This window comes from Rhodanobacter soli, assembly GCF_039523495.1.
In the GTDB taxonomy this organism is placed as follows: Bacteria; Pseudomonadota; Gammaproteobacteria; order Xanthomonadales; family Rhodanobacteraceae; genus Rhodanobacter; species Rhodanobacter soli.
On sequence record NZ_BAAAFK010000001.1, the window covers coordinates 2,981,051 to 3,314,990 of the forward strand.

At 66.8% G+C, this 333,940-nt stretch carries 287 protein-coding genes, 1 tRNA gene, 1 rRNA gene, 1 pseudogene and 2 riboswitches; of the genes and pseudogenes, 111 read left to right on the plus strand and 179 right to left on the minus strand.

Translation table 11 applies throughout. The features are described 5' to 3' along the window. From ABD024_RS13585 to ABD024_RS13670, 18 genes and pseudogenes are all read right to left on the minus strand, one after another. A pseudogene (locus tag ABD024_RS13585) lies at positions 1-227 on the minus strand (7-carboxy-7-deazaguanine synthase QueE); the annotation flags it as partial. 12 nt (positions 228-239) lie between these two features. Beyond that, entirely contained in the window at positions 240-1,100 is an 861-nt protein-coding gene (gene ybgF / locus ABD024_RS13590) for a tol-pal system protein YbgF (protein ID WP_426698322.1), read from the minus strand. Beyond that, positions 1,100-1,606 (minus strand): peptidoglycan-associated lipoprotein Pal, encoded by a 507-nt coding sequence (gene pal, locus ABD024_RS13595; RefSeq protein ID WP_343853565.1) that lies wholly within the window; start codon positions 1,604-1,606, stop codon positions 1,100-1,102. The genes ybgF and pal overlap by 1 nt, the downstream gene beginning before the upstream one ends. Before the next feature lie 246 nt (positions 1,607-1,852). After that, positions 1,853-3,184 carry a Tol-Pal system beta propeller repeat protein TolB gene (tolB, locus tag ABD024_RS13600; RefSeq protein ID WP_343853568.1) on the minus strand — a complete coding sequence of 444 codons (1,332 nt, stop codon included), beginning with the start codon at positions 3,182-3,184 and terminating at the stop codon, positions 1,853-1,855. Continuing rightward, the gene (gene tolA, locus ABD024_RS13605) at positions 3,181-4,125 is read right to left on the minus strand and encodes a cell envelope integrity protein TolA (RefSeq protein ID WP_343853571.1); all 945 of its coding nucleotides are present in this window, start codon (positions 4,123-4,125) and stop codon (positions 3,181-3,183) included. Before tolA ends, tolB begins: the two co-directional genes overlap by 4 nt. After that, positions 4,112-4,564, minus strand: a complete 453-nt coding sequence (gene tolR / locus ABD024_RS13610; RefSeq protein ID WP_343853573.1) for a protein TolR — start codon at positions 4,562-4,564, stop codon at positions 4,112-4,114. The genes tolA and tolR overlap by 14 nt, the downstream gene beginning before the upstream one ends. A gap of 13 nt (positions 4,565-4,577) precedes the next feature. Next, positions 4,578-5,264: a protein TolQ gene (tolQ, locus tag ABD024_RS13615; RefSeq protein WP_343853575.1), complete on the minus strand. Its 687-nt coding sequence runs from the start codon at positions 5,262-5,264 to the stop codon at positions 4,578-4,580. Positions 5,265-5,298: 34 nt separating this feature from the next. Next, the gene (gene ybgC / locus ABD024_RS13620) at positions 5,299-5,718 is read right to left on the minus strand and encodes a tol-pal system-associated acyl-CoA thioesterase (RefSeq protein ID WP_343853577.1); all 420 of its coding nucleotides are present in this window, start codon (positions 5,716-5,718) and stop codon (positions 5,299-5,301) included. Further along, on the minus strand, positions 5,711-6,760 hold the full coding sequence (gene ruvB, locus ABD024_RS13625) for a Holliday junction branch migration DNA helicase RuvB (protein ID WP_343853579.1): 1,050 nt from the start codon (positions 6,758-6,760) through the stop codon (positions 5,711-5,713). Before ruvB ends, ybgC begins: the two co-directional genes overlap by 8 nt. Positions 6,761-6,877: 117 nt before the next feature. Beyond that, entirely contained in the window at positions 6,878-8,764 is a 1,887-nt protein-coding gene (locus ABD024_RS13630) for a potassium transporter Kup (protein WP_343854707.1), read from the minus strand. A gap of 17 nt (positions 8,765-8,781) precedes the next feature. Continuing rightward, positions 8,782-9,378, minus strand: coding sequence for a Holliday junction branch migration protein RuvA (gene ruvA, locus ABD024_RS13635; protein ID WP_343853581.1), 597 nt, complete (start codon positions 9,376-9,378; stop codon positions 8,782-8,784). Between the two features lie 37 nt (positions 9,379-9,415). Then, positions 9,416-9,937: a crossover junction endodeoxyribonuclease RuvC gene (ruvC, locus tag ABD024_RS13640; RefSeq protein WP_343853583.1), complete on the minus strand. Its 522-nt coding sequence runs from the start codon at positions 9,935-9,937 to the stop codon at positions 9,416-9,418. A gap of 33 nt (positions 9,938-9,970) precedes the next feature. After that, on the minus strand, positions 9,971-10,705 hold the full coding sequence (locus tag ABD024_RS13645) for a YebC/PmpR family DNA-binding transcriptional regulator (protein ID WP_343853585.1): 735 nt from the start codon (positions 10,703-10,705) through the stop codon (positions 9,971-9,973). A 98-nt stretch (positions 10,706-10,803) separates the two neighbouring features. After that, the gene (locus ABD024_RS13650; protein ID WP_343853588.1) at positions 10,804-11,439 is read right to left on the minus strand and encodes an alpha/beta fold hydrolase; all 636 of its coding nucleotides are present in this window, start codon (positions 11,437-11,439) and stop codon (positions 10,804-10,806) included. Between the two features lie 99 nt (positions 11,440-11,538). After that, on the minus strand, positions 11,539-13,311 hold the full coding sequence (aspS, locus tag ABD024_RS13655; RefSeq protein WP_343853590.1) for an aspartate--tRNA ligase: 1,773 nt from the start codon (positions 13,309-13,311) through the stop codon (positions 11,539-11,541). A gap of 110 nt (positions 13,312-13,421) precedes the next feature. Further along, on the minus strand, positions 13,422-14,015 hold the full coding sequence (locus ABD024_RS13660; protein WP_343853593.1) for a DUF3011 domain-containing protein: 594 nt from the start codon (positions 14,013-14,015) through the stop codon (positions 13,422-13,424). Between the two features lie 91 nt (positions 14,016-14,106). After that, the gene (locus ABD024_RS13665) at positions 14,107-14,400 is read right to left on the minus strand and encodes an FmdB family zinc ribbon protein (protein ID WP_343853594.1); all 294 of its coding nucleotides are present in this window, start codon (positions 14,398-14,400) and stop codon (positions 14,107-14,109) included. A gap of 330 nt (positions 14,401-14,730) precedes the next feature. Then, positions 14,731-14,916, minus strand: coding sequence for a hypothetical protein (locus ABD024_RS13670; RefSeq protein ID WP_343853595.1), 186 nt, complete (start codon positions 14,914-14,916; stop codon positions 14,731-14,733). A 362-nt stretch (positions 14,917-15,278) separates the two neighbouring features. On the opposite strand from ABD024_RS13670, the gene ABD024_RS13675 reads away from it, so the two are divergent. Beyond that, on the plus strand, positions 15,279-16,010 hold the full coding sequence (locus tag ABD024_RS13675) for a CsgG/HfaB family protein (RefSeq protein WP_343853597.1): 732 nt from the start codon (positions 15,279-15,281) through the stop codon (positions 16,008-16,010). Positions 16,011-16,124: 114 nt separating this feature from the next. Here ABD024_RS13675 and clpB read toward each other — a convergent pair whose 3' ends face one another. The 3 genes from clpB to rluD all read right to left on the minus strand — a co-directional run bounded on the left by clpB (position 16,125) and on the right by rluD (position 20,645). Continuing rightward, a complete protein-coding gene (gene clpB, locus ABD024_RS13680; RefSeq protein WP_343853599.1) occupies positions 16,125-18,716 on the minus strand; it encodes an ATP-dependent chaperone ClpB in 2,592 nt (863 codons plus the stop codon). Positions 18,717-18,843: 127 nt separating this feature from the next. Next, a complete protein-coding gene (gene pgeF / locus ABD024_RS13685; RefSeq protein WP_343853601.1) occupies positions 18,844-19,593 on the minus strand; it encodes a peptidoglycan editing factor PgeF in 750 nt (249 codons plus the stop codon). Positions 19,594-19,670: 77 nt separating this feature from the next. Then, entirely contained in the window at positions 19,671-20,645 is a 975-nt protein-coding gene (gene rluD / locus ABD024_RS13690) for a 23S rRNA pseudouridine(1911/1915/1917) synthase RluD (protein ID WP_343853603.1), read from the minus strand. Between the two features lie 71 nt (positions 20,646-20,716). Between rluD and ABD024_RS13695 the strand changes: the two genes are divergently transcribed. Next, positions 20,717-21,583, plus strand: coding sequence for an outer membrane protein assembly factor BamD (locus tag ABD024_RS13695; RefSeq protein ID WP_343853605.1), 867 nt, complete (start codon positions 20,717-20,719; stop codon positions 21,581-21,583). A gap of 87 nt (positions 21,584-21,670) precedes the next feature. Here the strand turns inward: ABD024_RS13695 and ABD024_RS13700 are convergent, their stop codons facing one another. From ABD024_RS13700 to sucC, 3 genes are all read right to left on the minus strand, one after another. Further along, the gene (locus ABD024_RS13700; protein WP_343853606.1) at positions 21,671-23,302 is read right to left on the minus strand and encodes an NAD+ synthase; all 1,632 of its coding nucleotides are present in this window, start codon (positions 23,300-23,302) and stop codon (positions 21,671-21,673) included. A 72-nt stretch (positions 23,303-23,374) separates the two neighbouring features. After that, positions 23,375-24,247 carry a succinate--CoA ligase subunit alpha gene (gene sucD, locus ABD024_RS13705; protein WP_343853608.1) on the minus strand — a complete coding sequence of 291 codons (873 nt, stop codon included), beginning with the start codon at positions 24,245-24,247 and terminating at the stop codon, positions 23,375-23,377. An 11-nt stretch (positions 24,248-24,258) separates the two neighbouring features. Beyond that, on the minus strand, positions 24,259-25,539 hold the full coding sequence (sucC, locus tag ABD024_RS13710; protein ID WP_343853610.1) for an ADP-forming succinate--CoA ligase subunit beta: 1,281 nt from the start codon (positions 25,537-25,539) through the stop codon (positions 24,259-24,261). 190 nt (positions 25,540-25,729) lie between these two features. Here sucC and ABD024_RS13715 point away from each other — a divergent pair, with 190 nt between their 5' ends. Further along, complete coding sequence (locus tag ABD024_RS13715) at positions 25,730-27,382, plus strand: sensor histidine kinase (RefSeq protein WP_343853612.1); 1,653 nt, start codon at positions 25,730-25,732, stop codon at positions 27,380-27,382. Positions 27,383-27,580: 198 nt separating this feature from the next. Here ABD024_RS13715 and ABD024_RS13720 read toward each other — a convergent pair whose 3' ends face one another. Then, on the minus strand, positions 27,581-28,585 hold the full coding sequence (locus ABD024_RS13720; protein ID WP_343853614.1) for a LacI family DNA-binding transcriptional regulator: 1,005 nt from the start codon (positions 28,583-28,585) through the stop codon (positions 27,581-27,583). A gap of 313 nt (positions 28,586-28,898) precedes the next feature. Here ABD024_RS13720 and pgmB point away from each other — a divergent pair, with 313 nt between their 5' ends. The 7 genes from pgmB to ABD024_RS13755 all read left to right on the plus strand — a co-directional run bounded on the left by pgmB (position 28,899) and on the right by ABD024_RS13755 (position 42,233). After that, the gene (pgmB, locus tag ABD024_RS13725; protein WP_343853616.1) at positions 28,899-31,955 is read left to right on the plus strand and encodes a beta-phosphoglucomutase; all 3,057 of its coding nucleotides are present in this window, start codon (positions 28,899-28,901) and stop codon (positions 31,953-31,955) included. Positions 31,956-31,996: 41 nt separating this feature from the next. After that, positions 31,997-34,546 (plus strand): TonB-dependent receptor, encoded by a 2,550-nt coding sequence (locus ABD024_RS13730; RefSeq protein WP_343853618.1) that lies wholly within the window; start codon positions 31,997-31,999, stop codon positions 34,544-34,546. 97 nt (positions 34,547-34,643) lie between these two features. Further along, on the plus strand, positions 34,644-35,903 hold the full coding sequence (locus tag ABD024_RS13735) for an MFS transporter (protein ID WP_343853620.1): 1,260 nt from the start codon (positions 34,644-34,646) through the stop codon (positions 35,901-35,903). A gap of 42 nt (positions 35,904-35,945) precedes the next feature. Then, a complete protein-coding gene (locus ABD024_RS13740) occupies positions 35,946-38,192 on the plus strand; it encodes a glycosyl hydrolase family 95 catalytic domain-containing protein (RefSeq protein ID WP_343853622.1) in 2,247 nt (748 codons plus the stop codon). 73 nt (positions 38,193-38,265) lie between these two features. Continuing rightward, a complete protein-coding gene (locus tag ABD024_RS13745) occupies positions 38,266-40,542 on the plus strand; it encodes a glycoside hydrolase family 65 protein (protein ID WP_343853624.1) in 2,277 nt (758 codons plus the stop codon). A gap of 28 nt (positions 40,543-40,570) precedes the next feature. After that, the gene (locus tag ABD024_RS13750) at positions 40,571-40,876 is read left to right on the plus strand and encodes an alpha/beta hydrolase family protein (RefSeq protein WP_343853626.1); all 306 of its coding nucleotides are present in this window, start codon (positions 40,571-40,573) and stop codon (positions 40,874-40,876) included. Continuing rightward, positions 40,848-42,233 (plus strand): sigma-54-dependent transcriptional regulator, encoded by a 1,386-nt coding sequence (locus ABD024_RS13755; protein WP_343853628.1) that lies wholly within the window; start codon positions 40,848-40,850, stop codon positions 42,231-42,233. The genes ABD024_RS13750 and ABD024_RS13755 overlap by 29 nt, the downstream gene beginning before the upstream one ends. A 10-nt stretch (positions 42,234-42,243) precedes the next feature. Here the strand turns inward: ABD024_RS13755 and ABD024_RS13760 are convergent, their stop codons facing one another. The 6 genes from ABD024_RS13760 to ABD024_RS13785 all read right to left on the minus strand — a co-directional run bounded on the left by ABD024_RS13760 (position 42,244) and on the right by ABD024_RS13785 (position 51,186). Then, positions 42,244-43,512 carry an ABC transporter permease gene (locus ABD024_RS13760; protein WP_343853630.1) on the minus strand — a complete coding sequence of 423 codons (1,269 nt, stop codon included), beginning with the start codon at positions 43,510-43,512 and terminating at the stop codon, positions 42,244-42,246. Then, positions 43,509-44,834 carry an ABC transporter permease gene (locus tag ABD024_RS13765; protein ID WP_343853632.1) on the minus strand — a complete coding sequence of 442 codons (1,326 nt, stop codon included), beginning with the start codon at positions 44,832-44,834 and terminating at the stop codon, positions 43,509-43,511. Before ABD024_RS13765 ends, ABD024_RS13760 begins: the two co-directional genes overlap by 4 nt. A 32-nt stretch (positions 44,835-44,866) precedes the next feature. Then, positions 44,867-46,411, minus strand: coding sequence for a response regulator (locus ABD024_RS13770; RefSeq protein ID WP_343853634.1), 1,545 nt, complete (start codon positions 46,409-46,411; stop codon positions 44,867-44,869). 103 nt (positions 46,412-46,514) lie between these two features. Further along, positions 46,515-46,961, minus strand: coding sequence for a response regulator (locus tag ABD024_RS13775; protein WP_343853636.1), 447 nt, complete (start codon positions 46,959-46,961; stop codon positions 46,515-46,517). 9 nt (positions 46,962-46,970) lie between these two features. Next, positions 46,971-48,734 (minus strand): sensor histidine kinase, encoded by a 1,764-nt coding sequence (locus ABD024_RS13780; protein WP_343853638.1) that lies wholly within the window; start codon positions 48,732-48,734, stop codon positions 46,971-46,973. A gap of 112 nt (positions 48,735-48,846) precedes the next feature. Next, positions 48,847-51,186, minus strand: a complete 2,340-nt coding sequence (locus ABD024_RS13785) for a GH92 family glycosyl hydrolase (RefSeq protein ID WP_343853640.1) — start codon at positions 51,184-51,186, stop codon at positions 48,847-48,849. A gap of 132 nt (positions 51,187-51,318) precedes the next feature. Here ABD024_RS13785 and ABD024_RS13790 point away from each other — a divergent pair, with 132 nt between their 5' ends. The 5 genes from ABD024_RS13790 to ABD024_RS13810 all read left to right on the plus strand — a co-directional run bounded on the left by ABD024_RS13790 (position 51,319) and on the right by ABD024_RS13810 (position 57,937). Next, positions 51,319-52,368 (plus strand): LacI family DNA-binding transcriptional regulator, encoded by a 1,050-nt coding sequence (locus tag ABD024_RS13790; RefSeq protein WP_343853642.1) that lies wholly within the window; start codon positions 51,319-51,321, stop codon positions 52,366-52,368. Positions 52,369-52,463: 95 nt separating this feature from the next. Further along, complete coding sequence (locus ABD024_RS13795; protein ID WP_343854709.1) at positions 52,464-53,720, plus strand: sugar MFS transporter; 1,257 nt, start codon at positions 52,464-52,466, stop codon at positions 53,718-53,720. Position 53,721: 1 nt separating this feature from the next. Continuing rightward, positions 53,722-54,702, plus strand: coding sequence for a carbohydrate kinase family protein (locus ABD024_RS13800; protein ID WP_343853644.1), 981 nt, complete (start codon positions 53,722-53,724; stop codon positions 54,700-54,702). Further along, positions 54,699-55,925, plus strand: coding sequence for an AGE family epimerase/isomerase (locus tag ABD024_RS13805; RefSeq protein ID WP_343853646.1), 1,227 nt, complete (start codon positions 54,699-54,701; stop codon positions 55,923-55,925). Before ABD024_RS13800 ends, ABD024_RS13805 begins: the two co-directional genes overlap by 4 nt. After that, on the plus strand, positions 55,925-57,937 hold the full coding sequence (locus tag ABD024_RS13810) for a M1 family metallopeptidase (protein ID WP_425543163.1): 2,013 nt from the start codon (positions 55,925-55,927) through the stop codon (positions 57,935-57,937). The genes ABD024_RS13805 and ABD024_RS13810 overlap by 1 nt, the downstream gene beginning before the upstream one ends. Positions 57,938-58,527: 590 nt before the next feature. Here the strand turns inward: ABD024_RS13810 and ssb are convergent. The 3 genes from ssb to ABD024_RS13825 form a co-directional block, all read right to left on the minus strand. Next, entirely contained in the window at positions 58,528-59,031 is a 504-nt protein-coding gene (gene ssb / locus ABD024_RS13815; RefSeq protein ID WP_343853650.1) for a single-stranded DNA-binding protein, read from the minus strand. A 162-nt stretch (positions 59,032-59,193) separates the two neighbouring features. Next, the gene (locus tag ABD024_RS13820) at positions 59,194-60,177 is read right to left on the minus strand and encodes a VTT domain-containing protein (protein ID WP_425543149.1); all 984 of its coding nucleotides are present in this window, start codon (positions 60,175-60,177) and stop codon (positions 59,194-59,196) included. Between the two features lie 79 nt (positions 60,178-60,256). Further along, on the minus strand, positions 60,257-61,459 hold the full coding sequence (locus ABD024_RS13825) for an MFS transporter (RefSeq protein WP_343853652.1): 1,203 nt from the start codon (positions 61,457-61,459) through the stop codon (positions 60,257-60,259). 133 nt (positions 61,460-61,592) lie between these two features. Here ABD024_RS13825 and ABD024_RS13830 point away from each other — a divergent pair, with 133 nt between their 5' ends. The 5 genes from ABD024_RS13830 (at position 61,593) to ABD024_RS13850 (ending at position 66,086) form a co-directional block, all read left to right on the plus strand. Next, positions 61,593-62,594: a polyprenyl synthetase family protein gene (locus ABD024_RS13830; RefSeq protein WP_343853654.1), complete on the plus strand. Its 1,002-nt coding sequence runs from the start codon at positions 61,593-61,595 to the stop codon at positions 62,592-62,594. Positions 62,595-62,940: 346 nt separating this feature from the next. Then, on the plus strand, positions 62,941-63,561 hold the full coding sequence (locus ABD024_RS13835) for a YceI family protein (protein WP_343853656.1): 621 nt from the start codon (positions 62,941-62,943) through the stop codon (positions 63,559-63,561). After that, positions 63,558-64,139, plus strand: coding sequence for a cytochrome b (locus ABD024_RS13840; RefSeq protein WP_343853658.1), 582 nt, complete (start codon positions 63,558-63,560; stop codon positions 64,137-64,139). The genes ABD024_RS13835 and ABD024_RS13840 overlap by 4 nt, the downstream gene beginning before the upstream one ends. Further along, positions 64,136-64,684, plus strand: coding sequence for a YceI family protein (locus ABD024_RS13845; RefSeq protein WP_343853660.1), 549 nt, complete (start codon positions 64,136-64,138; stop codon positions 64,682-64,684). The genes ABD024_RS13840 and ABD024_RS13845 overlap by 4 nt, the downstream gene beginning before the upstream one ends. Positions 64,685-64,694: 10 nt before the next feature. After that, entirely contained in the window at positions 64,695-66,086 is a 1,392-nt protein-coding gene (locus tag ABD024_RS13850; protein ID WP_343853662.1) for a DUF697 domain-containing protein, read from the plus strand. 90 nt (positions 66,087-66,176) lie between these two features. Here the strand turns inward: ABD024_RS13850 and ABD024_RS13855 are convergent, their stop codons facing one another. Then, a complete protein-coding gene (locus ABD024_RS13855; protein ID WP_343853665.1) occupies positions 66,177-66,413 on the minus strand; it encodes a glutaredoxin family protein in 237 nt (78 codons plus the stop codon). A 77-nt stretch (positions 66,414-66,490) separates the two neighbouring features. Between ABD024_RS13855 and ABD024_RS13860 the strand changes: the two genes are divergently transcribed. Both ABD024_RS13860 and ABD024_RS13865 read left to right on the plus strand, forming a co-directional pair. Beyond that, entirely contained in the window at positions 66,491-67,873 is a 1,383-nt protein-coding gene (locus ABD024_RS13860; protein WP_343853667.1) for an L-serine ammonia-lyase, read from the plus strand. Between the two features lie 373 nt (positions 67,874-68,246). Then, positions 68,247-69,911 carry an APC family permease gene (locus ABD024_RS13865; RefSeq protein ID WP_343853669.1) on the plus strand — a complete coding sequence of 555 codons (1,665 nt, stop codon included), beginning with the start codon at positions 68,247-68,249 and terminating at the stop codon, positions 69,909-69,911. Positions 69,912-69,965: 54 nt separating this feature from the next. Here the strand turns inward: ABD024_RS13865 and ABD024_RS13870 are convergent, their stop codons facing one another. Together ABD024_RS13870 and ABD024_RS13875 are read right to left on the minus strand one after the other, a co-directional pair. Then, positions 69,966-71,552: a hypothetical protein gene (locus ABD024_RS13870; protein WP_343853671.1), complete on the minus strand. Its 1,587-nt coding sequence runs from the start codon at positions 71,550-71,552 to the stop codon at positions 69,966-69,968. Positions 71,553-71,580: 28 nt separating this feature from the next. Next, a complete protein-coding gene (locus ABD024_RS13875; protein ID WP_343853673.1) occupies positions 71,581-72,018 on the minus strand; it encodes a DUF3574 domain-containing protein in 438 nt (145 codons plus the stop codon). 183 nt (positions 72,019-72,201) lie between these two features. Between ABD024_RS13875 and ABD024_RS13880 the strand changes: the two genes are divergently transcribed. Then, positions 72,202-72,801: a YceI family protein gene (locus ABD024_RS13880; protein WP_343853675.1), complete on the plus strand. Its 600-nt coding sequence runs from the start codon at positions 72,202-72,204 to the stop codon at positions 72,799-72,801. Between the two features lie 6 nt (positions 72,802-72,807). Here the strand turns inward: ABD024_RS13880 and ABD024_RS13885 are convergent, their stop codons facing one another. From ABD024_RS13885 to metX, 3 genes are read right to left on the minus strand one after another with little or no spacing between them, the layout of a single operon-like run. Then, positions 72,808-73,887 carry a homoserine dehydrogenase family protein gene (locus ABD024_RS13885; protein WP_343853677.1) on the minus strand — a complete coding sequence of 360 codons (1,080 nt, stop codon included), beginning with the start codon at positions 73,885-73,887 and terminating at the stop codon, positions 72,808-72,810. Further along, positions 73,884-75,071 (minus strand): cystathionine gamma-synthase, encoded by a 1,188-nt coding sequence (gene metB / locus ABD024_RS13890; RefSeq protein WP_343854714.1) that lies wholly within the window; start codon positions 75,069-75,071, stop codon positions 73,884-73,886. Before metB ends, ABD024_RS13885 begins: the two co-directional genes overlap by 4 nt. Before the next feature lie 38 nt (positions 75,072-75,109). Further along, positions 75,110-76,132, minus strand: a complete 1,023-nt coding sequence (gene metX / locus ABD024_RS13895; RefSeq protein ID WP_343853679.1) for a homoserine O-succinyltransferase MetX — start codon at positions 76,130-76,132, stop codon at positions 75,110-75,112. Between the two features lie 88 nt (positions 76,133-76,220). Next, a riboswitch (SAM riboswitch) is annotated at positions 76,221-76,336 on the minus strand. Positions 76,337-76,478: 142 nt separating this feature from the next. Here metX and ABD024_RS13900 point away from each other — a divergent pair. The 10 genes from ABD024_RS13900 to ABD024_RS13945 all read left to right on the plus strand — a co-directional run bounded on the left by ABD024_RS13900 (position 76,479) and on the right by ABD024_RS13945 (position 90,836). Continuing rightward, on the plus strand, positions 76,479-77,114 hold the full coding sequence (locus tag ABD024_RS13900) for a peroxiredoxin (protein WP_343853681.1): 636 nt from the start codon (positions 76,479-76,481) through the stop codon (positions 77,112-77,114). Positions 77,115-77,185: 71 nt separating this feature from the next. Then, complete coding sequence (locus tag ABD024_RS13905) at positions 77,186-78,202, plus strand: cysteine synthase A (RefSeq protein ID WP_343854720.1); 1,017 nt, start codon at positions 77,186-77,188, stop codon at positions 78,200-78,202. 51 nt (positions 78,203-78,253) lie between these two features. Then, positions 78,254-78,979 carry a 2OG-Fe dioxygenase family protein gene (locus ABD024_RS13910; RefSeq protein WP_343853683.1) on the plus strand — a complete coding sequence of 242 codons (726 nt, stop codon included), beginning with the start codon at positions 78,254-78,256 and terminating at the stop codon, positions 78,977-78,979. 95 nt (positions 78,980-79,074) lie between these two features. Then, on the plus strand, positions 79,075-80,232 hold the full coding sequence (locus tag ABD024_RS13915; RefSeq protein WP_343853685.1) for a fatty acid desaturase family protein: 1,158 nt from the start codon (positions 79,075-79,077) through the stop codon (positions 80,230-80,232). A 102-nt stretch (positions 80,233-80,334) separates the two neighbouring features. Then, positions 80,335-80,694 carry a DUF1304 domain-containing protein gene (locus tag ABD024_RS13920; RefSeq protein ID WP_343853687.1) on the plus strand — a complete coding sequence of 120 codons (360 nt, stop codon included), beginning with the start codon at positions 80,335-80,337 and terminating at the stop codon, positions 80,692-80,694. A 14-nt stretch (positions 80,695-80,708) separates the two neighbouring features. After that, positions 80,709-81,371: a M24 family metallopeptidase gene (locus tag ABD024_RS13925; RefSeq protein ID WP_343853689.1), complete on the plus strand. Its 663-nt coding sequence runs from the start codon at positions 80,709-80,711 to the stop codon at positions 81,369-81,371. A gap of 108 nt (positions 81,372-81,479) precedes the next feature. After that, on the plus strand, positions 81,480-85,049 hold the full coding sequence (locus ABD024_RS13930) for a chemotaxis protein CheB (RefSeq protein ID WP_343853693.1): 3,570 nt from the start codon (positions 81,480-81,482) through the stop codon (positions 85,047-85,049). Next, the gene (locus tag ABD024_RS13935; RefSeq protein WP_343853698.1) at positions 85,046-85,411 is read left to right on the plus strand and encodes a response regulator; all 366 of its coding nucleotides are present in this window, start codon (positions 85,046-85,048) and stop codon (positions 85,409-85,411) included. Before ABD024_RS13930 ends, ABD024_RS13935 begins: the two co-directional genes overlap by 4 nt. A 170-nt stretch (positions 85,412-85,581) precedes the next feature. Continuing rightward, positions 85,582-87,711 (plus strand): elongation factor G, encoded by a 2,130-nt coding sequence (gene fusA / locus ABD024_RS13940; protein ID WP_343853701.1) that lies wholly within the window; start codon positions 85,582-85,584, stop codon positions 87,709-87,711. Positions 87,712-87,908: 197 nt separating this feature from the next. Next, a complete protein-coding gene (locus ABD024_RS13945) occupies positions 87,909-90,836 on the plus strand; it encodes a TonB-dependent receptor (RefSeq protein WP_343853704.1) in 2,928 nt (975 codons plus the stop codon). Positions 90,837-90,905: 69 nt separating this feature from the next. Here the strand turns inward: ABD024_RS13945 and ABD024_RS13950 are convergent, their stop codons facing one another. Beyond that, a complete protein-coding gene (locus ABD024_RS13950) occupies positions 90,906-91,472 on the minus strand; it encodes a manganese efflux pump MntP (RefSeq protein WP_343853706.1) in 567 nt (188 codons plus the stop codon). 5 nt (positions 91,473-91,477) lie between these two features. After that, positions 91,478-91,640, minus strand: a riboswitch (yybP-ykoY riboswitch). A gap of 133 nt (positions 91,641-91,773) precedes the next feature. Here ABD024_RS13950 and ABD024_RS13955 point away from each other — a divergent pair. The 6 genes from ABD024_RS13955 (at position 91,774) to ABD024_RS13980 (ending at position 102,161) form a co-directional block, all read left to right on the plus strand. After that, positions 91,774-93,171, plus strand: a complete 1,398-nt coding sequence (locus tag ABD024_RS13955; protein ID WP_343853708.1) for a M20/M25/M40 family metallo-hydrolase — start codon at positions 91,774-91,776, stop codon at positions 93,169-93,171. 328 nt (positions 93,172-93,499) lie between these two features. Next, the gene (locus tag ABD024_RS13960; RefSeq protein WP_343853713.1) at positions 93,500-94,645 is read left to right on the plus strand and encodes an ATP-binding protein; all 1,146 of its coding nucleotides are present in this window, start codon (positions 93,500-93,502) and stop codon (positions 94,643-94,645) included. 84 nt (positions 94,646-94,729) lie between these two features. After that, on the plus strand, positions 94,730-96,331 hold the full coding sequence (locus ABD024_RS13965; protein ID WP_343853717.1) for a peptide chain release factor 3: 1,602 nt from the start codon (positions 94,730-94,732) through the stop codon (positions 96,329-96,331). A 51-nt stretch (positions 96,332-96,382) separates the two neighbouring features. Further along, on the plus strand, positions 96,383-97,309 hold the full coding sequence (locus ABD024_RS13970) for a CPBP family intramembrane glutamic endopeptidase (RefSeq protein WP_343853720.1): 927 nt from the start codon (positions 96,383-96,385) through the stop codon (positions 97,307-97,309). A gap of 100 nt (positions 97,310-97,409) precedes the next feature. Further along, the gene (locus ABD024_RS13975) at positions 97,410-101,069 is read left to right on the plus strand and encodes a response regulator (protein WP_343853724.1); all 3,660 of its coding nucleotides are present in this window, start codon (positions 97,410-97,412) and stop codon (positions 101,067-101,069) included. Positions 101,070-101,144: 75 nt separating this feature from the next. Beyond that, positions 101,145-102,161 carry a diguanylate cyclase domain-containing protein gene (locus ABD024_RS13980; RefSeq protein WP_343853727.1) on the plus strand — a complete coding sequence of 339 codons (1,017 nt, stop codon included), beginning with the start codon at positions 101,145-101,147 and terminating at the stop codon, positions 102,159-102,161. 12 nt (positions 102,162-102,173) lie between these two features. On the opposite strand, the gene ABD024_RS13985 is transcribed toward ABD024_RS13980, so the two are convergent. From ABD024_RS13985 to ABD024_RS13995, 3 genes are read right to left on the minus strand one after another with little or no spacing between them, the layout of a single operon-like run. Next, the gene (locus tag ABD024_RS13985; RefSeq protein ID WP_343853729.1) at positions 102,174-102,647 is read right to left on the minus strand and encodes a hotdog fold domain-containing protein; all 474 of its coding nucleotides are present in this window, start codon (positions 102,645-102,647) and stop codon (positions 102,174-102,176) included. Positions 102,648-102,702: 55 nt separating this feature from the next. Beyond that, positions 102,703-105,153 carry an acyl-CoA dehydrogenase gene (locus ABD024_RS13990; protein ID WP_343853732.1) on the minus strand — a complete coding sequence of 817 codons (2,451 nt, stop codon included), beginning with the start codon at positions 105,151-105,153 and terminating at the stop codon, positions 102,703-102,705. A gap of 9 nt (positions 105,154-105,162) precedes the next feature. Next, positions 105,163-106,068: an alpha/beta fold hydrolase gene (locus ABD024_RS13995; RefSeq protein WP_343853734.1), complete on the minus strand. Its 906-nt coding sequence runs from the start codon at positions 106,066-106,068 to the stop codon at positions 105,163-105,165. Between the two features lie 140 nt (positions 106,069-106,208). Between ABD024_RS13995 and ABD024_RS14000 the strand changes: the two genes are divergently transcribed. From ABD024_RS14000 to ABD024_RS14020, 5 genes are all read left to right on the plus strand, one after another. Beyond that, the gene (locus ABD024_RS14000; protein ID WP_343853736.1) at positions 106,209-106,787 is read left to right on the plus strand and encodes a TetR/AcrR family transcriptional regulator; all 579 of its coding nucleotides are present in this window, start codon (positions 106,209-106,211) and stop codon (positions 106,785-106,787) included. Between the two features lie 129 nt (positions 106,788-106,916). After that, a complete protein-coding gene (locus ABD024_RS14005; protein ID WP_343853738.1) occupies positions 106,917-108,701 on the plus strand; it encodes a phosphoenolpyruvate carboxykinase (GTP) in 1,785 nt (594 codons plus the stop codon). A 138-nt stretch (positions 108,702-108,839) separates the two neighbouring features. After that, on the plus strand, positions 108,840-109,385 hold the full coding sequence (locus ABD024_RS14010) for an RNA polymerase sigma factor (RefSeq protein ID WP_343853740.1): 546 nt from the start codon (positions 108,840-108,842) through the stop codon (positions 109,383-109,385). Next, positions 109,382-109,837, plus strand: coding sequence for a hypothetical protein (locus ABD024_RS14015; protein WP_343853742.1), 456 nt, complete (start codon positions 109,382-109,384; stop codon positions 109,835-109,837). Before ABD024_RS14010 ends, ABD024_RS14015 begins: the two co-directional genes overlap by 4 nt. Positions 109,838-109,854: 17 nt before the next feature. Further along, positions 109,855-110,757, plus strand: coding sequence for a DUF4097 family beta strand repeat-containing protein (locus ABD024_RS14020; RefSeq protein ID WP_343853744.1), 903 nt, complete (start codon positions 109,855-109,857; stop codon positions 110,755-110,757). A gap of 86 nt (positions 110,758-110,843) precedes the next feature. On the opposite strand, the gene ABD024_RS14025 is transcribed toward ABD024_RS14020, so the two are convergent. Beyond that, positions 110,844-111,752 carry a hypothetical protein gene (locus ABD024_RS14025; RefSeq protein WP_343853747.1) on the minus strand — a complete coding sequence of 303 codons (909 nt, stop codon included), beginning with the start codon at positions 111,750-111,752 and terminating at the stop codon, positions 110,844-110,846. Positions 111,753-111,994: 242 nt separating this feature from the next. Between ABD024_RS14025 and ABD024_RS14030 the strand changes: the two genes are divergently transcribed. Beyond that, positions 111,995-114,895 (plus strand): bifunctional diguanylate cyclase/phosphodiesterase, encoded by a 2,901-nt coding sequence (locus tag ABD024_RS14030; RefSeq protein WP_343853750.1) that lies wholly within the window; start codon positions 111,995-111,997, stop codon positions 114,893-114,895. Between the two features lie 13 nt (positions 114,896-114,908). Here the strand turns inward: ABD024_RS14030 and hslO are convergent, their stop codons facing one another. Next, a complete protein-coding gene (gene hslO, locus ABD024_RS14035) occupies positions 114,909-115,808 on the minus strand; it encodes an Hsp33 family molecular chaperone HslO (protein ID WP_343853754.1) in 900 nt (299 codons plus the stop codon). A 98-nt stretch (positions 115,809-115,906) separates the two neighbouring features. Between hslO and mtgA the strand changes: the two genes are divergently transcribed. Then, positions 115,907-116,647, plus strand: a complete 741-nt coding sequence (gene mtgA, locus ABD024_RS14040; RefSeq protein ID WP_343853758.1) for a monofunctional biosynthetic peptidoglycan transglycosylase — start codon at positions 115,907-115,909, stop codon at positions 116,645-116,647. A gap of 97 nt (positions 116,648-116,744) precedes the next feature. Continuing rightward, a complete protein-coding gene (locus ABD024_RS14045; RefSeq protein ID WP_343853764.1) occupies positions 116,745-117,173 on the plus strand; it encodes a CBS domain-containing protein in 429 nt (142 codons plus the stop codon). Between the two features lie 21 nt (positions 117,174-117,194). Here ABD024_RS14045 and ABD024_RS14050 read toward each other — a convergent pair whose 3' ends face one another. Beyond that, the gene (locus ABD024_RS14050) at positions 117,195-118,454 is read right to left on the minus strand and encodes an NTP/NDP exchange transporter (protein WP_343854725.1); all 1,260 of its coding nucleotides are present in this window, start codon (positions 118,452-118,454) and stop codon (positions 117,195-117,197) included. Positions 118,455-118,570: 116 nt separating this feature from the next. On the opposite strand from ABD024_RS14050, the gene ABD024_RS14055 reads away from it, so the two are divergent. Further along, on the plus strand, positions 118,571-120,160 hold the full coding sequence (locus ABD024_RS14055) for a GMC family oxidoreductase (protein ID WP_343853767.1): 1,590 nt from the start codon (positions 118,571-118,573) through the stop codon (positions 120,158-120,160). 98 nt (positions 120,161-120,258) lie between these two features. Here ABD024_RS14055 and ABD024_RS14060 read toward each other — a convergent pair whose 3' ends face one another. Both ABD024_RS14060 and ABD024_RS14065 read right to left on the minus strand, forming a co-directional pair. Next, positions 120,259-122,160: a M48 family metallopeptidase gene (locus ABD024_RS14060; RefSeq protein ID WP_343853771.1), complete on the minus strand. Its 1,902-nt coding sequence runs from the start codon at positions 122,158-122,160 to the stop codon at positions 120,259-120,261. Positions 122,161-122,205: 45 nt separating this feature from the next. Further along, positions 122,206-122,793: a LemA family protein gene (locus ABD024_RS14065; protein ID WP_343853775.1), complete on the minus strand. Its 588-nt coding sequence runs from the start codon at positions 122,791-122,793 to the stop codon at positions 122,206-122,208. 55 nt (positions 122,794-122,848) lie between these two features. Between ABD024_RS14065 and ABD024_RS14070 the strand changes: the two genes are divergently transcribed. Further along, on the plus strand, positions 122,849-124,159 hold the full coding sequence (locus ABD024_RS14070; protein WP_343853778.1) for a serine hydrolase domain-containing protein: 1,311 nt from the start codon (positions 122,849-122,851) through the stop codon (positions 124,157-124,159). Positions 124,160-124,252: 93 nt separating this feature from the next. Here the strand turns inward: ABD024_RS14070 and ABD024_RS14075 are convergent, their stop codons facing one another. The 7 genes from ABD024_RS14075 to ABD024_RS14105 form a co-directional block, all read right to left on the minus strand. Next, complete coding sequence (locus tag ABD024_RS14075; protein WP_343853780.1) at positions 124,253-125,290, minus strand: energy transducer TonB; 1,038 nt, start codon at positions 125,288-125,290, stop codon at positions 124,253-124,255. A gap of 412 nt (positions 125,291-125,702) precedes the next feature. Beyond that, the gene (gene metJ, locus ABD024_RS14080) at positions 125,703-126,239 is read right to left on the minus strand and encodes a met regulon transcriptional regulator MetJ (RefSeq protein ID WP_082547597.1); all 537 of its coding nucleotides are present in this window, start codon (positions 126,237-126,239) and stop codon (positions 125,703-125,705) included. A 700-nt stretch (positions 126,240-126,939) separates the two neighbouring features. Then, positions 126,940-127,335 carry a glycine cleavage system protein GcvH gene (gene gcvH / locus ABD024_RS14085; protein ID WP_343853784.1) on the minus strand — a complete coding sequence of 132 codons (396 nt, stop codon included), beginning with the start codon at positions 127,333-127,335 and terminating at the stop codon, positions 126,940-126,942. Between the two features lie 101 nt (positions 127,336-127,436). Continuing rightward, the gene (gene gcvT, locus ABD024_RS14090; RefSeq protein ID WP_343853786.1) at positions 127,437-128,537 is read right to left on the minus strand and encodes a glycine cleavage system aminomethyltransferase GcvT; all 1,101 of its coding nucleotides are present in this window, start codon (positions 128,535-128,537) and stop codon (positions 127,437-127,439) included. Between the two features lie 88 nt (positions 128,538-128,625). Beyond that, positions 128,626-130,491: an adenylyl-sulfate kinase gene (cysC, locus tag ABD024_RS14095; RefSeq protein ID WP_343853791.1), complete on the minus strand. Its 1,866-nt coding sequence runs from the start codon at positions 130,489-130,491 to the stop codon at positions 128,626-128,628. Further along, positions 130,491-131,408 (minus strand): sulfate adenylyltransferase subunit CysD, encoded by a 918-nt coding sequence (gene cysD / locus ABD024_RS14100; protein WP_343853794.1) that lies wholly within the window; start codon positions 131,406-131,408, stop codon positions 130,491-130,493. Before cysD ends, cysC begins: the two co-directional genes overlap by 1 nt. A gap of 204 nt (positions 131,409-131,612) precedes the next feature. Beyond that, positions 131,613-133,010 (minus strand): amidase, encoded by a 1,398-nt coding sequence (locus ABD024_RS14105; RefSeq protein WP_343853798.1) that lies wholly within the window; start codon positions 133,008-133,010, stop codon positions 131,613-131,615. Positions 133,011-133,179: 169 nt separating this feature from the next. Here ABD024_RS14105 and ABD024_RS14110 point away from each other — a divergent pair, with 169 nt between their 5' ends. The 12 genes from ABD024_RS14110 (at position 133,180) to ABD024_RS14165 (ending at position 148,221) form a co-directional block, all read left to right on the plus strand. After that, positions 133,180-134,790: an electron transfer flavoprotein-ubiquinone oxidoreductase gene (locus tag ABD024_RS14110; protein ID WP_343853802.1), complete on the plus strand. Its 1,611-nt coding sequence runs from the start codon at positions 133,180-133,182 to the stop codon at positions 134,788-134,790. 120 nt (positions 134,791-134,910) lie between these two features. Next, positions 134,911-136,890, plus strand: a complete 1,980-nt coding sequence (locus tag ABD024_RS14115; RefSeq protein ID WP_343853805.1) for a glycosyltransferase — start codon at positions 134,911-134,913, stop codon at positions 136,888-136,890. Between the two features lie 50 nt (positions 136,891-136,940). Next, complete coding sequence (locus ABD024_RS14120) at positions 136,941-139,001, plus strand: glycoside hydrolase family 99-like domain-containing protein (RefSeq protein WP_343853810.1); 2,061 nt, start codon at positions 136,941-136,943, stop codon at positions 138,999-139,001. Between the two features lie 109 nt (positions 139,002-139,110). Continuing rightward, positions 139,111-139,857: an electron transfer flavoprotein subunit beta/FixA family protein gene (locus tag ABD024_RS14125; protein ID WP_343853814.1), complete on the plus strand. Its 747-nt coding sequence runs from the start codon at positions 139,111-139,113 to the stop codon at positions 139,855-139,857. 79 nt (positions 139,858-139,936) lie between these two features. Then, a complete protein-coding gene (locus tag ABD024_RS14130) occupies positions 139,937-140,881 on the plus strand; it encodes an electron transfer flavoprotein subunit alpha/FixB family protein (protein ID WP_343853816.1) in 945 nt (314 codons plus the stop codon). Between the two features lie 183 nt (positions 140,882-141,064). After that, positions 141,065-142,129, plus strand: coding sequence for a glycosyltransferase family 4 protein (locus ABD024_RS14135; protein ID WP_343853818.1), 1,065 nt, complete (start codon positions 141,065-141,067; stop codon positions 142,127-142,129). 75 nt (positions 142,130-142,204) lie between these two features. After that, positions 142,205-143,122, plus strand: a complete 918-nt coding sequence (locus ABD024_RS14140) for a lysylphosphatidylglycerol synthase domain-containing protein (RefSeq protein WP_343853822.1) — start codon at positions 142,205-142,207, stop codon at positions 143,120-143,122. Between the two features lie 223 nt (positions 143,123-143,345). Then, positions 143,346-144,026, plus strand: coding sequence for a class I SAM-dependent methyltransferase (locus ABD024_RS14145; protein WP_343853824.1), 681 nt, complete (start codon positions 143,346-143,348; stop codon positions 144,024-144,026). A 159-nt stretch (positions 144,027-144,185) separates the two neighbouring features. Further along, a complete protein-coding gene (locus ABD024_RS14150; protein WP_343853827.1) occupies positions 144,186-145,139 on the plus strand; it encodes a glycosyltransferase family 2 protein in 954 nt (317 codons plus the stop codon). A gap of 333 nt (positions 145,140-145,472) precedes the next feature. Further along, entirely contained in the window at positions 145,473-146,885 is a 1,413-nt protein-coding gene (locus tag ABD024_RS14155; RefSeq protein ID WP_343853832.1) for a mannose-1-phosphate guanylyltransferase/mannose-6-phosphate isomerase, read from the plus strand. Next, on the plus strand, positions 146,882-147,106 hold the full coding sequence (locus tag ABD024_RS14160; protein ID WP_343853837.1) for a hypothetical protein: 225 nt from the start codon (positions 146,882-146,884) through the stop codon (positions 147,104-147,106). The genes ABD024_RS14155 and ABD024_RS14160 overlap by 4 nt, the downstream gene beginning before the upstream one ends. Before the next feature lie 392 nt (positions 147,107-147,498). After that, on the plus strand, positions 147,499-148,221 hold the full coding sequence (locus ABD024_RS14165) for a class I SAM-dependent methyltransferase (RefSeq protein WP_343853841.1): 723 nt from the start codon (positions 147,499-147,501) through the stop codon (positions 148,219-148,221). Between the two features lie 282 nt (positions 148,222-148,503). Here the strand turns inward: ABD024_RS14165 and ABD024_RS16315 are convergent, their stop codons facing one another. The 11 genes from ABD024_RS16315 to ABD024_RS14215 form a co-directional block, all read right to left on the minus strand. Continuing rightward, positions 148,504-148,611, minus strand: coding sequence for a hypothetical protein (locus ABD024_RS16315; protein WP_425543164.1), 108 nt, complete (start codon positions 148,609-148,611; stop codon positions 148,504-148,506). Positions 148,612-148,910: 299 nt separating this feature from the next. Beyond that, entirely contained in the window at positions 148,911-151,040 is a 2,130-nt protein-coding gene (locus ABD024_RS14170) for a hypothetical protein (RefSeq protein ID WP_343853845.1), read from the minus strand. A 150-nt stretch (positions 151,041-151,190) separates the two neighbouring features. Then, positions 151,191-153,200 carry a glycosyltransferase gene (locus tag ABD024_RS14175; RefSeq protein WP_343853850.1) on the minus strand — a complete coding sequence of 670 codons (2,010 nt, stop codon included), beginning with the start codon at positions 153,198-153,200 and terminating at the stop codon, positions 151,191-151,193. Positions 153,201-153,247: 47 nt separating this feature from the next. Beyond that, positions 153,248-154,267, minus strand: a complete 1,020-nt coding sequence (locus ABD024_RS14180) for a glycosyltransferase family 4 protein (RefSeq protein ID WP_343853854.1) — start codon at positions 154,265-154,267, stop codon at positions 153,248-153,250. Continuing rightward, positions 154,264-155,241 (minus strand): GDP-mannose 4,6-dehydratase, encoded by a 978-nt coding sequence (locus tag ABD024_RS14185; protein WP_343853859.1) that lies wholly within the window; start codon positions 155,239-155,241, stop codon positions 154,264-154,266. Before ABD024_RS14185 ends, ABD024_RS14180 begins: the two co-directional genes overlap by 4 nt. Next, entirely contained in the window at positions 155,238-156,152 is a 915-nt protein-coding gene (locus tag ABD024_RS14190; RefSeq protein ID WP_343853864.1) for a GDP-mannose 4,6-dehydratase, read from the minus strand. The genes ABD024_RS14185 and ABD024_RS14190 overlap by 4 nt, the downstream gene beginning before the upstream one ends. A 4-nt stretch (positions 156,153-156,156) precedes the next feature. Continuing rightward, positions 156,157-158,094 carry a methyltransferase domain-containing protein gene (locus tag ABD024_RS14195; protein WP_343853868.1) on the minus strand — a complete coding sequence of 646 codons (1,938 nt, stop codon included), beginning with the start codon at positions 158,092-158,094 and terminating at the stop codon, positions 156,157-156,159. Positions 158,095-158,151: 57 nt separating this feature from the next. Beyond that, positions 158,152-159,450 (minus strand): ABC transporter ATP-binding protein, encoded by a 1,299-nt coding sequence (locus ABD024_RS14200; protein ID WP_343853873.1) that lies wholly within the window; start codon positions 159,448-159,450, stop codon positions 158,152-158,154. After that, positions 159,447-160,241: an ABC transporter permease gene (locus ABD024_RS14205; RefSeq protein ID WP_343853878.1), complete on the minus strand. Its 795-nt coding sequence runs from the start codon at positions 160,239-160,241 to the stop codon at positions 159,447-159,449. Before ABD024_RS14205 ends, ABD024_RS14200 begins: the two co-directional genes overlap by 4 nt. Continuing rightward, positions 160,238-161,644, minus strand: a complete 1,407-nt coding sequence (locus tag ABD024_RS14210) for a glycosyltransferase family 4 protein (protein ID WP_343853882.1) — start codon at positions 161,642-161,644, stop codon at positions 160,238-160,240. The genes ABD024_RS14205 and ABD024_RS14210 overlap by 4 nt, the downstream gene beginning before the upstream one ends. Before the next feature lie 73 nt (positions 161,645-161,717). Next, a complete protein-coding gene (locus tag ABD024_RS14215) occupies positions 161,718-162,887 on the minus strand; it encodes a cystathionine gamma-synthase (protein ID WP_343853887.1) in 1,170 nt (389 codons plus the stop codon). A gap of 272 nt (positions 162,888-163,159) precedes the next feature. On the opposite strand from ABD024_RS14215, the gene rfbB reads away from it, so the two are divergent. From rfbB to ABD024_RS14240, 5 genes are all read left to right on the plus strand, one after another. Beyond that, complete coding sequence (gene rfbB, locus ABD024_RS14220) at positions 163,160-164,230, plus strand: dTDP-glucose 4,6-dehydratase (RefSeq protein ID WP_343853893.1); 1,071 nt, start codon at positions 163,160-163,162, stop codon at positions 164,228-164,230. Positions 164,231-164,256: 26 nt separating this feature from the next. Next, complete coding sequence (gene rfbA, locus ABD024_RS14225; RefSeq protein ID WP_343853898.1) at positions 164,257-165,147, plus strand: glucose-1-phosphate thymidylyltransferase RfbA; 891 nt, start codon at positions 164,257-164,259, stop codon at positions 165,145-165,147. Next, a complete protein-coding gene (gene rfbC, locus ABD024_RS14230; RefSeq protein WP_343853903.1) occupies positions 165,144-165,701 on the plus strand; it encodes a dTDP-4-dehydrorhamnose 3,5-epimerase in 558 nt (185 codons plus the stop codon). The genes rfbA and rfbC overlap by 4 nt, the downstream gene beginning before the upstream one ends. A 129-nt stretch (positions 165,702-165,830) precedes the next feature. Continuing rightward, positions 165,831-166,766: a dTDP-4-dehydrorhamnose reductase gene (gene rfbD, locus ABD024_RS14235; RefSeq protein WP_343853907.1), complete on the plus strand. Its 936-nt coding sequence runs from the start codon at positions 165,831-165,833 to the stop codon at positions 166,764-166,766. Positions 166,767-166,780: 14 nt separating this feature from the next. Beyond that, positions 166,781-168,193, plus strand: coding sequence for a mannose-1-phosphate guanylyltransferase/mannose-6-phosphate isomerase (locus tag ABD024_RS14240; protein WP_343853910.1), 1,413 nt, complete (start codon positions 166,781-166,783; stop codon positions 168,191-168,193). Between the two features lie 11 nt (positions 168,194-168,204). On the opposite strand, the gene glmS is transcribed toward ABD024_RS14240, so the two are convergent. The 5 genes from glmS to ABD024_RS14265 form a co-directional block, all read right to left on the minus strand. Next, positions 168,205-170,034 (minus strand): glutamine--fructose-6-phosphate transaminase (isomerizing), encoded by a 1,830-nt coding sequence (gene glmS, locus ABD024_RS14245; protein ID WP_343853912.1) that lies wholly within the window; start codon positions 170,032-170,034, stop codon positions 168,205-168,207. A 112-nt stretch (positions 170,035-170,146) separates the two neighbouring features. Continuing rightward, positions 170,147-171,517: a pyridoxal-phosphate dependent enzyme gene (locus ABD024_RS14250; RefSeq protein WP_343853915.1), complete on the minus strand. Its 1,371-nt coding sequence runs from the start codon at positions 171,515-171,517 to the stop codon at positions 170,147-170,149. A 161-nt stretch (positions 171,518-171,678) separates the two neighbouring features. Continuing rightward, positions 171,679-171,906 (minus strand): HP1242/YdcH family protein, encoded by a 228-nt coding sequence (locus ABD024_RS14255; protein WP_343853917.1) that lies wholly within the window; start codon positions 171,904-171,906, stop codon positions 171,679-171,681. A gap of 364 nt (positions 171,907-172,270) precedes the next feature. Next, entirely contained in the window at positions 172,271-172,912 is a 642-nt protein-coding gene (locus ABD024_RS14260) for a hypothetical protein (protein ID WP_343853919.1), read from the minus strand. Further along, the gene (locus tag ABD024_RS14265; RefSeq protein ID WP_343853921.1) at positions 172,909-173,469 is read right to left on the minus strand and encodes a DUF4398 domain-containing protein; all 561 of its coding nucleotides are present in this window, start codon (positions 173,467-173,469) and stop codon (positions 172,909-172,911) included. The genes ABD024_RS14260 and ABD024_RS14265 overlap by 4 nt, the downstream gene beginning before the upstream one ends. An 84-nt stretch (positions 173,470-173,553) precedes the next feature. Between ABD024_RS14265 and ABD024_RS14270 the strand changes: the two genes are divergently transcribed. Beyond that, on the plus strand, positions 173,554-174,666 hold the full coding sequence (locus tag ABD024_RS14270) for a PilT/PilU family type 4a pilus ATPase (protein ID WP_343853922.1): 1,113 nt from the start codon (positions 173,554-173,556) through the stop codon (positions 174,664-174,666). Positions 174,667-174,727: 61 nt separating this feature from the next. Here the strand turns inward: ABD024_RS14270 and maiA are convergent, their stop codons facing one another. Further along, a complete protein-coding gene (gene maiA / locus ABD024_RS14275) occupies positions 174,728-175,390 on the minus strand; it encodes a maleylacetoacetate isomerase (protein ID WP_343853925.1) in 663 nt (220 codons plus the stop codon). Between the two features lie 169 nt (positions 175,391-175,559). Here maiA and ABD024_RS14280 point away from each other — a divergent pair, with 169 nt between their 5' ends. Then, positions 175,560-176,744, plus strand: a complete 1,185-nt coding sequence (locus ABD024_RS14280) for a phosphoglycerate kinase (RefSeq protein ID WP_343853927.1) — start codon at positions 175,560-175,562, stop codon at positions 176,742-176,744. Further along, the gene (locus ABD024_RS14285; RefSeq protein ID WP_343853930.1) at positions 176,744-177,382 is read left to right on the plus strand and encodes an HAD hydrolase-like protein; all 639 of its coding nucleotides are present in this window, start codon (positions 176,744-176,746) and stop codon (positions 177,380-177,382) included. The genes ABD024_RS14280 and ABD024_RS14285 overlap by 1 nt, the downstream gene beginning before the upstream one ends. 67 nt (positions 177,383-177,449) lie before the next feature. Here the strand turns inward: ABD024_RS14285 and tkt are convergent, their stop codons facing one another. Further along, the gene (tkt, locus tag ABD024_RS14290; RefSeq protein ID WP_343853933.1) at positions 177,450-179,459 is read right to left on the minus strand and encodes a transketolase; all 2,010 of its coding nucleotides are present in this window, start codon (positions 179,457-179,459) and stop codon (positions 177,450-177,452) included. Between the two features lie 225 nt (positions 179,460-179,684). Between tkt and ABD024_RS14295 the strand changes: the two genes are divergently transcribed. Both ABD024_RS14295 and ABD024_RS14300 read left to right on the plus strand, forming a co-directional pair. Further along, entirely contained in the window at positions 179,685-180,338 is a 654-nt protein-coding gene (locus ABD024_RS14295; RefSeq protein ID WP_343853936.1) for an outer membrane beta-barrel protein, read from the plus strand. A 205-nt stretch (positions 180,339-180,543) separates the two neighbouring features. After that, a complete protein-coding gene (locus ABD024_RS14300) occupies positions 180,544-181,143 on the plus strand; it encodes a porin family protein (protein ID WP_343853940.1) in 600 nt (199 codons plus the stop codon). An 80-nt stretch (positions 181,144-181,223) separates the two neighbouring features. On the opposite strand, the gene ABD024_RS14305 is transcribed toward ABD024_RS14300, so the two are convergent. The 4 genes from ABD024_RS14305 to ABD024_RS14320 all read right to left on the minus strand — a co-directional run bounded on the left by ABD024_RS14305 (position 181,224) and on the right by ABD024_RS14320 (position 185,298). Next, positions 181,224-182,228 carry a class I fructose-bisphosphate aldolase gene (locus ABD024_RS14305; protein WP_343853943.1) on the minus strand — a complete coding sequence of 335 codons (1,005 nt, stop codon included), beginning with the start codon at positions 182,226-182,228 and terminating at the stop codon, positions 181,224-181,226. 151 nt (positions 182,229-182,379) lie between these two features. Further along, a complete protein-coding gene (locus tag ABD024_RS14310) occupies positions 182,380-182,820 on the minus strand; it encodes an energy transducer TonB (RefSeq protein WP_343853944.1) in 441 nt (146 codons plus the stop codon). A 98-nt stretch (positions 182,821-182,918) separates the two neighbouring features. Further along, positions 182,919-184,385 carry a pyruvate kinase gene (gene pyk / locus ABD024_RS14315; protein WP_343853946.1) on the minus strand — a complete coding sequence of 489 codons (1,467 nt, stop codon included), beginning with the start codon at positions 184,383-184,385 and terminating at the stop codon, positions 182,919-182,921. 94 nt (positions 184,386-184,479) lie between these two features. After that, the gene (locus tag ABD024_RS14320; RefSeq protein WP_343853948.1) at positions 184,480-185,298 is read right to left on the minus strand and encodes a S1/P1 nuclease; all 819 of its coding nucleotides are present in this window, start codon (positions 185,296-185,298) and stop codon (positions 184,480-184,482) included. A gap of 165 nt (positions 185,299-185,463) precedes the next feature. Between ABD024_RS14320 and gap the strand changes: the two genes are divergently transcribed. Continuing rightward, positions 185,464-186,468 carry a type I glyceraldehyde-3-phosphate dehydrogenase gene (gene gap / locus ABD024_RS14325; protein WP_343853950.1) on the plus strand — a complete coding sequence of 335 codons (1,005 nt, stop codon included), beginning with the start codon at positions 185,464-185,466 and terminating at the stop codon, positions 186,466-186,468. Positions 186,469-186,662: 194 nt separating this feature from the next. Further along, on the plus strand, positions 186,663-187,541 hold the full coding sequence (locus ABD024_RS14330; RefSeq protein ID WP_343853952.1) for a hypothetical protein: 879 nt from the start codon (positions 186,663-186,665) through the stop codon (positions 187,539-187,541). A gap of 100 nt (positions 187,542-187,641) precedes the next feature. Here ABD024_RS14330 and fdxA read toward each other — a convergent pair whose 3' ends face one another. Continuing rightward, positions 187,642-187,965, minus strand: a complete 324-nt coding sequence (gene fdxA / locus ABD024_RS14335) for a ferredoxin FdxA (RefSeq protein WP_343853955.1) — start codon at positions 187,963-187,965, stop codon at positions 187,642-187,644. Between the two features lie 147 nt (positions 187,966-188,112). On the opposite strand from fdxA, the gene azu reads away from it, so the two are divergent. Next, positions 188,113-188,559, plus strand: a complete 447-nt coding sequence (gene azu / locus ABD024_RS14340; RefSeq protein WP_343854729.1) for an azurin — start codon at positions 188,113-188,115, stop codon at positions 188,557-188,559. 100 nt (positions 188,560-188,659) lie between these two features. Further along, positions 188,660-189,070 carry a group III truncated hemoglobin gene (locus ABD024_RS14345; protein ID WP_343854733.1) on the plus strand — a complete coding sequence of 137 codons (411 nt, stop codon included), beginning with the start codon at positions 188,660-188,662 and terminating at the stop codon, positions 189,068-189,070. An 81-nt stretch (positions 189,071-189,151) separates the two neighbouring features. Here the strand turns inward: ABD024_RS14345 and tpx are convergent, their stop codons facing one another. The 6 genes from tpx to ABD024_RS14375 form a co-directional block, all read right to left on the minus strand. Continuing rightward, positions 189,152-189,652: a thiol peroxidase gene (tpx, locus tag ABD024_RS14350; protein WP_343853957.1), complete on the minus strand. Its 501-nt coding sequence runs from the start codon at positions 189,650-189,652 to the stop codon at positions 189,152-189,154. A 26-nt stretch (positions 189,653-189,678) separates the two neighbouring features. Continuing rightward, positions 189,679-190,116: a CopD family copper resistance protein gene (locus ABD024_RS14355; protein WP_343853959.1), complete on the minus strand. Its 438-nt coding sequence runs from the start codon at positions 190,114-190,116 to the stop codon at positions 189,679-189,681. Between the two features lie 87 nt (positions 190,117-190,203). Further along, positions 190,204-190,776 carry an SCO family protein gene (locus ABD024_RS14360; RefSeq protein ID WP_343853962.1) on the minus strand — a complete coding sequence of 191 codons (573 nt, stop codon included), beginning with the start codon at positions 190,774-190,776 and terminating at the stop codon, positions 190,204-190,206. Between the two features lie 10 nt (positions 190,777-190,786). Next, entirely contained in the window at positions 190,787-191,551 is a 765-nt protein-coding gene (locus ABD024_RS14365; RefSeq protein ID WP_343853964.1) for a formylglycine-generating enzyme family protein, read from the minus strand. 1 nt (position 191,552) lies between these two features. After that, positions 191,553-193,067 (minus strand): copper-containing nitrite reductase, encoded by a 1,515-nt coding sequence (gene nirK / locus ABD024_RS14370; protein WP_343853967.1) that lies wholly within the window; start codon positions 193,065-193,067, stop codon positions 191,553-191,555. 128 nt (positions 193,068-193,195) lie between these two features. Further along, on the minus strand, positions 193,196-194,446 hold the full coding sequence (locus ABD024_RS14375) for an NnrS family protein (RefSeq protein WP_343853972.1): 1,251 nt from the start codon (positions 194,444-194,446) through the stop codon (positions 193,196-193,198). 238 nt (positions 194,447-194,684) lie between these two features. Between ABD024_RS14375 and ABD024_RS14380 the strand changes: the two genes are divergently transcribed. Then, positions 194,685-195,455 carry a hypothetical protein gene (locus tag ABD024_RS14380; RefSeq protein ID WP_343853976.1) on the plus strand — a complete coding sequence of 257 codons (771 nt, stop codon included), beginning with the start codon at positions 194,685-194,687 and terminating at the stop codon, positions 195,453-195,455. A gap of 66 nt (positions 195,456-195,521) precedes the next feature. On the opposite strand, the gene ABD024_RS14385 is transcribed toward ABD024_RS14380, so the two are convergent. The 5 genes from ABD024_RS14385 to hppD all read right to left on the minus strand — a co-directional run bounded on the left by ABD024_RS14385 (position 195,522) and on the right by hppD (position 201,258). Further along, entirely contained in the window at positions 195,522-196,283 is a 762-nt protein-coding gene (locus ABD024_RS14385) for a helix-turn-helix domain-containing protein (RefSeq protein WP_343853981.1), read from the minus strand. A gap of 35 nt (positions 196,284-196,318) precedes the next feature. Beyond that, positions 196,319-197,719: an oxygen-independent coproporphyrinogen III oxidase gene (gene hemN / locus ABD024_RS14390; RefSeq protein ID WP_343853985.1), complete on the minus strand. Its 1,401-nt coding sequence runs from the start codon at positions 197,717-197,719 to the stop codon at positions 196,319-196,321. Positions 197,720-197,828: 109 nt separating this feature from the next. Continuing rightward, complete coding sequence (locus ABD024_RS14395) at positions 197,829-198,815, minus strand: fumarylacetoacetate hydrolase family protein (protein ID WP_343853987.1); 987 nt, start codon at positions 198,813-198,815, stop codon at positions 197,829-197,831. Between the two features lie 37 nt (positions 198,816-198,852). Next, positions 198,853-200,151 (minus strand): homogentisate 1,2-dioxygenase, encoded by a 1,299-nt coding sequence (gene hmgA, locus ABD024_RS14400; RefSeq protein WP_425543150.1) that lies wholly within the window; start codon positions 200,149-200,151, stop codon positions 198,853-198,855. 12 nt (positions 200,152-200,163) lie between these two features. Beyond that, complete coding sequence (gene hppD / locus ABD024_RS14405) at positions 200,164-201,258, minus strand: 4-hydroxyphenylpyruvate dioxygenase (protein ID WP_343853990.1); 1,095 nt, start codon at positions 201,256-201,258, stop codon at positions 200,164-200,166. 110 nt (positions 201,259-201,368) lie between these two features. Here hppD and ABD024_RS14410 point away from each other — a divergent pair, with 110 nt between their 5' ends. Beyond that, entirely contained in the window at positions 201,369-201,830 is a 462-nt protein-coding gene (locus tag ABD024_RS14410) for a MarR family winged helix-turn-helix transcriptional regulator (protein ID WP_343853994.1), read from the plus strand. A 75-nt stretch (positions 201,831-201,905) separates the two neighbouring features. Here ABD024_RS14410 and ABD024_RS14415 read toward each other — a convergent pair whose 3' ends face one another. The 3 genes from ABD024_RS14415 to ABD024_RS14425 form a co-directional block, all read right to left on the minus strand. Further along, complete coding sequence (locus ABD024_RS14415; RefSeq protein ID WP_343853997.1) at positions 201,906-203,414, minus strand: peptide MFS transporter; 1,509 nt, start codon at positions 203,412-203,414, stop codon at positions 201,906-201,908. A gap of 168 nt (positions 203,415-203,582) precedes the next feature. Continuing rightward, a complete protein-coding gene (locus tag ABD024_RS14420; protein WP_343853999.1) occupies positions 203,583-205,094 on the minus strand; it encodes a peptide MFS transporter in 1,512 nt (503 codons plus the stop codon). A gap of 101 nt (positions 205,095-205,195) precedes the next feature. Next, positions 205,196-206,044, minus strand: a complete 849-nt coding sequence (locus ABD024_RS14425) for a tryptophan 2,3-dioxygenase (protein ID WP_343854004.1) — start codon at positions 206,042-206,044, stop codon at positions 205,196-205,198. A gap of 409 nt (positions 206,045-206,453) precedes the next feature. Here ABD024_RS14425 and pdhA point away from each other — a divergent pair, with 409 nt between their 5' ends. From pdhA to ABD024_RS14440, 3 genes are read left to right on the plus strand one after another with little or no spacing between them, the layout of a single operon-like run. Then, a complete protein-coding gene (pdhA, locus tag ABD024_RS14430; protein ID WP_343854008.1) occupies positions 206,454-207,539 on the plus strand; it encodes a pyruvate dehydrogenase (acetyl-transferring) E1 component subunit alpha in 1,086 nt (361 codons plus the stop codon). Positions 207,540-207,542: 3 nt separating this feature from the next. Then, complete coding sequence (locus tag ABD024_RS14435; protein ID WP_343854013.1) at positions 207,543-208,523, plus strand: alpha-ketoacid dehydrogenase subunit beta; 981 nt, start codon at positions 207,543-207,545, stop codon at positions 208,521-208,523. Between the two features lie 20 nt (positions 208,524-208,543). Next, positions 208,544-209,923: a dihydrolipoamide acetyltransferase family protein gene (locus ABD024_RS14440; protein ID WP_343854017.1), complete on the plus strand. Its 1,380-nt coding sequence runs from the start codon at positions 208,544-208,546 to the stop codon at positions 209,921-209,923. A gap of 63 nt (positions 209,924-209,986) precedes the next feature. Here ABD024_RS14440 and ABD024_RS14445 read toward each other — a convergent pair whose 3' ends face one another. Both ABD024_RS14445 and ABD024_RS14450 read right to left on the minus strand, forming a co-directional pair. After that, positions 209,987-210,631 carry a DUF6348 family protein gene (locus tag ABD024_RS14445; protein ID WP_343854020.1) on the minus strand — a complete coding sequence of 215 codons (645 nt, stop codon included), beginning with the start codon at positions 210,629-210,631 and terminating at the stop codon, positions 209,987-209,989. 2 nt (positions 210,632-210,633) lie between these two features. Beyond that, the gene (locus tag ABD024_RS14450) at positions 210,634-211,152 is read right to left on the minus strand and encodes a M48 metallopeptidase family protein (RefSeq protein ID WP_343854024.1); all 519 of its coding nucleotides are present in this window, start codon (positions 211,150-211,152) and stop codon (positions 210,634-210,636) included. Between the two features lie 59 nt (positions 211,153-211,211). On the opposite strand from ABD024_RS14450, the gene ABD024_RS14455 reads away from it, so the two are divergent. After that, positions 211,212-211,595: a VOC family protein gene (locus tag ABD024_RS14455; RefSeq protein WP_343854028.1), complete on the plus strand. Its 384-nt coding sequence runs from the start codon at positions 211,212-211,214 to the stop codon at positions 211,593-211,595. A 37-nt stretch (positions 211,596-211,632) separates the two neighbouring features. Here ABD024_RS14455 and ABD024_RS14460 read toward each other — a convergent pair whose 3' ends face one another. The 4 genes from ABD024_RS14460 to ABD024_RS14475 all read right to left on the minus strand — a co-directional run bounded on the left by ABD024_RS14460 (position 211,633) and on the right by ABD024_RS14475 (position 217,160). Next, positions 211,633-212,865 carry an MgtC/SapB family protein gene (locus ABD024_RS14460; protein ID WP_343854030.1) on the minus strand — a complete coding sequence of 411 codons (1,233 nt, stop codon included), beginning with the start codon at positions 212,863-212,865 and terminating at the stop codon, positions 211,633-211,635. 163 nt (positions 212,866-213,028) lie between these two features. After that, positions 213,029-214,630 (minus strand): DUF5916 domain-containing protein, encoded by a 1,602-nt coding sequence (locus tag ABD024_RS14465; RefSeq protein WP_425543165.1) that lies wholly within the window; start codon positions 214,628-214,630, stop codon positions 213,029-213,031. Positions 214,631-215,435: 805 nt separating this feature from the next. Next, the gene (locus tag ABD024_RS14470; RefSeq protein WP_343854034.1) at positions 215,436-215,762 is read right to left on the minus strand and encodes a hypothetical protein; all 327 of its coding nucleotides are present in this window, start codon (positions 215,760-215,762) and stop codon (positions 215,436-215,438) included. 33 nt (positions 215,763-215,795) lie between these two features. Then, positions 215,796-217,160 (minus strand): tryptophan--tRNA ligase, encoded by a 1,365-nt coding sequence (locus ABD024_RS14475; protein ID WP_343854036.1) that lies wholly within the window; start codon positions 217,158-217,160, stop codon positions 215,796-215,798. Between the two features lie 161 nt (positions 217,161-217,321). Between ABD024_RS14475 and ABD024_RS14480 the strand changes: the two genes are divergently transcribed. After that, positions 217,322-217,651, plus strand: coding sequence for a YegP family protein (locus tag ABD024_RS14480; RefSeq protein ID WP_343854039.1), 330 nt, complete (start codon positions 217,322-217,324; stop codon positions 217,649-217,651). A gap of 50 nt (positions 217,652-217,701) precedes the next feature. Here ABD024_RS14480 and rocF read toward each other — a convergent pair whose 3' ends face one another. Beyond that, positions 217,702-218,616: an arginase gene (gene rocF / locus ABD024_RS14485; protein ID WP_343854043.1), complete on the minus strand. Its 915-nt coding sequence runs from the start codon at positions 218,614-218,616 to the stop codon at positions 217,702-217,704. Between the two features lie 381 nt (positions 218,617-218,997). Here rocF and ABD024_RS14490 point away from each other — a divergent pair, with 381 nt between their 5' ends. After that, the gene (locus tag ABD024_RS14490; RefSeq protein WP_343854045.1) at positions 218,998-219,564 is read left to right on the plus strand and encodes a hypothetical protein; all 567 of its coding nucleotides are present in this window, start codon (positions 218,998-219,000) and stop codon (positions 219,562-219,564) included. A 106-nt stretch (positions 219,565-219,670) separates the two neighbouring features. On the opposite strand, the gene ABD024_RS14495 is transcribed toward ABD024_RS14490, so the two are convergent. The 6 genes from ABD024_RS14495 to ABD024_RS14520 form a co-directional block, all read right to left on the minus strand. Beyond that, positions 219,671-219,910 carry a hypothetical protein gene (locus ABD024_RS14495; RefSeq protein WP_343854049.1) on the minus strand — a complete coding sequence of 80 codons (240 nt, stop codon included), beginning with the start codon at positions 219,908-219,910 and terminating at the stop codon, positions 219,671-219,673. Between the two features lie 173 nt (positions 219,911-220,083). Continuing rightward, complete coding sequence (locus ABD024_RS14500) at positions 220,084-220,335, minus strand: hypothetical protein (RefSeq protein WP_343854053.1); 252 nt, start codon at positions 220,333-220,335, stop codon at positions 220,084-220,086. Between the two features lie 136 nt (positions 220,336-220,471). Beyond that, positions 220,472-220,547 (minus strand) — tRNA-Thr (locus ABD024_RS14505). Between the two features lie 40 nt (positions 220,548-220,587). Beyond that, positions 220,588-221,256, minus strand: a complete 669-nt coding sequence (locus tag ABD024_RS14510; protein ID WP_343854055.1) for an SPOR domain-containing protein — start codon at positions 221,254-221,256, stop codon at positions 220,588-220,590. 53 nt (positions 221,257-221,309) lie between these two features. Continuing rightward, positions 221,310-222,053 carry a type III pantothenate kinase gene (locus ABD024_RS14515; RefSeq protein WP_343854057.1) on the minus strand — a complete coding sequence of 248 codons (744 nt, stop codon included), beginning with the start codon at positions 222,051-222,053 and terminating at the stop codon, positions 221,310-221,312. Beyond that, positions 222,050-223,039, minus strand: a complete 990-nt coding sequence (locus ABD024_RS14520; protein ID WP_343854061.1) for a biotin--[acetyl-CoA-carboxylase] ligase — start codon at positions 223,037-223,039, stop codon at positions 222,050-222,052. Before ABD024_RS14520 ends, ABD024_RS14515 begins: the two co-directional genes overlap by 4 nt. Before the next feature lie 221 nt (positions 223,040-223,260). Between ABD024_RS14520 and ABD024_RS14525 the strand changes: the two genes are divergently transcribed. Both ABD024_RS14525 and ABD024_RS14530 read left to right on the plus strand, forming a co-directional pair. Further along, positions 223,261-223,584 (plus strand): hypothetical protein, encoded by a 324-nt coding sequence (locus ABD024_RS14525; RefSeq protein ID WP_343854064.1) that lies wholly within the window; start codon positions 223,261-223,263, stop codon positions 223,582-223,584. Positions 223,585-223,596: 12 nt separating this feature from the next. Then, complete coding sequence (locus ABD024_RS14530) at positions 223,597-224,391, plus strand: M90 family metallopeptidase (protein ID WP_343854066.1); 795 nt, start codon at positions 223,597-223,599, stop codon at positions 224,389-224,391. Between the two features lie 10 nt (positions 224,392-224,401). On the opposite strand, the gene ABD024_RS14535 is transcribed toward ABD024_RS14530, so the two are convergent. The 28 genes from ABD024_RS14535 to ABD024_RS14670 all read right to left on the minus strand — a co-directional run bounded on the left by ABD024_RS14535 (position 224,402) and on the right by ABD024_RS14670 (position 255,647). Next, positions 224,402-225,823, minus strand: coding sequence for an ATP-binding protein (locus tag ABD024_RS14535; protein ID WP_343854069.1), 1,422 nt, complete (start codon positions 225,821-225,823; stop codon positions 224,402-224,404). Then, the gene (locus ABD024_RS14540) at positions 225,789-226,481 is read right to left on the minus strand and encodes a response regulator transcription factor (RefSeq protein WP_056391729.1); all 693 of its coding nucleotides are present in this window, start codon (positions 226,479-226,481) and stop codon (positions 225,789-225,791) included. Before ABD024_RS14540 ends, ABD024_RS14535 begins: the two co-directional genes overlap by 35 nt. Beyond that, positions 226,481-226,804, minus strand: coding sequence for a PepSY domain-containing protein (locus ABD024_RS14545; protein ID WP_343854073.1), 324 nt, complete (start codon positions 226,802-226,804; stop codon positions 226,481-226,483). The genes ABD024_RS14540 and ABD024_RS14545 overlap by 1 nt, the downstream gene beginning before the upstream one ends. An 81-nt stretch (positions 226,805-226,885) precedes the next feature. Then, complete coding sequence (gene dusA, locus ABD024_RS14550; protein ID WP_343854076.1) at positions 226,886-227,866, minus strand: tRNA dihydrouridine(20/20a) synthase DusA; 981 nt, start codon at positions 227,864-227,866, stop codon at positions 226,886-226,888. A gap of 95 nt (positions 227,867-227,961) precedes the next feature. Then, positions 227,962-229,461 (minus strand): esterase/lipase family protein, encoded by a 1,500-nt coding sequence (locus ABD024_RS14555; protein WP_343854079.1) that lies wholly within the window; start codon positions 229,459-229,461, stop codon positions 227,962-227,964. A gap of 59 nt (positions 229,462-229,520) precedes the next feature. Then, positions 229,521-231,164, minus strand: coding sequence for a DUF6519 domain-containing protein (locus tag ABD024_RS14560; protein WP_343854081.1), 1,644 nt, complete (start codon positions 231,162-231,164; stop codon positions 229,521-229,523). 9 nt (positions 231,165-231,173) lie between these two features. Continuing rightward, on the minus strand, positions 231,174-233,408 hold the full coding sequence (locus ABD024_RS14565; RefSeq protein ID WP_343854083.1) for a hypothetical protein: 2,235 nt from the start codon (positions 233,406-233,408) through the stop codon (positions 231,174-231,176). Continuing rightward, complete coding sequence (locus ABD024_RS14570; RefSeq protein ID WP_343854086.1) at positions 233,405-236,500, minus strand: putative baseplate assembly protein; 3,096 nt, start codon at positions 236,498-236,500, stop codon at positions 233,405-233,407. Before ABD024_RS14570 ends, ABD024_RS14565 begins: the two co-directional genes overlap by 4 nt. Next, a complete protein-coding gene (locus ABD024_RS14575; protein ID WP_343854089.1) occupies positions 236,497-239,268 on the minus strand; it encodes a putative baseplate assembly protein in 2,772 nt (923 codons plus the stop codon). Before ABD024_RS14575 ends, ABD024_RS14570 begins: the two co-directional genes overlap by 4 nt. After that, complete coding sequence (locus ABD024_RS14580) at positions 239,265-239,636, minus strand: GPW/gp25 family protein (protein WP_343854092.1); 372 nt, start codon at positions 239,634-239,636, stop codon at positions 239,265-239,267. Before ABD024_RS14580 ends, ABD024_RS14575 begins: the two co-directional genes overlap by 4 nt. A gap of 7 nt (positions 239,637-239,643) precedes the next feature. Continuing rightward, a complete protein-coding gene (locus ABD024_RS14585; protein ID WP_343854094.1) occupies positions 239,644-239,967 on the minus strand; it encodes a hypothetical protein in 324 nt (107 codons plus the stop codon). A 10-nt stretch (positions 239,968-239,977) separates the two neighbouring features. Then, the gene (locus ABD024_RS14590; RefSeq protein WP_343854098.1) at positions 239,978-240,484 is read right to left on the minus strand and encodes a phage baseplate assembly protein V; all 507 of its coding nucleotides are present in this window, start codon (positions 240,482-240,484) and stop codon (positions 239,978-239,980) included. Continuing rightward, complete coding sequence (locus ABD024_RS14595) at positions 240,481-241,617, minus strand: hypothetical protein (RefSeq protein WP_343854100.1); 1,137 nt, start codon at positions 241,615-241,617, stop codon at positions 240,481-240,483. Before ABD024_RS14595 ends, ABD024_RS14590 begins: the two co-directional genes overlap by 4 nt. Next, a complete protein-coding gene (locus tag ABD024_RS14600) occupies positions 241,610-241,930 on the minus strand; it encodes a LysM peptidoglycan-binding domain-containing protein (protein ID WP_343854104.1) in 321 nt (106 codons plus the stop codon). The genes ABD024_RS14595 and ABD024_RS14600 overlap by 8 nt, the downstream gene beginning before the upstream one ends. Next, positions 241,930-242,586 carry a hypothetical protein gene (locus ABD024_RS14605; RefSeq protein ID WP_343854107.1) on the minus strand — a complete coding sequence of 219 codons (657 nt, stop codon included), beginning with the start codon at positions 242,584-242,586 and terminating at the stop codon, positions 241,930-241,932. The genes ABD024_RS14600 and ABD024_RS14605 overlap by 1 nt, the downstream gene beginning before the upstream one ends. Continuing rightward, the gene (locus tag ABD024_RS14610; RefSeq protein WP_343854109.1) at positions 242,583-243,359 is read right to left on the minus strand and encodes a CHAP domain-containing protein; all 777 of its coding nucleotides are present in this window, start codon (positions 243,357-243,359) and stop codon (positions 242,583-242,585) included. Before ABD024_RS14610 ends, ABD024_RS14605 begins: the two co-directional genes overlap by 4 nt. Beyond that, positions 243,356-244,207 (minus strand): hypothetical protein, encoded by an 852-nt coding sequence (locus ABD024_RS14615; protein WP_343854112.1) that lies wholly within the window; start codon positions 244,205-244,207, stop codon positions 243,356-243,358. The genes ABD024_RS14610 and ABD024_RS14615 overlap by 4 nt, the downstream gene beginning before the upstream one ends. Positions 244,208-244,220: 13 nt before the next feature. Then, positions 244,221-245,897, minus strand: a complete 1,677-nt coding sequence (locus ABD024_RS14620; RefSeq protein ID WP_343854742.1) for an eCIS core domain-containing protein — start codon at positions 245,895-245,897, stop codon at positions 244,221-244,223. 160 nt (positions 245,898-246,057) lie between these two features. Then, positions 246,058-246,882, minus strand: coding sequence for a hypothetical protein (locus ABD024_RS14625; RefSeq protein WP_343854114.1), 825 nt, complete (start codon positions 246,880-246,882; stop codon positions 246,058-246,060). 1 nt (position 246,883) lies between these two features. Further along, positions 246,884-247,171 (minus strand): hypothetical protein, encoded by a 288-nt coding sequence (locus ABD024_RS14630; RefSeq protein WP_343854116.1) that lies wholly within the window; start codon positions 247,169-247,171, stop codon positions 246,884-246,886. After that, positions 247,168-249,318 carry an ATP-binding protein gene (locus ABD024_RS14635; protein WP_343854120.1) on the minus strand — a complete coding sequence of 717 codons (2,151 nt, stop codon included), beginning with the start codon at positions 249,316-249,318 and terminating at the stop codon, positions 247,168-247,170. Before ABD024_RS14635 ends, ABD024_RS14630 begins: the two co-directional genes overlap by 4 nt. Next, positions 249,315-250,559, minus strand: a complete 1,245-nt coding sequence (locus ABD024_RS14640; RefSeq protein WP_343854122.1) for a Pvc16 family protein — start codon at positions 250,557-250,559, stop codon at positions 249,315-249,317. The genes ABD024_RS14635 and ABD024_RS14640 overlap by 4 nt, the downstream gene beginning before the upstream one ends. Then, complete coding sequence (locus ABD024_RS14645) at positions 250,556-251,302, minus strand: hypothetical protein (protein WP_343854126.1); 747 nt, start codon at positions 251,300-251,302, stop codon at positions 250,556-250,558. Before ABD024_RS14645 ends, ABD024_RS14640 begins: the two co-directional genes overlap by 4 nt. Further along, positions 251,299-252,030, minus strand: a complete 732-nt coding sequence (locus ABD024_RS14650; protein WP_343854128.1) for a T4 family baseplate hub assembly chaperone — start codon at positions 252,028-252,030, stop codon at positions 251,299-251,301. Before ABD024_RS14650 ends, ABD024_RS14645 begins: the two co-directional genes overlap by 4 nt. A gap of 5 nt (positions 252,031-252,035) precedes the next feature. After that, positions 252,036-252,563 carry a phage tail protein gene (locus ABD024_RS14655; RefSeq protein ID WP_343854131.1) on the minus strand — a complete coding sequence of 176 codons (528 nt, stop codon included), beginning with the start codon at positions 252,561-252,563 and terminating at the stop codon, positions 252,036-252,038. 10 nt (positions 252,564-252,573) lie between these two features. Further along, entirely contained in the window at positions 252,574-254,175 is a 1,602-nt protein-coding gene (locus ABD024_RS14660) for a phage tail sheath family protein (RefSeq protein WP_343854133.1), read from the minus strand. A 36-nt stretch (positions 254,176-254,211) separates the two neighbouring features. After that, on the minus strand, positions 254,212-254,484 hold the full coding sequence (locus ABD024_RS14665) for a hypothetical protein (protein ID WP_343854136.1): 273 nt from the start codon (positions 254,482-254,484) through the stop codon (positions 254,212-254,214). Positions 254,485-254,669: 185 nt separating this feature from the next. Beyond that, positions 254,670-255,647 carry a sigma 54-interacting transcriptional regulator gene (locus ABD024_RS14670; RefSeq protein ID WP_343854138.1) on the minus strand — a complete coding sequence of 326 codons (978 nt, stop codon included), beginning with the start codon at positions 255,645-255,647 and terminating at the stop codon, positions 254,670-254,672. A gap of 516 nt (positions 255,648-256,163) precedes the next feature. Between ABD024_RS14670 and ABD024_RS14675 the strand changes: the two genes are divergently transcribed. Beyond that, positions 256,164-256,940, plus strand: a complete 777-nt coding sequence (locus ABD024_RS14675) for a ferredoxin--NADP reductase (RefSeq protein WP_343854141.1) — start codon at positions 256,164-256,166, stop codon at positions 256,938-256,940. A gap of 189 nt (positions 256,941-257,129) precedes the next feature. Continuing rightward, positions 257,130-257,612: a DUF456 domain-containing protein gene (locus tag ABD024_RS14680; RefSeq protein ID WP_343854146.1), complete on the plus strand. Its 483-nt coding sequence runs from the start codon at positions 257,130-257,132 to the stop codon at positions 257,610-257,612. Positions 257,613-257,625: 13 nt separating this feature from the next. Here ABD024_RS14680 and ABD024_RS14685 read toward each other — a convergent pair whose 3' ends face one another. Genes ABD024_RS14685 through ABD024_RS14695 form a run of 3 tightly spaced genes read right to left on the minus strand, consistent with a single transcriptional unit; the run spans position 257,626 to position 258,935 of the window. Beyond that, positions 257,626-257,979, minus strand: a complete 354-nt coding sequence (locus tag ABD024_RS14685) for a TfoX/Sxy family protein (RefSeq protein ID WP_343854151.1) — start codon at positions 257,977-257,979, stop codon at positions 257,626-257,628. Beyond that, a complete protein-coding gene (gene trhA, locus ABD024_RS14690) occupies positions 257,976-258,644 on the minus strand; it encodes a PAQR family membrane homeostasis protein TrhA (protein WP_343854153.1) in 669 nt (222 codons plus the stop codon). Before trhA ends, ABD024_RS14685 begins: the two co-directional genes overlap by 4 nt. Positions 258,645-258,689: 45 nt before the next feature. After that, positions 258,690-258,935 (minus strand): hypothetical protein, encoded by a 246-nt coding sequence (locus ABD024_RS14695; RefSeq protein ID WP_343854157.1) that lies wholly within the window; start codon positions 258,933-258,935, stop codon positions 258,690-258,692. 354 nt (positions 258,936-259,289) lie between these two features. Between ABD024_RS14695 and ABD024_RS14700 the strand changes: the two genes are divergently transcribed. The 5 genes from ABD024_RS14700 to ABD024_RS14720 all read left to right on the plus strand — a co-directional run bounded on the left by ABD024_RS14700 (position 259,290) and on the right by ABD024_RS14720 (position 264,305). Beyond that, a complete protein-coding gene (locus ABD024_RS14700; protein WP_343854159.1) occupies positions 259,290-259,955 on the plus strand; it encodes an energy transducer TonB in 666 nt (221 codons plus the stop codon). Between the two features lie 150 nt (positions 259,956-260,105). Continuing rightward, positions 260,106-260,684, plus strand: a complete 579-nt coding sequence (locus tag ABD024_RS14705) for a cysteine dioxygenase (protein WP_343854162.1) — start codon at positions 260,106-260,108, stop codon at positions 260,682-260,684. Between the two features lie 29 nt (positions 260,685-260,713). Continuing rightward, positions 260,714-262,084, plus strand: a complete 1,371-nt coding sequence (locus ABD024_RS14710) for an FAD/NAD(P)-binding protein (RefSeq protein WP_343854165.1) — start codon at positions 260,714-260,716, stop codon at positions 262,082-262,084. Positions 262,085-262,103: 19 nt separating this feature from the next. Beyond that, positions 262,104-263,498, plus strand: coding sequence for a cardiolipin synthase (gene cls / locus ABD024_RS14715; RefSeq protein WP_343854169.1), 1,395 nt, complete (start codon positions 262,104-262,106; stop codon positions 263,496-263,498). Between the two features lie 24 nt (positions 263,499-263,522). Further along, a complete protein-coding gene (locus tag ABD024_RS14720; protein ID WP_343854174.1) occupies positions 263,523-264,305 on the plus strand; it encodes a carboxylesterase family protein in 783 nt (260 codons plus the stop codon). A 4-nt stretch (positions 264,306-264,309) separates the two neighbouring features. Here ABD024_RS14720 and ABD024_RS14725 read toward each other — a convergent pair whose 3' ends face one another. Further along, complete coding sequence (locus tag ABD024_RS14725) at positions 264,310-264,696, minus strand: hypothetical protein (RefSeq protein WP_343854176.1); 387 nt, start codon at positions 264,694-264,696, stop codon at positions 264,310-264,312. Between the two features lie 106 nt (positions 264,697-264,802). Here ABD024_RS14725 and pncA point away from each other — a divergent pair, with 106 nt between their 5' ends. Then, the gene (gene pncA, locus ABD024_RS14730) at positions 264,803-265,456 is read left to right on the plus strand and encodes a bifunctional nicotinamidase/pyrazinamidase (RefSeq protein ID WP_343854178.1); all 654 of its coding nucleotides are present in this window, start codon (positions 264,803-264,805) and stop codon (positions 265,454-265,456) included. A 3-nt stretch (positions 265,457-265,459) separates the two neighbouring features. Here pncA and ABD024_RS14735 read toward each other — a convergent pair whose 3' ends face one another. Together ABD024_RS14735 and ABD024_RS14740 are read right to left on the minus strand one after the other, a co-directional pair. Further along, positions 265,460-265,648: a CPXCG motif-containing cysteine-rich protein gene (locus ABD024_RS14735; RefSeq protein ID WP_343854180.1), complete on the minus strand. Its 189-nt coding sequence runs from the start codon at positions 265,646-265,648 to the stop codon at positions 265,460-265,462. Between the two features lie 64 nt (positions 265,649-265,712). Next, positions 265,713-266,171 (minus strand): putative toxin-antitoxin system toxin component, PIN family, encoded by a 459-nt coding sequence (locus tag ABD024_RS14740; RefSeq protein WP_343854182.1) that lies wholly within the window; start codon positions 266,169-266,171, stop codon positions 265,713-265,715. Between the two features lie 64 nt (positions 266,172-266,235). On the opposite strand from ABD024_RS14740, the gene ABD024_RS14745 reads away from it, so the two are divergent. Then, positions 266,236-266,511 carry a hypothetical protein gene (locus tag ABD024_RS14745; protein WP_343854184.1) on the plus strand — a complete coding sequence of 92 codons (276 nt, stop codon included), beginning with the start codon at positions 266,236-266,238 and terminating at the stop codon, positions 266,509-266,511. Positions 266,512-266,890: 379 nt separating this feature from the next. After that, positions 266,891-268,177, plus strand: a complete 1,287-nt coding sequence (locus ABD024_RS14750) for an O-acetylhomoserine aminocarboxypropyltransferase/cysteine synthase family protein (protein ID WP_343854186.1) — start codon at positions 266,891-266,893, stop codon at positions 268,175-268,177. A 90-nt stretch (positions 268,178-268,267) separates the two neighbouring features. Here ABD024_RS14750 and ABD024_RS14755 read toward each other — a convergent pair whose 3' ends face one another. The 3 genes from ABD024_RS14755 to ABD024_RS14765 are packed head-to-tail and all read right to left on the minus strand — an operon-like array spanning position 268,268 to position 269,912. Further along, positions 268,268-268,984, minus strand: a complete 717-nt coding sequence (locus ABD024_RS14755; protein ID WP_343854188.1) for an HAD family hydrolase — start codon at positions 268,982-268,984, stop codon at positions 268,268-268,270. Positions 268,985-269,013: 29 nt separating this feature from the next. After that, the gene (locus ABD024_RS14760; protein ID WP_343854749.1) at positions 269,014-269,535 is read right to left on the minus strand and encodes a DUF6630 family protein; all 522 of its coding nucleotides are present in this window, start codon (positions 269,533-269,535) and stop codon (positions 269,014-269,016) included. 2 nt (positions 269,536-269,537) lie between these two features. Next, positions 269,538-269,912 (minus strand): YciI family protein, encoded by a 375-nt coding sequence (locus tag ABD024_RS14765; protein ID WP_343854190.1) that lies wholly within the window; start codon positions 269,910-269,912, stop codon positions 269,538-269,540. Positions 269,913-269,979: 67 nt separating this feature from the next. On the opposite strand from ABD024_RS14765, the gene tsaA reads away from it, so the two are divergent. After that, complete coding sequence (gene tsaA, locus ABD024_RS14770) at positions 269,980-270,552, plus strand: tRNA (N6-threonylcarbamoyladenosine(37)-N6)-methyltransferase TrmO (RefSeq protein WP_343854192.1); 573 nt, start codon at positions 269,980-269,982, stop codon at positions 270,550-270,552. Here the strand turns inward: tsaA and ABD024_RS14775 are convergent. Together ABD024_RS14775 and ABD024_RS14780 are read right to left on the minus strand one after the other, a co-directional pair. Beyond that, entirely contained in the window at positions 270,547-270,792 is a 246-nt protein-coding gene (locus ABD024_RS14775) for a hypothetical protein (protein ID WP_343854194.1), read from the minus strand. The two genes, tsaA and ABD024_RS14775, sit on opposite strands and share 6 nt — an antisense overlap. 232 nt (positions 270,793-271,024) lie before the next feature. Continuing rightward, complete coding sequence (locus tag ABD024_RS14780; protein ID WP_343854197.1) at positions 271,025-272,689, minus strand: L,D-transpeptidase family protein; 1,665 nt, start codon at positions 272,687-272,689, stop codon at positions 271,025-271,027. A 155-nt stretch (positions 272,690-272,844) separates the two neighbouring features. On the opposite strand from ABD024_RS14780, the gene ABD024_RS14785 reads away from it, so the two are divergent. Both ABD024_RS14785 and ABD024_RS14790 read left to right on the plus strand, forming a co-directional pair. Further along, entirely contained in the window at positions 272,845-273,546 is a 702-nt protein-coding gene (locus ABD024_RS14785; protein WP_425543151.1) for a murein L,D-transpeptidase catalytic domain family protein, read from the plus strand. Between the two features lie 67 nt (positions 273,547-273,613). Beyond that, positions 273,614-274,438 carry a DUF4377 domain-containing protein gene (locus ABD024_RS14790; RefSeq protein ID WP_343854199.1) on the plus strand — a complete coding sequence of 275 codons (825 nt, stop codon included), beginning with the start codon at positions 273,614-273,616 and terminating at the stop codon, positions 274,436-274,438. 27 nt (positions 274,439-274,465) lie between these two features. Here ABD024_RS14790 and ABD024_RS14795 read toward each other — a convergent pair whose 3' ends face one another. Together ABD024_RS14795 and ABD024_RS14800 are read right to left on the minus strand one after the other, a co-directional pair. Beyond that, positions 274,466-274,846 (minus strand): hypothetical protein, encoded by a 381-nt coding sequence (locus tag ABD024_RS14795; protein WP_343854203.1) that lies wholly within the window; start codon positions 274,844-274,846, stop codon positions 274,466-274,468. Between the two features lie 224 nt (positions 274,847-275,070). Further along, entirely contained in the window at positions 275,071-276,720 is a 1,650-nt protein-coding gene (locus ABD024_RS14800; RefSeq protein ID WP_343854207.1) for a trehalase family glycosidase, read from the minus strand. Positions 276,721-277,028: 308 nt separating this feature from the next. Between ABD024_RS14800 and ABD024_RS14805 the strand changes: the two genes are divergently transcribed. Continuing rightward, positions 277,029-278,012: a transporter family protein gene (locus ABD024_RS14805; RefSeq protein WP_343854211.1), complete on the plus strand. Its 984-nt coding sequence runs from the start codon at positions 277,029-277,031 to the stop codon at positions 278,010-278,012. 73 nt (positions 278,013-278,085) lie between these two features. Here ABD024_RS14805 and ABD024_RS14810 read toward each other — a convergent pair whose 3' ends face one another. Continuing rightward, positions 278,086-278,457: a YbaN family protein gene (locus ABD024_RS14810; RefSeq protein WP_343854215.1), complete on the minus strand. Its 372-nt coding sequence runs from the start codon at positions 278,455-278,457 to the stop codon at positions 278,086-278,088. 414 nt (positions 278,458-278,871) lie between these two features. Here ABD024_RS14810 and ABD024_RS14815 point away from each other — a divergent pair, with 414 nt between their 5' ends. Both ABD024_RS14815 and ABD024_RS14820 read left to right on the plus strand, forming a co-directional pair. Continuing rightward, positions 278,872-279,486, plus strand: a complete 615-nt coding sequence (locus ABD024_RS14815; RefSeq protein ID WP_343854219.1) for a hypothetical protein — start codon at positions 278,872-278,874, stop codon at positions 279,484-279,486. 21 nt (positions 279,487-279,507) lie between these two features. After that, positions 279,508-280,230 (plus strand): hypothetical protein, encoded by a 723-nt coding sequence (locus ABD024_RS14820; protein WP_343854224.1) that lies wholly within the window; start codon positions 279,508-279,510, stop codon positions 280,228-280,230. Positions 280,231-280,643: 413 nt separating this feature from the next. On the opposite strand, the gene ABD024_RS14825 is transcribed toward ABD024_RS14820, so the two are convergent. The 6 genes from ABD024_RS14825 to ABD024_RS14850 form a co-directional block, all read right to left on the minus strand. Beyond that, positions 280,644-282,842 carry a M3 family metallopeptidase gene (locus ABD024_RS14825; protein WP_343854228.1) on the minus strand — a complete coding sequence of 733 codons (2,199 nt, stop codon included), beginning with the start codon at positions 282,840-282,842 and terminating at the stop codon, positions 280,644-280,646. 124 nt (positions 282,843-282,966) lie between these two features. After that, entirely contained in the window at positions 282,967-283,125 is a 159-nt protein-coding gene (locus tag ABD024_RS14830) for a hypothetical protein (protein WP_343854232.1), read from the minus strand. Positions 283,126-283,330: 205 nt separating this feature from the next. Beyond that, a complete protein-coding gene (locus tag ABD024_RS14835; protein ID WP_343854236.1) occupies positions 283,331-284,032 on the minus strand; it encodes an alpha/beta fold hydrolase in 702 nt (233 codons plus the stop codon). A gap of 99 nt (positions 284,033-284,131) precedes the next feature. Continuing rightward, positions 284,132-284,353: a TonB-dependent receptor gene (locus tag ABD024_RS14840; RefSeq protein ID WP_343854240.1), complete on the minus strand. Its 222-nt coding sequence runs from the start codon at positions 284,351-284,353 to the stop codon at positions 284,132-284,134. An 86-nt stretch (positions 284,354-284,439) separates the two neighbouring features. Continuing rightward, positions 284,440-284,967, minus strand: a complete 528-nt coding sequence (locus tag ABD024_RS14845) for a GNAT family N-acetyltransferase (protein WP_343854245.1) — start codon at positions 284,965-284,967, stop codon at positions 284,440-284,442. A gap of 60 nt (positions 284,968-285,027) precedes the next feature. Further along, positions 285,028-285,792 carry a TerC family protein gene (locus tag ABD024_RS14850; RefSeq protein ID WP_343854249.1) on the minus strand — a complete coding sequence of 255 codons (765 nt, stop codon included), beginning with the start codon at positions 285,790-285,792 and terminating at the stop codon, positions 285,028-285,030. Between the two features lie 481 nt (positions 285,793-286,273). Here ABD024_RS14850 and ABD024_RS14855 point away from each other — a divergent pair, with 481 nt between their 5' ends. Next, positions 286,274-287,683, plus strand: a complete 1,410-nt coding sequence (locus tag ABD024_RS14855) for an Hsp70 family protein (RefSeq protein ID WP_343854253.1) — start codon at positions 286,274-286,276, stop codon at positions 287,681-287,683. An 84-nt stretch (positions 287,684-287,767) separates the two neighbouring features. On the opposite strand, the gene ABD024_RS14860 is transcribed toward ABD024_RS14855, so the two are convergent. The 11 genes from ABD024_RS14860 to ABD024_RS14910 form a co-directional block, all read right to left on the minus strand. Further along, positions 287,768-288,691 carry a M14 family metallopeptidase gene (locus ABD024_RS14860; RefSeq protein ID WP_425543152.1) on the minus strand — a complete coding sequence of 308 codons (924 nt, stop codon included), beginning with the start codon at positions 288,689-288,691 and terminating at the stop codon, positions 287,768-287,770. Positions 288,692-288,748: 57 nt separating this feature from the next. After that, positions 288,749-290,002 (minus strand): alkaline phosphatase family protein, encoded by a 1,254-nt coding sequence (locus ABD024_RS14865; protein WP_343854262.1) that lies wholly within the window; start codon positions 290,000-290,002, stop codon positions 288,749-288,751. Positions 290,003-290,177: 175 nt separating this feature from the next. Continuing rightward, positions 290,178-291,809: a glycoside hydrolase family 30 protein gene (locus ABD024_RS14870; protein WP_343854267.1), complete on the minus strand. Its 1,632-nt coding sequence runs from the start codon at positions 291,807-291,809 to the stop codon at positions 290,178-290,180. Between the two features lie 54 nt (positions 291,810-291,863). After that, entirely contained in the window at positions 291,864-294,479 is a 2,616-nt protein-coding gene (locus ABD024_RS14875) for a glycoside hydrolase family 3 protein (protein ID WP_343854272.1), read from the minus strand. Positions 294,480-294,770: 291 nt separating this feature from the next. Next, positions 294,771-295,286, minus strand: coding sequence for a DUF3016 domain-containing protein (locus ABD024_RS14880; RefSeq protein ID WP_343854277.1), 516 nt, complete (start codon positions 295,284-295,286; stop codon positions 294,771-294,773). A 219-nt stretch (positions 295,287-295,505) separates the two neighbouring features. Continuing rightward, positions 295,506-296,585, minus strand: a complete 1,080-nt coding sequence (locus ABD024_RS14885) for a tetratricopeptide repeat protein (protein ID WP_343854281.1) — start codon at positions 296,583-296,585, stop codon at positions 295,506-295,508. Positions 296,586-297,669: 1,084 nt separating this feature from the next. Then, on the minus strand, positions 297,670-298,173 hold the full coding sequence (locus ABD024_RS14890) for a hypothetical protein (protein ID WP_343854286.1): 504 nt from the start codon (positions 298,171-298,173) through the stop codon (positions 297,670-297,672). Positions 298,174-298,247: 74 nt separating this feature from the next. Beyond that, a complete protein-coding gene (locus ABD024_RS14895; RefSeq protein ID WP_343854290.1) occupies positions 298,248-299,300 on the minus strand; it encodes a hypothetical protein in 1,053 nt (350 codons plus the stop codon). A gap of 48 nt (positions 299,301-299,348) precedes the next feature. Then, the gene (locus ABD024_RS14900) at positions 299,349-300,098 is read right to left on the minus strand and encodes a TSCPD domain-containing protein (RefSeq protein WP_343854295.1); all 750 of its coding nucleotides are present in this window, start codon (positions 300,096-300,098) and stop codon (positions 299,349-299,351) included. Between the two features lie 98 nt (positions 300,099-300,196). After that, on the minus strand, positions 300,197-300,910 hold the full coding sequence (locus ABD024_RS14905) for a hypothetical protein (protein ID WP_343854299.1): 714 nt from the start codon (positions 300,908-300,910) through the stop codon (positions 300,197-300,199). Between the two features lie 59 nt (positions 300,911-300,969). Continuing rightward, positions 300,970-303,108 (minus strand): adenosylcobalamin-dependent ribonucleoside-diphosphate reductase, encoded by a 2,139-nt coding sequence (locus ABD024_RS14910; RefSeq protein WP_343854304.1) that lies wholly within the window; start codon positions 303,106-303,108, stop codon positions 300,970-300,972. Between the two features lie 415 nt (positions 303,109-303,523). Between ABD024_RS14910 and ABD024_RS14915 the strand changes: the two genes are divergently transcribed. The 8 genes from ABD024_RS14915 to ABD024_RS14950 all read left to right on the plus strand — a co-directional run bounded on the left by ABD024_RS14915 (position 303,524) and on the right by ABD024_RS14950 (position 316,990). Then, entirely contained in the window at positions 303,524-304,930 is a 1,407-nt protein-coding gene (locus ABD024_RS14915) for a Do family serine endopeptidase (RefSeq protein WP_343854309.1), read from the plus strand. 227 nt (positions 304,931-305,157) lie between these two features. Next, positions 305,158-306,495: a substrate-binding domain-containing protein gene (locus ABD024_RS14920; protein WP_343854310.1), complete on the plus strand. Its 1,338-nt coding sequence runs from the start codon at positions 305,158-305,160 to the stop codon at positions 306,493-306,495. 11 nt (positions 306,496-306,506) lie between these two features. Further along, on the plus strand, positions 306,507-307,217 hold the full coding sequence (locus ABD024_RS14925) for an HAD family hydrolase (RefSeq protein ID WP_343854311.1): 711 nt from the start codon (positions 306,507-306,509) through the stop codon (positions 307,215-307,217). A gap of 87 nt (positions 307,218-307,304) precedes the next feature. After that, positions 307,305-308,684 (plus strand): leucyl aminopeptidase family protein, encoded by a 1,380-nt coding sequence (locus ABD024_RS14930; protein WP_343854314.1) that lies wholly within the window; start codon positions 307,305-307,307, stop codon positions 308,682-308,684. Between the two features lie 80 nt (positions 308,685-308,764). After that, entirely contained in the window at positions 308,765-310,507 is a 1,743-nt protein-coding gene (locus ABD024_RS14935) for a M1 family metallopeptidase (RefSeq protein ID WP_343854316.1), read from the plus strand. Between the two features lie 77 nt (positions 310,508-310,584). After that, the gene (locus tag ABD024_RS14940; RefSeq protein WP_343854318.1) at positions 310,585-311,943 is read left to right on the plus strand and encodes an aspartyl/asparaginyl beta-hydroxylase domain-containing protein; all 1,359 of its coding nucleotides are present in this window, start codon (positions 310,585-310,587) and stop codon (positions 311,941-311,943) included. A gap of 201 nt (positions 311,944-312,144) precedes the next feature. Then, positions 312,145-315,015, plus strand: a complete 2,871-nt coding sequence (locus ABD024_RS14945) for a TonB-dependent receptor domain-containing protein (protein ID WP_343854320.1) — start codon at positions 312,145-312,147, stop codon at positions 315,013-315,015. A 112-nt stretch (positions 315,016-315,127) separates the two neighbouring features. After that, entirely contained in the window at positions 315,128-316,990 is a 1,863-nt protein-coding gene (locus tag ABD024_RS14950; protein WP_343854322.1) for a sulfotransferase, read from the plus strand. A gap of 91 nt (positions 316,991-317,081) precedes the next feature. On the opposite strand, the gene ABD024_RS14955 is transcribed toward ABD024_RS14950, so the two are convergent. The 12 genes from ABD024_RS14955 to ABD024_RS15010 form a co-directional block, all read right to left on the minus strand. Further along, a complete protein-coding gene (locus ABD024_RS14955) occupies positions 317,082-319,328 on the minus strand; it encodes a carboxy terminal-processing peptidase (RefSeq protein WP_343854324.1) in 2,247 nt (748 codons plus the stop codon). A gap of 8 nt (positions 319,329-319,336) precedes the next feature. Further along, a complete protein-coding gene (lipA, locus tag ABD024_RS14960; protein WP_425543153.1) occupies positions 319,337-320,347 on the minus strand; it encodes a lipoyl synthase in 1,011 nt (336 codons plus the stop codon). A gap of 9 nt (positions 320,348-320,356) precedes the next feature. Further along, positions 320,357-321,013 carry a lipoyl(octanoyl) transferase LipB gene (lipB, locus tag ABD024_RS14965; protein WP_425543154.1) on the minus strand — a complete coding sequence of 219 codons (657 nt, stop codon included), beginning with the start codon at positions 321,011-321,013 and terminating at the stop codon, positions 320,357-320,359. Positions 321,014-321,184: 171 nt separating this feature from the next. Next, entirely contained in the window at positions 321,185-321,475 is a 291-nt protein-coding gene (locus tag ABD024_RS14970) for a DUF493 family protein (RefSeq protein ID WP_343854328.1), read from the minus strand. Continuing rightward, positions 321,475-322,725: a D-alanyl-D-alanine carboxypeptidase family protein gene (locus ABD024_RS14975; protein ID WP_343854330.1), complete on the minus strand. Its 1,251-nt coding sequence runs from the start codon at positions 322,723-322,725 to the stop codon at positions 321,475-321,477. The genes ABD024_RS14970 and ABD024_RS14975 overlap by 1 nt, the downstream gene beginning before the upstream one ends. Before the next feature lie 76 nt (positions 322,726-322,801). Beyond that, positions 322,802-323,707: a septal ring lytic transglycosylase RlpA family protein gene (locus ABD024_RS14980; RefSeq protein ID WP_343854332.1), complete on the minus strand. Its 906-nt coding sequence runs from the start codon at positions 323,705-323,707 to the stop codon at positions 322,802-322,804. Further along, entirely contained in the window at positions 323,704-324,714 is a 1,011-nt protein-coding gene (mltB, locus tag ABD024_RS14985; RefSeq protein WP_343854334.1) for a lytic murein transglycosylase B, read from the minus strand. Before mltB ends, ABD024_RS14980 begins: the two co-directional genes overlap by 4 nt. A gap of 96 nt (positions 324,715-324,810) precedes the next feature. Next, positions 324,811-325,926, minus strand: coding sequence for a rod shape-determining protein RodA (gene rodA, locus ABD024_RS14990; RefSeq protein WP_343854336.1), 1,116 nt, complete (start codon positions 325,924-325,926; stop codon positions 324,811-324,813). Then, positions 325,923-327,917: a penicillin-binding protein 2 gene (gene mrdA, locus ABD024_RS14995; protein WP_343854338.1), complete on the minus strand. Its 1,995-nt coding sequence runs from the start codon at positions 327,915-327,917 to the stop codon at positions 325,923-325,925. The genes rodA and mrdA overlap by 4 nt, the downstream gene beginning before the upstream one ends. Before the next feature lie 15 nt (positions 327,918-327,932). Continuing rightward, positions 327,933-328,418 (minus strand): rod shape-determining protein MreD, encoded by a 486-nt coding sequence (mreD, locus tag ABD024_RS15000; RefSeq protein ID WP_343854341.1) that lies wholly within the window; start codon positions 328,416-328,418, stop codon positions 327,933-327,935. Then, positions 328,415-329,362, minus strand: a complete 948-nt coding sequence (gene mreC, locus ABD024_RS15005; RefSeq protein WP_343854345.1) for a rod shape-determining protein MreC — start codon at positions 329,360-329,362, stop codon at positions 328,415-328,417. The genes mreD and mreC overlap by 4 nt, the downstream gene beginning before the upstream one ends. A gap of 9 nt (positions 329,363-329,371) precedes the next feature. Further along, positions 329,372-330,418: a rod shape-determining protein gene (locus ABD024_RS15010; RefSeq protein ID WP_343854349.1), complete on the minus strand. Its 1,047-nt coding sequence runs from the start codon at positions 330,416-330,418 to the stop codon at positions 329,372-329,374. Between the two features lie 277 nt (positions 330,419-330,695). On the opposite strand from ABD024_RS15010, the gene ABD024_RS15015 reads away from it, so the two are divergent. Next, positions 330,696-331,631: a carbohydrate kinase family protein gene (locus ABD024_RS15015; protein WP_343854351.1), complete on the plus strand. Its 936-nt coding sequence runs from the start codon at positions 330,696-330,698 to the stop codon at positions 331,629-331,631. Positions 331,632-331,690: 59 nt separating this feature from the next. On the opposite strand, the gene glpK is transcribed toward ABD024_RS15015, so the two are convergent. Continuing rightward, a complete protein-coding gene (gene glpK, locus ABD024_RS15020) occupies positions 331,691-333,190 on the minus strand; it encodes a glycerol kinase GlpK (protein ID WP_343854353.1) in 1,500 nt (499 codons plus the stop codon). A 474-nt stretch (positions 333,191-333,664) separates the two neighbouring features. Next, positions 333,665-333,778: ribosomal RNA gene (gene rrf, locus ABD024_RS15025) — 5S ribosomal RNA — on the minus strand. Positions 333,779-333,940 lie beyond the last annotated feature (162 nt).

The window sequence follows — 333,940 nt, forward strand, 5'->3', positions numbered from 1 at the left end:
GCGACCTCGGCGAGGATGTCGTCGATCGCGTGCCAGTTGCCGCCGTAGAACGAGTACTCGGTGTCGCACCAGACACAGCGCAGCGGACAGCCGGTGAGGCGCACGAACACGGTGCGCCAGCCGATCGCATCAGCCTCGCCCTGGATCGAGTGGAAGATCTCGGTGATGCGCAAGCGTTCGGCAACGGCAGGCGTGCCGGACGCCTCGCGTGCGTCATTGCCGCCCATATCGCTACCTGCTCAGTTGCCCGACTGCAGTTGCAGGCGCTGCAGGCGTTCCTGGGCCAGGCTGGCCACCTTGGAACCCGGGTATTTGGTGGTGACCTGGGTCAGCGTAGCCTTGGCCGCCACGGTCTGCTTGAGCTCCAGCTGGCTGTAGCCGACCTTGAGCAGCGCGTCGGGAGCCTTGTCGCTCTGCGGAAACTGGCTGAGCAACTGCTGGAACGACTCCAGCGCAACCGGATAATTGGTGGTGGCGTAATACGACTCGCCGAGCCAGTACCAGGCATTCGGCGCCAGCGCATGGTTCGGGTACTGCTGGATGAAGCTGCGGAACTCGCGCGAAGCCTCCACGTAATTGCCCGCGCGAATCGCCTTGAAGGCCACGTCGTAGGCGGCCTGGGCTGCAGCTGGATCGCCGGCGGCGGCGGCACTGCCGGCCGTGGCCGGCGGCTGGTTGGCCGCCGTGTTGCTGGCGGCAGCGGCGACACTGGCCGCGGCGGCCGGATTGCCGGCCTGCGCCTGCGGGTTGTTGCCTGTCGCGGCGGCGCCCGCACTGCCTCCCTCGAGACGGCCCATGCGGGCGTCGAGGTCGGTGTACTGGGCCTTGTTCTTGTCATCGAGCGTCTGCAACTGGTGCTGCAGTTCCTCGATCTGTCCCTGCAACTGCTGCACCTGTGACTGCAACTGCTGCATCTGGTTGACCATGCCGGTACCGGACTGGTCCTTGTTCTGTGCCTGCTGTTCCAGCCGCGTGACGCGATCGGCGAGACTCAATCGCGAGTCCTGCGCGAATGCCGGGAACGCGAACAGCATGGCGGACGCGATTGCGCCCGCCATGCTGAGCCTGGCTGCAAAGCTGTTAGCCAGTCGCTTCATCATTACTGCGCCGTGTAGACGATCTCGACGCGGCGGTTCTTGCTCCAGCAATCCTCGTTGTGCTCACGGCACACCGGCTTCTCTTTGCCGTAGCTGATCACTTCGAGCTGGCTGGCCGAGCCACCGTTGGCCTGCAGCGCGTCTGAGACGGCATTGCCACGACGCTCGCCGAGGCCGAGGTTGTACTCGCGGGTGCCGCGCTCGTCGGTGTTGCCTTCGAGACGGATGTGCGAGGTCGGGCGGTCCTGCAGGTACTTGGCGTGGCACGCCATGATCTGCTGGAACTCCGGCTTGATCTCGGTCTTGTCGAAGTCGAAGTACACGACGCGCTGACGCAGGCAGGCATCGGTATCGAGGTCGGCAGGGGTGTACTTGCCATCAGACACGGGGGCCTGGGTCGGAGCGGTCTGCTCCGGAGCGGGCTGCGGTTTGACTTCTGCTTTCTTGGAGCAAGCGGCCGCGCCTACGCAGAGCAGGGCAACCAGGGCGACGCGAACGGTCTTATTCATGGTGACGTTCCTTACGAGTTGAGTTCCGACAAACGATGACGACTGAGGTTACGGGACAGCGACGCCGGTCGACCGGCTGTTATTTTGACGCTTGAAAGATCGACAGTGCGTGACGCTGCACTATCGCTCTGACTGGCCATGACGCGGCAAGGCGCCACAGCCGGAAACCGAAACGCGCCCAAAGGCGCTGTCCGGGCCCAGTCCCTGGGCATTATGCTGCCGCACTTGCGTGCAGCAGCATGAAAATCAACGTTGCCGGTATGGCCCCCAGGCGGGTTCGCGCACGTCGCCATCGGAAAGTACGAGGCGCTGGCGGACCAGACCGTCAGCCGATACGGCGTACAACACGCCGCGACGTCCTTCAGTAGCGGCATACAGCAGCATGCTGGCATTCGGAGCAAAACTCGGGGACTCGTCGATCGGGCCCGGCGAGAGGGAGCGCACCTGGTCACCCAGACTGCGATCCATGATGACAATACGATACACGTTCCCGTTGCCCTGCACCATCGCGATCTGCTTGCCGTCGTAGCTTACCGAGGCGTTCGCGTTGTTCTGGCCCTGGAAGCTGATCCGCTGCGGCGTGCCGCCGCTGGCCGGAACCTGGTAGATCTGCGGCCGGCCGGAACGGTCGGAAGTGAAATAGATGCTCTGGCCGTCGGGTGCCCAGACCGGCTCGGTGTCGATCGCCAGGCTGTTGGTCAACCGGGTTTCGTGGCGGCTGGCGACGTCCAGCACGAACAATTCGAGGTTGCCGACGTAGGACAGCGCCACCGCCAGCTTGCTGCCGTCCGGCGACCATGCCGGTGCGCCGTTGATGCCCCTGGCATGGGCGGCCACCAGCTGGCGCGAACCGGTGGTGATGTCCTGCACGTAGATCGACGAATTGCCGCTCTCGAACGAGACGTAGGCGATCTTCCGACCATCCGGCGACCACGACGGCGACAGCAGCGATTCCTTCGAGCGCGCGACCACCTGCGGGTTGTAGCCGTCCGAATCGGCCACGAGCAGCGAATAGGTCGTGTTGTTGCCCAGGCCGACCGCGGTGATGTAGGCGATGCGGGTCCAGAAGGCGCCGCGCACGCCGGTGATCTTCTCGTAGACGACATCGGCAATCTGGTGCGCCACGCTGCGCAGGTCACCCACCGGTGCCGGCGGCATCTGCTGGTGCAGCAGGCTCTGCTGCTTGTTGACGTCCCACAGTTCGTACTCGACCTGCACCATGCCGTTGCCGGCATCCTGGACGTTGCCGACCACGATGTAGTCCTGCTTGAGCAGACGCCAGGTCGCGAACTTGATGTCCGACCCCTTGGACGGGAATTCCACGATGTCGCTCTTGGCCAGCGAGCGGAACTTGCCGGAACGGTTGAAATCGTTGCGCATCACGTCCGCGATGTCGGTCGACAACGGCGCCCCGCCGGCCTGCGCGAACGGCACGACCACGATCGGGGTGGCGGTCTTGACCCCACCTACGATGTCGACATTCAGCGATTGGGCGGCGGCCGGACCGGCGAACAACGCCACCACGGCCAGCAGGATGACGGCGAAGCTTGAGCTGAATTTGCGCATGGGCTTGATCATTGCGGCCTGAAGGTGAAGGTGAGGTTGCGCTGGAACACGCTTTCAAAGCCCTTGTAGGGCAAGGTCTTGGTGCGCAGTACTGCATTCTCGACCGAACGCCGGCCAGCATCGTCATACGGGCAGCTGGAATCGACGGTGGCACTCATCACGTCACCGCCGGGCGACTGCACGATATGAACCTGACACGGAACTGCCGGTATGTTATCCGGCCTTAACCAGTTCGGCGTGACCGCATTCTGAATGGCCGCCGCGTATTCGTCGGCGAGGTTGCTGTTCTGGCTGTTGTTGCCGGTCTGGCGCTGCGCCGCGGCCGGCAGGTCGGGCTGGCCGTCGTCCTGCGCGTTCTTCAGGTCTTCCAACTGCTGCCGGGCCTGCTTCGCCTTGTTGTCCAGCTGCTTGGTCTGGGCCGACGCGGCGTCCATCTTGGCGAACAGCGCGTCGAGCTTCTTCTTCTGTTCCGCCTTCTTCTTGGCCGCTTCCGCATCCAGTTCGGACTGGCGCTGGCGCTCCTTCTCTTCCTGTAGCTGCTTGGCCTCTTCGGCCTTCTGCGCGGCATCCTCGACCACGCGCTCCTGGTCCTTCACGTCGACGTGCTTGGGCGGCGGCGGCAGCGCGCTCACCGGCGGCGTCTCGGGCGGCGGTGGGGTCGGCGGCGGCACCGTCGGCGGTGGCGGGGTGGAATTGGGCACCGGCTTGACCTTCACCGCCTTCGGTGGCGGGCTGCCGGTGGGGCCGATCAGGGTCGCCTCGATGATCTGCCCCTGCAGCTCCAGCGGCTTCGCGCAGGTGATCGGATTCATCCACGCCGGCAGGTGCAGCGCGTTGAAGACATTTTCATAGCTCGAACACGGCAACACCGCGAGGAACAGAAACCCCACGATGCCGATGTGCAGGATGGCGGAAAGAACGACCGCCTTCGGCGTCGCCTTACTTTCGTCCATTGGACGTGCTCTTGCCCTGCACGGGCTGGGCCATCAGGCCCACCTTGGCCACGCCGGCCTGCTGCAGGTCGGCCAGAATCTCGACCACGCCGCCGTAGTGGCCCTGATCGTCGCCGGCCACCAGCACGTTGACGTCGGGATTCGCGCGCACGAAGGCACCCACCTTGGTCTGCAGCGCGACAGCGTCCAGCAGTTCCTTTTCTGCACCAGGCAGTGTCAGGAAAAGCTGACCATCCTGTTTCACGGTGACGATGACCGGATCCTTCTTCTGCTGCAGCGACTTCGCATCGGCCTGCGGCAGGTTCACGTCGACATTGGATTTCATCATCGGCGTGGTGACCATGAAGATGATCAGCAGCACCAGCATCACGTCGATGTACGGCACCACGTTGATTTCGGATTTGAGCTTGTAGCGCCGCTGGCGCCCGGAGGTTCGCATGGCTGCTCTCCGCTCAGGCGACGTCGTCGGTCTGGATCTGCCGCTGCAGCACGGAGGAGAACTCCTCCTGGAACACGTCGTAGCGCGAAGCGATGCGCTCGACCTTGGTGGCGTAGCGGTTGTACGCCCACTGCGCCGGGATCGCCGCGAACAGGCCCATCGCGGTGGCGATCAGCGCCTCGGAGATGTGCGGCGCGACCACCGCAATGGTCACGTCCTTCATGTCGCCCAGGCCCTGGAACGCGCCCATGATGCCCCACACGGTGCCGAACAGGCCCACGTACGGACTGATCGATCCAACGTTGGCGAGGAATTCCAGGTTGCGCTCGAGCAAGCCGATCTCGCGCGTGCCAGTCACCTGCATGGCGCGCTCGGAGCCCTCGATCACGCTGCGCGTATCGTGGGTCTTGCGCTGGCGCTGGCGCGCGAACTCGCGAAAGCCCGACTCGAAGATGTTCTCGATGCCGCCGGTGCCACCGTTGCGGTTGCTGACCTCGCGGAACAGCTGGGCCAGGTCGCCGCCGGACCAGAAGCGCTCCTCGAACTCCTCGGCATTCTCCATCGCCGCCTTGGTCTGCGAGTACTTGCGGATGATGATCACCCACGACAGGAACGAGAACACCAGCAGGATCAGCAGCACCAGCTTTACCGGCACGCTCGAATCCGCGACCAGCGAAAATACATTCAGTCCACCGTTCATTGCTTGCAGGTTCTCCGCCAGTCGGCTTGGTTGTCTAGGGTGCGGGTTGCGGGATCAGATCGGCCGGAATCGGTGCCGGCCGCATGCGCTGAAGGTCGACGCAGGCCACCCGCACGCTTGCGCGGATCAGGCAGCTGCCGTCCGTCTTCGTGATCACTTGGGTGAACAGGATACTGGCTGCGCGCCGTTCTTTGACTTCGACCGTTACCGACAGTTCATCATCCAGCAGGGCTGGCCTGAGGAAGTCGATGTGCATGTCGCGCACCATGAAGGCCAGTCCGGTGGCCTGCTTGAACGCCATCTGGTCGACGCCGAGCGCGCGCATCCACTCGCTGCGGGCGCGCTCCATGAAGCGCAGGTAGCCGGCGTGATAGACCACGCCGCCGGCGTCGGTGTCTTCCCAGTAGACCCGTACCTTCCAGCTGAAGGGCGGCTTGGCAGCGGCTTCAGGCATCGTCGCTTCCGAGATCGAACAGGTCGGCGGGCGGCGTCTGCCGCGGCGGCGGGGTCAGCCCCAAATGGCGCCAGCCCCTGGCGCTGACCATGCGGCCGCGGGCGGTGCGCACCAGGAAACCCTGCTGGATCAGGTACGGTTCGACCACGTCCTCCAGCGTGCCGCGGTCCTCGCTCAGCGCGGCGGCCAGTGATTCCACCCCGACCGGGCCGCCGTCGAAGTTCTCGATGATCAGGCCGAGCAGGCGCCGGTCCAGCTCGTCGAAGCCTTCCGGGTCGATCTTCAGCATGTCCAGCGCGGCGCGCGCCGCGGCCAGCGTGATCTCGCCGCCGGCGCGCACTTCGGCGTAGTCGCGCACCCGGCGCAGCAGGCGGTTGGCGATGCGCGGCGTGCCACGCGAGCGGCGGGCGATTTCCTGCGCCCCTTCCGGCGCGCAGACGATGCCGAGGATCTTCGCTGCGCGGCGCACGATCGCGGTGAGCTCGTCGGCGGTATAGAACTCCAGCCGCTGCACGATGCCGAAGCGGTCGCGCAACGGCGCGGTGAGCATGCCGGCGCGGGTGGTCGCGCCGATCAGGGTGAACGGCGGCAGGTCCAGCTTGATCGAGCGCGCGGCCGGGCCTTCGCCGATCATGATGTCGATCTGGAAGTCTTCCATCGCGGGATACAGCACCTCCTCGACGATCGGCGACAGGCGATGGATCTCGTCGACGAACAACACGTCGTTCGCCTCCAGGTTGGTCAGCAGTGCGGCGAGGTCGCCGGCGCGCTCCAGCACCGGGCCAGAGGTGGAGCGCAGGTTGACCCCCAGCTCGTTCGCGATGACATGGCTGAGCGTGGTCTTGCCCAGGCCCGGCGGACCGAAGATCAGCACGTGGTCCAGCGCGCCGCCGCGTTTCCTGGCCGCCTCGATATAAATCGACAGTTGCTCGCGCACCGCCTGCTGGCCGAGGTACTCGGCCAGCCGCTTCGGCCGGATGGTGGCTTCCAGCGCTTCGTCGTCGAGCTGGGCAGCGGCGGTGATGATGCGGGCTTCGGTCATGCGGGGATTATGGCAGGCTCGTCATGCACTTGTAGGAGCCCGCTGGCGGGCGATGCTCTGGTTTCGATGGGCATCGGAGCTGAGGCATCGCCCGCAAGCGGGCTCCCACAGGCCAGATCAGATCTCGACCTGGGCACCGAGTTCGATCAGCCGGTTGCCGGGAATCTGGAAGAACGCGGTGGCCGGCAGTGCATTGCGCGACAGGAACGCGAACAGCTTGTCGCGCCACAGCGCCATGCCGGGGCGGCGCACGTCGGCCACGATGGTCTCGCGCGACAGGAAGAAGGTGGTGTCCATCATGTCGAAGCCGAGGCCCTCGCGCGTGCATTGGGTCAGCGCCAGCGGGATGTTCGGATCCTCGGCGAAACCGAAGCGCAGCTCCAGCCCGAAGAAGTTGCCGGCCATCGGGGTGATCGCGATGCGCTCGTCGGCGTCGGCCACCGGCGTTTCCAGCGTCTCCACCGTCAGCAGCACGTTGCGTTCGTGCAGCACCTTGTTGTGCTTGAGGTTGTGCAGCAGCGCGTGCGGCACGGCATGCTGGTTCGCGGTGAGGAAGATCGCCGTGCCCGGCACGCGCAGCGGCGGGTGCTCGGCGATGTTCTCGATGAACGGTGCCAGCGCCAGCCCGCCCTGCTTGATCTCGCGCACCACCAGCTCGCGGCCGCGGCGCCAGGTCGTCATCACGCTGAACAGCACCACGCCCAGCACCAGCGGGAACCAGCCGCCGTGGGCGACCTTGAGCAGATTGGCGCCGAAGAACGACAGATCGATGATCAGGAACAGCACGCCGACCAGCACCACCGTCGGCCAGCTCCAGTGCCAGCGCTTGCGTGCCACCACCAGCGCCAGCAAGGTGGTCATGGTCATGGTACCGGTCACCGCGATGCCGTAGGCGGCGCCCAGGTTGTCGGAACTGCGGAAACCGAGCACCGCCAGGATCACCAGCACCATCAGCATGCGGTTGACCCACGGCACGAAAATCTGCCCGGACATCTCGCGCGAGGTGTGCACCACCGCCAGCCGCGGCGAATAGCCCAGCGACATCGCCTCGCGGGTCATCGAGAACGCGCCGGAGATCACCGCCTGCGACGCGATCACCGCCGCCGCGGCCGACAGCACGATCATCGGGTACAGCAGCGGCGCGGGCACCATCAGGTAGAACGGGCTGGAGATCGCCAGCGGGTCGCCCAGCAGCAGCGCGCCCTGGCCGAAATAGTTGAGCAGCAGCGCCGGCAGCACGAAGCCGAACCAGGCCAGCCGGATGGGTTTCTTGCCGAAGTGGCCCATGTCGGCATACAACGCTTCGGCGCCGGTCAGCGCCAGCACCACGCCGCCGAGCGCGATGAACGAGGTATTGCCGTGGCTGAGGAAGAAGCGCACCGCATGCAGCGGGTTGACCGCGTACAGCACCTGCGGATTGGCGATGATCTGACGCGTGCCGAGCACCGCCAGCACCACGAACCACAGCGTCATCACCGGCGCGAACGCCTTGCCGACCTTGTGCGTGCCATGCCGCTGCACCGCGAACATGCCGAGCAGGATCACCAGCGCGATCCATACCACGTACTTGCCCAGGCCGGGCGCAGCGACCTGCAGGCCCTCGACCGCGCCGAGTACCGAGATTGCCGGGGTGATCACGCCGTCGCCGTAGAACAATGCGGCACCGAAGATGCCGAAGCCGGCCAGCACCCAGCGCGACCGCGCCGAGCCGCTCATCGAGCGCTGCGCCAGCGCCATCAGCGCCATGATGCCGCCTTCGCCCTTGTTGTCCGCGCGCATCACGAAGGTGACGTATTTCAGCGACACCACCATGATCAGCGACCAGAACACCAGCGACAGCACCCCCAGCACCGCCGGCTCGGTCGGCGTCATGCCGTGCGTGCCGAGGGTTTCCTTCATGGTGTACAACGGGCTGGTGCCGATGTCGCCGAACACCACGCCGATCGCACCCAGCGCCAGCGTTCGCAACCGGCGCCGGGTCTCGGCCGGCGATTCGCCCTGCATGGCCTGCTGTTCCACGATCAGCTCCCGAGCGCCGCGCGCAGGGCCTTGCGGATGATCGCTTCGGCGTCGTCGCCCTCGGCGGCGACCTTCTGCACCAGCCGGCTCACCTCGACCGGCTTGTAGCCCAGCTGCTGCAACGCCACGGTCGCTTCGCCGGCGGCATCCAGCGGCGCGCCGGCCGCACGCGGCGTGGCGCCGGGAATGGCGGACATGCCATCGAGACGATCGCGCAGTTCCACCACGATGCGTTCGGCGGTCTTCTTGCCGATGCCGGGAATCTTGGTCAGCGCGACCACGTCGCCGGCATGCACCAGCCGCGCGAAATGGTCGGTGGACACGCCGGACAGCACCGCCAGCGCGATCTTCGCGCCGATCCCGCTGACCTTCAGCAGGTTGCGGAACAGCGTGCGTTCGCTCTCATGCAGGAAACCGTACAGCGTGATGCTGTCTTCCTTCACCGCGTGATGGATGAGCAGGACCACTTCCTTGCCGAGGCCCGGCAGGTCGTAAATCGTCGACATCGGCGCCTCGACCTCGTAGCCGACGCCGCCGACCTCGACCAGCAAGGACGGTGGCTGCTTGCTTATCAGGATGCCGCGCAGACGTCCGATCACCGGCGCCGCCTCCAGTGCATATCCGTCGACGACGCCTTCATCGGCGGCGCCTCCAGGCGGTGCGCGGAATACCGACGCGGATCAGGCTGGCGCGGGTGTGCGCATGCGTCACCGCCACCGCCAGCGCATCGGCGGCATCGGCCTGCAGCGGCCCCTTGAGGCCGAGCAGCACGCCGATCATGTGCTGTACCTGGGTCTTGTCGCCGCGACCGCTGCCGACCACGGACTGCTTCACTTCGGTTGCTGCGTATTCGTGCACCACGATCCCCTGGCTGACCACCGCGCAAATGGCGGCGCCGCGCGCCTGTCCAAGCTTCAATGCCGAATCCGGATTGCGCGCCATGAACACGCGCTCGATCCCGCACTCGACGGGCTGATGCGTGGCGATGATGTCACACAGTTCGTCAAAGATGCGTTTCAGGCGCAGCGGGAACGTGGCCTCGCCGGCCACCGCCAGCGCCCCATGAAAGACGTGGGTGAGCCTGCCCACCTCGTCCACGTCGATGATGCCCACGCCGGTGCGCTGGCTGCCGGGATCGATGCCGATAATGCGGGTCATCACGATGCGATGCGAAGGCGCGTGGCCCCCGACTTATTCGGCCGTCCCGGAGGGCAGCAAGGCGTTGTGCGACACCTCGCTCACGTCGTCCAGCGCGTCGAGCTTCTCGAGCAGGTCGAGCAGTTGCTCCAGCGCCTCCTCCGGCACCTCGATGCGGTTGTTCGGGCGCATCACCACGCCAGCGTGCTGGGCACTCAGACCGGCGGCGATGAGGGCCTGCTGCACCGCCTCGAAGTTCTCCGGCGAGCACAGCACGATGCTCTCGCCATGTTCGTTGAGCACGTCGTCGGCGCCGGCTTCCAGTGCCGCCTCCAGCACCTTTTCCTCGGCCGCCGCGTCGCCGCCGGTGGCGAACACCAGCTCGCCGCAACGGGTGAACTGGAACGCCACCGAGCCCGAGGTGCCGAGATTGCCGCCGTGCTTGGCCAGCACGTAGCGCACGTCCGCCACGGTGCGGGTGGGGTTGTCGGTGAAACTGTCGATGATCAGCGCGATGCCGGCCGGGCCGTAGCCTTCGTAACGCAGCTCCTGCATGTCGGCACCGCCGTCGACACCGGAGCCGCGCTTGACCGCGCGATCAATGGTGTCGCGAGTCATGTTCGCCGACAACGCCTTGTCGATCGCTGCGCGCAGGCGCGGGTTGCCGCCAGGGTCAGCCACCCCGGCGCGCGTGGCGACGGTGATCTCGCGGATCAGCTTGGTGAACACCTTGGCGCGCTTGGCGTCTTCGGCGTTCTTGCGACCTTCGATGGACGGGCCTCTACCCATGACGATTCCTGCACGAAGCGATTGGACAAGCGGCCAATTTTACCTGAATTCGGCCGTCGTGCCGGCGGCAGGGCCTCGCCGTGCCGCGACAAGACGCCTCAACCCGGCAACCCCGTGAACCGCCCGTGGCGCAGGAATTCCGCCACCAGCCGCGCCACCTCCTGCGAGAACAGCAGGCCGGTATGGTTCGCCTCGACCACGCAGTGCGCGGCCAGTCCGGCCAGGCGGGTTTCCTCGACCGCCACGGTGCCGTCGTGCTCGCCGACGAAATGGCCGAGCATGGCGCCGAGACCGAGCGGCATGCGACCGGCGATCATGCCGACCTCGCGCGGCCCGTCCCAGCGTTCGAAACCCTGCTGCAGCAATTCGCGGTTATGCCCCAACAGCACCTCGCCGCCCCGCCCCCAGGCGGCGAAGCCGCGCGCGGCGGCGCTACCCTTCAGCGGCGACCCCAGGCATACGATGCGGCCAGGCGGCAGCTCGGCATCGAGACAAGCGCGCAAGGCCAGCAGGCCACCGAGACTGTGGCCGACCAGGTGCACCGCATCAGCCTCCCCGGCCAACGCGGTCATGCGTGCCTGCAAGCGATCCAGGATGCGCTGCTGGGTTGCCGCCACGCTCAGGTAATCGAAGCGGTGCACGCGAAAACCCGCCTCGATCAGCCGCCGGTGCAGCAGGGACAGCGCGAAACCGCGCATCCACAGGCCGTGCAGGAGGATCACGTGATCAGACATGAGGCGAATGACACCCGACGCGAAGTGGAAGAAACGGCAACGCCGCCGGCAACTGCACGCGCATGGCCGACCCGGCGCCGGCCCTGAGGGCGCGCGGGGTCAGGTGCCCGCCGCCTCGTCGCCCAGCACCCGCACGTGCAGTTCCTTCAGCTGTGTCGGGGCGATCGGCGACGGTGCGTCGGTCATCAGGTCCTGCGCGCTGGTGGTCTTGGGGAACGCGATGACGTCGCGGATCGACTCGGTGCCGGCCAGCAGCGCGGCGATGCGGTCGATGCCGAACGCCAGGCCGCCGTGCGGCGGCGCGCCGAATTTCAGCGCCTTCAGCAGGAAGCCGAACTTCATCTCGGCCTCTTCGGCACTGATGCCGAGCAGCTCGAACACCGTGCTCTGCATCTCCGGCCGGTGGATGCGGATCGAGCCACCACCGATCTCGTTGCCGTTCAGCACCATGTCGTAACCGCGGCTCACCGCGTTGTGCGGGTCGGCGCGCAGCTGCGCGGCGTCATCCACCTTCGGCGCGGTGAACGGATGATGCAAGGCGACGAAGCGCTGCGCCTCGGCGTCGTACTCGAACATCGGGAAGTCGGTGACCCACAGCGGCTTCCAGCTGTCCTCGACCAGGCCGCGATCCTTGCCGAGCTTGAGCCGCAGCGCGCCCATGAAGTCGGTGACGGTCTTCCACGCACCGGCGCCGAAGAACACGATGTCGCCACTCTGTGCCGCAGTGGCCTGGAGCACGCCATCCAGCGCCGCGTCGTCGAGGAACTTCGCCACCGGCGAGCTGATTCCCTCGCGGCCTTTCGCCAGGTCCTCGACCTTGAGCCAGGCCAGGCCCTTGGCGCCATAGCGCGAGGCGTATTCGGTCAGCACATCGATGTCCTTGCGCGACAGCGTGCTGCCGCCGGGCACGCGCAGCGCGGCAACACGGCCGCCGGCGTCGTTCGCCGGTTCGGCGAACACCTTGAACTCGATGTGCTTCACCGCGTCGGCGACGTCGACCAGCTCCAGCGCGATGCGCAAGTCCGGCTTGTCCGAACCGAAGCGACGCATCGCCTCGGCCCAGGTCATGCGCGGGAACGTGGCATCGAGTTCGACGCCCTGCACTTCCTTGAACACGTGGCGGATCAGTTCCTCCACGAAGTCCTGCACGTCCTTTTCCTCGACGAAGGCGAACTCCAGGTCGAGCTGGGTGAACTCCGGCTGGCGGTCGGCGCGCAGGTCCTCGTCGCGAAAGCAGCGCGCGATCTGGTAGTAGCGGTCGAAGCCGGCCACCATCAGGATCTGCTTGAACAGCTGCGGCGACTGCGGCAACGCGTAGAACTGGCCCGGATGCACGCGGCTGGGCACCAGGTAGTCGCGCGCGCCTTCGGGCGTGGCCTTGGTCAGGATCGGCGTCTCCACGTCCTGGAAACCGCGCTCGTCCAGATAACGGCGCAGCGCCTGCACCAGACGGATGCGCTTGCGCATCATTGCCTGCATCTCGGGGCGGCGCAGGTCGAGGTAGCGGTAGGTCATCCGCATGTCCTCGTTCGGATTCTCGTGCAGCGCGAACGGCAGATCCTTCGCGGCGTTGAGCACCTCCACCGTGTCGGCCACCAGCTCGATCGTGCCGGTCTTCAGCTTGTCGTTGACCGACAGCCGCGGGCGGATCGTGCCGGTGACGCGCAGGCAGTACTCGTTGCCGATCTCGTTGGCGACGGCGAACGCCGCGGCGTTCTCACGCTCGATCACCACCTGGGCCAGGCCTTCGTGGTCACGCAGGTCGACGAAGGCGACGTGGGCCTGCAGGCGGATCTTGTTGACCCAGCCGCACAGGGTGACGGTCTGGCCGATCAGCGACTCATCGATGAGGCCGCAGTAATGCGTGCGCATGCGCTTGAAACTCCGGGCGGGCCGCAGGGCGGCCGAAACAGATGGAAAAGACCCGGAATGTTACCACCGCAGCGGCAGGCGGGGCTCCGAGCCGGCCGGCCCGGAACCGCTCACCAGCGGCGGTCGACCACGAACTGGCCGCGGCAGCCGTGGTTCACCCACACGCCGGCGCGGTTCCAGCCCCAGCTGTAACCCTCAGTGCAGCGGGTATCGGACATCTGCTGCACCAACCGCACGCGCCCACGGCGACCGACGTCGACCTGGCACATCTGGTAGCGCTTCTTGTTGCTGTCGCACTGCAGGCGGATCTGCCGATCCCAGCCCGGGCCCGGCTGCCAGCCGCCGCGCCGATCGCCATCGGCGCGATCGTCGTAGCGGCCGTCATCGCCGTAACCCGGACGTTCATCGCGATAGTCACGGCGGTCGGACGAGGCCGCGAACAGGCCGCGACAGCCGCGATCGACCCACAGACCTTGGCGGTCCACGCCCCAGCTCTCCCCGCGGACGCAGGCACCCTTCGATTCCTGCCGGACCAGCCGGGCGTCACGCCACGGCATGGCACAACGGTTGAATTTGCCATTGGTGCTTTCGCAGCGGATCGCCGCATCATCCTGCCGCGACTGGGCAAGGGATGCCGTCGGCAACGACAGCGCGCCGAACAGAGTCGCCACGACGCCGAGCAGAAGTCTGGATGAAAGATGCATGTGCCTGTCCCCCGGGAAGTTGCCGTCAACGCTATCGCAGACTAACCAAACCCAGCTTGAACATCGCCCATGCGGCGACTTGCGCCGAGGGTCAGTCGCCGCCGGCGGGCTTTGCCGCGGGCGCTGGGGGCGCCGCCGGCACGCTGGCGGCGGGCTTGGTCTCGGCACCACCACCATCGGCCAGGTTGTGCTTCTTCTCCCCGCTCTTCTTGAAATCGGTTTCGTACCAGCCGTTGCCGGCGAGCCGGAACGACGGCGCGCTGACCATCCGCCGCAGGTGCGGCGCATCGCAGGCGGGGCAAACTGTGGGATCGGTATCGGACAACTTCTGCAGGCGGTCGAAGCGATGACCGCAATGGCTGCATTCGAATTCGTAGATGGGCATGGAAACTCCGGGCACGCCGACCAACGTGGGGCCGACAACACGCCATTATCGGGGTACACGGACGGATTTCAACGTACCCGACGTTGCATGGTGACGCTCGCCCCCAGCAGCAGCCTGCAAACTGGAGGCAACCGCGGCTCAGGTTGTCAGCCTCATGCACCGCCAATAGATGCTGTCTCGGTATTTGAACTTATGGACGTCCATACGTCTATTTCCTAAGCAATGGCACGTCACCATTCCGCAGTTGCCGAGCCACAGTGACCTATGAGCCTGGAGAGTTCCCATGAGCAAACGTTCCAACCCGATCGTTTCGGCATGGCTTCCCCGGTGTCACTGGCGGCCGCCATTTCCCCAAAGAGGCGGAAGGGTGATCGCCACCAACAGCACCACGGGCATCCTGCCGTAGAGTTCGCCGCTCGGTTTCAACGGCGTCTGCATCTGCGGCAGGGCGGCATATCGCCGGTGGGCCCGCACCACAGAATGAACCCGGGCCCCGGCCAGACCGGGGCTTTTCATTGCACGCGTCCCCGAATGCAGGGACGCCTCGCGCAGACATCGGATCCCGCCCTGTCCATCGAAGGGCTTCGCTGACAGCTTATGCCGCCAACGCTGACAGCCACAGGCCCGACGATTACGGATAATCGCCCCGCTCAAGCTACCTGACGAACGGCAACGCTTCGTCACTTGACACGTCAATCCGACATGTACAGCATCCCCCTGTGCCCGCGCAGCCTCATCTCACGCCCGCGCGGCGCCCGCCATCCGGCGGCAGCAGGGGATCACGGATACGGCCTGTCACGACGCAAGTGCGCCGACACCCAGCGCTGGGTCGGTGTTGACAGGGAGCGGTACCACGCCATCAACCTGAGGGGAATTTCATGAAACCTGCAAACTATGCAAGCATGCTGGGTACCGCACTGGCGCTGGCATTGACCGTGGGCGGTGACGCGATCGCCCGCGAGGCGCCAACGATGACCGTCGCCGTGATCGACTTCACCAACCAGACCAGTTCCGCCAACTGGTGGAACGGCGATGTCGGCAACCAGCTCGCCGACGTACTCAGCAACGAACTGAGCGCCACCGGCGACTTCAAGGTGATCGAACGGCAGAAGATCGACGCCGTGCTGGCCGAGCAGGACCTGGCCGCCTCCTCCCGCATGCGCCCGGGCAGCACTCCGCACAGCGGCAACATCACCGGCGCCCAGTACCTGATCACCGGCAGCGTTGCCGCCTACACCGAAGACACCTCCAATACCGACGGCGGACTGAACATCGCCGGTTTCCGCGTGGGTGGCGGCAAGTCCGAGGCGTATATCGCCATCGACCTGCGGGTGATCGATGCGGAAACCTCCGAAGTGGTGTACTCGCGCACCGTCGAGGGGCGCAGCTCCAGCGGCGGGGTGAACCTGCGCGGCTACGTCAGCGGCGTGGGCGGCGACTTCGCCCATTCGAAGAAAACCCCAGCCAGCAAGGCAGTGCGCGCGGCCTTGATCGAAGCGACCGACTACCTCGACTGCACGATGGTCAAGCGCGATGGTTGCGAAGCCCGCTACCAGCAGAAGGAACAGCGCCGTCGCGACAGCAGCAAGAAGGTGCTCGACCTCGACTGAAGAACAGATCGTACCCGCTCGAAGAATCGAGCGGGCACGAGGCGTCGACTGACAGGGCCATCCGGTAAAAGGATGGCCCTGCTTCGTTCGGGCCTGCAGCCTGCTCGCGCGGCTTCAGGACTTGCGAAAGACCAGCTGTCCGCCCTCGGCGGCGACCGTCACCGTATCACCTGACTGGAAGCGGCCTTCGAGGATCTGCTTTGCCAGCGGGTTCTCCAACTGCTGCTGGATCGCGCGCTTCAGCGGCCGCGCCCCGTACACCGGGTCGAAGCCGACGTTACCGAGCAGGGCCAGCGCATCGTCGCTGACGTCCAGCTTCAGCTGGCGCTCGGCCAGGCGCTTGTCCAGATAGGTCAGCTGGATGCGCGCGATCGCACGGATCTGCGTCTTGTCGAGCGGGCGGAACACCACGATCTCATCGAGCCGGTTGATGAACTCGGGCCGGAAGTGCGCCTGCACCACGCCCATTACCGACGCCTTCATCTGGGTGTACTGCTCCTCCGCATCGCCGCCATTCTCCGCGGCATCCTGGATCATCTGCGAGCCGAGGTTCGAGGTCATCACGATGACGGTGTTGCGGAAATCCACGGTGCGGCCCTGGCCATCGGTAAGGCGGCCGTCGTCGAGCACCTGCAGCAGGATGTTGAATACGTCCGGGTGTGCCTTCTCCACCTCATCCAGCAGGATCACGCTGTACGGCCGGCGGCGCACCGCCTCGGTCAGATAGCCACCTTCCTCGTAGCCCACATAGCCCGGCGGCGCGCCGACCAGCCGGCTGACCGAGTGCTTCTCCATGAACTCGCTCATGTCGATGCGCACCATCGCGTCGGTGGTGTCGAACATGAACTCCGCGAGCGCCTTGCACAGCTCGGTCTTGCCCACGCCGGTAGGGCCGAGGAACAGGAACGAGCCGTTCGGCCGGTTCGGATCGGACAGGCCGGCGCGCGAGCGGCGGATCGCATCGGACACCGCATGCACCGCTTCGTCCTGGCCAACGACGCGCTTGTGCAGCTGGTCTTCCATGTGCAGCAACTTTTCGCGCTCGCCCTCGAGCATCTTGCTGACCGGGATGCCGGTCCAGCGGCTGACCACCTCGGCGATCTCCTCGGCGGTGACGCGGGTCTGCACCAGCGTGAAGTCCTGCGTCTCGGCGGCCTGCGCCGCGGCCAGCTGCTTTTCCAATGCCGGCAGCTCGCCGTACTGGATCTCGCTCATCTTGGCGTAGTCCTGTCGGCGCTGGGCGGCGTCCAGCTCCTGCCGCGCCTGCTCGATCTGCTCCTTCACCCGGGTCGTGCCCTGCAGCGCGGCCTTCTCGGATTTCCAGATCTCGTTCAAGTCGGAGAACTCGCGCTCCAGCTTGCCGATGTCGGTTTCCAGGTCGGCCAGCCGCTGCTTCGACTCGCTGTCCTTTTCCTTCTTCAGCATCTCGCGCTGGATCTTCAGCTGGATCAGCCGGCGCTCCAGCCGATCGAGTTCCTCCGGCTTGGAGTCGATCTCCATGCGGATGCGCGAGGCGGCCTCGTCCATCAGGTCGATCGCCTTGTCCGGCAGCTGACGGTCGGCGATGTAGCGGTGCGACAGCGTGGCCGCGGCGACGATCGCCGGGTCGGTGATCTCGACGCCGTGGTGCACGGCGTAGCGTTCCTTCAGCCCGCGCAGGATCGCGATGGTGTCTTCCACCGACGGTTCGCCCACGAAGACTTTCTGGAAGCGGCGCTCCAGCGCGGCGTCCTTCTCGACGTACTTGCGGTATTCGTCCAGCGTGGTGGCGCCGATGCAGTGCAACTCGCCGCGCGCGAGCGCCGGCTTGAGCATGTTGCCCGCATCCATCGAGCCCTCGGCCTTGCCGGCGCCGACCATGGTGTGCAGCTCGTCGATGAACAGGATCACCCGGCCTTCCTGCTTGGAAAGGTCGCTCAGCACCGCCTTCAGGCGCTCCTCGAACTCGCCGCGGAATTTCGCACCGGCGATCAGTGCGCCCATGTCCAGCGCCAGCACGCGGCGATCGCGCAAACCTTCGGGCACTTCACCCTTGATGATGCGCTGGGCCAGCCCCTCGACGATCGCGGTCTTGCCCACGCCGGGTTCGCCGATCAGCACCGGGTTGTTCTTGGTGCGCCGCTGCAGCACCTGGATGGTGCGGCGGATCTCCTCGTCGCGACCGATCACCGGGTCGAGCTTGCCCGACTCGGCGCGCGCGGTGAGGTCAATGCAGTATTTCTCCAGCGCTTGGCGCTGTTCCTCGGCGTTCTCGCTCTGCACCTTCTCGCCGCCGCGCAGTTTTTCGATCGCGGCTTCCAGATTGGCCTTGTTCGCCCCGGCGGCCTTCAATGCCGCGCCCAGCTCGCCCTTGTCGTCCAGCGCGGCCAGCACGAACAGCTCGCTGGCGATGAACTGGTCGCCACGCTGCTGCGCCAGCTTGTCGGTGAGGTTGAGCAGGCGGTTGAGGTCGTTGCCCAGGTTGATGTTGCCTTCCTGCCCGCTGACCCGAGGCAGCCGTTCCAGCATGTCGTTGACGCGCTGGGTCAGCAGCGGCACGTTGACCTGGGCCTGGGCCAGCAGCGGTGCGGTCGAGCCGCCCTGCTGGTTCAGCAGCGCCGCCATCACATGCGCCGGTTCCAGCATGTTGTTGTCGCGGCCCACGGCCAGCGATTGCGCATCGGCCAGCGCCTGCTGGAATCGCGAGGTGAGTTTGTCCATCCGCATCGAATGATCCTCCGCACGAGGTGAAAGGTTTCGGCGGGCAGCTCCGCCACTGCCCGGTGAGATGCGGACAACGGAGACCGATTCAAGCAAACGGCATGACGACGTCGCGTCAAGACCGCGGTGGCGCTCAGCTGTCGGCCAGCCAGATCAGGCTGGCGAACCGGCCGCTGCGGGCACCGTCGCGGCGATAGGAGTAGAAGCGCGCGTCGGCCAGCGTATCGAAGCCGCCGCCATGGATGCGTCGCACGCCGGCTGCCTGCAGGCGGCGCTGCGCCAGCGCGGCCAGGTCGCACAACCAGTGCCCGGCGCGGGTCGCCACGAAGCAGCTCGCAGCGCCGGCATCGGACGCCACGAAGGCGCTGCGCACCTCCTCACCCACCTCGTATGAGGCAGCGCCGATGCACGGCCCCAGCCATGCCAGCAAGCGCGACGGGGGTGTCTGCAGCTGGCTCAGGGTAGCTTCCAGCACGCCGCCGGCCAGACCGCGCCAGCCGGCATGCGCCGCACCGATCTCGCTGCCGTCGTCGGCACAGAACAGCACCGGCAGGCAGTCGGCGGTGAGGATCGAAAGCACCGTACCGGGGATGTGCGACACCGCCGCATCCGCCTGCGGCTCGTCGGCACTGGGCAGCGGCCCCAGTTCGGCCACGTTGACGCCATGCACCTGGCGCAGCCAGCGCGGTGCGGACGGCAGGCGCAGCGCCTGCTGCATCGAGCTGCGGTTGGACAGGGTCGCGTCGATCGAATCACCGCTGCGCAGGCCGAGGTTGAAGCGGTCGAACGGTGGCGCCGAGATGCCCGGTCCCAAGCGAGTGGTGATCGTCGCATGGACCCGTGACGGAGCCGGCCAGTCGGGGAAGATCCAGGTATCGGTCATTTTCCGGAAATCGGGAGTCGGGGATGGGGAGTCGGGAAAGCATCGCATACCCGCCGCCCCGGTTCCCGCTTGCTCCCTCAATAGTGATCCGAGCCGTGCTCGGCCAGATCCGCCCGCAGTGCCTCGATCAGTGCCAGTTGATCGGCTGGCCGCTCCGCGCCGAACGACAGCGGCTCGCCGGTGGCCGGATGGATGAACGACAGCTTCTCGGCATGCAGCGCCTGCCGGCGGAATCCGCGCAGCGCGGCAACCAACTCCGCCGAGGCGCCCTTGGGCAACTTCAGGCCGCCGCCGTACAGCGGGTCGCCGACCAGCGGATGGCCGGTATGCGCCAGATGCACGCGAATCTGGTGGGTACGGCCGGTCTCCAGCTGGCACTGCAGCAGGCTGTGCGCCCGGAAACGCTCGCGCAGGCGGTAATGGGTCACCGCGCGTTTGCCGTCCTCCTCGTCGCGCACCGCCTGGCGCAGGCGGTCGCCCATGCTGCGGCCGATCGGTGCATCCACCGTGCCGCCGGCCACCATCGTGCCCAGCACCACCGCCTCGTACTGGCGTTCCACTTCGTGCCGCGACAGCAGGTCGACCAGCGCGGTGTACGTCGGCAGCGTCCGCGCCACCACCATCAGGCCGGAAGTGTCCTTGTCCAGCCGGTGCACGATGCCGGCCCGCGGCAGTTCGGCCAGCTTCGGATCATGGTGCAGCAGCGCGTTCAGCAGGGTGCCGGCCGGATTGCCGGCGCCAGGATGGACCACCAGCCCGGCCGGCTTGTCCAGTACCAGCAGGTGCGCGTCCTCGTGCACGATGGTCAGCGCGATGTCCTCCGGCGCGCTGGACACCTCGTTTTCCAGCTCGACCTGCAGGCACACCTGCTCGCCGCCACGCAGCAGCTGCCGCGGTGGTGCCTGTACGCCATCCAGGGTCATCGCGCCGGACTTGATCCAGCCGCTGAGCCGCGAACGCGAATAATCGGGGAACATCTCGGCCACGGCCTGGTCGAACCTGCGTCCCGCCGCGCCCCGCGGCACCTCCGCCTCATGCCGGATCGTGGTCATGTCGGCCTCCACGAGCTGTGGCCGGTTTCGGCTATCATGCCTTTTCGCTCAAACATCTGAATTCTTTCCTTATGCGCCCAACAATCGACTCGCCCAAGCTGCCGATGTCCAAATTGCCCGTTCTGAAAGTGCTTGTGGTGCTCGCGCTCGTCGTGTCGATGAGCGCATGTTCGATGTTCAAGTCGAAACGCGAGTCCATCGACACGATGCCGCTGGTCGCGCTGTACGACAACGCGCATGCCTCGCTGCAAAACGCCGACTACGCGGCCGCCGCCAAGGCCTACCAGCGCCTGATCGCGCGTTTCCCGTCGGGCGAGTACAACGAGCAGGCCCAACTCGAGCTGGCCTACGCGCAGTACAAGGACAACCAGCCGGATGATGCCTTGTCGACCGTGAACCGCTTCATCAAGACGTATCCGACCAACAAGCACGTCGATTATGCCTATTACCTGCGCGGCCTGATCAATTTCGATCGCACCAGCGGCGTGATCGAGCGCTACATCAACCGCGAAGGCTCGCAGGCGCGCCGCGACCAGGGCTACAACCTGCAGTCGTTCGACGACTTCTCCGAGCTGTCGCGCCGCTTCCCGGACAGTGCCTACACCGCCGACGCACGCCAGCGCATGATCTACCTGCGCAACATACTGGCCCAGTACGAGATCAACGTGGCCGAGTTCTACCTGCGCAACAAGGCCTACATCGCCGCGGCCGATCGCGCGCAGTACGTGGTCGAGCACTACCAGCAGGCCCCGCAGGCCGGCGATGCGCTGGCCATCCTCACCCGCAGCTACCTGGCGCTGGACCAGAAGACCCTGGCCGACCAGAGCCGCCAGGTGCTGGCGCTGAACTACCCGAACCACCCCTACCTGACCGACGCCAAGTGGCCGCGTGCGCCCTCCACGCTGCGCAAGCTGGTGCCGTTCTCGGGGCATCACTGACACCCCAGATCAGCTGAAACAGGAAGCCGGCGAGTGATCGCCGGCTTTTTTGTGGCCCAGCTGCAAGGTGGCGCCCGCCCGGGCGAGTCAATGCCAACCGGAAGTGATGGGATAGCGCCGCTCGCGGCCGAATGCGCGGGTGGTCACGCGTGGGCCCGGCGCCGACTGCCGGCGCTTGAACTCGTTCAACAGCACCAGCCGCACCACCCGGCGCACTACGTCGGCATGGAAACCTTGCGCCACGATCTCCGCCTGCGACTGCTCGCGCTCGATAAAGCGTTCGAGGATCGCGTCCAGTTCGTCGTACGGCGGCAGCGAATCCTGGTCGGTCTGGTTGTCGCGCAGTTCGGCCGAGGGCGGGCGTTCGATCACCGCCGGCGGGATCCGCTCGGCTTCGCCGGCACGCGCCGCTTGCGCATTGCGCCAGCGCGACAACCGGTACACCACGGTCTTGTACACGTCCTTCAGCGGCGCATAGGCACCGCACATGTCGCCGTACAAGGTCGCGTAGCCGACCGCCATCTCGCTCTTGTTGCCGGTCGCCAGCAGCAGCCGGCTGTGCTTGTTGGACAGCGCCATCAGCATCGCGCCGCGAATACGCGACTGCAGGTTTTCCTCAGTGGTGTCGGCGCCCTTGCCGGCGAACGCCGGGGTCAACGCCTCGATGAATGACTGGTAGGTCGGCTCGATGTCGATCACGTGGTAGTCCACGCCCAGTTGCTCGGCCTGCGCGCGCGCGCCGTCCAGCGACAGCTGCGAGGTGTAGCGGGTGGGCATCATCACCGCGGTGACCCGCTGCGCGCCCAGCGCGTCGACCGCCAGTGCCAGCGTCAGCGCGGAGTCGATGCCGCCGGACAGGCCCAGCAGCACGCCGCCGAAGCCGTTCTTGTCGATGTAGTCGCGGGTGCCGCGCACCAGCGCCGCGTACAACGTCGCCTCCAGTGAGCGGTCGGCGGGAACCGGCCAGTCTTCCGCCGACAAGGTCCGCGCGGCCGGGTCGAACTCGGCCCACAGCAACGCATCGACAAAGGCCGGCGCACGCGCGGCGATCGAGCCGTCGCCGTTCACCAGCATCGAGCCGCCGTCGTAGACGACCTCGTCCTGGCCACCGACCAGGTTGAGATAGGCGACCGCGCAGCCGGTTTCGCGCGCCCGCGCCTGCAGCATGGCTTCGCGCTCGGCCTGCTTGCGCTCGTCCCACGGCGAGGCGTTGATCACCACCAGCAGTTCGGCGCCGGCCGCCGCGGCCTGCGCCGCCGGTTCCGGCTGCCACACGTCCTCGCAGATCAGCAGTCCCACGCTCACCCCGTCGATCACGGTCGTGACCGAGGCGTGGCCGGGGCGGAAATAGCGCTTGTCGTCGAACACGCCGTAGTTCGGCAGCGCCTGCTTGTGTGCGGTGCACTCCACCTTGCCATCACGCAGCAGGCTGGCCGCATTGAATACCTCACCCGCGCTGTGCGGGTGGCCGACCAGGGCGGCGATGCCGTTGGTCGCCACCGCCAGCGCGGCCAGCTCACTGTCGCAGGCGGCCAGGAAGCTCGGCCGCAACAGCAGGTCCTCCGGCGGGTAGCCGCTCAAGGTCAGTTCGGGGAACGCCACCAGCGCGGCGCCGCCGGTGCGTGCCCGCGCGATCAGGTCACCGGCTTTGGCGGCATTCGCCGCCACCGCACCGACCGGGAAATCGCATTGGGCCAGTGCCAGACGCAGCCTTGCCATGAACGTGCTCCAGAAATGACGAAGGCCGCGATGAATCGCGGCCTTCGCATTTTAGAGCACTACCGGGCCGACTTACTTCATCAGCTTCGCAAGTGCCTTGCCCAGATCGGCCGGCGACTTCACCGTGGTGACGCCGGCCTTCTCCAGCGCGGCGAATTTCGCCGCCGCGGTGCCCTTGCCGCCGGAGATGATCGCGCCGGCGTGGCCCATGCGCTTGCCGGCCGGAGCCGAGGCGCCGGCAATGAACGACACCACCGGCTTGGTCACGTACTCGCCGATGAACTCGGCGGCGTCTTCCTCGGCACTGCCGCCGATCTCGCCGACCATGATGATGCCCTCGGTCTGCGGGTCGTCCTGGAACAACTTCAGGCAGTCGATGAAGCTGAGGCCGTTGATCGGGTCGCCGCCGATGCCGATCACCGTGCTCTGGCCGAGGCCTTCGTTGGTGGTCTGGAACACCGCCTCATAGGTCAACGTGCCGGAGCGCGAAACCACGCCGACCTTGCCCTTCTGGTGGATGTGACCGGGCATGATGCCGATCTTGCATTCGCCGGGGGTGATGATGCCGGGGCAGTTCGGCCCGATCAGCACGATTTCCGGATGCTGCATCAGCACGTTCTTGACGCGCAGCATGTCCAGCACCGGGATGCCTTCGGTGATCGCCACGATCACCTTGATGCCGGCGTCGATCGATTCGAGGATCGAGTCGGCCGCGAACGGCGGCGGCACGAAGATGACGGACGCATCGGCGCCGGTTTCGAGCACGGCTTCATCGACCGAGTTGAAGACCGGCAGGCCGATATGCCTGGAACCGCCCTTGCCCGGAGTCACGCCGCCGACGATCTGGGTGCCGTAGTCGAGGCACTGTTGTGCATGGAAGGTGCCCTGCTGGCCGGTGAAGCCCTGCACGATCACCTTGGTGTTCTTGTTGACCAAAACGCTCATTCGATTACTCCTCAGGCCTGCGCGGCAGCCACGGCTTTCTGGGCCGCGTCGTTGAGATCATCCGCCGGCGTGATCGCCAGGCCGGAATTGGCCAGCAGTTCGCGGCCCTGATCGACATTGGTGCCCTGCAGGCGCACCACCACGGGAATCTTCAGGCCCACTTCCTTGACCGCGGCGATGATGCCCTCGGCGATCAGGTCGCAGCGCACGATGCCGCCGAAGATGTTGACCAGGATGCAGCGCACCTTGTCCGAGGACAGGATCAGCTTGAACGCCTCGGTCACGCGCTCCTTGGTGGCGCCGCCACCGACGTCGAGGAAGTTGGCCGGCTCGCCGCCCGCCAGCTTGATCACGTCCATCGTGGCCATCGCCAGGCCGGCACCGTTGACCATGCAGCCGATCGAGCCGTCCATGGTCACGTAGTTGAGGTTGTACTTCACCGCCGCGGCTTCGGCCGCGTCTTCCTGGGTCAGGTCGCGCATCGCGGCCAGGTTCGGGTGGCGGTACTCGGCGTTGTCGTCGGAGTTGACCTTGCCGTCGAGCGCGGCGAGGTTGCCGTCTTCCAGCACAGCCAGCGGGTTCAGCTCGACCAGCGCCAGGTCCTGTTCGTTGAACAGCTTGTACAGGCCCAGCATGATCTTGGTCAGCTGGTTGACCTGCTTGCCGTTGAGGTCCATCGCGAAACCGAGCTGGCGGCACTGGTACGGCTGCAGGCCCTCGACGAAGTCGATCACGATGGTGTGGATGTCTTCCGGCGTCTCTTTCGCCACCTGCTCGATGTCCACGCCACCGTGCTTGGAGGCGATGAACGAGACGGCCTTGCTGTCGCGGTCGACCAGGATCGACAGGTACAGCTCGCGGGCGATGTCGGTGGCGTCGGTCACCAGCACCAGGTTCACCGGCAGCGCGCGGCCGGCCGACTGGTAGGTTTCCATGTTGGTGCCGAGCATGCCCTTGGCGGCGGCACGCACGTCGTCGAAGCTGCGGCAGAACTTGACGCCGCCGGACTTGCCGCGGCCGCCGGCATGGATCTGCGCCTTGACCATCCATTGCGTGCCACCCAATGCCTTGGCGGCATCGACGGCAGCGTCGGGAGAATTGGCGACCTTGCCCGGCGGAACGGCAATACCGTACTGCGCGAACAGTTCTTTGGCCTGGTATTCGTGAAAATTCATTCGATACCTCGAGCGAACGGAGAAACGATGGCGGCCGCACGCATATACGTCAGCGTGGGTCAGGGAGATCGGACGGCGGATGGACGCGCTGCCGGCATACGATGCGCAGCCAGACAAAACCGGCCATACCGCGCAACACGGCCGCCCATTTTCGCGGAAGCGGGCGCCGATGGAAAGGGCCGCCCGCCTGAAACGCCCGCGCGGGGCGCTCCCATGCGCTTTCCGACACCGGCACAGCGGCGATCCGCCCGTCTATACTCGGCCGGAAACCTCGGGAATGCCCTGATCCATCCAGTACAGGCGGCATATGTCCAGCACAACACCTTTGACTACCCCGCGCGCAGGCACGGCGACGATTCGCCACGAACTGTCGTTCCTCAACGCGTTCCGGGTGGTGCAGGCGCTGGTCTATGCCGCCCTGGCGTTCAGCCCACCGGGCCTGGGCTGGCCGCAACTGGCCACTCCCGACTTCGCCCGCACCGTCACGGCGCTGTATCTGGTCTTCGCGCTGATCGCGCTGCTGCTGAACCGGCGCAGCATGCCGTATGCCCGGACGGCCGTGGCGGCAACCCTGGTGGTGGATATCGCCGCCGCCGTGCTGGCGATCGCCGCGATGCACGACGCGCGCATCGGCATCGCGATGATGCTGGCGGTGAACCTCAGCGCCGGCGCGCTGATCCTGCCGCTGCGGCTGTCCAGCTTCTTCGCCGCGCTGGCCACGCTGGGCATGCTCGGGCACACCTTGTTCGGCGGTTCGGCCGATAACCCCGGCGACCGCGACCTGCTCGAAGCGGCGCTGTTCGGCCTCGCCTACTTCGCCACCACCACGCTGTGCCACGTGCTGGGTCGGCAATTGCGCGCCACCGAGGCACTCGCCGAGCAGCGCAGCACCGACCTGGCCAACCTGGCCCAGGTCAATGAGCTGATCATCCGCCGCATGAAGACCGGCGTGCTGCTGGTCGACGACGCCAACCGCATCCACCAGATCAACGAATCGGCATGGATGCTGATGGGCAACCCCGGCGCCGACCAGCGCGACCTCGGCCAACTGGCGCCGGAGCTGTCGCGCCGGCTGTACCACTGGATGACCTCGGGCAAGCTGGACGAGACCGCCACCCAGCTCGCCGACGGCGTACCCGAAGTGGTGCCGCGCTTCACCCGGCTGGCGCCGAACGACGACTCGCACGTACTGATCTTCCTCGACGACACCTCGCTGCTGTCGCGCCGCGCCGAGGAGCTCACGCTCACTTCGCTGGGCCGGCTGTCCGCCTCGATCGCGCACGAGATCCGCAACCCGCTGGCGGCGATCCGCTACTCGGCGCAGCTGCTGGCCGAGTCCAGGAGCATGGACGCCACCGACCAGCGCATGGTCGAGATCATCAACAACCACTGCATCCGGCTCAACGAGATCATCGAGAACATCCTGCAGCTGTCGCGGCGCGAACGCTCGCGCCCGGAGACGCTGGACCTGGGCCTCTGGGCGCAGAACTTCGTCGACGAGTACTCCCAGGGCAACGATCTCGGCGCCGATTCGCTGCGGGTGATCGCCAACAGCGGCACCCCGGTGGCGGCGGTGGCCGACCCGCAGCAATTGCAGCAAGTGGTATGGAACCTGGTGCAGAACGCACTGCGCTACGGCCGCCTGCCCGGCGAGCCGGCACGTGTGATGGTGGTGACCCGGCAGGGCGAGCACGGTGTGCCGATCCTCGAAGTGATCGACCGCGGCCCCGGCATCGCGCCCAAGGTGGCCGCACAGATCTTCGAGCCGTTCTATACCACCCACGAATACGGCACTGGCCTGGGCCTGTACCTGGCCCGGCAGATGAGCGACGCGAACCAGGCGGCGCTGGAATACGTGCGCGTGGCCGGCGGCGGCAGCTGCTTCCGGCTGGTGCTGACCCCACCGGCGCGCAGCCCGGCCGAGGCTGCGGACACCACTGCTCAGGCGGCTACGCGCTGAGGCCGTGGACGTTTGGACGTTTGGACGTCCATAGTGTGAGGGAGTTCCGCCCGTGCTTCGACAGGCTCAGCACGAACGGAAGTGTGGGAGTGCTTCGACACGACAGACTGGATGGAAGCGCGGGAATCTAGCGAGGAATTCCAGGATTCCGTTCGTGCTGAGCCTGTCGAAGCATGAACGGAATCGGCGATCGCCCGTTCAGGTCGATCGCACGATCAGGCTGACCGGCAGGCATTCCGAGCTGGCCGGCTCGCCCTCGATCAGCGCCAGCACCTTGCGCGCCAGCAGCATGCCGCCTTCCTGCCAGTCCTGCCGCACCGAACTCAACGGCGGCAGGAAGCTGGCGCCGAGCGGCATGTCGTCGTAGCCGACCACCGAGACATCGGCCGGCACCGAGCGCCCCAGATCCAGCGTGGCGCGGATCGCGCCCATCGCGAGCAGGTCGTTGCAGGCGAATATCGCGTCGAAGCCGACCTTGCGCTCATGCAGCGAACGCACCGCGTCCATGCCCGAGTCCACGGTGAATTCGTCGCGCCGCATCAGCAGCGGCTTGATCCCGCGCACCGCCAGCGCGTCGATGAAGCCATTCAGGCGCTCGAAGATCTCCGGGTGGCTGGGGTTGCCGATGAAGACCGGACGGCGCCGGCCCAGCGCGATGAAGTGCCGTGCCACCACCGCACCGCCGAGGCGGTTGTCGCTGCCCACCACCACGTGCGCGTCGCTGGCCGACTGCGCGCCCCACACCACCATCGGCAGGTTCAGCTTGTCGAACCGGCGCACCGCGTCCTGGTGCGCGCCTTGGCCCAGCAGGATCAGCCCGTCGGCCGCCTGCACTGCCGCCGCGCTGGCGCCCTGGCGAGTGGTCAGCAGCACGCTGTAGCCGGCCGCAGTCAGTTCCTGCGAGATGCCGCCCAGCAGCACCAGCGGATACGGATCGAACATGGTGCGATCGGTGGAAGGCTTCATTTCCACGATCACCGCCACCGTATGGCTGCGGCGCAGGCGCAAGTTACGCGCGCTGATGTTGAGCTTGTAGCCGTGCTCGCGTGCCAACGCCTGGATCCGTTCGCGGGTTTCCGGGTTGACCAGCGGGCTGTCGCCCAGCGCCCGCGAGACGGTGATCTTGGATACCCCGGCCAGTTGCGCCAGGTCCGCCATGGTCAGGCTGCCTGAGGCGTTCTTGCGCGCGCCTTTCTTGCTCAACTATCTGATCCCTGTTGACTTGGCTCCGGTGCTGCGGCGCTGCCGGACGGCAGCGATGGTCCGCACCGGCACCTGCAGTGTGTCGACATTCGCCTCGCCGATGCAACCTCGCCGCGTGCCGCCCCGCCGCGGTGCGCTGGCGCGACCGGAAAGTGCATATCCATGCCCTTCTCCATCGACCCCGGAACCATCATGGCAGGCCTGTGCCGTTGAAATGTTATCGGTATCTTGATACCGATAACATTTACTGCCAAGCTGCGCGCCAGCCTGGCGTATGGCCCGACCAACAGCACGCGGAAGACGGGGATTTATCGTGGATCACCAGACGACGGCAGCGACAAGCCCCGACGCATCGACGCCTGGCGGCCAGCCGGCGGGCGACCCGTGGCTGCTGGTCCGCCACGGCACCGACCCGGCCGGCTTTGCGCAGGACGAGAGCCTGTTTGCCCTCGCCAACGGCACGCTCGGCGTGCGCGGCAACCTGGAGGAGGCCGACAGCGCCAGCCAGGCCACCTTGCTGTCCGGGGTGTGGGAACGCACCCCGATCGAGTACCACGAACGCTTCCCCGGTTTCGCCAGCCATACCGACACACGCATCCCGGTCGCCGACGCCACACACATCCGGCTGCGCCTCGGCGACACGCCGGTGCAACTCGACCAGGGCGAGTGGCTGCACTTCGAGCGCATCCTCGACCTGCGCCGCGGCTGTTATCGCCGCGTGTTGCGCTGGCGCTCTCCGCAAGGCGCCACGCTGGAGATCGAGGCCGAGCGCATCGTCAGCCTCGAGGAGGCCGGACTGCTGGCGATCCGTTACCGCGTGCGCTCGGTCGACTACCGCGGCCCGATCACGCTGGAATCCTCGATCGGCACCACGCGCGAAGCCGTCGGACAAGGCAACGACCCGCGCATCGGCAGTCGCATCCAGGGCGGCCTCGTCAATCGGGACGCCGAGGCGGACGCGGAGCTGGCCTGGGTCGGCCAGCAGACCACCCACAGCGGCATCCGGCTGGTCTGCGCGCAACGCCACCGGCACGCCGCCGAACTCGCTTTCCGCGACGCCGGCCGGACGCCGGATGGCGTGATGCAGGCCTATACGGGCACGCTTGCACCGGGCCAGGCCGTCAGCCTGGACAAGTACATCGCCTACGCCTTCACCGTGCCGTTCGCCACGGACCCTGCCGATACCCTGCTGGCGCGGGCGCAAGCCACGCTGACCGCGGCGATCGCGCTCGGCTACCCGGCCCTGCTCGATCGGCAGGCGCAGGCGTTGTCCGCCCTCTGGGCGCAGGCCGACCTGGCCATCGCGGGCGACCCGGCCACCGAGCAGGCGCTGCGCCTCAACCTGTTCCATCTGTTCCAGTCCAGCGGCCGCGACGGCCGCAGCAGCACCGCCGCCAAGGGCCTCACCGGCGAGGGCTACGAAGGCCACTACTTCTGGGACGCCGAAGCCTTCATGTTGCCGGCGCTGGTCACCCTGGCGCCGGAGCTGGCGCGCGCCATGCTGACCTGGCGCCATCGCACGCTGGGCCACGCGCGCCGGCATGCGCGCGAACTCGACCACCCGCGCGGCGCGCTTTACGCGTGGCGCACGATCAGCGGCGACGAGTGTTCCGCGTACTTCCCCGGCGGCTCGGCGCAATACCACATCAATGCTGCGGTGGCATGGGCGATCCGCCTCTACGTCGACGCCAGCGGCGACCAGGCGTTCCTGCTCGAACGCGGCGCCGAGATGATCTTCGAGACCGCGCGGATCTGGCTCGACGTCGGCCATTTCAATCCGCGCCACGGCGGCGCGTTCTGCATCCACGAGGTCACCGGCCCGGACGAGTACTCCGCCCTGGTCGACAACAACCACTACACCAACCGCATGGCGCAGCGACACCTGCGCGACGCGGCCGCCACCGCCGAGTGGATGGCACTGACCCATCCGGCCGACTACGCCGCGCTCGCGGCGCGGATCGGCCTGCACGCCGACGAGCCGGCGCAATGGCGAGCCGCAGCGAAGGCGATGTACCTGCCGGTGGACGCTGCGCTGGGCATCTTTCCGCAGGACGACGGCTTCCTCGACAAGCCGCGCCTGCCTTCCGAACTGGTTGCTGCGCCGGGCAAACAGCCGCTGCTGCTGCGCATGCATCCGCTGAGCCTCTACCGCCACCAGGTGTGCAAGCAGGCCGATACGCTGCTCGCCCTGATGCTGGCCGGCGAGCAGGTCGACGTCGCCGCCAAGCGGCGCAACTTCGACTACTACGAAGGCGTCACCGTGCACGATTCCACCCTGTCCGCCTCCACCTTCGCGGTGCTCGCGGCCGAAGTGGGGCATGCCGGCAAGGCCTGGCGCTATTTCCTGGACACCTTGCGCGTCGACCTGGACGACCTGCACGGCAACGCGGCGCACGGCCTGCACATGGCGGCGATGGCCGGCAGCTGGCTGGCTCTGACCTGGGGCTACGGCGGCCTGCGCGTGCACGACGGCATGCCGGCGCTGGCGCCCCGACTGCCCGCGGCGTGGCAAGGCTATCGCTTCGGGCTGCGCTGGCGAGGCACGCGTCTGCGCGTGGAGGTCGATCGCGACGGCGTACGCTACACGCTCACCGAAGGCAGCGCGCTCACCTTCCTGCACGACGGCCTGCCGCAACGCCTGCATGCCGGTCAGCCGTTGCGCCTGCCGTGCGCGGGCTTCGTCGATGCGCTGCCGCCGCTGAAGGCGGTGGTCTTCGATCTGGACGGCGTGATCGCCGACACCGCGGTGGTGCATCACGCCGCCTGGAAAAGGCTGGCCGACGAGATCGGCGTGCCGTTCGACGACGCCACCGGCGAGCGCATGAAGGGAGTCGACCGGCGCGGCTCGCTGGAGATCCTGCTGCAGGCCGCGACGCATTCCTACACGGAAGCCGAGAAGCACACGCTGGCTACACGAAAAAACGAATATTACCGCGAACAAATCGAGCACTTCGGGCCGCGGGACCTGCTGCCGGGGGCGCGCGCGGCGATCGAACAGGTGCGCCAGGCCGGACTCAAGGTGGCGCTGGCCTCGGCCAGTCGCAATGCCGGCTTGCTGCTGGAGCGCCTGGGCATCGCCGACTTGTTCGACGCCGTCGTCGACGCCAACCGGATCAGCCGCTCCAAGCCCGATCCGGAAATTTTCCTCGCCGCGGCGAACGCGCTCGGGGTGGCGCCGGAAGAGTGCATCGGCGTCGAGGACGCCGCGGCTGGCATTGCCAGCATTCACGCCGCCGGGATGGCAGCGGTGGGAATCGGTCAGGCGCAAGCGTTGGCCGAGGCAGACCTGGTGTTACCGAGCATTGCGACATTCGACATACATACCTTTACAACAACCCGTAACGACAACTGGCGTGGACATATCGGTTGATGTGCCGCGACCCACACTGAAACTGATGGGGAGGACGTGACATGGGCAACAACAAGCAAATGACCCGACTGATGCTGTCGGCGGCCATAGCAGGCATCCTCATGTCCGCGACGGCCATGGCGCAGGACAGCCCGCAGGACACCTCGGCGACGAACGCGCCGGCAACCGCCAGGAAGAGTCCGCAGCGCAAGGCGGCCGATGTCAAGGAGACCACGAACCTGCAGCAGGTTGTCGTCACCGGCTCGGCCACCGGCGTGAAGAAGATCGACGCGAGCTACACGCTCACCACCGCGACCGCCGAGCAGATCAAGCTGGCCAACCCCAAGAGCACGGCCGACCTGCTGAAGATCGCGCCCGGCCTGTGGCCGGAATCGACCGGCGGCCAGACCGGCGCGAACATCGAGATCGCCGGCTTCCCGGGCGGCGGCGACGCGCCTTACTTTTCCACCCAGCTGATGGGCTCGCCGCTATACGGCATGCCCACGCTGTCGTTCTTCGAGACCACCTCGATCTTCCGTCTCGACGACACCATCGAGCGGGTCGAGATCCTGCAGGGCGGCCCGTCGGTGGTGTTCGGCGACGGCCAGATCGGCGCCACCGCGAACTTCATGCTCAAGCAGGGCACCGAGGTGCCGTCGGGCAGCATCGGCGTCACCTACGGCTCGGAAAACCTGAAGCGCGTCGACGGCTTCTTCGGCTTCCCGGTCGCCGAGAACTGGTACGGCAGCGTGGGCGGTTTCTACCGCGACTCGGACGGCGTGCGCGACCCGCAGTTCGCGGCCGACAAGGGTGGCCAGTTCACCGCCACGCTGACGCATGACTCGGATCGCGGCAGCATGATGCTCTATGCGCGCGCGCTGAACGACAAGAACCAGTTCATCACGCCGATCCCGCTGATCCAGAACGGCACCGACAACTTCAGCGCCTACCCGGGCTTCGACCCGCTCAAGGACACCTACAACAGCAAGTACATCCAGCACGTGTTCCTGGCCGGCTATCCGGGCGGCGGCACCAACGCCGACCTCGCCAACGGCCGCGGCGCGAAGATGAACTTCTTCGGCGGCAACTTCGACTACGACCTGGGCAGCGGCTGGACGATCAGCGACAAGTTCCTCATCGATGCCGGCGACGTCGACACCAACGCGCTGTTCTCCGGCTCCAACCCGGCCACCTTGAACGACGAGCTGTACAACACCCCGACCAGCCAGGGCGGCTTCGGGCTTCCGGCCGGTTCGGCGACGGCGACTTACGCCGGCCCGGGCGGCGGCGGCGCAGTCGATCCGAACCAGAGCGTGATCCACCAGGGCTGGTGGTACATCCACAAGCACCTGAAGAACATCAACAACGATTTCCGCCTCAGCAAGGAGATCTTCGAGGGCAACACGCTGACCGCGGGCGTGTATCTGGCGCACTACACGATGGACGACAAGTGGGCACTCGGCAACCAGATGCTGATGACGAATACGCCCAACGCGCGCCCCATCATGGTGAGTTACGACGACGCCGGCACCATCAAGCAGCTGACCGACAATCAGGGTTTCCTCGACAACGGCGGCTACAACATCGCCCAGCACGGCACGGCTAACAACAAGGCGTTCTATCTGTCCGATTCGTGGCGCGTGGGGCCCTGGTTGTTCGATGCCTCGGCGCGTCTCGAAAACCAGGACGCGACCAACAACGTGTGCAACCTCACCAATGTCGACCTGGATGGCAACCCGCTCACGCTGTACAACAACAGCGTCCCGGTCTGCAACGGCACGTTCGCGCATACCAACTACAACAAGACCCACACCTCATGGACCGTCGGTGCGAACTATCAGCTGGCCGACAACATGAGCGTGTATGTGCGTGCCAACAAGGGCGTGCATTTCGCCGACTTCGACAACGGCATCCGCGGCGCCACCACCGGAAACACCGCTCCGGTGCAGAAGATCCAGAACCTTGAGGGCGGCTTCAAATACCAGTCGGATCTGATCTACGCCGACATCAGCGTCTACCACAAGCAGTTCAATGGCCTGTCGTTCCAACCCACGGACGGGGCCGGCACGCCGGTGGGACCGCCGGCGCTGTACGGCTCCGATTCCAAGGGCATCAACCTGTCCGGCGCGATCACCCCGATCGAGAACCTGAAGCTGATGCTGGTGGCCAATTACCTCGACGGCCATTACTCACACAACAACTCATGCTTCAAGTTCACCAACGTGGTGACCGGCGTCAGCGGCTGCCAGTTCATCAATGGGGTGCAGTTGCAGCGCCAACCCAAGGTCCACTACGCGTTCACGCCGAGCTACAGGATGCCCTTTTCGTGGGGTGATGTGACCGCGTTCGTGACCTATACGCATGTCGGCCCGCATACCCAGGATCAATCGGGCCTGCAGCAGCTGGGCACTTACAGCACGTGGGATTTCGGCGTGATCGCCAACGTCGAGCAGAACTGGCAGCTGCGCCTGCAGGGCACCAACATCACCAACGAGCTGGGCCTGACCGAAAGCAACTCGCGTATCTTCGGCACGGCCGCAGCCGGTGGCGTGATCCTGGCTCGGCCACTGGAAGGCCGCGAGGTCAACTTCCAGGTGAAGTACCTGTTCTAGTTTCCACTTCAGCGGCACGCGCGGTCCGGGTCGTACCTCAGAGCGGTCCGGACCGCGTTTTTCCTGAAGTTGCACATGCCGTGGCGCCGGGGGTGACATGAATCGAATCCGCATGATCGTCGCACTGGCGCTGATCTACATCATCTTCGCGATCCTGCTCAATAGCGTCGGCACGGTGATCCTGCAGTCGATGGCCACGTTCGGCATCGACAAGCCTGCGGCCAGCGCACTGGAGCGCTACAAGGACCTCACGATCGCGTTCACGTCGTTCCTGGTCGCCTCGTTCCTGCCGCTGTTCGGCTACCGACGCTCGATGATGCTGGCGCTGGCCATCGTCGGCGGTGCCTGTCTGCTGATGCCGCTGTACCCCACCTTTCTCACCACGCGGCTGCTGTTTGCCTGCGTGGGCTTTTCGTTCGCGCTGGCCAAGGTCGGCGTGTATTCCTCGATCGGCCTGCTCACCGCCGACAAGACCGCACACTCGCGGTTGACCAACACCATCGAAGGCCTGTTCATGGTCGGCGTGCTCGCCGGCAACTGGGTCTTCAGCGCGTACGTCGACCCGGCGAACCCGGGCAACCCGGTGTGGTTCAACGTGTACTGGCTGCTCGCCGGCGCCTGTGCGCTGGTGATCGTGCTGCTGGCCACCAGCCGGCTGGACGAAAGCGCCGCGCACGCGCAGGGGCACAACAATTCGTTTGTCGACGCGATCATGGAGATGCTGCGCCTGTTCGTGCGCCCGCTGATTTACGTGTTCCTCGCCTCGGCGTTCCTGTACGTGCTGATCGAGCAGAGCTTCGGCACCTGGCTGCCCACCTTCAACAACGAGATCCTGAAGCTGCCGAACGCGATGAGCATCCAGTTCGCCAGCATCCTCGCCGGCATGACCGCGCTGGGCCGCATCGGTGCCGGTTTCGTGCTCAAGCGAGTGCGCTGGTACGTGCTGCTCAACGTATGCGTGGTCGGCATGGGCGTGTTGGTGATCGTGGTGCTGCCGTTGGCGCGCGACGTGGTGGCGCGGCCGGACGTCGGCTGGTTCAACGCGCCGCTCGCGGCGTACCTGATCCCGCTGCTCGGCCTGCTGATGGCGCCAATCTACCCGGTGATCAACTCGGTGGCGCTGAGCTCGCTGCCCAAGCCGATGCATGCGGCGATGACCGGCCTGATCGTGGTGTTCTCCGCGCTCGGCGGCACCCTGGGCTCGTACATCACGGCCAGGGTATTCGCCAGCTTCGACGGCATCCATGCATTCTATTTCTCGCTGGTGCCGATGACCCTGATCCTGCTCACCCTGTTCCTGTTCAAGCGCGAGACCGACCGTGCGGCCACCACGGCTACCCCGCTTGCTGCGGAATAGCTCGCTGGCCATGGCTCGAAGCACGCCTCATCTGGAGCAACCATGAAATCCTGCAGCCCCCGCCTCGCCGCCCTGTTCCTGCTCGCCGCCACGCTTGCCCTGCCGGCACGTGCTGCTACCGACCCCAGCTTCCTGCTCACCGGCACGGCAGAAAATTTCGGCACGTATTTCCCCAGCTACCTGGCCAACGGCTATTTCTCCACAATGACCTCGGTGCGCGGCACCGAGGGCAATCGCGCGTACATGGTCGCGTTCATGGATTACCAGCCCGGCGACATCGCGCGTCCGGCTGCGATCCCCGGCTGGAGCGAGATCGACTACAACCCCGGCGGCGGCTGGCTCAATTCGACCCGCGTCGACAAGACGATCTTCGCCGACTACGCGCAGACGCTGGACATGCACGACGGCATGCTGTCGACCAGTTACCGCTTCGTGTACGCGAACAAGTCGACCGACATCAAGGTCACCACGTTCGTCAGCCAGGCCTCGAACCACCTGGCGGCGACGCAGCTCTCCATCACGCCGCAGTTCGACGGCAGCGTGCAGCTGACTTTCCCCATCCGGCTGTGGTCCGAACACCAGCCGCGCTTCCCGATCGCCAGCATGAGCGGCGACGAGATGATCGCCGCGGTGATCGCCAGCGGCCAGACGCTGGACAACAAGCCGGTGCCGACGCCCGACCGCGCCGCCGTGTGGTACCCCGGCTACACCCGCGTGCTGGCCAGCGACGGCGACACGAAGGAACTGACGCTGTGGCTGGACGGCCGCGCCGAACACGGCCTGACGATGGCCGAGGCGGCGGCGATCGGGCTGCCGCCGGGCCTCGCGATCGAAAGCGTGAAGCTGGAAAAAGGCCCGTACAAGCTGTCGCTCAATCTCACCGCCAGGGTGCACAAGGGCCAGACCTACACCTTCACCAAGTACATCGCCGCGTCCCGGCAGAACTGGGGCGGCAACGCCCGCGACAACGTGGCGCTGGCCAAGGCCGCGCGTCAGAAGGGCTTCGCCGCGTTGCTCGCCGAACACCAGGCCGCCTGGCACGAGCTGTGGAAATCCGACATCGTGGTCGACGGCGATCCGGGCGTGCAGCGTGCCGTGCATTCGGACCTGTACTACCTGCTGTCCAATTCCACCGTGGGCACGGCCTGGCCGATGGGTGCCTGCGCGCTGACCCCGGGTTACGCCGGCCACGCGTTCTGGGACAGCGATTCGTGGGTGTTCCCCGCCCTGCTCCTGTTGCACCCGGAACGCGCCAAACCGATCGTGATGTTCCGCGCACGCACCATGCAGCCTGCGCGCGAGCGGGCGAAGCAGTACGGCGTGAAAGGCACGATGTACCCGTGGGAGGCCGATCCGGAAACCGGTGTCGACCACACGCCGCACTTCGCCTACGGGGTGTTCCGCGAGATCCACGTCAACGCCGACATCGCGATCGCGCAGTGGCAGTACTACCTCGCCAGCAGCGACGACGCCTGGCTGAAGCAGCAGGGCTGGCCGGTGATCCGCGAGATCGCGCAGTTCTGGGTCAGCCGGGTTACCTACGACAAGGCGCAGGACCGCTACGAGATCCACCACGTCACCTCGCCCGACGAGGCCTACAACGATGTGCCGAACGACTCGTTCACCAATGCCGCCGCGCGCAAGTCGTTGCAGATCGCGATCAAGGCCGCGAAGCTCGTCGGCGCCGCGCCCGATCCGCAATGGGCCACGATTGCCGCGAAGATGTACATCCCGTTCGACCAGAAGAACCAGCGCCATCTCGACTTCGACGCCTCGGTGCCGCACGACAAGATCACCTGGATGGGCTCGTCGCTGGCCTGGCTGATGTATCCGAACCTGGACCTGCCGATGTCGCCGCAAGTGCGCCGCAACGACTTCGCGTTCCAGCTGCACGAACTGAAAGTGCATGGCGACGACCCGAACGAGATGATGATGGTGATGCTCGCCGTCGGCGCCGCCGAACTGGGCGACAGCAAGGCCGCCGGCGAGTGGATCCAGCGCAACCTGGTCGGCTTTCTGAAACCGCCGTTCAACGTGCGCACGGAAACCGTCGCCAACAACGCGGGCTACCTCCTCGCCACCTCGGCCGGCTTCGTGCAGAGCTTCGTCTACGGCCTCAGCGGCCTGCGCATCGAGGACGATGGCCTGGCCGAAGCGTATGCACCGGTGCTGCCGCCGGGATGGAAATCGCTGACGCTCAGGCGCATCACGTTCCGCGGCAAGCGCTATGACATCCGCATCGATCGCGCTGCCGACGGCAAGGCGAAGCTGACCCGCACGGCGATCTGAAACGTCGCCATCACGCCGCGCCCGGACGGACCGGGTGTGGCCAGCAACGATCGGCAAGACTGGGGAGGCCGAGATGAAATGTGCATCCCGTCGACGCTGGCAGCTCGCGGCACTGGCCGTCATCGGCCTCGGCAGTGCCGTCGGCGCACGGGCCGCGACCGATCCCAGCTTCCTGCTGACGGCCACCGCGAAGGACTTCGCCAGCTACTTTCCCGGCCAGCTCGGCAACGGCTACCTGTCGACGCTGACCGCGCCGCGCGGCACCGAGGGCAACCTCGCCTACCTTGTCGCGTTCATGGACTACGCGCAGGGTGACATCGCGCGTCACGCCGCGGTGCCCGGCTGGAGCGAGATCGACTACAGCACGGGCAACTCGCCGGCCGGCCACTTCTGGCTCAACCAGGCCGCGCTGGACCCGGCCGTGTTCCAGGACTACCAGCAGCAGCTGAATCTATACGAGGGCACGCTCACCACGCGCTATCGCTACCTCGACCATGGCCGAGCCACGCGCATCGAGGTGACGAGCCTGGTCAGCCAGGCCTCGCCCCACCTCGCCGCGACCCGGCTGTCGATCACGCCGGAGTTCGACGGCGAAGTGCAGCTGTCGTTCGCGCTGAACCTGTGGGCGCCGCATCAGCCGCGCTTCCCGCTGGCGCGCCTGAGCGGTGACGACATGCAGGAGGCGGTGGCGGCGCACAACCTGAAGCTCGAACCGGTCGCACCGGCCACGCCCGACCGTGCGGTCCTCTGGTACCACGGCGACACGCACGTCACGGCAGCCGATGGCGACACGGCCGACCGCACGTTGTGGCTGGACGGCCACGCCGAGCAGGGCCTGTCGATGGCCGAGGCGGCCGCGATCGAGTTGCCCGCGGGCCTGCAGCCCACCGACCTGCGGGTGTATCGGAGCCGCTATCGGTTGGCGCTGAACCTCACCGCGAAAGTGCGCAAGGGACAGACCTACACCTTCACCAAGTTCGTCGCGCTGTCGCGCGCGGGCTGGGGTGGCGATGCGAAGCAGGATCGCGCGCTGGCCACGGCCGCGCGCACGGCCGGCTTCGAGCGCCTGCTCGACGCGCACCGCGATGCCTGGAGCAAACTCTGGACATCGGACATCCGCATCGACGGCGATGCGCAGGCGCAGCGGATCGTCCACTCCGACCTTTACTACCTGCTGTCCAACACCGCCCCCGACACTGCCTGGCCGACCGGAGCCTGCGGCATGACGCCCGGCTACGCCGGCCATGTGTTCTGGGACAGCGATACCTGGGTGTTTCCCGCGCTGTTGCTGCTGCATCCGCAGCGGGCGAAATCGCTGGTGATGTTCCGCTCGCGCACCTTGCCGGCCGCCGAAGCGCGTGCGCGGGCACGCGGCCTGCGCGGCGCGATGTTCCCGTGGGAGGCCGATCCGCAGAACGGCAGCGAGCAGACGCCGCACATGGCCTACGTGCTCGGCGAACGCGAAATCCACGTCAATGCCGACGTCGCCATCGCCCAGTGGCAGTACTACCTGGCCACCGGCGATCGCCAGTGGCTGGCCCGCCACGGCTGGCCGGTGATCCGCGACGTGGCGGATTTCTGGGCCAGCCGCGCGACCCGGGTGGCCGGCAGGCACCGCTACGAGATCCAGCACGTCACCTCCGTGCTGGAGGCTTACAACGACGTACCAAACGACACCTTCACCAACGCCTCGGCACGCAAGGCGCTGAACATCGCCGTCGCCGCTGCGTCCGTCGTCGGCACAAAGCCGGACCCGCACTGGGCCGATGTCGCCGCGCACCTGCATATCCCGTTCTCCGCGAAGGACGGACACCATCTCGATTTCGACGAAAGCGTGGCGCACAACATCGATGCCTGGGGCGACACCGCCCTGCCGGCGCTCGCCTATCCCTCGCTGGACCTGGCGATGAGCGCCGAGGTGCGTCGCCACGATTTCGACTACGCGATGGGGCTGATCGAACGGTCGCGGCAGGCGCCGAACAGCATGGGGCTTTCGCCCGTGTCGATCGCCGCCGCCACGCTGGGCGACGCGACCACGGCCGGCGCGTGGTTCCAGCGCAACCTCACCACCCACGTGCTGAAGCCGCCGTTCAACGTGCGCACCGAGACCGCCACCAACAACACCGGCTATTTCCTGACCGCCTCGGGCGGGCTGCTGCAGAACATCCTCTACGGCTTCAGCGGCCTGCGCCTCGAACAGGACGGGCTAGTCCAGGCGTACGCACCGGTGCTGCCGCCTCCGTGGCAGTCGTTCACGCTGAAGCACGTCAGCTTGCGCGGTCACTACTACGACATCACGGTCCGCCGCGCGGCCGACGGCAAGCCGGAGCTGGTCCGCCACGCACTCTAGAACCGCCGGGGCACCGCTGCCGGCGAAATTGCCGCCGACCCTGCCGATCACCGGCAGTCGCTATTTCACCCTGAGCTCGGTCCTGCACAACCAGGCCCAGCTGGCCGCGGCCGGGGTGGATACCGGGCTGCATGTGCGGGACGGCATGTGGCATTCGTTCTACTCGGATCCGGAAATACCCGAACCGCGCGAGGCGCATGCCGTGATGGCGCGCCTCTTCGACCGACGGCTGGGGCACCAGCAGTCTTTGCCCCGCAGCGCGCGGCCGGGTATTCTCTGTCGCATCGATAGCCACGCGCCGTGCCATGAACCCACAGACCGTTCTGGTCATTGATGACGAACGAGACATCCGCGAGCTGCTGACCATCACGCTGGGGCGGATGGACCTGCAGGTCGACGCAGTAGGTACCGTCGGCGAGGCACGCCGCGCACTGGCCGAACGCAGTTACGACCTGTGCTTCACCGACATGCGGTTGCCCGACGGCAATGGGCAGGAGGTGATCGAGCTGATCGCCGCCAACCATCCGGACATGCCGGTGGCGATGATCACCGCCTACGGCAACGTCGACGCCGCGGTGAACGCGCTGAAGGCCGGCGCGTTCGATTTCGTCTCCAAGCCGGTCGACATCCAGATGCTGCGCGGACTGGTGCGTACCGCCCTGCGCCTGGCCGAGGAAAAGCGCAACGGCGGCGCAGCGGCGAAAACCGGCGATTCCGGCGATCGCCTGATCGGCGACTCCGCGGCAATGCAGCAGGTGCGCTCCACCATCGGCAAGCTGGCGCGCAACCAGGCGCCGGTCTACATCGCCGGCGAATCCGGCGTGGGCAAGGAACTGGTGGCCCGGCTGATCCACGAGCAGGGCCCGCGCGCGAGCGGCCCGTTCGTGCCCGTCAACTGCGGCGCAATCCCGTCCGAGTTGATGGAGAGCGAGTTCTTCGGCCATCGCAAGGGCAGTTTCACCGGCGCCAGCGTAGACAAGGAAGGCCTGTTCCAGGCCGCCCAGGGCGGCACCCTGTTCCTCGACGAGGTGGCCGAACTGCCGCTGCACATGCAGGTGAAGCTGCTGCGCGCGATCCAGGAAAAAGCGGTGCGCCCGATCGGCGGCCGCGACGAGATCCCGGTCGACGTACGCATCCTTTCCGCCACCCACAAAAACCTCGGCCAGCTGGTCGAGCAGGGCCAGTTCCGCCAGGACCTGTTCTACCGCATCAACGTGATCGAACTGCGCGTGCCGCCGTTGCGCGAACGCCGCGGCGACGTGCCGCAGCTGTCCGCCTTCATCCTCAAGGCGTTGGCCGGCAAGAGCGGCGAAAGCGTCGGCCAGCTGTCGCCGTCCGCCCGCGACGCGCTGGACGCGTACGACTTCCCCGGCAACGTGCGCGAGCTGGAAAACGTCCTCGAACGCGCGATGGCGATGTGCGACGGCAGCACCATCGAAGCCGCCGACCTGATGCTGCCGCAGCGCAGCGCCCGGCTCAGCCAGGAAGCAGCGGCACCGGGCCAGCCGCCGCAGCCACCGGCTGCCGCCAGCGCCGACGGCGGCCTCGACGACTACATCAGCAACCTCGAGCGCACCGCCATCGTCAAGGCGCTGGAGGAATCGCGCTACAACAAGACCGCCGCCGCGCGCAAACTCGGTATCACCTTCCGCGCGCTGCGCTACAAGCTGAAGAAGCTCGGCATCGACTGAGGCAGCACGCTCACACCGAGCGCGTCGCCTCCACCGGCGGCACCGCCGCGGCGCGCCGCGCCGGGCCGAATACGGCCAGCTGGCCAAGCAGCCACAGCAACAGCGCGCCGACACCGAGCAGCCACAGCGGCATCCGCGGCAGTTCGTAGTGCTTCATCAGCGACAGGTTCGTCGCGACGCCGAGTGCCGCGCCTAGCACCACGCCGATGCCGACGATCAGCGCGTTCTCGGTCTGGAAATAGCGCAGTATGTCGCCGCGCGTCGCGCCCAGCGCACGCCGCACGCCAATGGAGCGACGCCGCTGGCCGACCCAGAAGCTGCTCAGGCCCACGATGCCACCGGCCGTCGCCAGCAGCAGCAACACGCACACCACGCCCATCATGATCGCCACGCCGCGATCGGTGGCGTAAGCCTTTGTGCGTGCCTGTGCCAGGGTAACCACGCCGTCTTCCGGGCTGATCAGGCGCATGCGGTTCTGCGCGACCAGTGCAGCCGGCGCCGTGCGCAGCACCGCCGCGAGCTGGCCCGGTTGCGCGCGCACCAGATAGACCGTACCGCCGGCATAGCTCGCCCCGTCGTCGGAGCTGGCGTAACGCGCCGGCACCAGGACGGTGTCCTCGTCGATCGAACGCGTGCTGCTGCCCGCGTAACTGCCTTGCAGACGATCGACCACGCCGATGATCGTGCTCGGGCCGTCATCGCTCAGGTAGACGCGCTGACCCACCGCCACGTCGCCCGGAAAAAGCTTGTGGGCCAGGTCGCGCGTAATGATGATCACCGCCGGCACTACCTTGTCGTACGGGCCGAGACTGCCGATCTCGTCGACGCGGAAATTGCGGCCCGCCACCAGCGTGGTGCCGAACGTGTCGATTGCGTGCTCGTCGGCCAAATAGGAAAGCGCCAGTTGGGCCTTCGTCGTCTGCTCGATCCGATGCTTGAGGCGCACCAGCCCGCCGCCACCTTCCTCCATCGGATAGGCCTGGCTGGCGAACGCGCCGCGCACGCCGGGCAGGTTGCGCAAGGTCGCCAGATCGGCGCGCACCTGCGCGTCGATGTGCGGCACGTCCGGCTGGCCGATCCACTGGTTGTTGATTACGAACAGATGCGCCTCGTCAGTGCCGCTCGGTCGCGACAGATGCAGCACCCGCGTCTTGACGATGAACAGCGCGTTGCTGACCACCGCCAGGGTCAGCGCGATCTGCAGCACGATCAGCAGCGTGGCCATCTTGTGCCGGCGCAGCGCGGCGAGGATGGGGCGTATCTGCATGGTCGTATTCATCCGTTCGACTTCAGCTGCCACGCCGGCTGCACTTGGGCGGCGCGCCAGGTGGGATACAGCGCGGCGATCAGGCTGGCGGCCACCGCGACCAGCACGGTCAGCAGCAACAGCGATGCATCCAGCGTCGCCAGCTGGGCGATTTCCGGCTCGAACAAGTGACCGATGCCGTCCATGCCGAGCGCCGTCAGCAGCAGGCCCAGCACGCCACCGGCCAATCCAATCGCCACCGCCTCGGTCAGGAACTGGCGATAGATCGCGCCACGCGACGCACCCAGCGCGCGGCGCACGCCGATCTCCGGCGCGCGGCGCATGAAGCGCGCCAGCATCAGGCCGACCACGTTGACCAGGCAGATCAGCAAAAAACTCACCGAGACGATCATCGACAGCGCCGACGCCTTCGGCACCACTTTCATCAGGTCCAGCCACTGCCCGACATCGGACAGGCGCACGTTCGGCGGCCAGGCAAAGCGGCCGACGCGCTGCTGTTCGGCCGCGTAGTTGTGCAGCCAGTCGCGATAGCGCGCCATGTCAGCGCGGGTGGGCAGTTCCACCCACGCGGCGATCCACGCGCATTCGCTGTGCAACACGCTGTCCCAGTTCGGCAGATCAGGATTGGGGGAGTACGTGCTGCAATAGAAGTTGGTGCTGGCGGCTTTCTGCAGATCGATGGCACGACTGAACGGGAGATACAGCTGGCGCGGATGACTGAAGGGATACCACGCACTGCTCACATCGAAGTAGCGCGGGCTGGGATTCCAGTCATCCAGCACACCCACGATGCGATAGGCATGCGTGTCGAGATTGATCTCACGGCCCACGCTGTTGACGCCACCAAACAGCTTTTGGTTGAGCGCACTACTAATCACCACCACCGCCGCGCGTTGAGCGTCGTCGCTGGCCGACCAGCCGCCGCCGTAACGGAACGGCGCATCGAACATCGCGAAGAAGTCGTGGCTGACCGCGTCGCCCTCCTGCGAAGACGGCAGGTGTTGCGCATCACCCGGCAGCACCGTCCACTTGCTGCCGTAGATCAGCACCTGCCGCCGCGCCTGCCGCGCACGCAGCAACGCCATGGCATCGGTGTAGCCGAGCAGGATCGGCGGCTGCCCTTTCCAGTTGTGCGCCGGCCCGAAGTTGTCGATCTGCGGCACGAACAGCTGGTGCGACTTCCACGGGATCGGGTCGGCCGCGGCGGCGCGGAACACCGCGAAGGTGACCATGCAGGTGCCGACGCCGCAGCCCATCAGCACCACCACCAGCGCGGTCAGCGCCTTGCTGCGGCGGAAGCTGCGCAAGGCCAGATCAAGGTAGTACGCGAACATCCATGTCCTCCCGGCCGCCATATCCGCGCGGCTCACGCATCAGCCGCGTTACCGGCCGTATCCAACGCCTTGCGCAAGGTGCGCAGCAGCACCTGGGTGGTGACCGGCTTGTCGATCACGTAGAGGTGTTCCAGCGGGGGCAATTCGTGCAGGTCCGGCATGGCGCCGGGGCGCGCCAGCAGGATCACCGCGCCGCTGTAGCCCTGCTCGATCAGCGCGGCCAGCGTGCGCACGCCGGTGAACAGGTTCATGTCCGCATCCAGCACCACCAGGTCGGGCAGGCCGCCGGCCTCGATCCACTGCAGCGCGGCGGTACCGCTCTGGCTGGCATGCGCCTGGTAACCGTAGGCGTCCAGCGTGTCGGCCAGCAGGGACAGCTGGCCGGCCTCTTCCACCACCACCAGCACGCGCTCGGCGGCACCTTCCAGGCTGTCACGATCGTCCAGCTGGTCGCCGTCCGCCACCGGTTCCTCCAACGGGAAATACAGGTCGAAGCGGGTGCCGCGGCCCGGCTCGCTGTCCACCCGCATCACGCCGCCATGGCTGTCGACGATCCGTTTGCATGACAGCAGGCCGAGCCCGGTGCCACCCTCCTTGGTGGTGAAGAATGGCTCGAATATCTGATCGAGCACGGCCTGATCCATGCCGGCGCCATCGTCGATCACGCTGATGCACAGGTAACGGCCCGGCCGTGGCTGCTGCTCCGGCAGGAAAAATTCCGCCGGCAATGGTGTCTGCGCCGCCTCGACGCGCAGGTGGCCGCCATCCGGCATGGCCTGGATCGCGTTCAGGCACAGGTTGAGCAGGCATTGCTGCAGTTCGGTGTGGTTGCCCTCGAATGACAGCTCGGGGTCGTCGATGACCAGTTCCATCGATACCGCGCGCGGTACGCTGCCCTGCATCAGCAGGTCGAACGCACTGAACAGCGCGCCCAGCCGCACCTTCTCCGCGCGGCGCGCTCCGCGGGCGAACGACAACATCGAGTGCACCATGTCCAGGCCACGCTTGCCGCAGTCGCGCACCAGCTTGCCCAGCCGCGCCAGGCGCGGGTCGTCCTGGTAGTCCTGCAGGCTGTCGCCGGCCAGCAGCAGCGGCTGCAGCAGGTTGCGCAAGTCGTGGCTGAGGCCGCCGGCGAGCATCGCCAGGCTCTCGAAACGTTGCGCGCGCACCAGCGCCGCCTCGGAGCGGCGGCTGGCCCGGCGCGCTTCGGCCTCGCTCAGTGCGCGGCGCACCGCGCTGGCCAGCCGGGCCGGGTTCTGCTTCAGGATGTAGTCGGTGGCGCCATTGCGCAGCGCCTCGATCGCCGCCTCTTCACCCAGCGTGGCGGAGACGAAGATGAAGGGCAGATCCTCGTCGCGCTGGCGCAACAGGTCGAGCGCATGCTGGCCGGAAAAGCCAGGCATGCTGAGATCCGACAGCACGATGTGCGGCCTGAAGTCGGTCAACGCGGCGAGGAAACTCGCCTCGTCGTCGACCAGGCGCACCTCGTAGCAGATGTTGTCGGCGTCAAGCTCGGCCAGCACCAGCTCGGCATCGAGCTGGCTGTCCTCGACCTGCAGCACCCGGATGGTCGGCATCGCCCGTGATTGCCGGTTTGGCATATGGTTCTCTGCTACCCCTGCTCGTTTCCGGCGCCCGCATGCAGCCTGTGGGCCGATGCGGGTTACCGCGTCCACTCACTCATTCGTGCTCGGGCCCCTGGTTGAGCACCGCCCAGAACTGTCCCAGCGTGCGCACCGCGTCGAAGAACTGGTCCACGTCGACCGGCTTGATCACGTAAGCATTGGCGCCCAGGTCCCAGCTGCGCGCCAGGTCGCTTTCCTCGCGCGAGGACGACAGGATCACCACCGGAATCCGCCGCAGCCGCTCATCGGCGCGCATCGCGGTCAGCACGTCCAGCCCGCTCATGCGCGGCATCTTGATGTCCAGCAGCACTACCGCCGGGTCGCCCGGATCGCGCGCGGCCCACGCACCGCGGCAGTAGAGATAGTCCATGCACTCCACGCCGTCTTCCACGTGCGCCACCGGGTTGGCCAGGTGCGCCTCGCCGAGCGCGTCCATCGCCATCTCGGCATCGGCCATGCTGTCTTCGACCAGCAGGATGGTGCGCAGGTCTCTCTGGTTCATGCTTCGCTCTCAGGTGCGTGTGCCGGCCGCGTCGGTGGCCGGCAGCGAGAAATGGAAATGGGCGCCGTGCCCCGGCTCGGCCTCGGCCCAGACGCGACCGCCGTGGCGCGCCACGATCCGCCGCACGTTGGCCAGCCCGATCCCGTTGCCCGGGAATTCCGAAGCGCGGTGCAGGCGCTGGAACACGCCAAACAACTTGTCCGCATACTGCATGTCGAACCCCGCGCCGTTGTCGCTTACCGTGAATTCGTAGTCGCCGTTGCGCCCCTGCTGCACGCTTACCGCGATGCGCGCCACCTCGCAGTGCCCGGTGTACTTCACCGCATTGCCGAGCAGGTTCTGCCAGACCGTGCGCAGCATGTTCTCATCGCCGATCACCATCGGCAACGGCGCGATCGTCCACACGATACGCCGATCCGACACGCCCGATTCGGCCAGCGCGCGTGCCTCGTCGACCAGCGACTGCATGTCCACCGCCTGCAGCCGCAACGCGCCGCGGCCGAGCCGCGAGAACACCAGCAGGTCGTCGATCAGTACGGCCATGCGCTGCGCCGAGTCGGCGATCACTTCGATGTAATGACCGGATTTTTCGTCGACCTGATCGCCCAGGTGCTGTTCCAGCTTGCGCGCAAACCCGGCGATATGGCGCAGCGGCGCGCGCAGGTCATGTGACACCGAGTAACTGAACGCCTCCAGCTCGCGATTGACGTCGGAGATCTGCGTGACCTTGCCTTCCAGCTGGCGGTTGAGCTCGTTCACTTTCTGCTCGGCCAGCGCGCGCGTGGTGACGTCGCTGACCGTCAGCAGCAGCGCCGGCGCGCCGCCGTCGTGTTGCTGCAGACGGCGCGCATTGATCACCACATGACGGTCAACCCCGTCGACCGTGCGCTGGACCATGTCGTAGTCCCACAGTTCGCGGTCGCGCAGCAGCACGTCGTTCAGGCGCTGCAGCAGTACGCTGTCGCTCCAGGCGCCTTCGCCGATCTGCACCAGCGGCTGGGAACGCTGCCCCGGGTCCATCCCGTACAGCTCGCTGAAGGCGTTGTTCACCAGCAGGCTGTTCAGGTGCTCGTCGAACAATGCGATCGGCTCGCGCACCGCCTGGAAGATCATCTGCGAACGCAGCACCGCGCGACCCTCGCGGGTCTCCGCCAACTGGCGTCGGCCGACCTGTCGCTCGGAGGCGATCACGATGATGGTCAGCAGCAGGATCTGCGCTAGCGCGGTGATCGAGAGCACGACGCGTCCATCGACGGATTGCCGCGTGGCTTCCTCTTGGCGCTGCTTCAGCAGACCGTCCTCGATCTGCACGATGCCGGCAATCTGCGTATCCATTCCGAACAGGTCGTCGGCGTCGCGCAGCGACTGCCGGGCACCCTCCGGATTGCCCTGCTGCAACCGGGCCAACGCCTGGTTCATCAGGGTCAGGCGGCCATTGACGCCGCCGGCCAAGGCCCCCATCAGCGCCTGCTGGTCGGGGTTGTCGCGCGTCATCTTGCGCAGTTCCCGCAGCAGCGGCAGCGCCTCCTTGCCGACTCGCGCCGCGCGCGCGCGGGTGGCCTCGTTCACGTCGCCCGCCAGCAGACGATAGATGGCCGCCTCGCTGTCGTGCACGACATAGGCAACCCGATAGGCCAGCGACTTCACCTCGGTCGAACGGACCACCCACTCGGTGGCTCGCTCGGTATCTCGTGCGCCCTGCAGCGTGACGACATACGGCAGGCCGACGATGATCAGCATCGCCAGCAGCAGGCCGACGGTACGCCAGCGCATGATTCCCTTGGTTTTCATCCCGCTCGCCGCATCGACAGGCCCACGGTCAAAGGATTCCCGCCGCATTCTGGCATGTTTCATCCGTGCTTCGTCCAGGCTGCGCGGGCGTGACTCATTCATCGTAGCGGCCCATCGCCGCGGGCCGGGCCGTCGCCGCGCCGCCCCATTCCCGATTCGGTCCGGCCTGCATGCTGAAGTGCAGCTCGCCGCCGGCCACGATCTCGCCGTGACGCAGGTACGTGCGCTCGAGCGGCTTGCCGTCGAGCGTCACCGCGCCGACGTACGGATGCGCATCATCCAGCGGCGACGCGGTGACCGTGAACGTGCGGCCGTTGCCCACATGGATCGTGGCGCGCGACACGAATGGCCGGCCGATCGCGTACTCGTCGCTGCCCGGCGTCACCGGGTAGAAGCCCAGGGCGGTGAACACGTACCACGCCGACATCTGGCCGAGGTCGTCGTTGCCGCTCAGGCCGTCGGGGCGCGGTGCGTACTGGCTGTCCATGATCTGCTTCAGCCTCGCTTGCGTCTTCCACGGCGCGCCGGCGTAGTCGTAGAGATAGGCGATGTGATGGCTGGGCTCGTTGCCGTGCGCGTACCAGCCGATCAGCCCGGTGATGTCCTCAACGTGCTTGAAGTGCGACGGGTCGACCTTCGCGTCGAACAAGGCATCGAGTTTCGCGACAAACTTCGCGTCGCCGCCCATCGCGCCGATCAGCCCGGCCACGTCCTGCGGCACGTACCACGAGTACTGCCACGCGTTGCCTTCGGTGAAGTCGCTACCGTAGCCGGCGGCCGTCGGATCGAACGGTTCGCGGAACGTGCCGTCGCTCAGCCGCGCACGCATGAAGCCGGTTTTCGGATCCCAGGCATAACGCCAGTTCGCTGCCCGCTTGCTGAAGGTGGCGGCGATGTCGGTCTTGCCCATCGCCTTCGCCATCTGCGCCAGCGACCAATCGTCGTAGGCATATTCCAGCGTCTTCGAGGCGCCTTCGGGTTCCTTGTCGATCGGCACGTAGCCGAGCTTCATGTAGTCGGCCAGGTCGCCATACGGCGCATAGGTGGCGCTGGCCACCATCGCCTGCAATGCCTTGTCCGCATCGAAGCCGCGCACGCCCTTGATGTACGCGTCGGCGATCACCGGCACCGCGTGGTAGCCGATCATGCACCACGTCTCCAGCCCCTGGTACGCCCACACCGGCAGGATGCCGAACGGGCTGGCCTCGCGCGCGGCGACCAGCGAGCGGATGAAATCGGTGCTGCGCGCGGGATTCAGCAAGACCATCAGCGGCTGTTGCGCGCGGTAGACGTCCCACAGCGACCAGGTCGAATGGAACTCGAAGCCATCGGCGCGATGCACCGCATGGTCCGGCCCGCGGTAGTCGCCGTTGACGTCCATGCTCAGCGTGGGCGACAGCATCGCGTGGTACAGCGCCGTGTAGAACTGCGTCCTCGCGGTCTTCGGCGCATCGATGTCGACCACCGCCAGCGCCTCATCCCAGGCGGCTTTTGCCTCGGCGCGACGCGCATCGAAATCCCAGCCGGCGCCATCCTTGTCCAGATTGGCGATCGCATTCGCCTCGCTCACCGGCGAGATCGCCACCTTCACCTCCAGCGGCTGCTTCAGCGGGCCGAAGTCGAACACGCCAACCAGCGCACGGCCGTCCTGCGCATCGCGGTCTTCGGCCTGGTTGCCCGGCCCCTTGAAGCCCTTGTAGGTGATGTCAGCCTCGCGGTTGAGCAGCTCGCGCGAGGTCATCGCTTGTGAGAAGCGCATGGCGAAACACAGCTCGCGCCCCGGCGCCCAGCCGCGGGTGGTGCGGCAGCCGGTGACGGTGCCGTCGCCGTGCACGCGCAGGCTCGACCACAGCACCTTGCCGGCGTAGTCGTAAATGCTCGGGCGCAGGTCCAGCAGCACGTGGGCCGGCTTGCCGACCGGGAAGGTATAGCGGTGCCAGCCGACTCGGCGCCCGGCGGTCAGTTCGGCGCGCACGCCGTAATCGCTCAGCGTCACCGCGTAGTAACCGGCCTGTACGACTTCACTGTCGTGCGAGAAGCGCGAGCGGTAGCCGCTGCCCGATTGGGCCGGATCGCCCGGCTCCAGCCGCACGTCGCCGGCGACCGGCATCACCAGCACGTCGCCCAGGTCCGAATGGCCGGAACCGGAAAAGTGCGTGTGCGAGAAACCCAGGATGCTGCTGTCGCCGTACTGGTAGCCGGCGGCCCACTTGTAGGCATGCTTGAAATCCGGCATCGCGGTGTCCGGCGACAGCTGGATCATCCCGAACGGCACGGTGGCGCCGGGAAAGGTATGACCGTCGCCACCCGTGCCGATGCGCGGATCGACCGCCGCGGCATGGCCATCGGCGCGCGCGCTGGCAGGTGTCATCGCCGCGATGCCGACCGCGGCACCGAGCAGACAGGGGAGTACGCCACGCCGCCGGATAGTCATCGTCAATCTCGCTGGTTGGAACGATCCAAGGCGGCACGCTAACACTCGCTGCCGGCCAGGGCATGCTGCGGCGCGACGTGCGCAACGGCGGCGATAAGTTACATTTGGATCGTTCTAATCCGGTAAAACTGCATGCCGAGTCAAATCCCGATCGGGCGCAAGGTGACCTTGAACGACATCGCCGCGGGCTGCGACGTGTCGCGCGCCACGGTCTCGCTGGTGCTGCGCGGCAGTCCGCTGGTGAACAAGCTCACCCGCGCCCGGGTCGAGGAGGAACTGCGCCGGCAGGGTTACGTCTACAACCGCGCCGCGGCGAACCTGCGCCGGCGCATCTCGACCAGCATCGCGCTGGTGCTGAATGACCTGGCCAATCCGTTTTTCGCCGAATTCGCCGCCGGCGTGGACGAGACGCTCGCGGCCGCCGGCTTCGTCACCCTGCTCGGCTGCACCGGCGAATCGCCCGCACGCGAGCAGGCCGTGCTCGGCTCGCTACTGGAACATGGCCCGGCCGGAATCATCCTGTCGCCGGCCGAACACAGCAAGGCGCACGACGTGCTGAGCGTGGTCGGCCGGCGTGTGCCGCTGCTGCTGTTCAACCGCGAACTGGGCGGCGCCCTGCCCGAATTCGCGCACTGGGATCAGCTGATGCTGGACAACCAGCACGGCGCCCGCCTGGCTACCGAACACCTGATCGCCCGCGGCCACCGGCACATCGCGTTCTTCGGTGGCCACCACGATTCCAGCTCGTGCCGGCATCGCCACGCCGGTTACGTCGAGGCGATGCACACGGCCGGGCTGCGCACCGAACCGTACTGGCGCATCGAATGCGCGCCGACCCGGCTGGATGCCGCCCATCACACCCCGGCTCTGTTCGCCGGCGCACTCGCCCCGACCGCGGCGGTCTGCTACAACGACGCGGTCGCGCTGGGCCTGATGCTCGGGCTCAATCAACGCGGGCTGCGCCCCGGCCGCGACTTCGCATTGACCGGCTTCGACGACATCGCCGAGGCGGCACTCGGCATGTCGCCGCTGACCACGCTATCGGTCGCGCCGCGCGAGCGCGGCCAGCAGGCGGCACAACTGGTGCTGCAACGCCTGCAACACCCGCTGGCCGCCAGCCGCCGGACCGTGGCACCGGTACAACTGATCGTTCGCGAAAGCAGCTGCCCACCCGTCGCCTGACCACTCGTCCCAGGGGAACCCCAATGGCCTTCGCCCAAGCTCCATCACCGACGCCCGGCTCGTCCGCACATGGCGAGCGCTATACCGACAACCCGATGGCGATGGGCGTGCTCACCACCATCTTCTTCATGTGGGGCTTCCTGACCTGCCTCAACGACATCCTGATCCCACACCTGAAGTCGATCTTCCAACTCAACTACGCCCAGGCGATCCTGGTGCAGTTCACCTTCTTCGGCGCGTACTTCCTGATGGCGATGCCGGCCGGCCGGTTGATCGCCGCGCTCGGCTACAAGAAGGGCATCGTGGCCGGACTGGCGATCGCCGGTGTCGGCGCACTCGGCTTCTGGCCGGCGGCCAGCCTGCACCTGTACCCGGCGTTCCTCGGCGCACTGTTCGTGCTGGCCACCGGCATCACCGTGCTGCAGGTGGCGGCCAACCCGTACGTGGCGCTGCTGGGGCCGGAAAAGACCAGTTCCAGCCGGCTGACCCTGGCGCAGGCGCTGAATTCGCTGGGCACCACGCTGGCGCCGCTGTTCGGCGGCCTGCTGATCCTGTCCAACGTGGTGAAGGAGCCGGCCGAGCTGGCCATGCTGGCGCCGGCGCAGCGCCTGCTCTATGACACCCAGCAGGCGCAGGCGGTGCAGTTCCCGTACATCGGACTGGCCGTGGTGCTGTTCCTGCTGGCGATCTTCGTGTGGCTGTTCCGCCTGCCGGCGCTGACCGAGGCCACCGACAAGGGCGACCACGCGCGTCACGGCTTCGTCGAGGTGCTGCGCCATCCGCATGTGCTGTTCGGTGTGCTCGGCATCTTCTTCTATGTCGGTGCGGAGGTATCGATCGGCAGCTTCATGGTCAACTACCTGTCGATGCCGGAGATCGGCCACATCAGCGAGCAGCAGGCCGCGCACTACGTGTCGTGGTACTGGGGCGGCGCGATGGTCGGCCGCTTCGGCGGTTCGGCGCTGATGGCGAAGTTCTCGCCGCGCCGGCTGCTCGCCCTGTTCGCCGCAATCAACGCGCTGCTGGTGCTGACCACCATGCTGAGCAGCGGCGGCCTGGCGATGTACAGCATCATCGCGATCGGCCTGTTCAACTCGATCATGTTTCCCACCATCTTCGCGCTCGGCATCGAGCGGCTCGGGCCGATGACCAGCAAGGCGTCCAGCCTGCTGATCATGGCGATCGTGGGCGGCGCGATCGTTCCTTACGTGCAGGGCGTGTTCGCCGATCACATCGGCCTGCAGCACGCGTTCTTCCTGCCGCTGCTGTGCTACCTGTACATCGTGTTCTACGGTTTGCGCGGCTCGCGCATCCGTGGCCTGCCGGCACCGGACGCCAGCGGGAACCCCTGAGGTGACCGTGCGGCCCATCCTGTGCTTCGGCGAGGCACTGATCGACCTGCATGCCGACGGCCTCGACGCACGCGGCTTTGCTGCGCGCTTCACGCCGTTCGCCGGCGGCGCACCGGCCAACGTGGCGGTCGCCGCCGCACGGCTCGGCGGACACGCGCGCTTCGCCGGCATGCTCTCGCACGATCGCTTTGGCGACTTCCTGCTCGACAGCCTGCAGCAGGCCGGCGTCGGCACCGACGACGTCGTGCGCACCGACGCGGCGGCCAGCGCGCTGGCCTTCGTCACCCTGGACGCGCACGGCGAACGCAGCTTCAGCTTCTACCGCGACAACACCGCCGACCTGCTGTTCCGGCCGGCCGACTTCCGCACCGACACCTTCCGCGACGTCACCGTGTTCCACGTCTGCTCGAACAGCATGACCGACCCGGCGCTCGCGGCAACCACTCGCGAAGGCATGCAGCGCGCGCACGGCGTCGATGCGCTGGTGAGTTTCGATCTCAACCTGCGCCCCGCGCTGTGGCCGGCCGAGGTCGATCCGCACCCGCTGCTGTGGCCGGCATTGCACCTCGCCGACGTGGTGAAGCTGAGCGCCGAGGAGTTCGCCTGGCTGGCGCCGGACGGCGAACAGGCTGCGCTGGACCGGCTGTGGCGGGGCCGCACCCGGCTGGTGGTGGTGACCGACGGCGCCCGACCGCTGCGCTGGTTCCACCCGGACGCCGAAGGCGAGCTGCCCGGCTACACGGTCGAGGTGGTCGATTCCACCGCCGCCGGCGACGCCTTCATGGGCGGCTTGCTGTGCTGCCTGGCCGAACTCCCGACCGCCGCCGAACGGCTCGAACGGCTGGTCACCGAATTGCCGCGTCTGCACGCGATGCTGCGCTTCGCCGCCGCCTGCGGCGCGCTCACCGTCACCCGTCAGGGCTCGTTCGCCGCGATGCCACGCGGCGACGAGGTGCTGGCCTTCATGGAACAACAGGCATGAGCAGCGCCCCCGACTTCCGCTCCACCGACTTCCTGCGCGAGCACATCGCGCAAACGATGGCGTTCTACCACCCGCACGCGATCGACCCGAAAGGCGGCTTCTTCCATTACTTCCGCGACGACGGCACGATCTACGACCCCAGCCACCGGCACCTGGTCAGCAGCACCCGCTTCGTCTTCAACTACGCGATGGCGGCGATCGAGTTCGGCAACGACGCGGCTCCTGATAGTGAATATCTCGAAGCGGCCCGCCACGGTCTGCGCTACCTGCGCGAAGTGCATCGCGACCCGTACACCGGCGGCTACGCCTGGACGATCCGCAACGGGCAGCCGGAAGACCGCACCAACCATGCCTACGGCGTGGCCTTCGTGCTGCTCGCCTACGCCAGCGCGCGCAAGGCCGGCATCGCCGAGGCCGCCGCATGGATGGACGAAACCTGGCACCTGCTGGAACAGCGCTACTGGGACGCCGACGCCGGGCTGTACCGCGACGAGGCCGACGCGAACTGGCACTTCAGCGACTACCGCGGCCAGAACGCGAACATGCACCTGTGCGAGGCGATGCTGGCGGCCTACCAGGCCAGCAACGAGCCGCGTTATCTCGACCGCGCGTACACCCTCGCCGACCACATGACCCGCCGTCAGGCGGCGCTGGCCGGCGGGCTGGTGTGGGAACACTACGACGCCCACTGGGCCATCGACTGGAACTACCACCGCGACGATCCGAAACACCTGTTCCGCCCGTGGGGTTTCCAGCCCGGCCACCAGACCGAGTGGGCCAAACTGCTGCTGATCATGGAGCCGCTGCTGCGCGAGCGCGGTTACGACGAGGACTGGCTGCTGCCGACCGCACGGCAACTGTTCGACACCGCGCTGGCGCGCGCCTGGGACCGCGAGTACGGCGGCATCTGCTACGGCTTCGCGCCCGACGGCAGCGTCTGCGACGACGACAAGTACTTCTGGGTGCAAGCCGAATCGCTGGCCGCCGCCGCGCTGCTGCACGCGCGCACCGGCGAACCCGCCTATGACGACTGGTACGGGAAGCTGTGGGCGTACGCATGGCAGCATTTCGTCGACCATCGTTACGGTGCGTGGTACCGCATCCTCACCCGCGACAACCGCAAGCTCAGCGACGAGAAAAGCCCGGCCGGCAAGACCGACTACCACACCATGGGCGCCTGCCACGAAGTGCTGGCGCTGTTGCGCGCCGGCGGCCAGCCGTGATCCACCCCCTTCCCCCAAGGCACTGCATGATGAAGTTAGCGATTTCCCTGGCCATCACGGCCGCCACGCTGCTGGCCGCGCCCGCGTTCGCCGCCGACAGCGCTACGGCGCGCTTCGACCCGCTGCAGACCTTCGCCCCGTATAGCTACCCGCAGCCGGCCACCGCGTATCGCTCGGCCAGCGGCAAGCCCGGCCCGCTGTTCTGGCAGAACCGCGCCGACTACACGATCACCGCCACGCTCGATCCGGCCACGCGCCGGCTCAGCGGCAGCGAGGTGATCAGCTACACCAACCACAGCCCCGACGCGCTCGACGTGCTGTGGCTGCAGCTGGACCAGAACCGCTACCGCCGCGACGCCCGCGGCGCGTTCACGAGCAAGTTCCCCGCCGAGTTCACCGACGGCTACAAGATTGCCTCGGTCGAAGTGGACGACGCGCACGGCGACAGGCAGCCGGTGAAGTGGCTGGTCTCCGACACGCGCATGCAGGTGCAGTTGCCCGACGCGCTGAAAGGCCATGGCGGTAGCCTGCGCCTGCACGTCAGCTGGAGCTTCACCGTGCCTGGCGAATTCGGCGGCCGCACCGACGTCAACCCCAGCAAGAACGGCGAGATCTTCGAGATCGCGCAGTGGTACCCGCGCATGGCCGTGTACGACGACCTGCGCGGGTGGGACACCGCACCCTACCTCAACAGCGAGTTCTATCTGGAATACGGCGACTTCGACTACGCGGTCACCGTGCCATGGGACATGATCGTGGCCGGCTCCGGCGATCTGGTGAACCCCGAAGACGTGCTGACCAAGACCGAGCAACAGCGGCTGGAACAGGCGCGACACAGCGACAAGACCGTGATGATCCGCACGCCCGAAGAAGTCACCCAGCCATCCAGCCGTCCGAAACCTCATGACCCAAAACAGCCGGGCACGCTGACCTGGCACTTCCGCATGCACAACACCCGCGACGTCGCGTTCGGCGCCTCGAAGGCGTTCGTGTGGGACGCCGCGCGCATCAACCTGCCCGAGGGCAAGACCGCGCTGGCGATGTCGGTCTACCCGGTCGAGAGCGGTGGCAAGGAAGCTTGGGGCCGCGCCACCGAATACCTCAAGGCTTCCACCGAACACTTCTCGCAGCAGTGGTATCCGTACCCGTGGCCGGTGGCGATCAACGAGGCCGGCACCGCCGGCGGCATGGAATACCCGGGCATCACCTTCGACCACAAGCTCGCCAAAGGCAAGAACCTGCACATGGTGATCGCGCACGAGATCGGGCACAGCTGGTTCCCGATGATCGTGGGCAGCAACGAGCGCCGCGACGCGTGGATGGACGAGGGCTTCAACACCTTCATCGACATCTACGAAGACGACGCCTTCAACCACGGCGAATACGCACCCAAGCGCGACAGCGAATACGCGCCCGGCGGCGGCAACCCGGCCGACGAGATCGCCGCCGTGCTGGCCGCCCCCAATGCGCCGGCCCTGCTCAACGGCGCCGACATGACGAGCGAGAAGTATCGTCACCCGATCAGCTACTTCAAGGGCGCGTTCGGCCTGGTGCTGCTGCGCGAGCAGATCATCGGACCGGAACGCTTCGACCCCGCGTTCCGCCGCTACATCGCCACCTGGGCGTACAAGCACCCGAGTCCGTCGGACTTCTTCCGCTTCATGGAAAGCGAGACCGGCGAGGATCTGGGCTGGTTCTGGCGCGGCTGGTTCGAACACAACTGGCAGCTCGACCTGGCCGTGCAGAAGGTCACCTACACCGGCGGCGACTACCGCAAGGGCGCCGACGTCACCGTGGCCAACCTCGACCAGCTGGTGCTACCGGCCACGCTGCAAGTGGTCTACGACGACGGCAGCAAGCAGGACATCCGCGTGCCAGTGGAAACCTGGCAGCAACACCGCAGCTACGTCATCCACGTGGCCGGCACGCGCAAGCTGGTATCGGCCACCATCGACCCGGCACACGCGCTGCCGGACGGCCAGCGCGCGAACAACACACTGCGGGTGAAGTAGAGCCACCCAACCCCTCTTTGTCCTGCAACCATGACTCCGTTCGCCCTGAGCTTGTCGAAGAGCACACGACTCTGTTCGCCCTGAGCCTGTCGAAGGGCACACGACTCCGTTCGCCCTGAGCCTGTCGAAGGGCACACGACTCCGTTCGCCCTGAGCCTGTCGAAGAGCACACGACTCCGTTCGCCCTGAGCTTGTCGAAGGGCACACAACTCCGTTCGCCCTGAGCCTGTCGAAGGGCGCTCGCGGGATGCCGCCAGCCCCCCCTTCCGTTCATCCTTCGACAGGCTCAGGACGAACGGAAGGGGGCGCCCTAAAGCTCCGGCAACAACTGCTGCAACGTGCCGACGCCCACTGTCCGGATAGACCAGCCGCGCGGCGTGGCTGATCGCCACCTGCGGCGCCGACGCGGCATCGGTGCGCCCGTGCATCTGGATGATCAAGCCGGAACCGCTCACGCTCTTGTCCTGCCACGCCGCGCGTCGTGCCGTCGATGGCAGGCATGCCGTACGTACACGTGATGCCAACGTCGGACATACAGCAGAAAGCCCGCGCAAGGCGGGCTTTCATCAGCACCGTGGACTATGCGTTGTCTAGAACGGAATCTCGTCGTCCGCAAAGCCACTGTCGGCCGGGGCCGGGGACTGGCGCTGGCTGCCGTAGTCGTCGCTGCCGCGCGACTGGCCGCCGCCCTGGCGCTGGCCGCCGCTGCTCTGCGGACGTTCGCGCTGGAAGCCGCCGCCGCCCGCGCCGCCTTCACTGCCGCCGCCGAGCATCTGCATCTCGCTGGCGATGATGTCGGTCGAGTAGCGCTCGACGCCCGCCTTGTCGGTGTACTTGTCGGTGCGCAGCGAGCCCTCGATATAGACCTGGCGGCCCTTCTTCAGGTACTCGCCGGCGATCTCGGCCAGCCGGCCGAACAGCTTCACGCGGTGCCACTCGGTGCGCTCCTGCTTCTCGCCGCTCTGCTTGTCGGTCCACGACTCGGAGGTGGCCAGGTTGAAGCTGCAGATGGCGGTGCCGCCGCCGGTGTGGCGCATTTCGGGGTCCGCGCCAAGGTTGCCGACCAGGATGACTTTGTTGACGCCACGTGCCATGGGAATGTCCTCGTTGAGCCGGCCGCAAGTATGCGATGGGTTGCGGCCGGAGTGGTGAATCAGGCTGGCTATCATAACCGCGGGAAGGGCCCCGTCCAGCGGCCGGAAACCTGAATAGGCGTAGGTCCCGACCCGGGCCGTCTGTCTGTGTCCGGCGACGCCTCAGGCCAGCGTGCCGGCAGTCCGGTGCCCTGCCGCGTCGCTGGGGGCGGGCAGCCGATCGACCGGATAGCCGGCCGCGTCCCACGCCTCCAGCCCGCCGAGCAATGGACGCACCCGGCGGTAACCCTGCGCGATCAGCACCTTGGCGACCTTGGCGGCGGATACCTCGTTCGGGCAGTTGCAGTAGACCACCAGCTCGCGATCGAACGGGATGTCGTGCACGCTGCGATTGATGCCGCGGTCGTCGAGCAGCAGCGCGCCGGGGAGCATTCGCGCATCGAGCAGCCGCGAGCCCTCCGCCCGCGCGTCGAGCACCACCGGTGCCGGCTCCGACTTCAGCGCGCGCTCCAGCTCCTCGACCGTGATGCGCGCCATCCGCAGCGTACGCAGCAGGCGCTGGCGTTGCCACCAGCGCGCGACGACGTACAGCGCCAGCAGGCCCAGCAGCACTTCCAGCGCAAGCGTGCCGGCATCGGCGATGGCCGCCAGCAGGTCGTCGATCTGTGCGGCGAAGGCATAGCCCAGCCCGACCGCCACCGCGGCCCACAGCAGCGAACCCAGCCCGTCGAAAAATGCGAACCGCGGCAGCGGCAGGCCCATCGCGCCCACCAGCGGCGGCGCCACCGTGGCCAGCCCGGGCACGAATTTCGCGATCAGCAAGACCTGTCCACGCCAGCGCTGGAACTGCAGCTCGGAGCGCTGCACGCACGAATCCGGCGACAACGAGATGCGGCACAACAGGCGCATCACGCCCGCGCCGTAGCGCCGCCCGGCCGCGTACCACAGTGTGTCGCTGAGCAGACACGCGACCACGGTGACCAGCAACACGCCGACCACCGGCACCTGTCCGCCCGCCGCCAGCGCACCGGCCACCACCAGCGTCGGCACCGCCGGCACCGGCGCACCGAGCTGGGTCACCAGCACGTTGAGGAACACCAGCAGCACGCCGTACTGCGCGATCAGCGCGATGATTTCATGGGCCATCGGAGCGGTACTCGATGCGGCCACGCCGCGCGCTCCCATGATTGGGCCGCCCGGTGGCCATTGCAAACCCCTCGAATTCCTAGACGGGCTGGGCCTGTGCGGCGGCGGCGCGGCCGATCCGCCGTGAGCCGGTGATCACCAGCGGCAGCCACAGCAGGGTCAGCGCCGCGGCGCAGACGAACACGCCATTCGGGCCGAGCCGGCCCAACGCGATGCCGCCGAGCGTGCCGCCCACGAAGGCGCCGAGGAACTGGCTGGTCGAGTACGCACCCATTGCGGCGCCGCGCAGGTGCGCCGGTGCCAGCCGCGAGACCAGGCTGGGCAGCGCCGCCTCCAGCAGGTTGAACGCGGAGAAGAACACCGCCGCGGCCACGCCGAACGCCGCCAGGTGGCTGCCGGACAGCGCGAAACCGAGCAGGGCCAGCCCGATCGCCACCACGCACACCATCACGATGCGCAGGCTCTGCGCGATCTCGCGCATATGGTGCATGGTCGCGCCCATCACGAAGGCGGCCACCGTCATCACCGGCAGGTACAACTCCCAATGCCGGTTCACCGGCAGGTGCAGCGTGTTCGCCAGCAACAGCGGCAGGCCGACGAAGCTGGCAGTGAGCAGCGCATGCAGGAAGAACACCGAGCCGTTCAGCACCAGCATGCGGCTGTCGCGCAGCATCGCCAGCACCGGGCCGAATGCCGCCGCGGCCGGTGCGCGCGGGCGCTCCGGCGTGGGCACGATCAGCCACAACAGCAGCAGTGAAACCAGCGCCAGGATCGAGGTGGCAGCGAACAGGCCGGGCAACCCGGCGATCGCCTCCAGCGGCGGCCCCAGGATCAACGCCAGCAGGAACGCCAGGCCGATCGACACGCCGATGATGCCCATCACTTTGCCGCGGCTTTCCTCGGCGGTGAGATCTGCCGCCAGCGCGATGCCGGCGCCGGCCACCGCGCCCATGCCCTGCACCGCCCGCCCAATCACGATGCCGGTGAGCGTGTGCGACATCGCCGCAATCAGTCCGCCGATGGCAAACAGGATCAATCCCAGGGTGATCGCCGGCTTGCGCCCGACGCGGTCGGACAGCAGCCCCAGCGGGATCTGCAACAGCACCTGGCCGATGCCGTAGACGCCCAGCGCCAGCCCGATCATGAAGCCGGTGGAACCGGGCATCGTCTTCGCGTACAGCGAGAATACCGGCATGATCAGGAACAGGCCGAACAGGCGCAGGCTGATCACGCAGGCCAGCGTCAACGCGCTGCGCAGTTCCAGACTCGTGAGTTTGCTCACCGGGGGGAGGGGTGTCGATAAGGGCATTGCCGGCATTATAGGGGCGTGCCCCGCGCAGCGGTTTGTGGCGACATGTCGCGGCGCAACTTCCTGCAACCCCTATAATCATGCCCTACGCCGCTGTGATGCCTCCATGAATTCGATGCCCGCCGACGCCACCCCCCCCGCCGACTTCGCCCAGGTGCGCGACCTCGCCGCCGCCGACATGCAGCGTGTCGACGCGCTGATCCGCCAGCGGCTGTCTTCCGACGTGGTGCTGATCAACCAGATCGCCGACCACATCATCGCCAGCGGCGGCAAGCGGCTGCGCCCGATGCTGCATGTGCTGGCCGCCGGCGCCGCCGGCTATCACGGCGAACGCCACACCAAGCTCGCCGCGATCATCGAGTTCATCCATACCTCCACCTTGCTGCACGACGACGTCGTCGACGAGTCCGACCTGCGCCGTGGGCGCAAGACCGCCAACGCGCTGTGGGGCAACGCCGCCAGCGTGCTGGTCGGCGACTTCCTGTACTCGCGCTCGTTCCAGCTGATGGTGGAACTGGACGACATGCGCATCATGCGCATCCTCGCCGACACCACCAACACCATCGCCGAAGGCGAAGTGCTGCAGCTGCTCAACATCGGCAACGCCGACGTGAGCGAGACTGCCTATCTCGCCGTGATCGAACGCAAGACTGCCGTGCTGTTCGCCGCCGCCACCGAACTGGGCGGCATCCTCGGCGGCCTGCCCGAGGGCCAGGTGGCCGCGCTGCGCCACTACGGCATGGAACTGGGCTACGCGTTCCAGATCGCCGACGACCTGCTCGACTACACCAGCGACGCCGGCACGCTGGGCAAGAACATCGGCGACGACCTCGCCGAGGGCAAGCCGACCCTGCCGCTGATCTACGCGCTGGAAAAGGCGAACCCGGAACAGGCGCAGTCGCTGCGCCATGCGATCGAACACGGCGGCCTCGATTCGCTCGACCGCATCATCGCCTCGATCCGCGATTCCGGCGCCCTGGAACGCACCCGCGACCGCGCCCTGCACCACGCCCGTGCCGCCCGCGCCGCTCTCGCCACCCTGCCCCCCTCAGCCCACCGTGACGCCCTGGCCACGCTGGCCGACTATTCGGTGCAACGCACGTTCTGAGGACGTGACGGCTTCGACCGCCTGATCTCGCCCTCTTCCATCCGCCTTGAGCCCACCCCTCCGTTCGCCCTGAGCCCGCCCCTTCCGTTCGTCCTGAGCCTGTCGAAGGATGAGCGGAAGAGGCCGCGGCACTGGTCCGGCACCCGGCAACGCCCTTCGACACGCTCAGGGCGAACGGTTTTTCCCCGGCAACGCCCTTCGACAAGCTCAGAGCCTGCCCCGGACTTGATCCGGGGGCGAACGGTTTTTTCCCGGCGAACCCCCAACCGATTGGCTCGCCTCCGGAAACCCATCGTTCAGCCACCAGCGCTGGCAGCCTCGCCGTCAATCGGCCAGACTTCGCCGCATGTTCCGTTTGCGCTCAACCCGCTGGCTGTGGTGTCTCGCGGCGACCCTGCTGCCGCTGGCGGCGGCGCACGCTGCCGGTGACGGCTGGCGCTACGACACGGTGCACAGCCAGGTCGTCTTCAGCATCAGCCACAACGGCTACTCGCGGCCGTTCGGACGGCTGCACATCGCGCGTGGCTGGCTGCGTTTCGACCCGGGCGACTGGAGCACGGCGGCCACCGAACTGGACATCGACCTGGCCAGCCTGGACATGGGCGACCCCGATTGGAACCAGGCGGTGTGCAAGCCGGCCCTGCTCGACTGCGCGAACCATCGTTACGCGCACTTCCGCAGCACCGGCGTCGAGCGCAGGGACGACCAGCACGGCGTGCTGCACGGGCAACTGACCCTGCGCGGCGTCACCCGCCCGCTGGATCTGGCGTTCACCTTCAACCGCGCCGCCAAGACCATTTACGAAACGCACAAAGTGGCCGGCTTCTCGGCCACCGCCAGCCTGGATCGCAACGACTTCGGCATCACCGCCAACCCCAACTCGATCGGTGCCAGCGTCAGCGTGTGGCTGGAGCTGGAAGCGCTCAGCGACGAGCACGCCGTTCCGGCCCCGAAGGAGCAACCATGAGTCTGCGCAGCAACGACCGCCAGTGGGGCTCGGTCGCGAAGTTCTTCCACTGGGTCATCGCGCTGGGCATCCTCGGCAACGGCCTGTTCGGCTTGCTGATGGACCTGGCGCACTCGCCGATGCAGAAGATCAACTGGCTGGCCCTGCACAAGTCGATCGGCCTGACCGTGCTGGCGCTGGCGCTGCTGCGCATCGCATGGCGCTGGGCCGACCATCGCCCGCCCGACGAGCCCATGCCGCGCTGGCAGCGGCTCGCCGCACAGGCGGCGCACGGCGTGCTGTACGTGCTGATCGTGCTGCTGCCGCTCAGCGGCTGGTGGTTCAATTCGGTCACCGGCAAGCCGCTGCAGTGGTTCAAGCAGTTCAACCTGCCGGCGCTGGTGGCGAAGAACGACGCGCTGCGCGATGTCGCGCACGGCGTGCACGAGTACCTGTTCTGGTTCCTGCTGCTAGTGCTGGTGGCGCATGTCGGCGGCGCGCTGAAACATCATGTGTTCGACAACGACAACGTGCTGCGCCGGATGCTGCCGTTCGGCCGTCTGCGCGAGCGCTCCACTTCCGAAGGAGACCACCGATGAAACGTCTCGCCATCCTGCTGCTGGCACTCGCCCTGCCCGGCGCCGCGGCGGCCACCGATTACACCGTGCAGCCGGCGGCCAGCACGCTCGGCTTCAGCAACACCTTCCAGGGCGAATCGTTCAACGGCCAGTTCGGCCAGTGGACCGCGGCGATCAGCTACGACGCGGCAAATCTCGCCAGCTCCAAGTTCGACGTGGAAGTGACCCTGGCCAGCGTGAAGACCGGCGACAACGATCGCGATACCGCGCTGCCCGGCGTGGATTTCTTCGACACGGCGAAATTCCCGAAGGCCCGTTTCGTCACCACCGGCTTCCGCCAGAGCGGCGGCAAGGTGATTGCCGACGGCACGCTCACCCTGCGCGGCGTGACCAAACCGGTGAGCCTCGAGGTGACGTTCAAACCGCAGGCCGGCGGCGCCACGCTGGACGTGGCCGGCACGGTGAAACGGCTGGACTTCGGCGTGGGCACAGGCGACTACGCCGACACCTCAGTGATCGGCGGCGACGTGAAGGTCACCGCGCACCTGCAGCTGGCACCGAAGTAACGCCGCCGCGATGGCGAGCGACACGCTTTGGCGGCGCCTGCGCGGCTGGATCAGGCCCGGCTCGATCAGGCCCGGCTGGCTCAAGCCTGATCCGGGCCGCGTGACCACACCGCCGCTCCGCGACACGGTCGGTTCGACGCGGGTCGCCGACAGCCTGCGTGCATTGCTGGACGATCCGACCATCCCGGCCGCGCTGCGCAGCGAGCTGGCCGGAGACTTCGCGCGCATCGAGAGCATGCTGGACAAGCTCGAGCGCGGCGAACTGCACGTCGCCGTGTTCGGCCGCGTCTCCGCCGGCAAGTCCGCGCTGGGCAATGCCCTGCTCGGTCGCGAGGCGTTCACCGTGGGCGTCCTGCACGGCACCACCACCGACGCCGAACACGCGATGCTGGACGAGGCGCAGCACGGCGGCCTGGTGCTGATCGACACGCCCGGCATCAACGAGCTGGATGGCGAGGCGCGCGAACGGCTGGCGTTCGAGGTGGCCGAGGTCAGCGACCTGGTGGTGTTCGTCTGCGACGGCGACCTTACCCGCGAGGAACTCGACGCGTTGAAGACGCTCGCCGCCACCCAGCGTCCGCTGCTGCTGGCGCTGAACAAGGCCGACCGCTACGGCCGCGACGAGCTGGACAGCCTGCTGCAGCACCTGCGCCTGCGCGTGGCTGGCCTGGTGCGTGCGGAAGACGTGCTTGCGGTGGCGGCGCATCCGGCCGCGCAACGCGTGGTCGAGGTCGACGCGCGCGGGCACGAACAGGTGCGCGAGCAGCCGCGCCTTCCCGACGTTGCCGCCCTGCGCGAACGCCTGCTGGCGATCGCCGCACGCGAGGGCAAGACGCTGTCGGCGATCAACGCCGGCCTGTACGCCGGCCGGCTCACCGACCAGGTCAGCGCGCGCATCGCGCAGACGCGGCAGGTCGTGGCCGCGAAACTGATCCGCCAATACTGTCTCGCCAAGGGCGTGGCGGTGGCGCTGAACCCGATCCCGGTGGCCGACCTGCTCGCCGCCGCCGGGCTGGATGCGGCGATGGTGCTGCAGCTGTCGCGCGTCTACGGCCTGCCGCTGACCCGCGCCGAATCCGGCCGGCTGGTGGCGGTGATCTCCGCCCAGCTGGCCGCGTTGATGGGCGCGATCTGGGGCATGCAGCTGGTCGCCTCGGCATTGAAAGGCATGAGCGCCGGGCTGTCGGTCGTGGTCACCGCCGCGGCGCAAGGCGCGCTCGGCTGGTACGCCACCGTGCTGATCGGCCGCGCCGCCGAACGCTATCTCGTCGCCGGCAAGTCTTGGGGCGAAGCAGGGGCCAAACGCGCCGTCGCCGACATCGTCGCCAGCCTGGACCGCGACTCGATCCTGCGCGAGGCACGCGAGGAAATTCTCAAGCGGCTGAAAACCCGCCGGGCCTGAGCCCCCACCACACCCCGCAGGAGCCCGCTCGCGGGCGATGCTTTTGTACGGGAATCGGGGATCGGAAGAGCATCGCCCGCCAGCGGGCTCCTACGAGAGGCGCGTGAGAAATGTCCGCACCGTCGCGGCGTCGAACGGCCAATCCAGTTCGCGCCCGTCGCGCGCATCGCGCAGCACCGGCACGCGCGTGCCATAGCGCTGTTCCAGCTCATCCGCATCGTCCACCCACACGCTGTCGAAATCCGGCGCATGCGCCTCGGCCAGCACGGCCAGCGCGAGGTCGCACAGGTGACAGTAGTCGCGCTGGTACAGGATCAGGTCGGACATGCGTTTGCGAATGGACTGCCAAAGCCGTGGGTGCCGCGTAGAATAACCGTTTCCCCAGCATCCCCGGCAGTGCAGCCATGGCCGTCAGCGTATTCGACCTGTTCAAGATCGGCATCGGACCTTCGTCGTCACACACGGTGGGGCCGATGCGCGCCGCCGCGCGTTTCGCCGAACACTGGCTGGAAGAGAAGGGCGTGCTCGACCGCGTCGCCCGCGTGCGCGCCGAGTTGTACGGCTCGCTGGCGATGACCGGCCGCGGCCACGGCACCGACAAGGCGGTGCTGCTCGGCTTCGAGGGCCAGCACCCGGATACGGTCGACCCCGACCGGATTCCCGCCACGCTCGAGCGCATTCGCGGCACGGGTCGCATTCGCCTGCTGGACAAGCACGAGATCGCCTTCGACGAAAAGGCCGACCTGGTCTTCAACAAGCGCCAGAAGCTGCCGTTCCACACCAACGGCATGCGCTTTTCCGCGTACGACGCCGACGGCAACGAACTGGCCACGCGCGACTACTACTCGGTCGGCGGCGGCTTCGTGGTCAACACCGACGAGGCCGCCGAGGACCGCATCGTCGCCGACACTACCGCCCAGCCCTATCCGTTCAGCAGCGGCGACGAAATGCTGGCGCTGTGCAAGCAGCACAAGCTGACCATCGCCCAGTTGATGATGGCGAACGAAAGCGTGTGGCGTCCGGAGGCCGAGACCCGCGCCGGCCTGCTGACGATCTGGAAGGCGATGGCCGACTGCGTCAACCGCGGCCTGCGTTCGCCCGGCGTGCTGCCCGGCGGCCTGAAGGTCACCCGCCGCGCACCGGCGATGCTGGAAGAGCTCCGCAACCAGCCCGAAGCCGCGCTGCGCGACCCGCTGACCATCCTCGACTGGGTCAACCTCTACGCGCTGGCGGTGAACGAAGAGAACGCCGCCGGCGGCCGCGTGGTCACCGCGCCGACCAACGGCGCCGCCGGCATCGTGCCCGCGGTCGGCCACTACTACCTGCGCTTCTGCCCGAAAGCGGACGACGAAGGCATCATCGAGTACCTGCTCACCGCCGCCGCGATCGGCATCCTGTACAAGGAAAATGCCTCGATCTCCGGCGCCGAAGTGGGCTGCCAGGGCGAAGTGGGCGTGGCCTGCTCGATGGCCGCCGGCGGCCTCACCGCCGCACTCGGCGGCAACGTGCTGCAGGTCGAGAACGCCGCCGAGATCGGCATGGAACACAACCTCGGCCTCACCTGCGACCCGATCGGCGGCCTCGTGCAGATCCCCTGCATCGAACGCAACGCGATGGGCTCGGTCAAGGCGATAAACGCCAGCCGCATGGCGCTGAAGAGCGACGGCAAGCACCGCGTCAGCCTCGACAAGGTCATCAAGACCATGCGCGACACCGGCCGCGACATGAAGGACAAGTACAAGGAAACCAGCCGCGGCGGCCTGGCGGTGAACGTCATCGAGTGCTGAGGCCACGCCGTTGGAGCGCACCCTGTGCGCGAAGCTTTTGCGTGGACAAGATGGCACCAGCACGCCACATCGGCGCTACAACCCGTCGCTCTTGAACCTCCCGGCGACGCACAAACGCTGATCGAAAGACCCCGCATTCGCCGAAGCCTGCGACGAGCTTGCCGACGAATTCGCCGCGCTGGGCGAACTGGTGCGCGCACGCCAGCCTGGCCTGGCGCTCTGACGGCGCGTTCCCCGGGGCCACAGGGGCAGCAGCGGCAAGCAAACGCAGGCGGCGCCAAGGACCAGCATGACTTCTGCGGGGTGACAGGTGGCGGCAAATTCTGCAACCATCACCGACTTTCGGCGCGCACGCGCCCCCATCGGAACGTCAATGTCCCAAGCCAGCCAGATCCGCCGCGATGTCGGCCCGTTCGCCCTGATGCTTACCGGTCTGGGCTCGATTATCGGTTCAGGCTGGTTGTTCGGGGCCTGGCGCGCGGCGCAGATCGCCGGTCCGGGGGCGATCTGGGCATGGGTGATCGGCGCGGTGATCATCATGGCGATCGCGCTGACCTACGCCGAGCTGGGGTCGATGTTCCCCGAGTCCGGCGGCATGGTGCGTTACGGCCACTACTCGCACGGTTCGCTGGTCGGCTTCATCGCGGCGTGGGCGAACTGGATCGCGATCGTCTCGGTGATCTCGGTCGAGGCGGAGGCATCGGCACAGTACATGTCGTCGTGGAAATGGCAGTGGGCGAAGGACCTGTATCACCAGATGCCCGGCGGCCACGGTGAGCTGAGCACCAATGGCCTGCTGATCGCCGCTGCGCTGGTGGTGGTGTATTTCCTGTTCAACTTCTGGAGCGTGAAGCTGTTCGCGCGTTCGAACAGCGCGATCACCCTGTTCAAGCTGGTGATTCCCGCCGCCACGGCGGTACTGCTGATCGCCAGCGGTTTCCACCCCGAGAATTTCAGCGTCGGCATCCACGGCGAGCTGCACAAGACGGACTTCCCCTCGATCCTCACCGCGGTGGCGATCGCCGGCATCGTGTTCAGCTTCAACGGTTTCCAGAGCCCGGTGAATCTGGCCGGCGAAGCGCGCAACCCGGGCCGCAGCATTCCGTTCGCCATCGTCTGCTCGATCGCGCTGGCCACCGTGGTCTACGTGCTGCTGCAGATCTCCTTCATCGGCGCGGTGCCGCGCGAGATGCTGGCCAACGTGGGCTGGCACGGCATCAACTTCAGCTCGCCGTTCGCCGACCTGGCAATCATCCTGGGCCTGCAGTGGCTGGCCACGCTGCTGTTCATCGACGCGGTGATCAGCCCCAGCGGCACCGGCATGACCTACACCGCGACCACCGCGCGCATGCTGTACGGCATGGAGCGCAACGGCACGCTGCCGAAGATCCTCGGCCGCGTGCACCCGAAGTGGGGCGTGCCGCGTCCGGCGATGTGGGTGAACCTGGGCGTGTCGTTCCTGTTCCTGTTCTTCTTCCGCGGCTGGGGTGCGCTGGCGGCAGTGATCTCGGTGGCCACGATCATTTCCTACCTGACCGGCCCGGTCAGCGTGATGACCTTGCGGCGTACGGCGCCGGAGCTGCACCGTCCGTTCCGGCTGGCTGGCCTGCCGCTGCTGGCGGGCGTGGCCTTCATCATGTCCACCGAACTGCTGTACTGGGCCAAGTGGCCGCTGACCGGCGAGATCATCCTGCTGATGGTGGTCGCGCTGCCGGTGTATTTCTACTATCAGGCCAAGGCCGGCTGGCACGACTTCGGCCGGCAGATGAAGGGCGCCTGGTGGCTGGTGTGCTACCTGCCCGCGCTGGCGCTGGTGTCGTGGGCCGGCAGCACGATGTTCGGCGGCAAGGGCTACTTGCCGTACGGCTGGGATCTGGCCGTGGTCGCGGTGATCGGGCTGGTGTTCTACCTGTGGGGCGTGGCCTCCGGCTGGCGCACGCCATCGGTGGAAGCAGCGCAACTGGAGGCGCGCATCGACCCCGATGCGCCGCTGGTACCGCCGGACGAGGAAACCGCGGAACGCATCACCGGGCGCTGAGCCCAGTCATCCGTTCGACCGGAACGCGCGGCGACGAGCCGCGCGTTTTTGTTTTCAGCGAACGGCCGCCCGCTCGCGGCCGCCGAGCGACAGCAGCACCAGCACGATCGCCAGCACTCCGTAGGCGCCGGCGAACTGCCACACGACACCACGTGATGCCGCGTCGAGCAGCCACGGCAGATAGACGCCACCGGACAACTCCACCGAATGGATCACGCCGAACAGGCTGAGCGCCCCGCCGAGCAGCAGGATCAGCGCGGCACGCCGCGGGCGATGGTCGATCAGCGCCACCACGAAGCTGGCCCAGATCATCGAGGTGATGATGAAACCGTTGCCCAGCACGGTGATCACCGCCAGTTCGGATATGCCGTGCGTGCCGTCGTTGAACAACTGGGCGAAGTGTTCGGGTGAGACGTAGGCCGGGTCGCTCAGCTTGATCGTGAGCATCCGCGCGATCGCCGGAAAGAAACTGAACACCACCGCCGCCGCGTAGCGCATCGGCGTCGCCTCGAACGCCTGCACGGTGATGCCGATCGCCACGAACACCAGGATCGGCGCCAGCACCGGCAGCGGCACCAGCTCGACCAGGTTCGACAGGTAACCGAACACGCCGCCCAACCCGACCACGATGCCGGTGAGCAGGGTGTAGCCGCTGCGCGCGCCCATCGCCTTGTACGACGGCTGGCCGATGTACGGCGTGGTCTGCGCCACGCCGCCGCAGAAGCCGGCTGCCAGCGTGGCCAGCGCCTCGACCAGCAGGATGTCGCGGGTGGAGTAATCGTCACCGGCCGCGCGCGCACTCTCGGTGACGTTGATGCCGCCCACCACCATCAGCAGGCCGAACGGCAGGATCAGCGGCAGGTACGGCACGATGTGTTCCAGCCCGCCGACCCATTGCAGGGTCGGCCACGGCAGCGCGAAGCGCCATTGCCACGCGGCCGGCGCGTGATAGCCCGCACCCAGCCCGCCCAGCGGACCGAGCCCGTAGTACAGCAGCGCGCCGATCACGAACGCCACCAGCACGCCGGGCAGGCCGAACGGCATCCGCGCGTGCGCCACCAGCGCGTACAGCACCACGCCGAGCCCGGCAAAACCGACCACCGGCACCTTCAGGATTTCCACCAGCGGCAGGAAGCCCATCAGCACCAGCGCGATGCCGGCGATCGAACCGAGCAGGCCGGCGCGCGGCACGTGCCGCTGCACCATCGCGCCGAAGAACGACAGCACGAACTTCAGCACGCCCATCACCACCAGCGCGGCCATGCCCAGCTGCCAGGTGGCGATACCGGCGGCGTGCGCGTCCATGCCGCCCTGTTTGAAGCCGACGAAGGCCGGGCCGAGCACCAGCAAGGCCATGCCGATGCTGGTCGGCGCATCCAGCCCCAGCGGCATCGCGGTGACCGTGTTGCTGCCGCTGCGCCGGGCCAGCCGGCGCGCCATCACGGTATAAGCGAGGTTGCCCAGCAGCACGCCCAGCGCGGTGCCCGGGAACATGTGCAGGAACACGATGTCCGCCGGAAGGCCGAACAGGCCGATCAGCGCCGCGGCGAGGAAAGCCATGATGGACAGGTTGTCCACCAGCAGGCCGAGAAAGCCGTTGAGATCGCCGGGGGCGAACCAGCGATTGCCTGGAGTGTTCATGCGCGGGATCCGCCGGGACGATAGTGGCTCAGAATGACACGTCGGCCGGCTGGGTCACGCGCAACACCGACTGGTCGCCGGTGCGCCGCTTCCACGCCGCGCGGATCGCCTCGACCTTGGCGCGGTTCGCCGGCGTGTCCGGATAGTCGATCACCAGCAGTTTGGAACGCAGCCGCTCGGGACCCGACTGCCGCGCGTCCTGCCACTGGCCGTAGACGTCGAGCACGCTGAGCCCGTCGGGGAAGCGTGGCGTCACCTCGCGATCGAGGAACTCCCGCCAGGCCTGCTCGCTGACGCCCTGCTGCGGCTGGTCGGCCGGGCCGAGGCCGAAGTACAGTCGGGTGTCGACCCAGCCTTGCGTCTGTGCCGGATGAGTCGCGCCGCCATGCCGCACCGCGCCCGGCATCGTGCAACCGGCCAGCAGGGCGAGCAGGCATGCCAGCGTGGCCAGCGGGCGGGCATTCATCGAGCCAGGCTCTTTTGCATTTGGACTTCCGGACATACGGGAAGGCGAGAGTATCGGCAGCAATCGCGCCATCGCGCAACCGGGAACGACACCGCCACCCGGCCTCGTACGTTGTCGAAATCGCGCCGTCCGGTTCGTCGTACCTGCAAGCTCCACTCCTCTCGCCCCAAACGGAAACCGCCCATGTCGCCCAAGACCCGCACCCTCGTCCATGCGCTCGGCCTGCTCGCCTGGTTGTCGCTGAGCACGGCCAGTGCCGCCGAGGTGAAATACCAGCTGGACCCGGACCACACCTACCCCAGCTTCGAGGCCGACCATCTGGGCGGGCTGTCGGTATGGCGCGGCAAGTTCAACCACAGCAGCGGCACGGTGACGCTGGACAAGGCAGGCGGCAGCGGCACGGTGAACGTCGTCGTGGACATGAAGAGCGCCGACTTCGGCCAGGACCAGCTCAATGAAAAGGCGCAGGGCACCGAGCTGTTCGACACGGCGAACTACCCGCAGGCCGTCTACCAGGGCAAGCTCGTCAACTTCGTCAGCGGCGCGCCGACCGCGGTGGTGGGCCACCTGACCCTGCATGGCGTGACCCGTCCGCTGACGCTGAAGATCGACAGCTTCAAGTGCATGCCGCACCCGCTGCTGAAACGCGAGGTCTGTGGCGCCGACGCGCTGGCCACCTTCCAGCGCGACGCGTTCGGCATGGATGCCGGCAAGGCGTACGGTTTCGACATGACGGTGACGCTGCGCATCCAGGTCGAGGCCATCGCCGTGCCCGCCGCCTGAATCACGTCAGGCCAGCGCCAGCACGTCCCCCAGCAGCGCCTGCGCGGTCACCTCCGGTCCCGCGCCCGGCCCTTGGATCACCAGCGGCTGGGCGTGGTAACGGGTGGTGGTGAGCGCGAACTGGTTGTCGGTGCCGTACAACCGCGCGGCCGGGTGGGTGAGCGGCACTTCGGTCAGGCCGACGCGGGCATGCCCGCGCTGGTTGAGCCGGGCCAGGAAACGCAGCACGCAGCCACGTGAGCTGGCGGCGGCATGGCGCGCGGCCAGCGGTACGTCGAGTTCGCCCAGCCGGGCCAGGAACGCTTCAGTGGTAAGCACGCGCAGCGCCTCGGGTACCAGGCCGTCCACCTGTACCTCGTCGGTGCCCAAGGTGAAACCGGCGGTGCGCGCGATGATCAGCAGCTTGCGCGCCACGTCCTCACCGGACAGGTCCGAGCGCGGATCCGGTTCGGTGTAGCCGAACTGGCGCGCCTCGCGCAGCAGTTCGGAGAACGGGCGGCTGCCGTCGTACTGATTGAACAACCACGACAGCGAGCCGGAGAACACGCCTTCGAGCGTGAGCAGGCCGTCGCCGCAACTGCGCAGCCGACGCAAGGTGGACAGCACCGGCAGGCCGGCGCCGACCGTGGCCGAGTCGCCATAGCGACCGCCGCTCGCCAGCGCCGCCTGCAGCGCACGCCAGCCCGACAGTTCGCCGCCGGCCAGCGCCTTGTTCGCGGTGACCACGTGGTAGCCGCGCGCCAGCCACTCGGCATGGCGCGAGGCCAGCGCCGTGTTGGCGGTGGCGTCGATGATCACCTTCACCGCCGCGCCGCTGGCGTCCAGCGCCGCCAGCAGGCCGGCATTGTCGCGCGGCGCGCCTTCGCGATTCAGCTGTTCGCGCAGATTGCGCTGGGCCAGGCTGACCGGATCGGTCTGCTGGCGGCGCGAGTTTGCCGCGCCGACCAGTCGCAGCGAACCCGCGGCGGCGGTGTTGAGCAGCTTCAGCAGCGCGCCGCCGACCACGCCGGTGCCGAGCAGCACAATCGCGATGGTGGACGCTTCGCTCCTGACGCTCGCCGCGCGCCCGGCCAGCACCGCGCTCATGCAAGCACCCGGCGTTTGGACGTCTGTACGGCTGCGGCGCGGGTCAGCGCCGCATCGAGGTCGCACAGCAGGTCGTCGCCATCCTCGATACCCACCGACAGCCGCAACAGGCTGTCGGCGATGCCGGCGGTGCGGCGCGCCTCCGGCGCCATCGACGCGTGAGTCATGCTGGCCGGGTGCGCGATCAGGCTTTCCACCCCGCCCAGCGATTCGGCCAGCGAGAAGTATTTGAGGCCGTCGACGAACGCCTCGATCTGCGCCACGTCGCCGTCCAGCTCGAAGCTCAGCATCGCGCCGAAACCCTGCTGCTGGCGCGCCGCCAGCGCGTGGCCGGGATGGCTGGCCAGACCGGGGTAGTAGACCTTGCGCACGACCGCGTGCGCGTCCAGCCGTTCGGCAATGCGCGCGGCGTTCTCCTGGTGCTGGCGCAAGCGCACGGCGAGCGTGCGCAGGCCGCGCAGGGTGAGATAGCTGTCGAACGGTGCGCCGGTGAGGCCATCGCAGTTGGCCCACCACTTCAGCTGTTCGAAGACCGCCGCGTCGCGCGCCACCGCCGCGCCGCCGACCACGTCGCTGTGGCCGTTGATGTACTTGGTGGTGGAGTGCACCACCACGTCGGCGCCGAGCAGCAAGGGCTGCTGCAGCGCCGGCGACAGGAACGTGTTGTCCACCACCAGCAGCGCGCCCACCGCGTGCGCGGCCTGCGCCACGTGACGGATGTCGGTGATCCGCAGCAGCGGGTTCGACGGTGTCTCCACCCACACCAGCGCGGGCTTGCGCGCCAGGCCGGCGGCCAGCGCCACGCTGTCGGTGAGGTCGGCGAACTCGACCTGGAAGCGGCCCTTCTTCGCCCACGCATCGAGCAGCCGCCAGGTGCCGCCGTAGCAATCGTGCGCCGCCAGCACGGTGGCCCCGGCCGGCACCAGTTCCAGCGCCAGCGCCACCGCCGACATGCCGCTCGATGTCACCACCGCGCCGGCACCCTGCTCCAGCTCCGCCAGCGCCTCGCCGAGCAGGTCGCGGGTCGGGTTGCCGCTGCGCGAGTAGTCGTACGCGCGCTTGCGGCCGAAGCCCGCGAAGCTGTAGTTGGTCGACAGGTGCAGCGCGGGCACCACGGCGCCGTGCTGGGTGTCGCTCTCGATTCCGGCGCGCACGGCGCGGGTACAGAAGGCGGGCTCGGTCATCATGGGATCTCCGGTTCTTGTTGTGCGGGGACGGGGAATCAGGCCAGTGCTTCGCGCAGCAGCGGCGCGAGCTGTTCGGGTTCTTTCAGGAAGGCGTCGTGGCCGTACGGCGACTCGACCACTTCCAGCGTGGCCGGACCATGCAGGCGGCGCTGCAGCTCACACAGGTCGGCCAGCGGCACCAGCCGGTCGGAGGGGAAGCCGATCAGGGTGGCCGGGGTGGGAATCCGCTCGGGTTGCACGTCATGCAGGTCGATCGACTCGGACAGCGCAAGGAAACGGTCCGCATCGAAGCGCTCGACGAAGCGGCGGCCCTGGTGCGCCAGATAGTCCTCGACCGGGAAATGAAAGCGCTCGTCGCGCCATTCCGGGCCGCCGGCGAAGCGCCGGCCGAACTCGGCGCTGCCGCGATAGGTGGTGATCGCCAGCTGACGGGCAAGCGCCAGCGCCTCATCGGTCTGGCCGCTGGCCTGGCCCAGCCGCACGATGCCGCGCTGCACGCTGCGCTGCGCGGTACTGAGCGGGTGCGGGCGATGGGCACCGGCCAGCAGCAACAGGCGCCCGACGTTGCGCGGATGGCGTGCGGCGAAGGCCAGCGCCACCATCGCGCCATAGGACGAACCGATGAAGGCGCGTACCTGCACGATGCCCAGCTCGCCCAGCAGCGCGGCCAGCGCATCGGCCTGGTCCTCGCTGGAGACCGAACCGGCGCCGAGCTGGTCCGGGGTCAGCCAGTCGATCGCCAGCACGCGCCAGCGTTCGAGGTCGATCGCCGCGCCGCTGCCGACCAGCGCCTGCCACCAGCCCGGCGCGGCATCGCCGTCCAGCGCGGTGACGTCGCGGTCGGCCGAGATACCGCCCTGCACGATCACGGTGGGCGCACCCGCCGCACCGCACCACAGGTAGCTGATCTCAACCTCGCGCGGGCCGCTGCCGTACTTCGGACTGAGCCGCAGCCGGCGCGTGCTGCGCTGGGCGGTCAGCCGCGCGCGCGGTTCGGGAAAGGCGCTGAAGGCGACCTGGCTGGCTTCGGTACCGCGGGTTTCGGGCAGCAACGTCATGGAACTCTCTCCGGTCGGCATCGCCCTGCGAAGGACCGGAAAGGTCGCCAATCCCGGGTTCGGCGGCAGACCGCCGCGAGCCGGATGACGCCCATCTTCCGGTGGATGCCGAAGCACCTCCGCAGGAGTTGGCACCGTGGCGGAAACGCTCCGCAGGTTGCCCCGGCTTCAATGGGCCTGTCCCTCAGCCGGTCTCGATGAGTGGAGCGGATAGTGAATGCTTCATGGCATCCTGTCAATAGACGTCTAAACGTCTAGGCGTATATATGGTTATTCGATCAAGTAATTTGTCATCATGGCGTCGCGCAAACATGCTCATGGCGCCGCAACGTCACCGGAGATCCGCATGAGCCTGCAACTGGGCGACACCGCCCCCGACTTCACCCTCGACTCCACCGAGGGCCCGATCCGCTTCCACGACTACGCCGGCAACCGCTGGGTGGTGTTCTTCTCGCACCCGAAGGACTTCACCCCGGTATGCACCACCGAGCTGGGCGCGTTCGCCAGCCGCAAGGCCGAGTTCGATGCGCGCAACGCGCGGCTGCTTGGCCTGTCGGTGGATTCGGTGGCCGACCATCGGGCCTGGGCGAAGGACGTGGCGGACGTCGGCGGCACCGCGCTGAACTACCCGCTGCTGGCCGACCCGGAGCTGGAGGTGGCGAAGCTGTACGGCATGTACCACCCCAAGGCGGACGCCAAGGTCACCGTGCGCTCGGTCTTCATCATCGATCCGAACAAGAAAGTCCGGCTGGTACTGACCTACCCGCCCAGCGCCGGCCGCAACATCGACGAGGTGCTGCGCGTGCTCGACTCGCTGCAGCTCACCGACGGCCGCAAGCTGACCACGCCGGTGGACTGGCAGCCGGGCGACGACGTGATCATCGCGCCCTCGGTGTCCGACGAGGAGGCGAAGAAGCTCTACCCCGGCGGCTGGAAGACGCTGAAGTCGTACCTGCGGCTGGTGCCGGCGCCACTGGCTTGAGTGCCTTGCCCCCTCCCCCTGCGCGCAGGGGAAGGAGCAAAATCACTCCTTCCCTCAAGCCATCGTCCATGATGCCCATCCGGCCCGACCTCTCCGCCGCCATCGGCCACACCCCACTGCTGCGCCTGCGCCATGCCTCCGCGCTGACCGGCTGCGAGATCCTGGGCAAGGCCGAGTTCCTCAATCCCGGCGGATCGATCAAGGACCGTACCGCGCTCGGCCTGCTGCTGGACGCCGAACAACGCGAACTGATCCGCCCCGGCGGCAGCATCGTCGAAGGCACCGCCGGCAACACCGGGATCGGGCTGGCCCTGCTCGGCGCCAGCCGCGGCTATCGCACGGTGATCTTCATGCCGGAGACGCAGAGCCGCGAGAAGATCGACGCGCTGCGCATCGCCGGCGCCGAAGTGCGACTGGTGCCGGCCGTGCCATACAAGGACCCGAACCACTACGCGCACCAGGCGCGCGCCCACGCCGAGGCGGCGAATGCGGCCGACCCGGGCAGCGCGTGGTTCGCCAACCAGTTCGACAACACCGCCAACCGCGACTGGCACGAGGCCACCACTGGCGTGGAGATCTGGCAGGACGCCGGCGGCCACGTCGACGGCTTCGTCTGCGCCGCCGGCACCGGTGGCACCCTGGCCGGCGTCGGTCGCGCGTTGAAGGCGCGCCACCCCGGCGTACGCATCGCGCTGGCCGATCCGACCGGCTCGGCGTTGGCCAGCTACGTCAACACCGGCGAACTCATCGCCAGCGGCAATTCGATCAGCGAAGGCATCGGTTCCAGCCGGGTCACCGCGAATTTCGACGGCGCTCCGATCGACCTGGCCTGGTCGATTCCGGACGACGAATCGGTGCCGCTGCTGCATCGCCTGCTGGCCGAGGAAGGCTGGTGCACCGGCGGCTCCAGCGGCGTCAACCTGGCTGGCGCGATCCGCCTTGCACGCGAACTCGGCCCCGGCCACACCATCGTCACCGTGCTCGCCGACGCCGGCACGCGCTACCAGGCCAAGCTGTTCAACCCGGCGTTCCTGCGCGGCAAGGGCATCCCGGTGCCGGACTGGCTGGCGCGGGCGTTTCCGGGCTGAGCATCCCGCGCAGCCATCGCCGCTTCATGCCAGCCCTGCTAACGTAATCGGATGACTCCCCACCCCGACACGTCCGCGCTGCACACCCGGCTGCAGCGCGACGGCTTTGCCTTCGTCACCGCCGACATCATGCGCGACCTGCTGCCAGCGCAGGCACTCACCGACTGGTCCGCGTTCACCGCCAGCTGGAACGACCTGGCGCCGGACAGCTACCTCGCTGCCAGCGGCCGCCACCGGCGGCGCCGGCACGCCACGTTCTCCGCCGATGCCGACGGCGGCATCCGCCGCGAGGCGCATCAGCCGCACTACCAGAGCCTCAAGTACAACCCGCTGCAGGGCGACATCCAGCGCTGGTTCGAACCGGTGCTGCCGGCGATCGCCGATGGCGCCAGCCTGCGCCGCATCCTCGGTTTCTGCCACGACTGCTTCGGCGCGCTGGCCCCGGCCGCCCGCCACTGGCATGTCGAGGTGCACCAGTTCCGCATCGAGGCACGCGCGGACGAGGCCGGCGAACCCACCCCCGAGGGCGTGCACCGCGACGGCGTCGACTACGTACTGGTGCTGCTGATCGACCGCGAGAACATCGAGCGCGGCACCACCACCATCCATGCCGCCGACCGCAGCGTGCTGGGCAGCTTCACGCTGACCCACCCGCTGGATGCGGCGCTGGTCGACGACGCCCGGGTGTTTCACGGTGTCACCGCGGTCACGCCGCTCGATCCGTCGAAACCGGCGCACCGCGACGTGCTGGTGGTGACGTTCAAGGCCACCGCGTAGCGCGGCGTGCCATTCGGCACTTTCCACGACCAGCGCAACATTCGCCTTGCCCCGCATCGCGTAAGATGACGAACTTGTCTTTCGCAGGCGCTGCCATGTCCCTCGATTCAACACATCGCGGGACCCTTGCGGCCGCGACGCCGCCGGACGCGCATGCCGACCGGCTGAAGTTCAACGGCGACAACAGCTTCCATCGCGAACTGCGCCGCCGTGTCGACGCCGAGTTCAAGCGCAGCGGCACCCGCCAGCGCGACAGCGCGCAGATGTACCTGAAGACGGCCATCATCCTCGGCGTGTTCGCGCTCGCCTACGTGGCGCTGGTGTTCCTCGCCGACAGCTGGTGGCAAGGCCTGTTGCTCGGCCTGGTGCTGGGCATCGCGATGGCGGCGATCGGCTTCAACATCATGCACGACGGCGGCCACCAGGCGTATTCGGAGCGGCGCTGGGTGAACCGGCTGATGGCGCTGGCGCTGGACCTGGTCGGCGGCAGTTCGTACATCTGGCAGTGGAAGCACGCGCGCTTCCACCACACCTGGGTCAACGTGACCGGGCACGACAGCGACATCGACCTCGGCGTACTCGGCCGGCTGTCGCCGCAGCAACCGCGGCGGCCGTGGCATCGCTGGCAACACCTGTATCTGTGGCCGTTGTACGGCGTCACGGCGATCCGCTGGCACCTGTACGGCGACTTCCGCGACATGGCAACCGGCACCGTCGGCGAGCGCCCGTTCGACCGCCCGAAAGGCTGGGACCTGGCCGGGTTCGTCGGCGGCAAACTGGTGTTCTTCACGCTGGCGTTCGGGTTGCCGCTGTTCTTCCATTCGCCCGGCACCGTGCTGCTGTTCTATGCGCTGGTCTCGGCCGTGGCCGGCGTACTGCTGGCCCTGGTGTTCCAGATGGCGCACGTGGTCGAGGAAGCGGCGTTCCCGCTGCCGGACGCAAGCGGAAGCCGGATGGAGACGCCGTGGGCGATCCATCAGCTGCAGACCACGGTGGACTTTGCCCGCGACAACCGCGTGCTGGGCTGGCTGATCGGCGGCTTGAACTTCCAGGTCGAGCACCACCTGTTCCCGCGCATCCCGCACGTGCACTATCCGCTGGTCGCCCGCGTGGTGGAGGACACCTGCCGCGAGTTCGGCGTGACCTATCGCGAACACCGCACGTTCGGCGCCGGCATCGCCTCGCACTACCGCCTGCTGCGGCGGCTGGGCAGACCAGTAATCGCCAGCGTGCCCGCACTGACCCCGGCCTGAGCAGGGCGCGAGCCGGCGCCCGCGCCCGCATTGCGATCGGCCGGGGCGGCTGCGACACTCCGCCGCTGAGGCGCCGCCCGGCGCCATTCGAGGGAAGCCGTCATGTCGATTGCCGCCAACGTCGTGATTGCCGTCATCGCGCTGCTGCACCTGTGGTTCCTGATCCTCGAAATGTTTCTGTGGACGAAACCTTCGGGCCTTCGCGCGTTCGGCACCACCGCGGAATTCGCCGCGCAGTCGAAGGCACTCGCCGCGAACCAGGGTCTCTACAACGGCTTCCTCGCCGCCGGCCTGGTCTGGGGCCTCTGCCTCGACGGCGGCGCCGGCTTCCACGTGAAACTGTTCTTCCTCGCCTGCGTGCTGATCGCCGGCATCTTCGGCGGCCTGACCGCAAGCCGGAAAATCCTGTGGATACAGGCGTTGCCGGCGCTGCTCGCACTGGTACTCATCCATCTGACCTGATTGCGCAGACACCCATGACGACGCCCTCCCGCGAAGCTGTCGGACAACGCTTCGATCCTGCGCTGATGCAGCGCGCCCGCGAGAAAACCTGGGCCGCGCTGCATGGCATCCGCGAGCGCATGCGCCCGGGCATCAGCGAAGACGAGGCGAAGACCGCGGCGACGGACGTGTTCCGCGAGCTCGGATACGAGCGGCTGTGGCATCCGGTGCTGATCCGCATCGGCGCGAATACCACCAGGACGTACCGGCAACGCTCCGATCCGAACGTGCGGCTGGGCGAGAACGACAACTACTTCATCGACCTCGGCCTGGTGTTCGACGGCCACGAGGGCGACGTGGGCGACACCTTCGTGGTCGGCCACGCGCCGCAGCGACAGGCCTGCGCGGACGCGGCACGCGCGCTGTTCGGCGAAGTGGCCGCGGCGTGGCGTTCGCAAGGGCTGAGCGGCCAGGCGCTGTATGCCTTTGCCGGTGAACGCGCGGAGGCAATGGGCTGGCGCTTCAACCATGCGATCAAGGGGCACCGGGTCAGCGACTTCCCGCACTCGATCCACCAGGGCGGCGATCTCGGCGACCTGGAGGCATCTCCCTCCAGCGGGCTGTGGATACTGGAGATCCAGATCGCGCATCCGACGGAGCCGTTCGGCGCGTTCCACGAGGATCTGCTGACGCGCTGACCGGCGCAGGCACGGCACGCGCGCCTGCCGACAATCACCCGCGCCGGGCAGCAGGCACGCTATGCTGCCGCTTCATCCGGGCTTCGCCTGGATTTCAGGCTGCCCCGCATGCCGTCGTCTCTGAAGCCCGTGCCCACTCCCGCCGCGACCGCTGGCAAGGGCGGCCCATCGGCGAAGCTTCGCAAGCCACCGCCAGCCAGCACCAGCACCATGATCGTCGGCATCGGCGCCTCGGCCGGCGGACTGGAAGCGTTCAAGGAGTTCTTCGCGAACATGCCGGTGGATGGCGAGCTGGCCTTCGTGCTGGTGCAGCATCTGGCGCCCGATCACAACAGCCTGCTGGCCGAGCTGGTCGGCCGCAGTACCAGCATGCCGGTGCTCGAGGCGAGCCATGGCATGCGCGTCGAAGCGCGGCACGTCTATGTGATTCCGCCGAATGCCACCCTGAGCATCGCCGGCGGCGTGCTGCAGGTATGCAAGCCGGCACCGCCGCGCGAGCATCGCTGGCCGATCAATGCGTTCTTCACGTCGCTGGCCGAGGACCAGGGTGACCGCGCGGTATGCGTGGTGCTGGCCGGCACCGGCAACGACGGTGCGCAGGGCCTGCGCGCGGTGAAGGATCACGGCGGGCTGGCATTGGCGCAATCCGGTTTCGACCACGAGGCGATGACCGGCATGCCGGCCAACGCGGTGGCCACCGGGATGGTCGACGCCGTCATGCCGGTGGCCGACATGCCGGCACGGCTGCTCGCCTACCAGCAGCAGATGCACGCCGCGCAGCAGAAGAAGGGTTCCGATGGCGTGCGCGGCGACGTGGCGGCGCACTTGAAAACCATCTGCGAACTGCTGCATGCCGAAGTCGGCCACGACTTCAGCCACTACAAGGAAAAGACCCTGATGCGGCGCATCCAGCGACGCATGCTGGTGGTGCAGGCCGAGACCGTCGCGGATTACATCGACCACCTGCGCCAGTATCCGAACGAGCACGAGCTGCTGTTCCGCGAGTTCCTGATCGGGGTCACCGAGTTCTTCCGCGATCCGGTCGCGTTCGAGGCACTGCGCACCATCGCGATCCCGTCGCTGCTGGCCGACCGGAGCAGCGACGACGTGCTGCGGATCTGGGTGCCCGGCTGCGCCACCGGTGAGGAGGCCTATTCCATCGCCATCCTGCTGCGCGAGGCGATCGGTTCGCAACGCGGCCTGAAGGTGAAGATCTTTGCCACCGACATCGACGACCAGGCGATCGACCGCGCCCGCGCCGGGCGTTACCGCGCGCCGTTGAGCGGCGTTTCGCCCGAGCGCCTGGAGCGCTGGTTCAGCAAGGATCGCGACGACTGGTGCGTGGTCAAGCAGATCCGCGAAATGTGCGTGTTCTCGCCGCACAGCGTGATCAAGGACCCGCCGTTTTCGCGGATGGACCTGGTCTCCTGCCGCAATCTGCTGATCTACCTCGACAACGACCTGCAGGAGCGGCTGGTGCAGGCGTTCCACTACGCGTTGCGACCCGGCGGCTTCCTGCTGCTGGGTCCGTCGGAACGACTGGCCCGCAACGCGCGTCTGTTCACCGAACTGGACAAGAAACAGCGGCTGTACGTGCGCCGCGACGATGCACACACACGTCCACGGGATTTCGTCAGCATGCAGCTTCGCCCTTTCAACAGCACTGAATACGCCACGCCGCGGCAGGCCGAGGACCCGATCGACCAGCGTGCGCGCCAGGCGCTGGAGCCATGGTCGCCGGCCTACGTGGTGATCAACGCCAGCCACGACGTGCTGCGCTTCGGCGGCGACACCGGGCGCTACCTGGCGCCCTCGACCGGCGCGGCCAGCCTCAACCTGTTCCAGTTGCTCGACAAGCCCTTGCGCGGCGCCGTGCGCGCTGCCGCGCTGCAGGCCTTTGCCAGCGGCAAGCAGGTCACCCGCGATGGGCTGAACTTCCTGCTCAACGGACAGGAACGGTCGTTGCGGCTGATCGCGGAGCCGCTGGTCGAAGGCAGTGGCAAGGTCGAGATGTGTGTGATCGCCTTCCATGAACTCGAATTCGCGCCGCGTCCGGCCGAACCGGCCACCGACGGCAAAGCCGGCGGCGAGCTTACACGCATCCACACGCTGGAGGACGAGCTGCGGGAAACCCGCGTGCAGCTGCATGCCGCGATCGACCTGCACGAAACGGCCAGCGAGGAGCTGAAATCGGCGAACGAGGAATACCAGTCGGTCAACGAGGAATTGCAATCCGCCAACGAGGAGCTGGAAACCTCCACCGAGGAAATGCAGTCGATCAACGAGGAGCTGCAGATCGTCAACGCCGAGCTCAACAGCAAGAACGAAGCGCTGAGCCGGCTCAACAACGACCTCCGCAACCTGCTCGACAGCACGCACATCGCGACCATCTTCCTCGACCGCGAGCTGCATATCCGCAGCTACACGCCGATGATGACCGAGCTGTTCCACCTGCGTGACGGTGACAAGGGCCGCCCGATTACCGAGATCTCGCCGCGCATCAACTACCCGGAACTGGAAAGCGACGTGGCGCAGGTGCTGCACGACATGGCGGTCACCGAGCGCACGTTGCGCGGAACCGGCGACGCGCCGACCTTCCTGCTGCGCATGCGCCCCTACTTGACGTTCGACAATGTCGTCGATGGCGTGGTGCTGACCTTCGTCGACATCACCGAGAGCCAGCAGTTGAACAGCGAGCATTCGCGGCTGGCGGCGATCGTGAACTCCTCGCGCGATGCGATCTTCGGTTTTTCGCTGGATGAACGGATCACCAGCTGGAACGTAGGCGCCGAACGCATCTTCGGCCTGACGGCCGAACAGGTGATCGGCCAGCCGCTGAACATGCTGCTGCCGCCCAAGCCGTCCGAGGAGACCAGGAAGTTCTTCGTCAGCCACGAGCGGCCGACCCGGCTGGCCGAGTTCGACATGACCTGGGTGCGCCCGGACGGCGAGTCGGTGCCGCTGGCGATCAGCTATTCGCCGGTGTGCGACCACGATGGCGTGATGTTCGCCGGCAAGCTGATCGCACGCGACGTGACCGAGCGCGTGCGCGCGGCGCGGCATACCGAAATGATGATGGCCGAGCTCAACCACCGGGTGAAGAACACCCTGGCCACGGTGCAGGCAATCGCCCACCAGACCATCGCCAACGCAGCGGATCTGCCGGCCTTCAGCGACAGCTTCCTGTCGCGGCTGCTGGCGCTGTCGCATACGCACAACCTGCTGGCGCAGGACGCATGGCTTGGTGCGCCACTGCTCGGCATCATCAACAACGAACTGGCGCCGTACCGGCAGGACAGCGATACGCGCGTGAACGATGCGCGGGTGCGCCTGCAGGGCAACGGACTCAACCTGCCGCCAAAACAGGCGCTGGCGCTGAGCATGGCCTTCCACGAACTGGCCACCAATGCCGGCAAGTACGGCTCGCTGTCGGTACCCGAAGGCCAGGTCACCGTCACCTGGGCGACACGCGTGAAGGACCACCGTCCATGGCTGCTGCTGCAGTGGACGGAAACCGGAGGCCCCCTGGTTGAACCGCCCACCCGCCGCGGCTTCGGTTCACGCCTGATCGACGAAGGCATTCCGTATGAACTGGATGGTGAGGTATCGCTCGCCTTTCCGCCGAGCGGCGTCACCTGCACCATCGATGTACCACTGGACGAGGCAGTTTCCCGATGACCACCAACAACCACCTGCCCTGCATCCTGCTCGCCGAAGACGAGATGATGCTGGCGATGATGCTGGAAGATCGCCTCAGCGCCTCGGGCTACCACGTGATCAAGGGCGCGCGGCTGGCCAAATGCATGGAGCTGGCCGAGCTCGCATCGATCGACCTGGCGATCCTCGACATCAACCTGGCCGGTGAACAGAGTTTCCCCGTGGCCGTGGTGTTGCGCCGTCGCGGCATACCCTTCGTGTTTTCCTCCGGTTACGGCGGCGAAGACATCCCGGAGATATGGCGCAACGAAACCGTTCTGCAGAAACCCTACGACACCCGGCAGCTGGCCGCGGCGCTGACCGCCCTGCGCGCCGCCGCCTGACCGCCTTCGCCGATGGCAGGACATGCCGTCGCGCACGCTGCCGGGCACCGTTGCGCTGCCCGGGCCCGCCATGCCGAGCCGGCACGCCGCGCATTGAAAAAATCCGCCACCGACAACATTTGAGCTGTTAGTTGGCTGCGTTCGTGCAGCCCCTTTCCGGAGTCCAACCCGTGGCCCGCAAGAAACCCCTGACCCTCTACCGCAACATCGGCATCATCGCGCACATCGACGCGGGCAAGACCACGACCACCGAGCGCATCCTCTATTACACCGGGCGCAAGCACCAGATCGTCGACGTGCACGACACCAAGGACGGCCGGGGTTCCACCACCACCGACTACATGGAGCAGGAGCGCAAGCGCGGCATCACGATCCAGTCGGCGGCGGTGACCGCCGAATGGAAGGGCCACCAGATCAACGTGATCGACACTCCGGGACACGTCGACTTCACCATCGAGGTGAACCGCTCGCTGCGCGTGCTCGACGGCGCGGTGGTGGTGTTCGACGGCGTCGCCGGGGTGGAGCCGCAGACCGAGACCAACTGGCGCCTGGCCGACCAGTACAAGGTGCCGCGGATCTGCTACGTCAACAAGATGGACCGCATCGGCGCGAATTTCGCGCACTGCGTGAAAGGCATCCGCGAGCGCCTCGGCGCCAACGCGCTGCTGTGCCAGGTGCCGCTGGGCAGCAGCGACGAATTCGTCGGCATGGCCGACCTGGTCGCCGGCGTGGGCTACCTGTGGGCCTCCGACGACAAGGACAGCGTGTGGGAAACCGTGCCGCTGGAGCAGCTGAAGGATCGCCTCCACTTCGCCTCCGTGGCCGACAACGAATGGATCGCCGACCTGCCGAAGCTGCGCCAGAACCTGCTGGAAACCGCACTGGCGCTGGACGACGACGCGTTCGAGCGCCTGCTGAACACCGGCGAGTTCGACCCGGCGGTGCTCAAGCACTGTATCCGCCGCGGCACCGTCACCGGCGAACTGGTGCCGGTGTTGTGCGGCTCGTCGTACAAGAACAAGGGCGTGCAGCAGCTGCTGGATGCCGTGGTCGACTACCTGCCCTACCCGGGCGAGAACGGCGGCATCGCGATGGTCGACGAGGACGGCCACGTCGTCGGCGAGCAGGTCGTCACCGACGACGCGCCGGCGCGCGCGCTGGCGTTCAAGGTGATCAACGACCAGTTCGGCACGCTCACCTTCTGCCGCATCTACTCCGGCGTGATCAAGAAGGGCGACACCCTGCTCAACGTCACCCGCGGCCGGAAGGAGCGCGTCGGCCGCATCGTCGAGGTGCAGGCCGACGACACCCGGGAGATCGACGAGGTGCGCGCCGGCGACATCTGCGCCTTCGTCTCGATGAAGGACACCGAGACCGGCGATTCGCTGGCCGACCCGGCGCACCCGGCGCTGCTGGAGCGCATGCGCTTCCCCGATCCGGTGATCAGCGTGTCGGTGGAGCCGAAGAACCGCAACGACGTCGACAAGTTGTCCAGCGCGCTCTACAAGATGGTCAAGGCCGACCCGTCGCTGAAGCTCGAGGTGGACCAGGAAACCGGCCAGACCGTGCTCAAGGGCATGGGCGAGCTGCACCTTGAAGTGACCATCGACCGCATGCGTACCGAGCTGGGCGTGGAAGCGAACATGGGCAAGCCCAAGGTCAGCTTCCGCGAAGCGTTCGGCAAGACCGTCGAGCACACCTACACGCACAAGAAGCAGACCGGCGGCTCCGGCCAGTTCGCCGAGGTGACGATGATCTTCGAGCCGGGAGAACCGGGCTCGGGCGTGGTGTTCTCCGACGAGGTGGTCGGCGGCCGCGTGCCGCGCGAGTACATCCCGGCGGTCGAGCATTCGGTCAAGGCCGAATCGCAGGAAGGCCAGGTCGCCGGCTACGAGGTGGTCGACTTCAAGGCGCGCCTGGTCGACGGCAAGTACCACGACGTCGACTCCTCCGCGCTGGCGTTCGAGATCGCCGCGCGGCAGTGCTTCCGCGAGGCGCAGAAGCTCAGCAAGCCGAAGCTGCTGGAACCGATCATGCATCTGGAAGTGGTGATGGAAGCGGACTACCTCGGCGACGTCATCGGCGACATCAACCGCCGCCGCGGCACGGTCAACGACCAGGGCCAGAAAGGCAGCGCCGCCTTCGTGCAGGGCTTCGTGCCGCTGGCCGAGATGTTCGGCTACATCAACTTCCTGCGCTCGGCCACCCGCGGCCGCGGCACCTTCAGCATGGAATTCGACCACTACGAGGACGTGCCGACCAGCATGGTCGAGAAGCTGATGGAGAAGGAGGCGAAGTAAGGCTTCGCTTCTCCGGGCCGGTGCCGGCAGCGCGCGCCGGCCCGCGCGCTGCAACGGCAACTCCCGCGTTCCTGTACCGAAGGAAAACGGTCCCGAGCACCCTTGCCCCGGCCAGCAGTAGCATATTGTCCGCCCGCAGGATCGACGCTTCCTGCATCCGGGTGCCGGGGGGCACTCACCATCCGACAGGGGATCCCATGAATTTTCACCACTTGCCGCGAGCATTGCTTGCGCGGCCTTTTCGTATCCATCAGCGACCGCTGGCTGCCGCCTGCGCCACCGCTCTGCTCGGCCTGATCCTGGCCGGCACGGCATCGGCCCAGCAGGCACAGGAGCAGGCGCCCACGTCCACGGACACCCGGACCGTGCCCGTCGACAAGAAGGCCGACGCAGGCGCCAAGAAGAACAAGAAATCCGAAAACACGGTGAGCAACCTCGACGCCATCATCGTCACCGGCATCCGCGGCAGCATCGAGAATTCGCTGAAGGCCAAGCAGAACTCGGACAACATCATCGAGGCGATCTCGGCCGAGGACATCGGCAAGCTGCCGGACGCGAGCATCGCCGAAAGCCTGTCGCGCGTGCCGGGCCTGGCCACCCAGCGCCTGAACGGCCGCGCCAACATGATCTCGATCCGAGGCCTGGCACCCGATTTCGCCGGCACCACGCTCAACGGGCGCGAGCAGGCCACCATCGGCGAGAACCGCGGCGTCGAATACGACCAGTACCCGTCCGAGCTGATCAGCGGCGCGGCGATCTACAAGACGCCCGACGCCAGCCTGATCGGCCAGGGCCTGTCCGGCACCGTCGACCTGCACACGATCAAGCCGCTGGACCTGCCCAACCGCGCTTTCGCGGTCAACCTGCGCGGCGAGCACACCAGCAACGGCAAGCTCAACCCGGGCAGCGGCGTGAGCGACATGGGCCACCGCGCCAGCATCTCCTACATCGACCAGTTCTTCGACCACACGCTGGGCCTCGCGGTGGGCTTCGCCCACCTCGACTCGCCGATCCAGGAAAAGCAGTACCAGGCCTGGTGGTGGAGCATGAACAACGGCCCGGGCAGCGCCGAGGAAAACTGGGGTGGACCGCACACGCAGGGTCTGCCCGACGGCGTGATCTCGCAGGAAGGCATGCAGCTGCGCGCGCAGTCGCTGACCCAGCGGCGCAGCGGCCTGATGGCCGTGCTGGAATGGGCGCCGGGCGATAACTACCACTCCACGCTCGACCTGTACCACTCCACCTTCGGCGAGAAGAAATTCACCAACGGCGCGCAGTGGTCGAGCAGCCCGTGGGACAACGTCAGCTACTCCAACGTGGGCGTCACGCCGGCGCAGCCCTACCCGATCGTCACCTCAGGCACCATCGACGGCATCGCGCCGATCCTGCAGAACCAGTACACCAAGGAACACGACAAGCTGTTCTCGGCCGGCTGGAACAACCAGTACGACTTCGGCAACGGCTGGGCGGCCACCGCGGACCTGTCGTATTCCAGCGCGAAGAAGAAACTGCACGACGCCTACCTGTTCACCGGCCTGGCCGGCGGCGCCTTCACCAGCGTCGACTTCCGCACCCCGCTCGGCAACGGCTACCCGTACTTCTCGTCGGCAGTGAACCTGGCCGATCCCGCCACGGTGGTGTTCACCGACCCGGACGGCTACGGCTACAACGGCCGCCAGGAATTCGACAGCCAGAAGGACACGATCAAGGCGGTGCGCCTGGAAGTGAGCCACCCGCTGGGCTGGATCTTCAGCAGCATGAACCTGGGCGTGGACTACTCGGACCGCACCAAGACCAAGCTGGCCGACGTGAACTTCGCCTGGCTCAACGGCAACGGCTCCACTCAGGGCACCTACGACAACCACTTCAGCGCGCCGGTGGATCCCGCCTTCCTGCGCGGGTCCACCTCGCTCGGCTACGGCGGCATCCCGGGCATCCTCTACTACGACGTGCTGGGCGCGCTGGCGAACCAGTTCTACCTGACCGAGCGCAACGGCCAGGGCGACTGGAGCCGCAACTACACGGTGGAAGAGAAAGTGCCGGTGGCCTACGCCAAGTTCAACATCGAGACGATGCTGGGCAACGTGCCGCTGCGCGGCAACGTGGGCATGCAATTCGTGCGCACCGACCAGTCGTCGCAGGCGCTGCAGACCAACGGCGACACCCTGGTCGGCCGCATCAGCGACGGCGCGAAGTACAACAACGTGCTGCCCAGCCTGAACCTGGTGGCGCAGCTGACCGACCGCCAGTACCTGCGCTTCGGCCTGGCCAAGACGATGGCGCGCGGACGCATCGACGACGAGAAGGTCGCCACCTCCGCCAGCGTGTCACTGGTGCAGCAGGGCCCCGGCGCCGGCCAGGTGCTGTGGTCCGGCAGCGGCGGCAACCCGAAACTGAAGCCGTACATCGCGGTCGGCACCGACCTGTCGTACGAATTCTATTTCGGCAAGTCCAGCTATTTCGCCGCCGCGGTGTTCAACAAGAACCTGCTGAACTACATCTACAACCAGACCACGCTCGACTACGACTTCTCGCACTACACCAACGACAATCCCACGCTCACGCCGACCAGCACCATCGGTTCGTTCACGCGGCCGGCGAACGGCACCGGCGGCAAGATGCAGGGCCTGGAGTTGTCCGGTGCGCTGGAAGGCGGGCTGCTGGCTCAGGCGCTGGATGGCTTCGGCGTGCAGGCCAACTTCTCGCTGACCAACAGCAACATCCCGGTCAGCTCAATCTCCTCGATCCCCGGCGGCCCGGCCACCCTGCCCGGCCTGTCGCGCAAGGTCGCCAACCTCGCGCTGTACTACGAGAAGTACGGCTGGTCGGTGCGCGCGGCCGAACGCTACCGCTCGTCCTTCACCGGTGAAGCCGTGGCCCTGTTCGACCAGCTCGGCTACACCAAGGTGCTGGCCAACAAGCAGACCGACCTGCAACTCGGCTACGCGTTCTCCGAAGGCCGCTGGAACGGCCTGTCGCTGCTGCTGCAGGTCAGCAACCTCACCAACGCGCCGGACGCCACCGTGCAGGTTTCCGGCCTGCCCAACGGCGTCTCGGTAGCCCGGCCGCTGGAATATGACACCTGGGGTCGCACGGTGATGCTCGGACTGAACTACAAGTTGTAGGCAACCCGGTAACCGCGGGAAAACCACGAAACCCGGGGAGCGATCCCCGGGTTTTTCATGGGGCACCGGTCACGCGGAAAGATGCTCGTACAGGATCACCGCGCCCACGCCGATCAGGATGACGCCGCCGAGCATCTCGGCGCGCTTGCCCACCATGGCGCCGAGCGCATGGCCGAGCATGATGCCCAGCGTGACCATGCCGAACGTGCACAGGCCGATGACTACGGCCACCAGCGCGATCGGTGTGTCGACGAAGGCCAGGCCGACGCCCACCGCCAGCGCGTCGATGCTGGTGGACAAGCCGGTGATGGCGAGGCCGACGAGGCCGTGCTTCTTCGCCTCGTCGACCGGTTCGTCCGGGTCCGGTTTGAAGCCGTTCCAGATCATGTGCAGGCCCAGCACCAGCAGCAGGCCGAACGCGATCCAGTGGTCCCAGGCCTCGATGTAGCGCGCGGCGCCCTTGCCCAGCAGCCAGCCGACCACCGGCGTGATCGCCTCGATCACGCCGAAGATCAGGCCGACGCGCATGGCCTGACCGAGTCGGGGTTTGGCCATCGCCGCGCCCTTGCCGATCGCCGCGGCGAACGCGTCGGTGGACATGGCGAAGCCGAGCAGCAGGATGGAAATGGGATTCATGGGTGGCCAGGTCGGTCGGGCAAGGCGCAACGGCACGACGGCGCGCCCCACCGCAGTGGCGCCGTCAGCCGTTGGTCTCGCCAACCAGGATCGGTGTCTTCGCCACGGCAGGCTTGCCGAGCATGTTGACGAAGACGCCTCGTCGGGACGAGGCAGGCTACTCCCCAAGGGGTCGCGCTGCCGGCATGACCGCCAGCGCGGCGGCAAGGTTAGCACGACGGCACCGCGAGCCCGGCATATGCAGACGCGCGAGTCGCCGCGCATACTCAGGCTTCGTTCAAGACATGCAAGGGGACTTCGAATGAGAGCACCACGAGCACTTGGGCCCGCCGCGGCGGCCACGCTGGTCTTCTGCGCCGGCATCGGCATGGCCCACGCCGGCACCACCGCCGAGGCGCTGCCCGAAACCATGGCCACGCTGAAGCATGCCATCAGCATCCCCACGGTCGAAGGCCAGCACCAGGTGCCGGTGCTGGCCGCGTATCTGGCCGGCAAGCTCAAGGCCGCCGGCTTTGCCGACAGCGACGTCGAGATCATCCCGGTGGGCGAAACCGCCGCGCTGGTGGCACGCTATCGCGGCACCGGCGAAGGCAAGCCGATCCTGCTGTCCGGGCACATGGACGTGGTGGCGGCGAAGCGCCAGGACTGGACCCGCGACCCGTTCACCCTGATCGAGGAGAACGGCTACCTCTACGGCCGCGGCACCGCCGACATGAAAACCGCGGTGGTGGTGCTGGTCGAAACGCTGATCCGGCTCAAGCGCGAAGGCTTCAAGCCGCGCCACGACCTGATCCTGCTGCTGTCCGGCGACGAAGAGACCACCATGGCCTCGACCCGCGAGCTGGCGAAGCGCTATCACGACGCCGAATTCCTGCTCAACGCCGACGCCGGCGGCGGCACCTTGAACCCGGATACCGGCAAGCCCGCGTTGTACCAGATCCAGGCCGCCGAAAAGACCTATGCGGACTTCCGCATCAGCCTGACCTCGGCCGGCGGGCACTCCAGCGAACCGAACAACGACAACGCGATCTACCGGCTGGCGCGCGCCATCGACCGCGTCGCCGGCTACCAGTTTCCACCGCTCAGCAACGAGATCACGCTCGCCTCGCTGCGCGCGCTCGGCGCCAACACGCCCGGCCCGCTGGGCGCCGCGATGACCCGCTTCGCCGCCCACCCCGACGATGCCGCCGCCGCGGCGACCATCTCCGCCGACCCCGCCTACGTCGGCCAGCTCCGCACCACCTGCGTGGCGACCATGCTCAACGGCGGCCACGCCCTCAACGCCCTGCCGCAAAGCGCCAGCGTCAACGTGAATTGCCGCATCTTTCCGGGCACACCGGTCGACAGCGTGCGCGACACCCTGGTCAAGGTGATCAACGACAAGTCCGCCAGCGTCACCGTGCTGTCGCCAACACCGGTGGCCAGCCCCGCCTCACCCCTGCGCCAGGACGTGATCGCCGCCGTCACCGCCGCCGTGCACGCCCGCTTCCCCGGCGTGGAAATCGTCCCCGGCATGTCCGCTGGCGCCTCCGACAGCATGTACTTCCGCAATGCCGGCGTCCCGAGCTACGGCATCGATGCGGCGTTCACCAAGCCCGACGACACGTTTGCCCACGGGCTCAACGAGAAGTTGCCGGCTTCGGAAGTCGAAGCCGGGCTGGAGTTCTGGCATCGGGTACTGATCCAGCTGGCGAAATGACCGGCGAGCACCTCACCGCCAACGTCGCATCGAAAGAGCCCGGGCAGCGATTCCCGAGCGCTTGTGCCGCCGAAGCACGCCGGCGTCGCCAATGGTCAATGTGATCCCACCGCGGGCAACGGCAAGCGTTGGGCCAAAAAAGTTACCGCGCACGATCGCCGTGGCGTGGCGGCTTGTCGCTTGTTCCTGTTGCGCGAAACGATCATGGCAGCGGCGCCGCTTCCGTGGCTCAATCGATGCCCGGTTCGTCGCTCCTGGTTTAAAGAGGTGGGCACTGGAGGGCGATCCTGACACCTGGCAAGTCGTTTACTCCGGAGTACGTCACAGCATGCGATTGGCACAATTCATTTCGATCCACCGGGAGGCGATCCTCGAAGCGTGGGACAGTTTCGCCAGTACCCTGCAGCCCGAGACCCGAGTGATGGGTGCCAAGGAGGTGCGCGATCACGCCGGGCAGATGCTGACGGAGATCGCGGCCGACATCAGCACGCCTCAATCGACCCGGCAAGCCGTCGAAAAATCGCGCGGTGAAGGCCCCAAAGCTCGCGCCGACACGGCATCGGAGGTGCATGCCGGCACCCGTCTTCGCTCGGGATTCACTATCGATCAGCTGGTAGCCGAATACCGTGCGCTGCGCGCCAGCGTGCTGCTGCTGTGGTCGCAGGAGCCCGACCGCGACGCCGAATTTCGCGAGCAGGATATGCTGCGTTTCAACGAGGCGATCGACAAGGGACTCGCCGAATCGGTGTCGCGCTATTCGCAGACGGTGAACGAATCACAAGACGTTTTCCTTGGCGTGCTGGGACACGATCTGCGCACGCCGCTCGGCGTCATTCTGCTGTCGGCCGAATTCTTTCTTCACGCCGACGAGCTGGACAGCCGCTATACCAAGGTCGCCGCCGGCATCTACACGAGTGTGCGCCGCGCCGAGAAGATCGTGCAGGACCTGCTCGACTTCGCGCGCGCGCGGGTCGGTAGCGGCATCCCGGTGGATCGCGTCGAAGCCGACCTCACCGTGATGTGCGAGAACGTCGTGCAGGAAGTGCGTCTGTTGCATCCCGATCGCACTGTGGTGTTCCAGCCCGACGAGCGCATCATCGGGAAATTCGACGTCTCCCGCATGGGGCAGGTCTTCAGCAACCTGATCGAAAACGCCGTCAAGCACGGTTCGGGCGACTCACCGGTCACCGTCAGCCAGGAGCTGGAAGATGACCACGTCGTGTTCGCGATCCACAACGAAGGCGAACCCATCACAGCGGAAGACACGCTGCGCATTTTCAATCCGATGACGCGGCATTCGCAGTTTGCCCTTGCGGAGCGGGGTCCAGGCGCGGGCTTGGGGCTTGGCCTGTTCATCGCGCAGGAGATCGTCACCGCCCACGGTGGCACCATCAAGGTCACATCGTCGGCGGCAAGTGGCACGACATTCCGCGTGAGGTTGCCGTTGCGCAGCGGCGCGGCAGCCGCTGACTGATGCCGCACGAGGTCCGCTCCCGACTGCGGATTCAGTCGATCGACGCTACAATTACCGGTTCGCGCTCCAGCCGACCCGCTCCCCATGCCCACCCATCTCCAAGAAACCCGCCGCCGCCGCACCTTCGCCATCGTCAGCCACCCTGACGCGGGCAAGACCACGCTGACCGAGAAGCTGCTGCTGTTCGGCGGTGCGATCCAGATGGCCGGCTCGGTGAAGAGTCGCAAGACGTCGCGCAGCGCCACCTCGGACTGGATGGCGCTGGAGAAGGAGCGCGGGATTTCGGTGACCTCGTCGGTGATGCAGTTCCCGTACGAGGGCAAGATCGTCAACCTGCTCGACACGCCGGGACACGCGGACTTCTCCGAGGACACCTACCGCGTGCTGACCGCGGTGGACTCGGCGCTGATGGTGATCGACTGCGCCAAAGGTGTCGAAGAACGCACGATCAAGCTGATGGAAGTGTGCCGGCTGCGCGACACGCCGATCATGACCTTCATCAACAAACTCGACCGCGAGGGCCGCTCGCCGATCGAACTGCTGGACGAAGTGGAGTCGGTGCTGGGCATCGCCTGCGCGCCGCTGACCTGGCCGATCGGCATGGGCAAGCGCCTGAAGGGCGTGTACCACCTGGCGCTGGACGAAGTGCACATCTTCGAGCAGGGCAAGAACTTCACGCGGCAGGACTCGACCATCTTCAAGGGCCTCGACGCGCCCGGCCTGGCCGAAAAGATCGGCGTCGAGGCGATGCGCGAGCTGCGCGAGGAACTGGAACTGGTGCAGGGCGCCGCGCCGTCGTTCGATCTCGACGAGTACCTCGCCGGCAAACAGACGCCGGTGTTCTTCGGCTCGGCGGTGAACAACTTCGGCGTGCAGCTGCTGCTGGACTTCTTCATTGAGCACGCACCGTCGCCGCGCCCGCGCGCCACCACCACGCGCGAGATCCAGCCGGAGGAAGAGAAGCTCTCCGGCTTCGTGTTCAAGATCCAGGCCAATATGGACCCGGCGCACCGCGACCGCGTGGCGTTCATGCGCGTGTGCTCGGGCACGTACAACGCCGGCATGAAGATGATCCAGACACGCACGAACAAGGAGGTGCGCATCGCCAACGCGCTGACCTTCATGGCCAGCGACCGCGAGATCGTCGAGACGGCGTACCCGGGCGACGTGATCGGCCTGCACAACCACGGCACCATCACCATCGGCGATACGTTCACCGAGGGTGAGCTGGTCACGTTCACCGGCATCCCGAACTTCGCGCCCGAGCTGTTCCGCCGCGCGCGGCTGCGCGATCCGCTGAAGATGAAAGCGCTGCAAAAGGGCCTGGCGCAATTGAGCGAGGAAGGCGCCACCCAGTTCTTCCGCCCGCTGATGTCGAACGACCTGATCCTGGGCGCGGTCGGCGTGCTGCAGTTCGAAGTGGTCGCCTACCGGCTGAAGGACGAGTACAACGTCGACGCCAGCTTCGAGCCGGTGACGGTGACCACCGCGCGCTGGGTGCACTGCGATGACGAGAAGAAACTGGCCGAGTTCCGCGAGAAGAACGCGATGCACCTGGCCATCGACGGCGCCGGCGAGCTGGTCTACATCGCGCCGACGCGGGTCAACCTGCAACTGGCGCAGGAGCGCTGGCCGCAGGTGCGCTTCGCCAATACCCGCGAGCATGCCGTGGCGGTGGAGCTGTAGCCGCCGCGCGACGCCGCTGCTAACGTGCGGGTCTTTGTCAGGGGATCACGCATGCACGACCAGGCCATCGCCTTCACCACGCCGCCCGCGGCGCCACGCTGGAAGCGCTGGCTGCTGTTCTCGCCGCTGGCGCGGATCGTGATCTTCGTGCTGCTGTTCATGGCGCTGAGCTTTGCGTCGGGGGCGCTGTTGCGTCCGCTGGGCTGGCTCGGCAAGGATGCCCCGGCCACCCTCCACGCCCTGGCACAGTTCCTGATGCGTGCGGTGCCGGCGCTGCTCGCCTATCTGCTGCTGGTGCGGTTCGTCGAACGCCGCGCGGTCACGGAACTGGCTCCGCGCAAGCTGCTGCCGGACGGAGCCCTCGGCACGCTCGCCGGCCTGCTGCTGTTCAGTGCGATCGTCGGCGTGCTGTACCTGCTCGGCAGCTATCACGTCACCGGCACCAACCCGGATGCGCCGTGGGTACCGGCCCTGCTGATGGTGGGGCTGGGCGCCGGCATCGGCGAGGAGATCATCTGCCGCGGCGTGCTGTTCCGCATCGTCGAGGAAGGCCTGGGCAGCTGGTGGGCGCTGGTCATCTCGGCGCTGTTCTTCGGCGCGGCGCACATCGCCAATCCCGGCGCCACGCTGTGGAGTTCGGCCGCCATCGCGATCGAGGCCGGCCTGCTGTTCGGCATGATCTACCACCTGACCCGTTCGCTGCCGCTCTGCATGGGCCTGCATGCGGCGTGGAACTTCGCCCAAGGCACGATCTACGGCATCCCGGTGTCCGGCACTCCGGCCGACGGCTGGCTGGTGTCCACCCGCAGCGGCCCGGACTGGCTGAGCGGCGGCGTGTTCGGCGCCGAGGCGTCGGTGGTCGCGCTGGGCCTGTGCTCGCTGTGCACGCTCGGACTGCTGGTGCTCGCACTGCGGAGAGGCTCGCTCGTGCCCTTCCGTCCCCGCGCCAGGCGCGAGCAGGCGCTGGCCCCACGCTGAACCCGCGGCGGCGCTCAACTGGGGTTTGATCGCCGCTGCGGCTACCCTGTGCCTGCGACTGCTGCCCTGCGGTCCACTCAGTTCGGTAAAGGACCCCGCCATGGCCCCAATCAGCACGCTGCAGCCCGCCTCGTCGAAAGAGAATTCATGGCTGGCCAACCAGTCGATGCAGCGCAAGATGATGCTGGCAATCGGCCTGCTGCTCGGCTTGTTCCTGAGCGCCAACGTGATCACGCTCGACTCGCTGCAGAAACAGGAGAACGCGCGGCACTGGGCCAGCCACACTTACCGGGTGTTGCTGCAGATCGACATGGTGGAGCGGGCCGCGCAGAGCCGCCAGGTCGGCGCGCGCGGCTTCATGCTGTCGCATGCGCCCAGTGAGCTGGAGCTGTTCAACCGGTCCAACGGCGAACTCGGCCAGCGCATCGCCGAACTGCGCCGGTTGCTGCTCGACAATTACCTGCAGCAGACCCGGCTGGACAGGGTCGAGTCGATGGCCGTCCGCTGGCGCGACGAGGCGCTCGAGCACGCCATCAATCCGCTCAGGCACCTGGACCTCACCGACCCGGATGCCAGCCGGCAGCGCCAGCGCATCCAGGCCGACTACATGCAGCAGCGTACCGTGCGCACCGAGGATCTTTTCGTCGTGCTGGACCAGATGGCCAGCGACGAAAACCGGTTGCTGGGCGAGCGCAACCGCCAGCTCGACCTGACCCTCAGCCGCACCAAGGCCATCAGCGCGGTGACCATCGGGCTGGGCATCCTGCTCGGCATCGCCGTCATCCGGCTCACTTCGCGGCTGGTGATCCGACCCTTGCGCCGGCTCACGGACAAGATGACGCGGCTGTCCAACCACGACCACGATTTCGAGATCCGCCGATTGGATCGCCGCGACGAGGTGGGCGAGATCGCCCGCGCCCTGCAGGTCTTCAAGCAGATGTCGTTGGACACCGATGCGCGTGCGTGGATTCGCTCCCGGGTGTCGGATATCTCGCAGGTGCTGCTGCAGGCCACCACGCACAAGGACTTCGCCCAGTGGCTGACCAGCGAGGTGGTGCCGCTGTGCAACGCGGGGCTGGGGCTGTTCTATTCGTTCGACGACACGCGCCACCGGCTGGACCTGCTGGGCAGCTACGGTTTGCGCCTCAGCAACCGCTCCGCCGACCAGTACATGCCCGGCGAAGGCCTGGTCGGCCAATGTGCCGTGGAGCGCAAGGCGATCATCCTGGATCAGGTACCGGCCGATTACCTGCGCATCGATTCGGGCAGCGGCGAGGCGGTGCCCAGCCACGTCGCGATCCTGCCGGTGACCTACCGCGAAACCCTGATCGGCGTGCTGGAACTGGGCGGTTTCGCCCCGTTCACCACTCTGCAGCGGCAACTGCTGGACGAACTGCTGCCAATCGTGGCGCTGGCGCTGGAGAACCTCAACCAGGCCGTGCATACCCAAGGCCTGCTGCAGCAGACGCGGGAACAGGCCGACGAGCTGCGCCTGTCCGAGCTGGTGATGCGCCAGCAGAAGGAGGTGTTGCGTGAAAGCAACGAAACCCTGCAGGCGAAAACCACCGAGCTGGAAGAGCAATCGCAACGGCTGATCGCGTCGGAGGAAGAGCAGCGCGTGCAGGCCGAGGAGCTGCGATCTTCCAATGAAGAGCTCCGCGACATGACCGAGAGCCTGAACCGGCAGAGGTACGTGCTGGAGGATCTGCAGCGGGAAACCGAAGACAAGGCGGCCGAGCTGGCGCGCGCCAGCCAGTACAAATCGGAATTCCTGGCCAACATGTCGCACGAGCTGCGCACGCCGCTGAACAGCCTGCTGATCCTGTCACGCAGCCTCGCGGACAACGATACCGGCAACCTCGACGACGAGCAGATCGAATCCGCGCGCATCATCCACGATGCCGGCAACAGCCTGCTGCACCTGATCAACGACATCCTGGACCTGTCCAAGGTCGAGGCCGGCAAGATGGAGCTGGTGATCGAGGAGGTTTCCATCGCCGAGCTCGGCAAGCGGCTGCGACGCAATTTCGCGCACGTCGCCGGCAACAAGCGGCTGGGCTTCGACCTCTCGGTCGATGCCGAACTGCCGGCGGTACTCGCCACCGATGGCGGCAAGGTCGAACAGATCGCCAACAACCTGCTCAGCAACGCGTTCAAGTTCACCGCCAACGGCTCGGTGAGCCTGCGCATCGGCCGCCCGCAGGCCGGCGTCCCCGTGCCTGCCGCCTTGTCCGGCCAACCGCTGCTGGCGATCACCGTGGGTGACACCGGCATCGGCATTTCGCCGGACAAGCTCGAGCGCATCTTCAATGCCTTCGAGCAGGCCGACGCCAGCACCAGCCGCCAGTTCGGCGGCACCGGGCTCGGCCTGGCGCTCTCGCGCCGGATGGCGCAGCTGCTCGGCGGCGACGTCGTGCTACAGAGTGAAATCGGGCACGGCAGCCAGTTCACCCTGCTGCTGCCGGAAACGCCGCCGGCCTCCGCACCGCACCGCGCCGAAGCGGAAGCGACCGGCAGCGGGCAGAGCCACCACGCTTTCCCGCCGGCGCTGCTGCCCCCCTCCATCGCGGACGACCGCAACTCGCTGCTGCTAGGCCAGACCACCATCCTGGTGATCGAGGACGACCCGGCGTTCGTGCGCATCCTGGTCGACATGATTCACCGCAAGGGCTATCGCGCGCTCGCCGCCATGGACGGCGAGTCCGGCCTGCAGCTGGCACGCGAGCATCACCCGTCCGGCATCCTGCTGGACATTTCGCTGCCGGTGATGGACGGCTGGACGGTGCTCGACCGGCTCAAGGTGGACGAGGCCACGCGTTCGATCCCGGTCCACTTCGTGTCGGTCAACGACGCCGGCAGGCGCGGCATGGAGCGGGGCGCGATCGGCTTCCTGACCAAGCCGGTCAGCCGCGAGTCGATCACCGAGGCACTGGATCGCCTGCTGCGCTTCGGCGAAGGCCGGCAACACCGGCTGCTGGTGGTCGAGGATGACGCCGCCTCGCGCAAGGCCATCCGCGCCGCCCTGCGCGCCCATCGGGTGGAAGTCGACGAAGCCGACTCCGCCGAGGACGCACTGCCGAAGATCGCCGCGACCGTTTACGACTGCATCGTGCTGGACCTTGGGCTGCCGGGCATGTCCGGCCTGCAACTGATGGAGCACCTGGCAGCCAGGCCGGACGCGATGCCGCCGGTGGTGGTGTATTCGGGGCGCGAACTCGATCCGCAAGAGCAGCAGAAACTGCGCAGGTACACCGACGCCATCGTGCTCAAGGGCGCACGCTCCAGCGAACGCCTGCTGCAGGAGGTCTGCCCGTTCCTGCAGGACATCGCCCGGCCCGCCGCGGCATCCGGCACGGGCGCGAGCCTTCCGGTTCCGCTGGCCGGTCACCGGGTGCTGCTGGTGGACGACGACATGCGCAACCTGTTCGCGCTGTCCCGGGTGCTGCGCGGCTGGGGGCTGCAGGTCGGCATGGCCCAGGACGGCTACAAGGCGCTGAATGCACTGGAGACTGAACCGCGGCCCGACCTGATCCTTATGGACATCATGATGCCGGGGATGGATGGCTACGCGACGATCCGGAGCATTCGCGACATGCCCGATTTCACCGACCTGCCGATCATCGCGGTGACGGCCAAGGCGATGGCCGGCGACCGCGAGACCTGCCTGCAGATGGGCGCCAACGACTACCTTTCCAAGCCGATCGACATCGACAAGCTGGCGACCATGCTGCGTGGCTGGCTGGCGGGCGGGCAGTCGTGACCGACGCACGCGCCGGAACGGGTACGCTCCACGGCGGACCACGTCGGTATCGGTTACGGTTGTTCCGGAAAGACCATGAAGCGGAGGGCAGATATCTTGATCGCGCCGAAAATCCTGATCGTCGACGACACCGCGGCGAACCTGGTGGCGATGCGTCGCCTGCTCGCGCGCAGCGGCGCGCAGCTGTTCGAGGCCGCCAGCGGCAACCAGGCGCTGGCGCTTTGCCTGGATCATGAATTCGCGCTGATCCTGCTCGACGTCAACATGCCGGACATGGACGGCTTCGAGGTGGCTGCCCTGCTCGGCGACGCCGAACACCTGAGCGAGACCCCGATCATCTTCGTCACCGCCGCCTACGCCGACGACATGAACCGGCTCAAGGGCTACCACTCCGGCGCGGTGGATTACATCGCCAAGCCGATCAACGACGTGATCCTGCAATCCAAGGTCCGCGTGTTCCTGGAACTCCATGCGGCGCGCATGAAGCTGCGCGAGGCGATGGCCGAGCTGGCCGAGCGCAACGAGGAACTGAACCGCGAGATCACCGAGCGCAAGCTGATCGAAACCATGGTGCGCCACCAGGCCAGCCATGATCCGCTGACCGGCCTGCCCAACCGCATCCTGTTCCGCGACCGGCTCAACGGTGCGATCCAGCGCGCCAACCGGCATCACAGCCGCTTCGCGCTGGCTTGCATCGACATCGATGGTTTCAAGAGTGTCAACGACAACCACGGCCACGCCGCCGGCGATGCGCTGCTGCAGGAGATCGCCACGCGCCTGCCGACGTATTTGCGCAGCAACGATACCGTGGCCCGCCTCGGCGGCGACGAATTCGCGCTGGTGCTGGAAGAGATCGACGAGCCACAGACGGCGCTGCAACTGTGCCAGAAGCTCTGCGCCGCGCTGGGCGAGCCCTACAGCCTGCACGTCAACGGCGAACTGATCGAGGTGCGCGTCGGTGCGAGCATTGGCATCGCGCCTTATGCGCCGAACGAACATGCCGATGCGGAGGAGCAATTGATGCGCGCGGCGGACAACGCGATGTACCAGGCCAAGCGCAACGGCAAGAACCGCTGCGTGCTGGCCGACTGAACGCCCGGGCGCTCAGGCGCGCTTGCGCGGCGACACCCACATCGTCACGCATGCGCGAAAGACCGTCTCGCCAGCGGCATCCGTGACCTGCACCGCGACCGGCCAGTCCTGGCCATCGCCGGCATCGGTCAGTGCGGTCGCTGGCGTGGCGACACCGTGCAGCGTGCCGACGGCCTTTTTCAGGTACTCGACCGTCATGCCCCTGGGAATCCAGCGCATGTCGGCCGGTATGGTCGCGTCGGTCATCACGCCTGCGCTGAGTTCGGCGAGGTTGCACAGCGCGATCGCATGCACGGTGCCGATGTGGTTGTGCACGCGGCGGCGGTCGCGGATGCGCACCTCGCAGCGTCCCGGTTCCAGCACCATGAAACGCGGCGCGATGGTGGCGAAGTACGGCGCCTTCAGGCAGACCAGGCGCGAGAAGATCCAGTGACCCGCCGGCCAGCGCGTGACGCGGCGGTACAGCGACAACACCGAGATACTCATCGGCCATGCTCCGAAAGAGACCGGCCCGCAAGGCGGGCCGGTCGGTCAACTGGATTCATGCGGCGTCCGCGCGCGTCTTGAACGCGCGCAATTCGTCCGTGTCGAAATCGTCCACCGAGATGAACTCGAACACGCCCTCGCGCACGCGCCGAAGCAGGTCGGCCTCGGCCTCCGAAATCACACCGGCCTGCTGCGCCTCGGCGAGCTGGCCCAGGTAGTCGTGCGAGGTGAACTGGCCGGACTTCAGCGCCTTGCCGAACTTGCGATCGACCGGCTCGGCGGCGATCACGTCCGGCAGCAGTGCCTTCATGCGACCGATCGTGTTGTTCGGTGTGGGCGTGGTGTAGACCCAGTCGGTGAGGCGATCGAGCGCTTCGTTCGGCGCGGTGAGCAGCGCGGCGACACGACGACCGAGGCGATCCGATGGCGGCACTTCGCGGCGACCGAGCGGGAACACCAGCGCACGCAGCAGCCACGCCACGGGCCGCACCGGGAAGTTGCGGATCGCACCGTCCAGCGCGTTCTGGATCAGCCACATGCACTGGTGAAAGCCCCAGGCCAGGAACGGGCGATCCGATTCCGGCCGACCGTTGTCCTCGTACTGCTTGAGCATGGCGCTGGCGATGTAGAGATAGCTGAGCACGTCGCCCAGGCGCGCGGACAACTTTTCCTTGAACTTCAGCTTGCCGCCGAGTACGCCCATGAACACGTCGGCGCACAGCGCCAGCGCGGCGGAGTAGCGGTCGAGCTTGCGGTAGTAGCGGCGGGTATAGGCATCACCGGCGGTCTCGCCGATGCTGGCGCCGCTCAGGCCCATCGCCAGGCTGCGCACTGCGTTGGAGATGCCGAAGCCGATGTGGCCGAACAGCAGTCGATCGAACACCTTCAGCTGCTCGCCGCGATCGGCGATCGACAGCGCCTGCATTTCCTTCAGCACGTACGGGTGGCAGCGGATCGCACCCTGGCCGAAGATCATCAGGCTGCGCGTCATGATGTTGGCGCCTTCCACCGTGATCGCGATCGGCACGCTGGACCAGCCGCGGCCGGCGTAGTTCTTCGGGCCGAGTTGCACCGCCTTGCCGCCGTGCACGTCCATGGTGTCGGCGGCGATCTGCCGCGCCCACTCGGTGGCGTGGTATTTCGCGATCGCCGACGGCACCGCCGGCTTCTCGCCGCGGTCGACCGCGGCCGCGGTGGCGCGCGACAAAGCCGCGGTGGCGTAGGTGAGACCGCCGATCCGTGCCAGTGCTTCCTCGACGCCCTCGAAACGCGCGACCGCCAGACCGAACTGCTTGCGCATGCGCGCGTATGCGCCGGTGGCCAGCGCCGAGGCGCGCATGCCGCCGGTGGCGTTCGACGGCAGCGAGATCGCGCGGCCCACCGACAGGCACTCGACCAGCATGCGCCAGCCATGGCCGGCCATGTCCGGTCCGCCGATCAGCACCGACAACGGCGCGAACACGTCCTTGCCACGCACCGGCCCGTTCTGGAACGGGATGTTCAGCGGGAAATGGCGGCGGCCGATTTCCAGCCCCGGCGTCGAACGCGGCAACAAGGCCAGGGTGATGCCGAGGTCCTCCTTGTCGCCGAGCAGGTGATCCGGATCGAACATGCGAAACGCCAGACCGACCACCGTGGCGACCGGCGCCAGCGTGATGTAGCGCTTGTCGAAGGTGAGCCGGAGACCCAGCGTTTCGACGCCATTGACCACCTGTCTGCAGACGATGCCGACGTCAGGGATCGAGGTGGCGTCGGAACCGGCGTAGGGCCCGGTCAACGCGAAGCAGGGAATTTCCTCGCCCACCGCCAGGCGCGGCAGGTAGTGGTTTTTCTGCTCATCCGAGCCGTAATGCAGCAGCAGTTCGGCTGGCCCGAGCGAGTTCGGCACCGCCACCGTCGAGGCCACCGTGGCCGACATGCTGTTGAGCTTCTGCAGCACCGCCGAATGCGCCAGCGCGGAGAACTGCAGGCCGCCGTATTGCTTCGGGATGATCATGCCGAAGAAGCGGTTCTTCTTGATGAACTCCCACACGTTCGGCGGCAGGTCGGCCAGCTCGTGGGTGATCTGCCAGTCGTCGATCATGCTGCACAGCTCTTCCACCGGACCGTCCATGAAGGCCTGTTCCTCCACGGAGAGCTCGGGCTTCGGCTGCTTCAGCAGTTCGTGCCAGTCCGGCTTGCCGGAAAATAGCTCGCCCTCGAAACCGACGGTGCCGGCCTCCAGCGCGGTCTGCTCGGTCTCCGACAGCTTCGGCGTGACCTTGGCGAACAGCTTCAGCAGCGGCAGGCTGATCTGCTTGCGGCGGAAATCCACCAGCAGCAGCGGCAGCGCGATGGCCAGCTCGACGATCAACAGGATCGCCATGGTCCACGGTGCGTGGGCCAGCAGCCCCACCACCAGCGTGGCGACGATGGTGGCGATCGCCCAGGTGCGCAGGCTGGTGCGGTGGTAGGCGCAGACGCCAGAGGCAATCAACGCCGCCAGCAGGGTCAGTAGCACGGGCATCTCAACACCTCATTGCGATTGGGCAACACCGGCAACGCGCCGGTCGACGGGTAACGGATCAAGACTCTGCACAAAGCGGGCGACTTCGCGCGTGAATGCATCATTCGCATCGCCGGCCACCATGTGCGTGGCGTGCGGCAACTCGACATGCTGCGCGTGCGGCACCAGCTGCATGAATTCATCGACGGTGGCGCGCGACACCACGTCGCTGCGCCCGCCCGAGAGCAACAGCACGGGCACGTCGATCTTCGTCGCCGCGGCCTGCAGGCGTGGCTGGTAGCGTTCGCTTTCCTGCACCAGATCGCCGGCCAGCAGGGCCGGGTCCCAGTGCCAGCGCAAGCGGCCGTCGGCACTCTCGCGCAACAGCGGGCGCAGCTGCTGCTCGCTCTTGCGCTCGCGTCGCTGCGGCAAATAGGCGGCGATCTGCTCGGCCGCGTCGGCGTAGTTCATGAAACCATCCGGGTGCGCCTGCATGAAGGCGAGGATGCGTTCGACACCGGCGGTTTCCCAGCGCGGGGTGATATCCACCAGCACCAGCGCGCGGAACGGCGACGGTCTCATCTCGCCCGCCAGCACGATCCCCAGCAAGCCGCCCATCGACGCGCCGACCAGGATCGGCGGCTGCGGCTGCGCCGCGGCCAGCCGCAGCAGGTCATCGGCAAACTGGTCCATGTGGTAGCCGCCGCTTGTCACCCGGTCGCTTTCGCCGTGGCCACGCGCATCGAACGTGACGCAACGGCAGCCCACCTCCGCCAGCGCCACCGCCGCACCCTTCCACGCACCCCCGGTCTGGCCGAAACCATGCGCGAACAGCAGCGCCGGGCGGCCGGCCGGACGGCGCGTCTCCACCGCCAGGCTCAGGTCGGCAACGGCGAAGCGGCGACTCGTATCGGTGGCGTGCGGATCATCAACCATACGGGCGAGTATGGATTGCCGCAGCGACGGCCGTCAACATCTCCGCAGCCGGAACCCGTCGGCAACATCGGGCTTCCGCCGGCTCGGGCCGATGGAATCGTCCAGATTACAAACGCGCGAGGTGTGGCTACCATACGGGCATGAATGTCAGTAACAAGCCAGAACGCACCCGCCTGTCGGCCGAAGATTGGGAACTTGCCGCCTTGCAGCTGATCGCCGAACACGGCGTCGGCGCCCTGGCCGTGGAGGCGCTGGCGCGTCAGCTCGGCGTCACCAAGGGCAGTTTCTACTGGCATTTCCGCACCCGCGAAGCGCTGCTGAATGCCGCGCTGGAGCGCTGGGAGCAGTACGGTGAGCGCGAGATCATCGGCCAGATCGAGCAGATCGCCGACCCGCGCAAGCGCCTGCCCGAACTGTTCCGCCGGGTCGCGCACGAATTGCAGCCGCATCGGGTGTATGCCGCCCTGCTGAAGGCGCTGGATCATCCGCAAGTGGTGCCGGTGATGGCGCGCGTGTCGCAGCGGCGGATCGAGTTCCTCACCACCGCTTATCGCGAGGCCGGCCTGGCCCCGCCGCAGGCCTTGAATCGGGCGCGGCTGACCTATGCCGCCTACGTCGGCTTCCTGCAGTTGAATTTCACCCTGGGCCTGCCCCGAATCAACCACGAGGAGTTCGACGCCTACGTCGAGCACATGATCGCAACCCTCACCCCAACCTGAGCCACATCACCCTGCGTACCCCCGAACGGCGCCATCTGGCGCCGTTTTTGCTGCATGCAGCCTTGCAATACCAGTGTTCGCAAACTACCGTTTCCGATCACTTTTTCCCTGTACCTTGAAGAGGACACGATGGCCAGCAAGCTGGAAGCGCTCGGACAGTGGGTTGACGAAGTAGCGGCGCTGACACGCCCCGCCCGGATCCACTGGTGCGATGGCTCGGATGCCGAATACCAGACCCTGGTGCAGCAGATGCTGGCCGACGGCACCCTGATCGAACTGAATCAGCAGACCCACCCGGGCTGCTATCTGCACCGCTCCCACCCGTCCGACGTGGCGCGCGTGGAACAGCTGACCCTGGTCTGCCACCCGAACGAGCAGGACGCCGGCCCGAACAACCACTGGATGGCCCCGGCCGACGCTCACGCGAAGATCGACGCGCTGTTCGACGGCTGCATGGAAGGCCGCACCCTCTATGTGATTCCGTACTGCATGGGCCCGATCGACTCGCCGCTGGCGCGCTGCGGCGTGGAGATCACCGACAGCCCGTACGTGGTCGCCAACATGAAGATCATGACCCGCATGGGCGCTGCCGCGCAGGCACGGATCGAGCGCGAAGGCCACTTCGTCAAGGGTCTGCATTCGAAGGGCGAACTCGACCCCGAGCGGCGCTGGATCATGCACTTCCCGGCCGAGCTGTCGATCAAGTCCTATGGCTCCGGCTACGGCGGCAACGCGCTGCTGGGCAAGAAGTGCCATGCGCTGCGCATCGCCAGCAACCAGGCGCGCAGCGAAGGCTGGCTGGCCGAACACATGCTGATCGTCGGCATCGAGAACCCGCAGGGAGAGACGCACTACGTCGCCGCCGCGTTCCCGTCCGCCTGCGGCAAGACCAACCTGTCGATGCTGATTCCGCCGGAAGGCTACCTGCGCGATGGCTGGAAAGTGTGGACGGTCGGCGACGACATCTGCTGGATGCGCCCCGGCGCGGATGGACGGCTATACGCGATCAACCCGGAAGCCGGCTTCTTCGGCGTGGCACCGGGCACCAGCGACGCCACCAACCACAATGCCATGAGGAGCATCTCGCACGACACCATCTTCACCAACGTCGCCGTCACTGCCGACAACCAGCCATGGTGGGAAGGCCTGCCCGGCACCCCGGTCACCGACTGGCAGGGACGTCCGTACGATCCGGCCAACGGCCCGGCCGCGCATCCGAACTCGCGCTTCACGGTCAGCGCGAAGCAGTGCCCGACCTGGTCGGAGATGGCCGAAGCCGCGCAGGGCGTGCCGATCAGCGCGATCGTGTTCGGCGGCCGCCGCCCGTCGCTGCTGCCGCTGGTGATGGAGGCGCGCGACTGGACCCACGGCGTGCTGATGGGCGCCGCGATGGGCTCGGAAACCACCGCCGCCGCCACCGGCGCGGTCGGCGTGCTGCGTCGCGACTCGATGGCGATGAAGCCGTTCTGCGGCTACCACTACGGCGACTATTTCGCACACTGGCTGGCATTCGACAAACCCGGCGCGAAGCTGCCGAAGATCTTCCACGTCAACTGGTTCCGCAAAGGCGCCGACGGCAAATTCCTGTGGCCGGGCTTCGGCGACAACCTGCGCGTGCTGGAGTGGATGATCAACCGCGCCGAAGGCCGCGTGAGTGGCGTCGAGACGCCGATCGGCATCCTGCCCGGTGAGGGCGAGCTGAAGCTGGACGAGCTCAGGCTCGACCAGGCTAGGCTCGATGCATTGCTCGACGTGGACACCGTCGGTTGGCAGGCCGAGTTGGCCGCCATCGGCGAATACCTGGAGAGCTTTGCCCCACGCCTGCCCGAACGCCTGCGCCAGGAACGGCAACGCGTGGCCCAGGCGCTGGACGATGACGCCGACCGGTCGCGCCGCGGAGCCGTCGCCTCCTGAGCCGGTTCACGGGCAGGTCGCCACGACCTGCCCGTGATGTTGCGGGCCCGTCACCGCGGCGGCCGTTCAAACCCTTTTGCGCAACGCCGCATCCAAGCTGGCAAGATGATCGCCGCCTGCCCTGCCCTTGGAAGCTCCATGTCGCCTGCCTCAGCGGGAGCGAACGACAGCGATGACGTGCGCGCCGCGGCCGCCGGCGATCGCCGCGCATTCCAGCGGCTGTACCAGCTGCACGTCGGCCGCGTGCATGGCGCGGTGTACCGGCTCGCCGGCTACGACCACGCGCGCGCCGAGGACCTTACCCAGGACGCGTTCATCCGCGCCTGGCAGAAACTGCCCGGCTTCCGCCATGAAAGCGCGTTCGGCACGTGGCTGTACCGGCTCGCGGTGAACGTGGCGCTGATGGACATCCGCGCCCGCAGTGCCGACCCGGTCAACATGCTCGACGACGAGCATCTGCCGGACACCGGCGAAACACCGTTCTGCGCCGCCGAACGCGAGGAACTGGAACGCGCGATCGGCCAGCTGCCGCCACGCGCCCGCGCCGTGCTGGTACTGCACGACATCGAGGGCTGGCGGCACGAGGACATCGGCAGCGAACTGGGCATGGCGGTCGGCACGTCGAAAGCGCAACTGCATCGCGCCCGCGGCCTGCTGCGCAAAATATTGGGAGAAAGCTCATGAACGAATTCGAATGGCGCCGTCAGATGCGCGACCTGCGCCAGCCGCTCACACCGCAGCGCGACCTGTGGGCCTCGATCGACGCTGCACTGGAAGACGCCGAACGCACGCAAGCACCCGCGAACCTGGCGATGCGTGAGCCACGGCCAGCGCATCTCCGGCGCTGGCTGGTCGCCGCCAGTCTCGCCGCTTCGCTGCTGCTGGCCGGTGGCATCGGCTGGCGCGTGCTGCAGACACCGACCGCCACGCCGGTGGCCAGCCACACGAAGGCTTCCGGCAACTGGAAGCCGTCCGACCCACGACTCGCCGGCGCCGCGATCGAACTGGACGCCGCGCGGATGGAGCTGCAGCTGGCGATCCAGCAGGCGCCGGATTCACCGTCACTGCAACGTCTGCTCGGCCGCACCGAACAGCAGCAGACGCAACTGCGCCAACTGGCCAATCAGGCCGGCTGATACCACCAGGAACGACCATGAAAACCGCCCGCTACCTTCCCCTGCTGCTGTGCTTCTGCATCGGCCAGGCCCTTGCCGACACCCCGATCCAGCTGCGCCATGACGCCACGCCGACCGCCCGTGTCAGCATCAGCAACATCGCCGGCACGGTGAACGTGATCGCGTGGGACCGCAACGAAGTGCAGGTCAGCGGCCGCCTCGGCGACGGCGCCAAGCCGCTGGCGATCACCGGCAGCAACGGCGACCTGGAGATCAAGGTCGAGCCGCAGGGCGGCTCCGGCTGGTTCAACTGGGGCGGCGACAGCAAGATGGCACCGACCACGCTGGAACTGCATGTGCCCAGGGCGGCCTCGCTCGACGTCGACGTGATCAGTGCGCCACTGGTCATCGACGGCATGGACGGCGGCAGCATCCAGGTCAATACGGTCAGCGGCAAGGCGCGCATCAACGCACGCACGCCCTCGCTGAAGGTGGACAGCGTCAGCGGCGGCATCGAGCAGGCCGGACATGCCGAGCAGGCCGAACTGCAGACCGTCAGCGGCGAGATCCTGGCGCCGGCGCTGGGTCGCGATGTCGAACTGCAGACCATCTCCGGCCGTATCCAGGCCAACGGTGGGCCGTGGCAGAAACTCACCCTCAGCACGGTATCCGGCGACGTGCAGCTCACCGGTGCCCTGGCCGCCGGCGGCAGCATCGATATCGACAGCATGAGCGGCGACGTGCAGCTTCAACTGCCCGCGAACACCTCCGCCAGCCTGCACGCCAGCAGCTTCAGCGGCGACCTGCGCAGCGATTTCGGCACACCGAAGGAACCCGAGCACGGCCCCGGCAGCTCGCTGGATGTCCGCCTCGGCGCGGGCGCCGGCAAGATCAACATCGAGACATTCAGCGGCGACCTGCGCGTGCGCAGGCAGGACTGAACGCAGCCGATGCTCCCCGAAACGAAAAACGCCGTCGCAGAGGCGACGGCGTTTTCATGATGCATCGCAAAGCACGACCCGACCGCTCAGAGATCCTGGTGATACTGCACGTAGGGCGTGCGCGACTGATCCGGTTCCGGACCTGCCGGTGTATTCGCCGGGGTGCCGGACGACCACAGGTTCTGCGCACCGACGCTCAGCGAGCCGCGCCACGGCAGGCGCCAGGTCACGCCAAGATCGATGCTGTTCCAGCGCCGATCCCCGTTGAGCCCACCCGGGATGCCGGCCTGCGGCTGCATCGTGCGGCCGATCAGGACGCCGCTCAGCGGGCCATGGTCGACACCGAAACTCAGTGCCTTCTGGTCCAGCGTGTCGACGCCGAGCAGATTGCCCGGCAGCAGGTGGATGCGGCCCACGCTGGCACCCAGGTCGATACCGCTCTTGCTGCCCAGGGCCAGCCGGCCGTGTGCGTTGAGCTGGGAGCTGCTGTCGAAGCTGGACAGGCCATCCACGCCCGGCGCGGCACCCGGCAGCACGCGCGGCAACACGTTCTTGTTCGGCGTGGTGTTGGTGCCGACGCTGACACCCACGCTGTAGCGGCCGGTGTCATAAGTGGCGCCTACTTCGCTGCCGAGCACGCGCAGGCCCGGATTCGCCCACGAATGTTCGCTGACCTCCGCATGCGCCTGCAGCCGCGGCCCCAGCCCGTATTCGACGCCGGTCGTCATCACCGTGGAGGCATCCACTACCCGCAGTGCCAGCGGCGCATTCTTGCGCAGGGCTTCGGCACCGGTGCTGCGTTCTGCCTTGAGCGCCAGCAGGCGGCCATCGGCACCGCGCCACAGCGGCACCATGACGCCGGGCTCGACCTCGGTCATCTGGTCCGGTGGCTGCGCCAGCAGACGCTCCGCCATGGCACTGTCGCCGCCCGCAGACTGCCCGGCCGCGGTGAGCGGCAACAGCAGGATCAGCAGCAGGGCGGACAGGCGACGCATAGGTATGAACCGATGACTCACTCGATAGAGGATACTTGGGCCTCACTATACCTCGTTTTACGTTTTACTAACACCCTGAAAATCCGCCCCAACGCACAAAACGGCAGGGTTCTAACCCCATTTTGACCCCGCCCCCACCCGCGGGTTCCCACCTTCGGAAACTGGCGAGGGAACAGACTTACACGATATAAAGGCATGTCACGTCGATCCAGTCAGGTTGCCCCGGAACCAGTCCCAGCCCAATGAGCGCCACGCCGACGATCCGTTCATCCCAACCACCACCGGTGGCACGGGATCTTGCAGCCCTGCATGCTGCGGTAGAACGGCTGTTCGAGGCGCCCGACGCCGCCAGCGTGATGGAAGTCTGCGAACTCATGCTGGGCAACTTCGACATCCATGGTCGGCTGCGCTGGCGACGCATGGACGAACAACCCGCCCACCTGGCCGGACAACTGGACCTGGCGGAGGATCCTCAAGGCCCGCGCACCCTGATGCTCGAATGGGCTGACCTGCCGCTGCCCGAGATCGTGCGCGACCGGCTGGACTGGCTGGGCCGGTTGGCCGACATCCGCCTGCGTCAGCTGGCCGAGACCAGCCGCCTGTACGAGGCGATCTCGCGGCTGGCGCTGGCCGAACGCCTGCAACGCGCGCTCTACGCGATCGCCGAGCAGGCCGGCGCCGAGCACGACATGCCCGAGATGATGCGCTCGCTGCATGCCATCGTCGGCAGCCTGATGTACGCGGAAAATTTCTACATCGTGCTGTACGACGCGGCCACCGACACCGTCCGCTTCCCGTATTACGTCGACATCGCCGATACCGACCCGCCGCCGCCGGACCAGAGCCTGCCGCTGCACGACATGCTGCACAGCCTGACCTGGAACCTGCTGCAGGAAGGCCGCCCGCTGATGGGCTCGTTCGAGGAGCTGAGGCAGCAGTTCGGTGACCGCTTCGTGCCGATCGGGCCCAGTTGCGAGCACTGGCTGGGCGCGCCGCTGCTGCGCGCCGGCCGCGTCGTCGGCGGCATCGTGATGCAGAGCTACCGCGCCGACACCCACTACTCGCGGCACGACCTGGAGCTGCTGAACTACGTGGCCCAGCACGTGCAGACCGCGCTGGAGCGACGCGAGGCGCACATCGAGCTGGGCCGCCGGGTAACCGACCGCACCGCCGCGCTGCGCGAGGCGAACCGCGTGCTGCGCCAGCAGGTGCTGCAGCGCCAGCGCGGCGAACGCCTGCAGGCAGCGCTGTTCCGCATCGCCGAGCTGGCCAACACTTCGGACAGCCTGGAAAAGTTCTACGCAGCCATGCACCAGGTGATCAGCGGCCTGCTGTATGCGCGCAACTTCTACATCGCGCTGGTCGACGAGGAAAACGGCCACCTCACCTTCCCCTATTCGGTGGACGATGTGGACAGCGTGCGCCCGCCGCGCGCGCACGGCCGCGGCGCCACCGAATACGTGCTGCGCCACGCCAAGCCGCTGCTGGCCACGCCGGCGGAGATCGACCGGCTCAGCGCGCTCGGCGAGATCAGCCATTTCGGCGCACGTTCGGTGTGCTGGCTCGGCGTGCCGCTGATCTGGGGCGGCAAGGCGATGGGCGTGCTCGCGCTGCAAAGCTACTCGCCCGAGCACACCTATAACGAGCGCGACCAGGAACTGCTGACCTTCGTCAGCTACCACATCGCCAACGCGCTGCAGCGCAAGCAGGCCGCGGCGTCGCTGAAGCAGGCCTATGCCGGGCTGGAGCGCCGCGTCACCGAGCGCACCCGCGCGCTGGCGCTGGCCAACCGCGACCTGCGCGAACAGATCGCCGAGCGCGAGCGCGTGGAGCGCCGGCTGAAGTACGAGACCCTGCACGACTCGCTGACCGGCCTGCCGAACCGCACCCTGCTGCTGCAACGGCTGGAACAGGCGATGCAGCGCTACGTCGCGAACCCGAACGAGCAGTTCGCCGTGCTGTTCATCGACCTGGACCGTTTCAAGGTAATCAACGATTCGGTCGGTCACCTGGTCGGCGACGACCTGCTGTTCCAGGTCGGCGGCCGCATCCGCGCCTGCCTGAAGACGCGCGACGTGGTCGCGCGGCTGGGCGGCGACGAATTCGCGGTGCTGCTGGAAGGCATCGTCGAGACCAACAAGGCGACGCTGATCGCCGAGCGCATCATCAGCGAGCTGCAGACGCCGTTCCGGCTCGGCACCAAGGAGATCTTCACCTCAGCGTCGATCGGCATCGCCCTGTCCAGCCCGCATTACCGCCAGCCCGAGGAATTGCTGCGCGACGCCGACGCCGCGATGTACAACGCGAAGGACGGCGGCCGCCATCGCGCGGCGATGTTCGACGACCGCCTGCGCCGCGAGGCGCTGTCGCTGCTGGACATGGAGAGCGACCTGCGCCACGCGCTCAGCCGCAACGAATTCGAGCCGTTCTACCAGCCGATCGTGGAACTGGCCGACGGCCGCATCACCGGCTATGAGGCGCTGCTGCGCTGGCATCATCCCGAGCGCGGCCTGCTGGCGCCGAACGACTTCCTGCTGATCGCCGAGGAGTGCGGCTGCGCCGAGGCGATCGACTGGCAGATCTTCGAGCAGGTGTGCACCCAGGCCGTGCGGCTGATCGGCACCGAGGGTTTCATCAGCATCAACGTGTCCGGCCGGCACTTCCGTTCGGCCGACCTCGACCTGCGGCTGTTGGCGCTGTTCGACCAGTACGCCGTGCCGACACGCTGCATCCGCATCGAGGTCACCGAGCACGCGTTGCTGGAGAACCCGACCCAGGTCAAGCAGATGCTGCTGAACCTGCGCAGCCACGGCGTCGGCATCGCGCTGGACGACTTCGGCACCGGCTATTCCTCGCTCAGCTACCTGCATCAATACCCGTTCGAGACGCTGAAGATCGACCGCTCGTTCATCACCGAACTGCCGCCCGACGACACCGAGACGCAAGGCCTGGCGCTGGTGCGCGCGATCCAGGTGCTGGCCGATTCGCTGCAGATGAAGGTGATCGCCGAAGGCATCGAGGAAGAGTCGCAGCGACAGGCGCTGCTGCGCGTCGGCTGCCGCTACGGCCAGGGCTTCCTGTTCGCCGAACCGCAACCCGCCGGCACCTGGCTCGGCGCAGACAAGCCGCTGCTGCTGGCCTGATCGACCCTCATCGCTACTGCGCCGTGCCCGGCGCACCGGGTGCCGCGCCCTCGCTGAGCAGGTGCTCGGCATCGATGCGGTCGAAGTGATAGCGCTGTGCGCAGAACTCGCAGACCACCTCGATCTCGTCGCCGCGGGCGACCAGCGCCGCCTCCACCTCGTCGCGGCCGAGCGAGCGCAGCATCGACGTGACCCGTTCGCGGTTGCAGCTGCAGCCGAACGCCAGCGGGCGCGGCTGGAACAAGCGCACCGATTCCTCGTGGTAGAGCCGGTACAGCAACTGCTCCGGCGCGATGGCCAGCAGCTCCTGCGCGCCCAGGGTGGCGGTCAGGTGCACCACGCGATTCCACGCATCGTCATCCCGCACGGCATCGCGGCCGCCTTCGCCCGGCATCTTCTGCAGCATCAGGCCGACCGCATGTTCGCCGTCGGCGGCCAGCAGGATCCGCGCCGGCAATTGTTCGGACTGCACGAAATAGTCTTCCAGCGAACCGGCCAGGTCGGCGTGCTGCAGGTCGACCAGGCCCTGGTAACGCTGGCCGCGGTCCACGTTGCCGATGGTGATCGCCATGATCGCGTCGGCCAGCGCATCCAGCGCCAGCGGCTCGGGCAGCGTTGCGTTCCAGCGCGCCAGCCCGCGCAGGCGGCCCTGGTCACTGCACTCGGCAAACAGCAGGCGCAACGCATCCGAACTCTTCAGCTCGATCGACAGCGTGCCATCCAGTTTGATGTTGCCGGTCAGCAGTGCGCTGGCGGCCAGCGCCTCGCCCAGCAAGGCATGCAGCACTGGCGGGTAGTCGGCGCGGCCGGCCACTTCGCGCCAGGCCGTGCCCAGCCGCACCAGGGTGCCGCGCACGCCGGCGCGTTCCAGCAGGAAGCGATGCAGCACGTCTTCGACAGGCAGGTTTTCCACGGCAGATGTTCTCTCTGAAGTCAGGCGAAGCAAATGGGGACGCGGCAGCGCCCGAACAACGCCCCCTATACTGCCCGCATCTTCCCACGCGTACCGCCATGCCCTCTCCGTTCCGTCGCGTTCCGCTGGTTCGTCTGTTGCGCTCGCTGGCGATCCTGCTGCTCGCATGGCTGGCGCTGAGCTGGCTGGTGGTGCTGGTGCTGCGCTTCGTGCCGCCGTGGACGTCGGCGGTGATGATGCAGCGCCAGCTCGGCGCATGGATCCATGGCGAGAAGGATTTCCGGCTGCGTCAGCACTGGGTGCCGTGGACGCAGGTGTCGACCTGGGTGCCGCTGGCGATGGTGGCCGGCGAGGACCAGAAGTTTCCCTACCACCACGGCTTCGACCTCGACTCCATCCAGAACGCACTCGACGCCGCCGACGACGGCAAGCGCCTGCGCGGCGCCAGCACGATCAGCCAGCAGACCGCCAAGAACCTGTTCCTGTGGAATGGCCGCAGCTTCGTGCGCAAGGGGCTGGAGGCGTACTTCACCGTGCTGATCGAGCTGACCTGGCCGAAGCAGCGCATCCTCGAGGTGTACATGAACATCGCCGAGCTGGGCAACGGCGTGTATGGCGTGGGCGCAGCCAGCGAGGCGTACTTCCACACCACGCCGGCGCGGCTCGGACCGGCCCAGGCCGCTCGCCTGGCCGCGGTGCTGCCCAGCCCGCGGCGCCTGCATGCGGACCGGCCCAGCGCCTACGTGCAACGCCGTGCGAACTGGATCCAGCGGCAGATGTACCAGCTCGGCGGCCCCGCCTACATCGAAGGTCGCGCGCCACCGCGCGCGCCGCGCTGACCCGCTGCGCCGATTCACAACTTCACTACACGCCGGCGCGACGGCGGCGCTAGACTCAAGCCCAGACGGCCCGCCCGGGCCGGTGGGAGACCCCAGCATGAGCCAGGTCAAACATCTGCTGCAAGGCAAGGGCAACGCGATCTACAGCATTGCACCGGATGCGCCCGTACTCGAAGCGATCAAGCACATGGCGGAACGCCGGATCGGCGCGCTGCTGGTGATGCGCGGCGAGCAACTGGTCGGCGTCATGTCCGAACGCGACTATGCGCGCAAAGTGATCCTGCAGGGACGCTCGTCGGCACAGACCGCCGTGTCCGACATCATGAGCAGCACGCCACTGACCGTGAGCCCGGATACCGACGTATTCGACTGCATGCGCCTGTGCACCGACAGCCGTATCCGCCACCTGCCGGTGGTGCAGGACGGCAAGGTGGTCGGGGTGATCTCGATCGGTGACCTGGTCAAAGCGGTGATCGACGCGCAGGCCGAGCAGATCGAGCACCTGCAGCGCTATATCACCAGCTGAATCCCGCAGGCAGTTCGCGAGTCAGGCGGCCGGCGGCGCGGCGCGGGCCTGTGCGTGTTCGTCCGGCGCCAGGTCCGGTGACCAGCCGGCGCGCCTGGCCACCAGCGCCGCCAGCGTGGCGACGCCGACACCGGCCAGGGCCAGGCCGCCGATGCCCCAGCCGAGCATGCGCAAACCGCTCACCGCGCTGGTCACCACCACGTCACCGAAGCGCCAGACCGCCGTCTCGACGAAGTTCTTGCCCTTGTAGCGCGTCTCGCGCGGCACCCGTGTATACAGCGCATCCACCGCCGGCTTGGTCATGCCGTAGGCGAAACCGCGCGTGGCCACACTCATCACCGCCAGCAGCGGCACGCTGTAGCCAAGCAACCACAGGTCGCCGCCGCCGATCAGGGCCACGCCCCCCAGCAGCACCACGTTCACCAGCGCCGGCAACAGCAGACCCCAACCGGCGCCATGACGGATCAGCAGCCAGCGGGTCAGACTCAGCTGCAGCAGCGCACCGAGCAGGTTGGTGGCCAGGTCGAGGTCGTTGTAGAACGACGTGCGTGCCACGGTATCGGTGAAATGCGCCTTCGCGTAATCGGCCACCAGTGCGTAGGCCAGCGTGCCGATGCCGTCGCCGAACAGCATCATCAAGGCCATGTAGCGCAGGAACGGGCGCGACCACAGCTCCTTGATGCCGGCCCACAACGAGCCGCCGATCGCTTCCCCGCCCCGACTGCCCGGCTGCCGGTCATGCTGCGCCGAAAGCCGCAGCAACAAGGCCAGCGACAGCGACAACGCCGCCGCCGAGACCAGCAGCAGGGGCGCCACGCCGATCAGTTGCACCAGCAACTTGGTCACCAGGGGCCCGAAGATCGCGCCGCCCATGCCGCCCAGCGCGATCAGCGAAAACACCCGCCGCGCCTGGCCGCTGGAGAAAATGTCGGCCATGAAGCTCCAGAACAGCGACACCACGAACAGGTTGAACACGCTGACCCAGACGAAGAACACCACGCCCAGTTCGCGCGCGCCGATACGCTCCTGCGCCACGAATGCGGGCACGAAGGCGAGCAGGCACAGGATGAAGAAGCTGTAGCTCCAGCCCAGCAGCTGCCGGCGCCGGAAGCGCGCCACCAGCATGCCGAACAGCGGCGTCAGCAACAGCATCACCACGAATACCGCGCCGTAGAACAACGGCAGCGACTGCGAACCGACGGCACCGCTCAGCTGATCCCTGACCGGCCGGATGATGTAGTACGAGGTCATCACGAAGAAGAACGCCAACGCGGACAGCATCGGCGCGGCGGCTTGTTCCACAACGGTCTGACGGGGCAAACTCACAGGCACATCCAGCGTGGGGCGCGGCAAGCCTAGCATGCGGCCATATCCGTCCAGCAAAGCATGGAGAAGCCTTGAACCACTACGACTACGTCATCGTCGGCGCCGGCTCGGCCGGCTGCGTGCTGGCCAACCGGCTCAGCACCGACCCGGCCACACGCGTGCTGCTGCTGGAAGCCGGTCCCGCGGACTGGAACCCGCTGATCCACATGCCCGCCGGCATCGCCCGCTTGGCCAACAACCGCGCGCTCAACTGGAACTACCGCACCGAGCCGGAACCCGCGCTCGGCCAGCGCCGGCTGTGGTGGCCACGCGGCAAGACGCTCGGCGGTTCCAGCTCGATCAACGCGATGTGCTACATCCGCGGCGTGGCGGCCGACTACGACCGCTGGGCCGAGGCCAGCGGCGATCCGCGCTGGTCATGGCGCGAGGTACTGCCGTGGTTCCTGCGCAGCGAGGACAACAGCCGCGGCGCCAGCGCGCTGCACGGCACGGGCGGTCCGCTCGGCGTCGCCGACCTGCGCCATCACAACGTGCTGTCGGAAGCCCTGATCGACGCGGCCGAGAGCGCCGGCTTCCCGCGCAACGACGACTTCAACGGCGGGCAGCAGGCCGGCTTCGGGCTGTACCAGGTGACCCAGCGCAACGGCGCGCGCTGCTCGTCTGCAACGGCGTTCCTGAAGCCGGTGCGCCAGCGCGCGAACCTGCACGTGCGCACGCATGCGCTGGTCGAGCGCGTGCTGATCGAGCAGGGCCGCGCCATCGGCGTGCAGCTGCGTCGCGGCCGGCATGACGCCGAGCGGATCGAGGCGGGCGAGGTGATTCTCGCCGGGGGCGCGATCAACACGCCGCAACTGCTGATGCTGTCCGGACTCGGCCCGGCCGACCATCTGCGCGAACACGGCATCGCGGTGGTCGCCGACATGCCCGACATCGGCGGCAACCTGCAGGATCACCTGGACATCTGCACGCTCGACGGCAACCCGGGCAAAGTCAGCTACGACCACCTCAACGAACTGGCCACCGGCCTGCGCTGGCTGCGTCATCGCGACGGACCGGGCAGCTCCAACGTGGCCGAGGCCGGCGGCTTCGTACGCAGCCGCTTCGCCGTCGACGCGCGCTGCGACCTGCAGTTCCACTTCGTGCCCGCGCTGCTCGACGACCACGGCCGCCATCGCCTGCCCGGCTACGGCTACACCTTGCACGCCTGCCACCTGCATCCGCGCAGCCGCGGCCGACTACGCCTGCATTCGGCCGACCCGACGCAGCCGATCGCGATCCACGCCGATTACCTGAGCGACCCGGAAGGGCACGACATGAAGATGATGATCGAGGCCGCGCGGCTGTCGCGCGAGATCCTCGACCAGGCGGCGTTCGCGCCGTTCCGCGGCGCGCCGGTATTTCCCGAGCGCCGGATCGGCACCGATGCCGAGTACGCCGACTTCATCCGGCGCAAGGCGGAAACCATCTATCACCCGGTCGGCACCTGCCGCATGGGCAGCGATGATCGTGCAGTGGTGGACAGCGAACTGCGCGTGCGCGGCGTGGACGGCCTGCGCGCGGTCGACGCCTCGGTGATGCCGAGCCTGCCCAGCGGCAACACCAACGCACCGACGATCATGATCGCCGAGCGCGCCAGCGCCTTGCTCCTGGGCGAAATCTGAGCTGCAGGAGCGCCCCCTGCCCACAAGGGACTTCCTTCGGTCGTGCGCGATGCTTTTCGGCGACGTGACGAAGAGCTATCGCGCACTTCAGTGCGCTCCTACATCGGCAGTGGACAATGCAGGCTGGCGCAGATCACGCGCAGCAATTCCACCTCTTCCACGCTGATCACGCCATCGGCGTGAATCGCGCTGACCAGACTCTGGATCACCAGTTCCTTGGCCACCGGCAGCAATCCATCCAGATCATCCAGCGCACGTTCGAACGGTGCCTGCCACGCCGCCGGCGGTGACGTCCATTCGATCGCCTCCCCCGGGAAGGCTTGCTGCATCGCCACGAGCCAGGCACGGCGGGCACTCGCCTCGTCGGAACAGCCGCCCGACGCGACGACCGTGCAAACCAGGATCAGGCTATCGCGGCAGGCCGGGAGTTTCTTCAATCCATCGACCGGCGTACGACGAGGCTGGCTGGCCTCCGTGAGCTGCAGGCGCAGCAGCCGCGCGAGGCAATATTCGTTCAAGTCGACCCTGCCATCGGCCTTGACCAGTGCATCGAACGCAACCAGCAAGGTCTGCCGGCGTCCTTCCGACAACTGCTTCAACGCGGGAAACGCCAGCGAGGCCAGCGGTAGGCGTGCGATCGGCGGGAGCTGTGCCACTTCGCCACTGAGCGTCTGTACGGTTTGCAGCACATCATCGCCGAAAGCATCGGCAACGATCCGTCGCTGCGCCGGCTGCAGCGCCGCTTCGGTCGACGTGGCCAACGCCAGTATCACGGCAAGCGCGGACTCGGGCTGCTGCACGGCTCCGGTCAACGCAGGTGGCATGGCCTGACGCACCGAGGCCGCACGTTGAAAGCGGGGCACCGATGCCGTGCTGCCGACGACGGCAGCACCGGCCAACACGGCGGGCAACACGGGCGGCATGGCCATGCCCGGGCCAACGCCTTGCGTCGCCGCCGGCTTGCCGGCGACCGGGATGATCGGCGTCGTTGCGGTCGGGCGCTGCAGCGAGGCGGCCAGTGAGACCAGTTCCGCTTCGCGAAAACCGGGCTGCAGCGTGCGGATACGCTGCAGCAACGGCGGATGGGTGGCGAACAGCGCGCTGAACTTGCCCGCTTCGCCGAACAGCATGTGCGCCACCTCCTGCTTGTTCGCCACCTGCAGGGTGGAGCCCTCGGCGAGGATCGCGATCTTCTTCAACGCGCCGGCGATGCCGTCGGTCTGGCGGGTGAACTGCACGGCCGAGGCATCCGCCAGCGATTCGCGCGAACGCGCCACCGCGGCCTGGATCAGCCGCGCGAAGAAATAGCCGATGTAGCCGACCACCATCAGCGCCAGCCCGATCAGCCACACCTGGCCGCCACCCCGACGGTTGCGACTGCCGCCGAACCAGATCACCCGGCGCCCCACGATCGCCAGTACCAGGATGCCGAACAGCAGGCCCATCAGGCGGATGTTGAGCCGCATGTCGCCGTTCAGCACATGGCTGAACTCGTGCGCGATCACGCCCTGCAACTCGTCGCGGCTGAGGTTGTCGAGGCAGCCCCGGGTCACGCACACCGCCGCGTCGGAGGCCGAATAGCCGGCGGCAAAGGCGTTGATGCCGGGTTCGTCGGCCATCAGGTAGATGTCCGGCACCGGTACGCCAGAGGCAATCGCGACCTCCTCGATCACGTTGCGCAGTCGGCGCAATTCCGGATCGCGCGTGTCGATGGGCACGATCACCGCACCGACGCTTTCGGCGACAGTCTTGCCGCCGCCGGACAGGCTCATGATGCGGAACAACGAACAGAGCCCGATCCCGGCGATGACCACGATGCTGCTGGTGAACAGCAACGGCAGGTTCGACGCGGCCGGCTCGCCGCCGGCCGCGTGATGGCCCACGATGAGCCACACCGCCGCGTCGATCGCCACCACGATCGCGATCACCGCCAGCACGAACAGCGCCACCAACCGCCGGCTGCTGCCGCGCACGCGCGCCTGTTGCGCAAAGAAATCCATGGAAGCTCCGGGCGGGCCGCGGCGCTTGCCGCGACGCGACGGCGATCAGCCGAAGGAAACCTTCGGCGCGGCGCGTACGGCCGGATCCTCGATCTGCAGCGGCTCGGCCGCGGCGAAGCCGAAGCTGTTCGCCACGAACGAGGCGGGAAAGACCTCGCGCTTGTTGTTATAGGTCAGCACCGAGTCGTTGTACGCCTGGCGCGCGAACGCCACCCGGTTTTCCGTGGACGTCAGCTCTTCGGAGAGCTGCATCATGGTCTGGTTCGCCTTCAGGTCGGGATAGGCCTCCTGCAGCGCGAACAAATGCCCCAGCGTCTGGGTCAAAGCATTTTCGCTGCTGGCCAGTTGCTGCATCGCGGCCGGATCGCCCGGGTTGGCCTTCGCTCCGGCCAGCCCGCTGACCGCCGCGTTGCGCGCCTGCACCACTGCCTCAAGCGTTCCCCGCTCGTGCGCTAGGTAACCCTTGGCCGTTTCGACCAGGTTCGGAATCAGGTCGTGGCGCCGGGTAAGCTGGACGTCGATCTGCGCAAACGCGTTCTTGTAACCGTTGCGCGAGGTGACCAGTCCGTTGTAGATCGCCACGAAGTACAAGACAATCAGAACGACGACAATCAGAAAAATGATCAGGCCCATCGCCAAACTCTCCACCCTGAGGCGCATCCCCACGCCGGAACCACGTCAGAATACCATGCAGTTTCAAAAGATCTTCTTGCTGATCACGGGCGTACTGGGGCTGGCCTGCGCGCCGCTCTGCGTTGCCGCGCCACCCGCTTCTCCGGCTCCGACCCTGCTGCCCGCCAGCGTCGGCAACGTACCGCAAAAGCTGCCGTCGGCGCGCGTCAAGCAGACTCTCGCGGACTACCAGCGCTGGCTGAACCGCATCGCCCAGCGCGACGCCGTCGCCGGCCTGGCTACCGCGGTGGTGATCGACGGCAAGGTGGTCTACGAGGGCACCGTCGGTTATGCCGACGCCTCCACCAAACAGCCGATCACCCCGGACACCGTGTTCCGCCTCGCCTCGCTGTCGAAGGCGTTCGCCACCGCCATCACCGGCCTGCTGATCGATGACGGCAAGCTGGGCTGGAACACCAAGCTGGTCGACGTGCTGCCGTACTTCAAGCTGAAAGACATGCAGGCCGCCTCGCAGGCCACGGTCAGCGACATCCTGGGGCAACGGCTGGGCCTGCCGCGCAATACCTACGACAACATGCTCGAGGGTGACACCTCGTACGAAGAGCTGGTGCGCAAGCTGGACGAGGTCGACATGGTCTGCGGCGTGGGCCAGTGCTACGGCTACCAGAACGTCGCCTTCAGCATGATCGGCGACGTGGTCCTGGCGCGTACCGGCGACTTCTTCTATCACCAGGTCGACAAGCGCATCTTCTATCCGCTGGGCATGGCCACCGCCAGCTACGGCCGCGCCGCGCTGGAATCCAGCAAGAGTTGGGCACGTCCGCATCGCGCCACCAGCCGCGGCTGGGTACCGTTCGAACCGAACGAGACCTATTACCGGGTCGCGCCGGCAGCCGGCGTCAACGCCAGCCTGCGTGACATGGAGAAATGGCTGATCGCGCAGATGGGCGGCCGTCAGGACGTGCTGCCCACCTCACTGCTGAACATGCTGCACACTCCCGGCGTCGCCACGCCCAGCGAACTGCACGCCACCGCGTGGCGCCGCGGGCGTCTGACCGACGCGTACTACGCGCTGGGCTGGCGGGTCTATGAATACGGCGGCGAAACCCTGATCTATCACGCCGGCGCCGTTGCCGGCTATCGGACCATGATCGGCTTCTTCCCGAAGTACCGCGCCGGCGTGGTCACCCTGTGGAACTCCACCGGACCCATCCCCGGCGGATTGATGCCGATGGTGTTCGACGACCTGCTGGGCCTGCAGCACATGGACTGGGCCGAAATCGAAGGTGCCGCCAAGTCGACGGCAGCGAAGCCGAAACCGAAGAGCAAGCCGCGCGTGCATCGTCGCGCGCCGCGCCACCGCTGAGAACCTGTTCACGATCTCCCGGCTGCAACTGCCCAAAAGAAAGGCGGCGCATGCGAAACATGCGCCGCCCGGTTGTTTGCAGTCACGCCACGATCAGAGCTTGAACTCGATCCGCTGCTGCTTGGTGCTGGAAACGGCCGTGCCACCATTCATCGCCGGGGTGAAGAGGTAACGCTCCACCGCGTCAATCGCGGCACGGTCGAAGACGCGACGCGGCTGCGATTGGACCACCTTCACGTTGCTGGTCTTTCCGTCGGGGTCGACCGTGAACGACACCAGCACCCAGCCTTCCTGGCGCGCCCGCATCGCGGCCGTGGGATAACGCGCCGGGGAACCCTTCACCAGCACCGCCGTGGTCGTGCCAGCGTCGCTGCCACTGTCCGCACTCGCGGCATTGTCGCCACCGGTCGCCGACGGATTCGCCGAGGCCTGCTGACGCGGCTGTTGCGCCGTGCTCGCCTGCGCCGCCTTTTGCTGCTCGGCCAGTTGAGCTTTCTGCCGCTCGGCCAGCTGATCCGCCGCCAGCTTGTCCGCCGCAGCCTTCTGGGTGGCCGCCAGCTGGTTGGCCTTCTCCTGCTCCAGCGCCAGTTGTTGCTGCTTGTCCAGTGTCTTGCGCTGGGCATCCAGCTTGGAGCGCAGGATGGTCAAGGTGAAGTTGGCCGGATCGGCCTTCGCCAGCAGATCGATCTGGCGTTGCGCCTCATTGAAGTCACGCGAGTTGATCGCCTGCTCGGCCGAAGTGGCAGCGAACGGGAACGTCTCGCGCAGCGCATCGGAAGCCACCTTGTTGCCGGGCTCCTTTTCCAGCACGCGCAGGTAGAACTCGAACGCATTGTTGCCGGTCGGCGCCAGGTAGCGCTGCTCGTTCATGGCGGTGCGCGCCTCGGCCAGCAGCTGGTTGAGATCCATCGCCGCCACGTTGGCCGGCGGCGGCGCCGTCCGCGTCGCGGTGGAAACCGGAGTGGATGGATGGCCGCCCGAGTCGGTCATGACCAACTCCTGGTGCGGCTTGATGACCAGAAACCACGCGCCCACGGCGAGCAGGGCGAAGATGGCGATGATGGCAATGATCAGGGGCTGGATGGCCCCGCGCACATGCCGGCGCGTATCAAGTATGTATCGGGTATCCATGGTCTCTCACTGAGTGTCGACAGATACCCGCGCTTTTTCCCCCTGTCCATCCAGGAGCGGTGAATCCCCCGGATTCACCGCGGCGCGGATGTGCAGAAGGTAACTCCAATGGCGCAGCACGGCAAATCACGCGCGGGATCACGGTATCGGGCCGGAATCTGGGCCAGGGATGCCGCGCAGGGTGTCGTCGTGAAGATCGCCGAAAACATCGCGGGCAGCGCCGGCAGCGAAGGGGAACGCGGCAGGTCGCCGCCATCGCGGGATGGATTTTCCAACCCCTGAAACGAAGCGTCCCGGCCAGGCCGGGACGAATCTTCTCGAAGTGCTCTCCCCGCGCTGGGCACCGCGGGGAGAGAAGTCGATTGCTTGCTTGTCTTATTGTGGAATGCTGCTTGTCGTGTTGCTTGTCGCCTTACTTCTTCGCTTTGGCTTTTGCGGTCTTGGTGGCCTTCACCACCTTGGCCGGTGCAGCTTTCTTGGCGGCGGCCTTCTTCGGCGCAGCCTTCTTCGCGACCTTCTTCACAGCGGCTTTCTTGGCAGCAGCCGGCCTCTTGGCGGCAGCCTTCTTGGCGGCCGGCTTCCTGGCAGCAGCCTTCTTGGCGGCCGGCTTCTTGGCAACCGGCTTCTTGGCGGCGGCCTTCTTCACGGCGGGTTTCTTGGCGGCGGCCTTCTTGGCGGCCGGTTTCTTTGCAGCGGATTTCTTGGCAGTGGCCATGGTTCGTCTCAGCTCCTCATCAGTTGGCAGTGGTTGCCCAGTAAAAGCGTGCAGGAACGCTTCGACCAACACGTCACTGTTGGTAGCGTGCCGAAGATTGTTCACTTGACGGTGGGTGCGCAAATCAGAAAGCCGCCGCAATACATGCAGCGGAATCGAGACGGTGATCTTGCGTACTGCATTGGCTTTTTCACCGTGCTCGACATAGGGCTTGATGAATTTCGTTGTCGCCATAAAACGCATTCCCCGTGATCTGTTGCGAAAGCTATCCCCGAAGATTTCTGCTGTCAATTGATTTCAGTCATGAAATCAACCCGCCCCAACCCACCCCAAACCGGCCAAAGACCCGCCGCGACAAGGCTTCCGGGCAATCGTGCCAATTTTAAATTGGACGTCTATACGTCCAAACGTTATTTCACTAGAAATAAGCATGGCACGCTGAAACCCTTGCCACACAACGCTTTCGAGGCAATCGCGGCGTGGCAATGCAATAAACATCCACACACAAGGCCTCGCTCGCGCGAGGCACATTCCAGGCCATCGAATGGCTTCCGGCAGATGAACGGAACACGACCGAAACCCGTCAAACCCGCATTTCGGCGGAAGCGAAAAATATCTGCCGCCCGCCCCGTTCGCACCCCGACGACGGCGCGAACGGGACGCGCGGCGCCGTCGCACACGCTCCGTCGAAGGCGATGACGCGGCGTCATCTCGGACACAACTGCGTCGACCACGACATGCACACGCTGCACAAACATCGATGCGATTTCATCGAGGGAACTGCGCGATGCTCGTCACGGTGCAACCGGTTCCGTTCGATGACGCGCGTGGAAAACAGAGCGGCCGCATGCACGACGCGACGACGTATCCCATCCCCGAAAACGTTGCCGGCCGCACTAGGCGGCCGGCAAGCTCAAGCATCGTCGCGCACGACTCAGTGGTCTTCGTTCTCGACCAGCTCTTCGTACTCGTTTGCGTCAAGCAGCTCGTCGAGCTCGGCACGGTCGCTGGGGCGCACCAGGAAGATCCAGCCTTCGCCGAACGCGTCCTCGTTGATGGTCTCGGGCTTGTCGTTGAGCAGCTCGTTGACCTCGACGACCTCGCCGGAGACCGGCGAGTAGATGTCGGAAGCGGCCTTCACCGACTCCACCACCGCCGCACCGGTGCCCGCCTGCACGGCGGAGCCGACTTCCGGCAGTTCCACGTAGACCAGGTCGCCGAGCTGGCCCTGCGCGTGGTCGGAGATGCCCACCCGGACCAGGCCATCGTCTTCGACGCGGGCCCACTCGTGGGACTTGAGGAATTTCAGATCGCCAGGAATCTCGCTCATGATCGGGGTCCAGTCGTTTGGTTGGGTTACAGGCGGTGATTCTAGCTACATCCGCCAACGGGAAGAATGTGCCGCGAGCGGCACACGGGCGTGACGGCGGCTCAGATCCCTTCGCAGGGCTTGCCGTCGCGCACGAACGGATATTTCACCAGACGCACCGGCACCTCGCGGCCGCGGATGTCGACGCGCACGTCGCCCGGTTCGCCGACCGGAATGCGCGCGAACGCCACCGCCTTGTTCAGCGTCGGCGCAAAGCTGCCGGAAAGGATCTCGCCCTCGCCGTTCGCAGTCAGCACCTTCTGGCCGTGGCGCAGCACGCCCTTGTCGTCCAGCACCAGGCCGACCATCACGCGCGGCACACCGGCCGCCTTCTGCTGCTCCAGCGCGGCGCGCCCGATGAAGTCGCGACCCTCGTCCAGCGCGACGGTCCAGCCCAGGCTCGCCTCCCACGGCGTGACGCTCTCGTCCATGTCCTGGCCGTACAGGTTCATGCCCGCTTCCAGACGCAGCGTGTCGCGCGCGCCAAGGCCGGCCGGCGCCACGCCCGCGGCGGCCAGTGCCTCCCACAGCGCGATGGCATGTTCGACCGGCACGATGATCTCGAAACCGTCCTCGCCCGTGTAGCCGGTGCGCGCCACGAACAGCGGCATGCCGTGCGGACCCTGCGCGGCGGCGGCACTGAACTTGCCGAGCTTCTCGATGCGCGGACGGTCGACCTCATGCAGCAGGCCAAGCACCTTGGTGCGCGCATGCGGGCCCTGCACCGCGATCATGGCGAACTCGGGGCGCTCCTTCACCTGCACGTCGAACGCCTTCGCCTGGCGTTCGATCCAGGCCAGATCCTTGGCGCGGGTGCCGGCGTTGACGACCAGCCGGAAGAACTCCTCACCGAGGTAGTACACGATCAGGTCGTCGATCACCCCGCCGCGCTCGTCCAGCATGCACGAGTACAGCGCCTTGCCGTGCACCTTCAGCTTGTCGATGTTGTTGGCCAGCAGATGGCGCAGGAATTCCCGGGTGCGCGCGCCGTGAAGGTCGACCACGGTCATGTGCGAGACGTCGAACATGCCGGCGTCACGGCGCACCGCGTGATGTTCCTCGATCTGCGAACCGTAGTTGATCGGCATGTCCCACCCGCCGAAGTCGACCATGCGCGCGCCGAGCGCACGGTGGGTGGCGTTGAGTACGGTCTTCTCGGTCATCGCGGCGGCACCTTGCGGGGGAAAGTCCTGCATTATCGCCGCCGGCAGCGGGCAATCCAAGCCGTGCGCAGGCGCCGCCGCCGCAGGGTCACCCGTGGATGGTGCCGTCGATCCCGGCCAGCACCCGTGCCACGACCTGTTCGGCCAGCTGTTCGGCGTGCTGTCCGCCGCTCAGCAGGTGGATGTCCGGCGCCGCGGGCCGCTCGTACGGCGCGTCGATGCCGGTGAAGTTGCGGATCGTGCCCGCACGCGCCTTGCGGTAGAGGCCCTTGGGATCGCGCCGCTCGCATTCCTCCAGCGGCGTGTCCACGAACACTTCCATGAATTCCGCCGCCGCGAACAACTCGCGCGCCGACTGCCGCTCGCTGCGGTACGGCGAGATCGCGCTGACCAGCACGATCAGGCCCGCGTCCACCATCAGGTGCGCCACCTCGGCAATGCGGCGGATGTTCTCGACGCGATCCTCCGGGGTGAAGCCGAGATCCTTGTTGATGCCATGGCGCACGTTGTCGCCGTCGAGCAGGTAGGTATGGCAGCCCAGCGCGTGCAGGCGGCGCTCGACCAGGTTCGCGATGGTGGACTTGCCGGCGCCGGACAGGCCGGTGAACCACAGGCACAGCGGCTGTTGCCCCTTGCTGGCGGCGCGCACGCTCTTGTCGATGTCGACGTGCTGCCAGTGCACGTTGGCCGAGCGGCCCAGCGCGAAATCCAGCATGCCGCACGCCACCGTGGCGTTGCTCTGACGGTCGATCAGGATGAAGCCGCCGAGCGTGCGGTTGTCCGCATAGGCCTCGAACGCAACCTCGTCGTCCAGGCCCAGGGTGCAGTAGCCCACCTCGTTCAGCACCAGCTGCCGCGCGGCGAGCTTCGCTTGGCTGTTGACGTCCACCTTGTGCTTGAGCGACATCACCCGCGCGTTGACCGTGCGCGTGCCGAGCTTCAACCAGTAGGTGCGGTTCGGCAGCAGCGCGGCGTCGCCCAGCCAGAGCAGGTGGCAGGCGAACTGGTCGGCCACCGGCGCCGGGTGCCGTGCGTCGGCGATCACGTCGCCGCGGCTCACGTCGATCTCGCGGTCCAGGCACAGCGTCACCGCCTGGCCGTCGCCTGCGCTGTCCAGGTCGCCATCGGCGGTGACGATGCGCTCGATGCGCGCGTGCTGCACGCCGGGCTGCACCACCACCTCGTCGCCGCGCGCCACGCGGCCGCCGCAGATCGTGCCGGCGTAGCCGCGAAACGACTGGTCGGGCCGGTTCACCCACTGCACCGGCATGCGGAAATCCGCTGCCCGGGTGGGCGCCGCGTCAGCCGCCTCCAGCAGCTCCAGCAGGCTGGGGCCGCGGTACCAGGGCATGCGCGCGGAACGCGCACCCACGTTGTCGCCGCCCGGCGCGATCACCGGCAGGCACGCCACGCTGGTAATGCCCAGCGTTTGCGCCAGCGCACGGTAGGCTTCGCTGATCTCGCGATAGACGGCCTCGTCGCAATCGACCAGGTCCATCTTGTTCACCGCCAGCACCACCTGACGGATGCCGAGCAAGCTGCATATATAAGTGTGTCGGCGGGTCTGCGGCAGCAGGCCCTTGCGCGCGTCCACCAGCACCACGGCCAGTTCGGCGTTGGAGGCGCCGGTGGCCATGTTGCGCGTGTACTGCTCGTGTCCGGGGCAGTCGGCCACGATAAAACTGCGCCGCGCGGTGTGGAAGTAGCGGTAGGCCACGTCGATGGTGATGCCCTGCTCCCGCTCGGCGTCCAGCCCATCGGTGAGCAGGGCGAAGTCCAGCGCATCGCCGGCGTCGGCATGCAGCCGTCGGCTGTCGCGCGCCAGCGCGGCCAACTGGTCGTCCGGCACCGTGCCGGCGTCGTACAGCAGGCGGCCGAGCAAGGTGCTCTTGCCGTCGTCCACGCTGCCGCAGGTGATGAAGCGCAGCAGGCCCGGCGCGGTCGATGCGGTCATCAGAAATAACCCTCCTGCTTCTTGCGTTCCATCGAGGCGGTGGGGTCGTGATCGATCACCCGACCCTGCCGCTCGGAACTGCGCGAGTCGGCCATTTCCCGGATGATCTTGTCCAGCGTATCGGCGCTGGATTCCACCGCGCCGGTGAGCGGGTAGCAGCCTAGCGTGCGGAAGCGCACCTCGCGCATTTCCACCGCCTCGTCCTCGCGCAGCGTGAAGCGTTCGTCGTCCACCATGATCAGGGCGCCGTCGCGCGCCACCACCGGGCGCGGCCTGGCGAAGTACAGCGGCACCACCGGAATGTTCTCGCGGCGGATGTACAGCCACACATCCATCTCGGTCCAGTTGGACAGCGGAAACACCCGCACGCTCTCGCCCTTGCGGATGTGCGTGTTGAAGGTGTGCCAGAACTCCGGCCGCTGGCGCTTTGGATCCCAGCGGTGCTGCGCGTTGCGGAACGAGAAGATGCGTTCCTTCGCACGCGACTTCTCCTCGTCGCGCCGCGCGCCGCCGATCGCCGCATCGAACCCGTACTGGTCCAGTGCCTGCTTCAGCGCCTGGGTCTTCATCACGTCGGTGTGCACGGTGGCGCCGTGGGTCAGCGGCGAGATGCCCTGGCGCACGCCGTCCTGGTTGATGTGCACCAGCACCTGCACGTCGCCGGCCGCCGCCACCCGCTCGCGGAACGCGATCATCTCGCGGAACTTCCACGTCGTGTCGACGTGCAGCAGCGGCATCGGCGGCCGCGCCGGATGGAACGCCTTGCGCAGCAGGTGCAGCAGCACGGAGGAATCCTTGCCGATCGAATACAGCATCACCGGATGGCGGAAGCTGGCCGCCACCTCGCGGAAGATGTGGATGCTTTCCGCCTCCAGATCGTCCAGGTGCGAATGCGTCGGCGCGTTGTCTGTGCTCATGCGTGGAACCCAAGCTGGCCTTGCGCGACGCGCCACCGCGCGCCGGTCATCCGCTCATGTTACGCGATCACCGGCGGGGTTCCGAAATAACCTCGGCGCGGCACGCCATGCGAACTCGACATATGCCTTCCGCTGGAATCGCGGATAAGCCCGCCGCTTGCCGATGCCCCGCCGCACGAGGGAACGATGCGATCGGGGAGGCGCTCAGGCGATCACTGGATACGTCGGCTCGACATCGAGCGTGGCCGCGCACACCGAGGCCAGCTCCAGCAGGCGCAGGTCCGAGCCGCGCGCGCCGACCAGTTGCAGGCCTACCGGCAGGCCGTTCGGCAGCGTGCCCATCGGCAGGCTCACCGCCGGGCAACCGGCCAGGCTGGCGAAACTGGTGAGGTCGGCCTGCGAATCGGGCACTGGGCCATCCAGCGGGAACGCGCCCTGCGGCGTGGTCGGCAGCACCAGCACGTCGACCTGGGAGAACAGCCGGCGCATCTTCAGCGTGGCCGCGTCGAGCACGCGGTCGGCCACCGCGTAATCGGCCGCGTTCTTGCTCGCGGCGTAGCCGAGCATGCGACGGAAACGCTCCGACACCGGACGCTCGGTATTGGCCAGGTCCGCGGCGAAGGTGCCGAGCATTTCCGCTTCCATCAAGAGCAGGCCAGCGCGGCGGGTGTGCGCGAAATCCCAGTCGGCGAAGTCGACCGTGCGGCGGTCGCCCAGCGCGTGCGGCAATTTCGCCATGGCCGCTTCGAACACCTCGATGACTTCCGGCTGCACGCCGACCGCGGCCAGATCCGGCAGCAGGCCTGCGCGCAGGTTGCCCGGCTCCCAGTCCGGCAACGCGAACGCGACCCGGCGCCGGCGCGAGCGTGCATCGTCGGCGTCGTAGCCGGCCAGCACCTGCAGCAGCACGGTGAGGTCGTCCGCGCTGCGCGCCAGCAAACCGACTGCATCGAGCCGACGTGCTGCCGGCACCAGGCCGCGCGCGGAGATCTCGCCGTGAGTGGGCTTCAGCGCGTACACGCCGCAGTAGCTGGCCGGAATGCGGATCGAGCCGAGGCTGTCCGAACCCACCGCGGCCACCGCCAAGCCCGCGGCCACCGCCGCCGCCGCACCGCCGGAGGAACCGCCGGCGGTGTAGCCGTGCCGGTGCGGATTGTGGGTGGCGCCAAAATGCGGGTTGTCGGTGACGGCGCCCAGCGCGCCCTCATCCATGTTGGTCTTGCCCAGCAGGATCGCGCCGGACGCACGCAGTCGCGCCACCACGTGCGCGTCCTCCTGCACCGGCTTGCCGCGGCCCGGCAAACCGACCCGGGTCGGCCAGCCGGCGATATCGAAGTTGTCCTTCAACGCCAGGGGAATGCCGTCCAGCCGCCCGATCACGCCGTCGCGGCGGCGCCGATCGGCCAGTTGCGCCTGGTCCTGCACCAGGCCCGAGCGCTGGTCGACATAGGCATGCAGCGCGGGATCGATTCGCTCGATCGCCTGCTGGTAAGCGTCGGCCAGCGCCTGCGGCTGTACGCGGCCCACCGCCAGCCAGTGCAGCAACTGGCACAGCGAGGCGCGGCGCAGGTCGAGATCGGCGATCGGCGGCATCGAATTCATGAACACTCCCTTGGGTTGCCCCGATTATCGCCGCGTCCGGTGAAGCGATTGCAAGCGGTGGCGCAGCACGCGTTGCCGCACGGCGCCCGAAAACGGACAATGGCGGTCTGACCCATACTCTTACGCACGGCAGCCGCGTGCGCCTCCACCCAGCCTCAGGGAGTCCGCCATGAGCGAACGCGAAACCATGGAATACGACGTTGTCGTCGTCGGCGCCGGTCCGGCCGGCCTGTCGTTCGCGATTCGCCTGAAGCAGCTGAAGCCGGAAGTGAGCGTGTGCGTGATCGAGAAAGCCTCGACCATTGGTGCGCAAATCCTCTCCGGCGCGGTGATCGAGCCGCAGCCGCTGGACGCCCTGCTGCCCGGCTGGCGCGACAACCCGCCACCGATCTGCGTGCCCGCCGGCGACGACGAATTCTGGCTGCTCGGCAAGGACGGCGGCCGCAAGCTGCCGGTGCCGCCGGGCATGCGCAACCACGGCAACCTCATCGTCTCGCTCGGCGCGATGTGCGCGTGGCTGGCGCCGCAGGCCGAGGCGCTGGGCGTGGACGTGTTTCCCGGCTTCGCCGCCGCCGACAACATCTACAACGAAGACGGTTCGGTCGCCGGCGTGCGCATCGGCGACATGGGCGTGGCGAAGGACGGCACGCACAAGCCCGGCTACACCGAAGGCATCGACATCAAGGCGAAAGTCACCGTGCTCGCCGAGGGCGCGCGCGGCAGCCTGACCAAGCAGTTGATCAAGCGCTTCAAGCTGGACGCCGACTGCGATCCGCAAGGCTACTCGATCGGCATCAAGGAACTGTGGCAGCTGCCAGCCGGTCGCGTGACGCCGGGCAAGATCGTGCACAGCTTCGGCTGGCCGGCCGACACGCATACTTATGGCGGCAGCTTCATGTACCACCTGGACAAGGACCGCATCGCGCTGGGCTACATCAGCGGGCTCGACTACAGCGACCCGAAGTACCAGCCATGGGAAGCGTTCCAGCAGTGGAAGAACCACCCGATGGTCAAGCCGCTGCTGGAAGGCGGCACGATTCTTTCGGCCGGCGCGCGCGCCATCGTCACCGGCGGCTACCAGTCGCTGCCGAAATGCGAGATGCCCGGCGCGCTGCTGATCGGCGACACCGCCGGCCTGCTCAACGTGCCCAAGGTCAAGGGCACGCATCAGGCGATCAGGAGCGGCATGCTCGCCGCCGAGCACCTCGCCGTGAACGGGCTCCATGCCAGCGGCTTCGACGCGAAGCTGCGCGGCTCCGAGGTGATGGCCGAGTTGAAGAAGGTGCGCAACATCAAGCCCGCGTTCAAGAAGGGCCTGTGGTTCGGCCTGTTCAATGCGGCTTGGGAAACCGTCACCGCCGGGCTGTCGCCATGGACGCTGAAGAACAAGGCCGACTGGTCCTCGCTGCACAAGCTGGGCGAGTACGAAGAGCCAAAGCGCGACTACGTGCAGCGCACTCTGCCGCCGCGCGACCGCCTGGCCGGCGTCTACTTCGCCGCCACCGAGCACGACGAGGACCAGCCGATCCACCTGCACGTGGCCGACACCGACATCTGCGCGACGAAGTGCGTCGAGGAATACGACAACCCCTGCACCCGCTTCTGCCCGGCGGCGGTCTACGAAATGGTGGATGATGCCAGCGCCCCACACGGCAAGCGCCTGCAGGTCAACGCGGCCAACTGCGTGCACTGCAAGACCTGCGACATCAAGGATCCGTACGAGATCATCACCTGGGTCACGCCGGAAGGCGGCTCCGGGCCGAATTACCAGAATCTCTGAACCGCCGAGGGCAATCCGCTGATCGGCAACCTGCACTGGCGACTCAAACGCCTCGGCTACCTGTGGCAGCGCACGCGCGGCAGCATTGCGCTGCGCGGCTGGCGCGGCACGCTGGCGCGCATGCGGCAGGAGTTCCAGTCACGCCCCGAGCTGGACGAGACGCTGGCGCTGCTGCCGCTGGACGAACCGTTCGCGCCGTTCGCGCTGCCGGTCAGCGAGCAACCGCTGGTATCGGTGATCATTCCGGTTCACGGCAAGCTCGCCTACACCGTCGCCTGCCTGCGCTCGCTGGCGCGGCACGGTGCGCAGGCGCCGTTCGAGGTGATCGTGGTGGACGACGCCTCGCCGGACGCCAGCACCGCCGCGCTGGCGCAGATCGGCGGCCTGCGCCTGCTGCGCAATGCCGCGAACCTCGGCTTCATCGGCAGCTGCAACGCCGGCGCTACCGCGGCCCGCGGCGAATTCCTGCTGTTCCTCAACAACGACACGCAAGTGACGTCAGGCTGGCTGGACGCGCTGCTGCACTGCTTCGCCGAGCGCGCCGATTGCGGCATCGCCGGCAGTCGGCTGGTCTACCCGGACGGGCGGTTGCAGGAAGCGGGCGGCCTGGTGTTTGCCGACGGCAGCTGCTGGACCACCGGCCGCTTCCAACCGCGCAGCATGCCGCTGTTCCGCTGCCGCCGCGAGGTCGACTACGTCTCCGGCGCCTCGCTGCTGATCCGCCGCGAACTGTTCCAACGCATCGGCGGTTTCGACGCGCGCTTCGCACCGGCCTACTACGAGGATGCCGACCTGGCGTTCGCGGTGCGCCGGCGCGGCCTGCGCGTGTACTACGAACCGGCCAGCACGGTGATCCACTGCGAAGGCATCAGTGCCGGCACCGACTTGAGCCGCGGCATGAAGCGTCACCAACGGCCCAACCAGGCGAAGTTCGTCGACAAATGGACGGCCGAACTCGCCGCCCAGCCGCCCGCCGGCACGCCACTCGAACGCGCGATCCACTGGCGCCGGCGCGGCCGCGTGCTGGTGGTGGACGCGATGACGCCGGAGCCTGCACGCGATTCCGGCTCGCTGCGCCTGTGCGCGATCCTGCGCCTGCTCGACGAGCAGGGCTGGAGCACCGCCTTCCTGCCCGACGATGGCCGCGCCAGCCCGGCGGAGATCGACGCACTCGGCGCAGTGGGCTGCGAAGTGTTGTGCAAGCCGTGGGTGGCGGACCTGCCGCGCTGGCTGCGCGAGCACGGCAGCGAACTGCACGCGGTGATCCTGTGCCGGCACACCGTCGCCGGCCAGTACGCCGAACTGGTGCGCCGGCACGCGCCGCAGGCGAAGCTGGTCTTCGACACGGTGGACCTGCACTTCCTGCGCGAACGGCGCGCCGCCGAACTCGGCGGCAGCAGCATCATGGCCCGCCAGGCCGAAGCCGCACGCCGCAGCGAGCTGGCCCTGATCGAACAGGCCGACGTCAGCTTCGTGGTCAGCCCGCACGAGCGGGCACTGCTGGCACGCCTGCTGCCGCAGGCGCGGGTGGAATTGCTGTCCAACATCCATGAGGTACACGGCTGCCGGCACCCGCACGCGGGACGCGGCGACCTGGTCTTCATCGGCGGTTATGGCCACCCACCGAACAGCGACGCGGTCCACTGGATCGCCGACGAGATCCTGCCGCGCCTGCGCGAAGCGATACCCGGCATCCGCGTGCACGTGCTCGGCGACATGCCCGATGCGGCGCGGCGCGCGCTGTCCACGCCAGGCCTCGAATTCCACGGCCGCGTGGCGGAGCTGGCGCCGTGGCTGGACCGCTGCCTCGCCACCCTGGCGCCGCTGCGTTTCGGCGCCGGCGTGAAGGGCAAGATCAACATGTCGATGAGCCACGGCGTGCCAGTGATCGCCACTACCATCGCGGTGGAAGGCATGCAGCTCGCCGATGGCGTGAACGTGCTGGTGGCCGACGACGCAGCCGCCATCGTCGAGGCGGTGCTGCGGCTGCAGCGCTACGAAACGCTCTGGCAGCAGCTCTCCATGCACGGCCTCGACAATGTGCAGCAGCACTTTTCCGCCGCCGCCGCCGCCGCCGTCCTGCATCGCGTGCTGGATTGACCACGCGCACGCCAGCGCCGATGCTTCGGCATCGCCACCGATAGGCCGCCATGTCCGCTCGCGACTTCGCCAAACGCTGTCTGTTCACCGTGCTGCGCATCGGCTTCCGGCTGACCCCGATGCCGGGTACCACCCGCGACCGGCTGCGCCAGCGTTTCCTGGACCGGCACGCGGACCTGCTGCCGAAGGGGCCGCGCGGCCAATCGAATGAAGCGTCGCAGGCCGAGCGCCGACCACGCAGCCAGGCTGCCGGACGCGCGATCGGTTTTGTGCCCCGACGCAGTGGCGCGCTGCCGACGCCGTTGCCCGTCACCGTGGTGGCGTTCTACCTGCCGCAGTTCCACCCGATCCCGGAGAACGACGCGTGGTGGGGTGAGGGCTTCACCGAGTGGCACAACGTGACGCGCGCGCTGCCGCAGTTCGAAGGGCATGCGCAGCCGCGCCTGCCCGGCGAGCTGGGCTTCTACGACCTGCGCCTGGCGGACACGATGCGCCGGCAGATGCAGCTGGCCCGCGAATACGGTATCGCCGCGTTCTGCAGCTACTTCTACTGGTTCGCCGGCAAGACCTTGCTGGAAACGCCACTGCAGCAATGGCTGACCGACCCCGCGCTCGACCTGCCGCTGTGCCTGTGCTGGGCCAACGAGAACTGGTCACGACGCTGGGACGGCCGCGCCGACGACATCCTGATCGGCCAGCAGCACAGTCCCGCCGACGACCTCGCCTTCATCGAACATGTCGCGCAGTACCTCGCCGACCCGCGCTACCTGCGCGTCGACGGCAAGCCGTTGCTGCTGGTCTACCGCCCCGGCCTGCTGCCGGACCCGAAGGCGACCGCCGCGCGCTGGCGCGAGTGGTGCCGCGCGAACGGCATCGGCGAGATCCGGCTTGCCTACGTGCAGAGTTTCGACCGGGTCGATCCGCGCACCATCGGCTTCGACGCCGCGGTGGAATTCCCGCCGAACAACACCACGCCCGCGCCGATCACCGCGCGGCAGCGCCTGCTCAACCCGGACTACCGCGGCGACGTGCACGACTGGCGCGAGCTGGCGCGGCAGTCGATGGCGCAACCCGAGCCCGCCTATCCGCGCTACCCCGGCGTCAATCCGGGCTGGGACAACGAGCCGCGCCGCAGCGGTGGCGGCCGCGTGTTCGCGCATGCCTCGCCGCGCGGCTATCGCGACTGGTTGCGGCACGCCGTCGGTGTCGCGCAGCGGCGCTTTCCAGCGCAGCCGCTGGTGTTCGTCAACGCGTGGAACGAATGGGCCGAAGGCGCCGTACTGGAGCCGGACAGCCGGCTTGGCCATGCCTGGCTGGAGGCCACCCGCGCCGCGCTGCAGCCGGCGCCGGCCGCCGATACGCGCCCCTGCGCGGTGATCCACGTCTGGTACCCCGAGCTGCTGGACGAACTGGTGGCAGCACTACGTGCCAGCGGCATCGACTGGCGCATCGTGATCACCACCGCTGTGGAGCGCGAACAGTCGGTGCGCGAACGGATGACACAGCTCGGCCTCGACGCCGAGATCGAAGTGTTCGAGAACCGCGGCCGCGACATCCTGCCGTTCCTGCACGTGGCCAACCGCCTGCTCGACGAGGGCGTGACAACCGTACTGAAACTGCACGGCAAGCGCTCCACCCATCGCCAGGACGGCGAGACCTGGCGCCGCGAACTGCTCGACAAGCTGCTCGCGCCCGAGCGCGCCGCGCGCATCGCGGCCGCCTTCCGCGACGACGCCACGCTCGGCCTGGTACACGCCGAGGGCCACCTGCAACCGCTGGACTACTACTGGGGCGCCAACCAGGCCAACGTCGACTATCTCACCCGTCGCCTCGGCATCGCGGCGCCGCAGGTGGAACACGACAGCTTCATCGCCGGCAGCATGTTCTGGCTGCGCCCGGCGGCCCTGCGCTTGCTGCTGGACGCCCATCTGGAAGTGGCGGAATTCGAGGCTGAAGCGGGCCAGCTCGACGGCACCCTGGCCCACGCCATCGAACGCGTGTTCAGCCTGAGCGCCAGCGCCGGCGGCTTCAGCACGCTCAGCGCGGCCGGCCTGCTGGGCCTCGCCGAAGCGGCGCCCGGGACGTACCCGTACGCGCAGCGCAGCGGCTGATCACCATCGCTGCGCCGCCGAACCGCTCATTTCGTACGATTGTTCGATGCCGGGTAGAATGGCGGTTTCGCACCCCTGCTGGGGCGGCCAACGAGGTAGGAATTCGCAGATGAAAATTCTGGTCGGCTACAAGCGCGTCGTGGACTACAACGTGCGCATCCAGGTCAAGCCCGACGGCAGCGGCGTGGTCACCGACGGCGTCAAGCTGTCTGCCAACCCGTTCGACGACATCGCGCTGGAAGAGGCGCTGCGCCTGCGCGAGAAAGGTGTCGCCGAGGAAGTCATCGTGGTCGGTATCGGCCCGGCCGACCTCACTGCGCACCTGCGCAACGGCCTGGCGATGGGTGCGAACCGCGCGATCCACGTGGTCACCAGCGACGCCGTGCAGCCGCTGACCGCCGCCCGCGTGTTCCTCAAGCTGATCGAGAAAGAGCAGCCAGGCCTGGTGATCCTGGGCAAGCAGGCGATCGACGACGACGCCAACCAGACCGGCCAGATGCTCGCCGCGCTGTGGGATCGCCCGCAGGCCACGTTCGCCAGCAAGGTCGAGATCGCCGACGGCAAGGCCACGGTGACCCGCGAGGTCGACGCCGGCCTGGAAGTGATCGAAGCCGAGCTGCCGGCGGTGATCACCACCGACCTGCGCCTCAACGAGCCGCGCTTCATCAAGCTGCCGGACATCATGAAGGCGAAGTCCAAGCCGATCGACACGATCGAGTTAGGCTCGCTCGGTGTCGAAGCGAACGATCATCTGAAGACCACGCACTACGCCGCGCCGGCCAAGCGCAGCAAGGGCGTGATGGTGAAGGACGCGGCCGAACTGGTCGCGGCACTGAGGCAGAAAGGGCTTTTGTGATCATCCCTGATCAACCCCCGGCCATCCATGGCCGGACTTTCAAATGAAAGCCGCCAAGTCCCAAGTTTGAGGAAACCCCATGAGCAAGATCCTGGTCATCGCCGAACATCTCGGCGGCAAACTCAACTCCTCCACCGCGCGCGCCGTGAGCGCCGCCATCGCGGTGAAAGGCGAAGCGATCGACGTACTGGTGCTGGCCGACCGCGTCGACGCGATCGCCGCCGAGGTCGCGAAGATCGACGGCGTAAGCCGCGTGCTCACCGTCGCCCGCCCCGAGAACGCCCACCCGCTGGCCGCCGTGCTGGCGCCGCAGATCGCCAAGGCCGCTGCCGGCTACAGCCACGTGTTCGTGCCGTCCACCACCTTCGGCAAGGACGTCGCCCCGCGCGTCGCCGCCCTGCTCGGCGTGGCCCAGGTCAGCGACGTGATGAGCGTCGAAGCCGCGCACACGTTCAAGCGCCCGATCTACGCCGGCAACGCGATCATCACGGTCGAAGCCGATGCCGCCCACACCGTCGTCGCCACGATCCGCTCGGCCTCGTGGCCGGCCGCCGCCACCGGCGCCAGCAACGCACCGGTCGAAGCGCTGGCTGTCGGCGCGACCCTGCCCACGCATACCCGCTTCGTCGAGTTGAAGCAGGGCAGCAGCGATCGCCCAGACCTGCAGAGCGCCAGCAAGGTCGTCTCCGGCGGCCGTGGCGTCGGCTCGAAGGAAAACTTCGACATCATCTTCAAGTTCGCGGACAGGATCGGCGCCGCCGTCGGCGCCTCGCGCGCCGCGGTGGACGCCGGCTACGTGCCGAGCGACCTGCAGGTCGGCCAGACCGGCAAGATCATCGCCCCCGAGCTGTACATGGCCATCGGCATCTCCGGCGCCATCCAGCACCTCACCGGCATCAAGGACGCTGGTACCATCGTGGCGATCAACAAGGACGGTGAAGCGCCGATCTTCGAGGTCGCCGACTTCGGCCTGGTGGGGGATCTGTTCAAGATTATTCCGGAGCTTGAGGCGGCACTGGAGTGAGCCAACCTTGCCGTAGAATCGTGACGATGCCCTTAGGACTCAATCGCACCCACTTGATCAATGAACACTCTGCGGCCGCAGGACGGCTGGCCGTTCGCTCCGTAAGAGCGCCATCGCCTGGACTGACGAGTGAAACCACGACTTCTTTTTATTTCGCGCAAATGGCCACCAGCAGTCGGGGGCATGGAAACCTACTCGGTGGAGTTGGCCGCCGCACTCGAATCGCATTTCGAGGTAACGCGGTTGGTGCTGCCTGGCCGAAAGAGCGGTCGGACGCCGTCATTGTTCGGATACGGAGTCTTCTTGCTCAAGGCCATGCTCTATGGCCTTATCTACAGCCGAAAATTCACGCACCTCGTCTTGGGTGACTTGGTGCTTTTCCCAGTGGCGCTCTGCTGTCGCTTGGCCAATCCAGGACAGCGGCGCACAGTGATTGTCTACGGTCTTGACTTGGTCTATGGGCAACGGAAAGGTCTTTTGCCTCGGGTCTACGCCGTCTACTTCACTCTCTTCCGCGCATGCAGACGCCTGTTCCTCGATATAGTTGCGATCTCAGGCTACACGGCCCAGCTGGCCATCGAGGTCGGCCTAGCGCCAGTACGCGTTGTAACCCCCGCACTGCCACAGAGCCAACTCACAGCCACAGTTACTGCGACGACGCCACTTCCAAAAGCATTCGCGCGAGCACACAAGCGAGTGCTGCAGTTCGGACGCCTCGTTCCAAGGAAGGGCGCACTATGGTTCGCGCAAAACGTCGTACCTCTGCTGCCGGACGATGTCGAGTTTTTTGTGGTCGGCTCCGCGCATGGCTACTGCCAGCTCGACGAGCTGACCCGCTGTGCTCGGACGCATTACCTCGGGCCCATGCCTACGAATGACCTAGCCACACTTATTCGCAGCGCAGACGCGGTAGTAATGCCGAATGTGTCGTCGCCGGATGGTACGAGGGATGTTGAGGGCTTCGGCCTTGTTGCCATCGAAACATCCTCTATCGGCGGACTGCTCATAGCCTCGCGCCTGCAGGGCATCACAGATGCCCTGCAGGACGGCGTCACCGGACTTCTGGTAGAGGCCGGCAATACCAGCGCATGGCGAGACGCCGTATGCTGCTTGCTGGACGAGACGCCTGCGCAGCTCACCGCGCGCCGGGCCATAGCGGCGGTGCGGACGCGCGACCACTACTCCCGCAAACGGATGGGCGATGCATTTGCCAGTCTCTTACTCAAAAAAGCGCTGAGCAGCAAATGAGCACCACCCACCAGAATAGATTCGCGATTCACAACCATTCTGATGTACCTAAGTGCTGCGACTGGAGCTGACCCGATGAATGCGCACTCCAAGCGGCTGCTCCATCTCGCCGGGACTCTCATATCGCTGATACTGATCGCCTATCTCGTTAGCCGTTTCGTGCAAATGCGGCAAGCAGTCGCCATCCAGCTTCATGGCGGCCTGCCTTGGGCCACTATGGCCATGGCCAGTGCAGCCTGTTTGCTGGCCTACCTGCCAATTTCCATGGCATGGGCACTGCTCACATCTCCCGGAAAGGTATTAAAAAGGTTTCCAGTGTCAGTCAAGATAGTGATGCTGTCGCAAGCCGCACGCTATCTGCCCGGCAATGTGGGACACCTCGTGGGCCGTGTGATGCTTACCAAACGCCATATGGGCGTTGGCGCCGCCCATGGCTCCGCCCTGATGACCATCGAACTGCTGCTGTCCCTTGTGTGTGCTGCCCTCTTGAGCACTGCGGCAATCCCAGCGCTCGCTGTGTTTGCCCCTTCGTGGCTCGCGCAGTTCCTCGTCCGTCCTTACATCGTAGTGTGCGCCATCTGCCTAGCGGTAGCCGCCATAATCGGCCTGCTGATCGCAAGCCAGCGTCGGCTCAAGCTCAAGCTACCAGCACCATCAACCGTGCTCGCCACGTGCGTTTTTTACGCGGCTGCACTGATCGTAGGCGGCGTGGCGCTTTGGCTGCTGCTTGGCAAGCAGCATGTCCATGCCATCTCTCCCAGTTTGGCACTTCTCGCCTATACGACGTCTTGGCTTGCCGGCTTCGTGACGCCAGGTGCTCCATCTGGCTTAGGTGTAAGAGAGTTCATCCTCGTACAGCTGCTCGCACCGACCATCGGCGAGCCGGAGGCACTGTTGGCCGCGGCTCTTCTTCGGCTGTGTTCGGTGATGGCAGATGCAGTGGCCTTTGGCATCGGCCTGCTCTTGACTCGGTTATTTCGAAGGGGCATATAGGGACGGTGGCGCGCTGAAACGATCCCCCACCTCTCTGCATGACCCAACGCCATATACTCAGCTAATGGCTACGCCTTTCACGATTTCTGGAAATGAGTTATGCCGGTTCCGTCGGAGACGTAGCGTGCAAACTCCAGGACACGAAAATTTTTCGCTGTCGCCTAGGTTTGGTAGGGCGTAGAAAGTCAGAAACATACTACATGCACGAAGCAGGAGGTTAGGCGTGGCCAATATTGAAGAAAGCAAGCGTATGCACTCAGGCTCTTACGTGGAGAGTTATGAGCACAAACCTATTACACGAATTGCCAACCTCGTTGCGCTAATGAACATTAATGGCGGCGAGTTGATTGCGGATTTTGCTTGCGGCAATGCGATGCTGCTTCCGCTTGTTGCGCCTATGGTAACCCACTACTACGGTGTGGATTTTTCCGAAGACTTCATCACCGCCGCGAAACGGCGCGCTGAAAACCATTCCATTAAAAACTGCAGCCTTTACTGCCAGGACATTATTACTTTTTGCAACGATCACCAAAATCAATTTGATATTGCAACAGCACTTGATTTTTCTGAGCATATAGATAATGAAGATTTCTTAAAAATATTTTCGGCCATTCGGAAAAGCTTAAAATCCGGTGGTCGACTTTTCTTACATACTCCAAATCTAGATTTTTTTATCGAAAGGTTAAAGAGTAAGGGCATCTTGCGTCAGTTCCCTGAGCATATCGCGGTGCGTAACACTGCACAAAATGTGGAAATGCTCGAACAGTGCGGCTTCGACAAAGCAAAAATGCGGGTCCAGCACATTGCTCACTACAACGTATTGAGAGTTCTACACCCGCTATCCGCATTACCGGTAATTGGGAAATTATTTGCAGCTCGTTTGTTCATAGAATGCGAAAATTGACTCCGACGGCCCGACAAATCCGTAAGCTAAATTAAGGCTCATGTCGATTTGCAAATCTTCGCGACGATATGATTTAAGGTCGGCGGCAGCCACTTCAGATCATGAATTATCGTCGCAACCAGATATTCGCGCCGACCATTGGCCTTATTAAGGACATCCATGAAACTCATCATCCAGATCCCCTGCCTCAACGAAGCCGAGACGCTGGCGATCGCACTGGCTGATCTACCTCGTGCAGTCGAAGGATTCGACACCGTCGAATGGCTGATCATCGACGATGGTTCAACCGACAACACGGCGGAGATCGCTCGGCAGAACGGTGTCCATCACGTTGTTCGCCATCCGGTGAATCGAGGCCTCGCGGTCGGCTTCATGTCCGGCCTGGATGCATGTCTGAGCCTGGGTGCTGATGTCATCGTTAACACCGATGCCGACAACCAGTACTGTGGCGCCGACATTCCCAAGCTTACTGCACCGGTGCTGGCTCACGAGGCCGACATCGTCATCGGCGCGCGGCCGATCGACGAGACCGAGCATTTTTCCTGGATCAAGAAAAAGCTGCAGCGCCTCGGCAGCTGGGCCGTGCGCGTGGCCAGCAAGACCGACGTCGCCGACGCCCCCAGCGGTTTCCGCGCGATGTCGCGTGAAGCGGCGATGCGCCTCAACGTGTTCAACGCCTATACCTATACGCTGGAAACCATCATCCAGGCGGGCCAGAGCAATTTGACCATCGTCTCCGTGCCAATCCGCACCAATGGCGACCTGCGCCCGTCGCGACTGGTCAAGAGCATTTCCAGTTACGTCAAGCGTTCGCTGGTGACGATCCTTCGCGTCTTCGTGATTTACCGCCCCTTGGCACTGTTTTTCTACGTGGGTTCGGTGTTCTGGCTGATCGGACTGGCCGCGGGCGCACGCTTCCTTTACTACTACCTTGGCCACAGCGGCGAAGGCCATATCCAGTCGGTGATCCTTGCCTCGCTGTGCGTCACGCTCGGCATGTTGCTGTACATGATGGGGCTGATCGGCGACTTGATCGCCACCAATCGCAAGCTGATGGAAAACATCAACACCCGTCTGAAGAAGATGAGCTACGACCACCGTAATCAGGACTGATCCCGCGCATGTACGCGCGCGCTGCTTCGTCCATGGATGGCGCCGGTCGCATCAATGATCCGGCACGCCGGTCGTACAATGTTAGCGGGGTCTGCCAGTCGAGCGGATCAAGCAAGGCCTGGCCGTTCGTACCAACCATGTCATGGCGTTGCTGATGTTGCCTCTCCGCCTTGCTGACGCAATCGCGCAATTCCAGTGACATGCCGTCGCTTCAGTCATTCAAGGCCTCCTCAGACTCCGGGCAGATCGGAGCGTTACACTTGCGAGGTTTAGATGCCGGCAGCCGTGCGGCGGCACAACCTATGCCACCCGAACCTTGAAAAGGAGTTCTTCATGTTGATTCCCGTCATCCTCAGTGGCGGCAGCGGCACCCGGCTATGGCCGCTGTCGCGCAAGAACCTGCCCAAGCAGTTCCTTCCGCTCGCCGGCGACTCGACACTGTTCCAGCAAACCGTGGCGCGTGCACAAACGCTGCCGGATGCGGCCAGCCCGATCGTGGTCTGCAGCGAGAATCACCGCTTCCTTGTCGCCGAACAGCTGCAGATGCTTGGCATCTCCGATGCCTCGATCCTGCTGGAACCGGTCGCCCGCAATACCGCGCCAGCCATTGCGCTTGCTGCGTTGCAGGCCTTGAGCAGGGACCCTGACGCAACTTTGCTGGTGCTTCCTGCCGACCATCTGATCGGCGATACGGACAGCTTTGGCGACGCCGTGCGCAAGGCCTTGCCACTGGCTGCCGATGGTTGGCTGGTCACCTTCGGTATTCGTCCGGATGCCCCGGAAACCGGCTTCGGCTATATCCGTCGCGGCAATCCACTGAACGACAGCGGCTACCAGGTCGATGCCTTCGTGGAGAAGCCCGATCGCGCCACCGCCGAGTCCTACCTGGAAACGGGTGCCTATGACTGGAATTCGGGCATGTTCCTGTTCCGGGCGAGCCGTCTGCTGGAAGAGCTCGCTCAACGGGCACCAACGATATATGCCGGTACCGCAGCCGCCTTCGAAAGCGCGCATACGGACCTTGATTTCGTGCGCGTCGACAAGGATGCGTTTGCCGAGGTTCCCGAAGACTCGATCGATTACGCCGTAATGGAAAGAACCAGGCGCGCCGCCGTGGTTCCGGTCAGCTGCGAGTGGAGTGACATCGGTTCGTGGGCCGCCCTATGGGCTGCGTCCGAGCGCGATGACAATGGCAATCGACTTGAGGGCGACGTGCTCGCGCTGGACAGCAAGAACTCCTACGCGCGCAGCTCGCATCGCCGCATGGTGGCGCTGCTCGGTGTGGAGGACCTCATTGTGGTCGACACACCTGATGCCGTACTCGTCGCCGCCCGCAGCCATGCGCAAGACGTGAAAAAACTGGTCGACGAGTTGAAGGCGGCAGATCGGCCGGAGCACATGTTCCACCGAAAGGTGTATCGCCCGTGGGGAAGCTACGACTCCATCGACATGGGTGAGCGATTCCAGGTGAAGCGCATCATGGTGAAGGGTGGAGCATCGCTGAGCCTGCAGAAGCATCACCATCGTGCCGAACACTGGATCGTGGTGTCGGGCACCGCGGAAGTGACTCGCGACGACGAGGTATTCATGCTCAGCGAGAACCAGAGCACCTACCTGCCGCTGGGCAGCGTGCATCGCCTGCGCAATCTCGGCAAGGTGCCGCTGGAGCTGATCGAGGTGCAGTCCGGCAGCTACCTGGGCGAGGACGACATCGTGCGGCTGGAGGACGTCTACGGTCGCGCGTGACCCCTGTTCCGGGCTTCCCCACCGTTGTCCATTCCTACCCAGCCGACAAAGACGCATTTCCATACGCCCAGATCCTGCCGGTGCAGGAGAATGTCGCCTGGTTCGATACCTGGGGAACCAAAGCCTTGGCGCTGGGCCCATTCGACAACCGCGCCAATGCAGCCACCGGCAAGATATGCGACGCGAATGGAAAGCCGCTGCCACCGGCGGCAGCGCACTGACGTGAAACGCCATGCTGGCAGGAGAGTGGCAACCCTCCTGCAGGCTCTCAAGCCGCGACGGTGAGACCGCACCGTGCGCGTATCGATATCAGGCGAAGCCATAATTGGGCATTCGACAAACGTACATCGGGCCGCCACATTGCGTTCAGGCTCAGGTGACCGCTTGCCCTTCGACATCAGCTGGAGCGCCCCGCCAAACAAACCTGCACTACGGCGGGGCCAGCCAGACGCGGCTGAACCCAATCTATGTACAATCCGGTGGCGACGTCTAAAAGAAGTCGTCATGCGACTTGGGATATTCGCACCCTGCCCAATTGAGTACATGCTGTAGCAGCGCCACCGATATTGGTTATGGGTTAGCCCGAAGTTTTTGCCACATCCTCGATTCTCAAATGCAAGGACAGGTGAAGCCGATGGTATCGAACGAAAATTTGAGAAAATATCAGTCGGAAGGATTCAAGCTGATCGATGGATGGTGCTCTGATCAACTCTTCGAAACGGTCGATCTGTTGGCCTCGGCAAGCATAAACAAAAGCGGTGGCTGCCTTGAAATAGGCGTTCACCACGGTAAGTTTTACTTATTGCTCAACCAAGTCATTCCATCCACTGAAACATCATATGCCGTCGATGTATTCCACAATCAACACCTCAACATCGATTGGTCTGGCTCAGGCTCACTCGAGATATTCCGTTCCAACCTGGAAAAATATGATGCTCACCAAGGCATGAACACAAAGGTCATCATAGGTGACTCAACTGACTACGGCCTTGAACTCGAGAAGAACATCGGCCCGGGATCGCTCCGATTAATCTCCATTGACGGGGGTCATAGCGTCGAACACACAGTCAACGACCTCCTTCTTGCCAATAGGCTAGTTAAAAATGAAGGCGTTGCTATTTTGGATGACGTCATGAATCACCACTGGCTCGGTGTGATGGAAGGCCTGTTTAAATTCCTGAGCACATCCCCCACCTTGGTACCTTTCGCCATCGGAGAAAACAAACTCTACCTGTGCAAACTGAGTTTTCAGGACTTCTACTTCAAATATTTTTCGGAAAGTCCCCTGATGACGAAACAAGTTCGGTTTTTCGGATACAACGTGGCCGCTCTGTAAGTGGAACCAACTAAGCCCTATTACTCGCCACGAACCAGTCGGCGCAGTTCTTCGGTCTTCTCCTCAAGTAGCGTTGCGCTACTTCGTATTTCTACGTTCAGTCGCAGTAGCAGCCCAGCATTGGAATCTCGCGGCTGAAGCGCCAGTCATCAAACGCCATGCTGAGATCATCAGTGGGCGCAACGCGGCACGATCCACGTAGCCGAGCAGGCAATCGATGTACGCCGATTTGTCCGCGTTCACGCGAAGCGCTGGTCGCCTTTCTGGTGGCGCCGGCCTCGACTAGTGCCCTAATGTCGCGAAAGCGGCATCGTTGCTGATGGACCGGACACTCTGCCGCGCCAGCTTCATGCCGTTGTAGTCCATTGAGTTGGGGCTGGCGGTCACCATGACGCCGCCGACGCCACGGTACACGGTCTGGAAATACACCTCCTCGGTACCGCGCCGCACAAGCCGGTGTCGATCACCGCGGCGGCGCCGTCATTCAAGCCGCGCGCCACCGCCGCGGCTAGTGCCGGGCTGTCCAGGCGCACATCGCGCCCCGCCACCATTTTCGCCAGCTGCAGGATCTACACAAACGCACGGCCGATCCGGTAGGCCACGTCGTCGTTGAGGTCACCGGGTGCGCGTCCGCGGATGTCGTAGGCTCTGAAGCAGTTGGGTGGCTGTTCTTTGCGTGCAGGATGAAATCAATGGATCGACATGGGCATGGTCGCAATGGTCGACCAATCGTTGCCGTCCGGATACGACACCACCACATGGAAGGAATACTGCCCAGGCGGCAAGGGATTGCCGTCATAGGCACGCACGGTGGCCGGTACCTTGATCAGGCCCGTGGCGTCTCCCGCCGGCACGGGCAGTTTCGTCGAGCGCTCTCCCAGCCAACTGGTGTCGCCCGGTCGGGTGACAAAGGCCCTGACCGTCACCACCGTGGGGAACGTCGCATGAGTGGTATACCGCAGGGTGGTGCGATGGGCGCCAAAAAGCGGCCATAGCGTGCGCAGGTAGGGAAAGGTCGAGACGAAATAGTAGGCCCTCGCCCCCATCCAGGCGTGCTGGAACTCCAGCTTCTTGCGGGGATCACCCAAGGTGAACCCGGCTGCCACCTTGAACGGTTCGGCGCCGATGTTTTGGCACACCGTGGGCCGGGTTCCACCGGCCGAATCATCCACGTCGCAGAACAGATGTTGCATTCCCTTGCTGTCGCGCTTGATGAGCAAGTGATCCTCGATCTCGCGATGCTCGACGCCGGAGTGGCTCGCCGTGACAATGGAAACTTTCGCCTCCGGATTGATCATTCGCGCCTGGGTGCGCAGGTAGGCCGGATCACCGTTGCTCGCGTCGAAGACGATTTTGCCCTGGTACCGACGTGTTGGCTGATCCAGCCGGGCTCGCCAGTTGAAGGCGTGTTCCGACGAAGCCGCCTGATGCACGCGGGTGATGTCCAACCCCGCAAGGAGCAAGGCCAGGCAGACCACTGCTCCCGCCAGACGCGGGGACGCGCGGAACAGCAGCGCAAGGACAATCGTGATCAGCGAGAAACACAAGAGGATGTGGTGGGCATTCAGCTGCCAACCCGCGGTGCGAAAGGGAAACAAACCCGCAAGCAGAACCCAGTAAATGACCTGCGGCAGCTTCGCGACGAGATGCATCGCCAAGGGAACCGTGATGAACACCACGGCCAGCGAGATCAGCGCCATCTTGAATACGGCACGCCGGTGTTCCATGCAATAGATCAAGCCGAACGCCAGTGCGGGCAATACGATCGGGTCGGTGTAGCGTCCATAGAAGACATGGTGCGGATAGCCAGGCGAGCTGCCCATGGATATCGCAATCAACGCATAACTTCCCAGCAAGGCGAGCAGCAGGAACAGCAGCGCACTGGTCTCGTCAGTCCTCCCTTGAAGGTGGGACTGCCGTGCCTTTGCTGCCATGCTGATGACACCCGGCACCACCAGACCCAGCGTGGCGATGACCAGATAGGCGAGCTGCCCGGCCGCCCCGGAAAGCATGGTCAGCAGGACTGAGGGATCCTGAAAGCGGTGCATCAGCTCAAGCACCATCTTTACCAGCGAATCCTGCGCCCCACCCACTGCACCGTGATACACGCGGTCAATGAAGTAGTTCTTCAGCAGTGCGCCGAAGAACATGGTGGTGGCGAACGCCATGGTGCTGGCAGCAGCCAACAGTCTTCGCTTTCCGATCCAGACTTGGTAGCCGAGGACCATGAGGCCGGCAAGGCAGATCACGATAAGGCGCGAATGGACGTAATAGCAGCAACCGAGCAGTACGCCGTAAGTCACGGCGTTCAGATAACCGGCACCGGCCCTTCCCATTCTGAACGCCTGGATTGCCACCAGCCAGGGCAGCAGAACAATGAGGGATTCCGACCACGTGAAATGTGCGTAGAACACCAGCGACGGATAGAGCATCACCGCCGCGACCGCCAGATAGCGATACGATGTACGCGTGACGTACTGGCGGAGAAGCACGTTTGCGAAGACGCCCGCCGTCATCACGAGCAGCACATTCAGGAACTGCGCGGCGTGATACCAGCTCGACGGCTTGACCAACTCGTAGACAGGCGCCAGCAATAGCGAATAGCCATAGCTGTACCAGGGAAGACCCTGTGCCACATTGGACCAATCGTGCCCGGCCAGGTAAGCGGCAATCACCGTATAGCCGAATTCGTCCGGCACGATCAACGGTGCGGAATAGCCCCGGAGCATCCTCACATAATAAGCGGCAACTACGGCCAGCATCAGCGCGAACACGCTGCCACGCCTCGCTGCTCCCCAAAGCCATTCAATCCACTTCATGTTCACTCCACGCGTTGCGCAAATGTGATTCGCGATCGCCATTCGAGACAGATTGATACAGATACAGGCCATGCCGGATCGGCCACCAGGCCACACGGCAGGGCGTCCGGGATCGCAAACTTCGCAGGAATCTACAAGCGGCCAATGCCTTCATTTCCCCGGCAGGAATGAGGCCATCCACTCCGGCAGGCTCACACCGTACAATTCCAGCCCACGTCGCAAGTTCGCCCAGAAACCATCGGTCTTGCGGTAGTGCCCCTCCATGAAGAACAACTGCCGATACTTTTCGGGATGCTTCTTGAGCAGCAGCGCATCCTTTTCGAAAAAGCGGTTGCGTTCGGCCTGCGACTCGCGCTGGATGTCGCGCCGCTGGGCCGGGTGAAACACCTCCACGTCGGTCGCATAGGGCACCTCGCCGATGGCCTGCATGCGCCAGCCGAAATCGGTGTCCTCGCGGAAATGAGGGCTGTCGAACGCGGGATCGAAACCATCCAGCTGCTGGAATGCCGCGTTGCGCACCATCAGGTTCGCGGTCATGAAGCCGATGCCTTCGAAACCGATGTTGGTCACCTGTCGCCATTCCGGCTCGTCGATGTGATCCGAACGGATCAGGCCTTCGACACCTACGACGCCCGGGGTTTCGAACCAGACACGACTGTTTTTCAGCCAATCGGCCGCCGGTTCGCAGTCGTCATCGGTGAAGGCGATGATCTGCCCCGTCGCGAGGCTACCGCCCAGATTGCGCGCGGCCACCGCGCCCTTGATCTCGCTGTGTACATAGCGCAACGGGAATCGCCGCACGGACTGCGCCGCTGGCCAGGGTGAGGAGGACTGGTCCACCACGATGACCTCGAAATCCTGCTCCGTCTGCGCTTCGAGCTTCAGCATCAAATGATCGAGCAGGTGGTGTCTTTCGTAGCTGGGAATGACGACGGTGAAATGCGGCCTCGGTTCGGACTTCGCAGCGAACCGGACAGCAAGCTGGCGACCCAGCGTCGGCGAGATACGTTCCCACGCATAGAAACTCTCGACGTTCTTGCGTCCGAGCGTTGCGTACTCCTCGCGCCGGCGGGCATCCCCGAGCAGGCCATCCAGTGCGTCGCCGAAGTCGTCGAGTTCGGCGACGACGAATGGCGGCACGCCGTGCGAGCAAATGCCGCGCGCGCCGATTCGCGTAGTCACGGTCGGCAAGCCGGCGGCCATGAAATCGAACATCTTGATGCTGGTACCTGACCCGGCGGACAGCGGGTTTACTGCCACATCGGCCGCGCACATCCAGGCGTGCTTGGATCCCTCGTCCAGCGTGCCCAGCAGGGTGACGTTCGCGGGCAGGCTTTGCTTCTGAAGCCCGTCGCAACAGCCGCCGATAAGAGCAAAAGCCACATCGCGGCGGTCACCGGCCAGCTTGCCCGCGACGAATGCCGCGGCATCGTTGTTGGGGCCGTAGTTCGAACCCACGAAGATGACCAGCCGCTGCTTGCCCACGTGCAACGCCGTTTTCGCCGCCGCGCGCTGCTCGCTCGTCGGCAGCGCGTGGGTGAACGCAAAAATGCCATTGGGCGCCACGCGAAGCTTGTCCCAGTTGATATCGTAGACACGGGCGAAGATCTCGCGATCCTCCTGGGAACAGGCAAGGATGAGATCCGCCTCCCGGCACAGGCGATACTCCAGCGCCACCACTCCACGCACCAGCGGGTCGGCGGCGGGGAGGTCGTCATGCAACGACATCCTGAGCAGGCCTTCCACGTTGTGCGATTCGTAGACGACGAGCTGATCGGCGCGCAGCACGTCGGCCACGGCGGCATAGGCCCAGGGGTGGGAGAACACCACCACGTCGGCTTCCATCGCGTGCTTGCGGACCGCGGCAAGGTAGTCGTCGGACAGATGCACCTGGTCGGCGAAGGCGAGGTCGATCACGGTGCGCCCGCCGGTTCGCCGAGACAGAGCCGCGGCGGCCTCGTGATGGGCTTCCGAGAGCGGCACCACGATCTCGCGCAGGCCCGGCGAGAGCTGCTGGTCGCGGCGGGACTCGCCCGGCCAGTCGTAACTGCCGACATAGGTGCAGGCGATGTTCGTGCCCAGCGCGTGGTACAGGCCAAGCAGGCGCTGGCGCCCACCCCCCACCGCCGGCGTGATCGGCTGCATGTCGATGACCGTCACCCGTAACTGTTTCCCCGTGACCACACCCATCCTGCAAGAACCCCTTGTCAACCTGCCGACACTTCGATCAGGCGACCGGCGATGTTACCCCATGACAAGCCCGACACCCATGCCTGGCCCGCCAAGCCAAGCGCCTCGGCCCGCTCGCGATCCTGCCAGATCATATCGATATGCTCGCCGATGGCCTTCGGATCCGGCGGGCAGACGTAACCGGCCATGCTTTCTCGCACGATCGCCGCCGCTTCGCCCGAATCGCGGCAGGTGATGACCGGCTTGGCGCTGGCGAACGCCTCCAGTGTGACGTAGCCGTAATCCTCACGCATGGGCGTGAACGGAATCGCATAGGCTCCCGCGTACAGCTCGACCAGTTCGGCATCCGAAACGCGGCCGCGAAACTCGATGCGCGGATCGCCCTGCGCCAACGCACGCAGATCCTGCTCGGCCTCGCCCGTGCCGGTGATCACCAGTCGCAGCGGCGCACGCACATGACGCATGGCGCGAATGACCAGGTCCACCCGCTTCCATGGATGCAACCGGCCGGGCAGCAGGAGGTAGTCGCCAAAAGCTCCGGCACGGAAGGCACCACCCCACAGCGGCGGGTGCATGACCTCGGCGTCAAGCCCGTTCCACTGCTGCAGCCGGCGGGAAACCTCGCTGCCTATCGAGAACACTCCGCGGCAGTGCGGCGGCGATAAGGCCTGGGTGTCGAGCTGGTGGATCAGATCCCGCTGCGCCCTGTGCTCCGGCCCGGCGTGCGGAAACGCGCTGTCGAACATGTCGTAGAACACGCGGATGGTGTGTACCAGATAGCAGACGTGGCGCGGGTGCCGCACCATCCAGGTCGGTGCCTTGGTCGACACCACCATATCGAACGCCGACAGGTCGAGGTCGTAGCAGGCGAGGTAATTGCGCTTGATCTGCTCGAACGTCGATTCATCGGCGACGACGGGTACTTCCTGCGCCTGGTGCCCATCCCGGCGGAAGGCCTCCACCAGCGCATCGTACAGACGCTCCGCCCCGCCGGCTTCGCCGGAGGCGGAGCGCACGGTGACGATCGCGACCTTCACGCCGTACGTGCCTGCAGGCGTCGCATGTCCGCGTCCACCATCATCGTGATCAACTGCTCCAGCGACGTTTTCGGCGCCCAGCCCAGCTTCGCCTTGGCCTTCGCGGGGTTGCCCAGCAGCACATCCACCTCCGCCGGGCGGAAGAACTTCTGATCGATCACCACGTGATCTTCATAGCGCAGGCTCAAGTGGCCGAAAGCGATCTGGCACATGTCCCGGACGGTGGTGGTGATCCCGGTCGCCACCACGTAGTCGTCGGCCTGGGGCTGCTGCAGCATCAGCCACATCGCCTCGACGTAGTCGCCGGCGAAACCCCAGTCGCGCCTGGCGTCGATGTTGCCCAGGCGCAGCTCCTTCTGCAGGCCGAGCTTGATCGACGCTGCCGCGTGGGTGACTTTGCGGGTCACGAACTCGACACCGCGCAGCGGCGATTCGTGATTGAAGAGAATGCCGCTCGAGGCGTGCAGGCCAAAGCTCTCGCGGTAGTTCACCGTGGCCCAGTGCGCCATCAATTTCGCCACGCCGTAGGGGCTGCGCGGATAGAACGGCGTGGTCTCGTCCTGCTTCTCGGCCTGGATCAGGCCGAACATCTCGCTGGTGGAGGCCTGGTAGAAATGCGCCGCCGGATTGACGATGCGCACGGCCTCCAGCACGTTGATGGCACCCACACCGCTGACCTGCGCGGTCAGCACCGGCTGTTGCCACGACGTGCCCACGAAACTCTGCGCACCGAGGTTGTACACCTCGTCCGCCTTCGACGTTTCCATCGCCCGCGCCAGCGACGACAGATCCATCAGGTCGCCCTCGATGTAGTTCACGCCCGCCTCGACGCCCGCTTCGCGCAGCCTCCAGCGCATGTCCGAGCCGCGCCGGGCCACGAACCCGTGCACCTGGTAGCCTTTTTCGAGCAGCAGCTTGGCGAGATAAGCGCCATCCTGTCCCGTGATTCCCGTGATGAGTGCGCTTTTGCTCATGGCGTCTGGTTCGTCCCTAATTGGTCAAGTATCTGTTTCAAGGAAGTTTCAAGGGGGATGACCGGCTCCCAGCCGGTGTCCCGCCGCAGGCGCTGGCAGTCTGCCACCATGCGCCGCTGTTCGCTGGGGCGCAGTCGCTCGCGATCCTGCACCACGGCCGGATCCACCTGCGCTAGCGCGCACAGGGTCTGCAGAATGGAGCGAATTGTAACTTCCCGGCCCGAACATACGTTGTATGTCTGCCCGCCCTGCCCCCGGCAAAGCATGGCTGCATAGGCCCTGACCACATCACGCACGTCGGAGAAGTCGCGGGTCACGTCGATATCGCCCACCATCAGAGTGGGTTCCTGCAGGCCGGCGGCGATCAGCGACACTTGGCGCGCCAGCGCCGGTACAACAAAGCGTTCGCCCTGGCCCGGGCCAATATGGTTGAAGGGCCGCGCCACGATCACGTCCAGCTGCTCACTGCGATGCCACTGCAGGCAGAGCGTTTCGGCGGATACCTTGCTTGCTGCATAAGGGCTGCGCGGTTCCGGCCAGCGCGATTCGGCCACCGGGAGCGCCGCCTCGGGCACTGCACCGTAGACATCGCCCGAACTCACGTACAACAGGCGCCCCCTGAATTTCATCTCCCGCAGCGCGCATAACAGGCTGAGCGTGCCGAACAAGTTGACATCCAGCGTCTCGCGCGGATCGGCGAAGGAATCCGGGACAAAGCTGCGGGCGGCGAGGTGGATCACCCAGTCCGGTTGCACGGAAGCCAGCGAGGCGTGCAGCGCCTTGCTGTCGCGGATGTCGAGGCCATCGGGCATCGTGTGCAGCGCGCAGGCGCCAAAACCGCCTTCGGCGACGATCTGCGCAATGTGCTGACCGACGAAGCCACTCCCGCCGGTGATGTAAAGCTTCTTCATCGAATCAGGCCCCCTGTCCAAGCACGACGTCGGCGTGTGGCTTGCGCGCCACGATCGCGTAGTCCGGCGCGGCGGTCAGCAGTCCGACGATCTTGTTGATCTGATTCGCGGCAGCAACGTCTTCGCCCACCGGCTGGATATCGAAGACCCCGCGATTCAGGGTCAGCCTATCGATGGCGGCGTCTTCGAAGCCCCGGGCCTCGACGACCCACTGGAGCAGCGGGGGCGGAATCGGGTTGCGGTGGGTGGGATCCATGTAGAACCAGTACGAGCCGACCGTCAGGTTTTCGGGGTTGGGAGTTTCCAGGATCAACACGCCACCGGGCCGCAGGACCCTCAGTGCTTCGTCGACCAGCCGGATCAGGGTCTCGTAGGGAAGGTGCTCGACCAGATGCATCGAGGTGATGGCCGAGACGGAGTCGTTGTCGAGACCCCGCAGGTAGGCGATGGCATCCTGCTCGACGGCGTCGAGACCCACGGCCTGCGCTTCGCCGACCATGACACTGTTCATATCCACGCCTCGTGAGGCGTAGCCGTGCTCGGACAGAACCTCCAGCCATTCGCCGCGCCCGCAGCCGAGATCCAGGATCAGGCCGTCGCCCGGCTCGATTCCGGCTTCGCGAAATGTGCCGAGATACTGCCCGGCTCGCGCCTTGATGTCGTCCCGGGTGCCGCGGAAGGTATCCTCGAACGACACGTAGTGCGCATCCAGCAGCCCGGCACTCGCCTGGTCTTCGTCGGGGCCGTTCGACGCCGCCGCCGACGACTTCGCCGGCTGCTGGTTCATGCGATCGGACAAATCCACCAATTGGCGCTCGATGGCGTGCACCGTACGACGATCGCCCACCGCGTCCGCGAGCGCTTTCGCCACCATCGACGATTCGGCCTCGAGCCGATGCTCCAGGCGTGCGTGTGCATCGGCCTGATTCGTCAGCGCGGATTCCACCCGCACGAGTGCATCGGCCTGGGTCGTCAGCGCGGATTCAAAACGCGCGATCAACGTTGCTTCAAGCTGATCGAGCTTCTGCAGTCGATCCTCGATCTGCGCCGTCAGCGACGCCTGCGCCGCAAGCTGCCGCTGCAATTGATCGATGGCCTCCGCATGGACCGGCAACTCTGCCGACAGCCGCGCCTGCAGCCGGCGTTGCGATCCCGCGAGGGTATCGAGTTGATCGCCCAACTGCGCCTGGCGCGTCTCCGCGGCCTGGGCCAGATCGTTGAGCGCACGCCCGACCTGCTGGCTCTCCTGCGCGCCCGCCGCTTCCAACCTCTGCAGGTACGCAAACAGCCTAGGCAGGCGGAACACAGCGATGCCCGTGGCGAGGAACCAGCCCAGCACCGGGACGCGTCGCCACCGGTGCAGCTTGTATGGAACCAGCAGCCCGTCCACGTGGACACCGTGTTGCATGCCTTCGTTCGAGAACCTGATGTGGCCGAGAATCTCGACTTTACCGCTGCCCCCGCTGCGCAGGGCGTTGAGATAGTGAGCCTTCTCGGCGGCGGTCGCCGATCGCCGAAGCAGGATCCGAAAGGTATTGTCGACAAAGTCTCCATCGGATGGGCGCAACATCTCGGCCAGCGTGTACTGCGGCTGCAACGGCAGCGAGCCGGCGGCCTGCCAACGCGGCAGGCGATCTTCCACGGGAACCGGGGTGGTCGAAGCTTCCGCCGAACCGGACGGCCCGCCACGTCGCCGTTTCAGTTCACGGCGCACCCGCGCGATGACCTCATCGACACTCAAGGAGTCCGCTCCGAGCTCGGCCGCGTCGGCGCACGCTTCGCCGCCCGGAGCCTTGGCCATCCGCAGGGGATCTTCCGCGCTACCGGTCAATTCAAGGCGGATGCGGGCCATCAGTTCCTCGAGGCCCTGCCCCTCAAGGCCCTTTGCCGCAGCAGCCGGGTTCTCGCGGTTGTCCGGGTGCGAGGGGTCAGGATGATTCATGGTGTCTCAACCTCGATATGTGGTAGCGCTGCGGCGGGCACGGGCACCCAGGGCAGGTCAGTGGCGATTTTCCAGCGCGCCTGATTCCTGGCAGGCGTCCGCCCGCGTAGTTGCCGGCGGGTCAGCACGCCCGCACGCGGAGATGATGATCTGCGGCGGCACCCAGGCCATTCCGACAAAGGTCGCACGTTGCGTGTTCGCGACAGTGAACACCAGTGCGAGATCGCGCCATTCGTAATTGTTCACCAGATGCGTCTCCGTGCTCGACAGCGCCACGGAGAACGAATACGTGCCGACGCCGAGATTCATCGGGAAACGGGCGCGAAACTCGAATTGTTCGCCGGCCTGCGCATCCTCGACGACCTGATCGGTATAGAACGAGTTGGTGCCAAACACGGCCTGGCCGAGCCGATCGCGAATCACGTAGCCGACCACCAACCGTTCCACCGCGGACTCGACCTTAACCCGGATCACCAGGTCCACCGGATCACCTACACCCACGAACTCGATACGATTGCCTGCGGCGTCCTCCAGCCAGATCGAGTCGATCACGGCCTCGCCGCTACCCGACACGGTGACGGTCGTGCCGTCCTCATGCCTGGTCTGCCGCACCGTGCTGTTCTCCTTTTCGGAGATCATTGCATTGTAGAAATCCAGCACTTCCTGCGGCGAGCCATCGGCGACCAGACGACCCTGATCGATCATGACGGCCCGGTCGCACAAGGCCTGCACGGCAGACTTGTCATGGGAGACGATCAGCAACGTCGTCCCCTCCTCGCGAAACTCGCGGATCCGCTTGAAACATTTGTGCACGAAATACGCGTCGCCGACGGCAAGCGCCTCGTCGACGATGAGCACATCCGGCCGCGAGGCGGTCGCCAGGCTGAAAGCGACGCGCATCTGCATGCCGCTGGAGTACGTGCGCACCGGCTCGTCGAAATAGGCGCCCACCTCGGCAAAGGCCTCGATCTGCGGCAGCAACTCGCGTATCTCGGCCCTCGAGAAACCCATCAATCCCGCGACGTGCTCGCTGTTCTGTCTGCCGGTCAGATCCGGGTCGAACCCCATGCCGAGCTCCAGGATCGCCGCCACGCGGCCACTGGCCCTGACGCTCCCTTCGGTGGCGCCCAACGTACCGGTGATGATCTTGAGCAGCGTGCTCTTGCCCGCGCCGTTCTGGCCGACGATGCCCAGCGCCTCTCCTGCATGCACGGCAAAGTTGATGTTCCGCAGCACCCAGTGATCCTTGACTTTCGGCGAATGCATGCCGAACCAGCTGCCGAACCGGCGCCACTCGCTGCCGTAATCCCGGAAGGACTTGCCCACGTTCTTGACTTGCAGCACGACCGCCTTCATAGCACGTCCACCATGTCGGGGGCGGCCTTGCGGAACAACAGCAGCGACCAGGCCAGCAGAATCAGGGCCACCGCCGTCACCCCCAGCAAGCCGGTGAGTTCCGGCGCACGACCATAAACCAGGGTGTCCTGGTAGGCCGCGACGATCCAGTACATGGGATTGAACTGCATCGCGGAGTGGAGGCTCTCCGGAATGATTGACGACATGTAAACCACCGGCGTCAGCCAGAACCACAGCTGCAATACGACCATCATGAACTGGGCGACGTCGCGGACGAACACGTTCAGCACGCCCATCAGCAGTCCCAAGCCCAGCGAGAATGCCGCCGTCACGAACATCAGCAGGGGCATCCACAGCAGCGCAGAAATCGGAAAGTGCCCGAGCAACGCGAACACGATCATCATGACGACAAACAGCAGGACGTTATTCACCAGCGCGGAGCCTAGCGTGACGATGGGCAGGCATACTCGCGGGAACACGATCTTCTTCAGCATGCTGCCGTTCTCGACGAAAACGGTCAGCGAGCGTGTCGCCACTTCGCTGAACAACGACCAGGCCTGCATGCCGGCGAGCAAGTAGATCGAGTACGCATAGGGACTATCGATGCCTGGCAGCTTCGCGACCATGATGCGGGACAGCACCAGGGAGTAGATCAATACCTGGGCCAGCGGTTGCAGGATCATCCACACCGCGCCCAGCTTGCTGCGGGCGAAACGCGAGCGAAGGTCGTTCCTGATCGAGGAAACAATGAAGTGGCGATAGCTCCAGATCGCCGTCAGCATCCCGTTCATGGTGTTCCCTCCCGTCGATCCGCATCGCCAGAGTGCACTGCGGCCATCGGAGCGATGCCGGCCCGGGAAGGCCGTGATTCGATTCGCCGAATGATCTCTTGCGCCGCGGCATGCGGCGAAAGTCGGGTGCGGATGTCGTGCGCTGCCCGGGCACCGATGGCGGCCGCAAACCCGGAATCGTCCACCAGCCGCCGCATCAGCTCCGCCGCATGGTCAACGTTGGCCTCGGCCCAGCGTTGACCGACATGATGCGGGTACTCGCCCTCGCCCACGGGCACCAACCGGTAGTCAACCAGGCAACTGTTGTCGGACGTCATGAACTCCATGTTTCCCGACCACGCCGTGGCGATCACCGGCTTGCCCAGGCGCATGCACTCGGCCAATCCCAGCCCGAATCCCTCGGCGCGATGCAGCGAGACGTAGGCATCTGCACAACGCTGCAACGCGCCGAGGTCGTCGCGATCGATGACCTCGTCGCGAACGATGATTCGGTCATCGGTGCCGGCCGCGTTCAACAAGGCACGCAACTTCTCCGGGTGGCGGTGGCCATTGCTCGACTTGACCAGCAGCTTGACGTTCGGCCGACGGTCGGCGAAGGCACGCCGAAACGCCTCGATCGCCGCCCGCGGATTCTTTCGCGCGAGGTAGGAGTTGAAGTCGAAACTGCAGAGGAAAATAAAGTCGTCCTCCTCCAACCCGAAATCGGCGCGCACCAACCCGCTGTCCGGCGATTGGTTGACCGGCAGAGGGACGCTCCACACGGGTTTGTCGGTGACCTTGGCTACCGCGTGGCGGATGAAGCTGGTCGACACCATCACCCCATCCACGCGCTGCAGGGCAGGCAGCCATTCGTCCGGAAATTTTTCCAGCTCCCAGAACCAGCACGCGATGGTGTACCGACCGCCCAGTCGGTCACGTCCGATGCTCGCCATCGCCTGCTCCAGATAGTCGGGGTTGACGAAAACCAGATTGACGTCATGCCGTATTTCGCCACCGATATGCAGATCGAGGCTACTGTCGTCCATGCCATGGGGCACATCGATATCGATGTCGTGAATCGTTACTGGGTAGCCAGCTTCCAGCAGGGCTCTCGCATACAGCCGCGCACCTTCGGCCAGACCGAACTGGCCCCGGACATAGGCGAAAATGTTCACGCCGGCACCGTCGGCATGGATGCTTTGGCAAGGCGTCGTGACCGCATCGGGCGATCGGTTTCCGCGCCCCCAACTTACGGTCCGCCGGAATTTAAGCAGCTCGCTGGTACGCACCGCCAACGCCTCCGACGTCCTGCTGCGCAGTGCTTCGGGAAAGTGGCGATAGATGGCGCTGAGCCATGGTTGTCGGCGTATCCACGCCGACAGGTTCAAGAGCGCGATGCCGGTGGCCCTCCTTTGCTTGTTCACGGTGCTCACCTGATGTTGTCTGTTCGTGGTGCGAAATCCGGCCAGCCCCCTGGATACGCGATGGATCGAATGCCTACTTGCCTAGGGCGTCGGACAGCTCCGCGCGAAGATCGGCGATATCCTCCACCCCGACCGACAACCGTACCAGCCCGTCGCTGATGCCCAGCCGCTTGCGGTTGGCCGCTGGCACCGAGGCGTGGGTCATGATCGCCGGGTGCTCGATCAGACTCTCGACGCCGCCGAGCGACTCGGCCAGCGCGAACAGTTCGCAGCGCTCCAGCATGCGACGCGCCTTCTTCAGGCCGCCCTTTACCTCGATCGTGACAATGCCGCCGAAGCCGTTCATCTGACGCTTCGCCAGTGCGTGCTGCGGATGGCTCTTCAGGCCCGGGTAGATCACCCGCTCGACTGCCGGATGCTTCTGCAGCCATGCCGCGAGTTCCAGCGCGCTGGCGCAGTGCGCCTTCATGCGCAGGTGCAGGGTCTTCAGGCCGCGCATGGCGAGGAACGCGTCGAACGGACCGGCCACCGCGCCCACCGAGTTCTGCAGGAAACCCATCTGCCCGGCCAGTTCCTGGTTGCCGGCGACCACGATGCCGCCGACCATGTCGGAATGCCCGTTGATGTACTTGGTGGCCGAATGCAGTACCAGATCGGCACCGTATTCCAGTGGCCGCTGCACCATCGGCGAGCAGAACGTGTTGTCGACTACCAGGATCAGTCCGTGCTTCTTCGCAAACGCGGCCACCTTGGCCAGGTCGACCAGCTTCAGCATCGGGTTGGTCGGCGTCTCCGCCCAGATCATCCGCGTGCTCGGCTTCAGCGCCGCCTTCAACGCCGCCGTGTCGTTCAGGTCGACGAAGCTGAAGTCCAGCCCGGCCGAACGCCGACGCACTTTCTCGAACAAGCGGTAAGTGCCACCGTACAGGTCGTCCATCGCGATCACGTGGCTGCCCGAATCCAGCAGGTCCAGCACGGTCGCCGCCGCGGCCAGACCCGAGGCGAAGGCAAAACCGGCGACACCGCCTTCCAGATCGGCCACGCAACGCTCGTAGGCCATCCGGGTGGGATTCTGCGTGCGCGAGTACTCGTAACCCTTGTGCTTGCCGGGGCTCTCTTGCACATAGGTCGAGGTGGCGTAGATCGGCGTCATGATGGCGCCGGTGCTGGGATCGGGATGCTGGCCGGCATGGATCGCGCGGGTGCCCATTCCGTGTTCACTGCGTTGCTTGCCGTTTTTCATTGCCGTAAATCTCCCAACCCGCCTGACGGGTAACTTCATGAGGATCAAGCCAGTCATTGTAGAGGCTAAGGGACCAATTCAGGCCACAGGCATCAAGATCGCGTTCAGAAGGGAGTGAGCAAACTGTCCCGTTTTCAATGACTTCACTCGCCCTGCTGCACTCACGGACGCGACCAAGACTTGGTGATCGGATCCGGAACCGGCATCATTTGCTGTCCGTCCGGCGTCCGGAGCGCTTGAAGGGCGATTCCAGCTCAACCAGGGACGTATTGATGAACGGGTCATCCGCATCACGAAAGACACTGCTAGTCACCGGCGGGGCCGGCTTCATCGGCGCCAATTTCGTGCTGCAGGCGGTGGCCGATGGTCTGCGGGTCGTAAACCTGGACAAGCTGACCTACGCCGGCAACCCGGACACGCTGGCCTCGTTAAAGGGCAATGGGCGGCACGTGTTCGTGCACGGCGACATCGGCGACCGCGCGCTGGTGGCCCGGCTGCTGGCCGAGCATCGCCCCGATGCGATCATCAACTTTGCGGCCGAGTCGCACGTGGACCGCTCTATCGACGGCCCCGCCGAGTTCGTGCAGACCAACGTGGTCGGCACGCTGGGCCTGCTGGAATGCGCCCGCGATTACTGGCGCAGCCTGGAAGGCACTGCTCGCGAGGCGTTCCGCTTCCTGCACGTGTCCACCGACGAGGTGTACGGCTCGCTCGGCGCCGACGGCAAGTTCACCGAGACCACGCCGTACGCGCCGAATTCACCGTACTCCGCCTCCAAGGCCGCCTCCGACCACCTGGTGCGCGCGTTCCACCACACCTACGGGCTGCCGGTACTGACCACCAACTGCTCGAACAATTACGGCCCGTACCAGTTTCCGGAAAAACTCATCCCGCTGGTGATCCAGAAGGCGCTGGCCGGCGAAGCGCTGCCGGTCTACGGCGATGGGAAAAACATCCGCGACTGGCTGTTCGTGGGCGACCACTGCAGCGCAATTCGCCGCGTGCTGGACGCCGGCCGGGTGGGCGAGACCTATAACGTGGGCGGTAATGCCGAGCGCGAGAACATCGCCGTGGTAAAAACGATCTGCGCCTTGCTCGACGCACGCCGGCCACTGGCCGACGGTCGTGCACGCGAGTCGCTGATCACCTACGTCAAGGACCGCCCCGGCCACGACCGCCGCTACGCGATCGACTCCAGCAAGCTGCAGACCGAACTGGGCTGGCAGCCGTCGCAGACCTTCGAAACCGGCATCGCGCAGACGGTGGACTGGTATCTGGCGCAGCAGCCGTGGGTGCAGCGCGTGCTCGACGGCAGCTACCGCATGGAGCGCCTCGGCTCATGAAAGCCGAGAACAGAAAGGATGGGCTCATGAGCAACACGCAGAAAGGGATCATCCTCGCCGGCGGCTCCGGCACCCGGCTGCACCCGATCACCCGTGCGGTCAGCAAGCAACTGCTGCCGGTGTACGACAAGCCGATGATCTACTACCCGCTGGCCACGCTGATGCTGGCCGGCATCCGCGAGGTGCTGGTGATCAATACCCCGCACGAGCAGGACATGTTCCAGCGCCTGCTCGGCGACGGCTCGCAATGGGGCATCGACATCCGCTACGCGGTGCAAGCCTCGCCCGACGGACTGGCGCAAGCATTCACCATCGGCCGTGACTTCATCGACGGCCAGCCCAGCTGCCTGGTGCTGGGCGACAACATCTTCTACGGCGTGGGCCTGACCGAGCGGCTCAAGCGCGCCGCTTCGCGCGAGCGCGGCGCCACCGTGTTCGGCTACTGGGTAAGGGACCCTGAACGTTACGGCGTGGCCGAATTCGATGACGCCGGCCGCGTGATCGGACTGGAGGAAAAGCCGGCCCAGCCGAAGTCGAACTACGCGGTCACCGGCCTGTACTTCTACGACGGCCGCGTGTGCGACTACGCCGCTTCGCTGAAGCCCTCGCCGCGCGGCGAGCTGGAGATCACCGACCTCAACCGCTGCTACCTCGACGACAACTCGCTGCACCTGGAGCAGCTCGGCCGCGGCTTCGCCTGGCTCGACACCGGCACCCACGAGTCGCTGATGGAGGCCGGCAACTACATCGAGACGATCGAGAACCGGCAGGGCCTCAAGGTGTGCTGCCCGGAAGAAATCGCCTACGTCAGCGGCTGGATCGACACCGAGCAATTGCTGGCGCTGGCCGCGCCGCTGGCCAAGACCGGCTACGGCCAGTACCTGCAGCAGCTGACCCGGCAAGGCCACGTGCAATGAAGGTGATTGAAACCGCACTGCCCGGCGCGCTGATCCTGGAACCGCAGGTGTTCGGCGACGCCCGCGGCTTCTTCTACGAGAGCTACAACGAGGCGAAGTATCGCGCGGCCGGCATCGACCACCGCTTCGTGCAATCCAACGTCTCGCGCTCGGCCCGCCGCGTGCTGCGCGGCCTGCACTACCAGTGGCCGCACCCGCAGGGCAAGCTGGTCAGCGTGCTCGAAGGCGAGGTCTACGACGTGGCGGTGGATATCCGCCGCGGCTCGCCTACGTTCGGGCAGTCGGTCGGCGTGATGCTGACCGCCGACAACCATCGCCACTTCTGGGTGCCGGAAGGTTTCGCCCACGGCTTCTGCGTGCTGTCGGAGTTCGCCACATTCACCTACCAGTGCACCGCGCTGTACGACCCGAAAGCCGACGCCGGCATCCGCTGGAACGACGCTGCACTCGGCATCGACTGGCCGCTGAGCGAACCGCTGCTGTCGGACAAGGATGTCAAGACGCCACTGCTCGAGGACGTTCCGCCCGAGCGGCTGCCGGTCTACGTTGCATGAGCAAGCCTCGACAAGCCGTTTTTCTCGTCATCCCCGCAAAAGCGGGGATCCAGTGACTTCAATGCGTACCGATGCCAAGACACTGGATTCCCGCTTTCGCGGGAATGACGATGGTTGTTCGAGGTTTCCATGAGAATTTTTCTGCTCGGCGCCAACGGCCAGCTCGGCCGCACGTTTCTTGAGCACGGCGGCCTGGCCACCCGCGGCAAGCTGACCGTCGCCACCCGGGACGGTGCGCTGACGCACGGCGGCCATGGTGAGATCGCCGACTTGTCGATCCCCGAATCGCTGCCGGCCCTGCTCGATCGCGTGCAGCCCGAGCTGATCGTCAATGCCGCCGCCTACACCGCAGTCGATCGCGCCGAACAGGAAGAAGCCCTGGCCACCCGCGTCAACGGTGAGGCGGTCGGCGTACTCGGCCGCTGGGCGGCGGCGCACGGCGCGCTGGTGATCCACTACTCCACCGACTACGTGTTCGACGGCCATCAGTCGCAGCCGTACGCGGTCGACGCGCCAACCGGCCCGCTCGGTGCCTACGGCCGCAGCAAGCTGGCCGGCGAACAGGCGCTGCGCGACAGCGATGCCGATCACCTCACCTTCCGCACTGCCTGGGTCTACGCCGCGCACGGCCACAACTTCCTGCGTACCATGCTGCGCCTCGGTGCCGAGCGGGACGAGCTGCGCGTGGTGTCCGACCAGCACGGCGCGCCCACCGATACCGGGCTGATCGTGGACGGCACCCTCGCCGCCCTCGACCGCTGGCTGCAGTCCGACAGCGCGCAGCGCCGCATACTGGCCGGCACGCATCACCTGGTCGCCAGCGGCACCACCAGCTGGCATGGCTTCGCCAGCGCGATCTTCGAACAGGCCGCGGCACTGGGCGTGCTTGTCCGCCCACCGCGGGTGGTTCCGATCAGCAGTGCCGAATTCCCCACACCGGCCGTGCGCCCGGCCTGGTCGTTGCTGGATAATGGCGGCTTCCGGCAGCATTTTGATTTTCCGTTGCCCGACTGGCAGCACGGCCTGCGCGGCGTGATGCGCCGGCTTGCCGCATCCGGGCACTGAACAAGGACCCAGCCATGTTGATCCCCCTCATCCTCAGTGGCGGCAGCGGCACCCGGCTGTGGCCGGTATCGCGCAAGAACCTGCCCAAGCAGTTCCTGGCATTGGCCGGCAAGGGCACGCTGTTCCAGCAGACCATCGCGCGCACCCGGCAACTGCCGCACGTCGCCGCGCCGATCGTGGTGGCCAGCGAAGACCACCGTTTTCTCGCTGCCGACCAGTTGCTGGAAGCGGGCATCGAAGACGCCACCATCGTGCTGGAGCCGCTGGCACGCAATACCGCGCCGGCGATCGCGCTGGGCGCACTGCAGGCGCTGCAGCGCGATGCCGACGCCGTGCTGCTGGTGCTGCCGGCCGATCACCTGATCGGCGACACCGCTGCCTTCGTCGAAGCGGTGCAGCAGGCGCTGCCGCTGGCCGCACAGGGCTGGCTGGTGACGTTCGGCATCCGCCCGGATCGCCCGGAAACCGGTTTCGGCTACATCCGCCGTGCCGACGCGATCGACGACCACGGTTTCGGTGTCGGGCAATTCGTCGAGAAACCCGACTTGGCCAAGGCCGAGTCGTACCTTGCCGACGGCGGCTACGACTGGAACTCCGGCATGTTCCTGTTCAAGGCTTCGCGCTACCTGGAGGAACTGGCCGCGCACGCGCCGGCGATGCTTGCCGCGGTGCGCGAGGCGCACGCGAAAGCCTCGACCGACCTCGACTTCGTGCGCATCGATCATGACGCGTTCGCGCTGGTGCCGGACAAGTCGATCGACTACGCGGTGATGGAGAAGACCCAGCGTGCCGCGGTGATCCCGGTCAGCTGCGCATGGAGCGACATCGGCTCGTGGGCGGCGCTGTGGCTCACCGGCGACAAGGATGCCGACGGCAACCTGGGCGAAGGCGACACCATGGCGATAGACACGCGCAACTCGCTGCTGCGTTCGCACGACCGCCACCTGCTCGCCACGGTCGGCGTCGACGACCTGATCGTGGTGACCACGCCGGATGCCACCCTGGTGGCGCACCGCGACGCGGCACAGGACGTGAAGAAGATCGTCGAGCGACTGAAAGCCGCCGGTCGCAGCGAGCATGCGCTGCACCGCGTGGTGTACCGGCCGTGGGGCAGCTACGACTCGCTGGAGGAAGGCGAACGGTTCCAGGTCAAGCGCATCGTGGTCAAACCCGGTGCCAGCCTGAGCCTGCAGAAGCACCACCATCGCGCCGAGCACTGGGTCGTGGTCTCCGGCACCGCCGAGGTCACCTGCGACGACAAGGTGTTCCTGCTCACCGAGAACCAGAGCACCTACATCCCGCTCGGCAGCAGGCACCGCCTGCGCAACCCCGGCAAGCTGCCACTGGAACTGATCGAGGTGCAGTCCGGCAGCTACCTCGGCGAAGACGACATCGTGCGCTACGACGACGTCTACGGCCGCGCCTGATCGCGGAAACCCTATTCCACCGTTACCGACTTGGCCAGGTTGCGCGGCTGGTCGACGTCGGTGCCGCGCAGCACGGCGACGTGGTAGGCCAGCAGTTGCAGCGGCACGGTGAACACGGCGGGGGCGATGAAGTTGCCGCCGGACTCCACCCGCAGCATGACGCCGTGGCTGGCCATGTCGCCCATGCCGGCGGCGCCGTCGGCGAACACGATCAGGCGGCCGCCGCGGGCACGCACTTCCTGCAAGTTGGACTTCAGCTTGTCCAGCAGCGGGCCGTTCGGCGCCACCGCGACCACCGGCATGTTGTCGTCGACCAGGGCCAGCGGGCCGTGCTTGAGTTCGCCGGCCGGGTACGCCTCGGCATGGATGTAGGAGATTTCCTTGAGCTTCAACGCGCCTTCCAGCGCCACCGGATATTGCGCGCCGCGGCCGAGAAACAGCGCGTGCTGGCGCTGGATGAATTCGCCGGCCAGTTCGATGATCGCCGGCTCCAGCTTCAGTGCGCCCTCGATCGCGCGCGGCAGGCGCTGCAGCTCAGCGCATAGCGCGGCGTAACGGTCGCCATCGAGCCCGTTGCGACGGGCCAGTTCCAACGCCAGCAGGGCCAGCCCGGCCAGCTGGGTGGTGAAGGCCTTGGTCGAAGCCACGCCGATCTCGGGGCCAGCACGGGTCATCAACTTCAGGTCCGCCTCGCGTACCAGCGAGGACTCAGGCGAATTGCAGATGACCAGCGTGCCCAGGTAGCCCCGGCGGCGCGATTCGCGCAGTGCGGCCAGGGTATCGGCGGTTTCGCCGGACTGCGAGATCGCCACGAACAAGGTGTCGGCCGGTACCACCGTCTCGCGGTAGCGGTACTCGCTAGCCACTTCCACGCTGACCGGCAGCCGGGCGAATTCCTCGATCCAGTATTTCGCGACCAGGCCGGCGTGGTAACTGGTGCCGCAGGCGATGATGTGCAGGCCGCGGGTGGCCTGCAGCAGCGCGCCACTGTCGATGCCGAAGATGTTCGGCAGCACGCCGTGCGGGCCGATGCGTGCCTCCAGCGTGTCGGCCACCGCGCGCGGCTGCTCGAAGATTTCCTTCTGCATGTAGTGGCGGTACTCGCCGCGCTCGACCGCGTCGGCGGACAGCTCGCTCTCGTGCACGGCGCGCTCGACCGGTGTGCCGTCGAGGCCGAACACCTGCACGCTGTCGCGGGTGATCTCGACGACATCGTCATCATCGAGATAGACCATCTTGTTGGTGACCTGGACCAGCGCCTGCGCGTCGGAGCCGAGGAAGTTCTCGCCAATGCCCATGCCGACCAGCAGCGGCGCACCGCGGCGCGCGCCAACCACGCGGTCGGGCTCGTCACTGCTGAGCACCGCGATCGCATAGGCACCTTCCAGTTCGCGCACGGTGGCCAGCACCGCCTCGCGCAGGTTCAGGCCCTGGTCGAGGTGCCTGTCGATCAGCGCGGCCATCACCTCGGTGTCGGTCTCGGAGGTGAACACGTGGCCGCCCGCCTGCAGCTCGGCACGCAGGCTGACGTAATTCTCGATGATGCCGTTGTGCACGATGGCCACGCGGCCGGCGATGTGCGGGTGCGCGTTCGCCTCGTTCGGCACGCCGTGCGTGGCCCAGCGGGTATGCGCGATGCCGGTGCCGCCGGGCAGCGGATCGGCCAGGTACAGCGTCTCCATCTCGCGCACCTTGCCCTTGGCACGCACGCGGCGGATCGCGCCGTGGTCAAGCACGGCCACGCCGGACGAGTCGTAGCCCCGGTATTCGAGCGCCTTCAGGCCGGCAATCAGCAGCGGGGCGACATCACGCTGGGCAACGGCGGCAACGATTCCACACATCGACAGAACTTCCTCTGATGGATGCCAAGCCCCAGCTTCGCAGGTACGGCCATTTTGGCGGGGCCACGTGAATTTTTGATGTACCGGAGCGGCGCCCTGCCGGGCAAACCGCTCAGTCCACCTTGCGGCGCAGCCAGTTCAGCAGATCGATACGGGTGATCAGACCGAGGAAATCGTCGCCGTCGACCACGATCGCGACATGGCCGCGCTCGAATACTGGCAACAGCGATTCGACCGGCGAATGCACGTCGAGCTTCTGCAGGTTGGTCATCATCGCGGTCGACACCGGGTCGCGGAAACGCGCGCCGTCGGTGTGCACATGGATCAGCACGTCGGACTCGTCGACGATGCCGACCAGCTTGCGGCCGTCCATCACCGGCAGCTGCGACACGTCGTACAGCTTCATGCGGTTGTACGCGGTGATCAGCAGTTCGTTCGGGCCGACCACCACGGTGTCGCGCTGGGCGAACGGGCGCAGCAGCAGGTCGCGCAGGTCGCCGTGCCGCTCGCGCTCGATGAAGCCGTTGTCGAGCATCCAGTAGTCGTTGTACAGCTTCGACAGGTACTTGTTGCCGGTATCGCAGACCAGGGTCACCACGCGCTTCGGCGTGGTCTGCTCGCGGCAGTAGCGCAGCGCCGCGGCGACCAGGGTGCCGGTGGACGAGCCGCCCAGAATGCCTTCCTTCGCCAGCAGTTCGCGGGCGGTGAGGAAGCTCTCCTTGTCGGGAATCGCATAGGCCTTCTTCACCCGGGTAAAGTCGCTGATGCTGGGCAGGAAATCCTCGCCGATGCCCTCGACCATCCAGCTGGCGGACTTGGTCGAGAGCGTGCCCTCGTTGATGTACTGCGCCAGGATCGAGCCGACCGGATCGGCCAGGATCAGTTCGGTTTGCGGCGAGTGCTCGGCGAAGAATTTCGACAGGCCGCTGAGCGTGCCGGAGGAGCCGCAGCCGACCACGATCGCGTCGACCTTGCCGTCCATCTGCTCGAGGATTTCCGGCCCGGTGCTGGCGATGTGCGCAGCCGGGTTATCGGGGTTGCCGAACTGGTTGATGAAGTAGGCGCCGGGTGTCTCGCGGGCGATCCGCTCGGCCATGTCCTGGTAGTACTCGGGGTGGCCCTTGGCCACGTCGGAGCGGGTCAGCACCACTTCGGCGCCCATCGCCTTGAGGTTGAAGATCTTCTCGCGACTCATCTTGTCCGGCACCACCAGGATCAGGCGGTAGCCTTTCTGCTGCGCGACCAAGGCCAGGCCCAGACCGGTGTTGCCGGCGGTGCCTTCGACCAGGATGTCGCCCGGGCGGATGCGGCCATCCTTCTCGGCGCCCTCGATCATCGACAGGCCGATGCGGTCCTTGATCGAGCCGCCGGGGTTAGCGCTCTCCAGCTTGAGGAACAGTCCGCACGGCCCGGTGTCGAGGCGCTGCGCGCGCACCATCGGGGTACGTCCGATCAGCTCGAGGACACTCTGGTGGACCGTCATGGGGACTCCGTCACTGGGAAAGCAGCTTCGGGCGATGCCGCGGCTGCAGGATCGCCATGATAACCGAGTGGCCCGGCCGCACGCCGCAGACGCGGCGGCCCCGGCACCCTTCCCGATACACGGGGAAGGGCCCGGGGCCGCGTTTGCGTGAAACCGCAGTGTCAGTGGATGAGATGCGCGCGGTTCGCCCACATGCGTTCGAGTCGCGCCTTGGCCAGCAGTTTTTCCTTCTTCATGCTGGCAAGGGTGACATCGTCGATGGGCAGTACGCCGATATCGGCGTCGTGCACCTTGCTGTCGAGTTCCCGGTGGTGCTGGTAGAGCCGCCGGAATTCGGCGTCGGCCTTCATCAATGCCTCGACATCATCACGCTGCTGGTTTTCAAACATGATCCGACCTCCTCGCGAGTTTGACGTGCGGATGCGACAGGAAGCATCCGCAGACGTTGAATGCATGCACGCACCCACGACCCGCGCCGGCATACCGGGAAGCGGGTGACTCATGGAAACATGGGATAAGCGCATGATTCGGGTCAGTGGCCCACGCGGCTTGGATGCCCCGTGGGACTTCGACCCTACTCCCCCGGTCAGGGGGCTGCAAGCCTTTCGAGGACCCTTGGCGAAACCCGGGGGCTCCCGCGAAAAAGCTGTCAAAACAGTATTTTACATTTAGCTAACCGAAACCCGGGCGAGCCGCCTCCAGACACACGGACGTGGGCGTCGGCAGGGCGTCCAGCGCCCTGCCGGGGTCGCGTCAAGGGTGCTTTTTTGACGTATCCGGGGCCGCCTCGGCAGGCTTGTCGGCGTCTTCCATCTGCGAACGCATGGCCTTGGCCGCCTGCGCGGCCAGCTCGGCCTGGCGCCGGGCAGCCTTGGCCACCTTGCTCTGCGCCGCCGCCAGCTTTTTCGCGCGATCGGCTTCGGCACGCGCCTGCTCGGCCGCCTGCGAATATTCCAGCCCCTGCGCCTGCAGCCGGGCAGACTCTTCCTGCGCCAGCTGGTATTGCAGACGCTGGCGTTCCAGCTCGCGCCGTGCCAGTTCCGCATCGCGCCGGCTGTTGTCGAGCAGGATCTGGTCGTGCTCGCGGTCGAGCTGGGTCAGCTTGATCTGGGCGTCCTGCAGTTGCGCGGCAGTCTTGGCCAGGTCGACCCGGCGCTCGGCCAGGTACAGCACATGCGGCCGCTCGCGTGAGCTGGCCTGGGCCAGCCGGTTGATCGCATCGCGGGCGCGCGCCTGTTCGGCCTGCGCGTAATTGCCCATGCCGGGGTCGTCGGCGAGCTGGTTGAGGCTGCCGGTCAACCGGTTGATGTCGATGTCATCCTGCCGGGCGTGCGCCGAACCGAGGCTGGCCAGCGCCAGCGTGATCGCGGCAAGAGTGGCAGTGGAGCGCTTCATGGCTGGCCTCCCTGGGAATTCGTGGCAGGTTGCTGGACGGCGTCGGGCACGGTCTGGAAACCGTCGGCTGGCGGCGCGGACAGGATCGACGACGACGGTGCCGGCATGTCCTCGGTGGGGGGTGCGCTGGCCGGGGCCGGAGCCGCGTCCTGCGTCTGCCCGGCGGCCGCCGCCTGTTCACCCTGCTGGCGCAGGCGGGTGTTTTCCTGCACCTTGCGCTGGATCTGCGCCCGCGCCGCACCCAGTCGGGCCTTGGCCTGGGCCAGTTCGGCATCGGCCCGCGACTCCTCGGCGAGGCTGGCCGCGTCGGCGTACTTGCGTTCGGCCATGGCCGCCTGCGCCTGCTGGAACTTGTCCTGCGCAAAGCCCAGGTCGACCGGCGCATAATCCGCCGCGCCTGCATCGCGGGCCATCTGCAGCTGGTTCTGCGCCTGATTCATCGAATCATTCGGCGGCGGTACCGAGGCGCAGCCGGTCAGCGCCAGAGCCAGCACCAGAACGGCGATGACCGTGCGGATACGGCGCGGGGATCCGGCCGGCGGGGAAAAGATGTACATCACATTCCTCATGGTGTGTCGCAGCGTATTGTGGGCGGGCATAATCCATCATTGCAACGCGCATTTCGCAAACAGGGGTCATTCGTGGACATCGGCTACTTCCTCAAGCTTATGGTAGACAAGGGCGCGTCGGACATGTTCCTTTCCACCGGCGCCCCGGTGAATATCAAGGTCGAGGGCAAGCTGTATCCACTGGGCAACACCGGCCTGCCCAGCGGCATGGTCAAGAAGATCGCCTATTCGCTGATGGACGAGGGCCAGGTACCGCAGTTCGAACGCGACCTGGAGCTGAACATGGCGCTGGCGGTGAAGGAAGCCGGCCGTTTCCGCATCAACGTGTTCAAGCAGCGCGGCGAAGTGGGCATGGTGATCCGCGCGATCAAGAGCGAGATCCCCAGCATCGACCAGCTGCAGCTGCCCGGCATCTTCCGTGACCTGATCATGGAGCCGCGCGGCCTGATCCTGGTGGTCGGCGCCACCGGTTCAGGCAAGTCGACCACGCTGGCGGCGATGATCGACCAGCGCAACACCAATTCGCCCGGGCACATCCTCACCATCGAGGACCCGATCGAATACCTGCACCGGCACAAGAAGTCGATCGTCAACCAGCGCGAGGTGGGGCTGGACACACACAGCTACCACGAGGCGCTGAAGAACGCGATGCGCGAGGCGCCGGACGTGATCATGATCGGCGAGATCCGCGACACCGACACGATGGAGGCGGCGATCTCGTTCTCCGAAACCGGCCACCTGTGCCTGGCCACGCTGCATTCCAACAACGCCGACCAGACGCTGGAGCGCATCCTCAACTTCTTCCCCGAGTCGGCGCACAAGAACGTGCTGATGAACCTGGCGTTGAACCTGCGCGCGGTGATCAGCCAGCGCCTGGTGATCGGCAAGGACGGCCGCCGCATCCCGGCCGCCGAGGTGCTGCTGAACACCCCGCTGATCCGCGACATGATCCGCCGCGGCCAGATCCACGAGATCAAGGAAGCGATGGACCGCAGCCTGCAGGAAGGCATGCAGACCTTCGACCAGTCGCTGTACCGGCTGTACAAGGACGGTCGCGTGGAGCTGGAGGAAGCGCTCAACAAGTCCGACTCGCGCGACGGCCTGGCGTTGAAGATCCGCCTCGCCGAAGGCGGCTCCAATGACGAGGAGCTGGTCGGCAACGACCCGTACGGCATGGGCTTCTGAAGAGCGGAAACGGCAACACCGACACCCTACCCGTTCCCGGGTTTCCGCTCCCCGGCTTGACTCAAGGCGCGTCCGGCTGCACTTCCGGCGCCGCGCGCTGGAACGCTTCCAGTTCGTTGCAGGACCGGTAGATGCGCGAGATGGTCGGGTAATCGTCCATCGGCAGCTTGCAGCGCAGCGCGTTGTAGACCTGCGGTATCAGGCAGGCATCGGCCATGCTCGGCGTTTCGCCGTGGCAATACCGGCCGGTTGCCACGCTGTCGCCCAGCATCACCTCGATCGCCTGGAAGCCCGCACCGATCCAGTGCCGCGACCACTCCGCGCGCTGTTCTTCGCTGGCACCGAACTGCGCCTCGAGCCGCTGCAGGACGCGCAGGTTGCCCAGCGGATGGATATCGCAAGTCACCGCCATCGCCAGCGCGCGCACCTGGGCGCGCCCGCGCGCATCGACCGGCAGCAGGGCCGTCTCCAGCTCCGGGTGCATCTCGTCGAGGTATTCCATGATCGCCAGCGACTGGGTGATCACCCGGTCGCCGTCGCACAGGCACGGCACCAGCTCCTGCGGATTGAGTACGCGGTAGTCCGGCGCGTGCTGCTCGCCGCCGTCGCGCACCAGGTGCACCGGCCGCGTTTCGTAACTCAAGCCCTTCAGATTCAGCGCGATGCGTACGCGATACGCGGCACTGGAACGCCAATAGCCGTAGAGCACCAACCCGCTAGCCATGAGCCACCCCTCCCGACGGATAACCGCAGTTTGCCACAGTGTGGGCCGGGCACATGGCGCGCCGCAACGCGCCTCGACCCGCGCCGTTTGCATCGGCACCCGGCGGACCGGACAATAGTCGGTTACCGCCCATTCGGGCCGTTTCCCACCCTCTTGCCGGAGTTCCGCCGTGTCCGTCATCCGCATGAATGACCTCGATTTGCGCGACCAGCGCGTGCTGATCCGCGAAGATCTGAACGTGCCGATCGACGATCGCGGCCAGATCACCTCCACCCAGCGCCTCGACGCCGCCCTGCCCACGATCCGGGCTGCCCGCGACGCCGGCGCGAAAGTGATGGTGATGTCGCACCTGGGTCGGCCGAAGGAAGGTCAGTTCGACGCCGAGTCCTCGCTGGCGCCGGTGGCGCTGTGGCTGAGCAGCAAGCTGGACCAGCCGGTGCGGCTGGTGGCCGACTATCTGGTCAACGGCGTGGAGGTGGCCGCGGGCGAAGTGGTATTGCTGGAAAACTGCCGCATGAACGTCGGCGAGGGCAAGGACGACGACACGCTGGCGAAGAAATATGCCGCGCTGTGCGACATCTTCGTGATGGACGCGTTTGGTACTGCGCACCGCGCCCAGGCTTCCACCCATGGCGTGATCAAGTACGCCCCGGTCACCGCGGCCGGCCCGCTGCTGAGCGCGGAACTCGATGCGCTGGGCAAGGCGCTGGAGCACCCGGCGCATCCGCTGCTGGCGATCGTGGCCGGCTCCAAGGTATCGACCAAGCTGACCCTGCTGGACAACCTGATCGGCAAGGTCGACCAGCTGATCGTCGGCGGCGGCATCGCCAACACCTTCATCGCCGCGATGGGTTACTCGGTCGGCAACTCGCTGTACGAGCCCGATCTGATCGACGCCGCGAAGAAAGTGCTGGCTGACGCCAGGCGCCGCGGCGCCGAAGTGCCAATGCCGGTCGACGTGGTGGTGGCGCCGGCGTTCTCCGCGCAGGCTCCGGCCACGGTGAAGCCGGTCGACCAAGTCGACGAGGACGAGATGATTCTGGACATCGGCCCGCAGACCGCCGAACTCTATGCCGCGCTGATCGCCAAGGCCGGCACCGTGGTGTGGAACGGCCCGGTCGGCGTGTTCGAGTTCGACGCGTTCGGCAAAGGCACCGAGACGCTGGCGCGGGCGATCGCCGCCTCGAACGCGTTCTCGATCGCCGGCGGCGGCGACACCCTGGCGGCGGTCGACAAGTACGGCATCGCCGACCAGGTGTCGTACATCTCCACCGGCGGGGGCGCCTTCCTGGAATTCCTCGAAGGCAAGGAACTGCCGGCGGTCACCGCATTGAAGGCGCGGGCCGCGAAGTAATGCTCTGCCTGTTCGACCTCGACGGCACCCTGATCGATTCCGAGCACGGCATCACCGCCTGCGTGAAACATGCGCTGGCGCGGCTGGACGTGCCGGCACCGGCACATGCGGAATTGCGCCGCTGGATCGGACCGCCGCTGCGGCACAGCTTCGCGCCGCTGCTGGATCACGACGCCGAACGCATCGAGGCCGCGGTGGCGTACTATTACGAGCGCTTCAACACGCTCGGCTGGCGCGAGCACGAGATCTATCCGGGCATCGAGGCGCTGATCGAGCGGTTGAGCGGCGCCGGCCATCAGCTTGCCGTGGTCACCAGCAAGCCGCACCGCCACGCCGCACCGATCATCGCCCATCTGTCGTTCGGCGAGGCGTTCCTGCGCCTGTACGGTCCGCACCCGGATAGCGCACACAGCGAGAAGGCCACGATGATCGCCGAGGCGCTGACGGACTTCGGTGCCGATCCGGTGGACACGGTGATGATCGGCGACCGTCACTTCGACATCGACGGCGCGGTCGCCAACCGGGTACGTGGCTTCGGCGTGCTGTGGGGTTTCGGCGGCCGCGCGGAACTGGAGCAGGCCGGGGCTCATGCCATTGCGGCGACGCCGGACGAACTGGCCCGGCTGCTGCTCGCCTGAGCTTGCCGGTGCACGAAAAAATAGCCGCGGCGTGCCGCGGCTTTTTTGTGGCTGAAGGAACTCGCGCCTAGCGCACGACGCGCTTCACCGCGTCGACGACGTGGGCAACGGTGAAACCGAAATGCTCGAACAGCTGCGGCGCGGGAGCCGAGGCGCCGAACGTGGTCATGCCGACCACTTCGCCGTCCAGGCCCACGTACTTGCGCCAGAAGTCGGCGGTCGCCGCCTCCACCGCCACGCGGGCGCGGCACCAGAGCGGCAGCACACCTTCGCGGTACTCCAGTGGCTGCGCATCGAACACCTCGGTGCACGGCATCGACACCACGCGCACGGCCACGCCCTGCTGCGCCAGCGCGCGCGAGGCTTCCATCGCCAGCTCCACTTCCGAGCCGGTGGCGATCAGGATCGCCTGGAACTTTGTGTCCAGCGGATCGGACAGCACATAACCGCCGCGCAGGATGTCGGCCACCTGCTGCGCACTACGCTGCTGGTGCTTGAGGTTCTGCCGCGAGAAGATCAGGCACGACGGCGCGCCCTTGCGCTCGATCGCCGCCTTCCACGACGCCGCCGATTCCACCGCGTCGCACGGGCGCCACAGCTGGTTGTTCGGGATGTAGCGCAAGGACGCCATGTGCTCGACCGGCTGATGGGTCGGGCCATCCTCGCCCAGGCCGATCGAGTCGTGCGTGTAGACGTGGATCGCGTGCGCCGGGATCAGCGCGCTCATGCGCACCGCGTTGCGGGCGTAGTCGGAGAACACCAGGAAGGTGGCATCGTAGGGAATGAAGCCGCCGTGCAGGGCCAGGCCATTCGCGATCGCGGTCATGCCGAACTCGCGCACGCCGTAATAGACGTAGTTGCCCTTGCCGTCCGCACTGTTGCCGGTAGCGGCGTCGAGGCTGCCCTTCCACTTGGTAAGGTTGGAGCCGGCCAGGTCGGCTGAGCCGCCGATCAGTTCCGGCAACAGCGGGCCGAACGCGTCCAGGCTCATCTGCGAGGCCTTGCGCGAGGCCACTTCCGGACCTTCGGCCTGCAGCTTCGCGATATATGCCTGCGACTTCTCGGCCCAGTCGGCCGGCAGTTCGCCGGCGAGGCGGCGCTTGAACTCGGCGGCCAGTTCCGGATGCGCGGCGGCGTACTTCGCGAACGCGTCGTTCCAGCCCTGCTCCGCGGCGGCACCCTTGGCCTTGTGATCCCAGCCGGCATAAATCTCGGCGGGAATCTCGAACGGAGCATGCTGCCAGCCCAGCTGCGCACGGGCGGCGGCGATTTCGTCCTTGCCCAGCGCGGCGCCGTGACTCTCTTCCTTGCCCTGCTTGTTCGGTGCACCGAAGCCGATGATGGTTTTCGCGCAGATCAGGGTGGGTTTGTCGTGTTGTGCAGTGGCGCTGGCGATGGCCTGCCTGATCGCCTCGGCGTCATGCCCGTCCACGCCGCGGATCACGTTCCAGCCATACGCCTCGAAGCGCGCCGGCGTGTCGTCGGTGAACCAGCCATGCACTTCGCCATCGATCGAGATGCCGTTGTCGTCGTAGATCGCCACCAGCTTGCCCAGCTGCCAGGTACCGGCCAGCGAGGCGACTTCGTGCGAGATGCCTTCCATCAGGCAGCCGTCGCCGAGGAAGACGTAGGTGTGGTGATCGACCACATCGTGGCCCGGACGGTTGAAACGCGCCGCCAGTACCTTCTCCGCCAGCGCGAAGCCGACCGCATTCGCCAGACCCTGGCCGAGCGGCCCGGTGGTGGTCTCCACTCCCGGCGTTTCGCTCGCTTCCGGGTGGCCGGCGGTCTTCGAATGCAGCTGGCGGAAACGCTTCAGCTGATCCATCGGCAGGTCGAAACCGCTCAGGTGCAGCAGCGCGTACTGCAGCATCGAGCCGTGGCCGTTGGACAGCACGAAGCGATCACGGTTGAACCACTGCGGGTTGGCGGGATTGAAGTGCAGGAAGTCGTTCCACAGCACCTCGGCGATGTCGGCCATGCCCATCGGCATGCCCGGATGACCGGATTTGGCCGCTTCCACGGCGTCCATGGCAAGGGCTCGCACGGCATTGGCGAGTTCGCGGCGGGTGGTCATCGGGCAGTCTCCGGAGGGTGCAAAAGCGCCCATTGTCGCCGATATGCCCTCTGGCTGTCGCTCGTGGCGGCGGGATTAATAACCGCTTAACCCCAGGCCATACGGTTCAGCGAGCTTCAGCATCGTCCCGCTATCACTACGCCCCGCAGAGCCATCCCCAGGCGCTGCCCGACCGCGCGTCGTCCCCACGATCCGCGGCCCGGTTCAATAGAAGAGGAGTTCCCCATGAAAAAGACGCTCATTGCCCTCGCCATCGCCTCCGCCGCCTTGTGCACCCTGCCTGCCCTGGCGCAGGACAACATGCCCGCTCCGGTGACCAGCGACGGCACCGCCCCGACCACCGGCAATTACCAGCCGGGCCAAGCCATCGGCAGCGGCAACTGGTTCATCGACGGCAGCGTGGGTCAGGCCCATGTGAACAAGGGCCCGTACAACGACCACCCGACGACCTATGCCATCACCGGCGGCTATCGCTGGAAAGTCGGTGAGGATCTCGGGCTCGGTGTGGACGCCGGCTACAACGATCTCGGCAACTTCAAGCTGAAGAATGCGTTCAATGACAACCCGGTCAATCTGAAGGACCAGCGCAATGCGCTGCGCGGCTGGACCGCCGGCGTGAATGGCAAGATCAACGTCTGGCAGGGCCTGTATGTCAGCGGGCGCACCGGTGTGTATGGCTGGAAGGGCCACGGCTACGCCAACCAGGACATCAACCGGCACAAGCTGGACAAGGTCGACTACTACGCCGGTGCCGGTGTGGGCTACGACATCAACAACCACTTCGGCGTGGGTCTGGCGTACGACTACTACCACGCCAAGAAAGACGGCATCAGCCTGTCCACCGATACGGCGTCGCTGACGGCCGAATACCGCTTCTGAGTCCGGGTACGGCGGGATGACGCGGGTTTCCTCGCCATCTCGCCCGGATTAACGTTGGCTTAATACTGAACTTATCGGTATTGAATCTTTCGGACCACGACCCATCTAAGGGTCAGGTGTCGCCAACCGACTTGGGCGGCGCACCGCCAGCAGCGGCCACTCCCCCACTGGGCCGACTGCCATGACAACAACCGGAGAAACTTCCATGAAAATGAAAAAGACCCTGCTCGCCCTCGCCTTCACTTCCGCCGGCCTGCTGGCCGTTCCCGCCGTGTTCGCGCAGAGCGCGCGGACCCAAAATGGCGGTTGGTTCATCAATGGCAATGTCGGCCAGACCTCGTTGAACCATGGCCCGTACGACGACCATGACACCGGCTACGGCATCAACGGCGGCTACCGCTGGGCGCTGAACCCGTCGGTCGCTCTGGGCGCCGAGGTGGGCTACAACGACCTGGGCAACATTCATCCGAAGAACATCTTCAACAGCCAGCCGGTCGTTGAAAACGGCAAATCGCAGCTGCACGGCTGGACCGCCGGCGTGAATGGCCACTTCAACGTCAGCCCGAACTGGTACGTCAGCGCACGCACCGGTCTCTACGGCTGGAAGGGTCACGGCCTCAGCAACGACGTCAACCCCGTGCGCAAGGGCCTGAACGACACCAGCTGGTACGCCGGTGCCGGCGTGGGCTACGACTTCAGCAACAACGTCAGCCTCGGCCTGAACTACGACTACTACAACGCGAAGAAGGATCGGGTGGACCTGAGCACCGACATGGTCTCGGTCAGCGCGGAATACCGCTTCTGATTCCTCTGTTTGCACAAGGATGAAACGAAACGGGCGCCTCGCGGCGCCCGTTTCTTTTTGCACGACGGATGGCGCGGCGATCAGCCGTTCCACTGACCCAGCGCGGCCAGGCCGTTGTCGCGCGCGCGGGCGTGCACGGTCTTCTGCGCGTCGGCGTAGTTCGCCTTCATGTCCTTCGACCACAGCTTCAACGCCGCCTGCTGCATGGCACGGCCGTAGGAGAACGACAGCGGCCACGGATGCGGGCCCATGCGGTTCATCGCGTTGAGGTGAGCGGTGGACTGCTCGTCGGTCTGGCCACCGGAGAGGAACACGATGCCCGGCAGCGAGGCCGGCACGGTCGACTTCAGCACGCGCACGGTGGCTTCGGCCACTTCCTCGACATCGGCCGGCTCATCCGAATCCTTGCCCGGGATGACCATGCTGATCTTCAAGATGGTGCCTTCCAGCATCACGTTCTGCTCGTACAGCGCGTTGAACAGGCTGCGCAGCACGGCTTCGTGCACTTCGTAGCTGACCTCGATGCTGTGATCGCCGTCCATGATCACTTCGGGCTCGACCATCGGCACCAGGCCGGCTTCCTGGCACAGTGCGGCGTAACGGGCCAGCACGTGGCAGTTCGCCTCGATCGCGGTGGAGCTGGGGTTTTCCTCGGAGATGTTGATCACCGCGCGCCACTTGGCGAACTGGGCGCCCAGCTTCGCGTATTCCTGCAGCCGCTCGCGCAGGCCGTCGAGGCCTTCGGTGACCACGTCGCCAGGGAAGCCGGCCAGCGGCACCGGACCCTTGTCGACCTTGATGCCGGGGATGATGCCGGCCTTCTTCATGAGCGTGGTGAATGGCACGCCGTCCCGGGTCGACTGGCGGATCGTCTCGTCGTACAGGATCGCACCGGAGATGTGCTCGTTCAGGCCCGGCGTGGTCAGCAACAGCTCACGGTAGGCGCGACGGTTTTCCTCAGTGTTCTCGATGCCGACGGCCTCGAAGCGCTTCTTGATGGTGTTGGTCGACTCGTCGATGGCGATGATGCCCTTGCCGGGCGCGACCATCGCCAGAGCGATGCTTTCGAGATCTTCAATACTCATGACGACTCCGTGGTACGGGGGCTTGCCCGCCCGCACATGGTTTAAGCCGCCTCGGGGCCGAAGCGGCACGGTTCAAAACGTCAATTATAGGCCAGATTGGCGGCCGCAAGCGCCAGAGCGCGGCGGGACCGGACGAGATCGCACCGATTATTCAGGGGGTGTAGCCGGGCAGCTTGCACTGGTCCAGCAGTTGCTGGCGCTGGACCGGATCCTTGGGCGCATTGAACGGCACGACGTAATAGGTGGCGACCGGCTCGCCGATGCGGTTGCTCAGCGACGGACCGTAGCGGAAATTGGCGACCGCGCTGCGCGCCGCCGGGCCGAGATCGCTCTTCGGCGCCACCTTGACCACCTGCACGTTCATCGGCACGCCGTCGGAACCGACCGTATAGGTCACCGCCGCGCAGCCGGGCTTGTCCAGGTTCAACCCGCTGTTGGGCACATCCATCTTCACCTGCGTATTGAGCAGGATCCAGTAGCGGTACAAGTCCTGCTGGTCGATTTGGCGCACCTGCGCCAGCACCGGCGCGACGAAGCCCAGCGCCAGTGCCAACAGCAAACCCTGGCGCAGCGGGCGAAACATGGATTTCATGGCGTTCTCCTGGGCCGGATGTGGCTGAGACGAAGTGTAGCCGCGCTGTCGTCCAGCGCCAGTCAACGCGCAGCCGACCAGACAGCCACGCGTCAGCCTCACAGATCGCGCAGGCTTTCGACCATGCCGTCGGCGCCGACCGAGAGCAACTTCAGCGTGTTGGTGCCACCGCCCTGGCCGACGTGGTCGCCGTGGGTGAGCACCACGCGGTCGCCTTCGCTCAGGCGGCCTTGCGCAAACAGCTGCTGCACCGCGGCGCGGGTGGTGGCCACCGAGCTCAGGCCCTCATGCGAGAACGCCACCGGCTGCACATCGCACAACAGCAGCATGCGCCGGCGCGCATCGGCCAGCGGTGACAGCGCGTAGATCGGCACCGCCGAGCGATACCGCGACAGCCACTGCGCAGTGGCACCGGATTCGGTCAGGGCCACGATCGCACGCACGCCGAGCTGGCCGGCCAACAGCATCGCCGCCAACGCGATCGCCTGGTCGGTACGGTCCAGCTGGTGGTTACCGGACAGGTCTTCCTTCGGCTCGAACTGGCGTTCGGCGCCAAGGCAGATCCGGCGCATTGCCGCCACCGCCTTGTCCGGATGCGCACCGGCGGCGGTTTCCTCCGACAGCATCACCGCGTCGGTGCCGTCGATCACGGCGTTCGCCACGTCGAGCACTTCGGCCCGGGTCGGGATCGGCGAGCGCACCATCGACTGCAGCATCTGCGTGGCGGTGATCACCGCGCGGTTGCGCTGCACCGATTCGCGAATGATCTTCTTCTGCAGGCCGGGCAGCTCGGCGTCGCCGATCTCCACGCCGAGGTCGCCGCGCGCCACCATCACCACGTCGGAGGCGTCGATGATTTCGCCCAGCACCGGAATCGCGTCGGCGCGCTCGATCTTCGCTACCAACGCGGCGTTGCCGCCGGCTTCGTGCAGCAGCCGGCGCGCCTGGTGCATGTCCTCGGCCGAACGCACGAACGACACCGCGAGGAAGTCGGCGCCGATCTCGGCGGCCAGCTTGATGTCGGCCTTGTCCTTGTCCGACAGCGCCGTCACCGAGAGCCCGCCGCCCTGCCGGTTGAGTCCCTTGCGATTGGACAGCTTGCCGCCGATCAGCACCTTGCAACGCACCTCGGCTCCAGCCACTTCCTGCACGCTCAGCGCGACCAGGCCATCGTCCAGCAGCAGCACGTCGCCGGCGTGCACGTCACGCGGCAGGTTGTAATAGCTGACGCCGACGCGGGTAGCGTCGCCGGGTGGTGCGTCGGGGCGACAATCCAGCACGAACGATGCGCCGTCGACCAATTCCACCGGCCCGTTCGCGAAGGTCTCGATGCGGATCTTCGGGCCTTGCAGGTCGGCCAGGATGCCGACTTCACACCCGGCGGCGGCCGACGCCGCGCGCACCGCATTGGCGCGCGCGCGGTGATCGTCCGGCTGTCCGTGCGAGAGGTTCAGTCGGACGACGTTGACGCCTTCGGCGATGATCCGTTCGAGCATGCCCGGCACGTCGGTGGCGGGGCCCAGGGTGGCGACGATCTTGGTGCGGCGCAGGGGATTCTCGTTCATGTGCCGAGGCTAGCAGATGCCGCGTGGCACGCCAGCACCCTGCATTCGTATGCATGCCGTCGATGTGCACTGGCGCGCAGACAGCGCCTCCGAGCTACCGCGCCAGGGCGAGGTTGAGCACCGCGGCCAAGCGCCGACCGGCCTGGCGCAGGCGCAACTCGGCCACTGGCAGCTCGGCCCTGACGTAGGCCGGGTCGATCTTGTGACCGGCCGGATAGAACCCGGCTTCGGCAGTGATCCGGCAGGACTCCTCGGCCCATTGCGCGTAAGGGTTGTCCAGTGGCGCGACCGGCACCGGCAGGTTCACCGGTGCCGCCGAATCCAGCGCCTGCGCATAGGCCTGTTCGTCGAGCCCGCGGCTGGACAGCAGCCCCGAATCCCACACCTTGTGCAGGTTGCTGCCCCGGCCGTCGAACTGCACCTGGTACGTATTGCCACCCTTGTCGTCGCGGTAGCCGGCATGCAGCGGCTGGTGGATGTCGCCGACGAAATGCACCACGAACTTCAGCGCCTCGCGGCGTGCGCTGTCCGGCTTGCCGCGATCGCCGAGCACGCCGACGTAATACTGCAGGCCGGCCACCACGCAACGGCCGTCGCGGCAGTCGCGCGGCGGCACGTAGTCACAAGCGCTGCCGCTGTGGAAATTGACGTAGTGCTGGCCGCGTGTCTGTTTCCACAATGCCGCGCGCGCGGGATCGTCCTGGATCTGGTCGGGCCAGTTGGCCACGTCGGCCAGCCGCTGCGTGTGCTCCGGCGCCAGCAGGCGCTCCAGCTCGGCCTCGGCAGCCGGATCCAGGTGTCGCTGCGCCAGCTCGGCGACCACGCTGTGGCCGAGCGGTCCCCAAGCCTGGGCCGATGGCGCCACCGCGAACACGGCTGCCGCGAAGGCAAACAAGCGACTTGAAATGGACATGGCGGCTACCGGCGCAAAACCCGCAGTCTGCCATGGCGACGATCTGGCGCGGGCCATCCGGGCGCTTTCATTGTAAGATTTCGCGATTGAAACACCGGCATCGCGGCCCGCGACTGCCATCCATCATCGCAACATTCCCAATCGCCCTCAGGAGGACGTTCCCTCATGACCATCAAGGTCGGCATCAACGGCTTTGGCCGCATCGGTCGCAACGTGCTGCGTGCAGCCGTGCAGAATTTCAGCAACGACATCGAGATCGTGGCGATCAACGACCTGCTGGAGCCGAACTACCTTGCCTACATGCTGAGCTACGACTCCGTGCATGGCCGCTTCGAGGGCGACGTGAAGGTCGATGGCGGCCACCTGGTGGTCAATGGCAAGCGCATCCGCCTGACCCAGGAACGCGACCCGGCCAACCTGAAGTGGAACGAAGTGAACGCCGACGTGGTGATCGAATCCACCGGCCTGTTCCTGACCAAGGAAACCGCGCAGAAGCACCTGGATGCCGGCGCGAAGAAGGTGATCCTGTCGGCGCCGTCGAAGGACGACACGCCGATGTTCGTCTACGGCGTCAACGACAAGACCTACAAGGGCGAGGCGATCGTCTCCAACGCCAGCTGCACCACGAATTGCTTGGCGCCGATCGCCAAGGTCATGCACGACAAATGGGGCATCAAGCGCGGCCTGATGACCACCGTGCATGCGGCCACCGCCACGCAGAAGACCGTCGACGGCCCGAGCAACAAGGACTGGCGCGGCGGCCGCGGCATCCTGGAGAACATCATTCCTTCCTCCACCGGCGCCGCCAAGGCCGTCGGCGTGGTGATCCCCGAGCTCAACAAGAAGCTCACCGGCATGAGCTTCCGCGTGCCGACCTCGGACGTGTCCGTGGTTGATCTCACCGTCGAGCTGGAAAAGCCCGCGACCTACGCGGAGATCTGCGCGGAGATGAAGGCGCAGAGCGAAGGTGCGCTGAAGGGCATCCTCGGCTACACCACGGACAAGGTCGTCGCCACCGATTTCCGCGGTGACGCGCGCACCTCGATCTTCGACGCCGAAGCCGGCATCGCGCTGGATGACACCTTCGTCAAGCTGGTCAGCTGGTACGACAACGAGTGGGGCTACTCGAACAAGTGCCTGGAGATGGTGCGCGTCGTCGCGACCAAGTAAGCCCACCTTGTTTCGGAGATAAAAAAACCGCGCCGGCTGGCGCGGTTTTTTTATTGATCGACCAACCTGCGCAGATAACCAAGGGCCGTGACGATCGCCCCTGATGCCGGCGAAGCAATTGCGCCAGCACTCCACTTCTTGCAACACTGGAAACCCACGTGCTCTGTGCGGACTTCTTTCGGGGGAAGACAACCATGTTTCGAGCCACCACACTGGCCGTTCTATGCTGCCTGGGCATTGCCGCGGCGCACGCTCAACAGACGTCGCCGACAGCTCCGGCATCCGGGGACGCTCAGCTTTCTACCGTACTGGACCCAGCACGCCCCACCGCAGAGCGACTGCGCGAATTTTCTGCACTGATGCAAGAGGCGAACGCCGGCGACGCAATAGCGCAAGACATTGCCGGCTCATGGTACTGGCGAGGCCATGCTCAGCCTGGCGTCGTGGTGGAACAGGATTTGACCCAAGCCCGCGCCCTGCTCAGTCATGCGGCAATCCAGGGGCGACTCGGGGCCATGGCGAAGATGGCTGAGCTGGAACTGGAAGCGGGTAGAACCTTCGAAGCCATGCTGTGGGCGCAGGTCTACGGCCACTACCAGCCACTCGAGACAAAAAGAGCCCATGAAAAAGCTCGCGAGGATGAAGACTATACCGGCTTCCTGCTCAGTCGCATTTATGCAAAATTTGATCGCAAACGGGTGGCTGAAGTCGGAACAGTGCTCAATGCCTTTCTTGCCAAATATGATGCAACCATCCGCGCGGGCGTAGAGCACTCAAGCGACGTCGCGGAACATGGCAATCTTCATGAACTGAAGGCCAAGGATCATCAACTCCACTCCGTTCCACTTACCGAACCCGGCGTCGCCGAATTCTTCATCGTTTATGGCCCGGATGGACAACCCGTCCAAGTGCTGCCGATCGTCGCCTATCCGGACAGCTCTCATCATCTTGCCGCCAAGCTAGTGGCAATTGCGCAGCGGATTCGAGTGAATTCCATAAAAGCACCAGACTTGCGTTATGCCGTAATACCGGTCACCTATATCACCGGCAAGTACAGGGTCAACAAGACTTGATGCTTCGGAAGCGGCCGCTTGTCCTGAACGCGACGATTTGATGCCGTGTGAGACCGAACAGGAGTGCCACCCGTCAGTGCACTCCACATGGGCATCGGGCTCAGCGTTTCAGCAGCGGCAGCTTGTCCGGTACGCCATCCCACTTCGCGGCATCTTCCATCGACGGGATCTTGCTGGTCAGCACCGGCCACTCGCGCGCCAGCTCGGCATTGATCGAAAGAAAGATTTCCTGCCCCGCCGGCACGTCGAGCTCGGGGAAGATCGCACCGACCGGACACTCCTCCACGCACAAGGTGCAGTCGATGCATTCGTCCGGGTCGATCACCAGGAAGTTCGGGCCTGCGTGAAAGCAGTCCACCGGACACACCTCGACGCAATCGGTGTGCTTGCAGTTGATGCAGTTTTCGGTGACGACGTGCGTCATCGTGCCTCCTTCCGACACCCGTCGGCGATGGCTACAGTGTCGACGACAGCCGGTGCCGCGGCCATGATCCAGATCAGTGCCCGTCACACGCCGCCACCGCAGAATTAACCTGAGCCCCACCACTTCCCCAAGGAGCAACACATCATGATGCGCAAACTGATTGCCATTGCCCTGCTCGGCCTGCTCTCCACTCCGTTGATGGCCGCCGAATGCGCGACCACCATCGAAGGCAGCGACGCCATGCAGTTCAACCAGAAAACCATTACCGTGCCGAAGACCTGCAAGACCTTCAAGGTCACGCTGAAGCACACCGGCAAGCTGCCGGTCACCGCGATGGGCCACAACTGGGTGCTGGCCCACAGCGCCGACGAGTCCGGCGTGATCGCCGACGGCATGAAGGCCGGCGCCGCCAACAGCTACGAGAAGCCGGGCGACGCCCGCATCATCGCGCACACCAAGCTGATCGGCGGCGGCGAGTCCGACACCGCCACGATCGACGTGGCCAAGCTCAAGGCCGGCGAACAGTACGCCTACTTCTGCACCTTCCCGGGCCATGCCGCGCTGATGAAGGGCACGCTGAGCCTGGGCAAGTAAGCCTTTCGGACCAACGACGCATCCGGCCGCCGTGGCCGGATGCGTTTTTGTTGCCGACAAACTTGCACATCGTTCCGCGTACGGATCCACAATGTCCCGCATGAACCCACAGTCGCCCCTGGACGAACCGGCCATCGCCAGGCTGGTCGACCGCTTCTACGAGAAGGTGCGGCGCGAGCCGCAGATCGGCCCGATCTTCAACGCGGCCGTGCACGACTGGGACGAACACAAGCGCCTGCTCACCTCGTTCTGGGCCTCAGTGGCACTGCGCGCCGGCAGTTATCGCGGCAACCCGATGGGCGCGCACCGGTCGCATCCGATCCGCGCCGAACACTTCGACCGCTGGCTCGCGCTGTGGCGCGAAACCTGTGCCGAGGAACTGGACGAAACCAGCGCCGCACTGATGCTGGAATACGCCGAACGTATCGGCCGCAGCCTCAAGCTGGGCCTCGGCCTGCACCCGCAGGCGCAGCCGTTCGGCATACCGATCGTCGGTATCAACCAGCCGTAGGAGCGCACCCTGTGCGCAATGGCTCTTCGTCACGTGGCGAAAAAGCATCGCGCACAGGGTGCGCTCCTGCAGTGATCGTTGTCAGCTCAGCACTTTCAACGCCGCGTCGTAATTCGGCTCGTGACCGATCTCGCTGACCAGTTCGGCGTGGATCACCTTGTCGTGCTTGTCCAGCACCAGCACCGCGCGTGCGGCCAGCCCGGCCAGCGGGCCGCTGGCGATCGCCACGCCGTAGTCGTTGAGGAACTGGCGGCCGCGCATCAGCGACAGATTGGTCACCCGGTCCAGCCCCTCGGCGCCGCAGAAGCGCGCCTGCGCGAACGGCAGGTCGGCCGAGATGCACAGCACCACCGTGTTGTCGAGCTTGCCGGCCAGTTCGTTGAAGCGGCGCACCGAGGCGGCGCACACGCCGGTATCGACGCTGGGGAATATGTTCAGCACCTTGCGCTTGCCGGCGTAGCCGGACAACGCCACGTCGGACAGGTCACCGCCGACCAGGCTGAATGCCGGCGCGGTCGAACCTACTGCGGGAAACTGGCCGTCGACGCTGATCGGCTGGCCCTTGAACGTGACATGGGACATCGTGCACCTCGTGTGTGGATGGATGGCTACAAGTAGAACATGGTCTTGGCCAGGAAGACGATGCCCACCATCAGGCCCAGCACGATGCGATGGGTATGCCGGAACCGGCAGACGTCCATCTTTCCGCTGCGCATCGCCCACATCGCGTTGACGAACACGCCGAGCACGCCGAACGCCAGCAGTACCTTCAGCAGCAGCAGATTGCCGAAGCGGCTGCCCACGCAGGCCAGGCCATCACAGCGGATGTCAAACAACACGAAGCCGCTGACGAACAGCAGCACCACGATCACCGGCATGAAGCGGCGCACCCGCGCCATGATCGACTGCTCGATGCGCTGCATGACGGCCGTGTCGAAATGCTTGTGCAGCGACTCGACCACCAGCACCTCGAACGTCACCGCACCGACGAACACGATGGCGCATGCCAGATGCACCAACACGATCCACGGATACCAGGCCATCATGCAGCGTCTCCCGAAGTCCTCCGGGAAGTCTGCGCGCAGCCAGCCGCTGCCGCGCTGACCTGGATCAGGCCGCGGGAGGCAGTCGCCTCAACCGCGTGGCTGCGCAACCAGCTTGCGGATCGCTTCCACGAACTCGGGATCGAGCTTGCCGATCCGTGCGGTGCGCGCAGCGATGCGGCCGTCGGCATCGAGCAGGATCAGCTCGCTGGAATGGTTGAACTCGCCGTCGGGCAGTTGCCGGTACTGCAGGCCCAGCACGCCGGACAGCTGGCGCACCTGGGCCGGCTCGGTCCGCGCCAGGGTCCAGATGCGCGGATCCAGCTTGCGCTTCTGCGCGTAGCTCTTCAGCGTGGCAACGTCGTCCCGCGCCGGGTCGAAGCTCACCGCAAGCAGATCGATCTGCGCGCGGGTGGCCGGGTCCAGCGCATTGCGGGTTAGCCGCAAGCTGTCGATGATCATCGGGCAGACCATCTGGCACGAGGTGTAGAACATTGTCACCAGCTGCGGACGGCCGCGCCGCTCGGCCAGCGTCTGCTGGCGGCCATCCTGGTCGGTCAGCTGCACCGGCAGGTTGTATACCGAGTCGCCGGGCAGCGGCGTGGCCGCCCGGGCGCTGCCGAGCAGAAGCAGCATCGCGAACAGGGGCAACAGGCGCTTCATGACGCATTCCTCATTCGGGCTTCGCGCAACGGAAGCCCATGTTGTTGGTGGTGTCGGCGGCCTTCAGCGCGGAGAGCATGGCGATGCGCATCAGCACCGCGTAATTCTCCTTCTCCTGCAGACTGACCGCGCCGGCGCCGCAGAACTTCAGCACGTCGGGGTCGTTCTGATCGCGGCTGTCGCTGGCCACCAGCAGTGCGTTGAAGTCGTCCACCCACTCCCACACCGGCTGGGTGATGTCACGCACGCCGTAGGCGTTGGGCGCGCCGCCGACGTCGGGCAGCGGCGCGTTGGACGGCCGCGAGTACCAGGCCAGCAGGTTCTCGCGCCAGGCCGGATCGCTGCGCGCGTCGCGGCGGGTGGCGTCGGCCGCCGCTGCGTACTCCCACTCGTACCAGCTGGGCAGGCGGGCGCCTTCGCTCTCGCAATACGCATGGGCCGCAAACCAGCTGACCCGGGTCACCGGCTGTCGCGGCAGCGCCTCGTTGCCCAGCGTTTCGGCACCGGCCCAATGGCTGAGGTAGCGCTGGTCGGCGAGGATCTTCGCGACCTGGTCACGCCGCCATTGCGGATGGGTCTTCACGAACGCCAGGAACTCGGCATTGGTGACCGGCTCGGTGCGCAGGCGGAACGGCGCGACCTGCGCCGCAGCCGCCTTGCCGTCGGCCGGCAACACGCTGTTGAAACTGCCTCCCGGCAAGGCGACGTAGTCGGCCGCCACTGCCGGGAATGCCAGCATCAGACCGAGCCAGGCCAGTGCCAGTCGTGCACGCATCTCAGTGCTCCGGTGCTGCCGCAGGCTCGGCTTCGGCCCGTGCCTTGGCTACCTCTTCCTTGCTGATCTGCCCGCCCGGGTTGTCCCAGCTGTTCAGCACGTAGGTCAGGATGTTCGCCACCTCGTCGTCGTTCAGCTGCGCCATCGGCGGCATCACCGAGTCGTACTCGTGGCCGTTCACCGTGATCTTGCCGGTCAGGCCGTGCGTCACGATCGTCATCGCCCGCTTCGGGTCGGCCGCCAGGTAGTCCGACTTCGCCAGCGGCGGGAACACGTTCGCCAACCCCTCGCCGTTCGCCTGGTGGCACACCGAGCAGGTGCCGGTGAACAGCTGCTTGCCCGCCGCGATCTGCTCGGCCTTGGTCAGCGTGCCGGCCGCATGCGCCTTCGCCGCCGTGCTCACCGCCGTCAGGTTCGGCTCCGAGCGATCACCCAGGTAGACGTAGTCCACTTCCTTGCCCGAGTAGATCGTCTTGTCTTCCGGGCCGTCCACCTTGAGGATGCCCAGCGCGCCCTTGTTGAACGCGCGGAAGATCGAGTGGTCGACCAGCACGTAGCTGCCCGGCACGTCGGTGTGGAACTCCACCATCGCCGCACCGCCGGACGGAATCAGCGTGGTCTGCACGTTGTGCTGCGCCACCGTGCCGCCCTCCGGCTGCACCTTGTCGAAGATCTCGCCGATCACGTGGAAGCTCGATACCAGGTTCGGCCCGCCGTTGCCCACGAACATGCGCACCGTCTGGTTGGTCTTGGCGGTCAGCGCGTTGTCGCCGGTGAGCGCGCCTTCCTTGCCGTTGAACAGCACATAGGTCGGGTGCTCCTCGATCGCCTTCTCCATGTCGAACGGCTGCAGGCCCTTCTGGCGGTACTTGCCGGTGGTGTAGAAGTCGCCCTGCATCACGTAGTACTCGTGGTCGACCTTCGACAAGCCTTCCGGCGGCTCGACCAGGATCAGCCCGTACATGCCGTTGGCGATGTGCATGCCCACCGGCGCGGTCGCGCAGTGGTACACGTAGATGCCCTGGTTCAGCGCCTTGAAGGTGAACTGCGAGGCGTGCCCCGGGGCGGTGAAGCTGGACGCCGCGCCGCCGCCCGGCCCGGTCACGCCGTGCAGGTCGATGTTGTGCGGCATCTTGCTGTCCGGCGCGTTCTTCAGGTGGAATTCCACCGTGTCGCCCTGGCGCACCCGGATGAAGCTGCCCGGCACGGTGCCGCCGAAGGTCCAGAACGTGTAGCTCACGCCTTCGGAGATCGGCATCTCCTTCTCGATCACTTCCAGCTCGACGATCACCTTCGCCGGGTAGTTGCGGTTGACCGGCGGCGGCACGTGCGGCGGGCTGGTCAGCACCGCGTGGATCGGCTCGCCCTGCGGCGGACCGAAGTCGCCGCGGGTGATGTGTTCGGCCGGGGCGTTGGCGGTCGGGGCGGCATCTGTCGTGGCCTGCGGCTTGCCGGAGCAAGCCGCCAGTGTCAGCAACGCGGCGGCAGCGACGGCGAGGAGCGGTGTACGTGACATGGGCGATCTCCGTGAGTTCTTGCGCATCCTAGCCTAGGAGATCGCCCGATCGCCCTACTGACCTGAGTCAATTTGAATGGCTTTGCCGCCCTGCTGCGTCACCCTGCCGCGGTCCGCGCCATGTCTCTTCAACCGGGTTTGCCGTCCGCCCGCGGGGTCAGGTAGATCCACGCCGAACGCAGCACCCACGGCAGGAACGCCAGCAGCCACCCGTACGCGGCGATCACCAGCCACAGGTAGACGTCGCCGCCCAGTTCGGCGCGGATACGCAGCAACGCCACCACCTGCAGCAGTCCGAAGCACAGCCACGCCACCTTGCCCATCTGCAATGGCCGGCCGGAGTGGCCCTGGGTCACCCGGGTCACCATCGCCACCAGCATCGAGCCGAAGAAACCGATCCCCAGCGCATGCAACGGCGCGCGGCCAAGAACGAGATGCCCGCTGGCCGCGTACACCACGTCCTGGACTGCATACAGCACGAACGCCACCGGCAGCCATGCAAACGCCAGATGCAGCACCGCGAGCAGGCCCGGACGCATCGCCCTCCACGGTTGCCAGGTCAGCGCATGCCAGGCAAATACCAGCGCCAGCGGCACGTCGACCAGCCACAGCCAGCCCAGCGCGCCGCGCCATTCCAGCAGCAGGTGCGCCAGCAGCAGCACCCACACCACCGGCAGGCTCCAGTCCGGTCGGATCACCTCGTAGCCTTTCACCATGTTGCCGGTGAAGAACGGCAGCATGCGGTGCATCACCGAGAAATAGATCGGCAGCAGCAGGCCGTACGTGCCCAGCTTGATCGCCAGCAGCGCGCAATCCTCCGGCGCGCCGAACAGGTAGGCCAGGAACACCACCAACCCCAGACAGCCCAGGCTCAATGCCGCCAGGCAGGAACGCGCATGGCTCTTGCGCTCCGCCACCGACGCACGCAGCACCCCGGCCAGCGTCCACACGCCGATCAGGTAACCGACCAGCATCACGGCCACGCCAAGCTTCAGCAGCCACGGCAGGTCGAGCAGGCCCACGTTCGCCAGCACGTAACCGCCGAACACGCAGCCGGCCACCGGCACGTAGCGCGTCCAGGGCAGATCGGGCCGGCCCAGCCAGCGCGGGAACGTGGTCAGCAGGAAGCCGAACATGAACAGCGGGAACAGGCCGTACTGGACCAACATCGCGTGCGCCCAGCCCGGCGGGATCGACGGCTGTGGCCAGCCGCCCAGCCCGAAGCGCATCCAGGTCAGCTCGACCGCCCACCACGCCATGCTGAGCAGCACCGCGATGGTGCCAGCCAGGAACAGCGGCCGGTGCGGCGCGGCCGCGAGCAAGCGGGGGAGCTCGGCGAAAGTCGAAGGCACGGGGCCGGCGGATTGCGGTTCGGACATGGCGTCAACAGCCGGAATGAGAATGGTTTGCCATGCTGACACAGCGCCGCCCACGGCAACCATGACCTGCATCAAACGGGCCACCGGTGCAGTGCCGCCATGCGAATCGGCTGCCCGCATCGGCAGATTCGCAACGCGTTTCACCAGCGTATGCTCGCCAAGCTTTGCCGGGTCACGAAGCGCCCAGGGGATACCCATGACCCATACCGTGGGGGCAGTCGCCCCGAGGGGAATCATCATGAAACGCATGAGTGTGTGGCTGGCACCGGCAGTCGCGGTGCTGTGCCTGGGCAGCGTCCAGGCGGCGGCGAAGGACCAGGCGAACATCGTCCGCGATTACACCGACACCGTGGCTCCGGCCGACCAGCAGGCCTATGAGGCGGGCATCAAGAGCTACAACCAGTGCCTGGCCCAGCATGGCTTCAAGTATGCGTGGACCAGCTGGGTGCACGAAACCGGCGACGTCTACAGTTATTCCTACGTCACCGAGCCGATGACATGGGCCAGCTTCGACGCCATGCACGACGCCGGCAAGGCCTGCGACGCCACGTTCAGGACGCAGGTGAATCCGCATCTCAAGGGCGAGACCAGTGTCTTCATGCAGGGCAACCCCGAACTCAGCCACCTGCAGACAGACACGCTCGGCACGCCTGCCCTGATCGAGGTCACCTACTTCAAGCTGAAATCGGGCCAGCGCCAGGCATTCATGGATGCGGCCAAGAAGATCTACGCCGCCGCGAAAAAGACCAAATGGGCGGGCTACTCGATGTTGAACGAAGTCGTCGACGGCGGCGAAGGCGCACCGGACTTCCTGCTGGTGAGCCCCGCCAAGAACTGGGCCGATCTCGGCAAGGAGCTGGATCCGACGTTGTGGAAGATGCTCGAAAACGTCTACGGCAAGGCGGATGCGGATGCGCTGCGCAAGACACTGCGCGAAGCCACCCAGGAAAGCCCGTCGCACGTCGACAGCTACAACGCGGAGTTGAGCTACCGGCCCACAGGCAAGTAGAGCCGCAATGAGTCCATCGGGCGACCCGCGGTGCGGGCCGCCCGATGCCCGCAGATCGCGGCTACCTCACTCCGGCAGCAGCGCCTGTCCGATCTCGCGCAGCTTCTTCGGGTTCAGCAGTTCCAGTTCGCGCCCTTCGATCTCGATCAGCTGCTGGCTGCGAAAGCGGCTGAGCACGCGGCTGACGGTTTCCGCGGCCAGGCGCAGGTAGTTCGCGATGTCGCCGCGCGACATGCTGAGGTGGAAGCGCGTGCCGGAAAAGCCGCGCACGGCGTAGCGGCCGGCCAGGTCCAGCAGGAATGCGGCAACGCGTTCGTCGGCGCTGTGGTCGCCGGCGAGCAGGCTGGCGCTGCCCAGCTCCTTGCTCAGCATGCGGAACAGATGCTGCTGCACGGCGGGGATGCGCGAAGCCAGCGCGCTCATCGCGGGGAACGAGAAGCGGCAGAAATAGGCCGTGTCCAGCGCCACCGCGTCGCACGGAAAATGCTCGGGGTAGATCGCGTTGAGGCCGATCACCTCGCCGGGCAGATAGAAGCCCAGCACCTGCTCGCGGCCATCCTTGTCGACCATGCGGGTCTTCACGGTGCCCGCGCGCACGGCAAAGATCGCGCGGAACGGATCGCCGGTGCGAAAGATGTGCTCGCCGGCGCGGAACGGCCCCACGTGCTCGACCAGGCATTGCAGCTCGGCCAGCTCCGGCTTGTCGTAGCCGGCCGCGATGCAGGCGCTGGAGAACGCGCAGGTGCCGCAGAAGCGCGTCTCGTCGCCGTCGTCGGCAATCGGGCTGGGCGGCTCGGGCAGGCGACCTGCCATGGGCTTGTATTGCATGATGGTGATGGGCTGCCGGGTCGGGGCTGCGTGGATCAGATCACGCGAGAGTAGCGTGGGGCCTGTGCCGCGTCGTCCAGGTAGGCGTCGAAGCACATGGCGATGATACGCAACAGCAACCGCCCCTGCGAGGTCACCCGGATCTCGCGCGGGCTTTCCAGCACCAGCCCGTCTTCCAGCAGCGGCACCAGGCGCTGCCGCTCGCGCACGAAGTATTCGTCGAACAGCAGCCGATGGCGCGCGCCAAACGCCTGCTTGTCCAGCGTGCCATGGCACATCAGTTCGTTGATAAGTTCGCGCCGGATCACGTCGTCCTCGTCCAGCGCCAGCCCCCGCACCACCGGCAGACGGCCGGCGTCGAGCGCCGCGTAGTAGCCGATCAGGTCGCGCGCGTTCTGGCTGTAGCTGTCGCCGATGCGGCCGATCGCGCTGACGCCCAGGCCGACGATGTCGCAGTCGCCGTGGGTCGAGTAACCCTGGAAGTTGCGCTGCAATGTGCCGGCGCGCTGCGCCAGCACCAGCTCGTCGCTGGCCTTGGCGAAGTGGTCCATGCCGATGTAGACGTAACCGGCTGCCGACAGGTGCTCCAGCGCCCGACCGAACAGCGCCAGCCGCGTCGCCGGATCGGGCAGGTCGGCCGCGTCGAGCTGCCGCTGCGCCTTGAACATCTCCGGCAGGTGCGCGTAGCCGTAAACCGCCACGCGATCCGGGTTCAGCGCCACCACCTGATCCAGCGTGCGGCTGAAGCCGTCCACACTTTGCAGCGGCAGGCCGTAGATCAGATCGACGCTGGCCGAGCGGAAGCCCGAGGCCCGCGCCGCCTCGATCACCTCGCGGGTCTGCTCGAAGCTCTGGATCCGGTTCACCGCCTTCTGCACCAGCGGATCGAAATCCTGGATACCCACCGAGATCCGGTTGAAGCCCAGCTCGCCCAGGTTGCGAATGTAGGCGCCGTCGGCGAAGCGCGGGTCGATCTCGATGCCGTACTCGCGGTCCGCCGCGTGGCTGAAGCTGAAATGCCGCGCCAGCGATTCCAGCAGCTCGCCCATGTGCGCGGTATCGAGGAAGTTCGGCGTGCCGCCGCCGAAGTGCAGCTGGCGCACCGGCCGGTCGCGATCGAACAGCGGCGCGATCAGCTCGATCTCGCGGTACAGCCGTTCCAGGTAACGGTCGGCCTGGGTCACGTCGCGGGTGATCACCCGGTTGCAGCCGCAGTAGAAGCACGGGCTCATGCAGAACGGTACGTGCACGTACACCGACAGCGGCCGCGGGATCGGCTCCTCGTTGGAGGCGCGGATCACCTCGCGCAACGCCGCCTCGTCGAAGGCGGCCTTGAACTGCGGCGCCGTCGGGTAACTGGTGTAGCGCGGCCCGGCCACGTCGTAGCGGGCGATCAGCGCCGGGTCGAATTCGGGAGGTGTGATGGGAATGGCCATGACAACGAGTCTGTCGATGCCCTCGCCTGCCCGCATTGATCCGGATCAAGTCACACGACGGTTGCGGCGCCCTGCCGCAGCCCTGGCTCTCGCGGGACTCCGGCGCGTTTCAGCGGCTGTATGGTTCGATCCGCTGCTCGATCGAGCCGAAGATCGAGGCGCCGACGGCGTCGGTGACGTCGATTTTCAGGTGGTCGCCGAACTTCAGGAACGGCGTGATGGGATGGCCGTCGCGCAGGGTTTCCACCGTGCGCTGCTCGGCCAGGCAAGAAGCGCCCTTGCCGGTGTCCTCGTTCGCGATGGTGCCGGAGCCGATGATGGTGCCGGCGGTCAGCGGACGGGTCTTCGCCACGTGGGCGACCAGCTCGGCGAAGCTGAACTGCATGTCGACGCCGCACTCGGCCTCGCCGAACCAGGCGCCGTTCAACCAGGTGCGCATCGGCAGGTGCAGCTTGTCGCCCCGCCAGGCGTCACCGAGTTCGTCCGGCGTCACCAGCACCGGCGACAGCGCCGAGCGCGGCTTGCTCTGCAAGAAGCCGAAGCCCTTGGCCAGCTCGCCCGGGATCAGCCCGCGCAGGCTCACGTCGTTGATGAGGCCGACCAGCTGGATGTGTTCGGAGGCCTGTGCCGGCGTCACCGCCATCGGCACGTCGTCGGTGATTACCACCACCTCGGCTTCCAGGTCGATGCCGTAATCCTCGCTCGGCACCACCACCGGATCGCGCGGGCCGAGGAAGCCGGCACTGGTCGCCTGGTACATCAACGGGTCGGTGTAGAACGACTTCGGCACCTCGGCGCCGCGCGCGCGGCGCACGCGCTCGACGTGCGGCAGGTAGGCGCTGCCGTCGACGAACTCGTAGGCGCGCGGCAACGGTGACGCGAGCACGACCATGTCCAGCGCGAATGCGCCCGCGGCACTGCCGGCGTTCAACGCCTCGGACAGCGCGTTGAGCCGCGGTGCCGCGTTCGACCAGTCGTCCAGCGCCGCCTGCAGCGTCGGTGCGATGCCGCTCGCCTTCACGCCACGGGTGAGGTCGCGGCTGACCACGACCAGCGTGCCGTCGCGGCCGCCTTCCTTGAGAGATCCGAGTTTCATCGTGCCGCCTTGTGTCTGATGCGTGGAGGGATCGCCGTCACGGCGCGAAGTGCTTGCGGATATCCTGCCAGCATCGGTAGTAGTCGTGCTGCAGTTGCGGCGCGGCCAGCGCCTGCTGCGTGGGACGGATCACCTTGCGCGTCTCGAACATGAAGGCCATGGTGCCGTCGATCACGTCCGGCTTCGCGAGGTCGGCGTTCGAGGCCTTCTCGAAGGTGGCCGCATCCGGGCCGTGCCCGCTCATGCAATTGTGCAGACTCGCGCCGCCGGGCACGAAACCCTCGGCCTTGGCGTCGTACACGCCGGTGATCAGGCCCATGAACTCGCTGGCCACGTTGCGATGGAACCACGGCGGCCGGAACGTGTGCTGCGCCACCAGCCAGCGCGGCGGGAAGATCGCGAAATCCACGTTCGCCGTGCCGACGGTATCGCTGGGCGAGGTCAACACGGTGAAGATCGACGGGTCAGGATGGTCGACGCCGATCGAACCGATCGTGTTGAAGCGGCGCAGGTCGTACTTGTACGGCGCGTAGTTGCCGTGCCAGCCGACCACGTCCAGCGGCGAGTGGCCGATCTTCGCCGACCACAGCGCGCCCTGGAACTTCGCCACCAGCTCGAACGCGCCTTCGACGTCCTCGTAGGCCGCCACCGGAGTCAGGAAGTCGCGCGCGTTGGCCAGGCAGTTCGAGCCGATCGGGCCGAGGTCCGGCAGGCGCAGCAGCGCGCCGAAGTTCTCGGAGACGTAACCGCGGGCGAGGTCATCGGGCAGGTCGACGCGGAAGCGCACGCCGCGCGGGATCACCGCGATCTCCTGCGGCTCGATCTCGATCACGCCCAGCTCGGTGGCCAGCCGCAGCCGGCCCTGCTGCGGAACGATCAGCAGTTCGCCGTCGGCGTCGTAGAAGAACCGCCCCTGCATCGAGCGGTTGGCCGCATACAGGTGGATACCGATGCCCGCCTGCTCGGCCGGTCCGCCGTTGCCGGCCAGGGTGACCAGGCTGTCGACGAAGTCGGTCGGCGCGGACGGCAGCGGCAGCGGGTCCCAGCGCAGCTGGTTCGGCGTGGCCGGGGCTTCGTCGAAACGGTTGTGGAAGGTGGCATGCGCCAGCGGCTGGAACGGCTCATGCACCGCCGCCGGACGGACCCGGTATAGCCAGCTGCGCCGGTTCGCGTGGCGCGGCGCGGTGAACGCGGTGCCGGACAGCTGCTCCGCGTACAAGCCGTGTGCCACCCGCTGCGGCGAGTTCTGCCCCTGCGGCAAGGTGCCTGGAATGGCCTCGCTGGCGAACTCGTTGCCGAAACCGGATTGATAGCCGTTGCTGACGCTCATCGCCATGGGAACCGCTCCTTACAGGAATCCGCGCTTCATCTGGTCGCGCTCGATCGACTCGAACAGCGCCTGGAAGTTGCCCTCGCCAAAACCCTCGTTGCCCTTGCGCTGGATGATCTCGAAGAAGATCGGGCCGATCGCGTTCTGGGTGAAGATCTGCAGCAGCTTGCGCTGCTTGGTTTCCGGGTCGGCATCGATCAGGATCTTGTTCTTCGCCAGCCGCGCCACGTCTTCGCCGTGGTTCGGTATGCGCACGTCGATCACCTCGAAATACGCGTCGGGCGTGTCGAGGAATTCCACGCCGGCTTTGCGCATCTTCTCGACCGTGGCGTAGATGTCGTCGGTGAAGCAGGCAATGTGCTGGATGCCTTCGCCGTGGTAGGCGTCGAGGTACTCGTTGATCTGGCTCTTCGGGTCGTTCGACTCGTTCAGCGGGATGCGCACGATGCCGTCCGGCGCGGTCATCGCCTTCGACACCAGGCCGGTCTTGACGCCCTTGATGTCGAAGTAGCGGATCTCGCGGAAGTTGAACAGCTTCTCGTAGTAGTCCGACCACTTCTGCATATTGCCGAAGTACAGGTTGTGGGTCAGGTGGTCGATGAAGGTCAGGCCGAAGCCGGCCGGGTTCGGCTCGGCACCTTCGATCAACGCGTAATCGGCATCGTAGATGCTGCCGGCGCTGCCGTAGCGGTCGACCAGGTACAGCATGCAGTCGCCGATGCCCTTGATCACCGGCGCGTCGACCGCCTTGCTGGCGGCCTTGTCGCTCACCGCTTCGCCGCCATGGCCGAGCACGGTAGCCAGCACCTCGGCCGCGGGTTTCTTGAAGCGGATCGCGAAGCCGCAGGCACTCGGGCCGTGCCTGGCGGCGAAGTCGGCGGCGAACGAATCCGGGGCCTCGTTGAGCAGGAAGCTCACGCCGTTCTGCCGGTACACGGTGATCGGCCGCGTCTTGTGCCTGAGTACGGCGCTGAAGCCCATGCGCTTGAACAGCTCGTGCAGTTCGTGGGCGCGGCCGGCCGGGGCGGCGAACTCGACGAATTCGAAGCCGTCGATGCCCATCGGGTTTTCGAACGTGGTGACCTGCATGCCAAGGTTCGGCTGGGCGTTCATGGCGCTCTCCTGTCTGTCGGTGCACGACGGCAGCACGTGAGCGTGCCACCATCGGCGGTAATCTTACGTTGTAGTTTCATATGAAACCATTTGCAAGGATCACCGCCGCAATGCCCGTCAAGCGCCACCCAGCCCCCGCCACTGCCGAGCACGCCCCGCTGCAGCTGGAGCATTTCCTGCCGTACCGGCTGTCGATCCTGTCCAACACGATCAGCCAGGCCATCGCCGACGACTACCAGAGCCGTCACGATATCTCGATGACCGAATGGCGGGTGATGGCCGTGCTGGCGCGCTACGCCGGCCTGTCCGCGCGCGAGGTGGCCGAACGCACGGCGATGGACAAGGTGGCGGTGAGCCGGGCGCTGGCGCGGCTGGTCGAGGCGGGCCGGGTCGACCGCGCGGTCCACGACAACGACAAGCGCCGCTCGGTGCTCAACCTCAGCGACGCCGGCTGGGCGATCCACGACGAAGTCGCACCGATGGCCCGTGCGCGCGAACGCGAGGTGCTGGCGAAGCTCAATGCCGAAGAGCGGGTATGGCTCACCCGCATCCTGGACAAGCTGCTTTCTTGACGAGAATCGGGATGGGGAATTCGTCCAGGAGCGAAGTGCGAAGCCCCTGCTTTTTAGAATTCCGACTCCCGGCCTTCACCGTACCCCGTGCATCAGCTTGTTGATCAGCGGCGAGACCGCCAGCAGCAGTACGCCGGCACCGGCCAGCAGCCAGAAGCTGAAGGTGAAGCCGTCCAGCGCCGAGGCGGCAGTCATGCCGCTTTCTCCGCTGATGCGGCCCGCCAGCAGGCCGGACAGGTTGCCGCCCACCGCCAGCGAGAGGAACCAGCCGCCCATCGCCAGGCCGACCAGCCGCGGCGGCGCCAGCTTGGTCACCATCGACAGGCCGATCGGCGACAGGCACAGCTCGCCGACAGTCTGCAGCACATAGCACAGCACCAGCGGCCAGAACGGGATCAGCCCCTGGCCGCCGAGCAGATGTGACAGCGCGTACATCAGCACCGCGAAGCCCATGCCGTTGAAGATCAGCCCCAACCCGAACTTGCGCGGGATCGACGGCTCGCGGCGGCGCGCCGCCAGCAGACCCCAGACCACGGTAACCAGCGGCGCCAGCAGCAGGATCGCCAGCGGGCTCACCGACTGGAACCAGCCCACCGGGAACACCCAGCCACCGAACATTTCGCGGTCGACCAGGTTCGCCGCGAGAAAGTTGAACGACGTGCCCAGCTGGAAGTAGAACATCCAGAACAGGATGTTGAAGGCGAAGATCACCAGCATCGCCACCACGCGATCGACCTGCACCCGGCCGTGCTTCAGCGCCTCGACCAGCAGCATCGCCGCCACGCCGGCGAACAGCACGCCCAGCATCCACGACAACCCCGTGGTGACGAACGCCAGCAGCAGGTACACCAGCGGCACCGCCACCACCACGCCCAGCAGCACCCATACCACGCGCATCCGGCTGGCGGCTTCCGGCGCGGGACGGCCCACGCCTTGCAGTCCACGGCGCCCGAACCAGAACCACAGCAGGCTGAGCAGCATGCCGACGCCGGCGGCGCCGAACACGATGCGGTAATTCTGCTGCATCGGCGTGTCGGTGAAATGGCTGGCCAGCCAGCCGGTCAGCAGCGGCGCCAGCAGCGCGCCGCCGTTGATGCCCATGTAGAACAGCGTGAAGCCGCGATCGCGGCGCGGGTCGTCGCGTCCGTAAAGCTGCCCGACCATGGTGGAGATGTTCGGCTTGAACAGGCCGTTGCCGACGATCACCATCGCCAGGCCGGCCAGGAAGATTTCGCGGTCGGGCAGCATCACCGCGAACAGGCCCAGCGCCATCACCAGCGCACCGAGCAGGATCGAACGCTGGTAGCCGATGACCTTGTCCGCCACATAGCCGCCGAAGATGCTGGAGGCGTAGATCAGCGCCGTATACGCGCCGAAGATGCTGCTGGCCCAGGCCTGGCCGGACGCGTCGCCGCTGTAGAAGTGCGCCACGATGTACAGCGCCAGCGCCCAGCTCACGCTGTAGAACGCGAAGCGCTCCCAGAACTCGGTCATGAACAGCATCCACAACGGCCGCGGATGCCCGAGCAGTTGCGGATAATCGGGCGTCGGTACGCTGTCGCCGGTGGCGCTGGTCTGGCTCATGCATTGCTCTCGTCGACATGCCACCCGACGGGCACGGGCGCCAAGATTCGACCCGTCACCCGCTCCGCGTCAAATGCGCCAGACCAGCCGCAGCGTGTTGTCGTCGCACTTGCCAAAACAGAACCGGCGGCCGAAGCCGCCGGTTCCATGCAGTTGAAGCTGGCGCAGTCAGCGCACGCCGTGCATCAGCTTGTTGATCAGCGGCGCGATCAGGAACAGCAGCACACCGCCGCCGAGCAGGATCCAGAAGCCCATGGTGTAGCCGGACAGCGCCGACTCCACGGTCATGCCGGTCTCGCCGCTGACATGGCCTGCGAACAGGCCGGCCAGGTTGTTGCCGATCGCGGTGGACAGGAACCAGCCGCCCATGCCCAGGCCGACCAGCCGCACCGGCGCCAGCTTGGTCACCATCGACAAACCGATCGGCGACAGGCACAGCTCGCCGGAGGTCTGCAGCACGTAGCACAGCACCAATGTCCACAACGGAATCATGCCGCTGCTGTCGACCAGGCTGGACAACGCGTACATCAGCACCGCGAAGCCCAGCGCATTGCCGATCAGGCCGAGGCCGAACTTGCGTGGGATCGACGGCTCGATGCGGCGCTTGTCCAGCCATGCCCACACCAGGGTAACCAACGGCGCCAGCAGCACGATGGCAACCGGATTGACCGATTGGAACCAGCCGATCGGGAATTCCCAGCCACCGAACATCTGCCGATCGACGATGTGCTGCGCGAGGAAGTTGAACGAGCTGCCGGCCTGCTCGAAGAACATCCAGAACAGCACGTTGAACACGAAGATGATCAGCATCGCGATCACCCGCTGGATCTGCACCCGGCCGGTGCGGATCGCCTCCACCACCAGCATCACGCCCACACCGAGGAACAACGCGGTCAGCAGCCACTGCAACACCACCGCGCCGGCGCGATCCATCAGCAGGTACACCAGCGGGATCGCCACCAACACGCCCAGCGCGACATACACCACGCGCATCGGGTTGGCGATTTCCGGCGCCGGCATGCCGACCCGGCCAAGCTGGCGCCGACCGAACCAGAACCACACCAGGCTGATCAACATGCCCACGCCGGAGGCGGCGAACACCACGTGGTAGTTCTGATGCCCGGGCGTGCCGAATACCTTGGTCGCCAGCATGCTGGTCAGCACCGGCGCGATCAGCGCGCCGGCATTGATGCCCATGTAGAACAAGGTGAAGCCGCGGTCGCGGCGCGAATCGCCCTGCGCATACAACTGCCCGACCATCGAGGAAATATTCGGCTTGAACAGGCCGTTGCCGACGATGATCGTGGCCAGCCCGAGCATGAAGATCTCGTGCTGCGGCACCATCACCATGAACAGGCCGGCCGCCATCACCACCGCGCCCAGCAGGATCGAGCGCTGGTAGCCGATGATCTTGTCGGCCACGTAGCCGCCGAACACCGCGGTGGCGTAGACCAGCGCCAGATACGCGCCGTAGGTGCGGCTGGCATCCGCCTGGCCGGCGTCGTTGCCGTCGTAGAACTGCGCCACGATGTACAGCGTGAGCGCCCAGCGCATGCCGTAGAACGCAAAACGTTCCCAGAACTCCGACATGAACAGCATCCACAGCGGACGCGGATGCCCGAGCAGTTGCGGGTAGTCGGGTACCGGCCTGGTATCGCCGGAGAGTGTGGTGTTGCCCATGCCTGACCCCCGTTTGTCGACTGATCGAAAGATATTGCGAGGGGTCAGATGTAACCGCAGGCTGCGCGATCGTCAAATGCGCTGCAGCACGGGCCTCTCGTTCAGCTGCCCAGCACGGTGCGCACGTCCAGCAACTCGGGGAAGAATTCCAGGTCGAGCGCCTTCTTCAGGAAACTCACGCCGGACGAACCGCCGGTACCGCGACGGTGGCCAATGATCCGCTCCACCGTCTTCATGTGGCGGAAGCGCCACAGCTGGAAACTCTCCTCCACGTCCACCAGCTGTTCGCACATGTGGTATTCCGGCCAGAACCCCGCGCGCTGCTCGTAGATGCGCTTGAGCACCGGCAGCAGTGCCTCGTTGCGCTGATAGGCCTGGGTCCAGTCGCGCTGCAGCAGCTCGGCCGGCACCGCATGGCCACGCCGTGCCAGGTAGCGCAGGAATTCGTCGTACAGGCTGGGCGCTTCCAGCACCGCGCGCAGCTCGGCCTGCGCGGCCGGATCGTGCGCGAACACCTTGAGCATGCCGGCGTTCTTGTTGCCCAGCAGGAACTCGATCTGGCGGTATTGCAGCGACTGGAAGCCGGATGACGGGCCCAGCACGCCGCGGAATTCCAGGTACTCCGACGGCGTCAGCGTCTCCAGCACCGCCCATTGTTCGAACAGCTGGCGCTGCACCTGCTTCACCCGCGCCAGGATCTTCAGGCACGCGTCGACGTCGTCCGCCTGCAGATGCGTCACCGCCGCCTTCAATTCGTGGATCAGCAGCTTCATCCACAGCTCGGACACGTGGTGCTGCACGATGAACAGCATCTCGTCGTGATGCGGCGGCTGGCTCAACGGCTGCTGCGCCGACAGCAGCGTGTCCAGATGCAGATAGCCGCCATACGTCATCTGCCCGTTGAGGTCGGTCTGGATGCCCGCTTCGATATCGCGCTGGTTGTCGCTCATGGTGTTCCGTCACGTATTCGGAAAAGCCTCATGGTAACGGCTGTGTACCACTCGATACCTTGATCGAAGACAAGCCGCACACTTCACCATTGCCTGATACGCTCCCTTACTGCTCGCACAGGGTGGGCTGGTGAGGGGTCAGGCTCCGGATCCAACACACCCCGATGCGCACCACTTCCGATGCCATGGCCTGCGCAGAAAGCCAACCCCGGCGCGGCCCAGCGCCCCTCCACGGCACATGGAATCCGCCTCCCCATACGCCCACGAATGCTGCGCCGTACCTTGCAGCGCAACATGTCCGCCTGTTATCAAGCGCGGTCTTGTTCGGTCGTTTGTGTGCCCGCGGATCCTTCGAGGCCACACCATCAGCCAGGTTTTTCCCCTCTCTTCCTCACCCCCGGAGCGAGTCGTGACTATCGCCGCCAAGTTTGAAATCGAATACCTGCAATACCTCGATGCCGAGGGCAAGCAGGTTCGAGATGATCTGCCTGAGTTCGCCAAGGACCTCGGCCACATGGTCGAGCTGTACAAGCTGATGCTGTCCACGCGCGTGTTCGACGCCAAGTCGATCGCGCTGCAGCGCACCGGCAAGCTGGGCACCTACGCCAGCTGTCTCGGCCACGAAGCGGCGCACGTCGGCATCGGCAGCGCGATGAAACCCGAAGACGTATATGCGCCGAGCTACCGCGAATACGGCGCGCAGCTCTATCGCGGCGTGCAGCCGCGCGAGGTGTACATGTACTGGGGCGGCGACGAGCGCGGCAACGACTACCAGAAAGAACCGGCGCGGCACGACTTCGCCTGGTCGGTGCCGATCGCCACGCAGTGCCTGCATGCCGCCGGCTCGGCGCTGGCATTCAAGATCCGCGGCGAGAAGCGCGTGGCCGTGTGCACGATCGGCGACGGCGGCTCGTCCAAGGGCGATTTCTACGGTGCGATCAACATTGCCGGCGCGCAGAACCTGCCGCTGGTCTGCGTCATCGTCAACAACCAGTGGGCGATCTCGGTGCCGCGCAAGATCCAGTCCGGTGCACCGACGCTGGCGCAGAAGGGCATCGCCGCCGGCCTGTTCTGCATCCAGGTGGACGGCAACGACATCATCGCCGTGCGCAAGGCGATGGAAGATGCGCTCGATCGCGCCCGCAGCGGCCAGGGCGGCAGCGTGATCGAGGCGGTCACCTATCGCCTCGGCGACCACACCACCGCCGACGACGCGCGTCGCTACCGCGGCGAGCAGGAAGTGAAGGACGGCTGGGAAAAGGAGCCGATGAAGCGCCTGCGCAACTGGCTGGTGGCCAAGGGCGTATGGGACGACGCGAAGGAAGAGGCGTGGAAGGCCGAGTGCGACGACTGGATGGACAACGAGGTGAATGCCTACCTTGAGACCAAGACCCAGCCGGTCTCGGCGATGTTCGACTACATCTTCGCCGAAGTCCCCGCCGATCTCGCAAAACAGCGCGACTACGTCCTCTCGCTTGAAAACAAGGCGAATTAAGTCATGGCACAAATCACTCTCATCGAAGCCGTCACCCAGGCGCTGGCCTACGAAATGGCCCATGACGATTCCGTCGTGGTACTGGGCGAAGACGTCGGCGTCAACGGCGGTGTATTTCGCGCCACCCAGGGCCTGCAGGAAAAATTCGGCGAGCTGCGGGTGCTCGACACACCGCTGGACGAAACCACGATTGCCGGCGTCACCGTCGGCCTCGCCGTGCAGGGCATGAAGCCGGTCGCCGAGGCACAGTTCGAGGGCTTCATCTATCCGATGATGGAGCAGATCGCCTGCCACGCCGCACGCATGCGCAACCGCACCCGCGGCCGCCTCACCGTGCCGGCCGTGTGGCGCGCACCGTGGGGCGGTGGCATCCGTGCACCTGAGCATCACTCCGAAGCGAACGAGCACCTGTTCACCAACATCCCCGGCCTGCGCGTGGTGATGCCGTCGTCGCCCGCACGCGCCTACGGCCTGCTGCTCGCCGCGATCCGCGATCCCGATCCGGTGATGTTCTTCGAGCCCAAGCGCATCTACCGCCAGTACAAGGAAGAGGTGCCGGACGACGGCGAGGCGTTGCCGCTGGACGTGTGCTTCGTGCTGCGCGACGGCAGCGACGTGACCCTGGTGAGCTGGGGCGCGCAGGTGAAGGAGGCACTGGAAGCGGCCGACGAACTGGCCAGCCAGGGCATCAGCGCCGAAGTGATCGACGTCGCCACGCTGACCCCGCTGGACTTCGACACCATCGCCGAATCCGTGCAGAAGACCGGCCGCTGCGTGATCGTGCACGAGGCGCCGAAGACCGCCGGCTTCGGCGCCGAGATCGCCGCGCGCCTGGCCGAGGAATGCATGTACGACCTGCTCGCCCCGGTCGAACGCGTCACCGGCTTCGACACGCACATCCCGCTGTTCCGACTCGAAATGAAATACCTGCCGAGCGTGGAGCGCGTCGTCGACGCGGCGAAGCGCACGCTGGCGGCCAGCTAACCTTCAACGGACCCGATCCCATGGCTGATATCAAGACGTTCTACCTGCCCGACCTCGGCGAAGGCCTGCCCGACGCGACCGTGGTCGAGTGGCACGTGAAGGTGGGCGACAGCATCAAGCTCGACGCGCCGCTGTGCTCGATGGAAACCGCCAAGGCGGTGGTCGACGTGCCCTCGCCGTACACCGGCAAGGTCGTCAAGCTGCACGGCGCGCCCGGCGACATTATCGAGACCGGCGCCGCACTGGCCGATTTCGAGCCGGACCCGAACGCGAAGCAGCGTGCCGAGGCCGAATCCACCGGCCATCACCACGGCCCGAAGAAGAGCGTGGGCAGCCCCGCACCGGACGACGGCCACAAGGTGGTCGCCTCCGACGAAGGCGGCGAAGTCGAAGAGACGGCGGCACGCGAAGACGAAGGCACCGTGGTCGGCGCGATGGTCAGCGGCAACACCGTGCACGTCGAACAGGCCGCCAGCATCGGCGGCGTCAAGGCGGTGCCCGCGGTACGCGCGCTGGCGAAGAAGCTCAAGGTCGACCTCGCCCGGGTGCGCCCGAGCGGCGCCGACGGCGTGGTGACGATGAAGGACGTCAAGGACGCCGCCGCGAACGGCTCGGCCACGCTCGGCGCCGCGCCGACGCGTGCCGTGCCCGCCTCCGCCGGCCGCCACCTGGCACCGGAACTGCCGCAGCCCGAACCGCAGCGTGGCCCCGTCTCGCTCTCCGGCAAGCCGGTGCGCACCGCGCCGCCCAGCGTCAGCGCCAGCGGCCAGCCGGAACAGCTGAAGGGCGTGCGCCGCAACATGGCTCGCGTGATGGCCGACGCGCACGCCCAGGTGGTGCCGACCACCCTGGTCGACGACGCCGACCTGCACGCCTGGATCGGCAAACAGGACATCACCGCACGGCTGATCCGCGCCATCGTGTTTGCCTGCAAGACGGTGCCGGCGCTGAACGCCTGGTTCGACGGCAAGAACCTCACCCGCACGCTGCACCCGCAGGTCGACATCGGCATCGCGGTGGACACCGACGACGGCCTGTTCGTGCCGGCGCTGCGCAACGCCGACGTGCTCGACGCGGCCGGCGTCCGCGCCGCGATCAAGCGCCTGCGTTCGCAGGTCGAAGACCGCACGATCCCGGCCTCGGAGCTGTCCGGCTACACCATCAGCCTCAGCAACTTCGGCATGTTCGCCGGCCGCTACGCCACGCCGGTGGTGGTGCCGCCGACCGTCGCCATCGTCGGTGCCGGCAAGCTCAGCCACGACGTGGTCGCCGTCATCGGCGGCATCGAAGTGCATCGCCGCATGCCGCTGTCGCTGACTTTCGATCACCGCGCCGCCACCGGCGGCGAAGCGGCAAGGTTCCTCAAGGCGATGCTGGACGATCTGGCCCTGCCGAACTGAGCGGGCCGCAACCGCGGAAACAGACAGGGCGCTCTCGGGCGCCCTGTCTGTTTCTGCCGGCCGTCAGTAATCGCGCACGTCCAGCAGCATGAAGCAGCGTGCGCTGTAGTCGCCGCCGTGCGGCCACGGCACGGCGGTCAATGCCAGCGTTCCCGCCGTCCACAGTTCGTTGTCGAGCAGCGCCTCGCAGCGTGAATCGCCCGCCGCGGCATGGCTGTGCACCAGCCGCAGCCAGTGCAGCTCGGGGCTCAGCGCCTCGCGTTTCAACGCGGCCTCGATCGACGCCAACGCCTCGGCCGGCATGCTTGCAGCATCCGCACCCCGTGCGCTGAATGGGCCGATGAACACATCCCACGTGCGCGCGCCGATATCCCAGGCGGCGATCCGCATCCTGCGGTCGTCGGTGACGTACCAGCAGGCGGCCAGCAGCGGGTGGAACACATCCTGCTCGAACGTGCGCAGCGCATCGCGGCAGCCGGCGTCGCCGCCGCCCATGCCGGCGAAGCTCTCTTCGATGTAGCGCTCCTCGCTCAGCACCACGTCGACGTCGAGCCGGCCGGGTTCACTGGCGGCACCCTCGTGCCAGGCGGCGCGGATCGCGGGAAAATCACCATCGGTGACCAGCCAGCCGTCCTCGTCCACCTCCAGCTCGACGTCGTGGCGCTCGAACAACCGCAACAGGTACTTTTGCAGCGCCGCACTGTCCATCGTCATTCCTGCCCGCCGGTGTCATTCGTCGAAGGCAGCTCGCGCCAGGTCAGGTAGACGCGCAGGTCGAATTCCCGCTGGTGGTAATCCGGCAGCATGTACGTGCACAGCTGGTAGAACGCCTTGTTGTGGTCGAGTTCCTTCAGGTGCGCCAGCTCGTGCACCACGATCATCTGCAGGAACTCCGGCGCGGCGGCCTTGAACAGGCTGGCCACGCGGATCTCCTTCTTCGCCTTGAGCTTGCCGCCCTGCACGCGCGAGATCGCGGTGTGCAGGCCCAGCGCATTGCGCAACACGTCGAGCTTGCTGTCGTACAGCACCTTGTCGATGCCTGGCGCATTCTTCAGGTGCTGCTGCTTCAGCGCCGCCACATAGGCATACAGCGCCTTGTCGCTCTGCACTTCATGGCGATCCGGATAACGCTTCGTCAGGTGCTCGCCCATGCGCTCCTGCGCAATCAGTTCACGCACCTTGTCCTGCAAGGTGGCGGGGTACGCCTGAAGATATTTGAGCGGGATCATGCGGGGTATTCTCGCACTGCATCGCTGCACACGTATCGACCACCCGACGGAGGCATCCCATGCATCACAGCCGACTCTGCACCATCGTCATCGACTGCCACGTCGACGAGCTCGCACCCGTCGCCGATTTCTGGAGCCGGGCGCTGGGCAAGCCGATCGCCAGCGTCGACCAGGACGGCGACGGCAAGTACGCGGAACTGCAGACCGCCGCGGACGAACCGATCATCCTGCTGCAGAAGGTGGATCACCCCAGCCGCGTGCATCTGGACATCGAGACCGACGACCTCGACGCCGAGGTGGCGCGACTGGAGCGTCTGGGTGCGCGCCGCGTCGCGTTCGTGCGCGAGCGCTGGTGGGTGCTGGAGGCGCCGAGCGGACACCGCTTCTGCGTGGTACAGCCGCAGCGCGAGACGTTCGGACCGCACCTCAACCGCTGGGATTGACACGTCATCGCCAGCGCGGCAGCGCGCACCGGGCCAGTCAGCCGAGCCACCAGCCCAGCCAGGTTGCCGTCAGCACCATGACCAGACCCAGCAGCACCGGCCGCGCATAGTCCCAGTCGCCGTTCGCCCGGGCGATCACCGCCTTGGACAGGCTGTTGCTGGTCAGTGCGATCAGGATCGGCACGGCCGTGGCCGCGGGCTCGATCCTGCCCGCGGCGGCCAACGTCGCCACGGATACCGCCGCGGCATGCGTGTCGGCGAATCCGGCGACGCCCGTGGCGATGTCCAGCCCACGGTCGCCCAGCCAGACCCGCATCGCGGCCGACACCAGCAGCACCACGGCGATCATCAGCCCAAGCAACAGCGAAGCCTTGACGCTGAAGACGACGCTGCCCTGAACCGGATCCGGCGCGCTCAGGCGCAGGCCCTGCCATGTCCACAACGCGCCGTAGACCGCCGCGGTCGCGCCGCCGCAGGCCAGCGGCACGGCGAGCACGCGCAGCGTCGCCACGTCGGTGACCGCGAGTACCGCCGCCATCTGGGCAAAGGTGGCCACGGTCGAAAGCACCGCCGCCGCGATCGCCGAGCGCCGCAACGCCGGCAGGCTGCGCGCCTGCGCACCCATCACCCCGATGGTGGCAACGCTGGACACGAAGCCGGAGAGCAGACCGGCCAGCGGCAAGCCGATGCGGCGACCCGCAAGCCGCAGCAGCGCATGTGCAACGGCACCGATCGACATGATCAGGATCACGATCAGCCACAGCGAGCGCGGGTTGATCGCATCGAACGGACCCAGTTGCCGATCCGGCACCAGGGGAAGCACCAGCAGCGTGGCAGCGGCCAGCACCAGCAGGTTGTTCAGTTCCTCCGTGGTCAGCACGCCGCGCACGAAGCGGTGCATGGGCTCGCGCGCCGCCAGCAGGATCGTCACCACCACCGCCAGCCCGGCCGCCAGCGGCGGCTGGCGGATGGCCACCGCCCCCAACACCAGGCAGAGCAGCAGGCTGACCTCGGTGGTGAGGCCACGATCACTGTCGGTATCGCGCGCATAGGCAATCGCCAGGAGCGTCGCCACCGCGGCCATGGCCAGCAGCAGCATGGCCACGCCGAAGGTCGCGCTGGCCGCACCCAGCAAGGCCACCACGGCAAAGGTGCGAAGGCCGGCGACCGCGTGGCCGTTGCTGCCCTTGCGCCGTTCGCGTTCGGCACCGATCAGCAGACCGATGCCCAGCGCCACCGCGAAACCGGTCCAGGAAAAGACGACACCCATGAAGCCACATCCATGACGAATCGGACCGCATTCCGGCCACGTCGCGATCATGCCGGAGCACTCGCGGAAAGTCGCGCAGACGTGACAGCCGCTGCGGCCGCTCTGGCCCGAGCGACCGGCGCAACCGGCGACGCGCCCGATGGCGTCGGGCGCTTGCCCGCCATCAGATATCGAAGCGGTAGCTCAGCTTGACCAGCAGCTGCTCGTCGTCGCGCAACGCAAAGCTGTTGCGCAGCGCGTCAGTGGTCTTGCCGGCGAATTCGTCCTGGGCATAGCCGCCGCGTCCATACACCACGTAGAGATAGGACAGTGGCGCCAGCTCGTAGCGATAGCGGATCTGCAGGCCCAGGTTGTGCACGCTGAAGTCGTCGACCGGCTCGTTGCTGGCGGCGGCCCGTCCATTGACACCAACGCGATAGCCGCCACGCGCGCGTGCATCCAGTCCGATCGCCTGCAGTTTCAGGCGCAGTTCCTGGCGACTGTCGATGCTCCAGTCGAAACCGGCGTCGAGCAGCAGCGTGTGCTGGTCGAAGCGACCGACCAGGTTGTCGTGCTGCCACACCAGCCAGTCTGGCGTGTGTTCGTAGTACGGACCGGCATACACGCTGAACGCGTCGCTGATGAAATAGGTCGGGATGAACTTGACGTCGTAGCCGAGTTGCCGGTTGCCGCCCAGCCCGCCGCTGAGGACTTCTGCGTCCAGCTTGAACGCCCAGTCGCCGTGGCGCGGGCTGACGCGCTCGTAGACCAAGTCCAGCGAAGGCGGCAGGAACAACGCGCCATTGCCGCGGGTGAGCAGGTCGTCCCAGCCCGCGCTGTTGACGTTGAGCTGCACGATTTCGTTGGCGCCGTTGCGCAGGTTGCTGTTGCGGCTGATGCGCAGCTGGCGGCGCAGGCGCAGGCCATGATCGTTGTCCAGCCCGTCGATGCGGAAGCGCCATTCGTGCGAGCTGTAGGCGGAGTCGGCCGGCAGCGCCGTATTGCGCTTGCGCACTTCCCAGTGACCGTAGTTGAAGTCGTTGCGCTCCAGGTAGCCGAAGTCGTTAACCTGCAGCTGGTCGCCGAAATGCATGCCCAGCCACTGCTGGCGCCAGCCATCGCCCATCTCGTAATTGGCGATCACGGTGCCGCCGGTGTCGCGCGTGTGTGTGCCCGACTGCAGGATGTCGCTGCCGACCACGTTGCTGGTAACGGTCAGTTGCGGCGTGGGTCGCCAGCGATGATCGATGCCGAGCACGGTGGCCTCGCGATCCCGCCACGGCCGATCGACCCGGGTCAGCAGCATGCCCAGGCTCTGGTCGCCAAAATCATGGGTCAGCCGCGCGGCGCCGAAGAAACGTCCGGCCTCGCCGTCCTCGTCGGCGGCCAGCACGCCGTAACTGGTGGTGCCGAAACTGCCGTTGAGCTTCACCGCCGCGTTGATGTCGGCCGCGCCGTGGCCGTCGTCGGACGGCCCGCCGACACGCCGCGTATAGACCAGCTGGCTGTAGTCGTCGAGCAGGCTGAAGTCGAAGATGCCCTGATTTTCCGTGAAGAACGGCCGCTTGTCGCTGACGTAGGTTTCGGTGGCGCTGAAGTTGACCACCAGATCGTCGCTCTCGACCTGGCCGAAATCCGGATTCAGCGCCGCGGTCAGCTGGAACTGGCCGTTCGGCTTCCACAGCAGGTCGGCGCCTTCCTGGAAGTGGCTGCGGCCGCGCACGTTGTCGTACAGGCCGGACACGTACGGCGTCACCGCCAACAGCGACTGGCTGTACTGCGGCACCTCGACCCGGCTGAATGCGGACAGGAAACGCGGCAGCGTGAAGCTGGCCACCGGCCACGACGCGCGCTCGCCGGTCGAGCCGGTCACGCGGTCGAGGTAGACGCCGAGCGTGCGCTTGCCATCGCGCGCGGTGTGCATCGGCGCGATGTACCACGGGATCAGGATCTCGACCGACCAGCCTTCGGCATCCTCGCTCACCGCGTGTAGCCAGTTGCCGTCCCAGTCCTTGTTGAACTGGTTTTCGTTGGTCAGCACGGCATCGTTGATGCCGCCGGTCGAGCTGACCACGAAGTCGTAGCCGGTGCGCCCGTCGCCGTTGAAGTCGACCATCAGATTGACCCGGTCGACCTGGTCCTCGAAGTCGCGCTGCACGCGTTGGCGCGTGCGCGGCACGTCGGCCGGCTGGTCGCAGCGGAACGCCACGGCGAGACCCTTGGGCGTGGCCAGGATCCAGGCTTCGGTATGCAGCGAGCCCGGCTTGCCGTTAAGTGGCTGGGTCTGGCGGAAATCGGTGATATGCCGCGCGCCCTTCCACTCGTCGGCACCGATGTGGCCGTCGATGTCGACGGCCAGCGCCGGCGCCGACAACGCGGCAAGACTCACGAACAACAGGCACGCCATGCGCATGTCAAAAACTTCCACGAGGATGCGGCGCAGGATGGCGCCATGGGGGCGATGAACTCGCCACATCGGATAGATGCGCAGCTTGCCGTTTGCGTTTAGCTGCCTCGACCGCCATAAGTCATGCCTTGACTTGTGGCAGGTAGCTGCCCGTCCCGTCCGGGCCCGGCGTCTTCGCGCCCGATCAGGATCGCCGGCGGCCCCAGAGCACATGGCGCAGCAGCATCGCCAGCACCAGCACCGCGGCGAACGCGCCGTAGCCGTACAACGCCGGCAGCACCTGCTGCCAGATCGCGCCGCTGGCGCGCCCGAAGCCGTCGACCGTGGGCAATTCGACCATGTCGAAGCCGAGCACCGCGCACTGCACCGCGGCGATCACCGCCAGCAGCAGGGCGGTGAAATCGAAAATGCGCCGGCCGGACGTGCGCGGCAGGCTCTTCGGGTACGCCCAGTAGCCCCAGCACAGGATCAGCAGCAACGGCGCAAGCAGCAGGACGGCGAGGTAACGCATCGGTCGATCACCCGGAAAGTTTGGCGCCGCGCATCATTCCTGCGCGGCAAGTTGGTCCAGCGCGTCACGCAATTGCGCCAGCGCTTCGTCACGAGCCTGCCCGTCGCGATAGTCGGGCGTGCTGGCGACCGCCTCGCCATCCAGCTCCAGGCTCATGCCCAGCGGCTGGATCTGCAACACGGCCGCAGCGGCACCCAGGGCCTTGATGTGCTTCTGCAGCGAACCGGCCGCCTTTGGATCGGCGAACGGCTTCGACAGCAGCAGCTCCTCGCCTTCCGCGGAGAACAGACGAAAGCGGAAACTACCATCGGCATCGCGGAAACTGGCGAAGCGCGGCATTTTGCCCTGCTTCGGCGCGGCCTTCGGCTGATCGATGCGTGCCGGCGCGGTGGTCATCGCGCGCAGCCCGAGCACCTCACGTAACGCGGCGACCTTCGGCGCGGCGATCGCACGCGCCTTCCGCGCACCCTGCTGCAGGATCGCCTCGATCGCGGCCGGGTCGGCCATCAAGGCCTCGTAGCGTTCACGCATCGGCGCCACGTCGGCCTCGATCCGCTCGTACAGCACCTGCTTCGCCTCGCCCCAGCCGATGCCGTCCAGCAGGGCCCGGCGGAACGCCGCGGTCTCGGTCTCGCTGGCGAACGCGCGGAAGATGGTGAACAGCGCGCAGTCGTCCGGGTCCTTCGGCTCGCCGGGCGCTCGCGAGTCGGTGACGATGCGCATGATCGTCTCGCGCAATTGTTTCTTGCCGCCGGCGAACAGCGGGATCGTGTTGTCGTAGCTCTTCGACATCTTGCGGCCATCGAGGCCCGGCAGCGTGGCCACCTGCTCCTCGATCAACGCCTCCGGCAGCACGAAGAACTCGTGCCCGTGCAGGTGGTTGAAGCGCTGGCCGAGGTCGCGCGCCATCTCGATGTGCTGGATCTGGTCGCGCCCCACCGGCACCTGGTTCGCGTCGAACGCCAGGATGTCGGCCGCCATCAGCACCGGGTACATGTACAGGCCGGCGGTGATGCCGGCGTCGGCGTCCTCGCCCGCCGCGGTGTTCTTGTCCACCGCCGCCTTGTACGCATGCGCGCGGTTGAGCATGCCCTTCGAGGCGATGCAGGTGAGGAACCAGGTCAGCTCGGGGATTTCCGGGATATCCGACTGGCGATAGAAGGTGACCCGCTGCGGATCGAGTCCGGCGGCCAGCCAGGTGGCGGCGATCTCCAGTCGTGAACGCTCGATCCGTGCCGCGTCGTCGCTCTTGATCAGCGCGTGATAGTCGGCCATGAAGTAGAACGCATCCACGTCGTCACGCCGGCTGGCCTCGACGGCCGGACGGATCGCGCCCACGTAATTGCCCAGGTGCGGAGTGCCGGTGGTGGTGATGCCGGTGAGGATTCGGGTGTTCATGCTGCATCGCGCAGGGAAAACGCCAGTCTACGACATCCGGCAAAACGGCTCGACCGACCGGCCTGCCGTCCACGATGATCGGCGTTGCCCCCTTGCCAAAAAAATCACAAGGGCGAGTCCAGATTTTGCCGACCCTGACCATAGCCAAGGAGATCCAGCTGATGAGTGGCAAATTCACCGTGTTTACTGGCAAGAACGGCGAGACCTATTTCAACCTCAGGGCCGGCAACGGCGAGATCATCCTCAAGAGCGAGGGTTACAAGGACAAGGCCAGCGCACGCAACGGCGTCGAATCGGTGCGCAAGAACGCGCCGGATGCCACACGTTACGAGAAAAAGACCTCGGCCAGCGGCAAGTTCCACTTCAACCTGAAGGCGACCAACCATCAGGTCATCGGCAGCAGCGAGATGTACGACAGTGAGCGCTCGCGCGACGCCGGCATCGCTTCGGTGATGGCGAACGCGCCGGACGCCAAGCTCGGCGAGGAATGAGCACTTCGGCGCGATCCCGTCGGGTCGCGTCGAAACCCCCTCGACCCGCTTCAGCGGATCAGCGTGGACTTGCCGAACAGCGACTCGACCAGATCCACCGCCAGCCTGGCCGTCTGGTTGCGCTTGTCGAAGGCCGGGTTCAGCTCGACGATGTCCAGCGACGCCACGCGTCCCGTATCGGCGAGCATCTCCATGCACAACTGCGCCTCGCGATAATTCGGTCCGCCGCGCACGGTGGTGCCCACGCCGGGCGCGATACTGGGGTCGAGGAAGTCGACGTCGAAGCTCACGTGCAGATGGGTGTTCTCGTCGATCCCGGCCAGCGCTTCTTCCATGACGCGTTTCATGCCGACCTCGTCGATATGGCGCATGTCGTGCACCTGCATGTTCGCTCCGCGCACCAGTTTCTTCTCACCCTCGTCAACCGAACGGATGCCGATGTAGCGAAACACGTCCGGCGTGGTCGCCGGCGTGCTGCCGCCCAGATCGGTCAGTCCGGCCGGGCCGATGCCGCACAGGCAGGCCACCGGCATGCCGTGGATATTCCCGGTGGGCGTGGCCTGCGCGGTGTTGAAATCGGTATGCGCATCCAGCCACAGCACGCGCAGTTGTTTGCCTTCATCGCGGCAATGACGGGCCACCGCCGAAATCGAGCCGATCGCCAGGCAGTGGTCGCCGCCAAGCATGATCGGCAGGCGCCCAGCCTGAAGTTCCTGTTGAACAGCCGTATAGACGGCCGTATTCCAGGCCACCACCTCATCCAGGTGACGATAGCCATGCTCGGGCGGCAACCACGGATTGAGCGGCCCCTGCAGGTTGCCCCGGTCGATCACCTTCAGCCCGCGACGCTCCAGCCTTTCCGCCAGGTTGGCCACCCGCAGCGCCTCCGGTCCCATCGCGGCACCACGGTGGCCGGCGCCGATGTCGGTCGGCACGCCGATCAATGAAATGGTCTGTTTGCCCATGATCCGTGTTTACCTGCCATGCGTCGCGGGGCAGCGCCAGGCCAGGGCCATCGCTCGCCGTCAATGTCGGTATGGCGACTAGCAAAGGGGGCGCCTTGCCACCTTCGGAGCGCGTCGCGAATGATCCGGAGTTTACCGCAACGATCCCGCCGACGCCGGAGCGGCGCCGGCAGCTTCGGCAAACGCCGATCATCTCGAAGCGCGCCTCGCCAGTCATCTTCGGCGGATTGCCACCGCAGACCGGGTGATAACTGACGACATCGCCGACCTGCTGGTAATCGCTGACGGTACAGTCCTGCTGTCGCTGCAGCATGGCGCGCATGTCGCGGTCCCTGGAGGTGTATGCGCAGGCATGTCCCCGCACCCGGCATCTGCATTTTCATGCTGACGCTCATCTTCATCATGTTGCGGGGATCCGGTTGCGCCGACGCCGCCGTAGCCAGCAATGCGAACGCGCACAGGCTGCGGATGCGGGCAAGGGATGGCAGGAGCATGGACATGCTCCGGCTCGGCTTGAAAAGTGACGGCACCGGATCGACGCACATGACCACGGTGATCGCATCCACTGCAACCACGCTAACCGACCGGAACCGGCACGTCCGCCGGCTAGTGGAGTCCCGCCTGACGACTTCGTGCCAGCTCGTCCTCGCGACGCGATCGCGCACCCGGGTTCCAGGACACCAGATTCCCGGCGCCACGGGTCAGCGAGGCTCCGGGTTCAGCGCCCCGAACGACTTTTCCGAACAGCATCCCTGCAAACAGCAACACTCCACGCCAGAAGGCGGAATGTGCAAGAAGCGTTTGCATGTTGATCACCCTGAGCTGCCCCTGCGCAGCCGTTGGGTTGATCCTAGCAAGCTTTCACGTTACATGTATATCAAGACGCCAGCACCGACCGGGCGAACTGACAGGAAACCGCCCGCCAAGGCCCGTCCGTATCGCATATGATTGAAATGCCATGCGGCATCACGCCTAACCGGCGGACGGAATGGCTCCTGCCGGTCGAGGCACGACCGGGGCTGCGACGTCCAAGGTCCACTCCGATTCGGCGGAATCAGGCGGCGGCACGTTGTGACGTGACTGGCCCTGCGTAGTGCACCAGGGCGATGGTGAATTCCGAACAGACCATCTCGACACTGACCGCGCGGCCGGAGTTGGCGTGTTCCTCGCGGGCCAGTCCGCGAGCCAGGCGAATCGCGTGCGCGAAGCGCAACTGGTCGTACAGCACCGCCTCCCCACTGCAGATACGCCACAGGCCGTGGCTGCTTTCCTTGATCGTCAAAACCATGCGCATTGCCGCATCCTCGGACAAAGAAATCGGCCGGAGCGTCCATCCGTGCCCCCGGTGACGGATGATCGTGTGTTTCCGGTGTTGGCCAAGTCTGCCCAGCGCGGTTCGCCGCGTATGTCGGCGTACGCCTACGGCACGTGTGCGCAGCTGCCCCACGATGGCCTCAGTCGCCTGCGTCAGCCTGACTGACGCAGGCTCTGCTGCTCCGGATGCGGTACACGGCCATACTTGGCGAGGATGATCGGCTCCGAGTACTCGCCACAATCGGTGTCCGCCGCCTGCGCGTAAACCAGTACGCCGTCACGTTCCTCAGCCAGCATCTCGCCGCGCGTACGCGCCAACTGCTCCATGCCGTGAAGAATCGGCTTGTCCGCGATGAAATCGCCGTCCACCTTGTGAAAGCCCTGCACCACGTAAAGCGTACCCATGATGTGTCCTCGCGCTTGAAGTTCCGAGCGTGGGCAAACCGAAGTGGACGAATCGCGATGGTCGCGTTAAGACCGGTGGGGAGCGTTCAGCCAAGGGCCGTACGCTCGAAAGGCGACCCAGGCCGTGTGGGTTTCGTGGTGCCGGCAGCAGGAGTCGAACCCGCGACCTACTGATTACAAATCAGTTGCTCTACCAACTGAGCTATGCCGGCGAAGGTGGGGGATTCTAGCAGGCTGCGTCCCGACGCGCGTTCAGAAGCAGCCGGTGCTGTGCGAGCCGATGCCACTGGTGCGGACGCGGCTGCGCCAGTCGAAGTTGCCGCCGTCGGCGACCACCAGGTCCAGCCAGTATTCGGGCACGCTCTCGCTGCGCTCGCTCATGCGGGCGGGAAAACCGGCCGCGACGACTTCGTCGCGGCGCTTGCGCGCATTCGCCGGGTCCTTGAACAGGCCCAGCGAGATCGTGTTGGGCTGGTCGCCGGAGCTGACCACGAAGTAGTCGTCGATGTTGCGTGCCGCCAGCTGCCGCGCCGCCGCCAACGCCTGCGCACGGTTGCCGGCGGCCGGCAGGTAGACCCACCAGCCGCTAGTCTGGCTGGCCTGTTCCTGGCGCGAGCGCATCCGCGTGGCCTGCGCGGACAGCGCCTGGCGTGCGTTGCGCAGGTCCTGCGGGGTGGCAAACGGGCCGAGCGCGAGGCAGCTGTAACTGAGGTTGCGCGATGGCGTCACCGCCGCGGGCGTGGCGGGCGTGGCCGCCGTCGTAGCCGGGCCGGGCGCAGGCAACTCCGACAGCAGGCGCAGTTCCGCCACACCCGGATCGCTGGGCGTGCCGCCGCGAGCATACGGCTGCCCCAGCAGCAGCCAGGCGCCCACTGCGATATTGAGCGCGGTCAACAGTACGAACAGCAGACGCAGGAACATCGAACCCCCATCAACCGGCAGCAATCACCATTCTAAACGGGACAGCGCCGGCGTCACTGCGCGTTGGCCCACACGGCCAGACCGCGCAGCACGCTGTCCTGGCTCAGCCGGGCCGGCAACGACAGCAGCGGGAGCAGCGGCGCGGCGTCGCCGCCACCCAGGATCAGCGCAGGCGTCGCGCCGAGTCGTGCGGCCGAACGCGTGGCGAAGCGCTCGACCAGCGCAGCCGCCGCCTGCCAGCAGCCCGAGGCCACCGCGTCGGCCGTGTTGTCGGCCAGTTCCACGATCTCGCCGGGCCGTTCCGGCCGTATCCGCGCCGTGGCGTCCAGCAGCGACTGCTGCATCAGTCGCGGACCGGGCGCAATCAAGCCGCCCAGGTGCTGTCCATCTCCGGCCAGCGCATCCAGCGTGAGTGCAGTGCCGACACCGGCTAGCACGCACGGCGCGTGACCATCGGCATGCGCCGCGACCATCGCCAGGAAACGATCCACGCCCAGACGCTGCGGCTCGGCATACGCGTTGCGCACGCCGCAGGCGTGCGCCGGCGTGCGCAGCCAGGTCGGCGTGCAGGCGAACAGACGCTCCGCCACGGCCGCCACCTGTGCCTCGCGCGCGGCATCGACAACCGATGCCGCAATCACCCGCGCCAGTGGCGGCAGACCGGTCCAGGCCGACGTCAGCGCGGCCGCAAGATCCTCCCCCTGCCAGTCCACCGCGCCGCGCGCCAGCCAGCCATCCGGCTGCGCCTGCAGCGCCCATTTCAGTCGCGTATTGCCGAGGTCGAGCAGCAGCCTCATGCGCGGCGCACCGTGACATCCGCGCTGTCGACCCGGCGCACGCTGCCGTCGGCCATGCGCACCTGCAGCGCGCCGTGCGCATCCACCCCGGCGCCCACGCCGTCGAACGCGCCCAGCGCTCCGCTCAATTGCAGCGACTGGCCGCGCAGCAGGTCGTAGCGCGCGTAGTCGGCACTGAATGCGGCGAAACCGTCGCGCTCGAACTGCCGCAACCCCTCGACCAGCGCCGCGACCAGTGCTGCCGCGGTACGGTTGCGATCCGGCGGCGTGCCACCGGCCAGGGTGGCCAGGTCACAGGCGGGTTGGCCGGCCTGTTCGTGCAGCGCCGGCGTCAGCCGCAGGTTGAGGCCGATGCCGATGATCGCCGCGCATGGCCCTTGATATTCGCCGCTCAGCTCCACCAGGATCCCGCCCAGCTTGCCACCCGCCTGCCCGTCGGTGACGGCCAGCACGTCGTTTGGCCACTTCAAGCCGGCCCCGGCGATGCCAAGGTTCTCCAGCGCGCGCAGCACGATCACGCCGACGGCCAGCGACAACCCGGTCAGCGCGGCGAACCCCAACTCGAAACGCTTGAGGCAGGACAGATACAGGTTCAGCCCCGGCGGCGACAGCCACTCGCGACCACGCCGGCCGCGGCCGGCATGCTGGGTCTCGGCCAGCACCACGCTGAAGTCCTTCGCGGCGGCGCCGCGGCGCTGCAGTTCGCTGGAGGTGGAATCGAGCTCCCAATGCACTTCCAGCGCACCCAGTGAACGCGCCAGCGGCGCCGGCAGCATGGCGCGGATCCGCTTCGCATCCAGCATCTGCAGCGCCCACGGCAGACGGTAGCCGGCGGCACCACGTGCCTCGATCGGCACGCCGCGGGCACGCAAGGCCTCGACCTGCTTCCAGATCGCCGCACGGGTCACCCCGGCCTGCGCGGCCAGTCCGGCACCGGACAGCGGCTCACCTCCGGCAAGCAGGGCCAGCAACTGCGCCGGCTGCATCAGCGAGTCCCGGACATGGCAGTGCCAACGGGCCGGCGACAACCGGAAAAAGAATGGTGGGACAGATTGGGCATCGGCGGATTCTAGCCCGGCCGGCCGGCCCTGCGGCAGCCACCGCTGGCCTTGCTGCGTGACCGCCGTCGGGGCGGCAGCACTGGCATGGCACCCATGTTTCTGAGACGATCAAGATCTTCGCTTGCGGGTCAGGGAGTTCGATCGCCATGCGTGCCACCTATTGGCTTGTCGGTTGCGCCTTGTGCCTTGCCGGGATCGGCAGCGCCGCCGCGACCAGTCTGGACACCCAGGATCTGGACAGCTCTTCGCACACCGCGTTGGACAGCAGCAGCCCCCACGACGGCAACACCGGCAGCGGCGGCGATGCGCTGGGGCTGACCCGTGACTGTCCGCCGGCCAGCAGCAGCGACAGTTCCGGCAGCACTTCCGGCAACGGCAGCGATCACTCCGGCGGCGCTTCCTCCGCGCCGACGCCAACCCGCCGGCCGCATCTGGGCTGGCAATCGCTGCTGCCTGGGTCGATCCAGTAAGCGCTCGGCGTCATGCCGGGGCATTGGTGGCCATCATTGCTGGCGCGTTTTGAGCCGGCGCCGATAACCGACCCACTGTGGCGACGCGCGCTGGCCGGCTGCCCGCTGGCACGCCGACTCGACCCCGACCGGCAACAACACCTGCGCCGGCTGTCCGCCCTGTTCCTGGCGCGCAAACGCTTCCATGCACTGGCCGGCGCCGTGCTGGACGACTACTGGCGCCTGCTGATCGCGATGCAGGCCTGCCTGCCGGCACTGCAGCAGGGCGCCGCCAGCCTGCGCGGCTGGCGCGAGGTACTGATCTACCCAGGCGAGTTCAAGGTACGCCGCAGCCATCACGACGATCGCACCGGCGTGGTCACCGAAAGCGACGAGATCCGCATCGGCGAGGCGTGGGAACGCGGCCCGCTGGTGTTGTCGCTGGCCGACGTGCAACTGGACCTGGAGCAGCCGTGGGACGGCTACAACGTGGTCGTGCACGAGATGGCGCACAAGCTGGACATGCTCGACGGCCCGCCCGATGGCGTGCCGCCGCTGGTGAACATTCCGCGGCGGCGCTGGATCCAGCAGTTCCAGCAGGCCTACGACCGCCTGGCCGCGATGCCGCAAGACAGCTGCGACAGCCCGATCGATCACCACGCCACGGAAAGTGCCGCCGAGTATTTCGCCGTGGTCAGCGAACTGCATTACTCGCAGCCGGTGCTGTTGCGCCAGGCCGAGCCGATGATCGCCGAGTTGCTGGAGGCGTTCTACGGCCGTTCGCCAGCCGAAGGCTGCGAGCCGGTCGGCTTCTGCCGCGCGCGCTGAGAAACCGGACTCAGCTCGCCGCCAGCTTCACGCTGAAGCGTGCGCCGCCGAATTCCGGCGAACGGTCGACCACCAGTTCGCCCTGGTAGGCATGCACGATGTCCTGCACGATCGACAGGCCGATGCCGTGGCCCTGCACGCGCTCGTCGCCGCGTACGCCGCGCTGCAGCACCTTCTCGATCTTGTCCTCGGCAATGCCCGGACCGTCGTCCTCCACGCTCAGCCACAGGCCGGGCCGCTGCCGGCCGGCCTGGCGCTGCATCCTCACCACCAGCAGCACGCGGTGGCCGGCCCACTTGAACGCGTTCTCCAGCAGGTTGCCCATCAGTTCCAGCAGGTCGCCCTGCTCGCCGTAGAACACCGCGCCGTCCTCGATGTCGAATTCGCACAGGACATTCTTGTCGGCATAGACCTTCTCCAGGCCCTGCACCAGGTCTTCGGCATGACCGGCAATCGGCACCGCGCTGGCAAACGTCTGCCGGCCGGAGGTGGCTGCGCGCGACAGCTGGTAGGCGACCAGTTCGTTCATCCGCCGGACCTGGTCGAGCACGCTGCTGCGTCGCGCCGCCTCGTCCCCTGCCGTCGGCGATTCCAGCTGCGAGCGGATCACCGCCAGCGGTGTTTTCAGGCTGTGCGCCAGGTCGGCCAGAGTGTGGCGGTAACGCGTGCGCTGCTCGCGCTCGTTGGTGATGAACGCATTGATGCGTTCGGTCAGGCCGATGAGTTCCAGCGGGTACTGGCTGTCCAGCTGTTCGCTGTCGCCGCGCTCGACGCGGCTCATGTCGCTGGCCACCTTGCGCAGCGGGGTCAGGCTCCAGCGCAGCAGCAGCAGCTGCAGCACGATCAGCATCACGCCGAGAATCGACAGCCAGATCACCAGGGTGTGGCGGAACACCGCGTTCTCGCCTTCGAGCTGGTCTTCGGTCTGCGCCACCATCACGGTGAGCCGCACCGATTTCCTGTCCACCGTATCCAGCGCCACGCCGTAGCTGTAGTAGTACAGCCGGCCCATGCGGGTGTCGATCGGTCCGATGAACTGGCTCTGGCCCGGCTCCAGCGGCTTCAGGAAGGTGAAGTCGCGGCCGATCGCCGACGACGATTCCCAGTGATAGCCGTGGTCGCCCAGCGCCACCGCATACAGGCCGGAACCCGGTCGCGAGAAGTTCGGGTTCGGCGACGTTTCCGGCGGCAACAGCTTGCCGTACCGGTTGACGTCGGTATTGGTGATGTACGCAATCGCGAAATTCTCGAGCCGGTCATGCAGCGTGCGCAGCGCGCGCGCCTTGTTGGTCTGCGTCAGGGTCAGCCCGACCAGGCCGAGAAAGCCTGCCAGCACGAAGCTGGTGGCGATCGCCGCGCGCGCCGCCAGCGAAAGCGGGCGGCGCGGCGACCCACGCTCATTCGTCGTCGCCGTCGGTGCGCGGGATGGCAAAGCGGTATCCGCGTCCACGTACCGTCTCGATGGGTTTGAGGGTGCCTTCCGGATCGAGCTTGCGCCGTAGCCGGCCGATGAATACTTCGAGCACGTTGGAGTCGCGGTCGAAATCCTGCTGGTAGATGTGCTCGGTGAGGTCGGCCTTGGAGACCAGCTCGCCGGCGTGCAGCATCAGGTATTCCAGCACCTTGTATTCGTAGCTGGTGAGATCGACCAGCTTGCCTTCCACCGTCACCGTCTGCGCGGTGGTGTCCAGCTTGATCATGCCGCAGGCCAGGATCGGTTTCGACCAGCCGCTGGCGCGGCGCACCAGCGCGTTGATGCGCGCCAGCAGTTCCTCGACGTGGAACGGCTTCACCAGGTAGTCGTCGGCACCGTACTTCAACCCCTCGACCTTGTCCTGCCAGCTGCCGCGCGCGGTCAGGATCAGGATCGGGTAGCGCTGGCCGTGCTCGCGCAGCGCCTTGACCAGCTCCATGCCGGACATCTTGGGCAGGCCCAGGTCGATGATCGCCAGGTCGAACGGCACTTCGCGGCCGAGGTAGATGCCCTCCTCGCCATCCTGTGCCGCATCGACGGCAAAGCCGTCCCGTTTCAGGCGTGCCGCCAGCGTCTCGCGCAACGGCGCCTCGTCCTCCACCAACAGGATGCGCATCAGCGTTTCTCCTTGCTGCCCGCGTGCTTGGCGGGCGAATTCTTGGTTGACTGGGCAGATGATGGATTCTTGCCCGATTCGGAAGAGACCACCATCACCTTGACGTGACCATCCGGGGTAAGCACCTTGATGCGGTACTCCTGCCGGCGCCCGACCCCACGCTGCTCCGCGGACAATACCTTGCCGCCGGTGTCCTGCTGCACCCTGAGCACCGCCTGGTCCAGCGTCACCGCCGACCCGGCCGACTGCGCCAAAGCCGCCCCGGACACGCCGATGAACAGCGATATGAACAGAGCAGGGATGAAGTTTTTGTGCGTTGTCATGCGCGAAGTTCCCGCCCGCAGCTGCCGAAACGTCCAGCCTAGGCAATCAGGCCTGAATACTGACCGGACGGACGGCGGCTGTCACGCCGCCGCACGGGGCGCCTGCGCCTGCTCCAGCAAGGCCCAGCCCGCTCCCGGCAGATGCGCGCCTTCGCTGATCGTACGGCGGAACGCGCGCGCGCCGGGTTCGCCCTGATACAGACCGAGCAGATGCCGGCTGATGTGCTTCAGCGCCGTGCCGCGCGCCAGCTCGGCCTCGACGTACGGCCGCAGGTGCTGCAGCACGCTTTCGCGAGTGGGCAGCGGCTCGCCGTGCAGCGCATGCTCGACCTGCGCCAGCAGGTACGGGTCGTGGTACGCGGCGCGGCCCAGCATCACCCCGTCCAACCGCGCCAGGTGCGTCTGCACCTGCGCCACCGTGGTGATGCCGCCGTTGATTACCACGACAAGCTGCGGAAACTCGCGCTTGAGCCGGTACACCCGCGCGTAGTCCAGCGGCGGCACCTCGCGGTTCTCCTTCGGCGACAAGCCCTTGAGCCAGGCCTTGCGCGCGTGCACCACCAGCACCTCGACGCCGGCTTCCAGCATCAGCTCGGTGAAATGCTGCAGATCGGCGTAGTCGTCCTGGTCGTCCACGCAGATACGGCACTTCACCGTCACCGGGATGCTGACCGCATCGCGCATCGCCTTGACGCACTCGGCCACCAGCGCCGGTTCGTACATCAGGCAGGCGCCGAAGCGACCCGACTGCACCCGGTCCGACGGGCAGCCCACGTTGAGGTTGATCTCGTCGTAGCCGGCCTCGGCGCCGAAGCGCGCCGCCTGCGCCAGCTCGTGCGGATCGCTGCCGCCGAGTTGCAGCGCCAGCGGATGCTCCTGCTGGCTGTGCTCGAGCAGACGCAGCTGTTTGCCGCGCACCAGCGCCGCACTGGTCACCATTTCGGTATACAGCCGCGCCCGCGGCGACAGCAGCCGGTGGAAGTAGCGGCAGTGGCGGTCGGTCCAGTCCATCATCGGGGCGACGGACAGGCGCCAGGGTGATACGCGGGCGGAGTCGTTCATGCGCCTAGTGTAAAGGCAGCGCGTTGCATACCGAGGGTGGGTTGCCAGCCCGGCCAGGACCGTCGACAGCGCAGTAAGCCTCCTGTCCTGTACGCTCAGCCGCCCGCCGGCACGGGCCGCTGCACCGTCAGCCGCAGCCGTCCCTTGAAGCCTTTCTGCGAAGCAAGCGGAATCAGGTAGCCTTCCGGCTGGGACTCCACCAGTGTGCCGAGCCCTTCGCTGGATTGCTCGTCGGCGAGCACGTAGCGCACGTTCCAGCTATCACCGCTGAGCGTCGCCCGGACCACCACGGTGTCGCGGAACAGGTATTCGCCCTCGACGTGCTTGTCCAGCCACAGCTTGTTGTCGATGGTGTAGCCGGTGGTCGACACGGTCAGCTCCACGCTGAACACGACGGTATTGCCGGAGGTGATCTTGCTGGTGTCGAGGAAGGCCGAGAACAGCACCGGCGAACGCGGCGCCGCCAGCCCGGCGTTGTCCGGCCGCAGCAGTTCGTCGAAGCTGCGCAGGATCGCGCTGAAGGTATCCCGGCGACGCTCGCTCAGGCGGTAGCTGTTGGTGCCGCGCGGAGCCACGGTGGCCTCGAAGTAGTACGAAGCACGCACCTGTTTGCCGTCGTCCTTCGCTTTCTGCACCGAGGCCGGCAGCGGCAGCGCGTCCACCTCCAGCGCGCCATCCACGCGCATGTCGCCGAACAGGAAGCGCACCAGGTTCTGGTAACCCTCCTCGGAGTTGACCACGCCGTACACGCCGCTGTGGCTGCGGTAGGCGAACGCGCGCGGCGCTTCGCTCACGGTGGCGTTCTCGATCTTCACCAGGCCGTCGCTCATCTCGCCGGCCAGCTTGCGCGATATGCCGAGCGCCGCCTCGTAGTCGCGGTGATTGGTGCCGACGAAGCAGAAGAAGCGCTGCGGATCGAACTTGCCGTCCAGCGTATCCACGCGCTCCGGCGTGCCCTTCAGGCCAAGGTAGCCGGCCATGTTCTTGCGGTTGAAGTTGTTCATGTCCCACAGGCCGAGCACCGCCGGCACGTTCATGCCGACCATCTCGATGCCGTTGTGCGGCGTGGCGTAGGTGAACACCTTGTCGACCATGGCACGGTCCGCGCCGGTGCTGATCTTGTCGTTTTGCAGGAAGCTCCGGCACACCAGTCCGCCCATCGAATGGGCGACCAGATACACGCGGAACGCCTTTTTCCGCGCCGCATCGGTGCCGCAGACCTGGTCGCGCAGTTTGCGGATCAGGTCGCGCAGGCCGGTGGCGGCTTCGACGATCGACAGCACCTTGCCGTCGCCCAGGTCGGTGTCGGCCGTTTCGTAGTAGCGGTAGATGACCACGCTGCGCGCCGGCAGCTCGCCATCGATCTCGTTGCCGTCGGCATAGACGTCGCGGTAACCGTAGTCCTTCATCAACCGCACCAGCGGCGACTCGAACACGTGGCGCCGCACGGTGCCGTCCCAGGCCTGGCGCAGCTTGGTGGAGCCGAGGTTGAAGCCCATGTACGGCGTGGCGACGGTGTCGGCGATCTCGTTCGCCGTCATCGCGTAGCCGCGGACGTAGATGAGCGGAAAGTACGGGGCAGTCAGCGGATCCATGAACAGTTTCCTTGGCGACGATCCAGGCGGGAAAGATGCCGGGCTGAGGCGCGGCGCGCTCAGACAGGATTGCCGGGCTTCGCCGGCTTGGCGCGCGCCCGCTTGCGTTTGGCGCTGCCGGCCACCGCCGTGGACTTGGCGGCACCCAGCGCGGGCGCCGTGAACAGGTCGTGTCCGGGTGTGCCCGGCACGACCTTGGACGAGGCGCGCAGCAACTCGCACAGGCTGTCGAAGCGGCAGCAGCATTCCTCGTAGCTGCCGTTGTCGCCGGTAACGCCAAGCACCGCCTGGTGATGCCGTCCGCGCGGCGGCAAGGCGGCAGGCGTGCCGTTCACCGATGGCCAGTCGAGCTGGCCGTTGCCGGCCACGCGCGCGGGGATCAGCCAGTAGTCGCCGGTGGCGTACACGCCGCCCGGATCGAAGCTGATCTCGATGCCGTTCTCCAGCGCAATCGCGTCGCCTTCGGCCACCGCCAGCACGCCCTGCGTGTTCACCGCCTCGCGCTGATCCCAGCGGCGCAGCAGCGGATGCCGGCGTGGATCGTCGTCCAGCGGCCACGGCAGGATGTTCTTCGGCACGTTCAAGGTGACGCTGCACTCCGCCGTGTCGATCGCGATCACCTGCAGCAGCGGATAGGCGCGCTGCCCCAGCGTGTAGCGATCGTCGACCAGCTCGACCCAGTCGTTCGCCGCCAGCCCGAGCCGGGCATCACGACCGAGCCGGGCCAGGGTCACCGTCAACTGCGCGCTGCCGTCGTCCGCCACTGCACCGGGGTCATGGTGCGTGACCGCGAACACCACCGAGCCGTTCTCGCGCGACCACTTGAAGCTGGCTGCGTCGGCCAGCCCACCCTGGTGGATCTCGACCCGGTACAGCTGGTTCTCCATACCGCGGTAGCGCGCGTCGGCGGCGATCACGCAGGGGTCGTCGTCGGCCTCGTGCGGACCCAGCTCGGCGCGCAGCCGCGGCAAGGCGTAAGCGGCGCCGGCGCCGAGCAACTGGCGCAGCAGCATGCAGGGCGAGGCGTTGGCCTGGCCGCCGCTGTCGAGGTCCTTGCGCAACTGCGCCACCTCGGCGAGCTGTTGCTTGATCGTGGCGACGTCGGCCGGGCTGCCGGCGGCGCTCTGGCGCGTCTTCAACGCCGCGGTGACGTCGTCAAGTTGCTGCTGCGCCCGCGGCTGATCGAGCAGGCGGAGCTGCCACACCACCTGCGCGCGCGAAGCGGTATCGACACCATCGAGCGCCACGTCGGCGATGCCCGGCGCCTCCACCGCGCACAGATGCCGCTCCCACACGTCCAGCCACAGCGCGAAGCTCGCCGGCGGATTCTCGAAACCGCTCTTGCCATCGGCCACGCCGTAGTCGGGCGTGGGCGCGTTCGGCTGCTGGGCCAGCGTGCACGCGGCCTCGTTCACGCACAGGATGCCGTCGACGTAGAAGTGCCCCGGCGCGAGCTGCCAGTCAGTCAGCGGCAGCGGCTTGTTGCTGCCGTCGGGGTTGGTGATGCTGCTGATGATGGCGAAGCCGCTGCCCGCCGCCCAGCACGGGCCGACCAGGTCGCGCACCAGGGTGCGCAGCAGGTGCATTTGGATGTGCGCCTGCTCGTTCCAGTCCGCCTCCAGCAACACGCGGCCCTGCTGCTGGAACACCTGGCTGTAATGCAGGGTCGGATCGAAGCTGACGCGTGCGAAGTCGCCTTTCATGTCGATCTCCTAACTCGCGAAAAGAATGCCGGCGTCCGTGCCCGCCGGAACGTATTCGACCAGCCGCGCCGCGAGGTTCGCCTCGCGCTGCGGTTCGTACAGGTCGTGGTAGACGCCCATCGCCGAACGGTCGGACGCGCCGCGGCGGATTTCCGCGCAGCAGCCGTCGGCGAGGCGCAGGTAGTGCGGGGTGCCGTAACGGCGGCTGCGAAATTGCGGTACCACGCGCAGCCGTTCGTGCGCGCGATCGGCCGCGGCGACCGCGGCCAGCGCCAGGTCGGGCTGGCAATGGAAGCGCTGCGGCGTGCGCGAGCCGACCGCCACGTAGCAGAAGCGCACGCAGCCCTGCTGCCGACGCAGCACGCGCAGCGGGCTGGCGAAGATCGAGTCCTCGGCCAGCGCGATACCGTGCGCCTGCACTGCGCCGATCACCGTGCAGCGGCGGAAGCTGGCCTCGACGTACGCCACCGCTTCGTCCGGCGCACCCAGCGCCACCCGCTCCAGGCCGGTCGCGTCGAGGATGCTGTCGCACAGCTCCAGCGTCGGCGGTTCGCCGCGCCGTTCGGGGCTGATGACAGCGATCGCGCCGAGAATGCTGTGCTCGACGCGCAGCGCGGCACGCGTGCCGTCGAGGGTGACGCTGGGTTCGCCCGGGCGCTTCGGGTCGCAGTCGCATTGCAGCGCCCAGCCGGGCACCAGAGTGCAGTGGTGGATCAGCACCTCGCACAGATCGTCGTCCGCGGCGGCTTCGTCGTCCGGCCCGTGCACCTCGATGCCGCGACCCACGATCAGCAGGCCGTCCAGCAGCACGCGGCTGCCGGCACGCCCGCCGATGCCGAGCGCGTCCGGCTGGCTGGCGCGCACGTCGAGCAGGCGCAGCACCGGCCGCGTACGTTCGGCGGCGCGCAGCTGGATCGCCTCGCCAGCGTCCAGTTGCAGCTCGATGCTGCCCTCGTACACGCCGCTTTCGGCCAGCTCGACCACCAGCGCGCGCAACGCCGGCATGGCCGCTTTCGCCTGTGCCCACGCCGCCAGCGCCTCGGCAATGCTGCCAAAGTGGCCGGCGGGCCAACTGCCGCTCGCCGCGCGATCCGGCAACGCGGCGTGCACCACGTAGCGGGTGGCGCCTTCCAGTTCCGGCGTGACCCGCGCGTATTCGCCGCCGCCGAGATCGGCAGCGAAGCCGTACTGATACGACACCCACACGCCGCGCTTCGGCCGCTGGTTGGCCGGGAACATCATGCGGCCACGTTCGGGATCGATCGCCACGCGCCCGCGCTTCACCTGCCCGCGCCAGCCGGACAAATCCGCCGGGATCAGCGCCTCGCGCGGCACCGGCGTTCCCTGCCCTTTCGCCGGCCAGTCCGGCGCCCACACCTGCACGCTGCGACCATCGCCGTAGAGTTCCGCCGACACGCTGGCGTAATCGGCCAGTGGACCACGTTCCGCGAAGCGCCAGCGGCGCAACGGCAGCGGCAGGTTGCGCTCGTCGGCGATGTGGGTCGGTTCGCTTTCCGCGACCGGACGCTGGAACAATGGCGTGTCGTTGCCGAGCACGCTGAAGCTGAAACACTGTGGGCCGCGTTCCTCGATGCAGTACGCCGGCGTGCACGTCACCGGGTAACTGCGCAGGCGGCAGGCGAACACGCCGACCGCGGGGATGTTGTGGCGGCCGCGCCGATGAGCGCTGCCCATGCGCCGCACATCGACGCTGTGCGCGAACGGATCGAACGCGCCATTCGCCCAGCCGAGCCGTTGCAGCCGGCCCGGGTCACGCAGGTCGGCGGTGCCACCGCGGTGCGGGTGCTGATGATCGAGATGCTGCATCCAGCCGAGCCGGCGGTAGAACTCCAGCGCGCGTGCCGGCCAGCCCGCCGCGTCGCGGGACAGGTCTTCCAGCAGCGACAGCGTGCCCTTGCGCCGGCGCGCGTCGATCGTGTTGGCCACGTCGGCGCGCGGCGCCAGCACGCGGCCAAGCCCGGCACTGCAGCGGCCGCTGCCGTCCAGCGCGGCCGCCTCGGGCAACAGGGCATAACCGAGCAGGTCGCCGATGTACGGCACCACCCAGTCGTCGCAGGTCTCGATGAACCAGTTGTCGTACAGCCGCGCGATGTCCTGCTCCAGCACGTTGGCCTGGCCGGCCAGCACGCGCAGGACATCGCGCAGCGGCCAGCCCTGCTCCGCGTCGCGCATGCGGTAGACCACCGGCAACAGGTCGTACAGCCGATCCGGGCGCACAGTCATGGCGTGGCCTCCTGCAGCAGCAAGGTGTCGGGGACGTTCGATGGCAGGTAGGCGAGCTGCGCCGGGCGCAGCGTGCCGGTGTCGTCGTAGCGGGCAGGCAGCACCCGCACGCGCGGCGGCACCGTGGCGGCGGTGACGACCGCCTGGGTGTGCAGCGACGAACCGTTTCCATTTTTCTCGTTGTCGCCGGCGCTGAAGCCGGCCAGCAGGGTCGCCTCGTCGAGGCTGCCGAACGCGTCCACGTCGACCCAGGCCACGCCGCGCACCGCTGTCATGCAGGCGACCAGTTCGCTGAGGTAGACGCTCTGCGCCAGCGCGCGCCGCTCGTAGCCGAACGCATCGAACAGCGCCGCGCGCACGGCCGGCTCGACCGACTCCCACGCGAAGTCCGGCAGCAGTCCCACCTTCGCGCTCACGGTCAGCGCCAGCAGCTCGCGCACATCCAGGCGCACGGGCAGCGACGGATTGCCATACTGCTGCAGCGCCTGCAGCAGGTTGCGGTAGAGGTCGGAGCTTGGATCGATCGGCGCATCGGCGGCACCGGCGATGGTCACCTGCACCAGGCTGCCCAGCTTGACCGCCGCCGCCTTGCCGACGCCGCCGAACGTGCGCGCGAAGTCGGCGTAGTCCGGCACCGAGACCAGCCGGTCCAGCGCCAGCACCGCCAACGGCACGTTGCGGCGCGCCTGGTCGCGCGTCTCCGCGTCGGCGCCGCCGGAGGCGCGCAGCGAGTTGATCACCTCCTTGACGCCGAGCGGCCGGGTCGCCAGCAGGCTGACCTGCCCGGCGCGCACGTTGCCCGGCACGCCGATGCCGTTGCGGTAGGTGGCAATGACGTTTTCGATGCCGGTGGGCAGGCGCGCACCGTGGACGCCGTCGCCAAACTGCACGGCGGTCTTGCCGTCGTCGTCGGTGGTGGTGACGAAGCGGCGGTCGGCCGCGCCGGCAAAAGCGAGGTTGCGCGACTCGTGCCATTGCAAGTCGTTGACGCGCAGCGTGAGCGCGCTCTGCACGCCATCCACGGTGGCCGCGGAAACGTACGTCAACGGCGGCTGCTTCAGCACGAACGCCTGCATCGGCAAGGCGCCGTTGCCGCTGCCCAGCACCTCGCGGCGGCTCTCGCCGTGGGTGGCACGCACTACGTTGGCGTGCACCTGCACGCTGTCGCGCCGGTAGCGGTAGGCCAGACCGGCATTGGCGAACACCAGGGTGCTGTGCACCGTATCGCCCGGCAGGTTTGCATTGGCGCCCTGCTCCACCGCGGCCAGCATCACCAGCTCGGCGGCATTCACCGCATCGGTGCCCGGCACGTCGCTGCGCCGGCCTTCCACGATCACCCAGCGGCCGGCCTTGAGGCCGTCGACGGCGGTGTCGAGGGTGAGCCGGGTGGCGCTGTCGCCCGTGGCGCGCGGGGCACTGTCGACGACGAGCGCGCCGACTTCATCCGCAATCGTGAGCTCGGCCAGCGACAAGCGTTCGCTCTGCGCATGCACCTGGGTACGCCGCAAGACCGCCATGCTGGGCACTTGCCACACGACCGACTCGCTATCCGCCGATGAATCATCCAGCGTGATCTCGGTGGTCGTGCCGCTGATGCCGTAGCTCGACTGCGGATGCACCTGCGCGCTCCGCACGCGCGCCACCGTGGGCACGTCGCCTGGCGGGTCGATGACCAGATAACTGCCCGCCGTCACGCCGTCATGGCCATTGTCCAGCCGCACCACATCCGCCTCTTCGTCGAGCGGGAGCTCGCTGGTGGTGACCGTCGAGGTGGAACCGCCATGACCATCCGGCGTCTGCGCGATGGCGATGCTCTGCGGCGCGTTGTGGCCGAACAGCGCCGCAGCCACGCGCAACGCGTACACGCCGCTCAGCGCCGGCGAGGGTTCGCCCCGCGGCACGCTGGTCCAGGCACGGTAGAAGGTATCGGCCAACCGCGGCGCGAATTTCAGCAGCAATTGCGGCCGCGTGTCGCTGGCCGTGCCCAGTGCCGTCGCAACGCTCCGCTGCAGGCGGAACAGGTTGGCCGGCTGCGGCGGGGTCTGCAGCGTCAAGGCACCGAACAGCGCGCCGAAGCCAACCGTCGGCGCCGGGACGCTGGGGCTGCTGCCACCAAACGCCTTGACCACGGCCAGCAGGAAATCCTTTGCCGCCTGCGGGCCGCCGGCAAGGGAGCCAATTTCCAGGCCGAAGCCGCCGAGGAATCTGTTGATGCTTCCCATGTCACCGCCGCCGAGCAGCACTCCCCGATAGATCTTTTCGATCTTGCCGCGCAACGGCGTGCCGCTCGGCAACGCGGCGATCGCCACTCTCGCCGCGGCAACGATCTGCTCCTTCAACGCGCCAAGCGGTTGCAGCAGTACCTTGCTGCGCCCGCTCTGCTGCTGCACCTCGACCGACTGCACCAGTCGGATCGCCGGTACGCCATCGGGCAAGTCGCCGAACAGGAACAGCACGCGATCGTTCGGCTTGAGGTTGCTGGTAATGCCGGCGATCCACAGCTCGGCCAAGCCGGCGACGTTGTCGAGCGTGATGTTCTGCGGCCGGGTCAACCGCGGCTTGAGCGCGTTCCACTCGAAGCGCGCATCCAGCGGCTCGGCGGTCTCGAAGGTCTGCATCTGCTCGCCGGGCGCGGGCACCGACTGCGCGCGTGCGCCGGCGGGAATCGTCACCGGCGGTGAATCCTTCTCCACCGTGTAGGCGAGGTAGGCGCTGGCAGCCACGCCGGGGCGCAGGCGGTAGTCGACCAGGCGCGCCAGCTCCAGCACCGAGCGCCGCTCGGTGGCGGTGCGCAGGTAGCCTTCGTTGGCGATGCGCTCGGTGTAGAAGCTGAGCACGTCGGCGCCGACCGCCCAGGCGTCGAGCAGGGCCATCGCCGCATCGTCCGCTTCGCGCGTGCGCAGCCCGGCCAGTGCCGGCAAGGCAGCATCAGTGAGATCGTCCTGCATGGTGGCGCGGAAGTCGGCATACGTGCCGACGCGATACGCGAGGCTGGCCAGGCCAGGCCGGTTGTACAACGGCAACGGCGTGCCGGCGGTCGCGCCGCAACCGCAGGCGCAGGCATGCTTGCCACAGGCGCTACAGCAGCTCATCGGCCACCTCCCAGCGTGAACGCGATGCTGCCGTGGTCGGGATGATCCGGATCGTTGTCGACCTGCGCGATCTCGCGCGCAGCCAGGTGCAGCACGCCGTCGTCGGGCACGCCGTCGGCCGGGTCGTCGGCACGAACCAGGCAAGTCACTTCGACGTGGGCCACACCGGTGATCGACTGTGCCTCGGCCAGCAGCGCGCTGGCGAATACCGGCGCGCCCAGTTTCAGCCGGTCCGGATGGAAGAAGCCGGGCGTGCCGTCGCGGCGCAGGCCCGCGCCGAAGCGGTCGCGCAGCTCGGCCTCGACGTGGGCGACGAGGAAGTCCGGCAGTACGCAGACGAACAACGCGACGCGCAACGGCACGTAGCGGGCTGCATGCACCTCGACGTCGTGGCCGATGCGACGATAGCGCTCCAGCTGCGCCCTGATCCGCCGCGCCAGTCCTGCCGGCAGGCTCTCGCGGCCCAGCGGATCGACCACCACGTCTGCGACGTACCAGCTGCCGCTCCACTCCAGCGCGGCGGCGGCGCCCTGCAATTCCGGCGCGCGCGCGGCGAACCTCGCGTAGTCGTCGGCGACGATTGCGCGCAGCGGGTTTGCGCGGAACGCGCCCGGCGCGTACAGCTTCACCTCGGCCAGGCTTTCCGGCGCAGTGCCGCCGCTGGCCGGCAGCGGATTGCGCGGCACCAGGTCGGCCGACAGCACGCCCGATTTCAGCGCCAGCCACACGATGCTGTCGCGGCCGACGTTGCCGGCCGGGCCGTTGCCGATGCGCGAGGCGGCGCGGAAGAAATCGCCGGCCTGCGGCTGCGCGCCGAGCACGCCGTCGCCGAAGCGCAGATGCGCGGCGCCGTCGTCGTCGATCTCGACCACGAAGTGGCGATCGTCCGGACCGCTCTCCAGCAGGTCGTATTGCGCTTGCCACTGCCAGCGCGAGTCGGGCGTGCCGGCTACCAGCACGTCGCCCAGCGCGCCGCCGTATACGCTCAACTGCGGCAGCGCGCGCCGCGGGTCGCGCGCCAGCAGCTTGCATACCGGCGCATGCGGCGGCAGCGGTTCGGCCCAGGTCAGCGGTGTGTCCGGCAGCACGTGGCCGGTGTCGGACGGCGGACGGCGGACGTCCTGTACGGCGCCGTCGCAATGACAGCAGCCGTACTGCGTGCTGCCCGGCACCAGCCAGCAATCCTCCACCAGCGTGCTGCAGCGCGTGCAGGCATCCGGCATCGCGGCGAGCGCGGCGGTCAGCCCGGGATAGTCGCCGTCGTTGCCGTCGGGCATGCAGATCGCGGTGGACGTGCACTGCCCGCGCACGTGCTCGCCGTGGTCGACCAGCAGCACGTTGCCACGCGCTAGGCTGACGTCGTGCAGCCACGCGCAACCGGGTGACGGCGTGCGCACCGACAGGCACAGGTCGAACGGCAACGCGTCGCAAGGATCCCACCCCACCTCCAGCAGCAGGGTGCCGTCGAGTGGATCGATGGACGTCTGGACGTCCGTGAGGCGCACCGCGTGCCGATGTGCGGGGTCGGCGTCGGCGGGGTTGCCGGTCTGCGGCCCCAGTACTTCCTCGAAGATCAGCAGGTCGCCTACAGCGAGCCTCAGCGCCCGCTGCGTTGCGGCGGCAGCCACGGCAACCGGTGCGGGATCGTTCGATGCCGCGGGTGCCGAGGGCGGCGCCGATGCAGCCGGTGGCGTCGTCGGGGGCGGCGGCGCATCGACCAAGGTGGCCCGGGTGCTGCCGCGCGGCAGGCAGCACAGCTCGTCGCCCCAGTTGTGCAGCCGGATTGCGCTGTGCGCGGCGACCACGTTCAACGTGGTGGCACCGTCCAGCGGCATCGGTTCGTAGATCAGCGCGCCCTGGATCCGCGCTGCGTCGAGCTGGTTGGCATTGATGATGCCCGGCGGCGGATTCGCCGGCCCCGGCGGCGGCACCAGCAACAGCAGGTTGGCGAGGTCCAGGCTCAGGTCGCTGCCTGATGCCAGCGTGACGAAGGCACGCGCATTGCAACCCTCGTGCATGCGGTAGTCCACCAGCCGCGCATGCCGGCGCACCGAGATGCGCTTGCGCGCGGTGCCCAGATAGGCCTCGGTGGCGACCGCGTCTTGGTAGTAGCTGAGGTAGTCGGCGGTGTACGCCAGCGTCTCCACCAGCGCGATGCCGAGGTCCGGCACGTGACGCTCCTGCCACGCCGGCATGTCCAGCGCGAGGCGGTCGAGGAACAGCTGGCGGAAGCTGGCATAGTCCTTCGCCAGGTAATTGATCTCCGGCGCGGGCGACGGCGGCGACACGCACGGCGCCTCGTCGGCGCAGTCCAGCGTCTTCGCGCAGTCCAGGCGGAAGCGCAGCGTGGCGCAGGCGTAGCGCGGGTCGAAGCCGGGATAGGCCTGCCAGCTCGCCGGGTCGTTGCCGGAGGCCGCATCCACCAGGCACAGGCAGTACGCAGTGTGGTCGCCTTCGCGGTCGAGCACCACGCGCAGGCAGGCGTCGTCGTGCAGCTCCGGTTCCAGCTCGGAGTTCACGCTGAGCACGCGCAGCCCGGTGATGCGGTCGCCGCCGCTGATCCGCACGTTGGCCACGCCGAGGCCTCGCGGAATTTCGCCGAACAGGTGCACGCACAGGCTCACGCCGTCGTCGCTCACCTCGACGTAGTCGATGCCGTTGAGCGCGCCGGCCAGCCGCAACTTTTCGCGCCGCGCCGGCACGCTGCAGGCCGGCAGCGGCGCGCAGCCGATCGTGCCGGGGCTCGCCGTTTCGCGTGAGGCATTCATGGCAGGCTCCGCACGAAGCTGTCGCTGCGCGTGTCGCCGCTGGCGCGCACGGTGTAGCTGAGGTCGACGCGCAGGGTGGCGTCCTCGCTGCTCACTTCCAGCTTGCCCACGTCGATCACGTCGCCGAGCCAGCGCTGCAATGCCGCCTGCAGGGTGAACTGCAGCGCGGCGGCCAGTTCCGGGCTGTTCGGCGCAAAGACCAATTGCAGCAGGCCGCTGCCGAAGTCGGGCCGGTTCACCCGCTCGCCAGGGCTGGTGAACAGCAGCTGCTCGATCATGTCGCGCACGTGTTCGTCGTCGCCGGTTTCCGCGGTGCGGCCGCGCGGGTCGAAATGGAACGGGTAGTCGATGTTCATCACGGTGCTCATGGCGTCCTCACATCGCGGTGACGCGCGTCTGGCTGGCGACGATCAGCAGCGGTGTGCCGGTCGGCGCGCAGATCGCCTGGCTGTCGAACAACAGCAGCGGCTGGCCGTTCGACGTCACCCGGGTCGCGGCGGTGACGAACTGCGCGCTGACGCACGGCCCGTTCGCCCCCGGTGGCGGCGGCAGCGCGCAGCCGGCGACCAGCCACGGCGCCGCCATCGTCACGCTGGGCTGACCGCTCACCGTGACGCGCGGATTCGGTGTAGTGGCTTGCGCCTGTCCCCCGTGCGAACAGAGCACGCTGGCGCCGACATGGGTGAGGAAGCCCGGCATCGCGCATCTCCTACGTCACGACCAGCGCGCCGTTGTTGATCGTCACCGTCGGCCCGGCCAGCACGATGGTGGCGCCCTGGCCATTGGAGATCGTGATGCCGATCTCGTTGATCAGGATCATCGCCCCGGTGACGCTCTTCAGCAGGATGCCGCCGGCCGGCCCCGGCACGTCGCTGATCGCGATGGTGTGCTGCAGGCCCGACTGCAGCACCACGCTGGGACTGGCCGGATTGCCGGCCAGCGCCAGCGCCGGCACTTCCGCTGCGGTACCCCAGAAGCCGCCGACCCAGACCGGGTAATCCGGATCGCCCTGCTCGAACTCGATCCACACGCCGGCACCGATCTGCGGCACCACGTAGACGCCGCTCTGCTTGCCGGCGATCGGCACGCACGGCATCGCCCAGCTCGACGGGATCAGCCCGGACACGTCCGGCACCATCACCTGGATGCGCCCGCGCTGTTCGGGATCCACGTTCTGGACCACGGTGCCCCGGTACTTGCCAAAGAACTTGCTCATGGCAGCACCAGCGGCACGGTGGAGATCAATCCCTTGCGCGACAGCTGGAAACTCTGCTTGTACTCGCCGCGCTTGATCGTGTGGCGCACCTGGGTGACGTAGTGCAGACCGTCAAACGCAGGGCCGACGCCGCGCACGCCGACCAGCTGGCGCGACTTCAGCACGCGGCCATAGCGCACCACGTCCAGGCTGCCGCGGCCGGTGACGGTATCGGCGGATTTCGCCGCCTCGGCCATGCCCAGCAGCAGCGCGCGCTGCGGCGAGTATTTCGCGGTCTCGGGCAAGGGACGGAACTGCTGCGGCGGCGGATCGATCAGACCCAGCGGCGGATTCAGCGGCCCGATGTCGGGAATCGGAATCGGCAGCGGCACCTTGGTCTGCTCGTTCTGGATGTAGACCACCGGCAGCTGCCGCGCATTGCCGTCGTAGCTGAAGCTGAGTTCGTCGACGTTGCTCGCGGCATCCATGTCCGCGTTCAGCGCCGGCTGCGGCACGCCCACCTTGATCTTCGGCCCCCAGTACGCGGTACTCATGCCGGGCAGCGGGCCGGGGTCGAGATAGAACACGTAGCCGACGCGCTCGGCCAGCAGACGGATGTATTCCAGGTCGCTGCCCTGCTGGGTCGGAATGCGGTTGGTCGGGATCGGCACGTCGAGCGCGATGCTGGGGATCACCAGCGGCACGATGCCGAGGAAGGCGTATTTCGCCAGCAGCAGCGCCACGATCGCCTCGGCCGGCATCGCCGGATACGGCAGGCCCGGCAAGCCGGAGAATTCCAGCTTGGTCATCACCGCGGTGAGATCGTCGCCGGTGACCTGCAAGGTGGTGTGGCGCTGGCCCGCACCCGGCAGCACTTCGGTGCGGGTCACCACGCCGTCGATCAGCACCTGCGGCATGCCGTTGACGGTGACCACCACGATCACCCGCAACAGCGGCACCACGCCGCCACCGGAGAGCAGGAACAGTGTGTGCAGCGGCGACTGCACGCTCAGCGTGAATTGCAGGGTGAACGCGCCGGCCGCCTCGTCCGGCGCGCTCACCTCGATCTGGGTGAGCGCGTCCAGCACGAGCTGCGGCACCGGCACCGGCACCACCGGCCCGACCAGCAAGGTCAGGTGCACGCCTTCAAGCATGCGGCACCCCCGGGATGCCTTCGGGCAAGGTGATGCGCAGCTTTTTCCCGATCGTCGCGGTCAGCTCCTGTGGGCGCAGCGCGCGGTTCGCGTCGCACAACCGCCAGAACTGTTCCGGATCGCCCAGGTACTTCGCCGCGATGTTGTCCAGCCGCTCGCCCTGCACGACTTGATGCCATTGCAGCAGCGCGAGATTTTCCGGCGCCGGCACGAAGCGGCGCTTGAGGTACGTCACCGGCGTGCCGTCCGCGCGCACGAAGCTCGCGGTGGGCGTCAGCGCGTAGCGGCTGGTGGGGGGAAAGATCGCATTCATCACGGCACTCCACTCAGGCCGAGCGCGGACAGCTGGCCGCCGGCGCCGCCGGCCAGGCGCTCCTTCTGCTGCAGGTAATTCATGAACAGGCTGGCGGCCTTGTGCCCGGACGGCACGTCGTTCACCGACAGCACGCGCAGGCCGAGGCTGACCTTGGCGCGGATCGGGTTCAGCGCCGTGTCGAACGCCTCCTCGGTGATGCCGAACTCGGTGATGCGCACCGGCAGGATGCGCGACTTGCTCCACACGAACAGCGCCAGCGGCGTCTCCATCGGCACGATCTCCAGCGTGCCGATCTGCGCCAGCACGTCGTTCGCGCGCAGCTGCCCGCTGCTCGGATAGACCATCGTCTCCAGCGCGGCCAGCTGCGCGAAGATGCCGGACTGGGCAGCGCTGCTGTTCTGCTCGGGGAACTCCAGCTGGTCGGTGGCGTCGATCTCCGCCTCCAGCTTCAGCGTCTCCACCGGTGGCCCCTTCAGGCGCAGCACTTCGGAACGGTCGCCGCCATCCGCACTGACGGCCTGCACCTGCAGCGAGCGCGTGAGCGAATCGGGGTTGTACTGCAGCGCGATCACCCGCAGCACCGCCGAGCTGGCCGCGTCGATCAGCACGATGCCGCCCTTGAGAATCCGCGGTGAGCCGGGGAATCCGCTCATGGCACGTGGCCGTAGCCGAGCAGCTTGTCCATCCGGCTCAGCACATAGGAAAAGCCCTGCACGCGCGGGCTGCGGTTGCCCTCGATCGTGTACAGCATGCCGTCCTGCACCGAATGCACCAGGCCGGTGTGACCTTGCCAGCCGGCCAGGTTCACCCGCCACCACACCACCACGTCGCCCGGCTGCGGCAGGTAGTCGCTGCCCGGCGCCGAGGCCCAGCCCTTGCGCTTGAATTCGGCCAGCAAGGCGCGCGCGCCAGGCGAATACGCGAACGGCATCGCCGGGCGGTCGCCCTCCACCGCCTGTAGAAAACACCAGCTCACGAACGAGGCACACCAGGAATTGCCTTCGTCCATACCGGCCGGCGCCAGATACTTGCGCACGAACGGGCCGCTGTTGTTGCCGCCGATCTCACGCGCGTTCGCCTTCAGCTCGCCGATCGCCGCCGCCAGCGCAGCACGCCCGAGCCGGCTGCCGCCACGCGCCGGCAGCGTGGCGTAGTCGACCGCGGTCGGCGTCTTGATGAACGGCTTCGGGTTCTGCAGGCTCCACCAGCTCAGCGGGCCGACCACGCCGTCGACCACCAGCGGCTGGCCGTGCTGGTCGAGGTTCTGCGCCTGGAATGCGCGCACCGCCTGCCAGGTCGTCGTGTCGAACGTGCCGCTGGCATCGACCGTATAGCCACGCTGCGCCAGCAACTTCTGCAGCTGCCGCACCTGCGGTCCCTGGTCGTTCTTGCGCAAGGTATCCATCGTCGTCGCTCCGTCGCTCATGGGTGGCTGCCCGTCCTGGCCGCGCGCAGCACGGCGGGGTTGATCCGGATGTTCGGGTCGATGCGGCGGGCCGCGTCGACGTTCGCCTGCGCTTTCTGCGGCTGGCCCAGCACCACGTAGGCCTTGGCCAGCGCCGCGTGCGACGCCGCAGGCAACACCGCGCCGGTCGACTGCAACTGCGTGGCGATCTCGGCAATCTGGTGCTGGCGTGCACTGTCCATCGGCGCCGTCGCGGCGGGTGTCGAAGAAGCGGGTGCGGGAGCCGGCGTGGCCGCGACGCTGCCGATTCCGGCTGGCGGCGCCGTCGCCACCGCAGTGCTCGCGGCCGCAGGCGGCGCGCTGGCCGCGGCGGCGGGAGGCGGCGCCGTGATCGGCGCGTTCGCCTGCACCTGGTTCAACTTCGCGGTGAGCACCGGCACCAGGGTGGCCTGCACCTGCGCCGAGGGTTTCTCATGCAGCACCGATTGCGCCAGCCGATAGGCCTTGTCCACTTCGCCAATCGCGCGGTAGCCATCCGACACCTGCGCCTGCAGCTGCGGATTGCCGGCGGCGCGCTGCTCCAGATTGCTGAGTGCCTGCTGCGCCTGCTGCTTCTGCACCGGATCGGTCGGCGCCTGCGGCTGCATGCGGATACGGTCCAGCTCGACCGTGTCCTGGCTGAACTTCACCGCCTGGATGCCGGGGAAGCCCATCAGCACGATCGCGAGCACGATCAGCGCCATCGCCATCTTGAAGTCGCGTCGCTGCACGATCATCACGGTGATTGCCGCCAGCGCGAACACGAACAGGATGAGGCCGCAAAGCAGCATCAGTTTTTCGTAGCCGTACAGGCCGTCGAAGATGTTCATGGCGAGGTGTCCATCAGGGTTTCCCCGGCGTGTCGAAATTGAATGGCCCCGGCGTCTTTATGCCGAACGATTTCTGCGCCGCCTCCAGCACCTGCGGACTGCATTCGACGGTGCTGGGTTCGTCCCGCGCCGGAACACCGGGCTGGCGTTCGCGCACGACCTGCGTGCGCTCCAGCACGATGGCTGCCCGGCGCATCAGCTCGTACGCCTGTTCGCGCTGCCGGCCGAACGGCATGCGCTCGAATTTCTCGCGTTCCGCCGGATCGGCAGGCGCCAGCGGGTCGGGCGTGCCTTGCTTGCCGAGGAACTCGTCCACGGCGCCGTGTTCCATGCCCGGCCCTTTCGGTTCGGGTTCCTGCTGGCCCTGTTCCGGCGGCAGCTCGCTCTCGCCGCTTTGCCTGGCGCCGGACAGGTCGCAGCCGGCGCACACCTTCGGGTCCGCCAGCCAGTCGCGGGCCGCCTGCGCCCGCTCGATGGCCAGCGCCACGTTGCCTTCGAACTGCGGCGCGTGTTCGGAACCACGCGGGCCCTCGGGCGAGGTGAAACCCTTGATGAAGGTGACCCGGTAACCCTGCTCGTTCAGCGCCTGGATGTCGGTCGGCAGCCGGAAATCCTTGCGCACCTCGTGCCTGGCGTGCCGGAAGAACACGTAGCGCGTCTGGGTGTCCGTCCGCTTCTGCTCCGGCACTTCCGGTACCGCTGGTATGTGATTGATTTTTTCGCAGGTGAAAACCAGCTTCTGCTGGCCCTTCTTGACGCAGTGGACGTCCTTCGCGGCCGCGCCACCGCCGATGTCGATGGTGAACATGCACGACCTCGCCCGCGGGTCGCAGTTGACCCCACCGGTCACGGTGACGTCCGGGGTCTGCACCTGCACCGACCCGCCTGCACCGGCGACGCCCTTGTCGTCCAGCTTGACCGACGGCGTGAGCGACACCGTGAAGCTCGAGCCCTGGATGAAGGTGACCTTCAGCCCGGGATTGATGGCGACGCCCTTCAGCGCGTCGGAGCCCGCAACCATGTTGGCGACCACCGACCCGAGCGCCTGCGGTATGTCCACGCCCGGCTTCAGGTTGACCTGGATGTTGCCCTTGCACAGATAAATGTCCAGCCAGATTTCCTTGAGGCTGGCGCCAGGCGTGACCGAGCCGTGGAAGCCGGGCACCGGCGGCCCGTCGGTGGCCGTCATCGTCACCCGGTAATCGGAGCCGTCGGGGCAATGCACGTTGCGCACGTCCGCGCTGTCGCCTGCGCTGGCGGCGCATCCGCGCATCTGCCGGCGCACCACCCCACTGCCGCCGGGCGCAACAGAAACCCGCTCGCCGCGCGTCACCGCGTCGGCCGCCCGGTCGGCGGCGATTTCGGAAGCGTCGCCGGGCGCCCCGATCGCCAGCGACGTGTGCAGGCCGCCGGCGCCGGGATCCTGCAGCGTATGCGCCAGCTCGTGCGCAAGCAGGTGACGGCCCGCCGGTGTGCCCGGTGCGTACTGCTGAGTGTCGAACACGACATGGCTGCCGACTGCGTAGGCGAGCGCTCCCACGGCGCGCGCGGATTCAGCGGCGTGGCCGTCGTCGTGCACGCGCACGCGGCTGAAGTCGCTGCCGAAACGCGGCTCCATCCAACTCCGGGTCGCAGGTTCGAGCGGCCGACCCGGAGTGGCAAGCACGTCATGCACGAGTCGCGGCACCATCGGCAATGCCGCGCCATCGCGGCTGCTTCGCCGCAGCCGCTTCTTCGCGCAATCCGGGCATTCGCCGCCGCCTGGCACATGCGTGCCGCAGGCGCATTTTCGCCGCAGCAGCGCGCCGTGAGCTACCGGCACCGACTTCGCCGCCACGCTGGCGCTGCGCTCAGCCATGTCCGCCGCCGGCGCGCGCCGCCGCCCTCTTCGTCGCCGCCAGCTTCGCCTTGCGCAATCCGGCGAGGAAGGCATCGAGCTTGCCCGCATCCAGCCCGCGCTTCTTCTTCGCGGTGTCGATCGCGTCGATGATCGCGTAGGCCTCGTCGCAGTACTTGACGAGGAAGGCCCAGCTCATCTGCTGCTTGCGGCCCCAGGTGACGCAGACCGGGCCGCTCTTCGTGTAGCCGGGCACGTAGACGTAGTGGCCATTCTTCGGATTCGGCTGGCCGGCCTTGCCGCCCACCACCGCCCATGGCTTGCCGGCGTAGAACTGGGTCAGTGCGGCATTGGGCAGGGTGAAGCCGAGGCCCACGCCGATGTCCATGAACACCGCGCGCTTGACCTCGCTGCGCTTGGCCTGGTCGATCTGCGCAAAGGCCTTGATCTTGTAGCGTCGCTTCGCGGCGAGCCAGCCCTGCTTGCGCCATTCCTTCAGCGAATCGAGCACGACCAGGCCGCTGTCCGTTCCACCGGTTTCACCGAAGTATTCGTGCAGCACGTCGTTGTCGCTGATCGCGATCAGCTTGTTCTGCTCGGCCTTCTCGAAGCGCAGGGTCTGGTGCGCGCGGCCGGCGATCACGCAATCGCCGTACTGGTCGTTGCCGAACATCGGCGTGGGGATGCCGTGATGCGCCACGTCGAAGTCGTACTCGGCCGGCAGCGCCGGTGGCGCCTTCAACAGCGCGGCGAACATCAGGTTGCGGTCGTCGCGTTTGGCCTTCCGTTTGCCGAAGCGAACGATGCCACCGGGACGGGGTTTGGGGATCGCTTTCATGTCAGTGCTCCTTGCCCGCGACGCGCGGGGCGGGAATGATGCCGAGGCCGTGCTGCACCGCCGTCGCGATGCGCACGCCGAGGCGGTCGCGCAGGTGGCTGGCAGTCGGCAGCGTCGCCGGCGGCAGTGTGGCCACTGCGCCAAGGCCGCGCAGTGCGTCGACGGCGCCGGGTTGCGCCAGCAGGCGGCCAAGCTCGCCTTCGAGTGCGGCACGCACGCTGCCTGCACGCTCGCCGCCGAGCGCGGCTTCGTCGATCACCAGCCGTTCGATATGCAGCTCGATGCTCACGGTTTCCCTCCGGCGCTTTCGAGCCAGCGGAAGTCCGCTTCGTTGATCGGCTTGTCCAGCTTGCGGTACTCGCCGCGCACGGCGTCCAGCAGCAGCGGCATGCCGATCGGCACGCCGCCCGTGGCCGCCATGAACGCCGCGTTCAGTGCAATGCCCTGGATGCTGCCGCCGGTGAGCGGGAGCCGCGCCAGGCGGTCCAGATCCAGCGCGCCCACCGCCGCCTGCGCCGGAAACACCGAGGCCCAGATCGCGCGGCGTTCGGCCGTGCCGGGAAACGGGAAGTTGAGGACGAAGCGCAGCCGGCGCAGGAACGCGCTGTCCAGCGCGCCCTTCATGTTGGTGGCCAGGATCGCCAGCCCGCGGAACGACTCCAGCCGCTGCAGCAGGTAGTTCACCTCGATGTTGGCGTAGCGGTCGTGGCTGTCCTTCACTTCGCTGCGCTTGCCGAACAGCGCGTCGGCCTCGTCGAAGAACAGGATCGCGCCACCGTCCTCGGCCGCGTCGAAAAGCTTGCGCAGGTTCTTCTCGGTCTCGCCGATGTACTTGCTGACCACCGCCGACAGGTCGATGCGGTACAGCGACAGGCCGAGTTCCTGCGCCAGCACTTCCGCCGCCATGGTCTTGCCGGTGCCGCTCTCGCCGGTGAACAGCGCGCTGATCGACAGCCCGCGGTTCATCCGCTGGCGGAAACCCCAGTCGTCGTAGACGGTGCTGCGCTGGGCAACCTGGTCGGCGATCTGGCGCAGCAGGGCCTTCTCGCTGTCGGGTAGTTTCAGATCGTCCCAGCCGGCCTTCGGCTCGATCCGCTGGGCGAGCCGGTCCAGCGCCGGCCGGGTATGCGCCAGCGCGCCCTGCCACAGCGTTTGTGCCAGCGCGGCGGGCTTGCCCTCGACCGCCGCCACCGCACCGCGCGCGATCTGCTCGATCTTGCCTAGGTTGAAATCGAAATGGCCGGCCAGCTGCTGCGGCTGCGCGCCGGCGGCGTCGCCGAGCAGGCGCTGCCACAGCGAACGTTGCTCGACGGCGGTGGGCTTGGCCACATCGACGCTGAGCGCATGCGTGACCGCACTCGCCCACGGCTCGCGCGCGTCCACAAAAGCGAGCCCACCAGTACGCGCGAGGAAGCGCTTGACCCACGCGGCAGCGGCGTCGCCGTGTTCGACCTCGGCCGCGTCGAGATACAACGCCAGCGGCAACAGCTGGCTTTCGCGCTGCCACAGCCGGCTCAGGGTTTCCTGTTCGGCGACGGCAGCGGGCAGCAGCTCGGCTGACAGCCGGTACGCCTGCGCGCCGAACGCGGCGGCGATCGTCTGCGCGATCGCCTGCTTGCTGACGCTGTCGCTGCCGAGCAGTTGCACCAGCGGCAGCGGCTCGCCCGGTGGCACATGGCGCAGGTTGTCCAGCAGCCGGTCGGCAAGCGCCTGCTGCGACGGCGGCAGCGTGGCCGGCGGCAATGCGGTGAGCAGCGGCGTCAGCCGGTCGTCCAGGTAGTTCATGCCTTTGACGAAATTCACCACGCGCTCGTCGGCACTCAGCGCCGCACCGATCAGCGGCTGCGCGCCGGGCTGGTGGATGTCGAGAAGGCGCCAGTAACGCAGCGGCCGCTGTGGCGACAGCGCATCCCAGCTCGGCGCATCCAGCACCGCGAAGGCCAGTGCGAAGGTGGGGTACGGCCGTGCCGGATCGTGCTGGGCCTGCGCGCACAGCGCGGGGAAGCGTGTGTCCAGTTCCATGCCGATGCACAGCAGGAGCACGTCGCGCTCGAACGCGGACAAGCCGAGGCGGTTCGCGAGCACCGCCAGCGCGGGAGTGTGGCCGCCCTCGTCATCGCCCGGTGCGGCAGCGGCGGTGCCGTCATCCGGCACGGCGGCGACGAGCGATCGGGCGACGGGCGGTTCGTCGGCATTCGCCGTCGCAAGCGGCGGCGGTACGTGCTGGCCGCCGAACAGCCGCGCGACCCAGGAATGCTTCGGCCCGGCCGGCGCGCTCACCGCCGGCGCGGATTCCATCAGCGCGGTGGCCGCCGCCGGTGCCGCCGGCGGCGTGTCGTGCCGCTGCGCGGCGCGTTCCAGCCGCGCGCGCAGCTCGGCCAGCGCACCGGCGAGGTAGCGGTCGTTCGCTTCCAGCCACGGCGCGTAGTCGCTCATGACACGACCACCTGCTGGTCTGCGGCGAACGCGGGCGCGCTGCCGCTGAAGTCGACCGGGATGCTGTCGGCACCGTCCACGCGCAGGCGCACGGTGTACGTGCCCGCGGCCACGCCGGTGAGCTGGAAGACCAGCGCGGTCGGCTGGTGCGTATCGGCCGGGTTGCCGAGGCTGGCCGGCGCCAGCAGGCGATCACCGAACAGCAGGAACACGCGCTGGCCGTCGCGGATGCGCGGCGTGCAGGTCAGGTTCAAGGCGAAGTCGCCGGCCGCGGCGGTGAGCGAACCCAGCGTAATGACCGGCGCCAGCGCCAGCGGCAGTTCATTGCTGAGCAGCGGCGGCAGGCCCGGCGGTTGCACCAGCAAGGCCACGGTGTAGATGCCCGGCGCCCAGCGCGCGGCGGCGTTCGTGTCTTCGGCAGTGTCGGCGAGATGCACGCGCAACGTGCCGGCCACGTCGCCGGGTTGCGGCGCGAGATCGATCGGTGCGTCGACGCGCAGGCTGCTGAAGCGGGCCAACGCGTGATCCGTCGCGAGCTGGCGCCCGTTCAGCACGATGTCCTCGCCGAGGCGCACGGCGGCTTGATGGCGCGGGTAGTCGAGCGCCTCCAGCACTGCGGCGGCGGACGCGCTGGCGATCACGCCGCGATCCTGCGGGCCGCGCCGCAGCACCGGCAGCGGCGCGCGCATCGTCGCCTGGCTGTCGATCAGCACCACCGCCGCCTCGTAGACGGCCGAGGCGCGGTAGTTGGTCTGGAACGCGGTCCACAACCGGGACAGCTCGTCCACACTTTGCGGCAGCGGGGTGACCCGCACGCGCTCGACCTGGCTGGCCAGGTCGTTGTTTGGTAGCGCGTTGCGGATGTCGTTGCCGTCGAGCACGCCGCGGTCGTGCAGGGTGCTCATTGCCGCGGCCAGCACGCGATGGCTGATCGCATCGTTGTCGTTCTCGCCGCGGCCCCACGCGGTGAGCACGTAGTGCAGGTTCAGCGCCAGCGGCGGCGGTGCGGTTTCGCCGGGCCGCACCTGGCCGGGCAGGTCGAGGTTGCGCCAGGCGGCATTGGCGACCACCTGGTACAGGAACAGGTTGAGCTGCGCCTTGCTGATGCCCTTGCGCGCCACGTCCGGCGGCTGCAGGGTCACTTCCAGGTCGCTCAGCTCGGCGTCCAGCGCCGGCATCTGCGCCAGCAGCAGGTTGCGCAGCGTGCGCGTGGTCGCGGCAATCGCCAGCACGTTGCTCATGGCGATGCCTTGCCGCCGCGCTGGCGCAGGTAGTCGTCGAGGCTGCTCGGCTGCGGGCCATCACGACGCCGTGGTGGCGCGGCGGCCATGGGCGCGGCGCGCACTTCGAGCCGGCCGATGCTGACGTGGACCACCGGCTCATCCGCTGCGCCGGCCTGGCCTTCGGTTCGCGCCGCCGCGGCCCGCGCGGCGACGGTGCGCCCGGATCGTGCGGGCGCTACGCGTGGCGCGGCAAACACCGGCGCAGGCGCGGGCAACAAGGCGCCGTTCGATGCTGGCGTTCGTGCCGCCTCCAGCCGATCCGGCGCGACGCGTGTCTTCCGCGGCTGTACCGGTAGCGGCGGTGCGGGCATGGCCAGACGCGCCAACACGGGTGGCGCCGCGGGGCGGTCGACGACAGGTGTGGAGGCCCGCTCGCCGACGATCGACGGTGCCGGTGCGTGCTGCGCCGCGCTCGCGGCGGCGCTTGCCGACGCTGGCGCCACCACGTGCTCGATGGGCGCGACGGGTGCTGCAGCCGGCTGCATCGACGTGCTCGCGGGCGTGGCACTTGTCGGCGCCACGCCCGGCACCGCGTGAACTGCGGGCGCCGCCTCGCGCCGGTCTGGCAGCGCCTCGCCCGCATCGGCCAGCGGCATGATCGGCGCACGCTGCAGCGGTTCGAACAGCGACGGCAGCCGCGGCGCCAGCGAGGTTTCGCTGCCGATCGCGCGTGCGGCCAGCCGGTCGATGAAATCGCTCATGGCGCGCACAGCTCCAGGTAAGCCTGGCGGCGGCGCGGGCTCAGCGCGAGGATGTCGGCCTCGGCCCAGTGGTAGGCCTGCGCCAGCGTATCCACCTCGCGCAGCATGTGCAGCGCCCAGGCATGAAGCTCCTGCCACAGGAAGCGCGCGATATCGAACAGCGGTTGCCATTCGTGACCGCAGTCCGGGCAGCGGAACGCCAGTTGCAGGTCGGCCTGCGGATCGGCCCGCGCCATCGCCTGCGCGATCTCCGCCTGCAGCTCGTGCGGGAGGCCGCGCGGCTCGCACGATTCGTCGCCACGCTGCGCGGCGAGCACGCAACGGTCGAGCAGCAGCGCACGCGCCGCCCCGGCATCGCCGCAGTTTTCCAGCGCCAGCAGGTCGCGGCTGTCGGGCAGGCGGAACTGCACGCGGATGCCGTACGCGGCGTGTTCCAGCGCGGCGGCGGCTTCCGCATCCGGCAGCCGCAGGTCATCGCAGTGGAACGTCGCCTCGACCGTGGCCGCGCATTGCGGGCACGCCGCCACCGCGTCGATCGCGGTGCCGAACAGGCGCTCGCGCAACTCGAGCAGCAGCGCATCGCGCCGGCCCAGCGGCAAGGCCGCCTGCGTTTCGGCGGAGTATTCGTCGCAGCTGCAGCCGAGCAGCAACAGTCCGCGTGCCGCGGCGGACGGGTCGCCCCCGCGTTCCCAGACCTGCAGCAGCTGCGCGGGCGTGGGCGTATGCATGACGCTCAGCCGGCGGGTACGGTGAAACTGGGTTCGCTCGGTTCGGTGACGCCCACGTCGCGCTCCCAACCCTCGTTCTCCAGCTTGAGGTGTTGGATCGCCACCGCGTTCGCGTTGGCGTCCAGGTCGGGCATCGCCTGGTACTCCGAGACCCAGCAGCGATACAGCTTGTAGGCAAGCGCGAGCTGGCCGGCCTCGTTGTAGACCTCGAGGATCAGGTCCTTGCGGAAATCCTTCAGCGAGACTTCCGCGCCGAGCCCGGCGCCGAAGTTCCACACCTTGTTCGCCCACTTCTCGAACTCGGTGTCGTGGGTGACCCCGCGCTCGATGGTGATCGCCTCGTACTCGGTGCGCCCGGGCGACTTGCGCGTGCTGCTGGGGTCGCCGCCTTCGCGGTGCTTGACCACCTCGGTGGTGCGCTTCAGACCCGACACCTTGCTGACGCCGGCCACGTAGCGGCCGTCCCATTTCACCCGGAACTTGAAGTTCTTGTACGGATCGAAGCGCTGCGCGTTGACGCTGAACTGAGCCATGAATGTGTCCTCAGGTCTGGATCTGGCCGGCCATCTGCTGCAGCTGGATGACCACGAATTCGGCGGGCTTGAGCGGCGCGAAGCCGACCACGATGTTGACGATGCCGAGGTTGATGTCGTTCTGCGTGGTGGTTTCCTTGTCGCACTTCACGAAGTAGGCGTCGCTCGGCGTCTTGCCCTGGAACGCGCCCTGGCGAAACAGGTTCTGCATGAAGGCGCCCACGTTGAGGCGGATCTGCGACCACAGCGGCTCGTCGTTCGGCTCGAACACCACCCACTGGGTGCCGCGAAACAGGCTCTCCTCGATGTACAGCGCGAGCCGCCGCACCGGCACGTACTTGTATTCGTCGGCGAGCAGGTCGGCGCCGCGCAGCGTGCGCGAACCCCACAGCACCGGACCGACCAGCGGGAAGCTGCGCAGGCAGTTCACGCCGAGCGGATTGAGCATGCCGTTCTCGGCATCGTTGAGCGCCACGGTGAGCCCCTGCACGCCGTTCAGCGCCGCGTCGATGCCGGCCGGTGCCTTCCACACACCGCGTTGCGTATCGGTGCGCGCCATCACCCCGGCGACGATGCCGCAAGGCACGAAGGTGTCGAGCTGGCCCTGGCGCTTCGGGTCCGACTCGATCACCCGCGGGAAGTACAGCGCGGCGTTGCGCGCGGCCATGCCGCCGAGCCCGAAGGCGGCGAGCACGGCCGGGGTGATCGCACCGGCGCTGCCCCAGTCGTTCGGCGCATCGACGATCAGCAGTGCGCGCCGCTCCACGCAGAGCGCCAGCGCTTTCTGGTAGACCGGCACGGACGTGTTGCCTCCACGCAGATCCGGCGGAAGGCACAGCAGGTTGAACAGGTCGGCCCTCTTCAGCGCGTAGATGCCGGTCTTGGCGTTCTCGTCGCCCAGGTAGGCCGCGTCGTCCAGCGCGACGCTGTCCACGGCCTGGTCGGCGGCGGCGACGCCGGTGGAGGACTTGTCCTGCTCCCACACGGTCTTGCCGGCGTCCGGGTCGAGGTGGGCGGCAGGCACGGCGGTGGCCGGCAGCGTCAGCGACGACGCCACGCGCAGCAGCGACGAGCCGGACTTCAGCACGCGGTCGGCCCGGCGCGGGCTCTCTTTCACGCTGAGGTTGAGGAAACTTTCCTGGGTGCCGCTGGCCATGTCGCGCACGGTCAGGTTGAACAGGTCGCCGACCACCAGCCCGAAGCTGCTGGCGATGTCGGCGGACACGTTGCTGTCGATGCGCGCGCGCAACTGGTTGCCCCAGCTGCCGGCGGAAGCGGCCTCCAGCGGCAGGTTCGCGATCTTGATCGCGGCCTTCGCCGGCTTGCCGTCGGTGCCCTTGTGCAGCCGCACGATCGCCGCCTGCGCGCCGCCGTTGACGTAGAAGTCGCGTACGGCGTAGCCCATCGGGTAGGCCGGATCGAGGCTGCCGAAGTTGCGCTCGAAATCGCCGTAGCTGTTGATGATGACCGGGCTTTCCGCATCGGCATCGATCGGCCCGCGCGCGGCGCGGCCGACAAAGGCGGTGATCGAGGTGGCCACGCCGGTGATGGTGCGGACGCCGCTGGGGATTTCCTCGATGTAGACGCCCGGATAGGTGAGCGCAGATGGCATGGGATCGATCCTCCGTCGTGAAAACCCGTGGCGCCGTCAGTGCGGCGGCTTCGTGTGCCGGTTCAGCGCATACAGCACCTCGCCGTCGGGCAACTCGTCGCGATGCAGCAGCCCCTCGGCCACCAGCCGGCTCAGCACATGCTCGATGCGCAGGCAGCCGCTTTCATAGCGCTGCAGCGGCAGCCACCAGTTGACGATGCCGCGCAAGGTGTCCGCCGCCTGCGGATGGGAGTGCAGATACGCGAGTACCGAACGCTCGATCTCCATCTCGCCTTCGCCGACCGTGCTTTTGCCCTGATGTTTCGTCATGGGACTCTTCTGCACACATGCTTGCAGCGAGGCAACATGCATGCCATCGGGGAACGTCCATCGGATGAGGCGCCGGCTGGGTTTGCGACATCCGATCCGCGGCCGGCCGGGTCAGGAATGACCCGCTTCAGCGGCGCAGTGGGAGCGATTGCACCCGGACTGGCCGCCGCTATCGCACCCGCGGATCAGTGCGACCGGAACCGCTTGGTTTCGATGCCGTGCTTGAGCAGCAGTTTGCCGAGCTGGCGGCGCTCGGTGCCGGACAGGCGGGCGGCAGCGCTGACGTTGCCGCCCGCCTGCTGCATCAACCGGGTGAGGTAGTCGTGCTCGAACTTGCGGATCGCGTGCAGCTTGGCGGCGCTGAAGCCGAGATCCGGCTCGTTCGCGCGACGCCGCGGCGCCGACGCGGTGCCGGCGAATGCCGGCTCCGCGGCCAGCAGTTCGGCCGCGCCGACGACGCTGCCTTCAGTGCATACGTAGGCACGCAAGGCGACGTTCTCCAGTTCGCGCACATTGCCCGGCCAGGCATACCCGAGCAGCGCCTGCATCGCATCCGCACCCCAGCTTTTGTCCGGGCCGCGCAGGCGTACCGCCACGAGCCGGATGAAATGAGCGGCAAGTTCGGCCACGTCCCCGTCGCGTTCGCGCAGCGGCGGCAGTCGCAGATACAGCGCGTTGAGCCGGTAGTGCAGGTCGCGGCGGAAGTGTCCGGAGGCCACCTGCTGTTCCAGGCCGGCATTGGTGGCAGCGATGATGCGCGCATCCGAGACCCGCGCCGCGCCACCGCCGACCGGGCGGTACTCGTTGTCCTGCAGGAAGCGCAGCAAGGTCACCTGGCCCTTGTCCGAGAGCGCATCGACTTCGTCCAGGAACAGCGTGCCGCCGCGCGCATGGTCGATCAGGCCGGGCTGGGCGGCCCTGGCGTCGGTGAAGGCGCCGCGGTCGTGCCCGAACAGTTCGTTCTCGATCAGGCTGTCGGGGATCGCACCGCAGTTGACCGGCACGAACGGATGGTCGCGGCGCGCGCTGGCGTAGTGGATCTCGCGCGCCGCCAGCTCCTTGCCGGTGCCGGTCTCGCCCTCGATCAATACCTGCACGTCGCAGCTGGCGTAGCGCTGCAACTGCGCCCGCACTGCCTGGATTGCCGTGGATTGGCCGAGCATGACCGGCATCGCCTACCCCCGAAGTCACCAACAAGACACCAGGCACGCCAGTCTCGGCGTGCAGCGGAATCCCCCTGGCACCATCGTGATTCGGCCTGTGGCGCTCCGGATCATCGGCGACGCTGCAGTATGCGCAGTTTCGGTGCTGCAGTCCAAACGACGTTTCTGTTGTGGTACTTGGCTGTCGTCGGCGTAGTACTTCGCCGCAGACGGAGCCAGTACACCGCCTTATGTGCGTCAGGAACGGCTACCGGTCACAAAATCGACGCTTGCGTCCCCCTTGGATCGAGGGCGCGGCATGGCGTCGCAGACCCACGCTTCGTGGCACTCATTGCCGTGCGGGTACGGGCGCGACGGCGCCCGCTCGCGTATCCTTAGGGACACCGTCGCCGCGTTCATTCCGGCGCTCGCCAGGCACCGCGGCCATGACCGCCCTCCCCGCGAGTCCCCACTCCGGTCTGCCGGATGATCCGGCGTGCGATTCCTCCTGACACCGCAACACGCGAGACGACCGACATGGTGGCAATGGCAACCGAGCACGTGATCGACGTGCGGCACTGGAACGACAACCTGTTCTCCTTCCGCACCACCCGCGACCCGGGTTTCCGCTTCGACAGCGGCCAGTTCGTGATGATCGGGCTGGAAACGGAAGGCCGCCCGCTGATGCGCGCCTACTCGATCGCCAGCGCCAGCTGGGAGGAGCACCTGGAGTTCTTCTCGATCAAGGTGCCCAACGGCCCGCTGACCTCGCGCCTGCAGCACCTCAAGCCCGGCGACCCGCTGATCGTCACGCGCAAGCCCACCGGCACCCTGGTGCTGACCGACCTCAAGCCCGGCAGGCATCTCTACCTGCTCGGCACCGGCACCGGGCTGGCGCCGTTCATGAGCATCATCCGCGACCCGGACACCTACGAGCGCTTCGACAGGATCGTGCTGGCCCACGGCGTGCGCCAGGTCGCCGACCTGGCCTACGCCGACTACCTGGAAAACCAGCTGCCGCAGCACGACTACCTGGGCGAGCTGGTGCGCGAGAAGCTGATCTACTACCCCACCGTGACGCGCGAGCCGTTCCGCCACCATGGCCGCATCACCGACGCGATCGTCGATGGCGCGATGAGCGCGGCGACCGGGCTGTCGCCGCTGAATCCGGCGATCGACCGCGTGATGCTGTGCGGCAGCCCGGCGATGCTGGACGACCTGAGCGCCCTGCTCGACGGCCGCGGCTTCCAGGCCTCGCCGCGCACGCGCGAACCAGGCGACTACGTGATCGAGCGGGCGTTCGTGGAGAAGTAGCCTTTACGTCCGGGACGCTTCAATCGCGCGCTGACGTGCGCTCAGTGCCTCCGGGCAATACGTGCGCTTGTGTCCACGGAGATTCCGGCAGGCGCGGACGCCACGCGCTTGCATGCCATAGTGTCCCCACCAGCTAGGGTTGTGCGGCCGGCATGTCCGCCGCGTGACCACGCCAACGGAACCCGACTGATGGATATTGCGTTGTATGTGCTGGCCGCGTTGCTGATCGTCGGCGGCCTGGCCGGTGCCGTGCTGCCGGCCCTGCCCGGCATCCCGATGCTGTTCGGCGGCATCTGGCTGGTCGCGGCGGTGGACGGTTACCGGCACCTGGGCCTGTGGTGGCTGCTGATCATCGGCGTGCTCGGCACGCTCGGGGTAATCGTCGATTTCGTTGCCGGCACGCTCGGCGCGAAGCGCGTAGGTGCCAGCAAGCTGGCCCTGTGGGGCGCGGCGCTGGGCACCCTGGTGGGCATGTTCTTCGGCATTCCCGGCCTGCTGTTCGGCCCGTTCCTGGGCGCGCTGGCCGGCGAACTGGCCTCCGGCACCAGCGTGCTGCGTTCGACCCACGTCGGCGTCGGCACCTGGCTCGGCCTGCTGTTCGGCACCCTGGTGAAGCTGGTGATCTCGTTCGTGATGGTCGGCTTGTTCGGCGTCGCCATGCTGTTCGGTTGAGCGCGGCGCGAATTCAGCGGCCCGACCGGGGCAACGCCGCCGCGGCGCTCTTTGCCAGCCAGCCGGCAAGCTGCACGGTGTCGCGGCTGAGCGCAGCCGGCAGCACGATGTAGTGCCGGCTCGGTGCCGCGCCGGGTTTGGCGATCAGGCGCGCGGTGCCAGCGTGTTGCAGCAGCACGGCCTGGTCGGACGGCGCCAGTTTCAGCGCCAGCCCGGCGGGGGTCAGCCACGCACAGGGCTGCTCGTCGAGATAGGCCATCAGGCCACCGAACATCGGCTTGAAACGCAGATCGTGCGGCTTGCCCAGGTGGATCGCCGCGTCTTCGAGTTCGCGGCGCAGGGCTTCGAGCGCGGCCGGCATGCTCATGCCGGTGCGTCGGGAATCACGTACAGCAGCACCGCGAGAAAGTGCAGCACGCTGCCTGCCAGTACGAACACGTGCCACAGCGCGTGGTGGTAGGGTAGCCCTCGCCACAGGTAGAACGGCACACCCAGCGTATAGGCCAGGCCGCCGGCCAGCAGCAGCGCGGTGCCGCCGCTCTGCAGGTGCTCGCTGAGCGGCTTGAACGCGATCATGCCGATCCAGCCCATGCCCACGTACAACAGCACGGCCAGCTTGCGATAGCGCCCGAGCAGGCCCAGCTCCAGTGCGCTGCCCAGCAAAGCCAGCGTCCACACCGCGGCGAACAGGCTCCAGCCCCACACGCCGGGCAGAGCGATCAGCGTGAACGGGGTATAGGTGCCGGCGATCAGCACGTAGATCGCGATGTGATCCAACGCGCGCAGCGCCGGCTTGGCCGCCACCACGGAAACCGAGTGGTAAAGGGTCGAGGCGGTGTACAGCAACACCAGCGACGCACCGAACACGGCGCAGGCCACCACCGTCAGCGCATTGCCATGCAGCGCCGCGAACGCCACCAGCGTGGCCAGCCCGGCGATGCTGAGAACGATGCCGACACCATGGATGACGCTGCTGGCGAGTTCGTCGGCAAAGTTGTAGCGCGGCAGCAGCGCGGCGGATGTGGCGGGCATGGTCGACTCCTGCATGGGTCGGCGCCGGCAGCGCCTCGGCGTACCTTAGCCGGGGCGCCGGGGCTTGCCTACTGTGGCATGCGGCCAGTCACGACCGCTGCGCCAGGCTGCGAACGCCGCGGCCGACTTCTCCGCGCCGGGCCGCGCTTCGGCGTTGGCATAGTGGCCCAGCACGTCGCGCACGTTGCTGATGCCGGTAAATTTACCGACACCGTCGATGATCTTCATCTTGCCGAAGGTCAGGCCGCCGCATGCCAGCCTCACCACGCCCGCCCCTTTGATCAGGTTCATCGTCGTTCCCCGGCGCCTGCCGGCCCGTTGCCCGGGGCCGATGGTTGCAGGACCGCGGCGAGAACCGGCGTGAAACCCGCCTTCACAAAAAATCCACGCCGCATCACGGCGGCCGCAGCACAAGCTGTTGCTAGCGGGTGTGAGCATCCCCTGATCATCCGCATTATCGCCCCGCCTTCCCGCGGGGTTTTTTTTGCCCGCTGCGGCCACCACGCCGCCATCCGGCATTTGGCCATCCAGCCGTCTGCTTGCGCAACCGCCTTGCCGGGGCATACGCTGCAGTCGCGACGGCACGATCCCCCTGCCCACGCAGCGTGACCGCCGCAACTTCCCCACCGAAGTCAGGAGGTCGCCATGTCGTCCGCAAGCCTGGCCGTCGCTCACCGTACCCACCCCGACCGTGCACGCATCGCCGCCATCAGCGCCGCGATCGCACTCAACCTTGCCGTGATCGTGATTGCCTCGCGACCGACCGGCCCGGCATTTTTTCACGCGACCGAACGGGTCAACCCGATACCCACGATCCACTTCGTCGAACCGAAACCGCTGCCGCCTCCTCCGCCGCCGGTCGAGATGAAGCCCGTGCCGCACCCGCCGGTCGCGCCCATCGCGCATCCGCGGCCGTTGCCGGCCAACCCGCCGGCCGTCGTACCCAGTACCGAAGGCAATGTCGCCGCGCCGCCGGTCACCACCCCGACCCTGCTGCCGAACGCCAGCACGCCCGGGCCGACGCTGACGGCGCCGGTCGAGGCCAGCCTGGCCTACCGCTCGGCCCCGCTGCGCTTCCCCACCCGCGCCCTGCAACAGCGCATGCAGGGCACCGTGCTGCTGCGCGTGCTGGTGGACGAGACCGGCAGGCCGGTGCAGGTGTCGGTGGAGCACGGCAGCGGCTACCTGCTGCTCGACCGCAGCGCCGCCGAGCAGGTGCTGGCCGGATGGCGTTTCCAGCCGGCAGTGGTGAACGGACAGGCGGTGCGTGCGTGGGCGCGGGTGCCGGTGACGTTCAGCCTGCGCGAATAGCGACCCGGCGCGGGTATCCGGTCGGCCGCCACGCCGCCCGGATACCCATCCACGCACCGGCGCAAGTGCCCGCAGCGATGCCGTCGGCTTACGCGCCTTTAACGATACGCATGCTCCACTGGCGCCCATTCACCCTGCCAGGTTCCACGCATGGGCAAGCACCAGCACACCTTGAAGACCCTGCGCGCGATCGCGCTCGAACATGCCACCGCCGAACACCCCGACCTCGCCACGATGGCGCGCGAACTGGGCCGCGTGGTGCACCAGGACGCATCAGCGCTGGCCACCCGGCTGGCCTCGCTGCGCCAGCGCCGGCACGGTCTCGAACGCTGGCTGCTGGCCGAGCGCAGCAAGCCGTCGATCAGCGTGCTGGTGCTGGCATGGCCGCCGAACCACGCCACCCCAGTGCATGACCACGCCGGCCTGTGGGGTCTGGAAATGACCCTGGTAGGCGCGCTGGAAGTGCAGTCGTACCGCCGCGACGCCGACTCCGGCGAGCTGAGCCTGCACGGCCGCAACTGGCTCGGCCCGGGCGACGGCGTCTGGTTCGAAGGCGATCGCGGGCAGGCGCATCGCTGCCGCAACCTGTCACGGCACGACACGGCACTCTCGCTGCACGTCTACGGCGGCGACCTGGCAGAATATTTCGCCTACGAACAGGCCGAGCCCACCGGGCGGTGGGTCGCACAGCCGCAGCGCAGCGTCATCGCCGGTCGCCTGCCCGGCTGACCCGCACGACACCAGACACAGGGAATTTCATGTTTCGACGGGTCGCCATCATCGGCGGCGGCGCCGCGGCCGCCACGCTGCTCAGCGAGCTGCTGGAGCGCGAGTCGCCGCAGCCGCTGCAGCTGGACTGGTTCACCGGCGGCGGCACGCCGGCACGCGGAGTGGCCTACGGCACCACCTCGGAGCGCCACCTGCTGAACGTGCGGGCGGCCTCGATGAGCATGTTCGCCGGCAAGCCGCGCGGCTTCCTGGATTTCGTGCAGGGCGACAACCCCGCCATCGCCGGCACCGACTTCCTGCCGCGCCGCCGCTACGGTGACTACCTCGAGGCGGAAGTGGCGCGCGCGTTGCAGCAGGGCAAGGCGCACGGGCACCACGTCAACATCATCCCGTTCGCGGTCGACGCGCTGGTCCCGGAGCGCGATGGCATCACCGTGATCCACGGCGAAGAAAGCCACCCGGCCGACGCCGCCGTGCTGGCCCTGGGCGCGCTGCCGCCGCAGCCGCTGGCCGGCGTCAGCGCCGCCGCCCTCGCCAGTGGCCGTTACGTGGTCGATCCATGGCGCCTGCTGGCCAACGCCGGCGCGCTGCAACCGCCGCCGCGCAAGGTGGTGTTGATCGGGCTGGGGCTGACCGCGGTCGACGTGCTGCTGGAATTGTCCGCGCAATGGCCGCAGGCCGAATTCGTCGCGATCTCCCGCCACGGCCGCTTTCCCGAAGCGCACCTGCACGCCGCCGCCGCGCCCGCCGATGACGGCGCCGCGCTGGTCGAGGCGATGCGCGATGCGCCCGAGATCCGCCACTGGATGCGCCTGCTGCGCGAGGCGATCGCCCTGGAAGGCACCGAGTGGCGCGCCATCGTCGACAGCCTGCGCCCGCACCTGCCCAGCCTGTGGGCCGAGCTGTCGCCCGAGCAGCGCGCGCGCTTCATGCGCCACGCGCGCTGGGCGTGGGAGCGCGTGCGTCATCGCATGCCGCCGCAGATACATGAAGCGATCACCGCGCTGGAACGCGACGGCCGGCTGCAACGCCAGCGCGGACGCGTGCACGCGGTGGACGTCGCCGACGCCGCGCTGCAACTGACCGTGGGCCATGCCGGCACGACCCACCTGCTGGATGCCGACCTGGTGATCCAGACCGTCGGCCTGGAGACCGACCTGCGCCGCAGCGACCACCGGCTGATCAGCCAGCTGCTCACCAACGCGCACATCGCCGCCGACCCGCTCGGCCTCGGCGTGCAGGCCGACAGCGACGGCCACCTGCGGCACGGCGACCAATACTGGCCGAACCTGTTCGCCATCGGCAGCCTGCTGCGCGGCACGCTGTGGGAATCCACCGCGATGCCGGAAATCCGCCAGCAGGCCCGACACCTGGCCGACCAGCTGTTGAGCAACGACTGAGCCGCCCGCCGCGCCCGCGATGACCGCCAGCGCACTCACCGCCTGCATCGTCCTGCTGCATCTGCTGGGCATGTTCGCGGCGATGCATGCGGTGATGCATGCGCGCACGCCGCAGGGCGCGGTCGGCTGGACGCTCGGCCTGCTGTTGCTGCCGTACGTGACCCTGCTGCCGTACCTGTATCTGGGCTCCAGCCGCTTCCTCGGCTATCGCGCCGGTCACCACCTGCCACGTGCACGCGCGCTTTCCGCGGCGACGGACGCCGCCTCGCCGGTCGACCCGGGTTGCGCCCGCTACGCCGCGCTCAGCGCGCTGCAGGGGCGGCCGTTCCGCCGCGGCCACCGGCTGCGCCTGCTGATCGACGGCGCAGCCGGTTTCGACGCGATGCTGGCGGCGATGGCCGCGGCCGAACACTGCCTGCTGGTGCAATTCTTCATCATCCACGACGACGCGCTGGGCCGGCGCCTGCAGCAGGTGCTGCTGCAACGCGCGGCGGCTGGCGTAAAGGTGTGCGTATTGTTCGACGGTATCGGCAGCCATGCGCTGCCGCAGCGCTACGTCGAGACCTTGCGCGCGGGCGGCGTGGCGATCCACCGCTTCGCCACCCACCGCTGGCGCAACCGCTTTCAGCTGAACTTCCGCAACCACCGCAAGATCGTGGTGGTGGACGGTGCGCGCGCCTTCGTCGGCGGGCTCAACGTGGGCGACGAATACCTGGGCCTGAAGCCGCCGCTGGCGCCGTGGCGCGACACCCACCTGGAACTGTGCGGACCGGCGGTGGCCGACCTGCAGCAGCTGTTTGCCGAGGACTGGCAATGGATCACCGGCGCAGTGCCGCCGCTGCTGCCCACGCCGCCCGGCGACGGCGACGCCAGCGCGCTGGTCGTGGCCAGCGGCCCGGCCGATCCGCAGGAAACCGGCTCGCTGTTCTTCGCCGCCGCGATCAACGCGGCGCAGCAGCGCGTATGGCTGAGCACGCCCTACTTCGTGCCCGACACCGCCGTGCGCGCGGCACTGCAGCTGGCGGTGCTGCGCGGGGTCGACGTGCGCGTGCTGATCCCGTCGCGGCCGGACCACCACACCGTGTTCCTCGCCTCCAGCCTGCACGCCTACAACGCCGTGCGCACCGGCATCCGCGTGTACCGCTACCAGCCCGGCTTCCTGCACCAGAAGGCGCTGCTGGTCGACCGCGACACCGCCGCGATCGGCAGCCTGAACCTGGACAGCCGCTCGTTCCGGCTCAACTTCGAGGTCGCCGCCCTGGTCGTCGATCATGCCTTCGCCGCCGAGGTCGCCGCGATGTTGACCGATGACTTCAGCCACGCGACGGCCGTCGACGAACGCGAATACCGCGAGGCGCCCTACCTGCGCCGGGTGGCGATGCACGTGGCACGATTGTTCGATCCGCTGCTGTAGCTCGCCCACCCGGAGTATCCCGCCATGCGTCAGCTCGCCCTGCTGCTTTGCCTGATGGCCGTCAGCCTGGCCGGCCACGCCGGCGAGCCGGCGCGCTTTGTCGAGCGCTCGCTGGAACTGCATGGCGCGACGTACCGCTACCGGGTGTTCGTACCGGACGGCTGGACGGCCGAACGCAGCTGGCCGGTGGTGCTGTTCCTGCACGGCAGCGGCGAGCGCGGCAACGACAACCGCGCCCAGCTCGGCCAGGGCCTGCCGCCGTGGCTGAAGGAACACGGCGGGGATTTCCCGGCCGTGGTGGTGATCCCGCAGGCGCCGGCCGGCAGCCGCTGGAACGGCAAGATCGAGCAGATGGCGCTCAAGGCGTTCGACGACAGCATCGGCGAATGGCGCGGCGACCGCCGGCGGCTCTACCTCACCGGCCTGTCGATGGGCGGCTATGGCTCGTGGCAGATCGCACTGGACCATCCCGACATGTTCGCCGCCGCCGCGATCATCTGCGGCGGCATCCGCCATCCGAACGACAACGCCGACCTGTCCGTGCAAGGCATCCCCGCCGACGCCGGCAACCCGTATGCCTGGGTCGCCGCCCACCTCGGCGCGCTGCCGACATGGATCTTCCACGGCGCGCTCGACGACGTGGTGCCACCGGAGGAATCGCGCCGCATGCACGTTGCGCTGCAGACGCGCGGCGCCGAGGTGCGTTACACCGAATTCGCCGGGATCAACCACGCCTCCTGGCAGGCCGCATACGCCACCAAAGAACTGTGGCCGTGGCTGTTCGCGCACCGCCTGCCGGCACGCTGAGAAACTACTTGCGCCCGCCGAAGCGCCGGCGCCAGTCGCCGCTGCACAATGCCCAGCCCACGTAGATGCCGGCCGTCACGCCCAGCAACTCGCACAATGCGCGCAGGCCGATGCTGTCCGGGTCGTGCACCTCGGCCAGCTTCACCTTCAGCAGCTGCAACGACTGCACCTGGCCGTAGTTGAAATAGAACAGGTTCCACAGGTCGCCGCTGGCGGTCAGCGCGGTCGCCAGCAGGAACGTCCAGCCGATCTGCGCACCGTAGCCCCAGCCGTTGCGCCGGCCCAGCCAGTGAAACACGAAAAACAGCAGCAGCCCTGCCGCCGCGGCGATCAAGCCGGCCTGGAGCCCGCCGACGATCCCGTAACCCATCCATGACTGGTCGTACTGCATTGCGCACCCCTGAACCGTGTTGCCACTGCATCGCGCATTATGGGTCATCGCCGTGGACGGCGTGTCGCGCGCTAGACTGCGCCGGAACCTCCGCACAAGCCACACCATGAACCAGCCACTCTCGCCGCGCAGCGCCCTGATCCTGGTCGACGTGCAACCGGATTTCATGCCCGGCGGCACGCTGGCCTGCCACGAAGGCGACGCGGTCGTGCCGGGCATCGACGCGCTGTTGCGCCAGCGCCGCTTCCGTCACATGGTGGCCACCCAGGACTGGCACCCGCGCGGACACATCTCGTTCGCCGGTTCGCACCCCAGCCGCGCGCCGTTCGAGCAGATCACCCTGTACGGCCAGCCGCAAACGCTGTGGCCGGAGCATTGCGTGCAGGGCACGCCCGGCGCCGCGCTGCACCCGGGCATCGACTGGTCGGCGCTGAATGCGGTGATTCGCAAGGGCAGCGACCCCGCTGTGGATTCCTACAGCGGCTTCCGCGAAAACCACGGTCCGCACGGCGGCCGCCCCAGCACCGGCCTGGCCGGCTGGCTGCGCGAGCGCGGCGTGGATGAGGTGTTCGTGTGCGGGCTGGCGCGCGACGTGTGCGTGCTGTGGACCGCACAGGACGCGCGGGAATTGGGCTTTCGCGCCAACGTGCTGTGGGACTTGAGCCGCCCGGTGACGCCGGCCAGCGACGAGGCCACCCGCGCCACGCTGCTGGCACAAGGCATCGGCATCGTCACGTCGGCGGAGCTGGCGGCCGCCTGAACGTCAGGCGTCGTTCTCGCCGGATGCACGCACCTGCGGCTCGCCATCCGCATCGACCTCCACGCGCAGCGTGATCGGCCGGCAGCACACCTGGCAGTCCTCGATGTACTCCTGGCTGGGGATCGAGGCATCGACCAGGATCTCGATCGGCTCGCCGCAGTACGGGCAGTCGATGGTGTATGGCGTGAGCATGGGCGCGTCTCGACAGACTGTCAGCCGAGTACACCACAGCGGCGTACCGACGACGATGCGACGCTCAACCCTTGCGCAACGACCACGCCTGCGGCAGGCCGATCCAGAACAGCGCATCGCGCGCACAGCGCGGGGCCAGTTTCAGCAGTTCGTTGTCCTTGCTGACCAGCCAGCGCGCACCCGAGGCCTGCGCCAGTTCCAGAAATTTCTGGTCGTCCGGGTCGGCGCAACGCGGCAACGGGGCAGCGGCCGGCGCCGTGGCCAGTTCGTCCGACAGGCAGCGCACCAGCGCATCGAACGCCGCCTCGATCGCCGGACGGGCGGCGGCGGTGACCGGCAGCTGCGGATAGTGCAGCACGCGCAGCCATTCGTCGCGGCAATCGGCGCGCGTCACCGCCTCGATCGTGCCGTCCCGCATCGCCACATGCAGCGCCGCGGACTGCGGTTCATGGAACACGAACAGGTCCAGGCACACGTTGGTGTCCAGCACAATGCGCGGCACGGGGAGGTCGTCAGCAGTCATCGCCACATGATGAAGCAAGCGGGTCACGCGATACACTGCACGCTTTCCGATCGAGATGCCGACCATGGCCGAGCGCGAGTTCGACAATTACCTGGCCCGCTCCGGCGCCACGCTGGAAGGCTCGCGCTACTCCGCCTGGCTGGCGATCACCCCGCGCAAGCACGGTTTCCCGATGTACTTCGCGATCTGCGAAAACCGCAGCTTCCGTGACAAGACCGTCGCCGAGGCCGCTGCCGCCAAGGCGCTGGCCGAGATGCTGGGACTGGAGGATGACGGCACCCCGATCTTCCCCGAAGGCTACACCGGCTTCGACGACGACGCGCCGCCTGCCGCACCGTAACGCGCCCTCCCGGCGGCATCGTTTCCGCCGCCCCGACATCACGCCAGCACAGCCCTGATCGCGCTTGCCTCGCGGTCCCTGCCGGCCACACCGCCCGGTTCGGGTGGTGGCCGGCACCCCTCGCCCCTCCAGGCCATCCGCGGCACTGCGTCGCCCGCACGAACCGGCTCCGGCCTCGTCGCCGGGGACAGTTCCTCGCCCGATCGACGGCCAGCCCATCGCGCCCAACGACGTTCGATAGATCGCGTTTAGACGTCTTTACGTCTTTACTTCCACACACACAATTGAACTACACTGCGCAACGGCCATTTGCCAGAGCCGTCCCGATACCTCGCACCATCCGCCTTTACACCGACCACCGTGCCTCCAGGAGCACTTGATGAAGATCGAGACACTCGCCGTCCATGCCGGGTATTCGCCCGACCCCACCACCCGTTCCTCGGCGGTACCGATCTACCAGACCGTTGCCTATGCGTTCGACAACGCCCAGCACGGCGCCGACCTGTTCGACCTCAGGGTGCCCGGCAACATCTACACCCGCATCATGAATCCGACCCAGGACGTGCTGGAGCAGCGCGTTGCCGCGCTGGAAGGCGGGATTGCAGCGCTGGCGCTCGCGTCCGGCATGGCGGCGGTGACCTACGCGATCCAGACCATCGCCGAAGCCGGCGACAACATCGTCTCGGCCGCCACCGTCTACGGCGGCACCTACAACCTGTTCGCCCACACGTTTCCGCAGCAGGGACTGGAAGTGCGCTTTGCCGACGCGGGCAAGCCGGAATCCTTTGCCCCGCTGATCGATGCGCGCACCAAGGCGATCTTCTGCGAGTCGATCGGCAATCCGCTGGGCAATGTCAGCGACATCGCGGCACTGGCCGACATCGCGCATGCGCACGGCATCCCGCTGATCGTCGACAACACCGTACCCAGCCCGTACCTGTGCCGCCCGATCGAGCATGGCGCGGACATCGTGGTGCAGGCGCTGACCAAGTACCTCGGCGGGCACGGCAACAGCATCGGCGGCGCCATCATCGACAGCGGCAAGTTTCCCTGGGCCGCGCACAAGCAGCGTTTCCGCCGCCTCAACGAACCGGACGTGTCCTATCACGGCGTGGTCTATACCGAGGCGCTGGGTGCCGCCGCCTATATCGGGCGGGCCAGGGTGGTGCCATTGCGCAATACCGGTGCAGCAATCTCGCCGATGAATGCGTTTCTGATCCTGCAGGGCATCAGCACGCTGGGACTGCGGATGGAGCGCATCTGCGACAACGCGCTGGCGATCGCGCAGCATCTGCAGCGCCATGCCAAGGTGTCCTGGGTGAAATATGCCGGCCTGGCCGATCACCCGGATCATGCGCTGGCACAGAAGTACATGGGCGGCAGGGCGTCGGGCATCTTGTCGTTCGGCGTCAAGGGCCGCGCCGGCGAGGATCAGCGCGTGGCGGGTGCGCGGGTACTGGATGCACTGAAGTTATTCACGCGACTGGTGAATATCGGCGACGCCAAGTCGCTGGCCACCCATCCGGCGTCGACCACGCATCGGCAGCTGGACGCCGGCGAACTGGCCAAGGCCGGCGTCAGCGAGGACATGCTGCGGTTGTCGATCGGCATCGAGCACATCGACGACCTGCTCGCCGATCTGGACCAGGCGCTGGCCGCTGCCTGACGCGACCACAACCACAACGCAAAGGGCCGGCTGGCGCCGGCCCTTTGCGTCACCCGCCGGCACCGCCATCGCGAAATCGCAATGCCCGGTTCACTCTGCCGCCAGCACGGCCAATTGCGCCACCGCAGTGGCAATCCCAGCCGGCGCATCCACCGTGAGCACGTGCGGTTCGTCGGCGCTGAGGCCGTTCTCCAGTTCGTGCGCCCAGGTCACGTGGTACGGCAGGTGCACGCCCCAGCCGCCCAGGCGCACCACCGGTTCGATGTCCGAACGCAGCGAGTTGCCGACCATCGCGAACTGCGCCGGCTGCAGCGCGAACTCGCCGAGCACGCGCTGGTAGGTGGCGGCGTTCTTCTCCGACACGATCTCGATGCGACGGAACAGGTCGGCCAGCCCGGATTCGGCCACCTTCTTCTCCTGGTGGAACAGGTCGCCCTTGGTGATCAGCACCACTTCATACTTCGTGGCCACCGCCTCGACCGCTGCGCGGATGCCGGGCAGCAGTTCCACCGGATGCTGCAGCACGGTCTTGCCCAGCTCGACCAGTCGATGGATGTCGGCGGCGCTGATGCGGCCGTCGCTGATCGCGATCGCGGTTTCCACCATCGACAGCGCCATGCCCTTGGCGCCGTAGCCGAACAGCTTGAGGTTGCGCTGTTCGGTGGCCAGCATGGCGTCGTGCACGTGCTGGTCGCCGAGATCCACGTAGCGCCCCATGACCGCGGCGAACGCCTCGCTGGCCGCGCGGTAGTAGCCCTCGCTGTGCCACAGCGTGTCGTCGCCGTCGAAACCGATCAATTGCAGCATGCTTGTTCCGTTTCCTACTGTTTCGCCGTTCAGCCCACGTCGCTGCCCAGGCGCAGGTTGATGTGCAGCGCCGTGGCCAGTTCGCGCATCGGCTCGTTGTCGCGGGTCAGGGTGATCCAGCCGGCGCAGGCATCATCGGCGGTTTCCCACGACCACACCGTGTAGCCGAATTCGGCGAGGCGGTCGTAGGCGATGCCGAGCAGGGTGCCCGCGTCAGTGTCGTCGAAGAAGTCGTCGTCGTCCGGGTCGCCGTTCCAGTCGATCGACAGGTTCCAGCGCGCGCTCAGCTCGTCCAGCGCCTGCACCAGCGCGCGCAGGTCGTGCTCGTCGACCATGAAGCCGGAGTGCCAGTCGATCACCCGGCCGATCAGCTCGACCGGCTCCGCGTCTTCGGCCTCCGCCGCGGCCTCGCGGTAACCCGCGAACTGCTGCAGCGCCGTCTCCTCGTCGCCGGGATTGATCAGCAGCAGCAACTGCCAGACCTTCGCCTCGACCGAGTCGTCCTCCTCGTCGAAGTCCGGGCCGGCGTCGAAATCGTCGTCGTCGCGCATGCTCACGCGCCCACCCGCCGCCTGACCGCATCGATGTCGCGCACCGGGCGGATCTCGATCGCGCCGGTGCGCGCCCACGGGAACTCCGCGGCGATCCGCACCGCCTCGTCCATGTCGGCGGCCTCGATCAGGTTGAAGCCGCCCAGGTATTCCTTGGTTTCGGCGAACGGCCCGTCGACGACGGTGGCCCGGTTGTTGCGCACGCGCAGCGTGCGGGCCGTGGCCGGCGCCTCCAGCTGCTGCGAATCGTGCAGATGGCCCTGCTCGTGCAACTCGTCCGCGTGCATGAAACAGCCATGCATCAGGGTGTCGAACTCGCCTGCCGGCAACGCGTCCAGCAAGGCGTCGTCGCAGTAGATCATCACGAGAAATTTCATGGCGTCCTCGACGGGGAAAGGTTCACGGAACCATGGGGAAACGGTGTGAACGTGGATAATGCCGCACATGACCACCATGCACGATACCCCCGGCGCATTCTCCTGCCATCCGATCGCGTTCGTGCGCTCGCCGTACGCGCGGCGCATCGACGCGCCGCACCAGTCCACCGTGGTCGCCGGCACCGAGATGCAAGCGGCTGCCGAGGCGGTGATCGAGTTCGTGGTGGGCTTTCCCGCGGCAGCCTGGCGCGACCTCGCCGGTTTCGAGCGGATCTGGCTGCTGTTCGCGTTCCACCGCAGCGAAGGCTGGAAGGCCGAGGTGCGCCCGCCGCGCGGCGGCGGCAAGCGCAGCGTGCTGGCGACCCGCTCGCCACACCGGCCGAACGCGATCGGGCTGTCGGCGGTGGAACTGGTCGCGGTCGAAGACGGTTCGCTGCGCGTGCGCGGAATGGACCTGCTCGACGGCACGCCGATCCTCGACATCAAGCCGTACGTGCCGTACGCGGATGCGTTCCCCGCCGCGCGCGCCGGCTGGATCGACGCGATCGACGCGGCGCAGGGCCGGCATTCCGCGCCGGGGCCGCGCAAGCCGCGCTCAACGCGGCCACGCGGCACGGACGACGATGTCAACGCATCATGAGCAACTACCGCAGCAGGTGCTGCCGCCGCTGACGTGGATCTGCCGCGGCTCGGACACGCGGGCGGCGTCGTAGCCGGCCTCGTGCAGGGCGGTGATGACCTGGCCGGAGGTCAGCTGCGCCGCCACGTCGATCTGCCCGGCGGAGGCATCGCCGGTGACGGTTGCCGTGGCGTCATGGGCACGCAGTATGGCGGCGATGGCACCGGTGTCACCGGCAAAATCCTTCACTTGAAACAGCATCGGTACAGTCTCCAAGGCTAAGGGCGGCACATCCGCCGACGGCGATGATGGCGGCCGGCCCGGCCCGGCGCCCTGACCGGGATCAGGGCAATCCCAGCCGGTGAGACCTACGCTCGGCAAACTGCCCGGGCCGGTGCGGATCGCTCCGTCACCGGCACCCGATGCATTGGCAGTGGATCGGTTCAAACCTTGACCGCGCCCGGCCCTCCCGCTGGCGCGGTTTTTTTTCGCTTCAGGGCGGCGTCGCGGCCGTCGGCAACCACGGCGACAAGCGCGGTCGCCCCAGCGCGGCGAGCAGCGGCGGGTCGCGCTGGTAGACGTCGGGACGGAACCCGACCCGGCCGTCCTCGCGCAGGTCCACCGTCCAGTACGCCAGCAGCAGCGGCACTGGCTTGCGCAGCATCACGGTCTGCGTCTTCAGCGTGTCGATCGCGCGGTCGATGCCTGCGCGATCCCAGCGCGGATCGTCCAGCAGCAGCTCGGCCAGTTCGCGCGGACGCTCCACCCGGATGCAGCCGGAGCTGTTCGCACGCTGCTCGCCGGCGAACAGCTCCTGATGCGGCGTGTCGTGCAGGTAGACCGCGTAGTCGTTGGGGAAGCGGATCACCAGCCGGCCCAGCGAATTGCCCGGGCCGGCATCCTGGCGCAGCACGATGCCGCGCGGGTTGGCCCAGTCCACGCTGGCCGGCGACAGCTCGCGGCCCTGACCGTCCAGCACGCGGATGCGGTTGGCGGCGAGGTAGCCCGGATCCTTGCGTACCTTCGGCAGGATGTCGTTCTTCAGGATGGTCGGCGGCACCGTCCAGGTCGGATTGAGCGTGAGGTAGCTGATCGTCGACTTGAACACCGGCGTGCTGCGGTACGGCTTGCCGACCTGCACGCGCGAACGCCACACCGGCTTGCCGTCCCGGTAGTAGGCGACCTGGTAACCGGCGATGTCGACCACCACGAACTCGCCCTGCAACTGATGCAACAGCCAGCGCGCCCGCTCCAGGTTCGCCCGCAGCTGCCCGATGCGCGCCGCGACCGGCACGTTCAACGCGGCCAGGGTGGCCTTGCCCAGGCGGCCGTCCGCGGCCAGGTATTGTTCGCGCTGGAACTGCTTCAAGGCGGCTTCCAGCGCCGGGTCGTACAGGTCGTCTGCACCGTCGCCCACCGCGTGGCCGACCAGTAGCAACCGCTGGCGCAACGCCGGCACGCGCACATCGCGGCTACCCGGCTTCAACGTGGCACCGTCCGCGATCAGCGGCCAGCCGCCCTGCGCCGCCACCCCGCGCAGCTTCGCCAGCGCCGTGCGCAACTGGCCGTACAGCGGATGCTGCGGCCGTGCCCGCGCGAACAGCGCGCCGATCGTGCCTTGCGCCAGCGCGTCGCGCACCGCCTTGAGGCCTTGCGCCTGGTCGAGCTGGCGTGGGTCGAAGTTCCAGTGTGTGTCCAGCGTGGCCGGATCGGCCTTGCCGCGATACAGGTGCAGCAGCGCGGCCAGGCAGGCATCGGTGGCCAGCAGGTCGAATTGCGCGCGCTGCTGCGGCGTGGCCCGCGGATCGTCCAGCACGACGCGCCGGCGCTGCAGTTCACCCAGCGCATAGTCTTCCGGCTCGAGGCCGTCGCCAGCCATGTCGCGCAGCGCGACCAGCAACTGGTCGAGGTCGCCCGGGCGCGTCCATGCCGGCGCGAACCGGGTCTGCTCGTAGAACACCGCCACCGCGTCGCCGGGCGTCTTGATGACATCGGCGTCGGCATGCGCGCCGCGCCATTGCTCGACCCGCTCGCGGATCTGTTCGGCCACCGGACTCAGTGGCTGCTCGAGCGCGGGCGGCTGGGCATGCACGACGGTTCCCAGCAGCAACCCCAGCAGGGCGACGGCATGAGCGAAACGGGAAAATCTGGGCGGCACGACACGATCCTGCGCTGGGCATGGCCTGCTGTGATAGCACAGCCTTGCATCGGCGCAAGCACTCGCGGCGTCCGGTCGCACCAGACGGGTTCTTAACAGGGCACTGCTAGGATCGACGACCGCATGCCCGATCCGACCCACGCCCAGTCATTCCCATGAGCCGACTCCTGCGCCACGCCGTTGCCCTGATGCTGCCCTTCGCCGGCGGCTTCGCGGCGGCGCATGCCGCCGAATCGTCGCTGCAGGACGCGCTCAGCAAGCTCGCGCCGCAGGCGAATCCCAAGGTGATCGGCCTCGCGCTCGCCGCCACCGAGTGCGCCGCCGCACAGGGCCAGCCGCCGTCCGACCGGTTGGCGGTGATCGACTATTCGAAGCCCTCGACCGAGCCGCGGCTGTGGGTGTTCGACCTGGCCAAGCGCAAGCTGCTGTACCACGAGCTGGTGGCGCATGGCCGCAACACCGGCGAGAACCTGGCGACGAAATTCTCGAACACGCCGGAGAGCCTGCAGTCCAGCCTGGGCCTGTTCCGTACGCTGAACACCTACGCCGGCCGCAACGGCTACTCGCTGCGCATGGAAGGCCTCGAACCGGGCACCAACGATCATGCGCTGGCACGCGCGCTGGTGATCCACGGCGCGGCCTACGTCAACCCCGCCCTTGCCCATCAGCAGGGCCGCATCGGCCGCAGCTACGGTTGCCCCGCCGTGCGCAACGCGATCGCCCGCCCGCTGATCGACACGCTCAAGGGCGGCCAGTACGTGTTCTCCTACTACCCCGATGCGCGCTGGCTGAACAGCTCGCCCTACCTCAAGTGCAGCATCGGGCGCGCCATGACCGCGAGCCTGCGCGCACCCTGAACCCTTCACGCGGCGGCCGCGCGCCGCCGCGCTAACCTCACGGCATACATTCCGCCGGAGGCATCGCATGAAAAACTTCCTGTGGCTGCTCCCGCTCGTGCTGGCCGCCTGCATGGCGGCACCGGAGTCGGACACGCAAGCGGCCGCGCCGGCATCGGTCAACCGCATGCCGACATCGACCACCACCCTCGCGCGCTACCACTGGCGACTGCACGACGCCGTCGACGCCGGCAACCAGCGCCTCGATGCGCTGTTCGGCGCGACGGACAAGCCGCCGCTGCAGCTCGACTTCACCACCGACCGGCTCAGCGTGCACAACGCCTGCAACGCGATCGGCGGCGGTTACCGGATCGTCGACGGCCACCTGGTAGTCAGCTCGTTGCAGCAGACCATGATGGCCTGTACCGATGCCACCCTGATGCAGCGCGAAACCACCATCAAGGCCGTGCTGCGGGACCGGCCCACGCTGATCGTGTCGACGCCCGACGACACGCCGCTGCTCACCCTGGCCGCCGCCAGCGGCCAGACTTTGACGTTCGCCGGCCAGCCCACCGCCGAGACGCGCTACGGCGGCCCCGGCCGGACGGTGTTCCTGGAAGTGGCGCCGCAGACGGTGCCCTGCCCGCATCCGCCGATGCCCGACAAGACCTGCCTGCAGGTGCGCGAGCGCCACTACGACGCGAACGGTCTGCGCGTGGGCGAGCCCGGTCCGTGGCAGCCGTTGCAGCAGGACATCGAGGGCTACGCGCACCAGCCCGGCGTGCGCAACGTGCTGCGCGTGAAGCGCTACACGCTGAAGCAGCCGCCGGCCGATGCGCCGTCCAGTGCGTACGTGCTGGATAGGGTGGTCGAGAGCGAGGGCGTTGTACCGAAGGACGCGGCGCGACCTTGAGCCTTGCTCAGGGACACCGCCCGCCGTTCAGCGCGTCGCCCCCAGCAAGCCCACGTGATAGCCGGCCGCGCGCAACTTGCCGGTCGCCTTCGCGTTCAGCACCAGCAGCACGATCAGGCTGACCAGCGGCACGAACATCAGCACGATCAGGATCACCCGGGTCACCATCGAATAGCCCAGGCCCGAGCACAGGCGAAAGGTGCCGACCAGACCCATCAGCACCGCGCACACCACCAGCAGCAGGCCGATCGGGCCCAGGAAAGTCCGCGCGGCGGCACCGGCGAAATAGGCCAGGATCGAATAGATGATCAGTTTCTGCGCGCTGGCCACCTGCTCGATGCCGATATCGCTCACCACCGGCGCTGCGATATCGGCCTTCGGCGCCTCGTACGGATTGTAGGTATTCATTTCCCTTCCCCTGTTGATGGCTGACGGCGGTCGGTGCCGACGCAACGCGGTTGCCCACCGGCACGGATATGGCAACACGGTCGATGCACGGACAGCCGCGGCCTCGATCCGAGGTCGTGCCGGCAGGCATCTCCCGATGCCACGATGCGTGTCCCCTTCCCCTTGTGCGATGGCGCCGCACTGCTGGCGATTATGCCCGAAGCCGCTGCGCTCGCCGGCGTCCCTCAGCGGTCCCCGCTGCGCTCCTGCAGCAGCGCCTGCAGTTTCAGGTACACGCCGTTGCTCCAGCCGAAGCCGATCACGTTGTCCTTGTAGCCGGCGCTGATCTTCACGTCGGCATTGCCGCTGGCCATGTTGTATTTCTCGCGGATGGTGCCGTCGGCGGCGAGGCTGCGGTCGATGGTGGCGGTGAACGCGCGCGCGAGGCGGCGGGCGTCGTCGTGGAAACCGTAGGCGTCCAGACCCGCGATCGCCAGCCAGTTGGTCGGCGCCCAGCCGAACGGCGCATCCCACTGCGCGCCGCTGGCGTGGTCGCTCATCTGCAGGCCGCCCTTGCGCTCGAACACGCCGAGCTGGCCGCGCAGTGCCGCAGCCTGCTGCGGCGAGGCCGCGCCGGCCCACAACGGGTAGTAGGTGGCGACGAAGCGATAGCCGGACGGCTGGCCGCTGACGAAGTCGTAGTCCATGTACATGCACTGGTCGGCACGCCACAGGTATTTGTCGATTGCCGCGCGCCGCGCCGCGGCGACATCGGCCCAGTGCACGGCATCCGTCTGCAGACCCAGTTGCACGGCGAAGTCGTGCAGGTCGCGTTCGTAGCGGTACAGCAGGCTGTTCAGATCCACCGGCGCGTAGTGGTGGGTGGAGCCGCCGAACGGACCCATGCGGAAGGTGGTGTCGAAGCCCGACTCGCGCATCGCGCGGTCGCCCAGGTAGTAGTCGGCGCTGAGCCGATAGCCCTGCGACCAGGCGCCGGCGCAGACTTTCGAGGCCGCGATGTCGCAACTGGTTTTCCTCAGCCGCGCGATCTCCGCCGCATCCGGGTGCTCGGCCGCCGTCACCAGATAGCCCGGATCGTCGGCGGGGTGCGCCAGCAGCCAGTCGATCACGCCGCGCAGGTAGTGGCTGTCGCGGAATTCCAGCACCGGCGCCGCGCCGCCGTAGTCGTAGTAGCGGGCCAGCCCGGTAGCGCCGGCCAGGTGCTCCTTGCGCGTCCACGTCGCATGATCACGCACCGCCAGCGGATACGCCTGCTGCAGCCATGCGCGCGCGGCGGCCTCGTCCTTGAAGCTGGCCGGGTCGTCCAGCAACGCGCGCATCATCGCGCCGAGGAACGGCGGCTGCGAGCGGGTGAGGTAATAGCTGCGGTTCGCGTTGAGCACCGCGCCGTAGTACTGCACCTCGAACAGCGCGTTGTCGACCATGTCGCGCGCCATCGCCGGGCGCTGGTCGGCCAGCAGCCCGAGCACGATGAAGTAGCTGTCCCAGCCGTACATCTCGTTGAAGAAACCGCCCGGCACCACGTACGGATGCGGCAGGTAGAGCAGCCCCTGCTGCGGCAACGTGGCCGGGGCGATGTCGCCCAGCTCGCCGATCGCCCGTGGCAGCACGTGCACCTCGACGCGGCAACGCGCCTGCACCGCGGCCAGGTCCGGCGGCATGGGCAGGTTCGCCGGCAGGTACAGCAGCGGCCGCGTGCCCACCTTGCTATCGCCTAGCGCCGAGCAGTCGTCCATCGAACGGGTCAGCACGCCCCAGGCGTGGTCGATGTAGGCGCGCGTCTTCTGCGCATCGGGCTGGGCCGCGGCCGCCGTGGTGGCAAGCAGGACCGCCAGACCGGACAGGACAACTGACACGAATGATTTCATCGTCATGGACGGACGCCGTGGGTGCATGCGCGACAGCGTGAAACCATGGCCCCGACGATGCAACCGGTGCGATCCGGCGAGCGGCGTGTCCGGCGCCGCCAAGGCGGCCCTGCCGTGTGCACCGCAGCCGGCCAACGCGGGGCATGGCAAGAAACGGGGTGTTCCGTCCCGTTCGTCGGGTGCATGCTTTGCGCGCTCCCGGCAGGGCACCGCGATGCACGGCACGTGCACGGGACGAGACTGTCCGGGTCAACGACGATCATCCAAGGGGAGAACGACGCGTGCGTGTTGGAAAAAGCGGTGCAAGACCGATCATGAAAACCCGGCCGAGCGGCCGCCAGGCTCTACTGTTGTGCAGCGCGCTGGGCATCGCCCTGCCGTTGCAGGCGGCGTACCCGCAGACCGTCGGCGACGCCACGCCGGCGCCGCGCCAGTCGCTGGACGACGCGTGGTGGACCGGGCCGATGCTGGCGAACTCGGCCGCGACGCTGCCGCGCGGCCACGTCCTGGTCGAGCCCTATCTGTACGACGTGCGTTCGGCCCACGCGAACGGCTACGGCTCGCTCACCTACATGCTGTACGGACTCACCGACCGGCTCACCGTCGGGCTGGTACCGGTGCTGGGCTACAACCGGGTGGACGGCGGCCGCGACAGCTCCGGCGTCGGCTTCGGCGACGTCAGCGTGCAGGCGCAGTACCGGCTGACCCAGTTCCACGAAGGCAGCTGGCTTCCCACGATCTCGCTGCAACTGCAGGAAACGCTGCCGACCGGCAAGTACGACCGGCTGGGCAACCGCCCCGCCGACGGCCTCGGCAGCGGCGCCCGCACCACCACGCTGCAGGTCAACACGCAGACGTGCTTCTGGCTGGCGAATGGCCGCATCCTGCGCATGCGCTTCAACGTGGCGCAGTCGTTTTCCGGCACGGCGGACGTCGCGGACGTCAGCGTCTACGGCACGCCGGAAGGCTTCCGCGGCACGGCCCGGCCCGGTCGCTCCTTCCTCGTCAACGCGGCGTGGGAATACAGCCTGAGCCAGCGCTGGGTGCTCGCGTTCGACCTCACCTACCGGCACAGCCATGGCGCCCGCGTGCGCGGCGATGTCGCGCTTCCCGGCAGCACGGCCACCTCACGCCTGCGCCGCGATTCCGGCACCAGCACCGAGTTCGGTTTCGCGCCGGCGATCGAATACAACTGGAGTGCCCGTGTCGGCATGCTGGTCGGCATACGCGTGATCACCGGCGGCCACGCCACCGCCACCACGATCACCCCGGCGGTGGCGCTCAACTACGTGCACTGAGTTCGATGCGCCTTCCGCCGGATCGCCGTTGCGCGACCGGTCCGCATCTCGATCCGTGCATGCCGCGACTCGATCAGCGCGCGCCGTCGCGCGTTTCCGGCAGGCGCAGGATGAACGCGATCACCAGCACGGCCACGCCCGCCAGCGCCCACGGCAGCCACGCGTGGTCGCGCACCAGCCAGATCGACGCGGTCATCGACAGCACGATCAGCGCGATCGCGGTCAGCCTGGCCCGTCGCGGTATCGTGCGCTCGCGCTCCCAGCGCGCGATCGCCGGCCCCAGCCGCGGCCGCGACAGCAGCCAGCGATGCCAGCGCGGCGACGCGCGCGACCAGCAGGCGGCGGTCAGCAGCAGGAACGGCACGGTCGGCAGCAAGGGCAGCACCATGCCGACCACGGCCAGCGCCAGCGACAGCGCGCCGGCCACGATCAGCAGCCAGCGCACGATGAGGGCTCGGCGTTGTTCCGGGGCGGCTGGACGCGGCGTGGACAAGAAGCGGACTCGTGAAAGGATGCTGGCCGACTCTAGCGCATGCCGATGGAATGGATCACCAGGACCAAGAGGTCTTGATCAGCACGCCGCCATGCTGATTATTTCGAGCTCAGAGGTTGCTACCGACCCGAAGCGGACATTGCAGAAACTGAATCTGATCCCGCATTTGCTCCATCCGAGCGCGCATCCCGTCGAGCAACTTTGGTGATGGCGCGGCAGCCCCGCCGCTTGTCCCCAGCCCAACAGCGTGAAAGGATGGCATCCCGGTCTCCCGCTTCTGAACATGGCGAGATTAGACGGCGGGATTAGGCGGCGGGATTACACTTCATTTTTAAATCTACTTAGTTAGGTTGCTGGGAGAGAACTTTGGATGCACGTGAATTTTCCCAAGCAGCTCACCCGCACAGTTGGATGTTGGTTGCGGACAACCTCTACGAACAGTCGATAGCGCTTTATCGTCACTTCCCTTCTGGGAAAATGACACAAATAGACCGTCTTGGCACCGTCCTCGGTCAGTGGCCAAGCAGCAGCCGTTCCACTTTCCTCCTTGCAGGTTTTGCGCTAGAGAACGCAATCAAGGCTTTCTTGGTGTACGAGCACCCGCAATGGGTTTCTAATGGCGTGCTAGCTCGCCCACTGCGGTCTCACAAGCTTGTAGTGTTGTCCCAAAAATCCTCCATCATCCCGTGGCAGAAGCGCAGCCCTTCCATCCTGTCGCGTTTCGAGCAGGGGCTAGAATCTTGGGCGCGCTATCCTTGCGCACTGTCCGCTACCGAGACCGAGTGTGAGCAAAACTTGCCATCTGCACTTTGGGAAGCTTACTTGCGGCTCATGCGCGCCTACGGAAAGGCGCTTATGGCTTTGTTGCAGCAAGGCTGGGACGGCCCGCATGGCGTTAGCGGGCGCTTTCAGTTTCAGGGCAGCTACTTGGGTGCGCAATCTAACTGTTCGTTCAAGGCGGACGGCTGCGCCGCCGCTTAACTCAAGCATTAGCGCTCACCTATGACCGACCTTATACCCAAAGAAAAGAAGTTCCACTTCTTCGTATACATCATTGAATCACCGTCTGCCGTGGATATGTATCACCAGCGTGGAGAGGGCGGTGTCATTCAGCAGGCCGTTCGGCTCAACCAACTCCAGTGCGTTCATCGCTTGGCTATCAATCGACAAGCGTTTGAAGCTTCACTTCAGATTGGCCTGACGGAGGCAATGTCTGCAACGCCAAATTCCGTTCCGATAATTCACATTAGCGCACACGGGTTCTCTGACGGGATTCAACTTTCCTCAGAGGAAATCATTGATTGGGCACAGCTAAAGGGGTTGCTAACACCCATCAACAAAGCGCTCAACGGGAATCTGATCGTGTGCATGTCGACCTGCGAGGGCTATTCCGGTTCAAGGATGGCCATGCTCAGCGAGCCGGATGATTTCCCTTTCCTAGCGCTTGTAGCCAATGGATCAAAACCTACATGGCCGGAGACAGCTGTCGCGTTTTCGGCCTTCTATCATTTACTCGCGAACGATCGCTACGTCACAGACGCGGTCGACGCAATGAGAGTCGCGTCGGGAAACGACAGTTTCTTTGTTACAACTGCTGCGGAAAGCCGGCAGTCGTATCTCGACTTCGTTGCGGAGCTAGATACCTCGGAGGTTCGAGAGGAACTTGAGGGACAGATTGAAACGCCATCGGACAGCGCTCTGGAGAAGTTCGCCGCTGAGCGCTAACAGCTCGTTCAAGGCGGACGGCTACGCCGCCGCTTAGCTCAAGCGTTGACCGTCTGCTTCTGGCCGGTAACAGTCCCTCGCAATAAGCTCAGCAGATCCGTCGGCTGATCATTCCAAATCGGTGGCGATGATCAGTCCGTTCCGGTTCTGTGATCAATCCATCCCGGCGCTCGCGCTCCAGCGCATGCCGATACGCCGGGACGTGTGCCCCTTGCCGCGGCCTACTGCTGCATCAGCTGATCGGCGCGCTCGCGCATGACCTGGCCCAGACATTCGGCATTCGCGCCGCAGGCATCGCGCCCCGGAGCATTCGACCTGCGCCTGCTTCACCGCGCCGGCGCTGCTCCATGTATCCCACAAAAAAGCCGCCCGGATCGCTCCGGGCGGCTTCGTTTACAGCGGATGATTCCGGATCAGTCGATCGCGCCGTCCAGTCCGCGCCGCTTCAGCAGCGGCTCGATCTTCGGTTCCTGGCCGGTGAAGTCGCGGAACAACTGCAGCGCGTCCTTGCTGCCGCCCTGCGACAGCAGGGTGGCGCGGAAGCGGTCGCCGTTGGCGCGGGTGAGGCCGCCGTTCGCCTTGATCCATTCGACCGTGTTCGCGTCCAGCACTTCCGACCAGATGTAGGCGTAGTAGCCGGCCGCGTAGCCGCCCATGATGTGGCTGAAGTACGGCGTGCGGTAGCGCGGCGGCACCGGCGCGTAGTCGGTGCCGTTCGCCTTCAGCGCGGCGGCCTCGAACGCCACCACGCCAGCGGGCGCGGGGATCTTGTCGGCGCCGATCTGGTGCCAGCTCTGGTCGAGCATCGCCGAGCCGAGGTACTCGGTGGTGGCGAAGCCCTGGTTGAACTTCGAGGTGGCCAGCACCTTGTCCAGCAGGGCCTTCGGCATCGGCGCGCCGGTCTGGTAGTGCTTGGCGTAGTTCGCCAGCACGCTCGGCCAGTCGGACCACATCTCGTTGACCTGCGACGGGAACTCGACGAAGTCGCGCGGCACGCTGGTGCCGCTGAAGTACGGGTACTTCACGTTCGAGAACATGCCGTGCAGCGCGTGGCCGAACTCGTGGAACGTCGTGGTCACCTCGTCCCAGGTCAGCAGGGTCGGGCCGCTGGCCGGCTTGGTGATGTTGAGATGGTTGGCCACCACCGGCAGGTTGCCGGTCAGCGCGGACTGCTGCACGTAGGAGTTCATCCACGCGCCGCCGCGCTTGGACGGGCGCGCGTACATGTCGGCCAGGAAGATCGCCAGCTGGCTGCCGTCCGCGTTGTACACGTCGTACACCAGCACGTCGGGGTTGTAGACCGGCAGGTCGGTACGCTGCTTGAAGCTGAGCCCGTAGAGCTGGCCGGCGGCGTAGAACACGCCGTTCTCCAGCACGTTCTTCATCTCCAGGTAGGGCTTCAACTGGCTCTCGTCGAACTCGTACTTCTCGGCGCGCACCTTCTCGGTGTAGTACGCCCAGTCCCACGGCTGCAGCGCGAACGTGGGCTCGCCCTTCGCTGCCTGCTCCTTGTCGATCATCGCCTGGATCGCCGCGCCCTCGCGCTTCGCGTTCGCCACCGCCGGTGGCGCCAGCTGGGTCAGCATCGCGTTGACCGCTTCGGGCGTCTTCGCCGTTTCGTCGGCCAGCACGTAGGCGGCGTAGGTCGGGTAGCCGAGCATCTTCGCCTTCCCGGCGCGCAGCTTCAGCACCTGCGACACGATCGCGGTGTTGTCGTACTGGTTGCCGCGGCTGCCGCGCACGATCGACGCCTGGTGCAGGCGCTCGCGCAGGGCGCGGTTCTGCAATTGGGCTTCCGGTGGTTGCCCGGTGGTGTTGAGCAAGGCAATGACGTACTTGCCGTCCAGGCCCTTCTCCTTCGCGGCAGCCGCGGCGGCGCCGATCTGCTCGTCGGTGAGGCCGGCCAGTTCTTCCTTCGTGTCGACCACCACGGCCGAATCGTTCACCTCGGCCAGCACGTTCTGGCTGAACGTCGTGCCCAGCTTCGCCAGCTCGCCGTTGATCGCCTTCAGCTGCGCCTTGTCGGCGTCGGACAGCTTGGCGCCGGCGCGCACGAAGCCGGTGTGGTAACGCTCGATCAGGCGCACGCCCTCGGCGTCCAGACCCAGGCTGTCGCGCGTGTCGTACAGCTGCTGGATGCGCGCGAACAGCTGCGGATCCAGCGAGATCGCGTCGCGATGCGCGGCCAGCTTCGGCGCGTACTCGGCCTGCAGCGCCTTGCGCGCGTCGTTGGTATCCACGCCGACCAGGCTGAAGAACACGGTCGAGGTGCGCGTGAGGATCTGCCCGGATTGCTCCAGCGCGATGATCGTGTTGTCGAACGTGGGCGCGTCGGCGTTGCCGGCGATCGCCTGGACTTCCTTGAGCTGCTCGGCCATGCCGCGGTCGAAGCCGGGCGCGAAATCGCTGTCCTTGATCTTGTCGAACTGCGGGTAGTGCAGCGGCAGCGGGCTTTCGCTGAAGAACGGATTGCCGGCGTCGGCCACGACCGCATCGGTCTGCGCCTGCGATGTGGCGGATTCGCTCTTGCCGCTGCCGGCATCGGTGCAGGCGGCCATGGAGCCGGACAGGGCAATGGCCAGGGCCAGGGCCAGCGCGATGGGGTGCTTCATCAGTAAGGATCTCGTCGAGGGGAAAACCTCGATGCTACCCAATGCCCGGCGTCTCCATCCATGACTAAAGCCATGGTTCGCGGCGATTCGCCGCGGCCATCCGGGTGCGCACGCGTCCGCGGTTTCAGCTCGCCCGTGCGACCGGAGCAAGCACCGTGGTCGTGCTCGCGCCGGCCAACTGCACCGAACTCGGCGTGGCAGTCAGCATGGCGCCCATGACCAGCGCGCAAATGGCGAAGCAGACGACGAACAGGCTGGCCAGGATCTGTGATTCGAATTTCATGACGTGTCTCCGGTGATGGGTGATGTTCCCTGTAGTGCACGGAGAGCAATCACCGTGCCAACCCATCCGGCATGCGCAAAACGTTGTAGTGCGGCGGCTGGCACGGCGCCAGTGATGCGGGCCAACTGTCCGCGGACGGCCGGCGCGGTGGTGCCGGACAGCCGGACAGGCGGATGCAGGCCCGCGCCAGGCAACTACCGCCCGCCTACGCCGCCAACCACTGCCGCATCGCCCGGGTGACCGCGGCGGGCTGTTCCATCGGACTCATGTGGCCGCTGTCGTCGACCATCACCAGATGCGCCTGCGGCATCAGCGCCGCCATCGCCTGGTGCAGCGCCGGCGGGGTGAGCACGTCCAGCCGGCCGCACAGCACCAGCACCGGGCAGGTCAACCCGCGCAGCACCGCCGCGCCGTCGTCGCGCCGCATCGCGTTCTGCCGGATGAACACCTCGCGGCCCTGGCGCAGCGTCATCGCGTTGATCCGCTGCACCAGCGCGGTGTCGTGCAGGCGCTCCGCCGCGATGAAGCTCGGCAGCAGTTGCTCGGTCATGCCGCGGAATTCGCCGGGCAGGCTGACCGACTTGTTGGCCGCCCGCCGCCGCGCGATGCGCTCGGGCGTATCGGCGTGGAACGAGGTGTCGAGCAGCGCCAGCCGCTCGATGCGCTGCGGCGCCTGCCGCGCGATTTCCTGGGCGACGTAGCCGCCGAACGAAAAGCCGGCCAGCGCAAAACGCGGCGGCGCCGTCGCCAGCACCTGCCGGGCCAGAGCGGCGAGGCTGTCGCCGTGGCCCAGGTCGGCCACCCGGCCATCGGCGATATCGGCAAGCCCCGCCAGCTGGTCGCGCCACAGGTCTTCGTCGCACAGGAATCCGGGAAGCAGCAGCAACGGCGGCCGAGGGTCAGTCACGGGCATGTCAGGCAATAAAAGGGGAGGCATTATCGGCGAGCGCGCCGGTCACCGCACGGCATCGCCGATTTGCCAGCCCTGCGCCTGGAGCTGGACGGATCAGGTCGCGTCCGTCCACGTCGCCTCGATGTCGGCCTTCACCAGGTCATCCAGCGCCGCCAGCGCCGTATCTTGCATGCCGAACATGCATCCGTGCCGCATGCCGGCGTAATCGCCATCCCGGCGGAACGTCGCCGTCCAGACGATGCGGCCGGCGCTCGCCTGCTCGTAATCGCCTTCATAGGTAAATCCGTTCTTCGTCTTGCCGGAGACCGTAGTCATGGCGGGAGCCTCCTGGCGTGATTGCTCCGCCAGCATAGCGCTTTGCCGTCGCAGCATGGCGGCAAACGCCCACCACACCCCCGACGTCAGCCGGCGTCGAGGTCGGCCAGCGGCGTATCGCCCGCGGCGACATCGAGCGCCTGCAGCGAGACGGTCTTCCTGCCGCCGTACAGTGGCTGGCGGCCGACCTCGCGAAAACCCAGCCCGGTGTGGAAGCGCTCGGACACCGGGTTGGGCGGCTCGATGTCGAACTCGCAGGTGATCCACGGCACCGTGTCGCGCACCGCGAGCGCGTAGAGCTCGCGATAGAGCCGGCGGCCGGCGCCGCGCGCCTGCGCGTCACCGGCCACCACGATGCGATCCACGTACAGGAAGCGCGGATAGCGCTGCGCAAACCAGCGGTAGTTCGGACTGTCGTAATCCGCCCCCTCGCGCAGCGCGAGCAGGAACGCCTCGACCCGGCCGTCCCGCTCGACCACCCGATGCAGCGCCGCCTGCGCATGCAGCCGCGCCAGCCGCGCGCCGTCGAGCGGACTCAGCACCGCCACGAACGCCTCGTTGAGGGCGAGGATGGTGGGAAAGTCGGCAGGGGTGGCGTCGCGCGACATCGTCATGCAGGGGCTCCGAGCCGCAGGGGAATTCATGCTATCCGGAACAATGGCGGGCGGGCGAACCTATTCGGTACCGCCCTGCGCGTACTTTTCGTGCAACGCCACCGGCGCGACCTGCCTGCTCGCGCGCCGGCGGATCCACAGGTTGATCATTTCCACGAACACCGAGAAGGCCATCGCGGCATAGATGTAGCCCTTGGGAATGTGCTGGCCGAAGCCGTCCGCCATGAGCACCAGGCCGATCATGATCAGGAAGCTCAGCGCGAGCACCTTGACCGTGGGATGGCGTTCGACGAACTCGCCGATCGACCGGGCAAACATCAGCATGAAACCGATCGAGGCGAGGATGGCGGTGATCATCACCCAGCGCTGGTCGACCATGCCGACCGCGGTGATGATGGAGTCGAGCGAGAACACGATGTCGAGCAGCATGATCTGCACGATCACGCCGCCGAACGTGGCCGCCGCTGCGCCCACTGTGACCTGCTCGGTGGCGCCTTCCAGCTTCTGGTGGATTTCGTGTGTGGCCTTGCCGATCAGGAACAGACCGCCGCCGATCAGGATCAGGTCACGCCACGAGAAGGCATGGCCGATCAGCGAGAACAGCGGCGCGGTCAGCCCAACGATCCAGGCGATCGCCAGCAGCAGCCCCAGCCGAGTGACCGCCGCCAGGACGATGCCGACGCGGCGCGCCTTGTCGCGTTGCTCCGCCGGCAGTTTGCCGGCCAGGATCGAGATGAAAATGATGTTGTCGATGCCGAGCACCAGTTCGAGTGCCGTCAACGTGGCGAGGGCGATCCAGATTTCGGGATTGGCCAGCAATTCCATGGGAAGTCTCTTCGATGAACGAGGGGTTGCGCGCCATCACGCCATTGGCGGCGTGACGGTGCGGTGGTGGGGTGACGCCAGCCTGCCGGAGCAGGCCCCGGCAAACGGAAACGACGAATGCGCGCAAGCGCGCTTCACGACTTCGTGTGGACGTCCAATGGCATGCGGATGCTCCGGCAAGGCTCGAAAGGCCACGGCGGGAAAGGCATCTGGGATGGACGCACCTTCGCCGTGGAACGGCGAAGGTCTTGCTCGCAAACCGCCTGGCGGTCTGCTGCTGCACCGGGGCGTGAGCCCGTCATGACGGCGACAGCGACTGGGAGCTACTCCCCTTCAGCGGAGGATGCTAACACACCGACTCCGCGCCACGCGGCGCGTGGTATCTCAAGCGCCATTCAGCTCCGCACCTCTTCCGGATTTGGGTCGATGAAGGCTTGGCCGTCATACTGCCGGGTTGCGATTGAACAACCACGTGACTTCCATGCATATCGGTATCGACTTCGGCACCAGCTATTCGGCGGCCGCCGCCATCGTCAACGGCGAATTGAGCCTGGTGCGCTTCGGCGCGGCCGAACAGTTCCGCACCGCGGTGTTTTTCCCCGAGCTGGTGCCCGATCCGGGCGACTTCCAGCTGACGTCCGAACTGGAAGCGCAACTGGAGATCCAGCTGCGCCTGGCGCGAACCCGGCAGCGCGAGATGGCGGCCGCCGCCGCTGCACGCGGGCAGACGCCGGTGTCGCGCAGCGAAGGCGATATCCATCGCGAGGCGCTGCGCGAGGTACGCCGGCAGTGGATGGAACAGCAGGCCCGCGAAGCCACGGCCTCGGTCGCCAGTTTCCAGCATGCGCTGTTCGGCGAAGAGGCGGTGGAAGGCTACCTCGACAGCGGCGGCGGCAATCTGATCGAATCGCCGAAGTCGATGTTCGGCTATCGGCTCGATCCGCAGGTGCGCAAGGTGATCGTGCACATCGCCACGCATATCCTCGAACACATCCGCCTCACCGCCAGTCGGCAGTTCGGCGCACCGGTGCGCGGTGCGGTGATCGGTCGGCCGGTGGAATTCCGCAGTTCGATGGGCGCGCAGGGATCGGCACAGGCGATCGAAATCCTGCGCGAGGCCGCTGCCGTCGCCGGCTTCGATCAGGTGCGCTTCCTCGAAGAACCGGCGGCGGCCGCCATGCACTATCACAAAAGCCTCGATGCACGGCAGCACGCACTCATCGTCGACATCGGCGGCGGCACCACCGACGTGGCGCATGCCGAACTCGGCGGTGGCAGCGCACCACACATTGCGCGCAGCTGGGGCCTGCCCAAGGGCGGCACCGACCTCGATGTGAGCGTGAGCCTGCGCAGCTTCATGCCGCTGCTGGGCAAGGACAGCATCCGGATCCCGCAGCATCAGTTCGTCGAGGCCGCCAGCGTGCACAACCTGCCGAAGCAGCGCGAGTTCCGCAAACAGGACTATCGCCTGGTGGCCGAGCCCTACGCCGCACGCCTGCGTGCCCTGCAGGAACCCGGCGCCACCACCCGCCTCAACCAGCTGGCCGAACGCACCAAGATCACCCTGAGCACGTCGTCGCTCCATCGAGCCGAGCTGGACTTCGTCGAACGCGGCCTCGCTGTCGAGACCAGCAGCGAGGATTTCGACGCCGCCATCGATACCTTCCTCGGCCAGCTCGAACGCACGCTGGCCACCGTGCGCGCCGATCTCGCCGAACTGCCGGCCAGCGTCTTCCTCACCGGCGGCACCTCGCGCTCACCGCAGATCAAGGCCCGCGTGCAGGCCTGCTTTCCCGGGATTCCGCTGGTGCAGGGCGACCCCTCGCTGGGCGTGGTATCGGGACTGGCGGTGGCGGCGAGTGAGATCGGTGAACAAATGGATCGCGTTTGACGGACGGCTTTCGCGGACCCGGCGCACTGGTTGTCGCGGGCCATCCGTTCGATATCGGGTTCGAGCGACGTGCGCGCGTCCGGCTCAGCCTGCCGGATGCGCCAGCGCGAAATCGATCGCCGCGCAAACCGCCGCCACCTGCGCATCGTTGCATTGCGCGGGCGTGGCCCGCGGGCTGTCGGGATAGACCTCGGTGGTGGTCTTGTACGGCGCGCGGGTGACGCCGGCGCACAGGCCGAGCGACGTCAGCGCGTATTCGATGACGCCGGGCGAGACCACCGGCGAGCCGATGATCTCGCCGCGTTCGTCAGCCGGCGCGATGTGGGTGACTTTCGCCACCGCCGCGATGATCGCCTGCTGGAACGCCGGCTGCGGATGTTCGCTGTCGTCGACCAGGTAGAAGCCGTCGGGAATCTCGCCCGGCTCGCACGGCTTGCCGTCACGCGCGGCCAACGCCGGGCGGAACTCGCTCTCGTCGCTGTCGGTAGTTTCGTGCAGGTCGATGTGCATCAGCACGCGATCGCGGAACGGCGCGACCAGCCGCATCAACGCCGCCGACTCCGGCGCCGGGCTGTCCTCGCGGAACGAGCGGTTCGGGTCCAGCGCATCCGGGTTCCAGCGATGGATGCGCTCGTAGGCCCACGGGCTGATGCACGGCGCCACGAGCAGGTTGATCCGTCCCGCGTAGCGCTGCGCCTCCCGCTCGACAAACTGCAGCGCGCCATGCACGCCGCTGGTCTCGTAGCCGTGCACGCCGCCGGTCACCAGCATGAGGGGCAGTTCGTCACGCCAGTGGCGGCTCCTGATCGCCAGCAGCGGGTAGCTGCCGGAGGCATAGTCCAGCCGGCCGTACTCCGACACGTCGAAGCGCGCGCGCAGCGGCTCGATCACGCTCAGCACATCCGCTGCGTAGCTGCGCTGCACGGTCTGGCGTGACCGCCAGGCGGCGACTTCCTCCGCTCCCCAGGGACGTCCGGGGGTACCGATCGGATAGGGGGCCTTCGTCATCACGTCATTCGCTCTGCATGGACATCAAGCCTGCAACTTTAGCACCGCCGGGCCTGCCTATTCGGCCACGCGGCCAGGCGATTCCAGAATGTCCGTCAGCGGCTTGCCCTGGACCGTGCCGAGGGAAATATGCAGCAGATGCGCGATCGTCGGCGCAATGTCGACATTGGGGAACGCCGGGATTTCACCTCGGGGCCGAATGCCGAAGCCCGCCGCGATGAAGATGCCCTGCATGAGGGGATCCGAGTTGGGGTAGCCGTGGGCGCCGATTTCAGTTGTGGGTGTCACGTAGTCTCCCGTGTCGCCCTTCTTGAAGGCGTAGCCGTCTGCCGCGTAGAGCAGCAAATCGGGCGCCTGATCACTCTGCGCCGGCGTCGGCCAGCCTGCTTGCGCCGCCTCGGCGGGCGTCAGCACCGAGCGGATGCCGGGCTTGCCCACGAAGAGCAATTTCAACGCCTTGATCGAAGCCTTCGTGGCGTGCTGCTGGAAGACCAGCGCGAAACCGTCATCCGGTACGCAGAAAGTGGGCTGGCTCGCCGAGGCGGCCTGCAGGCCGGCCTGCCTGAGCAGGACGTCGGGGTGCAACAGCTGGTGCACGCTGCGCTGGCCGTGGTCGGAGACGATGATGAAGGTCGTGCGGTCGAGTTCGCCGGCGGCGCGCACCGCGTCGACGACGTCCTTTACGCGGTCATCGAGGAAGGCGATGGTGTTGCGCCCCGAGTCGTTGCCGAAGCCCGTCTCGTGCTCGATGTTGTCGAGCGCCAGCAAGTGCAGCAACAGCAGGTCGGGGTGATGCTTGCGGATGATGGCGATCGCCGCGTGGGTGTAGATGCGATCGCGCCACGCCTGGGATGACTCGCCGAAGTGCGCGAGCTGATCATGGGTGACGATGCCCTGTTCCACCAGATCCCGCTCGATGGCGCCGTCGGGGTCGGGGTGTTCGGCGAATTGCCAGTCGATGCTCGATGCGCCTTCGATGGCGACCCAGTCCACCTGCGCCGTGGTGAGGCCCGCCTGGTGCGCGGCGTCGTACACGGTGGGGACGGCGACCAGCCGCGACTTCGGTGCTGCCATGTCGATCCCGGGTAACGTCGAGGTGCGCTGGTTGACGATGAGCCCGTTGACCAGCACGTGATGCCGGCTCGCGTCGACGCCGGTGACCATGGCGGTGTGGTTCGGCCAGGTGACGGTGGGGTTGATCGGCTGCATGGAAACCGCATGGACGCCGCGCCGCATCAAGGCATGCAGCGTGGGCGCGGGCAGCTGCGGCTCATGCAGGCTGACCGCGGCGAAGGCGTCCAGGCTGATCACGATGACCTTCGGCCGCTGCACGGCAGGCGCTGCCTGTGCGCAAAGCGGAAGCGAGAGGCTGCCCGCAAGGAGCAACGCCGCGGCCGCGACGTTGCGAAGCAAATGGGAGGTTGAGCACATCATGCGATCCCGTCGATGGAGAAAAGGCGCCTGCCGGAACGCAGGCATCACTCGATCACTGGCGCTCACCGCTCGTCCCGCTCGTGGCTGGGGTAGCGGGCGTCTTTTTGGCCGGCGATGAATCATTCGGAGCTGAATCAATCTGAGCTGAATCAATCGAAGCTGGACGCGTCGTATCCACGGGCTCGCCTGCCTGCTGCGGATTCCACACGAAAGTCGCCACGCTCTGCGCCGGCAACGTGTAGTGGAAACGGGTCTGCTCCTGCCTCACGGAGACGCGGCGTGCCTCCGCATGGCTGTTGACCACCACCAGCACGATCGATCCGTCGGAAGCATTCTGGAAGGCCACATTGTTGATCTCCTTGTCGGTTTCGCTGGACCCCACCCGCACGGCACCGGGCAGGACGAACCGGCTGAAGTGGGCGAACGCGTAGTACTCATCGTTGCGGCTCACCTCGCCGGTACGCGAGTCGATCGTGACCACGCCCTTGCACAGGTCGCACCCGCCGGAATGCGGACCATGCTGCTCGTCGAGTGCCAGGTTCCAGTACACGACACCGCGCGCCCACTGCCTGAGCCCGGCGAGCAACAGGTCGCGCGTGAACCACATCAGCTCGCCATTCCGCGCGGACTCCCAGTCGCCGCCCGAGCACTCGGTGATGTAGACCTCCTTCCCGGGATGCGCACGATGCACCTGGCTCTGCGCGTACGGGCTGCCGCTGTAGCAGTGCCAGGCGATGCCGTCGATATAGCGCGCGGCATCGAGGTCGGCCAGCACGTCCAGCGGTTGCCCGGGCGCGTCCCAGTTGTGGTCCCAGCCAAGAATGCGTGTTCTTGGCTTGCGGCCTGCCAACGCCGGACCGAGATACCGAGCGATGATGCGCGCGCGCGTGGCCGCGGGTACTTCCATGCCCGGGTAAGTCACCGGCACAAAGCCCGGCTCGTTCTGCACAGTCAGGGCGAAGATGGGGATGCCGTAGCCGCGGTAGGTGTCGAGGTACTTGACGAGATAGTCCGCGTACGCGCTTTCGAACTGCGGCAGCAGCTCCCCGCCAATCAGGTTCGCGCTGGTCTTCATCCACGCCGGCGCGCTCCACGGCGACGCGATGATGCGCAGTTGCGGGTTGACGGTCAGGATCTCGCGTACGGTCGGTATCACGTCGCGCAAATTGGAGGCGACATTGAAATGCAGCAGTTGCGGATCGACCTCGCCGACGGGAAGATCGTCCAGGGTGTAATGCTGCAGCGAGAAATCCGAGGCGCCGATGGTCAGGCGCGTCATGTTCAGATTGAGGTTGGGCGGCGGGCCAAACAGTTCCTGCAACAGCGCGCCACGCTGCCGCTCATCCAGCTTGTTCCGGATCAACCACGCCGACGAGTCCGTCAACGCTGCGCCGAAGCCGACGATGGATTGATATTTCCTGTGGATGTCGACGACCACATCGGCAGGTGACGGTTCGTCGGCGCTCATTTCAACATCGGGCTGCCGCACCAGGCGCAGCCGGCGATCAGCCGTGCTCAGCCATAGCCTGGCGGTGGGCACCAGCGGGTGCACCGCCGAGGTGACCTTGGACTCCACCGCGGAATGCTTGCGACGCGACACCTGCAGGGCCGTCAGTGCGAGCAAGGTCATCAGGGTGATGGATGCAATGGCTATCCACCCGGGAACACCCTTGCGCTCATCCATGGTGCACACAAGGCCCATCGACCACGTTGCGGTTCATTGGCGACAACCCCACGCTCACGGGGCGTCCAGGCTGGCGCATGGCAGGTCGGCGCGTCCAGCCGGCGTACCCGCGACGATTTTCACGTCGGCAAACGCGGCGGAAAACGGCGGCGATGCCAGCACGCCGAACGGCACGTCAATATGCGAGAGGTCGGCACCGTTCCCGATGAAGCACGCCAGCGGAATCGACACGGTGTGGCGGGCGCCGTTCGCATAGGTGGCGAAGGTGTGCGTCAGGTCGACACTTCTCGTGCAGTGGTCGCCACAGCCCATGTACACCTTCACCGGCCCGTTGGCGGGCGTGCCGATCACCACATCGAACTGCAAGGCCGCGTGGGTGGCTGCCAGCGGCATCAGGTTCCTGGGTTGAGGACTCCGTGCAAAGAATCGGCCGACACCGAGCCAGGTGACGGCTTTGGCGTCCTGCTGGGTGTTGACTTGGACCGTACGCAAACGCAGCACCGGATGGCTGGCCGGCCATTCGATGACAGCATTCAGATCGGCGCCGATGTCATGCGCGGGTTGCTGCGGGCTCGCGTCAGCCAGGTAGAGCGCGAACGGCGGCACCGCAAGCGTGTGAAACACCGACAGCACCGACGCGTCGGCGCAGGCGTCGACGGCGGGATAGGTGGGCAGCGCGGCCATCGCGTGCCTGCCGGAATAGCGCAGCCCGTAGCCGGGCGCGAACAACCAGCGCGCCGCCTTGGCACTGCCGCTCGCGTCGGGACAGGGAACGCCCGGCCACGGCATGGCGAGCGTTCCGCTGAAATCGTAGGCACCCGCGCCGGAAGTGCCTGCCATCAGCACGTCGGCCACACCCGCGCCTTCGGTGCCGGGCAACCAGGCAGCCACGAAGGCGTCGGCGAGATTGAGCAGGTTGTTGACGTCGAGCGGGCGCCCCGCGACGAACACGACGACGACGGGCTTGTGGCCCTTGGCCACCGTCTGCAGGACGGCCAGGTCCTCCGGATGGCGGTCACTGTGCCGCAGCGTGGCCGACGGCATGATGTCGCCCATGGTCTCCGCATACGGCGTCTCGCCAATCACCGCCACGACGACATCGAAGGGTTTCAGATCCACGCCCTGCGCCGTTTTGCTGTAGGTGACGTTCGCCGCGCCAGCGGCCTGGCGCAGCCCGGCCAGGATCGTTTCGCCGTGGGGGAAATCGGCATTGCCGTTGTCCGTGCCCTGCCAGGTCAACGACCAGCCGCCGGTCTGGTTGGACAGGCTGTCGGCGCTCTTGCCCACCACCAGAATCTTCGACCCCGCTTTCAAGGGCAGCACGCCGTGATTGTTCTTCAACAGCACCAGCGATTCGCGCACGGCGCGCCGCGCCAGCGCGCGGCTCTGCAATGAGCCGACGTCGCCCGCCCCTGCCCGCTGCGAAGGCCGCGTGCCGAACAGGCCCATGCGCAACTTGGCGCGAACGATCCGGCTGACGGCGTCGTCGATGCGCGCCATCGGGATCTCGCCGTGCTCGACCTGGCGGGTGGTGTTCGCGATGAAGGCCTGCCAGTCGTCGGGCACCATCACCATGTCGATGCCGGCATTGATCGCCTGCGGGCAACTGGCATTGGTGCAGCCCGGCAACTGGCCGATGGCATTCCAGTCGGAAACGACAAAGCCCTGGAAGCCCATCTTGTCCTTGAGCGCACCCGTCAACAAGGCGCGCGCACCCGACATTTTTCCGTAGTCGATGCCGGCGGCCACGTCATCCCAGCTGCTGTACGACGCCATCACGCTCTGCACGCCGGCTTCGAGCGCGCCGAAGTAACCCGCGCCGTGCACGTTGATCATGTCGTTCCGGCTGACCTTGGCATTGCCTTGGTCCGTGCCGTTCTGCGTCGCGCCATCACCGATGAAATGCTTGGCCGTCGCCATCACGTTGTGGTCGCCAAAGTCGCCCTGCAGGCCGGTCACGTAGGCGCGCGCATACGCGCGCACCAGCGGACCCTCGCTGGAAAAACTTTCGTAGGTGCGGCCCCAGCGGGCATTCTGTGCAACGGCGAGGGTTGGCGCGAACACCCATTGGACGCCGGTGGCGCGTACCGCCCTGGCGGTCGCCGCGCCGATGGCTTCGATCAAGGCCGGGTCGTGCGCCGCACCCAGGCCGATGTTGTGCGGAAACAGCGTGGCCCCGAAGACATTGTTGTCCCCATGCACGGCATCGATGCCCCAGATGATTGGCACCTTGATCGCCGCGTCGGTCGCCATCGACGCATCGTAGTAACGGTCGGACAGCGCCAGCCAATCCCCGATGCCGGCGAGCTTGTTTCCACCGGGCCAGGAGCCGCCGCCATTGAGCACCGAGCCGATGAAATATTTCGTCACCTGCGCCGGCGTGATCGACTTGATCTCGGCCTGCGTCATCTGGCCGACTTTCTGCGCGAGACTCATGCTCGCCACGATTTTTCGCACGCGCGCTTCCAGCGCGGGATCGGTGGCCAGCCGGCTGTCGATCGCCGGCCAGTCCGCATAGTGGGTCGGCGCCGGCACGCGATCGCTGAAGGATGCTGCCACCGGAGATCGCATGTCTTTCGCCGTTGCCGCGTCAGCTGCCAGTGCACCGCCCCCGCAGTCGACTGTGGCCAGAACTGCACACATCAACCACCACCATCCGGTACGGACCATCGGGAGCCTCGCTTGCCTGGAACATTCGCCTGACGTCGTGCAGGCATGTAATTCGACCGAGGCACGCGGACGGCACTGACATCCACTCCCCTGGCGCACATGCTACTGCGGCACAGGCCTGCCGATGGATGAAGCAGCGTGCACGGCGTCACATCCGGCGGGACGAGGCACCGCGGTGCGGCGCCTCACGGGCCACAACTCGTGGTTGAAACCAAGCAGCGCGGCGCGCCCCAGGTGTCGCATGCCAGCGAACGGGCCAGAGGCCTTGAGCCGGTGCGGGTGACGCCCCCGTCAAAGCTCCCCGGCGCCCTTGCGCAGCCAGAGATCGATCAGGGATTTCTCGTAGCGCAGCGAATCCTGATTCACCGGCGAACCGCGGCTGAGAAAAGCCGCGTCGCGCAATTTGCGGCTGCCCTGGCGCAGCACCTTGCCGTCGGCGCCGTACAAGGTGAAGTCCAGATCGATGCGCGGTGGATAGATGTCCTTGATGATGCGCACGTCGTTGAAGTCGGGGCCACGCCAGGGCTCGTATTGGCCGGCACGGACCACGTCGGTCACCTCGATCTCCAGCCGCTGGCCCGGCGCCAGGATGCGCGAGGCGCGCTGGGCGATGTAGGTCTTGAGCGGCTCCAGGTAGGCGTCGGCTTTGACCAGGTGCAAGCCGAAACTGCGTCTTGCCTCGGTGAAGTGCCGGGAATCCTTGTAGCGAACGCTGACGTTGTCCGGCGGCGTCGCCGCCCATGCCGTCACCGAGGTTACGGCCAGGCAGACGAGGCACAGCAGGCGGAACAGCGGGGAGGATTTCATGGCGGATCTCCCGTGGCGGAGCAGGCCGCCTGGCGCGGCAGTGGAGCGGCAAGGATCAGTATACGTCCGGCCCGGAAGGCGGATGGCGCTGCCGTCTCCGCGGCGAGTTCCGGCTGCTGCGCGCGGGCACCGCGGCACTCCAGCGTCTGAAAACGAACGCGGCGCGGATCAATGCGCGCTGGCCTGCTCGAAAAGCGCACCCTGCCCGTGGTTGCGACCCTAGTTTCTGCCCGCGGCATTGCTGCGAGTGAGCGCGGCGGCACGGTTCATCGCTCGCCGTGCGCGACGCTCCTCGCCCAGTTGCTGATAAGCGTGGGCCAGCCCGAAGTAGAAACGCGGGTCGCCGTCATACAAGCGGATGGCCTGCCGGTAGTGCTCCACGGCACCCGCGTAGTCGCCCTGCTTCTCGGCGCTCTCGGCCTGCAGGAACTGGAAGTAGGGGTCTTTCACCTGGACCTTCTCGAGACGCCGCGCATAGATGGCGCGGTGCGCTTCGTCGCCGTTGTTCCGGTACAGCGCCACCAGATTGACCAGCGCACCCGCGTTGTCCGGGTCGAGCGCCAGCGCCTTCAGGTAATCGTGTTCGGCCGCTGGCGGATCGCCCTGGCGCAGGTGCAACACGCCGGCATTGGCCCAGGCGTTGGCATAGCGCGGAGCCAGTTGCAACGCCATGGCCATGTACGGATTGGCCGCCGCGGGCGCGGCACCGACAAGCAACTCGGCAGCGCGGTTGTTGTAGTAGAGCGCCAACAGACGCTGATCGGAAATCGGCTCGGGTGGTTTGCGCCCCCTCACCAGATCCTGCGCCACATCCACGGTGAGGCGCGAGCGACCCACGGTGATTCCCGCGTTGACGTGGTTGAACCGGTAGATGATGTCGTCGCCCACGCGCCAGGCCACGATGTCGTCAAGCTCCTGCCCGTAGGCCTGCAAGCCGGATTCGCGTGCCAGCGCCACGGTCAGCAGGGTGAAGGTCAGGCAGTTGGCTTTGCGGGTGCGGTAGGCCTGTTCGACCGTCAACGTGGCGTCGGCCGAATACTCCATGCCCAGGCCCGGCTTCTGGAACAGGAAGCCCACCAGCCGTTCCAGTCGCGACCGGCCGGAACCGCCGGCATCGATGACCTGCTGCTGCAGCTGCGCATGCAACTCCGGCGGCACCGCCATGACCTGCTCCGGGCGCGGCATCGGCAACGCGGCCGGCGTGACCGGCGTGACCGAGGGAACCGGCGCCACCGACGTGGCCGGCGCAGGCATGGCAACGGACCATGCCAGGATTGCCGCGTACGCCCAGGTCACCATGCCGAAACCCTCCACGCCGTGGGGCGGGAACGTTTACCAAGGCCAGTTTAGTCCCCTTCGCAGGCGCCGGATCAGTCCGATCACAAGCAAGCCGGCGGCAACCGCCATGCCGCCACCCCCGCATGCCAGCGTCCTCACTCCCACGCCCGGACGAACCCGACCTGAGCGCAAAGGTGGGTACCTTGCGCGCAAGGCTGAGACCTCCGCGCGCCAATACGGCAGCCCCGTTCGCGAGCAAAAAACTCCAAAGTGCAAGGTCCGGAGCCTCGGATCGCGAAGGTCGCCGGCTTCGGCGGCGAGGCGTAAACCGTCGCGCGCCACTGCGCTACCTTCGCGCGCAAGCCGTCAAGCGTGGCGCGCGGGGCGGCGACGCTCGCCGCTGCGAGGTCGCGGGCGTCGTGCACGAAGGTCTGGGGGTGGGACGCAGGGCGTGAAGGGTTGCGCGTGGTGGTCTGGGCGTTGCGCGCAAGGTGGGGAAGCGTCGCGCCCGGAGGTTGGAGGCTCGCACGCGGGTCAGCGGACTTTGCCCGTCGGTTCGCCGAAGCCGGATGTTCGTGTCTGCGCGAGAGCCTGTTGCGCACAAAGGAAGTGGCTCTGACCCGGTTAGCTCGACCCGGTTAGCTCGCTTCGGCGGCGAGGCGCAAACCGTCGCGCGCCACTGCGCCACCTTCGCGCGCAAGCCGTCGGGCGTGGCGCGCGAGGCTGCGACGCTTGCCGCTGCGAGGTCGCGGGCGTTGTGCACGAAGGTCTGGGGGTGGGACGCAGGGCGTGGAGGGTTGCGCGTGGTGGTCTGGGCGTTGCGCGCAAGATGGGGAAGCGTCGCGCCCGGGAGTTTGAGGCTCGCACCTGGGTCAGCGGACTTTGCCCGTCGGTTCGCCGAAGCCGGATGTTCGTGTCTGCGCGAGAGCCTGTTGCGCACATTAAGGAAGTAGCTCTGACCCACTTAGCCCTTGTAGCCCTTGCACTTAGCCCTTGGAAGTAAGGGTCTTTCGCCTGGATCTTCTCAAAAAAGGGACGAGAGTAATTGTCCTCGGGCGCCCAGCGCGAGCCGAAATCAAGCCCGATGGTTCCTCCGTCCCGGCCTTCATCTTTGGCTTTCATCTTTCGCCAAGCCTTCACTCGCCCTTTGCTCACTTCTAAAGAAAGCCATCTCACCAAATTCAATCGAAGATACAAGAGGCGCGTACCAACTCGAAGCACCTTTCAGGCAAGTACCATCACCATCAATCTGCAGTAGAAAGCTTACCACTCCAAGCCGAGATCTATCTGTATTTTTTAGAGTAATAATTACAAATCGATCATAAATATATCCTTCAAGATCAAATGTTCTGATGTCATCAATGTGCAATCCCTTATTTTGATGAAAGCTAGAAGCCGTGGCTTTTCCAGTAAGACGTTCACACTCCTGCTTAATTTCTAGCAACGTCTTTTGAGAATTTGCAACACGAAACCAGCTGCCTTGAAGCGAAAGGCCCTTGTAGGTTATTAGTCGATACCAGGGAATAATCCATTCGTATATTACCTTCCTGAAAAGCGCAAGGACAACGGAAGTTAAAAGGCCAGCCACTATACCAATCACTATTTCCATGCGACGGCCTCAGAAGTTATAAAAAAGGCCAGAAGTCTCCTCCCAGCCTTGGTGTAACACACAGCCAGTAGCCACTAATTTGATTTATGAGCCGGATCCTTGGATTCGAGTGGCGTTGTATCTTTATTTGGCAATACAACATCCATCCTACTAATTGCAGACTCGACACGCCGCTTCTTCATGCGATCTAGGATGAGGTCGCGAATTTTATGGCGGGTATCCAGATCCAATACACCATCAAATCCAAGCTTGTTGTTGCCGAACAACATACCGTAGGCGAAAACAACTGCCGCCATCCACTTACTACCGGAGAAGAGATCTCCAGCCCCACCAATTAGTTGAACCCAGATATCTCCAGGCGAGTAAAACTCAGCCTTCGTCGCCAGGCTCAACTGACCAGAGTCGGAGTAACTGGCCAACTTATCGTCGAAGTTCGACTTAGTCAGCCCCTTATTGAGAGCTCTTATCGTCAACTCAATATCACTGAGCGATAGTAAAAATGATGCGACATCTACATTGTTAATCTGACCATCGGTCGATATTCTTGCGGAGAGATAAAGCGCATCGTTCCGAGAAAAAGCCGGATAAATAGTGTGGCAAATGGCTTCCCAATGCGAATCGACGTTAAAAACCGTTTGATTCGCGAAAAGCGACCGCTGCAAAGGGCTGGAGAATTCACCTCTGTAAATATTGGGCCCCCAAGCCACGTGCCTACGGAGCCTAAAGTCCATGATGGAAGACCGGTTATCGCGGTCATAGAGAACAATGGGTTTGTTGTCCCAATAGGCCTCGCTTGTTACAACGCCAATCCTGAGAAGGCTGCCGCCAGGGCAAATAACCCAGTCACCTTTCTTAATATCGTTGACAAAAGCCTTTGCCTGCGAAATCAACGAGCTAATTCCGCGCGGTCGCTGCCCCTCCCGCTCTCGGAGCTTTACCAAATTTGCATGAATGGTCGCCCAATTAGTGTTCTTTGGCACCTGAGCCGGTGCCTGGGAGACGGCCTGATCAACATGCCCGATCGCAACGACGCCAGCGTCGGCGAAGTGCGGCAAGAAATCGCCACCCTCTGCGCGCACCACCCAATAGCGCCTGTCATTCGGCACTTGGTAGTAAGAACCATCCATTAACTTCGCCCCCTGTAGGCGCACTTGGGCAATTCAATCAAAGCTGGCTCACCCGCACTTGCTATACCCGCAATTCAAACAAGTCTGACACCCATCCATCAGCACCAGCGCCTGCGTATTGCACTTCGCGCACATCGCGGCGCCCGGCGGGAAGCCGGAGGACTCGGTGTCGCTGGAGGCTGTCGCGGCCGCAGCCGCCACGCTCACGTCAGAGTTTTTTTTTGCGCCTGCCTGCTCGTAGGCCGCGCGCTTCTCGGCAATCAGCTTGCGCGTCGCCTCGTCCATTTCCGGATCGTGGATCAGCCCGATGTTCTTCATGTGCTGTTCCACCACCGAGCCGATCTCGGCGACGATGCTGGACATGTAGACGCCGCCGGCCTTGAAGTAGCCGCCGCGGGGGTCGAACACGGCCTTGAGTTCTTCCACGACGAAGGTGACGTCGCCGCCCTTGCGGAACACGGCGGACAGGATGCGGGTGAGCGCCACGATCCACTGGAAGTGGTCCATGTTCTTCGAGTTGATGAAGATCTCGAACGGGCGGCGCAGCTCATGCTTGGTGCCGGCGTTGAGCACGATGTCGTTGATGGTGACGTACAGCGCGTGCTCGAACAGCGGCGACTTGATCTTGAAGGTGGAGCCGACCAGGGTCTCGGGCCGCTCGACGCTTTCGTGCATCTGGATCACTTCGGCCGTCGGCGGCTCTTTCGAGGCGGCGGCGGTGACCGGGGTGGCGGCAACCTTGTCTTCGGGTTTGACCACGTTGTAGCCGGTGATCTTCTTGTCGATCTTGATCGCCATGGTGTTCGCTTCTTTCTTGAGTGTTGATGCCGGTGCGGACGCGGCGTGCGGCGTGGATCATCCGGCCCGGCGCTGGGCCGGGCCGGATGGGGTGTCGCTTACTTCCGTTTTGCAGCGGCCTTCTTGGCGGCAGGCTTGCGCGCTGCCGACTTCACGCTCGCTTTCTTGCTGGCAGTGGACCTCTTGGCCGTCTTGGCGACGGCTTTCTTGCTGGCGGACTTCTTTGCTGCCGCCTTTTTCGGTGCGGCCTTCTTGCTGGCCGGCTTCTTGCTGCTGACCTTCTTTGCAACCTTGGCGGCTTTCTTCTTCACCACCTTGGCGACTTTCTTGGCGACCTTCTTCACCGCCTTCCTGGCGGCGCCGGCCTTCTTGGCGACTTTCTTTACTGCCTTCTTGACGGCTTTCTTCGCGGCGGTCTTCTTCACCGCCACTTTCTTCGCAACCTTCCGGGCGACTTTCTTCGCCGCCTTCTTCACGGCTTTCTTGGCGGCGGCCTTTTTCGGCGCGGCCTTTTTCGCTGCAGCCTTCTTGGGCGCTGCCTTCTTCTTTGCAGCGGCTTTCTTCGGCGCGGCCTTCTTCGCAGCAGCCTTCTTGGGTGCAGCCTTCTTCGCAGCGGCCTTCTTCGGCGCAGCCTTCTTGGCCGCGGCCTTCTTCGGAGCGGCCTTCTTCGCTGCCGGCTTCTTCTTTGCCGGCGCGGGTGCGGCAACCGGCGCAGCCGGCGGCACTTCCGGCAAGACCGGCAGGACGACGGCAGGCGCCTCGGCGGCCGGCGTGGTGGTGGTGTTCAGTTCAACTTCGTTATCGATGGACATGCTGGTGTTCCCCTCCGGTGGACCGCTTGAGTTGTCGCACGCCGGGGGCGTGCGACGGTTCAGAACTTGCCGTAGTAGCCTTCCTTCAAGGCGTCGAAGAGGTTGGCGGCGGAGTGCATTTCGCCGTCGTACTCCACCTGCTCATTGCCTTTCAGTTCGACAACGCTACCGTCTTCGAGCTCGAAGCGGTAGAGGGTGCTTTCAAGGTCCGCTTCCTTGACCAGCACGCCCTGGAACGCGGCGGGGTTGAAGCGGAACGTGGTGCATCCCTTCAGGCCCTGCTTGTAGGCGTAGAAGTAGATGTCCTTGAAGTCCTCGTAGGGGTAGTCGGTGGGCACGTTGGCGGTCTTGGAGATCGACGAGTCGATCCATTTCTGCGAGGCGGCCTGGATGTCCACGTGCTGCTTCGGGCTGATGTCGTCGGCGGAGACGAAGTAGTCCGGCAGCTTGTTGTCCGCCTCGTCGGTGAACACCTTGGCGTCGGCGTTGATCAGGGCGCGATAGGCCAGCAGCTCGTAGCTGAGCACCTCGATCTTTTCCTTGGACTTCTTGCCCTCGCGGATCACGTTGCGCGAATAGCTGTGGGCGAAGCTGGGCTCGATGCCGTTGCTGGCGTTGTTGGCCAGCGACAGCGAGATCGTGCCGGTGGGCGCGATCGAGCTGTGGTGGGTGAAGCGCGCACCGGTCTCGGCCAGCTGCTCAACCAGGTTCGGCGCCACGGTGGCGATGCGCTGCATGTAGCGGCTGTACTTCGCGTGCAGCACGCGGCCGGGGATGGCGTCGCCGACCTTGTAGCCGTCCTTCACCATTTCCGGGCGCTTGCGCAGCATGTCGCCGGTGACGGTGTAGTCGCGCAGCAGGATCGGCGCGGCGCCCTTTTCCTTGGCCAGTTCCAGCGCGACTTCCCAGCCGGCCACGGCCATCTCGCGCGAGACGTCCTCGGTGAAGCTCACCGCGTCGGCCGAACCGTAGCGCATCTTCAGCATGGTCACGGTGGAGCCGAGGCCGAGGAAGCCCATGCCGTGGCGGCGCTTGCCCATGATCTCGTTGCGCTGCTGCTCCAGCGGCAGGCCGTTGATCTCGACCACGTTGTCGAGCATGCGGGTGAATACCTTGACTACCTCGCGGTATTCGTCCCAGTCGAAACGCGCCTTGGGGCCGAACGGATCGCGCACGAAGGTGGTCAGGTTGATCGAGCCGAGCAGGCACGAGCCGTACGGCGGCAAGGGCTGTTCGCCACACGGATTGGTGGCGCGGATGTGCTCGCACCACCAGTTGTTGTTCATCTCGTTGACCTTGTCGATCAGGATGAAGCCCGGCTCGGCATAGTCGTAGGTGGACACCATGATCATGTCCCACAGGTGCCGCGCACGGATGTGGCTGTAGATCTTGCAGGCGACCAGGCCATCCTCGCGGTCGACGTAGTTCTCGTGGGTCGGCCATTCGCGCCAGATCACCTGGGTCGGGTCGTCGACGTCGATCTCGTCCTTTTCCTTGACGTGCACCGGGAACACCATCGGCCAGTCCTGATCGTGCTCGACCGCTTCCATGAAGCCGTCGGTGATCAGCAGGCTGAGGTTGAACTGGCGCAGGCGGCCGTCCTCACGCTTGGCGCGGATGAATTCCTTGGCGTCCGGATGGCTGATGTCGAACGTGCCCATCTGCGCGCCGCGGCGGCCGCCGGCGCTGGAGACGGTGAAACACATCTTGTCGTAGATATCCATGAACGACAGCGGGCCCGAGGTGTACGCGCCGGCGCCGGACACGTACGCGCCGCGCGGGCGCAGCGTGGAGAACTCGTAGCCGATGCCGCAGCCGGCCTTCAGGGTCAGGCCGGCCTCGTGCACCTTCTCCAGGATGTCGTCCATCGAGTCGCGGATGGTGCCGGAGACGGTGCAGTTGATGGTGGAGGTGGCCGGCTTGTGCGCCAGCGCGCCGGCGTTGGAGGTGATGCGGCCGGCGGGGATCGCGCCGCGGCGCAGCGCCCACAGAAATTTTTCGTACCAGAGGCCGCGCAGGTCGTCGCTGACCTCGACGTCGGACAACGCGCGCGCCACGCGCTGGTAGGTCTCGTCGATGGTGGCGTCGACCGGCTCGCCGGACTTCGCCTTCAGACGATACTTCTTGTCCCAGATGTCGTAGGACGCCGGTTGCAGCGGAATTTCCACGGCGGCATCACGGTTGGCGGCTAGGTTCATGGTTGAACTTGGGTTCGCGCTGGGGGCTGAACTTGTGGCTGGCGCACGCACTGTGCTCATCGGCTTCCTGACCTCTCGCTGCGACCTTGCGGCCGGCGTTGTTTTTTATTTGATACGACAATGTCGTTCACAACTACACCAGCGGCAACTTGACGGGCCATCGAGGATTGCCCTCCAGCCCATGCGCCAGCTGATTCCCGACGACAACGACTCCCCCTCAAGAGTGCGACGGTCGACACCAGTGCTTGTCTTGGCGCTGGTTCGTGAACACAAGATGTTGTGGTTGATATCGGGTAAGCAAGTTAACCCCCACATCGCTGGTTGTAAAGTCCCACGACAGCATTCGTCCGGACGGAACCGTGGCGCCGCGCTCCGGTCGAAGCAGCGCCGCTTTCACCGCCTTCAGGAGGACTCCATGTCGCAGCTGCCTTTCCGTCTTGTGCCCTGGCTGACCAGCCTGCTGGTCGTGGCCGTCGTCGCCATCGGCTGCGTGCCGGGCAGCAGTCATGCGGCGACCTTGCCGGCCGCGATCGGCGGCCAGCCGCTGCCGTCGCTGGCACCGATGCTGACGCGGGTGACCCCGGCGGTGGTGAACATCTCCACCACCACCCGGGTGCAGGTGCGCGATGCGTATTTCGACGATCCGATGGTGCGCCAGTTCTTCGGCCTGCCGGCGACGCCACGCGAGCGCGTCGAGCAGAGTCTGGGCTCGGGCGTGATCGTGGATGCGGCCAAGGGCTACGTGCTGACCAACAACCACGTGGTCGGCGGCGCAGACGACATCAGCGTGACGTTGCAGGACGGGCGCACGTTCAAGGGCAAGTTGCTCGGCACCGACCCGGCCACCGACGTGGCGGTGGTGCAGATCCCGGCGCAGAACCTCAAGGCGCTGCCGCTGGCGGATTCGTCCGCGCTGCAGGTGGGCGACTACGTGGTGGCGGTGGGCGACCCGTTCGGGCTGGGCCAGACGGTCACCGCCGGCATCGTCTCGGCACTGGGCCGCTCGGGCCTCGGCAGCTCCATTTCGGGAAGCTCCGGTTACCAGAACTTCATCCAGACCGACGCCTCGATCAACCCCGGTAACTCCGGCGGCGCGCTGGTCAACCTGCGCGGCGAACTGGTCGGCATCAACACGATGATCTTCTCGCCGTCCGGCGGCAACGTGGGCATCGGCTTCGCGATCCCCAGCAACCTCACCAGCGAGGTGATGGCGCAGTTGCTGGCGCACGGCAAGGTGCAGCGCGGCAGCCTGGGCGTGCAGACCCAGACGATCACCCCGCGCATCGCCAAACTGCTCGGGCTGAAGGACAGCAATGGCGTGGTGGTCACCGGCGTGGGCGACGGTTCGGCCGCCGAACACGCCGGCCTGCAGCCAGGCGACGTGCTGACCGCGCTGAACGGCAAGTCGTTGCACAGCGTGCAGGAACTGAACAACGCCGAGGGCCTGCTGCCGCTGGGCAGCACGCTGCGCCTGGGCGTACTGCGCGACGGCAAGCTGCGCGAGGTCAGCGCCACGCTCACCGCGGAGAAGCTGGCCAGCGTCGACGGCGGCCAGCTCGATCCGCGCCTGGCCGGCGTGCGCTTCACCGAGCTGAGCCAGAACCAGCGCAACCAGGGCTGGTACGGCGCGGCGATCAGCGCAGTGCAGCCGGGCAGTCGCGCCGCACGCGCCGGACTGAGCACCAGCGACGTGGTGATCGGCGTGGGCAACCAGCGCATCACCGGCCTGAACATGCTGCGCGGGCTGGCCGGGGTAAAGCCGCGCCAGCTGGTGCTGGTGGTCGCCGACGACGACGGCACGCGCTACGTGGTGGTGAACTGACCGGCCCGGGCCAAGCCGTTCAGGCGAAAGCGTGGCCGGGATCGCCCCCACGCCGTGTCCCGGCGCACAGCTTGGGCGTCTGCCGTCGCGCAAACCCATGAGGGCGCTTGATGTTCTGCATTCAGGCCGATGAAATATCCTCACCGCTTCACCTTGTGTGCGCCTGCAAGGCGCCATACTCGCGCCATCACATCCACACCTGAATCATGCCGGGGCTCCCTACCACCATGTCTGTCCGCCTTACCCGCCTGCTGTCCATCGCCCTGATCGGGGCCTGCCTCGCCACCCCCGCGTTCGCCAAGAGCAAGCCCAAGGCGCACACCAGCGCCCCCGCCAAAAGCAGCCTGATCTGGCGCGGCGACGTGGCCACCGCGAACGGCGTGGTCAACGAAGTGGCGAAGGCGTGGGAGAAGGCCGGCCACGGACGGATCGAACTGCAGCCGTTCAACACCGCCTCGGGCATCGACGCAGTAGCCTCGGGCACCGCGGACCTGGCCGGCAGCGCGCGCGCCAGCGACAACAGCGCGCAGAACGCGAACCTCACCTTCACCCCGGTGGCGTGGGATGCGCTGGTGATCATCACGCAGTCGTCCAACCCGGTCCGCAGCCTCACGCTAAAGCAGGTGCACGACATCTACTACGGCCGCATCCACAACTGGAGCGAAGTCGGTGGCCGCAGCGCGCCGATCGACGTGTACGCGGTGGCCAGCCCCGGCGACGGCGTGGAATACAGCCTGCGCAGCCTGCTGTTCGGCCGCGGCAATCAGCCGGTGGCGGCACCGCGGCTGTACGTCAACACGCGCAAGCTGGAAGAAGGCATCGCGCTGAACCCGAACGGCCTGGGCGTGACTACCCTGGCCAGCATCAGCGGCAACGCCGCGCTCAAGGCGATCCCGATCAACGGCAAGCCGGCCACCGTCGCCAACATCGCCGACGGCAGCTACCCGCTGTTCACCCCGCTGTACCTGGTGACCAACCCGCGCAGCCCGAAGGCCGCGCAGGCGCAGGCCTTCATCGACTTCATGCAGACCGAGCCGGCCAAGGCCGCGCTGCGCAAGCACGCCGTGCTGCCGTACCAGGACGACGGCGCGCTGGTGGCGCTGGACACCTCGCGGCGCAGCCGGATCCTGGCCGAAGTCGGCGCGCGCCCGGTCAGGAGCACGCCGGTGTCGGCACCGGGTGCCACCTACGCGGCGCGTGCCGCGATCGCGCCGACCTCGCCCGACACGCTGGCGGCCCGGCAGGCGCTGGAGCAGCGTCGCGCTGATGCCAAGGACACCGCCCGCCTGAGCAAGGTGCAGGGCAGCGTGAGCGACGCCACCGTCACCGGCGTGGCCCAGGCGCACGGCAGCGCCACCACGGTCAGCCGGACCGAAGGCAAGGACTTCGGCAAGGTCAGCGCGAACGCCACCCAGGCCTCGACCACCTACAAGGTGGCCAAGGGCGACACGCTGTCGACGATCGCCAAGCGGCATTCGGTCGAGGTGGCCCAGCTGCGCGAGTGGAACCACCTGAAGAACGACCAGATCAAGCTCGGCCAGGTGCTGCGCATCCGCAATCACTGAGTCGCGCGGGCGTGCCGATACTCGCGCTGACGCTGGATCTGGACGACACCTTGTGGCCGGTGCTGCCGGCGCTCGAACGCGCCGACCAGGCGGTGGACGCCTGGCTGCGGCGGCACCATCCCGACGTCGCACGCGCGTGGCCGATCGCGGCCATGCGCGCGCTGCGCATGCAGGTCGCCACCGAACGGCTGGACCTGGCACATGATTTCACCAGCCAGCGCCAGCTCACCCTGCGACAGGCGTTCGCCGCCTGCGGCGTGGACGACGCGCCGATCGAGACGCTGTGGGAAATCTACTTCGCCGCGCGCAACAGTGTGGAGCTGTATCCGGACAGCCTGCCCGCGCTGCAACGGATCACCGCACGCTGGCCGCTGGCCAGCCTGACCAACGGCAACGCCGACCTGCAGCGCATCGGCATCCACGCGCATTTCGTCCACCACATCTGCGCGCGCGACAGCGGCGTGGCCAAGCCCGACCCGCGGATCTTCCTGGCCGCGGCCGATCGGCTGGGCGTGGCGCCCGAGCAGATCCTGCACGTCGGCGACGACCCGGCGATGGACATGGCCGGCGCCCGCGACGCCGGCCTGCACACCGCCTGGATCAATCGCGAAGGCCTTCCCTGGCCCGTCGAACTGGGCCAACCGCCCGAGCTGGACCTGCGCGACATGACCGCGCTCGCCGACTGGCTCGAAGCACAGGCTCCTGCGACCAAGGACCGATAGGCAGTCGGGGGCAATGCGCGCATCATTGGCGATTCGCCATTCATGGCACGCCCCGCGTTGTGCCATCGCAAGCCAGAAGGATCCCGCATGTCCGCCCTGATCGAACGCCAGCCCGGCACCCGCCACAGCATCGCCATCGAGACCACCGACGCCGCGCATTACGCCGCGAGCCGTCGCCGGCTCACCACGGCGCAGCGACGCTGGCTGGCCGACAGCGGTTTCGAGGCGGCCACCGGCACGTTCGCGCTGCTGGCCGATGCCGCGGGCAAGCTGGTGCGCGTGCTGGTCGGCGTCGACGCGCGCGATCCGCTGGCGGCGCTGGCCGCGCTGCCGTGCAGCCTGCCCGAAGCGAACTACCACCTCGCCGACGAAGGCGTGCTGGGCGATCCGGCGCTGGCCGCGCTGGGTTGGGCACTCGGCGCCTACCAGTTCAACCGCTACCGCCAGCCGAAGCGCGCGCCGGCCCGGCTCGCCGTGGCTGCCACCGAACTGCAGCAACTGGCGCCGCTGATCGAAGCCACCGCACTGGTGCGCGACCTGGTCAATACGCCGACCGAGCACATGGGTCCGGAGCAACTGGGCGACGCGATCAGGCAGCTCGGCAAGACGCACAAGGCGAAGGTGCGCGACTGGGTCGGTGACGAGTTGCTCAAGGCGAATTTCCCGACCATCCACGCGGTCGGTCGCGCCAGCCATCTCGCACCGCGGCTGGTCGAGCTGAGCTGGGGCCGGAAGGCCGACCCGAAGCTGGTGATCGTCGGCAAGGGCGTGTGCTTCGACAGCGGCGGGCTCGACTTGAAATCCGCCGACGGCATGCGCTGGATGAAGAAGGACATGGGCGGCGCGGCGCACGCGATCGCGCTGGCCGGCCTGGTGATGCAGGCGCAGCTGCCGGTGCGGCTGACCCTGCTGATTCCCGCGGTGGAAAACTCGGTGGCCGGCAATGCGCTGCGCCCGGGCGAGGTGGTGGTCACCCGCGCCGGCCACGCGGTCGAGATCGACAACACCGACGCCGAAGGCCGCCTGGTGCTGTGCGACGCGCTGGCCTACGGCACCGAGCAGCAACCCGACCTGATCCTCGACTTCGCCACCCTCACCGGCGCCGCTCGCGTGGCGCTGGGCCCGGACCTGCCCGCGCTGTTCGCCAACGACGAGGCCGCGGCCGCCGGCGTGCTGGCCGCCGGCCGCCGCGTCAACGATCCGCTGTGGCAGCTGCCGCTGTGGCGGCCGTACCGCAAGATGCTCGATTCGTACCTGGCCGACTTCGCCAACGCCGGTCCGTCACGCCATGCCGGCGCGATCACCGCGGCGCTGTACCTGGAGCGCTTCGTGCCGGACGGCACGCCGTGGCTGCACCTGGACACCTACGCCTGGAACGATGCGGATCGCCCCGGCCGCCCGCGCGGCGGCGAGGCGATGGGGCTGCGCGCGACGTTCGAGTTCCTGCAGCAGCGCTACGGCGGCTGAACCGGCGGCATGACTTTCCGGCGTTGTCGTGCCGGGGTGAAAGATTGCATCCTGCGGGATTGCCCTGACCGGAGCCCGCCATGCCTGTTCGCCCGCACCTGCTCGCCGCCTGCGTGGCGCTCGGCCTCACCGCCTGCACCAGCGTACCCGTCGCCAAAACCGCGGCCGTCGCCCAGCCGGCACTGACTGCACAGACGCTGAGCTCGGGCGGCGTGATGCCGGCCGAACAGGCGCGCGTGCACTTCGATCATGCCGAGCTGCATTTCGCGGTCGATCCAGCCGCGCAGAGCATCGACGCCAGTGCGACATTGAGTTTCACCGCCAAGTCCGCCACCGACACGCTGCTGCTGGACCTGGACCGCAACCTACCGATCAGCGCGATCGAGCTGGCTGGCCAGCCGCTCGCCGCCGGCGCGTGGAGCAACCCGGACGGCCGCCTGCGCATGCGGTTGCCCGCGCCGCTCGCTGCCGGCGGCAAGGTAAAGGTCACCATCCGCTACGGCGGCAAGCCGCACGTGGCGAAGAAGGCGCCGTGGGACGGCGGCTTCGTGTGGAGCCATACCGCCGACGGCCAGCCGTGGGTCGCCAGCGCGGTCCAGGGCGAAGGCTGCGATCTGTTCTGGCCGTGCATCGACCAGCCGCAGGGCGAGCCCGACCTGGTCGACACCTACGTGACCGTGCCGAAGACGCTCGCCGCGCCCGGCAACGGCGTGCTGGTCGGCATCACCGAGGAAGGCGAGCGGCATACGTATCACTGGCGCGCCAAGCACCCGGATACCTACGCGATCGCGATCAACATCGGACCTTTCGACGAACTCAAGGCGGACTACAAGAGCCGCTACGGCAACACCATCCCGATGCAGTTCTGGTACCTGCGCGGACACGAGGCGCAGGCGAAGAAGCTGTTTGCCGGGTTCCCGCGCATGCTGGATTTCTTCGAGCAGCAGATCGGCCCGTATCCATTCGGCGACGAGAAGATGGGCGTGGTGGAAACCCCGCACCTGGGCATGGAGCACCAGACCCTCAATGCCTACGGCAACGGCTACAAGCAGGATGGTTACGGTTTCGACCGGCTGCTGCAGCACGAGTTTGCGCATGAGTGGTTTGGCAACCAGCTGACCAATGCCGACTGGGACGACATGTGGCTGCACGAGAGTTTCGGCACCTACATGCAGCCGCTGTACAGCCAGTACCTCAACGGCGACATGGACTATTTCAGCTGGCTGCACCAGTTGCGGTTGCAGTTGCGCAATCGCCATCCGATCGTGTCCGGCAGCAGCAAGACCGAGGAGCAGGTGTACGACGAGTCGGCCGGCCCCGGCCAGGACATCTACAACAAGGGCGCCCTGATGCTGCACACGCTGCGTGCGCTGATCGGCGACCGGGATTTCTTCGAGAGCACCCGTCGGCTGGTCTACGGCCGCCCTGATCCGCAGCCGGGCAATTTCAAGCCGCGCTACGCGACCACCAACGACTACATGGCGATCGTCGACCAGGTCACCGGGCGCAAGTTGGACTGGTTTTTCGACGTGTACCTGCGCGACGCCGCGCTGCCGCGCCTGGACGAGCAACGCGACGGCGACACGCTGAAGCTGCGCTGGGTGACCGAGCACGGCAAGCCGTTCCCGATGCCGATCGACGTGCAGGTGGGCGACACCGTGCACACCTTGCCCATGCGCGACGGCAGCGGCCAGCTGCAGGTACCGGCCGGCAGCCTGCTCATCCTCGATCCGCGCTCGAAGGTGCTGCGTGAGCTGCCGCACGTCAAGGCATACCGGCAATGGATGAAGCAGCAACGGGCAGCGCGGTCCGCGCAGAAATAGCCGCCCCGGGGCACGGGCCGGCAGCTGCCGCTCGCGTCCCTATAATCACCGGGAACGTTCAACAGCGAATCTCCCCGATGAACAAGCCGTCACCTGCCACTCCCGCGATTTGCCGCGAACAGGCGCTTGCCGCATGGCAGCGCGGCGACATGGCGATCACCGAGCAGGCCTTCCTGCACCTGCTGGAAGTCGAGCCCGATGATGCCGAGGCACTGCAGTTCCTGGCCACCCGCCAGCTTGGCCGGGGCGATATGGAACGCGCGATCGAGCTGCTGTTCGCGGCACACCGCGCACAACCGCAAGATGCGGCCATCCTGCACCGGCTGGGCGAGGTGCAGATGCTGGCCGGGGATCTGGAGGCCGCCGCCGACAGCTTGCGCAAGGGTCTGCAGGTGGCGCCCGGCATGTTCGTGGCGCGCCTGCGCCTGGGTGTCGCGCTCGAGCAGCAGGGGCGCCGGCACGAGGCCATGCTGGCCTACTTCGGCGCGATCGATGTCGCGCAAGCGCAAGGGCGCTGGCTCGACGACGCCACCACCGCGCCGGGCCTGCGCGACGCGGTGAAGCATGCCGTGCGGTACGTGGCGGCCGGCCGGCGCGAACTGTTCGACGCGATCATCGAGCCGCTGCGGCAACGCTATGGCCGATCGGAACTGGCTCGCGTCGACCAGTGCCTGGCGATCTATCTCGGTGAGCAGGCTGCGGTGCTACCCGATCCGCGGCAGCGTCCCAAGTTCCTGTATTTCCCGGGCATCCCCAGCCGGGCGTTCTATCCGCGCGAGCGCTTTCCGGCGCACGCGCGGCTGGAGGCGGCCGTCGACGTGATCCGCGAGGAACTGCGCGCCGTGCTCTCGCACACGCAGGACGATCTGGTGCCGTTCCTGGGCACCAACTCCGCCGAGGCCGTGGCGGCCCAGTTGCTGGGCTCGTCCGGTACGCAAGAGGCGGCCTGGGATGCCTTCTTCTTCTACCGACACGGCGTGCGCCACGACACGCAATGCGCGCGCTGCCCGCGCACCAGCGAGGTGCTGGACTCGATGCCACTGGTCCGGGTTCGCGACCACGCGCCGGAAACGCTGTACTCCGTGCTGCGCCCGGGTACGCATATCCTGCCGCACCGCGGCGTCACCAATACCCGCCTGGTTACCCATCTTCCGCTGATCGTGCCGCCGGACTGCGCCTTGCGCGTGGGCGGCGAAATCCATGTGTGGGAAGAAGGCCGCTGCGTCACCTTCGACGATACGTTCGAGCACGAAGCGTGGAACCACAGTGACCAGACCCGCGTGGTCTTGATCCTAGACAGCTGGAATCCCGATCTCAGTGAAGCGGAACAGGCGGCGGTAACGGACCTGGTCGCGGCCATCGGCGACTTCAACCGGTCCAGCGGGACTCCAGCGTACCCCCTGCTCCCGGAGCCTTCCGGATCGCGGGCGGGTTGATCAACGCTCCGACGGCCGCCTGGCTTGCGCACCGGGGGTAGTTGTACGCGGGACCGTTTCTGGGAGTAGTCTTTTGCCGGCTGGGCACTGCAGGCGATCATCGTCGCGTAGCCCAACGTGTACCCCGGGGAGGGGACTCAACGCATTCGAAAGCTGGGAACGAATATCAACTTCTACTGGGGAGACCAAATGAAATACGGCATGAATCACCTGTCATTGGCGGTACGCCTGGCATTGACCGCGGGAATCATCACGGCAGCGGGCGTGGCCCAGGCGCAGGCACCGCAGGCGGACAACCCGCCATCGTCGGATCAGGCCACGCCACCGTCCAAGAGCAAGGCCAAGACCCTGCAGGCGGTTGTCGTGACCGGCTCGCTGATCCGGCGCGTGGATGTCGAGACGGCGAGCCCGGTGGTGACGCTGGACCGCGCGACCATCACCAACTCGGGCAAGCCCGTGTTGGGCGACGTGCTGCAGCAGATGCCGAGCATTTCCGGCAATGCCACCAATCCGCAGAACAACAGCAACGGCGGCGGCGTAGCCAGTCCCTTGCTGGAAGCAGGCGATGGTGCGTCGCGCGTATCGCTGCGCGGCCTGGGCATCAACCGCACGCTGGTGTTGGTCAACGGTCAGCGCATGGCCAACCCGGATCTCAACCTGATCCCGCCGGAGATGATCGATCGGGTCGACGTGCTGGCCGAAGGCGCCTCCACGGTGTACGGCTCCGACGCCATCGGCGGCGTCGTCAATTTCATCCTGCGCAAGGACTTCAAGGGCGCCCAGTTCAGCTTGAACGACGGCATCTCCAGCCACGGCGACGCCCAGCGCCGCGGCTTCAATCTGACCGCCGGCAACACGGGTGAGAACTACAGCATCGTCGGTGGCCTTGACTACAACAAGTACGACGCGACGCTCGCCGCCAGGCGCAAGTTCTCCAAGCAGCAGTTGTACCTGTCGAGCGGCTCTGTCGTGGCGGCCGGTTCCAGCTCGATTCCGACCGGCAGAATCCAGCTGCCCGCATCGATCGTCAACCAGTACGGCTGCCCGATCAATTCGAGCGGCACCGCCAATGTGACCCTGGCGCAGGGCGATGGATCGGCCCTCGGCGACTACCGATGCCGTCTCGCCTCGGATACCTATAACTACGCGGCGCTCAACTACATCCAGACCGCGCAGAAGCGCACCAACGGCTTCGTGCTCGGCAGCTTCAATTTCACCGACAGCCTCACCGGCTTCGTCGATGCGTTCTACAACCGCACGGTATCCAGCGGCCAGGATGCTCCTTCGCCGGTCGGCACCGGCGACGGCCTGATCATTTACGCCAACAATCCGATCAATCCGTTCGGCGTCACCTTCAGCCAGAATCGACTTTTCCCCGGCGACCCGAACAGCGGCTACACCTTCCAGACCCGCCTTACAGGCGCCGGCACGCGCGTGCACAGCTACACCACCGATACCGGCCAGATCAACGCTGGCCTGCGCGGCAACTTCGGCCAGGACAGCAGCTGGATCTGGGACGCGTCGGTCAACTACAGCCATACCAAACGCGACCAGCGCGACACCAACGAGGTGGACATCCCGTCGCTGCAGGCCGCCGTCGACGGCGGCGCGAACATCTTCAACCAGGCCGACCCGAGCGTCGGCGCGCTATTGAGGGGCGGCGTGAAGACGCCGATCTACGTCTTTACCCAGTCCACCAAGCAGGCCCAGTTCAATGCCAGCGGCGAGCTGTGGGATTTGCCCGCCGGCGCGATGCAGCTGTCCGCCGGCGCCTTGTACCGCAAGCAGTCCATGAACTACACCGTGAGCGACTTTGCCGTGCTCGATCCGGTGACCACCACCTGCCAGATCCTGCAGGAAGCCTGCGGCTCGCCCGGGCGTGGCGACTTCGACGTCAAAGAGGTGTTTGCCGAAACGCTTATCCCGTTGCTCTCCGAGCAGCCATGGGCACGCTCGCTGAACCTCGATCTCGGCGTGCGCACGTCGAACTACAGCACCACCGGCACGACCACCAACGGCAAGATTGCGATCGAATGGAAGCCTGTGGACGATCTGCTGGTACGCGGCACGGTCTCCCAGGTGTTCCGCGCGCCCAATCTCAATGAACTCTACGATGGCCGCACGCTGGTCCAGCCCAACTTGAACGATCCGTGCCGCGGACTCACCGCGGCCGATCTCGCGGCACATCAGGCAGCCTGCCAGTTCGTTCCGGTGAACTGGGGCGGCAACGATCCGGCGCAGGTCAACACGTTCTACTCCGGTGCCGCCACGGTGGGCTCGACACTGAAGCCTGAAAAGGGCAAGTCCATCAATATCGGACTGGTCTACGATCCGGACTGGTTGCCCGGCCTGTCCACCAGCCTCGATTTCTGGCACATCCACCTGTCCGACACGCTGACGGCGATCCAGGCCGATATCGTCGTCAACTCCTGTTTCAACAACGCCAGCAGTCCGTATTGCTCGTTCATTACGCGCGAGGGCAACACCAGCACGAAGCCCGGCCAGGTGTTCCTGATCAATACCCCGGTGGTCAACCTGGGCAACCTGAGCACCACCGGCATCGACTACACGCTGCGCTACAAGGTCCCGCATTTCGACCTGGGCAGCGTGGATCCGGGCAACTTCCGGGCCGGCCTCAGCACCAGCTACACCTCGACGTACAACATCAACGCCACACCCGGCGAGCCGGGTGCAAAGACGATCAACTACGCCGGTACCCTCAGCCCGCAATTCGGCAACATCTCGCGCTGGCGCGGCACGGCCACGCTCAACTGGGACAAGGGCAACTGGAATGCCCAGTGGCAGACGCGGTACATCCACCGGCTGACCGCGCTCAATGCCGACGCCGCCATCACCGGGGTGAACATCCCGATGGCTTCGGTGCTCTACCACTCGATCCAGCTGGGCTATGCGGTGCCATCGATCCACACCCGCTTCGACGTCGGCGTGGACAACCTCAGCAACAAGCTGCCGCCGCTGGTCTACCAGAATGGTTCGAACTACAACGTGGACACCGCCACGTACGACGTGCTCGGCCGCTACTACTGGGCCCGGGCGACGATCAAGTTCTGACATCCTGATCGGGTAGGCGACATCCGGAACGTCCGGAGCATGCAAGAGGGCCGCGAACACGTTCGCGGCCCTCTTGCATAATGGGGATCGGAAAACGATTGATGGAGAAGCCATGTCCACTTCGATCACGGATCTGGCCAAAGCCATGGCCGGCGCCTGGAACGCCGGCGAGACGGAGCGCGTCATCGCCCTCGCCGGGCAGGCCACGCCGGCCGACGAGGAAGACGAAGGCGTGCAGGTGCTGCTTGGCCTGGCGCAGCAGGCCACCGGTCGTCACCGGCAGGCCGCGGCGACGTTCCGCCGGCTGGCGCAGATGCGGCCGGGCGTTTCAGCCTATTGGAACAACCTGGCGGTCGCCTGTCGGCAGGCGGGCGACTTGCCTGCCGCCGAGCAGGCCCTGCTGACCGCGCTGGCGCTGGCGCCGGACGATGCCGAGGTGCACTACAACCTCGGCTTGCTCTACACGCAGCAACAGCGCTGGATACTGGCCAGGCAGACCCTGCTGGATGCGGTGGCGCTGGACCCGCACTTCATCGAAGCCCGGCTGCAGGCTGCCTACGCCTGTTATGTCTGCGGCGACAACACCCAGCAGGAGGCGATGCTGGGCGGGGCCAGCGACTGGCCGGCGCAACCGGCCGAGCAAGCCCTGGTGCTGTCCGCCATGCTGTCTGTCCAGGGCAATCTGGATGCAGCGCTGCACACGCTGGCGCACGCGCAGTTGCCCGACGAACCGGCGGCCGGCGTCATGCGTCTGCGCATCGCCGCGCAACGCGTCTTGCTGTTCGAAAGAAACAACCGGATCGACGCAGCGCAAGACGAACTGCGGCGCTTGCCGCCGGACGTACTCGACGCCCTGCCGGCGGATGCGCAGCGTGCGCGCGCCGACGGCTGGCGCGCGCACGCCGCACTGGCGATGCGCAGGGGCGCCTATGCCGAGGCCGATGCACTGTACCGGCGTGTGCTCGCCTGCGCCGGCGACGACGAAAGCCAGGCCAGCGCGGCTTTCGGCCTGGCTTCCGCGCTTGACCGGCAAGGGCTGTATCCCGAGGCGTGGCAAGCCCTGCAGAAGGCGCACGCCACACAACTCGAGATCGCCCGGAACGTGGTGCCGGAACTGCTGGCCACAGACAGTCAACCGCTGCAGGTGACCAGCGGCAGCGTCGAGCAGGCTGCCCGTGCCGACTGGAAACCGCTGTCCTCGCCTGGCAGCCGACAGAGCCCGGTCTTCGTGGTCGGCTTTCCCCGTTCCGGCACCACCTTGCTGGAACAGATGCTCGATGCCCACCCGGACTTCCAGTCCATGGACGAGCGCGCCTACATCCATGACCTGATCGAAGGCATGGAGCTGGTCGGCCAGCGGTATCCCGCGGATCTGGCGAGCCTGACGCAGCAGGACGCCGATCAGCTGCGCAGTGTCTATCGGCGCATGGTCGGCGAGGTGCTGCCCGAGCTCGGCGAGCGTCGCCTGGTGGACAAGAATCCGCTCAACATGCTGTGCCTGCCGATGATCATGCGGTTGTTTCCGAACGCGCGCATCATCCTGTGCCTGCGCCACCCCTGTGACGTGCTGCTCAGCTGCAGCATGCAACCGTTCCGTTCGCCGGCCTTCATGGTGCTGTGTTCGTCGCTGCAACGCCTGGCACGGGGCTACGCGAAGGCCTTCGAGCAGTGGCACCGCGACGTCGAGAGGTTTGCGCCGCACGTGCTGGAGTGGCGCTACGAATCCGTGGTCAGCCAGTTCGACGACCAGGTCGCGCGCCTGGGGCCATTTCTCGAAATCGCCGACACGTCACCCATGACACGCTTCGCCGAGCACGCCCGGCACAAGCGGTTCATCAGCACACCCAGCTACGCGCAGGTCACCGAGGGCGTTCACCGCAAGGCGGTCGGTCGCTGGCAGAACTATCGCGAGCAGTTCGTGCCCGTGCTGCCGGTGCTGCAGCCGTGGATCGACCGCCTCGGCTACACCGTGTGAGAGACCGTTTCACGGTCTCCATGCATCCCGTGCCGGAAACGAAGAAGGCAGCGCTGTGCGCTGCCTTCTTCGTCGTGCGGGAACCGGCCACTCAGTGCGTGGCGCTGCTCGTTGCCGGCGCCGGCGTCGAAACGCTGGCGATAGAGTTGGGCGAGAACTTGCCGCCATAGGGCAACACTTCGCCGGCCAGCTTCGGGTCGGCCTTGATCATGCCGATCGCGTCGAACAGGATGTGCGCGGTTTCGTTGAGCTGCACGTCCTTGGCCTTCTTCGCGTCCTTCTCCTGCTTGAGCTCGCTTTTCAGGCTGCGCTCGTTCGCGTTGAGGCCGTCATCAAGGCTGCTCGCCTCGTCGGCGAGCGAGGCATCGGTGCCATCGATCGCCTTGTGCCGCGCGCGGAAATCGGCCTGGATCGCCTCCAGCTGCTTGCGCTCGACCTCGCGCGTGGCGAAGTTCAGCGAGATCGCGGTCTTTGCGCGCATCGTGCGGTACTGCGCCAGCTCATCCAGCATCAGCTTCCACGCCGGCGACTGCGCCACGCGCCCGGCATGCTTCTGCTGCAGCTGCGGCAGGTAGGCGTTGAGATTCGCCACCACCTGGTAGTCGGCCGGCGCAATCTGGGTCCACTTCAGCGCGTTGTCGTAGGTCGACTCGCCGAAGTCCTTGTCGTCGCCGTTCTTCGGGAACGCGATGTCCGGCGTCACGCCCTTCAGCTGGGTGGAGCCGCCGTTGATGCGGAAGAATTCCTGGATGGTCATCTTCAGCTCGCCCAGCTGCGGCTTCTCGCTGTCGCTCTGCGAGAAGCGGTCCAGGTCGACCAGGTTCTGCACGGTACCCTTGCCGAAGGTCGGCTCGCCGATCACCAGGCCGCGGTGGTAGTCCTGGATCGCCGCCGAGAAAATCTCCGACGCCGACGCCGTGCCGCGGTTAACCAGCACCGCCAGCGGGCCGCTCCAGGCCATGCCCGGATCGTCGTCGCCCTGCTCCTCGACTTGGCCCTTGGAGTCGCGCACCTGCACCACCGGGCCCTTGTCGATGAACAGGCCGGTCAGCGAATTGGCCTCGGCCAGCGAACCGCCGCCGTTGTTGCGCAGGTCCATCACCACGCCCTGCACGCCCTCATGCTTCAGTTCGCCGAGCAGCCGGGCGACGTCGCGGGTGGCGCTCTTGAAATCCTTGTCGCCGGCGCTGCGCGCGCCGAAGTCAGAATAGAACGTGGGCAGCTCGATCACGCCGATCTTGCGGGTGACTTCGCCGTCCTTGATCTCGACGACCTTCTTCTTCGCCGCCTGCTCCTCGATGCTGACCTTCTTGCGCACCAGGGTGACCATTTCGTGCTTGCCGTCCACGCCGACGTCCGCGGGAATGACCTCCAGCCGCACGGTGGTGTCCTTCTTGCCGCGGATCAGGTTGACCACGTCGTCCAGGCGCCAGCCGATCACGTCGACGATCGGACCGTTGTCACCCTGGCCGACACCGACGATGCGATCGCCGACCTGGATCTTGCCGGACTTGTTGGCCGGGCCAGCCGGCACCAGCTCGCGCACCTGGGTGTAGTCGTCGCGCGGCTGCAGCACCGCACCGATGCCTTCCAGCGACAGCTTCATCGAGATGTCGAAGTTCTCCGCCGCGCGCGGGCCGAGGTAATCGGTGTGCGGGTCGGTGGTCTCGGCGTAGGCGGTCATGAAGGTCTGGAACGCGTCCTGGCCGTCGAGCTGCCTGACCCGCTCGATGTAGCCGGCGTAGCGCTTGTCCAGCGTCTTGCGGATCTCGGCATCGCCCTTGCCGGCCAGCTTCAGGCGCAGCCAGTCGTTCATCGTGCGCTTGCGCCACAGTTCGTCCAGCGCGGCCTGGTCCTTCGGCCAGTCGGCGTGCTCACGGTCGAACGTGTAGCTCTCGTCGGCGGAGAAGTCGAAGCCCTGCTTGAGCAAGTTGCGCGCGTAGCTCATGCGCTCGACCGCACGCTGCACGTACAGGTTGAACACTGCGAACGGTGCGGACAGGTCCTGGTTCCAGATCGCGTCGTCGAGCTGGCTCTTCAGCGGCGCGAACTTCGCCATGTCGGCCTGGGTGAAGAACACCTTCTCGCTGTCCAGCAGCTTGAAGTAGGCGGTGTAGATGCGCGCCGACATCGCGTCGTCGAGCGGCTGCGCGTCGTAATGGAAGCGGGTCAGGAAGCGCGCCGACAACTGCGCGGCCTGCGCCTCCTCGGGGGTGGACGTGAGCGGCCAGGTGGCTGCCTTGCGCGGCTTGCCGGCGCCGAGATCGGCCGCCGACTGCGCAAACGCACAGGTCGCGGTGAGGGCTAGCAGCAGGAACAGCGCGGGACGGAATTTCATGGAGGTTCTCAGGCTGACTCGGTGACACCGGCTGCATGGGCCTGCAGGTCGGCGTGATAGGACGAACGCACCAGCGGACCGGAGGCGACGTGGTGGAAACCCATCGCCTCACCGGCTTCGCGCAGCGCCTCGAATTCTTCGGGGGTCCAGTAGCGCACCACCGGATGATGGTGCGGCGTGGGCTGCAGGTACTGGCCGATGGTGATCATCTCGACGTCATGAGTGCGTAGATCGCGCATCGTTTCGAGCACCTGCTCCATCGTTTCGCCCAGACCCAGCATGATGCCGGACTTGGTCGGCACGTCCGGGTGCTGCGCCTTGAAGCGCTTGAGCAAATCCAGCGACCACTGGTAGTCGGCGCCCGGACGCACTTCGCGGTACAGGTGCGGCACGGTTTCCAGGTTGTGGTTGAACACGTCCGGCGGAAAGTCCTTCAGCACCTCCAGCGCGCGCTCCATGCGGCCCTTGCCGCGGAAATCCGGGGTGAGGATCTCGATGCGGATGTTCGGGCTGGCGTGGCGGGTGGCGCGGATGCAGGCGGCGAAGTGTTCGGCGCCGCCGTCGCGCAGGTCGTCGCGATCGACCGAGGTGATCACCACGTACTTCAGGCGCATGTCGTGGATCGTCTCGGCCAGCCGCGCCGGTTCCAGCGGATCGGGCGCCACCGGGCGGCCATGCGCCACGTCGCAGAACGAACAGCGGCGGGTGCATACCTCGCCGAGGATCATGAAGGTGGCGGTGCCCTTGCTGAAGCACTCGTGGATGTTCGGGCAGGAGGCTTCCTCGCACACCGTGACCAGCGAGTTCTCGCGCAGACGCGCCTTCAGCTGCTGCACGGCGTTGCCCTGCGGCAGGCGCACGCGGATCCACGACGGCTTGCGCAGGGTCGGCACGCTGGTGTCGAATCCGGCGCGGTTCAGCGCGATCTTGTCGTTGCCAACCTGCTTTTCACCCGCAGGCGCACCGCTGACGACGGTGATCGGGATGACCTTGGCGGAAGATGTGGAAATTTCGCTCATGTAGACAGCTCAGACCGCTGCGCGAGCGGGGAGTTCGGGTAAAACGGGGGCAGCGGGCTCGGCGACGAAACCGAACTGGCGGCAGAACTCCTCCACCAGCACGTCCTCGACCGTGGCCAACTGCGACGGACCGCCCAAGTCTAGCAGCTGCGTGACCGCCAAACCCTTGTAACCGCAGGGGTTGATGCGGTGAAACGGCTCCAGGTCCATGGCCACGTTGAAGGCCAGCCCGTGGAAGCTGCAGCCGCGGCGCACACGCAACCCGAGCGCGGCGATCTTGGCGTCGGCCACGTAGACGCCGGGCGCGCCTTCACGCCGTACGGCGACCACGTTCCAGTGCGCCAGCGTATCGATCAGCGACTGCTCGATCCGGCGGACCAGTTCGCGCACGCCGACGCCGACCCGGCGCAGGTCGATCAGCGGATAGCCGACGATCTGGCCGGGACCGTGGTAGGTCACCTGGCCGCCGCGGTCGACCGGTATCACTGGAATATCGCCCGGCGCCAGCACGTGTTCCATCTTGCCGGCCTGGCCCAGGGTGAACACCGGGTCGTGTTCCAGCAGCCACAGCTCGTCCGGCGTGTCGACGGTGCGGTTGTCGGTGAACGCGCTCATCGCCTTCCAGGTGACCGCGTATGGCTGGCGACCGAGGCGGCGGATTTTCAACGGGAGGGATCCGGGATCCGGGATTCGGGATTCGTTGTTCACGGGCGATCTAGCGGTGTTTCCTGAAAGTGATGGCGACGCACTTGACGATGGAGTCGGACCCCCGCTTTTGCAAATCCCGGCTTTCAACAGACGAATGTCCGGTCATCTCCAATTCCGAATCCCGGCAACTCAAAGCGTGTAACGGATATCCGGATCGACGCGCAGTGCCTGGTGCGCCGCTTCGTATTGCTCCCGACTGTCGCAGCGGAAACTCACGGTGACCGAGACGAAGTTGCCGGCGCCGGAGTGACGGTGCCGCACGGTCTCGTGCAGCACGTGCAGGCCGGCGCGTTCCAATAGTTGCGGCACGTGGCTCGGCAGGTTTGCGCTGGCGCTGCCGACCGCGGTGATCTCGAACTCGCCGGGGAACTGGAAGCCCTTGCCTTCCTGCTTCGCCTTGCCGAAGTCGATCGGTTGCATTACTTCGCATCCGCACTCTTGGCCGGCGCACCCGCGTCAGCCTTCTTGTCGCTGTGGAACCACAGCAGGATGCTGTCCCACAGGCGCGAGAAGAAGCCGCCTTGCGGCGCATCGGCCAGTACCACCAGCGGCACGCTCTGCACCGGCTTGCCATCCAGGGTGATGCGCAGCATGCCGATCTGCTGGCCCTTGGTGAACGGCGCAATCAGCGTGGCGGGAATGTCCATGGTCGCCTTGAGCTGGTCGTACTGGCCACGCTTCACGGTGACCAGCACGTTGTCGGTAACGCCCAGCGACAACTGGTTCGCCGCGCCCTTCCACAGCTTCGGCGTGGCCAGCGGCTTGCTGGCGTCGTACAGCTTGTGCGTCTCGTAGAAGCGGAAGCCGTAGCTGAGCAGGGCCATCGCCGAATCGGCGCGCGCCTTCTCGCTGCTGGCGCCCATCACGATCGCGATCATGCGCGACTCGCCCTGCTTCGCCGAGGCGGCCAGGCAGTAACCGGCGCCGGAGGTGTGGCCGGTCTTGATGCCGTCCACGCTGGGGTCGCGCCACAGCAAGGTGTTGCGGTTGTGCTGCTTGATCCCGTTCCATTCGAACTCCTTCACGGCGGAGATCGCGTAGTCCTCGGGGAAGTCATGGATCAGCGCGCGCGACAGGATCGCGATGTCGTGCGCGGTGGTGTAGTGGTTCTCGATCGGGTAGCCGGAGGCGTTCTGGAAGTTCGAGTTGACCATGCCCAGCTGCTTGGCGTAGGCGTTCATCAGCCCGGCGAACGCCTGCTCGGAACCGGCGGTGTGCTCGGCCAGCGCGATCGCCGCGTCGTTGCCGGACTGGATGATCATGCCGTACAGCAGGTCCTTCAGCGGCACCTGGCTGTTGAGCTTGAGGAAGCTGGTGGAGCCGTCGGTGCCGGCACCGCCGCCGCGCCAGGCGTTCTCGCTGATGGTCACCGGATCGGTCATGTGCACCTTGCCGTTGGCCACCTCGGCCGAGACCACGTAGTCGGTCATCACCTTGGTGATCGACGCCGGCTCCACGCGCAGGTCGGGGTCCTTGCTGGCGAGGATCTGGCCGGTGGCGTAGTCCATCAGCACCCAGCTCTTGCCGTCGACATCCGGCGGCGGCGGCACCGGCGCGTCCGGCACCACCGGACGCGGTACCGGCGACGGGCGCGGTGGCGTCTGGGCAACGGCAACGCCGACCAGCAGGACGGCAGCGAACGGGATCAGGGTGCGGCGGAAAAAATTCATCGTGTTGTTCAGTCCGGTTTCTGGATATCGGCGTGACAGGTGCCGACGTGATGGGAAAAAGCTGCGCAAATCCTGCTCAGTCTACCGCGACCTGGGGCCGCGGCAGACCCATGCCCTCGATCCGGGCAGTGACCTGGTCGGCGCGATCCACGCTGGCCAGCGGCCCGACCCGCACGCGGCGAACCTGCTGGCCGTTGATCACCGCAGCGCTCACCTGCACCGCGCCGAGGTTGGCCTGGCGCAGGCGCTGGGCCAGCCGGTCGGCGTTGTCCGCGTCGGCAAACGCGCCCACCTGCAGATAGATTCCCGGGTGCCCGCTTCTGACCACGGTCGGCGGCGGCAGTTCCTGCAGTGGCTGCCCGGGGTCGATCCCGCGCACCTCGACCAGGCCGGTGCCCTTGGGATAAACGCCGATCTTCACCGCCGCGGCGTAGGACAGGTCGATCAGCCGGTTGTCGTGAAACGGGCCGCGGTCGTTGACCCGCACGATCACGCTCTTGCCGGTCTCCAGGTTGGTGACGCGCGCATAGCTGGGCAGCGGCAGCGTGGTGCTGGCCGCGCTGAACGCGTACATGTCGTAGGTCTCCAGGCTGGAAGTCTTGTAGCCGTGGAACTTGTTGCCGTAGAACGAGGCGATGCCGCGTTCGTCGTAGCCGCGTGCGCTGGGGAGCACGCGATAGGTCTGCCCGCGCACGGTATAGGGCGATTTGTTGCCGTACAGCGAGCGCGGCTCCGCCTTCGGCACCGGTTCGACCAGCTTGCTGACATCGAGCGGCGGCGGCACGCTGTCTTCGCCATCGCGATAGCGGCTGCCCTGCGGCTTGCTGATGTCGTCACGAAAACCGTCGCCGCTGCCGGCGGAGGCCGGGCCCCGCGCGTGATCCTGCCGACTGCCGCCATGCGAGGGCTTCGTCTTGTGGCTGCCGCAGCCGGTCAGCAACAGGACCGTCGTCAGCACTGCCGCCGCGCACACCGCCCTCATCGTGCAACTTCCGCCTGGCCCACGCCGGTGGCGATCGCCTGCGCCAGCTGGTCGACCGCCATCGCGTACAGCGGGCTGCGGTTGTAGCGGGTGATCACGTAGAAATTCTGGAAGGTGAACCAGTACTCCGCTCCGTGCGGCCCTTCCAGCGTCTGCAGGCTGGTCGGTTCGGCCGGCGACAACGGCTGCAACGGCGCGTAACCCCAGGCCTCGAACTGCTCCAGCGGCCACTGCGGCTTGGCGTCCTTCACCGCAACCGGCTTGGCCGCCCCGTCCGGCTGCGCCCGCGCCGCCACCGGGCCGCCACTGACCCAGCCGTGCTGCACGAAGTAGTTCGCCACGCTGGCGAAGATGTCCGGCAGCGAGTTCTGCAGATCGATGTGGCCGTCGTGATCAGCGTCCACCGCGAAATCACGGATGCTGGTCGGCATGAACTGGCCCCAGCCCTGAGCGCCGGCGTACGAGCCGGTGAGCGTACCGATCGGCCCGGCCAGGTGGTTGTCCGGCATGCTCAGCAATTCCTTCAGCTGCTCGCGGAAGAACTTCGCCCGCGGCGGGTAGTACAGGCCCAGCGTGACCAGCGCGTCGAGCACTTTGTACTTGCCGGTGTTGCGGCCGTAGCTGGTCTCCACGCCGACGATCGCCACGATGTATTGCGGTGCCACGCCGTACTGCTTGCCGATCTGCTCCAGCAGCGCGCGGTGCTCGCGATAGAACGCGACGCCGTTGTCGATGCGCTGGTCGGTCAGGAAGATCGGCCGGTAATCCTTCCACGGCTTCGCCTCGGCCGGGCGGCTGATCGCATCGAGAATGCTCTGCTGCATCTTCGCGCCGTCGAGCAGCGCGTTCAGCGCCTGCGGGCTCTTGCCGGTCTCGCGTGCCACCTCGCGAACCAGCTCGGCCTGACCAGGGTGCGTCGTCGCCAGGGCCGGGGTCAGTGCGCCCATCCCCAGCAGGCCGAGGATGGCGAGGAAACGGGCCAGGTGCGGCGCAGACGTGGCTGTCATGTTGTGGCTTCACTCACAGAAATAGCGATGTCATCGAAAGCCTAACACGCACGTGAGCGCAACTTCGGGCGCCACGATGCCATGCGCCGACCATGTTCAGATGTGCATCTTGCGATTGGCGTGGATCGACATCAGCACACCGAAACCCGTCAGCAGCGACACCGCCGACGTGCCGCCGTAACTGATCAGCGGCAGCGGCACGCCGACCACCGGCAGCATGCCGGCGACCATGCCGCCGTTGACGAACACGTAGACGAAGAAGCTCATGCCGATCGCGCCGGCGAGCAGGCGCGAATAGGTATCGCGCGCCTCCATCGCGATCCACAGGCAGCGGCCGATGATGAACGCGTACAGCGCGATCAGCGCGGCCACGCCGACCAGGCCGAACTCTTCGGAGAACACCGCGAAGATGAAGTCGGTGGTGTGCTCGGGCAGGAAGTCCAGCCGCGACTGCGTGCTGTGCAGCCAGCCCTTGCCGAAGATGCCACCGGAGCCCACCGCGATCTGCGACTGGATGATGTGCCAGCCGTTGCCGAGCGGATCGGACTCGGGATTGAGCAGGGTCAGCACGCGGTCGCGCTGGTACTGGTGCAGGAACTGCCAGCCGACCGGGACCATGCCGCCGACCGCGCCGACCAGCAGGCCGATGCGCCACCATGCCATCCCGGACAGGAACAGCGCGAACGCACCGGCCGCGGCCACCAGCACGGCCGTGCCCAGGTCGGGTTGCTCGGCGATCAGCCCGACCGGGATCGCGATCAGCAGGCCGACCATCGCGATGTCCTTCCAGCCCGGCGGCAATTGGCGCGGATGCAGGTACCAGGCCACCATCATCGGCATGGTCAGCTTGAGCAATTCGGACGGCTGGAAGCGCATCACGCCCAGGTCCAGCCAGCGGATCGAACCGCGTCCCTCGCCCAGAATCGCCACCACCACCAGCAGCGCGGTGCTGCCGGCGTACAGCCAGGGCGTCCAGCCGCGCAGCACCGCCGGCGGGATGCGCGATACCAGCAGCAGCAACGCGCCGCCCAGCACGAAGCGGCCGGCTTGGCCGCCGACCAGGGCCAGGCTGCCGTCGCCCGCGCTGTACAGGGTGGCCAGTCCGGTCAACGCCAGCAGGAACAGGCCGAACGCCAGCGGCAGGTCGATCCGCGGCCGGGTAAGGATGCGGCGCAGGAAGCGGCGCGCGCGCGCGTACAGCGCTTCGATCATGGCGTGCCTCCCGTCGTGGTGGCCGGCGCCGGCAAATCCTCGACCGGCTCGACGTCTTCCACTCCGGTATCGGGCGGGATGCTCGCGGCCGGCGGCAACGGCGCGGCCGACACCGGCAGGCGCTTCGCGTCGGGGATCACGCCGTCGTGCCCGGCCAGCCAGGTATCGAGGATCGTGCGCACGATCGGTCCGGCCGCCGAGGCGCCCCAGGCGCCGGATTCCAGGATCGCCGCTACCGCGATCTGCGGGTTGTCCGCCGGGGCGTAGGCAACGAACCAGGCGCGATGGCGGGTGGCCAGGTACTCCGCACTGCGGTTCGTCTCGTAGGCCTCGGAGCGGCGCGAGAAGCGCTCGGCGGTGCCGCTCTTGCCGGCCATCAGGTAAGGAAACCCGACGCCGAGTTTGCGGCCGGTACCCTTGGCACCGTAGATCACCTGCTGCATGCCCTGATTCACTGCATCCCAGTCGGCCGGCTTGCGGATCACCGACGGTCCGCTGGGTGGATTGGCCAGCGGTTGCGGCTTCGCGTTGACGGCGCCCTGGGTCGCCATCACCAGGCGCGGCGCATACGGGATGCCGTGGCCGGCGAAGGTGGCGATCGCATGGCTCAGCTGCAGCGGCGTCACCGCCCAGAAGCCCTGGCCGATGCCGGCGATCACCGTCTCGCCCGGGTACCACGGCTGCTTGTAGTTCGCCGCCTTCCACTCGCGCGAAGGCAGCACGCCGGACGACTCGCCGATCAGGTCGACCCCGGTCGGCCGGCCGAAACCAAACTTGCCCATGTACTCGCTGAACCGGTCGATGCCCATGTCCAGCGCGAGCTTGTAGAAATAGGTATTCACCGACTGCTCGATCGCACCGACCAGATCGACCCGCCCCACGCCGCCGCGCTGGTCGTCGCGATAGCCGCGCTGCTGACCTGGAATGTAGAACACGCCGGTGGAAACCACGGTGTCCTGCGGCGTGCGCATGCCGGTCTCCAGCCCGGCCAGGCCGACCAACGGCTTCACCGTGGAACCGGGCGGATACACCCCGCGCAACGCACGGTTGTACAACGGCTTGTCGGGATCGTTGGTCAACGTGCCGTAGTCGACCTGGCTGATGCCGTTGACGAACAGGTTGGGATCGAACGTGGGCACGCTGACCATCGCCAGCACCTGGCCGTTGCGCGGATCGATCGCCACCGCCGCACCGGGACGGCCGTCGAACGCCACTTCGGCGGCCTTCTGCAGGCGCACGTCGAGGCTCAGATACAAGTTCTTGCCCGGCGTCGGCGCATGCGTTTCCAGCACACGCTGGGTGCGCCCGTCGGCATTCACCTCCAGCAGTTCGTAGCCCGGCGTGCCATGCAGGATGTTTTCATAGGAGCGCTCGAGACCGCTGCGGCCGACGTGGCTGGTGCCCTGGTAGCGCTTGGGATCGAGCCGTTCCAGGTCGTCCGCATCGACACGCCCGACGTAGCCCACCACGTGCGCGAACATCCCGCCCAGCGGGTAGCGCCGGGTCAGGTAGGGCACCACGTCCACGCCGGGAAAGCGCCAGCGGTTCACCGCGAAGCGCGCGATCTCGTCCTCGGTCAGATGCATCTTCAGCGGCACGCTCTCGAAGCGCCGGCTCTGCTTGAGTTGCTTGCGGAACGCGTCCAGGTCGTCCTGGTCCAGCGGCACCACCTGGCCCAGCTGGGCCAGCAGCGCCGGCATGTCCTTGATCTGCTCGGGCACCACTTCCAGCCGGAACGCCGGCACGTTGTCGGCCAGCAGCACGCCGTTGCGGTCGTAGATCAGCCCGCGTGCCGGCGGGATCGCGCGCGGCTTGACCCGGTTGTTGGTCGAGCGCGTGACGAACTCGTCGTGATGCGTCACCTGCAGGAATACGAAGCGACTGAGCAGCAGGCACAGGCTCAGCACGATCAGCACGAAGCCGGCCAGCGCGCGGCGCCGGAACAGGATGCTTTCGCCGCGGGGGTCCTTGATCGATCGCCGGAGCTTCATGTCACTGGTTCATGCTCATTGAATCCGCAGGCGCGCGCGCAGATCGTCGAGCAGCAGGAACAGGAACGGCCACAGCGCGGCGCCGACGAACGGCGAGATCCACCAGCTCGCCGGCGGCAGCGACGCGCCGGCCAGCACGCGCACGAGCAGCAGCAGGATGCGGTCGTTCAACAGCAGCGCCAACACCGCCAGGGCTTGCTGCCACATCGGGAAGAAACGCAGGCGTGAGCGGAAACGCAAAGCGATGAAGACCAGTGCGCACAGACGCAACGCCTGCTCGCCCAGCACCACGCCATTGAGCAGGTCCGCACACAACCCCACCGCAAACGCCAGTCCCAGGGTGACCCGGTCTTCCGACTCCAACGACCAGTACAGCAGGAACAAGGCTGGCCAGTACGGCTTGAACGGCTCCAGCACGCCGGGCAGCGGCACCAGCATCGACAGCAGCGCGAACACCAGCGTGCCGACGAACCACCACAGGCTCAGACGCTGCTTGTTCATCGCGGCGCTCCGCTGGTCGCCGGCAGGGCGACCGAGGTCGCGCTCGGCGCCAGATCACCGGGCGGCCCCATCGGCGTCACCGGCGCGGGCGGGCCGTCCGGCTCGGCCTGGTCGTGCAATAGCAGCACGTCCTCGCTGCGATCGAGATCCGCCGACGGCCGTGCCATCGCCACCAGGAACATGCCGGTCGCCGCCGGCGCCACCGCGCGTACCTCGCCAACCGGAAAACCCGGCGGGAAGCGCCCACCGAGGCCGGACGTAAGCAGCTTGTCGCCCGTGCGCACATCGGCCGCCAGCGGGATGTTGGGCAGGGCGAGCTGGTCGCCATCGCGCGAGCCGTAAGCCACCGTGCGCAAGCCGGTACGTTCGATCACTACCGGAATCGCGTGCGCCGGATCGGTGATCAGCATCACTACCGAGGTGGTCGGCAGCACCTCTTTCACCTGGCCCATCACGCCATGTGCATCGATCACCGGCTGGCCCGGCCGGACCCCGTCGCGCGCACCCATGTTCAGGGTCATCTGGTAACGGTACGCACCCAGGTCCACGCCGATCACCCGTGCCAACTGCACGTTCAGCTCGAGGCTGTGTTGGGTATCGAGCAATTCCTTCAGACGCTGGTTCTGTTCGGCGACCGCGGCCATCCGGTTCAACTTGGCGTTGGCCAGCAGCAGGTCCTCGCGCAGGCGCTGGTTCTGCTCGGTCAGCCGCTGGCGATCGGCAAACGCCACGCTCATGGTGCGCACGCCCACGGCCGGCAGCCCGGCCAACCGGTACACCGGCTCGACCACGGCTGCCGCCGTGTAGCGCAGGCGCCACAACCAGCCGTTGCGATGGTCGAGCACCATCAGCACCACGGCCAGCGCAAGATAGACGATCAGCCGCAGCGTGCCGGCGGCATTGCCAGCGAACAGCGGCGAGGACTCATCGCGCGTGCGCGCCATGGTCGCGCCTTATTCGGGCGCGAAGAAGTCGCTGCCGTGCTGATCGATCAGCTCCAGCGCCTTGCCGCCACCACGCGCCACGCAGGTCAGCGGGTCGTCGGCCACCTGCACGTGCAGACCGGTCTCCTCGGAGATCAGCCGGTCCAGGTCGCGCAGCAACGCGCCGCCGCCGGTGAGCACGATGCCGCGCTCGGCGACGTCGGAGCATAGTTCCGGCGGGGTCTGCTCCAGCGCCGACTTGACCGCGGCCACGATGCCGGCGAGCGGCTCGTGCAGCGCCTCGAGGATCTCGTTGGAGTTGATCGTGAACATGCGCGGCACGCCCTCGGCCAGGTTGCGCCCGGAGATCTCGATCTCCCTGACTTCGCTCTGCGGGAACGCGCAACCGATCTGCAGCTTGATCCGCTCGGCGGTGGATTCGCCGATCAGGGTGCCGTGGTTGCGCCGCACGTAATTGATGATCGCCTCGTCGAAGCGGTCGCCGCCGACGCGCACCGATTGCGAGTAGACGATGCCGTTGAGCGAGATCACCGCCACTTCGGAGGTGCCGCCGCCGATGTCCAGCACCATCGCACCGCGCGCCTCGTGCACCGGAATGCCGGCGCCGATCGCCGCAGCCATCGGCTCCTCGATCAGGAACACGTCGCGCGCGCCGGCGCCTTCGGCCGATTCCTTGATCGCGCGGCGCTCGACCTGGGTCGAACCACACGGCACGCAGACCAGCACGCGCGGGCTCGGACGCAGGAAGCGCGACTTGTGCACCTGCTTGATGAAGTGCTGCAACATCGCCTCGGTCATGGTGAAGTCGGCGATCACGCCGTCCTTCATCGGCCGCACCGTGGCGATGTTGCCCGGCGTGCGGCCGAGCATGCGCTTGGCGTCGCCGCCCACCGCGGCGATCGTGCGCGGGCCACCGGGGCCACGGTCCTGGCGAATCGCCACCACCGAAGGTTCGTTCAACACGATGCCCTGACCACGCACATAGATCAGCGTGTTGGCGGTGCCGAGGTCGATGGAGATGTCGTTGGAAAAGATCCCGCGAAACTTCTTGAACATGGGTCCGCCGTGGCTCGGCTTGGCTAAAAAGTAAGCTGGCCAGTCTAGTCAGCGTGGCTCGCATGCGCAAGGACAATAACGTTAAGAAACCCTTCTACAACACCACCATAAGTGCATTTCCTGTGCTTCGAAGTGAGCTGGGCGTCAGCGCAAGAAGTCGCCAATTCGGGCAGATGGCGGTACGATTCCAAACTTTGGCCGGAGCCTGTCGGTTCGGCGTTCGGCCGACCGCGGCACTCGCGGCCTTTCCACCTTTGCCCGAGGGCTCCCGCATACCATGTCTGCCGTCATCTGCGGATCACTGGCCTACGACACCATCATGGTGTTCCAGGACCAGTTCAAGAACCACATCCTGCCCGACCAGATGCATATCCTGAATGTGTCGTTCCTGGTGCCGCGGATGCGCCGCGAGTTCGGCGGCTGCGCCGGCAACATCGCCTACAACCTCAAGCTGCTCGGCGGCGACCCGCTGCCGGTGGCCGCCGTGGGCCAGGATTTCGGACCGTACCGCAAGCACATGGAGCAGTGCGGCATCCGGCTCGACTGCGTGCGCGAATTCGACGACCAGTTCACCCCACAGTGCTTCATCACCACCGACCTCGACAACAACCAGATCACCGCCTTCCATCCCGGCGCGATGTCCAGTGCGCAGGAAAACCACGTGCGCGACATCCCGCAGATCGACTTCGCGATCGTCGCGCCCGATGGTCGCGAGGCGATGCTGCAGCACGTCGAGGAGTTCGCCACGCGCGGCGTGCCCTTCATCTTCGATCCGGGCCAGGCGATGCCGTTGTTCAACGGCGACGAGTTCCGCTCGATGATCGGGAAGTCGACCTACGTGATCGTCAACGACTACGAGTCGCAGCTGCTGCAAGCCCGCACCGGCTGGAGCGCCGCCGAGATCGCCGAAAGAGTGACCGCGTACATCGTGACCCAGGGCCCGCGCGGCTCGCTCATACACGTCGGCAGCGATACCCACCACATCCCGCCGGCGCGCGAACGGCAGATCGTGGACCCGACCGGCTGCGGCGACGCTTATCGGGCCGGCCTGATCTTCGGCATCATGCGCGAGGACGACTGGCCCACGATCGGTCGCATGGCTTCGCTGATGGGCGCGCTGAAGGTGGAGCATCCCGGCACGCAGAACCAGCGCTTCAGTTACGCCGAATTCGCCGCGGAGTTCCTCGACCAGTTCGGTTACGCGCTGGATTGATCGGTGCACCAGCGGATGGACCGCGAGGCCCTCGCGTCACCCTGGGAGCCTCGTCTGTATCAGTCGACGCGAAAACCGATGGTCGCATTCACCGCATCCTGCCAGCCGCGATACAAGCGCTCGCGGGTGGCGCCTTCCATGGCAGGCTGAAAGCGCCGCTCCACCTGCCATAGCGTTGCAATCTGTTCGCGGCTTTCCCAGAATCCTACCGCCAGTCCGGCCAGATAGGCCGCTCCCAGCGCGGTGGTCTCGGCCACTCGCGGGCGAAGGACCGGCACGCCCAGCATGTCGCTCTGGAACTGCGCCATGAAATCGTTGGCGATCGCGCCGCCATCGGCGCGCAATTCCTTCAGCGGAATGCCGGCATCCGCCTCCATCGCAGCCAGCACGTCGCGCGACTGATAGGCCATCGACTCGAGCGCAGCGCGCACGACATGCTCCTTGCGGGTCCCACGCGACAGGCCGAACATCGCGCCGCGCACGTCACTGCGCCAATAGGGGGCGCCCAGCCCGACGAAAGCCGGTACCAGATACACGCCTTCGCTCGAATCGACGCTCTCCGCGCATGCCTGTGAATCACTGGCGTGCTGCAGCATCAACAAGCCATCGCGCAACCACTGCACCACCGAGCCGGCAACGAAGATGCTGCCTTCCAGCGCATACTCGACGACACCGTCCAGCTCCCACGCGATCGTGGTCAACAGCCCGTGGCGCGATGGCACCGCCTGGGTTCCGGTATGCATCAGCATGAAGCAACCCGTGCCATAGGTATTCTTGGCCATGCCAGGCTCGAAACAGCCCTGGCCGAACAGCGCCGCCTGCTGGTCGCCGGCCACGCCGCTGATCGGCACCCCGGCCGGCAAACCAGCCAACGCCACGGTACGGCCGTATACCTCGCTGCAGGAATGCACCTGCGGCAACATGCTGCGCGGGATATCCAGCATGCGCAGCAACTCGTCGTCCCACTGACGTGTATGGATGTCGAACAGCAGCGTGCGCGCGGCATTGCTGACGTCGGTGACGTGCAGCTTGCCGCCGGTGAGATTCCAGATCAGCCAGCTGTCGATCGTGCCGAACAGCAGGTCGCCGCGCTCCGCACGGGCGCGAGCACCGGCGACATGATCGAGGATCCAGCGAATCTTGCTGCCGGAAAAGTACGCGTCGATCAGCAGCCCGGTCTTTTTGCGCACCATCGAGGCATAGCCGTCCGCCTCCAGCTTCTCGCAGACCGCCAGGCTCTGCCGCGACTGCCATACGATTGCGTTGTAGACCGGCTGGCCAGTGCGCCGATCCCACACCACGGTGGTTTCGCGCTGGTTGGTGATGCCGATGCCGACCAATGCATTGGCATCGACTTGTGCCGCGGCCAGCACCTCGGTGACCGTCGCCAGCACGCTGGCCAGGATATCCTGCGGATCGTGCTCCACCCAGCCCGGTTGCGGAAAAACCTGGCGGAACTCACATTGCGCCGAGCCGGCCACGGCGCCGGCTCGATCAAACAACATCGCGCGCGAGCTGGTGGTGCCCTGATCTATTGCCAATACGTAACCTTGCACCACGACACTTCCCTTCGCACGAACCTGTCGACAAAGAGTAGCAACAGGCCGTGCAAGCGGCGATCGTCGTGCATCACCCCGTTCGCGTTCGCGGCTCCATATCAAACGCGACCAGAGCAAAGGCCCCCGTTACCGGTGAGGGTGTTCGGGGATGAAGTTCGTGGCGGTGATCTGTTGCAGCCTGCGATCCGGCATCGCGTCCGCAACGACTGGCGCCACAAGGACGAAGGCCCCCGCGGATGGGGAGGCCTTCTTTGGGAAAAGCCGGTAGCGGCGACCCGTGGGCGGGTCGCGATCTGCGGTCGCCACAGCGCCCAGCGCCCAAAGAAAAACCCCCACCGTTGCCGGTGAGGGTGTTTCAGGATAAAGCCCCTGGCGGTGACCTGTTGCAGCCAGCGATCGGCGGTCGCCGCGGCAACGACCCACACCATAAAGACGAAGGCCTCCCCGGATGGGGAGGCCTTCTAAGGATAAAGCCCCTGGCGGTGACCTACTCTTGCATGGCAAAGCCACACTACCATCGGCGCATGCGCGTTTCACTTCTGAGTTCGGGATGGGATCAGGTGGTACCACGCCGCTATGGCCGCCAGGGAAGGGGTGGGAGCAGCGCGTAAGCGCCAGCTCCACATAGGGTGTAAACGAGTGACAAGCGTCGAGGTGAATTCGAATCAGACTTGAGTTAAGACACACGAAGCGTCTTGGGGTTATATGGTCAAGCCTCACGGCTCATTAGTATCAGTTAGCTGAACGCAT

What these genes read in the sequence shown, in the direction of transcription:
- gap (WP_343853950.1), top strand. Translation starts at nt 185,464, where the DNA reads ATGACCATCAAGGTCGGCATCAACGGCTTTGGCCGCATCGGTCGCAAC.
- cysD (WP_343853794.1), bottom strand. Translation starts at nt 131,408, where the DNA reads ATGAGCACAGACAACGCGCCGACGCATTCGCACCTGGACGATCTGGAG.
- lipA (WP_425543153.1), bottom strand. Translation starts at nt 320,347, where the DNA reads ATGAGCGAAATTTCCACATCTTCCGCCAAGGTCATCCCGATCACCGTC.
- gcvH (WP_343853784.1), bottom strand. Translation starts at nt 127,335, where the DNA reads ATGAGCGAGATTCCTGGCGATCTGAAATTCCTCAAGTCCCACGAGTGG.
- ABD024_RS13650 (WP_343853588.1), bottom strand. Translation starts at nt 11,439, where the DNA reads ATGTCTGATCACGTGATCCTCCTGCACGGCCTGTGGATGCGCGGTTTC.
- mreC (WP_343854345.1), bottom strand. Translation starts at nt 329,362, where the DNA reads ATGGCGCGCACGCGCGATGAGTCCTCGCCGCTGTTCGCTGGCAATGCC.
- hppD (WP_343853990.1), bottom strand. Translation starts at nt 201,258, where the DNA reads ATGAACGCCCAGCCGAACCTTGGCATGCAGGTCACCACGTTCGAAAAC.
- ABD024_RS15010 (WP_343854349.1), bottom strand. Translation starts at nt 330,418, where the DNA reads ATGTTCAAGAAGTTTCGCGGGATCTTTTCCAACGACATCTCCATCGAC.
- ABD024_RS14685 (WP_343854151.1), bottom strand. Translation starts at nt 257,979, where the DNA reads ATGAGCATGCCGGCCGCGCTCGAAGCCCTGCGCCGCGAACTCGAAGAC.
- ABD024_RS13715 (WP_343853612.1), top strand. Translation starts at nt 25,730, where the DNA reads ATGTCCAGCACAACACCTTTGACTACCCCGCGCGCAGGCACGGCGACG.
- ABD024_RS14750 (WP_343854186.1), top strand. Translation starts at nt 266,891, where the DNA reads ATGAAGATCGAGACACTCGCCGTCCATGCCGGGTATTCGCCCGACCCC.
- ABD024_RS14365 (WP_343853964.1), bottom strand. Translation starts at nt 191,551, where the DNA reads ATGCGTGCACGACTGGCACTGGCCTGGCTCGGTCTGATGCTGGCATTC.
- cls (WP_343854169.1), top strand. Translation starts at nt 262,104, where the DNA reads ATGACCGCCAGCGCACTCACCGCCTGCATCGTCCTGCTGCATCTGCTG.
- ABD024_RS13850 (WP_343853662.1), top strand. Translation starts at nt 64,695, where the DNA reads ATGGCGAGCGACACGCTTTGGCGGCGCCTGCGCGGCTGGATCAGGCCC.
- clpB (WP_343853599.1), bottom strand. Translation starts at nt 18,716, where the DNA reads ATGCGGATGGACAAACTCACCTCGCGATTCCAGCAGGCGCTGGCCGAT.
- ABD024_RS14935 (WP_343854316.1), top strand. Translation starts at nt 308,765, where the DNA reads ATGCCTGTTCGCCCGCACCTGCTCGCCGCCTGCGTGGCGCTCGGCCTC.
- mtgA (WP_343853758.1), top strand. Translation starts at nt 115,907, where the DNA reads ATGCCCTCTCCGTTCCGTCGCGTTCCGCTGGTTCGTCTGTTGCGCTCG.
- ABD024_RS14755 (WP_343854188.1), bottom strand. Translation starts at nt 268,984, where the DNA reads ATGCTGCAATTGATCGGTTTCGACGGCGACGACACGCTGTGGCACAGC.
- pgeF (WP_343853601.1), bottom strand. Translation starts at nt 19,593, where the DNA reads ATGACCGATACCTGGATCTTCCCCGACTGGCCGGCTCCGTCACGGGTC.
- ABD024_RS13985 (WP_343853729.1), bottom strand. Translation starts at nt 102,647, where the DNA reads ATGAGTATCTCGGTGTTGTCGCTGTACCGCCGCGTCACGCGCTGGCCG.
- ABD024_RS14940 (WP_343854318.1), top strand. Translation starts at nt 310,585, where the DNA reads ATGAACAAGCCGTCACCTGCCACTCCCGCGATTTGCCGCGAACAGGCG.
- ABD024_RS14200 (WP_343853873.1), bottom strand. Translation starts at nt 159,450, where the DNA reads ATGAAGGCGGTCGTGCTGCAAGTCAAGAACGTGGGCAAGTCCTTCCGG.
- tolQ (WP_343853575.1), bottom strand. Translation starts at nt 5,264, where the DNA reads ATGAACGGTGGACTGAATGTATTTTCGCTGGTCGCGGATTCGAGCGTG.
- ABD024_RS13920 (WP_343853687.1), top strand. Translation starts at nt 80,335, where the DNA reads ATGTCGATTGCCGCCAACGTCGTGATTGCCGTCATCGCGCTGCTGCAC.
- ABD024_RS14115 (WP_343853805.1), top strand. Translation starts at nt 134,911, where the DNA reads ATGCGGCAGGAGTTCCAGTCACGCCCCGAGCTGGACGAGACGCTGGCG.
- ABD024_RS14900 (WP_343854295.1), bottom strand. Translation starts at nt 300,098, where the DNA reads ATGGCGATCAAGATCGACAAGAAGATCACCGGCTACAACGTGGTCAAA.
- ABD024_RS14585 (WP_343854094.1), bottom strand. Translation starts at nt 239,967, where the DNA reads ATGCCGGGCTTCCTCACCCATGTCGGCGCCAGCGTGCTCTGTTCGCAC.
- ABD024_RS14555 (WP_343854079.1), bottom strand. Translation starts at nt 229,461, where the DNA reads ATGGATCCGCTGACTGCCCCGTACTTTCCGCTCATCTACGTCCGCGGC.
- ABD024_RS14725 (WP_343854176.1), bottom strand. Translation starts at nt 264,696, where the DNA reads ATGCAGTACGACCAGTCATGGATGGGTTACGGGATCGTCGGCGGGCTC.
- ABD024_RS14130 (WP_343853816.1), top strand. Translation starts at nt 139,937, where the DNA reads ATGAGCAAGATCCTGGTCATCGCCGAACATCTCGGCGGCAAACTCAAC.
- ABD024_RS13960 (WP_343853713.1), top strand. Translation starts at nt 93,500, where the DNA reads ATGCGATTGGCACAATTCATTTCGATCCACCGGGAGGCGATCCTCGAA.
- ybgF (WP_426698322.1), bottom strand. Translation starts at nt 1,100, where the DNA reads ATGATGAAGCGACTGGCTAACAGCTTTGCAGCCAGGCTCAGCATGGCG.
- ABD024_RS13740 (WP_343853622.1), top strand. Translation starts at nt 35,946, where the DNA reads ATGAAATCCTGCAGCCCCCGCCTCGCCGCCCTGTTCCTGCTCGCCGCC.
- ABD024_RS13790 (WP_343853642.1), top strand. Translation starts at nt 51,319, where the DNA reads ATGCCGAGTCAAATCCCGATCGGGCGCAAGGTGACCTTGAACGACATC.
- ABD024_RS14670 (WP_343854138.1), bottom strand. Translation starts at nt 255,647, where the DNA reads ATGCTCGGCCAATCCACGGCAATCCAGGCAGTGCGGGCGCAGTTGCAG.
- ABD024_RS13880 (WP_343853675.1), top strand. Translation starts at nt 72,202, where the DNA reads ATGTCGCCCAAGACCCGCACCCTCGTCCATGCGCTCGGCCTGCTCGCC.
- dusA (WP_343854076.1), bottom strand. Translation starts at nt 227,866, where the DNA reads ATGAACGACTCCGCCCGCGTATCACCCTGGCGCCTGTCCGTCGCCCCG.
- ABD024_RS14675 (WP_343854141.1), top strand. Translation starts at nt 256,164, where the DNA reads ATGGTGGCAATGGCAACCGAGCACGTGATCGACGTGCGGCACTGGAAC.
- azu (WP_343854729.1), top strand. Translation starts at nt 188,113, where the DNA reads ATGCGCAAACTGATTGCCATTGCCCTGCTCGGCCTGCTCTCCACTCCG.
- ABD024_RS14345 (WP_343854733.1), top strand. Translation starts at nt 188,660, where the DNA reads ATGAACCCACAGTCGCCCCTGGACGAACCGGCCATCGCCAGGCTGGTC.
- glmS (WP_343853912.1), bottom strand. Translation starts at nt 170,034, where the DNA reads ATGTGTGGAATCGTTGCCGCCGTTGCCCAGCGTGATGTCGCCCCGCTG.
- ABD024_RS14615 (WP_343854112.1), bottom strand. Translation starts at nt 244,207, where the DNA reads ATGAACATCTTCGACGGCCTGTACGGCTACGAAAAACTGATGCTGCTT.
- ABD024_RS13980 (WP_343853727.1), top strand. Translation starts at nt 101,145, where the DNA reads ATGAAGCGGAGGGCAGATATCTTGATCGCGCCGAAAATCCTGATCGTC.
- ABD024_RS14360 (WP_343853962.1), bottom strand. Translation starts at nt 190,776, where the DNA reads ATGAAGCGCCTGTTGCCCCTGTTCGCGATGCTGCTTCTGCTCGGCAGC.
- ABD024_RS14625 (WP_343854114.1), bottom strand. Translation starts at nt 246,882, where the DNA reads ATGAAAGCGATCCCCAAACCCCGTCCCGGTGGCATCGTTCGCTTCGGC.
- trhA (WP_343854153.1), bottom strand. Translation starts at nt 258,644, where the DNA reads ATGCCCGCCACATCCGCCGCGCTGCTGCCGCGCTACAACTTTGCCGAC.
- ABD024_RS14425 (WP_343854004.1), bottom strand. Translation starts at nt 206,044, where the DNA reads ATGAGCGACAACCAGCGCGATATCGAAGCGGGCATCCAGACCGACCTC.
- ABD024_RS13775 (WP_343853636.1), bottom strand. Translation starts at nt 46,961, where the DNA reads ATGAACCAGAGAGACCTGCGCACCATCCTGCTGGTCGAAGACAGCATG.
- mltB (WP_343854334.1), bottom strand. Translation starts at nt 324,714, where the DNA reads ATGACAGCCACGTCTGCGCCGCACCTGGCCCGTTTCCTCGCCATCCTC.
- ABD024_RS14435 (WP_343854013.1), top strand. Translation starts at nt 207,543, where the DNA reads ATGGCACAAATCACTCTCATCGAAGCCGTCACCCAGGCGCTGGCCTAC.
- ABD024_RS14445 (WP_343854020.1), bottom strand. Translation starts at nt 210,631, where the DNA reads ATGGACAGTGCGGCGCTGCAAAAGTACCTGTTGCGGTTGTTCGAGCGC.
- rocF (WP_343854043.1), bottom strand. Translation starts at nt 218,616, where the DNA reads ATGGGCAAACAGACCATTTCATTGATCGGCGTGCCGACCGACATCGGC.
- metX (WP_343853679.1), bottom strand. Translation starts at nt 76,132, where the DNA reads ATGACGTTGCTGCCCGAAACCCGCGGTACCGAAGCCAGCCAGGTCGCC.
- ABD024_RS13975 (WP_343853724.1), top strand. Translation starts at nt 97,410, where the DNA reads ATGGCCCCAATCAGCACGCTGCAGCCCGCCTCGTCGAAAGAGAATTCA.
- ABD024_RS14530 (WP_343854066.1), top strand. Translation starts at nt 223,597, where the DNA reads ATGCCGGGGCATTGGTGGCCATCATTGCTGGCGCGTTTTGAGCCGGCG.
- ABD024_RS14975 (WP_343854330.1), bottom strand. Translation starts at nt 322,725, where the DNA reads ATGAATTTTTTCCGCCGCACCCTGATCCCGTTCGCTGCCGTCCTGCTG.
- ABD024_RS13730 (WP_343853618.1), top strand. Translation starts at nt 31,997, where the DNA reads ATGGGCAACAACAAGCAAATGACCCGACTGATGCTGTCGGCGGCCATA.
- ABD024_RS14540 (WP_056391729.1), bottom strand. Translation starts at nt 226,481, where the DNA reads ATGCGCATCCTGTTGGTGGAGGACGAGGCGCCGTTGCGCGAGACGCTG.
- ABD024_RS13950 (WP_343853706.1), bottom strand. Translation starts at nt 91,472, where the DNA reads ATGAATCCCATTTCCATCCTGCTGCTCGGCTTCGCCATGTCCACCGAC.
- ABD024_RS14075 (WP_343853780.1), bottom strand. Translation starts at nt 125,290, where the DNA reads ATGGATACCCGATACATACTTGATACGCGCCGGCATGTGCGCGGGGCC.
- rfbB (WP_343853893.1), top strand. Translation starts at nt 163,160, where the DNA reads ATGAACGGGTCATCCGCATCACGAAAGACACTGCTAGTCACCGGCGGG.
- ABD024_RS14915 (WP_343854309.1), top strand. Translation starts at nt 303,524, where the DNA reads ATGTCGCAGCTGCCTTTCCGTCTTGTGCCCTGGCTGACCAGCCTGCTG.
- ABD024_RS14860 (WP_425543152.1), bottom strand. Translation starts at nt 288,691, where the DNA reads ATGACGAAGGCCCCCTATCCGATCGGTACCCCCGGACGTCCCTGGGGA.
- ABD024_RS14305 (WP_343853943.1), bottom strand. Translation starts at nt 182,228, where the DNA reads ATGAGTATTGAAGATCTCGAAAGCATCGCTCTGGCGATGGTCGCGCCC.
- ABD024_RS13885 (WP_343853677.1), bottom strand. Translation starts at nt 73,887, where the DNA reads ATGAGCGCGGTGCTGGCCGGGCGCGCGGCGAGCGTCAGGAGCGAAGCG.
- ABD024_RS14575 (WP_343854089.1), bottom strand. Translation starts at nt 239,268, where the DNA reads ATGAATGCCTCACGCGAAACGGCGAGCCCCGGCACGATCGGCTGCGCG.
- ABD024_RS13990 (WP_343853732.1), bottom strand. Translation starts at nt 105,153, where the DNA reads ATGCCCGTGCTACTGACCCTGCTGGCGGCGTTGATTGCCTCTGGCGTC.
- ABD024_RS14785 (WP_425543151.1), top strand. Translation starts at nt 272,845, where the DNA reads ATGAGCCGACTCCTGCGCCACGCCGTTGCCCTGATGCTGCCCTTCGCC.
- ABD024_RS13695 (WP_343853605.1), top strand. Translation starts at nt 20,717, where the DNA reads ATGCGCCCAACAATCGACTCGCCCAAGCTGCCGATGTCCAAATTGCCC.
- ABD024_RS14215 (WP_343853887.1), bottom strand. Translation starts at nt 162,887, where the DNA reads ATGAAAAACGGCAAGCAACGCAGTGAACACGGAATGGGCACCCGCGCG.
- ABD024_RS14710 (WP_343854165.1), top strand. Translation starts at nt 260,714, where the DNA reads ATGTTTCGACGGGTCGCCATCATCGGCGGCGGCGCCGCGGCCGCCACG.
- ABD024_RS14420 (WP_343853999.1), bottom strand. Translation starts at nt 205,094, where the DNA reads ATGGGCAACACCACACTCTCCGGCGATACCAGGCCGGTACCCGACTAC.
- ssb (WP_343853650.1), bottom strand. Translation starts at nt 59,031, where the DNA reads ATGGCACGTGGCGTCAACAAAGTCATCCTGGTCGGCAACCTTGGCGCG.
- maiA (WP_343853925.1), bottom strand. Translation starts at nt 175,390, where the DNA reads ATGGCTAGCGGGTTGGTGCTCTACGGCTATTGGCGTTCCAGTGCCGCG.
- tolA (WP_343853571.1), bottom strand. Translation starts at nt 4,125, where the DNA reads ATGGACGAAAGTAAGGCGACGCCGAAGGCGGTCGTTCTTTCCGCCATC.
- rfbA (WP_343853898.1), top strand. Translation starts at nt 164,257, where the DNA reads ATGAGCAACACGCAGAAAGGGATCATCCTCGCCGGCGGCTCCGGCACC.
- ABD024_RS14760 (WP_343854749.1), bottom strand. Translation starts at nt 269,535, where the DNA reads ATGCGCGACGACGACGATTTCGACGCCGGCCCGGACTTCGACGAGGAG.
- ABD024_RS13755 (WP_343853628.1), top strand. Translation starts at nt 40,848, where the DNA reads ATGAACCCACAGACCGTTCTGGTCATTGATGACGAACGAGACATCCGC.
- ABD024_RS14680 (WP_343854146.1), top strand. Translation starts at nt 257,130, where the DNA reads ATGGATATTGCGTTGTATGTGCTGGCCGCGTTGCTGATCGTCGGCGGC.
- ABD024_RS14660 (WP_343854133.1), bottom strand. Translation starts at nt 254,175, where the DNA reads ATGCCATCTGCGCTCACCTATCCGGGCGTCTACATCGAGGAAATCCCC.
- ABD024_RS13860 (WP_343853667.1), top strand. Translation starts at nt 66,491, where the DNA reads ATGGCCGTCAGCGTATTCGACCTGTTCAAGATCGGCATCGGACCTTCG.
- ABD024_RS14260 (WP_343853919.1), bottom strand. Translation starts at nt 172,912, where the DNA reads ATGAAGCGCTCCACTGCCACTCTTGCCGCGATCACGCTGGCGCTGGCC.
- ABD024_RS14655 (WP_343854131.1), bottom strand. Translation starts at nt 252,563, where the DNA reads ATGGCTCAGTTCAGCGTCAACGCGCAGCGCTTCGATCCGTACAAGAAC.
- ABD024_RS13995 (WP_343853734.1), bottom strand. Translation starts at nt 106,068, where the DNA reads ATGGTTGATGATCCGCACGCCACCGATACGAGTCGCCGCTTCGCCGTT.
- ABD024_RS14605 (WP_343854107.1), bottom strand. Translation starts at nt 242,586, where the DNA reads ATGAGCGGATTCCCCGGCTCACCGCGGATTCTCAAGGGCGGCATCGTG.
- ABD024_RS13745 (WP_343853624.1), top strand. Translation starts at nt 38,266, where the DNA reads ATGAAATGTGCATCCCGTCGACGCTGGCAGCTCGCGGCACTGGCCGTC.
- ABD024_RS14060 (WP_343853771.1), bottom strand. Translation starts at nt 122,160, where the DNA reads ATGGATTTCTTTGCGCAACAGGCGCGCGTGCGCGGCAGCAGCCGGCGG.
- ABD024_RS14165 (WP_343853841.1), top strand. Translation starts at nt 147,499, where the DNA reads ATGCAAGGACAGGTGAAGCCGATGGTATCGAACGAAAATTTGAGAAAA.
- pal (WP_343853565.1), bottom strand. Translation starts at nt 1,606, where the DNA reads ATGAATAAGACCGTTCGCGTCGCCCTGGTTGCCCTGCTCTGCGTAGGC.
- ABD024_RS14635 (WP_343854120.1), bottom strand. Translation starts at nt 249,318, where the DNA reads ATGAGCGACTACGCGCCGTGGCTGGAAGCGAACGACCGCTACCTCGCC.
- ABD024_RS14440 (WP_343854017.1), top strand. Translation starts at nt 208,544, where the DNA reads ATGGCTGATATCAAGACGTTCTACCTGCCCGACCTCGGCGAAGGCCTG.
- ABD024_RS14525 (WP_343854064.1), top strand. Translation starts at nt 223,261, where the DNA reads ATGCGTGCCACCTATTGGCTTGTCGGTTGCGCCTTGTGCCTTGCCGGG.
- ABD024_RS13670 (WP_343853595.1), bottom strand. Translation starts at nt 14,916, where the DNA reads ATGAAAAGCCCCGGTCTGGCCGGGGCCCGGGTTCATTCTGTGGTGCGG.
- tsaA (WP_343854192.1), top strand. Translation starts at nt 269,980, where the DNA reads ATGACCACCATGCACGATACCCCCGGCGCATTCTCCTGCCATCCGATC.
- ABD024_RS14030 (WP_343853750.1), top strand. Translation starts at nt 111,995, where the DNA reads ATGAGCGCCACGCCGACGATCCGTTCATCCCAACCACCACCGGTGGCA.
- ABD024_RS14455 (WP_343854028.1), top strand. Translation starts at nt 211,212, where the DNA reads ATGCATCACAGCCGACTCTGCACCATCGTCATCGACTGCCACGTCGAC.
- ABD024_RS14190 (WP_343853864.1), bottom strand. Translation starts at nt 156,152, where the DNA reads ATGAAGAAGCTTTACATCACCGGCGGGAGTGGCTTCGTCGGTCAGCAC.
- ABD024_RS14460 (WP_343854030.1), bottom strand. Translation starts at nt 212,865, where the DNA reads ATGGGTGTCGTCTTTTCCTGGACCGGTTTCGCGGTGGCGCTGGGCATC.
- ABD024_RS14590 (WP_343854098.1), bottom strand. Translation starts at nt 240,484, where the DNA reads ATGAGCAAGTTCTTTGGCAAGTACCGGGGCACCGTGGTCCAGAACGTG.
- ABD024_RS14010 (WP_343853740.1), top strand. Translation starts at nt 108,840, where the DNA reads ATGTCGCCTGCCTCAGCGGGAGCGAACGACAGCGATGACGTGCGCGCC.
- ABD024_RS13780 (WP_343853638.1), bottom strand. Translation starts at nt 48,734, where the DNA reads ATGCGCTGGCGTACCGTCGGCCTGCTGCTGGCGATGCTGATCATCGTC.
- ABD024_RS13955 (WP_343853708.1), top strand. Translation starts at nt 91,774, where the DNA reads ATGAGAGCACCACGAGCACTTGGGCCCGCCGCGGCGGCCACGCTGGTC.
- ABD024_RS14740 (WP_343854182.1), bottom strand. Translation starts at nt 266,171, where the DNA reads ATGACTGCTGACGACCTCCCCGTGCCGCGCATTGTGCTGGACACCAAC.
- ABD024_RS14695 (WP_343854157.1), bottom strand. Translation starts at nt 258,935, where the DNA reads ATGAACCTGATCAAAGGGGCGGGCGTGGTGAGGCTGGCATGCGGCGGC.
- ABD024_RS14880 (WP_343854277.1), bottom strand. Translation starts at nt 295,286, where the DNA reads ATGAAATCCTCCCCGCTGTTCCGCCTGCTGTGCCTCGTCTGCCTGGCC.
- ABD024_RS14795 (WP_343854203.1), bottom strand. Translation starts at nt 274,846, where the DNA reads ATGAATACCTACAATCCGTACGAGGCGCCGAAGGCCGATATCGCAGCG.
- ybgC (WP_343853577.1), bottom strand. Translation starts at nt 5,718, where the DNA reads ATGCCTGAAGCCGCTGCCAAGCCGCCCTTCAGCTGGAAGGTACGGGTC.
- ABD024_RS14870 (WP_343854267.1), bottom strand. Translation starts at nt 291,809, where the DNA reads ATGGATGAGCGCAAGGGTGTTCCCGGGTGGATAGCCATTGCATCCATC.
- ABD024_RS14850 (WP_343854249.1), bottom strand. Translation starts at nt 285,792, where the DNA reads ATGGAATTGCTGGCCAATCCCGAAATCTGGATCGCCCTCGCCACGTTG.
- ABD024_RS14520 (WP_343854061.1), bottom strand. Translation starts at nt 223,039, where the DNA reads ATGCAGCCGGCGCAGTTGCTGGCCCTGCTTGCCGGAGGTGAGCCGCTG.
- ABD024_RS14640 (WP_343854122.1), bottom strand. Translation starts at nt 250,559, where the DNA reads ATGAGCAACGTGCTGGCGATTGCCGCGACCACGCGCACGCTGCGCAAC.
- ABD024_RS14330 (WP_343853952.1), top strand. Translation starts at nt 186,663, where the DNA reads ATGTTTCGAGCCACCACACTGGCCGTTCTATGCTGCCTGGGCATTGCC.
- ABD024_RS14295 (WP_343853936.1), top strand. Translation starts at nt 179,685, where the DNA reads ATGAAAAAGACGCTCATTGCCCTCGCCATCGCCTCCGCCGCCTTGTGC.
- pyk (WP_343853946.1), bottom strand. Translation starts at nt 184,385, where the DNA reads ATGAACGAGAATCCCCTGCGCCGCACCAAGATCGTCGCCACCCTGGGC.
- sucD (WP_343853608.1), bottom strand. Translation starts at nt 24,247, where the DNA reads ATGAGCGTTTTGGTCAACAAGAACACCAAGGTGATCGTGCAGGGCTTC.
- rluD (WP_343853603.1), bottom strand. Translation starts at nt 20,645, where the DNA reads ATGACCACGATCCGGCATGAGGCGGAGGTGCCGCGGGGCGCGGCGGGA.
- ABD024_RS14905 (WP_343854299.1), bottom strand. Translation starts at nt 300,910, where the DNA reads ATGTCCATCGATAACGAAGTTGAACTGAACACCACCACCACGCCGGCC.
- mreD (WP_343854341.1), bottom strand. Translation starts at nt 328,418, where the DNA reads ATGAACAAGCAGCGTCTGAGCCTGTGGTGGTTCGTCGGCACGCTGGTG.
- ABD024_RS14560 (WP_343854081.1), bottom strand. Translation starts at nt 231,164, where the DNA reads ATGAAAGGCGACTTCGCACGCGTCAGCTTCGATCCGACCCTGCATTAC.
- hmgA (WP_425543150.1), bottom strand. Translation starts at nt 200,151, where the DNA reads ATGGCGATGAGCGTCAGCAACGGCTATCAATCCGGTTTCGGCAACGAG.
- ABD024_RS14110 (WP_343853802.1), top strand. Translation starts at nt 133,180, where the DNA reads ATGAGCGAACGCGAAACCATGGAATACGACGTTGTCGTCGTCGGCGCC.
- ABD024_RS14155 (WP_343853832.1), top strand. Translation starts at nt 145,473, where the DNA reads ATGTTGATTCCCGTCATCCTCAGTGGCGGCAGCGGCACCCGGCTATGG.
- ABD024_RS13905 (WP_343854720.1), top strand. Translation starts at nt 77,186, where the DNA reads ATGCCCATCCGGCCCGACCTCTCCGCCGCCATCGGCCACACCCCACTG.
- ABD024_RS14910 (WP_343854304.1), bottom strand. Translation starts at nt 303,108, where the DNA reads ATGAACCTAGCCGCCAACCGTGATGCCGCCGTGGAAATTCCGCTGCAA.
- ABD024_RS14320 (WP_343853948.1), bottom strand. Translation starts at nt 185,298, where the DNA reads ATGTCCATTTCAAGTCGCTTGTTTGCCTTCGCGGCAGCCGTGTTCGCG.
- ABD024_RS14470 (WP_343854034.1), bottom strand. Translation starts at nt 215,762, where the DNA reads ATGCGTTACCTCGCCGTCCTGCTGCTTGCGCCGTTGCTGCTGATCCTG.
- ABD024_RS14015 (WP_343853742.1), top strand. Translation starts at nt 109,382, where the DNA reads ATGAACGAATTCGAATGGCGCCGTCAGATGCGCGACCTGCGCCAGCCG.
- ABD024_RS14545 (WP_343854073.1), bottom strand. Translation starts at nt 226,804, where the DNA reads ATGACAACGCACAAAAACTTCATCCCTGCTCTGTTCATATCGCTGTTC.
- metB (WP_343854714.1), bottom strand. Translation starts at nt 75,071, where the DNA reads ATGACCGAGCCCGCCTTCTGTACCCGCGCCGTGCGCGCCGGAATCGAG.
- tpx (WP_343853957.1), bottom strand. Translation starts at nt 189,652, where the DNA reads ATGTCCCATGTCACGTTCAAGGGCCAGCCGATCAGCGTCGACGGCCAG.
- ABD024_RS14790 (WP_343854199.1), top strand. Translation starts at nt 273,614, where the DNA reads ATGAAAAACTTCCTGTGGCTGCTCCCGCTCGTGCTGGCCGCCTGCATG.
- ABD024_RS14025 (WP_343853747.1), bottom strand. Translation starts at nt 111,752, where the DNA reads ATGCGTCGCCTGTCCGCCCTGCTGCTGATCCTGCTGTTGCCGCTCACC.
- ABD024_RS14310 (WP_343853944.1), bottom strand. Translation starts at nt 182,820, where the DNA reads ATGAAATCCATGTTTCGCCCGCTGCGCCAGGGTTTGCTGTTGGCACTG.
- ABD024_RS14410 (WP_343853994.1), top strand. Translation starts at nt 201,369, where the DNA reads ATGCCCGTCAAGCGCCACCCAGCCCCCGCCACTGCCGAGCACGCCCCG.
- ABD024_RS14875 (WP_343854272.1), bottom strand. Translation starts at nt 294,479, where the DNA reads ATGGTCCGTACCGGATGGTGGTGGTTGATGTGTGCAGTTCTGGCCACA.
- ABD024_RS14510 (WP_343854055.1), bottom strand. Translation starts at nt 221,256, where the DNA reads ATGTTCCTGCGTCTGCTGTTCGTACTGTTGACCGCGCTCAATATCGCA.
- ABD024_RS13925 (WP_343853689.1), top strand. Translation starts at nt 80,709, where the DNA reads ATGACGACGCCCTCCCGCGAAGCTGTCGGACAACGCTTCGATCCTGCG.
- ABD024_RS13660 (WP_343853593.1), bottom strand. Translation starts at nt 14,015, where the DNA reads ATGCATCTTTCATCCAGACTTCTGCTCGGCGTCGTGGCGACTCTGTTC.
- ABD024_RS13865 (WP_343853669.1), top strand. Translation starts at nt 68,247, where the DNA reads ATGTCCCAAGCCAGCCAGATCCGCCGCGATGTCGGCCCGTTCGCCCTG.
- ABD024_RS14475 (WP_343854036.1), bottom strand. Translation starts at nt 217,160, where the DNA reads ATGAACACCCGAATCCTCACCGGCATCACCACCACCGGCACTCCGCAC.
- ABD024_RS13675 (WP_343853597.1), top strand. Translation starts at nt 15,279, where the DNA reads ATGAAACCTGCAAACTATGCAAGCATGCTGGGTACCGCACTGGCGCTG.
- ABD024_RS14845 (WP_343854245.1), bottom strand. Translation starts at nt 284,967, where the DNA reads ATGACGATGTCGCGCGACGCCACCCCTGCCGACTTTCCCACCATCCTC.
- ABD024_RS14825 (WP_343854228.1), bottom strand. Translation starts at nt 282,842, where the DNA reads ATGAAGCACCCCATCGCGCTGGCCCTGGCCCTGGCCATTGCCCTGTCC.
- ABD024_RS13795 (WP_343854709.1), top strand. Translation starts at nt 52,464, where the DNA reads ATGGCGATGGGCGTGCTCACCACCATCTTCTTCATGTGGGGCTTCCTG.
- ABD024_RS14665 (WP_343854136.1), bottom strand. Translation starts at nt 254,484, where the DNA reads ATGACGAAACATCAGGGCAAAAGCACGGTCGGCGAAGGCGAGATGGAG.
- ABD024_RS15015 (WP_343854351.1), top strand. Translation starts at nt 330,696, where the DNA reads ATGTCTGCCGTCATCTGCGGATCACTGGCCTACGACACCATCATGGTG.
- ABD024_RS14255 (WP_343853917.1), bottom strand. Translation starts at nt 171,906, where the DNA reads ATGTTTGAAAACCAGCAGCGTGATGATGTCGAGGCATTGATGAAGGCC.
- ABD024_RS13770 (WP_343853634.1), bottom strand. Translation starts at nt 46,411, where the DNA reads ATGCCGACCATCCGGGTGCTGCAGGTCGAGGACAGCCAGCTCGATGCC.
- ABD024_RS14980 (WP_343854332.1), bottom strand. Translation starts at nt 323,707, where the DNA reads ATGAGGGCGGTGTGCGCGGCGGCAGTGCTGACGACGGTCCTGTTGCTG.
- ABD024_RS14515 (WP_343854057.1), bottom strand. Translation starts at nt 222,053, where the DNA reads ATGAGGCTGCTGCTCGACCTCGGCAATACGCGACTGAAATGGGCGCTG.
- ABD024_RS14855 (WP_343854253.1), top strand. Translation starts at nt 286,274, where the DNA reads ATGCATATCGGTATCGACTTCGGCACCAGCTATTCGGCGGCCGCCGCC.
- gcvT (WP_343853786.1), bottom strand. Translation starts at nt 128,537, where the DNA reads ATGACCGAGAAGACCGTACTCAACGCCACCCACCGTGCGCTCGGCGCG.
- ABD024_RS14765 (WP_343854190.1), bottom strand. Translation starts at nt 269,912, where the DNA reads ATGAAATTTCTCGTGATGATCTACTGCGACGACGCCTTGCTGGACGCG.
- ABD024_RS14250 (WP_343853915.1), bottom strand. Translation starts at nt 171,517, where the DNA reads ATGACGGTCCACCAGAGTGTCCTCGAGCTGATCGGACGTACCCCGATG.
- ABD024_RS13645 (WP_343853585.1), bottom strand. Translation starts at nt 10,705, where the DNA reads ATGGGTAGAGGCCCGTCCATCGAAGGTCGCAAGAACGCCGAAGACGCC.
- ABD024_RS14265 (WP_343853921.1), bottom strand. Translation starts at nt 173,469, where the DNA reads ATGTACATCTTTTCCCCGCCGGCCGGATCCCCGCGCCGTATCCGCACG.
- ABD024_RS14920 (WP_343854310.1), top strand. Translation starts at nt 305,158, where the DNA reads ATGTCTGTCCGCCTTACCCGCCTGCTGTCCATCGCCCTGATCGGGGCC.
- ABD024_RS14580 (WP_343854092.1), bottom strand. Translation starts at nt 239,636, where the DNA reads ATGAGCACCGTGATGAACATCGACTACCCGTTCCATTTCGACCCGCGC.
- ABD024_RS14150 (WP_343853827.1), top strand. Translation starts at nt 144,186, where the DNA reads ATGAAACTCATCATCCAGATCCCCTGCCTCAACGAAGCCGAGACGCTG.
- ABD024_RS13700 (WP_343853606.1), bottom strand. Translation starts at nt 23,302, where the DNA reads ATGGCAAGGCTGCGTCTGGCACTGGCCCAATGCGATTTCCCGGTCGGT.
- ABD024_RS14805 (WP_343854211.1), top strand. Translation starts at nt 277,029, where the DNA reads ATGAAAACCCGGCCGAGCGGCCGCCAGGCTCTACTGTTGTGCAGCGCG.
- ABD024_RS13915 (WP_343853685.1), top strand. Translation starts at nt 79,075, where the DNA reads ATGTCCCTCGATTCAACACATCGCGGGACCCTTGCGGCCGCGACGCCG.
- hemN (WP_343853985.1), bottom strand. Translation starts at nt 197,719, where the DNA reads ATGGCCATTCCCATCACACCTCCCGAATTCGACCCGGCGCTGATCGCC.
- rfbD (WP_343853907.1), top strand. Translation starts at nt 165,831, where the DNA reads ATGAGAATTTTTCTGCTCGGCGCCAACGGCCAGCTCGGCCGCACGTTT.
- ABD024_RS14495 (WP_343854049.1), bottom strand. Translation starts at nt 219,910, where the DNA reads ATGCGCATGGTTTTGACGATCAAGGAAAGCAGCCACGGCCTGTGGCGT.
- ABD024_RS14070 (WP_343853778.1), top strand. Translation starts at nt 122,849, where the DNA reads ATGCAGTTTCAAAAGATCTTCTTGCTGATCACGGGCGTACTGGGGCTG.
- tolR (WP_343853573.1), bottom strand. Translation starts at nt 4,564, where the DNA reads ATGCGAACCTCCGGGCGCCAGCGGCGCTACAAGCTCAAATCCGAAATC.
- ABD024_RS13930 (WP_343853693.1), top strand. Translation starts at nt 81,480, where the DNA reads ATGCCGTCGTCTCTGAAGCCCGTGCCCACTCCCGCCGCGACCGCTGGC.
- ABD024_RS13630 (WP_343854707.1), bottom strand. Translation starts at nt 8,764, where the DNA reads ATGCAGGGCGAATCGCCGGCCGAGACCCGGCGCCGGTTGCGAACGCTG.
- ABD024_RS13970 (WP_343853720.1), top strand. Translation starts at nt 96,383, where the DNA reads ATGCACGACCAGGCCATCGCCTTCACCACGCCGCCCGCGGCGCCACGC.
- ABD024_RS14480 (WP_343854039.1), top strand. Translation starts at nt 217,322, where the DNA reads ATGAGTGGCAAATTCACCGTGTTTACTGGCAAGAACGGCGAGACCTAT.
- ABD024_RS13760 (WP_343853630.1), bottom strand. Translation starts at nt 43,512, where the DNA reads ATGAATACGACCATGCAGATACGCCCCATCCTCGCCGCGCTGCGCCGG.
- ABD024_RS13835 (WP_343853656.1), top strand. Translation starts at nt 62,941, where the DNA reads ATGTTCCGTTTGCGCTCAACCCGCTGGCTGTGGTGTCTCGCGGCGACC.
- ABD024_RS13845 (WP_343853660.1), top strand. Translation starts at nt 64,136, where the DNA reads ATGAAACGTCTCGCCATCCTGCTGCTGGCACTCGCCCTGCCCGGCGCC.
- ABD024_RS14735 (WP_343854180.1), bottom strand. Translation starts at nt 265,648, where the DNA reads ATGCTCACGCCATACACCATCGACTGCCCGTACTGCGGCGAGCCGATC.
- ABD024_RS13910 (WP_343853683.1), top strand. Translation starts at nt 78,254, where the DNA reads ATGACTCCCCACCCCGACACGTCCGCGCTGCACACCCGGCTGCAGCGC.
- ABD024_RS14005 (WP_343853738.1), top strand. Translation starts at nt 106,917, where the DNA reads ATGGCCAGCAAGCTGGAAGCGCTCGGACAGTGGGTTGACGAAGTAGCG.
- ABD024_RS14490 (WP_343854045.1), top strand. Translation starts at nt 218,998, where the DNA reads ATGCTGACGCTCATCTTCATCATGTTGCGGGGATCCGGTTGCGCCGAC.
- ABD024_RS14650 (WP_343854128.1), bottom strand. Translation starts at nt 252,030, where the DNA reads ATGCATACGCCCACGCCCGCGCAGCTGCTGCAGGTCTGGGAACGCGGG.
- ABD024_RS14500 (WP_343854053.1), bottom strand. Translation starts at nt 220,335, where the DNA reads ATGGGTACGCTTTACGTGGTGCAGGGCTTTCACAAGGTGGACGGCGAT.
- ABD024_RS14185 (WP_343853859.1), bottom strand. Translation starts at nt 155,241, where the DNA reads ATGAGCAAAAGCGCACTCATCACGGGAATCACGGGACAGGATGGCGCT.
- ABD024_RS14700 (WP_343854159.1), top strand. Translation starts at nt 259,290, where the DNA reads ATGTCGTCCGCAAGCCTGGCCGTCGCTCACCGTACCCACCCCGACCGT.
- ABD024_RS14050 (WP_343854725.1), bottom strand. Translation starts at nt 118,454, where the DNA reads ATGCTGTCCGCGTTGGCGTTCTTCTTCGTGATGACCTCGTACTACATC.
- rfbC (WP_343853903.1), top strand. Translation starts at nt 165,144, where the DNA reads ATGAAGGTGATTGAAACCGCACTGCCCGGCGCGCTGATCCTGGAACCG.
- ABD024_RS14950 (WP_343854322.1), top strand. Translation starts at nt 315,128, where the DNA reads ATGTCCACTTCGATCACGGATCTGGCCAAAGCCATGGCCGGCGCCTGG.
- ABD024_RS13965 (WP_343853717.1), top strand. Translation starts at nt 94,730, where the DNA reads ATGCCCACCCATCTCCAAGAAACCCGCCGCCGCCGCACCTTCGCCATC.
- ABD024_RS13665 (WP_343853594.1), bottom strand. Translation starts at nt 14,400, where the DNA reads ATGCCCATCTACGAATTCGAATGCAGCCATTGCGGTCATCGCTTCGAC.
- aspS (WP_343853590.1), bottom strand. Translation starts at nt 13,311, where the DNA reads ATGCGCACGCATTACTGCGGCCTCATCGATGAGTCGCTGATCGGCCAG.
- ABD024_RS16315 (WP_425543164.1), bottom strand. Translation starts at nt 148,611, where the DNA reads ATGGTGACCGCCAGCCCCAACTCAATGGACTACAACGGCATGAAGCTG.
- cysC (WP_343853791.1), bottom strand. Translation starts at nt 130,491, where the DNA reads ATGACCGCATCGACCGCGCCGGGCCTGCTGCGCTTCATCACCTGCGGC.
- ABD024_RS14380 (WP_343853976.1), top strand. Translation starts at nt 194,685, where the DNA reads ATGAAACGCATGAGTGTGTGGCTGGCACCGGCAGTCGCGGTGCTGTGC.
- ABD024_RS14840 (WP_343854240.1), bottom strand. Translation starts at nt 284,353, where the DNA reads ATGACTACGGTCTCCGGCAAGACGAAGAACGGATTTACCTATGAAGGC.
- ruvB (WP_343853579.1), bottom strand. Translation starts at nt 6,760, where the DNA reads ATGACCGAAGCCCGCATCATCACCGCCGCTGCCCAGCTCGACGACGAA.
- ABD024_RS14565 (WP_343854083.1), bottom strand. Translation starts at nt 233,408, where the DNA reads ATGACTGTGCGCCCGGATCGGCTGTACGACCTGTTGCCGGTGGTCTAC.
- ABD024_RS13945 (WP_343853704.1), top strand. Translation starts at nt 87,909, where the DNA reads ATGAATTTTCACCACTTGCCGCGAGCATTGCTTGCGCGGCCTTTTCGT.
- ABD024_RS14820 (WP_343854224.1), top strand. Translation starts at nt 279,508, where the DNA reads ATGACCGACCTTATACCCAAAGAAAAGAAGTTCCACTTCTTCGTATAC.
- ABD024_RS14570 (WP_343854086.1), bottom strand. Translation starts at nt 236,500, where the DNA reads ATGAGCTGCTGTAGCGCCTGTGGCAAGCATGCCTGCGCCTGCGGTTGC.
- ABD024_RS14170 (WP_343853845.1), bottom strand. Translation starts at nt 151,040, where the DNA reads ATGAAGTGGATTGAATGGCTTTGGGGAGCAGCGAGGCGTGGCAGCGTG.
- rodA (WP_343854336.1), bottom strand. Translation starts at nt 325,926, where the DNA reads ATGATCGAAGCGCTGTACGCGCGCGCGCGCCGCTTCCTGCGCCGCATC.
- mrdA (WP_343854338.1), bottom strand. Translation starts at nt 327,917, where the DNA reads ATGAAGCTCCGGCGATCGATCAAGGACCCCCGCGGCGAAAGCATCCTG.
- ABD024_RS14375 (WP_343853972.1), bottom strand. Translation starts at nt 194,446, where the DNA reads ATGTCCGAACCGCAATCCGCCGGCCCCGTGCCTTCGACTTTCGCCGAG.
- fdxA (WP_343853955.1), bottom strand. Translation starts at nt 187,965, where the DNA reads ATGACGCACGTCGTCACCGAAAACTGCATCAACTGCAAGCACACCGAT.
- ABD024_RS14415 (WP_343853997.1), bottom strand. Translation starts at nt 203,414, where the DNA reads ATGAGCCAGACCAGCGCCACCGGCGACAGCGTACCGACGCCCGATTAT.
- ABD024_RS14720 (WP_343854174.1), top strand. Translation starts at nt 263,523, where the DNA reads ATGCGTCAGCTCGCCCTGCTGCTTTGCCTGATGGCCGTCAGCCTGGCC.
- ABD024_RS14895 (WP_343854290.1), bottom strand. Translation starts at nt 299,300, where the DNA reads ATGGATGGTTCTTACTACCAAGTGCCGAATGACAGGCGCTATTGGGTG.
- ABD024_RS14930 (WP_343854314.1), top strand. Translation starts at nt 307,305, where the DNA reads ATGTCCGCCCTGATCGAACGCCAGCCCGGCACCCGCCACAGCATCGCC.
- ABD024_RS14970 (WP_343854328.1), bottom strand. Translation starts at nt 321,475, where the DNA reads ATGCAACCGATCGACTTCGGCAAGGCGAAGCAGGAAGGCAAGGGCTTC.
- ABD024_RS14450 (WP_343854024.1), bottom strand. Translation starts at nt 211,152, where the DNA reads ATGATCCCGCTCAAATATCTTCAGGCGTACCCCGCCACCTTGCAGGAC.
- ABD024_RS14000 (WP_343853736.1), top strand. Translation starts at nt 106,209, where the DNA reads ATGAATGTCAGTAACAAGCCAGAACGCACCCGCCTGTCGGCCGAAGAT.
- ABD024_RS14240 (WP_343853910.1), top strand. Translation starts at nt 166,781, where the DNA reads ATGTTGATCCCCCTCATCCTCAGTGGCGGCAGCGGCACCCGGCTGTGG.
- ABD024_RS13875 (WP_343853673.1), bottom strand. Translation starts at nt 72,018, where the DNA reads ATGAATGCCCGCCCGCTGGCCACGCTGGCATGCCTGCTCGCCCTGCTG.
- ABD024_RS13900 (WP_343853681.1), top strand. Translation starts at nt 76,479, where the DNA reads ATGAGCCTGCAACTGGGCGACACCGCCCCCGACTTCACCCTCGACTCC.
- ABD024_RS14955 (WP_343854324.1), bottom strand. Translation starts at nt 319,328, where the DNA reads ATGAAATTCCGTCCCGCGCTGTTCCTGCTGCTAGCCCTCACCGCGACC.
- ABD024_RS14885 (WP_343854281.1), bottom strand. Translation starts at nt 296,585, where the DNA reads ATGGTGACCTGGGCGTACGCGGCAATCCTGGCATGGTCCGTTGCCATG.
- ABD024_RS14355 (WP_343853959.1), bottom strand. Translation starts at nt 190,116, where the DNA reads ATGATGGCCTGGTATCCGTGGATCGTGTTGGTGCATCTGGCATGCGCC.
- ABD024_RS13840 (WP_343853658.1), top strand. Translation starts at nt 63,558, where the DNA reads ATGAGTCTGCGCAGCAACGACCGCCAGTGGGGCTCGGTCGCGAAGTTC.
- ABD024_RS14140 (WP_343853822.1), top strand. Translation starts at nt 142,205, where the DNA reads ATGAATGCGCACTCCAAGCGGCTGCTCCATCTCGCCGGGACTCTCATA.
- ABD024_RS14775 (WP_343854194.1), bottom strand. Translation starts at nt 270,792, where the DNA reads ATGCTGTTTCAAGTGAAGGATTTTGCCGGTGACACCGGTGCCATCGCC.
- ABD024_RS14020 (WP_343853744.1), top strand. Translation starts at nt 109,855, where the DNA reads ATGAAAACCGCCCGCTACCTTCCCCTGCTGCTGTGCTTCTGCATCGGC.
- ABD024_RS14065 (WP_343853775.1), bottom strand. Translation starts at nt 122,793, where the DNA reads ATGGGCCTGATCATTTTTCTGATTGTCGTCGTTCTGATTGTCTTGTAC.
- ABD024_RS14195 (WP_343853868.1), bottom strand. Translation starts at nt 158,094, where the DNA reads ATGAATCATCCTGACCCCTCGCACCCGGACAACCGCGAGAACCCGGCT.
- ABD024_RS14045 (WP_343853764.1), top strand. Translation starts at nt 116,745, where the DNA reads ATGAGCCAGGTCAAACATCTGCTGCAAGGCAAGGGCAACGCGATCTAC.
- tkt (WP_343853933.1), bottom strand. Translation starts at nt 179,459, where the DNA reads ATGACCACCCGCCGCGAACTCGCCAATGCCGTGCGAGCCCTTGCCATG.
- ABD024_RS14205 (WP_343853878.1), bottom strand. Translation starts at nt 160,241, where the DNA reads ATGAACGGGATGCTGACGGCGATCTGGAGCTATCGCCACTTCATTGTT.
- ABD024_RS14385 (WP_343853981.1), bottom strand. Translation starts at nt 196,283, where the DNA reads ATGCAATACAAGCCCATGGCAGGTCGCCTGCCCGAGCCGCCCAGCCCG.
- ruvC (WP_343853583.1), bottom strand. Translation starts at nt 9,937, where the DNA reads ATGACCCGCATTATCGGCATCGATCCCGGCAGCCAGCGCACCGGCGTG.
- ABD024_RS13935 (WP_343853698.1), top strand. Translation starts at nt 85,046, where the DNA reads ATGACCACCAACAACCACCTGCCCTGCATCCTGCTCGCCGAAGACGAG.
- ABD024_RS14125 (WP_343853814.1), top strand. Translation starts at nt 139,111, where the DNA reads ATGAAAATTCTGGTCGGCTACAAGCGCGTCGTGGACTACAACGTGCGC.
- ABD024_RS14945 (WP_343854320.1), top strand. Translation starts at nt 312,145, where the DNA reads ATGAATCACCTGTCATTGGCGGTACGCCTGGCATTGACCGCGGGAATC.
- ABD024_RS13805 (WP_343853646.1), top strand. Translation starts at nt 54,699, where the DNA reads ATGAGCAGCGCCCCCGACTTCCGCTCCACCGACTTCCTGCGCGAGCAC.
- ABD024_RS13870 (WP_343853671.1), bottom strand. Translation starts at nt 71,552, where the DNA reads ATGAACACTCCAGGCAATCGCTGGTTCGCCCCCGGCGATCTCAACGGC.
- ABD024_RS14300 (WP_343853940.1), top strand. Translation starts at nt 180,544, where the DNA reads ATGAAAATGAAAAAGACCCTGCTCGCCCTCGCCTTCACTTCCGCCGGC.
- pncA (WP_343854178.1), top strand. Translation starts at nt 264,803, where the DNA reads ATGAACCAGCCACTCTCGCCGCGCAGCGCCCTGATCCTGGTCGACGTG.
- ABD024_RS14135 (WP_343853818.1), top strand. Translation starts at nt 141,065, where the DNA reads ATGGAAACCTACTCGGTGGAGTTGGCCGCCGCACTCGAATCGCATTTC.
- ABD024_RS14285 (WP_343853930.1), top strand. Translation starts at nt 176,744, where the DNA reads ATGCTCTGCCTGTTCGACCTCGACGGCACCCTGATCGATTCCGAGCAC.
- ABD024_RS14830 (WP_343854232.1), bottom strand. Translation starts at nt 283,125, where the DNA reads ATGAAATTCGAATCACAGATCCTGGCCAGCCTGTTCGTCGTCTGCTTC.
- ABD024_RS14890 (WP_343854286.1), bottom strand. Translation starts at nt 298,173, where the DNA reads ATGGAAATAGTGATTGGTATAGTGGCTGGCCTTTTAACTTCCGTTGTC.
- ABD024_RS14120 (WP_343853810.1), top strand. Translation starts at nt 136,941, where the DNA reads ATGTCCGCTCGCGACTTCGCCAAACGCTGTCTGTTCACCGTGCTGCGC.
- ABD024_RS13830 (WP_343853654.1), top strand. Translation starts at nt 61,593, where the DNA reads ATGAATTCGATGCCCGCCGACGCCACCCCCCCCGCCGACTTCGCCCAG.
- ABD024_RS14745 (WP_343854184.1), top strand. Translation starts at nt 266,236, where the DNA reads ATGGCCGAGCGCGAGTTCGACAATTACCTGGCCCGCTCCGGCGCCACG.
- ABD024_RS14620 (WP_343854742.1), bottom strand. Translation starts at nt 245,897, where the DNA reads ATGGTGCCGCGACTCGTGCATGACGTGCTTGCCACTCCGGGTCGGCCG.
- ABD024_RS13855 (WP_343853665.1), bottom strand. Translation starts at nt 66,413, where the DNA reads ATGTCCGACCTGATCCTGTACCAGCGCGACTACTGTCACCTGTGCGAC.
- nirK (WP_343853967.1), bottom strand. Translation starts at nt 193,067, where the DNA reads ATGTCACGTACACCGCTCCTCGCCGTCGCTGCCGCCGCGTTGCTGACA.
- ABD024_RS14705 (WP_343854162.1), top strand. Translation starts at nt 260,106, where the DNA reads ATGGGCAAGCACCAGCACACCTTGAAGACCCTGCGCGCGATCGCGCTC.
- ABD024_RS13735 (WP_343853620.1), top strand. Translation starts at nt 34,644, where the DNA reads ATGAATCGAATCCGCATGATCGTCGCACTGGCGCTGATCTACATCATC.
- ABD024_RS14645 (WP_343854126.1), bottom strand. Translation starts at nt 251,302, where the DNA reads ATGAGCGATTTCATCGACCGGCTGGCCGCACGCGCGATCGGCAGCGAA.
- ABD024_RS14800 (WP_343854207.1), bottom strand. Translation starts at nt 276,720, where the DNA reads ATGACGATGAAATCATTCGTGTCAGTTGTCCTGTCCGGTCTGGCGGTC.
- tolB (WP_343853568.1), bottom strand. Translation starts at nt 3,184, where the DNA reads ATGATCAAGCCCATGCGCAAATTCAGCTCAAGCTTCGCCGTCATCCTG.
- ABD024_RS13785 (WP_343853640.1), bottom strand. Translation starts at nt 51,186, where the DNA reads ATGACTATCCGGCGGCGTGGCGTACTCCCCTGTCTGCTCGGTGCCGCG.
- ABD024_RS13820 (WP_425543149.1), bottom strand. Translation starts at nt 60,177, where the DNA reads ATGGCCCATGAAATCATCGCGCTGATCGCGCAGTACGGCGTGCTGCTG.
- ABD024_RS14610 (WP_343854109.1), bottom strand. Translation starts at nt 243,359, where the DNA reads ATGAGCGACGGAGCGACGACGATGGATACCTTGCGCAAGAACGACCAG.
- ABD024_RS14105 (WP_343853798.1), bottom strand. Translation starts at nt 133,010, where the DNA reads ATGAATTCGATGCCGCCGATCGCCGATCTCGACCTGCGCCGCGCCTCG.
- metJ (WP_082547597.1), bottom strand. Translation starts at nt 126,239, where the DNA reads ATGGCGACAACGAAATTCATCAAGCCCTATGTCGAGCACGGTGAAAAA.
- ABD024_RS14600 (WP_343854104.1), bottom strand. Translation starts at nt 241,930, where the DNA reads ATGAATGCGATCTTTCCCCCCACCAGCCGCTACGCGCTGACGCCCACC.
- ABD024_RS14395 (WP_343853987.1), bottom strand. Translation starts at nt 198,815, where the DNA reads ATGAAACTCGGATCTCTCAAGGAAGGCGGCCGCGACGGCACGCTGGTC.
- ABD024_RS14595 (WP_343854100.1), bottom strand. Translation starts at nt 241,617, where the DNA reads ATGCTTGAAGGCGTGCACCTGACCTTGCTGGTCGGGCCGGTGGTGCCG.
- ABD024_RS13765 (WP_343853632.1), bottom strand. Translation starts at nt 44,834, where the DNA reads ATGTTCGCGTACTACCTTGATCTGGCCTTGCGCAGCTTCCGCCGCAGC.